Annotated in this window: 443 protein-coding genes, 2 tRNA genes, 1 other RNA gene and 2 pseudogenes (2 of these 448 running past the window's edge); 219 read left to right on the plus strand and 229 right to left on the minus strand. The window is 64.2% G+C overall.

What is annotated here, in order from left to right:
* Positions 1-26 carry the 3' portion of a sulfotransferase family 2 domain-containing protein gene (locus D8676_RS01610; protein WP_121579080.1) on the plus strand. 718 nt of this gene lie to the left of the window's left edge, so 26 of the gene's 744 nt are visible here — the last part of the coding sequence; the start codon falls outside the window, past its left edge; it ends in the stop codon at positions 24-26.
* A gap of 7 nt (positions 27-33) precedes the next feature.
* Here D8676_RS01610 and D8676_RS01615 read toward each other — a convergent pair whose 3' ends face one another.
* From D8676_RS01615 to D8676_RS01635, 6 genes are all read right to left on the minus strand, one after another.
* A complete protein-coding gene (locus D8676_RS01615) occupies positions 34-723 on the minus strand; it encodes a glycosyltransferase (protein ID WP_121579081.1) in 690 nt (229 codons plus the stop codon).
* 11 nt (positions 724-734) lie between these two features.
* Complete coding sequence (locus tag D8676_RS01620; protein WP_121579082.1) at positions 735-1460, minus strand: membrane-anchored protein; 726 nt, start codon at positions 1458-1460, stop codon at positions 735-737.
* A gap of 563 nt (positions 1461-2023) precedes the next feature.
* Complete coding sequence (locus tag D8676_RS26955) at positions 2024-2209, minus strand: hypothetical protein (RefSeq protein ID WP_147448128.1); 186 nt, start codon at positions 2207-2209, stop codon at positions 2024-2026.
* A 168-nt stretch (positions 2210-2377) separates the two neighbouring features.
* Complete coding sequence (locus D8676_RS01625) at positions 2378-3586, minus strand: mandelate racemase/muconate lactonizing enzyme family protein (protein ID WP_121579083.1); 1209 nt, start codon at positions 3584-3586, stop codon at positions 2378-2380.
* Positions 3576-4352, minus strand: a complete 777-nt coding sequence (locus D8676_RS01630) for a FadR/GntR family transcriptional regulator (protein ID WP_121579084.1) — start codon at positions 4350-4352, stop codon at positions 3576-3578. Before D8676_RS01630 ends, D8676_RS01625 begins: the two co-directional genes overlap by 11 nt.
* Before the next feature lie 9 nt (positions 4353-4361).
* Positions 4362-5030, minus strand: coding sequence for a TRAP transporter large permease subunit (locus tag D8676_RS01635; RefSeq protein ID WP_183096923.1), 669 nt, complete (start codon positions 5028-5030; stop codon positions 4362-4364).
* Positions 5031-5095: 65 nt separating this feature from the next.
* Here D8676_RS01635 and D8676_RS01640 point away from each other — a divergent pair, with 65 nt between their 5' ends.
* Positions 5096-5395, plus strand: a complete 300-nt coding sequence (locus D8676_RS01640) for a hypothetical protein (protein ID WP_183096924.1) — start codon at positions 5096-5098, stop codon at positions 5393-5395.
* A complete protein-coding gene (locus D8676_RS01645; RefSeq protein WP_121579087.1) occupies positions 5396-8305 on the plus strand; it encodes a hypothetical protein in 2910 nt (969 codons plus the stop codon).
* Positions 8306-8588: 283 nt separating this feature from the next.
* Here D8676_RS01645 and D8676_RS01650 read toward each other — a convergent pair whose 3' ends face one another.
* The 5 genes from D8676_RS01650 to D8676_RS01670 form a co-directional block, all read right to left on the minus strand.
* A complete protein-coding gene (locus D8676_RS01650; protein ID WP_183096925.1) occupies positions 8589-9578 on the minus strand; it encodes an ATP-dependent Clp protease proteolytic subunit in 990 nt (329 codons plus the stop codon).
* A gap of 22 nt (positions 9579-9600) precedes the next feature.
* The gene (locus tag D8676_RS01655; RefSeq protein WP_183096926.1) at positions 9601-10842 is read right to left on the minus strand and encodes an RDD family protein; all 1242 of its coding nucleotides are present in this window, start codon (positions 10840-10842) and stop codon (positions 9601-9603) included.
* Positions 10843-10930: 88 nt separating this feature from the next.
* Positions 10931-11632 (minus strand): thermonuclease family protein, encoded by a 702-nt coding sequence (locus tag D8676_RS01660; protein WP_121579090.1) that lies wholly within the window; start codon positions 11630-11632, stop codon positions 10931-10933.
* Between the two features lie 261 nt (positions 11633-11893).
* Positions 11894-12919 (minus strand): YihY/virulence factor BrkB family protein, encoded by a 1026-nt coding sequence (locus D8676_RS01665; protein WP_121579091.1) that lies wholly within the window; start codon positions 12917-12919, stop codon positions 11894-11896.
* A 94-nt stretch (positions 12920-13013) separates the two neighbouring features.
* Complete coding sequence (locus D8676_RS01670) at positions 13014-15092, minus strand: ATP-dependent helicase (protein WP_121579709.1); 2079 nt, start codon at positions 15090-15092, stop codon at positions 13014-13016.
* Between the two features lie 221 nt (positions 15093-15313).
* Between D8676_RS01670 and D8676_RS01675 the strand changes: the two genes are divergently transcribed.
* The 3 genes from D8676_RS01675 to D8676_RS27820 all read left to right on the plus strand — a co-directional run bounded on the left by D8676_RS01675 (position 15314) and on the right by D8676_RS27820 (position 17351).
* On the plus strand, positions 15314-15502 hold the full coding sequence (locus D8676_RS01675; RefSeq protein ID WP_121579092.1) for a hypothetical protein: 189 nt from the start codon (positions 15314-15316) through the stop codon (positions 15500-15502).
* Positions 15503-15571: 69 nt separating this feature from the next.
* On the plus strand, positions 15572-16012 hold the full coding sequence (locus D8676_RS01680) for a MucR family transcriptional regulator (RefSeq protein WP_121579093.1): 441 nt from the start codon (positions 15572-15574) through the stop codon (positions 16010-16012).
* Between the two features lie 73 nt (positions 16013-16085).
* Positions 16086-17351, plus strand: coding sequence for a collagen-like protein (locus D8676_RS27820; RefSeq protein ID WP_183096927.1), 1266 nt, complete (start codon positions 16086-16088; stop codon positions 17349-17351).
* 878 nt (positions 17352-18229) lie between these two features.
* Here the strand turns inward: D8676_RS27820 and D8676_RS01690 are convergent.
* The gene (locus D8676_RS01690) at positions 18230-18511 is read right to left on the minus strand and encodes a hypothetical protein (protein WP_147448129.1); all 282 of its coding nucleotides are present in this window, start codon (positions 18509-18511) and stop codon (positions 18230-18232) included.
* A 58-nt stretch (positions 18512-18569) separates the two neighbouring features.
* Positions 18570-18854 (minus strand): PRC-barrel domain containing protein, encoded by a 285-nt coding sequence (locus tag D8676_RS01695; RefSeq protein ID WP_121579095.1) that lies wholly within the window; start codon positions 18852-18854, stop codon positions 18570-18572.
* 187 nt (positions 18855-19041) lie between these two features.
* On the opposite strand from D8676_RS01695, the gene D8676_RS27165 reads away from it, so the two are divergent.
* The 3 genes from D8676_RS27165 to D8676_RS01710 all read left to right on the plus strand — a co-directional run bounded on the left by D8676_RS27165 (position 19042) and on the right by D8676_RS01710 (position 19972).
* Positions 19042-19341: a hypothetical protein gene (locus tag D8676_RS27165; RefSeq protein ID WP_183096928.1), complete on the plus strand. Its 300-nt coding sequence runs from the start codon at positions 19042-19044 to the stop codon at positions 19339-19341.
* A gap of 12 nt (positions 19342-19353) precedes the next feature.
* Positions 19354-19602, plus strand: coding sequence for a hypothetical protein (locus D8676_RS01705; protein WP_121579097.1), 249 nt, complete (start codon positions 19354-19356; stop codon positions 19600-19602).
* 121 nt (positions 19603-19723) lie between these two features.
* Positions 19724-19972: a hypothetical protein gene (locus tag D8676_RS01710; RefSeq protein ID WP_245426516.1), complete on the plus strand. Its 249-nt coding sequence runs from the start codon at positions 19724-19726 to the stop codon at positions 19970-19972.
* Between the two features lie 30 nt (positions 19973-20002).
* Here the strand turns inward: D8676_RS01710 and D8676_RS01715 are convergent, their stop codons facing one another.
* The 5 genes from D8676_RS01715 to D8676_RS01735 form a co-directional block, all read right to left on the minus strand.
* Positions 20003-20245 carry a hypothetical protein gene (locus D8676_RS01715; RefSeq protein WP_121579098.1) on the minus strand — a complete coding sequence of 81 codons (243 nt, stop codon included), beginning with the start codon at positions 20243-20245 and terminating at the stop codon, positions 20003-20005.
* Between the two features lie 27 nt (positions 20246-20272).
* Positions 20273-20932 carry a response regulator transcription factor gene (locus D8676_RS01720; RefSeq protein WP_121579099.1) on the minus strand — a complete coding sequence of 220 codons (660 nt, stop codon included), beginning with the start codon at positions 20930-20932 and terminating at the stop codon, positions 20273-20275.
* Between the two features lie 440 nt (positions 20933-21372).
* Positions 21373-21699, minus strand: coding sequence for a hypothetical protein (locus tag D8676_RS26960; RefSeq protein ID WP_147448130.1), 327 nt, complete (start codon positions 21697-21699; stop codon positions 21373-21375).
* A gap of 619 nt (positions 21700-22318) precedes the next feature.
* A complete protein-coding gene (locus D8676_RS01730) occupies positions 22319-22501 on the minus strand; it encodes a DUF3606 domain-containing protein (RefSeq protein ID WP_121579101.1) in 183 nt (60 codons plus the stop codon).
* 62 nt (positions 22502-22563) lie between these two features.
* Entirely contained in the window at positions 22564-22944 is a 381-nt protein-coding gene (locus D8676_RS01735) for a hypothetical protein (protein WP_121579102.1), read from the minus strand.
* A gap of 383 nt (positions 22945-23327) precedes the next feature.
* On the opposite strand from D8676_RS01735, the gene D8676_RS01740 reads away from it, so the two are divergent.
* Positions 23328-23531: a DUF768 domain-containing protein gene (locus D8676_RS01740; RefSeq protein WP_121579103.1), complete on the plus strand. Its 204-nt coding sequence runs from the start codon at positions 23328-23330 to the stop codon at positions 23529-23531.
* Positions 23532-24090: 559 nt separating this feature from the next.
* Here the strand turns inward: D8676_RS01740 and D8676_RS01745 are convergent.
* Together D8676_RS01745 and D8676_RS26965 are read right to left on the minus strand one after the other, a co-directional pair.
* A complete protein-coding gene (locus tag D8676_RS01745; protein ID WP_121579104.1) occupies positions 24091-24321 on the minus strand; it encodes a hypothetical protein in 231 nt (76 codons plus the stop codon).
* A complete protein-coding gene (locus D8676_RS26965) occupies positions 24318-24515 on the minus strand; it encodes a hypothetical protein (protein ID WP_147448131.1) in 198 nt (65 codons plus the stop codon). Before D8676_RS26965 ends, D8676_RS01745 begins: the two co-directional genes overlap by 4 nt.
* A 270-nt stretch (positions 24516-24785) precedes the next feature.
* Between D8676_RS26965 and D8676_RS01750 the strand changes: the two genes are divergently transcribed.
* Positions 24786-25061, plus strand: a complete 276-nt coding sequence (locus D8676_RS01750) for a DUF982 domain-containing protein (RefSeq protein ID WP_121579105.1) — start codon at positions 24786-24788, stop codon at positions 25059-25061.
* On the opposite strand, the gene D8676_RS01755 is transcribed toward D8676_RS01750, so the two are convergent.
* Positions 25031-25243 carry a hypothetical protein gene (locus tag D8676_RS01755; protein ID WP_183096981.1) on the minus strand — a complete coding sequence of 71 codons (213 nt, stop codon included), beginning with the start codon at positions 25241-25243 and terminating at the stop codon, positions 25031-25033. The genes D8676_RS01750 and D8676_RS01755 overlap by 31 nt on opposite strands.
* A 49-nt stretch (positions 25244-25292) precedes the next feature.
* A complete protein-coding gene (locus tag D8676_RS01760; protein WP_121579106.1) occupies positions 25293-25580 on the minus strand; it encodes a hypothetical protein in 288 nt (95 codons plus the stop codon).
* 152 nt (positions 25581-25732) lie between these two features.
* Between D8676_RS01760 and D8676_RS01765 the strand changes: the two genes are divergently transcribed.
* On the plus strand, positions 25733-26053 hold the full coding sequence (locus tag D8676_RS01765) for a hypothetical protein (RefSeq protein WP_121579107.1): 321 nt from the start codon (positions 25733-25735) through the stop codon (positions 26051-26053).
* A gap of 1208 nt (positions 26054-27261) precedes the next feature.
* On the opposite strand, the gene D8676_RS01775 is transcribed toward D8676_RS01765, so the two are convergent.
* A complete protein-coding gene (locus D8676_RS01775) occupies positions 27262-28155 on the minus strand; it encodes a hypothetical protein (protein WP_121579109.1) in 894 nt (297 codons plus the stop codon).
* 276 nt (positions 28156-28431) lie between these two features.
* On the opposite strand from D8676_RS01775, the gene D8676_RS01780 reads away from it, so the two are divergent.
* Positions 28432-28953: a ferritin-like domain-containing protein gene (locus D8676_RS01780; protein ID WP_121579110.1), complete on the plus strand. Its 522-nt coding sequence runs from the start codon at positions 28432-28434 to the stop codon at positions 28951-28953.
* A 17-nt stretch (positions 28954-28970) separates the two neighbouring features.
* Complete coding sequence (locus tag D8676_RS01785; protein WP_121579111.1) at positions 28971-29306, plus strand: low affinity iron permease family protein; 336 nt, start codon at positions 28971-28973, stop codon at positions 29304-29306.
* A 351-nt stretch (positions 29307-29657) separates the two neighbouring features.
* Here D8676_RS01785 and D8676_RS27895 read toward each other — a convergent pair whose 3' ends face one another.
* From D8676_RS27895 to D8676_RS01815, 5 genes are all read right to left on the minus strand, one after another.
* Complete coding sequence (locus tag D8676_RS27895) at positions 29658-29918, minus strand: KGG domain-containing protein (protein WP_348628989.1); 261 nt, start codon at positions 29916-29918, stop codon at positions 29658-29660.
* A gap of 164 nt (positions 29919-30082) precedes the next feature.
* The gene (locus D8676_RS01800; RefSeq protein WP_121579114.1) at positions 30083-30697 is read right to left on the minus strand and encodes an NAD(P)H-dependent oxidoreductase; all 615 of its coding nucleotides are present in this window, start codon (positions 30695-30697) and stop codon (positions 30083-30085) included.
* Between the two features lie 193 nt (positions 30698-30890).
* On the minus strand, positions 30891-31097 hold the full coding sequence (locus D8676_RS01805; RefSeq protein ID WP_121579711.1) for a hypothetical protein: 207 nt from the start codon (positions 31095-31097) through the stop codon (positions 30891-30893).
* 10 nt (positions 31098-31107) lie between these two features.
* Positions 31108-31413 (minus strand): DUF982 domain-containing protein, encoded by a 306-nt coding sequence (locus D8676_RS01810; RefSeq protein WP_121579712.1) that lies wholly within the window; start codon positions 31411-31413, stop codon positions 31108-31110.
* A gap of 157 nt (positions 31414-31570) precedes the next feature.
* Positions 31571-31843 (minus strand): hypothetical protein, encoded by a 273-nt coding sequence (locus tag D8676_RS01815; protein ID WP_121579115.1) that lies wholly within the window; start codon positions 31841-31843, stop codon positions 31571-31573.
* 468 nt (positions 31844-32311) lie between these two features.
* Between D8676_RS01815 and D8676_RS27900 the strand changes: the two genes are divergently transcribed.
* Complete coding sequence (locus D8676_RS27900; RefSeq protein WP_348628997.1) at positions 32312-32542, plus strand: hypothetical protein; 231 nt, start codon at positions 32312-32314, stop codon at positions 32540-32542.
* A 330-nt stretch (positions 32543-32872) separates the two neighbouring features.
* Complete coding sequence (locus D8676_RS27170) at positions 32873-33085, plus strand: hypothetical protein (protein ID WP_183096992.1); 213 nt, start codon at positions 32873-32875, stop codon at positions 33083-33085.
* A gap of 299 nt (positions 33086-33384) precedes the next feature.
* On the opposite strand, the gene D8676_RS27905 is transcribed toward D8676_RS27170, so the two are convergent.
* Both D8676_RS27905 and D8676_RS26970 read right to left on the minus strand, forming a co-directional pair.
* On the minus strand, positions 33385-33714 hold the full coding sequence (locus tag D8676_RS27905; protein ID WP_348628990.1) for a DUF488 domain-containing protein: 330 nt from the start codon (positions 33712-33714) through the stop codon (positions 33385-33387).
* An 8-nt stretch (positions 33715-33722) separates the two neighbouring features.
* Positions 33723-33944 (minus strand): hypothetical protein, encoded by a 222-nt coding sequence (locus D8676_RS26970; RefSeq protein ID WP_147448132.1) that lies wholly within the window; start codon positions 33942-33944, stop codon positions 33723-33725.
* A 152-nt stretch (positions 33945-34096) separates the two neighbouring features.
* On the opposite strand from D8676_RS26970, the gene D8676_RS01830 reads away from it, so the two are divergent.
* The gene (locus tag D8676_RS01830) at positions 34097-34516 is read left to right on the plus strand and encodes a DUF2231 domain-containing protein (RefSeq protein ID WP_121579116.1); all 420 of its coding nucleotides are present in this window, start codon (positions 34097-34099) and stop codon (positions 34514-34516) included.
* Positions 34509-35996: a sorbosone dehydrogenase family protein gene (locus D8676_RS01835; RefSeq protein ID WP_121579117.1), complete on the plus strand. Its 1488-nt coding sequence runs from the start codon at positions 34509-34511 to the stop codon at positions 35994-35996. Before D8676_RS01830 ends, D8676_RS01835 begins: the two co-directional genes overlap by 8 nt.
* 26 nt (positions 35997-36022) lie before the next feature.
* Here the strand turns inward: D8676_RS01835 and D8676_RS01840 are convergent, their stop codons facing one another.
* A complete protein-coding gene (locus D8676_RS01840; RefSeq protein WP_183096929.1) occupies positions 36023-36547 on the minus strand; it encodes a cytochrome b/b6 domain-containing protein in 525 nt (174 codons plus the stop codon).
* Between D8676_RS01840 and coxB the strand changes: the two genes are divergently transcribed.
* Genes coxB through D8676_RS01860 form a run of 4 tightly spaced genes read left to right on the plus strand, consistent with a single transcriptional unit; the run spans position 36512 to position 41248 of the window.
* Positions 36512-37738, plus strand: a complete 1227-nt coding sequence (coxB, locus tag D8676_RS01845) for a cytochrome c oxidase subunit II (RefSeq protein ID WP_245426518.1) — start codon at positions 36512-36514, stop codon at positions 37736-37738. The genes D8676_RS01840 and coxB overlap by 36 nt on opposite strands.
* Positions 37735-40242, plus strand: coding sequence for a cytochrome c oxidase subunit I (gene ctaD, locus D8676_RS01850; RefSeq protein ID WP_121579120.1), 2508 nt, complete (start codon positions 37735-37737; stop codon positions 40240-40242). Before coxB ends, ctaD begins: the two co-directional genes overlap by 4 nt.
* Positions 40242-40625 carry a hypothetical protein gene (locus D8676_RS01855; protein WP_121579121.1) on the plus strand — a complete coding sequence of 128 codons (384 nt, stop codon included), beginning with the start codon at positions 40242-40244 and terminating at the stop codon, positions 40623-40625. The genes ctaD and D8676_RS01855 overlap by 1 nt, the downstream gene beginning before the upstream one ends.
* A complete protein-coding gene (locus D8676_RS01860; RefSeq protein WP_348628991.1) occupies positions 40622-41248 on the plus strand; it encodes a cytochrome c oxidase assembly protein in 627 nt (208 codons plus the stop codon). Before D8676_RS01855 ends, D8676_RS01860 begins: the two co-directional genes overlap by 4 nt.
* A 109-nt stretch (positions 41249-41357) precedes the next feature.
* Here the strand turns inward: D8676_RS01860 and D8676_RS01865 are convergent.
* The 6 genes from D8676_RS01865 to D8676_RS01890 all read right to left on the minus strand — a co-directional run bounded on the left by D8676_RS01865 (position 41358) and on the right by D8676_RS01890 (position 46105).
* Positions 41358-41434: transfer RNA gene (locus D8676_RS01865), tRNA-Arg, on the minus strand.
* A gap of 149 nt (positions 41435-41583) precedes the next feature.
* Positions 41584-42327 carry an MBL fold metallo-hydrolase gene (locus tag D8676_RS01870; RefSeq protein ID WP_121579123.1) on the minus strand — a complete coding sequence of 248 codons (744 nt, stop codon included), beginning with the start codon at positions 42325-42327 and terminating at the stop codon, positions 41584-41586.
* Between the two features lie 15 nt (positions 42328-42342).
* Positions 42343-43407 carry an ABC transporter ATP-binding protein gene (locus D8676_RS01875; RefSeq protein WP_121579124.1) on the minus strand — a complete coding sequence of 355 codons (1065 nt, stop codon included), beginning with the start codon at positions 43405-43407 and terminating at the stop codon, positions 42343-42345.
* A complete protein-coding gene (locus D8676_RS01880; RefSeq protein WP_121579125.1) occupies positions 43404-44186 on the minus strand; it encodes an ABC transporter permease in 783 nt (260 codons plus the stop codon). The genes D8676_RS01875 and D8676_RS01880 overlap by 4 nt, the downstream gene beginning before the upstream one ends.
* Positions 44186-45028 carry an ABC transporter permease gene (locus D8676_RS01885; protein WP_121579126.1) on the minus strand — a complete coding sequence of 281 codons (843 nt, stop codon included), beginning with the start codon at positions 45026-45028 and terminating at the stop codon, positions 44186-44188. The genes D8676_RS01880 and D8676_RS01885 overlap by 1 nt, the downstream gene beginning before the upstream one ends.
* 9 nt (positions 45029-45037) lie before the next feature.
* The gene (locus D8676_RS01890) at positions 45038-46105 is read right to left on the minus strand and encodes a spermidine/putrescine ABC transporter substrate-binding protein (RefSeq protein WP_121579127.1); all 1068 of its coding nucleotides are present in this window, start codon (positions 46103-46105) and stop codon (positions 45038-45040) included.
* Between the two features lie 94 nt (positions 46106-46199).
* On the opposite strand from D8676_RS01890, the gene D8676_RS01895 reads away from it, so the two are divergent.
* Entirely contained in the window at positions 46200-46814 is a 615-nt protein-coding gene (locus tag D8676_RS01895) for a TetR/AcrR family transcriptional regulator (protein ID WP_121579128.1), read from the plus strand.
* 65 nt (positions 46815-46879) lie between these two features.
* Here D8676_RS01895 and fabI read toward each other — a convergent pair whose 3' ends face one another.
* From fabI to fabA, 3 genes are all read right to left on the minus strand, one after another.
* Positions 46880-47698 carry an enoyl-ACP reductase FabI gene (gene fabI / locus D8676_RS01900; RefSeq protein WP_121579129.1) on the minus strand — a complete coding sequence of 273 codons (819 nt, stop codon included), beginning with the start codon at positions 47696-47698 and terminating at the stop codon, positions 46880-46882.
* 11 nt (positions 47699-47709) lie between these two features.
* Entirely contained in the window at positions 47710-48933 is a 1224-nt protein-coding gene (fabB, locus tag D8676_RS01905) for a beta-ketoacyl-ACP synthase I (protein ID WP_121579130.1), read from the minus strand.
* A gap of 134 nt (positions 48934-49067) precedes the next feature.
* Positions 49068-49583, minus strand: a complete 516-nt coding sequence (fabA, locus tag D8676_RS01910) for a 3-hydroxyacyl-[acyl-carrier-protein] dehydratase FabA (protein ID WP_121579131.1) — start codon at positions 49581-49583, stop codon at positions 49068-49070.
* 264 nt (positions 49584-49847) lie between these two features.
* Between fabA and irrA the strand changes: the two genes are divergently transcribed.
* A complete protein-coding gene (gene irrA, locus D8676_RS01915; RefSeq protein WP_183096930.1) occupies positions 49848-50279 on the plus strand; it encodes an iron response transcriptional regulator IrrA in 432 nt (143 codons plus the stop codon).
* A 23-nt stretch (positions 50280-50302) separates the two neighbouring features.
* Entirely contained in the window at positions 50303-50674 is a 372-nt protein-coding gene (locus tag D8676_RS01920) for a DUF4260 domain-containing protein (protein ID WP_121579714.1), read from the plus strand.
* 47 nt (positions 50675-50721) lie between these two features.
* Here the strand turns inward: D8676_RS01920 and D8676_RS01925 are convergent, their stop codons facing one another.
* Positions 50722-51294 carry an SH3 domain-containing protein gene (locus tag D8676_RS01925; RefSeq protein ID WP_121579132.1) on the minus strand — a complete coding sequence of 191 codons (573 nt, stop codon included), beginning with the start codon at positions 51292-51294 and terminating at the stop codon, positions 50722-50724.
* Positions 51295-51475: 181 nt separating this feature from the next.
* Here D8676_RS01925 and D8676_RS01930 point away from each other — a divergent pair, with 181 nt between their 5' ends.
* Positions 51476-52477 (plus strand): D-glycerate dehydrogenase, encoded by a 1002-nt coding sequence (locus tag D8676_RS01930; protein ID WP_121579133.1) that lies wholly within the window; start codon positions 51476-51478, stop codon positions 52475-52477.
* Here the strand turns inward: D8676_RS01930 and D8676_RS01935 are convergent.
* The gene (locus tag D8676_RS01935) at positions 52413-53261 is read right to left on the minus strand and encodes a DUF3658 domain-containing protein (RefSeq protein ID WP_183096931.1); all 849 of its coding nucleotides are present in this window, start codon (positions 53259-53261) and stop codon (positions 52413-52415) included. The genes D8676_RS01930 and D8676_RS01935 overlap by 65 nt on opposite strands.
* Positions 53262-53535: 274 nt before the next feature.
* On the opposite strand from D8676_RS01935, the gene D8676_RS01940 reads away from it, so the two are divergent.
* A complete protein-coding gene (locus D8676_RS01940; RefSeq protein WP_121579135.1) occupies positions 53536-54528 on the plus strand; it encodes a 3',5'-cyclic-nucleotide phosphodiesterase in 993 nt (330 codons plus the stop codon).
* A gap of 3 nt (positions 54529-54531) precedes the next feature.
* On the opposite strand, the gene D8676_RS01945 is transcribed toward D8676_RS01940, so the two are convergent.
* The 10 genes from D8676_RS01945 to D8676_RS01990 all read right to left on the minus strand — a co-directional run bounded on the left by D8676_RS01945 (position 54532) and on the right by D8676_RS01990 (position 65235).
* Positions 54532-54963, minus strand: a complete 432-nt coding sequence (locus tag D8676_RS01945) for a DUF126 domain-containing protein (RefSeq protein ID WP_121579136.1) — start codon at positions 54961-54963, stop codon at positions 54532-54534.
* Positions 54960-56216, minus strand: a complete 1257-nt coding sequence (locus D8676_RS01950) for an aconitase X catalytic domain-containing protein (RefSeq protein WP_121579137.1) — start codon at positions 56214-56216, stop codon at positions 54960-54962. The genes D8676_RS01945 and D8676_RS01950 overlap by 4 nt, the downstream gene beginning before the upstream one ends.
* Positions 56217-56241: 25 nt before the next feature.
* Positions 56242-57003, minus strand: coding sequence for a molybdopterin-synthase adenylyltransferase MoeB (locus D8676_RS01955; protein ID WP_121579138.1), 762 nt, complete (start codon positions 57001-57003; stop codon positions 56242-56244).
* A 31-nt stretch (positions 57004-57034) separates the two neighbouring features.
* Positions 57035-58198, minus strand: coding sequence for a DNA replication/repair protein RecF (recF, locus tag D8676_RS01960; RefSeq protein ID WP_121579139.1), 1164 nt, complete (start codon positions 58196-58198; stop codon positions 57035-57037).
* A gap of 29 nt (positions 58199-58227) precedes the next feature.
* Positions 58228-59346: a DNA polymerase III subunit beta gene (gene dnaN, locus D8676_RS01965; RefSeq protein ID WP_121579140.1), complete on the minus strand. Its 1119-nt coding sequence runs from the start codon at positions 59344-59346 to the stop codon at positions 58228-58230.
* 272 nt (positions 59347-59618) lie between these two features.
* Entirely contained in the window at positions 59619-61148 is a 1530-nt protein-coding gene (dnaA, locus tag D8676_RS01970) for a chromosomal replication initiator protein DnaA (RefSeq protein ID WP_121579141.1), read from the minus strand.
* A gap of 755 nt (positions 61149-61903) precedes the next feature.
* On the minus strand, positions 61904-62170 hold the full coding sequence (gene rpsT / locus D8676_RS01975; RefSeq protein ID WP_121579142.1) for a 30S ribosomal protein S20: 267 nt from the start codon (positions 62168-62170) through the stop codon (positions 61904-61906).
* Between the two features lie 146 nt (positions 62171-62316).
* The gene (locus D8676_RS01980) at positions 62317-63090 is read right to left on the minus strand and encodes an enoyl-CoA hydratase (RefSeq protein WP_121579143.1); all 774 of its coding nucleotides are present in this window, start codon (positions 63088-63090) and stop codon (positions 62317-62319) included.
* A 29-nt stretch (positions 63091-63119) separates the two neighbouring features.
* Positions 63120-64007 carry a bifunctional DNA-formamidopyrimidine glycosylase/DNA-(apurinic or apyrimidinic site) lyase gene (gene mutM / locus D8676_RS01985; RefSeq protein WP_121579144.1) on the minus strand — a complete coding sequence of 296 codons (888 nt, stop codon included), beginning with the start codon at positions 64005-64007 and terminating at the stop codon, positions 63120-63122.
* Position 64008: 1 nt separating this feature from the next.
* Complete coding sequence (locus D8676_RS01990; protein ID WP_121579145.1) at positions 64009-65235, minus strand: phosphopentomutase; 1227 nt, start codon at positions 65233-65235, stop codon at positions 64009-64011.
* Between the two features lie 94 nt (positions 65236-65329).
* Here D8676_RS01990 and D8676_RS01995 point away from each other — a divergent pair, with 94 nt between their 5' ends.
* A complete protein-coding gene (locus D8676_RS01995; RefSeq protein WP_245426522.1) occupies positions 65330-66256 on the plus strand; it encodes a PhnD/SsuA/transferrin family substrate-binding protein in 927 nt (308 codons plus the stop codon).
* A 10-nt stretch (positions 66257-66266) separates the two neighbouring features.
* On the opposite strand, the gene D8676_RS02000 is transcribed toward D8676_RS01995, so the two are convergent.
* The 3 genes from D8676_RS02000 to D8676_RS02010 form a co-directional block, all read right to left on the minus strand.
* A complete protein-coding gene (locus tag D8676_RS02000) occupies positions 66267-66833 on the minus strand; it encodes a TadE/TadG family type IV pilus assembly protein (RefSeq protein WP_348628992.1) in 567 nt (188 codons plus the stop codon).
* A gap of 84 nt (positions 66834-66917) precedes the next feature.
* Positions 66918-67487 carry a TadE/TadG family type IV pilus assembly protein gene (locus D8676_RS02005; RefSeq protein ID WP_121579148.1) on the minus strand — a complete coding sequence of 190 codons (570 nt, stop codon included), beginning with the start codon at positions 67485-67487 and terminating at the stop codon, positions 66918-66920.
* A 144-nt stretch (positions 67488-67631) separates the two neighbouring features.
* A complete protein-coding gene (locus tag D8676_RS02010; protein ID WP_121579149.1) occupies positions 67632-68042 on the minus strand; it encodes a pilus assembly protein N-terminal domain-containing protein in 411 nt (136 codons plus the stop codon).
* Between the two features lie 341 nt (positions 68043-68383).
* On the opposite strand from D8676_RS02010, the gene D8676_RS02015 reads away from it, so the two are divergent.
* The 9 genes from D8676_RS02015 to D8676_RS02055 all read left to right on the plus strand — a co-directional run bounded on the left by D8676_RS02015 (position 68384) and on the right by D8676_RS02055 (position 77375).
* Positions 68384-68548, plus strand: a complete 165-nt coding sequence (locus tag D8676_RS02015) for a Flp family type IVb pilin (RefSeq protein ID WP_121579150.1) — start codon at positions 68384-68386, stop codon at positions 68546-68548.
* A gap of 163 nt (positions 68549-68711) precedes the next feature.
* A complete protein-coding gene (locus D8676_RS02020; protein WP_121579151.1) occupies positions 68712-69233 on the plus strand; it encodes a prepilin peptidase in 522 nt (173 codons plus the stop codon).
* A gap of 156 nt (positions 69234-69389) precedes the next feature.
* The gene (gene cpaB, locus D8676_RS02025; protein WP_121579152.1) at positions 69390-70199 is read left to right on the plus strand and encodes a Flp pilus assembly protein CpaB; all 810 of its coding nucleotides are present in this window, start codon (positions 69390-69392) and stop codon (positions 70197-70199) included.
* Positions 70196-71779: a type II and III secretion system protein family protein gene (locus D8676_RS02030; RefSeq protein ID WP_121579153.1), complete on the plus strand. Its 1584-nt coding sequence runs from the start codon at positions 70196-70198 to the stop codon at positions 71777-71779. Before cpaB ends, D8676_RS02030 begins: the two co-directional genes overlap by 4 nt.
* A 14-nt stretch (positions 71780-71793) precedes the next feature.
* Positions 71794-72468: a CpaD family pilus assembly protein gene (locus D8676_RS02035; RefSeq protein ID WP_245426524.1), complete on the plus strand. Its 675-nt coding sequence runs from the start codon at positions 71794-71796 to the stop codon at positions 72466-72468.
* A gap of 27 nt (positions 72469-72495) precedes the next feature.
* A complete protein-coding gene (locus tag D8676_RS02040; RefSeq protein WP_121579155.1) occupies positions 72496-73779 on the plus strand; it encodes a CpaE family protein in 1284 nt (427 codons plus the stop codon).
* 34 nt (positions 73780-73813) lie between these two features.
* The gene (locus D8676_RS02045) at positions 73814-75304 is read left to right on the plus strand and encodes a CpaF family protein (protein WP_121579156.1); all 1491 of its coding nucleotides are present in this window, start codon (positions 73814-73816) and stop codon (positions 75302-75304) included.
* 27 nt (positions 75305-75331) lie between these two features.
* Complete coding sequence (locus D8676_RS02050) at positions 75332-76345, plus strand: type II secretion system F family protein (RefSeq protein WP_121579157.1); 1014 nt, start codon at positions 75332-75334, stop codon at positions 76343-76345.
* Between the two features lie 10 nt (positions 76346-76355).
* Positions 76356-77375, plus strand: a complete 1020-nt coding sequence (locus D8676_RS02055; protein WP_121579158.1) for a type II secretion system F family protein — start codon at positions 76356-76358, stop codon at positions 77373-77375.
* A gap of 234 nt (positions 77376-77609) precedes the next feature.
* Here D8676_RS02055 and D8676_RS02060 read toward each other — a convergent pair whose 3' ends face one another.
* The gene (locus tag D8676_RS02060) at positions 77610-78431 is read right to left on the minus strand and encodes a tetratricopeptide repeat protein (protein ID WP_121579159.1); all 822 of its coding nucleotides are present in this window, start codon (positions 78429-78431) and stop codon (positions 77610-77612) included.
* Positions 78432-78689: 258 nt separating this feature from the next.
* Here D8676_RS02060 and D8676_RS27825 point away from each other — a divergent pair, with 258 nt between their 5' ends.
* From D8676_RS27825 to D8676_RS02090, 6 genes are all read left to right on the plus strand, one after another.
* On the plus strand, positions 78690-79166 hold the full coding sequence (locus tag D8676_RS27825; RefSeq protein ID WP_210210687.1) for an acyltransferase: 477 nt from the start codon (positions 78690-78692) through the stop codon (positions 79164-79166).
* A gap of 63 nt (positions 79167-79229) precedes the next feature.
* Positions 79230-80528 carry a glycosyltransferase gene (locus D8676_RS02070; RefSeq protein ID WP_121579160.1) on the plus strand — a complete coding sequence of 433 codons (1299 nt, stop codon included), beginning with the start codon at positions 79230-79232 and terminating at the stop codon, positions 80526-80528.
* A 53-nt stretch (positions 80529-80581) separates the two neighbouring features.
* The gene (locus tag D8676_RS02075; RefSeq protein ID WP_281034269.1) at positions 80582-81421 is read left to right on the plus strand and encodes a sulfotransferase; all 840 of its coding nucleotides are present in this window, start codon (positions 80582-80584) and stop codon (positions 81419-81421) included.
* A 54-nt stretch (positions 81422-81475) separates the two neighbouring features.
* On the plus strand, positions 81476-82846 hold the full coding sequence (locus tag D8676_RS02080) for a leucyl aminopeptidase family protein (RefSeq protein WP_121579162.1): 1371 nt from the start codon (positions 81476-81478) through the stop codon (positions 82844-82846).
* Positions 82847-82925: 79 nt separating this feature from the next.
* On the plus strand, positions 82926-83273 hold the full coding sequence (locus tag D8676_RS02085) for a MarR family transcriptional regulator (RefSeq protein WP_121579163.1): 348 nt from the start codon (positions 82926-82928) through the stop codon (positions 83271-83273).
* Complete coding sequence (locus D8676_RS02090) at positions 83270-84130, plus strand: NlpC/P60 family protein (RefSeq protein WP_121579164.1); 861 nt, start codon at positions 83270-83272, stop codon at positions 84128-84130. The genes D8676_RS02085 and D8676_RS02090 overlap by 4 nt, the downstream gene beginning before the upstream one ends.
* Positions 84131-84136: 6 nt before the next feature.
* Here the strand turns inward: D8676_RS02090 and D8676_RS02095 are convergent, their stop codons facing one another.
* From D8676_RS02095 to D8676_RS02135, 9 genes are all read right to left on the minus strand, one after another.
* The gene (locus tag D8676_RS02095) at positions 84137-85087 is read right to left on the minus strand and encodes a glyoxylate/hydroxypyruvate reductase A (protein ID WP_121579165.1); all 951 of its coding nucleotides are present in this window, start codon (positions 85085-85087) and stop codon (positions 84137-84139) included.
* A gap of 77 nt (positions 85088-85164) precedes the next feature.
* Entirely contained in the window at positions 85165-86793 is a 1629-nt protein-coding gene (locus tag D8676_RS02100; protein WP_121579166.1) for an ABC transporter ATP-binding protein, read from the minus strand.
* Positions 86790-87179, minus strand: a complete 390-nt coding sequence (locus D8676_RS02105; protein WP_121579716.1) for a type II toxin-antitoxin system VapC family toxin — start codon at positions 87177-87179, stop codon at positions 86790-86792. The genes D8676_RS02100 and D8676_RS02105 overlap by 4 nt, the downstream gene beginning before the upstream one ends.
* The gene (locus D8676_RS02110) at positions 87176-87424 is read right to left on the minus strand and encodes a type II toxin-antitoxin system VapB family antitoxin (protein WP_121579717.1); all 249 of its coding nucleotides are present in this window, start codon (positions 87422-87424) and stop codon (positions 87176-87178) included. The genes D8676_RS02105 and D8676_RS02110 overlap by 4 nt, the downstream gene beginning before the upstream one ends.
* Positions 87425-87473: 49 nt before the next feature.
* Positions 87474-88613, minus strand: coding sequence for an ABC transporter permease (locus tag D8676_RS02115; RefSeq protein ID WP_121579167.1), 1140 nt, complete (start codon positions 88611-88613; stop codon positions 87474-87476).
* Positions 88610-89710, minus strand: coding sequence for a microcin C ABC transporter permease YejB (locus D8676_RS02120; RefSeq protein WP_121579168.1), 1101 nt, complete (start codon positions 89708-89710; stop codon positions 88610-88612). Before D8676_RS02120 ends, D8676_RS02115 begins: the two co-directional genes overlap by 4 nt.
* 87 nt (positions 89711-89797) lie before the next feature.
* On the minus strand, positions 89798-91684 hold the full coding sequence (locus D8676_RS02125) for an extracellular solute-binding protein (protein ID WP_121579169.1): 1887 nt from the start codon (positions 91682-91684) through the stop codon (positions 89798-89800).
* On the minus strand, positions 91684-93555 hold the full coding sequence (locus D8676_RS02130) for an extracellular solute-binding protein (protein WP_121579170.1): 1872 nt from the start codon (positions 93553-93555) through the stop codon (positions 91684-91686). The genes D8676_RS02125 and D8676_RS02130 overlap by 1 nt, the downstream gene beginning before the upstream one ends.
* Positions 93556-93674: 119 nt before the next feature.
* Entirely contained in the window at positions 93675-94373 is a 699-nt protein-coding gene (locus D8676_RS02135) for a cytochrome c family protein (RefSeq protein WP_121579171.1), read from the minus strand.
* Positions 94374-94564: 191 nt separating this feature from the next.
* Here D8676_RS02135 and D8676_RS02140 point away from each other — a divergent pair, with 191 nt between their 5' ends.
* Positions 94565-95302 carry a 3-deoxy-manno-octulosonate cytidylyltransferase gene (locus D8676_RS02140; protein WP_121579718.1) on the plus strand — a complete coding sequence of 246 codons (738 nt, stop codon included), beginning with the start codon at positions 94565-94567 and terminating at the stop codon, positions 95300-95302.
* A gap of 2 nt (positions 95303-95304) precedes the next feature.
* On the plus strand, positions 95305-96171 hold the full coding sequence (locus D8676_RS02145) for a prephenate dehydratase (RefSeq protein ID WP_121579172.1): 867 nt from the start codon (positions 95305-95307) through the stop codon (positions 96169-96171).
* Between the two features lie 9 nt (positions 96172-96180).
* Here D8676_RS02145 and D8676_RS02150 read toward each other — a convergent pair whose 3' ends face one another.
* Entirely contained in the window at positions 96181-96474 is a 294-nt protein-coding gene (locus tag D8676_RS02150) for a Dabb family protein (protein WP_121579173.1), read from the minus strand.
* A 151-nt stretch (positions 96475-96625) separates the two neighbouring features.
* On the opposite strand from D8676_RS02150, the gene D8676_RS02155 reads away from it, so the two are divergent.
* On the plus strand, positions 96626-97180 hold the full coding sequence (locus D8676_RS02155; protein WP_121579174.1) for a dihydrofolate reductase family protein: 555 nt from the start codon (positions 96626-96628) through the stop codon (positions 97178-97180).
* Positions 97181-97201: 21 nt separating this feature from the next.
* Here D8676_RS02155 and nudC read toward each other — a convergent pair whose 3' ends face one another.
* The gene (nudC, locus tag D8676_RS02160) at positions 97202-98143 is read right to left on the minus strand and encodes an NAD(+) diphosphatase (protein ID WP_121579175.1); all 942 of its coding nucleotides are present in this window, start codon (positions 98141-98143) and stop codon (positions 97202-97204) included.
* A gap of 34 nt (positions 98144-98177) precedes the next feature.
* Positions 98178-98597: an HIT family protein gene (locus tag D8676_RS02165; protein ID WP_121579176.1), complete on the minus strand. Its 420-nt coding sequence runs from the start codon at positions 98595-98597 to the stop codon at positions 98178-98180.
* Between the two features lie 144 nt (positions 98598-98741).
* Here D8676_RS02165 and ffs point away from each other — a divergent pair.
* The 4 genes from ffs to recR all read left to right on the plus strand — a co-directional run bounded on the left by ffs (position 98742) and on the right by recR (position 101810).
* Positions 98742-98838: signal recognition particle sRNA small type (gene ffs / locus D8676_RS02170), an RNA gene on the plus strand.
* Positions 98839-98955: 117 nt separating this feature from the next.
* Positions 98956-100767, plus strand: a complete 1812-nt coding sequence (locus D8676_RS02175; RefSeq protein ID WP_121579177.1) for a DNA polymerase III subunit gamma/tau — start codon at positions 98956-98958, stop codon at positions 100765-100767.
* Positions 100768-100779: 12 nt separating this feature from the next.
* A complete protein-coding gene (locus tag D8676_RS02180; RefSeq protein WP_121579178.1) occupies positions 100780-101103 on the plus strand; it encodes a YbaB/EbfC family nucleoid-associated protein in 324 nt (107 codons plus the stop codon).
* Between the two features lie 98 nt (positions 101104-101201).
* A complete protein-coding gene (gene recR, locus D8676_RS02185) occupies positions 101202-101810 on the plus strand; it encodes a recombination mediator RecR (protein WP_121579179.1) in 609 nt (202 codons plus the stop codon).
* A 9-nt stretch (positions 101811-101819) separates the two neighbouring features.
* Here recR and D8676_RS02190 read toward each other — a convergent pair whose 3' ends face one another.
* Positions 101820-102122 carry an immunity 53 family protein gene (locus D8676_RS02190; RefSeq protein ID WP_121579180.1) on the minus strand — a complete coding sequence of 101 codons (303 nt, stop codon included), beginning with the start codon at positions 102120-102122 and terminating at the stop codon, positions 101820-101822.
* Between the two features lie 58 nt (positions 102123-102180).
* Between D8676_RS02190 and D8676_RS02195 the strand changes: the two genes are divergently transcribed.
* Entirely contained in the window at positions 102181-103425 is a 1245-nt protein-coding gene (locus tag D8676_RS02195; protein ID WP_121579181.1) for a lytic murein transglycosylase, read from the plus strand.
* Positions 103426-103441: 16 nt separating this feature from the next.
* Here D8676_RS02195 and D8676_RS02200 read toward each other — a convergent pair whose 3' ends face one another.
* A complete protein-coding gene (locus tag D8676_RS02200) occupies positions 103442-104443 on the minus strand; it encodes an LLM class flavin-dependent oxidoreductase (RefSeq protein ID WP_121579182.1) in 1002 nt (333 codons plus the stop codon).
* 111 nt (positions 104444-104554) lie between these two features.
* Positions 104555-105739, minus strand: coding sequence for an AI-2E family transporter (locus tag D8676_RS02205; protein ID WP_121579183.1), 1185 nt, complete (start codon positions 105737-105739; stop codon positions 104555-104557).
* 198 nt (positions 105740-105937) lie between these two features.
* Between D8676_RS02205 and D8676_RS02210 the strand changes: the two genes are divergently transcribed.
* The gene (locus D8676_RS02210; RefSeq protein ID WP_121579184.1) at positions 105938-106345 is read left to right on the plus strand and encodes a DUF6481 family protein; all 408 of its coding nucleotides are present in this window, start codon (positions 105938-105940) and stop codon (positions 106343-106345) included.
* Between the two features lie 46 nt (positions 106346-106391).
* Here D8676_RS02210 and D8676_RS27175 read toward each other — a convergent pair whose 3' ends face one another.
* On the minus strand, positions 106392-106619 hold the full coding sequence (locus D8676_RS27175; RefSeq protein ID WP_183096993.1) for a hypothetical protein: 228 nt from the start codon (positions 106617-106619) through the stop codon (positions 106392-106394).
* 91 nt (positions 106620-106710) lie between these two features.
* Between D8676_RS27175 and D8676_RS02220 the strand changes: the two genes are divergently transcribed.
* Both D8676_RS02220 and cysK read left to right on the plus strand, forming a co-directional pair.
* A complete protein-coding gene (locus D8676_RS02220) occupies positions 106711-107328 on the plus strand; it encodes a LysE family translocator (protein WP_121579186.1) in 618 nt (205 codons plus the stop codon).
* A 149-nt stretch (positions 107329-107477) separates the two neighbouring features.
* Entirely contained in the window at positions 107478-108452 is a 975-nt protein-coding gene (gene cysK / locus D8676_RS02225) for a cysteine synthase A (protein WP_121579187.1), read from the plus strand.
* Positions 108453-108539: 87 nt separating this feature from the next.
* On the opposite strand, the gene D8676_RS02230 is transcribed toward cysK, so the two are convergent.
* Together D8676_RS02230 and D8676_RS02235 are read right to left on the minus strand one after the other, a co-directional pair.
* Positions 108540-110147 (minus strand): DUF1254 domain-containing protein, encoded by a 1608-nt coding sequence (locus D8676_RS02230; protein ID WP_121579188.1) that lies wholly within the window; start codon positions 110145-110147, stop codon positions 108540-108542.
* Between the two features lie 89 nt (positions 110148-110236).
* Positions 110237-111259, minus strand: coding sequence for an AraC family transcriptional regulator (locus D8676_RS02235; protein WP_121579189.1), 1023 nt, complete (start codon positions 111257-111259; stop codon positions 110237-110239).
* A gap of 256 nt (positions 111260-111515) precedes the next feature.
* Here D8676_RS02235 and D8676_RS02240 point away from each other — a divergent pair, with 256 nt between their 5' ends.
* Positions 111516-112220: a phosphatase PAP2 family protein gene (locus tag D8676_RS02240; RefSeq protein ID WP_121579190.1), complete on the plus strand. Its 705-nt coding sequence runs from the start codon at positions 111516-111518 to the stop codon at positions 112218-112220.
* Between the two features lie 109 nt (positions 112221-112329).
* Here the strand turns inward: D8676_RS02240 and D8676_RS02245 are convergent, their stop codons facing one another.
* On the minus strand, positions 112330-113208 hold the full coding sequence (locus D8676_RS02245; protein WP_245426582.1) for a helix-turn-helix domain-containing protein: 879 nt from the start codon (positions 113206-113208) through the stop codon (positions 112330-112332).
* A gap of 223 nt (positions 113209-113431) precedes the next feature.
* Here D8676_RS02245 and D8676_RS02250 point away from each other — a divergent pair, with 223 nt between their 5' ends.
* The gene (locus tag D8676_RS02250) at positions 113432-114892 is read left to right on the plus strand and encodes an arylsulfatase (RefSeq protein WP_245426526.1); all 1461 of its coding nucleotides are present in this window, start codon (positions 113432-113434) and stop codon (positions 114890-114892) included.
* A gap of 42 nt (positions 114893-114934) precedes the next feature.
* Here the strand turns inward: D8676_RS02250 and D8676_RS02255 are convergent, their stop codons facing one another.
* The 9 genes from D8676_RS02255 to D8676_RS02290 form a co-directional block, all read right to left on the minus strand.
* Complete coding sequence (locus tag D8676_RS02255) at positions 114935-115483, minus strand: thioredoxin family protein (protein ID WP_121579192.1); 549 nt, start codon at positions 115481-115483, stop codon at positions 114935-114937.
* Between the two features lie 117 nt (positions 115484-115600).
* Complete coding sequence (locus D8676_RS02260) at positions 115601-116635, minus strand: 2OG-Fe(II) oxygenase family protein (protein ID WP_121579193.1); 1035 nt, start codon at positions 116633-116635, stop codon at positions 115601-115603.
* Between the two features lie 114 nt (positions 116636-116749).
* Positions 116750-117799, minus strand: a complete 1050-nt coding sequence (locus D8676_RS02265; RefSeq protein ID WP_183096934.1) for a glycosyltransferase — start codon at positions 117797-117799, stop codon at positions 116750-116752.
* A gap of 20 nt (positions 117800-117819) precedes the next feature.
* The gene (locus D8676_RS02270) at positions 117820-119037 is read right to left on the minus strand and encodes an FAD-dependent oxidoreductase (RefSeq protein ID WP_121579195.1); all 1218 of its coding nucleotides are present in this window, start codon (positions 119035-119037) and stop codon (positions 117820-117822) included.
* A gap of 56 nt (positions 119038-119093) precedes the next feature.
* Positions 119094-119786 carry a ribulose-phosphate 3-epimerase gene (gene rpe / locus D8676_RS02275; RefSeq protein ID WP_121579196.1) on the minus strand — a complete coding sequence of 231 codons (693 nt, stop codon included), beginning with the start codon at positions 119784-119786 and terminating at the stop codon, positions 119094-119096.
* A gap of 215 nt (positions 119787-120001) precedes the next feature.
* Complete coding sequence (locus D8676_RS27180; RefSeq protein WP_183096935.1) at positions 120002-120178, minus strand: hypothetical protein; 177 nt, start codon at positions 120176-120178, stop codon at positions 120002-120004.
* A gap of 97 nt (positions 120179-120275) precedes the next feature.
* A complete protein-coding gene (locus D8676_RS02280; RefSeq protein ID WP_121579197.1) occupies positions 120276-120491 on the minus strand; it encodes a hypothetical protein in 216 nt (71 codons plus the stop codon).
* A 61-nt stretch (positions 120492-120552) separates the two neighbouring features.
* A complete protein-coding gene (locus D8676_RS02285) occupies positions 120553-120801 on the minus strand; it encodes a hypothetical protein (RefSeq protein ID WP_121579198.1) in 249 nt (82 codons plus the stop codon).
* A 2-nt stretch (positions 120802-120803) separates the two neighbouring features.
* Positions 120804-122789: a PatA/PatG family cyanobactin maturation protease gene (locus tag D8676_RS02290; protein WP_121579199.1), complete on the minus strand. Its 1986-nt coding sequence runs from the start codon at positions 122787-122789 to the stop codon at positions 120804-120806.
* 204 nt (positions 122790-122993) lie between these two features.
* Between D8676_RS02290 and lepA the strand changes: the two genes are divergently transcribed.
* Complete coding sequence (lepA, locus tag D8676_RS02295) at positions 122994-124805, plus strand: translation elongation factor 4 (protein WP_121579200.1); 1812 nt, start codon at positions 122994-122996, stop codon at positions 124803-124805.
* Between the two features lie 94 nt (positions 124806-124899).
* On the opposite strand, the gene D8676_RS02300 is transcribed toward lepA, so the two are convergent.
* A complete protein-coding gene (locus D8676_RS02300) occupies positions 124900-125265 on the minus strand; it encodes a DUF559 domain-containing protein (protein ID WP_121579201.1) in 366 nt (121 codons plus the stop codon).
* Positions 125266-125360: 95 nt separating this feature from the next.
* Between D8676_RS02300 and D8676_RS02305 the strand changes: the two genes are divergently transcribed.
* Positions 125361-125531 (plus strand): hypothetical protein, encoded by a 171-nt coding sequence (locus D8676_RS02305; RefSeq protein WP_121579202.1) that lies wholly within the window; start codon positions 125361-125363, stop codon positions 125529-125531.
* A gap of 125 nt (positions 125532-125656) precedes the next feature.
* Here the strand turns inward: D8676_RS02305 and D8676_RS02310 are convergent, their stop codons facing one another.
* On the minus strand, positions 125657-126889 hold the full coding sequence (locus D8676_RS02310; protein WP_210210688.1) for a hypothetical protein: 1233 nt from the start codon (positions 126887-126889) through the stop codon (positions 125657-125659).
* Positions 126890-127074: 185 nt separating this feature from the next.
* Entirely contained in the window at positions 127075-127338 is a 264-nt protein-coding gene (locus tag D8676_RS02315) for a hypothetical protein (RefSeq protein WP_121579204.1), read from the minus strand.
* A 1185-nt stretch (positions 127339-128523) separates the two neighbouring features.
* On the opposite strand from D8676_RS02315, the gene D8676_RS02320 reads away from it, so the two are divergent.
* On the plus strand, positions 128524-130569 hold the full coding sequence (locus D8676_RS02320; RefSeq protein WP_121579205.1) for a hydantoinase/oxoprolinase family protein: 2046 nt from the start codon (positions 128524-128526) through the stop codon (positions 130567-130569).
* Between the two features lie 63 nt (positions 130570-130632).
* Here D8676_RS02320 and D8676_RS02325 read toward each other — a convergent pair whose 3' ends face one another.
* A complete protein-coding gene (locus D8676_RS02325) occupies positions 130633-131625 on the minus strand; it encodes an adenosine kinase (protein WP_121579206.1) in 993 nt (330 codons plus the stop codon).
* A 150-nt stretch (positions 131626-131775) separates the two neighbouring features.
* Here D8676_RS02325 and D8676_RS02330 point away from each other — a divergent pair, with 150 nt between their 5' ends.
* Positions 131776-132504: a sulfate transporter family protein gene (locus D8676_RS02330; RefSeq protein WP_121579207.1), complete on the plus strand. Its 729-nt coding sequence runs from the start codon at positions 131776-131778 to the stop codon at positions 132502-132504.
* On the opposite strand, the gene D8676_RS02335 is transcribed toward D8676_RS02330, so the two are convergent.
* From D8676_RS02335 to D8676_RS02345, 3 genes are all read right to left on the minus strand, one after another.
* A complete protein-coding gene (locus D8676_RS02335) occupies positions 132501-133313 on the minus strand; it encodes an isocitrate lyase/phosphoenolpyruvate mutase family protein (RefSeq protein ID WP_121579208.1) in 813 nt (270 codons plus the stop codon). The two genes, D8676_RS02330 and D8676_RS02335, sit on opposite strands and share 4 nt — an antisense overlap.
* 119 nt (positions 133314-133432) lie before the next feature.
* Positions 133433-133906: a dUTP diphosphatase gene (gene dut / locus D8676_RS02340; RefSeq protein ID WP_121579209.1), complete on the minus strand. Its 474-nt coding sequence runs from the start codon at positions 133904-133906 to the stop codon at positions 133433-133435.
* Between the two features lie 137 nt (positions 133907-134043).
* Positions 134044-134517, minus strand: a complete 474-nt coding sequence (locus D8676_RS02345; protein WP_121579210.1) for an Lrp/AsnC family transcriptional regulator — start codon at positions 134515-134517, stop codon at positions 134044-134046.
* Positions 134518-134623: 106 nt separating this feature from the next.
* Here D8676_RS02345 and D8676_RS02350 point away from each other — a divergent pair, with 106 nt between their 5' ends.
* Together D8676_RS02350 and D8676_RS02355 are read left to right on the plus strand one after the other, a co-directional pair.
* Entirely contained in the window at positions 134624-134869 is a 246-nt protein-coding gene (locus D8676_RS02350) for a DUF6356 family protein (RefSeq protein WP_121579211.1), read from the plus strand.
* Positions 134870-134952: 83 nt separating this feature from the next.
* On the plus strand, positions 134953-136053 hold the full coding sequence (locus D8676_RS02355) for a DNA alkylation repair protein (protein ID WP_121579212.1): 1101 nt from the start codon (positions 134953-134955) through the stop codon (positions 136051-136053).
* Between the two features lie 17 nt (positions 136054-136070).
* Here D8676_RS02355 and D8676_RS02360 read toward each other — a convergent pair whose 3' ends face one another.
* Positions 136071-136550, minus strand: coding sequence for an SRPBCC family protein (locus tag D8676_RS02360; protein ID WP_121579213.1), 480 nt, complete (start codon positions 136548-136550; stop codon positions 136071-136073).
* The gene (locus tag D8676_RS02365) at positions 136547-136864 is read right to left on the minus strand and encodes a metalloregulator ArsR/SmtB family transcription factor (RefSeq protein ID WP_121579214.1); all 318 of its coding nucleotides are present in this window, start codon (positions 136862-136864) and stop codon (positions 136547-136549) included. The genes D8676_RS02360 and D8676_RS02365 overlap by 4 nt, the downstream gene beginning before the upstream one ends.
* A 108-nt stretch (positions 136865-136972) precedes the next feature.
* Here D8676_RS02365 and D8676_RS02370 point away from each other — a divergent pair, with 108 nt between their 5' ends.
* Positions 136973-138565 (plus strand): peptide chain release factor 3, encoded by a 1593-nt coding sequence (locus tag D8676_RS02370; protein WP_121579215.1) that lies wholly within the window; start codon positions 136973-136975, stop codon positions 138563-138565.
* A 60-nt stretch (positions 138566-138625) separates the two neighbouring features.
* Entirely contained in the window at positions 138626-139777 is a 1152-nt protein-coding gene (locus tag D8676_RS02375) for an adenylate/guanylate cyclase domain-containing protein (RefSeq protein ID WP_183096937.1), read from the plus strand.
* Positions 139778-139834: 57 nt separating this feature from the next.
* On the opposite strand, the gene D8676_RS02380 is transcribed toward D8676_RS02375, so the two are convergent.
* Positions 139835-140596, minus strand: coding sequence for a GGDEF domain-containing protein (locus tag D8676_RS02380; protein WP_121579217.1), 762 nt, complete (start codon positions 140594-140596; stop codon positions 139835-139837).
* Positions 140597-140762: 166 nt separating this feature from the next.
* Here D8676_RS02380 and D8676_RS02385 point away from each other — a divergent pair, with 166 nt between their 5' ends.
* Both D8676_RS02385 and D8676_RS02390 read left to right on the plus strand, forming a co-directional pair.
* Positions 140763-141470, plus strand: a complete 708-nt coding sequence (locus D8676_RS02385; protein ID WP_121579218.1) for a pyrimidine 5'-nucleotidase — start codon at positions 140763-140765, stop codon at positions 141468-141470.
* Positions 141467-142342: a DUF817 domain-containing protein gene (locus tag D8676_RS02390; RefSeq protein ID WP_121579219.1), complete on the plus strand. Its 876-nt coding sequence runs from the start codon at positions 141467-141469 to the stop codon at positions 142340-142342. The genes D8676_RS02385 and D8676_RS02390 overlap by 4 nt, the downstream gene beginning before the upstream one ends.
* Here the strand turns inward: D8676_RS02390 and D8676_RS02395 are convergent.
* Positions 142339-143178 carry an LOG family protein gene (locus tag D8676_RS02395; protein WP_121579220.1) on the minus strand — a complete coding sequence of 280 codons (840 nt, stop codon included), beginning with the start codon at positions 143176-143178 and terminating at the stop codon, positions 142339-142341. The two genes, D8676_RS02390 and D8676_RS02395, sit on opposite strands and share 4 nt — an antisense overlap.
* A gap of 139 nt (positions 143179-143317) precedes the next feature.
* On the opposite strand from D8676_RS02395, the gene dapD reads away from it, so the two are divergent.
* From dapD to D8676_RS02415, 4 genes are all read left to right on the plus strand, one after another.
* Positions 143318-144172 carry a 2,3,4,5-tetrahydropyridine-2,6-dicarboxylate N-succinyltransferase gene (gene dapD / locus D8676_RS02400; protein ID WP_121579221.1) on the plus strand — a complete coding sequence of 285 codons (855 nt, stop codon included), beginning with the start codon at positions 143318-143320 and terminating at the stop codon, positions 144170-144172.
* 3 nt (positions 144173-144175) lie between these two features.
* Complete coding sequence (locus D8676_RS02405) at positions 144176-144547, plus strand: DUF805 domain-containing protein (RefSeq protein WP_183096938.1); 372 nt, start codon at positions 144176-144178, stop codon at positions 144545-144547.
* Positions 144548-144730: 183 nt separating this feature from the next.
* Positions 144731-145918 (plus strand): succinyl-diaminopimelate desuccinylase, encoded by a 1188-nt coding sequence (gene dapE / locus D8676_RS02410; protein ID WP_121579223.1) that lies wholly within the window; start codon positions 144731-144733, stop codon positions 145916-145918.
* A 7-nt stretch (positions 145919-145925) separates the two neighbouring features.
* On the plus strand, positions 145926-146537 hold the full coding sequence (locus D8676_RS02415; protein WP_121579224.1) for a transporter: 612 nt from the start codon (positions 145926-145928) through the stop codon (positions 146535-146537).
* A gap of 9 nt (positions 146538-146546) precedes the next feature.
* On the opposite strand, the gene truA is transcribed toward D8676_RS02415, so the two are convergent.
* The 4 genes from truA to def form a co-directional block, all read right to left on the minus strand.
* A complete protein-coding gene (gene truA, locus D8676_RS02420; protein ID WP_121579225.1) occupies positions 146547-147299 on the minus strand; it encodes a tRNA pseudouridine(38-40) synthase TruA in 753 nt (250 codons plus the stop codon).
* A 9-nt stretch (positions 147300-147308) separates the two neighbouring features.
* On the minus strand, positions 147309-147818 hold the full coding sequence (locus D8676_RS02425; protein WP_121579226.1) for an N-acetyltransferase: 510 nt from the start codon (positions 147816-147818) through the stop codon (positions 147309-147311).
* On the minus strand, positions 147815-148750 hold the full coding sequence (fmt, locus tag D8676_RS02430) for a methionyl-tRNA formyltransferase (protein WP_121579227.1): 936 nt from the start codon (positions 148748-148750) through the stop codon (positions 147815-147817). Before fmt ends, D8676_RS02425 begins: the two co-directional genes overlap by 4 nt.
* A gap of 81 nt (positions 148751-148831) precedes the next feature.
* The gene (def, locus tag D8676_RS02435) at positions 148832-149362 is read right to left on the minus strand and encodes a peptide deformylase (RefSeq protein ID WP_121579720.1); all 531 of its coding nucleotides are present in this window, start codon (positions 149360-149362) and stop codon (positions 148832-148834) included.
* 96 nt (positions 149363-149458) lie between these two features.
* Here def and D8676_RS02440 point away from each other — a divergent pair, with 96 nt between their 5' ends.
* A complete protein-coding gene (locus D8676_RS02440) occupies positions 149459-150727 on the plus strand; it encodes a DNA recombination protein RmuC (RefSeq protein ID WP_121579228.1) in 1269 nt (422 codons plus the stop codon).
* Between the two features lie 19 nt (positions 150728-150746).
* Here the strand turns inward: D8676_RS02440 and D8676_RS02445 are convergent, their stop codons facing one another.
* A complete protein-coding gene (locus D8676_RS02445) occupies positions 150747-152252 on the minus strand; it encodes an alpha/beta fold hydrolase (RefSeq protein ID WP_121579229.1) in 1506 nt (501 codons plus the stop codon).
* Between the two features lie 71 nt (positions 152253-152323).
* Positions 152324-152530 carry a hypothetical protein gene (locus tag D8676_RS02450; protein WP_121579230.1) on the minus strand — a complete coding sequence of 69 codons (207 nt, stop codon included), beginning with the start codon at positions 152528-152530 and terminating at the stop codon, positions 152324-152326.
* A 169-nt stretch (positions 152531-152699) separates the two neighbouring features.
* Between D8676_RS02450 and D8676_RS02455 the strand changes: the two genes are divergently transcribed.
* Positions 152700-153956, plus strand: a complete 1257-nt coding sequence (locus D8676_RS02455) for an Hsp70 family protein (protein ID WP_121579231.1) — start codon at positions 152700-152702, stop codon at positions 153954-153956.
* A 14-nt stretch (positions 153957-153970) separates the two neighbouring features.
* Here the strand turns inward: D8676_RS02455 and hrcA are convergent, their stop codons facing one another.
* The gene (gene hrcA, locus D8676_RS02460) at positions 153971-155041 is read right to left on the minus strand and encodes a heat-inducible transcriptional repressor HrcA (RefSeq protein WP_121579232.1); all 1071 of its coding nucleotides are present in this window, start codon (positions 155039-155041) and stop codon (positions 153971-153973) included.
* 158 nt (positions 155042-155199) lie between these two features.
* On the opposite strand from hrcA, the gene rph reads away from it, so the two are divergent.
* Genes rph through D8676_RS02490 form a run of 6 tightly spaced genes read left to right on the plus strand, consistent with a single transcriptional unit; the run spans position 155200 to position 158946 of the window.
* On the plus strand, positions 155200-155916 hold the full coding sequence (gene rph, locus D8676_RS02465; protein ID WP_121579233.1) for a ribonuclease PH: 717 nt from the start codon (positions 155200-155202) through the stop codon (positions 155914-155916).
* Between the two features lie 7 nt (positions 155917-155923).
* The gene (locus D8676_RS02470; protein WP_121579234.1) at positions 155924-156334 is read left to right on the plus strand and encodes a VOC family protein; all 411 of its coding nucleotides are present in this window, start codon (positions 155924-155926) and stop codon (positions 156332-156334) included.
* Entirely contained in the window at positions 156334-156981 is a 648-nt protein-coding gene (gene rdgB, locus D8676_RS02475) for an RdgB/HAM1 family non-canonical purine NTP pyrophosphatase (RefSeq protein WP_121579235.1), read from the plus strand. The genes D8676_RS02470 and rdgB overlap by 1 nt, the downstream gene beginning before the upstream one ends.
* Positions 156978-158159 (plus strand): radical SAM family heme chaperone HemW, encoded by a 1182-nt coding sequence (gene hemW / locus D8676_RS02480; RefSeq protein ID WP_183096939.1) that lies wholly within the window; start codon positions 156978-156980, stop codon positions 158157-158159. The genes rdgB and hemW overlap by 4 nt, the downstream gene beginning before the upstream one ends.
* 3 nt (positions 158160-158162) lie before the next feature.
* Positions 158163-158486 carry a low molecular weight protein tyrosine phosphatase family protein gene (locus tag D8676_RS02485; RefSeq protein WP_121579236.1) on the plus strand — a complete coding sequence of 108 codons (324 nt, stop codon included), beginning with the start codon at positions 158163-158165 and terminating at the stop codon, positions 158484-158486.
* A gap of 22 nt (positions 158487-158508) precedes the next feature.
* On the plus strand, positions 158509-158946 hold the full coding sequence (locus tag D8676_RS02490) for an EamA family transporter (RefSeq protein WP_121579237.1): 438 nt from the start codon (positions 158509-158511) through the stop codon (positions 158944-158946).
* Positions 158947-159029: 83 nt separating this feature from the next.
* On the opposite strand, the gene D8676_RS02495 is transcribed toward D8676_RS02490, so the two are convergent.
* Complete coding sequence (locus D8676_RS02495; protein ID WP_121579238.1) at positions 159030-159227, minus strand: hypothetical protein; 198 nt, start codon at positions 159225-159227, stop codon at positions 159030-159032.
* 148 nt (positions 159228-159375) lie between these two features.
* Between D8676_RS02495 and rsmI the strand changes: the two genes are divergently transcribed.
* The 3 genes from rsmI (at position 159376) to D8676_RS02510 (ending at position 161000) form a co-directional block, all read left to right on the plus strand.
* The gene (gene rsmI, locus D8676_RS02500) at positions 159376-160260 is read left to right on the plus strand and encodes a 16S rRNA (cytidine(1402)-2'-O)-methyltransferase (protein ID WP_121579239.1); all 885 of its coding nucleotides are present in this window, start codon (positions 159376-159378) and stop codon (positions 160258-160260) included.
* Between the two features lies 1 nt (position 160261).
* Positions 160262-160660, plus strand: a complete 399-nt coding sequence (locus tag D8676_RS02505; protein ID WP_121579240.1) for a YraN family protein — start codon at positions 160262-160264, stop codon at positions 160658-160660.
* Between the two features lie 106 nt (positions 160661-160766).
* Positions 160767-161000 carry a DUF3297 family protein gene (locus tag D8676_RS02510; RefSeq protein WP_121579241.1) on the plus strand — a complete coding sequence of 78 codons (234 nt, stop codon included), beginning with the start codon at positions 160767-160769 and terminating at the stop codon, positions 160998-161000.
* 16 nt (positions 161001-161016) lie between these two features.
* Here D8676_RS02510 and D8676_RS02515 read toward each other — a convergent pair whose 3' ends face one another.
* A complete protein-coding gene (locus D8676_RS02515) occupies positions 161017-162384 on the minus strand; it encodes a cytochrome P450 (RefSeq protein ID WP_121579242.1) in 1368 nt (455 codons plus the stop codon).
* A gap of 254 nt (positions 162385-162638) precedes the next feature.
* Between D8676_RS02515 and gyrB the strand changes: the two genes are divergently transcribed.
* Together gyrB and D8676_RS02525 are read left to right on the plus strand one after the other, a co-directional pair.
* Positions 162639-165110, plus strand: coding sequence for a DNA topoisomerase (ATP-hydrolyzing) subunit B (gene gyrB, locus D8676_RS02520; protein ID WP_121579243.1), 2472 nt, complete (start codon positions 162639-162641; stop codon positions 165108-165110).
* Positions 165111-165258: 148 nt separating this feature from the next.
* On the plus strand, positions 165259-167589 hold the full coding sequence (locus D8676_RS02525) for a Tex family protein (RefSeq protein ID WP_121579244.1): 2331 nt from the start codon (positions 165259-165261) through the stop codon (positions 167587-167589).
* Positions 167590-167640: 51 nt separating this feature from the next.
* On the opposite strand, the gene gstA is transcribed toward D8676_RS02525, so the two are convergent.
* The 6 genes from gstA to ubiE form a co-directional block, all read right to left on the minus strand.
* Positions 167641-168246, minus strand: a complete 606-nt coding sequence (gene gstA, locus D8676_RS02530) for a glutathione transferase GstA (RefSeq protein ID WP_121579245.1) — start codon at positions 168244-168246, stop codon at positions 167641-167643.
* A gap of 121 nt (positions 168247-168367) precedes the next feature.
* On the minus strand, positions 168368-169252 hold the full coding sequence (gene panC / locus D8676_RS02535; protein WP_121579246.1) for a pantoate--beta-alanine ligase: 885 nt from the start codon (positions 169250-169252) through the stop codon (positions 168368-168370).
* Positions 169252-170085 (minus strand): 3-methyl-2-oxobutanoate hydroxymethyltransferase, encoded by an 834-nt coding sequence (panB, locus tag D8676_RS02540; protein ID WP_121579247.1) that lies wholly within the window; start codon positions 170083-170085, stop codon positions 169252-169254. Before panB ends, panC begins: the two co-directional genes overlap by 1 nt.
* Positions 170086-170202: 117 nt before the next feature.
* Entirely contained in the window at positions 170203-171669 is a 1467-nt protein-coding gene (gene coaBC / locus D8676_RS02545) for a bifunctional phosphopantothenoylcysteine decarboxylase/phosphopantothenate--cysteine ligase CoaBC (protein WP_210210689.1), read from the minus strand.
* Positions 171670-171722: 53 nt separating this feature from the next.
* Positions 171723-173297, minus strand: a complete 1575-nt coding sequence (gene ubiB, locus D8676_RS02550) for a 2-polyprenylphenol 6-hydroxylase (RefSeq protein ID WP_121579249.1) — start codon at positions 173295-173297, stop codon at positions 171723-171725.
* A 13-nt stretch (positions 173298-173310) separates the two neighbouring features.
* Positions 173311-174087: a bifunctional demethylmenaquinone methyltransferase/2-methoxy-6-polyprenyl-1,4-benzoquinol methylase UbiE gene (gene ubiE / locus D8676_RS02555; RefSeq protein ID WP_121579722.1), complete on the minus strand. Its 777-nt coding sequence runs from the start codon at positions 174085-174087 to the stop codon at positions 173311-173313.
* A 132-nt stretch (positions 174088-174219) separates the two neighbouring features.
* On the opposite strand from ubiE, the gene D8676_RS02560 reads away from it, so the two are divergent.
* Positions 174220-175209 carry an adenosine deaminase gene (locus tag D8676_RS02560; RefSeq protein ID WP_121579250.1) on the plus strand — a complete coding sequence of 330 codons (990 nt, stop codon included), beginning with the start codon at positions 174220-174222 and terminating at the stop codon, positions 175207-175209.
* Positions 175210-175239: 30 nt separating this feature from the next.
* Here D8676_RS02560 and D8676_RS02565 read toward each other — a convergent pair whose 3' ends face one another.
* Positions 175240-175563: a glycine zipper 2TM domain-containing protein gene (locus tag D8676_RS02565; protein WP_121579251.1), complete on the minus strand. Its 324-nt coding sequence runs from the start codon at positions 175561-175563 to the stop codon at positions 175240-175242.
* A gap of 193 nt (positions 175564-175756) precedes the next feature.
* On the opposite strand from D8676_RS02565, the gene upp reads away from it, so the two are divergent.
* Both upp and D8676_RS02575 read left to right on the plus strand, forming a co-directional pair.
* On the plus strand, positions 175757-176386 hold the full coding sequence (upp, locus tag D8676_RS02570) for a uracil phosphoribosyltransferase (protein WP_121579252.1): 630 nt from the start codon (positions 175757-175759) through the stop codon (positions 176384-176386).
* Positions 176387-176508: 122 nt separating this feature from the next.
* Entirely contained in the window at positions 176509-177066 is a 558-nt protein-coding gene (locus D8676_RS02575; protein WP_121579253.1) for a TIGR02281 family clan AA aspartic protease, read from the plus strand.
* 39 nt (positions 177067-177105) lie between these two features.
* Here D8676_RS02575 and deoA read toward each other — a convergent pair whose 3' ends face one another.
* From deoA to D8676_RS02605, 6 genes and pseudogenes are all read right to left on the minus strand, one after another.
* On the minus strand, positions 177106-178425 hold the full coding sequence (gene deoA / locus D8676_RS02580) for a thymidine phosphorylase (protein ID WP_121579254.1): 1320 nt from the start codon (positions 178423-178425) through the stop codon (positions 177106-177108).
* Positions 178426-178428: 3 nt separating this feature from the next.
* On the minus strand, positions 178429-179226 hold the full coding sequence (locus D8676_RS02585) for a purine-nucleoside phosphorylase (RefSeq protein ID WP_121579255.1): 798 nt from the start codon (positions 179224-179226) through the stop codon (positions 178429-178431).
* Entirely contained in the window at positions 179223-179615 is a 393-nt protein-coding gene (gene cdd, locus D8676_RS02590) for a cytidine deaminase (RefSeq protein ID WP_121579256.1), read from the minus strand. The genes D8676_RS02585 and cdd overlap by 4 nt, the downstream gene beginning before the upstream one ends.
* A gap of 286 nt (positions 179616-179901) precedes the next feature.
* Positions 179902-180795: pseudogene (locus D8676_RS02595) on the minus strand (ABC transporter permease); the annotation flags it as partial.
* Position 180796: 1 nt separating this feature from the next.
* Complete coding sequence (locus tag D8676_RS02600; RefSeq protein WP_121579258.1) at positions 180797-181939, minus strand: ABC transporter permease; 1143 nt, start codon at positions 181937-181939, stop codon at positions 180797-180799.
* Positions 181936-183468 carry an ABC transporter ATP-binding protein gene (locus tag D8676_RS02605; protein WP_121579259.1) on the minus strand — a complete coding sequence of 511 codons (1533 nt, stop codon included), beginning with the start codon at positions 183466-183468 and terminating at the stop codon, positions 181936-181938. The genes D8676_RS02600 and D8676_RS02605 overlap by 4 nt, the downstream gene beginning before the upstream one ends.
* Positions 183469-183636: 168 nt before the next feature.
* Here D8676_RS02605 and D8676_RS02610 point away from each other — a divergent pair, with 168 nt between their 5' ends.
* Together D8676_RS02610 and D8676_RS02615 are read left to right on the plus strand one after the other, a co-directional pair.
* Positions 183637-183846, plus strand: coding sequence for a SlyX family protein (locus tag D8676_RS02610; protein ID WP_121579260.1), 210 nt, complete (start codon positions 183637-183639; stop codon positions 183844-183846).
* Positions 183847-183870: 24 nt separating this feature from the next.
* Positions 183871-184332: a hypothetical protein gene (locus tag D8676_RS02615; protein ID WP_121579723.1), complete on the plus strand. Its 462-nt coding sequence runs from the start codon at positions 183871-183873 to the stop codon at positions 184330-184332.
* On the opposite strand, the gene D8676_RS02620 is transcribed toward D8676_RS02615, so the two are convergent.
* From D8676_RS02620 to D8676_RS02635, 4 genes are all read right to left on the minus strand, one after another.
* The gene (locus D8676_RS02620) at positions 184311-184778 is read right to left on the minus strand and encodes a GNAT family N-acetyltransferase (RefSeq protein ID WP_121579261.1); all 468 of its coding nucleotides are present in this window, start codon (positions 184776-184778) and stop codon (positions 184311-184313) included. The genes D8676_RS02615 and D8676_RS02620 overlap by 22 nt on opposite strands.
* Before the next feature lie 65 nt (positions 184779-184843).
* Positions 184844-185833: a BMP family ABC transporter substrate-binding protein gene (locus D8676_RS02625; protein ID WP_121579262.1), complete on the minus strand. Its 990-nt coding sequence runs from the start codon at positions 185831-185833 to the stop codon at positions 184844-184846.
* A 217-nt stretch (positions 185834-186050) separates the two neighbouring features.
* The gene (msrA, locus tag D8676_RS02630) at positions 186051-186734 is read right to left on the minus strand and encodes a peptide-methionine (S)-S-oxide reductase MsrA (protein ID WP_121579263.1); all 684 of its coding nucleotides are present in this window, start codon (positions 186732-186734) and stop codon (positions 186051-186053) included.
* A gap of 105 nt (positions 186735-186839) precedes the next feature.
* Entirely contained in the window at positions 186840-187166 is a 327-nt protein-coding gene (locus D8676_RS02635) for a hypothetical protein (protein WP_121579264.1), read from the minus strand.
* 215 nt (positions 187167-187381) lie between these two features.
* Here D8676_RS02635 and D8676_RS02640 point away from each other — a divergent pair.
* A tRNA-Ser gene (locus tag D8676_RS02640) sits at positions 187382-187471 on the plus strand.
* A gap of 89 nt (positions 187472-187560) precedes the next feature.
* Here D8676_RS02640 and D8676_RS02645 read toward each other — a convergent pair.
* Together D8676_RS02645 and D8676_RS02650 are read right to left on the minus strand one after the other, a co-directional pair.
* Positions 187561-188349: a LytTR family DNA-binding domain-containing protein gene (locus D8676_RS02645; RefSeq protein ID WP_121579265.1), complete on the minus strand. Its 789-nt coding sequence runs from the start codon at positions 188347-188349 to the stop codon at positions 187561-187563.
* Positions 188337-189404 carry a histidine kinase gene (locus D8676_RS02650; protein WP_121579266.1) on the minus strand — a complete coding sequence of 356 codons (1068 nt, stop codon included), beginning with the start codon at positions 189402-189404 and terminating at the stop codon, positions 188337-188339. The genes D8676_RS02645 and D8676_RS02650 overlap by 13 nt, the downstream gene beginning before the upstream one ends.
* A gap of 250 nt (positions 189405-189654) precedes the next feature.
* Between D8676_RS02650 and D8676_RS26975 the strand changes: the two genes are divergently transcribed.
* From D8676_RS26975 to D8676_RS27190, 5 genes and pseudogenes are all read left to right on the plus strand, one after another.
* Positions 189655-189966, plus strand: a complete 312-nt coding sequence (locus D8676_RS26975) for a hypothetical protein (protein ID WP_147448137.1) — start codon at positions 189655-189657, stop codon at positions 189964-189966.
* Complete coding sequence (locus D8676_RS02660; RefSeq protein WP_121579268.1) at positions 189951-190622, plus strand: Fe2+-dependent dioxygenase; 672 nt, start codon at positions 189951-189953, stop codon at positions 190620-190622. The genes D8676_RS26975 and D8676_RS02660 overlap by 16 nt, the downstream gene beginning before the upstream one ends.
* A gap of 19 nt (positions 190623-190641) precedes the next feature.
* Positions 190642-197589, plus strand: a complete 6948-nt coding sequence (locus tag D8676_RS27185) for an autotransporter outer membrane beta-barrel domain-containing protein (protein ID WP_183096940.1) — start codon at positions 190642-190644, stop codon at positions 197587-197589.
* Between the two features lie 186 nt (positions 197590-197775).
* Positions 197776-199340, plus strand: a pseudogene (locus D8676_RS02670) (arylsulfatase).
* A gap of 113 nt (positions 199341-199453) precedes the next feature.
* Positions 199454-199612 carry a hypothetical protein gene (locus D8676_RS27190; protein ID WP_183096941.1) on the plus strand — a complete coding sequence of 53 codons (159 nt, stop codon included), beginning with the start codon at positions 199454-199456 and terminating at the stop codon, positions 199610-199612.
* A 101-nt stretch (positions 199613-199713) separates the two neighbouring features.
* Here D8676_RS27190 and D8676_RS02675 read toward each other — a convergent pair whose 3' ends face one another.
* The 5 genes from D8676_RS02675 to D8676_RS02695 all read right to left on the minus strand — a co-directional run bounded on the left by D8676_RS02675 (position 199714) and on the right by D8676_RS02695 (position 208063).
* Positions 199714-201024, minus strand: a complete 1311-nt coding sequence (locus D8676_RS02675) for an HlyD family type I secretion periplasmic adaptor subunit (protein ID WP_121579269.1) — start codon at positions 201022-201024, stop codon at positions 199714-199716.
* Entirely contained in the window at positions 201014-202783 is a 1770-nt protein-coding gene (locus D8676_RS02680) for a type I secretion system permease/ATPase (protein WP_121579724.1), read from the minus strand. The genes D8676_RS02675 and D8676_RS02680 overlap by 11 nt, the downstream gene beginning before the upstream one ends.
* Before the next feature lie 557 nt (positions 202784-203340).
* A complete protein-coding gene (locus D8676_RS02685) occupies positions 203341-204723 on the minus strand; it encodes an O-antigen ligase family protein (protein ID WP_147448138.1) in 1383 nt (460 codons plus the stop codon).
* A gap of 6 nt (positions 204724-204729) precedes the next feature.
* Complete coding sequence (locus D8676_RS02690) at positions 204730-205752, minus strand: glycosyltransferase family 4 protein (protein ID WP_245426584.1); 1023 nt, start codon at positions 205750-205752, stop codon at positions 204730-204732.
* Between the two features lie 202 nt (positions 205753-205954).
* Positions 205955-208063, minus strand: a complete 2109-nt coding sequence (locus D8676_RS02695) for a tyrosine-protein kinase domain-containing protein (protein ID WP_183096943.1) — start codon at positions 208061-208063, stop codon at positions 205955-205957.
* 361 nt (positions 208064-208424) lie between these two features.
* Here D8676_RS02695 and D8676_RS02700 point away from each other — a divergent pair, with 361 nt between their 5' ends.
* From D8676_RS02700 to D8676_RS02720, 5 genes are all read left to right on the plus strand, one after another.
* Complete coding sequence (locus tag D8676_RS02700; RefSeq protein WP_121579273.1) at positions 208425-209711, plus strand: polysaccharide biosynthesis/export family protein; 1287 nt, start codon at positions 208425-208427, stop codon at positions 209709-209711.
* A 96-nt stretch (positions 209712-209807) separates the two neighbouring features.
* Positions 209808-211016, plus strand: coding sequence for a glycosyltransferase (locus tag D8676_RS02705; RefSeq protein WP_121579274.1), 1209 nt, complete (start codon positions 209808-209810; stop codon positions 211014-211016).
* On the plus strand, positions 210952-212124 hold the full coding sequence (locus tag D8676_RS02710; RefSeq protein ID WP_183096944.1) for a glycosyltransferase: 1173 nt from the start codon (positions 210952-210954) through the stop codon (positions 212122-212124). The genes D8676_RS02705 and D8676_RS02710 overlap by 65 nt, the downstream gene beginning before the upstream one ends.
* A complete protein-coding gene (locus tag D8676_RS02715; RefSeq protein WP_121579276.1) occupies positions 212099-213571 on the plus strand; it encodes a glycosyltransferase family 2 protein in 1473 nt (490 codons plus the stop codon). The genes D8676_RS02710 and D8676_RS02715 overlap by 26 nt, the downstream gene beginning before the upstream one ends.
* Positions 213558-214262: a class I SAM-dependent methyltransferase gene (locus tag D8676_RS02720; protein WP_121579277.1), complete on the plus strand. Its 705-nt coding sequence runs from the start codon at positions 213558-213560 to the stop codon at positions 214260-214262. Before D8676_RS02715 ends, D8676_RS02720 begins: the two co-directional genes overlap by 14 nt.
* Before the next feature lie 152 nt (positions 214263-214414).
* Here D8676_RS02720 and D8676_RS27195 read toward each other — a convergent pair whose 3' ends face one another.
* The 5 genes from D8676_RS27195 to D8676_RS02750 all read right to left on the minus strand — a co-directional run bounded on the left by D8676_RS27195 (position 214415) and on the right by D8676_RS02750 (position 220333).
* On the minus strand, positions 214415-216160 hold the full coding sequence (locus D8676_RS27195; protein WP_183096945.1) for a right-handed parallel beta-helix repeat-containing protein: 1746 nt from the start codon (positions 216158-216160) through the stop codon (positions 214415-214417).
* 505 nt (positions 216161-216665) lie between these two features.
* On the minus strand, positions 216666-217499 hold the full coding sequence (locus D8676_RS02735; RefSeq protein WP_121579280.1) for a class I SAM-dependent methyltransferase: 834 nt from the start codon (positions 217497-217499) through the stop codon (positions 216666-216668).
* A gap of 56 nt (positions 217500-217555) precedes the next feature.
* On the minus strand, positions 217556-218485 hold the full coding sequence (locus D8676_RS26980; protein ID WP_147448139.1) for a hypothetical protein: 930 nt from the start codon (positions 218483-218485) through the stop codon (positions 217556-217558).
* A gap of 84 nt (positions 218486-218569) precedes the next feature.
* A complete protein-coding gene (locus D8676_RS02745) occupies positions 218570-219580 on the minus strand; it encodes a GNAT family N-acetyltransferase (protein WP_183096946.1) in 1011 nt (336 codons plus the stop codon).
* A gap of 93 nt (positions 219581-219673) precedes the next feature.
* Positions 219674-220333: a helix-turn-helix transcriptional regulator gene (locus D8676_RS02750; RefSeq protein ID WP_245426528.1), complete on the minus strand. Its 660-nt coding sequence runs from the start codon at positions 220331-220333 to the stop codon at positions 219674-219676.
* Between the two features lie 549 nt (positions 220334-220882).
* On the opposite strand from D8676_RS02750, the gene D8676_RS02755 reads away from it, so the two are divergent.
* The 4 genes from D8676_RS02755 (at position 220883) to D8676_RS02770 (ending at position 224559) form a co-directional block, all read left to right on the plus strand.
* Positions 220883-221602 carry a sugar phosphate nucleotidyltransferase gene (locus tag D8676_RS02755; RefSeq protein WP_121579283.1) on the plus strand — a complete coding sequence of 240 codons (720 nt, stop codon included), beginning with the start codon at positions 220883-220885 and terminating at the stop codon, positions 221600-221602.
* A 68-nt stretch (positions 221603-221670) separates the two neighbouring features.
* Entirely contained in the window at positions 221671-222807 is a 1137-nt protein-coding gene (locus D8676_RS02760) for a DegT/DnrJ/EryC1/StrS aminotransferase family protein (protein WP_121579284.1), read from the plus strand.
* Positions 222804-223523: a sugar transferase gene (locus D8676_RS02765; protein ID WP_121579285.1), complete on the plus strand. Its 720-nt coding sequence runs from the start codon at positions 222804-222806 to the stop codon at positions 223521-223523. The genes D8676_RS02760 and D8676_RS02765 overlap by 4 nt, the downstream gene beginning before the upstream one ends.
* Before the next feature lie 28 nt (positions 223524-223551).
* A complete protein-coding gene (locus D8676_RS02770; protein WP_121579286.1) occupies positions 223552-224559 on the plus strand; it encodes an SDR family NAD(P)-dependent oxidoreductase in 1008 nt (335 codons plus the stop codon).
* Positions 224560-224748: 189 nt separating this feature from the next.
* Here the strand turns inward: D8676_RS02770 and D8676_RS02775 are convergent, their stop codons facing one another.
* Entirely contained in the window at positions 224749-225594 is an 846-nt protein-coding gene (locus tag D8676_RS02775; protein ID WP_121579287.1) for a metallophosphoesterase family protein, read from the minus strand.
* Positions 225591-226748: an ATP-grasp domain-containing protein gene (locus D8676_RS02780; RefSeq protein ID WP_147448140.1), complete on the minus strand. Its 1158-nt coding sequence runs from the start codon at positions 226746-226748 to the stop codon at positions 225591-225593. Before D8676_RS02780 ends, D8676_RS02775 begins: the two co-directional genes overlap by 4 nt.
* Positions 226749-227299: 551 nt before the next feature.
* Here D8676_RS02780 and D8676_RS02785 point away from each other — a divergent pair.
* The 3 genes from D8676_RS02785 to D8676_RS02795 all read left to right on the plus strand — a co-directional run bounded on the left by D8676_RS02785 (position 227300) and on the right by D8676_RS02795 (position 231545).
* A complete protein-coding gene (locus D8676_RS02785) occupies positions 227300-228457 on the plus strand; it encodes a CapA family protein (protein ID WP_121579289.1) in 1158 nt (385 codons plus the stop codon).
* Positions 228458-228595: 138 nt separating this feature from the next.
* Positions 228596-230167, plus strand: coding sequence for a hypothetical protein (locus D8676_RS02790; RefSeq protein WP_121579290.1), 1572 nt, complete (start codon positions 228596-228598; stop codon positions 230165-230167).
* A 16-nt stretch (positions 230168-230183) separates the two neighbouring features.
* The gene (locus D8676_RS02795) at positions 230184-231545 is read left to right on the plus strand and encodes a phenylacetate--CoA ligase family protein (protein ID WP_147448141.1); all 1362 of its coding nucleotides are present in this window, start codon (positions 230184-230186) and stop codon (positions 231543-231545) included.
* Between the two features lie 129 nt (positions 231546-231674).
* Here D8676_RS02795 and asnB read toward each other — a convergent pair whose 3' ends face one another.
* Both asnB and D8676_RS02805 read right to left on the minus strand, forming a co-directional pair.
* A complete protein-coding gene (asnB, locus tag D8676_RS02800) occupies positions 231675-233597 on the minus strand; it encodes an asparagine synthase (glutamine-hydrolyzing) (RefSeq protein ID WP_121579292.1) in 1923 nt (640 codons plus the stop codon).
* Positions 233598-234282: 685 nt separating this feature from the next.
* Entirely contained in the window at positions 234283-235017 is a 735-nt protein-coding gene (locus D8676_RS02805; protein ID WP_183096947.1) for a substrate-binding domain-containing protein, read from the minus strand.
* A 122-nt stretch (positions 235018-235139) separates the two neighbouring features.
* Here D8676_RS02805 and D8676_RS02810 point away from each other — a divergent pair, with 122 nt between their 5' ends.
* Entirely contained in the window at positions 235140-235913 is a 774-nt protein-coding gene (locus tag D8676_RS02810; RefSeq protein ID WP_121579294.1) for a helix-turn-helix domain-containing protein, read from the plus strand.
* A gap of 189 nt (positions 235914-236102) precedes the next feature.
* On the opposite strand, the gene map is transcribed toward D8676_RS02810, so the two are convergent.
* Complete coding sequence (gene map / locus D8676_RS02815; protein WP_121579295.1) at positions 236103-236864, minus strand: type I methionyl aminopeptidase; 762 nt, start codon at positions 236862-236864, stop codon at positions 236103-236105.
* Positions 236861-237073, minus strand: coding sequence for a ParD-like family protein (locus D8676_RS02820; protein WP_121579296.1), 213 nt, complete (start codon positions 237071-237073; stop codon positions 236861-236863). The genes map and D8676_RS02820 overlap by 4 nt, the downstream gene beginning before the upstream one ends.
* 162 nt (positions 237074-237235) lie before the next feature.
* Here D8676_RS02820 and D8676_RS02825 point away from each other — a divergent pair, with 162 nt between their 5' ends.
* The 14 genes from D8676_RS02825 (at position 237236) to dapF (ending at position 251695) form a co-directional block, all read left to right on the plus strand.
* Entirely contained in the window at positions 237236-237991 is a 756-nt protein-coding gene (locus D8676_RS02825) for an SDR family NAD(P)-dependent oxidoreductase (protein ID WP_121579726.1), read from the plus strand.
* 141 nt (positions 237992-238132) lie between these two features.
* Positions 238133-238942, plus strand: a complete 810-nt coding sequence (locus tag D8676_RS02830; RefSeq protein ID WP_183096948.1) for an IclR family transcriptional regulator — start codon at positions 238133-238135, stop codon at positions 238940-238942.
* A 496-nt stretch (positions 238943-239438) separates the two neighbouring features.
* Positions 239439-240179 carry a septum site-determining protein MinC gene (minC, locus tag D8676_RS02835; RefSeq protein WP_121579298.1) on the plus strand — a complete coding sequence of 247 codons (741 nt, stop codon included), beginning with the start codon at positions 239439-239441 and terminating at the stop codon, positions 240177-240179.
* A gap of 34 nt (positions 240180-240213) precedes the next feature.
* Positions 240214-241029 (plus strand): septum site-determining protein MinD, encoded by an 816-nt coding sequence (minD, locus tag D8676_RS02840; protein WP_121579299.1) that lies wholly within the window; start codon positions 240214-240216, stop codon positions 241027-241029.
* The gene (gene minE / locus D8676_RS02845) at positions 241026-241316 is read left to right on the plus strand and encodes a cell division topological specificity factor MinE (RefSeq protein ID WP_121579300.1); all 291 of its coding nucleotides are present in this window, start codon (positions 241026-241028) and stop codon (positions 241314-241316) included. Before minD ends, minE begins: the two co-directional genes overlap by 4 nt.
* A 38-nt stretch (positions 241317-241354) precedes the next feature.
* Positions 241355-241564 (plus strand): hypothetical protein, encoded by a 210-nt coding sequence (locus D8676_RS02850; protein WP_121579301.1) that lies wholly within the window; start codon positions 241355-241357, stop codon positions 241562-241564.
* 549 nt (positions 241565-242113) lie between these two features.
* A complete protein-coding gene (locus D8676_RS02855; RefSeq protein WP_121579302.1) occupies positions 242114-242203 on the plus strand; it encodes a potassium-transporting ATPase subunit F in 90 nt (29 codons plus the stop codon).
* A gap of 31 nt (positions 242204-242234) precedes the next feature.
* Positions 242235-243938, plus strand: a complete 1704-nt coding sequence (kdpA, locus tag D8676_RS02860) for a potassium-transporting ATPase subunit KdpA (protein WP_121579303.1) — start codon at positions 242235-242237, stop codon at positions 243936-243938.
* 218 nt (positions 243939-244156) lie between these two features.
* The gene (kdpB, locus tag D8676_RS02865) at positions 244157-246214 is read left to right on the plus strand and encodes a potassium-transporting ATPase subunit KdpB (protein ID WP_121579304.1); all 2058 of its coding nucleotides are present in this window, start codon (positions 244157-244159) and stop codon (positions 246212-246214) included.
* Positions 246215-246227: 13 nt separating this feature from the next.
* Positions 246228-246794 carry a potassium-transporting ATPase subunit KdpC gene (kdpC, locus tag D8676_RS02870; protein WP_121579305.1) on the plus strand — a complete coding sequence of 189 codons (567 nt, stop codon included), beginning with the start codon at positions 246228-246230 and terminating at the stop codon, positions 246792-246794.
* Between the two features lie 61 nt (positions 246795-246855).
* Positions 246856-249552: a sensor histidine kinase KdpD gene (locus D8676_RS02875; RefSeq protein WP_121579306.1), complete on the plus strand. Its 2697-nt coding sequence runs from the start codon at positions 246856-246858 to the stop codon at positions 249550-249552.
* Between the two features lies 1 nt (position 249553).
* Positions 249554-250258 carry a response regulator transcription factor gene (locus D8676_RS02880; protein ID WP_121579307.1) on the plus strand — a complete coding sequence of 235 codons (705 nt, stop codon included), beginning with the start codon at positions 249554-249556 and terminating at the stop codon, positions 250256-250258.
* 16 nt (positions 250259-250274) lie between these two features.
* The gene (locus tag D8676_RS02885; protein ID WP_121579308.1) at positions 250275-250724 is read left to right on the plus strand and encodes a PTS sugar transporter subunit IIA; all 450 of its coding nucleotides are present in this window, start codon (positions 250275-250277) and stop codon (positions 250722-250724) included.
* 83 nt (positions 250725-250807) lie between these two features.
* Entirely contained in the window at positions 250808-251695 is an 888-nt protein-coding gene (gene dapF / locus D8676_RS02890; protein ID WP_245426530.1) for a diaminopimelate epimerase, read from the plus strand.
* A 28-nt stretch (positions 251696-251723) separates the two neighbouring features.
* Here dapF and D8676_RS02895 read toward each other — a convergent pair whose 3' ends face one another.
* The 21 genes from D8676_RS02895 to D8676_RS02995 form a co-directional block, all read right to left on the minus strand.
* Positions 251724-252911: an ABC transporter ATP-binding protein gene (locus tag D8676_RS02895; RefSeq protein ID WP_245426533.1), complete on the minus strand. Its 1188-nt coding sequence runs from the start codon at positions 252909-252911 to the stop codon at positions 251724-251726.
* Complete coding sequence (locus D8676_RS02900) at positions 252904-254049, minus strand: extracellular solute-binding protein (RefSeq protein WP_245426535.1); 1146 nt, start codon at positions 254047-254049, stop codon at positions 252904-252906. The genes D8676_RS02895 and D8676_RS02900 overlap by 8 nt, the downstream gene beginning before the upstream one ends.
* Positions 254046-254888, minus strand: a complete 843-nt coding sequence (locus tag D8676_RS02905) for an ABC transporter permease (RefSeq protein WP_121579311.1) — start codon at positions 254886-254888, stop codon at positions 254046-254048. The genes D8676_RS02900 and D8676_RS02905 overlap by 4 nt, the downstream gene beginning before the upstream one ends.
* On the minus strand, positions 254885-255763 hold the full coding sequence (locus D8676_RS02910; protein ID WP_121579312.1) for an ABC transporter permease: 879 nt from the start codon (positions 255761-255763) through the stop codon (positions 254885-254887). Before D8676_RS02910 ends, D8676_RS02905 begins: the two co-directional genes overlap by 4 nt.
* A 192-nt stretch (positions 255764-255955) precedes the next feature.
* Positions 255956-257689 carry an ABC transporter ATP-binding protein gene (locus tag D8676_RS02915; RefSeq protein ID WP_245426586.1) on the minus strand — a complete coding sequence of 578 codons (1734 nt, stop codon included), beginning with the start codon at positions 257687-257689 and terminating at the stop codon, positions 255956-255958.
* Between the two features lie 68 nt (positions 257690-257757).
* The gene (locus D8676_RS02920) at positions 257758-258702 is read right to left on the minus strand and encodes an acetamidase/formamidase family protein (protein ID WP_121579314.1); all 945 of its coding nucleotides are present in this window, start codon (positions 258700-258702) and stop codon (positions 257758-257760) included.
* Positions 258692-260335, minus strand: a complete 1644-nt coding sequence (locus D8676_RS02925) for an ABC transporter substrate-binding protein (RefSeq protein WP_121579315.1) — start codon at positions 260333-260335, stop codon at positions 258692-258694. The genes D8676_RS02920 and D8676_RS02925 overlap by 11 nt, the downstream gene beginning before the upstream one ends.
* A gap of 45 nt (positions 260336-260380) precedes the next feature.
* Positions 260381-261301, minus strand: coding sequence for an ABC transporter permease (locus tag D8676_RS02930; RefSeq protein WP_121579316.1), 921 nt, complete (start codon positions 261299-261301; stop codon positions 260381-260383).
* Complete coding sequence (locus D8676_RS02935; protein WP_121579317.1) at positions 261298-262203, minus strand: ABC transporter permease; 906 nt, start codon at positions 262201-262203, stop codon at positions 261298-261300. The genes D8676_RS02930 and D8676_RS02935 overlap by 4 nt, the downstream gene beginning before the upstream one ends.
* Complete coding sequence (locus D8676_RS02940; protein WP_121579318.1) at positions 262181-262780, minus strand: ANTAR domain-containing protein; 600 nt, start codon at positions 262778-262780, stop codon at positions 262181-262183. The genes D8676_RS02935 and D8676_RS02940 overlap by 23 nt, the downstream gene beginning before the upstream one ends.
* Positions 262777-263904 (minus strand): transporter substrate-binding protein, encoded by a 1128-nt coding sequence (locus D8676_RS02945; RefSeq protein WP_121579319.1) that lies wholly within the window; start codon positions 263902-263904, stop codon positions 262777-262779. Before D8676_RS02945 ends, D8676_RS02940 begins: the two co-directional genes overlap by 4 nt.
* 187 nt (positions 263905-264091) lie before the next feature.
* Positions 264092-265036: a threonine/serine dehydratase gene (locus tag D8676_RS02950; protein WP_121579320.1), complete on the minus strand. Its 945-nt coding sequence runs from the start codon at positions 265034-265036 to the stop codon at positions 264092-264094.
* Positions 265014-266009, minus strand: coding sequence for a branched-chain amino acid ABC transporter permease (locus tag D8676_RS02955; RefSeq protein ID WP_121579321.1), 996 nt, complete (start codon positions 266007-266009; stop codon positions 265014-265016). Before D8676_RS02955 ends, D8676_RS02950 begins: the two co-directional genes overlap by 23 nt.
* The gene (locus D8676_RS02960; protein WP_121579322.1) at positions 266009-266890 is read right to left on the minus strand and encodes a branched-chain amino acid ABC transporter permease; all 882 of its coding nucleotides are present in this window, start codon (positions 266888-266890) and stop codon (positions 266009-266011) included. The genes D8676_RS02955 and D8676_RS02960 overlap by 1 nt, the downstream gene beginning before the upstream one ends.
* Positions 266891-266893: 3 nt before the next feature.
* The gene (locus D8676_RS02965; protein WP_121579323.1) at positions 266894-267601 is read right to left on the minus strand and encodes an ABC transporter ATP-binding protein; all 708 of its coding nucleotides are present in this window, start codon (positions 267599-267601) and stop codon (positions 266894-266896) included.
* Entirely contained in the window at positions 267594-268370 is a 777-nt protein-coding gene (locus D8676_RS02970) for an ABC transporter ATP-binding protein (protein ID WP_121579324.1), read from the minus strand. The genes D8676_RS02965 and D8676_RS02970 overlap by 8 nt, the downstream gene beginning before the upstream one ends.
* 9 nt (positions 268371-268379) lie before the next feature.
* Positions 268380-269588, minus strand: coding sequence for an ABC transporter substrate-binding protein (locus tag D8676_RS02975; protein WP_121579325.1), 1209 nt, complete (start codon positions 269586-269588; stop codon positions 268380-268382).
* A gap of 240 nt (positions 269589-269828) precedes the next feature.
* Complete coding sequence (locus tag D8676_RS02980) at positions 269829-271475, minus strand: ABC transporter substrate-binding protein (RefSeq protein ID WP_121579326.1); 1647 nt, start codon at positions 271473-271475, stop codon at positions 269829-269831.
* Positions 271476-271533: 58 nt separating this feature from the next.
* Entirely contained in the window at positions 271534-273588 is a 2055-nt protein-coding gene (locus D8676_RS02985) for an NADH:flavin oxidoreductase (RefSeq protein ID WP_121579327.1), read from the minus strand.
* 85 nt (positions 273589-273673) lie between these two features.
* Positions 273674-275233 carry a trimethylamine methyltransferase family protein gene (locus D8676_RS02990; RefSeq protein ID WP_245426537.1) on the minus strand — a complete coding sequence of 520 codons (1560 nt, stop codon included), beginning with the start codon at positions 275231-275233 and terminating at the stop codon, positions 273674-273676.
* On the minus strand, positions 275230-276213 hold the full coding sequence (locus D8676_RS02995) for a LysR substrate-binding domain-containing protein (RefSeq protein ID WP_121579328.1): 984 nt from the start codon (positions 276211-276213) through the stop codon (positions 275230-275232). Before D8676_RS02995 ends, D8676_RS02990 begins: the two co-directional genes overlap by 4 nt.
* A gap of 221 nt (positions 276214-276434) precedes the next feature.
* On the opposite strand from D8676_RS02995, the gene D8676_RS03000 reads away from it, so the two are divergent.
* Complete coding sequence (locus D8676_RS03000) at positions 276435-278417, plus strand: FAD-dependent oxidoreductase (protein ID WP_121579329.1); 1983 nt, start codon at positions 276435-276437, stop codon at positions 278415-278417.
* A gap of 57 nt (positions 278418-278474) precedes the next feature.
* Here the strand turns inward: D8676_RS03000 and D8676_RS03005 are convergent, their stop codons facing one another.
* From D8676_RS03005 to D8676_RS03020, 4 genes are all read right to left on the minus strand, one after another.
* Positions 278475-279212 (minus strand): GntR family transcriptional regulator, encoded by a 738-nt coding sequence (locus D8676_RS03005; protein ID WP_121579330.1) that lies wholly within the window; start codon positions 279210-279212, stop codon positions 278475-278477.
* An 80-nt stretch (positions 279213-279292) separates the two neighbouring features.
* Complete coding sequence (locus tag D8676_RS03010) at positions 279293-280294, minus strand: Gfo/Idh/MocA family oxidoreductase (protein ID WP_121579331.1); 1002 nt, start codon at positions 280292-280294, stop codon at positions 279293-279295.
* On the minus strand, positions 280291-281076 hold the full coding sequence (locus D8676_RS03015) for a creatininase family protein (protein ID WP_121579332.1): 786 nt from the start codon (positions 281074-281076) through the stop codon (positions 280291-280293). The genes D8676_RS03010 and D8676_RS03015 overlap by 4 nt, the downstream gene beginning before the upstream one ends.
* Entirely contained in the window at positions 281073-282518 is a 1446-nt protein-coding gene (locus D8676_RS03020) for an aldehyde dehydrogenase family protein (protein WP_121579333.1), read from the minus strand. The genes D8676_RS03015 and D8676_RS03020 overlap by 4 nt, the downstream gene beginning before the upstream one ends.
* Positions 282519-282667: 149 nt before the next feature.
* Here D8676_RS03020 and D8676_RS03025 point away from each other — a divergent pair, with 149 nt between their 5' ends.
* The 5 genes from D8676_RS03025 (at position 282668) to ugpC (ending at position 287305) form a co-directional block, all read left to right on the plus strand.
* Positions 282668-283951, plus strand: coding sequence for an extracellular solute-binding protein (locus D8676_RS03025; RefSeq protein ID WP_183096949.1), 1284 nt, complete (start codon positions 282668-282670; stop codon positions 283949-283951).
* A gap of 76 nt (positions 283952-284027) precedes the next feature.
* Entirely contained in the window at positions 284028-284903 is an 876-nt protein-coding gene (locus D8676_RS03030; protein ID WP_121579335.1) for a sugar ABC transporter permease, read from the plus strand.
* Positions 284904-284907: 4 nt separating this feature from the next.
* On the plus strand, positions 284908-285795 hold the full coding sequence (locus tag D8676_RS03035) for a carbohydrate ABC transporter permease (protein ID WP_121579336.1): 888 nt from the start codon (positions 284908-284910) through the stop codon (positions 285793-285795).
* A gap of 3 nt (positions 285796-285798) precedes the next feature.
* On the plus strand, positions 285799-286206 hold the full coding sequence (locus tag D8676_RS03040; RefSeq protein ID WP_121579337.1) for a RidA family protein: 408 nt from the start codon (positions 285799-285801) through the stop codon (positions 286204-286206).
* A 4-nt stretch (positions 286207-286210) separates the two neighbouring features.
* The gene (gene ugpC, locus D8676_RS03045) at positions 286211-287305 is read left to right on the plus strand and encodes a sn-glycerol-3-phosphate ABC transporter ATP-binding protein UgpC (RefSeq protein ID WP_121579338.1); all 1095 of its coding nucleotides are present in this window, start codon (positions 286211-286213) and stop codon (positions 287303-287305) included.
* A gap of 23 nt (positions 287306-287328) precedes the next feature.
* Here the strand turns inward: ugpC and D8676_RS03050 are convergent, their stop codons facing one another.
* A complete protein-coding gene (locus D8676_RS03050) occupies positions 287329-288099 on the minus strand; it encodes an IclR family transcriptional regulator (RefSeq protein WP_121579339.1) in 771 nt (256 codons plus the stop codon).
* A gap of 144 nt (positions 288100-288243) precedes the next feature.
* On the opposite strand from D8676_RS03050, the gene D8676_RS03055 reads away from it, so the two are divergent.
* The 12 genes from D8676_RS03055 (at position 288244) to mnhG (ending at position 301139) form a co-directional block, all read left to right on the plus strand.
* Positions 288244-289686 carry an aldehyde dehydrogenase family protein gene (locus tag D8676_RS03055; protein ID WP_210210691.1) on the plus strand — a complete coding sequence of 481 codons (1443 nt, stop codon included), beginning with the start codon at positions 288244-288246 and terminating at the stop codon, positions 289684-289686.
* Positions 289686-291209: a sugar ABC transporter ATP-binding protein gene (locus D8676_RS03060; RefSeq protein WP_121579340.1), complete on the plus strand. Its 1524-nt coding sequence runs from the start codon at positions 289686-289688 to the stop codon at positions 291207-291209. Before D8676_RS03055 ends, D8676_RS03060 begins: the two co-directional genes overlap by 1 nt.
* The gene (locus tag D8676_RS03065; RefSeq protein WP_210210692.1) at positions 291206-292168 is read left to right on the plus strand and encodes an ABC transporter permease; all 963 of its coding nucleotides are present in this window, start codon (positions 291206-291208) and stop codon (positions 292166-292168) included. Before D8676_RS03060 ends, D8676_RS03065 begins: the two co-directional genes overlap by 4 nt.
* Before the next feature lie 38 nt (positions 292169-292206).
* A complete protein-coding gene (locus tag D8676_RS03070) occupies positions 292207-293166 on the plus strand; it encodes a substrate-binding domain-containing protein (protein WP_183096950.1) in 960 nt (319 codons plus the stop codon).
* Positions 293167-293533: 367 nt separating this feature from the next.
* Positions 293534-293980 (plus strand): nucleoside diphosphate kinase regulator, encoded by a 447-nt coding sequence (gene rnk / locus D8676_RS03075; protein ID WP_121579342.1) that lies wholly within the window; start codon positions 293534-293536, stop codon positions 293978-293980.
* A gap of 143 nt (positions 293981-294123) precedes the next feature.
* The gene (locus tag D8676_RS03080; RefSeq protein WP_121579343.1) at positions 294124-294681 is read left to right on the plus strand and encodes a nucleoside-diphosphate kinase; all 558 of its coding nucleotides are present in this window, start codon (positions 294124-294126) and stop codon (positions 294679-294681) included.
* Between the two features lie 418 nt (positions 294682-295099).
* Entirely contained in the window at positions 295100-297994 is a 2895-nt protein-coding gene (locus D8676_RS03085) for a monovalent cation/H+ antiporter subunit A (RefSeq protein ID WP_121579344.1), read from the plus strand.
* Positions 297994-298335, plus strand: a complete 342-nt coding sequence (locus tag D8676_RS03090) for a Na+/H+ antiporter subunit C (RefSeq protein WP_121579345.1) — start codon at positions 297994-297996, stop codon at positions 298333-298335. The genes D8676_RS03085 and D8676_RS03090 overlap by 1 nt, the downstream gene beginning before the upstream one ends.
* Positions 298335-299978, plus strand: a complete 1644-nt coding sequence (locus D8676_RS03095; protein WP_121579346.1) for a monovalent cation/H+ antiporter subunit D — start codon at positions 298335-298337, stop codon at positions 299976-299978. The genes D8676_RS03090 and D8676_RS03095 overlap by 1 nt, the downstream gene beginning before the upstream one ends.
* Positions 299975-300460: a Na+/H+ antiporter subunit E gene (locus D8676_RS03100; RefSeq protein ID WP_121579347.1), complete on the plus strand. Its 486-nt coding sequence runs from the start codon at positions 299975-299977 to the stop codon at positions 300458-300460. The genes D8676_RS03095 and D8676_RS03100 overlap by 4 nt, the downstream gene beginning before the upstream one ends.
* Positions 300457-300738, plus strand: a complete 282-nt coding sequence (locus D8676_RS03105; protein ID WP_121579348.1) for a K+/H+ antiporter subunit F — start codon at positions 300457-300459, stop codon at positions 300736-300738. The genes D8676_RS03100 and D8676_RS03105 overlap by 4 nt, the downstream gene beginning before the upstream one ends.
* Positions 300735-301139 (plus strand): monovalent cation/H(+) antiporter subunit G, encoded by a 405-nt coding sequence (gene mnhG, locus D8676_RS03110; RefSeq protein WP_121579349.1) that lies wholly within the window; start codon positions 300735-300737, stop codon positions 301137-301139. Before D8676_RS03105 ends, mnhG begins: the two co-directional genes overlap by 4 nt.
* 43 nt (positions 301140-301182) lie before the next feature.
* Here the strand turns inward: mnhG and D8676_RS27830 are convergent, their stop codons facing one another.
* Entirely contained in the window at positions 301183-301308 is a 126-nt protein-coding gene (locus D8676_RS27830) for a hypothetical protein (RefSeq protein ID WP_281034265.1), read from the minus strand.
* A gap of 609 nt (positions 301309-301917) precedes the next feature.
* Here D8676_RS27830 and D8676_RS27200 point away from each other — a divergent pair.
* The 5 genes from D8676_RS27200 (at position 301918) to D8676_RS03135 (ending at position 306572) form a co-directional block, all read left to right on the plus strand.
* Positions 301918-302211, plus strand: coding sequence for a DUF1127 domain-containing protein (locus tag D8676_RS27200; protein ID WP_210210693.1), 294 nt, complete (start codon positions 301918-301920; stop codon positions 302209-302211).
* Positions 302212-302806: 595 nt separating this feature from the next.
* Entirely contained in the window at positions 302807-303337 is a 531-nt protein-coding gene (locus tag D8676_RS03120) for an NUDIX hydrolase (protein ID WP_121579351.1), read from the plus strand.
* Positions 303334-304203, plus strand: a complete 870-nt coding sequence (locus tag D8676_RS03125; protein ID WP_147448142.1) for a hypothetical protein — start codon at positions 303334-303336, stop codon at positions 304201-304203. The genes D8676_RS03120 and D8676_RS03125 overlap by 4 nt, the downstream gene beginning before the upstream one ends.
* Positions 304200-305297: a carboxynorspermidine decarboxylase gene (locus D8676_RS03130; protein WP_121579731.1), complete on the plus strand. Its 1098-nt coding sequence runs from the start codon at positions 304200-304202 to the stop codon at positions 305295-305297. The genes D8676_RS03125 and D8676_RS03130 overlap by 4 nt, the downstream gene beginning before the upstream one ends.
* A 39-nt stretch (positions 305298-305336) precedes the next feature.
* Positions 305337-306572 (plus strand): saccharopine dehydrogenase family protein, encoded by a 1236-nt coding sequence (locus D8676_RS03135; protein WP_121579353.1) that lies wholly within the window; start codon positions 305337-305339, stop codon positions 306570-306572.
* A gap of 313 nt (positions 306573-306885) precedes the next feature.
* On the opposite strand, the gene D8676_RS03140 is transcribed toward D8676_RS03135, so the two are convergent.
* Positions 306886-307272: a carboxymuconolactone decarboxylase family protein gene (locus D8676_RS03140; protein WP_121579354.1), complete on the minus strand. Its 387-nt coding sequence runs from the start codon at positions 307270-307272 to the stop codon at positions 306886-306888.
* Between the two features lie 103 nt (positions 307273-307375).
* Positions 307376-308275: an NAD(P)-dependent oxidoreductase gene (locus D8676_RS03145; RefSeq protein ID WP_245426539.1), complete on the minus strand. Its 900-nt coding sequence runs from the start codon at positions 308273-308275 to the stop codon at positions 307376-307378.
* 152 nt (positions 308276-308427) lie between these two features.
* Here D8676_RS03145 and D8676_RS03150 point away from each other — a divergent pair, with 152 nt between their 5' ends.
* The gene (locus D8676_RS03150) at positions 308428-309357 is read left to right on the plus strand and encodes a LysR substrate-binding domain-containing protein (RefSeq protein ID WP_121579355.1); all 930 of its coding nucleotides are present in this window, start codon (positions 308428-308430) and stop codon (positions 309355-309357) included.
* Between the two features lie 85 nt (positions 309358-309442).
* On the plus strand, positions 309443-310048 hold the full coding sequence (locus tag D8676_RS03155) for a TetR/AcrR family transcriptional regulator (RefSeq protein WP_121579356.1): 606 nt from the start codon (positions 309443-309445) through the stop codon (positions 310046-310048).
* 15 nt (positions 310049-310063) lie between these two features.
* Here the strand turns inward: D8676_RS03155 and D8676_RS03160 are convergent, their stop codons facing one another.
* The 7 genes from D8676_RS03160 to D8676_RS03190 are packed head-to-tail and all read right to left on the minus strand — an operon-like array spanning position 310064 to position 316187.
* Positions 310064-310639 carry a cysteine hydrolase gene (locus D8676_RS03160; protein ID WP_121579357.1) on the minus strand — a complete coding sequence of 192 codons (576 nt, stop codon included), beginning with the start codon at positions 310637-310639 and terminating at the stop codon, positions 310064-310066.
* Positions 310640-310666: 27 nt separating this feature from the next.
* A complete protein-coding gene (locus tag D8676_RS03165; RefSeq protein WP_121579358.1) occupies positions 310667-311557 on the minus strand; it encodes an MBL fold metallo-hydrolase in 891 nt (296 codons plus the stop codon).
* Positions 311554-312618: a branched-chain amino acid ABC transporter permease gene (locus D8676_RS03170; RefSeq protein WP_121579359.1), complete on the minus strand. Its 1065-nt coding sequence runs from the start codon at positions 312616-312618 to the stop codon at positions 311554-311556. The genes D8676_RS03165 and D8676_RS03170 overlap by 4 nt, the downstream gene beginning before the upstream one ends.
* Positions 312615-313499: a branched-chain amino acid ABC transporter permease gene (locus tag D8676_RS03175; protein ID WP_121579360.1), complete on the minus strand. Its 885-nt coding sequence runs from the start codon at positions 313497-313499 to the stop codon at positions 312615-312617. Before D8676_RS03175 ends, D8676_RS03170 begins: the two co-directional genes overlap by 4 nt.
* Complete coding sequence (locus D8676_RS03180; protein WP_121579361.1) at positions 313499-314263, minus strand: ABC transporter ATP-binding protein; 765 nt, start codon at positions 314261-314263, stop codon at positions 313499-313501. The genes D8676_RS03175 and D8676_RS03180 overlap by 1 nt, the downstream gene beginning before the upstream one ends.
* Positions 314260-314979, minus strand: coding sequence for an ATP-binding cassette domain-containing protein (locus D8676_RS03185; protein WP_121579362.1), 720 nt, complete (start codon positions 314977-314979; stop codon positions 314260-314262). The genes D8676_RS03180 and D8676_RS03185 overlap by 4 nt, the downstream gene beginning before the upstream one ends.
* 32 nt (positions 314980-315011) lie before the next feature.
* A complete protein-coding gene (locus D8676_RS03190) occupies positions 315012-316187 on the minus strand; it encodes an ABC transporter substrate-binding protein (RefSeq protein WP_121579363.1) in 1176 nt (391 codons plus the stop codon).
* Between the two features lie 214 nt (positions 316188-316401).
* On the opposite strand from D8676_RS03190, the gene D8676_RS03195 reads away from it, so the two are divergent.
* From D8676_RS03195 to D8676_RS03245, 11 genes are all read left to right on the plus strand, one after another.
* Positions 316402-317658 (plus strand): aminopeptidase, encoded by a 1257-nt coding sequence (locus D8676_RS03195; RefSeq protein ID WP_121579364.1) that lies wholly within the window; start codon positions 316402-316404, stop codon positions 317656-317658.
* A 104-nt stretch (positions 317659-317762) separates the two neighbouring features.
* The gene (locus D8676_RS03200) at positions 317763-319280 is read left to right on the plus strand and encodes a peptidase S10 (RefSeq protein WP_121579365.1); all 1518 of its coding nucleotides are present in this window, start codon (positions 317763-317765) and stop codon (positions 319278-319280) included.
* A gap of 127 nt (positions 319281-319407) precedes the next feature.
* On the plus strand, positions 319408-320343 hold the full coding sequence (locus D8676_RS03205; protein WP_121579366.1) for a glycine betaine ABC transporter substrate-binding protein: 936 nt from the start codon (positions 319408-319410) through the stop codon (positions 320341-320343).
* Positions 320343-321011: a L,D-transpeptidase gene (locus D8676_RS03210; RefSeq protein WP_183096951.1), complete on the plus strand. Its 669-nt coding sequence runs from the start codon at positions 320343-320345 to the stop codon at positions 321009-321011. Before D8676_RS03205 ends, D8676_RS03210 begins: the two co-directional genes overlap by 1 nt.
* 26 nt (positions 321012-321037) lie before the next feature.
* Positions 321038-321349 carry a hypothetical protein gene (locus D8676_RS03215; protein ID WP_121579368.1) on the plus strand — a complete coding sequence of 104 codons (312 nt, stop codon included), beginning with the start codon at positions 321038-321040 and terminating at the stop codon, positions 321347-321349.
* 137 nt (positions 321350-321486) lie between these two features.
* On the plus strand, positions 321487-322659 hold the full coding sequence (locus D8676_RS03220; RefSeq protein ID WP_121579369.1) for an ROK family transcriptional regulator: 1173 nt from the start codon (positions 321487-321489) through the stop codon (positions 322657-322659).
* On the plus strand, positions 322656-323420 hold the full coding sequence (locus D8676_RS03225; protein WP_121579370.1) for an ATP-binding cassette domain-containing protein: 765 nt from the start codon (positions 322656-322658) through the stop codon (positions 323418-323420). The genes D8676_RS03220 and D8676_RS03225 overlap by 4 nt, the downstream gene beginning before the upstream one ends.
* Before the next feature lie 41 nt (positions 323421-323461).
* Entirely contained in the window at positions 323462-324502 is a 1041-nt protein-coding gene (locus D8676_RS03230; protein WP_121579371.1) for a sugar ABC transporter substrate-binding protein, read from the plus strand.
* A 115-nt stretch (positions 324503-324617) separates the two neighbouring features.
* On the plus strand, positions 324618-325613 hold the full coding sequence (locus D8676_RS03235; protein WP_121579372.1) for an ABC transporter permease: 996 nt from the start codon (positions 324618-324620) through the stop codon (positions 325611-325613).
* Between the two features lie 8 nt (positions 325614-325621).
* A complete protein-coding gene (locus tag D8676_RS03240) occupies positions 325622-326392 on the plus strand; it encodes an SDR family oxidoreductase (protein ID WP_121579373.1) in 771 nt (256 codons plus the stop codon).
* Complete coding sequence (locus D8676_RS03245) at positions 326389-327027, plus strand: GNAT family N-acetyltransferase (protein WP_121579374.1); 639 nt, start codon at positions 326389-326391, stop codon at positions 327025-327027. The genes D8676_RS03240 and D8676_RS03245 overlap by 4 nt, the downstream gene beginning before the upstream one ends.
* Positions 327028-327037: 10 nt before the next feature.
* Here D8676_RS03245 and D8676_RS03250 read toward each other — a convergent pair whose 3' ends face one another.
* A complete protein-coding gene (locus tag D8676_RS03250; RefSeq protein WP_121579375.1) occupies positions 327038-328813 on the minus strand; it encodes an NAD(P)/FAD-dependent oxidoreductase in 1776 nt (591 codons plus the stop codon).
* 80 nt (positions 328814-328893) lie between these two features.
* On the minus strand, positions 328894-329820 hold the full coding sequence (locus tag D8676_RS03255) for a MurR/RpiR family transcriptional regulator (RefSeq protein ID WP_245426541.1): 927 nt from the start codon (positions 329818-329820) through the stop codon (positions 328894-328896).
* Between the two features lie 288 nt (positions 329821-330108).
* On the opposite strand from D8676_RS03255, the gene D8676_RS03260 reads away from it, so the two are divergent.
* From D8676_RS03260 to D8676_RS03280, 5 genes are all read left to right on the plus strand, one after another.
* A complete protein-coding gene (locus tag D8676_RS03260; protein WP_121579377.1) occupies positions 330109-330927 on the plus strand; it encodes an ABC transporter ATP-binding protein in 819 nt (272 codons plus the stop codon).
* A 7-nt stretch (positions 330928-330934) separates the two neighbouring features.
* Entirely contained in the window at positions 330935-331780 is an 846-nt protein-coding gene (locus D8676_RS03265) for an ABC transporter permease (RefSeq protein WP_121579378.1), read from the plus strand.
* 70 nt (positions 331781-331850) lie between these two features.
* Positions 331851-333014, plus strand: a complete 1164-nt coding sequence (locus D8676_RS03270; protein ID WP_121579379.1) for an ABC transporter substrate-binding protein — start codon at positions 331851-331853, stop codon at positions 333012-333014.
* A gap of 80 nt (positions 333015-333094) precedes the next feature.
* The gene (locus D8676_RS03275; RefSeq protein WP_121579380.1) at positions 333095-334180 is read left to right on the plus strand and encodes a Gfo/Idh/MocA family oxidoreductase; all 1086 of its coding nucleotides are present in this window, start codon (positions 333095-333097) and stop codon (positions 334178-334180) included.
* Positions 334181-334355: 175 nt separating this feature from the next.
* Complete coding sequence (locus D8676_RS03280; RefSeq protein WP_121579381.1) at positions 334356-335567, plus strand: amidohydrolase/deacetylase family metallohydrolase; 1212 nt, start codon at positions 334356-334358, stop codon at positions 335565-335567.
* A 158-nt stretch (positions 335568-335725) separates the two neighbouring features.
* Here D8676_RS03280 and D8676_RS03285 read toward each other — a convergent pair whose 3' ends face one another.
* Genes D8676_RS03285 through D8676_RS03300 form a run of 4 tightly spaced genes read right to left on the minus strand, consistent with a single transcriptional unit; the run spans position 335726 to position 339067 of the window.
* Positions 335726-336727, minus strand: a complete 1002-nt coding sequence (locus D8676_RS03285) for a Gfo/Idh/MocA family oxidoreductase (RefSeq protein WP_183096952.1) — start codon at positions 336725-336727, stop codon at positions 335726-335728.
* Between the two features lie 11 nt (positions 336728-336738).
* Entirely contained in the window at positions 336739-337518 is a 780-nt protein-coding gene (locus D8676_RS03290; protein WP_121579383.1) for an SDR family oxidoreductase, read from the minus strand.
* On the minus strand, positions 337515-338693 hold the full coding sequence (locus D8676_RS03295) for a hypothetical protein (protein ID WP_121579384.1): 1179 nt from the start codon (positions 338691-338693) through the stop codon (positions 337515-337517). The genes D8676_RS03290 and D8676_RS03295 overlap by 4 nt, the downstream gene beginning before the upstream one ends.
* Positions 338694-338719: 26 nt before the next feature.
* Positions 338720-339067, minus strand: a complete 348-nt coding sequence (locus D8676_RS03300; RefSeq protein ID WP_121579385.1) for a hypothetical protein — start codon at positions 339065-339067, stop codon at positions 338720-338722.
* A 264-nt stretch (positions 339068-339331) separates the two neighbouring features.
* On the opposite strand from D8676_RS03300, the gene D8676_RS03305 reads away from it, so the two are divergent.
* The 3 genes from D8676_RS03305 (at position 339332) to D8676_RS03315 (ending at position 341862) form a co-directional block, all read left to right on the plus strand.
* Complete coding sequence (locus tag D8676_RS03305) at positions 339332-340276, plus strand: MurR/RpiR family transcriptional regulator (RefSeq protein ID WP_121579386.1); 945 nt, start codon at positions 339332-339334, stop codon at positions 340274-340276.
* Positions 340277-340367: 91 nt separating this feature from the next.
* Positions 340368-341450, plus strand: a complete 1083-nt coding sequence (locus tag D8676_RS03310; protein WP_121579387.1) for an alanine racemase — start codon at positions 340368-340370, stop codon at positions 341448-341450.
* Between the two features lie 25 nt (positions 341451-341475).
* Entirely contained in the window at positions 341476-341862 is a 387-nt protein-coding gene (locus D8676_RS03315; RefSeq protein WP_121579388.1) for a RidA family protein, read from the plus strand.
* Positions 341863-341892: 30 nt separating this feature from the next.
* On the opposite strand, the gene D8676_RS03320 is transcribed toward D8676_RS03315, so the two are convergent.
* The 4 genes from D8676_RS03320 to D8676_RS03335 are packed head-to-tail and all read right to left on the minus strand — an operon-like array spanning position 341893 to position 346252.
* Positions 341893-343017: a Gfo/Idh/MocA family oxidoreductase gene (locus tag D8676_RS03320; protein ID WP_121579389.1), complete on the minus strand. Its 1125-nt coding sequence runs from the start codon at positions 343015-343017 to the stop codon at positions 341893-341895.
* A gap of 57 nt (positions 343018-343074) precedes the next feature.
* Positions 343075-343995, minus strand: coding sequence for a phosphotriesterase (locus D8676_RS03325; protein WP_183096953.1), 921 nt, complete (start codon positions 343993-343995; stop codon positions 343075-343077).
* Positions 343992-345287: an FAD-dependent oxidoreductase gene (locus D8676_RS03330; protein ID WP_121579733.1), complete on the minus strand. Its 1296-nt coding sequence runs from the start codon at positions 345285-345287 to the stop codon at positions 343992-343994. The genes D8676_RS03325 and D8676_RS03330 overlap by 4 nt, the downstream gene beginning before the upstream one ends.
* An 8-nt stretch (positions 345288-345295) precedes the next feature.
* On the minus strand, positions 345296-346252 hold the full coding sequence (locus D8676_RS03335) for a phosphotriesterase (protein ID WP_210210694.1): 957 nt from the start codon (positions 346250-346252) through the stop codon (positions 345296-345298).
* A 159-nt stretch (positions 346253-346411) separates the two neighbouring features.
* On the opposite strand from D8676_RS03335, the gene D8676_RS03340 reads away from it, so the two are divergent.
* From D8676_RS03340 to D8676_RS03370, 7 genes are all read left to right on the plus strand, one after another.
* On the plus strand, positions 346412-347500 hold the full coding sequence (locus D8676_RS03340) for an ABC transporter substrate-binding protein (RefSeq protein ID WP_183096954.1): 1089 nt from the start codon (positions 346412-346414) through the stop codon (positions 347498-347500).
* Positions 347501-347571: 71 nt separating this feature from the next.
* Positions 347572-349092 (plus strand): sugar ABC transporter ATP-binding protein, encoded by a 1521-nt coding sequence (locus D8676_RS03345; RefSeq protein ID WP_121579393.1) that lies wholly within the window; start codon positions 347572-347574, stop codon positions 349090-349092.
* Complete coding sequence (locus D8676_RS03350) at positions 349089-350036, plus strand: ABC transporter permease (protein WP_121579394.1); 948 nt, start codon at positions 349089-349091, stop codon at positions 350034-350036. The genes D8676_RS03345 and D8676_RS03350 overlap by 4 nt, the downstream gene beginning before the upstream one ends.
* Before the next feature lie 2 nt (positions 350037-350038).
* Complete coding sequence (locus D8676_RS03355; RefSeq protein ID WP_183096955.1) at positions 350039-351016, plus strand: ABC transporter permease; 978 nt, start codon at positions 350039-350041, stop codon at positions 351014-351016.
* Between the two features lie 10 nt (positions 351017-351026).
* Entirely contained in the window at positions 351027-352586 is a 1560-nt protein-coding gene (locus D8676_RS03360) for an FGGY-family carbohydrate kinase (protein ID WP_121579396.1), read from the plus strand.
* Between the two features lies 1 nt (position 352587).
* Complete coding sequence (locus D8676_RS03365; RefSeq protein ID WP_121579397.1) at positions 352588-353403, plus strand: GntR family transcriptional regulator; 816 nt, start codon at positions 352588-352590, stop codon at positions 353401-353403.
* Between the two features lie 105 nt (positions 353404-353508).
* Positions 353509-353958: a universal stress protein gene (locus D8676_RS03370; protein ID WP_121579398.1), complete on the plus strand. Its 450-nt coding sequence runs from the start codon at positions 353509-353511 to the stop codon at positions 353956-353958.
* Positions 353959-354014: 56 nt separating this feature from the next.
* Here D8676_RS03370 and D8676_RS03375 read toward each other — a convergent pair whose 3' ends face one another.
* The 3 genes from D8676_RS03375 to D8676_RS03385 are packed head-to-tail and all read right to left on the minus strand — an operon-like array spanning position 354015 to position 358612.
* The gene (locus D8676_RS03375; protein WP_121579399.1) at positions 354015-354956 is read right to left on the minus strand and encodes a DmsC/YnfH family molybdoenzyme membrane anchor subunit; all 942 of its coding nucleotides are present in this window, start codon (positions 354954-354956) and stop codon (positions 354015-354017) included.
* Positions 354957-354959: 3 nt separating this feature from the next.
* Complete coding sequence (locus D8676_RS03380; protein WP_121579400.1) at positions 354960-355694, minus strand: 4Fe-4S dicluster domain-containing protein; 735 nt, start codon at positions 355692-355694, stop codon at positions 354960-354962.
* Positions 355691-358612: a molybdopterin oxidoreductase family protein gene (locus D8676_RS03385; protein ID WP_121579401.1), complete on the minus strand. Its 2922-nt coding sequence runs from the start codon at positions 358610-358612 to the stop codon at positions 355691-355693. Before D8676_RS03385 ends, D8676_RS03380 begins: the two co-directional genes overlap by 4 nt.
* A gap of 189 nt (positions 358613-358801) precedes the next feature.
* Between D8676_RS03385 and D8676_RS03390 the strand changes: the two genes are divergently transcribed.
* The 4 genes from D8676_RS03390 (at position 358802) to D8676_RS03405 (ending at position 362221) form a co-directional block, all read left to right on the plus strand.
* Positions 358802-359698: a LysR substrate-binding domain-containing protein gene (locus tag D8676_RS03390; protein WP_121579402.1), complete on the plus strand. Its 897-nt coding sequence runs from the start codon at positions 358802-358804 to the stop codon at positions 359696-359698.
* Between the two features lie 202 nt (positions 359699-359900).
* Entirely contained in the window at positions 359901-360329 is a 429-nt protein-coding gene (locus D8676_RS03395) for a MucR family transcriptional regulator (protein ID WP_121579403.1), read from the plus strand.
* Positions 360330-360409: 80 nt separating this feature from the next.
* Positions 360410-361084: a hypothetical protein gene (locus tag D8676_RS03400; protein ID WP_121579404.1), complete on the plus strand. Its 675-nt coding sequence runs from the start codon at positions 360410-360412 to the stop codon at positions 361082-361084.
* Positions 361085-361315: 231 nt separating this feature from the next.
* Positions 361316-362221 carry a DMT family transporter gene (locus tag D8676_RS03405; protein WP_121579405.1) on the plus strand — a complete coding sequence of 302 codons (906 nt, stop codon included), beginning with the start codon at positions 361316-361318 and terminating at the stop codon, positions 362219-362221.
* A gap of 12 nt (positions 362222-362233) precedes the next feature.
* On the opposite strand, the gene argB is transcribed toward D8676_RS03405, so the two are convergent.
* Entirely contained in the window at positions 362234-363130 is an 897-nt protein-coding gene (argB, locus tag D8676_RS03410) for an acetylglutamate kinase (RefSeq protein WP_121579406.1), read from the minus strand.
* A gap of 160 nt (positions 363131-363290) precedes the next feature.
* On the opposite strand from argB, the gene D8676_RS03415 reads away from it, so the two are divergent.
* The 4 genes from D8676_RS03415 to D8676_RS03430 all read left to right on the plus strand — a co-directional run bounded on the left by D8676_RS03415 (position 363291) and on the right by D8676_RS03430 (position 365818).
* Positions 363291-363830 carry a sigma-70 family RNA polymerase sigma factor gene (locus D8676_RS03415; protein WP_121579734.1) on the plus strand — a complete coding sequence of 180 codons (540 nt, stop codon included), beginning with the start codon at positions 363291-363293 and terminating at the stop codon, positions 363828-363830.
* Positions 363827-364552 carry an anti-sigma factor gene (locus D8676_RS03420; protein ID WP_121579407.1) on the plus strand — a complete coding sequence of 242 codons (726 nt, stop codon included), beginning with the start codon at positions 363827-363829 and terminating at the stop codon, positions 364550-364552. The genes D8676_RS03415 and D8676_RS03420 overlap by 4 nt, the downstream gene beginning before the upstream one ends.
* Positions 364553-364774: 222 nt before the next feature.
* Positions 364775-365326, plus strand: a complete 552-nt coding sequence (locus tag D8676_RS03425) for a fasciclin domain-containing protein (protein WP_121579408.1) — start codon at positions 364775-364777, stop codon at positions 365324-365326.
* 159 nt (positions 365327-365485) lie between these two features.
* Entirely contained in the window at positions 365486-365818 is a 333-nt protein-coding gene (locus D8676_RS03430; RefSeq protein WP_183096957.1) for an antibiotic biosynthesis monooxygenase family protein, read from the plus strand.
* Positions 365819-365830: 12 nt separating this feature from the next.
* Here D8676_RS03430 and yihA read toward each other — a convergent pair whose 3' ends face one another.
* The 6 genes from yihA to phnC all read right to left on the minus strand — a co-directional run bounded on the left by yihA (position 365831) and on the right by phnC (position 371439).
* Entirely contained in the window at positions 365831-366490 is a 660-nt protein-coding gene (gene yihA / locus D8676_RS03435; protein ID WP_121579410.1) for a ribosome biogenesis GTP-binding protein YihA/YsxC, read from the minus strand.
* Positions 366487-367137 (minus strand): CatB-related O-acetyltransferase, encoded by a 651-nt coding sequence (locus D8676_RS03440; RefSeq protein ID WP_121579411.1) that lies wholly within the window; start codon positions 367135-367137, stop codon positions 366487-366489. Before D8676_RS03440 ends, yihA begins: the two co-directional genes overlap by 4 nt.
* A gap of 85 nt (positions 367138-367222) precedes the next feature.
* Positions 367223-368584 carry a phosphonate ABC transporter, permease protein PhnE gene (gene phnE / locus D8676_RS03445; RefSeq protein WP_121579412.1) on the minus strand — a complete coding sequence of 454 codons (1362 nt, stop codon included), beginning with the start codon at positions 368582-368584 and terminating at the stop codon, positions 367223-367225.
* Position 368585: 1 nt separating this feature from the next.
* Positions 368586-369539: a phosphonate ABC transporter, permease protein PhnE gene (phnE, locus tag D8676_RS03450; protein WP_121579413.1), complete on the minus strand. Its 954-nt coding sequence runs from the start codon at positions 369537-369539 to the stop codon at positions 368586-368588.
* A 60-nt stretch (positions 369540-369599) separates the two neighbouring features.
* On the minus strand, positions 369600-370511 hold the full coding sequence (gene phnD / locus D8676_RS03455; RefSeq protein ID WP_121579414.1) for a phosphonate ABC transporter substrate-binding protein: 912 nt from the start codon (positions 370509-370511) through the stop codon (positions 369600-369602).
* A gap of 82 nt (positions 370512-370593) precedes the next feature.
* A complete protein-coding gene (phnC, locus tag D8676_RS03460; RefSeq protein ID WP_121579415.1) occupies positions 370594-371439 on the minus strand; it encodes a phosphonate ABC transporter ATP-binding protein in 846 nt (281 codons plus the stop codon).
* Between the two features lie 243 nt (positions 371440-371682).
* On the opposite strand from phnC, the gene D8676_RS03465 reads away from it, so the two are divergent.
* Both D8676_RS03465 and D8676_RS03470 read left to right on the plus strand, forming a co-directional pair.
* Entirely contained in the window at positions 371683-371946 is a 264-nt protein-coding gene (locus D8676_RS03465) for a PepSY domain-containing protein (protein ID WP_121579416.1), read from the plus strand.
* A 178-nt stretch (positions 371947-372124) separates the two neighbouring features.
* Positions 372125-373126, plus strand: a complete 1002-nt coding sequence (locus tag D8676_RS03470) for a Tim44 domain-containing protein (RefSeq protein ID WP_121579417.1) — start codon at positions 372125-372127, stop codon at positions 373124-373126.
* A 586-nt stretch (positions 373127-373712) separates the two neighbouring features.
* Here D8676_RS03470 and D8676_RS03475 read toward each other — a convergent pair.
* From D8676_RS03475 to phnG, 7 genes are read right to left on the minus strand one after another with little or no spacing between them, the layout of a single operon-like run.
* Positions 373713-374330: a DapH/DapD/GlmU-related protein gene (locus tag D8676_RS03475; protein ID WP_121579418.1), complete on the minus strand. Its 618-nt coding sequence runs from the start codon at positions 374328-374330 to the stop codon at positions 373713-373715.
* Positions 374327-375034: a phosphonate C-P lyase system protein PhnL gene (gene phnL / locus D8676_RS03480; protein WP_121579419.1), complete on the minus strand. Its 708-nt coding sequence runs from the start codon at positions 375032-375034 to the stop codon at positions 374327-374329. The genes D8676_RS03475 and phnL overlap by 4 nt, the downstream gene beginning before the upstream one ends.
* A 3-nt stretch (positions 375035-375037) precedes the next feature.
* Positions 375038-375814: a phosphonate C-P lyase system protein PhnK gene (gene phnK, locus D8676_RS03485; RefSeq protein ID WP_121579420.1), complete on the minus strand. Its 777-nt coding sequence runs from the start codon at positions 375812-375814 to the stop codon at positions 375038-375040.
* Complete coding sequence (locus tag D8676_RS03490; RefSeq protein WP_121579421.1) at positions 375811-376698, minus strand: alpha-D-ribose 1-methylphosphonate 5-phosphate C-P-lyase PhnJ; 888 nt, start codon at positions 376696-376698, stop codon at positions 375811-375813. Before D8676_RS03490 ends, phnK begins: the two co-directional genes overlap by 4 nt.
* Positions 376695-377801 carry a carbon-phosphorus lyase complex subunit PhnI gene (locus D8676_RS03495; protein ID WP_121579422.1) on the minus strand — a complete coding sequence of 369 codons (1107 nt, stop codon included), beginning with the start codon at positions 377799-377801 and terminating at the stop codon, positions 376695-376697. Before D8676_RS03495 ends, D8676_RS03490 begins: the two co-directional genes overlap by 4 nt.
* Before the next feature lie 3 nt (positions 377802-377804).
* A complete protein-coding gene (phnH, locus tag D8676_RS03500) occupies positions 377805-378437 on the minus strand; it encodes a phosphonate C-P lyase system protein PhnH (RefSeq protein ID WP_121579423.1) in 633 nt (210 codons plus the stop codon).
* On the minus strand, positions 378437-378901 hold the full coding sequence (gene phnG / locus D8676_RS03505) for a phosphonate C-P lyase system protein PhnG (RefSeq protein ID WP_121579424.1): 465 nt from the start codon (positions 378899-378901) through the stop codon (positions 378437-378439). Before phnG ends, phnH begins: the two co-directional genes overlap by 1 nt.
* 105 nt (positions 378902-379006) lie before the next feature.
* On the opposite strand from phnG, the gene phnF reads away from it, so the two are divergent.
* Entirely contained in the window at positions 379007-379738 is a 732-nt protein-coding gene (gene phnF, locus D8676_RS03510) for a phosphonate metabolism transcriptional regulator PhnF (RefSeq protein ID WP_121579425.1), read from the plus strand.
* Positions 379739-379756: 18 nt separating this feature from the next.
* Here phnF and D8676_RS03515 read toward each other — a convergent pair whose 3' ends face one another.
* The 3 genes from D8676_RS03515 to D8676_RS03525 all read right to left on the minus strand — a co-directional run bounded on the left by D8676_RS03515 (position 379757) and on the right by D8676_RS03525 (position 383279).
* Positions 379757-381136, minus strand: coding sequence for an aspartate aminotransferase family protein (locus D8676_RS03515; protein ID WP_121579426.1), 1380 nt, complete (start codon positions 381134-381136; stop codon positions 379757-379759).
* Between the two features lie 26 nt (positions 381137-381162).
* Positions 381163-382656, minus strand: a complete 1494-nt coding sequence (locus D8676_RS03520; protein ID WP_121579427.1) for an NAD-dependent succinate-semialdehyde dehydrogenase — start codon at positions 382654-382656, stop codon at positions 381163-381165.
* Positions 382657-382775: 119 nt separating this feature from the next.
* Positions 382776-383279 carry an Lrp/AsnC family transcriptional regulator gene (locus tag D8676_RS03525; RefSeq protein WP_121579428.1) on the minus strand — a complete coding sequence of 168 codons (504 nt, stop codon included), beginning with the start codon at positions 383277-383279 and terminating at the stop codon, positions 382776-382778.
* Positions 383280-383504: 225 nt separating this feature from the next.
* On the opposite strand from D8676_RS03525, the gene eutB reads away from it, so the two are divergent.
* The 5 genes from eutB (at position 383505) to D8676_RS03550 (ending at position 389107) form a co-directional block, all read left to right on the plus strand.
* Positions 383505-384506, plus strand: a complete 1002-nt coding sequence (gene eutB, locus D8676_RS03530) for a hydroxyectoine utilization dehydratase EutB (protein ID WP_121579429.1) — start codon at positions 383505-383507, stop codon at positions 384504-384506.
* Positions 384494-385486, plus strand: a complete 993-nt coding sequence (eutC, locus tag D8676_RS03535; protein WP_121579430.1) for an ectoine utilization protein EutC — start codon at positions 384494-384496, stop codon at positions 385484-385486. The genes eutB and eutC overlap by 13 nt, the downstream gene beginning before the upstream one ends.
* Before the next feature lie 36 nt (positions 385487-385522).
* Positions 385523-386701 (plus strand): ectoine hydrolase DoeA, encoded by a 1179-nt coding sequence (doeA, locus tag D8676_RS03540; protein WP_121579431.1) that lies wholly within the window; start codon positions 385523-385525, stop codon positions 386699-386701.
* A gap of 84 nt (positions 386702-386785) precedes the next feature.
* Complete coding sequence (doeB, locus tag D8676_RS03545; protein ID WP_121579432.1) at positions 386786-387781, plus strand: N(2)-acetyl-L-2,4-diaminobutanoate deacetylase DoeB; 996 nt, start codon at positions 386786-386788, stop codon at positions 387779-387781.
* Between the two features lie 90 nt (positions 387782-387871).
* On the plus strand, positions 387872-389107 hold the full coding sequence (locus D8676_RS03550) for an MFS transporter (RefSeq protein WP_121579433.1): 1236 nt from the start codon (positions 387872-387874) through the stop codon (positions 389105-389107).
* A 2-nt stretch (positions 389108-389109) separates the two neighbouring features.
* Here D8676_RS03550 and D8676_RS03555 read toward each other — a convergent pair whose 3' ends face one another.
* Complete coding sequence (locus D8676_RS03555; RefSeq protein ID WP_121579434.1) at positions 389110-390099, minus strand: M23 family metallopeptidase; 990 nt, start codon at positions 390097-390099, stop codon at positions 389110-389112.
* 212 nt (positions 390100-390311) lie between these two features.
* Between D8676_RS03555 and D8676_RS03560 the strand changes: the two genes are divergently transcribed.
* Both D8676_RS03560 and D8676_RS03565 read left to right on the plus strand, forming a co-directional pair.
* Positions 390312-390521: a hypothetical protein gene (locus tag D8676_RS03560; protein WP_121579435.1), complete on the plus strand. Its 210-nt coding sequence runs from the start codon at positions 390312-390314 to the stop codon at positions 390519-390521.
* A gap of 126 nt (positions 390522-390647) precedes the next feature.
* The gene (locus D8676_RS03565) at positions 390648-391448 is read left to right on the plus strand and encodes an inositol monophosphatase family protein (RefSeq protein WP_121579735.1); all 801 of its coding nucleotides are present in this window, start codon (positions 390648-390650) and stop codon (positions 391446-391448) included.
* Here the strand turns inward: D8676_RS03565 and D8676_RS03570 are convergent.
* From D8676_RS03570 to D8676_RS03610, 10 genes are all read right to left on the minus strand, one after another.
* Positions 391435-392511, minus strand: a complete 1077-nt coding sequence (locus tag D8676_RS03570) for an ABC transporter ATP-binding protein (protein ID WP_121579436.1) — start codon at positions 392509-392511, stop codon at positions 391435-391437. The genes D8676_RS03565 and D8676_RS03570 overlap by 14 nt on opposite strands.
* Complete coding sequence (locus tag D8676_RS03575) at positions 392511-394760, minus strand: iron ABC transporter permease (RefSeq protein ID WP_183096987.1); 2250 nt, start codon at positions 394758-394760, stop codon at positions 392511-392513. The genes D8676_RS03570 and D8676_RS03575 overlap by 1 nt, the downstream gene beginning before the upstream one ends.
* A 37-nt stretch (positions 394761-394797) precedes the next feature.
* Positions 394798-395823: an ABC transporter substrate-binding protein gene (locus D8676_RS03580; protein ID WP_121579438.1), complete on the minus strand. Its 1026-nt coding sequence runs from the start codon at positions 395821-395823 to the stop codon at positions 394798-394800.
* 93 nt (positions 395824-395916) lie between these two features.
* Positions 395917-396957, minus strand: coding sequence for a Gfo/Idh/MocA family oxidoreductase (locus D8676_RS03585; protein ID WP_121579439.1), 1041 nt, complete (start codon positions 396955-396957; stop codon positions 395917-395919).
* Between the two features lie 485 nt (positions 396958-397442).
* The gene (locus tag D8676_RS03590) at positions 397443-398408 is read right to left on the minus strand and encodes an LLM class flavin-dependent oxidoreductase (RefSeq protein WP_121579440.1); all 966 of its coding nucleotides are present in this window, start codon (positions 398406-398408) and stop codon (positions 397443-397445) included.
* 141 nt (positions 398409-398549) lie between these two features.
* Entirely contained in the window at positions 398550-398714 is a 165-nt protein-coding gene (locus tag D8676_RS27205; protein ID WP_183096958.1) for a hypothetical protein, read from the minus strand.
* 170 nt (positions 398715-398884) lie between these two features.
* Positions 398885-399697, minus strand: coding sequence for an ABC transporter permease (locus D8676_RS03595; protein ID WP_121579441.1), 813 nt, complete (start codon positions 399695-399697; stop codon positions 398885-398887).
* Complete coding sequence (locus tag D8676_RS03600; protein ID WP_121579442.1) at positions 399694-400701, minus strand: ATP-binding cassette domain-containing protein; 1008 nt, start codon at positions 400699-400701, stop codon at positions 399694-399696. The genes D8676_RS03595 and D8676_RS03600 overlap by 4 nt, the downstream gene beginning before the upstream one ends.
* Before the next feature lie 200 nt (positions 400702-400901).
* Positions 400902-401324 carry a hypothetical protein gene (locus tag D8676_RS03605; RefSeq protein ID WP_121579443.1) on the minus strand — a complete coding sequence of 141 codons (423 nt, stop codon included), beginning with the start codon at positions 401322-401324 and terminating at the stop codon, positions 400902-400904.
* A gap of 124 nt (positions 401325-401448) precedes the next feature.
* A complete protein-coding gene (locus D8676_RS03610; protein ID WP_245426543.1) occupies positions 401449-403122 on the minus strand; it encodes a GMC family oxidoreductase in 1674 nt (557 codons plus the stop codon).
* Positions 403123-403302: 180 nt separating this feature from the next.
* On the opposite strand from D8676_RS03610, the gene D8676_RS03615 reads away from it, so the two are divergent.
* Positions 403303-404181: an aldo/keto reductase gene (locus D8676_RS03615; RefSeq protein WP_183096959.1), complete on the plus strand. Its 879-nt coding sequence runs from the start codon at positions 403303-403305 to the stop codon at positions 404179-404181.
* Here D8676_RS03615 and D8676_RS03620 read toward each other — a convergent pair.
* From D8676_RS03620 to D8676_RS03630, 3 genes are all read right to left on the minus strand, one after another.
* Entirely contained in the window at positions 404145-405146 is a 1002-nt protein-coding gene (locus tag D8676_RS03620) for an endonuclease/exonuclease/phosphatase family protein (RefSeq protein ID WP_183096960.1), read from the minus strand. The genes D8676_RS03615 and D8676_RS03620 overlap by 37 nt on opposite strands.
* A gap of 93 nt (positions 405147-405239) precedes the next feature.
* The gene (locus tag D8676_RS03625; protein WP_183096961.1) at positions 405240-406580 is read right to left on the minus strand and encodes an HlyD family type I secretion periplasmic adaptor subunit; all 1341 of its coding nucleotides are present in this window, start codon (positions 406578-406580) and stop codon (positions 405240-405242) included.
* A complete protein-coding gene (locus D8676_RS03630; protein WP_121579737.1) occupies positions 406577-408316 on the minus strand; it encodes a type I secretion system permease/ATPase in 1740 nt (579 codons plus the stop codon). The genes D8676_RS03625 and D8676_RS03630 overlap by 4 nt, the downstream gene beginning before the upstream one ends.
* Positions 408317-408808: 492 nt before the next feature.
* On the opposite strand from D8676_RS03630, the gene D8676_RS03635 reads away from it, so the two are divergent.
* From D8676_RS03635 to D8676_RS03680, 10 genes are all read left to right on the plus strand, one after another.
* Entirely contained in the window at positions 408809-409960 is a 1152-nt protein-coding gene (locus tag D8676_RS03635; RefSeq protein ID WP_121579447.1) for a polysaccharide biosynthesis/export family protein, read from the plus strand.
* A gap of 141 nt (positions 409961-410101) precedes the next feature.
* Positions 410102-411241 (plus strand): glycosyltransferase, encoded by a 1140-nt coding sequence (locus D8676_RS03640; RefSeq protein ID WP_121579448.1) that lies wholly within the window; start codon positions 410102-410104, stop codon positions 411239-411241.
* A 153-nt stretch (positions 411242-411394) separates the two neighbouring features.
* A complete protein-coding gene (locus D8676_RS03645) occupies positions 411395-412696 on the plus strand; it encodes a hypothetical protein (protein ID WP_121579449.1) in 1302 nt (433 codons plus the stop codon).
* Positions 412697-412888: 192 nt separating this feature from the next.
* Positions 412889-413857, plus strand: a complete 969-nt coding sequence (locus tag D8676_RS03650; RefSeq protein WP_121579450.1) for a glycosyltransferase family A protein — start codon at positions 412889-412891, stop codon at positions 413855-413857.
* Positions 413858-413918: 61 nt separating this feature from the next.
* Entirely contained in the window at positions 413919-415241 is a 1323-nt protein-coding gene (locus D8676_RS03655; RefSeq protein WP_147448144.1) for a hypothetical protein, read from the plus strand.
* A 19-nt stretch (positions 415242-415260) separates the two neighbouring features.
* The gene (locus D8676_RS03660; protein WP_121579452.1) at positions 415261-416724 is read left to right on the plus strand and encodes a lipopolysaccharide biosynthesis protein; all 1464 of its coding nucleotides are present in this window, start codon (positions 415261-415263) and stop codon (positions 416722-416724) included.
* Positions 416724-417776 (plus strand): polysaccharide pyruvyl transferase family protein, encoded by a 1053-nt coding sequence (locus tag D8676_RS03665; protein ID WP_121579453.1) that lies wholly within the window; start codon positions 416724-416726, stop codon positions 417774-417776. The genes D8676_RS03660 and D8676_RS03665 overlap by 1 nt, the downstream gene beginning before the upstream one ends.
* Positions 417773-418831, plus strand: a complete 1059-nt coding sequence (locus tag D8676_RS03670; RefSeq protein ID WP_121579454.1) for a Gfo/Idh/MocA family oxidoreductase — start codon at positions 417773-417775, stop codon at positions 418829-418831. The genes D8676_RS03665 and D8676_RS03670 overlap by 4 nt, the downstream gene beginning before the upstream one ends.
* A complete protein-coding gene (locus tag D8676_RS03675) occupies positions 418828-419886 on the plus strand; it encodes an NAD-dependent epimerase/dehydratase family protein (RefSeq protein WP_121579455.1) in 1059 nt (352 codons plus the stop codon). The genes D8676_RS03670 and D8676_RS03675 overlap by 4 nt, the downstream gene beginning before the upstream one ends.
* 113 nt (positions 419887-419999) lie before the next feature.
* Entirely contained in the window at positions 420000-420758 is a 759-nt protein-coding gene (locus D8676_RS03680; RefSeq protein WP_121579456.1) for a class I SAM-dependent methyltransferase, read from the plus strand.
* Between the two features lies 1 nt (position 420759).
* Here D8676_RS03680 and D8676_RS03685 read toward each other — a convergent pair whose 3' ends face one another.
* Positions 420760-421728 (minus strand): glycosyl hydrolase, encoded by a 969-nt coding sequence (locus D8676_RS03685; RefSeq protein WP_121579457.1) that lies wholly within the window; start codon positions 421726-421728, stop codon positions 420760-420762.
* The gene (locus tag D8676_RS03690; RefSeq protein ID WP_183096962.1) at positions 421725-422594 is read right to left on the minus strand and encodes a glycosyltransferase; all 870 of its coding nucleotides are present in this window, start codon (positions 422592-422594) and stop codon (positions 421725-421727) included. Before D8676_RS03690 ends, D8676_RS03685 begins: the two co-directional genes overlap by 4 nt.
* Before the next feature lie 252 nt (positions 422595-422846).
* On the opposite strand from D8676_RS03690, the gene D8676_RS03695 reads away from it, so the two are divergent.
* On the plus strand, positions 422847-423161 hold the full coding sequence (locus D8676_RS03695; RefSeq protein WP_147448145.1) for a hypothetical protein: 315 nt from the start codon (positions 422847-422849) through the stop codon (positions 423159-423161).
* A gap of 9 nt (positions 423162-423170) precedes the next feature.
* Here the strand turns inward: D8676_RS03695 and D8676_RS03700 are convergent, their stop codons facing one another.
* The 3 genes from D8676_RS03700 to D8676_RS03705 all read right to left on the minus strand — a co-directional run bounded on the left by D8676_RS03700 (position 423171) and on the right by D8676_RS03705 (position 427339).
* Positions 423171-423863, minus strand: coding sequence for a sugar transferase (locus D8676_RS03700; RefSeq protein WP_121579460.1), 693 nt, complete (start codon positions 423861-423863; stop codon positions 423171-423173).
* A 203-nt stretch (positions 423864-424066) separates the two neighbouring features.
* Positions 424067-424300, minus strand: coding sequence for a hypothetical protein (locus D8676_RS26985; RefSeq protein ID WP_147448146.1), 234 nt, complete (start codon positions 424298-424300; stop codon positions 424067-424069).
* A gap of 39 nt (positions 424301-424339) precedes the next feature.
* Positions 424340-427339, minus strand: a complete 3000-nt coding sequence (locus D8676_RS03705) for a family 16 glycosylhydrolase (protein ID WP_121579461.1) — start codon at positions 427337-427339, stop codon at positions 424340-424342.
* 585 nt (positions 427340-427924) lie between these two features.
* On the opposite strand from D8676_RS03705, the gene D8676_RS03710 reads away from it, so the two are divergent.
* The 10 genes from D8676_RS03710 (at position 427925) to D8676_RS03755 (ending at position 440241) form a co-directional block, all read left to right on the plus strand.
* On the plus strand, positions 427925-429073 hold the full coding sequence (locus D8676_RS03710; RefSeq protein ID WP_121579462.1) for a glycosyltransferase: 1149 nt from the start codon (positions 427925-427927) through the stop codon (positions 429071-429073).
* Positions 429074-429319: 246 nt separating this feature from the next.
* Positions 429320-431632 (plus strand): polysaccharide biosynthesis tyrosine autokinase, encoded by a 2313-nt coding sequence (locus D8676_RS03715; protein ID WP_121579463.1) that lies wholly within the window; start codon positions 429320-429322, stop codon positions 431630-431632.
* A gap of 34 nt (positions 431633-431666) precedes the next feature.
* Positions 431667-432410: a metallophosphoesterase family protein gene (locus D8676_RS03720; RefSeq protein ID WP_210210695.1), complete on the plus strand. Its 744-nt coding sequence runs from the start codon at positions 431667-431669 to the stop codon at positions 432408-432410.
* Between the two features lie 109 nt (positions 432411-432519).
* Positions 432520-433875: a UDP-glucose/GDP-mannose dehydrogenase family protein gene (locus D8676_RS03725; protein ID WP_121579464.1), complete on the plus strand. Its 1356-nt coding sequence runs from the start codon at positions 432520-432522 to the stop codon at positions 433873-433875.
* A gap of 114 nt (positions 433876-433989) precedes the next feature.
* Positions 433990-434892, plus strand: a complete 903-nt coding sequence (gene galU, locus D8676_RS03730; RefSeq protein WP_121579465.1) for a UTP--glucose-1-phosphate uridylyltransferase GalU — start codon at positions 433990-433992, stop codon at positions 434890-434892.
* A 1-nt stretch (position 434893) separates the two neighbouring features.
* Entirely contained in the window at positions 434894-435259 is a 366-nt protein-coding gene (locus tag D8676_RS03735; protein WP_121579466.1) for a hypothetical protein, read from the plus strand.
* Positions 435260-435486: 227 nt separating this feature from the next.
* Positions 435487-436806: an NAD(P)H-dependent oxidoreductase gene (locus D8676_RS03740; RefSeq protein ID WP_121579467.1), complete on the plus strand. Its 1320-nt coding sequence runs from the start codon at positions 435487-435489 to the stop codon at positions 436804-436806.
* 2 nt (positions 436807-436808) lie between these two features.
* Positions 436809-437837 (plus strand): thiamine pyrophosphate-dependent dehydrogenase E1 component subunit alpha, encoded by a 1029-nt coding sequence (locus D8676_RS03745; RefSeq protein ID WP_121579468.1) that lies wholly within the window; start codon positions 436809-436811, stop codon positions 437835-437837.
* 2 nt (positions 437838-437839) lie between these two features.
* The gene (locus D8676_RS03750) at positions 437840-438838 is read left to right on the plus strand and encodes an alpha-ketoacid dehydrogenase subunit beta (RefSeq protein WP_121579469.1); all 999 of its coding nucleotides are present in this window, start codon (positions 437840-437842) and stop codon (positions 438836-438838) included.
* Positions 438838-440241: a pyruvate dehydrogenase complex dihydrolipoamide acetyltransferase gene (locus D8676_RS03755; RefSeq protein WP_121579470.1), complete on the plus strand. Its 1404-nt coding sequence runs from the start codon at positions 438838-438840 to the stop codon at positions 440239-440241. The genes D8676_RS03750 and D8676_RS03755 overlap by 1 nt, the downstream gene beginning before the upstream one ends.
* Positions 440242-440273: 32 nt before the next feature.
* On the opposite strand, the gene D8676_RS03760 is transcribed toward D8676_RS03755, so the two are convergent.
* Both D8676_RS03760 and D8676_RS03765 read right to left on the minus strand, forming a co-directional pair.
* The gene (locus D8676_RS03760; RefSeq protein WP_121579471.1) at positions 440274-440945 is read right to left on the minus strand and encodes an HAD family phosphatase; all 672 of its coding nucleotides are present in this window, start codon (positions 440943-440945) and stop codon (positions 440274-440276) included.
* A 57-nt stretch (positions 440946-441002) separates the two neighbouring features.
* Positions 441003-441641, minus strand: coding sequence for a hypothetical protein (locus D8676_RS03765; protein ID WP_121579472.1), 639 nt, complete (start codon positions 441639-441641; stop codon positions 441003-441005).
* A gap of 183 nt (positions 441642-441824) precedes the next feature.
* Between D8676_RS03765 and D8676_RS03770 the strand changes: the two genes are divergently transcribed.
* From D8676_RS03770 to ptsP, 5 genes are read left to right on the plus strand one after another with little or no spacing between them, the layout of a single operon-like run.
* The gene (locus tag D8676_RS03770; protein WP_121579473.1) at positions 441825-442262 is read left to right on the plus strand and encodes a transcriptional regulator GutM; all 438 of its coding nucleotides are present in this window, start codon (positions 441825-441827) and stop codon (positions 442260-442262) included.
* 52 nt (positions 442263-442314) lie between these two features.
* Complete coding sequence (locus D8676_RS03775) at positions 442315-443112, plus strand: PTS glucitol/sorbitol transporter subunit IIC (RefSeq protein WP_121579474.1); 798 nt, start codon at positions 442315-442317, stop codon at positions 443110-443112.
* Between the two features lie 21 nt (positions 443113-443133).
* A complete protein-coding gene (locus tag D8676_RS03780) occupies positions 443134-444147 on the plus strand; it encodes a PTS glucitol/sorbitol transporter subunit IIB (RefSeq protein WP_121579475.1) in 1014 nt (337 codons plus the stop codon).
* A gap of 24 nt (positions 444148-444171) precedes the next feature.
* The gene (locus tag D8676_RS03785; protein WP_121579476.1) at positions 444172-444555 is read left to right on the plus strand and encodes a PTS glucitol/sorbitol transporter subunit IIA; all 384 of its coding nucleotides are present in this window, start codon (positions 444172-444174) and stop codon (positions 444553-444555) included.
* A 39-nt stretch (positions 444556-444594) separates the two neighbouring features.
* Positions 444595-446562, plus strand: a complete 1968-nt coding sequence (gene ptsP / locus D8676_RS03790; protein WP_121579477.1) for a phosphoenolpyruvate--protein phosphotransferase — start codon at positions 444595-444597, stop codon at positions 446560-446562.
* On the opposite strand, the gene D8676_RS03795 is transcribed toward ptsP, so the two are convergent.
* Positions 446559-447356 (minus strand): hypothetical protein, encoded by a 798-nt coding sequence (locus D8676_RS03795; protein WP_121579478.1) that lies wholly within the window; start codon positions 447354-447356, stop codon positions 446559-446561. The two genes, ptsP and D8676_RS03795, sit on opposite strands and share 4 nt — an antisense overlap.
* 275 nt (positions 447357-447631) lie before the next feature.
* Between D8676_RS03795 and D8676_RS03800 the strand changes: the two genes are divergently transcribed.
* Positions 447632-448612, plus strand: a complete 981-nt coding sequence (locus tag D8676_RS03800) for a sugar-binding transcriptional regulator (RefSeq protein ID WP_121579739.1) — start codon at positions 447632-447634, stop codon at positions 448610-448612.
* Positions 448613-448656: 44 nt separating this feature from the next.
* Here D8676_RS03800 and D8676_RS03805 read toward each other — a convergent pair whose 3' ends face one another.
* Complete coding sequence (locus D8676_RS03805; protein ID WP_121579479.1) at positions 448657-450192, minus strand: VOC family protein; 1536 nt, start codon at positions 450190-450192, stop codon at positions 448657-448659.
* Between the two features lie 66 nt (positions 450193-450258).
* Complete coding sequence (hemN, locus tag D8676_RS03810) at positions 450259-451605, minus strand: oxygen-independent coproporphyrinogen III oxidase (RefSeq protein WP_121579480.1); 1347 nt, start codon at positions 451603-451605, stop codon at positions 450259-450261.
* Between the two features lie 313 nt (positions 451606-451918).
* On the opposite strand from hemN, the gene D8676_RS03815 reads away from it, so the two are divergent.
* On the plus strand, positions 451919-451960 hold the beginning of the coding sequence (locus D8676_RS03815) for a hemerythrin domain-containing protein (protein WP_348628995.1). Its footprint extends 456 nt past the window's final position; the window shows 42 of its 498 coding nt (coding positions 1-42); its start codon is at positions 451919-451921; its stop codon lies off the right edge, out of view.

A 451960-nucleotide genomic window follows, 5' to 3' on the forward strand; every position in this document is an offset into this window, starting at 1 on the left:
GGCAGGATTCAGGGGAAGGGGGCTGACCGGCAGTCAAATCGGCTTGTAGTCGGGATCGATGCGTTCGGCGATCGACTTCCACTCGGCCGCATAGTCGACATTCTGCCAATCTTTGAACCAGGGCCCGCCATTGGTGAAATGGACGGCGTCAGGCTTGCCGTGTGACGGCTTTTCATTCCAGCCCTCAAGCCAATTCCAGGAAACCGGTATTTCGCCGATCTCCTCGTCTTTCGCCCATTGCATGCGGTGGAGGTAAGCTCCTGACTCCCGGTTTATCCGCTCCGGCGTCAGCTGGCGGGTCGACGGATGCTCGCAATTGAACAGCATGAACGAGGACCAGTTCTTGCGCGGATAGGTAGTTTGCACCTTTCCGTCCATCTTGAGACCCTCCTTCGGGGTGTAGTCATGATGGACGCACGCGACCGCCTTGCTGGGGTCCCGATATTTGAGCAGGCCGGCAACGTCGCCAAAGAACAGGAAATCACAATCGCAGAAAAGCGCCCATCCCTTGAACCCCGCGAGCCAGGGAGTGAAGAACCTGGAATAGGTGAATTCCGTCGATGCAAGCGGGTCGATCTCTCGAGTATAGGCTTGCTGCGCCACCAGATCCTGAAGCTTTATGGGAATGATGCGGGTGGGGATGGACGTGTGTTCTTCGATCGAGGCTTTGGCGACGTCGTACGCGATAGGCTCGCGCGAATCCCAGCCGATGTAGATGTCCAAGGAATTTTCTCTCAATGTTCTTGCTCCGCTGTAGGGGCCTTCCAGAAGGGTATTCCAATGCGATGCCCTACCTCGGCATCAGCCGTGTAGACAGGATACCCGCGCTCAACGAGACTTCGCAGTGTTTTCGCGTCGGTATCGCCGTGGCTACGTTGCAAATTGGCATCATTGTAGACGTGACCAGAGGAAAGAGGGCTAATTCCGCTTATGATAACTGCCGGTGCACCGCTAGCCAATGCGAACAGGACACCTGTTATACCATTTGAAAATCGATCGTTTGAAGTCAGTTCGAGGTTCAGTTTTCCGAGCACGGTGTGGTGCAGCGCCATGCGCTCCATTCTGGTCAGGATCTTCAAGTCGTCGTAGCCGTACTCCAGCTCGCGGAGTGCTGACGTCAACTCCTCCAGCGGACTGGCCCAGTGGACCATGACCAGAAGCCCTGTGGAGCCACCACGCACGGCACCTCTGACCGACATCGCATTCGTATTTTGACCTTGCAACTGGTTTCTGGTCATGAATGTGACATCGGGCTTCTCCCGGCCCCACTCGCGGCTTACGACTTGCGAACCGTTGATCGTGATGACGTGGTAGCCCGGATTGAACCCCAGCGGAACAGAGGATATGGGCGCCGATCCCACCACGACGACTGGACGTTCGAACCCACCATCATAACGAGGGGCGGTTGGCTTCTCCCAATAAAATCTGAGCGTCCGAAAAACGTGCTCTCTGATTTTCATAGATCCTCCCAGAGCACTTATTGACCGGGTTTCCCACGCTGCTCATGCGCATCTCGACATCCCCGATCCATTTGTTGAAGACGCGACGGAGTTGATTCCTTCCGGGACATCGAATTGGTCCGATGGCGCGCCGTCTCAGGTGAAGATGCGAACGATGTCTACTCCATAGTCCTCTAAGGCCCTCTTTTGCTACATGCTGGAGGTCGGCCCGTTCTGCATCACGTGGGTGAAGCTCTCCATAAGATCGAGAAGAATCGTGTGCGGCAGGCGCAGCAATCTGTTGCGGCCTCGCGCTGAGGCAGGTCGCCGAAGGCGCACGATATGAAACTACTGCCTGTCTATTGCCGGATTTTCAAGGGGTGGCTGATGCGCCGGCCAACAAGCACCATCCACATCTGCCACCCGCTTGAAGCGTCTCAATCGGCTGATCGCCAGCCAGCGCTTGGCCGTCGAAGAACCTTACGGGGCTGAGTGCCGTCAGCTATCGCGGCTGGCCACGGCGACCATCCAGATCCTCGTCGCCGTGATGGCATTCAATATGCGCTGCTGGTGACGCTCGCGGCCTAGTCGACGAGCGAAGTGCGCCGGAAATCCTGAAACGAAACCAGCTTCCAGCCCGCAAAACCGAAATCTGCTGCAACGACCGCAACGTTGCGAGTTGAGCCGGAGGCTTCCGGCAGGCCGGAATAACGCAACAGGCCCAATTGGGAGACTGGAAGCCGATCGGCAATGAGACGCCAGGCTGCCATTGGGACAGAGCTTGTTGACGATCGGAAGGTCCCCAACCATGGCGAGTTCTGAGCGGGCGGCGTCATGATGGTTCTTGCAATACGAACAGATCAGATTCCCGCGCCCGCTTCGCCTTGGCGAACGAATTTCGTGTTGATGTTCCTCTCGATGTCGGACAGCCGGCAAATCTAGACGCGGCTGACGACACGCACTGCGTCATTTGCCTTGAAGCGTTCCTCGTTTAGCGCCGTGCCGAGGCCTGGTCCTTGCATAGGCAGCGCAAAACCCTTCTCGAATACCGGCATGGTGTCGAGGATCTCCTTGTACCAGCCGGTGTAGAAAGCGCGCACTGTCTCCTGCACAAGCGCGTTCGGCGCATTCAGCGAGAGATGGATCGATGCGACCAGGGTCACCGGGCCGACGCAGTCATGCGGCGCGACCGGCAGGTCGAAGGCTTCTGCCATGGTCGCGATTTTCTTCGCCTCGCTGATACCGCCGACCCACGACAGGTCGAGCATGACGATGTCGGTGGCCCTCCGCTCCATCAGGTCGCGAAAGATCGGACGCGTGGCGAGCGTTTCGGATGCGCAGACCGGGCTTCTCACCTTGGAACGTATGTCAGCCAGCCCGGCGGGGTTGTTCATCTTGATAAGGTCTTCGAGCCAGAACGGTTCGTAGTCGGCGATCGCATGGGCGATCTTGATTGCCGTCGGAACGTTCCAGAGCGAATGGAACTCGGCCATGATGTCGATCTTGTCGCCGACGGCTCGCCGCACCTTCTCGTAGGGCTCCAGCGCCTTCTTCATGTCGGCGGCTGAAATATAGAGGCCACCCGTCTTCTCCGCGGGAATATCGAACGGCCATATCTTCATCGCCGTTATGTCCTGCTCCAGCAGGCTGTGGGCCAGTTCGTCGGCGTTGTTGAGGAAGGCGTCCAGGTCCTCATAGGGTCCCTCTTGCGCGGGGTTCGCCAAACCCCAGTTTGCCGTGCTTTGACTGATGCGCGACCCGCGTACGTACTTGTAGCCGGCGCAGGTGTTGTAGATGCGCACCTTGTCGCGTGAGAGCCCTCCAAGCAGTTGGTGGATGGGCTGGCTCGTCGCCTTCCCGAAAATATCCCACAATGCGAAGTCGATCGCCGAGGTGCCGCGCATCTCGACGCCGGTTCCGGAAAAACCGACGAAGGAGTTGAGGAGGAAGCGGCTGTGACGGTCGATCTCCAACGGATTCTTGCCGAGCAGGTATGGCGCCGCCGTCTCGTGGATGTAGCTCTCGACGGCACGCGCGCCGAAAAACGTTTCGCCGAGGCCGACAATCCCGTCGTCGGTGACGACCTGAACCCAGAGCAGGTTCGGAAACTCCTCGAGCCGGAGCGTTTCAATGGCGTCAATCTTCACCGGTATTTCCTTTCTGGAGTGATCGGCTGCGCCGCGTTGCGGCCGTACCTTTGGTCGCGAGCCGTTGCAGAGCTTCGCGCATATCGTTCTGTGCCGTTTCGATGATCGATCGCGCGGCCGTATCGGCGGCTTCGGCGTTCCCTTCGGAGATCGCCTCTGCCAGGGCAGCATGCAGCGGCAGGGACGCGCTTTCGATGTGTTTGGAGTCCCAGCCACCTTCTGAATAGAGGTCGAGAGTGGTCTGGATGAGGATGTCTACCAGGGGCGCAAGCCGGGACAGGAAAGTGTTATGGCACGCGCCGAGGATCAAGGTGTGGAATTCGATGTCGGCCCTGGAGAATGCCTGCGACCGTCCTTCCGCTGCTGCCATGTGCTGGTAGGCTTCGCGGATTGAGCGCTTCTCGCTATAGCTAGCTCGGGTCGCCGCAAAGCGGGCAGCCGCCGGCTCGAACAGCAAGCGCAGTTCCGTGAGATCCTCGGCAACGACGCCTGCCTCGCGAAAGCTCAATCGCCAGCCGAGCACCTGGGGATCGAACATGTTCCACAGGCTTTCCGGAAGAACGCGGCTGCCCAGCTTGGGCGCTACCTCCACCATTCCCTTGGCGGCGAGCGTCTTCACGGCTTCACGTACGATGGTGCGGCTGACGCCGAGTTGCTCGCAGAGTTTCTGCTCGATGGGCAAAGCCGCGCCGACCGGGAAGCGTTCGCTGACGATCCACTCGGCAATGCGGTCGACCGCGAAGGCGTGCATGTTTCCCTGTTTCATCGTGGGTCCCTATTTCAGAGCCATGGGCAGCCAGGTCGACAATGCCGGCACCAGCACAATCACCGCCAGCGCCGCCAGCACCGCCACAAAAAACGGCATCATCCGCGTGACGACGCGTCCCGACGGAATTTCCAGAAGCTGCGCCACGACGAACACGCACAGGCCGACCGGCGGCGTCACCAGGCCGATGGTCAGTGCGAAGATCATCACGATGCCGAAATGGAGCGGGTCGATACCGAGATGGGTCACGATCGGCTGGAAGATCGGCACCAGCAGGACGATTGCCGGTCCGGGTTCTAGTGCTAACCCCGCGACCAGCAGCACACCCACGGCGACGAAGAGGAACAACAGCGGCGTCTCGGAGAACAGCGCGATGACGTCGGCCATGAAGCCGGCCAACCCGCCGATGGCCAGAACCTGCGATAGGATGTTGGACGCACCGAGGATGATGTAGATCGACGCCGACAGGCGGGCCGTGGTCACCAGCGAGGCCAGGAGTTGTCGCGCGTCGAGCGTCCGGTAGACGACCATGCCGAGCAGGAGCGCATAGGCGACTGCGATGCCGCCGGCCTCCGTCACCGTGAACACGCCGGCGACGGCGCCGCGGAACAGGGCGATGGGCATGAGCAGGACGAGCAAGGTGTCGAGGAGCGTCTGACTAGCCGAGCGTTCGCGCATCGCGCTGGCAGGGCGCGGAAAGTCTTGCTGGAGCGTTCGACCCGAACATTCCCGCGATCGAGATGATGTCGAACATGCTCGCATTTCAGTACGCGAAGCTTCAGGGCGCTGACCGTCTCAGCAACGAGATGTTGCGCACCGCGCGCGCCGCGCTCGGCCTTGAGGGCATGACTTCCAACCAGGCGTCCTCAGTCGCCCGGCTCAACCAGGCGATCGAAATGATTGAGCGCCAGGAGACCATCCTGAGCGGCGCTCGACGCGGCGGCGTGAACGCGGTTGGCGTGACGGCGCCGCCGGCTCCCACTCCCATGCCAGTCTCGAATGGCGGCATCGACGATCTCGTGAATAAGTACAGGTCAAAGTGAATGGCTTCGCTCGCGGAACTGGAGGACGCGCTCCGCAACGCCGACGCCGCTGGCGACGCTGACGCGGCGCGGCAGTTGGCTGACGAAATCGTGCGGATGCGAGGTGCACAGCCCGCCGCACCCGCGGCGGACTCGCCGGCTGCTGCCACTGCCGCGCCCGCGGCGGCGCAGCAGGACGATTCGTCGTGGCTGACGAGCCTGCTCGGCGCGGCCGACTACGCCGACAACACCGCCGCGCACATGCTGGATCAGGGCCGCGGCGGCGTCGCGTCCGTTCTAGGCTTCCCGGTCGACATGGTGAACGCCGGCCTGGGCCTGGCCGGAATGGGCAGTGAACACCCCTTCCTCGGCTCTGAGATGATCGACGACATCATCGGCGCTCCGGCGACTGCTGCGCGCGCCGTCACGGGCCGCGAAGAAGTCGTCCCGCAAGACGCTTTCCAGCGCATCGCCGGCCGTGTTGGGCGCGAGATCGGCGCGACAGCCGTTCCGCTCGGCGGCTCTTTGCTGGCAGCCGAGCGAATGGGCGCGGATGCCGTTCGGCGCTCCGGCCCGTTGACGCGGTTTTTCGTCGAACCCGCAGTAGCCAATCCGGCTGGTCTGGTCGGACGGGAGGCCAAGTATGCCGTCGGCTCCGGGCTCGGCGCCGGCATCGCAAACGAAGCCGCCGGCAACCCGCAGGTCGGCGACAACTTCTGGTCCGATTTTCTCGGTTCGCTCGGCGGCGTCGGCCTGACGGCCGCCGGCGACAACATCCTGTCGGCGTTCCGCAATGCCTACGCCACCGCGACCAACAAGCCGGCGCTGATGGACGAAGTGGCCGGGCAGGAAGTCGTCGATCGCATCATCAACAACTCGACCGATCTCGGCGCGCAATACGCCGACACGGGCGCGGTCGACACGCGAACGCTGGCCGACCAGTTGCGCCAGCCGTCGCCGGTGGAGCGCGCCGTGCCGGGCTACACCGCCAATATCGGCGATCGCGCGCAAGACCCGCTCCTGATGACTATGGTCCAGAACCAGGACATGCTAACGCCCGGCGCCGCCAACACGCGCCGCGTCGGCAATGAAACGGCCGTGTCCGATGTCATGCAGGCCATCTCGCCGGACGGCGACCCCGCGCAATTCCGCGCCGCGCTGTCGGCCAACCGAGACGCGCAGCTTGCCGAAGCGGCAGACGCCGAGGAAGTGGCGCGGCTGATCTTCGGTGAAGCGCAGCAGGCGGCGCAGCCGCAACTGGCCGACGCTACCGCACGGGGCTCGACCCTGCGCGCCGGCCTTCAGGATTCCTACGACGCTGCCAATCGACAGGTGCAGGAGGCGTTCGCCCCGATCAACGAGGCCGACGCCCAGGTTCCGATCCAGCCGCTCGCCGAGCGCTTCGGCCGAACGACCGGCAACCTGCCGCTGAACGACCGCCAGCGCTTCCTGCCGCAGGAAGCCGGTGTTCCGAACCAGCTTCTGCCGGTCGACGACGCCGGCGAAGTCATCGCAGACGCCACGGTGCCGCTGCGCGAGATCACCAGCACGCGCTCCGGCCTGTCGGACGACATCCGCACCGCCGAGGCCGCCGGCAACCGCCAGCAGGCCCGCGTCGCCCGCCAGTTCCGCGACCAGACCGACACGTTCCTGGACGAAGCGATGCCGCCTGAACTGCGCGAGCAGTACGACACGGCCCGGGCGACCCGCCGCGATGTCGGCGACCGCTTCGAGCGTCCCGGCACGGGCATCGCAGGAGCTTTGCAGCGCCGCGAGGGCGGAGGCTACCGCATTGACGATAAAGCCGTCGCCAGCCGGTTCGCGCAGCCCGACCAGGGCAATCTCAATGACCTGAACGCGCTGCTGCGCGAAGCGGGCACCGATCCGCGCGTGCGCGGCGCGCTGGCCGACGAAGTGCTGTCGGACATCCAGACGCGCGGTCTGGCTGAGAAGCCCGAGCAGTTGGCCCGTTACATGGAGCAGCGCGGCGTCCTGCTCGAGCAGTTCCCCGAACTGCGCGACCGCCTGACGCGGCTGCGCGCCGCCGGCGACTATCGCGGCGGCGTCGAAGCCGCCAGCGCCGAGACGCAGCGCCGACTGACCACGCCGGGCCGCTCCGCGCAGGCCAGCTATCTGCGCTACGGCGACGAAGCGACGGTCGACGCGGTGCGCAACCTGACGGCGGGGCCGAGCCCGCGCCAGGCAACCCGCGAACTTCTGGAGGCCGCCGGCAACTCGCCGGAAGCCCGCACCAATGCGCGCGCCGCGCTGTGGGAAGTCGTGAAGACCAAGAAGTTCTCCGCGCCGAACTCGGCTGGTGAAACGCGGTGGGATTACAAGAACCTGCGCAACTTCTTCGACGACCCGAAGGTGGCCGCCGTCGCCGACGAACTGTGGGCCGACGATCCCGAGGGCTTGGCGAACATCAAGGAACTGTTCGGCGCGCTCGCCGGCGCCGAAGGCAGCATCCGCACGCGGGCGCCGAACTCATCCGGCACCGCCCAGGCGCTGTCCGGCAAGCTGGACCCATCCCTGACGACCACGGGCATCGCATCGCGCGCCCGCAGCGTGAGCCGCCACCAACTGTCGCCGACGATCGCCGTGGTCGACGTGGTGTCGACCTGGCTGCGCAACAAGTCGAAGAAGGTCCAGTCGCGCGCCATCGACGAGCTTGCCAGCGCCGCGTTCAACAACCCGGAACTGGCGGCCGATCTGCTGGAGAAATTCAATCCGGCCGACTATGCCACCAAGCGCCAGATGATCACGCAGAAATACGGCCTGCGCGGCACGCAGCTCTTCAACTGGCTGGACGACGATGACGAGTTGATGGACGTGATCAACGAGGGCGGAAGCGCGGACGAAAAGCGCCCGCTTGAGATTACCGTCGGACGCCCGAGTACTGAATTCATGAACCTGCTCGGGGTACGGTGATGGCACGTGGTGTCGAAACAAAACGCGGCAAGGTCCGCAGCTACGAAGGTCAACGATACGAATGCATCCGCATCGAGCCCTACCTACGTCGCGATGGGCTTATGAGTTCGGTCGCGGTGTGGCGTTCGCGCTGCGCGCAATGCGGAAGCCCGTTCGACTTCAGATCCCCGCTTCGCGTCGCACGCTTCCAACCCAACCGCCGATGTGTGCGGCATCGCCGGCCCGGGACGCGGGTTCGGCAAGCAAGATGATTAGCACTAGGGGGCGCAAGTGGTTCGAAACGTCATTCTGTCCCGGCCTTTAGCTCGATTTCAAAATGGCGATTCCAAATTTCATTAAGTTGTTTTGCAACGGACGGGTCCGACACTCCCGCGGAAAGTAGACCATTTACCAAGGCATCCAGTCGGCCATCTGACCGGAAGTATACTTTCTCTGCGCCCGGCCCAAATTGTTCGATGCCCACCTGGTTCATGACCATGCCAAAGAGGTCAAGGACGCGGCAATACTGGACGCGATCGAGCGTCGGCTTTTCGCCGACGACTCGCCAGCATGCCACCGAACTTGACTCCAGACCACTAATCCCAACTTCCCGATAGCGGGTGATCGCGTTTCTCGTCGCTCTGCCGACATTCGCCTGATCGATGCCGGGTATCGCAGGCAAAGGTGGTTCCGCAGGTGCCGTTGCCTGGTGATTTTCTTCAGTACTCGGTCCGAGCGATACGACGGGGATTCCCAAGAGTTCGGCGTCACGGAACGAAAGCCATTGCATGCCTTCTGGCGGCGCCGAAGTCACGTATCGAACAACGTTTTGACCCAACCCCAGTTCGCCTAGGTACAGGCCCACGAGCGCATTACCCAAGCCCGATTCCTTGCGGACATCCGTTCCAACGTATGCAACATGAAATCCAATCCGCGCCTCATCCGAAGCGAACTTTTTCCTACCCGCTATCCAAGCGAGAGCACAGGCAGAAGCGCACACGTCGGTGGCGGCCGTCGAAAGGCCTCGAGAAAATATCTCTCGGCCAATAGCTATCCCAGCTTCCAAATCTCCTCCTTCCGAATTGAGATATACAGCAACTGTCCCATCAGGGACTTTCCTGACAATGTTATTAAACTTGGTCAGGTCAGGGGCTGTAATATCTCCAACTACTGATATTATCGTCAGCACGTCGCCACCTGCACCGACTTCCGATTCGACCGAAATCTCTGCGGCTCGCGATTGACCGAATCCCAACGCCGCCAAGACGGCTAAGGCCATTATAGAATGTTGCATCAGTGGAACCCACCGCCCGACGCTAGATGGTCGACAATGCTGCATTTACAAACGCCTCGAAATGCGTGTCGGTAAGTTCACGACCTCTCGCAAAGATAATGGTACGCCATGCTCGCCCCTGCCGGAGAACTATCGTGACTTGAACGCGGTGGTTGCGGTCGGATGCGAGTGAGCCCGACTTTCGGAGTGCGTGTGAACCTTGTACCTCCAGTGAAGACCACTGGCCGACCAATGTGATGTCGTCCGATAGCGCACGCTCAAGCGCTTCTGCGTAGTCTAGAGGAGCCAGGCTTGAGTTGATCTCTTCGACCCCGAAAAGAGCTTCGGCCATCAAATAGTCTGAGACAAAATAGAAAAGGTCGTCTCCGCTTTCGGCCTCGATTGGAGTAGAAGCCCACGTGCGAGAGAAGGACGTGCTGCCACCTGTGATGGGGTTAGTCCAAGACTGAACGAGATCAACTTGTCGGGTGTCCTCTTCTGCGGCTACAATAAGGGCCACCACCCCTACAAACATCCCGGCCGCGAGCGTCAGAGTGGCAAGCCAACGCAGCGCCGAAATTCTTCCACATTCTACCCTTGCGCGACCTTCGTCGTAACTAGCGGGAGAGTGGGCGACTACGCGCTTGTGCTGAAAGAACAGGGTCACGAGAGCAATCAGCGGAAAGCCGAAAGCGTATCCCTGTACCCAAACGCCCATTTCTCGCGATATGTGAAATTTCAGCGCGCTCGCGCCAGTCAGATTTTTTACTCGAATCCCCAGCAACGCTTTGCCGACTGTCGTTCCAAAGACTGACATGCAAAGAGCGAGTATGAGCAACGTGACAGGAAGCGCGGCAAGACCCAGAGCCGTTTCGTTGGCGTTTTCAATTCGCACCAATAGCTCTGGTGCGTAGTGGCTCGCATACAGGCCGACTGCCATAAATAGAAGCACGGTGATGAGCCATACATCCAGTGTTCGGGCGAGGAACCTAGCCCACGGGCCGGCCAGAGGCTCCTCCACAAGTACCTGCGAAGATTGAATGTCATCGGAAACCTCGGCGGGGCCCACCAACGGTATGTGAGGGACCATTGTGCCCGGCGCAGGTGGTGGAAGTTCAGCGAGTACTACCGCCAACTCCTCCAGCGCGTCTAGGCGCTTCCAGTCGTCAAAGCTTTGACGCCACACGAGTGTGGACGGGCCTAATTTTTCGGATCGTATCAGTTCGACCAGTTCGTCTTGAGAAACAGGTCCAAAGCGTGTTTCGCCAGAAATGTAGTACCACATCCTCCAAGCCCCCCGACGAGTATCGCTCAAAGACCAGGTGCTAGCAACAATCACTGTGATCGGTAGAGTCCGCGAGCGATCGACCTTGTCATCTTTTCGCTCGTCGCCAACCGGCCGCTCGCGCCTCATCTTCCGAGCAGAACATGCGTTCGCCCTTGGACGTGGTGATCACCGTCTCGTTGTAAAAGCGCTGGCCGGGAACGTGGTAGATGCGCTCACCTTTTTTGCTGATGTTCCCCTTGATGTCGCAGGATCCAGATAGCAGTCGGACTGGTGCACTCGTCGCTTCCGACTTCGGTGCCTGCTTCGCGGCGCGCCACTCCCAAGGCGGCTGGAATTCCCCTTGCCAGATGCCCTGCTTTGCTGCTCGCGCTTCAGCTTGATCGTTCGCATAGGCGCCGCCGGAATGCCGCGGCCAATCCATTGCGTGACCGGCACGGACGAGCCATGCGGATATCCCCTCCCCGTCAGCCCGATAGCAGTCACCGACAAAGCGACCGTAACGATCCCATTCGACGAACATACATGTGACGGGTCGTGATTTCGCCAACCAGGCGGCTAACGCTTTGGCTGCCGCCTGGCCGCAGCGGTAATTCTTGCCTTTGGCGTCCCGGCAAAGTTGCGCACTCTCGGGGGCATCTACGCCATTGAAGCGTACTCGCGTTCCGGCGATCTCGATCGTGTCCCCGTCGATCACCGATGCCCGCCCGGAGATCGTATCGCCCTCTTGCTGCGCCTTTGCAGCAGTTACCACTTTGACAGGCGCGGCGGCCTGCACCGGTAAATCCATGGTCCCAGCTGTATCCGGCGCACCGCCTGCCAGGGAGAATCCGACCACGCCGGCGAAGGCAGTAGCTACCAGGATCGATCGCACGCTGACGGGCCGTCGCCGACGTCTGTACGGGACCGCATTTCGTTCGCGCTTATGTGAGAACCGCCTGTCCATCTCCCCCTAGCCGTGGAGAAGATGCACGCGATCCTCGCGCAAGTCCAGCAAGACGGGACGTGATGATTGACCACAGGTTTAGACGCTCGCAGTATTTTGCGTGCGTCAACGTCTCTTGCGGTCTGCAGCCGATGCCATAGTAGCTACCAGAGCGCTTACAAATGCTATGGCCGCGATCGCGCCGGCGGTTTTATATGCATGGCCGTCCACCAAATCGGAACCCGGTGCGCCGCGTTTTACGCGGTCGCTGTCCGGCTCCACTGCAGGCGACAGGATGTCTTGGCGCGTTCCGAAGGATGTGGCGTATGCACGCGTGACTTCGGCCCCGAAGAGGAACGTCGCGGACGAATAGAAGACCCACAACAGCAGCACGATCAGGCTCCCTGCCGCGCCATATGAGGATGCCACCGCGCTTGTCCCAAGATACCAGCCGATCAGCGACTTGCCGATCGTGAACAGAATAGCAGTCGTCACCGCTCCAAAACGAACGTCCCGCCACGCAAGGGACCTGTCCGGCAGCAGCTTGTAAATCGCGGCGAATAGGATCGCCAGCAGTGCTATCGAAACGACGGCGTTTATTATTGCGGCCAGCACTGTCCCGAATGGCACATAGCGATTGATCGTATCACTGAGTGCGGAGATGGCAGAGCTTGCGGCAAGCGATACCAGGAGAAGGAAGCCAAGCGAGGCGACCAAACCCAGGCTTGCTATCCGTGCTTTGACGAGTGCCGAGAGCTCGGTATCGGTCTGGTGGACTCGCCAAATCTGATTGAGGGTGGAGCGCATTTCGCCGAAGACGCCAGAGGCGCTTACGACGAGCGTTATAAAAGCGAATGAACCCGCAAGCAGGCCGCTTGTCGTATCGGCCGCACCTTGCACAACGGCCTCCAGGAGATCCGCGCCCGTTGGCCCGATTAATCCGGACAGTTGGGCCGACAGAGCGAGCTGGGCTGCATCTCGACCAACCGCTAGGCCAGCTACAGCGATAACGATAAGCAGGATTGGAGCCAGCGATGTCGCGGCGTAGAATGCCATCGCGGCTGAATGGCTAAGTGCATCATCTTCGAAGAAGCCGCGGACTGCGGACCTCACTATGCCAAATGCATTGCCAAGGGCTGCTCGTAAGGGCATGTGCGCACTACCTGCTTTGTCGCAGGTAATCGCTACCCGACGGGGATTGTTCCGGCGGAAGTTCTCCACCGAAAGCACATTCGTGCCCGGCGGGCTATCGCCACATCCCGCGCATCCGGGCACCGAGGTCAACACGCGTGCGGGGAGCACGTTGACTCACCCCCGTCGCACCGGCCACCGGCCACGCCGTCTGTTCAAAATGCTGCAGGATGTTCGACGGTATGAACCGCGTTCTGGAAGCGTAGACGTGCCGATCGCCGCGGGAGGCCTGGCCACTGGTGAAGAAGCGCTGCGGTGTGATCAGGTGCAGTCCGTCTCTGGCGCGTGTCATCGCCACGTAAAGCAGGCGCCGCTCTTCCTCGATCTCGTTGTCGCTGCCGGCTCTCAGATCGATCGGAATGCATCCGTCAACCGTGTTGAGCACGAAGACCTTCGTCCACTCTTGGCCCTTGGCCGAGTGGATGGTCGATAGGATGAGATAGTCCTCATCGAGATTTGGCGGACCTGCCTGGTCGCTTGTCGAGTCTGGCGGATCGAGCGTGAGCTCGGTGAGAAATCGTTCGCGAGACGGATATGTCGAGGCGATCTGCTCGAGCTGCAGAAGGTCAGCGCGACGCACGACTGCGTCTTCGTGCATGCGTTCGAGATGCGGTTCGTACCAGAGCCGGACCCGCTCCAGGTCGGCAGGCCACTTGCTGCCGGCACGCAATCCAGAAAACGTTTCGACGAACAAGGGCCAGTCATCAGCGGTACGAACTGGAGGCCGATACCGTGCCAACCCCATCGTCTCATCGAGTGCCGTTGCCATGGTGTCGATGATTTCCGCGGCGGCAGAGGGGCCGATACCCGGTAGCAACTGCAGCACGCGAAAGCCGGCAACACGATCCCGAGGATTTTCGGCAAAGCGCAGAACGGCCAGCACGTCCTTCACATGCGCCGCATCCAGAAACTTGAGGCCACCGAATTTCACAAAGGGGATGTTGCGCCGCGTCAGTTCGATTTCGAGCGGTCCGCTGTGGTGTGAGGCCCTGAACAAGACCGCCTGCTTCTTAAGTGCGATGCCTTCCTCGCGCGCTTCCAGCACCTGCTCACAGACATAGTTGGCCTGGTCGGTTTCATCGCGCAGCGTGACCAGCTTCGGTCGTTCGGCCGATTTGCGATCGGTCCAGAGGTTCTTGGTGAAGCGCTCCGATGCTTCCCCAATGACCGCATTGGCAGCGCTCAGGATGGCGTCCGTCGACCGATAGTTCTGCTCCAGCATGATCGTTTCGGCCGGCACGACAAACTGCGTCGGGAAATCCAGAATGTTGCGTACTTCCGCCGCGCGGAATGAATAGATCGACTGAGCATCGTCGCCGACAACGGTTAGTCCGGCACCTTCAGGCTTCAGCGCAAGCAGGATCGATGCCTGCAGTCGATTGGTGTCCTGGTATTCGTCGACCAGAACATGATCGAAGCGACTGGCAATCTCGGCTGCAAGTCCCGGCTCCGTTGTCATCTGCGCCCACCAGAGGAGCAGATCGTCGTAATCAAGCACGTTCTGCGCCTGCTTTGCCTGGACATACGACGCGAAGAGCACCTTGAGATCCGCTTCCCATCCCTCGCACCACGGGAAGGCATTGCCAAGGACTTCGCCGAGCGGCGCCTGGGCATTGACCGCACGAGAGTAGATTGCCAGGCAAGTGCCTTTCGCCGGAAAGCGGCTTTCGGTTTTGGAATATCCAAGCTCATGCCGGACCAGGTTCATAAGGTCGGCGCTGTCCTCGCGGTCGTGGATGGTGAATGCGGGATCCAGGCCGATTTCATGCGCGTGCTCGCGCAGGAGCCGTGCTCCGATCCCGTGAAAGGTGCCGGCCCAAGTCAGTGCATCGGCAACGACCCGAGCATCGCGCCCAAGCACCTCGCCGGCGATGCGCTCAACCCGTTTTGTCATCTCGGATGCGGCTCGCCGCGAGAAGGTCATTAGCAGAACCCGCCGGGGATCGGCGCCATTGACGATCAGATGCGCGACGCGATGCGCGAGCGTATTGGTCTTGCCCGAACCGGCGCCAGCTATGATCAGAAGCGGACCTGAGACTCGCCCCCCACCGTACTCGACTGCGCGGCGCTGATCCGCATTCAGTTTGTCGAGATAGTTGCGTGGAAGCGTCGAATCACGGGCGGCAATGTTCATCGCGGCATCAAGCATCGTTTCTGCTTTGTTCGCAATGCCGGCAAGCGGCAGCGGTCACGAGGATCGGACCGGATTGATCGGAGCGGCGTGAATAGATTTGTCAGCGTTCGGCGTGTAAGCCGTTGGAGTCCGGGCCTTAGGTCAACGAGCACACGGATCTTTATCCACGCCTGATCCGGCGGGTCGATAATCCTCCAATCAACCAAGTTGGAGGTCCCTCAATGCCCACCTTTCAGATCGTTTTTCTCGTCGTCGTAGCCCTGACCGTAGCGAGTGGTCTGGCGGCCGGCGGCATCGTCATGTTCGGCGACACCCGCAGGAATGTCGGGCAGCGGAACGTGGCGGAGAGGTTCGCCCAGATCGCACTGCTGGGCGCCGCTGCGATCATCTCGCTTCTTGCGCTTCCGTGATCGTGAACGGAAGTCGATTGCCCATGAACCAAGAACTTTGTAAGCGGCAGATGTCTTAAGGGAAGCGAGATGTTGTCAAATTCAGAACATGCCGAGAACTTCACTGAGCTCACCGCGCATATTGTCTCGGCGTATGTTGCAAACAACTCTGTGCCAGCCGCCGACCTGCCTGACTTGATTGCGACCGTGCATCAAGCGGTCTCGGGTCTGTCGCAGACCAAAACGCCCGCTGCCGAGCCCCAGGTACCTGCGGTGAATCCAAAACGATCCGTCTATCCAGACTACCTCATCTCCCTGGAGGACGGGAAGCGCTTCAAATCGCTCAAGCGCCATCTCATGACCCACTACGGGATGTCCCCGGAAGAGTATCGCTCGAAATGGAATTTGCCGACGGACTATCCGATGGTGGCTCCCAATTATGCCGCGGCTCGCTCCGAGTTGGCCAAGAAGATGGGGTTGGGTCGCAAGCGCAGCGTGAAGGTCAAGCCTAAGCGAAGTCGCCGCAAGTAGCGCCCGCGAGGAATATTTTCACATTTCCGCTGGCGTAGAAGCCGCGTTTCCTGTATAGTTTTGTTGCTGGAAAATGGCGGAAGGCGAGCAGCCGCACGAACGGTCGAACACCATTTCGACCACGATTGTCGTTCGTGCTTCGAAAGCTGCTCCCATGTCGGATCCTCAAAAGCCAAACCTGACCTACAGCTACGTCGCCTTCCAACAGGAACAAGGCGACAATAGCTTCCCGGGCTCACAGCTCCAGGCCGATCTCAACGAACTCACGCGAGCCTCGAACGACACGATCGACGCTCTGAAAGATGTTCGTCGCTCTGACGGAAAACTCAAAAACCAGATAGTAACGCCGGATTCGCTGACGCCCGCGACCCGCGCTCTGATGGCGGGTGTTGGCGCCACGGGCCCGACTGGACCCGAAGGTCCAACTGGGCCTGAAGGCCCCTCCGGAGCCACAGGTGCGTCGGGTGCGGATTCGCTAGTGCCCGGCCCTACAGGACCTTCTGGAGCGACCGGACCAGCCGGTTCGACTGGCGCCACGGGTCCTACCGGGCCCGTCGGTGCGACGGGTCCGACCGGCCCCACCCCGACGGCGCGCGAAGTTCTGACCGCCAACCGAACATATTACGTCCGCACCGATGGTAGCGACAGCAACAATGGTCTGGCGAACACGGCAGGCGGCGCGTTTTTGACGATCCAGAAGGCTGTCAATGTGGTTGCCGCCATCGATATGGCGGGCTTCACTGCGACGGTCCAGGTGGGCGCCGGAACCTACGCCGAGGCGGTTCAGCTAAAGTCCCTGGTTGGTGGGTTCTGCATCATCGTCGGCGACGAAAGCACGCCGAGCAACGTGCTGATAAACGCGTCGGGGTCGTGTTTCACCGGCGATGGTGTGGTCGGCACCTGGCACCTGCGTGGTATGAAATTGCAGGCCACGACGCACGGCATCGGCGTTACCGATGGAACGCTGGTCAAATTCCAGAACCTCGATTTTGGCGCGACCACGTTCTACCACGTGCTCGCTACAGGCGGCCGGTTGGTGGCGACCGGCAACTACACGATCTCAGGCTCGGCCAGCCGACACGTCTATCTGTTCGCCGGCGCTTCGTTCCAATGTCAGGCGCGCACGGTCACGTTGTCTGGCTCTCTCGCTTTCGCCGTCTTCCTCCAGGCGACAACCGCATCAATGGCCACGGTCAGCGGTAACACCTATTCCGGATCTGCCACAGGTCAGCGCCATAACGCGCAGATGAACGCCGTCATTCAGTCGGCTGGGGGCGGAGCTAACTACTTCCCGGGAGACGCGGCCGGCGCCGTTGCTACGGGTGGGCAATATGCGTGACACCACGCCACCAACTGGTTCTGGGTTGTCGCTGGAGACGAGGGAAGGATCTGGTCGTGCGGGGCAAAGGAAGGGAAAATCCAACGCGAGAGGTGGCTTAGCCGGGCTCCTCGCGAATTGTGCCGTCGAGCTTATGGAAGACAGCTCGCCCGAGCCGCCGCTCATTGTTGGCCCTTTCGCCGCAGGCTCGGCGTCGTCCTAAGTTTCGTATTTCGACACCCACCTTGCTTATTGTCCTTCTTGGTGAGGATGGAGTGGAAAACCTGCCTCTCAATCTTCGCCACCTGCTTTTCCACCTCTGGTCGGGTATCGGTGTGTGCCGTCGTTGGGGTTAGGAGTTGGCGCGTCCCGGCAGTCCCGAGGAGCATAGTCGACGCCGGATGTGTCAGGCTTCGGACTGCTTTTCTCGCGTCGGCCCTTCTCAGCCAACCACAGGACCCAGTCAGTGTACGATTTGAGACGCATCAGTCCCGACCGCTGGGGCGCCGCTCGCTCGTCTGGGCGCGGTTGGTTTCGACGGTGTTTGCTGATCTTAAGGCGCGCTGTAGCGAGACAAGCTTACCCCTCTTGGCGTCCGCGGCTTTTGACTGTTTGAGAAGCCGCCGCTCGTGCCACGAGGGGAATAACTCGGCTGCCAGACTACGGAACCATCTCATCACGCGCACCTCTTCCGAGCGAACTCGTAGTCAATACCTAAGTGCCAACTAAAGAAGAGGACGATGCAGGTCGGACGGGACGAGGTGCTCGTCTGCCCTTTCGTTGGCCAGGAAGAGAAACCGGGAAAAAGACTTCCTGTTCACCGTACCGCCACGCGCGGTTGACACGACTCGCAGCAAGACATGAACGTGTCATGATCAAAATGGTTCAGGAGTGCTAGTTCAGCCTCCGACCGTTATTTCCGGGCCGAACATCAGAACCGGGCCGTCTTCGACTGCCGGGTTGGCGAAGTTGAGGGCGCTGGACAGCTTGGCTTTCGTATACTGCGGATGCTCGGTTACGTCGTTGGAAGTCTCGAATATGTATGGCCGCTGGCGAAGGTTATCGCCTTCGTCAATGACGGTCACAACCGGTCCGATGCTCTCGCGAGAATAGCCCGTGCTTGCAACCGCTTTCTCTCGGGCTCGTTCTTCGGTGACTGCCATCACGGAAATGTAGTTCATCTGGTTGTCCAAGAGGTGGAGGCGGTGGCTCCACTTCGGTCATGAAGCCGCCAGTCTGTCAGTCCTTGTGCTCCGGCATGTCCTTGAGTTGGTCCTTCGTCCAGCTCGTCACGGCGTGAACGTCACCGTCCTCGTCGCGCATGAACTCCAACTCGCTCAAGGGGACAGCAACCGGCTTGGCGCCAATGCCGAGGAATCCGCCGACATCGATAACAACCTGGGTGCCGTGAACGTGGTCAACCGAGCCGATCTTCTCGTCGCCGGGACCGTATATCGCGGCGTCTTCGAGGATACCGGGGGTCAGCTCGGCCTGGCTCAGGCGCACGTGGTTCGAATGGTCCATGGGGTGTCTTCTCTCATGTGGGACCGTGGCTAATCGCTGAACCGCCGTTGCGTTCCGAAGAAAGCGAGACAGATGGGAAACGGGATCGCGCTGTTTTCGTGGACGGCCCGACCAATCTGGTCCTCGGACGACAACGGGCCGGAGACCTTTTGGCCGCCTCGGAGCCTACAAGCAGGCTCCTGACGAGGTGCTGGGCGCCAAGGGCATCACCGAGACCAAGGAGGCCAAGGAGGGCGCCGGCATCGCCATTACGGGCGGCGCGATCGGGGTTGCTCGCCAGCAGGTCCAGCAAGTCGCCGATCAGGTTGCAGGAATCCCCGGTCTCGAATGGCTGTCGACAATCCTTGCGGTGGTCGTGGCGATGCTGGTGATCGGCGGCCTCGCATGGGCGGCGTGGGGTTGGTGGAAGGCGCGCCAGACCGATGAGGGCGATGTTCAACCGGTTGAGCTCGATCCTACCGATGAAGCCGATCTGGTGCTGGCATGAAGGCTCTATCTCATGCTCGGCGCGGGCGCCGCGGCCCTCGTGCTGCTCGCCTGGAGCCATACCGCTGCCTACCGGGCCGGCCGGACCTACGAGCAGGCGGCCTTCGCGGCGAAAATCACCAAGGAGAACGACAATGCGGGCAACGCGGCTGAGAAATGGCGCACTGATCTTCGCCGCTGCTCTGATGCTGGCGGCGTGTTCGACTTCGAGACCGGCGCCTGTGAGCGTGACGGCCTGCGCATGGTTGTCGGCACGCCCTGATTGGCGCCAGAGGTAAGACGCCCTCTGATCAGTTGAAGATCGACAGCACGGCGGCAGGTCTCTGCGGTGGCGGGATCTGGACGCGCAGCGAGTGCGCGCAACACGGCCGGGAGAGCCGGCAGTGAACGGGGACAAGATCGCAAAGCAGTTTGCCGAGCTTCCCGAGCCGACGCGGAAGTTCCTGACTGATCTGACCGTGGAGGATGCCAAGGCGCTTGAGGCCGGCATGCCGCTCGTCCGGGCGTTGATCGGCTTCGCCAAGGTATCGAAGTGGATCATCATCACGATCCTCGGCATACTCGGCGGCGTGGTGCTGTTTGGAGAGTCTGTGATGAAGATTGCAGCCTGGTTCAAGCCGCCGCCGACATGAATCACTTCCGACGACATGGCTTCGTTGGCATTAGCTTGTGCGGCTGAAGATCAAGAACGTTGGACCGTTGGGGCGATCTGTATCCCGGTGAAAACGAATATCAGCTTCATCCCTATGAAAACGAATATCGGCTTCCACGCTCTTTATCGCGCTATCAAGAACTTTGCGCTCTCTGTCCGCGAACGCATCTAACTCCACAGGGAAGGCATCGAGAGTCCAAACGGCACCTATCAGCGCTTCACGGTAGATCGACAGGCTTGTAATCACGTCCATGTATGTCTCCGCTAAGCATATAAAACGCTAGGAGCGCGCGGGCTCGCGCAGTCCTTTCTGCACAGCCCAGATCGCCGCCTGAGTTCTGTTGTCCACGCCGGCCTTTCTCAGGATTGCCTTGACGTGAACCTTCACCGTGGCTTCTGCGATCGACATCTTTCCCGCGATTACCTTGTTCGGGGTGCCAAGTATCAACCAGTTGACTACTTCCAATTCCCGACCGGACAGCAGGCCATCATATGGCGCATAGGTGTTTTTTGAGCTTCTGTTTGCCCAGCCCGACGCAACCATCAGTGCGACGATCTGGCTTGGAAACACCTTCTCGCCAAGGGCGACCAGTTTTAGCGAGTTGACAAGCGCCTGCGGGGAAATTTCCTCAAGAAGGAATCCGTCTACTCCGCACGCGAAACTGTCCGCGATTTCATCGGCGTCGAGCGTTTTTGCCAAAAATACCACCCATGGCGGAATAAGGCGCGCCTTCAGCATTTCTATCTGCCCGGAAAGCTCCGACCGGTTGTCAGGCTTCTGGACCAGCAAAACCACCTGATCTCGTCTGTACGGACCATTCATCTTCGAAACTTCGTCAAGCGAGTCGGCGCCTGTCGCGACAGTGAATACAGTGTCTTCAAGCAGTAGCGTCAGCGCCGCTCGGAACAGCTTGCTCTGCCCCACAACACACGTATGCATCGTGACCACTCCCTTAGATGGGGCATGACCGACTCCACTCCGGGCGCCCTCACCGAGCGGGGCTGCGGACCCCGATCAGGTTTGACAGGCGTTCCAGGATGAGCTTTCCGACCCCTGGCGCGACCTATGCTCGTCTTAAGGTAAGCTATGCAATTGTACCTACGTCCAGCGGAATAGAGCGTAGGGCCGGCACGACGCAGCTACCAAGTCATTCCATCGCCGAGCAGGTACAAAAAGTAGCCAACGATAGCCGCCGTCCCGAACAGGAGCACCCAAGACGAGGGCTGCTCGTTCATGCGCTGAATGAATTTCATCAGTACTTTCTGCGCTGCTAAGCGCGTCCGAGCCCCGTAAGCGCGGAATGGCGAATGGTATCGCCCCGTCGGTAACACTAGCGCCCACTAAAGGTTCCAGGTCAAGCTGGTCTGCAAAAAGAAAGTTTACGGTCGTTTCCCGTATTCATGGCGGTATGCGTCGTTGTGACGGCGTTTTCGCAGCTTTCTAAGAAGGACGCCGCCGATAAAGGCCACTGCTCCTGCGCCGATCAGGAGCACAGGATAGGACAGAAAGTTGAGGCCATAAAATAAGCCGACGATCCAACAAGCGATCCCAAGAACAACAATGGCGATAAGGCCATAGAGTATCGACGATCCTTCTGGCTGTGGTGCGTATAGCTCGGCGGCATTCCGCGATTCCTTGCTACGCTTCTTTTCCGCCAAAGAGCCGTTTCTTTCGTCGCGATGTGTGGCCCATCTTATTGAGAACATGCTGTCCTCCTTCGCCTACACAGATGGGGATTGTCGGCGTTATACGCCATAAATGAGTTTAGCGGCTCTACCCGTTCAACTCCATTGCGCCGGATCTTGCGAGAATTAATTCCGATCGCTAGGAACCTGAGCTTCCGAATGCTGTTGGGGTAGCGGTCGATGACGTCGACCATGGGTTAAGCCAAATCAGGACCGCTGCTTATAACCCCCCTCAATATCCAGGCGGCCTTTTAATCTCCCTTCTCATAACATTGTGTATAGCGCTGCCTCCTAAAAGGTTTAGGTTGTCATGTCGCCCCTCCTCAACGGCACGGGGGCGCTTGGAAGAGGTCAACACGCTTTCGCCCCGAACAGGAGAAACGCGCATGTCTTCCAACATTCACAATTATCCTCGAAGATCTATGATTATGTCAGCGGCGGTTGAGCAGTACTGCGATGACTGCGGTATCGTTGAGATACAGGAGCGCGGCTATGTCACCGAAATAGTAAATTCGTTGTTTGATCTAGGGACCATACGTCCGGAGGCTCTGCGGCAGGGCCTGGAGGACGTTATGGGCAAAGCACACCCATTCAGGCTGACGCTGTCATAGGCGTGGCCGGTTGAATTTCTGGCGGCCCACTAGGCGTTTCGCGCACTCATGTAAGCGTCGAGTTTCGCGCGTGAAGGACCGTATCTCTTGATGATGGTTTTTGCCTCGCTCGGCGCGACGCCGTACTTTTTCGCGAAGTCGGCAACCCCGTAGGTCTGATCTCGGGCGACAAGCTTACGATCTTCCTTGGTCTTCGATTTGTTGTCAGCCATTTTGCTCTCCCATGCGGCCTTGCCGGTTTTCTAGGGTCCTGGCGCCCTGAACGCCCAGAGGGCTAGATCAACTGATTGCGGTCCTTCGTCGCCTTGGCTCGACGCCGCGTCCCGGCTGTGTCGTTGTCGATACGTCGCTGGGATTCGGTGCGTGGCCCGGTTGCGATTGCGCCGCCTTCGTTCTCCCAGCGATCGAGTGCTTTCCGCTTCACCTTGGCATGCCCTTTGTGCGAGTCGTGATCGATATCGAATCCCGCCGTGGCGGCTTCGCTCGATATCGCCTCTTCCAGATCGGAATCAGAGATATCCAGATCGGGAAAGATGTTGCGGACCGCGCCCAAGGCTTCCGCGGTTGCAAACGGCCGCGCTTCGTTTTGACATTCGTTCAGAAACGCGGCGATCGCAGCGCGGACTTCCGGTGAAATGGAGCGCTTTGTTGGCATGGCCTGCTTACCAGGTCAGTCCGTTGCCGACGAGATAGAGAAGGTACCCAACGATAGCCACGGTCCCGAACAGCAGAAACCACGACGTTGGCTGGTCGTTCATACGCCGGAAGAATTCCATGTGAGTATCTTTCTGCGCCGCTTAAGCGCGTCCGGTCAGATTGGCGGCCGGAGAAGCGAAAGATATCGCTGCAGCGATAATGCAGGGAACGAGTTAACGTTCCTCCGCCGGGCCCTGCTTTCAAGCTTTCTTTTGTACGGGCCGGAACCTTGTTGGCCGGCGTCTCTTGTCTGGATGGGATCGCGAGGCGGTCCTAGATGTCAAAAGCGACGAAAGCCCGTCATCGCTGGGATGGCGGGCTTTTTTCAGACAAGGATACAACATGCGCCCCAACGCTCGACGGTTCGCCGAGCAGTGGCTAGACGAGCACGCCGCTGAAACGGGAGTCGAAAACGTGTCGGTGAAGGACTTGGCCGATCGGCTCACCGCGATGGGTGAAGCGCGGGGAATTGCGGCCGAGGATTTCGGCGACGATGGTGGGCGTCTACTAGAAATGATCCTCTCGGCTGTTGACCGGAGTAGATAGCTTATAGACCGAGTTATTTAGGTCACTGATCCAAGTCATCACTCTCTAGCGGGAGTAAATTCCCTCGCGGGAGTAAATTGTCGCCATCTCGGTAGCTGTATACGATGCAGCGCCATAAACGCCCAGGCACGGATCAGGAGGGCGAATGGGCGGCGCCGAATGAAATACGATGGTTTGACAGTTACCGGGACCGTCGCGATTTTGCTCGGTGTTGCGCTGGCGATCTATTTGCTCGCTGGACTGGCGGGTTGGCTACCCTGAAGGGGGGCCTGGTTAAAAGCGCGCGCAACCGCCTCGTATGTGTTAGGGTGTGGGTTGAAAACACCATCCGACCTGCCTTTCTGGCTAGGCATCGCTTGTAGCGTTGGGATGATCGCTTTGGGTGTAACATGGATCACATTGCTTTTTTTGGGCTTCGCCTAAACGTAAGATAGACAAGGTGTGGCGAGCGGGATTAACCGGTCTTGCCCCCAGTCTGGGTATGGCTTCTTGGGGCCCTTCTCCGGTCGTCGCTAAATCCTCATATTCATCGAGCGCTCCCTTTGCCTCTTCATAGGCCTTAGCGAAGCTGCGCTTCGATGATCTCCCGAGCCGCTTCGTAGATAGGCTGTACTTCAGGCTCCCCGCCTTGGTGAGTTTCCAGCAAGAACAGGGCCTGTTCGTACATCTCACGAACCTCTCGGTCCGACAGAGTGCCTTTCGCGCCCAGCATCCCGATCAGGGCGGCCAGGATAGCCGCCGATGAAAGGTCGCTCGCGGCAAGGGCATCGATACGGGGATCGCGGTTCATGTGTTCGCGTCCGGCCTAACAATGACGATGCTGCCCGGCTCGATCTTGGCATCCACGTAGCCAATGGCGACCAGAATTTCCAAAGCAGTTTCCGGGTCAACGGTGATATTGAACCTTACCTTACAATTGTCCTTCTTCAGGCGCTCCACCGTCGATGCATTATAAAGCTGCGGGAAGGGAACAACTTCACCCACGGTCGAACTCCAGCCTTAGGCGCGGGACAGCATGTAGAGAGCCACGGCTGCAATAACTACGCATCCTGCAAGCAGGCCCATCGCCGTCGTATTGGTCATGATTGGGGTACCTTGGTGGACGACCACCCAACGGGCGCTGCGCACCCTGGGTGTAGGTTTCTTAGCACTTCTTAGAAACGAATGGCAGGCGCGTCATTGAGCTACGACGGGCTTTTCGTTTGCGCGCAATTCTCTGTATGGTGCGCGTTTTTGAACGGGATTTCGTGAAATATGGAAGACAAGCGTTTTGACAATCCGGTGCATGTCATGATCGGCGGCGCGGGAAATGTCAGGATTGTATCATCCACCAGAGAGGCCTCGGAATGCCTGCTCAAATACCGTTGGCCTAAGGGCACCGGCCCGAAACACCGTAGCGCTCGTAAAGCTTGTCTCGACGTGTTGGCAGGCCTGAAAAAGACCACTGCCGCCCGCCGGGCGTTCGAGGCCGCAGCTAAGGAAAGCGGGTTATTGGTGTCCTACTCCAAATCTGGAACGTCGCCCGCCTGAAACAATACAGTCGGCTCCCCGTACTCTCCGAGCGCGGGATTGGCCTCGCGGTTCCAGGCAATGACGCCGGCATGCTTGGTCGCCAGCGATTTGGCCGTCCGGATCGCACGCTCCTCGTTCTGCTGCTCGGCAGGTCCGAAGACCGTTTGCAGGTCGCCATTCTCGTCACGGTCGAAGGCCATCACCACGATCAGTTTCGGTTACTTCTGTTGGGGCAAAAGGCTCGCCACGTCAGTTGATCCGCTTCGTGGGGTCAATGAACTGGAACTCCAGGAACACATGGAAATCCGTCAATGCCCCGAATTCCATCTTGGCGGCAATCTCGCCGGGTGCCGGGATCGTCTTCAGCGCCGGTAGAACGACGAAACGTCCGGACCCGGATTTGTGGCTCTCATGAATTTGCCACGTGTAGTCTGGAAAGCGCGCGATCAGCGCGGACAGCACCGCCTTGTGCAGTTCTGGGTCTTCGAACTTTGGCCCGGCCGGCAACACGACCACATAGTCCTTGCAGACTTCCATGCAGGATCGTCGTTCAGCGGCCGAGCTAAGTCAAGGCGGCAGCTTTTCGGTGGGACAGCCGCGCCGTCTTGGCGTGACGACAATTCAACGCGGTCGTCGCAGGGAACCAAGCAACTCTCAGACTGTTAGGTTTTGGGCACCTCACAGTGATAATGAAAATCACCCGGACTTTGCTACTAGCAGCATCGCTTTCGCTCGGCGCTGGCACCGCCATGGCAGCTTGCCCGGATACTTCGGCCGGCAAAGATGTAAACAAGACCGCCGGCATCGCCAAAGACGGCTCTCATGCACCGCTGGAAGGCGCCGAGCCAAGTGGGAACAAAACAGCTGCTAAGGATGGCGGGACTATGCCTCTCGCAACCGAAGAGGGCGGCGGCAACAAGGACTTGGCAACTTCGCAGCAAGACGTTGAGGCTCAGCAGGACGGTGAGAAGACTGCGGCGGCTAAGGCGGATGACGATAACTGCAAATGACGAGCCGTTGACCGCGCCGGAGGCAGTCCTTGTCCTCGCGCCGCCTTGACCACAGCTAGACTTCTTGAAGGCCGGCCGATTAAACTCCACTCGCAAACCCCTGCTCCTCCTGCCTTGTTGGCATCCCGGCTAGCGGGGCTCTTTTTTTATGTCGTGGGTACAAAAGGCGCCGAGCAGCCATGCCGCAACGACCAGGCTGAAGCCGATCACTGCGGCGCCCGCCAAAAGCAGTTTGTCTCGCTTCACCGGTTATCTCTAGGCAATTCCTCGCCGACCTCTTCGTCGATTACGAAGCCATCAGACAGTCGCGGCCTGCCTGGCGCGGCGTTGCGGATCGGGCATGGCTTGCCGGGGGCGCCAACTGGCGCGCCTGCTCTGCCGTGACGCCCGTTTCCTTGGCAAGATGCTGCACCTCATAGTCCTGGCCGCCTGCAACGCGGTCGTCCCATTAGAAACTTCTACAACGACCGATGAGGCTGCGCAGTTCCGGGCAACAGGATCGCCCGACCTGGGTTTGATCGCGTCTGTCGGTATCCAGTATATGCGTGCCCAGTTCCTGCTTGCATCCCCCGTCGAGCAGCCATCTGACGGCGACAGATGGATTCACGAGATCAAAGCACGATGGCTACCAACCGCTTCTCTCCTTGAAGAACGGCAGGCATGCGTTCATGCGACGCGACCGTCGGCTGGCGGTTCGTGAGGCTGCCGATGTGCATGCTCGGAACGTTTGTCTTCATCGACCGCGAGCCGGCGCCGGCGGAGTTGTTCGGGCTCGTACCCGCACCGGCTCCAGGTAGCCATGTCGGACCACCGGAGCGAGGGTAAACACGGGAGAAGTCAGCCAGCAATAACATACGACAGTAAGGCATCTTGCACCTTCTGCTTTGATCTCTTCCAGCCGTCCTGCCGCTCCACAGCTCAGCTTTCCCGAGATCCGGTCAACCGACGAACTCAGAGCGCTCCGCGATCGGCGGCGCCTTTGTGAGGTTGGCTTGGGCTCTTGTCAGGCTTAGCGGGTGGTGTCGGTGTCTCAGGAGGCGGCTTTCGCGTGCCTTCCTCCCCGTCGGGGTTGGGCGCGGGGTTTCCTCGTACATCCCGCGCTGGTTTCTGTTTGTCAGGTTTGTCCTGCATGTGAACCTCCGTTCCTAGGCGTGTCACATGTTAGAGGCGTTAGCAGTGGCCCGAGATATTCGAGGGAAGCGCGCCGTTCACCGCCAGGGCTTGTACCACCCTTCCACCGAAACTTGCTTGTCGCGATGGTTGCCGCCGAGCACCGCCCCGAAATAGGCACCGACGCCGCCGATCAGCAGAGACGCAGCCGTCATGAAGGCTGCAATCACAGCAATCTTTCGCGCGCGATCTGCGGCCGCGCGAGTTTCGGACTCGAGTTCCTGCGCTTGGGTGTAAATCTCGTCGACACGCTGCTGAGCTTCCTCTGGAGGAATGCCTGCGCGCGCCGCCACCACATTCACCAGATACTGCCGGTCAGCCGGATCGAGTGCCCCGCTGGCAACTGAAGACAACAGGATGCGACTGACTTCAGATCGCTGATCAGCTGCCGATCCTGTGTCGGAAGCCGGCGTTCCGCCACGCAGCAGCCGATCCACCATCAAGGCGCCACTGTCGGCTATGTCATCGGCTGACCCCACAGCAGCAGCCGTTGCCCCCGCCGCCATATTGCTCGCGGCTGTTGTCGCTGTAGAGACAGCGGCTGTCAGACCGGAGAACGCTATCAGCGCACCGATCAGAACGCCTAGTCCCCATACTGCCAAGCCATGGGACCCGTCGCGAATATCGGATTCCTCCTCGGTGGCATCGTAGTGGCGGCGCCGCATGCGGCCCGTCAGGTAGCCACCTGCGAAGAAACCAGACACTTGAACCCACACCAGCCACAGCGCCGCGGCGATGGCGAAGCCGGCAAGCGAGATGCCGGTTCCTTCATAGGCAGAGGTCAACGACAGCCCGATCGCTGAACCGAAAGTCAGTAGCACAAGCGAAATCGCAGATGCCACCACGGTGCCGGCGATGATCGCTGGCCAATCGACATAAGACCGTTCTTCGGAACTGACGGCCGCCGGGGCCGAAACGATCACATCACTCATTGCCTTCTCCTCTTGAATTCTTTGCTGTGCGCTCGCTCTGCAATTAGCGAAGGCCGAAAAGCGAGAGGACGGCGAGGATGACGACGACCAGGCCGACCAGATAGATTAAGCCGTGCATAGAACGCTCCCTTGTTGTGTGTTGCTGATCTTCCAAAGCGCCGGCCACAAAGAAAAGTTCCACGCGGCTTCAATATTGCGGAACCCGGTTGTTTCTCTGCTGTTGTTAGGCGTCTTCGAACGAAGGCAAGGCACTAACAAAAGTTAAGGAGACGCGACGTGGCTACGACAAAACCGAAGGCCTCGACCAAGGGGCTTGAAGACCTGTTTCTCGATGGCGTGAAGGACATCTACTACGCCGAAAAGAAGATCACGAAGGCGCTGCCGAAAATGGCCAAGGCAGCCGAGTCCGACAAGCTTGTAGCCGGATTCAAAAAGCACCTGGCCGAGACGGAAGCGCAGGTTGAACGGCTCGAACAGGTGTTCAAGCTGCTCGGCAAGCCGGCTCGCGGCAAGACCTGCCCTGCGATTGACGGCATCCTCGAGGAGGGTGAGGAGATCATGGACGACTATAAGGGCGCCCCTGCGCTCGACGCAGGCCTTGTGGCGGCAGCGCAAGCCGTGGAACATTATGAAATCGCCCGCTACGGCACGCTGATTGCCTGGGCCGAGCAGCTTGGCATGACGGACGCCGTCAACCTCCTCAAAGCAACCCTTGCCGAGGAGGAAGCGACGGACGAAGCGCTGACCCAACTGGGTGAGGGCGGGGTCAATCAGCGGGCCATGCAAGAAGCTGCCTGACGTTCGGGGCAGCAGCTATGAACAAGCTTCTGTTTGCCGTCGCAGATTTTCTGTCCAAGCCGCCGGGGTTCTACATCACCCTGGCGGCAATGATTGTCTGCACCGCGCTTGTGCCGCTCGGCCTCACTGACGTCGTCACCTACGCGTTGTCCGTCATGGCGATCGTCATCACCGGCGTTGTGCTCATCCAAGGCTACAGAGATACAGCCGCGCTGCATGCCAAGCTGGACGAACTGATCGTCGCGCTCAAGGAAACGCGCAACGATGTGGTTGGGCTGGAGCACAAGGACCCGGCGGAGATCAGCGAGGAGATTAAGCGGATCGAGGAAGAGGCGGAGAAGACCCCTGCATAAGAGGCAGGTGCCCAGCCATCCCTTAATGGGCTTGGTGTGGTCGCGTGTTCGCTGGGTGGAGGTGAGCGGCGACCCGCTGCAGCGCGATGACGATCTCCTCCGCCTCAAGCATGGGGTCGAGACCGGAGCTCGTCTCTATGGACGGAGGCAATTCGGCAATAGGCCCGAAAAGCTCTTCGATAGCGTCGCGTATCGTCTGCATCGCCGTAGCATGTGGAGCTGTCGCCTTTTGCCATAGGCGGGCCTCGGCAATCGTCATTCCGCCTGTTCTCATCAGCCAGATTCCTCGCGCAGCTTACCAGGTTCATTGCATAGGGAAGACGAGCCCCGGCGAACCGGGGCTCATGGCAATTAGGACTGCCCGCCTTTCCGGCCGGCTTCCGAAGCCCTTTCAGGGTCCTCGGCAAAATTGCCGGTGCCGCCGCGCCGAGCTTCTTCGTCGCGCTGGCCTCCTTGCTGCTCGGTTTCGAAGTCTTCGGCGCGCTGCTGACCGCTGCGTTCGCCGCCGCCCTGCTGGCCACGGTTCATGTCGTCATTCTTGTGGCTCTGTTGTCCAGCGCGTTCGTGCTGCTCGCGGCTTCCACCTTGATTAGCCATTTTGTTTTTCTCCAAGGGTTGCGCCTCCCGCTTCGATCGCAACGGCGCTTCGGTGGGTTGGTTCCAAACCCCTGAAAAGATTACGTTTAGCTTATCAAATGTTAGTGTGGGACGCTGCAGTTTCACCGGTGGGCCTGCGCTTTAGGGCGAGGCCGTGCCAGAACCTCGCGCTCGTCAGCTTAGCTTGTGCCGGGATAGGTCTTTTCCTTGAGCTGCGCGGCGAGATGGGCAGCGTTGGATGCGGCCATTTCGATCATCTCGACCACCACCGGTGGTGTGCCAGGAAGGTCAACATAGTTCACATCGCCCATGGCTTCCCCCACCCAGTAAACGCCGCCATTGGCGGGAATGGTAAACCCGACATCGTTTAGCGGCTGGAAGCAGGAGGCATGGCAGTGATGTGCGCCATCTTCGTTGCCGACGATCGCCACCAGAGCCACCTTGCCGGTGGCCGGCATCCTGCCCTTGCTGTCGGTTTCGTCGAGGAAGGCGTCGAGCCGCTCGAGCACGCGTTTCGCGACGCTTGACGGCTGGCCCATCCAGATCGGCGTACCGAGGATGAATATATCGGCCGCGACAATCTTTTGACGCAACGCAGGCCATTCATCACCGTCACCCTCGTCGGAGAGCACACCAGGCTTGATGTCGTGATCGACGGCCCTGACCACCTCGCCGGTGACGTCATGCTTTTCCAAGGCTGCCAACAAGTCGGAGAGCATCCTATCGGTAGAGGACGGCTCCTTGTCGGAGGTTTTGAGAGAACAATTGAGGACAAAAGCTGAGAGTGCGGGCATGGCAAGGCTCCGTGGAAGGGCGCGATGCCAACCGAACGGGCCTTTCACTTACTTGTTCCAGCCTCCACCGCCCGGCGCCGAACCGAAACGCGATCAGGAGATACCGCCTCACGGTTTCTTCCAACAGGCTAAACCGAGCATACTGCGAAACGTGCCCGTCCCTTCAGGGGGACGGGCCTCGGTGAGCTGCTGCTCACGACTGACTGATGTGTTCCTTCGGCGCCTTCGCCGCGAGATACATCAAAGTGTAGGCTGCCGTGGTACGGTCCCATCCAGCCTGCACTGCTTGATCGATGATTGCATAAAGGTGGGGGCGCAGCGCTTCCCGACATTCATTGTCGTACGGCGCGCGCCCAGCCGGAGTTGTTGGTCCGGCGACCACAGGCTCTTTGGTCAGCATCGCAGAGACCCTACGCCGGCACGCCACCACGGCCGGTTTTTGCCGCAATCATTGGGAAGGGAAGAAGTGTGTCGACCTTCTCATGGATTCCCGCTGATCTTGCGAACCCGACGAAGGCGCTCCTGGCGACATCCAGCGGCACGTCGTGGCTGTAGGCCCTGTGACAAGCACGCAATGCAGTTTCATAAATCGGCCCACGTCGATTGCGGGGCCACTCTTCGAGAAAATCGAGTGCCTCGTCGAGGCTGGTTATCTCCTGGATGAAATGCTCGCTGCCTTTTACGAAAACAGGCGCGTCGAAAACACGATCGTTCACTGTTACCTCCATCTGAACGACTGTTGCGGTCGGCCGGAGATCCGGCGCCAAGATGAGATGTGAATTCGGATTTTGGACGTCAAGAGCGACGCCAGCCAGTCCCCGGCTTGTGCCTACCGGAGAGCGGCGAGGAGTAGGACTAGCCGCATACAGAGGATTACATGTCGCAGACGTTGATGATGCCTGCTTCCCCATGAAGCGTGCGATCGGTGTTCCGTTTGCGTCGCAGGGGTCTCAGGGCGTCTCCAGCGAAAGCAGCCAGCATGTCGGGGTCCCGCAGGCCGGCACGAAACATTCTGATGAGACGTCGTCCAACTTCATCGTGAAGCGTCGGGTTAACGTTCACGCTTGCTTTGGTAAACACGGCCAAGAGCGCGTCGAGATCGGTCCCGTTAAAGCCTGCAGCCCGTGCATCGTTATCAAATGACATTTTAGCCTACCTCAGATAGCCGAAGCCCGCTGCCTGCGAGGGACAGACAGCGGGCTTATTTGGGCAGGAGCCCACTGCCGGCGTGATGCCGACGACGAGCAACTGCGATCGTGCGAAAAAGTTCCGTGCCTGGCGACTAGGCACTTCGGGGTTATGGAACCGGAAGGGCCGGGTGAAGGGAACAAGCAGGCCCTTTGCCGGTTACGCCCATCAAGGAATTGGTCCTGAGCCCCCTAGCGACTGCGCCATGACCGGCTAGCGACAATCCCCGCTCCGAGATTCGGATGAACCGGAAAAAGAAGCTCATGCGTCGAGCCCGTCAAGGAAAGCCGATCAACCAGGTCGCTGCGCTGCCATACCGTATTTCGGCCACCGGCGAACTTGAGGTGCTGATACTGACCTCACGCGGAACGGGACGGTTCATTGTCCCCAAGGGCTGCCGTGCGTGAGGCGGTGGAAGAGGCTGGAGTGACGGGTGTCCTAGGAAGGACACCGATGGGAAATTTCAATTACTGGAAGCGGCTGAAGGACACTTTTGTCCAGGTGAACGTCAGCGTCTACCCTCTGCACGTCGAACGACAGCTCAAAAAATGGAAGAAGCGCGGCGAGCGGAAGCGAGCATGGCTCAAGCCTCAGCAAGCCGCTGTCCTTGTCGACGAGCCGGCGCTTGTGTCGTTGCTCGACTCGATTGCCGTATAACTTTGCGAGCCGAATGATGATCCCCGCTGATTGCTTGGCGCCGAGGCGGCGGAACCCTCCGTCGCCATAGATACGGCCATGCTCAGCCTAAACCACTTCACGCCGCATGGAGCGCCGCGGGTGAGCTGCGCAAGCCATTGGCGGAGACCGAGAATAAATACCGCGTGACCAGTCGCGGGAATTTTCAGCGCTGAACCATTGCCTAGGGCAGAGTGTGTGATGCAACCGTAATCGCGACGGGACGTTCAACATCTATCGTCGGCCATAGGATGGGCGCCGACGGCTGGAAGTGACCACACATGCTTTCGCCCGATTAGGGAGGAAAGCGTCATGCGCTTCAAATCATCTCCGGAACAATTGCAGATCTTGACGCAGGCGGTGGAAGAATATTGCCACGACTGCGGCATCACCGACACCGATGAACAGGCATACGTGGCGGAACTGGTAAGTGCACTGGTCCAGTTGGGTGCGTTGGACTTAGCCTGTCTGCGGCAAGGCTTGGATGATGCGATAGGGCCCTGCCTCAAGCCGACACACCACTAGATGTCGGGTAATTAACGTTGCCGCCGGGCGCCTTAATCGCCCTGAAGTGGGCCGGGCGTGCTCGTGTTGCCGTGGTGACATAAGATGCTCAACCGGATGTCCGCTCAACAACAAATAGTCGGCGACGATTCTGCGGTGGCACCGCCACCAAACTGCCTCCGGGCACATCAACGTCACCCGACCATGGCGGTCGAGTTCGACGACCTTCGCCAGGTCGTCGCCGAAAGCGTCGCTCAGGCATAATCGGCGTAAGTGTGAAAGCTCTGAACTCGCCATTGGGCATTGACGCTTTTGTCCACTTAGGGCTGCTTTTTTCGTCGACCTCCCAACGCGGGGCAGTGCCGGTAGCCGATCTGCACCTTCGCAAGCTCTGCCGGAAGTCGGTCTATGTTGAAAGCCGGATTTGTACGAGATCGCGGGAAAGAGCGGACGTCGATCAGCAGTCTTACCCGCGCCTCGCGCAGCATGCCGATGAATTCTTCGAGCGATCGATTAGAATGCCCAATGGTCAGAAATGCCGCCATTGCCTTGATCAATGAAACACGAGGCTTCAGCTGTTGCTGTCTTCGCCTCGGTCTGCCGTGTGAGGGAAGGTGGCGTCCGTTTGCCGTTATTGCTGTCGCCGGCATGCTTCTTCTCAGATTGACCTTGCGCGTCGGTCTCCGGATTGCCCCGATCCCCCATCTCGCAAGTCGGATTTATCGTTTTCGCTGCGTTCATTAGTGGTTTCGGTCAAGCCTATGCCCAGCGGCGGCTTCTTGTTTTTCGGAGCCTTTTGGGAAAAGTCGTCGCTGGGATCTGGGCCCTTGCGTGGTTTAAGTCCGCGCGCGCCGTGTTCGTAAGCGGTCTTTTCGATCATGGCTGATCCTCCAATTCGTTATCAAACCGAAGGCAGCTCTATTAGTTCCGCGAGGCTCGGGCAGCCAAAGTAGGGCTCGAGTCCGAGCGCGTTTGGAACAAAAAGCCTTTCAAATCGTATGAGGTACTCCCTTACAGGAATGGGTCGACTTCATGCAAAATCGGGATGTCCTATATTCACCCCGCTGGTCCACGAGCCAAGTTTACCGATCCCTTATAGCGTTCCCGATAGCCACCTTTTCACTCACCGTCATCACGGACCTCACCTATCTTCAGACATCCAACCTGCTCTGGCTGCACTTCTCGGAATGGCTGCTGTTTGCCGGCTTGGTCGGCGGCATTTTCGCTGCAGTTTATCTAGGCATCATCTGTCTCGCCCGACGCAAGAGGCCGCCGCCGCTTCACGCGCTGTTCGGCGTAGTCGCGCTGGTCCTTGCAGCGCTCAACAGCTTCATCCACACGGCCGACGGCTGGACGGCGGTGATGCCGTACGGACTGGCGACATCGATCGCGACCGTTGTCGCGATGCTGCTGGCCGGTTGGTTCGGTGGACGGGGGAACGCTTATGACTAAAGCTCTCGCCTACCGCGTCTCCGCGCTAGCACTCGTCGGCGCCCTTGCCGCAGGCTGCAGCGATCAGGGCGATTTCGATGTCTCGCAGCAGATCGGCCCCGAGCCGTTCCTCCCCGAGCCGTCCTTGAGTCTCATCCCAGATCTCAAGGTCGCGGAAGTCGTCGGCTGGTCGGAAGGCCAGAAGCCGACCGTGCCTGACGGACTGGAGATCACAGCCTACGCCACCGATCTCGCCAATCCCCGCACGGTGCATACCTTGCCCAACGGCGATGTTCTCGTCGTCCAGTCCAAGGCACCGCCTGACAAGCCGCTCAACCGGCCGAAGGACATCATCCGAGGCTTTATCATGTCCATGGCTGCGGGCGACTCCGGCGGTGGCAAGGAGACAAACGTCATCACTCTGTTGCAGGACATCAACCGCGACGGAACGGTCGATGAACGCAGCGATTTGCTAACGGGGCTGACATCGCCCTTCGGGGTCGCGTGGCATGCGGATACCCTTTACGTAGCCGCGGCGGACGCGATTCTCGCCTATCCATATCAGCTTGGTCAGCGGGAGATTACGGAACAGCCGAGAATATTGACGCCGTTGCCTGGCGGTCCAATCAACCACCACTGGACGAAAGACCTGGCGCTGAGCCAGGATGGTCGATTCCTATACGCCTCAGTCGGATCGAACTCCAATGTCGGCGAGCGCGGCATGGAGGCCGAAAAGGGACGCGCTGCCATCTGGCAAGTGGACCGTGACACGGGCGCCTCCCGGATCTTCGCTTCAGGCCTGCGCAATCCTAACGGCCTGAACATTCATCCCGAAACAGGTGAACTATGGACTGTCGTCAACGAAAGAGACGAACTCGGGCCCAACCTTGTTCCTGACTATATGACTTCGGTCAGCGATGGCGGCTTCTACGGCTGGCCTTGGAGCTATTACGGCGCACATGTCGATGAGCGCGTCCATCCACCGCGGCCCGATTTGGTAGAGAAGGCACTTTCCCCTGACTATGCGCTGTCGAGCCATGTCGCGGCGTTGGGGCTCGCCTTCACCAATAACTCGGCGCTGCCGGAGGCTTATCGCAACGGTGCTTTTGTCGGCAATCGCGGCAGTTGGAACCGCAACGCCTTCAACGGCTACAAGGTGATCTACGTGCCGTTCACAGATGGCAAGCCGTCAGGTCAGGCCCAAGACATCGTCACCGGATTCCTGGATGGCGACAAGGCGCGCGGTCGTCCCGTCGGGCTCGGTATAGACGGAACCGGCGCTCTCCTGATCGCCGATGACGCGGGCAACACTGTGTGGCGGGTTTCGTCGGCCGACGGCACTGTCATCTCAGAGCCGATCTCGTCCGACCGGGTCACCGCTGTGCCGGGTCAAGCCGTGGGCACCACGCAGCCGGAATCGGGCGACGCGGCGCCGTCGCAGACTGATGTCGCACCGGCGGTGTCGCCGGAAGACGGGACTCCCACTCCTCAGGTGGAATGAGGCGGCAAACAAGACTGAGCCCGGGGCTACTGGTACTCAGTCTGCGACACCGCCGCAGGATCATCCGGCTTCGGCCGCAGCATCCGCATCAGGACGTCGGACCGTCGCACGAAATGCTGAAATAGCGCGCCGGCCACATGCAGCACTATCGCCACGAGCAGCGCATTAGTCATGAGGACATGGATCGAGCCGGCGCTCGGGACGGCGAGGAACCAGGCGATTAGGCCGCTCAGAGGAAGAAGGAGCAGCAATGCGTAAATCGCTACGTGAACCACCTCTGCGAAGAGCTGCAACAGCCGCGGTTCGTCCGACGGCGGCGGCGGTGCGCCGCGCGTCATGCGCAGACCGATGCGCGTCAGCGCCAGCAGAAGGACTAGCATACCTGAGGCAATGTGAAGATTGGTCAGCGCAGCCCCTTCGGCTGGCGGAAGTTCGTCGCGCTCCAGGGCGCGCCAGGCCGCCTCGATGCCGTTATGCGCGACATACTGAAAGGCAACGAGCACCACGACCGCCCAATGAAGGCCGATCTGGATCGACGAATAACCGGTCATTGTCTTCGGCATGGCAACACTCCCTGGTTTCCACGCAACGCGAACGCTGCCGTCGCGTTCCGCATCGCAAGATACGCGGCCATCAAGGCGCGGTCGCAACGGCCCTTCAACGTGCATGGTGAGCAAGGTTCGGTTGGCTGGGGCACAGTGAGGGAGGGGATGATCAGGCCGGACGCGAGGCGACAAGGAACAGCAATGCGGGAAAGCTCCGCGCGTCGCGCCACGGTTTTGGCGGTGTCAAGTCTGTCGCTTGCATCGTGCAGCGGAGTACAGTCTGCGCTGGATCCCGCGGGCGAGGAAGCGGTCCAAGTCGCTGCGCTGTTTTGGGTCATGACCATAGGCGGCTTGCTCATCTGGTCACTTGTTGTCGTCCTGTCTCTCTATGCGTCACGCTGGAAAGGCCGTCCGACCTCCGAAACATCCGCGGGCAAGTTGATTTTCTGGGGTGGCGTTGTCTTTCCGGTGGCGGTGCTGACGGCTCTCCTCTCCTATGCGCTATGGCTGATGCCTTCGCTTCGCCCATTCGCCGGCGGCGAGCAAGCAAGCCTGCGGGTCGAAGTCGTAGGCCATCAGTTCTGGTGGCGGGTCGTCTATCATCTGCCGGACAGAACTGCGGTCGTCTCCGCCAACGAAATCCGACTGCCCGTCGGCCAGCGCGTCGAATTCGAGTTGACCAGCGCCGACATGATCCACTCGTTCTGGATCCCAGTCCTCGGTGGCAAGATGGACCTCATCCCTGGCCGCACCAACCGCGTGTCGCTGAGCGCGACGAAGGTCGGCACCTACAGGGGCCAGTGCGCGGAGTTCTGCGGAACGTCGCATGCAAGGATGGCTTTCCCTGCCGTCGTGATGAAACAAGCCGACTTCGACGCTTGGCTCGACTCTCGCAGTCGCGTTTCGGTCGGGCTGGCGATGAACCCTGACGGCAGAGCCCTGTTCAAGCGAGCAGGCTGCGGCGACTGCCATGGCGTCGACGCCAGAGAGACAACCTCCGGCAAGGGCCCGGATCTGTCTCATGTCGGCTCGCGGCTCACGATAGGGGCCGGGTTTCTACCAAACGAGATCGACGCGTTGGCGCGGTTCATAGCCCATCCGGGTTCGGTGAAACCGGGCGCACTGATGCCAGCGTCGACGGATCTGTCTGCCGATGAAATCGACCAGATCGCGACCTGGCTGAAGGGGCTCCAATGAGCGACGCGCCCACTCTGACCCCTGAGAAGAGAGCCGAAGAGGAGCAACTCCGCGCTGTCTGGGCCAACCCATCCGGCTGGCGCTACTGGACCTCTGTCAACAACAGCCAGGTCGGCCTCTGGTACGGCTCGACAGCCTTCGCGTTTATGCTGTTTGCGGGACTGCTCGCACTGCTGGTCCGCGCCCAGCTCGCGGTACCAGAGAACGACCTGATCTCCGCCGAGCTCTACAACCAGGCCTATACGCTGCACGGCACGGTGATGATGTTCCTCTTCGCCGTGCCGATCTTTGAGGCAGTCGCAATCTTCTTGCTACCGCCAATGCTGGGCGCACGCGATATGCCGTTCCCGCGGCTGGGAGCTTTCGGGTTCTGGAGTTTCCTCATCGGCGGCGTCTTCGTCTGCGGCTCGATCTTTTTTGGAGCCGCGCCCAATAGCGGCTGGTTCATGTATCCGCCGCTGGCGACCTCGGAACAGGCGGGCATCGGGGCGGACATTTGGCTGCTCGGCCTGTCCTTCATCGAGGTCGCCTCGCTCGCCGCCGCCGTCGAACTGATCGTCGGTATCATGAAGTGCCGCGCGCCCGGCATGCGGGTCAACCTCATGCCGCTGTTCGCCTGGTATCTGCTGATCGTCGCCGGCATGATCGTCTTCGCCTTCCCGCCGCTGATCGCGGGCGACCTTCTGTTCGAAATGCAGCGCATGTTCGACTGGCCATTCTTCGATCCGGAGCGCGGTGGCGACCCGCTTCTATGGCAGCACCTGTTCTGGATCTTCGGCCATCCGGAGGTCTACATCATCTTCCTGCCCGCCATCGCGCTGCTGGCCATGATCATCCCGACTTTCTCCGGCCGGCCGATCATCGGCTATTCCTGGATCGTCCTCGCCGCCGTCGGCACCGGCTTCCTGTCTTTCGGCCTGTGGGTTCACCACATGTTCGCGACCGGTCTCCCGCAGATATCGCTGGCATTCTTCTCCGCTGCCTCCGAGGCGGTGGCGATCCCGACAGCGGTGCAGATCTTCGTATTCATCGCGACGATGCTCGCCGGACGGGTGATCTTCTCGACGCCGATGCTATTCGCTATGGGCGGCATCGCCATTTTCGTGATGGGAGGGCTAACCGGCGTGATGGTGGCGCTGGCCCCGTTCGACTGGCAAGCACACGACACCTATTTCATTGTGGCGCACCTGCACTACGTGCTGATCGGTGGCATGCTGTTCCCGGTCTTCGCCGGGCTCTACTACTACTACCCGCTGATCGACGGAAGGCACATGTCCGACAAGGTCGGCCGATTTGCCTTCTGGATGATGTTCTGCGGCTTCAACATTACCTTCTTTCCGATGCACCTGGCGGGCCTGCGTGGAATGCCGCGCCGGGTCTACACGTACCCCGCCGACATCGGATGGGACTGGTTCAATCTGATCTCGACCATGGGCGCCGTGGTTCTCGGCATCGGCATGTTCGCGGTCGTTGTCGACGTAACGTTACACCGGCGTCGACAGCCTAAGGGCGAGGTCAACCCCTGGAAGGCCGGCACGCTCGAATGGATCAGCGAGCCCGAGGAAAACTGGGGCGTTCGTTCGATCCCGCACATCGAGAGCCGTTACCCGCTGTGGGATCACGCGAGCCTCGCGCGCGAGGTGAAGGCTGGCGAGTGGTATCTTGCCGACGCCAGCGAAGGGCGGCGTGAGACGCTGGTGACGTCCGTCCTCGACGCTGAGCCGGAACAGGTGCTGCGTGTCAGCGGCACGTCCTATATGACTATTGTCAGCGCCGTGACGCTGGGTACCGTATTCGTGGCGCTTACCTTCAAATGGTGGATCGTTTCGCTTCTATCCGGCCTCGCCTTCATTGCAGCGGTCCTCTACTGGCTGTGGACCGGCACCGGAGAAATCCCGGAGAAGGATGAGAAGGACATTGGTCGCGGCATTCGTCTGCCGCTCTACTCGTCAGGTGTGAAATCGGCTGGCTGGTGGGCAATGTTCATCACCATGACCGGAGACGGCACAGCCTGCGCCAGCCTCGTCTTTGGCTACTTCTTTTTCTGGACGATCCATGAGGATTTCACCGGTGGACTGACCGGGCCAGGCGTCCTCTGGCCGATGATGGCGTTGGCGCTATTCGTGCTCGCCTGGGCGGCGACTGTCGTCGCGCGCGAGGTGAACCGCCGCGGCGGCAAGACCGCCGCCAGGATGCTGCTCGGCCTCGGGGGGGTGCTCTCCGCCGCTGGCTGTGCCGCCGCGCTTGCGGGGCCATGGACAACCGGAATGTATCCAACCGCCCACGTCTACCCGGCGATCGTCTGGATTCTCGTCATCTGGGCCGCGGTCCATGGCGCCCTGGGCATCATCATGCAACTCTATTGCCTTGCCCGCAGTTACGCTGGCCGCCTTACGCCGCGCTACGACATGGAACTGCACAATGTCGTTCTCTACTGGCACTTCATGCTGGTGACGGCACTGATCACCTTTTCGGTCGTCGGCCTGTTTCCGGAGGCCATCTGATGTGGCGAGTCCTGCCGAAAGAGATCGAATCCCTCTGGACTCTGTTCACCGCACCGGTGGTCTGGGCGCTGCATTTCCTCGCCTGCTATGTCGGCGCTGCGATCTTCTGCGAAAAGCCCAGCTTTCTTGGCAGCGACTTCGATAACCTGCGGATTGCCGTCGCCTCCATCACCGTGGTGGCTCTCGCGATGATTGTCGTGTCTGCCCTGCTTGCGTACCGACAATGGGGCTTTGGTACCGGCGACCCGCCGCATGACGAACCGACGCACCGCGACCGCGCGCTTTTCCAGGGTTATGCGACGCTGCTGCTTTCGGGTCTCAGTTTTGTGGCTGTCATCTTCACCGCTCTGCCGGCCCTGTTCGTGACCGAGTGCCTCCGGTGAGGTGGCTGGCGCTACCGACCGGGATCGCCGTGCTGGCGATGGTCTGGCTCGGACCGTTGCTGTCAGCGTGGCGCGAATCCTTCGCGTCCGGCATGGTTGCGCACATGGCGGTCGTGGCCGTTGCCTCGCCATTGATCGCGATCGGCCTTCCTGACCGCTGGCGTCCCGGACCCGGCATGCCGGCCGCGCTCCCGGTACTTGCTTCGCTGTTCGAACTGCTTGCGGTCTGGGGCTGGCACGCGCCGTCGCTGCGTGGAGTCGCGGAGACGTCTGTGGCGGGCACAATAGCGGAGCAGGCAACCTTCCTGCTCGCCGGAATATTCCTATGGACTACCAGCTTCGCCGTGCCCGGCGATCGCCTTCACGCGGCGATCGGCGCTGGGGCTCTGCTCCTCACGTCGATCCACATGACATTGCTCGGCGCGCTGCTCGCTCTCAGCCCGCGCCCTCTCTACGGTGTGGGCGAGGTGACTTGCTTTGGTCTCGTGCTCAATGCCGGCCAGGACCAGCAACTTGGAGGAGTGATCATGCTGGCAGTTGGAGCGGTCGTGTACCTCGCTGGCGGCCTTAGCCTTGTTGGTCGATTGCTGACCTCGACGCGAGGCGGTGTAAACGTCGTCTGATTTGGGACAGAAAGCAGTCAGACAGCTTTCGGTGTCAGTTTATGTGGTACGTTTATGTGGGATGAAGATGGCTACAGAACGAATATGGGATAAAATTCAGTTAGTTGGTTGGCGCACCCGACAGGATTCGAACCTGTGACCTCTGCCTTCGGAGGGCAGCACTCTATCCAGCTGAGCTACGGGTGCAGGCCGGTTTGATTCCGGCGATGCTGGTGGTGTGCGTCTCATAGCGGAACTCGCTCGCCGCTTCAACGGGCGTCGGTCGTTTTGGTGCGGGAGGCCAGATCCGTCGGTGGCGCCGCCTGGGCGCCGCTCGCTGGGCGATCGGGTTCGCCCTACAGATGGCAGCCGGGCTTGCGCTTCAGCGCCAGATATTCGTCGATGAGCTGGCGGTAGCGGGTTGGTCCGAAACTCGGGAAATGGCCGCCGTGCACGACCGAGACCGCAAGCCCGCGCATCCTCTCCAGTGTCTGCAGATAGTCATCCGCGTCGGAATGGTAGGCGTAGTCGATCAGCGGTCCGTCATAGACGATGTCGCCCGAAAGCAGCACGCCGGTGGCGCGTTCGAAAAGCGCGATGCCGCCCGGCGAATGGCCCGGCGTGTGGATCACCTCGAAGGCGCGGTCGCCGAGATCGACCACGTCGCCGGCTTCCAGGATGCGTCCGGCGGGCGCTGCCTCGACGCGGTAGCGCGCCGCGTCCCAGCCCTCCGGCGGGACGATGAACATCTCGTCGGTGGCGTAGCGGTCGGCGAGCGTCCAGTCGTTGCGCGGATCGGCGAGGATCGCCGCCTCCGCCCTGTGCACGCAGCGGTCCGGAAATTCGTGGTGGCAGCCTATGTGGTCGAAATGCGTGTGGCTGGCGACGCAGGCGAGCTCTCGCTCGCCGACCAGCGGTACGTGTCGCCGCAGGCTGAAATGGCCGAGCCCGCTGTCGAAGAGCAGGTCGCGGTCGCGCCCGCGCACATGCCAGATGTTGCAGCGGAAGAAGGGCTTTATCCACGGCTCGTGGATCAGCGTCACGCCGTCGCCCAGGCGTATGGTCTCGTACCACCGCGCCGCCTCGATCGCCTCGGTCATCGCGCTGGCCCGGCGTCAGCGCGACAGGATGATCATGTCGCCCGGCACCGCATGCAGTTCGACCGTGTCGCCGACGGCGACGGGCTGATTGGAGCGGACCTTGGCGATGAAGCTCACATCCGGGCTCTTGATGGAGACGGCCGAGACGCGCTTGAAGCTGCCCTGGAAGACGACGTCGACCACCTTCGCCTCGCCGAGGGAGATGGAGCCAGCCTGCGGCGCCAGCGTGATATGCTCGGGACGGATCGCCAGCGACACGTCGAAGCCCGGTTCGCCGGCCGCCTGCACCGAAACCGGGCCGACCTGCGTGTCAATCCTGATCTCGTCCATGCCGAGATCCAGAACCTTGCCCGACAGCAGGGTCGATTCGCCCATGAAGGTGGCGCTGAAGCGCGAGGCCGGCCGGGAATAGACGCGCTCGGGCGGTCCCTGGTCCTCGATGCGGCCGTTGTTCATGACGACGCAGTGGTCGGCCAGCGCCATCGCCTCCTCCTGGTCGTGGGTGACGTGGATGAAGGCGGTGCCGACGCGTTTCTGCAGCGCCTTCAGCTCGTCCTGCATCTGGCGGCGCAGCTTCAGGTCGAGCGCGCCGAGCGGCTCGTCGAGGAGGAGGACGGCTGGTTCGACGACCAGCGCACGGGCCAGCGCCACGCGCTGCCGCTGCCCGCCGGAAAGCTGGTGCGGCATCTTGCCGAAGGCATCGGCGAGGCCGACCATCGCCAGGATGTCGCGCGCCCGTCCGATGCGCTTGGCGCGCGGCGCCCCGCGCATCCTGAGGCCGAAGCCGACATTGTTGCCGACGCTGAGGTGCGGGAACAGCGCATAATCCTGGAAGACGGTGGCGGTCGGGCGGCGCGCCGGCGGCATGCGCGTGAAATCGTTGCCGCGGATGACGACGCCGCCTTCGCTCGGATGGACGAAGCCGCCGATGATCGACAGCAGCGTCGTCTTGCCGGAGCCCGACGGCCCGAGCAGCACCGTATAGCTGCCGGATTCCACGTTGAGCGACACGTCGTCGAGCGCCTTGTGGCTGCCGAAGCTGTGCGAGACCTTTCGGATTTCAACCAGTGGGCCGGTCATTGGCGGCGTCTCCGGAGGAAGGCGAGTTCGAGCAGCAGGGCAAGGACGATCGAGACGGCGAACACCATCGAGCCGACTGCGTTGGTTCTCGGGTTCAGGCCGGACCGCAGCATGTTCCAGATCTCGACCGGCAGCGTGGTGTCGAAGCGCGTCAGCAGGAAGGCGATGACGAACTCGTCCCAGGAGAAGGTCATCGACAGGAAGAAGGCGGCGAAGATCGCCGGCCACATAACAGGCACGCTGACCAGGAACAGCACTTTCCATTCAGGCGCGCCGAGGTCGCGCGCGGCGCGCTCGATGTTCACCTGGTGGTCGCCCATCTGGCTGTAGATGATGGCGAAGCAGAGCGGCAGGTTGATCACCACATGGCCGATGCCGGCAGCAATCAGCGATTTCGGCACGCCCGCCCAGTTGAACAGGATCAGCAACCCCATCCCGATGATGAGGTAGCTCACCGTCAGCGGCAGCGTGATCAGCCCGCGCAGCAGCCCGGAGCGGGGCAGATGGTAGCGGGCAAAGCCCCAGGCGGCGAGAAAGCCGAGCGTGACGGCGGCGAGCGACGAAAGTAGCGCGACGAGCACGGAGTTGATCAGTGCCGAGGTCAGCCGCTGGTCGGCGAGCACCGCCTCGTACCAGCGCAGCGACGGGCCGGTGAAGGGCGGGATGGGGAAGGAGGTCGCCTGCAGCGAGAAGAGGACGAGCACGATGACGGGCAGGAAGATGAAGCCGTAGACGGCCAGCGCGTAGGCCGAGACGAGGAGCTTTGCCAGGACGCGCATCAGGCCCGCTCGATCTTCAGCCAGCGGGCGCAGAACAGGTAGGCGAGCGTCACCACCGCCATCAGGACGATGGCGAGCGCGGAAGCCAGCGGGAAGTCGCCGCGCCGGCCGATCTGCATCATGATGAGCTGCGGCATCAGCAGTTCGTTGTTGCCGCCGAGGATCTGCGGCGTGATGTAGTCGCCGATGGCGAGCACGAAGGTGAGGAACGCCCCCACCACGATGCCGGGCAGCGTCAGCGGCAGGATGACATGCAGGAAGGTGCGCACCGGCCCGGCGCCGAGATCGGCGGCCGCGCGGCGATAGGAGGGGCTGAGCTGCTTGAGGTTGGCGAAGATGGTCAGCGTCAGGAGCATGACGAAGAAATGCACGAAGCCGATGACGGTGGCGGCGCGCGTGTTGGCGAGCTGCATCGGCTCCGAGAGCAGCCCGGAGCCGGTCAGCGCGCGGTTGACGACGCCGTTTTCCGACAGCACCAGGAGCCAGCTGTAGGAGCGCACCACATAGGAGGTCCAGAAAGGCAGCACGGCCAGCACCAGCGCCAGCCGCTGCAGGCGCAGCGGCACCACCTCGGCCAGGATCCAGGCGAAGGGATAGGCGAGGAGCACCGAGATGACGGTCACCGTCAGCGTCACCTCGAGCGAGTTGACCAGCGCGCGCCAGTAGCTCGGATTGCCGAAGAACTGCCGGTAGTTCGCCAGCGTCGCCGCGCCGCCGTCATGTTCGAGCAGGCTGAGCACGACCATGGCGATGAAAGGCAGGACGAAGAACACAAGCGTCCACAACAGCGCTGGGGTGACCAGCGCCCAGGGCAAGAGCCGGCCGGGCGTCGTTGCGTTCACACGTTCTGTTTATTGCGCCTGGAGCATCTCTGTCCAGACATCCTGCATCTTCTTGTCGAGTGCCGCGTCGGGCGCCGGATAGGCCTGCGCGCGTGCCAGGAATTCCGGCTGCTCGTCGAAACGCAGCGTCTTCTTCTCCTCCTCGGTCAGCGCTGCCTTGGAATTCGCCGGCATGCCCCAGTAGCAGGAGGAGGTGGCGAGCCGCGCCTGGCCCTCCGGCGAGAGGATGTACTGGATGAATTTCAGCGCCAGGTCCTTGTTCTTGGAATCCTTGAACATGGCGAGCGCCTGCGACCACAGCACCGCGCCCTCTTTCGGAATGGAGAAGTCGAGCGCCGGGTTCTCCTTGGCCAGCCCTGCCGTCACGAACTCGCCGCCGCCGACGAGGATATCGACCTCGCCGGTGCCGAGCGCAGTCTGGCTGGCGACGATCTCGCCGACCAGCTTGGCGTTGCCTTTCATCTTCATCAGCACGTCGCGGATGGCCGGCAGGTCGGCCTCAGTCAGCTCGGCCGTCTTCTTGCCGATGGACAGCGCCGCCATGCCGATGACCGGCAGGTAGTAATCGTAGATGGCGATGCGGCCCTTGTATTTCGGGTCGATGAGCGACGCCAGCGACTGCATGTCGGCCGGGTCGACCTTCTCCTTGTTGTAGGCGATCGTGTTGTAGCCGAACTTTTCCGTGATGCCGTAGCGTTTGCCGTCGATCACGGTGTAGTTGTCGAGCTTCACCTCGGGGAACAGATCGGCGAAGGGAAGCTGGTCCTCCGGCAGCGGCTCGAACAGGCCCTTTTCGACGCCGCGCCGGACGTCGATCGAATCGATCACCATCACGTCCCAGTCGCCAGGCTGCGATTGCTCGACCAGCGCCAGGCCGGCGCCGGTGCCCTCGAATTCCTTGACGTTGACCTTGACGCCGTTGGCTTCCTCGAATGGCTGCAGCAGCGCCGGATCGGCATGGTCGCACCAGATCAGCGCGTTGAGTTCCTGGCTGGACGCCGGCGAGGCGGCGAGGATGGCAAGCGCTGCTGCGGCGAGCGCGGAGGCGCGGATATGCTTCGCGAGGACGGATTTCATCGGAGTTCTCCCATTGCCGTTCGGCTTGTTTGAGGAAAAACTGAACCAATTCCAAACTTGAGTCAATTCCAGATTCAGGGCAGTCTGGCGCCGCATGAGCGGCTTGCGCGAAAGACAAAGGGCGGACAGGCATCGGCGCATCCTCGAGGCGGCGGCGGCGCTGTTCCGCGAATCCGGCTATGAGGGCGCGAAGATCGAGGCGATAGCGACTGAGGCCGAGGTCTCGGTCGGCACCATCTACAACTACTACCGCAATAAGGGCGACATCCTCGTCGCCATCGTCTCGATGGAGGTGAACGAGGTGCTGAACGCCGGTCGCGGCGTCGTCGCATCGCCGCCCCGAAACGTCGCTGATGCCATCGACGTGCTGATCGGCGGCTATATCGACCATTCCCTGATCTATCTCTCGAAGGCGATGTGGCGGCAGGCGATGGCAACGTCGACGCAGCAGCCCGACAGTCCGTTCGGCAAGACCTATGCGGCGCTCGACCACGGGCTCGCCGACCAGACCTGCGAACTGGTCGAGCGGCTGAAGGGCCTCGGCCTGGTCAGGCCGGAGACGGATGTCCGCTCGGCGGGCGAGATCATCTTCAACAACATGAACATGATGTTCATTGAGTTCGTGAAGCAGGAGGCGATGCCGCTCGAGCAGTTGCGCGCCGCGATCCGGCGCCAGAACGACGTGCTTGTCGGCGCCATCGCGGGATGAAGGACGCGGCGGTCTGGCCGCTGGCTCGGCGAAGATCCTGCCGCAGCGCCGTGGAACGCTCGCCGCTATTCGGCGTCGCGGCCTTCCTCGAAGCGCTTCAGCTCCTCCAGCACCGGCATCGAGACGATGTGGTAGCCGGAATCGACGTAGTGGATCTCGCCGGTGACGCCTGACGACAGCTCGGAAAGCAGATAGAGCGCCGAGCCGCCGACCTCGTCGATGGTGACGGTGCGGCGGAGCGGCGAGTTGCGCTGCTGGTAGGACAGCATCTGGCGCGAATCGGCGATGCCGGCGCCGGCCAGCGTGCGGATCGGGCCGGCCGAGATCGCGTTCACGCGGATGTTCTTCGGCCCGTAGTCGCTGGCGAGGTAGCGGACACTGGCCTCCAGGCCGGCCTTGGCCACGCCCATGACGTTGTAGTTTGGCATGATGCGCACCGAGCCTGCATAGGTCAGTGTGATCATCGCGCCGCCGTCCGCCATCAGGGGCGCCGCGTGCCGGGCGCATTCGGTGAAGGAATAGCAGGAGATCACCATGGTGCGCACGAAGTTCTCGCGGCTGGTGTCTGCGTAGAGGCCCTTGAGCTCGTTCTTGTCGGAGAAGCCGATGGCGTGGACGAGGAAGTCGAGCCGGCCCCATTCGGCGCGCAGCGTCTCGAACACCGATGCGATCGAGGCGCTGTCCTCGACGTCGCACGGCAGCAGCAGCGACGAGCCGAGCTTCTCGGCCAGCGGTTTCACGCGGCGGCCGAACGCCTCGCCCTGGTAGGTGAAGGCGAGCTCGGCGCCCGCTTCGGAAAGTTTTTTTGCGATGCCCCAGGCGATCGAATGGTCGTTCGCGACGCCCATGATGAGCCCGCGCTTGCCGTTCATCAGCTGACCCATCCGGTTGGCTCCTATGCGCTGTAGCGCTGGAAGACCAGCGTCGCGTTGGTGCCGCCGAAGCCGAAGGAGTTGGACAGCACCGTGTCGATCTTGGCGTCGTCGATGCGCTTCCTGACGATCGGCATACCCTCGAATTCGGGATCGAGTTCAGTGATATGCGCGCTTTCGCCGATGAACCGGCCCTGCATCATCAGGATCGAATAGATGGATTCCTGCACGCCGGCCGCGCCCAGAGAATGGCCGGTGAGGGACTTGGTCGAGGTGATGTGGGGGATCCTGTCGCCGAACACCTCGCCGATCGCCCCCATCTCCTTGGAGTCGCCAACCGGCGTCGAGGTGCCGTGGGTGTTGATGTAGTCGATCGGCTGCTTCACCGTTGCGATCGCCTGGCGCATGCAGCGGATCGCTCCCTCGCCAGACGGCGCGACCATGTCGTAGCCGTCTGAAGTGGCGCCGTAGCCGACCAGTTCGCAATAGATCTTGGCACCGCGCGCCTTGGCGTGCTCGAGTTCCTCGAGTACCAGCACGCCGGCGCCGCCGGCGATGACGAAGCCGTCGCGGGTCACGTCATAGGCGCGAGACGCGCTCGACGGCGTGTCGTTGTGCTTGGAAGACATCGCGCCCATCGCGTCGAACAGGTTCGACATAGTCCAGTCCAGGTCCTCGTGGCCGCCGGCGAACATGACGTCCTGCTTGCCCCACTGGATCATCTCGGCGGCGTTGCCGATGCAGTGCGCCGAGGTCGAGCAGGCCGACGAGATCGAATAGTTGACGCCGTGGATCTTGAACCAGGTGGCGAGCGTGGCCGAAGCCGTCGACGACATCGCCTTCGGCACCGCGAACGGTCCGATGCGCTTCGGGCTGTTGTTCTTCAGCGTGGTTTCGGCGGCTTCCACAATGGTGCGGGTGGAGGGACCGCCCGAACCCATGATGATGCCGGTGCGCTCGTTGCCGGACACGTCGCCTTCCTCGAGGCCGCTGTCGGCGATCGCCTGCTTCATGGCGACGTGGTTCCACATGCCGCCCTGCGACAGGAACCGGGCGGCGCGGCGGTCCACCAGTTCGGTCGGGTCGAGCTTCGGCGCGCCCCACACCTGGCAGCGGAAGCCGTGCTCGGCGAAGCTCTCCGAGAAGCTGATGCCGGATTTCGCATCGCGCAGCGACGCCGTGACTTCATCCGCATCGCTGCCGATGGACGACACGATGCCAAGGCCGGTGACGACCACTCGTCTCATCAAAAAACTCCTCGTCGTCGGGACCGGCTCATCGCTTCACGTCGATGAACTGATCCAACCTCTTGTTGTCGCAATTCCGGACGGAAGACGCTTCCTGCCCCTGGAATTGCCTCGGGACCACTCCGGCGCGGCCCTCAGGCTGCCGGCTGTTTCGACAGGCCGACCTTGAGGTCGGTGGCGGAGTATATGGGTTCGCCGTCCGCCTTGAGCCAGCCGTCGGCGATGCCGAGAACGAGGCGGCCGCGCATCACGCGCTTGAAGTCGATGCCGTATTCCACCAGCTTGACCGACGGCGTCACCATGCCCTTGAACTTCACCTCGCCGGTCGAAAGGGCCATGCCCTTGCCGGGTTCGCCCAGCCAGCCGAGGAAGAAGCCGGTCAACTGCCACATGGCGTCGAGGCCGAGGCAGCCCGGCATGATCGGGTTGTCGATGAAATGGCAGGGGAAGAACCATTTGTCGCGGGTGATGGCGAAGTCGGCGCGGATGAAACCCTTGTCGAAGGCGCCGCCGGTCTCGCTGATCTCGGTGATGCGGTCGAACATCAGCATCGGCGGGTAGGGCAGTTGCGCATTGCCGGGACCGAACAGTTCTCCCTTGGCGCACGCCAGCAGATCCTCGTAACTGTAGCTGGACTTCGAACCCGCCATCAAAACCGCCTTCCCGTTGCATCCGGCGCAAAGCGCCCTTTTCGTTGCGTAGCTAACACAGCCATACACAGGCGGAAAGCGAAGTCAGCGATTATCGTGGCCTCTCGCCGGGGTCAATCCGCGCCGCATAAGGGTCCGCGCCCCGCTATTGATCGGATTTGCCCGACGGAATATATCTCAATGTCATGGATTTGTCGGAATGGCGGCTGCGAAACGGCCGCCATTCCGGTAATGATGCCCTGGGGCTGGTTGGATCACGGTGGAATGGATCAGAAGGTCCGCAAAGATACGCTGGCGATAGACAAGCGCGTTCGCGACGCCGGCCTGAGGCCGACGCGGCAACGCGTCGCGCTTGCGCATCTCTTGTTCGCCAAGGGCGACCGGCATCTTTCCGCCGAGGAACTGCACGAGGAGGCGCTGGCCGTCGGCGTGCCGGTGTCGCTGGCGACCGTCTACAACGCGCTGCACCAGTTCACCGATGCCGGGCTGCTGCGCATCCTCGCGGTGGAAGGCGCCAAGACCTATTTCGACACCAACACGTCCGACCACCACCACTTCTTCATCGAGGGCGAGAACAAGGTGTTCGACATCGCCCCCGGGCCGGTGCGCGTGGTCAACCTGCCGGAGCCGCCCGACGGCATGGAAATCGCCAATGTCGACATCGTGGTGAGGCTGCGGCCGAAACGCGGCGCCTGATCCCGCAGGATCCGGACGTGGGCGTGAACTCCCGGACTGTGGATTTTCTGCTGCGGCTCGAATGGGCCGCCGTGCTGGCGGCCGCCATAGCCGGCTACCTCTTCCTCGACGGCTCCTGGCAGCTTTTCGTCCTGCTGATTCTCGCGCCGGATCTTGCGATGCTGGGTTATCTCGCCGGCCCGGCGGCGGGCGCGATCGTCTACAACGCCTTCCATATCCTCGTCTGGCCGGCGATCCTGTTTCTTGCCGGCCTTTATACGGAAAGTGCCTTCGCCATGCAGGTCGCGGCGATCTGGACCGCCCATATCGCCATGGACCGGGCGCTCGGCTACGGCCTCAAGCTGTCGACCGGCTTCACCGACACCCATCTCGGCAGGATCGGCCGGGGCCGGTAGTAATCCGGCTGGAGTACCCCCGGGCGGGCCTGCGACGCCGACCTGGATCAGTCCTTGACCAGCTCGCCCGGATAGGCGCCCCACACCAGGGACTGGCTGATCCAGCCGGTATAGCTGCCGAAGGTCATCTGGCACCATTCGCCGTTGCAGCTGCGGATGGAGCCGATGGCGCCGGGCTCGATGACGGCCAGCGTCCGCGCCTTGGAGTTGGGGTCGGAGCGCAGGTCCAGGCGAGCTTCCTTCCCCTTCTGCCAGGGCGCGGCGATAGCGGTGCGCCGTCCGGAAAGCAGCGACTGGTTGACCCAGCCTTCCGCGCCGTCGGGGTCGCGCACGCGCCGCCAGTTGTCGTATTCCTGGATGATCTCCATCGGCAGGCCGGATTTCAGGTAGAGCCAGTCCACCGCGTAGTTGACGCCGGGACCGATGCGCGAATTGACGCGGCCGGACTTGAGGCTGACGAAGCGCGGCAGCGGCAGGCCGCTCGGGCCAATGCGTGTGCCCTCGGCGCTCTGCTCGGCGGGAGCGGCCGATGCGTCGAATGCGGGGAAAGTCAGGGAGAGAAGCGCAAGACCGGCCAACACGGCGCCCACGGCCGGGCGAAGAGACGAAAACCGAAACACCTTCGTTCCTTTGCAGTTAGGCGCCCCGCGGAGGCACCGTGCGGGACGCCCTTTTTCTTTGTCATCGGTGGCGGCGCTTGTTACACAGGCAGCCGTGCCGGGGCCTGTTTCCAGTTTCGCCTGTCTTGGTTAAAGAGGTCTGAAGCGGGAGCGGATCAGGGGCCCCGAAACTGAGGGAAGAATGGCCGGCAAGAAGAAGCCTCTCGTCGTCATCACGCGCAAGCTTCCGGACCCCGTCGAGACGCGCATGCGCGAACTTTTCGACGCGCGCCTGAACATCGACGACAAGCCGATGAGCCGGGACGAGCTCAAGGCGGCGATGCAGGAGGCCGACGTGCTGGTTCCGACCATCACCGACAGGATCGATGACAAGCTGATCGCCGCCGCCGGCGAGAACCTCAAGCTGATCGCCAATTTCGGCAACGGCGTCGACCACATCGACATCGCCGCAGCCGGCAAGAAGGGCATCGCCGTCACCAACACGCCCAACGTGCTGACCGAAGACACGGCCGACATGACGATGGGCCTGATTCTCACCGTGCCGCGCCGGCTGATCGAGGGCGCCAGCCTGCTGGTCGACAACGGTAAGTGGGCCGGCTGGTCGCCGACCTGGATGCTCGGCCGCCGCATCTGGGGCAAACGGCTCGGCATCGTCGGCATGGGCCGCATCGGCACGGCCGTGGCGCGCCGCGCCAAGGCCTTCGGCCTGTCGATCCATTATCACAACCGCAAGCGCGTGCTGCCGACCGTCGAGGACGAGCTGGAGGCGACCTACTGGGAGAGCCTCGACCAGATGCTCGCCCGCATGGACATCATCTCGGTCAACTGCCCGTCGACGCCGGCGACCTTCCACCTGCTGTCGGGACGCCGGCTCGCGCTGATGCAGCCGACCGCCTACATCGTCAACACGGCGCGCGGCGACATCATCGACGAGGACGGGCTGATCAAGCTCATCCAGGACGGCAAGATCGCTGGCGCCGGGCTCGACGTCTTCGAGCACGAGCCGGCGATCAACCCGAAGCTCCTGAAGCTCGCCGCCAGGGGCAAGGTGGTGCTGCTGCCGCATATGGGCTCGGCCACCATCGAGGGCCGCATCGACATGGGCGAGAAGGTGATCATCAACATCCGCGCTCACCAGGACGGCCACCGCCCGCCGGACCGCGTTCTGCCCAACAGGAATTAGGGCCGATACGAACCTGTCGCCTGCGGAAGCCATCCTCGTAGATCGAGGTGAATTCTCCGTCCAGTTCAAGCTTTCCGGCTTCCACGAGATGGAGGAGACGCGAGAAGATCACCACGTCGCCCGGTGGGTTCAGTGGGTCTGCGTGCCCCATCGTATACCCGACGATCATGACGACCCTCTGCCACTCGAAGGAGCAATATCCGATAATCGTGTCGTCGTAGAACGTCAGGTCGTGATAGGTCAGCGTACCATCCTCGTTTGCTCTCCTTAGCATGTGCGGATCGGCCGCCATTGCCTCGAACTCGGCATTGTATCTGCCCGTCGTTTCGGCATCGATTTCCTCTGCCTGGGGCAGGAACGAGATCAGCTTGTCGCCGGGCAGCGCTCCGACGGAGCAGAAATAATCTCCTGTTTCGACTTGAACGCGCCAAAGCGGTCTGTCGAACATGTGGAGAAAGTGTGCCGCCATTCGCAGAAAGACGGAGTCGGCGGCACTTCTGGATGTCCAGACGACGATCCGAGCCGGGACCATCTCCGCAACCGCCCGTTTGACCGCATCCCACTCGATAAAGGCGTCGGCAGGGAGGCGATCCTCGCCCATCTCTTCAACTGACGACCCGACGGACGCGTAGAGCTCTCGAAAGAAGGTTCCACGCCGCCGCCCATCATCCAACGGGCCGAGGTCCGGTGAATAGTCGGCGCGTACGACGTTTCGTTTTTGCCGCAAGGCAGCCCGCAAACTGCCTTGCGCACTCCACGACCACAACAGATGCAGATCGGTCATGGCGTGTTCGCCTCGTGATTTCAGTGTTGCCGTATGCCTAGACATACAGCGTTTCGCATCATTCCGGAAATCGGCCCGCACGACGACCAGGCGTTCTGCCGCATCGACATGGGCGAGAAGGTGATCATCAACATCCGGACGGCCACCGCCCGGGGACCGTGTGCTGCCCAACAGGGCCTGACATCGGCTTGCAATAGGCGCAGGATATAGGCACTTTCAGTTGGCTTTCCGCACGAGGCGCTGGCGAAGCCCTGATGCCGCAGGAAGGAAGCTGATGAAACCGCTGATTGGCCGCCTCGTCGCCCTGACCTGTCTTTCGATTGCATCTTCCGCGCAGGCTGGTCCCGGCTTCGACGTGGTCGCGCTCGGCGCGCGCGGCGGCATCGAGGACGGCAATCTCAGCGCCTTCATGATCTCGCCGGCCGGCGACGGACGCGCAGTGACCTGCGACGCCGGCTCGCTGGTCAACGGCCTGCGTGTCGCCGACGGCAAGGGCGTCTTCGACGCGGTCGAGGTGCCCCAGGATTCGCCCTATACGCGGGTCGGCTACATGCTCACCGAGCGTATCAAGGGCTATCTGGTCACCCATGCTCATATGGACCACATCGCCGGGCTGGTGATCGCCTCGCCGGACGATGCGAAAAAACCGATCTACGGCCTCGCCTCGGTCATGGAAACGGTTCAGGGTACCTATTTCAACTGGGACGCCTGGCCGAATTTCGGCACTGGCGGCAAGGAGCCGCAGTTGAAGAAATACGAGCTGACCTCGCTCGTATCAGGTGAGCGCCGTGATCTCGAGGGAACCGCGATGCAGGTGACGGCCTATCCGCTGTCCCATGGCGGCGTGGAATCGACCGCTTTCCTGATCGAGAGCGGCGACGACGCGCTGCTCTGTTTCGGCGACACCGGACCGGACGAGGTGGAGAAGTCGACCGCCATCGCCGATGTCTGGACGGCGGTCGTCGGTCTGGTGAAGGAGAAGCGGCTGAAAGCCGTCATTATCGAGGTGTCCTACGACAATACGCAGCCCGACAAGCAGCTCTTCGGCCATCTGACGCCGGCCTGGCTGCAGAAGTCGTTGGCCGGCCTCGAAACGGCTGCCGGCGCGGGCTCGCTCAAGGACCTCCCGGTGGTGATCAGCCACATCAAATATTCGCTGAAGAAGGGCGAGCCGCCGCAGGAGCGCATCCTGGCGGAGCTGGAATCCGGAAACACGCTCGGCGTGCGCTACATCATCCCGGAACAGGGAGAGGCCTGGCGCTTTTGACGGTCAGACAGCGCTGATCTCAAGCAGGCCTTCAGTCGAAACAGAAACGTCTTTGCCGGCGAAGCTTTGAAAGCCGTTTCGATCCAGCCGCACCGCGACCGGCGTCCTCCAGCCCATCTCCCTGGCGACGATCAGGCCAAGCAGCAGGATGGCATCCGGTTCGTGGAGAACGAGCGCGGCCGGCGCATGGCCGTTATGGACGAGTTCCAGCAGCACGGCAGAGGCCGACGACGAGCCGATCGTGCCCGGCAGGAACAGCACACTCCCCGCGACCGAGCGGCCGTGTTCTGGATGGCGCACATCGGCGATGGTTCCGCTCTTTGGATCGACGCCGCCCCAAAAACTGATCGGCGCTGAGAGCACCAGCGCCGGACCGGAGCCGGGTTCGCCGGCGACAAGGATCTCGCCTTGCGCGGTATCGGCAACCTTGCTCATGCCAGATCCGTGAACACCGGTCTGCCGCTCGCCGCGCTTTCCACGCAGTCGCGAAGCGAGCCGTAAAGCACGGCATAGCCGGTATTGCCCGGTGCGTAATGCGCGAACTTGCCGGAATTGGTCATCAGCACGGCACCCAGCCGTTCGGGCAGGATCGGCGTGACCACGACGCAGGTGTCGGCGACGATGGTGATGCCCGACGTCTCCAGCGCCCTGCGCCGCCCCGCGCGGTCCAGTTCCGCCAGCGCATGGCGGCCGGTGCAGGCATAGATCGGCACCGCGAGCCTGCGTCCGGCAACCAGCCGCTCCAGCGCGTCGAATTCGGCGAGCGACAGATGCGGGCTGCCGATGGCGACGGCGTCGAGCCGGTCGGATGCGGCAGCCGTCGAAAGCGACGCCCGGGCTTTCGCCGCCATCTCCTTGGTGACCCGGATGACTGCCTCCGGCTCCCGTCCGCCGAGTGCTGCGGCCAGCGTCGTCGCCTCGGGCGTCACGCCGGCGATATGGAACAGGCCGACCGCGCCTGAGGAGGCCGCAGCCGCGCCGAACGCCTTCAGCGCATCCTCGCCAGGATGGGTGTCTACGCCGACGACCACACCGACCGCATTGCCGACCTCGCGGCCATAGAGGCTGCCCAGTACCGGCCAGGCGATCTCGGAAGCGAGGAAAGTGGTGGGCAGGGCGGAAACGTCGAAGACGAGCGTCGCGCGCCGGTTCTCTGGCCTGTGCAGTCCGTAGTCCGGTGCGCGGCCGGTGATCGCGGACGCGATATCCAGAAAATCGCCGTAGCGATTCGTCCGCGCCCCGAGCACTGAATTGCAGAAGACCACTGCGTTGGACTCGCCCCAGGCGACATCAGTGCCGAAATCCGGCCGGTGCCCAGCCTGGTAGGGCGCGCAGGTCCAGCTCTGCTCGCAGCCGAGCCTGCGATACGCTTCCGTCATGCGCCGGGCCATGCCCCGCGCCGGCTCCTCCAGCCTGACGCGCGAGCAGCCCATGAGGTCGAGCGCCCCGACATTGAGCGTCGAGCGGACGGCGACGCGCGCGCCACCCTCGACGAGTTTTTCCGCAAAGAGCGTGCCGGAATCCCCGTGATAGAGCGCGCCGTCTATATGCGCCGAGGCGATCGGGATGAGCCGCGGCGCGCCGAGCAGTCTCGCGCTTTCGGCGACGATGCGCATCGCCATCGCCGCCCCCGCGCCGAACATACCGTCCGCGACGGCGCGCTCCTCGGCGGTCAGCGTCAGTCCCACGCGAGTCACTTCCGGAAGGCCGCCGTCATCCGCGCGCCTTGTAGCGGATCGTGTCGAAGCGGGCGGCGAGCGCGTCGTAGAGCAGCAGCCGGCCGACCAGCGGCTCGCCGATGTCGGTGATGAGCTTGATCGCTTCCAGCGCCTGCATTGTCCCGACAACGCCGGTCAACGCGCCCAGTATGCCGGCTTCCGAGCAGGAGGGGACGAGGCCCGCCGGCGGAGGCTCCGGGTAAAGGTCGCGGTAGGATGGATTGGGCCTGCCGTCGGCTCCGGTCTCATACGGTTTCAGCACGGTAATCTGGCCGTCGAAGCGGCCGACCGTGGCATGCACAAGCGGGCGACTTTCCGCTGCGCAGGCGTCCGCGATGGCATAGCGGGTCTCGAAATTGTCCGAGCCGTCGGCGACGAGGTCATATTGCGCGACGAGCGCGGCGGCGTTGCCGTTGTCGATATGCATAGCGTGCAGTTCGACGCCCACATTCGGATTGATGCGTTCGATGGCGGCCCTGGCGCTGTCGAGCTTCGGTTTGCCGACCGAGGTCGTGTCGTGGATCACCTGCCGCTGCAGGTTGGAAAGGGACACGGTGTCGTCGTCCACGATGCCGAGCGTACCGACGCCGGCCGCTGCGAGATATTGCAGCATCGGCGCCCCGAGGCCGCCCGCGCCGATCACCAGCACGCGGGCGCGTTTCAGCCTCTGCTGGCCGGCGCCGCCGATCTCGGGCAGCACGATGTGGCGCGCATAGCGCTCGAGTTCTTCCGGTGAAAGTGGGGCGGCGGCATCCATGGCCGGACCATACCGCTGCCGCGAAGGCTTGTCAGTGCCCCTCGGTCGCGCGCACGCTGCCGTGGTCGACGGTGAGGAACTGCGCCCGGCCGACGATGCTGGAGAAGAGCGTCGCCTCCGTGCCGGTCATGAAGGTCTGGCAGCCGAGTTCTTCGAGGATCGAGAACAGCGCCGCCCGCCGGCCGGCGTCGAGATGCGCGGCGATCTCGTCGAGCAGCAGGATCGGCACGCCGCCCGACATCTCACCCGAGAGCCGCGCATGCGACAGCACGATGCCGACAAGCAGCGCCTTCTGCTCGCCGGTGGAGCAGAGTTCGGCCGGCATGGATTTCGGGCGGTGGCGGACGATGAGGTCGGAGCGGTGCGGCCCGTCGAGCGTACGCCCCGCCGCGCGGTCGCGCTCGCGGCCGGAAGCCAGCGTCCGGCGGAAGCTCTCCTCGATCTCCACCGCTGGCGCGTGGCCGACCATGGCTTCGAGCGAGCCGGACACGGCAAGGTCGGCCTGCGGGAACGGCCCTTGCGGCAGCCGGTCGATCATCGCCGCAAGCAGCCGCACCATCTCGGCGCGCGCGGCCGCGATGGCGGTGCCGGCTTCCACCATCTGCATCTCGATCGCGTCGAAATAGGCCCAGTCGCGCGAACCCTCCGACAGCAGCCGATTGCGGCCGCGCATCGCCTTCTCGTAATCCTGAGCGCGGCGGCCATGGCCCGGGTCGATCGCCAGCACCAGCCGGTCGAGGAAGCGGCGTCGGTCGCCGGCAGGTCCGGTGAAGAGCGCGTCCATCGCCGGCGTCAGCCACAGCACCCGCAGCCATTCCAGGAGGTCGTCGGCCGCCGCCTGCGCCGAATTGATGCGCACGCGCCGGCCGCCTTCGCCGCCCGGCTCCAGCCCGGCCGTCCCGGTGCCGATCTCGAACGGACCTTGCGGGCCGTCGAGGCTGGCATGCACGGCAAAACCGGCAGCGCCACCCTCGCGCGTGACCTCTGCATAGGGTGCGCGGCGCAGCCCGCGTCCCGGCGAAAGCAGCGAGATCGCTTCGAGCAGGTTGGTCTTGCCGGCGCCGTTCTCTCCCGAGAACACGACCATGCCCGGCCCGAGGTCGAGCGAAAGCGAGGCGTAGTTGCGGAAATCCGTAAGCGTCAGCCTGCGGATGAACACCGAACCGGCGCCGGTCTTTTCTGGCGTCGGCGTCATGTCACAGGGTCAACTTCGTTCGTGGCGGCCTACACCCGCATCGGCATCAGCACGTAGAGCGCGTTTTCGTCCGCCGTGTCCTGGATCAGCGTCGGCGAGCCGGCGTCGGCCAGCATGAAGCGCGCGTCGCCGCCGGAAAGCTGCGCCGCGACGTCGAGCAGGTAGCGCGCGTTGAAGCCGATCTCGATCGGGTCGGAGGAATAGTCGGCCGCGAGTTCTTCGGTCGCGCTGCCGGAATCGGGATTGTTGACTGCAAGCGTCACCTGGCCGTCGGAGATCGACAGCTTCACCGCGCGGCCGCGCTCCGACGAGATGGTCGATACGCGGTCGACCGCGGCGGCGAATGTCTGGCGGTCGATGACGAGCGCCTTGTCGTTGCCGGTCGGGATGACGCGCTGGTAGTCGGGGAAGGTGCCGTCGATCAGCTTCGAGGTCAGCACCACGCTGCCGATCGTGAAGCGGATCTTGGTGTCGGAAAGCTCGGTGGCGACCGCGACGTCGGGCACATCGACGAGCTTCTGCAGTTCGCTCACCGTCTTGCGCGGGATGATGATGCCCGGCATGCCTTCTGAGCCCGCTGGCGCCTCCATTTCGGCCCGCGCGAGGCGGTGGCCGTCGGTTGCGACCGAGCGCAGCTTCAGCTTGCCGCCCGTCTCGATGGCGTGGAAGTAGATGCCGTTGAGGTAGTAGCGCGTCTCCTCAGTCGAGATCGCGAACTGCGTCTTGTCGATCAGCGCCTTCAGCGCCGCCGAATCGATGCGGAAGATGTGCGAGAAGGAGCCTGCCGAGAGTTCGGGGAAGTCGGACTGGGGCAGGCACTGCAGGCGGAAGCTCGAGCGGCCCGAGATCACCGACATGGCGTTGCCGTCCTCGTCGGTCCTCAGCATCACCTCGGCGCCCTCGGGCAGCTTGCGCACGATGTCGTAGAGGAGATGCGCGGGCACGGTCGTCGCGCCGGCGCGCTCGACATTGGCCGGGGTCGCCTCGGTGACCTCGAGGTCGAGGTCTGTCGCCTTCATCTCGAGGATCGCGCCGGATGCGTTGAGCAGCACGTTGGAGAGGATCGGGATCGTGTTGCGGCGCTCGACCACGCGGTGGACGTGGTTCAGCGACTTGAGGAGGTTCGACCGTTCGAGGATGACACGCATGACCAAACGAGCTCGCTTGTAAGTAAGAGCCGGAGTTCCGGGTCCGGAATTCCGCTACAGGCCTGAAAACAGCTTCGGAATCGCCGCAAAATGACAGGAAAAGAGGCCGGAGCGCAAGCCCGCCGGGCCATGCCGGGCGGCTTCCCGAGGCTTTCCGGGGGATAAACGGTAAAGCTCCCGGCCGGACGACGAGAACCGGCCGGGAGCTGGCGCTCCGGTCGCCCGGAGCGTGATCTTCTTCCGCGGGAGCCCGGCAGGGCTCCGGAAGCGCCTCAGGCCTGGTCGTTGATCAGGCGGCGCAGCAATTCCAGCTCCTGCGCCAGCGTGTTGTCGTTGCCCGACAGGTCCTCGATCTTGCGCACGGCGTGGAGGACCGTGGTGTGGTCCCTTCCGCCGAAGCGGCGCCCGATCTCCGGCAGCGAGCGCGGCGTCATCACCTTGGCGAGATACATGGCGATCTGCCTGGGCTTGACGATGGTGCGCGTGCGCCGGTTGGACAGCAGCTCGGTCTTGGACACGTTGTAGTGGCGGGCCACGATGCGCTGGATGTCCTCGATGCGCACGCGCTTCGGCTCGCCGGAGCGGTAGATATGGCCGAGGATTTCGTCGATGCGCTCGAGCGTCAACTGCGGCTCGAAGCTCTGGCGGAACAGGAGCTGGTTGAACGCGCCTTCCAGCTCGCGGCCGCTGCCCGTGACGGTGCGCGCGATGTGGGCGAGGATTTCCTCCGAGATGTCGATCGACGCATCTTCGGTCTTGGCCACCGTATGGCGCATCTTCAGCATGCCGAGGCGCATCGTGTAGTCCGGCGCCGACATCTCCAGCGCCACGCCGCCGTTGAGGCGCGAGCGCACGCGCGGCTCGAGCGATTCGAGCTCCGCTGGCGGCCGGTCGGCCGCCACCACGACCTGCTTGGCGCTGTCGAGCAGCATGTTGATCAGGTGGCAGAACTCGTGCTGGATCGACTTGCCCTGCAGGAACTGCATGTCGTCGATGATCAGGAGATCGATGTCGCGCAGTTGCTCCTTGAGCGTCAGCGCATTGTTGTCGCGGATGGCGGTGGCGAAGCGCCACATGAAATATTCGGCCGTCAGGTAGACGACGCGCGACTTCGGGTTCTGCCGGAGCGACTCGGCGGCGATCGCCTGGAGCAGATGCGTCTTGCCGAGCCCGACCGTCGCATGAAGGAAGAGCGGGTTGAAGCGTGACGCGGATTCGGCGACGGCGCGCGCCGCCGCCAGCGCCACGCGGTTCGACGGACCCTCGACGAAGGACTGGAAGGTGTAGCGCTGGTCGAGCGGCGACCCGAGCACGCCCTGGCGGAACTCGGTCGCCGGAGCGGCGCCGGTGCGGGGCGAGGGCTGCGGCTCGGCCTTGCCGATCGTGCCCGAGCCGAGCGCGGTCTGCGCCGGGCGAACCGGCTTGCGGGCCGGCTCCGGCTCGCTCTCGATCGCCGGGCGGACCTGTCGCGTGGCGCTGCGCACGACGATCTCGACGCGCAGCAGGTCGGGCTGTTCCTCCCGCCAGAGACCGGCGATGAGATCGAGATAGTGGCCGTTGATCCAGGATTTCAGGAAGGCCGTCGGGACCGACAGCCGCACGACGCCCTTGGAGGCCTCGGCGAGCTTCATGCGCCCGAACCAGCTCGAGTAGACTTCGCTGCCCAACCGAGCCTTCAACTGCGTCCGCGTGCGTTCGAAAATCTTCTCCGCCTCGTTCGCAGCCGCCATGTCGTTGCCCCCGGTCAAGTTTACAGGAAAGAGAAGTCCGCCGTGGGCTTCTCTTTCTATGCCGCTTTGCATCTTAATCCCCGCTTCCTCGTATCCGCCGTCGCTGCCCGCCTGACAGCGACTGCCTCAGTTTCGTGCGACTAGCACCCACGATGCCGCTAGTGCGCCATCGCTGGACAAAAGGGTGCTCGGTCCGGCAAACGGCCAGAGCCGAATTTCCCCGCGCTGTTGCTAACCCCACTCGCTTTCGAATGGACAAAACCTTCCCCCACCGCGGAATCATCCGTGGTCGCAAACTTCGCCGGATTTGGCTGGTTTGTCGGGTTTGGGGCCCGTCCTTTTCGATGGTCGGACTTTACAAAAAGCGGCGCGGATTGGGCAAGTGCGAGACTAACCAAATTTTAATGAATCGGGCGGTGCGCAGGGTCGATTCAGGCGGCTTTCCGGAGGCCGAAAACACCAAAGCCTTTGTGATTCAAAACCTTTTCCGACGGACAGAAAAATCCCGGCTCCCGTAGGAAATTTTTTTAAATTATTCGCTTGACACCGACTTGTCCCCCAAGCGGTGGGCGGCCTTTGTGGAACCTGTGGATAACCCTTTGCAAACATCTGAAAACAAAGGGAAATTTTTGTGCGGGTTTACCCCCTGAAAAAGCGGCGGCAGGCCCTGCGCAGTTAAGAAACAGCGCATATGCCGGCAAAGCAACAGGGTGGTTGGAAAGACAGCGGAAAACGTCCCGGAAGGCTCTTCGCAAGCCATTGTCCGGCAAACAAAAACCCGGCGCGTGGCGCCGGGTTCGATAGAGCTGCAGAACTGCAGAAAGGGGTCAGGCGGAGAGCGACTTCACCCGCTGGGCGAGACGCGAAACCTTCCGCGAAGCCGTGTTGGAATGCAGCACGCCCTTGCTCGCGGCGCGCATCAGTTCCGGCTGCGCTGCCTTGAAGGCGGCTTCGGCTGCAGCCTTGTCGCCGGCGACCAGGGCCTCTTCGACCTTGCGCACATAGGTGCGAACGCGCGAACGGCGGTTCTTGTTGATGGCAGCCTTGCGCTCCATCTTGCGCGCCGCCTTTTTGGCCGAGGATGTATTGGCCATGATGCCTCTCTTCGTGTTTATCGGTGAGCGCCATGCGATAGACGGCAGCGCGCAAAAACAAAGGGGCAGCCGCAAGGCCGCCTCGATTGGGCGGGCTTATAGTTCAGCTTTTCCGGCGCGTCAACGAGAGTTTCCGGGATTCGCGTTCAACGGTTCCTGAATGCGGGCGGACGTTTCTCGACAAACGCCGCCATGCCCTCCTTCTGGTCTTCCAGCGCGAACATCGAATGGAAGAGGCGCCGCTCGAAGCGGAGCCCCTCGGCGAGCGTCGTCTCATAGGACCGGTTGACCGCCTCCTTGGCCATCATCACGGATGGCAGCGAGAAGCCGGCGATCTTGTCCGCGGCCTTCAGCGCCTCCGCGATCAGTTCGGCGGCCGGCACGACGCGCGAGACGAGCCCGCAGCGCTCGGCCTCGGCCGCATCCATCATGCGCCCCGTCAGCACCATGTCCATCGCCTTCGACTTGCCGACGAAGCGGGTCAGCCGCTGCGAGCCGCCCATGCCGGGCATGACGCCCAGCGTTATCTCCGGCTGGCCGAACTTCGCGGTATCGGCAGCGATGATGAAGTCGCACATCATGGCGAGTTCGCAGCCGCCGCCCAGCGCATAACCGGCGACTGCGGCGATCACCGGCTTGCGGGTGAGGGCGAAGTCCTCCCAGCCGGAAAACGTATCGGCGACATAGGCGTCGACATAGTTCATCGACGCCATCTCCTTGATGTCGGCGCCGGCCGCGAAGGCCTTTTCCGAACCGGTGATGACGCAGGCCGCGATGCCGGGATCGGCATCGAACGCCTTTAGCACGGCGAGCAGGTCCGCCAGCACTTGGGCGTTCAGCGCGTTGAGCGCCTTGGGACGGTTCAGCGTGACAAGCCCGACCTTGCCCCGCGTCTCCACCAGGATCGTTTCGTAGTTCATGGTCTTCGCTCCTCTTGGCCCATGCCGCATCAGCGCTGGCAGACCGGGCAATAGAATGTCGAACGGCCGCTCTGGACGATGCGCGCGATCGTGCCGGTGCAGCCGGACTTGCGGCAGGGCTCGCCCTCGCGGTCGTATACCGAGAAGGAATGCTGGAAATAGCCGAGCGAGCCGTCGGCGTGCACATAGTCGCGCAGCGACGAGCCGCCCGCCTCGATGGCGTCGGCAATGACCGAGCGGATGGCGTAGGCTAGCTTCTCGGCTCGTTCGCTGGTCCTGCCGTTGGCCGGCACGATCGTGCCGGCGCCGCGGCGCGGCGACAGTCCGGCGCGCCACAGCGCTTCCGATACATAGATATTGCCGAGGCCGGCGATCAGCGTCTGGTCGAGGAGGGCCGCCTTGAGCGGAGCTTTCCGGCCGCGCAGCAGGTCGGAAAGCAGCCTGCCGTCGAGCGCGTTGCCGGTCGGCTCGACGCCGAGATCGGCGAGCATCGGATGCTCGTTCCTCTCGTCGGCGAACAGCATGAAGCCGAAGCGGCGCGGATCGTTGAAGACGACCTTCGATTTTCTGCCGCGCGTCGAGGCGAGGTGGAAGACGACATGGTCATGCGCGGCCGCCTTGGAGCGCTCGTAATGAAATTCGCCGGGCGTCGAGGCGCCGCTTTCTTCCTCGATGCGGAAGGATCCCGACATGCCGAGATGGCAGATCAGCATCGGCCCGCTCTCGATCTCGGCGGTCAGGTATTTTGCGCGCCTGCCGAGCGAGACGATCTTCTTTCCGGAAAGGCGTTCTGCGAAATTGGGCGGGAAAGGGAAGCGCAGGTCCGGCCGCCGCGTCTCGACCGAGACGATGTGCGCGCCTTCCATGACCGGCTGCAGGCCGCGCCGGACGGTCTCGACTTCGGGAAGCTCAGGCATATCAGGAAATGACCTTGAGGAATGACGCACCGTGACGGCCAGGCGGCAGGCCGAGATGCTCGGCGACCGTCTCGCCGATATCGGCATAGGTTGTGCGCAGCCCGGCGTCGCCGCCGGCAAGGCCGGGCGCGACGCCGAAGACCGGTACGCGCTCGCGCGTGTGGTCGGTGCCGCTCCAGGTCGGGTCGCAGCCGTGGTCGGCTGTGAGCAGAAGCAGGTCACCGGGCCGTAGCTGCGCCAGCGCCTCCGGCAGGCGCCGGTCGAAGGCTTCGAGCGCTGCGGCATAGCCGGCGGCGTCGCGGCGGTGGCCGTACAGCGTGTCGAAGTCGACGAAATTGGCGAAGACGAGATCGCCATCCTGCGCGTCGGCCATCGCTTCGAGCGCCACGTCGAACATCGCCATATTGCCGACGCCCTTGCGCACCTCGGAGACGCCGCGGTGAGCGAAGATATCGCCGATCTTGCCGACGCCGACGACCTGCGAGCCGCGCGCGACCAGCCGGTCGAGCAGGGTCGGCTCCGGCGGCGGGACAGCATAGTCGCGGCGATTGGCGGTGCGCTCGAAAGTGGCCGCGGTTTCGCCGACGAAGGGCCGCGCGATGACGCGGCCGATGTTCAGCGGATCGGCAAGCCTGCGGACGAGTCCGCAGAGTTCGTAGAGCCGTTCCAGCCCGAAATGCTCCTCGTGCGCGGCGATCTGGATGACGGAGTCGGCGGAAGTATAGAAGATCGGCTTGCCGGTCCGGATATGCTCTTCGCCGAACCTTTCGATGATCTCGGTACCGGACGCATGGCAATCGCCGAGTATGCCCGGCAGCCCTCCCTCGCGGATGATCGCTTCGGTGAGTTCGGCCGGGAAGGTCGGAACGGTCTTCGAGAAATAGCCCCATTCGAACGGCACCGGCAGGCCGGCGATCTCCCAGTGGCCGGACGGTGTGTCCTTGCCCGACGAGACTTCCTGCGCGGCGCCGTGGAAGGCGGAAGGGCGCAGCGCGTCCCCGGCCTTCGGATAGCCCGAGGCCGTTCCGGCGGCGCGCCCGAGGCCGAGCGACATCATGTTGGGAAGGTCGAGCGGGCCGTGCCGCAATCCTTCCCGGTCGGCCTTGCCGGCGGCGCATGCATCCGCGATGTGACCGAACGTGTCCGAGCCCGTGTCGCCGAAACGCGCGGCGTCATCGGCACCGCCGATGCCGAAGGAATCGAGGACGAACAGGAACGCACGCGACATTGGATAAGTGTTGGCTCCTGTTGCCGGAGGAGGATAGGCCAGACATAGGTTTTGCCACGGACATTGGCAATTCGGAAAGAGAGGCGGCAGCCCATTGCTGACACCAGCGAAACTGATGGGCGCGGCATTCTGCGCCATGGCCGCGTGCCTGGCGGCCCCGGCCTCGGCCGACTGGCGTGAGGAGATCGGCACCTTCAGGGTAGGCGTCGTCGGCGAGCCCGGCGCCGGCGACACGATCGCCGGGCTTGCCGAGCTCAACGACGCCTTCACCAAGGCTCTCGGGCTGAAGGTCGAGTTCTTCGTCGCGCGCAGCTATGCGGCGCTGATCGACGCGCAGGCCTCTTCGCGCATCGAATACGCCATCTACAGCGCCTCGGCCTACGCCTCTGCTTACCGGCGCTGCGAATGCGTGGAGCCTCTGGTGGCGCCGACGGGCGTGGACGGGTCGATCGGCATCCGCTCGGTGCTGATCGCTAAGGACGGCCGCCTGTCCTCGCCGGAAAATCTCGCCGGACGCCGCATCGCGCTACTGCCAGCCGACAGCGTCGCTGGCCACCTTCTGCCGTTGGCGGCGTTCCGTCCCGATGGCAGGCCGCTCAGCGGCAATGAGGACTTTTTCGTGCAGGCGGATTCCGCCGAGACGGCCGAGGCGATGCTTGTCCGTGGCGACGTCGACGCGATCTTCGGCTGGGTGCCGGCGGTGCCTGCCGGGGCGCCGGAGATCGAAGGCGGTACGCTGTCACGATTGGAAGCGGCGGGCGCCGATCGGGCCACGCTCGCCGTCGTCTGGCGCTCGGATGTGCTGCGCTACGGGCCCCATGCCGTGTCGAGCGATCTCGATCCCGAGCCCAAGCGGCGGCTGACGGCTTTCCTGACCGGGCTGAAGGAAGCCGACCCGGACATGTACGAGCGGCTGGAGCTGCACTATCTGGGCGGCTTCACCGCCGCTTCGCGAACGGACTACGGACCCGCTCTCGACATGATGCGGATGCTGGCGGAGCGGCCGCCACGGACCGAATGAAGCCCATCCGTCAGTAACAGTCGGAGCAGGGGATCTTCATGCTCATGCGCGGCCTGAGATAATAGAGCTCTCCCATCGCGATGCCGTCGAAGGCCGATGCCAGCCCGAGCGTGGTCTTGGAGGACGCCGCCCAGGTGATGACCGGCGCGTAGGCCAGCGAGCTTTCCGCGCGGATCAGGAAGCTGCCCTTGATGCGCAGCGCCGGCGGGATGGTGACTACGGTGTCCTTCGCCTCCCCCACGCTGAAAGTCCCGTCGACCAGCTTGCGCGACCAGACAACCTTGGTCTGCGGCGTGGCCTCGTCGGTGACTTCGATCGCCGTGATGGTGATGCTCGCCCGGCTGCGGTTGTAGGGCTGCAGGGTCGACTCGCCGATGCGCATGATGCCTTCGAGTTCGGATTTGCTGACTTCCTGCAACTGGGCGACGAGGTCGCCCGACATCGAGGCGATGCGGCCGACCTTCTTGTTGGTCTCTATCGCCTGGGCGACCTCCATCGTCACGAAATAGAGACAGAGCAGCAGCGGCACGATGAGCGCGAATTCGAGCGCCGCCACGCCGCTTCGGTCGCGAAACAATCGCCTCGCCCACTCCAGAAACTGTGCCCCCGCACGTTTAGACATTCCCTGTCCCTTTCAGGCTTCGCCCCACCGAAGCGTATCTCAGTCGTCGAACGGCTCGTTCTTCCAGGTGACGGTCGCGAAATGCAGCGTCTTTCCGTCCTTCAGGTTCGAGATCAGCTTGGACATGAAGTCGGTGATGACCGGCCATCTGTAGAAGACGCGCAGCATGTTTATCGACATCGATTTTCCGGGAGTCGGCGGATAGAAATTCGTCGTGTCTATGTCCCCGTCGACGAGCTTGATGCGGACTGTCGCGGCGGCCGCGAAGGTCGGGAACTCGCGCAGGTCGACCTCCAGTCCCGGGCAGCCTTCGGCGACGATGATGTCCAGCCTGTCGCAGATTTTCTGCTTCAGGGCGGCCTCGGTGAGTTGCGGACCGGGCTTGAGCTGTCCGGTGCGAATCTCTCGGGCGATATCGTCGGTGATGTTCGCCATGACCTGCTGGCTGGCGAAAGAGATGCAGGTTTCGAGTATGGCGAAGACCAGCATCGCGAAGGGGATCGAAAGCAGCGTGAATTCGATCGCCGTGCTGCCGCTGCGATTGCGCAGGAATAGCGCAAGCAAGCCCCGCCGGCGCCCTTTCTTCCTGGATTCGGATTGCATGCTCATCTCGGGCCCCTGCCGATCCTGATGCGTCATCGGCGGGACTCTAGCGCGTGCCGGTTGAGGTCGCGTTTTGTTAATAGCCGCAATTGTCTCGACGGTTTTTACTCGGCGTTAACGGTTGCGGGAGGCGTCCTCGCCGGCGCGGGACTACTCGCCGCTCATGTCCTGTTCGGACTGGCGCTCGGCGTCTGTCTTGTAGGAGCTTTCGCAATAGGGCGTGCAGGATAGCGTCTGCACTGACGCGCGCCTGTATATGCGCAGCGTTGCGGCCGTCGAGCGGCTCACCGTCACCTGCTCGTCGATGATCGGCGCCCCGGTCTCGTCGAGGATGACGAGGTTGGTCACCCCGAAACCCCTGCCTGTCAGCACCACGGTCGAGGCGTCCTGGACCGAGGCGTCGGCGATCTCCGGATTACCGATGACTATGGTGTCCGCCGGACGCGACAGCTTGACGATCTTAGCCTGGTTCATCGTCACGGCGATGCCTTCCGCCAGGGCGGGCATTGCCGCCGCGGCGACCAGGAATGCGAGTCCAAGGGACAGACCGTGCTTCGCCATGCGGCTCTCTCCGGGAGTCAGTAGGTTCAACGGAAGATGAACGATATTGGTGAACCAACGGTTAAGTGGGCCAGGTGTGACCGCCGGCGTCGGGCTCCAGCCTCCCGTCGACATCCTGTTATGCCTGCCGAAAACCGTGCGGCTTGTGCCCTTGCACAGGGCTTCTCCGCGCCGGATGACCGTTGATCTGCCGTTAACCACCCGAAGCGCTATCGGCCGAAAGGATTTGGTAATGCTGTTCTTTAAGCCGTTTGAAAGAGCTTCCTCCTACAGTGCGGTCATCCGATCAACCGGTCACAGAAGTTGACGGAAGTGCTGTAACACGGAGTAGGAGCTCTAGCATGTCCAACATCTTTGCACGTTTCGTGAAGGACGAATCGGGCGCGACCGCCATCGAATACGGTCTGATCGCTGCCCTCATCGCTCTGGCCATCATGGTCGGCGCCGGCGCCGTCGGCAACGCGATCGGCACCAAGTTCAACAACATCGCCACCGCGCTGAAGTAATATCGGCCGATCCATCGGTTGATCTGGAAAGGCCGTCCCAACGGGGCGGCCTTTTCGTATGCGACGTCCGCTTCTTCCCGGAGAATCCGCAGCACTCTTTTCACCCGCGGTTAAGGGCGCATGTCGTATGGAGTGCGGAGATGCATCCTGGCGGAACCCGGTCATGCTTGAAGCGCTGATCTTTGTCGTTTTCCCGTTCTGCATGGTTTTCGCGGCCGTGTCCGACACGGTTTCGATGACGATCGCGAACCGGGTGCCGTTGCTCCTCCTTGTGGTCTTCATGGTCGTCGCGCCGCTGACCGGCATGGGCTGGGCAGCCTATGGCTGGCATCTGGCCGCCGGCGGCCTGGTGCTGGCGGTGACCTTCAGCCTGTTCGCGCTCGGCGGCATGGGCGGCGGCGACGCCAAGCTCCTGGCGGCTACGGCGGTGTGGATGGGCTTCAGCCTGCAGCTTGTCGAATATCTGGTCGCCTCGGCTTTCCTCGGCGGCATGCTCACTTTGGCGATCCTTGCTTATCGCGGCTCCGCGCTCGCCGTGTACACGGGCCACAACATGTTCCTGAGGAACTTCGCCGATCCCAAGGGCGGCATTCCTTATGGCATCGCGCTCGGCATCGGAGGGCTCGTCACCTATCCCGGCTCGCCCCTGGTGGTGTGGGCGCTGGAGAGCTTGGGCACCCGGTGAAGCGTCGGGACCGTACAGCCAGCGCATCGATCGCGACCATTCGCGTAAACTTTTAATTAAGCACGATCGTAAGCAATGCATTAACCTTAATTTGACGATTGGGACTGCATTATCCGCCTCGGCTTGAGGGTTTTGCCCAGTACGAGGGTTTGGACAATGGCGGCATCCCGACTGATCATTTTGGGTGTAGCAGTCGCTGCGGCGGGCGGTGCCGGTTACGTCGCGAAGAACATGATGGCCGCGCCGCCTCCGGAGGTCATCGTGGAGCAGGCGGCTCCGGCGATCGATCTGACCGAGGTGCTGGTGCTCGAAGGCGACGTGCCCATGGGCGGCGCGGTCGGTGAGCAGCTCGGCTGGCAGTCCTGGCCGTCTGACGGCGTCAACGAGAACTTCATCACCCGCGACAGTGATCCCGAGGCGCTCGAGAAGTACAGCGGCTCGATCGCCCGCGTGGCCATGTATTCCGGCGAGCCGCTGCGCAAGTCGAAGCTCATCGGCGAGGGCCAGAGCTTCATGTCCTCCATCCTGCCGACCGGCTACAGGGCGGTGGCGACCCAGATCGCGGCCGACACATCGGCCGGCGGCTTCATCCTTCCCAACGACTACGTCGACGTGATCATGACGCGGCGTTCCGACACGGCCGGCACGACCGGCGGCTTCGTCACCGAGACCATCCTCAAGAACATCCGCGTGCTGGCGATCGACCAGGCGATCCAGGAGGACGAGGAAGGCCGTCGCGTCAAGGTCGGCGAGACGGCGACGCTCGAGCTGACGCCGCAGCAGGCGGAGATCATCACCGTCGCCCAGCAGATGGCCGACCGGCTGACGCTGTCGCTGCGTTCGCTCGTCGACACGCGCGAGCAAGTGACCGGCGAGGCGGACTATCTCGTCTCGGGCAACGGCAAGAAGGGCACGATCCGGCTGATCAAATCCGGCGAAGTTTCCGAAGTGGGGGCAAGGAAATGACTTCAAGGGTAGCTTTGCCCGTGTCGGGAGGCGGACGTGCCGCCGCGGCAGTTGCCGTGCTCGGCCTGCTGCTGGCCGGGGCCGGCCTGCTGCCGGCCGCTCATGCCGGCGGTCAGCTCAATTCCGGAGCGATCGACGGCGGTTTCGTGCAGGCGGGAGTCAGCGCAACGACGGCCGTCCAGAAGGTCAAGCTCGGGCTGAACAAGTCCGTCGTCGTCGACCTGCCGGCCGACGCCTACGACATACTCGTCGCCAACCCGGCTGTCGCCGACGCGGTGACGCGCACGGCGCGCCGCATCTATCTGTTCGGCAAGTCGGTCGGCGAGACCAACATCTTCGTCTTCGGTCCCGGCGGCGAGCAGATCGTCAGCCTCGACTTGGCTGTGGAGCGCGACACGACCGGCGTCGAGGAATACATCAAGCGCTTCATCCCGACCTCCGACGTGAAGGTCGAGCTGATCAATGACAACGTGGTGCTGACCGGTACGGTCGAGACGCCGCTCGACGCCTCCCGCGCCGCGCAGATCGCCAACATGCTGGTGCGCGGCGGTGAAGCGACCACCGGTCAGTATTCGCAGACGGCGGCGGCGAGCAGCGACGGCGGCGGCGTCGACATCAACAACCCGGATTCCTCGCGCCAGATCAGCGGCATCGTCAACCTGATCCAGATCATCGGCGAAGACCAGGTGATGCTGAAGGTCACGGTCGCCGAGATCAGCCGCAACGTGATGAAGGCTCTCAATGTCGGCCTGATGGCGGAGGGATCTTCCGACGGGATAAGCTGGGGTGCGATCAGCGAGAACGCGCTCGGATTGGGCAGTGTCGTTCCCAACAAAGCGTCGATAGGCGCCGCGGTCGGCAACACGCTGATCGATGCCTATATGCAGGCGATGGAGCAGGCCGGCGTCATGAAGACGCTGGCGGAGCCGACCTTGACCGCGGTGTCGGGCGAGCAGGCGACGTTCCGGGTCGGCGGTGAATTCAACGTTCTCAACAGCGTCAGCAGCGCGCGCAGCGACGACAACCGGGATGGCGACGTCCAGCTCTCATACGAGAAGATCGAATATGGCATCGGCCTCGAGTTCAGGCCTGTGGTCCTCTCGCCGGGACGCATCAGCCTGAAGGTCCGCACGGCCGTCTCGGAGCCGACCAACGAGTCTCCCGGCTTTGCCAGCGGCGGCAGGGGCGTGACGGTGAACATGCTGTCGATCCGCAGGCGCCTCGCCGACACCACGGTGGAACTTCCCTCCGGCGGCTCGATGATGATCGCCGGCCTGGTGCGCGACGATGTCAGGCAGGCCGTGAACGGGTTGCCCGGCCTGTCGAAGCTGCCGGTGCTCGGCACGCTCTTCCGCAGCCGCGACTTCGTGCGCAACGAAACCGAGCTGGTCATCATCGTGACGCCCTACATCGCCCGGCCGACGGCGCGTAACCAGCTCGCCAAGCCGGACGACAATTTTAATGCCGCAAGCGACGGCGCCGCCATGTTCCTCGGCCGCGTCAACCGCGTCTACGGCACGATGCAGACCGATCTGCCCAACGGCCGCTATCACGGCGTCGTCGGCTTTATCTACAAATGAGCGGGGTCCAGGGCATGTCCGTTGCGTTCAAGGGGAAGGCAGCCATCGTGCTGGCGGCGGCGGCCGTCGCGCTTCTGTCGGGCTGTGCGAAGCGCGATTCGATCACGGTCGGCGCGGTTCCGGACGACTACCGCACCAACCATCCGATCATCATCGCCGAGAAGGAGGAGACGCTCGACCTGCCCGTCGGCGCGAGCGACCGCGGCGCCACCGCCTCGCAGCGCGCCTCGCTGGAAGGCTTCCTCGCCGGCTATGACAAGTCGGCCGCGCCGGCTTTGACGATCATCGCGCCGTCCGGCTCCGCCAATGCGCGCGCCGCGGCGGATGTCGCCCGCGACTTCGCCCATATCGCCAAGAAGAACGGGGTGCCGGCGAGCCGCATCATGATCGCCTCCTATCAGGCCTCGCCCGAAGAGGTGTCGGCCCCGGTGCGGGTGTCGTTCGCCGCCATGCGGGCGCAGACCGACAAATGCGGCCGCTGGCCGGAGGACCTCCTCCAGACCAGCGAGAACAAGCACTACGCGAATTTCGGCTGCTCCTACCAGAACAACGTGGCCGCACAGATCGCCAATCCGTCCGACCTGCTCGGCCCGCGCAAGCAGTCGCCCATCGACGCTGCCAACCGCGAGGGCGTCATAGCCGACTACCAGGCCAATGGCGCGCTTCTCAACGAGAACATCGGCTTCTGATGTGCACGGAATTGGGGTGAGGGCAATATGACGAATCTGGCTTACGACAGCCCTGAGGACAACGAGGCGGCGACGCCGGAGATGGCCGCCTTGCAGGCGCTGCGCCCGGTGCCGCGCATCTCCATTCAGGCGTTTTGCGAAACGGAAGGTGTCGCCCAGCCGATCGAGCGGGCCGGCGAGGACCGCCGCATGTCCAGGGCGCACCTCAAGGTTCATATGGGCGGGGTTGCGACGGCGATCGAGCTTTATCAGACGGCGCCGACCCCGAACCTGATCATTCTGGAGTCGCGCAAGGAGCCGAGGGAGATGCTGCAATCCCTCAACGAGCTCGCCGAACATTGCGACCCCAGCACCAAGGTGGTCGTCATCGGGCACTACAACGATGTCGGCCTCTACCGCGAGCTGATCCGTTCCGGCATCTCCGAATATGTCGTTGCGCCGATCTCCATGGCCGATGTGGTGAGCGTCGTCTCCACCATCTTCGTCGACCCCGAAGCGGAGCCGATCGGCCGCTCGATCGCCTTCATCGGCGCCAAGGGCGGAACCGGCTCCTCGACCATCGCGCACAACGTCGCCTGGGCGATGTCGTCGCTGTTCAAGTCCGAAGTGGTGGTCGCCGACCTCGACCTCGCCTTCGGCACGGCGAACATCAATTTCGACCAGGATCCGGCGCAGGGCATCGCGGAAGCAGTCTTCTCGCCCGAGCGCATCGACGAAGTCTATCTCGACCGTCTGCTGGCCCAGTGCTCCGAGCATCTTTCGCTGCTCGCCGCGCCCTCGACGCTGGAGCGCGTCTACGACTTCGACCACGACGCCTTCACGCAGATCATCGACACCGCGCAGCGCAGCGCGCCGCTGCTCGTGCTCGACATGCCGCATGTCTGGACCGGCTGGTCGAGGGCGACCCTCACCAAGGCGGACGAGGTCGTCGTCACGGCGACGCCGGAGCTCGCCAACCTGCGCAACACCAAGAACCTCATCGACATGCTGAAGCGGCTCCGGCCCAATGACCCGCCGCCGAAGCTGATCATCAATCAGGCCGGCGTGCCCAAGCGTCCCGAGATCAAGCCCAATGACTTCTCCGAACCGCTGGGCATCACGCCGATCGCCGTCATTCCGTTCGAGCCGCTGCTGTTCGGCAACGCCGCCAATAATGGGCGCATGCTCGGCGAGATGGATGCCGCCCACCCGGTGACAGCAGTCATGAACGACATCGCGCATGTGCTGACGGGGCGCAGCGAGGTCAAGGCGAAGAAGAAGGCCGCGCTGGGCGGCCTGCTCGGAAAGCTCGCACTGAAGAAGAAGAAATAGGTTGAGAAGAACAGACTGGGCGGATCGGTAGAAGATGTTCGGCAGAAGAGGCAACGACGAAGGCACGAGAGTGATGCCGGAATTCCGGCCACCCGTGCAGCCAGCGGTAGAGCCGCCGGCGCCCGCGCCCCAAGCGCCGGAGCTCAAGCCGGTGGCAGCATCGGCCGCGCCGCCCGTCGTGCGCCGTCCGATCGAGGCGCCGCCGACGGTGCCTGAACCGCGTCGGCTCCAGCGCGAGCGCAGCGAGAGCTATTACGACACCAAGAGCCAGGTCTTCTCGGCGCTGATCGACACGATCGACCTGTCGCAGCTCGCCAAGCTCGATCCCGACAGCGCGCGCGAGGAAATCCGCGACATCGTCAACGACATTATCGCGATCAAGAATTTCGCGATGTCGATCGCCGAGCAGGAAGAGCTGCTCGAGGATATCTGCAACGACGTGCTGGGCTACGGCCCGCTCGAGCCGCTGCTCGCCCGCGACGACATCGCCGACATCATGGTCAACGGCTCGAAGAACGTCTACATCGAGGTCAACGGCAAGGTCGAGCAGACCGGTATCCGCTTCCGCGACAACCAGCAGCTGCTCAACATCTGCCAGCGCATCGTCAGCCAGGTCGGACGCCGCGTCGACGAATCCTCCCCGATCTGCGACGCCCGCCTTCCCGACGGGTCGCGCGTCAACGTGATCGCGCCGCCGCTCGCCATCGACGGCACCGCGCTCACCATCCGCAAGTTCAAGAAGGACAAGCTGACGCTCGACCAGATCATGAAGTTCGGCGCCATCTCGCCGGCCGGCGCCGAGGTGCTGAAGATCATCGGGCGCGTGCGCTGCAACGTCATCATCTCGGGCGGCACCGGCTCGGGCAAGACGACGCTCCTCAACTGCCTGACCAATTACGTCGACCGCGAGGAGCGCGTCATCACCTGCGAGGACTCGGCCGAGCTGCAACTGCAGCAGCCGCATGTGGTGCGTCTCGAGACGCGCCCGCCCAACCTCGAAGGCGAGGGCGAGGTGACCATGCGCGACCTGGTCAAGAACTGCCTGCGCATGCGCCCCGAGCGCATCATCGTCGGCGAGGTGCGCGGCCCCGAGGTCTTCGACCTGCTCCAGGCGATGAACACCGGCCATGACGGCTCGATGGGCACTATCCACTCCAACAGCCCGCGCGAATGCCTGAACCGCATGGAATCGATGATCGCCATGGGTGGCTACACCCTGCCACAGAGGACGGTACGCGAGATCATCGTCGGCTCTGTCGACGTCATCATCCAGGCGGCGCGCCTGCGCGACGGCTCCCGCCGCATCACCCACATCACCGAGGTGATCGGCATGGAAGGCGACGTCATCATCACGCAGGATCTCGTCCTCTACAACATCAAGGGCGAGGACGCCGGCGGCAGGCTGATCGGCGAGCATGTTTCGACCGGCGTCGGCCGGCCGCATTTCTGGGAGCGCGCGCGCTACTATGGCGAGGAACAGCGGCTGGCCTCGGCGCTGGACTCGATGGAGAAGCGTGCAAGCTGATGCGCGGATCGGGAAAAAGCTGAGGCAATGTTCGGCGTCGACACCACCGTACTGGTCTTCATCGTGCTCGCCGGCTTCAGCGCCGGTGCGGTCGCCTACGCGTTTCTGTTCAACACCATCGCCGAGGAAAAGACTACCGAGCGGCGGCTCGACACTGTCAAGAAGGCGGAGACCGACCGGTCGGTCGTAAAGGCGAATCGCGATCGAGTCGCGGAAGCCGCGAAGCGCAGGAAGTCGGTGCAGGATTCGCTGAAGGAGCTCGACGCCAAGCATCTCGCCACTGACAAGAATGTCCGCAAGCCGCCCCTGAGGGTTCAGCTCAAGCAGGCCGGTCTGCAGGTCTCCGTCGAGCGCTTCTACATCTATTCGGCCGTCTGCGGCATCGTGCTGACGGTGCTTGCCTATTTCGCCGGTGCGCCACTGCTCATCCTGCCGGGTGCGCTCCTCGCCGGCGCGCTCGGCCTGCCGCGCTGGTTCGTTTCGTTTCTCCGCGCCCGGCGGGTGAAGGCGTTCCTCAACGAGTTTCCCAACGCGCTCGACGTCATCGTGCGCGCGGTGAAGTCCGGCCTGCCGCTGAACGACGGCATCAGGCTGATCGCCTCGGAGGCGCAGGAGCCGGTGAAGACGGAGTTCCGCCGCATCGTCGAGGCGCAGCAGGTCGGCATATCGATCCCGGACGCAGCGCTGCGCATGCAGGAGACGATGCCCTGCCCCGAGGCGGGCTTCTTCGGCATCGTCATCCAGATCCAGCAGCAGGCCGGCGGCAATTTGTCGGAAGCACTGGGCAACCTGTCGCGCGTCCTGCGCGACCGCAAGAAGATGAAGGCGAAGGTCCAAGCGCTGTCGATGGAGGCCAAGGCCTCTGCCGCCATCATCGGCGCGCTGCCCTTCATCGTCGCCTTCCTGGTCTACATGTCCAGCCCGAACTACATCATGCCGCTGTTCACGACCAGCACCGGTCACCTCATCCTCGGCGTGTCCGGACTCTGGATGTCGATCGGCATCTTCGTGATGCGCAAGATGATGAACTTCGAAGTGTAGGGGGCGCACCATGACCGCTCAAGTCGTCAAGGGCCTCACCGATCCGGTCTTCCTGATCGCCCTGCTCGTCGGCATCGCCGTCTTCGCCACCTTCTTCACGCTGATGCCGTCGCTCGCCGGCAACACGTTGAAGTCGCGAATGAAATCGGTGGCGCTGGAGCGCGACGAGCTGCGCATCAAGCAGCGCGCCCGGCTCGCCGCCGAGGCTGACCGCCGCCGCAAGGGCCTGCGCGAGGAGCAGTCGCTCGGCATGCGCGCCATCGTCGACCGGCTCGACCTCCGGCGCGCGCTCGCCGACGAGAACACCGTCGCCAAGCTGAAGGTCGCCGGCTTCCGCGGCCAGAATCCGCTCACGCGTTTCCTGTTCTTCCGGCTTGTGCTGCCGTTCGTCTTCTTCTTCGCTGCCGCCGCTTACGTGTTCCTGCTCGGCGGCCTGCCGGAGCAGCCGCTCATCATCAAGGGTTTCGTCTGCATCCTCGCTGCCTATGGCGGCTTCTACGCGCCGGTTCTCTACGTCAACAACCGCGCCACCAAGCGCAAGCAGTCGATCCAGCTCGCATGGCCCGACGCGCTCGACCTGATGCTGATCTGCGTGGAGTCGGGCATGTCGATCGAGGCCGCGATCAGGAAGGTGGCCGACGAGATCGGCGGCCAGTCGGTCGGGCTGGCCGAGGAACTGATACTGACCAATGCCGAGCTCTCCTATCTTCCCGAACGCCGGCAGGCCTACGAGAACCTGAATGCCCGCACCGGGCTGGAATCGGTGAAATCGGTGACCCAGGCGCTGATCCAGGCCGAGCGTTATGGCACGCCGGTCGCCCACGCGCTGCGCGTGCTCGCCAATGAGAGTCGCGACATGCGCATGAACGCCGCGGAGAAGAAGGCCGCCGCGCTGCCGCCCAAGCTCACCGTGCCGATGATCCTGTTCTTCCTGCCGGTGCTTTTTGCGATCATCCTCGGTCCCGCCGCCATCCAGGTCAGCGCGCGTGGCGGCCTGTTCGGCGACAGCCAGAAGGTCGACCATCAGTAGACGCGCATAGGGGCGTCTGCCCGGATCGACGACCGGCGTTCCCGCTCGCGCGTCGCGATGCCCGGATTTGTCCTCGGGCATCTGTCAGCGTGAGTTAAGCAATTGAAATAGTTCGACCTTCCAGCTGCTTTGGCGCTGGACGATGCTCGGGAAAATCATGCCGAAGATCGTGGCGCCGCGCGCCTTGTCGTCAGGCTGAAACGTGCCGGTCGACGGTCGCCGATGGGAAGCCGCTCAGTTGACCTTGGACTTCTTCTTGTCGTCGTCCTTGAGCTGGCTCCAGGCGTTCTGCTGGGCCAGCATGCCGCGCAGATAGGTGACGTTGGCCTTCGCCTGTTCGGGTGAGAGTTCGGCGCTGGCAATCTTCTCCGCTTCCTCGAAGCGACCCTGCAGGCCGACGACGAGCGCCAGGTTCTGGCGAACGCGGCTGTCGGCGTTGGGCTGGCTGGAGGCCGAGCGCATATAGGTCTCAGCGGTCCTCAGATCGCCCTCCAGCACGTAGGACATGCCAAGGTTGGAGAGGATCGAGGGATCGTTCGGCTTGAGGTCGAGCGCGCGGCGGTAGAGCTTGCGCGCCTCGCCGGACTTGCCCAACTGGTCGAGGATCGCCGCTTCCGCCGACACCAGCTTCCAGTCCGGATATTCTGGCGTCTGCGCGCGGCGCACCGCGTCGAGCGCAGGCTCCAGTTCGCCGGCGCTGGCGAGCGCCTTGCCGTAGGCGGCGAGCACTTCGCGATCCTTGGGATAGGCGATGGCCAGCTTGCGCACGACGGCCAGCGACTGGTCGGTGCGGCCGTTCATCTGCAGCACCTGCGCATAGCGCATTGCCGTCGACTTGTCGGAAGGATCGGCGGCGTAGGATTTGCCGAGCGAGGCGCCCGTGTTGGCGAGTTCGCTGGCGGACATCTGTTCGACGGGCTTGCCGCCGTCCCTTGAAATGGAGCCGGTGGTCAGCTTGCTCGTGCCGCAACCCGCGACCGTTGCTGCCAACGTGATCGCGACTGTCGCCCGAAGCAATCTTTTTCTCGTTGCGTTCATCGAGCGGCTGGTCAACATCTGCCCCCGGGTCTCCCATTCGTCCGCGCGGCCCACCCGCAGGGGCCAAGCGTCGACCAGAAGCAATATTCCGTTAACCCTAACGGATCGTTAAAATGAGCAGTCGTGGCCTGAGGGCGTGGGCAATTTGGTCAAGATTGGCGAGGTGACACAGCCGCCCCAGTCCGCTACGGAAAGCGCTTCGATGATCCAACCTGCATTTCCGCTTGAGCGGGAGTCTGGCGAAAAGCGCATTTGGGAAGGTTGAAGGATATGGACTTGTCCTCGCGTTATCCCGAGGTTCTATTTTACAACATGCACCTGACCGAGGTGCAGGAGGACGTCAGGATTGGAGCTGGCACGCGCATTGGGTCGTTTTCGCTGCTTCATGCTGGCGCTGTCATAGGCACAAACTGCTTGATCGGATCACATTGCAACATCTGTAGCTGTGAGATCGGCAACAACGTCTCCATCCAGACTGCATGTCACATTACGCGTGGGGTCACGATAGAGGATGACGTCTTCATCGGTCCGGGCGTTGTCACGCTCAATGACCCGTTGAATGGCGATGCGCTTCGCTATCCGGTGATAATGAGGGGCGCGCGTATAGGAGGCGGGAGCTTGATTCTGCCTGGCGTGACGATTGGGGAGAACGCATTCGTGGGCGCCGGCAGCGTGGTCACGCGCGACATTGACAGCGGAGGAACTTCATTTGGAAACCCTGCGCGGGCGCGCGCCTTCGGCGGCCAGTCATGATTGTTGAAGGCTCGGGCATGGCTGGACCGCTCGTCGTTGTGCTGCGGGCAGGATCGCAGGCACATGCCTTCTGATCGACCAACGCGACCGCTGCGGATTCTTATCACCAACAACACGCTGCACGAGAGGGCTGGTTCAGAGTTGGTCGTTCGCGATCTGGCCCTCGAGCTTGTCCGAAAAGGGCACAATCCGATCGCCTACAGCACCGTGCTCGGAACGGTCGCCGAAGAAATGCAAGCGGCAACCATCCCCGTTGTCGATGATCTCGCCAAGATTGCCGAAGCCCCAGATATAATCCACGGGCATCACCATCACGAGACAATGACGGCAGCCCTGCATTTTCCAGAAACGCCCGCCATCTTTGTGTGTCACGGCTGGATACCATGGGAGGAGAGCCCCCCACGATTTCCGTCCATCCGCAAATATGTCGCCGTGGACGATTTGTGCCGGGAACGCCTCTTGACGGCTGACGGCATCAGCCCGGATCAGATCTCCACCATATACAATTTTGTGGACCTCGACCGTTTCGCGCCGCGGCAGCCGCTTCCGCCAAAACCTCGCAGCGCCCTCGTATTCAGCAACTACGCCTCCGGGGTCCACGACGCCATACGCGACGCGTGTCGTTCCCTTGGCATCGAGCGGCTCGACGTTGTCGGTGTCGGTTCGGGCCGGCCCACGGCCACGCCGGAAGAAGTCCTACTCCAGTATGATGTTGTGTTCGCGAAGGCGCGAGCGGCGATGGAAGCCCTCGCGACCGGATGCGCGGTCGTCGTTTCGGACTACTCCCGAATCGCCGGGCTCGTCACGTCTGCCAATCTTGACGAGCTTCGCCGCCTCAACTTCGGAGTGCGCACATTGCAGAAGCCGCTGTCGCAGCAAGTGGTGCAACAGGCCCTTGCGGCTTATGATCCCGCCGACGCCTCAAAGGTTGCCGCAACGATGCGGGCCACCGCATCGTTGACTGGTGCCGCCGAGCAGTATCTGGCGCTCTACGGCGAGGTCATACATGCCTGGCATGGCCGTTCGGATCCCGCTTCGTCCAAGGAGTCTCTTGCTCTTGCTTCTCGATATCTCCGCTGGCTCTCACCTGTCGTTAAGGACCGGAATCGCATCCGCCATAGAGCAGAGCAGCTCAGTGTCGACCTGGCCACTATGCGATCCGGGCAGTTGAAAGCCGGCACGGAAGCTCGGGAAAGAGTCGAAAAACTGGAGACGGAGTTGGCCCGTGCACAATCTGAAGCCTTGAAGCTGGGTGAGCAGGTTGCGCGCCTGGAGAACGAGTTGTCGACCATGAAGGCCTCGCGAGCCTGGCGGGCCGTACAGGCTTACAGTCGAATCAAGCACAGCGTCTGGAAATCATAGTGTGCGCGGGCCGGATCGAACCCAGCCTCCCGCCATTCCCGGTGATCGTTGGCGTGCCGCGGTCCGGGACGACGTTGTTGCGAATGATGTTGGACTCGCATTCGGATCTGGCCATTCCGCCGGAGACGGGATTCTTGCTTGGTCCTCGTATTCGCGCCGCAAGCGACAACCCAAGCCAGGCGGCGTCCGCAATCACGGGATTCCCGGACGGTTCACCGGCATGGGCGGATTTTGGCCTGGATGAAGCCGTGTTCCTGCAGCAGGCGCGCAGTCTGCCGGTCGGCGCACAACTCGAAGATGTTCTGAGGCTGTTCTACCAACTCTACGCACAGGCACACGGTAAAACGAGGGCGGGAGACAAGACGCCGTCGTATCTTCTGAGCATGCCGGACGTGGCGCGGGTGCTGCCCGAGGCTCGCTTTATCCATATTATCCGCGACGGGCGTGACGTTGCTGTCTCATGGAGGCAGAGATGGTTCGCCCCGACAAAGGACCGGGCAGAACTCGTGAATATCTGGGCTGAGCAGATCGGTAGAGCCAGAAGATTGGCTGCAGGGTTGGCCTATCGAGAGGTGAGATTCGCTGATTTGATCCGTGAACCAGCGGCTGCGTTGCAAGATTTGTGCGAATTTGTCGGTTTGAACTATCAGCCGCAAATGCTGCGGTACTTCGAGCGTGCGCCCTTGCGACTGGCCGAGCATCGCGCCAGGTATCGCATTGACGGGTCGCTTGTGGTTAGCAAAGAGGACAGGCTCCTGCAGCAGGCCGGCGTCAGATCGCCGCCTCGTCTGGAACGCATTGGCGTCTGGCGTCGTGAAATGGCAGCAGATGAATTGTCTCGAATTGGCCCGGCCGCAAGGATGCTTCTTGAGGAGATCTCTGAAGGTGCGTGAGCGCCGGTTTATTGTGTGGCCTCATAGGGCCATCGCTGGTCAAGGAATGTCCGCATGCCTGTCGAACTGATCGAGAAGAAGCCGCGCGGCTCGCGCCCCATCCATCTGGTCGAGAAGGACGGCCTGAGGCAGTCCGGGCTCGACGCGGAGACCTTGGCCTGGGCAAAGGCCACCGGCTTCAATGGCGAGGCGGGTCGGTCCCTGCTCGTCCCCGGTCGCGGCGGCAAGGTGGCCGCGGCCCTGTTCGGCATCGGCAGGCCCGATGACACGGCGGCGCTGGGCGCCGGCGCGCTGGCGAAGGCCCTGCCCGAAGGCGACTGGCATTTCGCCGCGGCGCCTGCCGACCCGGCGCTGTCGACGCTTGGCATCGTGCTCGGCGGCTACGTGTTCACCCGCTACGGCAAGAAGCCCGGCAAGGATATCCGGCTGGCCGTGCCGGCCGGCGCCGACGCCGCCTGGCTGCAGCGGACGGCAGAAGCGGTTTCGCTGACGCGCGACCTCGTCAACACGCCGACCAACGACATGGGTCCCGACGAGCTCGAGCAGGCGGCCCGCGTGCTTGCCCGCAGGCACAAGGCAAAGGTAGCGGTCGTCAAGGGCGACGATCTTCTGGCCGGGAATTTTCCCATGATCCATGCCGTGGGCCGTGCCTCTGACAAGGCGCCGCGGCTGATCGACATGGTCTGGGGTGAAAAATCCGCGCCGAAGGTGACGCTGGTCGGCAAGGGCGTCTGCTTCGACACCGGCGGGCTCGACATCAAGCCGTCCTCCGGCATGCTCCTCATGAAGAAGGACATGGGCGGCGCGGCCAATGTCCTCGGTCTCGCCTCGATGATCATGGCCGCGCGGCTGAAGGTGCGGCTGCGCGTGCTGATACCGGCGGTCGAGAACGCCATTTCCGGCAACGCATTCCGGCCGGGTGACGTGCTGGCGAGCCGCAAGGGATTCAGCGTCGAGATCGGCAATACGGACGCCGAAGGCAGGCTGGTGCTGGCCGATGCGCTGGCGCTGGCCGACGAGGAGGAGCCGCAAATGCTGGTCGACATGGCGACGCTGACGGGCGCCGCCCGCGTCGCGCTTGGCCCCGACCTGCCGCCCTTCTACACCGACGACGACCGCCTCGCCGCCGATCTGGCCGCCGCCGCCGGGGCACAGGAGGATCCGCTGTGGCGCATGCCGCTCTGGCGGCCCTACGGCGTGAAACTGTCGTCCAAGGTCGCCGACATGAACAACGTCACATCGGACGGCTTTGCCGGCTCGATCACCGCGGCGCTGTTCCTGAAGCGCTTCGTCGAGAAGGCCGGCAGTTGGGCGCATTTCGACATCTTCGCCTGGAACCCGTCCGACCGGCCGCACGGCCCGGCCGGCGGCGAGGCGCAGGGGATTCGTGCGCTGGAGCAGGTGATTTCGCAGCGCTACGGTTGATCGCCGTCGGATGTGCTGAGCCCGAATCGGTAGATCCGAATGAAACGGATACGAAACGATTTCCGCCCATCATGGCGCCATGATCGTTCTGCGTCCGATACAAGCCTTGCGGCTCTGGCAACAGGTCACCTTGTCGGACGTGCGCGACGATGCGCCTGACCTGACCATGCGCCAGATGGCGATCCTCCTCACCATCTATCTCGATCCGCCGCCTCACACCGTCCGGGGGCTGGCCGCCAGACTTGAGGTGACCAAGCCGGTGATCACGCGTGCGCTGGACACGATGGGGGCGCTGAAGCTCGTGTCGCGTCACCGCGACGAGAAGGACAGGCGCAACGTGCTGATAAGGCGGACCGTCGAGGGTGCGCTCTATGTCGAGCGTTTTGGCGATGCTATCATCGCCAAAGCACAGGAGCTCCCCCTTTGACTGCCTATGACAGAAGACTGCACGCCTTCCGGCCCGACCTCGCCGACGCTAGGTTGAGGGGCGAGGTGGCGGCCGAGCGTTTTGTCGCCGGAACGCCGGCCCGGATCGTCGCTGAGGTGGCCGACATGCTGGGCGAGCCGCGCCCGGACGCCGGGCTGAACACGCAGTTGCTGCGCGGCGACGACGTCATTGTCTTCGAGGAAACCGAGGGCTGGGCCTGGGTCCAGGCCATGCGCGACGGTTATGTCGGTTATGTCTCGGGCGGCTCACTCGGCCCGCGTGCGGCCGAGCCGACCCATCTCGTCTCCGCGCCGCGCAGTTTTCTCTATCCCGGTCCGGACCTGAAGCTGCCCCGCCACGGCGAACTGTCGCTCGGCTCCTCCGTGACGGTGACGAATTTTACCGAGACGCGCGGCACGCTTTATGCGCTGCTGACGACCGGCGAGGCGATGATAGCAGGGCATCTCAGGCCGGCCGGCGAGCTATCCGACGACTATGTCGCCGTTGCCGAGGCGCTACTGATGACGCCCTATCTCTGGGGCGGCTCGACCTCCTTCGGCATCGACTGCTCCGGCCTGGTGCAGCTTGCCATGCGCATGGCCGGACGCGACGTGCTGCGCGATTCCGACATGCAGGCAGCGACGCTCGGCGAGCCGGTCGAGCCCGGCCATGACCATTCAGGCCTCAGGCGCGGCGACCTCGTGTTCTGGAAGGGGCACGTCGCCATCATGACCGACGAGCGGACCATGATCCATGCCAACGGCCACACCATGCTCGTATCGCGTGAGGGCCTGGCCGATGCGATCGACCGCATCGGCTATCTCTATGGCGGCCCGACCGGCTTCAGGCGGCCCTAAGCCGCCTCAATACCCGGCCTTGCGGTCGACGAGGTTCTTCAGCTTTTCGCCGCGCTCGAAGGCGTCCATCTGCTCCAGCATGGGCGGCGCCAGATAGGTCGCGTCGGATGTCGCCCCCGAATGCGGTGTCACGAACACCCGCGGATGGTTCCACAGCGGGCTGGTCTTCGGCAGCGGCTCGACCTCGAACACGTCGAGGCTTGCTTCCTTCAGGATTCCGTCGTCGAGCGCCTTTATGATGTCGGCGTCCTTCTGCAGCTTGCCGCGGCCGGCATTGATCAGCACGGCGCCGCCGAGCCCGTTGCGTTTCCGGAGCTGTTTCAGGAGCCTGTAGTTGATGATGCCGGTGGTGTCTGGCGTCAGCGGCAACAGCACGACGAGGATGTCGGTCGCGTTGAGAAAGGGCGTCAGTCCCTTCTCTCCGTGGAAGGTGGCGACATCGGTCATCGAATGCTCGCTGCGGCTCCAGCCGTTCACCCGGAAGCCGGCGGCGAGAAGCGGCCCCGCCGCGGCGCGGCCGAGCTCGCCAAACCCCATGATGCCGACCGACACGTCGTTCGCCGGCCTTTGCGGCGGCTCGCGCCAGACCCTGCGCTTCTGCTGGGCGCGGTAGAGCATGCCCTGGCGGTGGTGGTCGAGCACTCGCCACAGCACATAGTCGGTCATGTGCTGGGTGAGGTTGTCGGCGACCACGCGGACGATAGGCACGTCGGGAAGGGTAGGGTCGCTGAGGATGTGATCGACGCCGGCGCCGACGGAGAAGATGACGCGCAGGTTGGGCAGCTTCGACAAAAGGTTGGGCTGCTGCTTCCACACCACCGCATAGGTGATGGACGGGTCGGCGGCCCCGGACGGCTCGGTCACCACCTCGCGCTCCTGAGAAAGAATCTCATACCATTGCCGGGAGTTGTACCCGGTCATGGCGAGCAGGATGCGGCCCTTTTGCGTTTCAGGCATGATTCCTCCGAGAGTCCTTATTGTTGCAAGCACGGTCTTGCCCGAAAAGTCTGCAGCTTTCAGGAGCCATGCCCGGTCTATTCGCTGACCACGCTGGCCGGGGCGGCCTCGATCCGGAACGCCGCCGAGATCAGCGCCCTTGTGTAGTCGGTCTGCGGCCGTTCGAATATCTGCTCCGACGGCCCGTATTCCACGATCTTGCCGTTGCGCATGACGATCACGTCGTTAGCGAGCGCTCGGATCACCTTGAGGTCGTGGCTGATGAACAGATAGGCGAGGTCGTGCTTGGCTTGCAGGTTGCGCAGGAGATCGACGACCTGCGCCTGCACGCTCATGTCGAGCGCCGAGGTCGGTTCGTCCAGCATGACGAATTTCGGCTTCAGCACCATGGCGCGCGCGATCGCGATGCGCTGGCGCTGGCCGCCGGAGAATTCATGCGGATAGCGGAAGCGGGTTTCCGGATCGAGGCCGACTTCCTCGAGCACGGCGACGACGCGGCCGTCCCGTTCGTCGGCCGACAGCGCCGGCTCGTGGATGGCGAGCCCTTCCTCGATGATCTCCGACACCGACATGCGGGGGCTGAGCGAGCCGAACGGGTCCTGGAAGACGATCTGCAGTTCGCGGCGCAGCGGCCGCATGGCGCTGAAGGAAAGCTTGTCGATGTCGTGCCCGTCGAAATGGATGCGGCCCTCCGACGAGATCATGCGCGCGAGCGCCAGGCCGAGCGTCGTCTTGCCGGAGCCGGATTCGCCGACCACGCCGAGCGTCTGCCCCGCGCGCACGGTGACGTCGATGCCGTCGACCGCCTTCACATGGTCGACCACCTTGCGGAAGAAACCCTGCTTGATCGGGAACCAGACCTTCACGTCGGTCCCCGACATCACCGTCTTCGCCGAGGCGTCTGCGGCGGGCGGCTTGCCCTTCGGCTCGGCGGCAAGCAGATGGCGGGTATATTCGTGCTGCGGGTTGGCGAAGATGTCCTTCGTCGGCCCGGTCTCCACGATCTTGCCCTTGGTCATCACGCAGACGCGGTCGGCGATCTTCCTGACGATGCCGAGATCGTGGGTGATGAAGAGCATCGACATGCCCTTCTTCGCCTTCAGTTTCGCCAGCAGCTCGAGGATCTGCGCCTGCACGGTGACGTCGAGCGCGGTGGTCGGCTCGTCGGCGATCAAAAGGTCGGGCTCGTTGGCGAGCGCCATGGCGATCATGACGCGCTGACGCTGGCCGCCCGAGAGCTGGTGCGGATAGGCGCCGAGCCGCTTCTCGGGATCGCGGATACCGACTTCCTTCAGCAGTTCGAGCGTGCGTTCCCTGGCGGGCCGATCGCGCATCCCCTGGTGAAGCGAAAGGATTTCCATGATCTGCTGCTCGATCGTATGCAGCGGGTTGAGCGAGGTCATCGGCTCCTGGAAGATCATGGTGATCTTGTTGCCGCGCACCCGGCGCAACTCGTTCTCGCCGAGCGCCAGCAGGTCCTTGCCTTCGAACAGGATCTGCCCGGACGGATGGCTGGCGGGCGGATAGGGCAGGAGCTTCAGCACGGAGAGCGCCGAGACCGACTTGCCGGAGCCGGATTCGCCGACCAGCGCCAGCGTCTCGCCCTTCGCGATGTCGAACGACACATGGTCGACCGCGGTGGAGGTCTTGCCGCCCTGCTCGAAGGCAACGGAAAGATCGCGGACGGAGAGGAGGGGGGAGGTCAAATGGCGACCTCTACATCGGTCAGGCGAAAGTCGTCGCCCTTGAAGAGGAGCGGCTCGCCGCGCGCCTTGGCGAGCGCATAGGCGAAGCAGTCGCCGAGGTTCAGCTTGGCGGCGTGCTTGCCTTTGCCATAGCGCTGGAAGGCTTCGCGGGCGAGATGTGCCTGTTCGGGACCGACCGTCGCGATGGTCAGGTCGAGCCGGCCGAGAAGCGGTTCCAGTGCATCCGCCATGTCGGGCGTGGCGCCACGATCGATACGCAAACAGACCTCCAGATAGTTGACCGGCGAAATCTGGGCGCTGCCGGATCGGGCGATGAGCGCACGGAATTGCCGACGCTCAGGCTCGCCCATCAAGATCGCCAGCAGTGCCGAGGCATCGACGATCAAGCCGGCAGCCCCCATTCGTCGTAGAGATCGGAATGATCGCTGGTGACGCCGGGCGGCGGTGGCGGAATGCTCGCCAGAAGCTCGTCGATGCGGCGGATTTTTTCCTCGACGTCGCGCTCGCGCCGCAAGCGCTGCAGCTTTTCTTCCAGCGCGCCCTGTATGGCCGACGTCATGGTCTCGCCGGTCTCGTTGGCGAGTTCCTTGGCAAGGCGCTCGACGACCGGGTTCTTTATGTTCATGCCCATGAACGCCTCCATGGTAGAAAATTGGAGGAATTATACCATGACCTCTCGCTCACCGGAAGGTCTTCCTGGGGTCGAAGGCGTCGCGGGTCGCCTCGCCGACGAAGATCAGCAGCGACAGCATCAGCGAGATGACGACGAAGCCGGAGATACCGAGCCACGGCGCGTTGAGGTTGCGCTGGCCCTGGCGCAGCAGTTCGCCGAGCGAGGCCGATCCCGGCGGCAGGCCGAAGCCGAGGAAGTCGAGCGAGGTCAGCGTGGTGATCGAGCCGTTGAGGATGAACGGCAGGAAGGTCAGCGTCGCCACCATTGCGTTGGGCAGCAGGTGCCGGCGCATGATCGTGGCGTTGGAGACGCCGAGCGCGCGCGCCGCGTTGACATATTCGAAGTTGCGGGCGCGCAGGAACTCGGCGCGTACCACGCCGACGAAGGCGGTCCAGGAGAACAGGAGCATCAGGCCGAGCAGGATGAAGAAGCCGGGCGGCAGCACTGCGGCCACGATGAGCAGGAGATAGAGGACGGGTATCGCTGTCCAGATCTCGATGAAGCGCTGGAAGAGAAGATCGGTCAGTCCGCCGAAATAACCCTGCACCGCTCCGGCCGACACGCCGATGACGGCCGAGCCGAGCGTCAGGATCAGCCCGAACAGCACGGAGACGCGAAAGCCGTAGATGACGCGGGCGAGCACGTCGCGCGCCTGGTCGTCGGTGCCGAGCCAGTTCCAGTTGCCGATCGTGCAGTTGGGGTCGTCGACGCCCAGCGGATAGGCCTTGCAGCGCGTCTCCCTGTCGTAGAGCCAGGACGGCTTTGCCGGCGCAGCCGAAGGAATCTGGTTGTTCACCGTCCGGTAGGAATAGCGGACCGGCGGCCAGATCAGCCAGCCATTGGCCTGGATCTCGTCCTGGATCACCGGGTCGCGATAGTCGGTGATGGCGTAGAAGCCGCCGAATTTCTCCTCCGGATAGTCGATCGCCACCGGAAACAGCAGCTCGCCCTTGTAGAAGGCGAGGATCGGCCGGTCGTTGGCGATCAGTTCGGAGAACAGCGATAGGACGAAGAGCACGAGGAATATCCAGAGCGACCAGTAGCCGCGCCGGTTTGCCTTGAAGTTCGCCCAGCGCCGCCGGTTGAGCGGCGACAGCCACGGCCGCTTCGGCGCGTGGGCGGGCATCGTATCGGCGGCGGCCGTCATACGTCCCTCCGCTCGAAGTCGATGCGCGGATCGATCCAGGTGTACATCAGATCGGAGATCAGGCTGACGAACAGGCCGATCAGCGAGAAGATGTAGAGGTTGGCGAAGACGACGGGATAGTCGCGGTCGATCACCGAGCGGAAGCCGAGCAGGCCGAGGCCGTCGAGCGAGAAGATGTTCTCGATGAGCAGCGATCCCGTGAAGAAGGCCGAGATGAAGGCGCCGGGAAAGCCGGCGATGATGATCAGCATCGCGTTGCGGAAGACGTGGCCGTAGAGCACCTGCCGCTCGGACAGGCCCTTGGCGCGCGCCGTCACCACATATTGCTTGCGGATCTCGTCGAGGAAGGAGTTCTTGGTCAGCAGCGTGGTCGTGGCGAAGGCCGACAGCACCATTGCCGTCAGCGGCAGGGCGAGGTGCCAGAAATAGTCGACGATCTTCTGCCACCAGTTGAGCTGGTCGAAATTGTCGGAGGTCAGTCCGCGCAGCGGGAACCAGTCGAAGAACGAGCCGCCGGCGAAGAACACCATCAGCATGATGGCGAAGAGGAAGCCGGGAATGGCGTAGCCGACGATGACGATGGCGCTCGTCCACACGTCGAAGGCCGAGCCGTCCTTGACCGCCTTGCGGATGCCGAGCGGGATCGAGATCAGATAGGAGATCAGCGTGATCCAGAGGCCGATCGAGATCGACACCGGCATCTTCTCCAGGATCAGCTGCACGACCGAGATGTCACGGAAATAGCTGTCGCCGAAGTCGAAGCGCGCATAATTCCAGATCATGAGGCCGAAGCGTTCGAGCGGCGGCTTGTCGAAGCCGAACTGTTTCTCCAGCTTGGCGATGAATTCGGGATCGAGCCCCTGCGCTCCGCGATATTTCGACGAGGTCTCGCCGCCGGAGCCGAGATTGTCCTGGCCGCCGAGCGCGTCGCCCGCGCCGCCGGAAAGCGGATCGCCTCCGCTCTGGCCGGTCAGCTTGGCGATCACCTGCTCGACCGGGCCGCCGGGCGCGAACTGGATGACGGCAAAGGAGATCGCCATGATGCCGAGCAGCGTCGGGATCATCAGCAGGATGCGCCGTAGGATATAGGCGGCCATCAGAGGGAAGCTCCCGCGGCGCCATAAGCCTTCGGCCTGGCGACAGAGCGACAGGCATGCTGTTGCGCCGCTTCGCCGGATAGTGCCTCAGGCTTTACCAATCGCCGCCGCCTTGTCCTTGTCGAACCACCACATCGTCTCAACCGGAAAGCCGTAGTCCGGCTTCGGCTCGACGAAACCGAACATGTCCCAGAATGCGGCCCGGTGATTCGCCGAATACCAATTTGGAATCCAGTCCATGCGTGCGCGCAAGACCCGGTCGAGCGCGCGCATCGCAACCGTCAGCTCCTCGCGGCGCCCGGCGCCGCCGGCAATCGCGACAAGCTTGTCGACGGCCGGGCTCGCCGTGCCGGGCAGGTTGCGCGAGCCAGGCGTCGCCGCCGAGCGCGAATGGAAGATGTTCTCCAGCGTGCTCTGGGTCGGCGTCGCCGGAAGCTGCAGGGCAAGGCCGACCATGTCAAAATCGAAATCGTTCTGCCGGACCGCGTATTGCGCGGGGTCAACCTGGCGGATCGACGCGTCGACGCCCACCGCCCTGAGGTTCTCCACGAAGGGCGAATCGATGCGGACGAAGACCTCGTCGTTGACGAGGATCTCGAGCTTGAGGCGCTCGCCCTTGTCGTTCTGGACGAATGAGCCCTGCCGCTTCCAGCCGGCCTCGGCAAGCAGCCGGGACGCTTCACCCAGAAGCTTCCGGTCGCGGCCGGACGCATTTGAGACCGGCTGCACGACGGCCTCGCCGAAAACCTCTTCCGGTATCTCGGTGCGCAGCGGCTCGAGTAGGGCGAGTTCCTCCGCCGACGGCATGCCCTCGGCGACGAACTCCGACTGCTGGAAACAGGACTGCGAGCGTTCATAGAGGCCGTAGAAAAGGCTCCGGTTGGTCCACTCGAAGTCGAAGCAGAGCGCGATCGCGCGGCGTACGCGGTGGTCGCGCAGGTGCGGGCGGCGCTGGTTGATCGCCCAGCCCTGCAGCTTCGGGCGCCTTTCCTCGGGAAATTCTCGCCTCACCACCTTGCCTTCGTTAAGCGCCGGGAAGTCGTACCCGGTCGCCCACACCCGCGAGGTGAATTCCTGGCGATAGGTCACGTCGCCTTTCTTGAAGGCTTCGAAACCCGCCTGCCGGTCGCGGTAGACGTCGATGCGGATCGTGTCGAAATTGTTGAGGCCGCGGTTGACCGGCAGGTCGGCACCCCAATAGTTGGCGACGCGCTCGTAGACGATCGTCTGGCCGGCGGAAACGCGCTGGACCTTGTAGGGACCGGAGCCGAGCGGCGCGACGAGTTGGGAGCTGTCGAACGGATGCGCGGAGAACCACGCCTTCGAGAGGATCGGGTAGGCGGCGACCGTGAGGATCGTGCTCGACGATTGTTTGCCGGAGAAGGCCAGGCGCACCGTCGCCGGATCGATGGCCTCGGCCGCGGTCATTTCGACGAGCGGCAGCGAAAACTGCGGATGGCCCTTCTCCTTCAGGATCGTGTAGGTGAAGGCGACGTCCTCGGCGGTGAGCGGCGTCCCGTCATGCCAGCGTGCCTCGGGGCGAAGCCTGAAGGTGAAGCTGTTGCGGTCGGCCGAGATCGTCACCGTTTCGGCAAGCAGCCCGTAGAGGGCATCGGGTTCATCGAGCGCCGACGCCATCAGCGTGTCGTGGCAGAGCTCCATGCGTGGCGGCGCGTCGCCGGTCAGCACGAAGCTGTTCAGCGTGTTGAAGGTCGTGACGTTCTGGTTGTAGAGCCAGTTGGGTGGCGAAAAATTGATGGCGCCGCCCTTCGGCGCGTCGGGATTGAGATAGTCGAAATGCGCGAAGTCCGGCGGATACTTCAGCGCGCCGAATGCCGAAAGCCCGTGCAGCGGCGTGTCCGTCGCACTGGCCGCGAAAGCACGGCCGGGCAGGAGCGGCGCCGCCGCCGCGCTCGCCGCCAGCGCCAGGAAATCACGTCGTCGAAGCACTTGCGCCTGCCCCCGCCTGCGCATCAGTTGGAATTTCTGTATTTGGACGCCAATGCGCTCTCCTTGGCGGGATCGATCCACCAGGAATCTAAGTCAGGCCCGACATAGTCCGGCTGCTTGTCGGGAATGCCGAACTTGTTCCAGTAGGCCAGCCAGACGACGTCGCGCGTCAGCTGCGGGACGACGTAGTAGTTCCACAGCAGCACCCGGTCCAGCGCGTGCGTTGCCGCCAGCAGATCCTCGCGATCCGTGGCGAAGACGACGCGCTCCACGAGCTTGTCGACTACCGGATTCTTGATGCCCGAATAGTTGCGCGAGCCGGGCGTGTCGGCAGCCTTCGACGACCAGAACTCGCGCTGCTCGTTGCCCGGCGATTCCGACTGCGCGAGTGACGCCAGGATCATGTCGAAGTCGTAGTCGTTGATGCGGTTTGTATATTGCGATGTATCGACGAGGCGCATGCGCACCGTGATGCCGATCTTGCGCAGCGTATTGGCGTATGAGTTGATTGCCGTTTCCAGAGAGTCGCTGTTGCTCAGGATCTCGAACTCGAAGGGCTGGCCGTTCTTGTCCACCAGCCGGCCGTCCTTCAGGGTCCATCCGGCATCGCGCAGGAGCCCCAGCGCCTCGCGCAGATGCGTGCGCTCGTCCTGCGGCGTGTTGTAGACCGGCAGCTTGAACTCCTGGGTGAACAGTTCGGGCGGCAGTTCGCTGCGGAACTGCTCGAGGATTTCGAGTTCCTTGCCCTGCGGAATGCCGGACGAGGCGAGTTCGCTGCCCATGAAATAGCTGTCGACACGCTTGTTGAGGCCGAAGGATACGGTGCGGTTCAGCGTCTCGAAGTCGTAAGCCAGCGTCAGTGCCTCGCGGACCCGCCGGTCGGCGAAGAGCGGCCGCCTCGTATTCATCGCAAAGCCCTGGAACTTGGCGCTGCTGGTCGCCTTGAACTCCTTCTGGATGACGTCGCCTCTTTCCAGCGCCGGGAAGTTGTACTTGGTCTTCCAGTCGCGCGCGCTCGGTTCGGGGTTGATGTCTTCCATCCCGCCCTTGGTGAAGGCCTGCCAGGCTGCGTTGCTGTCGAGGATGTAGATGTATTTGCGCTTGTCGAAGTTTTCGCGCCCGATCTTCACCGGCAGCTTGGCGCCCCAATAGTCCGGAACACGCGCCCAGACGATCTCCTGGCCGGGCTTCACGCTCTCGATTTTGTAGGCGGCCGAGCCGAGCGGCGGCTCCAGCGTCGGCTGCGTGATGTCGCGCTTCTTGCCCTTCGCATCCGTGCCTTCCCACCAGTGCTTCGGCAGCACGGCGAGGTCGCCGATGATCTTCGGCAGTTCGCGGTTGCCCTTCTGGTCGAAGCGGAATTCGATCTCCCGTTCGCCGACTGCCACGGCCTCCTTCACGTTCTCGTAGTAGCGCCGATACCAGGGGCTGTGCTCCTTGAGCACGTTGAAGGACCAGATCACGTCGTCGACAGTCACCGGCTGGCCGTCGTGCCATTTGGCGCGCGGATCCAGGCGGTAGGTCGCAGAGGAATAGTCGGCGGGGTAGCTGAACGCTTCCGCCAGCAGGGGATGGCTGACGCTCGCCTCGTCGATCGACTGCTCCATCAACGTGTCGTAGAGCAGGCCACCGCCGAAGGGCGCCAGGCCGGCAGCCGGCGTGCCGCGCACGACATAGGGGTTCAGGCTGTCGAAGGAGCCGTTTGCGACGGAGTTCAGCGTGCCGCCCTTGGGGGCGTCCGGGTTCACATAGTCGTACTGCTTGAAATCCTCGCCATATTTCGATTCGCCCATCAGCGAGGAGGTGGTGTGCCATTCCTGCGCGCCGGCGGCGGTGCCGAAAAGAACGAGCGCTGGGACCAGGGCTTTGGCGAACAGGACGGCCGGTGATGTCATGCAATCCTCGATGTTGCGGACAACGAACTAACTGCGCCAGAGGCGCCGGCGATCAAGCCTTGTAACAAAAAAGCCGGGCTGAACCCGGCTTTTTCGTGATTTCGAGCATTACAATTTTGTCATTCGGCGGGCGCCGGTGCAGGTTCTGCCGGTGCGGGCTCCGCCGGAGCCGGGGCAGCCTCGGCGGGCGCTGCTTCTGCAGGCGCCGCGGGTTCGGCTGCGGGCGCTTCGCTGGCAGGAGCGGAAGCCGGCTCGGCCGCCGGGGCAGTCGCCTCGGGCAGCGCCGCCGGCGTGTCGGCGAGCGTGCGCAGATAGGCGATCAGGTTGGCGCGCTCGGTCGGGTTCTTGATGCCGGCAAAGCCCATCGCGGTTCCCTTGACCAGGCCTTTCGGCGAGGTCAGGAAATGATCCAGGTGCTCGTAGTCCCAGACGACGCTGCCGCCCTGGGAGAATTCCTTCATCGCGCCGGAATAGGCGAAGCCCTCATGCGAGGCGATCGGGCGGTTGACGATGTTCCAGAGGTTGGGGCCGACCTTGTTGGCGCCGCCGCTGTCGATCGTGTGGCAGGCCGAGCACTTCTTCTCGACGGTCTGGCCGGCAGCGATGTCGGCGGAGGCGAGCCTGACGGCGATCGGCTCCTCGGCGGGAGCGGCCTCGGCGGCGCCGCCGGCTTCGGCCTCGGCGGCCTCGATGATGAAGCCTTCTTTCTCAGGGTGGGGAGAGGCGAAGATCGCATCCGAGATGATGCCAACGGAAAAAACAACAAACACGGTTCCCAGGAAGGCGCCGATCAGCTTGTTGTATTCGAAAGAGTCCATTCGCCCCTGGCTCCCTTGTCCCCCAGCCGGCAGAGATCACGCGGCCAGGCGGAGTGTTGCTTTAACCGACCGGGCCGGCCGATTTGGGCGGAAACTAGGTCTTTTGCTTGGTCGTTGCAACACCTATAAGGGCGGTTTCCATGAGACGTTTTGCCACTTTCGATACCGCTCTTTCCGGCTCCTTCATCCAGATGTCCATCATAGTCCTGATCCCGGCCCGAATGGCCTCCACGAGGCTTCCCGGCAAGCCTCTCGCCGACATCGCCGGCAGGCCGATGATCGCGCATGTCGCGCAAAGGGCGCATGAGGCGGGGCTCGGCCGCGTCGTCGTGGCGACCGACGTCGAGGAGGTCGCCGCAGCCGTGCGCGGCCAGGGTTTCGAGGCGGTGATGACGCGAAGCGACCATCAGTCGGGGTCGGACCGCATCTACGAGGCGCTTCAGGCCCTCGATCCCGAGCGGGCGGTGGACATCGTGGTCAACGTCCAGGGTGATTTGCCGACCATCGATCCGGCGTCCATCCGGGCCGTCTTCACGCCGCTGAAAGACGACGCCGTCGATATCGCCACGCTCGGTGTCGAGATCGTGCGCGAGGAGGAGAAATCCAATCCTAACGTCGTGAAGATCGTCGGCTCGCAGCTCTCGCCGGCCAGGCTCCGCGCGCTCTATTTCACCCGTGCCACCGCGCCCTGGGGCGACGGGCCGCTCTACCACCATGTCGGGCTCTATGCCTACCGCCGCGCCGCGCTCGAACGCTTCGTGTCGATGCCGCCTTCTGCGCTGGAGCAGCGCGAGCGGCTTGAACAGCTGCGCGCCCTCGAAGCCGGCATGCGCATCGATGCCGAGATCGTCAACTCGGTGCCGCTCGGCGTCGATACGCCCGAGGATCTCGAACGCGCCCGCGAAATTCTTTCAAGCGACAAGGCCTGATCATGGCACCCGAAAAGACCAACCGCATCTCCTTCCAGGGCGAGCCCGGCGCCAATTCCGACACAGCCTGCCGCAACGTCTATCCCGGCATGGAGCCGTTACCCTGCCCGACCTTCGAGGACGCCTTCAACGCGGTCGAGACCGGCAAGGCCGACCTCGCCATGATCCCGATCGAGAACACCATCGCCGGCCGCGTGGCGGACATCCATCACCTCTTGCCGGAATCCAAGCTCCACATCATCGGCGAATATTTCCTGCCCATCCATTTCCAGCTCATGGTCCTGCCGGGTGTCGAGCGCAAGGAGATCAAGAGCGTCCACAGCCATATTCACGCGCTCGGCCAGTGCCGCAAATACATCCGCAAGAACGGCTGGAAGCCGATGGTCGCCGGCGACACGGCGGGCGCGGCCAAGCTGGTCGGCGAGGCGCAGGACCGCACCATGGCGGCGCTGGCGCCGCAGCTGGCAGCCAGTCTCTACGGCCTCGACATATTGGAGGAGAACGTCGAGGACACCGACTCCAACGTTACTCGCTTCGTCGTGCTGACGAAGTCGAAGCAGTGGGTCGAACGGCCTACGCCCGACGCCAAGATGATGACGACCTTCATCTTCCGCGTGCGCAACGTGCCGGCCGCGCTCTACAAGGCGATGGGCGGCTTCGCCACCAACGGCGTCAACATGACGAAGCTGGAAAGCTACCAGCTCGGCGCCTTCACCGCGACGCTGTTCTACGCCGACATCGAGGGCCATCCGGACGACGCGAACGTGAAGCTGGCGCTGGAGGAGCTGAAGTTCTTCTCCCGCGAGGTCCGCATTCTCGGCGTCTACCCGCGCAGCGAATCGCGCGAGGAGTGGAAGGTCGCCGACTGAGCGACGGGTTCAGTCGAGCGGCGCGTAGTCGATCTCCAGGAACGCCTCGACCTCTGGAATCCAGCGATCGCGCACATAGGCGACATGGACCGGATGGTCGTTGTAGCCCTGGTAGGCCTTCTGGTCGGCGAACTCCATCGAATAGCCGAAGTGGAAATCGTTCTTCGGGCTGACCTGGGCAAGCTGCTCGAACCGTTCGACCCCGGGTATGCCGGCCAGCGCCATGCCGGCCGCGAGGAAGGATTGTTCCTCGGCCGAGCCGCGCGGATGTTTCAGGCGGAAGGCGACTGTGTGGCGGATCATTCAAAAGTCCCCGTATGCTGGCTTGCGGAGTTTAGCAGCTCTGCCGCCCGTGGCGACCGTTTCAGCTTGGCACTCGGAAAACCGGTTGCAATACAAGATCGGTTGAGTTAAACCAAACCAGTTGCAAATCGCAATCAGATGGAGGAACGACATGGCAAAGCTCATCGGCTGGAACCTCATAACGGTCGACGGTTGTTTCGAAGGCGCGAAGAAGTGGGATCTGGATTTCCACACCCTCGCCTGGGGGCCGGAACTCGAACGGCTGAGCGAGGAGTTCGGCGACAAGGCCGCGTCGCTGGTCTTCGGCCGCGTCACCTATGAAGGCATGGCCGCCTATTGGAAGAGCGCGGAACCGGGCAGGATAACCACCTACATGAACGCGCTGCCGAAGCTCGTCGCGTCACGCACGCTCAAATCCGCCGACTGGAACAACAGCCGCGTCACCGCCGACATCGTGCCGGAGCTGAAGCGCCTGAAGGAGACGGAAACCAAGACGCTCTACGTCTTCGGCAGCGCCGACCTCACCCATTCACTATTGGAGGCTGGGCTCGTCGACGAGCTGATGTTCTGCACGGTGCCGGTGGTCCTCGGCCAGGGCACGCGGTTCCTCAAGCCCGGGCGGCGGATCGGCCTGGAACTCAAGGACACCCGCCCGCTCGCATCCGGCTCGATACTCAGCACCTATAGCGTCACGCCTGCCGCGTAGGGCCCGCCGCGGCGGCCGGCATTAGCCGACCTCGGCCCAGGCGCGGATCAGGTGATGCGCAATCGCGCCCGGCGGCGGCACGAACAGGCTGGGATGCGACTTGTCGAGCATGGCGAGCACCTCGCCGCGCTCGAACCAGCGGCAGTCCTCCAGCTCCGCCAGGTCGGGATCGATGTCCTCGTTCAGCGCCTCGCCGAAGCAGCCGATCATCAGCGAATAGGGGAACGGCCAGGGCTGGCTGGCGTGATAGACGACCCGGCCGAGCCTGATGCCCGATTCCTCCAGGGTCTCGCGGCGGACCGCGTTCTCGATCGTCTCGCCGGGCTCAATGAAGCCGGCGAGCGCCGAATACATGCCCGGCGCGAAATGCCGGCCGCGGCCGAGCACGCATCTGTCCCTGGAAACGGTGAGCATGATGGCGACCGGGTCGGTGCGTGGGAAATGTTCGGTGCCGCAGGCGGGGCAGAACCGTTTGTAGCCGCCGGCGCGCATCTCGGTCGGCTGGCCGCATTTGCCGCAGAAGCGATGGTTGGCGTGCCAGGCGAGCAGGCTGGCGCCCTGCGCCAGCGCGCCGAGCGCCGCCGGGTCGACCAGCCCCTGCATGTAGACGGACCGGTAGTCGATCGCCTTGATGGTCTGCGGCAGCGTTTCCGGCTCGGCCGCGACGGGAATGGCGACGACCGGTCCGCCGGGCGAAAAGCCGAGCAGCACGGCATTGCCGGTTTCGGAGCCGAGCGCGGCTGCCTCGGCCGAGGTGAAGTAGCCCTGCGCCTGTCCCTCGGGATCGAATTTGAGCAGGATGCGCCCGCCTCCCATCAGGAGCAGCCGCGTCGCCGGGTCGGCCAATGCCTTTTCGGTGGCATCGTCGGCTCGGTTCTCGGACTGGCGGTCGATGATGTTTCCGGCGAAGCCGACGAACTGGCTTGGCTCGGCTTGCGGCGCGTCGAACAGGCGAAATGTCATGCGGGACTCTGGGCGGGCGGCTTTGAACGGCAGCTTATAACGCCGCCTTTATCCTTTCGGCAAACTCGTGGAGCTTGCCGCGCGGATAGGGTTCGCGCAGGCCGTGGCCCCACACCGGGCCTGGCCAGCCCGGATCGCCTTCGTTGCGGGCGACGACATGCACATGCAGTTGCCGGACGATGTTGCCGAGCGCGCCGGTGTTGATCTTGGTGCAGCCGGTGACCCGCTTCAGCGCCTGCGCGACCATGTTGGTCTCGAAGGTGAGCATCGCCTGGTCGAGCGGCGTCAGGTCGTGGATTTCCTCGACGTCCGGCCGTTGCGGCACGAGGATCAGCCACGGCCAGCGTCGGTCGTTCATGACGCGCAGTTCGCAGAGCCCGAGCCACATCAGCTGGTCGCTGTCGGCTTCGAGCCTCGCATCCAGCGCAAATCCGGCCTTGAGGCCCGGCAGCATGGGCGTTTCCCTCGTGTTCCGCCGAAGCTAGAGCGGCGACAGGCGGCCTGCAAGAGAATCATGCGGTGGCGCGGCTCTTAAAGCCCGGCTCATAAATCGTGCGCGCTCTTGCAATCGGCGGCCGAATTGCCGATATGGAACCTGGGAGGTTGGTGGTGGACGCGCCACTCGCCAACCGGGTCAGGTCCGGAAGGAAGCAGCCCTAACGAGCACGGAACGGGTCATTGTTCCAGCCTCCCGCCTCTCCGCCGATCGTCTATTCGCCGCCGCGTCATTGACGCCGCGATGCCGCACGGGCGAAACTCGGCGGGCGGAATCGGCCTGACGGCGTCAGGCTCAAGGAGTATCGAACGGGCGAATGAGCGAAGCCGGCACCGACATCCAGGACAAGGCCGCCGGCGGCTATAGGGTCCTCGCGCGGAAATACCGCCCCGCCGACTTTTCCTCCCTCATCGGCCAGGAGCCGATGGTGCGCACCCTCACCAACGCCTTCTCCACCGGCCGCATCGCGCAGGCCTGGATGCTGACTGGCGTCCGCGGCGTCGGCAAGACCACGACAGCCCGCATCCTCGCGCGCGCGTTGAACTACAAGACGGCCGAAATCGACCGCCCCTCCGTCGACCTCACCGTCCCCGGCGAGCACTGCAAGGCGATCATGGAAGGCCGCCATGTCGACGTCATCGAGATGGACGCCGCCTCGCACACTGGCATTGACGACATCAGGGAGATCATCGAACAGGTGCGCTACGCGCCGGTCTCGGCCCGCTACAAGGTCTACATCATCGACGAGGTGCACATGCTCTCCACGCAGGCCTTCAACGGCCTGCTGAAGACGCTCGAGGAGCCGCCTCCGCACGTCAAGTTCATCTTCGCCACCACCGAGATCCGCAAGGTGCCGATCACGGTGCTGTCGCGCTGCCAGCGTTTTGATCTCCGGCGGGTCGACGCCGGCATGCTGACCAAGCACCTCAACCGCATCGCCGGACTGGAAAGCATTTCCGTCGAGGACGAGGCGGTGGCGATGGTCGCCCGCGCCGCCGAGGGTTCGGTGCGCGACGCGCTGTCGATCTTCGACCAGGCGATCGCCCACGGCGCCGGCACCGTCACCGCCGAGCAGGTCCGCTCCATGCTCGGCCTTGCCGACCGGGCGCGCATCGTCGATCTCTTCGAGCATCTGATGAAGGGCGACGCCGCGGCGGCGCTGACAGAGTTCCGCGCGCAATACGACGTCGGCGCCGATCCGGCCGCCGTGCTCACCGATCTCGCCGAATTCAACCATCTGGTGACGCGGCTGCGCTTCGTGCCGTCGGCCGCCAACGACGTGTCGCTGTCGGAAGAGGAGCGTCGCCGCGGCGGCGAGTTCGCGAAACAGCTTTCCGTGCGCGTCCTGTCGCGCACATGGCAGATGCTGCTCAAGGGTATTCCGGAAGTGCAGTCCTCCAACCGTCCGGCGAGTGCGGCCGAGATGGTGCTGATCCGTATCGCCCACGCCGCCGACCTGCCGACGCTCGACGAGGCGCTGAAGTCGCTCGCCGATGCGCCGCAGCCGTCGGGTGCCCCCGCGCCAAGGCCGTCCGCGCCGCCGCCGGCATCGCCGGGCAATGGTGGCGCGAGCGCCGTCGCCGCCAGCTTCGCGCCGGTGACCTCCGGCGGCGGCCAGACCATGCGGCTGGTCGAGACCCAGGCGTCGCCGACCGAGTTTGTCGCGCCGCCGCAGCCGGTCGAGGAACAGCCCACCGTTCCGGTGAAGTCGCTGGAGGACATCGCGGCACTCGCAGAGACCCACCGCGACAGGCTCTTCAAGATATCGCTCAAGCAATATGTCCGGCTGGTGCGGCTGGAGCCCGGCCGGCTCGACGTCGGCCTCACCGGCGACGCGCCGAAGACGCTGCTCGGCGATCTCAAGAGCCGGCTGGAGACGTGGACCGGCCGGCGCTGGATGGTCGCCCTGTCGCGCGAGGAAGGCGGGCAGACGCTTGCCGAGGCCGAGGCCGCGAAGCGGAACGATGCGATCCTCGACGCCAAGAGCGATCCGGCCGTCGCCGCGATCCTGGCGCGCTTCCCGGGCGCGAAGATCATCGACGTGCGCATTCCCAACGTGCCGGAGACCGAGGCCGGCGATGCCGACCTGCCGGTCGAAGCGGCGGACGACGACGAAACCGATTTCTGACGGAGACGAAATATGAAGGACCTTCTCGGCCTGATGGGCAAGGCGAAGGAGATGCAGGCGAAATTCCAGGCCATGCAGGAGGAGATCGCCTCGCTGGAGGCGACCGGCCAGGCCGGCGGCGGTCTGGTCAGCGTCACGCTGACCGGCAAGTTCGAGATGAAGTCGCTGAAGATCGACCCCTCGCTCTTCAAGGAAGACGAGGTGGAGATCCTGGAGGATCTGCTGCTCGCCGCCCATAACGACGCCAAGGCCAAGGTCGAGGCGGTGATGCAGGAGAAGACCAAGGCGCTGACCGCCGGCCTGCCGATCCCGCCCGGCATGAAGCTGCCGTTCTGACGGAAAGAGCGAACAGGTAGTAGCGAATAGCGAATAGAAACGCGCCGCGAAGTGCCCCCTATTCGCTATTCGCACTCCCTATTCGCTATATTTAGCCCATGTCGACCAAACGAATCGCCGGCCCCGAGATTGAGCGCCTGATCCAGCTTCTGGCCAAGGTGCCGGGGCTTGGGCCGCGTTCGGCGCGCCGGGCGGCGCTGCACCTCATCAAGAAGAAGGAGCAGCTTCTTGCGCCGCTCGCCGACGCCATGAGCGAGGCGGTCGACAAGGTGCGCATCTGCTCGGTCTGCGGCAATGTCGACACGACCGACCCCTGCATGATCTGCACCGACGCGCGGCGCGACCCTTCCACCATCATCGTGGTCGAGGACGTCGCCGACCTCTGGGCGCTGGAGCGCGCCGGCTCGATGAACGCGCGCTTCCATGTGCTTGGCGGCACGCTGTCGCCGCTCGACGGCATCGGCCCGGACCAGCTCAACATAAGGACGCTGATCGACAGGGTGGCCGGCGGCGAGGTGACCGAGATCATCCTTGCGGTGAATGCCACCGTCGAGGGCCAGACCACCGCGCATTATCTCACCGACCAGCTCTCCGGCTTCGACGTCAAGGTCACGCGGCTGGCGCATGGCGTGCCGGTAGGCGGCGAGCTCGACTATCTCGACGAGGGCACGCTGTCGGCGGCGCTGAAGTCGCGGACCGCGTTTTAGCCGACTCATTTATTGGGTATTCTCGGCCCATTCACGGAAAACACCGATGACGGAGGTCAGGTCACGCGCGCCGCAGGCGGCGTGAAAGGCGTTGTCCCTGAGATAGCAAGTCCACCACGATACATCATCATCGTAATTGTGCCGGATCTCGGCGAACGGCATGGATTCGAGCTTGGTGCCGGTCAGGTCGATCGTGAGCTGCCATCCGGGGTTGTCGAGCGTGCCGATCTTTACCCCGCAAAAGTGTTCCCAGTCCCCGTCACAATGGCGGGCGTACCATTTGATGAGCCAGTCCAGATTGTCTTCCGCCATATTTGCGCTCCCAAACATGATACTGAACCTTCTAGGATAGGTGCGAATCGGAACGGAAATGAGAAGGCTTGGACTCGCGACTCTTTTCCTTGGTGCAATCCTCGCGGTTGCAGGAATTGTATCGCCGGTTGCCGCTGCAGGGATAACCGACCAGTTCCGCACCTGGCTGGAGCAGGACCTCTGGCCCGAAGCCAAAGCCAACGGCGTGTCGAAGGCGACGTTTGACGCGGCCTTTTCCGGCGTGACGCCCAACCTCAAGCTGCCCGACCTCGTGCTGCCCGGGCAGAAGCCCGAGACGCCGAAGAAGCAGCACCAGGCCGAATTCGGCTCGCCCGGCAATTATTTCGCCGAGAAGACCATCGGCGCGGTGACGTCGGGCGGCCGCGCCCGCGCCGCCAGATACGGCAAGGCGCTCGCCGCCATCGAGAAGCGCTATGGCGTGCCGGGAGGCGTGGTGCTTGCGATCTGGGGCCGCGAGTCCGGCTTCGGCGCGGCAAAAATCCCTTACGACGCCTTCGAGGTGCTCGGCACCAAGGCCTTTCTCGCCACCCGCAAGGAGATGTTCCGTACCGAGGTGATCGGCGCGCTGGTCATGCTCGAAAAGGGGCTCGCCCGCAAAAGCGCGATGAAGTCCTCCTGGGCGGGCGCGCTCGGCCAGCCGCAATTCCTGCCGACGTCCTTCCTGAAGCATGCCGTCGATTTCGACGGCGACGGCGTCGCCGACATCTGGAACTCGACGCCCGACACGCTGGCTTCGATCGCCAACTACCTTGCCCACTATGGCTGGGTGAAAGGCCGCGACTGGGGCTTTGAGGTGACCGTGCCGGAAAGCGTGTCCTGCGCGCTGGAGGGGCCGGACCGGGGCAAGAAGATTTCCGAATGGGCGGCACTCGGCATAGAGCGCGTCAGCGGAAAACCCTTCCCGAAAAACGAGCTGAGGGCCGAGGGTTTTCTCCTGATGCCAGCCGGCCGCAGCGGGCCGGCCTTCATCGTCACCCCGAATTTCTACGTGCTCAAGGAATACAATGAGAGCGACCTCTACGCGCTCTTCATCGGCCATGGCGCCGACCGCATTGCCGGCGGCGATCGGAAGTTTGCTGGCACATGGGGGAAGGTCGGCGGGCTCTACCGCTCAGACGTCGCCGCCATGCAGCGCGGACTGGAGGCGCAGGGTTACGACGTCGGCGGCGCCGACGGCCTGCCGGGCTTCAAGACGCGCCGCTCGATCGGCGACTGGCAGGCCAGGAACGGCCGCGCGCCGACCTGCTTTCCCGATGCGGGCATCGTCAAGGCGTTGCGGTGACGTTCAGGCCACCCGTCTAGGCTGCCCGCGACAGCTCGCGATGCGCCTCGGCCAGGATCTCGAAGGAGCGCAGCCGCGCCTTGTGGTCGAAGACCTGCGCGGTGACCATGATTTCGTCGGCGCCGGTGCGGCGCACGAACTCGTCGAGGCCGCTTCTCACTGTCTCCGGCGCGCCGACGATCGAGCAGGAGAGGGCATGGTCGAGCATGCCCTTCGCTGAGGGATCGAGCGTCGCCTCGTAGTTCTCCACCGGCGTCGGCAGCTTGCCCGGCCGGCCGGTGCGCAGGTTGACGAAGGCCTGCTGCAGCGAGCTGAACAGCAATTTTGCCTTGGCGTCGGTGTCCGCCGCGAAGACGTTGAGGCCGAGCATCAGGCGCGGTTTCGCCAGTCTTTCCGACGGCTGGAAGCGCGAGCGGTAAATGTCGATCGCGTGTTCCATCTCCGCCGGCGCGAAATGCGAGGCGAAGGCATAGGGCAGGCCGAGCATGGCGGCGAGCTGCGCGCCGTAGGTGGAAGACCCCAGCACCCAGACCTCGACCTCCTCGCCTTCGCCGGGCACCGCGCGCACGCGCTGGCCGGGCTCGGCCGGGGCGAAATAATTGATCAGCTCGACCACGTCCTGCGGGAAATTGTCGACGCCGGCGTCGAGATTGCGGCGCAGCGCCCGCGCCGTCAGCATGTCGGTGCCGGGCGCGCGTCCGAGCCCGAGGTCGATGCGGCCGGGATGGAGGGCGGCCAGCGTGCCGAACTGCTCGGCGATCACCAGCGGCGCGTGGTTGGGCAGCATGATGCCGCCCGCACCGACGCGGATGGTCGATGTGCCGGCCGCGACATGGCCGATGACGACGGAGGTGGCAGCACTTGCGATGCCCGGCATGTTGTGATGCTCGGCCAGCCAATAGCGGTTGTAGCCGAGCCGCTCGGCATGGCGGGCGAGGTCGAGCGTGTTCTTCAGCGACTGGCCGGGAGTGCTGCCTTCTGGCACCGGCGAGAGATCGAGGACGGAAAGCACAGCCATTGGCGATCTCCCGGGTGACAGCGAGACGAGCGAGCCAACGATATAGGGGCGTCTTCTCCGGCTCGCAACGAACTGGCCGGCTGCGCCTCTATTGCTGGCCCAACCGGTGGCCTAGCCGGCGGCCTTGGCCTGCGAGACTTCCGTCGCGGCGTCGGCCTCTGCCTGGTCCTGGCCCTGATGGGCGGACAGGAAGTTGCCGACGCTGTGCCAGCTCTCGAAATGGTCGCAGAATACCTTGAAGATGACGAGCAGCGGCACCGCGATCAGCGCGCCGACGAAACCCCAGAGCCACGACCAGAAGGCGACCGCGATGAAGATTGCCACCGCGTTGATCTCCAGCCGCCGCCCGACGATCAGCGGTGTGATCAGCTGGCCTTCGACGACGTTGCACAGGACGACGAACAGCGGCGGCAGCACGGCGTAGGAAAGCGTGTCGAAGGTGATCAGCGAGATGCAGGCGACAAGCAGGATGGTGGCGAGAGCGCCGATATAGGGCAGGAAGTTGAGCGCCGCGGCCGCGACGCCCCAGACCGCCGGATTGGGCATGCCGAGCGCCCACAGTCCGAGGCCGATCGCGGTGCCGAGCCCGGCATTGATCAGCGCCACCGTCAGCAGATAGCGCGAGATCTCCCGCTCGACGTCGTAGACGACGCGCAGCGCCCGCTTCTTTTCGCTGAGCCGGGTGAAGGACTGGATGATCTTCTCGTAGAACATGGTGCCGGAGGCGAGCAGGAACAGCGACAGCACGAAGGTGATCGCAGCGGTCGTGCTTGCCGACAGCAGGTTGCCCGCCGCCTGCGACACGATGCCGGGCTGGGCGATCACCACCCTCTGCACGCCGGGCTCCCTAGCCGTTTCGGTGACCTTCTCCACCTCCTGCGAGACAGCCATGAACTTCTCGAACGGATGGCGGAATTCCGAGAGCCGCTCGGTGACGCGGCGGCCGATGTCGGGCGCCTCGTTGGCGAGTTGCACCACCGGTCCGGAAAGGAAATAGCCGGCACTGGCCAGCGCCAGCACCGACATCAGCACGAGCAGCGTCGCTGACAGCGCCTCCGGCACGCCGCGCTTCTTCAGGAAGCGGACGATCGGCGTCAGCATCAGCGCCAGCAGGAAGGCGAGCACCACCGGCATGACGAAATCGCGCGCGAAATAGAGCGCGTATATCAGCGCCAGGATGAAGATGCCGGTCAGCAGGCGGATGAGCCGCGTCTCGGACCGGGTCGGCGCTGTCTTCGCGCCAGCGTCGGCGGCGCCCGGCGAAGCATCGCCGGAAACGTCTGGTACGGTAGTCATGGATACGCCCTCAAATCCGCCCGTGCAGGCTGGAACAGGAAATGCGCAACCGTGCCCCGAAGTTCCGCGAATCGGACCCGAGCAGCCCGTTTTTCCGGCTGGACCATCGATTTTTCATGGGAGCGTTGCCCGAAAGCGGCTTGAACTCTCGCGCGTCATGCGTATGTAAGCACCGCTGACATACTTCAGGGACTAAAATTGGCTGTATATAGGGAAAAGGACATCTTCGAACGCCGTAATGCGGCCAACGAAGCGAAGAAGGCTTTGCTTGCGCGTTTCAACGCCCGGCCTGCGGACGACGATCCGGAGGTGCTGGCACGCAAGGCTGAACGTCAGGCCATTCTCGAGGCGCGCGCCATACGCGACGCCGAGAGGGAAAGGCTGAGGCAGGAGCGGCTGGCCCGCGAGGCCGAGGAACGCGCGGCGCGAGAGGCGGCCGAAGAGGCTGCCCGGCTCGAGGCCGAGGAACGCGCCCAGGCCGAGGCGAAAGCCAAGGAAGCCGAAGAGAACGAGCGCATCGCCCGTCTTCTGTCGGACGAGGCCGAACGCAAGGCGAAGCGCGATGCGCGCTATGCCGCACGCAAGGCACGTGCTGGCCGGCACTGAGCCGGCCTCATGAATGATGAATCGGAAAGTGACCGGCTGTGGCCGGTCACTTTTCCTTTTGCCGCGACGCCATGACCGGCGCGGCCTTTAGCGCCGGTGCCGCTGCGGGCTTCTTGGCGTCCTTCTTCGGTTTTCGCACTTCCTTCTTGGCTTTCATCTGACCCTTGGCCATGATTCGCTTTCTCCGTTGATCGTTGACGGATTGAACCAACACTTGTTCGCGGCGGCAAGTGGTAGTCGGTGCTCCCGCCGCACATGGCAGTGCGTCTTCCATCAGCGCCGCTGATGCGACGATCTACGGAATTCGTGGGAGCCGCGTTTCGATATCTGCTAGATGCGATGCGACTGCGACCCGGAACAGGCCCATGACCCTCGCCGGCTTCATTGCCTATAGCGGCGCGCTCGCGCTGGCCGCGGCCATCCCCGGCCCTGGCATCACCGCGCTGGTCGCCCGCGCGCTCGGCTCCGGCTTCCGCTCGTCGCTCTTCATGTCGCTCGGCCTGATCCTCGGCGACCTCATCTATCTCACTGCCGTCATGCTTGGGCTCGCCATCGTCGCGCAGACCTTCGGCATGGTCTTCCTGGTCGTCAAATGGGCCGGCGTCGCCTATCTCGCCTGGCTTGCGTGGACCTTCTGGACGAGCGGCATCACCGCCGAGAACGTCGAGGCCAGGAAGGGCAAGGACGGCTTCGTCGCCAGCGTGCTTGCCGGACTGACCCTGACGCTAGGCAATCCGAAGACGATGATCTTCTATCTCGCCATCACGCCGACCATCGTCGATCTCCGCACCGTGACGCTCGCCGAATACGGCATCCTGGCGCTGCTGACGATCGTCACGCTGCTCGTCGTGCTCGTGCCCTACTTGGCGCTGGCGGCCAAGGCGCGCTGGTTCCTGAAGACGCCGCGGGCGCTGAAGCTGCTCAACCGTACCGCTGCCGGCTTCATGGTCGGCGCGGCGGCGGCCATCGCTGCCCGCCAGTAGCCGCCGCGCCGGCGGCTCCTGGCGACAATCCATTCCCGATTCGCCCGCTTCAACGGAATTTGATTCCGGCAAAACCCACTTTTCGGTATTCGGCCCACTCGGCTTCCGGCCTCCGGCGCACTATCTTCGCGTCCGAACAGGAGTTTTCCATGACCAAGCCCGTTACCCACACACCCGGCCGCGGACGCATCTACAATTCCATCACCGATACGATCGGCGACACGCCGCTGGTGCGCCTCGACAAGTATGCGAAGGAGAAGGGCATCGTCGCCAACCTCCTGGCCAAGCTCGAATTCTTCAATCCGGTCGCCAGCGTCAAGGACCGCATCGGCGTCGCCATGATCGAGGCGCTCGAAGCCGCCGGCAAGATCTCGCCCGGCAACAACACGCTGATCGAGCCGACCTCCGGCAACACCGGTATCGCGCTCGCCTTCGCGGCCGCCGCCAAGGGCTACAAGCTCATCCTTACCATGCCCGAGACCATGTCGGTCGAGCGCCGCAAGATGCTGGCGCTGCTCGGCGCCGAACTGGTGCTGACCGAGGGGCCGAAGGGCATGAAGGGCGCCATCGCCAAGGCCGACGAGCTCGCCGCCACCATCCCCGGCGCCATCATCCCGCAGCAGTTCGAGAACCCGGCCAACCCGGAGATCCACCGCACCACCACCGCCGAGGAGATCTGGAACGACACCCAGGGCAACATCGACATCTTCGTCGCCGGCATCGGCACCGGCGGCACCATCACCGGCGTCGGCCAGGTGCTGAAGAAGCGCAAGCCCTCGCTCCATGTCGTCGCCGTCGAGCCGGAGGCTTCGCCGGTGCTGTCGGGCGGCCAGCCCGGCCCGCACAAGATCCAGGGCATCGGTGCCGGCTTCGCCCCGAAGATCCTCGACACCAAGGTCTATGACGAGATCGTCACCGTCTCCAACGACGATTCCATCGCCAACGCCCGCCTCGTCGCGCGCCTCGAGGGCGTGCCGGTCGGCATTTCGTCGGGCGCCGCTCTCCAGGCCGCGGCCGTCGTCGGCTCGCGCAAGGAAAACGCCGGCAAGAACCTCGTCGTCGTCATCCCCTCCTTCGCCGAGCGCTATCTCTCGACGGTTCTCTTCGAAGGGCTGGGCGGCTGACTTCAGCCGCCGCCCCCTCCTCCTAAGAGGGGAGGGGTTGGCGGACGCTCCGTGAGCAGAAGCGTCCGCTTTCGAACTGGCCTGCGCTCAGTTCACCATCTCGATCTCGCTCGGCCGCCACGATTTGTCGAAGAACGGCTCCAGCGGGCTGTAGAGGCGCAGGATCGTGAACCAGCCCTTCTTCGGGTCCGTCTGGATCCAGTTGCCGCGCGCGACGCCCTCCGGCTGCTCGGGCGCGAACCAGATGGTGGTCGAGCCGTCGGCGTCTGCTTCGGCGGCGGGCGACGGGAAGCTCTGGCTGCCGGCGCGCGGATAACGCTGCGGCGTATCGAGCATCGAGCGGCTCATGTTGTCGTAGACGGTGAACGACCAGAAATTCGCCTCCGGTATGCCCTTGGGCAGCGTCACCTTGTAGGTCTTGGCGCCGTCGAAGTGCTTCTTCTCGGCGTCGGTGACCGCCAGCAGGTACTGCGAGCCGATGCCCGGAAGCCGCATCGCCATTGCCGGTGAGATGCCTGTGACGCCGTAGAAGAAGTTGGTGCGCGCATCCATCGTCCGGTAGCCGGTCGGCGGGAAGGGCTTGACGCCCTCGGCGGTGATCTCCGGGATCGGCGTCTCGAACTCGTAGCCGGTCTGGAACAGGAAGTTGAACCAGGATGAGCCGGGATAATAGAACCAGCTCTCGTCCCGTGGGTTCATGAACAGGGTGCGCGAGGTCGCGTTGGCGACCGCCAGCGCCTCCGTCATGATCTTCTTCATCCGCTCGTCGGGCGCGAAAGGCTTGCCCTTGACGATGCCGAGCGCGGCCACCGGGCCCATCAGTTCCGGATCGAGCGAGGTGGCGGGCTCGGCCTGCACGATCTCGTTCAGCATCTCGTAGAAGGTCCAGTCGCTCGGCGGGATGGTGTTCATCACCTTGCCGCTGCCCTCGTGGAACACCGTTGCGGGCGGCGGGGCGACGCGGCCGAGCCGCGCCTTGCCGGCCAGGAACTCGGCGATCGGGGTGCCCACGCCGCCGACCTCATAGGGATATACTTTGGTGTGCTGCTTGATCGTCTCGACGGCCGGCTTGGGATCGTTGTGGTTTGCCAGGAACGACCGGCCGAACCAGAGGATGGCGTCGGTCTCGGCCTTGGCGACGTAGAAACCGCCTTGCGGCAGCGGCCCGTCATAGCCGGGCGGCACGATCAGGTACTTGCCGCCGACGCCGCGGTCGGGTCCGGGCGCGCCGAGGTCGATCACCCAGCGGAACCAGGCATCCTGCACGATGCCGAGGAAATCGGGCGGCGTCTCGATGACCACCGGACCCTTGCTGAGATCGAGATAGCCCATCACGTAGATGGTGTCGGCATTGGCGGTGAGGAACAGCGATTTCGCGTCCATCAGTTCGGAGAAGACGAGCACCTCGTTCTCCTTCATGCCGATGTCCTGCATGCTCTTCTTCAGCGCGTGGATGCTGACGCCGCGCAGATTGTCCATATAGGCGCGGAAGGCGTAGGTGGCGTCGAGGTTGTCGTAGAGTTTTTGCGCGGTCGCGTCGCTCGCCACACCGCCCTTGAACTCGAGCGCGCCAAGCGTCGTTTCGACCTTGTCCGGCGTCGAGATGGATTCGGGGATCGCCGGCGCCTGCGCTAGTGCGACGCTCGCCTGGGCCGCCAGCAACAGGGCGCCGGCGGAAATGCAGTACCTTTTCATCGTGATCCCTCCTCGTCGAAATTCGCTGGCGCCGCGATTGCGCCGGCAGTCTTTTTCCGGCCTACATCAGCCCATTCCGTTGCGTCCTGTCATTTCGCGACAGCGCCTTGCTCGCGCAGTCTGCGGAAATCGGACGGTGACACTCCGGTCCATTGACGGAAGGCGCGGGTGAAATTGGCCGAATCGGAGTAGCCGAGCTCGCCGGCGACATCGATGATCTTGACGTTCGGATCGGAGATCAGCCGCAAAGCCCGCTCGAAGCGGACCTCGGCCAGCAGATCGGAATACTCCTCACCGGTCTCGAAGAGTCGCCGCTGCAGCGCTCGGGGATGCATCCCTGCGGCTCTCGCGGTCTGGCCGAGATGGCACTGCCCCTGCTTCATCAGCGCCGAGATCACCTGTTTGACCGATCCGGTGAAATCGTCGGCGGGGGCGCTGGATTCGAAGGCGGTGTCCTCGCGCTCGCCGCTGCCGAGGCTCAGGATTCGGGGCCAGTTCCAGGGCAGGCTCAGGAAACGGGCCGGAAAGACGACGCCCACGAATTCGGACTGTCGGACATCGGCCCCCTGGAACGCCTTCCGCATCGCCTCGGCGTCGAGGGCAGCGTCCGGCGAAAGAATCTGGTCCGGTTGCCATGCAGGCCCGGCCGCCAGCCTGACCAGGTCCCGCAACAGCAGCAGCACGCATTGCCGTGCGACCCGGCTGCCTGGTCCGGTCTGGCTGGCATAGGCATGGAAGAGATAGACGTTCTGCCCCCTGTGCGACCACCAGACGCGTTCCGCCGAACTGTAGAGCGAGAATTTCGCCCGGATCTTTCCGAGCGCATCGTGCAAGGTCAGCGACTTGAGCAGGCTTCGGCCGAACGTGCCCAGGCTGTCGACATGCATATGCTGGCCGACGACAAAGCCGAGGTCGGCCATGCCGGCGGCCCTGGCGCTCCTGTCCAGGAAGCCGTGCGCCAGATGGATGGGAATGAGTGCTTCCGGGTCCTGGCGGACCATCGCAGGCAGCAGCGCTTCCGCGGACGCGCCCCCGATCGAGGCTCCGATATCGTCCATGAACAGAACAAAGGGAAGATACGCGCTGCCGCGAACCTGTAGAACGGCGGACATGGTCGTCGGATACTTCCCCCCAGAAGTGCTTCAGGCGAACAATGCCCACCTGATCGTCACAAGATCATGACGTTGCGTTACTTTACTCCTGGCGACTGGCAATGTCATCGCAGGAATGATGTATCGGTTGAGCCAGGACCTGCGCCTGGCCACCGCGAAAACCGGATCTGCTCAAAATTACGCCGGCTCATTAACCGAATATGGTTGATTCTGCGGTCTTCTGTGTCGATGCACCCAGGGGTGGGGGGACAGACACTTGTTTGAATGGCTTGATACGAATTTCGACTATCCGTTGATCGCGCTGATCAACGGGTTTGCTCAAACGTCTCCGATACTGGACAGAGCCGTCGTCGACTTCATGATGCTCGACACGGTCAAGATCCTGCCGATCGTCACCGCCGTCCTGGTGGCGGCGCTGATGCAGAGATCCAACGACGACGTCAACCGCACCTTCGTTACCTCGCTGGGCGGCGCGTTTCTCGCCCTCGTCGTTGCGCGCATCGCACAGAACATTTCCGAACGCCCCCGGCCGATCTTCGCCGACATTCCAGGCTTCCGGATACCGCTGGGCACCGAAGTCGACATCCCGGCCGACTGGAGCTCGTTCCCGAGCGACACGGCCGCGCTGGGATTCGCGCTGGCCGCGGCGGTCTTCCTGACATCGCGGCCGCTGGGTGTCGTCTGCCTGTTCTGGGCGCTGGTGGTCACCAGCCTGCCCCGCGTCTATGCAGGCTACCACTATCCCAGCGATATGCTGGCCGGCGGCTTGATCGGAGTGGTTTCCGTCCTGGCGGTGGCGTATTTCCCGCCGCGTCGCGTGATTGCGCTCACACGCGGGGCGATGGACCGCAGCCAGCCGGTCTATTACGGAGCCGTCTTCGTCATCCTCTATGCCACCGCGACCATGTTCTTCGACGTGCGGCAGACCCTGAGCGCGATCGCCGAGATCGCGCAGGGCTAGGCACGAGGTGGATACAGGAAGAGCTTCCCTGATATCCAAATGCCCACTTTTGAAGGGGTTGGGCCATTAGCCCAGTCTCCGCCCGGTGCCCGACCAGCTCCCGGCCGGCCTAGGCCGCCGGCCGCCGTGCGGTTTCGCTTGGCAATTCGGCGAACAGCGTCCGGTATTTCGTTGCGAACCTGGACAGATGGGTGATGCCCGTCTCCATGACGATCTCGGTCACCGACTGACCAGTCCTGCGCGCCGAAAGCAGCTTGCGCCGGCTCTCGTTCAGCCTCGTCAGTTGGATGTATTGCGCGGGACCGACGCCGAAGGCGGTCCCGAATGCATATTCGAGCTGCCTGCGGCTCACCCGCAACTCCCTGCAAAGCCGCATGACCGACAGGGCCTCGCCCAGATGGGCTCTGACGTATTCGTCCGCTTTCCACGCCTGTTGGAGACGGTGCCGTAGCGAACGGTCGAGTTGCCGTTCGGCCAGCGCCTGATCCGTAGACGCCTCGGCGATGGCGCTGAGATATTCCGAGACGGCGGCCGGCATGCGCCAAGCGTCGTTTCTCGCGCCGCTGCTGTCGAGATGGCTCGGAAGCGCTGCGAAACGCTTGCCGACATGTCTCGACCCCTGGGCTGAAAGCCTGATGGCCGTCGGTGCTTTTGGCATGCCGCCGGCCTGCATGCGCGTTGTGGTTTCCTGGATGTCCAACCAGGTATCGGCCGGCAGGACCGCAGCCGCATAGCCGGCGCCCGGCTTGATGCTGGCGAAGATGTCCTGCCCGCCGGGTATGGTGAGCACGACGCCGGGCTCGAGCGGGGTGTTGCAGATTGTCGCCTCGGCCGGGCGTGTAACCATCAGCACGACGACGGAGCCGCTCTGAAAGCCGCCCCGCGCGCGGACATGGCAGTTCAGGTAGGACGTGTCGAGCGACCAGCCGTCGGGCGACTGCAGCTGGCGTATCCTCGAAGGCGATCCGCCAGCCGAGAGGATGTCCACGCCCAAGGGGACGTTCGATGCCGCGCGGGACAATTGGTCGGGCGAGAAATCGACGAAACCGTCCCAACCCGGAAGGGACTGACCGTGCACAAGCCACCCATTTTTGCGCAAAACGGATAGAAATATTAGCACGGCTGTATATGCCTGCAAGCGGGCGATGCAGACGTTCGGTACGCGACGGGCCGCTATCGCCGCGGAGGGGCTTATGGGCGACGATACAAAAATGACGGCGTCAGCGGGCGGCAGATTCCGCATTTCGCGGCGGCAACTCCTCGCCGGTACGGCAATCGCACTCGCCGCGGGCAACCTTGTCGGCCCCGCGGGGACGCGCGCCGCCTCGGCGCAGGATGCTCCACCCAACATCGTCTACATCGTCGCCGACGACATGGGTTGGGGCGACGCGGGTTTTCATGGCTCCGACATCGCCACACCCAACCTCGACGCGTTGGCGAAGGATGGCGCACGGCTGGAGCAGTTCTATGTTCAGCCGATGTGCACGCCGACGCGCGCCGCGCTGATGACGGGGCGCTATCCGCTGCGTTACGGCCTGCAGATCGGCGTCATACCTGCCGCCGGGACATACGCCGTTCCCACCGACGAGTATTTGCTGCCGCAAGCCCTGCAGGACGCCGGTTATTCGACGGCCCTGGTCGGCAAATGGCATCTCGGCCATGCGAAGCCCGAGTTCTGGCCTAGGCAGCGCGGTTTCGACCGGTTCTACGGCGCACTGGTCGGCGAGATCGACCATTTCAAGCATTCGTCCCACGGCGTCGCCGACTGGTATCGCGACAACACGCCGATCGAGGAGGACGGCTTCGACAACAGCCTGTTCGGCGACGAGGCGGCCCGGGTCGTCAGGGACCATGACGGCGCCAAGCCGCTGTTTCTCTACCTGGCCTTCACGGCGCCGCACACGCCGTTCCAGGCGCCGCAGGACTATCTCGACAGGTTCGGGCACATCGAGGACGAGAACCGCCGCGCCTATGCGGCCATGATCTCGGTGCTGGACGACGGCGTCGGCAAGGTTGTCGCCGAACTCGAAAAACGCGGCATGCGCGACAACACGCTGATCGTTTTCCACAGCGACAATGGCGGTGTCACCAGCTCGCTCTTCGCCGGAGACACCAAGGTGGCCGGCAGCCTGCCCGCCAGCAACGGACCATACCGCGACGGCAAGGGCACGCTCTACGAAGGCGGGACGAGGGTCGTGGCGCTCGCCAATTGGCCGGGCCGGATCAAGCCCGCCGTGGTGGAGGAGATGATCCACGTCGTCGACATGTATCCGACGATCGCCGGGTTGGCCGGGGCTGCGATGAAGAAGAACAAGCCGCTCGACGGTATTGATGTCTGGGCCGCGTTGGCGGAAGGCAAGCCGTCGCCGCGCAGCGAGATCGTCTACAACATCGATCCGATGACCGGCGCCGTCCGCCAGGACGACTGGAAGCTCGTGTGGAAAGCCGCCCTGCCGCAGCGGATTGAGCTTTTCAACCTCCGCGACGACAAGTCCGAAACGAAGGACCTCGCCGCGCGGCATCCCGAGAAGGTCGCCGCGCTGAAGGCGCGTATCGAGGAGCTGGCGGCCGACATGGCGCCACCGCTTCTCCTAACGGAAGCGGTGCGGCTGACTTTTTACGCGCCGCCCGTGACGGCCGACCCGTCCCTGCTGTTCAGCCTTGGAGACTGAAAGGATCGCGCGACACGTCGGGCCGGCTGTGCCAGCCTTGCCTTACTTCCACTTGATCGAACAGCCGATCGAGGCGATCTGCTCGCGCGGCCCTTCGCCGGTGCGGGCGATCTCCCTCATCGCCTCGTAGAGGTCGCGGCGCAATCCTGGCTGGTCGGCCTCCTTGCGCGAGGCGTCCAGCCGGCCGCGATATTGCAGCTCGAGTTCCGCGTTGAAGCCGAAGAAGTCCGGCGTGCAGGCGGCGCCATAGCTGCGCGCCACCGTCTGGTCCTCATCGTAGAGATAAGGGAACCCGAAACCGTTGCGCGTCGCGAACAATTTCATCTCCGGAAAGGAATCCGCCGGATAGGCGTCGGCGTCGTTCGAACTGATCGCCACGAAGCCGACGCCATGTTCCTTGAGATCGGCGGCGTCGCGCACGATGCGGCCGATCACCGCCTTCACATAGGGGCAATGGTTGCAGATGAAGGCCACCACCAGGCCGTTCGGCCTGGCCTGGTCCAGTATGCGGTGGCTGTTGCCGTCGACGCCGGGCAGGGCGGCATCCACCGCCTTCCAACCGAAATCGCAGACCGGCGGTGCTGTGGCCATGGCGTCTCTCCTTCATGTCGCGCGGCAGTCCTGGTGCACCTTACAGCGAGGCACCCGGCGCGGCCATCATGCGCCCCGAACCTGCGCCGAACCGGCAGGCGCCCTGTCGCAGCGTCCTCAGGCCGCCACGCCGCGCGGCTTCCTGAGTTCCTTGACGCCGGCCATCTCGACGAAGTTCGTCGCCGATTCCCACAGATGGTCGCCATAGAGGAACGGCGCGAAATCGTCGCCGCCGGCGATCGGTAGCGGCGCGATCACGGCGTCGGCGCGCGGCTCGTAGAAGAAGGGGATGGAAAACCGCTCGCGCTTCGGCGCGACGACGCGGTGGCGTGTCGCCCGCACGACGCCGCCGGTCCAGCGTTCCAGCAACTGGCCGTAATTCACGGCGAGCGTGCCGTCGGCCGGCGGCACGTCGATCCAGTCGCCCTCGTGGTTCTTCGCCTGCAGCCCCTCCACGCCGTCCTGCGCCAAGAGCGTCACGAAGCCGGAATCGGCATGCTCGCGGCCGATGATCAGCCGCTTCTCGCCCTTGTCCATCACCCAGTAATCCGGGTTCGACAGGTCGACGCCGGCATTTTCCTCGCGTAGCGGATAGCGGATCAGCCTGAGCGTCGAGATGCCGCCCTTGAAATGGTCGTCGAAGGTCGTCTCGGCGAGCTTCATGCTGCGCGCGATCGAGGCCATGAGGGCCGCGCCGACTCTCTCCATTGTCCTGTAGTAATGCGCGGCGGCCTCGCGCCAGCCCGGCGAGGCGGCTTCGGCCGGCAGCGGCGTGCGCTCCAGAAGCGGATCTTCAGGATCGTGCGCGGCGTCTGTGTGCGCGACGTCAGGCCCCATGTCGATCCCTTCCTTGTAGGAGATCGCGGTGGGCTGCAGCGGAAACCAGCCGCGATAATAGTTCGGCTTCGACGGATCGAAGTTCCAGCGCAGCATCTTCGCCTTCTCCTCGTCGTCGAGGCCGAAGATCTTCAGCAGTCCCGCACGCTCCGCGCCGGTCAGGAGTTCAGCGCCGGGAAAGCCGCGCACGGTCATGAAACCGATGCCCGACGCCGCCGCGAAGATCTGCCGGTCCGCCTCGTCGCGCGCCGGAGACGACGGTCCGAACAATGCCGAGATGTCGATGGCGGGGATGTGATCGGCTTTGCCTTGCATGCTTTGACCTCGAATGAAAATGGTTGCTCGGACGGGTGGATCTCTCGGTTGGGGGGAGGTTCGTCCGCCTCGTCCGCGGGTGCCTGATCGCTTCATAGCGTCGCTGGTTTCAGGCTACGTCCAGCTGGTCCCCAGAAGCTTACGCACACGGCGCGCCAGTGCAAGCGCACGCGAGCGCTTGAGTGTTTCGAGCTCGTTCGCCAGTTCACGGTTTTCGGCCGTGAGCCGCGCCAGTTCGGCCTGCAGCGGGCGCGCGTCCGGCGCCAGGCTGTCGAACAAATGAAGATTGCCCTCCGTCGCCAGCCGCTGGATGCATTCGAGCATGACCACGCCCGTCTCATGCGGCGACGCTGCCGCATAGTGGTAGCTGAAGCCTGGTCTGTGCACCGCGATCCGGTCGAGGATGAACTGCTGGAAGAACACGCGCTCTTCCGCGGTCCTGCAGACCGGCATGGTCGCCTCCAGCCAGCCGGTGAACAGCGTCGTCCACGCGGCGCGCTTCTTCTCGTCGGGCCAGTCGAACCAGTGCTTGTGGTAGTTCTCCGCATGATCGAGGCGGTTGTAGAGCGGCTCCGGCACGCGGATGAAGCTGCCCCAGCGCAGCACCTTCGCAAGCCATACGAAGACCTCCGACAGACCACGAAACTCGTCTGCCCGGATCTGTCCGGCCTGCGCGATCGCCTCGCGCCGGAAGATGCCGCGCACCGCCACCGGCTGCCTCTGCTCGATATATTGCCGCATGCGGTCCAGCACGTCGCCCTCGATGGACGGTGCCGTTTCGAGGTCACTGCGCCCGCCATGCCACTGGCAGTCGGCATAAACGCCCGCCGCATCCGGCCTTGCCTCGGCCGCGGCGAGCAGCACTTCGAAGAACTCAGGCGCCGTCGTATCGTCGTGTTGCCGGTAGCAGAAGAATTCGCCCATCGGCTGGGCGAGGAGCCAGTTGAAGTTGCCGAACCAGTCGAGCCGTTCCGGCTGCACCACCATGCGGAAGCGTTCGTCGGCGAGAAAGGGCCGGCAGGCTTCGGCGGTCTCCTGGTCGTTGCCGTCGACCGAGATGATCACCTCGAAGTCGCGGAACGTCTGTCGCTGCAGGGATCTCAGCGCGTCCCCGACCTGGTCGACACCCTTGTAGACCGGCATTCCGACCGTTATGCGCGCCACTTTGCCCCCTCGCCTCCGTTTTAGAACTCTCCGCAGATTCGGGACGCGCATGCCTCGGCGAAATAGGGCGCCATTGTCAGCTTGCCCGGATCGATCGAATGATAGCGCCCGCTCGACATCACTCCGATCTGATAGCGTTGATGCAGTTCGCTTTCCGGATCGTAGATGTCGGTCTTGCCCCACGCGACGATGACGCCGCCCTTGACGCGCGCGTCGGGCAGCGTCTCCGGATCGATCGTCCCGAGACTGGGCACGATCTCTGAAAGCGCTGCGAAAGTGTCGCGCACGATCTCTCCATGCAGCGGTTCGTCCGGGTGTGTCTGCCAGTTCGGGGGGACGAGGTCCGACGAATAGCCGCGCAGGCAGGATGGATACCAGGTGAGATAGGTCAGCCGGTCCGGATAGCTCACCACCTCGCCGAAAGGACCGGATATGAAGGTTGCGCTCTGTGGGCGCTCGACCCCGTCAGGCAGCGTGAAGCTCACCCCGTATTTCAGCCGGTGTATCCACGGCCGGCTCGGCCGAAGCCCCAATTTCTCGTCGAGGGCGAGTCGGCCGTCCCATAGCGCGTTGACCGCGTGGTCGAAGCCTTCCCGCGAGGGACCGTCTAGCCCATCCCATTCGACGGTCGCTCTGTCGCCATCCATGCAGGCGGAGCGTATCGTGGCGCCCAATCGCACTTCGATCAGCGGATGGCCGGCGATCCGCTCGCGCACGGCGCCCGCCAGGGCGACGGGATTGATGGCGACCTCGGGCGTCTCGAACACGGCGACCGCTGCATCAGCGTCGAAGCTGGCGTCCCGCTCGCTGCAGCTCCATCGCCGCAGCGGCGTTATATCCAAACCGAAATAGTCGTCGCGGCGCCCCTCGGCGGCCTCACGGATCAGGCCGTGCACCGTCGCGAGATAGGCCGAGGCTTCGTCGACGTCGTGCTGGCTGTCGCGGTGGACGACATAGGCAGCCGGCATCGAGGTCGCGTGCGCATCGACGGCTATGCCAAGATGCCGCTCGAAGAACGGTGCGAAGGCAAGCGCCCCCGCCATCATCGTCTTCGCGGTCGCCAGCGTCGGGTCGGCGGCGTACATGTAGCCGAGATGTATCTTGCCTTCGTTGGCTATCGCGGTGCGGCTGAGCAAAGCCTCATTGCGGTCGAACAACACGACTTCGACGCCACGGTCAGCCAGCGCCAGCGCTGTCGTGCAACCCTGCAGTCCGCCACCCAGGACCGCAACTCTCATTTTCTTATGCACTGCAGACCCACTGATATGCCGGCCTCGCCGAGCCTGAATTGCCTCTATGACGACCGCGCCTTGTCGGCGGCAGCCCTGATCGCCTCGATGTTCCTGGCGTAGGCTTCCGCGCCTTCGCCCTTGAACACCGCCGCCCCTGCCACCAGCACGTCGGCTCCGGCAGCCGTCACCAGCGGAGCGGTCTCCGGCGAAACGCCGCCATCGATCTCGATCCTGATCGGCCGCTCCCCGATCAGCGCCTTCACGCGCTTCACCTTGTCGACCATCGCAGGGATGAACGCCTGTCCGCCGAAGCCGGGGTTCACCGTCATCAACAGCACGAGGTCGAGCCGGTCGAGCACATATTCGATGACGTTTTCGGGCGTCGACGGGTTGAGTGACACGCCGGCCTGCTTGCCGAGCGCCTTGATCGCCTGCAGCGAACGGTCGAGATGCGGCCCGGCCTCGGCGTGCACGGTGATGCTGTCGCAGCCGGCATCGGCGAAGGCCGCCAGGTACGGATCGGCCGGCGCGATCATCAGATGGCAGTCGAAGAACTTGCTTGTGCGGTTGCGGATCGCCTTGATGACCGGCGGGCCGAAGGTGATGTTGGGCACGAAATGCCCGTCCATCACGTCGAGATGAATCCAGTCGGCACCCGCCTTGTCGACGGCCTCGACCTCCTCGCCGAGTTTCGAGAAATCGGCCGATAGGACGGACGGTGCGATCAGCGTTCCGCCGCTTGTGGTTTTGGTCATGTCGCGTCAAGGCTCCCCGTCCGGCCGGAATCGCCGGCTACAGGATTTGCCTTAGCGCAACTGCGCCGTCGGGCCTAGGGGTTGGCGGTCCGGGCTGCTGGCTGTCCCGGCCTCGGCAAGAGGTCGAAATCCGATGCACCCGGAAGGCACGCCGGATTTCTCCCCAGGCTAGGTCAGCCGCTGCCACGCGCGCCTGACGCGCACACGGTCACAATTCAGCACTGTCCGATGTTCGGCACGCAGATACCGGCGCAGCCGCCGCCGAACGGCAGGCAGGCGCCGACGCAGCATTTTCCCGCGCCGCAGCAGTCGGACGGCGCCAGCGTCGCACTCCGGTCGAGCGCCTTGCTCGACTGACGGGAGACAGGCGCGGCTTGGCTTGCAAACTTCATGGCATTTCTCCTCTCGCTCGGCTGGCTCGGGACGCCAGCCAGAATTGTCTCTCACGAGACGACAGCGCCATCGGCCCCGCATCGATGCGCGATCGGTTCAGATGCAGTCGATGCAGCCCGAGGCTCCGAGGGCGGCAAGGCACTGGACGCAGGCCGTGCCCGCGCTGCCGACGCAGACCGTCCCGCAGGCCGCCAGCGCCACCGCGCAGGCGGCTGCCTTGAACACATTGCAGCCGGACGGCTCGACGCCGGCCCCGGCAATCCTGACGCCCGTCCTGCGATGGACCGGCGGGCTTTGACTGGGCAGTCTCATTTTCGTTCTCCTCTCTGTTGAACTCGTCCCGTGGATCGGCAGTCGCCTTCGATCTGCCCGTTCAGCCTCGCCCCTGGCAGATCGACCTGCAGACGGTTGCGCAGGTCGCCCGCAGCGGCGGCGGCAGGCCGGCGCAAGCGCTCAGGCAGGCGGCGCAGTCATGCTCGGCGGCGGCGACGCCGATGCGGAAGGGCGAGGTCGACAGGCCTCTTGCCACCGGGCCGGCCTGACGCGGCAGCCGCAGCAGCGAAACCGCCGCCGCCCGCGCTCGTCTGGTTGCGGTCCGCTTGACCTTTTTCCTCGGCTTCATCGTCACGCCCTCCTCGCCCAGCTGCGCACCGTGCCGATGGTCACCGGCACCACGTCGCTGACGTCGACGGTGAAGCGGTGGACGCGGTCGGCGATGTTGGTGTTGTTCGGATTGAAGAAGGAAAGCTCGACGTCGTAGCACTCGGAGTCCGGCCGGCAGACCGGGCTGCGCTTCACCGAGATCGTGTCGAGCTCCAGTTCCTCAGTCGTCGTGCGCTGGATGACCGCCGCGATCTGGATCGCGTTGGTCGCCGCATAGTTCAGCGCGCGCTCCTCACCCGCGACGCCGAGATTGCGCAGGTCGTAGTAGACGCGGCCGAGGAAGTTGGTCAGCCCCGCCGTCACCCGGTCGTAGGTCGCCTGCGCCGCCGCGGCGTTCGGGCGTGCGCCGAGCACATGCGTGACCAGTGGCTCGGTCGCCCAGAAATGGACGCCGCGGATCGCCGGCATGATCAGCGGCACCACCTGCCCGGATTCCAGCGTCGAGGTGCCGGCGATGATGCCCGGCACCGAGACGATGTCCGCGCCTTCGTTCAACTGCGCCGCAAGCGCGTCGCGCAGGATCTTGTAGCCGGCCTCGGCGAAGGCTCCTGCCGGGTGGACCGCATAGATCGGCGTGGCGTCGAGATTGAGCGTCCAGATCACCGACGCCGCATCCCAGGGATTGGCCTCCAGATGGGCAAGGAAATCCGCCGGCGAGAGCGGGTTGCCGCCCGCCATCGACTGGGCGATTGAATCGCGGCGCGCCTCCGAGCCGAAATCATAGGCGAGCGTGCCGAGCGCATAGACCAGTTGCGGTTTCTTGGGCGGCGCGCCGCCGGATTTGGCGCCGCCGCACCCGCAGCCGCAATCGGCGCCCGCCGGCTTTTCCTTGCCCTTGCCGCCGCATCCGCAGCCGCAGTCCGAGGCGACCACCGGCCCCGATGCGGCCAGCATGCCCGCTTCGCCCGCGGCCTCGTCGGAGGCGTGCACGGCAGTCCCCATGCCGGGGAGCCCCGCACTGGGGAATGCGGCCGTCGCTGCCGGCCATCCGGCCGGGGCCGGTTGCGCGTCCTGCGGCTGCAATTCCGCTGCATGGGCGCGCGCATCCAACTGAGTAGCAATGCCTTCCGTCATGACAATTCCCCCTTCGATCGATCTGGTCGCTGCGTTCATGTCTATTCGCCCGGCGAGAAACCTCCGGCACTCGCCGTCGTCGGGATCCGGGCAGGGCGTCGCGCTGGCGAGCAGTGCTGCGCGGATGGCGAGCGGATCGGGCGGCCGCCCTGCGGCGAGCTGCCGGCTGGCGAGCAGCGCCGCCTGGCCGGTGACGTGGGGTGCGGCGTAACTCGTCCCGCGTCTCGCCTCGGCGCCGCCGCCCGGCGTCGCGCCGAGGATGCCGTCGCCCGGCGCGAGCAGGCCCTGCGTGCGGTAGGCCGCGCCGTAATTGCTGAGCGCAAGCGGCGCGCCTTCCGCGTCCATCGCGCCGACCGCCAGCACGTTTCGCGCCGCCGCCGGCACATGCAGGCAGTCGCAGCCGTCATTGCCCGCCGCAGCTATGATCAGCACGTTGCGCCTCGCGCAGCGCTCGATCGCCTGCGCCAGCATCGGCTCCGGCGCGCCCGACGGCGACAGCTGTCCGCCCGAGATGTTGATGAAATGCGCGCCGTTCTCCAGCGCTGTCACGATCGCCCGCGCCAGGTCGAGCTGCGAGCAGGCGAGGCCCCCACCCCCACCCTTGCCGCCGCCGCGCTCGACGAAGATCGGGATGATCAGCCCGCGGCAGCGCGGCGCGATGCCCTCGACGCCGCTGCCGGGCTGGCCGAAGATGATGCTGGCGACGTGGGTGCCGTGCCGCGCCGCCGCGTCGCGCGGGTCGAAGGCCGGCTGGCCGGCCGGCAGTTCCAGCGCCGCGCCCTCGAAACACGGATGGGCGAGATCGACCGGACCGTCCAGCACCGCAACCGTGATGCGCGGATCGCCTCCGCCTTGGCCAGGAATTCGCGACATGGATTGGAAACCCTCGGGAATATCCTCCTATTCCATCCCGGATTTGTCAACTGGAAATTGCATTAACGGTTGCTGATGCAACTTTTGATGACTTCGGCCCGGCCGCCACGCCAGCGCGGCGGCCGCCAAGCCACCGTCCTTCCCTTTCATCCGCAATCCCGCGCCTTCTTGTGGTGGGATTGGCCGCCTGCTAAAGCGCGCCCCATGTCCACACCCATCAAGAACATCCGCAACTTCTCCATCGTTGCCCATATCGACCACGGCAAGTCGACGCTCGCCGACCGGCTCATCCAGCTCACCGGCGGCCTCGACGCGCGCGAGATGGCCGGCAAGGAGCAGGTGCTCGACAACATGGACATCGAGAAGGAGCGCGGCATCACCATCAAGGCGCAGACCGTGCGCCTGAACTACCGCGCCCTGGACGGCCAGGATTACGTCCTCAACCTCATCGACACCCCCGGCCACGTCGACTTCGCCTACGAGGTGTCGCGCTCGCTTGCCGCCTGCGAGGGTTCTCTCCTCGTCGTCGACGCATCCCAGGGCGTCGAGGCGCAGACGCTCGCCAACGTCTACCAGGCGATCGACAACAACCACGAGATCGTCGTCGTCCTCAACAAGGTCGACCTCCCCGCCGCCGAGCCCGAGCGCATCCGTGAGCAGGTCGAGGAGGTCATCGGCATCGACGCCAGCCAGGCCGTCATGATCTCGGCCAAGACCGGCATGGGCGTGCCCGACGTGCTCGAGGCCATCGTCAAGCAGCTGCCGCCGCCGCGCGAGGGCGACGCCAAGGCGCCGCTGAAGGCGATGCTGGTCGACTCGTGGTACGACGCCTATCTCGGCGTCATCGTGCTGGTGCGCGTCATCGACGGCGTGCTGAAAAAGGGCCAGACCATCCGCATGATGGGCACCGGCGCGAAGTATCCCGTCGAGCGCACCGGCTACTTCACGCCGAAGATGCTTCCTGCGGAAGAAATCGGCCCCGGCGAGTTCGGCTTCATCACCGCCTCGATCAAGGAAGTGGCCGACACCCGCGTCGGCGACACCATCACCGAGGACCGCCGCCCGACCGCCTCGATGCTGCCCGGCTTCAAGCCGGCGCAACCGGTCGTCTTCTGCGGCCTCTTCCCGGTCGACGCGGCCGACTTCGAGGATCTGCGCGCCGCCATGGGCAAGCTGCGCCTCAACGACGCCAGCTTCTCCTACGAGATGGAGACCTCGGCCGCGCTCGGCTTCGGCTTCCGCTGCGGCTTCCTCGGCCTGCTCCACCTCGAGATCATCCAGGAGCGGCTGGAGCGCGAGTTCGACCTCGACCTCATCGCCACCGCGCCCTCGGTCGTCTACCGCATGAACCTCATCGACGGCACCCAGAAGGAACTGCACAACCCGGCCGACATGCCTGAGGTGATGAAGATCGCCTCGATCGAGGAGCCGTGGATCCGCGCCACCATCCTCACCCCCGACGACTATCTCGGCGCGATCCTGAAACTCTGTCAGGACCGGCGCGGCATCCAGGCCGACCTCTCCTATGTGGGCAAACGCGCCATGCTGGTCTACGACCTGCCGCTCAACGAGGTCGTCTTCGACTTCTACGACCGGCTGAAGTCGATCTCCAAGGGCTACGCCTCCTTCGACTACCACCTGACCGACTACCGCGAGGGCGACCTCGTCAAGATGTCGATCCTGGTCAATGACGAGCCGGTCGACGCGCTCTCCATGCTGGTCCACCGCACGGCGGCGGAAAAGCGCGGCCGCGTCATGGTCGAGAAGCTGAAGGAGCTGATCCCGCAGCACATGTTCAAGATCCCGATCCAGGCGGCGATCGGCGGCAAGATCATCGCCCGCGAGACCATCTCGGCGCTGCGCAAGGACGTGACGGCGAAATGCTACGGCGGCGACGTCACCCGCAAGCGCAAGCTTCTGGAGAAGCAGAAGGAAGGTAAGAAGCGCATGCGCCAGTTCGGCAAGGTCGACATCCCGCAGGAAGCGTTCATCCAGGCGCTGAAGATGGGCGACTAGGATTCCTCCTCCGTTCACGGGGGAGGGGGACCACGCGCAGCGTGGTGGAGGGGGCGGGTGCCCCGCCCGTTCCCCCGTGGTGCAGGAACCCAGCTTAACCGCCCTCGCGCTCAGCCGCCCCGGCAATCATCACCAGCATTCCGTCAAGCGCCCTCTCATCCAGGATATCGGTCGCTGCGATCCTGATCACGCGGATGCCCTGTGCGCCGAGCCAGCTATCGCGTCGCTGATCATGGCTCATCTGCTCCGGCAAATCGTGATGCGCCCCATCGACCTCGACGGCCAGCCTTGGTTTCGCGCAATAGAAATCCAGCACATACGGCCCGACCGGATGCTGACGCCGGAAGCGTAGCCCGCCCAGCCGTCTGCCGCGAAGGCACTCCCACAGAACGACTTCCGGCAAACTCAGGTCGCGCCTGAGCGCCTTCGCCCGATCGAAAGTCTTCCGCTCCGCCCGCATGGCTCGGCCCTTGCCCCCTCCACCATGCTACGCATGGTCCCCCTCCCCCGTAAACGGGGGAGGATCAGGCCGCGCCGACGTCACCCGTAAAGCTTCTGGAGAAGCAGAAGGAAGGCAAGAAGCGCATGCGCCAGTTCGGCAAGGTCGACATCCCCCAGGAAGCCTTCATCCAGGCGCTGAAGATGGGCGACCAGGGTTCCTCCCCTGCGAAGCGGGGGAGGGGGACCACGCGCAGCGTGGTGGAGGGGGCGTTCTCCTCATCCTGAGCCGGTCCAAGGATCGCGCAACGGCCAAGCAAGGGGCAGCCACCCGTGGCTTGGCCTGTCAACCTTGTGCATTATAGCCATGGCTCGAAAGAGCTCGCCGACTACGGCGTCTATCCGAGTCATCGCTACGACTCATCCAGGACACGCCTGAATATCGCTTCTTCGGGATTTCTTATCGCAGAAAGAATATTCTCGGCGACCTTGTCGATCAATTTCGTACCCCAGAACGGATCGTTAACATCGTAATAAATTACGCGAATATGTTTTAGGTCGAACGGCACATCTTCGCCATTGGAGGAAATTAAAACAACGGGCTTATCGAGAGCATGCGCTAATCCAAGTTCATAAAAGACGTTTGGATTTCGGGTGGTTAGCTCTGCCACCAGAACTTTTGCAGAATTTATCCCAGACCATATCTGATCAATTATTTTACCAGTGCCAAATATATCTGTGTCTGCCCTAATGGGCCGTAGTCCAGCCTTTTTGATTGCCGGTTCATAGATGTGTTGAAAGTACCCGCCAATCGGATGCGCAAATGGCATGACAACGAAGCAGGTATCAGTTGCTTCGATTTTCACATTTTGGCCGGCCGTCCTCCGCGGTTCCTGTCCTCTGTTAGCTGCAGCAGGCTCGGCAGTTATATCCAAGATGCGCAGCTTGTCCCCACGCTGCTCTATTAGTTTTGCCGATGTCAAAGAATTAATAAATATATCGCTGAATTCAGAAATTTTGTCTGCAGGAATCCCAAATTTATCTGTCAGTGCATTTGAAAAGAACGTACCGTCAGGTAAATTTTCTCCTCGATAGTGCTTGTATACCGACGATATATCAGGCGCATCCATGACCGCCTGGCGAAGTGCTTCAATCTCATCTCCCGGATTTTGCGGTCTAAGTGCTTGGCGGGCACGGTCGGTGACACGAACGTGCCCAGGCTTCGGCCGCTCCAAGAAACCGTACTTGATCGCGGAACTGAGTTCCACAGCGAACGGACCACCAAATCCCACAGCAGCAAACGCAGCCGCCTCGCGATCCGAACATTCTCGCCCAGCATTTTGGTCTATAATAGCACGCGGAACCCTCAAGGCCTTCTCTACAGAATGGCGTGGATATTTAGCTAAATTTCCGCCGTTTGCTTTTTTCTTTGCTGGCGATTTTTTCGAAGCTGAGGTTTTTGAGGATTTGGCCGATTTTCTAACTGCACGTGTCTTGCCAGTTTTCCGTTTATCACCCAACCCTGATTGGGTTGCTTGCGTAGGCTCCTGAGCCGTGGGATCCGTCTCTGCCAGCGGCTTCGGGGTTGGAGCAGCGCTAGGCGTATTCTCTCCGTTCGGATTTTTTATTTCAACATCGTCGACCATGAGTAATCCCCCAGCCCTAGCAAGCTTAACCGAGCATGCCCCTGCAGAACAATAAGAGAACGGGAAAGCTTTGAAAAGAGCTTTGATGCCCGTTTGGTTTTTTATTGACAAGCGCCTCTCGTTGAGTGAAGCACACTGGATAGCGCTTTCATCTATCACCCGGCACCTGGGACAGCCTGCTTCCCTTAATACGGCTGCGGCGGCCTCAACGCGTCGGCAGTCATATCAATCGTTGCCATCATCACCACCCCGACCGCCATCATCGCCAGCCCGATAAACGCCGGCCGCAGCGAGTGGCCCGCCGGCTGGCCGGTGCGCTTGGCCAGTCGCTCGGCATGGTCCTTGTTGCGGTAGGCGAGCCCGTAATGCACCGCCCGCCTCAGGCCGCCGAGCAGGAGCCCGGCCCCGATCCCAAGTTGCGCGACGATGACGAGCATCTGCCAGGCCATGGCGGCATTCTGGCACGGGACGAGGCGCGGCGGGAGAGGCGGCCTTATCTCCCCCCTTGCGGGGGTGAGCAGCCGGTTCGCGGAACGCGAATTCGTCATGCCGGTGGCATGACGAAAGGCCGGCGAACGCCGGGACGCTGCGTCAGCAGCGGGACCCGGCCGGGTAAATTCCTGGGCTTGGCGCAGCCAAGTCCTTGGAATTTGCAAGAGAGGGGGTCGTCCGCGTTAGAAGAAATCCCCTCTCTTGCGATTTCTAACACTTAGCCTCCGCATTCGCTCCGGCTAAGATGTTGAAACCGCTTTCTCTCCCGCAAGGGGAGAGAAAAGGCGCCGCCCCTCAAAAAAATTTCCCATCTTTTTCCACACCCCCAAAACCTCCCGCATAATCCTGGCATCGCTCTCGCGGGAACCTGGTGCGCACCGGGTATCAGGGAGGGCGGCGGTGACCTCCCACCGTGGTACGAGCGCCACGGTCCAGAGGGCGCCCGACAGGCCGGCATGCCCGGCGGAGGCGGCCAGACGATCGGTCGGCTCTGCGACGGAGGCAGACGGAGCACCGTACGTCCCGGACCACTGGAGTATCTCGTGGCCGACAGGACGTGTGCCCGGCCGAAGGCGGCGACAGACACCGGACGGGGGCGGAGGCCCAAGGCCTTCCGTCGCCTGACGCCAAGGGGTCAGGCTGGGTCGACAAGACCACCCATTACAAATTTAGACTGGTGGTCACGACCCTCCCGTCTTCCCGACTTTCTTTCAACGGCCAGATGCTTCGGCAGGCGTGGCAACGGCCACGCATGCCGCAAGCCCGACCGGGCGTCGCGACTTGTGTCGCGCCCCCCGCGGAGGGCCAGCCGCCAGCGGCGGCGATGCGGCCCGTGAGCGAAGGAGACCCAGGCGTGGCGACGACGAAACGCGCCGGTGGAGCGCTTCGCCTCTCCCCGTTCACGGGGAGAGGATGCCGGCAGGCAGGTGAGGGGCAGCACAAACTTGTCAGAACGAAGCGCCGCCCCTCATCCGTCGCCTCCGGCGACACCTTCTCCCCGTGAACGGGGAGAAGGAAAGGTGCTCAACGCTGCCCTCCGCCGATCCCGCCCAACGCGCCGTGGGCGACCGGGTCCGTCGTTCCTGGTCCATCCCCCGCCGCGCTTTATCCTCTATGTCGGGCCGACATTTCCTGCGGACAGCATGACCCAGCCCTCTTCCCCCCATTCCTCCGGCCCCCTCTTCCTCGGCATCGACACCGGCGGCACCTACACCGACGCGGTGCTGTGGGCCGAAGGCTCCGCCGCGAACCCGGCCGGAACCGTCGTCGCCAAGGCCAAGGCGCTGACCACCCGCCACGACCTCGCGGTCGGCATATCGGGCGCGGTGGACCGGGTGCTGGCGGAAGCCGGCGTCGACCCGGCGGCCATAAAACTCGCCTCGATGTCGACCACGCTCGCCACCAACGCGCTGGTCGAAGGGCAGGGCGGCCGCGTGGCGCTGGTCATGATCGGCTTCGACGAGGCCGACCTCGCCCGCGACGGGCTGAAGGCCGCGCTCGGCTCCGATCCCGTCCTGTTCTGCCCCGGCGGCCACGACGTGCACGGCCGCGACGCCGGGCTCGACCTGTCCGCGCTGGCGGCCGCGCTCCCCGAGCTCGGCGGCACCGTCTCCGGCTTCGCCGTCTGCGCCTATTTCGCCACCCGCAATCCCGCCCACGAAATTGCCGCTCGCGACATGATCCGCGAGAAGACCAAGCTTCCCGTCACCACCAGCCACGAACTGTCCTCGAAACTCGGCGGCCCGCGCCGGGCGCTGACCACGCTGCTCAATGCGCGCCTCATCTCGATGATCGACCGGCTGGTCGCCGCCACCGAGGGTTTCCTTGCGCGGCGCGACATCGCCTGTCCGCTGATGGTGGTGCGCGGCGACGGCGCGCTGGTCTCGGCCGCCTTCGCCCGCCAGCGCCCGATCGAGACCATTCTGTCCGGTCCCGCCGCCTCGCTCGTCGGCGCTCGCCACATGACGGGCCTCGACAATGCCGTCGTATCCGACATCGGCGGCACCACCACCGACGTCGCCGTGCTCGACCGCGGCCGTCCGCGCCTCGACCCCGAGGGCGCCACCGTCGGCGGCTACCGCACCATGGTCGAGGCCGTCGCCATGCGCACCTTCGGCCTCGGCGGCGATTCCGAGGTTGCCCTCGAATCCGGCGCGCTCGACCCGAAGATCCTGCTCGGGCCGCGCCGCCTGCTGCCGCTGTCGCTCGCCGGCATGGCGCATGGCGTAGCCGTCACCGACGCGCTCGAACGCCAGCTCCGCGCCCCCAATCCCGGCCGGCTCGACGGCCGCTTCGCGGTGCGCACCGGCGTGCCGGAGCGGCTTGCCGCGGGCCTCTCCGCGCCTGAAGCCAGGCTCTACGCGGCCGTCGGCGCGGTCCCGCTGCCGCTCGACGCGCTGCTCACCTCCACCGCGCAGATCGCCACCGTAAACCGCCTCGTCGCGCGCGGGCTGATCCACGTCGCCGGCTTCACGCCCTCCGACGCCGCCCATGTGCTCGGCCGCCAGTCCAACTGGGACCCGGCCGCCGCGCGTCTCGGCGCCGAGCTGTTCGCGCGCCGCCGCGACGGTCGCGGCCAGTTCATCGCCGCCTCGCCGGAAGCCTTTTCGGAGCGCGTGCTTGTAGCGCTCACCCGCCAGTCGGCCGAGGTCATCCTGGAGACCGCCTTCGCCGAGGACGGTTTCGACGGCGCCGCCACCGTCGCCCATGCGCTCGTCCAGCGCGCCGTCGACGGCAATCACGGCATCGCGCGCCTGTCGGTGGCGCTCGACCGTCCCGTCATCGGCCTCGGCGCCTCCGCGCCGCTCCACTATGCCGGACTGCCGGCGCTGGTCGGCAATGATTGCGCCGTGCCCGCCGACGCCGACGTGGCGAATGCGCTCGGCGCCGTCGTCGGCCAGGTGCGCGTCTCCGCCGAAGCCACGGTCAGCCAGCCCTCGGAAGGCATCTTCCGCTTTTCCGTCGGCGACGACGCCCCGCGCGACTTTCCCGCCGAGGATGAGGCGCTGGCAGAGGCCGAGGCGCGCGTCCGCGCCATCGTCTCCGAGCGCGCGCTCGCCGCCGGCACCGACGCCGCCGAGATATCCGTGGCGCGGGACGTGAAGGCTTCGACCGTCGAAGGCCGGCGCATGTTCGTCGAGGCGAGGCTCACCGCCACCGCCTCCGGCCGGCCAAGGATCGCCGAATAGGATCCTCCCCTGCGAAGCGGGGGAGGGGGACCACCGAAGGTGGTGGAGGGGGTGGTCGGAGGATTAAAGCAGCCCCGCCGCCTGTGCTTCCTGGCGCAGGTTCTGGCGCGGGCGCGGGCCGATCTGCTGGATCACCAGCCCTGCCGCCAGCGAGCCGAGGTCGCCGCAGCGCTTGAGGTCGAGGCCGGCCGTGTAGCCGTAGAGGAAGCCGGCGGCGTAGAGGTCGCCGGCGCCGGTCGTGTCGACCAGTTCCTCGATCGGCATCGCCTCGATCCACACCGTCTCGTCGCCGCGTACAATGACCGAACCCTTTTCGGAGCGCGTCACTGCCGCGATCTTGCAGTCCTTCCTGATCGCATCGAGCGCCGCCTCGAAGGACGATGTCTGGTAGAGCGACTTGATCTCGTGGTCGTTGGCGAAGACGATGTTCACCGTGCCCGACCGCATCAGATCGAGGAACTCGTCGCGGTATCTGTCGACGCAGAAACTGTCCGACAACGTCATCGACACTTCGCGGCCGGCCTTGTGGGCATGCTCGGCGGTCAGGCGGATCGCCTCCTTGGCGCGCGGCGGATCCCACAGATAGCCCTCGAAATAGGTGACCTTGGCGCCCGCCGCCTTGTCGGCCTCGACGTCTTCGGGTCCCAACTCCACGCAGGCGCCGAGATAGGTATTCATCGAGCGTTCGCCGTCCGGCGTCACGAAGATCATCGAACGCGCGGTCGGCGGCGTTCCGTTCAGCGGCGCGGTGTCGAACGCCACGCCCTGCGCGTGGATGTCGTGCGCATAGATACGGCCGAGCTCGTCATCGGCGACCTTGCCGAAGAAAGCCGTCCGTCCGCCGAGGCTGGCGATGCCGGCTGCCGTGTTTCCTGCACAGCCGCCGGAAGCCTCCGTCGCTGGGCCCATGCGGCTGTAGAGCAGATTGGCGCGTTCGGCGTCGATCAGGTTCATCGCGCCCTTGATGATGCCGTTCTCGGTCAGGAACGCATCGTCGCATTGGGCAATGATATCAACGATGGCGTTGCCGATACAAAGAACGTCGTACTGGCTCATGAAAGTCTCCAGGTAGGGCGCCGCTGTTGTGGCATGTGCGACGCGCGCGGGTCTACCCGCTGGCGCCGGATTTGCAAACCCGGCAGGCAGGGCATCCTTGTCGCATCGGGAAGCTTCGCCTATCTGCCAGCGGGAAACGGAACCTCGCCCATGATCCTCGATGCCGCCCGCGCCGCCGCCGGCCAGATCTTCACCGCCGAATTCCGCTCGGTCTTCTTGAAGACGCTCGGCCTGACGCTGCTTGCGCTGGTCGCTCTTTGGTTCGGCTTGAAGGGACTCTTCGACTGGGCGGCCCTGCCGTGGATCGATGCGCTGTTGCCCGGCCTGCCCGGCTGGGCGGGGTGGCTGAGCTTCATCGCCGCCATTGTCGCAGGCATCGGGCTGGCGCTTGGCCTCGCCCTGCTGATCGCGCCGGTGACCGCGATCGTCGCCGGCCTCTTCCTCGACGATATCGCCGAGACGGTCGAGCGCACCGACTATCCGCTCGATCCACCCGGGCAGGCCGTGCCTGTCCTTCAGTCGATCATGCTCGCGCTGAAGTTCTTCGCCGTAGTGGTCCTGGGCAATCTGGTCGCGCTGCTGCTGCTCCTTGTTCCGGGCATCAACATCGGGGCGTTTTTTCTGGTCAATGGCTACCTGCTCGGCCGCGAGTTCTTCGAATTCGCCGCGATGCGCTTCCGCCCCGAACCGGAAGCCAAGGCGCTACGCAGCAAACATGCCGGCACGGTATTCCTCGCCGGCCTCGTGATCGCAGGCTTCCTGGCGATCCCGCTGCTCAATCTTCTGACGCCGCTTTTCGCTGCCGCGATGATGGTGCATCTGCACAAGGCGATCACCGTTCAGGAAAGAAGCCGGGAGAGACGGGCGGCGGGCGTTTAACCGTCTTCCTGCTTGGAAAACAGCGCCTGCGCCCGCGAAAAGGCCATGGCGGCACGCGCGAAGCCGAAAGTCCCTTCGCGCAGCATCTCGCGCGAGGCGTTCTCGATCATGCCGTAGGCGAAGGTCGCGAGTTTCGAGCCGAGCGAAATGCGCCGTGCGCCCGCTTCCGTAAGGGCCTCCACCGTCAGTGTCGGCACAGCCAGCACATTGACCGGCTTCGACAAAGACGAGCAGATCGTCCGCACGGTTTCCACGTCGGTGATGCCAGGCGCATAGAGCACGTCCGCGCCCGCTACTTCGAAGGCCTGCAAGCGCCGGATCGTGTCGTCGAGATCCGGGCGGTCCCACAAGAAATTCTCGGCACGGGCAGTCAGGACGAAATCGCGCTTCAGCGCGCGGGAGGCTTCGGTGGCCGCGGCGATCCGCTCGACCGCCAGCTTGAAATCGTAGATGGGCTTGCGCGAATCCCCGGTGTGATCCTCGATCGAGCAGCCGGCGAGCCCGGCGGCTTCTGCCGCGAAGATCGTCTCGGCGGCGCTTTCGGGACTCTCACCCTTGCCGCGTTCGAGGTCGGCCGACACCGGCAGATCGGTCGCCGCAACGATCTCCCGGCAATGCTGGATCATGACGTCGAAACTTATGCTGCCGTCCGGCAGGCCTCGCGAGAAGGCGAAGCCTGCGCTCGTCGTCGCCAGCGCCTTGAAACCGCAGCTTGCGAGGAGTTTGGCCGTACCGATATCCCACGGGTTGGCGATTATGAAGGGCGCATCGCCATAATGGAGATCGCGAAAGATCTTGCCCTTGTCCATATCGATTGCTCAACGATGCTTGACGCGTCGGGCATGCTCCCGTCCCGCCGCACACCGATCCTATCGGCTCGAAAGGGCCACTGCAATTGCATCGCAAAAGAGGGTGAATAATGGATTGTTCAGCCGGTGCCGGTCGAGCCGAACCCGCCGGAGCCACGCACGGTCGCGCCGGACAGGCTGCGCTCCTCGACGTCTGCACGGGTCACCTGCGCAAACACGATCTGTGCGATGCGCATGCCGCGCGTGACCGCGAAATCCTCCTCGCCGAGATTGACGAGCAGCACCTTCACCTCGCCACGATAGTCGCTGTCGATGGTGCCGGGCGTGTTGAGGCAGGTGATGCCGTGCTTCAGCGCAAGGCCTGAACGCGGTCGGACCTGACCCTCGAAGCCGTCCGGAATCTCGAGCAGCAGTCCGCTCGGCACCAGCGCACGCTTGCCGGGCAAGATGATCAGTGGGCGATCTTCCGGCACAGCAGCACGCAGGTCCATGCCGGCGGCGCCGGCCGTCTCGTAGGACGGCAGCGCGAGGCCTTCCGCGTGTGGCAAGCGGACGATGCCGATGACGGGAGGTTTGTCGGAGACGGACGGCATGGGCCGAAAGATTCCTGTGAGACGGCGGTTCCGTATCGGGCGCTGCCGCCTCGGGTCAATTCCGCCGCGGCGCTTTCAACGACATTCTTTCCCGTCGGCGGCGCAATTATCCCATTCGAAATCGCTCGCTGGTTCCGTCAAGGCCGCAGTTCCACGGGAACGACGGTCGTTTCCTTGATCTCCTCCATGACGAAGGAGGCCGAGACGTCCGACAGAGGCACCTTGGCGATCAGCCGTTGGTAGAGCCGGTCATACGCTTTCACATCCGAAACCCGCGCGCGCAAAACATAGTCCAGGTCGCCCGACATCCGATAGACGCCGGTGATCTCCGGGAACGAAACCACGGCGCCGCGGAACTTTGCCAGCCAGTCCGGATCGTGGTGGGACGTGCGGATGATGATGAACACCGAGAGACCGAGCCCCAGCTTCTCCGCATCGACGAGCGCGACCCGCCCGGTGATGAAACCGTCGTCCTCAAGACGCTTGACGCGTCGCCAGCAGGCATTGCGCGACAGGCTTATGCGCTCCGAGAGCTGGTCTACGGACAGAGTCGCGTCCCGCTGCAGCGCAGCCAGGATTTTCCGATCGAGTTCATCGATTTCATATCCCATGTTGGGATGAATGTCCCAAGTATTGTTAATTTTCAAGGACAAATTGGGACCGATCGACCTGTGATATGCCGCATCATGGTTGAATTCGGCACAGAGGAACGCTGCCATGACCCTCTCAAAACTCTTTACCGAGCATCCGGCTTCAGTCGACGAAACCTATTTCGGCCACATGGCTTTCGCGGCCTGGTTCGCCTCCCGGCTGTTCATGGCTGGCGGCGCGGCGCTCGTTCACGCTATCCTGCCCTTCCTGTTCGAGACCACGGCGAGCAGGATCGTGCGCGAACTCTACGAGCGCACCAGCAAACGCACGCCAGCGCATGCTGGCGGCGTGGCGGAGAAGGTGGCGGCTTAGCCACATCCTGCTCGTTACGTTCCTCTCCTGACAGGCTTTGGCAGCAGGAGTGTGTAGCTTCGTCCTGAAAGTACGAGGCTACGATGGCTGATTCGACGGAAGGCGCTCCGGCGCTCAAGGAAATCTTCAACCGCGAGCGGTTCAGGCATTTCGCGCGCGAGGCAGAAGCAGTCTGGCCGGGCTTCGACGGCAAGCGCTTCATGAAACTGGCAACAGCCGGGCTCGACGACCTCGGCATCATGCAGCGCATGCGTCAGACGGCCGTCAGCCTGCACGAGACGTTGCCGGCAGATTACCGCAAGGCGCTGCCGATCCTGAAGGAACTTGCGCCGCGCATCGGGCACAATTTCGCGGCGATCACGCTTTCGGAATTCGTCGCGCTGTACGGCCGGAATGATTTCTACCTGTCGCTCGATGCATTGAAATTCTTCACCCGATTCGGCTCGTCGGAATTCGCTGTCCGGCATTTCCTCACGGCTGATTTCGACCGTGCGATCGTCGTCATGCGCAAATGGGCAGAGGATGAGAACGAACATGTGCGCCGGCTGGCAAGCGAAGGTTCACGCCCACGCCTGCCCTGGTCGTTCCAGTTGAAGAACCTGGTCGCCGATCCCTCGCCAACCGGTCCGATCCTCGAAACGCTGAAGGCCGATCCCAGCCTCTATGTGCGCAAATCGGTCGCCAATCATCTGAACGATGTCGGCAAGGACCATCCCGACCTGCTGGTCGAGCGTGTGTCCGGCTGGGATCTTTCTGGCAAGCACACGGCCTGGATCGCACGCCATGCCTTGAGGACGCTGATCAAGAAGGGCGACGCCCGCGCCCTGGCCTTGATCGGCACGACTGGCAAGGCCGAGGTCAAGGTCGAAGCCTTCGCGGTGGAGCCCGCGAGGATAAGGCTTGGCGAACGCATCACGACAAGGGCGGAGCTGGCTTCGACGGCCAAGTCCGCGCAGCGTCTCGTCATTGACTACGCCGTGCACTACCCGAAGAAGAACGGCATCTCGCGAAAGGTGTTCAAGTTCAAGGAGACCGAGCTGCTGCCGGACGCCGTCTGCGACCTTGCGATCAGCCAGACGGTGAAGGACTTCACCACGCGCAAGCACAATGCCGGTTTCCACCGCGTCGAACTGGTGGTGAATGGCGAGGTGGTTGCCGAAAGTGGCTTTGATCTGTCGATCTGAAACCGGCGCGGGCGGACTCAGTGGCCAAACAAGCCGGTGTAACGCAGCAGGTACAGCGGCCAACCCTGATCGCCGGCAACGCCATCGCGCACGCTTTCCCAGCCGAGGCCGTGACGCTCCAGCTTCCGATGCTCGAGTTCGACGCGGGTCCTGTTCGCCGTCTCGGCAATGAACCGCACTTCCCATTCGCTGGTCTTGTCCGGATCGGTCTCGACCTGCCAGCGCGGGCTGATGTCCCAGCTGAGCAGCACCCGGCCGGGTGGTTCGTAGGCCAGCACGCGCGCCCAGCGGCATTCGCTGCCGTCGACGCCACGGTCGTAGATGTGGCCTCCGACCCTGGGCTCGAACACCGTCTCCGCGATCGGAACACCGAGCATGTTGTGCTCTCTGGGTTTGAAGCTGCCGAAGTCTTCGGTGAATACCTTGAAGGCGCGCTCGATGGGTGCCTCGACCACGACGGACTGCTTCACTGATGTGATTGGTATACGCGTGTTCATTGCGACTCCTCTGGCGGTTGTTCGACGGCCAGCTTGTAGGCCGCCAGGGTCTTGCTCCAGAATTGATCGAGCCAAGCCCGCATCATGCCGAGGCCGGCCGGATCGATGTGATAGATGTTGCGGGCGCCCTTCGGCTCGATGCGCACCAGGCTCGTCTCCTTCAGCACTTTCAGATGCTGCGACACCGCCGACTGCGACACCGGCATGGCGCGTGTCAGCTCGGCGACCGAGCGCGGACGCTCCGCAATCAGCTCGAAAATCTGCCTGCGTGTCGTGTCACCGAGTGCGGCAATCTGCGCCGAATTATCAGTCATGACTTATGATAAGTATAGACTGATATATAAGTCAACCGCGAGCTTGGCTTTTCTCGACAGGACCGATCCGCATAGCTATATACCCGGCCATCCAACCGGACTCCTGACATGGCCGAAGACATCAAGCAGGCGGTCGCCCGCCGCCGCACCTTTGCGATCATCGCGCATCCCGACGCCGGCAAGACGACGCTCACCGAAAAGCTGCTCCTGTTCGGCGGCGCGATCCAGCTCGCCGGCGAGGTGAAGGCGAAGAAGGACCGAATCCAGACGCGCTCCGACTGGATGAAGATCGAGCGCGAGCGCGGCATCTCTGTCGTCACCTCGGTGATGACCTTCGAATATGGCGACAATGTCTTCAACCTGCTCGACACGCCCGGCCACGAGGACTTCGCGGACGATACCTACCGTACGCTGTCGGCAGTCGACTCGGCCGTCATGGTCATCGACGCCGCCAAGGGCATCGAACCGCGCACGCTGAAGCTGTTCGAGGTGTGCCGCCTGCGCGACATCCCGATCGTCACCTTCGTCAACAAGATGGATCGTGACGCGCGCAACACCTTCGAGATACTCGACGAGATCGAAGCCAAGCTTGCGCTGGACACCGCGCCGATCACCTGGCCGATCGGCCAGGGCAAGACCTTTTCCGGCACCTACCACCTCGCCCAGAACGCCGTGCGCCACGGCGATGCGGAAAAGGAGCGCACGCCGGTCAACGGTCCTGACTCCAATCGCGTCGCCGGCCTGCTGCCCGACAATGACCGCCCCGCCTTCATCGAGGAACTGGAACTCGCGCGGGAAGCCTGCCGGCCCTTCGACTTGAAGGCTTTCCGCGAAGGGCATCTCACGCCCGTCTATTTCGGTTCGGCGCTCCGGAACTTCGGCGTGCGCGACCTCATCGAGGGGCTCGGCGACTACGCGCCGCCGCCGCGCGACCAGGAAGCCGACACGCGCACGGTCCATGCCACGGAACCGAAGATGACCAGCTTCGTCTTCAAGATCCAGGCGAACATGGATCCCAATCATCGCGACCGCATTGCTTTCGTCCGAGTCTGCTCGGGCACGCTGGAGCGCGGCATGAAGGCGAAGCTCGTGCGCACCGGCAAGCCGATGAGCCTGTCCGCCCCGCAATTCTTCTTTGCGCGCAGCCGCATCACCGCCGACGAGGCCTATGCCGGCGACGTGGTCGGCATTCCCAACCACGGGACGCTTCGCATAGGCGACACCCTGACCGAGGGCGAGGAAATCCTGTTCCGCGGCGTGCCGAATTTCGCGCCGGAGATCCTGCGCCGCGTGCGCCTCGGCGACGCGATGAAGGCGAAGAAGCTGAAGGAGGCGCTGCAGCAGATGGCGGAGGAGGGCGTCGTCCAGTTGTTCCAGCCCGAGGACGGCTCGCCGGCGATTATCGGCGTGGTTGGCGCGCTGCAGATAGACGTGCTCAGGGAACGCCTCAACGTCGAATACACGCTGCCCGTCGATTTCGAGATGTCGCGCTTCTCGGTTTGCCGCTGGATCGAGGCAGATGACAAAAGCGATGTCGAACGCTTCATCGAGGCGCACCGCGGCGACATAGCGCGCGACCTCGACGGCGACCCTGTCTTTCTCGCCCCGCACGAATTCGGCCTGAACTACGAGGCCGAGCGCTGGAAGGCGATCCGCTTCGCGGCCATCAAGGATTACCAGGTCCGCGACAAGGCGGCCTAGAGCATCGAGCGCGCGTCTCCTATGCTACGGTTCGGCCGCAAGGATGGCTCCGGAGCGCGCATGATCGACGGCGAAGCAATCGACGAGCTGGTCGACTGGATGATCGACGGGGCAAGGCCGGGCAGCAGTGCCCAGCAGTCGTTCGACGCTCTCGGACGCCGCCTGGTCGGCGCCGGCGTGCCTATCGGCAGGTTCGCGCTCTTCGTGGAGACCCTGCATCCCAATATCGCGGGACGCCGCATGCTGTGGACGCCCGAGGAGGGCACGAAACTCACGGAGGGCGGGATCGGCCTCTATTCGCGCGACGAATATGTGAAGAACCCCTTGCCGACAGTCACGTCCAGGCAAGTGACAATACGTCGCCGCCTCACCAATCCCAACATGATCTCCGACTACCCGATCCTCGGCGAACTAGTCGCTGAGGGTTTCACCGACTACCTCGCGCAGCCGCTGATCTTCACCACCGGCGAGACCCACGCGGTCACCTGGTCGACGAAGCATGAGGATGGCTGGAGCGATGGCGCGATCGCCGTCCTCGAGCGCATCAGGCGTCCGCTCGCACGGCTTGTGGAGGCACATCTTCTCAGGCTCAACGCGGCATCGATCATCTCTGCCTATGTCGGCCGAAACAGCGGCGAGCAGATTCTGTCGGGCCGCGTGCATCGCGGCGACGGCGAGGAAATCGACGCGGCGATCCTCTTCAGCGACCTGATCGGCTTCGCCTCGCTGTCCAGCACCCGCACCGGCCCGGAGATCGTCGCGGTGCTCAACGAGGCGTTCGACATCATGGTGCCCCCGGTCGAGGCGCGTGGCGGGGAGATCCTGAAATTCCTCGGCGACGGCTTCTTCGCGATCTTTCCCTATGGCGAGAAGACGTCGCTGTCGGACGCCGTGAAGGCCGCAAGCGAAGCCGTCATGGAAGGCGAGCAAAAACTGGCGGAAGCCGTAGTAGGCAAGCTTCTCGGCTTCCGCTCGGCGGTCCATGCCGGCCGCTTCCACTACGGCAATATCGGCGGGGCGAACCGGCTCGACTTCACCGCCATCGGCCAGCCGGTAAACTACGCCGCGCGCCTGCTTGCCGCCGCCTCCGACCTGTCGCTGACGCGGGTCGCCTCGGCGACGACGGCCGGGCATCTCTGCCTGCCGTCGCAGCCGGTCGGCGAGGTCCTCTTCAAGGGTTTCGAGGGACCGCAGCCCATCTATGCCTATTGAGGCACGCCGGTCGTTCGTTTGCACTATCCCGGCCGGCTGGCGAGATATCGACGAATCCTAGGCTGCGGCGGAGATGCCGTCGTCGAAGATCGCCAGGTTGCGGCCTCGGTTCTTCGCTTCGTACAAATGTTTGTCGGCGGCGCGCATGAGGTCAGAAACATTGGCGCCCGATGCGCACGGCGTGCCGCCGATCGACACCGTCAGCGGCACGACGTCCCCGTCCGCCGGATGGAAACGGATCGCTTCGACCTCGCAGCGGATACGTTCGGCGACACGCATCGCTTCCTCGTCGCTCGCCCCGGTCAGGAAGGCGCCGAATTCCTCGCCGCCAATGCGACCGAGCACATCGCCGGCGCGCACCGCGCGCCGCACCGCCGCCGCGATCTCTAGCAGCGCCTTATCGCCTGTCAGATGGCCGAAATTGTCGTTGATCTTCTTGAAGTGATCGGCGTCGATGATCAGCAGCGCGCCGCGATCGGTCTTGCGGCGCGAGCGGTCGAGCGCCGCGAAGAAGCTTTCGCGGTTGAACATACCCGTCATGGTGTCGCGGCTCGCCTTCTCTTCCAACCGCCGATGCGCGGCGGCGAGTTCGGCATGCGCCCGAGCGAGCTGGCGATGGGCGTTGCGCAGCCTCTCGCTTTGCCAGAAAGTGAAGGCACTCGCCGGCCAGGCGATCGCCAGCGGGCAGATCGTGAGCATCAGCCATGCATTGCCGTCGATCGTACCACCCAGAGCCGACACCACGATCGTCGCAAGCAAGATCGACGCGAGGATCGATGCTATCGCGACCCCCGCGGATTTCAGAATTATTCGGTTCATGCAGCTATCCCTTACCCCATGTGGGCATGCCAGCACCTGCATGAAAGTCGGCTTTCCAGCTTAGCTAAGATTTTAGGGACCCGGTATTTTATGGCCTCTGGCACAACGGAAAAATTCCGTTGTGGACATGTCCCCGCTCTGATCCTTTTGTGACATAAGTCTCCTCATGACCGACCTGCCTGATCCCGACCGCTTCTCCCACGTCACCGACTGGGTGTTCGATCTCGACAATACGCTCTATCCGCATCACTCGAACCTGTTCTCGCAGATCGACGTGAGGATGACAGCCTATGTGTCGGAACTGCTCAGCCTTCCGCGCGAGGAGGCCCGCCAGCTGCAGAAGGAGCTCTATCGCGAATACGGCACGACGCTGGCGGGTCTGATGCAGCGGCACGGCATCGACCCGGACGATTTTCTGCAGAAGGTGCATGACATCGACTATTCCTGGCTGGTGCCCGATCCGGCGCTCGGCACGGCAATCCGGCAGTTGCCGGGTCGCAAATTCATCTTCACCAATGGCGATCGCGGCCACGCGGAGCGAGCCGCGCGGCAGCTCGGCATACTCGACCACTTCGACGATATCTTCGACATCGTCGCTGCCGGGTTGACGCCGAAACCGGCACGGCAGACCTATGAGCGCTTTGCCGAGCTTTTCGCCGTCATAGGCCCCAAAGCCGTGATGTTCGAGGATCTCGCGCGCAATCTCTCCGTACCGAAGGCGCTTGGCATGACCACCGTGCTCATCGTGCCAAGGAATTTCGAGCCGACCTTTGCCGAGATCTGGGAGAAGGACAAGGAATACGAGGACGACGTCGACTTCGTCACCGACGATCTGCCTGGGTTTCTCGACGCCATCGTCCAGGCCGCCGTTTGAAGCGGTTCACATCCGTAGAACAAAGTATCGACCGAGCCGCGCATGGCGTGCTCGACCGCATGCCGGCGCACGGCCTCTCTGGCGCGCTGGTCGAATTCCTGGTGTTCGGCCTCAAGCAGGGCTGGGCGTGCCTGTTCGGCGGCGCCATGCTCTTCCTCATCATTGCGACGAAATATGCGCCGCCTGAAGCGCTCGGCATCGCGCGCTACGATTTCCTGTTCCTCGCCGCGCTGGCGATCCAGGTCGCTATGCTCGCCTTCAAGCTGGAGAAGCCATCGGAAGCAGCGGTCATCCTGATCTTCCATGTCGTGGGAACCGCCATGGAGATATTCAAGACTTCGGCCGGCTCGTGGATCTATCCGGAGGACTGCTTCTTCCGCATTGCCGGCGTGCCACTTTTCTCCGGCTTCATGTACGCCTCGGTCGGCTCCTACATCGCGCGCATCTCGCGCATCTTCGACATGCGCTACACCAGCTATCCGCCGCTCTGGACAACCCTGCTTCTGGCCGCCGCCATCTACATAAACTTCTTCGCCCATCATTTCGTCCTCGACCTGCGCTATGCGCTCTTCGCGGCGACGGCGCTCCTTTATCTGCGCACGGTCGTCCATTACCGCGTTTTCCGCTTCCGCCACCGCATGCCGCTGCTTGTCGGCTTCCTGCTGGTGGCCCTGTTCATCTGGTTTGCCGAGAACATCGGCACCTGGTCGCGGGCCTGGATCTATCCCGGCCAGGCGGACGCCTGGACACCGGTCTCCATCCAGAAGCTCGGCGCCTGGTATCTCCTGATGATCATCTCCTTCGTGCTGGTGACGCTGGTGCACCGCCCGCAGCCGCTCGATCGCTCGGCAGAAGAAAATGGGTCGCGTTAGAGATTGTAGAACCGGCTGATGATCGCCCAGGCCTCATCGGCCGAATCGACGAAGTCGATGATGTCCTGGTCGCCGGGCGAGATGGTGCCCTGCTCGGCGAGGTAGTCGAGGTCGATCGCCCGATGCCAGAATTCCTTGCCGAAAAGGACGATCGGCACCCGCTCCATGCGGCCGGTCTGGATCAGCGTCAGCGTCTCGAAGAACTCGTCCATGGTGCCGAAGCCGCCGGGGAACACCGCAACCGCCTTGGCGCGCATGACGAAGTGCATCTTGCGGATAGCGAAATAGTGGAAATTGAAGCAGAGTTCCGGCGTGACGTAGAGGTTGGGCGCCTGTTCGTGCGGCAGCACGATGTTAAGCCCGATCGATGGCGCGCCGACATCGTTGGCGCCGCGATTGCCGGCCTCCATGACGCCCGGTCCGCCGCCTGTGACGACCACGAACTCGCGGTAGTAGGACGATGCCGAATGCTGCGAGCAGAGCCTGGCGAAGCTGCGCGCCTCCTCGTAGTAGCGGCTGTTCGCCTCCAGGTTTTTCTTCTGCTCCTCATTCTTGGCCGCCCAGGCATCGCCGCCCGGTTCCGGGATACGTGCGCCGCCAAACAGGATGACCGTCGAGCGTATGCCGCGTTCGGCGAGGATCATCTCGGGTTTCAGCAGTTCGAGCTGCAGCCTCACCGGCCGCAACTCGCGCTGGGTCATGAACTCCTCGTCGTTCCAGGCCAGCCGGTAGGTCGACGACCGCGTCTGCGGCGTCTCCGGCACGCTTCTGGCGCGTTCCAGATCCTCGTCTGAATGCGGTAGCGGCGTCCATCCCGCCTTCTCGGTCGGCTCCATCTATTCCTGCCCGTCCTTTAAGCGCTGTCCCGTAGCGCAGGCGCGATTGACCCTCTCCAAGCCTTGACATAGGGTCCGCGCGATTTCGCCGCCAGCTTAGTGGCGGCAGACTTAACAGCAGGTTGTAATAGGGGATTCCATGGCGAAGCAGAACCTTTCGCAGCTCGAAAGCGTCGTCGAGAAGGCGTTCGAGGCGCGCGACACCGTTTCGACGGGCACGCGCGGCGAGGTCCGCGATGCCGTCGACACGGCGCTTTCGCTGCTCGACAAGGGCGAAGTCAGGGTTGCCGAACGGCAGGACGATGGAAGCTGGACGGTCAACCAGTGGCTTAAGAAGGCTGTCCTGCTGTCATTCCGGCTCAATCCCATGGAGATCATCAAGGGCGGGCCGGGCGCCTCCGTCTGGTGGGACAAGGTCCCGTCGAAATTCGACGGCTGGAGCGGGATCGATTTCGAGCAGGCCGGCTTCCGTGCCGTGCCCTCGGCGGTCGTACGTCGCTCGGCCTACATAGCCCCCGGGGCCGTTCTGATGCCCTCCTTCGTTAATCTCGGCGCCTATGTCGGCGAGAACACCATGGTCGACACCTGGGCGACCGTCGGCTCCTGCGCCCAGATCGGCAGGAACGTTCATCTGTCGGGCGGCGTCGGCATTGGCGGCGTGCTGGAGCCGATGCAGGCCGGCCCGACCATCATCGAGGACGACTGCTTCATCGGCGCCCGTTCGGAAGTCGTCGAAGGCTGCATCGTGCGCGAGGGTTCCGTCCTCGGCATGGGCGTCTTCATCGGCAAGTCGACCAAGATCGTCGACCGCGCTACCGGCAAGATCAGCTATGGCGAGGTGCCACCCTTCTCCGTCGTCGTGGCGGGCGCTTTGCCCGGCAAGCCGATGGGCAATGGCGAGCCTGGCCCAAGCCTCTATTGCGCCGTCATCGTCAAGAAGGTCGACGCGCAGACCCGTTCCAAGACCTCGATCAACGAGCTTCTGCGGGATTGATTGGTGGAACCGCAACGGCTCCTCTGGCTGTTCTTCAGTTTCTCGGGGCGTATCGACCGCCGGGTCTTCGCGCTGGCGGGGGTGCTCCTCTACCTGATACGGGCCTATCCGATCTACCGGATGGTAATGGCGAACGACGATGAGGCGACAATCGCCTTCTGGTTCGGAATTTTCGCCCTGATTTTTGGTGTACTCATCCTGTCGCATCTCGCGCTTTGCGCGAAGCGGCTGCATGATTGCGGCTATTCAGGCTGGTGGGGGCTGCTCTTCCTGGTCGCCGACATCTTCTTCTTCCTGCTGCTGTGCCTGCCGAAGGGGATGCCCGGACCGAACCAATACGGGCCACGCACCAATTCGCCCGGAACGCGGGAATGAAGCCGCGATCCACCGGATCGATCCCTGGTTGATCTTCGACATCGCCGACACGCTTCGGGGAAAGTAGCGCAGGCGTTTCATTGTTTGAGGCGAATTGAAGCTGCTTCGCCTCTCGGTGCCTGGCCTAGCCCCCGGCAGCAGTCGGGTCATGACAGAGGGCTCGCATTGAGTTATCCCGGCTCCATGACCCTGCCCATCGATCCCGCCGCGAATCTCGCCGCGCTCATCCGCTGCCCGTCGGTCACGCCGGCCGAAGGCGGTGCTCTCTCGGCACTGGAGGCGATGTTGAAACCGCTGGGTTTCTCGATCGAACGGCCGGTGTTCCACGAGGACGGCACGCCGGACATCGAAAATCTCTACGCCCGCCGCTCGGGCAATGGGCCGCATCTGATGTTTGCCGGCCATACCGACGTCGTCCCGGTTGGCGACGCCGCCGCATGGACGCATCCGCCATTTTCGGCCGACGTTCGCAATGGCGAGATGTACGGTCGCGGCGCGGTCGATATGAAGGGTGGCATCGCCTGTTTCGTTGCAGCCGTGGCAAGGCACGTCGCGACCAAGGGCGAGTTCAAGGGCTCGGTTTCGCTGCTCATCACCGGCGACGAGGAGGGACCGGCGATCAACGGCACGGTGAAGCTGCTCGACTGGGCGGCCGGCAAGGGTGAGAATTGGGATGCGGCGCTGGTCGGCGAGCCGACCAACCCCGACCAACTCGGCGACATGATCAAGATCGGTCGCCGCGGCTCGATCTCGGGTACGGTCACCGTTCACGGACGGCAGGGCCATGTCGGCTATCCGCACCTGGCTGACAATCCGGTGCGCGGGCTCATGACGCTGGCCGATGCACTGCTCGACCCAGTGCTGGATACCGGCACCAAGGATTTCCAGCCGAGCAATCTCGAGATCACCTCGGTCGATGTCGGCAACCCCGCCGTCAACGTCATCCCGGCCAAGGCTACGGCGACGTTCAATATCCGTTTCAACGATACATGGACGGTCGACACCTTGCAGGCGGAGATCCACAACCGGCTCGACCGCGCCAGCCGCCGCAGGAAGTATCGCGCCGGATATGAGGAGCCGGTCGCCTTCGACCTTGCCTGGCGCGATCCTCCGAGCGAGGTCTTCCTCACGCGTGACGACAAGCTGGTCGCCGCGCTTTCGGGCTCCATCCGGGCGGTCACCGGCCGCATGCCGGGCCTGTCGACCTCCGGTGGCACGTCGGACGCCCGTTTCATCAAGGACTACTGCCCGGTGGTGGAGTTCGGGCTGGTCGGCAAGACCATGCACATGGTCGACGAGCGCGTCGCGCTGGCCGACCTCGAGACGTTGACCGATATCTACAGCCGCTTCCTCGAGGACTGGTTCGGTTAGGTTTGCCATGCCCTCCGCCGAGAACATCCAGCTTTACCTGACCGGTGCCTGGCGCATGATGATGGGCAAGGCCGATGGCCTGCGTCTGCTCGACCTCTCCGCCGACGGGTTCTGGAATTCGTTCTTCGCGATCGTCATCGCCCTGCCCGCCCTGATCGTGGGTTGGGTCGGCGTCGCCAACGAGTTGAATCAGCTGCCAGGAATATTCGGCAGCAAATTGTCGATCGTCGCCCGCCTGGCGGTTATCGACTTCTCGACATGGGTCCTGCCACTCGTGGCGCTGGCCGTGATCGCTCCGCTGGCAGGCATCGCCGACCGCTTCGTCCATGTCGTCGTGGCGAGCAACTGGGCGTCGGCGCTGATCGTCTGGATCATGCTGCCGCCGTCGCTGCTCGGCCTGTTCTGGCCCGGCGCTTCCGATGCGGGCGCGTTCCTGTCGTTCGTCCTCTTCGTCCTGACCATGGCGCTCTCCTGGCGGATGACCAATGTCGCGCTCGGCAAGGGACCGGCCGTCGCCACCGCCGTATTCGCCGGCATGTTCCTGGTCTCGCTCATGGTGCTGTTCATGCTGCAGGGCCTCTTCGGGCTGGCAGCGACACCTCAGGTGCCGGTCGAATAGCCGACCTCGTCAAATAGCCGAGTAGTCGACCTTGGTCAGATAGAGACCTTCCGGCGGCGCGATCCCGGCGCAGGCTGCGCGATCCCTGGCGTCGAGCGCGGCTTTCACGTCTGCAGCAGTCCAGCCGCCCTCGCCGACGCGCTTCAGTGTGCCGACCATGGAGCGGACCTGGTTGTGCAGGAAGGACCGTGCCGAGGTTTTTACCTCGATCAGGTCGCCGCTCCTCGTCACCTCCAACTTGTCGAGCGTGCGCAGCGGGCTGTTCGCCTGGCATTGGCTTGAGCGGAAGGTGGTGAAGTCGTGCCTCCCGACAAGCTGTTGCGCCGCCTCGTGCATGGCCTCGGCATCGAGTCGCGCCGGCACCCACCATGCGCGGTCTTTCTCCAGCGCCGGGTGTGCCCGCCTGTTGAGGATTCGGTAGAGATAGTAGCGCTTCGTCGCCGAAAAACGCGCGTCGAAATCGTCTGCAATCTTTGCCGCTGCGGTCACCGCGACCGATTCGCCCGCGAGCCTCAGATGTGCGTTGATCGCATCGCGCACCGTGTCGTCCGGCCAGTGCTTCGCCAGGTCGAGATGCGCGACCTGACCGGTGGCGTGGACGCCGGAATCGGTTCGGCCGGCGCCGCGCAGCGAGATCGTCTCGCCCGAAAATTTCAGGATTGCCTGCTCAAGCGCCGCCTGCACCGAATGCTGTCCGGCCTGCCGCTGCCATCCGGCATAGGGTGTGCCGTCATATTCGATGTCGAGGCGATAGCGCGGCAACGAGACCGCCTACGCCGCGAGTTCGGTGCCGAAGGCTGGCGCGTAGAGCAGCTTCCCGCTCTCCGGCGCTTCGTCCCAGGCAACGGCCTGCAGCGCCTCGCACTGGTAGTCGCTGTCGAAATTGGCCGCGCGCTCATGCGCATAGCCGAAACGGCCGTAATAGGCAGGCTCGCCGAGCACGATTGCGAGTTTCTCGCCGGCCTGCTTCAGCCTGACATGGGCTTCGCGGATCAGCGCGCCGCCGATGCCGGTGCCGTGGAAGGAAGGCTCCACCGCCAGCGGCGCCAGCGCCACGGCAGGAAAGCGGCTGCGGCCATGCTCGACGTAGAGCCGCGAGAACAGGATGTGGCCGACGACATGTCCGTCTTCCTCGGCGACCAGTTCCAGCACCGTGTCTCCGCTATCGACCAGCGCGTCGACCAGCCCGGCCTCCATTTTCTGGCCGAACGCGTGTTCCTCGACGAGACGGATCGCTTCGCGGTCCTTCGCCGTGGCGGTCCTGATCGACATCATACTCATGACAGTTTCGTTCCTTTTTCTATCTTCGTGCCGCGAAGGAATTCCTCCACGGCTACGGCCCGGCCACCGGCCCGCTGCAATTCCGTCAGCCTCACCGCGCCGCTTGCACAGGCGATAGTCAACTGCTCGTCGATCACCTCGCCCGGAGCGCCAGCCCCTTCCGCAAGCGTCGAGCGCAGCAGCTTCAGCCGTTCCGGCTTGCCGCCGAGCATGATCTCGCACCATGCTCCGGGAAAAGGCGACAGGCCGCGAATGTGGTTGTGGACGTCGCTTGCTGCAAGCCGCCAATCGACCCGCGTTTCCAACTTGTCGATCTTTTTGGCGTAAATCGCGCCTTCTGTCGGCTGTGGCGTCAGGTCTAGCGTCCCGGCCTCGAGTTGTTCCAGCGCCTCGACCATCAGGCTCGCCCCCACCTGCATCAGCCGGTCGTGCAACTCGCCCGCGGTTTCGTTAGGTCCGATTTTCACTCGCGCGGTCAGCGCGACCGGTCCCGTATCGAGGCCTTCGTCCATCTTCATCACCATCATGCCGGTCTCGTGGTCGCCGGCCATGATTGCCCGCTGGATGGGAGCAGCGCCGCGCCAACGCGGCAGCAGCGAGGCATGTCCGTTCCAGGCGCCGAGCCGTGTTCCCTGAAGAATCGGCTTCGGCAGCAGCAATCCATAGGCGACGACGACCGCCGCATCGGCGCCCAACGCCGCGAATGTCTCCTGTTCGGCCGCGCCTTTCAACGAAACCGGCGTCCTGACTTCGATGCCCAGCCGCTCAGCCTCGCGCTGCACGGGCGAGGGGGTCAATTCCAACCCGCGCCGCCCGGCCGGGCGAGGCGGCTGCGTATAGCACGCCACGACCTCGTGCCCCGCCTCGGCGATTGAGCGGAGCGTCGGCACGGAAAAATCCGGCGTGCCCATGAAGATGATGCGGAGCGGCATTGCTGGTGCGCTGTCCAAACCTGTGAGGTCTGCGTTCAACCGGCAATGCAGGCCGAGGTCAACCCTGACGCAGGGAAAGCCTCAGCCGACCATTTTGGTCGGTTGCCGGTCCTTGGCGAGCTTCTTGAACTTCTTCACCACCATGTCCCGCTTCAGCTTGGAGATGTGGTCGATGAAGAGCACGCCGTTCAGGTGGTCGATCTCGTGCTGCAGGCAGGTGGCGAGCAGTCCTTCCGCCTCGACCTCCTGCTCTTTCCCCTCGCGATCGAGATGGCGGACGCGCACCTTTGCCGGCCGCTCGACCTCCGCATAATAGTCCGGGATCGACAGGCAGCCTTCCTCGTAGACAGAGCGCTCGTCGCTCTTTTCGAGGATTTCCGGGTTGATGAAGACCTGAGGTGCCGGCTCCTCGCCTTCCTTGGCGAGATCGATCACCAGCATGCGCAACGGCTCGCCGATCTGGATCGCCGCAAGTCCGATGCCCGGCGCGTCATACATGGTTTCGAACATGTCGTCGGCGAGCTTCAAAAGCGGGGCGTCGACGCGCTCGACCGGCTTGGACACCAGGCGCAAGACGGGATCGGGAAGGATGACAAGCGGCTTGATCGACATGGGCATCACCTAAGACCTCGAAATAGACGCGTCAACATCCGTCATTTGTTCTTGTTTTGATCTGGAATGCCTTGCCGAATCGGGTATGCTTTGGGGATGGATCAGTTGACGACCATCCTCTCCGAGCCCGTTGCAAGGCTGGGAGCGACCGCGATCACGCTTGGCCAGGTTCTCGTTGCCGGTGCGGGGTTGCTCGGCCTGCTCCTTGTTATCCTGATCGTCGCGCTCTGGCGCTCGTCGCGGGCACGCGCCGCAGCCGCGGCCGAAGTGGCCGAGCGCGCGCGAGAGGCAGAGACGCAGATGGCCGCGCTCGCGCAGGCACAGGCCGAGATGCAGGGTCGGCTCGGCGCGGTAGCGGAAGTATTCGGCGCGCGCCAGGCCGAACTCACCCAGTCGATCAGCCAGCGGCTCGACGCCATGACCGGCCGCATCGGCCAGACCATGACCGAGCAGACGAAATCGACGCATGAGTCGCTTGCCAAGCTGCAGGAGCGACTGGCGGTCATAGACAGTGCGCAGAACAACATCCAGTCGCTCGCCGGCCAGGTGGTGCAGTTGCAGGCGATCCTCTCCAACAAGCAGACACGCGGCGCCTTCGGCCAGTCGCGCATGGAGGCGATCGTGGCGGATGGCCTGCCGCATGGGGGCTACGAGTTCCAGGCGACGCTGTCGAACAACAACCGGCCGGACTGCCTGATCCGCATGCCGAACGATGCGCCCTCGCTGGTGATCGATGCGAAATTCCCGCTGGAAGCGTGGAACGCCGTCCGCGCCGCGGCCGAAGCCGACAATCCCGGCGAGGCCCAGAAATACGCGGCACAGGCATTCCGGCGCGACATCGAGGTCCATATCAGGGCGATTTCGGAGAAATACCTGATATCAGGCGAGACGCAGGATACGGCCTTCATGTTCGTGCCCTCGGAATCGATCTTCGCCGAGATCCACGAGAATTTCGAGGCGGTGGTGCAGAAGGCGCATCGCGCTCGTGTCGTCATCGTTTCGCCGTCGCTCTTGATGTTGTCGATCCAGGTCGTCCAGGCGATTCTCAAGGACGCCCGAATGCGCGAACAGGCGCATCTGATCCAGGGTGAGGTTGTCAGGCTGATGGAGGACGTCTCACGCCTCGACGATCGGGTGCGCAAGCTTCAGGTGCATTTCGGTCAGGCGAACAGGGACATAGATGACATCCTCGTCTCGTCCTCCAAGGTGGTGAAACGCGGCCAGAAGATCGAGGCGCTCGAACTCGGTTCGGAAACCGCCGGCGAGGGCGATAGTGGCTGCCCCGTGCAGGCAACCAAAGAGAACGCTGCAGTCGGCACCAAGAGCGGACAGCTTCGCCTGCGCGTCGTCGATGAAGGCGCCTGACGGGCGATCACGGCAACGGCTACGGGCCAGCTGCTCCGGCCATATGTTCACGCACGAACCCTGCAATCCGCGTGGCCATGAAGGCATGGAAGGGATTCCAGCGCTGGCGGGTCATCATGGTGGGCGGGATCGAAAGCGTTCCATTCTCGCCGTGAAGCGCCAGGCGGCCGAGTCTGATGCCGGGATTTTCGGAGCGCGGATCGTCGCCGTACAGCGGATCGTCCGGCGCGAAGGGCAGTGCGATGTGCGACAGCGAATAGACATCGTCCGGCCAGGACAGGCCGAGCCCGGTGGTCGTCACGGCGTCGCTGTCAGCTGGGCGACTGCGCAGCACGGCGTCGAAGGTCGTGCTGTCGCGGTTGGTGACGATGCCGATCGCGTAGGCCGCGCGTGGCCCGGAGATCAGCCTTTCGAGGTCGATCGGCTTGGTGATGAGTCCCTGCGCCTCGTAGTAGCGGTTGACGTCGAAGATGACGAGTTCGTGGTCGCCGGATGGCAGGCGGCCGAACAGGCCGGAAACGACGGCGTTGGCGAGCACGGTGGCGTCGACCGCCGACTGGAAGGCGAGGATTGGCGCAACCTCGCCCAGTCGGCCTTCCTTCGCCAGCCGGTCGAGTCCGGTGCGGACCTTCTCGGTCATCCGCCAGGCCTGCTCGCCGGCGTTGACGGCAAAGGAGTTGTATTTGAACGGGTCGAACTCCGGCAGCACCGAACTCCAGGCGAGCTTGTCGAGGCCGAGGAAATCGCCGACCCGCGCCTGCCAGTTCGCGTAGGCGGCGGCGCGCGATAGGCCGATCTCGGGTGACATCACCACCACGCCGGCCGGTACCGGGAGCGTTGCATCCTCGACGGCTTCGAGGTCGTAATTCAGGGCGAGCGCGGCACCGTTGGAATAGCCGATGATGAAAATCGGCCGCTCGCCCATCGCCGATTTTAGATAGCTCATTGCCAGACGGACGGCGGCGGTCATGTCCTCGGCAGTGGTGTATTTCAGGGCGCTCGGCGCGGTGCCGTGGCCGGGAATGCGCAGGCCGAGCACGTGCGCGCCGGCATCGCGCATCATCTGGCCGAAACCGCGCAGGCTGTAGGGGCTGTCTGAATAGCCGTGCAGCAGAAGTACGCCGAAGGCGGCGTCGGTATTGCCGTATTCGAAGGTGCGGTTCCAGTTCGGCGTCCAGATACCGGGATCGGACTTGCTACCTGTTGTGTAGCGGTTGTAGGCGGAGCGCTCGCTGTCCCCTATCTCGTCATAGACTTCGCTTTTCAGCTCGGCGAAGAGCGCTTCCTCGAGTTCCAGGTATTCGCGAAAATCCTTAAGTCCGGAGCGGGCGGTGAACTCGCCGTCGAGATCGGCGGTGTGCCAGATGGAGAGGTCAGGCTTCGAATTGACGTAAAGAATAGCCGCGCCGGCGATCGCGACAAATGCGCCGGAAGCGAAGAGCGCGATGGCGTAGGAGGACAGGACGAGGTAGCGCCAGAGGCGGCGGTTCGGAGGAGCGCGCCCCGTGTCGCGTCGAGCATCCATAGGTCAAAAGCCTGGATGTACAGGGAAAATGTGGGGAGAAGGAAGCGGCGGCCGGGTCATGGGATGCCACATCATTCGAAACTTTCGGGGCTTTCAGGAAACCGTTCGTCGAGCTGCTTCTCCAGCGCTACCAGGTCGGCCGGCAGCGGCATGCCCAAGGCACGCAACTCGTTGAATTTCTCGCGCAACTGCTCACGCACCTGGTGCTCATCCTCCGGCTGGTTGACCATCTCTTCCAGCAGGAGACTGATCCGAGCCTTTATCTCTTCCAGCGCCATGACAGGTCCCTCACCTAGCTTAGCATATACCTGCCGCCAGCAGGCCGTCACCCGCGAAGAATCGTGCCCTTCGGAAATACCTTGGTTTTAGGGATCGACATTTGGCCCGGCCCTGTGTACCGGACCGCTCCGCCTGCGGGAAAGCGTCAACACAAATCCAGGACGAAAGATGCAACCGACATTCGGCGGCATAGATTTTGGCACTTCGAACTCGACGGTCGGGGTGATCGAGGACGGGCAGCCCCGCCTTGTGCCGCTCGAAGGGGAACAGGTCACGCTGCCGAGCGCTGTGTTCTTCAACTTCGACGATGACCGGACCTATGTCGGCCGCCGCGCCATCGCCGACTATACGGATGGCGTCGAGGGCCGGCTGATGCGGGCGCTGAAAAGCGTTCTTGGCAGTTCCCTGGTGCACGAGAAGACGCGCATCAAGAAGCGGCAGATGGCCTTCACCGACATCATCGGGCTGTTCATCGCACAACTGAAGACGCGCATGGAGGCCCATACCGGGCAGGCCGTCGGGCCTGTCGTGCTCGGTCGTCCCGTGCAGTTCGTCGACGACGATGCCGAAGCCAACCGGAACGCGCAGAATGAACTGGAAAGGGCGGCGCAGGCGCAGGGCTTTCGCGACATCGCCTTCCAGTACGAGCCGATCGCCGCCGCACTCGACTACGAGCGCACGGTGCAGCGCGAGGAACTGGCGCTGATCGTAGACATGGGCGGTGGCACCTCTGACTTTTCCGTGGTGCGCGTGTCGCCGGAGCGCGCCGTCGCAGCCGACCGCAGCGGCGACATCCTCGCCAACCGGGGCGTCCACATCGGCGGTACCGATTTCGACCGGTTGCTCAGCATCGACAGCGTCATGCGGGAACTCGGCTATTTGACCCAGACGAAGGACGGCAAGCGCAACCTGCCGGCCGCCTATTTCGTCGATCTCGCAACCTGGCAGCGCATCAATCTGCTTTACACGCCGAAGGCTAGGATCGAGCTTAGCCAGCTTCGTTACGAGGCGGCGCGCCCGGACCTAGTGGATCGACTGATCACGATCGTCGAGCACCGCTGGGGTCATGCGCTGGCGGGGCGGGTCGAGCGGGCCAGGATCGCGATGACTAACGCGCCGGCCGCGCATGTCGATGTCGACCTGACCGGCGCGCATTTCGGCGTCGACATGATGCGCGAAAGATTCGAGGCGACGATTCTGCAGGCGGTCGAACGAGTCACCGACACGGTGGCAAAGACGCTCGCCGACGCGCGTGTAGGGGCGGCCGACATTGCGACGGTGTTCCTGACCGGTGGCTCGACGGCGACGCCGCTGGCACGGCGCAGCATCCTCGGACTGGTTCCGCAGGCACGGATTGTGGAGGGCGACATGTTCGGCAGCGTCGGGCTCGGCCTGGCGATGGATGCCAAGCGCAAGTTCGGCTGACAGCCCGTCGGATCCTACCGCAGCAATCGCGAGATGATCTGGGCTGTGTAGTCGACCATCGGCACGATGCGGGCGTAGTTGAGCCTGGTCGGGCCGATGACGCCGAGCGCGCCGATGACGCGGGAATCCTTGTCGCGATAGGGCGCAACGACGAGCGAGGAGCCTGAAAGCGAGAAGAGCTTGTTCTCCGAGCCGATGAAGATGCGCACGCCCGAGCCCTCCTCGGCGAGGCCGAGGAGCTGGATCAGCCCGTCCTGCGTCTCCAGATCCTCGAAGAGGTGCTTCAGGAGTTCGATGTCGGCCTGGGCGGTGACGTTTTCGAGAAGATTGGCCCGGCCGCGCACGATGAGCCGCGCCGGCAGGCCGCCCTCGTTGCCGGCCCAGACCGCAAGGCCCTTTTCCACCAGATCCTGGGACAGCGTGTCGAGCGCGACGCGCGTTTCTTCCTGGATGCGGGCGATCTCGGTCTTGGCTTCGGCCAGCGTACGGCCGCGAATGTGGGCGCTGAGGAAGTTCGAGGCCTCGTGCAGTTGTGAGGCTGTGATGCCGATAGGCAGCTCGATGACGCGGTTCTCGACGTCGCCATTCTGCGAGACGAGCACGACAAGCGCGCGTGTGGGCTCGAGCTGGATGAACTCGATATGCTTCAACGCCACTTCGTTGTTGGCGGTGACGACGAGGCCCGCGCCACGCGACATGCCTGACAGCATCTGGCTGGCCTCGGTCAACATCTGCTCCAGCGTCGCGCCATTGCCGGAGGCCCTGACCTGTGCGTCGATCACGCGGCGCTCGTCTTCGGACAAGTCACCGAGTTCCATGAAGGCGTCTACGAAGAAGCGCAGGCCCTTCTGAGTCGGCAGCCGGCCGGCGGAAATGTGCGGCGCGTAGATGAGACCGAGTTGTTCAAGGTCGCTCATCACGTTGCGGACTGTTGCAGGAGAGAGCGAGGAGGGCAGCATGCGCGCCAGGCTGCGCGAACCGACCGGCTCGCCATCGCGCAGATAGGTGTCGACGATGCGCCGGAAGATGTCACGCGAGCGCATGTCCAGGGATTGCAGGGTGGGATCGTGCACGGCTTTCGTCATCGTCGCCTCCGGCCACAAGATATAGACAGGCTGCGCAAGAACGCAAAGACCGTTAGGAAGTCGATGGGCAGAGTGGAAAGAACCCGTTTTTCTTTGCGCTGCCCGCAAGCGGCGGCTAAAAGCCGCCCAGACAACCAGTCCGAACAGAAAGAGCCTGAATGCGCCCCTCCAAACGCCAGTTCGACGAAATGCGCGCCGTTTCCTTCGAACGCAACGTGTCGAAACATGCCGAGGGCTCGTGCCTGGTGAAGTTTGGGGACACGCATGTGCTGTGCACGGCGAGCCTGGAGGAGAAGGTGCCGGGCTGGATGCGGAATTCGGGGAAAGGCTGGGTGACGGCCGAATACGGCATGCTGCCGCGTTCGACCGGCGAGCGCATGCGCCGCGAGGCCTCCGCAGGAAAGCAGGGCGGGCGCACGCTGGAGATCCAGCGGCTGATCGGGCGATCCCTGCGGGCCGTGGTGGACCTCGGCGCGCTCGGCGAGCAGCAGATCACCGTCGACTGTGATGTGATCCAGGCAGACGGCGGCACGCGCACCGCCTCGATCACCGGCGGCTGGGTGGCGCTTCACGACTGCCTGCGCTGGATGGAAGCGCGCCAGATGGTGAGCGTGCAAAAGGTGCTGCGCGACCATGTCGCTGCAATTTCATGCGGCATCCATGACGGGCAGGCCGTGCTCGATCTCGACTATGTCGAGGATTCGGCGGCCGGCACCGATGCCAATTTTGTGATGACCGGCAAGGGCGGCATCGTCGAGATACAGGGCACGGCCGAAGGCATTCCATTCAGCGAGGAGGAGTTCGCCACGTTGATGGGGCTCGCCAAGAAGGGCATTTCGCGGCTGGTCAGCCTTCAGCAGATGGCGGTGGCGTGAGGCAGCCATGCAGCCGTCCGCCATCCTCGAATCCGCGCTTTATGTGACCGATCTCGACGCGGCGGAAGCCTTCTATCGCGACGTGCTCGGACTGGAGCGGATCGCCAAGGTGGACGGCCGGCATGTCTTCTTCCGCTGCGGGCAGGGCGTGCTGCTGCTCTTCAATGCAGAGGCGACCAGGCATGCGCCGCCGCCGGACGCCAAGCTGCCGGTACCCCCGCACGGCACTGCCGGCCAAGGACATTTATGCTTTGGCGCGACAGCGGACGAAATCGAGCAGTGGACGACCGCGCTGACACGGCGCGGCATCGAGATCGAGGCGGATTTCGAATGGCCGAACGGTGGCCGGTCCATCTATTTTCGCGACCCGTCGGGCAATTCGATCGAGTTTGCCGAACCAAGGATCTGGGGTTTTTGATGCATCTGCCCGAGGGAACGAAGATCGTTGTCGCCAGCCACAATGACGGCAAGCTGAGGGAGTTTGCCGACCTGATGGGGCCGTTCGGGCTGGAGGCGAAGTCGGCCAGGGAGTTCGGCCTGCCGGAGCCTGACGAAACAGGTACGACCTTCGAGGAGAATGCCTATATCAAGGCGCATGCGGCGGCGAAAGCGACCGGGCTGCCGGCGCTGTCGGACGATTCCGGGCTGATGATCGACGCACTTCAGGGCGCACCGGGCGTCTACACGGCGAACTGGGCGGAGACGCCGGACGGCACGCGCGACTTCGGCGTCGCCATGCAGCGGGCCGAGGTGGCGATGCAGGAGGTCGGCGCGGTGGAACCCAGGCAGCGCAAGGGTCGCTTCGTGGCGGTGATCTGCCTAGCATCGCCGGATGGCGAGGCGGAATATTTCCGCGGCGAGGCCGAAGGCACGCTGGTCTGGCCGCCGCGCGGCGAGAAGGGTTTCGGCTACGACCCGGTCTTCGTTCCTGACGGCCACACACGTACTTTCGGCGAGATGACTGCCGAGGAGAAGCATGGCTGGAAGCCCGGACAGGAGGAGGCGCTATCGCACCGCGCCAAAGCCTTCCAGAAGTTCGCGCGGGCGAAGCTGGGGTCGGCATGACCAACGGTATCCAGTCGAGACTGGATACGGCCCGCGATCCGGGCTTCGGTGTCTATGTGCACTGGCCGTTCTGCGCGGCCAAGTGCCCCTATTGCGACTTCAACAGCCACGTCCGCCACCAGCCGGTCGATCAGGAGCGTTTTGCGCGCGCCTTCGAAACGGAACTGGCGACGATGCGCGAAAGGACCGGCCCGCGCGAGGTGACCAGCATCTTCCTCGGGGGCGGCACGCCGTCGCTGATGAAACCGGAGACGGTGGGCGCGGTGCTTGACGCGGTGGCGCGGAGCTGGACTGTTCCTGGCGGCATAGAGGTGACGCTGGAGGCGAACCCGTCGTCGGTCGAGGCTGAACGTTTCCTGGGTTACCGCGCGGCGGGCGTCAACCGCGTCTCGCTCGGCGTGCAGGCGTTGAACGACCGGGATTTGCGCTTCCTTGGCCGGCTGCACAATGTCGAGGAGGCGCTGGTCGCGATCGATCTGGCGCGAAAGACATTTCCGCGGCTTTCCTTCGACCTGATCTATGCGCGGCCAGGCCAGACGCCAGACGCCTGGGAGGCGGAGCTGGAGGAAGCAATCGGTTATGCCGCCGACCACCTGTCACTCTACCAGCTCACCATCGAGGAGGGTACGCGCTTCCATTCGCTGCATGCGGCGGGGAAGTTCGAGATACCAGGCGGTGACGAGGCGGCCGAACTCTATGCGGTGACGCAAGAGGTGACGGCGGCGCGCGGCCTGCCGGCCTACGAGATCTCCAATCATGCCAAGCCGGGTGCAGAAAGCCGGCACAACCTGACCTATTGGCGCTACGGCGAATATATCGGCGTAGGACCGGGCGCGCACGGACGCTTCCTCGAGAACGGAAGGCGCGTGGTGACGGTGGCGGAAAAAATGCCGGAGACCTGGGCGAACCTCGTCGAGGCGAAAGGTCACGGCGTCACCGGCGGCGAAATCCTGACGCGCTCGGAAGAAGCGGACGAGTTCCTGCTGATGGGGCTGAGGCTCGCCGAGGGGATCGACCTTGCGCGCTATGAGCAGCTGTCGGGGAAGGGTTTCTCGCCGGCGAGGCTGTCCGTATTGCAGGAAGAGGGGCTGGTCGCGCCGATCGGCAATTCCAGGCTGCGCGCGACGCCATCGGGCATGATCGTGCTCGACGCTGTGGTGGCGGACTTGGCGCGGTAGGCCATGAAGAACGTGTTGTTCGTTTGCAGTCAGAACCGCTTGCGGAGCCCGACTGCCGAACAGATCTTTTCTCGACGAGAAAACATCGAAGTCGAATCGGCCGGGACCAACCACGATGCCGATAACCCGCTGACAGAGGAACTCGTCACATGGGCCGACATCATCTTCGTGATGGAGAAGGCCCATCGCGCCAAGCTGCAACGGAGATTCAGGGCCGCGCTCAAGAAGGCTCGGGTGATATGTCTCGATATTCCCGACGACTATGAATTGATGGATCCTGAACTGATCCGCCTTCTCGAAGTTCGGGTTTCACGCTATCTCGATTGATGGAAACAGCGCGAGGCCGGCCATGAATTCCACATTCGCTTCCTGGCAATTCTGGGCGGTGCTGTCTGCGGTGTTCGCGGCGCTGACCGCGATCTTCGCCAAGGTCGGCGTCGAGAACGTCAATTCCGACTTCGCGACGTTGATCCGGACCGTGGTGATCCTGCTGGTTTTGGCCGGTATAGTCGCCGCGACCGGACAGGCGCAGCCGCTCGGCGCCATTTCCGGCAAGACCTACGCGTTCCTGGTGTTGTCCGGATTGGCGACCGGCGCGTCGTGGCTCTGCTATTTCAGGGCCCTGAAGCTCGGGAACGCGGCGCAGGTGGCGCCGGTTGACAAGCTAAGCGTCGTGCTGGTCGCGGTGTTCGGCGCTGTTTTCCTTGGCGAGCGGCTTGGCTCGACGAACTGGCTGGGCGTCGTTCTGATTGCCGTCGGCGCGGTGCTGGTCGCCTACAAGATTTGAGCGGCGCGACTTCCGGCGATCACCCGTTGCTAGCCGCGCCAGACAGATATCGAAGCGATTGGACAAGATAACGCCGAAGCCGTTCAGTGAGAGACCGGGCGACGGTCGCGGCGGGTTACGCCTTCCGGTGCCGGCGCCGCTTCGGGAAGAATGATCTCGCCATCCGCCTGGCGTGCATTCTGCTTCTTGTTTTGCGGGCGCGGCTTGGTGCCACGCTCGGCTTCGTCTTCGCGGCCGGAGTAATAAGGATCGAACGTATCCGGCATGATCAGGTTGGCCATCGTGTCCTCCCAAGACCCGAGTTCTTTCTTGCCCGCTTAACCCGCCAGAGCCGGTTTCGTTCCGGACTGTGGCGAAGCGATGGCGGGCGCTTTGCAAGTGAGAGGGGGGCATGGCATTGATCAGCGGCGATAGCGGGAATGGAGCAGGGTGACTGAAGCGCACAAGACCTATCTCGTCGGCCAGGCCGAGATTCCTGCACGGCGGCTGGAGCCGGCGCTTTACCTGGTAGCGACGCCGATCGGCAATCTCGGCGATATCACGCTGCGCGCGCTGGAGACGCTTGCCGCAGCGGATGTGCTCGCCTGCGAGGACACGCGGGTAACGCGCGTGCTCCTTGATCGCTATGGAATAAGGCAACGGCCGGTCGCCTATCACGAGCACAACGCCGCGGAGGCAGGACCGAAGCTGATCGCTGCGCTGCAGGGGGGGAAAAGCGTCGCGCTGGTGTCTGATGCCGGTACGCCGCTGGTTTCCGATCCGGGATTCCGGCTGGTGGAGCAGGCGCAGGCGGCGGGAATCCGCGTGGTGCCGATCCCCGGACCGTCAGCCGTGCTGGCGGCGCTGACCGCGTCAGGGCTGCCGTCCGACGCTTTTTTGTTTGCCGGCTTCCTGCCGGCGAAGGAGGGGCAACGCAAGACGCGGCTGGCGGAGTTCGGAGCGGCGCCGGCTACGCTGATCTTTTTCGAGTCGCCCCGGCGCGTGGCTGAGACGCTGGCTGCCATGGCCGAGGTTTATGGCGACCGACGGGCGGCGATCGGGCGCGAGCTGACAAAAACCTTCGAGGAGATGCGGACCGGGACGCTGGCAACGCTGGCGGCGCATTATGCTGGGGCGCCGACGCCGAAGGGCGAGATCGTGATCTGCGTCGGCCCGCCGGAAGGGAAGGTGGATGCTCCGGAAGACGTCGATAGACTGCTCACCTCGCTGGCGGCGGAAATGCCGGCCTCGAAGGCGGCGGCCGAGGCCGCGCGCATGACCGGCCAGTCGAAACAGGTGCTTTACCGCCGGTTGCTGGAGCTAAAGGACGGCTGAGTTGGGGGCTGGACGGGGACCGAACGCCGATGCCGCGCTGAAATTGCGCCGCAAGGCCTATCGACGCGGCCATTCGAGCGAATGGCTGGCGGCGGCAGCGCTGGTGCTGAAGGGCTTCCGCATCGTCGCTCGGCGCTATCGGACCAAGCTCGGCGAGATCGACTTGATCGCCAGGCGGGGCAATCTCGTATTGATCGTCGAGGTCAAGGCGCGGAAGAGCCTCATGGAGGCGATGGAGGCGATCGCCTATGAGTCGGAGCGGCGGATAGAAGGCGCTGCGGACCTATGGCTTTCGCGCCAGCGTGATCATGCGAAGATTTCCATGCGCTTCGATATGGTGGCGGTGTTGCCCTGGCGCTGGCCGGTGCATGTTGAAAACATCTTTCACGGCCGCAACTAGGCTTTGGGGAAAGTGGTCCTGAAATGAGGGCGCTCCGTGGGCTTGAAACACGGCCCGCAGCCAGCTATCGCAGCCCGCCGCGAAAAATGCGGTACGGAGACCGAAGATGACGACTTTTCCAGACCGATTGAGCAACGATGAGCGCAGCCCTTTCTACAACGCGGAATTGCTGGAGCGCGGCGTCGGCATCAAGTTCAACGGCAAGGAGCGCACGGACGTCAGCGAATACTGCGTCAGTGAAGGTTGGATCCGCGTGCCAGCGGGCAATTCCAAGGACCGTTTCGGGCAGCCCATGACCATCAAGCTGAAGGGCAAGGTCGAGCCGTTCTTGCCGGAATGAGCTTCGGAGAGAGGCGTTAGCGCCTTGTCACCCGCATTGGCAGCCCGCCCTGCGGCTGGGTGGTGAGCTTTTGCACCGGCCAGGGTTTCGTCTCCGGCGTCGTCTCGAAGCGGAAGCGTGACAAAAGCACGGCGAGCGCAATGATCGCTTCCTGCATGGCGAAGCTGGCTCCGATGCAGACGCGCGGGCCGGCGCCGAAGGGCAGATATTGATAGCGGTCAATCTTTGCACGGTTCTCCGGATGGAAGCGCGACGGCATGAAGGCGTCGGGCTTCTCCCAATGCTTGCGGTGGCGATGGATCGTCCAGGGCATCATCAGCACGGCGGCCTTGGGCGGTATGTAGAGATCGCGCCAGGTCTCCGGCTCGATCGGCTCGCGATTGATCGAGGGGGCGGGGGGATAAAGTCGAAGCGCCTCTTCGAAGGCGGCGCGGGTGAGCGGCATTGCGTCGAGCCATCTTGTCGGGTCGGGCTCGCGTGAAAGCACCGCGTCGATTTCCTTCTCGATAGGCTCCCGCTCCCAGGGCGCCTCGGCAAGGCAGTAGATCGCCCAGCCGAGCGCGCGGGCGGTGGTCTCGTGGCCGGCACCGATGAAGGTGATTATATTGTCCTCGATTTCGCCGCGCGTGAGGCCGTCCGGCCCCTCAGCCTCGAGCAGCAGGGTGAGAAAATCCTCCGGGACGGTGTCGGGGGAGCGTTTTAGCCGCTCGCTTCGCATGACGATGGTGTCGGCGACGATGCTGCGGAAATAGGCCATGGTTCGACGGCCACGCAGGCGTGTGACGCGCGGCAGCCATTCTGGCGCGCGCAACAGGTCGAGCGGATCGACACGACCCATCGTCTCGAACAGATGGTCGATCTGGCTGGCGAAGGCGCCCGGTTCGCCGGCGATCTCACCCGAGAACAGCGTTTCTGCGAGGATGTCGTAGGTCAGGTTGGTCATGTCTACGGCGATGTCGAAGACGCCGCCTTCCTCGTAGCGCTCGGCGAAAGCCTGCGTGCGCTTCAGCATGGGCTGGGCGAAGCCGAAAATGTGGCGTGGCGTAAAGACCGGCGCCATCGCCTTGCGCGAGCGCTTCCAGACGTCGCCTTCCGCGGTGAGCAGGCCGTCGCGCAGGATCGGGCGCAGGATCATCTGGCGCACAGTCGCCATCTTGTAGTTTTTCGCGTTGTCGACCAGCACGTGACGGATCAGCGCCGGATCGTTGGCAATGACCAGCGGGCCGCCGATGCCGGTTACGGAAATATATGGCTCGTTGTAGGAAGGCTCACCCCACAACTCCAGCGGATTGCGGTAGACGATGCGCATCATCTCCAGCGTGGAGGGTGGATGCGTGCGCGGCGCAGGCGCTGGGGGGACGAAAGGGGCAGGTGTGCTGTCCATGGACGATTCCGAGGTTCAGACCTTGATGTAGGACGCAGGTCAGGCGGGAGCCATAACTATGTCGTCTGTCCCGCTTTCAGGCCTGTTGCAGCACCGGAATTCCGGTTCCACCGGGAAGTGGCGCTATCCCGCCGCCAAATGCCTGCAAACCTTGGAAAAACCACCTTTAAGCCCTATATCCTAGGCATGTCGAAGCGCGCGATTCGGGGCAGGAAATCGCCGCTTTTTTTGCAGCAGTCAGACGAAAGCACTTCATGAGCGACCAGACCGAGACTATCTCCGGTGCAAGCGCCGAGTATGGCGCCGAATCCATCAAGGTTTTGAAGGGGTTGGATGCCGTCCGCAAGCGCCCGGGCATGTATATCGGCGACACCGACGACGGTTCCGGCCTGCACCACATGGTCTACGAGGTCGTCGACAATGCGATCGACGAGGCGCTCGCCGGGCATGCCGACCTCGTGACGGTGACGCTCAATCCCGACGGGTCCTGCACCGTGATCGACAACGGGCGCGGGATTCCGACTGCCATTCATCCTTCCGAAGGGGTTTCCGCTGCGGAAGTCATCATGACGCAGCTGCATGCCGGCGGCAAGTTCGACCAGAATTCCTACAAGGTGTCGGGCGGCCTGCATGGCGTCGGCGTCTCGGTGGTGAACGCGCTGTCCACTTGGCTGAAGCTCAAGATCCGTCGCGACGGCAAGATACACGAGATGCGCTTCTCGCATGGCGACGCCGATGCGCCGCTGGCGGTCACTGGCAGCTATGTGCAGGACAAGCAGCCCGGCACCTATGAAGGCCGCTCGGGCAGCGAAATCACCTTTTTGCCGTCGAGCGAGACGTTCACCCTGGTCGAGTTCGACTATGGCACGCTGGAGCACCGGCTGCGCGAGATGGCGTTCCTGAATTCTGGCGTGCGGATCGTCCTGACTGATGCCCGCCACTCCGACGTGAAGACCCAGGAGCTGCTCTACGAGGGCGGGCTGGTCGAGTTCGTCAAATATCTCGACCGTGCCAAGAAGCCGCTGATCGCCCAGCCGATCGCCATTCGGGCGGAGCGCGACGGCATCACCGTCGAGGTCGCGATGTGGTGGAACGACAGCTATCACGAGAACGTGCTCTGCTTCACGAACAACATCTCTCAGCGTGACGGCGGAACCCATCTGGCCGGCTTCCGCGGTGCGTTGACACGGCAGGTCACAGGCTATGGCGAGTCCTCGGGGCTCACCAAGAAGGAGAAGGTTTCCCTCACTGGAGACGACTGTCGAGAAGGGTTGACCGCGGTGCTGTCGGTCAAGGTGCCCGATCCGAAATTCTCCTCGCAGACCAAGGACAAGCTAGTGTCCTCCGAAGTACGGCCGGTGGTCGAGAGCCTGGTCAATGAGGCGCTGGGCACCTGGCTGGAAGAACACCCTTCCGAGGGCAAGATCGTTGTCGAGAAGGTGATTCAGGCAGCTGCCGCCCGCGAGGCGGCGCGCAAGGCGCGCGACATCACCCGCAAGACGACGCTCGGGGTCACCTCGCTGCCCGGCAAGCTTGCTGACTGCCAGGAGCGCGACCCGGCAAAGTCGGAGCTCTTCATCGTCGAGGGTGACTCGGCCGGCGGCTCTGCCAAGGGCGGTCGCTCGCGGCAGAACCAGGCGATCCTGCCGCTGCGCGGCAAGATCCTGAACGTTGAGCGCGTGCGCTTCGACCGCATGCTGTCGTCGGATATGATCGGCACGATGATCACCGCGCTGGGCACGGGCATCGGCAGCGACGAGTTCAACGCGGACAAGCTGCGCTACCACAAGATCATCATCATGACCGACGCCGACGTGGACGGCGCGCACATCAGGACGTTGCTCCTGACCTTCTTCTTCCGGCAGATGCCGGAGCTGATCGAGCGCGGCCACCTCTACATAGCGCAGCCGCCTCTCTACAAGGTGAGCCGCGGCAAGAGCTCGCAATACCTCAAGGACGAGCAGGCTTTCGAGGAGTTCCTGATCGGCTCGGGACTTGACGAGGCGTCGTTGACGCTGGCTACCGGCGAAGTGCGGACCGGGCAGGATCTCCGCGCCGCGGTCGAGGATGCGCTCGCCGTGCGCTCGCTGATCAACGGGCTGCACACACGCTACAGCCGCGCCGTGGTGGAACAGGCGGCGATCGCTGGCGCGCTCAACCCGGCGGTGCTCGCAGACCTCGGCGCTGCAACCGAGATGGCGGAGGCGGTGGCGAAGCGGCTCGACGCCGTCGCCGAGGACACCGAGCGCGGCTGGACCGGGCGGCTGTCGACCTCCAACGAAGGACAGGGCGGCTATATTTTCGAACGGACGGTGCGCGGCGTGAAGGAATTCGCCCAGCTCGACATTGGGCTGATCAATTCCGCCGACGCGCGTGCGCTTGATCGCTATGCGGGCAAGCTTGGCGAGGTCTATGCTCAATCGCCGGTGCTGAAGCGCAAGGAGTCTTCGGAGGTCATTTCCGGACCGCTGGCGCTGCTCGATGCGGTTTTCGCGGCCGGCCGGAAGGGCCTGACCATGCAGCGCTACAAGGGGCTGGGCGAGATGAACGCCGAGCAGCTCTGGGAGACGACGCTCGATCCCAACGTGCGCTCGCTGCTGCAGGTGAAGGTGACCGAAGGCATGGACGCCGACTCGCTTTTCTCGCGGCTGATGGGCGACGAAGTCGAGCCAAGGCGCGAGTTCATCCAGGAAAACGCGCTGAACGTGGCAAACCTGGACGTCTGACCGCGTTGCCGGCAAGATGAGGCGCGGCCGGCTGGCCGCGTCCCCAGTTTCAGCGCTTACTTTTCTTTGGAGAGACGACAATGGTGGATGCAGCCTCGTCCGCCATCCGCATATGTCTGCCGCGCAGAACAAATCAGGGGGCCGTTCGATGAATGCTACCGAGCAGAAGATCTTTGCCGTCATCGCGGGGGAGATAGGCGCGGCCGTCGGTCAGGTAGCCGCCGCAGTTGGCCTCCTCGACGAAGGCGCGACGGTCCCGTTCGTCGCCCGCTACCGCAAGGAAGTCACCGGCGGGCTCGATGACACCCAGCTGCGCAACCTTGCCGACAGGCTGACCTATCTGCGCGATTTCGAGGCGCGGCGGGCGGCGATCTTCCAGGAGATCACCAGCCAGGGCAAGATGACGGACGAACTGGCGGGCAAGCTGGCGGGCGCCGCCACGAAGGCGGAAATCGAGGACATCTACGCGCCGTACAAGCCCAAGCGTCGCACCAAGGCGGAGATCGCGCGCGAGCGCGGCCTCCAGCCGCTCGCCGACCTGATCTTCGATGACCGCAGCACCGATCCGCAGAAGGTGGCGGAGGCGTTCGTCGCGGGCGAGGTGGCAGACGTCAAGGCGGCGCTCGACGGTGCCCGCGACATTCTGGCGGAGCGCTTCTCGGAGGAGGCAGACCTCGTCGGCAGGCTGCGCACCTACATGAAAGACAATGCGGTCGTTGTGTCGAAGCTGATCGACGGCAAGGCGGATGCCGGCGCCAAGTTCTCCGATTATTTCGACTACAGGGAGAAGTGGTCCACCGTCCCCAGCCACCGCGCACTCGCCATTTTCCGCGGCCGGAACGAGGACGTCCTCTCGGTCGAGATCACCGTCGACGCGGGCGACCCAGCTCCGGTCAAGCCGGTGGAGCGGATGATCGCCCATGCGTTCTCGATCGGCGGCTCGTCCGCCGCGGACAGCTGGCTGATGCAGGTGGTCGGCTGGACATGGCGGGTGAAGCTGTCGCTGCAGATGTCCCTCGACCTGACGCGCGACTTGCGGGAGCGGGCCGAGGAAGAGGCCATCCGCGTGTTCGCGCGCAACCTGAAGGACCTGATGCTGGCGGCGCCAGCCGGCACGCGTCCAACGCTCGGCCTCGACCCTGGCATTCGGACTGGCGTCAAGGTCGCCGCGCTGGATGCGACCGGGAAGGTGCTCGAAACCGCGACAATCTATCCGTTCCAGCCGAAGAACGACGTGCGCGGCGCGCAGGCCGAACTCGCCCGCCTGATCGTCAAGCACAGAATAGAGCTGATCGCGATCGGCAATGGCACGGCCAGCCGCGAGACGGAGAAGCTGGTGGGCGACCTCCTGGCCGATATGCCGGCGCCCAAACCCACCAAGGTGATCGTGTCGGAAGCCGGCGCTTCGGTCTATTCGGCCTCCGAACTGGCAGCCACCGAGTTCCCGGGCCTTGACGTCTCGCTGCGTGGCGCCGTCTCCATCGGACGCCGCCTGCAGGACCCGCTCGCCGAACTCGTAAAGGTGGAGCCGAAGGCGATCGGCGTTGGCCAGTACCAGCACGACGTCGACCAGTACCGCCTTGCAAAGGCGCTGGACGCGGTGGTCGAGGATGCGGTGAACGGCGTCGGCGTCGACCTCAACACTGCGTCGGCGCCGCTGCTGGCGCGCGTGTCCGGCCTTGGCCAGTCGGTCGCCGAGGCGATAGTGCTGCGCCGCGACACGCAGGGGCCATTCAGGAGCCGCAGCGAGCTCCTGTCGGTGCCGCGGCTTGGCGCGCGCACCTTCGAGCAGTGCGCGGGCTTCCTGCGCATCAGGGATGGCGAGGAGGCGCTCGATGCGTCGTCGGTGCACCCGGAAGCCTATCCGGTCGCGAGGAAGATCGTCGAAGCCTGCGGCCGTGATATCCGTTCGCTGATGGGTGACGGGACGGCACTGCGCAAGCTCAACCCGCAGGTCTTCGTCGATGAGCGCTTCGGCCTGCCGACAGTGAAGGACATTCTCGCGGAATTGGAGAAGCCCGGCCGCGACCCGCGCCCGAGCTTCAAGACGGCGACCTTCGCCGACGGCATCGACGACATCAAGGACCTGAAGCCCGGCATGAGCCTGGAAGGCACGGTGACAAACGTCGCCGCGTTCGGCGCGTTCGTGGATGTCGGCGTCCACCAGGACGGACTGGTCCACATCTCCCAGATCGCCGACCGCTTCGTGAAGGATCCCAACGAAGTGGTGAAGGTCGGTCAGGTCGTCAGGGTGAAGGTCGTCGAGGTCGATGTCGCCCGCAAGCGGATCGGCCTGTCGATGCGCAAGGATGCGGGGGCTGGTGCGACCGGCAGTCCGGCAAGCGGCGCCGACCGCGGCCCGCGCAACGACGGCCGGTCAGGCGGAGCCGGCAAGGGCGGCAACAACCGTCAGTCCGCGCTCGAACCGAAGTCGCTGGGCGGGCTCGGCGAGGCGCTTTTGAGGGCTCAGAAGCGCTGAGTGCCGGTAATGCCTGACGTCGCCCCGGGCGAGCCCGGGGCGAGCACCTGATCAGGCAAGGCCCTCGGCGCGCAGGGCTTGCTGGACGGCCGGGCGGGCGCCGACAGTCCCAAGAAAACGCTGGATGTTGGCGAAGGACGACAGGTCGATGCCGACCAGCCTGGCCCAGCCGAGGATGGTCCAGAGATAGGCGTCGGCGGCGGTGAAGACATCGCCCGTCAGGTAGGAGCGGCCCTCAAGCTTGCCGTCGACATAGGCGAGACGCTTGCCGAGCAGTTCGCGGTTGATCTCTTTGGTGGCCTCGGGCGTGTTGGGCTTGAAGAAAGATCCGAAAACCTTGTGCAGTTCGGTGGCGACGAAGGCCAGCCACTGCTGCACGCGATAGCGTTCCATGACCCCGGCTGCCGGCATGAGGCCGCTCTCCGGCTTCTGGTCGGCGAGATATTGCACAAGCACCGAGGCTTCGGTCATCAATTCGCCGTCCGGCAGAACCAGCGCCGGCACGTAGCCGTTCGGGTTGGTGGCAAGAAAATCCTGGGCCGTTTCGGTGGTCTTGGTCTTGCCGTCGACCTTGACCAGCTCGAGGTCGATGCCGGCTTCCTTGGCGACGATGTGCGGCGCGAGCGAGCAGGCGCCGGGCATGTAGAAAAGCTTCATGTCTTGCAAAACTCATGTTGCGGGAGCACCGACTTCGCACGCGCGTGTCCGCGCGCAAAGGGTCGAAATGATGAACACTATGTCGCATTTGGCCGCCGCACAGGGATGCGACGTGCGTCCGCTAGCTGCCAGGACGGTTGGCGACGAGGTTCGCCGGTTGCGCCGCGACCGCGACGTTGTCGATCAGCCGGACCTCGCCGAGCCAGACGGCGGCGAGCAGCCTTGCGGGCTCCGATGCCCTGGTCAGCGACGCGAGCGACGCCTCTGAGCGCAGTTCGATATATTCGACCTTGCCGAAACCGGCTCGACCAAGCGCGTCCTTCGAAGCGGCAAGCAAGGGCCCTGCCTCAGCGCCTGCGGCGAGTTTTTCCGCGGCGCCGAACAGAATAGCGGCGAGGCGCGGCGCCAGTGCCCGCTCGGCCGGTGTCAGGTACACATTGCGCGAGGACATGGCGAGGCCGTCCGCCTCGCGGACGGTCGGGCAGGCGACCACTTCGATAGGGATATCCAGATCGCGGGCCATGCGGCGCACGACCTGCAGCTGCTGGAAATCCTTCTCGCCGAAAAAGGCAAAACCGGCGCCCGACTGCAGGAAGAGTTTCGCGACGACCGTGGCCACGCCCTCGAAATGGCCGGGACGGAAGCTCCCTTCCATGCCTTCGCTGGCTCCAGCGACAGAGACGGTCGTCGAAAACCCTTCCGGATAGATCTCCTCCGCATTCGGCGCGTAGAGCAGATGGGCGCCAGCGACGGCGAGCTTGGTCGCGTCGCTGCCCTCTGTGCGCGGATAGGCGGCAAGGTCTTCGGGATTGTTGAATTGTTTTGGATTGACGAAGAGGGTGACGATTACCCGGTCGGTTCGCGCCAGCCCGGCGCGAATGAGGCTGAGGTGCCCCTCGTGTAGCGCGCCCATGGTTGGCACGAGGCCGACTGTGAAACCCTCGGTGCGCCAGCCGGCGACCGTCTTGCGTAGGTCCGAGACAGTACGAACGATCGGCACGGCCATCAGGATTTCTTCCCCGGCAGCTTCTCGGCGAAGACGTGTTCGGGCCCGGGGAATCGGCGCTGGCGCACATCCTCGGCATAGGCGACGACGGCTTCGGTTGTTGCGTGTCCGAGTTCGGCGTAGCGCTTGACGAATTTCGGCCGGAAATCGGTGAACAGACCGAGCATGTCGTCGACGACGAGGATCTGGCCGTCGCAAGCGGGTGATGCGCCTATGCCGATGGTTGGGATGTCTATCTCTGCAGTGATCGCGCGGGCGAGCGTTTCAGGCACTTTTTCGAGCACGACGCTGAAGGCGCCGGCGTAGGCGACGGCGCGGGCGTCAGCGATTACCCCGCCGGCGTCCTCGCCTCGGCCTTGCACAGTATAGCCGCCGAAGGCGTTGACGCCCTGCGGGGTGAGGCCGACATGCGCCATGACGGGAATACCACGCGCGACCAGGAAGCTGATCGTCTCGGCCATGCTGACGCCGCCTTCGAGCTTGACCGCCGCGCAGCCGGTTTCGGCCATGATGCGGGACGCGTTGCGGAACGCCTGGGCGGGACTTTCCTCGTAGGAGCCGAATGGCATGTCGACGACGAGCAGCGCGTTTTCGATACCACGTCGCACCGCTTGGCCGTGCAGGATCATCATGTCTAGCGTCACGCCGACTGTGGACGGCAGCCCATGCAGAACCATGCCGACGCTGTCACCGACAAGAACGAGGTCGCAATGGGGATCGACGAGACGCGCGACCGGTGTCGTATATGCGGTCAGGCAGACGAGGGGGATACCACCCTTGCGAGCCCGGATCGACAGCGGATTCGAGCCTTTTGCGTGCGTGGTCGCACTCAAACCATGTTCCTCCCAGGACCAAGGCAATTGGCGCCGGTTTGGCACAAAATTGTGCAAGTGCGAAGGAAAAAATGCGCCGCAACATACGACAGCAGCCCGGAGCCGGTCGGGTGAGGCTCAGACGGCGGTTGTCTTCAACCGCTCGGCGATGAGGTCGGCGAGGCGCACCGCCACCTCATCCTTGTCCATTTCGGGCCATTCCTCGACGCTTTTCCTCGAGACGATCTTCACCCGGTTGCGGTCGCCGCCCATGGCACCTCCGGAACTCGTACCCGACGGGCTGACGTCATTGGCGACGATGAAGTCGGCGCCCTTCTTTTTGAGCTTCGCCTCGGCATTCTTCAACACGTCCTGGGTTTCGGCTGCGAAGCCGATGACGAGATAGGGGCGCTTCTTGTGATGACCGACACCGGCCAGAATGTCGGGGTTCTCGACCATCGTTAGCGAAGGCGGTCCCTTGCCGGCTACTTTCTTGATCTTCTGGCCGGCGGCGCCGGCGGTGCGCCAGTCAGCGACCGCAGCGACGAAGATGGCAGCGTCCGCGGGCAGAAGCTTTTCGACCGCGTCACGCATCTCCTCGGCACGCTCGACATGGATGGTTTTCACGCCCGCCGGATCGGGGATCGTCACGGGACCGGAGACGAGGCGGACATCTGCACCAAGCTTGGCAAGTGCGGCGGCGATGGCGTGGCCCTGCTTGCCCGACGAGCGGTTGGCGATGTAGCGTACCGGGTCGATCGGCTCATGCGTCGGACCTGACGTCACGATGATCTTCTTGCCGGCCAGCGGCTTAGGGCGAGTGTCGAGCAGTGCCTCGACGACGGCTACGATTTCCAGCGGTTCGGCCATGCGGCCGGCGCCCGCCTCGCCGCTCTCGGCCATCTCGCCACTGTTCGGCCCGATGAAAAGCACGCCGTCCTTCTCGATCTGGACGCGGTTGCGGCGAGTGGCGGGATGGGCCCACATCTTCGGGTTCATGGCGGGCGCCAGCAGCACCTTCTTGTCGGTTGCGAGCAGCACGGCGGAGGCGAGGTCGTCGGCATGGCCGCCGGCGAGCTTCGCCATCAGGTCGGCGGTGGCGGGTGCGACGACGATGAGGTCGGCTTCACGCGACAGGCGGATATGGCCGACATCTTGCTCGTCCTGGCGGTCGAAGAGATCGGTGAAGACGTGATCGGCGGTGAGCGCGCCGACCGAAAGCGGGGTGATGAATTCCTGCGCGGCCGATGTCAGAACGCAGCGCACGGCGGCGCCGCGCTCGCGAAGGCGGCGGATCAGGTCGAGCGACTTGTAGGCCGCGATGCCGCCACCGATGATGAGCAGGATGCGATTGCCGAAGAGAGTGGAGCCACCATGTGCTCGGCCGGTCGTGCTGGCAATCTGAACGTCGGTTGATACCGTCAAGCCGTCGGATGTCGTGGAAACCCTGGCACGCGCGGATGAGTTCTCCGCGCTTCCGATCTGGGTCGCAGCCTGCACGAGGTCGCGCAGGTGCTGTTCCATCGAAACTCCTCGCGCTGCCGCCTGCTTGCGCAATTCAAGCTTGGCCTCATCGGAGAGGTTCCTGATCGTAACGGCTCGCATGTAAAGTCACCGCATTGCTATCATTGACAGCAATGCTATCAATTGCAGTGCTGTCAGACAAGCTGCCACGCGATCCAAACCAGCGCCAGCGCGATAACCCAGAGCGCGACCCGGCCCCAGCGCGTAGCGCGGGCCTCGGCCTTGCCGATCGCTCGCGCGGTTTCCTCGTCGAAGCGGAGACCGTTCTCTGCCATGGCGTCGATCTCGCGGGAGAGGCGTTCCGTACGATGTGCGAGTTCGGGCGCCTGCCGAGCGAGCGAAACGAGCGCGTGGATGCCGTCGCGCGCGTCGTCCAGCATACCGCGCGGACCGAGATTCTGGCGGATCCAGTCACCGACGACAGGCTCGGAGGTCTTCCACATGTTGAAATGCGGATCGAGCGTGCGCGCCACGCCCTCCACCACGACCATCGTCTTCTGCAGAAGCACGAGTTCGGTCCGGGTCTGCATGTCGAAAAGGTCGGTCACCTCGAAGAGGAGCGTCAGCAGGCGTGCCATCGAGATGGTCTCGGCCGGCTGGCCATGGATAGGCTCGCCGATGGCGCGGATCGCCTGGGCGAAGGCGTCGACATTGTGGGTGCGCGGCACGTAGCCGGCTTCGAAATGCACTTCGGCGACGCGGTGATAGTCACGCGTGATGAAGCCGTAGAGGATCTCGGCGAGGAAGCGGCGCTCCTTCTTGCCCAGCCGTCCGGTGATGCCGAAATCGACGCCGACTATTGTGCTGTCGGGTTCCACGAAAAGATTGCCCGGGTGCATGTCGGCGTGGAAGAAGCCGTCACGCAGCGTATGGCGCAGGAAGGACTGGACGAGCGTCGCGGCAAGCGCCTTGAGGTCATGGCCGGCCGCGGCGAGCGCTGTCACATTGGACAGCTTGGTGCCTTCGATCCATTCCATCGTCAGCACGTCGCGGCCAGTGCGGACCCAGTCGACTGCCGGCACGCGGAAGCCTGGATCGTCCTTGGTGTTCTCGCCGAGTTCGGAAAGCGCCGCGGCCTCGAGCCGCAAGTCCATTTCGACCTTGGTGGTCTGGGCGAGCGTCTTGGTCACCTCGACAGGGCGCAACCGGCGCGTGGCCGGGATGTAACGTTCTTGCAGGCGGGCGGCCAGGAAATAGGATTCGAGATCGCGCAGGAAGGCGCGGCGAACCCCTGGCCGGATCACCTTGACGGCTACCTTGACAGGGACCCCGTCGCGCTCGACGTCCGCTGCATGCACCTGAGCGATAGAGGCGGCGGCGACCGGCTCGCCGAAGTTGAGGAAGAGCTTGTGGACCGGCAGGCCGAGCGAACCTTCGATGGCCGCGACGGCTTCGGCCATCGGGAAAGTCTCCATCCGATCTTGCAGCAGGGCGAGGTCGAGGGCGATGTCATTGCCGACGACGTCGGGTCGGGTAGCCAGGAACTGGCCGAGCTTGACGTAGGATGGCCCGAGCCTCGCGATAGCCGCCGCAAGCCGGTCGCTGCGGCCCCGGCGTAGCGCCTTGCGCTTTGTAAAGAGGCGCGCCACACGCCAGCCGAGCTTGGGCAGGCCGGAAAGCTGGTCGCCCGGCATTGCCGCGACCACGCCCTCGCGCACCATGATCCAGCCGGCCCTGGCGAGCCGGAACGCCGCTGCGAGATCGCTCATGCGAACGCGCCCGTCAAAGCTTCCAGCCCGAATGGAGCGCTGCGATTCCACCGGAATAGTTGCGGTAGGTCACCCGGTCGAAACCGGCGCGCCGGATCATAGCAGCGAAATTCTCCTGGTTCGGGAATTTGCGGATCGATTCGACGAGGTAGGAATAGGGTTCGCTTTCGCCGGCGACGAACTTGCCGATGCGTGGAATGGCGTTGAATGACCACGCCTCGTAGGCGCGGTCGAGCAGCGGCATATCCACTTCGGAGAATTCAAGGCAAAGCAAGCGACCGCCCGGCTTCAATACGCGATAAGCTTCTGCGAGCGCGACCTCGATGCGCGGCACGTTGCGGATGCCGAAAGCGATAGTATAGGCGTCGAAGGTCTCGTCGGCGAAGGGCAGTTCCTCGGCATTCGCCTCGACGAAATCGACCTTCTCTACATAACCCTTTTTTTCGGCGCGCTCGCGGCCGACCGCCAGCATCGAGCCGTTGATGTCGAGAACGGTCGCATGCGCATGGCCGTGCGAGGCGTCGATGATGCGAAATGCTATGTCGCCTGTGCCGCCAGCCACGTCAAGCATCCGCCAACCGTCGCGCTTGGGGGGATTGAGCCATGCGACCATGGCGTCTTTCCACAGCCGGTGGAGGCCTCCCGACATCAGGTCATTCATCAGGTCGTAGCGGCCGGCGACCTTGTGGAAGACGTCGTTGACCAAAGGCTGCTTCTCGCCCGCGTCGACGCTTCTGAAACCGTATGAGGTTTCCATATCGGAGGCGACCGTGGAGCGTTGTTCTGACATTTTCGTGTACCAGTGGAAGGCGGCGCGACCATAGCCCATCGTATGCGGCGGCGCTATGGTCGCAGGCGCGGCGTGATTTCACAGTCAATCGGCCGCGCCGGGGCTTGCCAACCGGACGTCAGGACATCTCGCATGCCACTAAAAGCGGAACTGCACTGTCACATAGAAGGGGCGGCGTCGCCAGAACTCGTGGTCGGACAGGCCCGGAAATACGGCAAGGACGTTTCCCCGTTCATCAAGGACGGCTCTTTCGTCTGGCACGATTTCAGCTCCTTTCTCGCCGCCTACGATTTCGCCTCAGACCTCTTCCGCACCGAGGAAGACTATGCACGGCTGTCCGAAGACTACCTGACCAGTCTCGCCCGCGACGGGGCTATCTATTCGGAGTTCTTCACGTCGCCGGACCACGCCATCAAGGCTGGGCTTTCCCCGCAGGCCTATACGGATGCGCTGGGAGAGGGGATTTTGCGCGCCAGGGCCAAGACCGGCATCGAGGGGCGCATGATCGTGACCGGCGTGCGGCATGTCGGCGTCGAGGCGATCGAACAGGCGGCGCGCTTTGCGGCGAAATGCGGGCACCCGCTGGTGACGGGCTTCGGTGTCGCGGGCGACGAACGCATCGGCGACTTTGAGGACTATGTGCGCGCGTTCGAGATCGCGCGCGAAGCAGGGCTCGGGATTACCGTACACGCCGGCGAACTGACCGGGTGGGAAACGGTTGAGGCAGCCCTTGACCACATCAGGCCGTCACGCATCGGCCACGGCGTGCGCGCCATCGAGAATCCGGAGTTGGTCAAGCGCATCGCCGACGAGGGCATCGTGCTCGAATGCTGCCCGGGTTCCAATGTGGCGCTCAACGTCTTTCCGAGCTTTGCCGCCCATCCGTTCCCGGCGCTGAAGGAGGCCGGCTGTAAGGTGACGCTGAACTCCGACGATCCCCCCTATTTCTGGACGTCGTTGAAGCGCGAATACGACATCGCCGCGGAACATTTCGGGATGGGTGAAAAGGAATTGCTGAAGGTCACCAGGACAGCCATCGAGGCCGCCTTCGTGGACCGCAAGACCAAGCAGGCGCTGCTCGCGAGGCTTGACGAAAAGAGAGCGACGACGGGCAGGGCCTGATTCCGGCCCCACCCGTTGCATTCCCACAGCTCAATAGCGACCGCGGTAATAGCGATCGTCGCAGCGCGCTACATAAACCCTGCCGTCATAGTCCCGGTAGCGGCACATTTCTTCGCCTCGACGCGGGGCTGCGGCAGTGCCGACCGCCGCACCCAGCAGCGCGCCGCCGGCCGCGCCGACCAGGGTGCTCTTGGTGTCGCGCCCCAAGGCCTGTCCGACCAATGCTCCGCCCGCCGCGCCGACAAGCGCGCCCGTCCCGGCGCTGCGCTCCTGAGGACTGGTCGTCTCGGAGCAGCCGGCGAGTGTGGCCGCAAGCAGGGCCGCCCCGATTGCCGCAAATCTGGCGATGTTCATGATCTTTTCTCCATTGTGCCCCACACGGGCCCGCTACCTGTCTTGCATAGCCCTGATGAACGCAATCTGACCGATAGCGTTCCAGTCCCGTAATTGCCTGGTGCTTAAAACTGTGATCTGGCGGCTGTAGGCCTTTTCCTTGGCGGGGCAGAATGGCTAGGTTACGCAGTTCCAAGCGTTCCGGAGAGCACCCATGAAAGGCGTGACCGTCGTCGACCATCCGCTCGTGCAGCACAAGCTGACGATCATGCGCGACAAGGAGACCTCGACGGCAGGTTTTCGGAGGCTTTTGCGCGAGATCTCGCTGCTTCTCGGCTACGAAGTGACGCGCGACCTGGAACTGACCACCAAGACGATCGAGACGCCGATGCAGACGATGCAGGCGCCGACGCTGGAGGGCAAGAAACTGGTCTTCGCCTCGGTGCTCAGGGCCGGCAACGGCCTGCTCGAGGGGCTTCTCGACCTGGTGCCGGCGGCGCGCGTTGCGCATATCGGCCTCTATAGGGATCACGAGACGCTGGAAGCCGTCGAATATTTCTTCAAGGCGCCAAGCGACCTCGGCGACCGGCTGGTGATCGTCGTCGACCCGATGCTGGCGACCGCGAATTCCGCGATCGCGGCAATCGACAAGCTGAAGGAGCGTGGCGCCACCAACATGCGCTATCTGTGCCTGCTCGCCGCTCCTGAAGGCATCGAGCGCTTCACCAAGGCACATCCCGATGTGCCGGTCTTCACCGCGTCGATCGATGAGCGGCTGAACGAGAAGGGGTATATCGTGCCGGGCCTCGGCGACGCCGGCGACCGCATGTACGGGACGAAATAGGCGTTTACCCTCCGTTAACACAGTCGCCGAAATCCGATGCTTGCCGACCGGTAGGCTGGCGATCTTAAGCCTGCGATGATCTTGACCGGTTATGGTCCAGCAACCGCAACCCGGGCCGTGCGATGCTTCGCAAGCTTGCAATCCTGATCATCTGCGCTGTCGCTTCCGCGTCGGTGCCGATGCTCTATGAACGGAATCCGGAGCTTTTCCACGGTCTGTTCAAGCCTGGGGATGAACCTCGGCTTGCACCGCAGATGGTCGCCAAAGCCGAAATCAGAGCCTCTGAGCCCGAAACCGAGATTCTGCTCGGGCGAAAGGTGCGTATCGCTGCGGATCCGAACGGGCATTTCAATGCGGAGTTCCGGCTGAACGGACGCGGCGTCGACGCCTTGGTGGATACCGGCGCGACGCTGGTCGCGATGAACCGTTCGACCGCTCGCCGGGTGGGTATCAAGATAATGCCTGCCGATTTCAAATATACGGTCAAGACCGCGAACGGCGAGACGCGAGCAGCCGGCGCGATCATCGATCGGCTGCAGATCGGCCGGATCGCCGTCGAGAATGTCGAGGCCGTGGTGCTCGATGACGACGCGCTCGAGGGTACGCTGATCGGCGTCAGCTTCCTAAAACGGCTGGCGAAGTACCAGGTGGAAAACGGTGCGCTGCTGCTTGTGCAGTAACGGTGTTGCCGCAGGTGCAGACGGCAATCTGGAAATTGCTCAGCTGCCTGGTGCTATTCGCCGGATGATCGCTTTCTGTCGCGTCGGGCGCGTGGGGCCGATCGTGTAGGCTGCGCGGATTTCCCGCTCGGCCTTCTCCGCTGATGTCCGTGAACGGGCATGGATGATGGCGAGGGGCTCTCCCCTGACCACCTCTGCTCCGACCGGTAGCAGGCCGGTGATGCCGACGGCATGATCGATCACGTCGTCAGGTTTCGTCCGTCCTCCACCCAGCGCCACGACTCCCAGCCCGACGTCCCGGGTCTCGATCGCGGTCGCGTAGCCGTTCTTGTCTGCTTCGACCGCATGCTCGATGGGCGCACGGGGCAGATAGGTGAGCGGCCGCTCCATGAAGTCGGCCGGTCCGCCGAGCGTGGCGACCATGAGGCCGAAGGCCTCGGCGGCGCGGCCACTGTCCAGCGCCTCGGTCGCTCGCGAGAGGCCCTCCTTGTTGGAGCCGGCGATGCCGGCCGCGACGAGCATCTCGGCGGCGAGCGCCATGATGACTTCAGCAAGGCGGCGGTCGCGGCGGCGACCGGACAGGAAGTCCACCGCGTTTAGGACTTCAACCGCGTTGCCGGCGGCTGACGCCAGCGGCTCGTTCATTCCGGTGATCAGCGCCGAAGTGCGCGTGCCCGCACCGTTGGCCACCTCGACCAGGCTCGTCGCAAGCTCGGTGGCGTCACGGCTTTTCTGCATGAATGCGCCATTGCCGACCTTCACGTCGAGCACCAGCGACTGCAAGCCTGCAGCGAGCTTCTTCGACAGGATCGAGGCAGTGATGAGTGGCACGGATTCCACTGTCGCCGTCACGTCACGGATGGCATAGAAGCGCTTGTCGGCGGGCGCGAGCGCCGCGGTCTGGCCGATGATGGCACAGCCTGCCGCGAGCACCGTCCTGCGGAAAAGTGCGTTGTCCGGCTGGCTGACATAGCCGGGGATGGCGTCCATCTTGTCGAGGGTGCCGCCGGTATGGCCAAGCCCACGGCCCGAGATCATCGGCACATAGGCGCCGCAGGCGGCGACGATGGGCGCGAGCATCAACGAGACATTGTCGCCGACGCCGCCGGTCGAATGCTTGTCGGTGACCGGTCCGGGCAGGTCTGACCAGTCGAGCGTATCGCCGGAATCGCGCATGGCTGTTGTCAGCGCCACCGCTTCGTCGCGGCTCATGCCGTTGAAGAAGACGGCCATGGCAAGCGCAGCGACCTGGCCTTCCGATACCTTGCCCGATGTCATACCCGCGACGAAGGCGGCGATTTCGTCCGACGACAGCGGCTTGCCGTCCCGCTTCTGTCGGATGATTTCCTGTGGGAGCACGGTTCAAAGTCCTTCGCGAAGCGCGTGCTTCAGGATCGTCGCCAGGCGTGCACCACCGATCGGCGCCATGTCTTTGGTTTCCTGATGCGAAAGCTCGCTGCCAGTCATGCCGGCCGCGAGATTGGTGATGACCGAACAGGCGGCGACACGCAGGCCGAGGAAGCGCGCCAGGATCACTTCGGGAACGGTCGACATGCCGACCGCGTCGGCGCCCATGACGCGCGCCATGCGGATTTCCGCCGGCGTCTCGAATGAAGGGCCGGAGAACCACATGTAGACGCCCTTGTGGAGCGGCGTGCCTGTCGCTTCGGCCGCGCGTTCGAGTGCCGAGCGGATGCCGGCGTCGTAGGCCTCGGTGAGCCCGACGAAGCGGCCGTCAGTCGGTTCGCCGAAGAGCGGGTTGGAGCCGGAGAAGTTGATGTGGTCGGTAATGAGCATCACTGAGCCGGGCGGCATGTCCTGTTGCAGCGAACCGGCGGCATTGGTGAGGAGAAGCTTTTCGATGCCGATGCCTGCGAGCGCCTCGAGCGCCGGCCGCATGACGGCAGCGTCGCCGTGCTCGTAATAATGGGCACGGCCTGCGAGCAGCAGTACCGGATGCCCGGCGAAATCGCCGGCGACGACCTCGCCGGCATGCCCGCTGACGCCACTTTTCGGGAAGCCAGGCAGGTCGGAATAGGGGATGCGAATGGCATTTTCGACTTCGTCAGCGAGCGGCCCGAGACCGGAGCCGAGTACGATGGCGACGTCGGGTTTCAAACTGCCGAGACGGTCGATGAGGATATCGGTGGCAGTGGTCATTTCAGTATGTCGCCCGCAAAGCCGTAGGGCAGCATCTCGCCCATGGTGACGGTCTCGACGACGCCGTTTTCGTCGCAGAGATGCAGCTTGGTGTCGGGTCGCGCGAATTCGGCGAGGCGCTGGCGGCAACCGCCGCAGGGCGTGACCTTCGGCATGCGCTCGGCGATGACCGCGATCTCGGTGATCTTGCCGCCGCCACCCATGATGTAATGGCCAAGTGCGGTGGTCTCGGCGCACCAGCCTTCCGGATAGGACGCAACCTCGATGTTGGCGCCGGAAAAGACGCGGCCGTCATCGCAGCGCAGCGCGGCGCCCACGGGGAATTTCGAGTAGGGCGCGTAGGCCTTGGCCATGGCGGTCTTCGCCGCGAGGAAGAGGTCGTGGGACATGTTCAGTTCTTTCGTCGATTACGGCCGCCTACCGCTCTTTCACATAGGGCACGCCGCCGGCGCGGGGCGGAATGGCCTTGCCGATGAAACCGGCAAGCAGGATGACGGTAAGGATGTAAGGCAGGGCTTGCATCAGTTGTACCGGCACGCGGATAGGCGCTCCGAGCACCGAGTTCTGGAAAGCCGCAGTCAGACCTCCATAGAAGACGCTGACCAACCAGGCCGCAGCGATCCCGACGAGAACGGCGGCTATGATCGACCTCAGGGGCTTCCACCGTGCAATGGTCATCAGGCCGGCGAGAACCAGGACGGCCACCACGACTGGCAGCCATTCAAAGACTGCGAGAGGCCGCCCCTGCAGGCGGATCGACAGCGCGTCGAGGAAACCGAAGAGCAGACAGGCGAACATGGCCGGCACAGGCTTCCATTTGGCGAAGATCAAAGCCGCAAGCGCGATATAGCCGCGGCCCGCTGTCATGTCCTTGACGAAGCCGGCGTTCTGCGACAGCGCCATGTAGCAGCCGGCGAGTCCGGTCAGCACGCCGGTGCAGATGACGGCGCGATAGCGCAGCCAGGAGACGGAGATTCCGGCGGTGTCGACCGCAGCCGGATTTTCACCGACGGCGCGCAGTCTCAGTCCGAAGCGGGTGCGGAAGAGGACCCACCAGGTGAAGGGTACGGCGAGAAAGGCGAGATAGGCGAGCAAGGTGTGGCCGGAGAGCAGGCCGGAATAGAGTTGACCTATGATTGGCACGTCGCGGAGCGCGTCGGCGAAGGGAAGCACGATGGCGCCGAAGCGGTCTTCTGCCGGCAGGGAGGGGGTGCGGCCGCCCTGCTGGAACCAGGCCTGGCCTAGGATAATGGTCGAGCCGGCGGCGATGAAATTGATGGCGACGCCCGACACGATCTGGTTGCCCCGATGGGTGATCGAGGCAAAGCCGTGGACGAGCGCCAGTCCCACCGAGACAAACACTGCCATGATGAGACCGATCCAGGCGGAGCCAAAGACGGCCGCAGCTGCCCCGGCGGCGAAAGCGCCGGCGAGCATCTTGCCCTCCAGGCCGATGTCGAAGACGCCGGCGCGCTCCGAATAAAGGCCGGCGAGACAGGCAAGCAACAGCGGCACCGAGACGCGGATGGTCGAGTTCAGAATGTTGATGAGGGCGTCGACGAATTCCATCTCAGGCGCGCTCCCCTTTCGGCTGCGCCACGCCGACCGTCCGGGGGCTGAGACTCGCGAAGGCCGCCTGCACCCAAGGCCTGAACATGTGTTCCAGCGCACCGGCGAAAAGGATGACCAGGCCCTGGATGATGACGATCATGTCTCGGCTGATATTGGGCATCTCGAAGGCGAGTTCGGCGCCGCCCTGATAAAGCATGCCGAAGAGGATGGCCGCCGGTACGATGCCTGCGGGATGCGAGCGGCCCATCAAGGCCACGGCGATGCCGACGAAGCCGGCGCCCGAGACGAAGTCGAGCGAGACGTTGTGCTGGTCGCCCATGATCGGGTTCAGCGCCATCATCCCGGCGAGCGCGCCTGAGATCAGCATGGTGACGATGATAATGCGCGTCTCCGAGATGCCGGCATAGCGCGCGGCCTTCGGGCTGAAGCCCATGGTGCGGATTTCGTAGCCGAGCCGGGTGCGCCAGATGAGCAGCCAGACGAAGAAAGCCATCAGGAGGGCAAGCAGGAAGGACAGGTTGAGCGGCGCGGACGGCCGCACCGTGAGGCCGAATTCGGAGAGGAACCAGCCCAGCTTCGGCAACTGCGCGCCTTCAACGAATTGGCGCGTCTGCGGCGCCATCGAGCCGCGGGGTTTGAGAACGTCGACCAACATGTAGACCATTGCCGAGGCGGCGATGAAATTGAACATGATGGTGGTGATGACGATGTGTGAACCGCGCTTCGCCTGCAGATAGGCCGGGATAAGTGCCCACAGCGCGCCGACCGCGGCGGCGCCCAGGATGGCGATCGGGAAAGTCAGCCACCAGGGCAGCACGTGGTCGAACGCGAGGCACACCACGCCGACGCCAAGGCCCGCAATATAAGCTTGGCCTTCGCCGCCGATGTTGAACAGGCCGCCATGGAAAGCGACGGCGACCGCAAGACCGGTAAAGATGAAGTTGGTCGCGTAATAGAGCGTGTAGGCTAGACCGGTGCCGCTGCCAAATGCGCCTTCGACCAGGATGACCGCGGCGCGGAAGGGGTTCTCGCCGACCAGGAGCACGACCAGCCCGGCGACGATGAAGGCGACGATCAGATTGATCAGCGGGATGAGGCCGTAGTCCGCCCAGGCAGGCAGTTTTGCGTAGGGATTGCTCACTCCGCGGCCTCCTGCCGTTCGACGCCAGCCATGAGCAGGCCGAGTTCGCCTTCGGTCGCGTCGGGGCCACGCTCGCCGACGATGCGGCCATCGAACATGACGAGGATGCGGTCGGAGAGCGAGCGGATCTCGTCGAGCTCGACGGAAACGAGCAGCACCGCCTTGCCGCGGTCGCGCATGGCGATGAGCTGCTTGTGGATGAACTCGATGGCGCCGACGTCGACGCCGCGTGTCGGCTGGCCGACGACGAGCACACCGGGATTCTGCTCCAGCTCGCGCGCCAGCACGATCTTCTGCTGGTTGCCGCCCGAGAAATTGGCGGTCTTCAGCCGGTCGTTGGCCGGCCTGATGTCGAATTTCTCGATCTTCTGCTTCGCATCCGCGCGGATGGCGTCTATGTCGAGGAACGGGCCCTTCAGATACTCCGTCTTGTCGTGGTAGCCGAGAATGGAATTCTCATTTTCCTCGAAGGCAAGAACGAGACCGACATAATGGCGGTCCTCCGGCACATGGGCGAGCCCGCGGTCGCGCAATTCGCCGGGGTCGGCCTGGCCGGTGACCTCGATCGGCTTGCCGTCGAGCAGAACCGTACCCGACACCGCCTTGCGGATGCCGGAGATAGCCTCGATAAGTTCCGACTGGCCGTTGCCGGCGACACCGGCAATGCCGACGATCTCGCCCCCGCGCACGTCGAAGGACACATCGTCGACCATGGTGACGCCGCGCGAATCCCTGACGGTCAGATTGTCGACGGCAAGCTTGACCTCGCCGGGTTTCGCTTCGCCCTTCTCGACTCGCAAAAGAACACGGCGGCCGACCATGAGTTCGGCGAGTTCTTCGACCGTGGTCTTCGCCGTCTCGCGGGTCGCGACAACGGTGCCTTGGCGCATGACAGAGACGGTATCGGTGATCGCCATGATCTCGCGCAGCTTGTGCGTGATCAGCACGATCGTCTTGCCCTGGTCTTTCAACTGCTTGAGGATACGGAAGAGATGGTCGGCCTCGGCCGGTGTCAGCACGCCTGTCGGTTCGTCGAGGATCAGGATTTCCGCGCCGCGATAAAGCGCCTTCAGGATCTCCACGCGCTGCTGCAGGCCGACGGGTAGCTCCTCGATGACGGCATCGGGGTCGACCTCTAGCCCGTATTCGCGCTCCAGCCGCTCAAGCTCGGAGCGGGCATTGGCGATGCTCCGCTTCAGCAGTGCTTCATCCTCGGCGCCGAGGATGATATTTTCGATGACGGTGAAGTTTTGAACCAGCATGAAATGCTGGTGGACCATGCCGATGCCGAGCGCGATGGCGTCGTTTGGGGTTTTGATCGAGACGGGCTTGCCGCCGACTTTGATCTCGCCGCTGTCGGCTTGGTAGAAGCCGTACAGGATCGACATCAGCGTCGACTTCCCGGCGCCGTTCTCGCCGACGATGCCGCGGATGGTGCCGCGCTCTATCACGAGATTGATGTCGCGATTGGCCCTGACGGTGCCGAAGCTCTTGTCGATCCCGATAAGCTCGATAGCAGCTTCAGCCATGCGGCCGGTTCCCACCTGATTTTTTCTTTTTATCACCCGGTCAAAAGCTAGCATGCCGTCCGACGCCTGCCAATCGCACGCGTCCGCCGGCTCGACAAATCCACCGCCACTTGCGAATTTCGGCGGGGGATCGCAAAGGGGTCGCGGGGCCAATCAAGAGGATGACGCATGGGCAACGCTGACGAGCGCTTGACGATACTCGAGATACGAGCGGCGGAGCAGGAGAAGACGATCGAGGAACTGTCGGGCGTGATCGCTGAACAGTGGAAGACGATCGAGAATCTGCGCAAGAAGCTGGATGCGCTGACGGACCGGTTCCTGGTGCTGGAGGAGCAAACAGCGCCCGACGTGCCGGTGACGAAGCCGCCGCATTGGTGAGACGGGTGGTAGGGGGATATGGCCATGGGCGAGACGGGCGATCGCATGGACAGGGCCGGGCGCTACGTGCTCGGCCTAATGAACGACGAGGAACGCGAGCGTGCCGAGCGTGATCTGGAGATCGACTCCGCCTTTCGCGACGCCATGGTTGAGATCGCCGAGCGCATGCATCTCTTCGACCGCATGCCGGCGGCCGACGAAACGCCGCAGGATCATTGGCGGCTTATCAAGGAAAAGATCGATGCCATGCCGCAGATGCGGCCTGTCGCCGTGACGAAACCTCGGGTGCCCGAGCCTGAACCGGCTACGCCGAATGTGAGCTTCGGCAGACGAAGGTCCGACAGGCCGCGCGCCGGCCTTGCCCCGGAGACTGCGCCAGCCGCCATCGGCGTGGGCATTCATGCCGTCCCGGGCCGTCGCGCGCTTGTGCTGGCGCTTTGCCTGATCCTGGCTTTCGCGTTGGGTTACGTCGCGGGCAGATTGTGAAGTCCGCGTGACATAAGCATCGTGGTTTCGCCGTCCTGTTCGAAAGTCTCCACCGGCTTCCAGCCCAGTGCGGCGTAAAACGCACGTGCCTCCCATGTATAGAGATAGAGCGTTCCGACGTCCTGGGCTGCAGCGCGCCTCTCCAGTGCCCTGACCAGCGCCGTGCCGACACCTTTCCGACGATGCCCATCGGCGACAACCAGTCCGGCAAGCCAGGGCGACAGGTCATGCGCAGGCTCCAGCTCGCGCTGGACCAGGAGGACGGAGGCGACCGGCAGGTCGTCGATGCGGGCGACCAACGCCGTCTCCGGACTGCCTTTGGCCACAAGACCTCGGAGCCCGGCGGCGTCCTCCTCCAACGTCCTGTCGCTTCCCTGGAAAAATGCCTCGAAGCGCAGCTGTGCGATTGCCTCGATATCGCCGGGGCGCATTGCCTCGATCAGCATCCGTCATCCTCTAAACGGCAAACCGCCGGGCTAGGGCCCGGCGGTCCGCACGCGTCCGATCCGTATCAGTACGGGCAGCTGTCGTCCGACATATAGTCGTGGACGGTGATCGTGCCGGCGATGATGTCGGCTTTGGCCTTCTCGACCGCAGCCTTCATCTCTTCCGTTACGAGGTCCTTGTTGTTCTCGTCCATCGCATAGTCGACGCCGCCTTCCTTAAGGCCGAGATTGTTGATGCCCGCCTCGAACGTGCCGTTCTTGCCGTCCATGAAGGCGTTGTAGACGGCGGTATCGACGCGCTTCAGCATGGAGGTCAGCACCTTGCCGGGCTGCAGCCCGTTCTGGTTCGAATCGACGCCGATGCCGAGCTTGCCGGCATCTGCAGCGGCCTGCAGCACGCCGACGCCGGTGCCGCCAGCGGCTGCATAAATTACGTCGGCACCCTGGTCGATCTGCGTCTTGGCGATCTCGCCTCCCTTGGTCGGGTCGTTCCATGCGGCCGGCGTATCGCCGGTCATGTTCTGGATGACCTCAGTCGCGCCGGCAGCCTTGGCGCCGCCGACATAGCCGCAGCCGAACTTGCGGATCAGCGGAATGTCCATGCCGCCGATGAAGCCTACCTTCTTGGTCTGCGAGGCCATGGCGGCCATGATGCCGACGAGGTAGGAGCCCTCATGCTCCTTGAAGACAAGCGAGCGCACATTCGGCTTGTCGACGACCATGTCGATGATGGCGAACTTCAGGTCCGGGAAGTCGGTCGCCACCTTTTCCAGCGACTCCGCCCAGGAAAAGCCGGCCATGACGATCGGGTTGCGGCCGTCCTCGGCAAAGCGGCGCAGCGCCTGCTCGCGCTGGGAGGCGTTGGAGACCTCGAACTCGACATATTCGATGCCGGTCTCGGCCTTGAACTTCTCGGCGCCGTTGAAGGAGGCTTCGTTGAAGGATTTGTCGAACTTGCCGCCGAGATCGTAGAGCAGCGCCGGCTTCACCTCCTGGGCATAGGCCGAGAAGGACAACGCAGTTGCGGCCAGGAGGCCGAGGAAAATACGTTTCATGTGATCCACACCCTGTCGGTTGTTTTTACTGGGTGCCTCGACACAGGTCGGCCTGCCGGCCCGCCTCGGCACATGGCAGGGGTGATGTTATCCCCCGCTCATGCGCCAATCTTGCACGGCCAAAAACAAAACTCACGCGGAATTTTGAGTGTCCGGGAAGCCCGCCTCACAGGCGGAAACAGGCGGCGGCCGCGCTGGGCGGCCGGGGCCCGCGCCGCTATTCGGCGGCGACCGAGGGTTGAGCGGAGGCCTGCGGGATGGCGCAAGCGACGCCGGTTCCCTTCAGCCCGCAATAACCGTAGGGGTTCTTCGCCAGATACTGCTGGTGCTCCTCCTCGGCGAAATAGAAAGGAGGCGCGGGGGCGATCTCCGTGGTGATCGCGGCACGGCCTGCAGCCTTCAGCGACGCCTGATAGACATCGCGCGAGGCGAGAGCCGCCTGGTGCTGCGCCTCCCCGAACGTATAGATCGCGGAGCGGTAGGTCGTACCGATGTCGTTGCCCTGGCGCATTCCCTGTGTCGGGTCGTGTGCCTCCCAGAAGGTCTTCAGGAGATCGGCGTAGGAGACGACCTTCGGGTCGAACACGACCAGCACGACTTCTGCGTGGCCGGTCAGGCCGGTGCAGGTTTCCTGATAGGTGGGATTGGGCGTGATGCCGCCGGCGTAGCCCGCTGCCGTCACCCAGACGCCTTCGGTCTGCCAGAAAAGGCGTTCCGCGCCCCAGAAGCAGCCGAGGCCGAACATCGCAGTCTCGAGTCCCTCGGGGTAGGGGCCTTGCAGGCGGCGTTTGGAGACGAAATGCTCCTTCGCAGTCGGTATGGGCCTATCGCGGCCGGGCAGCGCCTGGCCTGGCTTCGGCATCTCAAGCTTCTTGTTCAATTGGTCGCCGAGGAAAAACATGCATTTCTCCTTCTGTTGTTGAAGCACGGCCATTTCCAATGGCCGGTTGCCGCCGTGCGGTGGTCGGATCTTGCCTGGCTGTATGCTCTTCCGGACACCGTAAGGTCAGCGTTCCACGGCAAAGCGGCCGATCCGCCGCTCCGGCCGGTGGCCGATCGCATAGAGCAGGAAGGCGAGCACGCCGAAGACCAGGAAGCCGGGCAGATCGAGAATGAAGGTCATGACCGGGTTCCAGATCAGCGGATGCGCTTTCTCCATGACGAAGGATTGCACCTGTTCGAGGGTCGCGGGCGAAACGCCACGCCAGCTTGCGCCGAGCGGGGTGATCACCAGCCGCGAAGCGGCAATGGTGCGTGTTACGTCGAGCACCGCCATGATGACGGCCACCGCCAGCGCGAACGTAGCCATCAGCCGGAACAGGAAGCGGAACATAGCGATCCTTCGCTTCGTCGATTCTGACTGACAGATATGGCCGCGGGGCGTTTTCTGCAATCGCCTTCGGCTATTTTGCTGGCATTGGGACGGTCGACGTCGTCTTCGACGAGCGTGTCGGCATGAAACGCGGACAATAGCACTTTGTGGCCTTGGCATTCGAGGCCGGATCGACTAGATGAGCCGCGCCGGCAAAATTCTAGGGTCGGCAATACGGAGAGGTGGCCGAGTGGTCGAAGGCGCACGCCTGGAAAGTGTGTAGGCGGGAAACCGTCTCGCGGGTTCGAATCCCGCTCTCTCCGCCACAGAAACGACGCAACGATATAAGAATCGAAATCAGGTTGCGACAGTAGCAGGCAACAACCGGCATCTCAGGACGGTGGTATCGGAGGTGCTACAGCTCCTCACGTCGATGGAAGGCCGTCCATGCCGATTCTGCAAGGATGTGCCGCAGTCGCTTCGTTGCCGCGCGTCCCAGGGCAACCGGCTTGACGCTCCGCCCGAAAGCCACGAGCGAACGTCCGCCTCCATCCGATCTGACGCGCTCGACTCGATCCAGATTGACCACCAGCGAGCGGCTAACGCGGAAGAATGGCGGGGTTGGGAGCTCCGCCTCGAACTGGCCGAGCAGTCGGCACACCAAATAGTCGTGCCCATCCGTCGTGATGATGCGCGTGAAGTCCGCTTCGGCGCTCAGCATGACGATCATGTCCGTTGGGATGACCGCCAATTGCCCTGCGGTCCTTACATGGATTCGCTGCTCGGCTTGTTTTGCGACCGGCGGTGCTGCCACTCCATTGGAGCGCCGGGCATCGGCATCCGCGAGGATGAGCTGGCGATGTCGCAATCGTTCGAGGGTCAACGCAACACGCTGCCGAGAGGCCGGCTTTTGCAGGAAATCGAGCGCCGCGACGTCGAATGCCCGGGGTGCGTAGCTGCTATGCGCGGTCACGAAGATGATGGCCGGCACCGGATCCAGCCGTCCGATCAAGTCGAAGCCCTTCTCGGAGCCGAGTTCGACGTCGAGGAAAATAGCATCCGGCGTGAGAGCGCGAGTCAGCTCGCCAGCCTCATCCAGCGTAGAGGCTTCACCGACAACCTCGACATCCTCGTTGCCCTGCAGGAGTCGCCGTAAACCGCGCCGGGCCGGCGGCTCGTCATCGACCACGATCACGCGAAGCATGCTGTTCCCCATAGTCTCAAGCGGGCGACGACGGTGTTGCCGGCCTCGACAAGGGACAGTTCATGGCGGAGCGGATAGTGCAACTCCAGCCGCCGGCGAACATTATTTAGTCCGACCCCCGGGCGGTCGCGCTCAAGCATGGTCAGCCGGCCCGGATTGCTTATCTCGATCAAAAGCCCGTCGTTCCTGTTCTCAGCGACAATGCCGACTGTGAAACGCTCGGCCGGCGAGGACAGGCCGTACTTCACGGCATTCTCGACCAAGGGTTGTAGTATGAGATGCGGAACTGGAACCGGTCCAGCGTCCGGTTCCAGTTCGACCACGCAATCGAGGCGGCCTTCGAACCGCAGCTCGTGGATGCGTACGTAGTCGCACATGGCTTCTATCTCGTTGGCCAGGGGGCAGACCCGTTGATCTTGATGAGCCAATGAATAACGCAGGTAGTCGGCGATGCGATGCGTCATCTCGAGTGCCGTGTCCGGCTCCTCGGGAATCTCCATTGCAACGGTATTCAGCGCGTTGAACAGGAGATGTGAATCGAGCTGCAGGCGCAGCCGGTGCAGCTCGGTCTGTAGGGCCGCCTGCTGTGCCCGGCTGCGCTCGATCCGCTCTCCCTGTGCATTGGCTTCAGCCCTGATCCAGAGATAGGCGAGCGACCATCCCAGGAAGATCAAAGTGTAGTAGACCGCTGGTATCGCCCCAACACGCGCCGCAATGTCGGGTTCGGCCCGCCAGGGCAGAACGTCCTTGATGGCGTTTACCGTCAGCATCTGCAGTAGCCCGCCCGCGATCGAAAGAACCACGGCAACCACGACCACCTTCAGTGTGATGTCTCGCCCGATCTTGTTCCGAAACATTTGGTGAGCAAGGGCAGTAAGCGCAAAACCAAGCGGTTCGACGATCGAGGTCAGCGTCAACGCAAATGCAAGGTCTCCGAAAACAACCGTACGACTGACGACGCCAAACACCGCCCAGAAGAGCCAACCGGTAATTTGCGCCCGCCAGAACAACCCGGACGCTCGCATCGGCGAGACGTCCGCTCCGCCGAATTCCATCGGCGTCTGATGCCTTCGATCGCTTGCGTCCACGACTCAAGTCAGCCCGTCATGACGGGCAGGGTCGTGATCACCATCAACGTTGCCTTGCTCCTCGCGGCCTGGAACGGTCGTTTCATCGACTAGATCGACCTGTTCATCGAATAAGACGTGCCCTTTTGCTGACGTCAGGTCAAGGTTTTCTGCCGCTCTTGTGCACATGGCGGCGCCAAATCGGCATATCCCGGTACACTTTTCTTAGGATCTTCTGATGAAGCATGCCGTTCGCACCGAGAAGGTCTGGCGGGGATCATTGCTTCGGCGAGGCACGCCTTGCCTCCTGTCCGTGGAATCCAATGGCTGCGATCTCGGCTTCGAGGCTGAACCGTCCAAGACAGCCGATAAGCTGCGCGGCGATACGGAGCCATTGGACTACCAGCGAGTCGCGTCCGGCCTGATCGTCCTCAAGCAAAAAGCCAAGCCCGCCGAACGTTTCGCCACGGAAGGCCCGGACGAACACCCAGCGGACAACGTGTTCTGGGTACCGAAGAAGGTGCACTGGTTGCCATGCTCAACATCCTGACCGAGGTCCTCACGCAAGAGGAACTGCAGCAGATCCGCGCGCTCGTCACTGAAGCGGAGTTCGAGGATGGCAAGTCCACGGCCGGTTACCGCGCCAAGCTCTTCAAGCATAACGAGCAGCTGAAGCGCGGCGAGAAATCTGCCGAGACCTTGAAGCAGATGGTCGTCGACGCATTGTTCCGCCACCAGGGTTTTCGCAGCGTCACATTCGTGCGCAGGGTGCGCCCGCCGCTGATCAGCCGTTACAAGCCCGGCATGGAATACGGCCTGCACGTCGACGATCCACTGATGGGCGGCGAGCGCCGGGAGCGCACCGACATCGCGCTCACCCTCTTCATCAGCGAGCCCGCGGACTATGATGGCGGCGAACTCTACTTCGAGAGTCCGTGGGGCGCGCAAAAAGTCAAGCTGCCGGCTGGCTCGGCGGTGGTCTATCCGGCGCGCACGCTGCATCGCGTCATGCCGGTGACCAGAGGCGAACGGCTGGCCGCCGTTACCTGGGCGCAAAGCTACGTGCGCGACGAGCAGCATCGCGAACTGTTGTTCGAACTCGATCGGGTGCGCGCCTTCCTGCACAAGCAGGCGCCACAGGCGCCGGAGACTCATCTCGCCTTCAAATGCAGTGCCAATCTTTTGCGTCTCTGGGCCGAACCCTGAGGTGAAGTCACCTGTCTCGATGAACGACCGCCGCGAGGACATCACCATGTCGACCCCATCCAAAGCTGAACGCGCTCGCCGGGCGCGCCTCCTGGGATCCGTGACCTTCATCGTCGGCCTGTGGCCGTTCGTCCCGGCGGCAGGACAGACGATCAGTCCGACGACCTGTCCCAGCGGTGTTCAAGCGGACAACTGCTATCAGGGTAACTACACTGACACCGTCATCAATGATCAGCGATACGGTGGTTCCATCGGCGAGGGCGGCGAGGCAGGCGAGGGCGGCGAGGCAGGCGGCGTTGGCCCCGACCTGAACGACTACAATGGGGCGAATATCACCGTCCAGAACGATGCGTGGCTAAACCAGCTGATCACGATGACATCCGACGGCGGCACCGGCTCCAACGAAGTCGGCGAAAGCGGCAGCAGCGGCAATGGCGGTAACGGGGGCAACATCACGCTGGACAACGAGGGCGCGCTGACCTGGCAGGCCGGTGAGGCAAGTGACCAAGTAATCGTCATCTCGATCGTGTCCGGCGGCGCCTCGGCTCTAACGCCCGACGAGCACGGCGATGGTGGCGAAGGCGGCAACGGAGGCACGATCACAGTCACCAACAATGGCTGGATCGAGGTCAACGGCATAGTGAACTATGGCGTCATCGGTCTCGATGCCGATGCGTCGGGCGGTAATGGTGCCGACAGGAACGAAGGCTCGGAGAACCAGGAGGGCGGTAACGGTGGGCACGGCGGCGTCGTCACCGTCACGAATAACAACGGCATTTTTCTGGGTTCTCCGAGTTCACAAGGCGGCGGCGCCCTCCAAGGCTCTGAAAGAGCTCGCGGCATCAGCGCCACCAGCAACGGCGGCAACGGCGGCTGGGGCGGTTACGGCAACAATGACGACACCGCCAGGCAGGGCAATGGCGGTAACGGCAACAATGTGACGGTGACAAACACGGGTGAGATCTACATCTACTGGGTCCCCAACGACGATGGCACGTCCGACGAGTTGATCGGCATCAAAGCCGACTCGCTGGGTGGCAACGGCGCCGACTCGGATCATGATGAGGAAAGCGGCGGCAACGGCGGCGCGGCCGGCGACGTGACGGTGCAGAACAGCGCCGACATCACGGTGTTTTCCCAAGACCCCTCGCAGCCGGTGAGCGGCGGCGGCATCGTCGCGCGGAGCCTGGGCGGCTATGGCGGCGTAGGCAATCAGCAAGGCGATGACGATACCGACGGCCGCGGCGGCGTCGGCGGCAATGCAGGCGGCGGCGACGGCCTCGGCACCATCTCGGTCACCCACAGTGGGACTGCCGCGATCGTCACCACAGGGAACGAGTTGTCGGGTATCCTGGCCGAATCGCGCGGTGGTGCCGGCGGCAGCGGTGGCAGCGGCTTTTCCGAGAACAACTCGAGCGGTGGGCCGGGGGGACTGGGCAGCATCATCATTGTCGACCTGAAGGACCAGGCCAGCATCTCGACCGACGGCAGCGAGGCTTCCGGCATCCTGGCGCAGAGCGTCGGCGGCACTGGCGGGGACGGCGGCAACGACGGTGGCCTGGTCGGCGAGGCTGGCGGCGCCGGCTATGGCGGCAACAGCAACACGGTCACCATCACCACCGAAGCTGGGAACAGCGTCACCACGCAAGGCAACTTCTCTGTCGGTATCGGCGGACAGTCGCTCGGCGGCGGCGGCGGCACAGGTGGCGATTTTTACGGCGTACTGGGCGGCTCCGGCGGCGATGGCGGGCGTGGCGGCGACTCCGAAGCTGTCACCATCACGGCAGCCGGCACCGTGACGACGGGCGGCGAGCATTCTTACGGCCTGATGGGCCAGTCGGTTGCGGGTGGCGGCGGCGCCGGCGGCATCTCCACTGGAACCGTCTCCCTGGGCGGCGACGGCGCGGCCGGCGGGACCGCTGGCATCGTGACGATCAGCAATTCAGGCACGGTCAACACCACCGGCTACGCCTCGTACGGCATCCTGGCGCAGTCGATCGCCGGGGGCGGTGGGGCCGGCGGGGTGTCGGGGGGCGTTCTCTCGATCGGCGGTAACGCGGCCGCAAACAATACTGCGAACGGGAATAGCGTTACGGTAACGCAGACGGGTACGGTCAAGACCACGGGCGCCGCGGCCACCGGCGTGCGGGCGCAATCGATCGGCGGTGGCGGTGGCAGCGGCGCCGGCTCGGTCGGCATCGCCAGTGTCGGTGGCCAGGGCGGCAGCGGCGGCGATGGCGGCACGGTCGATCTTCACCTCGATGCCGGTAGCATCGGTACCAGCGGCAATTTCGCCGCCGCCGTGGTGGCGCAGTCGGCCGGCGGCGGCGGCGGTAGCGGCGGTGATGCGTTCGATGCGTCCCTCGGCGTGAATCTGGGTGTGGGTGGCAGCGGTGAGGTCGGCGGTGACGGCCAAGCAGTGACGGTGGACGTCGGCAACTTCGTCTCCCTTTCCACATTGGGTGACAATGCCCACGGCATCCTTGCTCATTCGATCGGCGGCGGCGGTGGCGATGGCGGCAATGCCACTTCCCTAGGCATCTCGTTCGTCGACCTGTCGATCGGCGGCAGCGGCGATGGTGGTGGCGATGGCGGCACGGTCATCGTGAATGCCAATCCGGAGAGCACGTTGTCGACCCAAGGCTCCCACAGCATCGGGGTCCTTGCTCAGTCGATCGGCGGCGGCGGCGGCAATGGCGGCAATGCCTTTGGCTTCGACGTCAGCCTCAACATCGCCGCTTCGGTCGCCGTCGGCGGCAAGGCTGGTGGTGGCGGTGCGGGCGAGGCTGTCACGGTAAACTGGCAAGACAGCAGCATTACGACCGGGAGCAACCTCCTCGCGGCGGTCCTTGCCGCCGAAGATGGACAACCTATCGCAATCACCGACCAGGCAACCAATGCCTATGGCATCGTGGCGCAGTCGATCGGCGGTGGTGGCGGCAATGGCGGCTCCGCCGCCGTAGATCAGATCGTCCTCTCCATTCCGGATCCGGATCCTGAGACGCCGATCCCGACCATCAACCTGACCTCGGCCGTCGGCGGCGCCGGTGGCGCCGGCGGCAAGGGCGGCGAGGTCGACGTCACTGTCGCCGCCGGCGAGGTCGTCACCTATGGCGCGGGTTCGCATTCCATTCTTGCGCAGTCGGTCGGCGGCGGCGGCGGCACCGGCGGTGATGGCACCGCGCTGGGCGTCTCGGCAGCGATCCCGTTCACCGAAACCACCTCACCCACCATCGATCTGAGTTTTAGCCTGGGCGGCAGCGGCGGTGCCGCCGGCGATGCCGAGGCCGTCAACGTCAAGGTGGGCGATACAGCGACCTCGCCGACGACGGTTGCCACCTTCGGCGACAATGCCAACGCGGTGGTTGCGCAGTCGATCGGCGGTGGCGGTGGTGATGCCGGCGCGGGCAGCAGCTCGACCTACAATCTAGGCGAAGCCAAGAGCGCCACACTGACCCTGGGCCTCGGCGGCAAGGGCAGCGGCGGCGGCACCGGCGGCACCGTGGATGTAGCGGTCGCCGAACTCGCCCAGATCCAGACAGTCGGCTCCGGCTCGCGGGGCATTGTGGCTCAGTCGATCAGCGGCGGCGGCGGCACCTCGCAGGGCGGTACCGGCGCGCTTTCCGCCGGCCCCTTCATAGCCACGGTACAGGTCGGCCGGCCTGGTGGCGGTGGTGGCGATGGCAACACGGTGACCGTCGACAACGCTGGCACCATCCAGACCTTCGGTGGCGACGGCGACGGCATCCTCGCGCAGTCGATCGGCGGCGGCGGCGGCCTGGGTGGCAGCTTCGGCGCCGATGGCTCGCTCGACGATCCGAACTGGATCGATTTCGTCAAGGATATACAGCATGTGATCAAGGGCATCGACGACGGTGCGGCCTCCTACACCACGTCCGTCGCGGTTGGTGGCCAGGGCGGCACGGGCGGCGCCGGCGGCGAGGTCAATATCACCAACACCGGCACCGTCAACACGGTCGGCGACTGGGCCGATGGCATCGTCGCGCAGTCGATCGGCGGTGGTGGCGGTGTCGGCGGCACGGCCGTCGCCGACGGCAGCCAGCAAACCGTCTCGGCCAATGTCGGCGTCGGCGGCCAGGGCGGCGGCGGCGGCGCCGGCGGTGCGGTCAACATCGATGGCATCGGCACAATCAGCACTCAGGGCTACGCCGCCTATGGTCTCCTGGCGCAGTCGATCGGCGGCGGCGGCGGCCAGGGCGGCGACGGTTCCAACAAGGCGACAGGCAGGATCACGGTGGGCAGCGGCGCCGGTGGTGGTGGAGGCAACGCCGGTGACGGTGGCGCCGTGCAGTTGGGCGTCGGGCAGCAGGTCACCGGCATGGTCACGACGCATGGTGTCGACGCGCACGCGGTGGTGGTGCAATCGATCGGCGGCGGCGGCGGTGTCGGCGGAGCCGGCAACAGCCAGTCGGCGGAGGTGTTTCCGAACGGCGCCTTCGAAATCGTAGTCGGCGGCGGAGGCGGCTCCAGCGGCAGCGGTGGTTCCGTCACGGTCGGCGATCCCTATGCTGGCTCGAACCTCGACATCACCACCTACGGCGCGCGTGCCTTTGGCCTGGTAGCACAGTCGATCGGTGGCGGCGGCGGGATCGGCGGCGTCGCCGGCGGCAATGCGGACGTCATCTCGTCCCTCGTCCTGGGCGGGCAGGGCGGCGGCGTCCTTAACGGCGGCACGGTCACCGTCAATTTCCTCGACGGCGACGTCACGACTCATGGCAGCGGAGCGCATGCCGTGGTGTTGCAATCGATCGGCGGTGGCGGCGGCATCGGTGGCCACATGGGGACTTCGCCGATCTCCCTCGGCGGTAACAGCCCTGGCAGTTACGGCGATGGTGAAGACGTCACGATCTCGGCCAACTACGGAAACATCACCACGACAGGTGACGACGCCTTCGGCATCCTGGCCCAGTCGATCGGCGGCGGCGGCGGTTTCGGCGGTGATAGCGGCGGCGGCTTTGCCGGCTCCAACGGTAACCTCGATGCGGCGGCTGCTCAAAGCGGTAATGTAACCATTTCCAAAGAGGGTGGCAGTGTCTCTGCCACCGGTCAGAACTCGATCGCCATCTTTGCCCAGAGCGATTCCGGCGGCCAGGGCAGCGGCACGATTGCCATCACGGTCTCGGACGCCATCGTTACCGGCGGCTCGAGCACCCAGGGTGCCGGCGTCTGGGTCGACGAGGGAAGCTCTTCGAACTCGCTACACGTCTCGGACGGCAGCATTTCGGCGTATTCCGGCAACGCGATTGTCTACACCGGCAGCGCCACGCTCAACGTCAAACTGACCGATGGCGGCACGATCCAAGGCAACGTCGACCTGCGCGGCGACGCGGAGGAGTCGGCTCGCCTGGAAAGTGCCGATGGCGTCCTTCAGGTCGGCGAACTAGGCCTTCTGGAAAACGCTGGCGGGGTCCTCCTGGCCGGCGAGTTGCTCGACGCGAATGTGATGAACGGCGGCCTCCTGCAAGTAGGCGGTGTCGGTGGCGTGCCGCTTGGTCCGACCGTGGCGAGCAACGACGTCGAGAAGGTCGCTTCTGCCGCCGGAGTGCTGGAGGCGACACGGGTCGGTGGTGATTTAACGCAGGAGGCGAACGGCGTTCTGGCGTTCGATGCCGACTTTGTCGGCTCCCGCATGGACCACCTGACCATCGCCGGCGACGCCATGCTGGACGGCAAGCTCGCGGTGAACGCCATTAGCGTCCTACCCGGCCTCACACTGTCTTTCCTCACCGCCGAGGGCGCGCTGGACCATTCCTTGGACGCGGAATCGGCGCTCTATGACTACGTCATCAGCCAGGCCGGAAACGAGCTGTCGGTCTCGGCTGCCGGTGCCCACTTCGCCGAGCCGGACTTCTCGCTGAATGACGACCAGGACAAGATCGCCGATCATCTGCAGAAGATATGGGATGCCGGAGGCGGTCCCTTCGGCACGCTGTTCGGCACGCTCGGCACCCTCGCCGACGACGACGGGGACAGCTACGCATCCGCCCTGTCCGACATGTCACCCGGCGTTTCGGGCGCTGCCGCGGCCGGCAGTATCGCCATGACACAGCAGCGTCTCGATCTGCTGTTGAGCTGTCCGATGTTTGCCGGCAGCACCTCGATGCTGGTCGAGACGGAGTGCGCCTGGGCCCAGGCCGATGTACAAGCGCTCGACCAGAAGGCCAGCGGCGGCATATCGGGCTTCGATGCGACGACCTACGCTCTTCGGGCCGGGACCCAGTTCGAGGTGGCGCCGAACTGGTTCGTCGGTTTCGCCGGCGGCTATGACCGCAGCGACATTCGCGGCGACGACGGCCGGGTCAACGCCGATGGCGACACCCTCTATGCCGGCGTCTCGCTGAAGCATGAGATCGGCCCATGGCTGCTGTCGGGCGCCGTCGCCGGCAGCTACGGCTGGTACGACAACACGCGCCTGATCCGGATTCCGGGCTTCGAGGCTCGGGCCGAGGGCGATCCGGACGTCTACAATCTAAGCGCCCGGGTGCGCGCCGCCTACACCTTCGCGCAGGACCCTTATTACGTGCGGCCGCTGGTAGATTTTGACCTGATCTACTCGCATGCCAGCGGCTATCGCGAGTCGGGCGCCGGCATGCTCGACCTGCAGGTCGACGATGCCGGCCAATGGAGCTTCCATGCGACGCCGGCGGTCGAGGTCGGCACACGCGTGGAGGTGAACGAGACGACGGTGATGCGGGCGTTTGCCGGTGCCGGAGTGAGCTTCAGCAGCATCGACAGCTGGGATACATCCGCGCGGCTGGCCAGTGCACCCGCCGGGATCGGCACGTTCGACAGCGAGGTGCCGTTGGCGGACGTCGTGGGACGGCTGACTGCAGGCGTCGATCTCGCCAACGACAATGGCTTCAGTGTGCGCGCACAATATTCGGGTTCGTTCTCAGACACGTACACCAGCCATGGCGGCTCGCTGCGCTTGAGTCATAAGTTTTGAAGAAGCCCCGGAGACGGTTGATACGCCTGCCTGGCAAACAATCTGCCCGGCAATGCTGCCCCACTTGCCGGCCGCTTCGGCGCTTCGACACAGGCAGAGCCTGCCAGCTCTAGGGCAATCAGAAGGACAAGGAACGCTATGAAGATGTCTAGGAAACTCTGGATCAGCCTCTCGTCGGCCGTCTTCATGGCGTCGAGCGCACCGGTAGGGGCCCAGGACCAGGGCCAACCCAATATCGTGGTCATCATGGGTGATGATATCGGGATGTGGAATATCGGCGCCTATCACCGCGGCATGATGGCGGGCAAGACACCAAATCTCGATCGGCTCGCGAACGAAGGCATGATGTTCACTGACTATTATGCCGAGGCAAGCTGTACTGCCGGCCGCGCGGCATTCATCACCGGCGAACTACCTGTCCGTACCGGCATGACAACCGTCGGACAGGCTGGCGCGCCGATCGGACTTCCGGCGCAGGCGGTGACAATTGCGACGGCGCTCAAAGACATGGGTTATGCCACCGGGCAGTTCGGCAAGAATCATCTCGGAGACAAGAACGAATTCCTGCCTACGGTGCATGGCTTCGATGAGTTCTTCGGCTACCTCTACCATCTGGACGCGATGGAAGATCCTTGCCAGCCGAACTACCCGCAGGAATTGAGGCCGCAGCTCGGACCACGGAACATGATTCACAGCTGGGCTGCCGACGTCGACGACAGTGCCGTGGATCCCCGCTGGGGGAAGGTCGGAAAACAACGGATCGAAGATGCAGGCGAATTGTGTCCGGATCGCATGGAGACCGTCGACGACGAGATTCTCGAGCGGACGCTCAGCTTCATCGACAAGGCGGAGGCGGACGACAAGCCGTTCTTCCTTTGGCTCAATCCCACGCGCATGCATATCGTGACGCATCTGTCGGCGAAGTACGAAGGCTTGCGCAATTCGGACAATGGGTGGTCGATCCAGGAAGCCGGGATGGCGCAACTAGACGACATCGTCGGTTCGGTCATGCAGAAGCTGGAAGCCATCGGTGAAGAGGACAATACGATCCTGGTCTTCACCACTGACAACGGCACCGAGCTCTTTACCTGGCCCGATGGCGGAATGACGCCGTTCGCCCAGAGCAAGGGCACGGTCATGGAGGGCGGCTTCCGCGTGCCGACAATCGTCCGCTGGCCGGGCAAGACGCCGGACGGCAAGGTCGAAAACGGGATCATGTCCGGCCTTGACTGGTTCCCGACTTTCCTCGCGGCCGCCGGCAATACCAACATTGTCGAAGAGTTGAAGTCGGGCAAGAAGATCGGGGAAAATACCTATAAGGTTCATCTCGACGGTTACAATCAGCTGGACATGCTTACGGGGAAGGGCCCGTCGAACAGGAACGAGGTCTGGTACTTCGGCGAAAGTCAGCTTGGCGCCGTCCGCATAGGCGACTACAAATTCCGCTTTATCGACCAGCCGCAGGGTTGGCTGGGCGGCAAGACGAGTGTCTCCGCGCGCCCTACCTCACGAACTTGCGCCTTGATCCGTTCGAGCGGGCCGGCTGGCCAGACAGCGGGACCAAGGATGGGTCGCTGCAATATTTCGATTGGTTCAAATACGAGTTCTGGCGCTTCGTATTTGTCCAGCACCAGGTGGAGCAGCTTGCCAAGTCTGCCGTCGAATTCCCGCCAATGCAGAAGGGCGCAAGCTTCAACCTGGACGCTGTGAAAGCCAAGATTGCCGAGGCTCAAGCGGCTATGGGCAAGTAGCCTCGGGACAATGGCGATATGGCAGGCGGCGGCTCTTTGTCGCCTGTCTCTCGAAGGTGCCAGGTTGTCGGCAACGCCGCCTCTCCGCTGCCCCGCGAATACGAGGTGAAAACATGAGCCTCATGAACGATTTCGTTTCCAGGACTCTCAAACCGTTTCTGATCGTGTTCGGCTTGGCGACGTGCGGGACGTTGCCCTTTGCGATCGACATCAAATTGATCACGCCGTTGCTTGGCGGGCTCGTGGACTACACGCCTTCAAGCGTACCATGATCCAATGCGCGGAGCAGGCGATCGACTGACTATCTGCGGATTGCGGGCATACCACAGCAAGGTAAACTAGAAATTGCCTAGCTAAGAACCGCTTCGGCGCATCAACTCTCCCGGAAAGCCCTCTGAATTTGGTCCGAGAGTGGCTTAACGATATACGACAATATTGTCCGGCTCCCAGTGGAAAAGAATACCTCAGTTGGCATACCAGGACCCAACGACAAACCTTTTAGCTTAGCTAATTCATCCCCTGGAAGTCGGATGTTTGCCTTGTAGTAGCTAAGGCCAGTGCGCTCATCGGTCATAAGATCAGGTGAAATATTGGAGAGAATGCCAGTCAGCTCTGGTGTGGTTTGCTGATTGAAAGCGGAAAGTCGCACCACGGCATTTTGCCCCGGTGAGACTTGATCGATGTCTTGCGGCGCAACGCGCGCCTCGACCGTTAGATCGTCGGCAGTCGGGACGACGAGCATGATCTGCTCTCCAGGCGCTATGACGCCTCCGATGGTATGTGCAGCAAGCTGGTAAACGATCCCGTCCTGCGGGCTGCGAATGTCGATGCGTTTAAGTTGATCCTCCGCGGTCGTCCTTCGTTCCACGAACTCGGATATCTGGCCCTGGACCTCACGTAATTCGGTAGCGACCTCTTTACGCAAATCCTGATCGATCTGCATGATCTGCAGTTCAATTTCCGTCAAACGACCCTTGGCCTGGGCTATCGAGGAGGTGAGTTGTCCGTGTTCACCTTCGAGCTTCACGGCATCGCGTTCGAGCGCGGTCATTCGCTGGATCGAGACCATTTTTTTCTGCCAGAGCTTTCTGACGCCTTCGAGTTCGATTTTGACCAGTTCTATCTCTCGGCGTTTAGCGTCGCGTTGCTGCGTCAGCCCAGAGACCTCGTCGGCAAGTTGGCCGATCCGCTCATTGAGCTGCGATTTCTGTCCGGCGCGGGCGTCTCGGCGAAATTCGAACAGCGATTTTTCTCCGGACATACTGCGGGCAACTATTGGATCCGCGATCCTTTGTTCCAGCGCGTCAGGAAAAGTGATCTCGTCGTTGCCGTCGCGTTCGGCCACGAGACGCGCGAGACGCGCTTCGAATTCGTCCAACCCCTTCGCTACGATTGCCAAGTTGGCGCGGGGGACCGTGTCGTCGAGGTGAATGAGAATATCCCCGGCCTTCACCGCGTCTCCTTCCCGGACCTTGATTTCACCTACAACACCTCCGGTTGGGTGCTGGACCTTCTTCACGCTTGAATTGACCACCAGCGTTCCAGAAGCGATGACAGCGCCCGAAAATTTGATGCCTGCAGCAAGACCTCCCACGCCGCCGATCAAAAGGACGCATGATGCTACGCCAATGGTCAGGTACCGACGTATCGTCTTCTTGTTGGCGAGTGTTCCATCATCGGACATTACGAGCGCCTCCTTCTGTCGCGGGGACAACTTTCAGCGGAACAGCGTTCGTCAGCGAGCGGGTAGCCTTGTCCAACACTTCATGCTTTGGACCGAAAGCCCGAACCTGGCCGTTCGCCATGGCAAGCACTTGATCCAGGCTGGCAAGCGCGCTTGGCCTATGGGCTACTACGATGGCTATGCCATTACGGTCGCGGATAGCTTGGATAGCCGCGGTCAAACCGGCCTCTCCTTCCGCATCCAGGTTGGAATTCGGCTCATCGAGAACGACAAGAAACGGATCGCCATAGAGCGCGCGGGCGAGTGCAATTCGTTGCCTTTGGCCGGCCGAGAGGGCAGAGCCTGCCTCTCCAATGCGGGTCTCATAGCCATCCGGGAGACGCACGATGAGATCATGGACCCCCGCAGTCCGTGCGGCACTAAGAATTTTCTCGGAAGGTGCATCAGGCTGAAAGCGAGCGATGTTCTCGGCAATGGTGCCGTCGAACAATTGCACGTCCTGGGGAAGGTATCCTATATGCTGGCCCAGCTCCTCCTCCTCCCACTGGTTCAACGTGGCACCATCAAGTCTGACGGTTCCGGATACCGGTGACCATACTCCGGCGAGGGTACGTGCAAGGGACGACTTTCCTGATGCGCTCGGTCCTATGATGCCGAGGCCGCTTCCTGCCGCCAGGGCGAAGGTGGCATCTCGCACGACGGTCTTCGGCACCCCGGGCGGCGCGATGCTCAGGCCCTTTACTGCCAGTAACCGGGTAGGAGGTGGCAGGACAACGCTGGTTCGGTCTTCCGGCAGGAGTTCAAGCAACCGCGTCAGGCGGCTCCAACCCTGTCTCGCCGCTACAAAACCCTTCCAATGGGCAATGGCTAGCTCGATAGGGGCCAAGGCTCGACTCATCATGATCGAGCTTGCGATCATGATGCCGCCAGTTGCCTGCTGGTGAATGACCAGGTAGGCGCCGATTGCCAGCACGCCCGATTGCAGCACCATGCGCAGGATCTTCGAGATCGTTCCAAGGGTTCCCGCGACATCGCTCGCCTTGGTGTGAGCATCGAGGTATTCTGCGTTTGTAGCCGACCAGCGTTTTGCAACGCGCTGACCAAAACCCATGGCTTGCAAGACCTCGGCATTACGCCGAGTGGCTTCAGCCAAGGAACTGCGAATTGCGGCATGCCCGCCTGCAATCTGCGTAGGGCCCTTCGTGCGGGCTTCCGCCAGGAGCGTCAGCCCAAAAAGCAGGGCCGCCCCGCCAAGCGCAGTGACGCCGATCCAAAAATGAAAGACAAAGCAGATGCCGATATAGAGTGGCACCCATGGCAGATCGAAGAGCGCGGTCGGACCTGCCCCGGACAGGAACGAACGAAGCTGATCCAGATCACGCAGCGACTGAAGACCGTCACCGGGAAGCTTGGTACGAAGAGGCAAACGCATCAACGCTGCGTAGACCTGCGAGGAGACCATGCCATCGAGTCCCCTTCCAACTCGAACAAGCAGCCGCGATCGAACGAGTTCGAGAATTCCCTGAAACGTGTACAGCGTCCCCGCAAGCACGGCCAAACCCAAAAGGGTAGGCATGCTCCGGCCGGGAATGACCCGGTCGTAGACCTGGAGCATGAAAAACGAGCCGGTAAGTGCAAGAACGTTGATGACGCCGCTCATGACGCCAATGCCCATGAGGGCAGAGCGGAATGAAGCCAGAGCCGTCACGATGCTAAGTCGCGGCGACCCGGATTGTTGAGAGGAATTGCGCAAACTCATACCTTGTGCTGGTAGATCGTGAAGGCTGGCCATAGCGATGTCCTTCAACAGGATGTTGTGGACATCGTATGATATCAGGGCGTCGCTTCCGGTTGACTTGCCGACGATAGAACGAAAGCAAAGTCGTCGTATGTATATCAGCCACAGTATCGATTACGTCAGCCGACCCAAGCTCAGCAATCCTGCCCGAAATCGGATGCAGGGATGAAGGCGTCATAGTGTCGCTGCGAACCATAACTTCCATAAACGATTCTAAAACCGAAGAAGATTCTTCAACCTCAGATCGCATTGCAAATTCTACTTGCAATGAACTTCCGTAACGTCATAGCATGATTTGTGGGAATGGCTACGGAGCTTGTGATCGACGCCCTGCTAGCGTGCGTCGCCGTCAACATGTCAGTCATGTTGTGACCTCTAAAAATAAATAGCCCCTGAAATCTCTCCCGGCAAAAGCTCTAGCACCCAAATTGGTATCGAAATGCGGCACGCAGCCACGATATCAAAGGCTTTGTCAGATTAACGCGACCGATCTCAGCGCTCTGGAGAGGAGAGAATTTTCAGTTCGCGTCCGGGCTACGCGGCTTGCCCGGGGTGAGCAATCCGGCCGGAAACACGAGCAACCCCAGGAGTATGAAGAATGTCGGATGGGCATCCATGCCGCCGCCCTTCGACCATGAAGCGAAGTAACCTACGGACACACCTAGCAGTAGAGGAAAATAGCCTGCGATCATTGCATCGCGAGTATACAATCTGCGGCGGTACCAAAAGAACTGCCACACGGCGAGAATTATGGCGCTAGCGTAGAGGAAGATACCGAGCAGGCCTGTCTCTACTGCTACCTCGAGTAGAGGACTATGACTCGGCACATCCGGACGATGAGCGTAGGTGCTCGTCAGGGAAGCGATATATCGATGGAGTTCGGATGGGCCGTTGCCGATTCCCACCCCGGTCCACAAGTTGTCCCGTATAAGCAGCAAACTGGCATGCCACAGCAAAACGCGTCCTCCCAGGTCTCCGCCCTCATGTTCCTGGAAGCGTTGGACGAGGACATCCGTGATGCCGGGTGCAACGGCAAGCAAGCCAGCCACCAGTATTACTCCCACGATACCGAACGGCCTCATGGGCTTGTGGAAGAAGAACGCGAGCAGCACGAGCAGGAGCGAGATGGAACTTCCCCGGGACCCGCTGAGAGCCACGAGGCCCAGGGTGCAAAGGATGAAGAAAATGCTGAGCACCAAGTGGAATGTGTGTCTCGGGCCGGACGAGCGCAACACCGGCCAAATCTGACCGGGAAGCGTCAGGACTAGGGCCACACCGAAGAGGTTCTCATTCATGCCCAGGACCTGCAACCTCTCGCCAGGCTGCAAAGCGCCCGTGAAAGCTGCGTGCAGTCCGCCCAGGACTAGGATCCAGCCCATCACCTTCAGGACGCGCATTAGTCCGTCTATGGCTGCGATCGATCTGACCTGTTCAGATATGAGCAGCAGCAGAATGAACCCGCTGACATAAGCGACGAGTTCCTTGCGGGCCAGGACGAGATCTGGAGCCCAAAGCAGCGTGACGATCGCCCAGACAAGATAGAGGGTCAGCAGAACGCATACGGCGTTCCAGTGAATGTGCTGTCGCTGAACGACGACCTTCAGCAGCCACGCTCCCAACGCTAGAGCGAGAGCCGAATTGACAGCGAGAGTGTAGACAATCTCGAACCGAAGCTCCATCGGCATCAGCGCAAGGAAGATCGCGACATTCAGTGCGATCAGGGGCCGTTGGATCAGATAGAGACCGATAGCGGCAGCGCCGGCTCCACCAACGGCCAGGATCGGAGCCCGAGGATCGCCCCACAGGATCAGTACGGAAGACATCAGGAGCGCAAGCAGGACGGCCGAGGCACCATACAGCAGGCTCATCGGCGGCGATAATATGCGAAGAAGATTCAGCACCGCCCGTCACCCATCTTCGACGGTAACATGACGCTCCTGCCCCGGTGCGAAGCCCGATCGTAATCCGGGAAGAGCCCCTTCCAGGGCCTGGCACACCGCCTTGAGGCTATGCTGCCGACGAACATAGGACAGCGCGACTTCTCCGTACTTCTGATTGAGCGCCTTCGTTCGAGCAAGCGCATCTACATCATGGACCAATTGGGTCACGGTTCCGCTGACGAAACCCATTCCCTCCTGCTCGATCACTCCTCCCGGATCCACCGACAACGACACCACCGGAACCCCCACGCTCCACGCCTCAAGCATAGTGTTGGGAAAGCCCTCATCGCAGGATGTATTTACCAGTATTTTGCTTTCAGAAAGCAGAGAGAGCACCTTGTCGTCGCGCTGCGGGCCGTAGAAAATCAGGTTTTCCAGGCTGGACATCCGCTGCTCGAGCGCTGCCTGTATGGTGCTGCCTACCGTGGGATCGAATCCGCCTACTACTGCAAAGCGCAGGCGGGGCAGAGCTTCCGCCAAATCCACGAACAGATGGAGCTGTTTGCTCGTTCGGATCTTCGCAATCCAGATCGCATCAATGGTGGTCGTGTCGTAGACGCGAGGGTATTCGCGAACCGAGCGCACCAGATTTGGCACGTGCGCCGCGCGCTCCCGCAAATGCGGATTGAGGCTAGCCGATTGCTGGCAGTGCTGAACCGCAATCACGTCGGCACTTCGCAAGGCAAGGCTGAATAGCGGAGCGTGAAGCCATTTCTTGTGATCGTACGCGGTCCAAGGCGAGCAATGAAGATCATGGGCCAAGGCATACATGAAGCGCGTATCCCGGTGGCATTTGGCAAAAAGGCCCATGAGGCAAAGAAAATCGGTTGGAAGGCGCGCATAGAGAACATCCGGGCGCAACATGTCCATGGCGCGCCAGAATGCCGGGAGACTTGCAGGAGATCGCCACGCTGGTGCCGCCTCGATGCAGGTGACCCCCGAAATCTTGATGAGAGACCCTGATTGCCCGTCGCCATATATGAGGCCCACCTCGTGCCCAAGGCCCGCAAGAGCCGTGGCGAGATGGGCTATCTGTGCTTCAGCGCCACCTGAAGAGCGAGTATCGCCGCCGAGGACCTGCGTCGATCTGTATCCAGGGGAAACAAAGCACCACCGCAAAGTTCGGCTCCTGCTTAGGCGGTAACGCATAGAGAGCTGATCGCCATCCGTGAGCGGTAGACAATGAGCTCGGTCAACTCCAAAGCCCGGAGCGTGAATACTGTCTTTGATGCCTATCCAGGAATTCACCCATGTCCCCGAGCCGATACCGTGCATGCTGTTTCAGATGGACGCGCGTCAGCACCGCGTAAACATTGCTCAGACTCTCGAATCGATTGGAGTGCCGCAGTTGCTGCAGGGCATTGTCGGCGACCTCGCGTCTGGTGCTTCCCCAGCGCACCGCGAAGATCACCTTGTCGGCCACAGTCGAAAGGACGCGGGCTTCCGCGGTGAAGGTCGGCAGGCCATCGATGATGACGCAATCGTAGCTTTCACGCAGCCGCTGACAAATCTCCACGATTTTCTGCGCTGCAGCAACCGAAGGCTGATCGGCGCCTGTCCGGCGCACTGGAAGATAGTCGCATTCCAAATCTGGGATTCGGCCAATCGGCCCGGCACTTGTATGTCCCAGTGGGGGATGGGTGGATGCATTTTCGTTCACGACCATTTTGAATGCCTCTGCGCCATCGGGATCCTGGAGGTCGCGGTCGATCAGGAGCACGCGGCGGCCAAGGCGCGCCGCGCAGGCTGCGAAGCCAGTGGCGAGCGTCGTCTTGCCCTCGCCTGGTACACTGGACGTCACGAGGATAACCATCGGCTCGGCCCTCGGACCAGCCGACTGGAGCGTTGCGGCCACGATGGAGTAGATGGCCTGGCCATAAGCCGACGAGACTCCATCGAACAGATAACGAGCGCTTCGGCGGCGGTAAGCCCGGGGAATATCCGGGACGAGGCCTATGCAGGAGACCCCTAGGGCCTCGACCACATCGCGTTCGCTCCGCAGCGTACGGTCCATACGCTCGAGAAAAACTGCGATAGCCACTCCAAACGCCGAGAAGGCGATCAGTCCTGCCGGAATGAAGAGGATCGGGTTGATCGAGCTCGGGCGGGAAGGCGCTCGGGCAGATGCGAGGACATGCGCTGCCACTGTCGAGTTATCTTGCTCCTCGGTTATTTCCTGCTTGCGTCGAAGAAGACTGTCGTAATGTTCTGCGGCGGAGGCTGCTTGGCGCTCGAGGAAGCGAAGTTCGGTTTCAGAGCCGAGGCGGTCGGCGGCGCCGCTCTGCAGTGATTTCAGATATTCCTCCAGCATCGACGATTGTGCGCGAACAACCTCCGTCTCATTGTCCAGCCGCGCCTGCGGAGGCTCATTTTCCAGGTTGCCGGGCGAAGCTGGTTCTGGAGTCGGCATCCCGCTGCCTTCGGCCTTCTCTTGCCCTGTGACCCCGGCATCATGAGAAGCATCGACGGCAGCCTCTCTTACCGCTATCTCGGATTTCGCACGTGCAAGCTGCCGCCTTGTTTGGGCGATTAGTTCAGCGTCCACCTCGGAGCTATTCGTCCCATGGACAATGCGGAACGATTGCACCCTCTCTTCCGCTTGGCGAACCTCAGCTTTGACCGCCACTAGGCGCCGGTCCAGCCAACCGAGCAACCGTTCAGCCTCCCGCCGGTTCTGATCCTTCAGTTCTTCGATATGAAGATCGACGAACTGGTTCGCGATGACGGCCGCCTTTTGGGGATTCTTGTCGGTGTAGCTGACGGAGATGATGCGGGAGCGCCGTTCTTGGCTGACCGTTGTGTGGGCCCTGAGTTCCCCGACGCTGGGAATGCCTGGCCGTACGTCACCAGCTTCCGGCGCATCCGGTGTAGAAAAAATGCTTTTGATAGAGCCGATGAACGCACGAAGCCCTGCCCGTAGTTTTCCGATGGAACTCCTCAGTGCCGACGTCTTTTCCGGCGTGTCCGATTGAAAGACCGGGTGATCGGCCAAGCTGGCTTGCACAGAACGGAAATGATCCTCGGCAGTTAGAATAGCGATAGCCGTGTCGATCACGGTCGGATCGACGGTTTCGAAAATGGTTGTACGTGTTGAGCTCGGATCGCGCGGGCCAGCGTCCATCACGATCTGAGCTGTTGCCGTGTACGAGGGCGGGACGGCTAAGGCGGCAATGACAGTTACGAAAGTACCGAGTACCGCGATGGCGCCGATTAAAATCCTGTGCCGTTTTATAACGTCGACGATTTCGGAGAATTGACCTCCGGAATCACGTCGTGAATCAGAAAGCTCCTGACCGTCCATTCGAGAGTATTTTCCGCCGGGGACTTTAACGCGTTCCATATTTTGCGGCCTTGTAACCTACCCCGAGATGCTGATGGCCCCCTTGGCCTTGGACGACATAATTCGGACGCTGCCCTGCATTTTGCAGTCAATTGAAAGTCAAACCTAAGAAGCCCGCTGACAGGCGTCTTCATTCGTTCGGATGATGCCGACAAGCGGGAAGGAGTTGCGACCCCGAGGCGGGCTCCGAGATATTTGGGCTCCGTCCTACCGGCCTTCCTCTCCTGCAATCGAATGAAGACACTGGAAACCCTGTTGCTACTGTTCGCCATGTTCGAAGCGGATCGACGGACTCACGAGCAAAAAAAGCGTCGGTGATGCCATGAAGATCACAAGGTCAGGCGAATGGCGCCGCGCGCTAACCGTTGGCTGGCTTCCACTTGTGTTCGCGCTTGTGTGCAATGCAGCCGCAACGGAATACAAGCTCGCGCCAGGAGATGTGGTGGAGGTCACCATCGCCGGGTTGCCGGAGTGGCGTAACCGTGTCGCCGTCCAGCTCGATGGAACGATATCTCTGCCGACCCTTGGGGTCATCGAAATCGCAGGTCTGACGGCGTCAGAAATGCGGAATCGGATCGCTGCCGTCTTGCCGACACGACTCTTCCGGCAGTGGACGCCCGAGGGGCGCGAATATACGGTCCTGGTTCTCCCAACCGATATCGCCGCAACCGTTGTCGAATACCGGCCGATCTACGTCGATGGCGACGTCCTCACGCCAGGCCAATACGCGTTCCGTCCCCTGATGTCGGTCCGTCAGGCTGTGGCCCTCTCCGGGGGCTACAGCACGGTCCGGGCGAGTCCCGCGGGATTCAGTCCCGACCGAACGATGGACTTGCGCGAAGCCTACAATCTTCAAGCGTTGGAATATGCGAGAGAAACCGTGCACCTGCTGCGTCTGCAGGCCGAATTGAGCGACGCGGACACATTCGAAAAGGAAATCCCGGCAGACTTGCCGGTTCCGGCTGCTACTCTCGCGAACCTCATTCAGTCCGAACGGGAATCGCTGAAAATCGCACTGGAGAACCACGGCCAAGAGATTGGCTCTATTCGTGCAGCGATGAAACAAGCGGATGAGCAGATCGCAATCCTTGCTCAACAGGAAAAGAAGGAAGAAAGCGGAGCACAGGCTGATGCGAAAGAGCTTGAAGATCTCACCGCGTATTTCAAGGCCGGCAACACGTCCAGTGCGCGCGTAACGGAGGCACGCCGCGCGGTGCTGCTGTCCTCCACGCGCCAGCTTCAGACCACTGTCAACATGATGGAGCTCCAAAGGGGACGGCAGGGCTTGGCGCGGAGTCTCGACGGGACGATAAATTTGCGTCGGATCGAACTTCTTGGAAACATTCGAGAGACGAGTGGGAGATTGGCTGAAGCGGAATTGCGATTGAAGGCCGCCAGCGAGAAGCTTCGGTCCGGCGGGATCAATTCATCCCCTCAGATGCTCGGAACGGCTGCGCAACCCGAAATCACGATCATGCGCAAACTCGGTCAGGACTGGCGCCGCAGTCCGGCTGATGAGCAGACCGAGCTACTCCCGGGCGATGTCGTCGAAGTCTTGCTCCGTTCCACTCAGATGCCAGGGAGTGTGGCGACGATCGGGGAGAGATAAAGGAATGTCGCGAAGCCGGCAGCCTACGCAACGGCCAGTTTCGAGCCAAGGGTCGACAACAGAGCTGGAACTCACGTCCGAGAGGGAGTTTGACTGATGCAACACGGTCCGACGCGGGCGACGCAGCCGGAGGCCGTCGCCGTGGTCGTCGGCCAACTCGGGCAAGGCGGAACCGAGAGGCAACTCTATCATTTTCTCGCGCATTGTGATTTCGCCCGATGGGTCCCTACCGTCTACGTGTCTGGCGAACTCGGGTTCTGGGAAATTCCAATCCGAGAGCTCGGCATTCCTGTCGTGCTGCTGAAGGGCCGGCCTCTGGATAAGATGCGGCAATTGCGTGCAGCATGCATCGCCCGGAAAACGCGATGCCTCTTCTCGTGGTCGTCCTACACCAACGTCTTCGCGCTCGCCTTGGCCGGGCTCGGTGTCCGAAGCATCGGATCGTTCCGTAACGCATTGTTTGCTGACCTGCCGACAGGACTGCGCGGATTATGGTCGTGGATGAGCTTGGCCGGCATCTCTGTCGCGGTCTGCAATTCGCGCGAGACCCAGGAGCAACTTACGCACCGCCTCGGCGCGAAAAGACGCGTTGTCTATGTGCCCAACGCGGTCGAGATTTTCCCGCCTGATCGGATGGCTCGGTGGCGCACCGAGTGGCGTCGACGGCTTGATCTGCGCGATGACGCGGTGTTGGTGCTTGGAGTGGGTCGGCTGGCGCCTCAGAAGCGCTTCGACCGCTTCATCGACACGATCGCGAGGGTTGGTCGGCACAGCAGGGTGCAGGCCGCGATCGCCGGAAAAGATCTCGGCTGCCTTGACGAGTTGAAGCGCCAGGTGGCGCGCCTGGGGCTCGACGACAGGGTGCGCTTTCTCGGCAGTGTGCCAGATGCTCGAGAACTCATCTGCGCGGCCGACATTTTCCTGCTGTCTTCCGATCACGAGGGCATGCCCAACGTTGTGTTGGAAGCCATGGCAGCGAGTGTGCCCTGTGTCGCAACGCGAGTGAACGGCGTCGGCGACATTATCCAGAACGGCGTGACCGGGGTCATAGCCGAATCCGATCCGGAAGAGTTGTCGCGCCATGTCCTTCGTCTTGCGAAAAACGCTGGCTTACGGCGCAAGATCGGTGCCCTTGCGCGCGCCTGGGTCGAGCAGAAGTTCCAGCCGAAATCGGTCACCAGCCAACTCTGGACGTTATGCGCGGCGGCAAGCGACGCCGATACAAAGGAGTGGATTGGGCATGCGACTCGCAATCTTCGTCGACCAGGTTTTCCGACGCGAGGGCGACACTCTTTCGACGGATGAGCCTTACATCCTTTTTCCGGCCAGTTTCATCGAGTCCGTCGACGAGATCGTCTTCATCGGGCGTGAGGCAAGGCAAGCTGGGCGCGGGCCCTATGTGCTTGACCATCCGGCGATCACGCTATGCCCTCTTCCATACTATCCGAATCTGTATCAACTCTGGCGCCTCAGCCCCCGCACATTCCTCGAAATCCGCCGCCGAATTTCCGAGCAAGCACGAAGCTGGGATGCGATCCTGATTGGCGGTCCGCATCCAATCGGGCAGATGATCGCGAAGGAGTGTATCGCCCTCGGCGTGCCAGTTGGCCTGGTGGTGCGCCAGAACCTGGTCCAGCAGATGGGCGCGCATCGGGGTTTGAAACGCCTTGCTGCCATGGCGGCCGCAAGAGCACTTGATTGGCATTTCAAACGGCTTGCGCGTGACCGGACGGTTTTCACCGTCGGCGGAGACCTCACCCGGGAATACCGCCGCTTCAGCAACCGGGTGCACGAACATATGCCCTGTCTGATGAGGGACGCACAGCTCAGGACCTTTGCAGAAATGTGCTCCGGGTCCGATCCAACAAGGTTGATCTGCGTCGGCCGTCTCGCTCCCGAAAAGGGACATCAGGTTCTTCTCGAAGCACTCGCACACCTTAAGCAGCGCGGCGTGCGATGCCACCTCGAGGTCGTTGGAACAGGCCCGCTTGAGCCGGAGCTCAAGGCTCGGTCAATGACTCTTGGACTCAGCGATACCGTCACATTCCACGGTTTCGTGTCTTACGGGCCGGCTTTGTTCGAACTTTACCGACAAGCTGGAGCGCTCGTGCTCCCATCCTTCACGGAGGGCTTTCCGCAGGTCATCAATGAGTCGTTATGCATTGGCCTACCGACGATCGCGACTGCCGTGGGCGGCATCCCGCTTTTCCTGACCGACGAAGAAACGGCCATGCTTGTTCCGCCAGGCGACGTCGCAGCGCTTGCAGGTGCGATTGAGCAAGTGGTGCGCCGTCCGGAATTACGGGAACGTTTGCGCAGCAATGGGCGCAAGCTGATGGTCGACAATACCTTGGAAGCAAATCGCGAACGGATGATTGGAGTGCTTCATGCCGAAGTCTTCAAGACCGCCTGAATATCGGTCTGCGCTCGCCGATTACCCGGAACCACCAGTCCCCGAGCAGCCGACCGTTGGCATAGTCATCCCGATCTGCGACGAGATCGCGCATATCGAGGCACTCGCTGCAGATGTTTTCAACCAGGATTACCCCTCGATTGCCGAAATCTGGTTCGTTGATGCCGGGTCAACCGATGGAACGCTCAAGGTGCTGCAAAAGATGCAGACGGTCGACCCGCGTGTGCGCGTCCTCGACAATCCGCGTCGCAGCCCCGCCGCAGCCATCAATTTGGCGCTTCCCCACATCCGGACCAACATCGTCCTGCGTCTTGACGCCCACGCCCGCTACCAACCGGACGTCGTCCGGCAAAGCGTCGCGGCACTGCACGCGACCGGCGCAGGGGGGGTAGGAGCGATCGCGCGTCCATTGCCTGCACGATCGATCGTTGGTCGCGCAATCGTTGCGGCGCACAGAAGCCCTTTCGGCATCGGAGTTGCCAAGTTCCGAAGAGAAGGAGCCTCAGGATGGACCGATACGATCTGGAACGGCTGCTACTGGAAGTATATCGTCGATCGAGTCGGCCCACTACGCGAAGATCTGTGGCGCGCCGAGGATAACGACTTCAACCAGAGAATCCGGCGGCTTGGCTATGGCCTCTATCTTTCGCCGGAAATCCGGGCCTTCTATCAGCCTCGCCAGTCCTTGCCTGCGCTCTGCAAGCAATATTTTTGCAATGGACTCGGCGGCGCGCTCGCCTTGGCCGAGAATTGGCGTGCATTGCGGCTTCGTCATCTCGCTCCGCTCGCCTTGGTAGCAAGCTTGTCAATTCCGTTGGCGGCATCCCTATTCTGGCCTCCCGCGCTGCTCGCCTCAGCAGGGATGCTGTTGCTTTATGGGACTGCTTTGTTGTCCGCCACCTTGCTGGCCGCTTGCACAGCGCCCGGCATGCATCTGCTCCTCTTTCCCATGGTACTGGTGACGGTCCACCTGAGCTATGGATGCGGCTCACTTTGCGGACTCGCTTCGCGGTCCCGCTCCCTTGTGACTCGCCTTTCAGATTCGACTGCTCGTTCCAGCAGACCCCGCCGAAAGTCTGATTGGCTCCGCCCTGTGATGGTCTTCGGGCTTGCGCCGGGCGTCTTCTATTTCTTGCTGGCTTCCAGTGCTGTGTCGACAGAACCAGCCGTATGGCCTGCGCCGAGTTTGGAACGCATTGGCCGCGGCGCTGCTCCTGGCGATGGGATGACGATCGAGCTTGATGCCGCTCGCGGTGAAACCGAGACGTTCCAGATTGGATTCGCGCGTCGGTCTCCCGTCTATGTGGCGCGGTCCAGTTCCGACCTGCGCGGATCGAACCGGCCACTCGGCCCCGGACGGTACGCCGATGCGTTGATCCGGCTGGTACAGGAACGATCACTTTGGTGGCAGGCGGCCACCAGGGAGGGCTTCAGTGAGCGGCGATGAAATCAACAGGCTTCGAGAAATCTACACCGAAGCTCTGCGGGACAGGCGGTGGGATGTCGACAACCCCGGCCGTCAGCAGATGGCCAAGGAACGGAGTAAGGCAATCGAAACTTTGTTAGGTGCTCGGCTCGCCCGTCCTCTCCACGAATGCCGGGTTCTGGACGTTGGATGCGGCTACGGCAATCAGCTCGGCTGGTTTAACGAGCGTGGAGTGCAGCCCGAAAATCTTTTTGGGGTAGATCTCTTGGCTGCTCATATCGAGAGTGCACGCAAACGCTATCCGACTTTCAACTTCATGCAATCGAATGCTGAGCAGCTGAACTTCCCAAGTGACTCTTTCGACATAATTGTCGCTTTCACCATTTTCTCATCTCTGATCGACAGCAGAATGGCAGAAAACGTTGCAGCCGAAATGCTCAGGGTGCTCAAGAAATCAGGAGCCATCTTGTGGTATGATCTACGCTATCCCAACCCGAGGAACTCTTCGGTCAGGGCAATGACAAGAAGACGGATCAACTGCCTGTTTCCGGGGATGGCCATACAGCTCAAGTCGATTTCCCTGCTTCCTCAACTGGCAGATGGCCTAGGGGCGACGGCAGCCACGACCTATCCGCTCCTGGCTGGCATTCCACTCTTGCGACCTCATTACATTGGACTGTTGTCCGCAACCCCAAGTGCCCCCGGTTCCTAAAACGCCATCGACCGGCACGAGAACCAAGGAACTTTCGCAGCTGACTAGGGCCGCGAACAACGCCGGCAGTGTCGCCTTGCGACAGTTTGGCGAACCCGGTGGCGTCACGGCAATGAAGGCCAGCGCGGACGGAGTCCGCGCTGGCCGATCCGTCAGACCAAGAAGTAGGAGGCGTTAATCGCCGCAACATCGGTATCGAGCAAACCGATGTTGCCATGGTCGGTGATCGTGAACACGTCGTCTTTGTAGCCGTCGCCATCGACGTCGGCCTTGACGAATTCCAGATCGTCAAATTTCAGACCGGATTGGCGGAGGTCGAGTCGATCGGCGCCATTTCCCCAGTCCAGTATGACATCCGTGCCCCAGTTGGCTTCACTGAAAACGAAGACGTCGGCGCCCGCCCCGCCTTCAAGGAAGTCATTGCCTGCTCCACCTCTCAAATGGTCAGCACCGTTGCCGCCCTCAAGGATATCGTTGCCGGCCCCGCCAGACAGATTGTCCCTGCCGCCTTTGCCGTCGATCAAGTCGTTACCCGAGGTTCCGACGATTGTGTCTGCGCGACCGTTGCCGTCGATGCTCTTCTTGTACGCGCTGTAGTCGGGTTGGCCGACAGGACCCGGTACAGGCACAGACACGTTTCCTGAGCCGGAGCCAGTGCCGGAACCAGTGCCAGAACCAGTGCCAGTGTCGGGCTGGGACGGATTGGTTGGCAGCTCGATCGAGCCACTCCCCCCAGACGACTTGCCCGCCTCGAAAGCGCCCAGATCCGGAGCGGAACCTACATATGAGCCTCCACGATCGGACCCTTTGTCCATAAGGTCGCTTCCATTCGCGAGATGAAGGAACTGGGTGGTCGGGAGTGAGCCATCGGCCGCACGATCCCCCCGCGCCGTGCTGTCATTCAACGACAGGAAATCGCTGGCATCCACCTTTACGGGCATCGTCCAGGAATTGCCTTCGCTCGATCCGGACGCCGCGACTTTTCCGGTTCCGGCCGAAAGATTGTTGCGGAAGGTGTGGTTCCCTTCCCAAAATCCATAGTTGTACAGGCCGTTGTTGTAGGCGGTGTTGTTCTCGAGCGTTAGCGGATTCGACGCGGAATTCTCGTCGAAACCAATCGAACGATTCCCCCAGGCGACATTGTTGGTCACGGTGTGGCCGCCCGAGGTGGTGCTCGTCCCGGCACGACCGCCGCCCAGCTTGAAGCCCATCCCATCACCGCCTGCACCGCCGTTGGTGGCGTAGCCATTGCCGAAGGCCCAGTTGCCATCCAGGACGACGGGCGCGCCCTTCGTGTTGTTCATGATGTTGAAGAGATCAAAGCCATCGTCCGAGTTAGCCCAGGCGCGATTGCCGCGCAGGACATTGCCCGCGCCGGTGGTGGCGATCTGGAAACCGTCCGCGTTGTCGCGATTCAGATCCTGGTTGTGATGAGAGTCGTTGTTCAGCAGCAGGTTGTTCGAACTGGCGCCGTACAACACGATGCCCTTGCCCTCCCACTGCGAATTCCATCCATTGTGGTGAACGTCCAACTGCTCGATCTTGTTGTAATGCGAGCTGCCCTCGATCATGAGGCCACCCTCAGGGCCGTTCTTGATCTCGAGGCCCTTGATGTGGTTCCACGATACACTCGACATGTCGACGACATAGCCGCCCTTCATCGAGGATCCGTCTAGAATAGGAACCTCGTTCTTGTAGTTTGTCACCGTGATCGGGTTGCCGCTCGTGCCATCTTTCGTTAGTTGCACGCCAGACGCGAGCTTGTAGACGCCTCCACGCATATAAATTGTATCGCCGGGTTTTGCGATATCATGCGCATACTGAAGCGAAGCGAACGGACTCTCTAACTGACCAGAATTGTTATTCGATCCAGTCGGAGACACGTAATAAATCGCCATTCTATTTTTCCCTCATAACGAGTTAGATCTAGTTGATTTCAACTAGAAGTTTGGTCTTTATTCCTCAAAAACGATTGGTTATCGATCTGATTCTTCGAGGTACCAGGGTTAACTGCCCTCGTAATGCGACGAGACTTTGTCAGAGCCTCGAAAAAATTCACAGGAAAATTCGGATAGGACAGATCGCGGGCGGCTGAGAGTTCGCCCAGAGCCGCGGCCGAGGCCGCAGCCGACAGTCTCCAAAAATCGGCAAGTCCGTGCCGAACATCGATCGCGGGTTTGTCCGGATTCCTTGCGGCGCCAAGGCATCCTGCAGGTAGGCGGGACCATTTTCCCTTGGGTTAGACCGGAGCAACAAGAAACCGAGGCGCCCGGCTCTCCGTCCGCGGATGGCCCGATCAAGCCGGCCGCATCGATTGAAGGAAGGGACGATCTGTCACAGCCAGACTAAAGGTCGCCACGCGACGGTCCGACCTCGAGCATAATTCCTAGTCTGCAGACCAGCCTAGGCTCTTCTCGCGACGACATAGACCCTGTCGATGAGGACTCTTTCAATTTTGTCGACGATCGGAATCCCAGAAGCAAGCTTGTGCCACGACTCTGCCCAAGCGCTCAGGACCGCGGGAAACACGAGATTATTCTTCACCGGGCTGTAAAAACTTAAGGGTAACACCGCCCGTATCCTGGAGAATCCCACGCCCTTCAATTTCGACGAAAGGTCATCGTACGTCGTCTCATTGAGATGAAATCCTAAGGGCTCCCTAGCGTCCGGGAAGAGGTCTCGAGTCATGTCGTGCGGGCCGGTATGCCGGTTTGGGGTTACGATGATTGCCTCCCCGCCAGGCCTCAAGACCGCACGAACCTGTTCAAGATGTCTACGAACATCGTCGGGATGGAGGTGCTCATAGACGTCTATGCTGACTATCTTGTCGAACGACTGCTCGGGGAAATTGCTCGTTAGCTCGTCCGCGAAGCCCTTGGCTATTTTCGCGTTCGTTATCCCTCTGTTTTCCAAGAGGGCTCGGGCTTCATCGAGAACCGGGGCGGAGACGTCAATTCCAGTTATGGAGTTAACATGCGAAGCTAGCCCGGCACAGGTGTAGCCTCGCCCGCAACCAATCTCCAGAACATCATCCTGAGGCTGGCAGAATCGCAACAGCGATTTCACCAATGCGTCTGATGTTCCTGCCGCGCGGCACTCGGGCTCATCGGGCATTGTGGCCATCCGAGCGGCAGAAACGGCAGTGTATGCTTCCTCGAAGAGTCTCCTTCTGTCCCTCGGAACGCTGCTCTTCAATATCTTTGCATAGTGCAATTCCAATTCCCGCCACTCGGTCATGCTGAGCCTCCGCGAGATCGCACCTAACCCAGTGAAGAACTGGTTGAGGTGGCCTGTTACGATACTCCGCCAGTCCGGATCTTGTGCTTGATCCACTGGCGCTCCATCCTGGCGCGCTCCGTAGCGTCTATGACCTGCTCACCTCTCTGTTGCCGAACATAGTCGAGGAACGTCGCGACCGGCACGAACCAGCCATTCTTCGAGGCAAGTCGTTTTACAAGGTCCTTGAACCGCCGATTGAGGTCTCCATTCGTATCCTGGAAACCAGCTGCGAAATGCGTATACATGATGCAGGCTCCGCCCTCGGCCTCCAGGCGGTCCTGGTTTTCTTCTGAAATAGTTCGAGTAAATGAATGAAGATCTGGCCCCTCGGATGAAGAAAACCATTGTTTCACAAAGGGACGCTCTGGATCATAGTATGGCATGCAAGGATAAGATTTCAGAGTATTTAAGTCTCCTGTAATGAAATTCCGTACGTAATCTATATGATCACGGCAGAGATCTCCCCAAAAATAAGGGCTTTCTTCGCGGTGTCCGTGGAAACAGAGCCCTCTAAAATTGAGGAGCTTATATGCACGTCTCCTGTTTCCGCTCAGCCGGGCATCTCCCCAATAAATATTCTCCGCCAAGCTTGCATGATTTGCCATGGTTCTAGGGTAGCTGCCGAACAAATCGCGGAAATATTCAAGACCACGCGCGATAGTGGCTCGCTCTGAGCTGTGATAGGTTGCGCCGTGAAAACCTATCTCAAATCCATCGCCGCGAAGTTCACGGATATATGCCAAATACTCCGGGTCCTCACAGGTAGCTCCGCCTACCTTGTGATTTGGGGATCCGCGAATTGGCCACACAGACTTCGTCGTGCGCATGCCATTATCGCGCAGGCAGTCATAGACCCTCTCAAAGTTCCCGGGCGTTGCACGGTCAGTGTCGTCGAACACGGTGAACGCGAAGGTCTTTCCCTCTGGCCAGGATATCTTCTCCATAGAGGCCTCCTCACGCCCTCGAAGTCATCGTCCACTAATATTCACTCGTCCCCATAGGCACCGCGATACAAAGCGATCGAAGGGTCAACCCGATCTCAACCTCGAGATCCGGCTGTTCCAATCACGCGGTGCATAGTACAATTTTTGGCCAACATCTCGAAGCATCGACACAACAATTCCCGACGAAATTCTAAATTGCGGGTAGGTTATCGGGTCGCCGCCATATTTTTTCTTGTAAGCGCCATCGCCGCCCCAGTAGTGCCAATGCATGCCACGACGCTTCCAGTACTTCATCGCATACCAAAGCAAGGGCTCATTCGGCCGCAGGATCTGGTGTTCGCGAAGGCTGGCGTTTCCCCAGAAATAGGAAATATCGTTAAACCCAGCAAATATGCCCGTGGCGATGCTCTGCCCATTTGGATCGCGTGCGCGCAATAGAAGCAAGTCTCCGGTCGGGTATACGTGCCTAATAAGAGCCTCAACGCGATTCATGTCATATGTCGGTCGGATATTCTGCTTGGCGAAAACGTCTTCCAACTGGCCGAAATACTCTGCCGCAAATCCATCAGGCGCAGCCTCCTCGATGACGACTCCGGACCTGGCCGCTTTCCTGATGCAGCTCCTGCATGCTCCTCCGTCCATACGGGCGAAAAGCTCGTCCTCTGTCATCAGAAGATTTGATCGAAAGGTACGGACGAGTTGCGCTTTGACTCTGACGTCCCTGACGTGCTCGCCAACCAGATAGGGATCCGAAATCTCCAAATGGTGGCAGCCGAGTTCAGAAAAAGCGAAGGAAATTAGCGCGTCTACCGCATCGGTTCTGGACGCGTCGCACCGCAGATTGAATCCCATATACGGGGTCGTCCAGCCTGGGAATGGGCTTCCCAATATCCGGAGGCCCATCCACCGAACGATGACGCCTACAAAAAAACCGACGGTCAGCCCGGCATTGTCAATTCGGGCGACAACCGGTTCCCCGTCTTGAGTTTCGCAAACGAAATCGATCCACGCCTTTCGCTGAGAAAAAGTCCGGTCGCTGAACGAATCGAGGAGTGACCAATTTACGCGGTCATAAACCTCCCTCTCCAGTTTCATCTGACCCATCCACGACCGTCCGCCGACTACCCGCAGGCCGAACAATCGGCGCTCAAAAATGACGCAACAGCAACGTCCGGCGTGTCTCCGTGTTCACGGCAAGACGGCGATGCGGTCCAGCAATGCGACGAGTTCCGCCTGACGTTTTGTCTCCGTTTTTGCGAAGATCGAAGCCAGTTGGGAGCGGATTGTCGTCCGGCTGAGGCGGAGGATTCGAGCAATGTCCAAAGGAGCGCCGCCTCGCGCGATCTCGATCGCCAGGCGGGTCTCTGCGCTTGTCAAACCAAAGATTTCCTGCAGCGTCTGCGGATTGGGCTCCGGTCGGACGGTCCGATCGAGCAGCGCGATAATACTCACCCCTTGTGAAACGATCTCCGCTCGCTCGTTGAACACCACGGGCCGACCTTCACGGTAGGGCATGAACACCCACGAGATGGAGCCGGGTACAATGTTCTCCCAGCCGCCAATCAGTCGCCGAAGGCCCGCAGAAATCTGATCCGGAGTGTCGGCAATCACGGTTGCGTTGCTTAGAACCGCGCGCGCGCCAGCATCCCAGTCTATCACTTTTTTATTTCGGTCCAGAGTGACGTAGCCGCAACCGATACGCTTCAGTATCCTTTGAACCGCATGCGGGATGGCTCCCGCTGTGCCGTTCAATCGCTGGTTTGCTGCGGCTGTATCCATATCACGCTGACTGAACGACAGACGTGGTCTTGGGGTCCAACTGCCAAGACTATGACTGGAAACTTCCATTTCCCCACTCCCGATCCACCATCTTTATAGTAATAGCAGATCGATTTACGGAAATTGTCTCTTGTTTGGGGGATAAGCTAGCTCTTAGGAGCTACCTAAAGGTGAGGGTGCTCGCCTAGCCCTTAAGTATATTCGTGCTTGTTGCTTCTCTCTTATGGTGCCGCCGCTGGCGTATTCACATCGTGCCGCGCGCTATTCAATCTCTGGGTGCCGACCTCAGCAGACGTACCGGCCCGTCTACCAAAGGAGCCGGGACTCTGATCGGATCGCCCACGAGATGCGCCATGGCGTCCGGGCCTAGACATAGTGCCCTGCTTCTTCTGAGTTTCACTCAATCGGGGCGAGCTGGAAAACATGCATCGTTCGAACAGACGAAGACATCACTCCTTCCATTTCCATATGCTTCGGACTTCATGGTCGGGAACAAGGGGTCCAGAGGGCGAAAGTCGTCGAAACCGAAGCCGCACGAATAAGATTGTCCCGTGCTTTCAAAGTGGGGGCTTCATCTTTGCGTCAAGCGGCAAGGCTCGAGGGAACAGGGAGAACGAGATGAAGGCTGTGATCCAATGCGGCGGAAAGGGTACGAGATTACTCCCTTTTACGTCCATCCTGCCCAAGCCACTTATGCCGATTGGGTCGAGACCGGTCCTGGAACTTCTCTTAAAATGGCTCAGGCGGAACGGCGTGCAGGATGTCTACGTCACCACTGGCTATCTCGGGCATCTCATACGCAGTGTCTGCGGCGACGGCACCCAGTGGAACATGAAGATCCGGTACACGCAGGAAACGGAGCCACTGGGAACCATCGGCCCGCTTTCCCTTATCCGGGACGATCTCACCGAACCATTTCTGGTGTTGAACGGTGACGTGCTGACTGACTTGAGCTTGAACCAGTTCGTCAGCTTTCACCATCGGCACGGCGGTCCTCTGACGATCGCTACCACTGTTCGTTCACTCAAGATGGATTTCGGCGTGATCGACGAGCAGGATGGGTCCGTGAAGCGGTTCCGCGAAAAACCGACGCTGTCGCACCTTGTCAGTATGGGCCTCTATTGCATGAATCCGGCCGTTTTCCAGTTTATTCCGACAGGCGTTCCGTTCGGCTTCGATGATTTAATCCTACAGATGCTTGAGAGCGACAAGGAAGTGCATGTCTTCCGACACCAAGGCCTTTGGCTGGATATCGGACGTGTAGAGGACTTCCAGAGAGCTCAGGAGATCGCTTGGGATGAACAGTCGGCCTCAATAGAGGCTGTGGCCGCAGCCTGACGCACAGGCGCGCCAGTTGGATTTGCGGGAACACCCTCCCGTCGTCTCACGAGCCGAAAGAAGTTCCTATGCTGCTGGTTTCCGCACCCATTGTGGGATCCGAAGAGAAGGCCGTACTTGCTGAGGTCATCGACAGCGGATGGCTAACGATGGGAGATCGCGTGCGCGCCTTCGAGGAGGCGTTTGCCACGATGCATGGAGCCGAGGACGCCGTCGCTGTCAGCTCCTGTACGGCGGCACTGCACCTGATCCTGCAGGCGCTTGGCTTGGGGCGAGGAGACGAAGTGCTCGTGCCGAGCCTCACCTTCGTCGCTACCGCCAACGCCGTTTGCTATGTGGGGGCTACGCCCGTCTTCGTCGACATCGAGTCGATGGATGTGCCACTCATGTCCTTGACCGAGGCGGAGGCGCGGTGCACCTCGCGCACGAAAGCCGTCATCCTGGTTCATTTCGCCGGATATCTGCCGGACCGTGAGGCGTGGCGCGCATTCGCGCGACGAAGAGGGTTGCTGCTTATCGAAGACGCGGCGCATGCACCTGGCCTGAAGGAAGCCGGCACGTTTGGCGATGCAGCCGCATTCAGCTTCTATGGCAACAAGAACATGACGACGGCCGAGGGCGGTGCCGTTCTGGCGCGGGACCGTACCGTGCGCGAGACGATTCGGCGAGCGCGCGCCCATGGGATGACCACCACCACCCATCAGAGGCTGGATAGCCGAACCCCGCAATACGACGTCACAATGCTGGGCTTCAACTATCGTATGGACGAATTGCGCGCAGCAATCGGCCTGGTGCAACTGAAGCAACTCCAGAGCTGGAACGGCATCAGGCTGGCATTGACCTCAAGCTATCGCCGCCTGATTGCGCAGGACTGCCCCTCGGTCCAAGTCCCGTTTTCTGGATACCATCTGTCTACGTATCACATCATGCCGGTTCTCCTGCCGGCCTTTGTGAACCGACAGAACGCGATCGATTACCTTCGCGCTGCAGGTGTCCAGACCACCATCCATTATCCCCCGGTTCACCTCTTGTCGCTCTACCGGCAGCTCTATCCCAACCTTCACCTGCCCCGAACGGAAATCTTCGCGGAACGCGAGCTGACGCTCCCGCTACATCCTCGGATCAGTACGTCCATGGTGGAAGCGATCGCCGCGCGTCTTGCCGAAGTGGTTCGCGAGGAGGCCAATAGAGGAGTCGCAGCATGACAATACAGCCAGTCATGTCGCAGAGACCGCAGGCGCTAGGTGCTGCCGGCCTGCACGCGCAGCGGACGTTCGATATCCTCGTCGCCGGCGCTGCCATTGTGCTCCTGGCCCCGCTAATGGCTCTGGTGGCGGTGGCGCTCCTGCTGGAAGACGGCCCGCCGATCCTCTTCGCCCAGACACGGGTCGGCGCCAAAGGACGGCCATTCCGGATGTACAAGTTCCGCAAGTTCCGGCCAGATTGCGGTTCGGACGGCTGCCCGCTCACGTTGGACGGCGACAGTCGCCTCACGAGAATTGGACGGTTCCTCACTGCGACCAAAATCGACGAACTGCCGCAGTTGTGGAATGTGCTGCGCGGCGAGATGTCGATCGTTGGGCCGCGCCCGGAGAGTCTGGACTTCGCCAGCTGCTTTTGCGGTGGCTTCGAGGAAATCCTGCAGTACAAGCCAGGGCTGATCGGTCCGAGCCAGGTAGCCTTCCGCAACGAACGTCAGTTCTACCCGCGGGATCAGGATCCAACGCAGTTTTATCGCGATATCCTGTTTCCAGCCAAGGCCAGGCTCGATCTTGCCTATTTCTCACGCCGCACGGTCGCTGCCGATATTGCCTGGATGATCCGGGGGGCGTTGGCCGTCCTGGGCTGGATACCGCCGATTGGCGCCGATCTGGCAAAGAGTGATCGCCACCAGTCCGGGTGGGGTAGCCGCACGGCATAACAGGAAAGCGCCTCGAGGGAATTGTTGAATGCGGTATGACAAGACTAGGGTGCTCGTAACCGGAGCGGATGGGTTCATTGGATCGCACCTGACCGAAAGCCTGGTCCGGAACGGGAGCGAGGTCACGGCCCTTGCTCTTTATAACTCCTTCGACAGTCATGGCTGGCTCGATGACCTGCCCGAAGCCGTAAAAGGCAAGGTCAATCTCATCCGGGGCGACGTGCGGGATGCCGCCTTCGTCAATAGCATCGTGCGTGATCATCAACTGATATTTCATCTCGCTGCCCTCATCGCAATTCCACATTCCTATGCAGCGGCCCAGTCTTATGTGGAGACTAATATCCTCGGCACGCTCAACATCCTTGAGGCCGCCCGACAGTCGGGGACAGAGCGCGTGGTCGTCACCTCGACCAGCGAAGTCTATGGAACTGCGATCACCATGCCGATCAGTGAATCGCACCCTCTGCAGGGACAATCTCCCTACTCGGCGTCGAAGATCGGGGCAGATGCAATGGCGGAAGCATTCGCCCGTTCGTTCGGGCTTTCCGTTGTCATCCTGCGACCGTTCAATACGTTTGGGCCACGTCAGAGCGAGCGGGCCATCATCCCGACAATCATTCGGCAGGCGCTCGACCCATCTTGCTCAGCGATATTCGTGGGCGATACGACTCCTATCCGCGACCTCACCTTTGTGGGAGACACCGCTGCCGCGTTTGTTGCGGCAGGAAGCGCAGCCGGAATCGAATTCGGCAGCCCCTACAATGCCGGCAGCCAGCGGGCGGCGACCGTAGCCGACATCATCGACCTGGTCCTCGATATGACAAAGTGCAACAAGCCCGTTCGCAGAGATGAAAGCCGCCTGCGACCGGTGAATTCCGAAGTTCGAGCCCTCCTGGCCGACTCCTCCCGCTTCCAGCGAGAAACCGGCTGGCGCCCCGTCACCTCTCTCCGGGAGGGTCTCGATCGGACCATAAAATGGTGGCGACACCGTTTTGAGCAAGGCCGGGTGCGGCAGGAGAAGGGGTATATCACGTGACCGCAAGAGCGCGGCAGGCTTACGAGCCCCACTCCCCCCGGCCACGCTTGTCCGGTCCGGCACCCTGCTGAAGCAGGAAGTTCTCGCGTTGTGACGGCGCGGCGTCCTTAGGTTTCACAGCATCGCCGCCACTATCGACGAGAGACGAATGATCCCGCCAGTCAGTCCTGCTCCAGAGCTGGAAGGCAATCATCCTCGGTTCGGATAGTGGCCTCTTTGGAGATGCTCCCACCTTCGCTTTACGGCGTCATAGAGGCCGAGAGAAACGAGATACCGTTTGAGCGCCGTCCGGAGCGGCCCGGGAAGGGACGATAAAGGGGGTAGCAGACCTGCCCGCCGCTTCTTCGCCAGTGAGACAGACCAGTCATATTCCACACGCCTCACCTTGATGGCATGGCGTGAGGTATCGAGAACCAGGTACGTGGCACGTGGATCGGAGGTCCGCGATTCTCCGACCGATCCGGGGTTGATATGGTAGTAGGCCTCCGCCCGGAGGTCGATTTCATTGCCGAGAAGTTGCCGCGGCGAGGAATCCTGCCAATCGAAGACACCAAGGTGGTGTGTGTGCCCGAAGGCGCAAATCCGAATGCCCGAGGGGTGGTTCATGAGCGCCTCGAAGCTTTCCCGGCGACGTTCGTCATTGTCTAGACGAACGGTTTCGCAACCTTCCTCCGGATGCAGCGCGCCATGAACCGCGATCACCTCATTGCCAATCTTAGTCTTGAGGGGCAGCCCGGCCAGAAATGACAAGGCTCCCGGGTCGAGTTGCCGGCGTGTCCAGAGGATCGCGCGGCTACCGACAAAACCGAAATCGTCGGTGGGGATCTGTCCGCAGACAGCCCTGTCATGATTTCCTGCCACGCATACAGCTCCGCATTCCTGGAGCAGCGCTATGCACTCCGCCGGGTCAGTATTGTAGCCGACGATATCGCCAAGGCATAGGATACGGTCTGCCTCTTGCGTAGAGATGTCGTCGAGAGTCGCCCGAAGTGCCTCGAGATTGGAATGAACATCAGAGATGATCGCCAACCTCATGCTTCCCTCCGTTTTACGGACTGCATAAGGCGAGAAAGGCTTTTGCGAACGTTAGAGCTGCCCCTATGCCATACCGCCTGGACCAGTACCGGATCATCCCAATTGATATGCGAGGTCACCTCGCAACGGATCACCCAGGGCAACCACGACCACATGGGTAACCCGATGGCACGGGCAGCAAACAAATCGCTGGGGAGAGTGCACCACCGGACGCCCGGACGGGCTTTCGCTGAAGGCGGCCGGGATTGACCGGTCAGGTCTGCGTAGACAATCGCCGGTATGTTGACGCCTGCCCGAGCGCCCAGGACATGCCAAAGATTGAAACGCGGGTTGACCTCCAGGAGGTGAAGGACGCCATCGGGGTCCCGTTTGAAATCGAACTTGGCGACGCCGTGTAGATCCAGCTTCCGGACCAGCGCGCGGCCGAGTGCCGCCACGTCCTCCGCATCCGTGGTCTGCAGGGCGGTGCTGTGACCACAAGACGGCGGATAAGTGCGTATTTTTCGCCCCGTAAACTCGCCGGCAATTTCCCCCTGATGATCAACATAGACATGATAACTTTCGATGCAGCTTTCTGGCCCCGGTATCATCTCCTGGACGAGGAGATCCATTTCGTTGCTGGCCAAACGGGGCCACAGTTCTCGGAACGCCTTTTCGGTGGCGAGTTCGATTGCCTTGCTATTGCCCGCGATCAGATCCCAAGGTGACCGCCGCCTGAGCGGCTTGATGACGACCGGAAAGCGCAGATCAATGGAAACCGGTGCTGAGCCTGGACATGGACGGATCCTTCGCGATGCCGGAATAGGAAGACCCAGACGTTCGGCCAGGGGTTGAAAACGGGTCTTGTCGACCAGGTCTTCCACCAACGCCACTTCGGGCAGGATGAAACGAAAGGCCTCTCCCAGTCGTTCGCGGTACCGCGACACGAACAGCAGATGGGAATCCTCTTCGAAGAAAAGGACCGGGGGTTCTTCCTGCGCTGCGCCGAAGCGCAGTAACCTATCCGCCAACCCGTCCAGATTCTTGGAGAAGCTCTCCCAGGGGAGGACCACCCGGACGAACCGCGAATAGGTGGTCGGGTCGCCAAGCGGCGCGACAACCGCGCAGGAAACGCCGGCGAGGCCCAGAGGCCGAACTAGGTTCATATCGCCCATGACACAAGCCATGGACCTGAAGTCCGACCTGCGATTCACGGAAGTTCTTCCTGTCGCCTCTGGAAGGCGAGCGCGATGCATTCGAATCCTGTTTGCGCAGCGCAATGAGAGCCACGGTAGCCAGGCATCGATATCGAGCGAAAAGGCATTGGCATCCCGCTGCGATCCCTCCAACTCTTCTGCCACTTAGGCGCGCTAGAGCACCTCCGGTAACTGTATAATCGTGCCGGCGCTTATCTCCTTCATTCACTTGGACCATGACTGTCGTCTTTGTGACGGCGAAGGTGGCTGTCGTAGAGGAGGGGAAAGAAGGCCTCAGTGACCGCGGCACGAACAGGAACGGAAAACCCTGCCGATCGAGGCATGCCCCTCGGGGCGCGTCTGATCGCCATGTACTCCAGCGGCATCCCCGGCTCCTGCAAGGCATCAGGCTCCGCTGCGGGCTGCGGAGCTATCGTCGGCCAAATGATCCAGCACCGCTGCTGGCATGCCAGGGAAGACCCAAGCATTGTCCATGGGGCTCAACAGCTGAAGAGATAGGTTAGCCAGAGATGATTAGAATTAATGTACTCGGCGATCTCGTGCTGACGGATCCCATCAACGAAATTGCAGGGCAGGCCGGCCCGTCGGCGCTCTTTTCATGCTCGATGAAAAGGTTTCTGGGCGAGGCAGACCTGAACGTCTTCAATCTCGAGTCTCCGCTAACTTCTCGGGAGAGAAGCGAGAAGAAAGTGGGCCCGGCGCTTAGGGGAACCAAGGAGCTCCTCCCAGCTCTGGCTGGGAGTGGACTGGGAATAGCAACGCTCGCAAACAATCACATGATGGATTTCGGCGTCTCCGGACTCGAGGACACGCTGGATGCCCTTGATGAAAACGATATCAGGCATCTGGGTGCAGGCACGAAAAGGGTGGGAGCACCTCACCGTCTTCGCTGTGCCACGCAAGGGACGTCTGTTTCGTTTATCAATGTCGCGGAGCAGGAATTTGGTGTCGTGGCGGCGGGACGCGCGGGTGTTGTAAGAGAGGATATTGCGTCGCTCTATTACTGGATCCGTGAGGAGAAGGCAGTTTCAGACTTCGTCATCGCCATCGTCCATGGAGGTAACGAGTATTTTCCGCTGCCTTCTCCTCAACGGCTCCAAAGAGCCCGCCTCTACGCCGATTTTGGTGCAGACGCTGTCATATATCACCATACGCATGTGATAAGCGCGTATGAGAACTACAAAAGCAAACCGATATTCTATGGGATAGGAAATTTCCTTTTCCATTGGCCCGGCAAGGGGGCCGACTGGAATACGGGAATGGTTGCGTCGCTTCTTCTGGACGTAGAAAGCAAACGGATCACAACTGAGCCGCGTGTCCACCGGTATTCGCCGGATGAGGGTGTTAGCATTCTCTCGGGGCGAGAATCTCAGCTTGAAATCTCGGATCTGGAAGACCTCAACACGGCTCTGTCCGATCCAGATCATCTGAGCAAGCTTTGGGAGGAGTTCTGCCTCCGGCAACGACACAGTTACTTGCGGCTGAACAACCTGGTCTCCAGATTTCAAGAGGAACTGGCTCAGCGTAGCGTTTGGCCTCTTCCCATTTTCCCAAACAGATCGCTGCTAAACGGACTAAACGCGCTCAGATGCATTTCGCATCGCGAAGCTTCGGTGACGGTACTTGAAGCCGAAGCCAAACAGCGCTTCGACAAATTCATCACTTGAAGGTTTGAGACCTGAAATGGCTTGCGGGCGTTGGTTCTGGGCGTCAAACTCAAGTAGAGGGCCATCGAGATCTTGGCGCCTCTCACCAACCGGGTTGCCATATTGTGGATGTGTCCGCCTGCGATCCGAGGGGGCAGCATGATGGGGAATGCCTCATCGAGTGCCGGCATCACCGTAGCGCCGATGGCTGACATAGCGAGAGCCCGATTTGTCAGCAATGTGGCGTCCAACGCGAGCTATATCGTTCTGAGTACAGCTCTCATGCTGTGGTATATTCCGTTTCTGGTGAACCACCTCGGCGTAGCAGCATACGGGATGGTTGCGCTGGCGAACTCTCTCGTCATGTACGGAGCATTGGTTGGAACCAGCCTGAACGTTTCGATTACCCGTTTTCTGGCGATAGACCTCAACCAAGGCGACGACACCAGCGCCGACCGCACTTTCAATACCGCCCTTGCGCTTTCAATATTTGCTTGCAGCGCCCTGTTGGTTCCGGTCGGCATTTTGACCTATTTCCTTCCGGCTCTGTTCAATGTTCCGGTCGAGTTGGAGCGTGCGACTCAATTTCTGTTTGCGAGCGTCTGCGTTGCGTTCCTCGTGACAATTCTGAGCAGCAATTTCGCCGTTGCAAGCGTGATCAAGCATCGCTTCGACCTGCGGAATATAGTGCGCTCGCTTGCGCTGCTGACTCGGGCGGGCATCATAGCGATCTGTTTCATGGTCTGGCCGGCAACCCTATGGCAGGTCGCGGCGGCTTTCCTCATCTCCGCCATGATCGAGCTCGCAGGCGATGTCGTGGTATGGAGGCGCTTGACACCGCAACTCCATCTCAGCCACCGCAACATCGACCGCCGTCACTTTCGTGCGCTTTCGAATTTAGGCGGTTGGTCGGCAGTCAACCAGACGGGTGCACTCCTGCTGATGCAGGTGGACCTCGTGATCGTGAATGCCATGTTCGGCGCCGAGATGACCGGGCAATACGGCGCCGTGTTGCTGTTTCCTGCCATGATACACACGCTCACGGAGGCCGTCGCCACGGTGTTGAGCCCCGCAATCATGGCGCGTTACGCCGTAGGCGACATCGACGGAATGCGGCGGATCGCCAGTCATTCCGTCAAGCTCCTCGGGGTTGCACTAGCCCTGCCGGTTGGCCTGCTGTGCGGTTTTGGCGGGCCCTTGCTATATCTGTGGCTAGGCCCCGAGTTTGCTCACCTTAACGTGCTGCTGATCCTTCTCGTTGGTCATCTGGCTGTAAACTTGGCGATCAGGCCGCTCTTCTACGTGGTGACAGCATACAACCAGGTCAAAGTGCAGGGGCTGCTCACGCTCCTCCTCGGCCTTGTCAATATCGGCCTGGCGATAGCGCTTGCAGGCTGGAGCGGATGGGGAATAGCCGGGGTCGCGGCCGCCGCAGCCATCGTGTGGACGATCAAGAACTGTCTGTTCTTGTCCAGCTATTGTGCGAGCTTGTTACGTCTCCCCTGGTGGTCGTTCTATGCGCCCCTGACGGCCGGGGCGCTCGGAACGCTGGCTATCGGCTCCGCCGGCATGCTCGTTTCAAAGCTTTGGCAGCCAACTGACTGGCTAACTCTTGGCGCAATGGCCGTGACAATATCTGTACTGTACAGTATAATTGCTTACTTCTTGAGTTTGAGCCGATCAGATCGTGAACTGCTTTGGAGCATTCTAGATCGGAGGCCCCGTGCTTAATTGGCGTGCACCGGTCTTGAAGGTCTACGACGCACGGATTTCCCGCAATCCGATCCCCGGTTACTGTTCATTCCTGCATGAATTCCACAATTGGCCGATCTCACGGCAGCGCGAAGCGCAGCAAAAGCGGCTTTCGCAACTTTTGCGACACGCTGCACACAACGTACCGCATTATCGCGATGTGCTGGCCGCCGCCGGCGTGGTGCACGGCGATCGCGTGAATCTCGAACGTTTTCGGCAAGCGCCGGAGCTTACGCGGGAGATGTTGCGCACGAAATTCGAGCTTCTGAAGAGCGATGATCTAGCCGCGCGAGCGTGGCACAAGAACAGTTCAGGCGGCAGCAGTGGCGAGCCGGTGACGTTACTTCAGGATCGATACTACAACGACATGAGCCAGGCCTTGACCGAGATGCACTATTCCTGGGCTGGTCGAGCCGTGGGTGAGCCTTTCGTCAAGCTCTGGGGGTCGGACCGCGATATTCTGTTTGGCACGGTGGGATGGCGCAACAAGCTCAGCAACTTCATCCGGAATCGGAGGTTGCTCAACTCCTTCGATCTAAGCAGACAACACATGCAGAAATATGTGAAAATCATTCGGCGTGCGCGCCCAGTCATCATCGAAGCTTACGCCGAAAGCGTCTATGAATTTGCGCGCTACATCAATGCCGCGCAGATCGAGCTGCCCCCGGTCAGAAGCGTCGTCTCGAGCGCCGGAACGCTCTATCCCTTCATCCGCGAAGAAGTCACGCGTGCCTTCAACTGTCCCGTGCTTAACCGTTACGGCTCGCGCGAGGTCGGCGACCTGGCTGGTGAGCGGACAGCCGGAGCAGGGATGGAGGTTTTTACCTTTACCCACTTCGTTGAGGTCGTTGATGAAGCAGGTGAGCCCTGCGCCCCAGGCGAAGAAGGTGACGTGTTGGTCACGTGCCTGACCAACTATGCCATGCCTATTATTCGCTACCGGATCGGCGACCGCGCTGTGGTCGGCGCGATGATCACCGCGCCGACGCCCTCGGTCGAAAGATTGGCAACGATAACCGGACGCGTAACGGACGCCTTTGTGCGCGAGGACGGTTCAACCATCCCTGGAAACTTCTTCATACACTTCGTTGGAGTCGTGCATAATTCCGGCTGGCTGAAGAAGACCCAGATCGTCCAGCAGGACTACGACTCGATTCTGATCAAAATGGTAACCGTGGCGCCGCCGCCGGAAGGTGCCTTGGAGGAGATTCGCGGTTCGCTACAGCTTGTCATGGGACCGGCATGCCAAGTGACCTTCGAGTTCGTCGAAGCCATTCCGAAGCTGCCTTCAGGCAAATACCGCTATACGGTGTCGCTCGTTTCCCGGCCACCACCCAGCGCACCTACTCTACAGTAAGCGTCTGAGGTTCGCGTTGACCGCTCGTCGGAGGAAGCCGCCTTCGCTGCGCGCAACTCGTGATGACGGTCCTTCACGTCATATCGATGCTGGTTGGTACTGGACACGTTGCGACAGCGTCTTGCTCATTCAGCCTGGAGCGGGCTGCGTTGCCGAGGGCGGCCCTTGTAAAAAGGCGTCACTGTCCGCATAGGTGCGCGACCACGCATCCAGAAAGAGGAACCGCCACAACAGCGGCCCGAAGTCCCGCCCATCCGCCGAGGCGTGGGCCGCGATGATGCGTTCCATGCACATCACATCCCAGAAACCGCGCGCCTTCGCCTCCTGGGAAAGCAGCCGTTCGCGCAGGAATATCTGCCCGCTTCGCTGCCGGAACCAGGCGTGAAGCGGAACGCCAAAGCCGCGCTTGCTGCCGCGCTGCACCTGCGTCGGCAACAGCCGCTCCGCCAGCTTTCGCAGGGGGAGCTTGCCCTCGCGGGAGTTGAGGAGTGCCGAACGGGGCAACTTCGCGGCCCATTCGACGACGCGGTAATCCAGGAATGGCGAACGCACCTCGATAGAGTGCGCCATCGAGGCTCGGTCCATCTTCACAAGGATGTCATCCGGCAGATATAGCGCGTAATCCAGCGCTTGTTGACGCGCCTGAATCGTTTGCCCGCGCGTGGCGCGCCACCGGTCCCAGAGCGGCGCGCCTGCCGCCGCGAAATGGTCGCGCACAATGGGGCCGATGGCGAGTTGCAGTGCCGGATCGGCGGGGACGCCATCAAAGGCGGCGGCGTAGCCCCCGTCCCGCAGACCACTTTTCAGCAGACGATAACGGCGCGATGAAAGAGCCGGCAACATTTGCGACAGCCCGCGCATCGCCCAACCAATCGGGGCGGGTAACGTTGCAAGCCAACGGTACCGTTGCGCCTCCACGTAACGACGGTAGCCGCCAAACGCCTCGTCGCCGCCATCCCCTGCCAGAAAGACTGTCGCATGCTCTGCAGCCGCCTCGCAGAGGGCAAAGGTAGGCAGCGCAGATGCGTCGCCGAACGGCTCGTCGTAGAACCAGGCGAGGCGGTCTATATTGGAGAGGCTGGCGGGCTGTTGCATGATGAGGCGGTGCTCCAACCCGGCACGCTCGGCCGTGGCGCGGGCAAAGTCGCTCTCGTCGTAATCACGCTCTGAAAAGCCTACGGTGAGTGCAAGTGGGCGCCTTCCCTCCGCGGCCCCACCCGCCAGGGCAGCCACCAGCCCGCTATCAATGCCGCCGGATAGGAAAATGCCGACGGGAACGTCACTTCGAAGACGAATCCGGGTGGCGTCGGTCAGGAGGGCCAGCAGGTCGTCCAGTTGGGCAGACGACAGCGCATCCGTGCCAGCCTCGTCCGCCGCCACCTGCCAGTATTGGCCCAATCGGGCGCGGTGCGGCTCGTCCAGTCTCCCAGTCAGATAGTGTGCGGGCGGCAGCTTTTGATAGCCTTTGAAGATGCATCGCTCGGTAGAGAGATAGTTCAGCGCCAGATACTCGGCGACTGCGGCAGGATCCACTTCACGCGGAGCGTCAGACCATGCGAGCAGCGCCTTCAGCTCCGAGGCGAAGCGCAAACTTCCTTGCCCCAGATGATAGTACAGCGGCTTCACGCCCAAACGGTCTCTTGCAATGATGAAGGTCCGCGCGTGGGTATCCACGAAGGCGAATCCAAACATGCCATTGAGGCGGTGCAGTGCCTGCGCACCCTCCTGCGCCAGAAGACGAACCAGCACTTCAGTGTCTGAGCCGCTTTGGAACCGTTCGCCCTCGCGCTCCAGCGTTTGCCGCAGCTCGATATAGTTATAAATTTCGCCGTTGAAGATGAGCCAGTAACGACCCTCAGGCGACACCATTGGCTGATGGCCAAGCGGGCTCAGGTCGAGGATGCTGAGGCGACGGAAGCCCAGCCCCCAATCCGCCCCGCTTTCGTAGCCCGCATCATCCGGCCCGCGATGCTGAAGCAGCCTTGATAGGACCCCGATCCTTTCGTCGCCGCCACAAGGTTTCTTGCCGAACCAGCCGAATAATCCACACATGTGCTTACCCGCTTATTCTGCCACGATTACCGCCGCTGAATGTCGGCGTATGGTTCCGCGAGGCTAGTGACCTAGGCTGCCGTCTGGACGCGAACGAGGAGCGTGATCGAACGGAGTCTGCTGGGTAGCATGGTTCTTGACGTCGCCTCCGCGAGGCCAAATCGTTGCGCGATGATCTTGTTCGCACTGCCAAGGCTGAGGTGCCTCAGCGCTTGTTACCTTAGCCCAAGCGAGAACATATGAACGGGATAGGTTTACCGGACAAAAGTCCGGCGCGACGTGTGATGCACGTGAGCTTATGAAGGACGGCATGGCACCCTACCGCCGTTAGCTGCCACCTAACAGCTATGAATAAGCTGTCTCGTCCCACATAGGACTAAAGCTCCCACAGCCAGCTATTTGTTAACAGGCTCTTCCACAGCGGTCGAGGTTTATCTCGCTGAAGAGGCAGTGAAACGGTGCGCCAGGTTAGCACAATTGCATATGCGCCGCCTTTTACGTGTGGAGCACAACTACGCTGCCGCTACCACTGGACGGAACGTCGGCATCTCGAAGAATCCGGTTAGCCGTAAGTCCCCATCGATCAAGGAGGTCCGCTGGTATCGTCGCAGCTTTACCGTTGGCGGCCGCGGCGTTGCGTCACCGATTGGCGGGTCACTCGAATGGTGCCGGCCGGAGACGACACCTAAGCGCTAGGCAGCGGCTGATTCATTTCTGAAGTTACAAAGCCGGTATCATGCATAGCCGCGCCGATGATTTCGACCATGCGCGGAATCGCTCGCGCGCCGCTACCCCGAGGATAGGCGATCATGATCTCCTGGAGCGGCAGAGGCGGATGGATTGCCAACTCGACCAGCTCGCCGGAGACGAGGTAGTCCTGGACCACGCAGGTGGGCAAGACACAGACGCTTCCGCCTGAAACGGCCACGTTTGTTATAGCGGCGATGGAATTGCAGGTGCTGACCTTGGCCGGGATCAGGCCATGACTCGCGAACCAGTCCATCAGGATGGAGAAGGTAGGGGAAGGCGATGGATTGGTCAGGATTGGCAACTGCTTGATGTCATCCGGCGAAAGTGCTCGGGCTGGTAGCCCGATGGCGGGGCTCGCTACCCACAGGATCGACTGCTGGCCCAGGGTCTCGAACCGGAACGCCCTGGTCAATTCTGGCTGGGCGAGGATGGCGAGGTCCAGCAAGCCCTCCTCCAGCCGCTGGGCGAGCACCCGGCTGTTGTCCACCGTCATGGCGAGATTGAGCTCAGGATGCAGGCTTTCCAGAGCCGCCATGAAGCGCGGCAGACAACAAAGGGCGAAGCTGTCGGGTACGCCAAAGCGCATGAGGCCTCGAAGCGGACCGACATCACGCACGTGCCCGTCCAGGTCGCCAAGCAGCGAAATCACCCGCTCGACATGGTCGAACATGGCTCTCCCCTTGTCGGTCATGCGGACACCGCGACTGCTTCTTGCAAACAGCGCTCCGCCCGCTTCCGCTTCGAGTTCACGGATGCGGATCGAGATCGAGGGTTATCCGCGCCCGCGGTGTCATGAATCCCGATCTCGTCACCATCGGCATGTTGATCGAGAGCAGCGGGGAAGTGATGCAATGGGACTACGATGTTGTGCCCGGTGACATCGTGGTATTTCCCAAAGGAGTGGAGCAGGAGGGGCGTTTCACGGGCCGTTCGCGCTATGTCACTGTCACGCTCGGCGAAGAGGAACTCGCAGCGTATTCCACCGGCGAAAGGGCGCTGCAGGACCCGGAATTCTGGACGAGAATCCATCGATGCCGCCCCTCGCCGTCCGGTCGCGACTTCACCCAGCGCGAGATCGTCAGCAAAGTCGCGCAGCTGCGCGATGGCGACATACCGGCTTCTCCCGACGCTGTGGACTATTTCCGGCGCTCGCTTCTCGAAGCTTTCGTCGCTGGCATTTTGGATGGGCAGGCCAGCCTGGACTCGGAACGTACTTCGCACATCGCTTCAAGGATCGTGCGCGCGGTCGAGGACTATGTGGACCGGACGAAGCCGGATCGGCCGATCCACATATCAGAACTTTGCCTGGCGCTTCACGTGCCGCGGCGCACTCTCCACCGGGCGTTTCATGAAACGCTCGGTGTCGGCCCCATGGAGTATATCCGCTTGCGGCGGCTCGCTGCAGTACACCGTTCGTTATCCAATCCCTATTCCGCGCCGATGAGCGTGACGCAGGCGGCATTGAGCGCGGGCTTCACCGATCTCGGCCGGTTCTCCACATATTATCGCAGGATCTACGGTGAATCGCCGTCTCTGACGCGCAGACGGACAGCCGAACTGAACTAGGCGAGAAATTCCATACAAAGATCGTGTCGGCATTGGCGAAATCCTGGACGGCTCATGCCTTGGTATGTTGGGCAAACCTTCTACTGATGCAGTGCTTGAAAAATCCGAGGATTGTCACTTGCGAGAAGCGCTCAACCGGACTGGTGCATGCATGCTGGAGGCGCGCCAGCGGCCGTCAGCCACCGCCTCTCAGCCCAACTCGCCAGGGCGCAGCGTCAGGATCGACACGCCGGAAGCCGTGACGGCGACGGTGTGCTCGAACTGTGCCGAAAGCGATCCGTCCTTCGTCACGACGGTCCAGCCGTCGGCCTCGGTTCTCACGCTTCGCCGACCGGAATTGAGCATCGGCTCGATCGTGAAAACCATGCCTTCACGGAGCACGATCCCCGTTCCCGGCTTTCCGAAGTGCAGCACCTGCGGTTCCTCATGCATCTTCCGGCCGATGCCGTGGCCGCAATATTCATGCACCACCGAATAGCCGTTTCGCTTGGCATGTCGCTCGATCGCAAAGCCGATGTCGCCGAGCCGCGCACCCGGGCGAACCGCCCGGATGCCCTTCCACATGGCTTCTTGCGTGGTCTGGACCAGTTTCCTGGCGGCTGGGCTCACCTCGCCCACGAGGTAGGTTTTGCTGGAATCCGCGATATAGCCGTTCTTTTCGAGCGTGATGTCGAAATTGACGATATCGCCGCTCCGAAGCACCTCCGATTGCGATGGGACGCCATGGCAGACCACATCGTTCACCGAAGAATTCAACACGAAACCGTAGCCGTACTGGCCCTTGCTCGCGGGCCTTGCCCGGAGATCGTGGACGATGAAGCGCTCGACCATCTCGTTGACCTGGAGCGTCGACATGCCGGCTAGCGCGGTTCGGTCGAGCAGTCCGAACACGGATGCCAGCAGCCGGCCGGACTCGGCCAGCAGGGCCAGTTCCCGAGGCTGCTTCGTCATGCCTCGGTCACGCCAAGTGATTGGGTCGAAACGCCCGCGGAGCTCAGTTCGCGCTCGATGATCTCGGTGAAGCTCAACGACGGATTGGTCTCGCACAGCATGCCGATCTTGATCCAGTAGACGGCCTGCGCGTTGATCGAGCGACACGATACCTTGCTCGCCCTGCGCAGCTGGTCGTGCAGATCGTCATCTATGTTCACGATGCCCATTTCGGCTCCAATATACGATTCGTATACGAAATGTATATTGATTGCACGGCGATGCCAACGGGCTCGCCGGTTTGGGGAAAATTCCGGTAATCTGGACTATTGTCTGGAGAATCGGACTCGATTAGCTTGCGCCGGATCGACATTGCAACCGATGAGTATCGCATGCCTGGATTTCCTTCGCCTTACACAGTTGCCGTTGTTGGCGCGGCAAGCGGGATCGGACGATCTGCGGCTATGCTGCTGGGTGGGCGAGGGGTCACGGTCGTCTGCCTCGATCGCGACATCAGCGGTGCAGCGGGTACGGCCGACGAAATCACGGCGGCGGGCGGAAGTGCCAAGGCTCATGCCATCGATATCGTTGACGCGGCCGCTCAATCCATCGTCTGGGAAAAGGTCGTCAGCGAAAGCGGGCAGCTTCACGCTGTGGTCAATTGCGCCGGCGTCACCGGCAAGGCGAATCTCAAGGCGCATCAGGTCGATCCGGACGATTTCGACTTCGTCTACCGCATCAATCTCCTCGGGCCGCTGCTCGTCTCTCAGGCTGTGCTGCCCCATATGCTCGAAAAGAACTATGGGCGGATACTTCACATCGCTTCCATCGCCGGCAAGGAGGGCAACGCCGGCATGACAGCCTATTCGGCGACCAAGGCCGGCGTGATCGGTCTCGTTAAGTCGATGGGCAAGGACTATGCGGAGACCGGCATAACCGTCAACGCGCTGGCGCCCGCCGTCATCCGCACGCCGATGGTGGCGGCGCTGCCCGAAGCGCAGGTGAAGTACATGACTGACAAGATCCCGATGAAGCGTTGCGGCGAACTCGACGAGGCGGCGGAGATGATCGCCTGGATCGTGTCGCCGGCGTGCAGCTTCACCACCGGCTTCACCTTCGATCTTTCCGGCGGACGCGCCGTTTACTGAGGGTGAATATGAGCAGGATTGCCCGCATCTGATGCGCCAGACCGACCGGTAGTTCGAGAACTCGCTGGCGTCCGGTTTCCGGGCGGCAACCGTAACGTTTCCGAATGCTGGATGTGGTCTGTGATCCTGGAAAGCAAGAATATGCGCACTCCTTTGAAATCGAAAGCCAAGACCCAACCCGAGACGGTTGCCGAGGATGAAAACATCGGCTCGCGCAGCGTCCGCCGAGCTCTCGACATCCTGGAGCTGATGCTGCAGCGCGGCGAGCCGATCACCGTGGCGCAGATCGTCACCGAGCTTTCGATCCCGAAGTCGACTGCCTACGAGCTTGTCCGCACGCTGTCCGAGAGTGATTATCTGGCGCCTTCCGGCCGCGGCAGCGGGCTGTTTCTCGGGCGCAAGCTCTTCGAGCTCGGCATGGCCTACCGCGGCCATGTCGATCTGTTGAGGGACGGCTCCCGGATCGCCGAGCAGTTGCGGGACGAGACCGGCGAGACCGTCCAGCTGTCGGTTCTCGACAACGACCTGATGATGGTGCTGCTGAAGGAAGAAGGGGTGCGGCCCCTGCGCATTATCAGCAAGGTCGGCTCCCGTGTTCCGGTCAACTGGGCGGCGGCGGGCCGGCTGCTGGTGTCGGACATGGATGACAAGGCGCTGGCCAAGCTGCTCAGCTCGACCGTTCAGCCTTCGCCGACCGGCCGCGCCGCCACGGACGTGAAGAAGCTCATCACCCAGATCAGGAAGTTTCGCAAGCAAGGCTACGCCACCGAGCTCAACGAGACCAACGAGCATGCCGGCTGTGTCGCGGCGCCGGTCATCGATGTCTCGGGACACTGCATCGCGGCGCTGTCGGTGGTTGCGCCCGAGCAGCGGCTGACACGGCCGAACCGCGACTACCTGATCGAGCGGGTCATGAACGCCGCGGAAAATCTGTCGCGCCGGCTCGCCTGATCGTTCATCGCCCGGCGTGCAGGCGATCGAGCGCTGTCCAGAGCCGGCTCAGGCTGCACGTCTTCAAGCCCTCTGGATCGATCGACGGTATCGATCGCGACGGCAGATCCGCCGCCTAGCGACGCCCCGATCGGCTTCGAACAGGTACGGAGCGAATCGAATCAGGCCGGCGCTCGGGCGAAGCGGGACAGTGGCTCGCGGAACCAGGAAAATGCGGTGATGAGCTGGCGGCCGCCGCTGTGCGGTCGGTATCGCTTGTCTTGCCTGGAAAACAGCCTAGCAAAGCACTCCTGCCGGGTGTTGGCGGCCCATTCTGCCTGACCATCCGCCCAAACTACATCGCAAAAAAATCCGCGACGCGCTTAACCGGTGCAAACCCGTGTCGAGAAGCCCGAAAGGCGGACCTGACCCCGGCTGCGCAGGCGCTGACGGGCCGGGCATTTACTTTCTGTTAACCATTTTCTCCGTAGATCGAGTCAACGGAAAATTTACCAAAGTGACCAACGTGTTAACGCAACCCCGGCCCATCCGCCTCAAGGGGCGATCCTTCCTTGCCCTGGCACTGAGCCCGGAGCTGCCCTTCGAAGACTGGCTGGCACGGCTCGACGATCTTGCATCCCGTTCCGCCGGATTCTTCCTGAGGCGCCCGGTGGTGCTCGATGTCGACGGCCTCGACATAAACCGCGCCGAGCTGCGCGACCTCGTCAGCCAGCTCGGCACGCGAAATGTGCGGATCATGGGCATCGAAGGCGCGCGCCCGTCACTGCTCGGAACCGACCTGCCGCCGGCGATGACCGATGGCCGTCCGGCCTCGGATTTCGAGCCTCCGGCCGAGGAAACGACCGAGCCGGATGCCGACGAGGAAACCGTCGCGATACCGGTCTCCGTGGCGCCGGCGGTCAAGGCGACACCTTCCATGATCGTGACCGAGCCGGTGCGCTCGGGCCAGTCGCTTTTCTTCCCCGAGGGGGATGTCACGGTCGTCGGTTCGGTCGCATCGGGCGCGGAGATCGTCGCCGGCGGCTCGATCCACATCTACGGCACGCTCAGGGGACGGGCGCTGGCCGGCACCACCGGGGACGCGTCGGCCAGGATTTTCTGCAGCAAGCTCGAGGCGGAGCTGATCGCCATCGACGGTTTCTACAAGACGGCCGAGGACATGGAGCCGGATCTCCGCGGACGGGCGGTCCAGATCTGGCTGGAAGGCGGAACCGTCAGGACGGAAACACTCGGCTGAGCCGAAAGCGGGCGACGAGAACAAGGAGAGGTCAATGGGAAAGGTAGTTGTTATCACATCTGGCAAAGGCGGCGTCGGCAAGACGACGACCTCTGCCGCACTGGGCGCCGCGCTTGCACAGAACGGCGAGAAGGTCGTCGTCGTGGATTTCGACGTCGGACTGCGCAACCTCGACTTGGTGATGGGCGCCGAGCGGCGCGTGGTCTATGACCTCGTCAACGTCATCCAGGGCGAAGCCAAGCTGGCGCAGGCGCTGATCCGCGACAAAAGGCTGGAGACGCTCTATTTGCTGCCGGCCTCGCAGACCCGCGACAAGGACAACCTCACGCCGGAGGGCGTCGAGAAGGTGGTCACCGCCCTGAGAAGCGCCTTCGACTGGGTGATATGCGACAGCCCGGCCGGCATCGAGCGCGGCGCCACGCTCGCCATGCGCCATGCCGACGTCGCCATCGTCGTGACCAATCCGGAAGTCTCCTCGGTGCGCGATTCCGACCGCATCATCGGCCTCCTCGATTCCAAGACGCTGAAGGCCGAGAACGGCGAGCGCATGGAGAAGCACCTGCTTCTCACCCGCTACGACCCCGTACGTGCGGAGCGCGGCGACATGCTGAAGGTCGACGACGTGCTCGAGATACTCTCGATCCCGCTGCTAGGCATCATCCCGGAAAGCATGGACGTGCTCAAGGCGTCCAATGTCGGCTCGCCGGTCACTCTGGCGGAAAGCGCCAGCGCCCCGGCGCGCGCCTATTTCGACGCGGCCCGCAGGCTCAAGGGTGAGGCCGTTCCGGTCACCGTTCCGGGCGAAAAGCGTGGCTTCTTCGGCAAGATATTCGGAAGGAAGGCGGCATGAACCTGCTTCGTTTCTTTTCCCGTTCCCCGCAGTCCGCGCCCGCGGCGCGCGAGCGCCTGCAGGTGCTGCTTGCCCATGAGCGGGCATCTACCGGCGATTCCGAGCTGGTCACCAAGCTGCGCGACGAAATCCTCCGCGTCATCGCCAAGCACGTCAAGATCGACGACGACAAGGTCAGCGTGAAGATGGAGCGCGGCGACCAAGTCTCGACGCTCGAAGTCGACATCGAGATCCCATTGGACGCGGCCAAGAAGAAGCCCGTCAATTCAGGTAAAAAGGCGGCCTGACAGTTAACAACCACGCCGTTTAGCAAAGGAGCGACATCATGACCCGACTCGCACTACTGGAGCGACTGAAGGAGGTCCAGCAGATGCCCCGATATCAGGGCCGCGACATCATGACGATCAGCGCGGTCCTGTCGAACCAGGCGCTGGCAAAGCATCTGGAGCTTTGCGAGGAAGCCGCAGGGGCGACGCCGCGCTTCGCGGGACCGGTTGCCGGCGAGACCGGGCAGGCTCAGGTCGGCAGGGCCTGAGGAAAGACTCCTCCTTTCAGACCGGCGCGAAAAGACCGCGCCGGTCACCCAACGCAAATACCCAGGGCGCGACGGAAACAGGATAACCACCGGTCGCCCCCGTCGTCCGGCACATCCGAGGCTGCCTTGCAGCCGTCATTGCGTTTCGAACGTGAACGCATAGGCCGGAAGGCCCGACTGGCGCCACGACCTCTCCCGACTTGGCCGAACGGCCGCCGCGTCCTGCCCGTCCTCCTCCATCTGCCGGGCGGCCCGCCGAAAAATCTTTATAAGATTCATATTTCTTCGGCCGCTGTTCCGTCTCGAACCTTTATGCGGTTGCCCCCCATATAGCCGGCGAAGTTCCCGTTCCTGATCGCACCGCATCGGCTGCGAGGGCGGGAATTGTCGTCGGGTCGCATGGGGCGGACCTCCCGTGCGCATCGCGATCCGCAGTCCCAGGAGCTGACTGAATGGACGCCTTCGTGCTGGCAATCGCCTTCGGGTTCTTCGCGCTGACGTTTGGCTACATCAAGGTCTGCGAAAGAATCTGAGTAAGGAAAAACGGAAATGGTCGTCGAATACATCCTCGGCGCAGGCGTGGCGGCATTGATCTGCGCCTATCTGATCTACGCCCTCGCTCGCCCCGAGCGGTTCTGACCACGGTTCGTCGCCCAGAAAGAAGCAGCCAATGACAATCAACGGTTGGATCCAGATCCTGGTCTTTTGCGGGATCATCATTCTCCTCGTGAAGCCGCTCGGCGGCTACATGACGCGCGTCTTCAATGGCGAGCGCACCCTCCTCTCCGTCGTCTTCGGGCCTGTCGAGCGCGGGCTCTACCGGCTTGCCGGCACCAGCGACACCGAGGAGCAGCACTGGACGACCTACACCGCCGCGCTGCTGTTCTTCAGCATCACAAGCCTGGTCCTGCTGTATCTCATGCAGCGCTTCCAGGGCGTCCTGCCTTTCAATCCCGCAGGCATGACCGCCGTTCCGCCGGAGCTGGCGTTCAACACCGCGGTCAGCTTCGTCACCAACACGAACTGGCAGAACTACGGCGGCGAAAGCACCATGTCGTATTTCACCCAGATGGCGGGCCTGGCGGTGCAGAACTTCGTGTCCGCCGCTGCCGGCATCGCTATCGCCGTCGCGCTGATCCGCGCCTTTTCGCGGAAGTCGATGCGGACGCTGGGCAATTTCTGGGTCGACCTGACCCGCGCCACCCTCTACGTGCTGCTGCCGATCTGCGTCGTCGGCACGCTGGTGCTGGTCTGGCAGGGCGTTCCGCAGAACCTCGATCCCTATACGGTGGCGACGACGCTCGAAGGCGCGCAGCAGACGATCGCCCAGGGGCCGGTCGCCTCGCAGATGATGATCAAGCATCTCGGCACCAATGGCGGCGGCTTCTTCAACGCCAACGCGGCGCATCCATTCGAGAACCCGACCGCGCTGACCAACCTCATCCACATGGTCTCGATCTTCGCGATCGGCGCGGCGCTGACCAACGTCTTCGGCCGCATGGTCGGCAACGAGCGCCAGGGCTGGGCGATCTTCGCAGCCATGGGCGTCCTGTTCGTCGCCGGCGTCGCCGTCTGCTACTGGGCCGAGGCCGCCGGCAATCCGCTCGTCCATGCGCTCGGCATCGAGGGCGGCAACATGGAAGGCAAGGAGACCCGCTTCGGCGTCGCGCTCTCGGCCCTCTTCGCAGTCGTCACCACCGCCGCCTCCTGCGGCGCGGTCAACGCCATGCACGGCAGCTTCATGGCGCTCGGCGGCATGATCCCGCTCATCAACATGATGCTCGGCGAGGTCGTCATCGGCGGCGTCGGCGCCGGCCTCTACGGCATGCTGCTCTTCGTCGTGATGTCGATCTTCGTGGCGGGCCTGATGGTCGGCCGCACGCCGGAATATCTCGGCAAGAAGATCGAGGCCAAGGAGGTCAAGATGGCCATGCTCGCCCTCCTGATCCTGCCGCTGTCGATGCTGGGCTTCACGGCGATCGCGGTGGTGCTGGAGACGGGCGTCGCCTCGATGGGCAATGCCGGCCCGCACGGCTTCTCTGAGGCGCTCTACGCCTATGTCTCCGGAACCGCCAACAACGGTTCCGCCTTCGGCGGCCTGTCCGGCAACACGCCCTGGTACAACGTCACCATCGGCCTCGCCATGCTGGTCGGCCGGTTCCTCATGATCGTCCCCTTGATGGCGATGGCCGGTTCGCTGGTCGTGAAGAAGGCCGCGCCGGAATCGGCGGGCACCTTCCCGACGACCGGGCCGCTCTTCATCGGCCTGCTGGTAGGCGTGGTGCTGATCATGGGCGGCCTGGAATTCTTCCCCGCTTTGGCGCTCGGGCCGATCGTCGAACATCTCGCCATCGTCCAGGGACAGGCCTTCTGATCCGGTGCAGCCATGCCAGTTTTTCCGAACAAACCCGGTTCCGCGCGTCGGCGCGACGGCAGAGCGAGACGACCCAGACAATTTTCTGCCGGCGCCGCCTACCTGCTGATGGCAGCGGCCTTTATCGCCCTCTGGCTGCTGGCGACCGGGCTTCCCGAATTCCTTCAAATCCAGTCCGAGCAACACTCCCGGACCAGCATGGATGCTGGAGACCAAAAATGACCCAGACCCGCTCAACGAGCCTTCTCGACTCCCGTATCCTCGCCCCTGCCATCGGCGGCGCGTTCCGCAAGCTCGATCCGCGCAGCCTTGCCAGGAATCCGGTCATGTTCGTCGTCGCGGTGGTCGCGGCGCTGACGACGGTCCTGCTGCTGAAGGATTTCGCGACAGGGTCCGAAAACCTCGGCTTCTCGTTCCAGATCGTGCTGTGGCTCTGGTTCACGGTGCTGTTCGCCAACTTCGCCGAGGCGGTGGCCGAGGGGCGCGGCAAGGCGCAGGCGGATTCGCTGCGCCGCACCCGCACCGAAACGCAGGCCAAGCTGCTCGCCAATGGCGGCAGCGACTACAAGATGGTGCCCGGCGCCGGCCTGAAGGTCGGCGACCTTGTCCTGGTCGAGGCGGGCGACATCATCCCGTCCGACGGCGAGGTGGTCGAAGGCGTCGCCTCGGTCAACGAGGCAGCTATCACCGGTGAATCGGCGCCGGTCATCCGCGAGTCCGGCGGCGACCGCTCGGCGGTCACCGGAGGCACGCAGGTGCTCTCCGACTGGATTCGCGTGCGCATCACGGCGGCGGCCGGGTCCACCTTCATCGACCGCATGATCGCCCTGGTCGAAGGCGCGGAACGCCAGAAGACGCCGAACGAGATCGCGCTTAACATCCTGCTCGCCGGCATGACGCTGATCTTCACCTTCGCAGTCGTCACCATCCCGAGCTTCGCGGCATATGCCGGCGGCTATGTTCCGGTGATCGTTCTGGTCGCGCTGTTCGTGACGCTGATCCCGACCACCATCGGCGCGCTCCTGTCGGCCATCGGCATCGCCGGCATGGACCGGCTGGTGCGCTTCAACGTGCTGGCCATGTCAGGCCGGGCGGTGGAGGCGGCCGGCGACGTCGACACGCTGCTGCTCGACAAGACCGGGACCATCACCCTCGGCAACCGCCAGGCGAGCGAGTTCCGGCCGGTTCGCGGCGTGAGCGAGCAGGAACTGGCCGACGCCGCCCAGCTCGCCTCGCTGGCCGACGAGACGCCGGAGGGGCGGTCGATCGTCGTGCTCGCCAAGGAGAAATACGGCATCCGCGCCCGCGACATGCAGAGCCTGCACGCCACCTTCGTGCCGTTCACCGCGCAGAGCCGCATGAGTGGCGTCGATTTCGACGGCTCCACCATCCGCAAGGGCGCTGTCGACGCCGTCCTGAGAGAGGTCGAGCGGCAGGGTGCGGAGCGCATCACGCCCGAGATCGTCCGTCAGGTGCAGATCATCGCCGACGAGATCGCGACGGCAGGCGGCACTCCGCTCGCCGTGGTCAAGGACGGCAGGCTGCTCGGCGTTGTCTACCTCAAGGATATCGTCAAGGGCGGCATCCGCGAGCGCTTCGCGGAATTGCGCAAGATGGGCATCCGCACGGTGATGATCACCGGCGACAACCCGATGACGGCGGCGGCCATCGCCGCGGAGGCCGGCGTCGACGATTTCCTCGCCCAGGCGACGCCGGAGAACAAGCTGGCGCTGATCCGCGAGGAGCAGGCGAAGGGCAAGCTGGTCGCCATGTGCGGCGACGGCACGAACGACGCTCCGGCGCTCGCCCAGGCCGACGTCGGCGTCGCCATGAACACGGGCACGGTCGCGGCGCGCGAGGCCGGCAACATGGTCGACCTCGATTCCGACCCGACCAAGCTCATCGAGATCGTCGGCATCGGCAAGCAGCTCTTGATGACGCGCGGTGCCCTGACCACCTTCTCGATCGCCAACGACATCGCCAAGTATTTCGCCATCATCCCGGCGATGTTCCTGGCGTTCTATCCGCAGCTCGGCGCGCTGAACGTCATGGGCCTCGCCACGCCTCAGAGCGCCATCCTGTCGGCGATCATCTTCAATGCGCTGATCATCGTGGCGCTGATCCCGCTGTCGCTGAGGGGCGTGAAGTACAAGGCGGTCGGCGCCGGCGCGCTGCTGTCCCGCAACCTGCTCATCTACGGCCTGGGCGGCATCATCGTGCCGTTCGCCGGCATCAAGGCCATCGATATGGCCGTCACCGCCCTTGGCCTGGCGTAAAAGGAAGACTTCCATGCTGAAGCAACTCAGACCGGCGATCGCCATGATCGTCGCACTCACGGTCATCACCGGGTTCATCTATCCCCTCGGCATGACCGGCATCGCGCAGGCGATCTTCCCGCATCAGGCCAACGGCAGCCTGATCGAGCGGGACGGCCAGGTCGTCGGCTCCGAAATCATCGGCCAGGCCTTCACCAGCGACCGCTATTTCCACGGCCGCCCCTCCGCCGCCGGCGACGACTACAATGCCGCCGGCTCGAGCGGTTCCAACCTTGCCCCATCCAGCGCGAAGCTGATCGAGCGGATCAGGACGGATGCCGACGCGTTGAAGGCCGAGAACCCCAACGCCGCGATCCCGATAGACCTGGTGACGACCTCCGGCAGCGGCCTGGACCCGCACATCTCGCCGGAGGCGGCCTATTTCCAGGCGCCGAGGGTGGCGCGCGCCCGTGGCGTCGACGAAGCGGGGGTGCGCGCCTTGGTCGACGCCGAGGTCGAAGGGCGCCAGTTTGGCTTCATGGGCGAGCCGGTCGTCAACGTGCTGGCCCTCAATATGGCGTTGGATGCGACGGCGCGGTAAAGCTTCTGCCCGCGCCGTGTCGGAAACGCGCCGGTGATACTTGCGACATGAAGCAGAGCCGATGAAGGACGACGACCGCAAGGACGCAGGCAGACCTTCCCCGGACGCGCTTCTGGAGAGCGCGAATCGCGAGGGCCGGGGTCGGCTGAAGATCTTTCTCGGCGCCGCTCCCGGCGTCGGCAAGACCTACGAAATGCTGATGTCGGGCAGGGCGCGCAGGACCGACGGCGTCGATGTCGTGATCGGCGTCGTCGAGACGCACCGACGCCGGGAGACAGAGGCCCTGCTCGACGGTTTCGAGGTCATTCCGCGCGCCAGGATTCCCTACAAGGGCCAGGCGCTCGAGGAGATGGACCTCGACGCCATCCTCGCCCGCAGGCCGGCGCTGGTGCTGGTCGACGAGCTGGCGCACACCAATGCGGCGGGAAGCCGCCACCCCAAGCGCTATCTCGACGTGCAGGAACTCCTCGACCGGGGGATCGATGTCTACACCACCCTCAACATCCAGCATGTCGAGAGCCTCAACGACATCGTCGCGCAGATCACGCGCGTCCGGGTGCGCGAGACCGTGCCGGATTCCATCATCGACCGCGCCGACGACATCGAGATCATCGACCTCACGCCGGAAGATCTGATCAAGCGCCTCCACGAAGGCAAGGTCTATCTCCCGACAACCGCGGCGCGCGCCATCGAGAACTACTTCTCGCCCGGCAACCTGACCGCGCTCAGGGAACTCGCGCTTCGTCGCACCGCCCAGCGCGTCGACGACCAGCTCCTGCGCCACATGCAGTCCCACGCCATTCCCGGTCCGTGGGCAGCCGGAGACCGCGTTCTCGTATGTATCGACGAGCAGGCGCACGGCCCCTCGCTCGTCCGCTACGCCAAGCGCCAGGCGGACCGGCTTCGTGCGCCCTGGGCGGCGCTCTATGTCGAAGCGCCGCGCGCCACCAATCTCTCCGAGGCCGAGAGGGACCGGCTGGCCGCCACGCTTCGCCTCGCCGAGCAGCTCGGCGGCGACGCGGTCACCCTGCCCGGACAGGATATTTCGCGCGAGATCCTGCGCTATGCGGCTGCCAACAACTTCAGCCATCTCGTCATCGGCAGGTCCGACAAACCGCGATGGCGCGAGTTTCTGGAGGGCTCGATCACCCACGAGCTGATCAGATATGCCGGCGACATCAGCGTCAATGTGATTTCCGGAAAGGAGCGCGACGCCGCGCCTGCGCGCGGCTTGAGCATAGTCGAACCGAGCGGCTTTCGTTTTCAGCCCTACGCATTCGCGACCCTCTATGTCGGCGTGGCGGTCGTCTTCGGCACGCTGTTGTCCCGCGTACTCGACGTGCGCAACATCGCGCTCGTCTTTCTCATGGCCGTGCTGATGTCGGCGGTTACGGCCGGCCTGTGGCCCGCATTGTTCACGTCGGTCGTCGGCGCGCTCGCATTCAACTTCTTCTTCCTGCAGCCGCTCTACACGCTCGACATCAGCGATCCAGAGAGCGTGATCGCCTTCGGCTTTTTCCTCGGCGTGGCGGTCATCGCCAGCAACCTGACGGCCCGTGTCCAGCGCCAGGCCGCCGCGTCGCGCCAGCGCGCTCGCATGACGGAAGACCTCTATCTCTTCTCGAAGAAGCTAGCCGGCACCGGTACGCTGGACGACGTGCTGTGGGCCACCGCGCACCAGATCGCGGCCATGCTCAAGGTCCGCGTGGTGATCCTGCTGCCGGAGGGAGAGACGATCGCGGTCAAGGCCGGCTATCCCCCTGACGACACGCTTGTCGACGCCGACATCGCGGCGGCGCGATGGGCCTGGGAGCACGACCGCCCTGCCGGCCGTGGCGCCGATACGCTGCCGGGCGCCAGGCGGCTCTACCTGCCGCTGCGCACCGGCCGCACCGCAATCGGCGTGATCGGGCTGGACAATGACAGGCAAGGCCCGCTGCTGACGCCGGAACAGCAGCGCCTTTTCGACGCCCTCGCGGACCAGGCCGCCGTGGCCATCGAGCGTATCCAGCTCGTCGCCGACGTCGACAGCGCAAGGCTTGCCGCCGAGGCGGACAAGCTGCGCTCGGCCCTGCTGACTTCGATCTCGCACGACCTCAAGACGCCGCTGGCGGCGATCATGGGGGCGGGGGGAGCGCTCAAGGAATATTCCGGCGCCCTGTCGGAGGCTGACCGCAGCGAGCTCCTGGCGACGGTCGTCGAGGAATCGGAACGCCTGAACCGCTTCATCGCCAACCTGCTCGACATGACGCGTATCGAGAGCGGGGCCACCGAACCGAACCTCGCTTTCCAGTATCTGGGCGACGTCGTCGGAAGCGCGCTCAGGCGCGCTCAGAAGATCATGGCGAGGCACAGGACGGAGATCGATATCCCGGCCGATCTGCCAATGCTGAAGCTCGATCCGGTCCTGTTCGAGCAGGTCCTGTTCAACCTGCTCGATAATGCGGCGAAATACGCTCCAGCCGGCTCGACCGTCCGAATACGCGCGCGGAAAGAGGAGGGTTCCGTCATGCTCCAGCTCATCGACGAGGGACCAGGCATCCCTACGGGCGACCTCGAACGCATCTTCGACAGCTTCTACCGGGTCCGCAAGGCGGACCATGTGCGCGCCGGAACAGGCCTGGGCCTCACCATCTGTCGCGGCTTCGTCGAAGCCATGGGCGGCACGATCGTCGCGGGCAACCGGACGGACGGATCCGGGGCGGTGTTCACCATACGCATGCCCGTGCCGGCGGAAACGCCAACTCTGGACATCTGACATGACCAATTCGAGCGTGAAGATACTGATCGTCGACGACGAGCCACCGATCCGCAAGCTGCTGCGCGTCGGCCTGACGACGGAGGGATACAGCGTCGTCGAAACGGGAAACGCCCGCGATGCAGTCGACCGCATCAGGGACGAGCGCCCCGACCTCGTGCTGCTGGACCTCGGCCTGCCGGATATGCCGGGCCACGACCTCCTGGAGAAATGGCGTGGCGAACTTCTCGAGCAGCCGATCATCATCCTTTCCAGCCGCACCGACGAGGCGGGCATAGTCAGGGCGCTGGAACTGGGGGCCGACGACTATGTGACCAAGCCGTTCGGGATGAAGGAGCTGGTCGCCCGCATCCGCGTCGCCTTGCGGCACAAGCTCCAGCAGCAGGGGGAACGGCCGGTGTTCCAGACGGGCGACCTCTCGGTCGACCTGGTCAAGCGCATCGTCAGGGTCGCTGGCAAGGAGGTGAAGCTGTCACCCAGGGAATACGACATCTTGCGCATCCTGGTGCAGCACGCGGGTAAGGTCATCACCCACCAGCATCTGCTGAAGCAGGTCTGGGGAAGTTCGGCCGACGTCCAGTACCTGCGCGTCTATGTCCGGCAGCTTCGCCAGAAGATCGAGCGCAGTCCGGACGATCCGCAATACATTACGACCGAGACCGGGGTCGGCTACCGGCTGCGGGAAGCCGACCTGGAAAACCAGTAGTTGAAGTGAGCATGCAATGAAACTTTCCGATGTCCTCGCCCCGGAGAATGTCGTCCTCGACCTGAACGCCTCCTCGAAGGGCAGCCTCCTGCGCACGCTCTCCGCCATCGCCGCAAGGCAGCTCGGCATCGGCGAGGCTGCGATATTTTCGGCGCTCGACAACCGGGAGAAGCTTGGATCGACGGGCATAGGGGAGGGGATTGCTATCCCTCACGCAGCCATTCCGGATATGAAAAAGCCGTTCGCCTTATTCGTTAGACTGTCGAAGCCGATCGACTTCGAGGCGATCGACGAGAGCCCCGTCGACATAATCGCCGTTCTGCTCGTTCCCGTCGAGAAATCCTCGACGAAGCTGAACCTGCTGGCCGGCCTGGCGAGGATATTGCGTTCGGAAAAGATAAAACGAATCCGGTCTCTCGCCGCTGCGAGCGACGTCCATGAGACGATCACGGAGGCAGAGGCTTAGGCAACGGCCGCTCATGTTCGCCGGCACGTTGCATCCTGGCCCGTCGAAAGTACATTGACGGGGATTGGCCGGATCACTGCCCCGTGGACATTCGCAACATTCCTTCGCCCGACGCTGCCGAGCGGCCGTTCATCAAGATGCACGGCCTGCGCAACCATTTCGTCATCTTCGACAGGCGCTCCGACCGCCGCGCCTTCCGGAAAGACGACATAATCAGGATCTGCGACGTCCAGGTCGGAGTCGGTGGCGAGCAACTGCTCACCATCGAGCCGCCGTCGCCGGCAGCGGCCGCCCGCGGCGCCAAGGCGGGGATGCGCATCTTCAACATAGACGGCCGCGAGGTTTCGGCTTGCGGCAACGCCACCCGCTGCGTCGCCCATCTGTTGTTTGAGGAGGGCGGCGATGGCGAGCTTCTACTGGAGACGCGTGCGGGGCTGCTGAAATGCCGCCGTTCGGGCCCGATGCAGGTCAGCGTGGAGCTCGGGCCCATCGGCTGGAACTGGCGCGATTTCCCGCTCTCGCACGAGGTCGACATGTTCGACCTGCCCGTCCGCAACGGCCCGCTCGATCACGGCATCGGCCTCTGGATCGGCAATCCGCACGCCGTCTTCTTCGTCGACAGTCTTGCGGGGATCGACCTTGCCCGCGACGCCGCTCCGATCCACGACGACCCGCTGTTTCCGGAAGGCATCAATGTCGGCGTGGCTCAGCTGATGGACGACAGGACGATCCGGCTGGCGGTATGGGAGCGCCCGGGCATCGCCACCCAGGCCTGCGGAACCGGGGCGTGCGTGGCCGCCTTCGCGGCGCGCCAGCGGGGTCTCAGCGACAGCGACCGCTTCACCGTGCATCTCCCGGCCGGTCCGCTGACGATCGATATCCGGGGCGACATGGCCGTCATGTCCGGTCCGGTCGCCTATTGCTGCAAGGGTGTGGTCGCGGCCGAGGCCGTCGACGATTTCGAGCAGTAGCCGGCCGGGTTGTGCCGGAGTCTGAACCTTATGCTATGCGCGATCCGTTCTCGTCCAGCAGCACGCAGTCGGCGGGACCGAAGCCGACGTCGATCGCCTCACCCTCGCGCGCGATCTTGCCGCTGATCGGCGTGTTGGCACGGATCGTCGTCCTGCCGCCGATGTCGACTTCGTAGATCGCGCTGGAGCCGAGATAGGAGGTCGAGACCACCCGGCCCGCGAGCCGGTTGGACGTCGCCGCGGGACCGACCGCCAGCTTCTGCGGGCGCACCACGACCGTGACGGCGGCGCCCGGCGCAAGGGCTCTGGGAGAGGCGACTGTGACCGTCTGCCCGGCTGCGAGCGACACCGTCGCGGTCTGCTGATCGGCGGCGCTCACGGTTCCGGCAAGCATGTTGGCCTTGCCGAGGAAATCGGCGACGAACGCGGTGGCGGGCGTCTCGTAGACCTCCTCGGGCGTGCCGATCTGTTCCACGGCGCCGGCGTTCATGACGACGATCCGGTCCGACATCGACAGGGCCTCTTCCTGGTCGTGCGTCACGAAAATGGCGGTGATGCCGGTCTCTTTCTGGATCTTCTTGATCTCGACGCGCATCTCCTCGCGCATGTTGGCGTCGAGCGCCGAAAGCGGCTCGTCGAGGAGCAGCACTTCCGGCTCGAAGACGATGGCACGTGCCAGCGCGATGCGCTGCTGCTGGCCGCCCGACAGTTGCGACGGCAATTTCTTCTCGCTGCCCGGCAGCCGCACCATTTCGAGGGCCTGCCGCACCTTGCGCTGGATATCGGCCTTCGGCACGTTGCGGTATTTCAGCCCGAAGGCGACGTTGTCGAAGACGTTCTTGTGCGGAAACAGCGCATAGCTCTGGAACACCAGGCCGATGTTGCGCTTGTAGATCGGGACATCGTCGACCCGCCTTCCGCCGATCGAGATCTGGCCGCCCGAGATGTCCACAAGCCCGGCAATGGAGCGCAGGATGGTGGTCTTGCCGCAGCCGGACGGGCCCAGCAGGGTGACGAAGCTGCCGCGCCGGATGGCCAGCGAGAAATCGCGCACCGCGACGAACTTCCCGTAGGCGATGTCGATGTCTCGGAACTCGACCGCCGGAGTGCCGCCCTCGGCGCCCGGGCGGGCAGCAGCAGAACCGGCGACGGCCTGGGAAGCCCCGGCCGGCGACGGCCGGGGCTTTGAGGTCTGATCCGTCAGCTTGTCAGGCACCCTTGGAAATCCTGTCCCACTGCTTGGTCCAGGCATCCTCGTTGTCCGCCCAGTAGACCGGATCGGCAAAGGTCAGCGACTTCATCGCGCCGGTCGGATCGAAGGCCGGCAGGGCCTTGATCTTGTCGGTGAGCTCGACCTTGGTCGGATCGAGGGACGGCGGATAGTTCTGGCCTTCCGCCACCGCGATCGACGTGTCGGTCTCGAGCATGAAGTTGATCAGCTCCTCGCATTCGGCCATCGGCGAACCCTTGAGGATCAGCATGTCCTCCATCCAGGCATAGGAGCCGGTCGGATCGAGATAGCCGATCGGGTGGCCCTGCTGCTGCAGCGCCGCGATGCGGCCGGACCAGCCATCCGTGACCACGATCTCGCCCTTGGACAGAAGATCCATCAGCTCCGCGCCGGAGCTCCAGAACTTCTTCGCCAGGTCGCGCGTTTCGCGCACCTTGGCCCAGATCGCTTCCATGTCCTTGATGTTGTTGGGGTCCTGTCCGGTATCCAGCGCCGCGTACCAGACGCGGGTCGTCATGTCGGCATAGCCGCCGATCTTGCCGGCATATTTCTTGTCGGAGAGCAGGGCTGCGCCCTTCTCCTTGGCCTCCTCGGGCGAGATCACCGTCGTGTTGTAGGCGAGGCCCGTCGTTCCGTAGTCGTAGGGCACTGCCGAGAGCTTCGGCGTCAGCTTGCGGAAGGGTTCGATCATCGGCTGCAGCACATTCGCAAGGTTCGGAATGTTTGCCTCGTTGATCTCCGAGTTCACGCCCGCGTTGACATATTTGATGTAGTAGTTGACGCCCGACGAGTGGACGATCTGGAAGTCTCCCGGCTTCGACGTCTTGATTTTGGTGATGATCTCGTTCTCGTCGCCGAACGTGCCCTGCACCACGCCGACCCCGGTCTTGGCCGTGTAGGGCTGGAAGGCGTATTTGTCGATCGCCTCCTGCACCACGCCGCCCCATCCGTCGAAGCGGACTTCCTTGGCAGCCGCGAGCGCGCGGCCCATCCACGGCGTCGACAGGCCTGCGGAAGCCGCGGCTGCGGCCGTCAGCGTCAGGAAGGTGCGGCGGCTGAGATCGCCGTTCGTATACCGGTCGTGCAGTCTTTCGAGCCGTTTCGTAGTTGACAGCTTCATCATGTCTTCTCCTCTGGGTTGCCGCGTCTTCTCAATCTGGTGAGGCCCTGCAGCAGGAGCCCGCCGATCAGCGGAATGCCGACGGTCACCAGGATCATCACCGTGCCGAGCGCGTTGATCTCCGGACTGATCGAGATCTTCAGCATCGACAGGATCTGGGTGGGCATCGTCTCGACGCCGGCCGGCCGCCAGAACAGGCTGGCCGAGGTGTTGTCGAACGAAATGGTGAATGCGAGGAGTGCGCCTGCGACCACCGCCGGGACCAGCAGCGGAAGCGTGATTTCCCGGAACGACGCCAGCCGCGAGGCCCCGAGCGAAAGTGCCGCCTCCTCGTAGACGCGCCGGATGCCGACCATCCGGGCCTGGGCTATGAGCACGACATAAGGCACGGCGAGCAGGATGTGGCCCAGCACCAGGAGCAGCGACGTCCTCGGCTGGTCGACCGCCTTGATCGCCACCAGAAGGCCGACGCCGAGGATGGTTTCGGGAACCAGCGCGGGCAGGATAACCAGAGTGTTCAGCATCTGCTTGCCGCGGAACTCGAAGCGGATCAGCGTGTAGGCGGTGACCACGCCCACCGCCGTCGTGATCACGGCGGTGACCAGCGCGATCCACATCGACGTTCGGAACGCCGCCAGGACCTGCTCGTTGCCGAGCAGCTTGCCGTACCATTGCAGGCTGAAGCCGGTCATCGGAAAGCCGCCGAACATCGACGCGTTGAACGACAACACGACCGTGGCGATGATCGGCGCGAACAGGAAGATGTAGACGCAGAGCGTGACGAAGCCGGTCAGCCGCCAGGCCCATCTCCCCTCTCGGTTCCCGCGTGCCGCAGCGCTCATCCGCCCAGTCCTTTGACGATCTGGGACATGCCCATGTAGCGGGTGTACAGGGCGGCGAAGCAGCCGAGCACGACGAAGAGCACGATCGACAGCGTGGCGCCCATCGGCCAGTTCAACTGCCCCATGATGGTGTCGTAGATCAGGTTTCCGAACAGCGCGTCACGGCCGGAGCCGAGCAGTTGCGGCGTCACGTAGCTGCCGGCCGCCAGCACGAAGCAGAGCAGCAGGCCCGCGGCGAGACCCGGCAGCGAAAGCGGCAGCGTGACCTCGCGGAATGCCTGCGCGCTGGTGCAGCCCATCGAGCGGGCGGCGGCGATCAGCGTCCGGTCGATGCCCTCGAGGCTGACATAGACGTTGAGGATCATGTAGGGCAGCAGGAAGTGCAGCAGCCCCATGATCACGGCGCCTTCCGTGTAGAGCATCTGCATCGGCTGGTCGATCAGTCCGAGCTTGAGCAACGTGACGTTTATCAGCCCCTGCTCGCCCAATATGTGGATCCACGAGAAGGTGCGGATGGTGAAGCTGATCCAGAACGGCACGATGAGCAGCAGCAGGAGCAGCCACTTGTGCTTGAACGTCGTCGCCCAGATGAAATAGGCGGGAAAATAGCCGAGCACGCCGCAGATGAGCGCCGTCACCGCGCCGACCCGCAGCGTCTTGATGAGGAAGCCGTGATAATAGGCGTCGGTCAGGAACTCGTGCCAGTTCGCCAGCGTCAGCGCGCTCGTCTCGACACCCGCGGTGACGAAGGTGAAGAAGGTGTAGACCGCCATCACGGCGATCGGCAGCAGCAGGAAAAAGATCAGGAGCAGCAGTACGGGCGCTACCAGAATCCACGCCAGCCGTGGATCGTACAGGGTCCATCCTCTTGTCATACGCACTCGATGCCCGAGGCGCCTTTGCGGCGCTTTTGTTCCCGCGATCCAGATTGGGTGATTAAGGCGGTGATGTCTACAGGTGACGTGCAGAATTCCGTTGGACGGAGGCTATCGCTACATCCCATCGGGGGAACAGAAGGGGAAGCCGGCTGCGAAGCGCGCACTTCCGGCATGTCGTCGTCCTCAAGCTTATTGGGCGACCAGGTGCCCCCCACCTGCGTCATGCAGGTGCAGCAAGGGGGGCGGATCGCCCACCTGTCTCACGGCGCTCGGAATCTCGCGATCCAGCCGGGCGAAATGCGTCCGCCGCAGCTTGGGGTCGGGTACCGGGACGGCTTCGATCAAGCGTCTTGTGTAGGGGTGGCGGGGATTGGAGAAGACCTGGTCGCGCGTGCCCATTTCGACGATCTGCCCGAGATACATCACGGCGACGCGGTCGGAGATGTTCTCGACCACGGCCATGTCGTGCGAGATGAACAGATAGGCGACCCCGAATTCGCGCTGCAGGTCTTTCAGAAGCTTGAGCACGCGTGCCTGGACGGAGACGTCGAGTGCCGAGACGCTCTCGTCGGCGATGATCAGCTTGGGTTTCAGCGCGAGCGCGCGGGCGATGCAGATGCGCTGCCGCTGGCCGCCGGAAAACTCATGCGGATAGCGGTCCATCTGATCGGCCGAAAGTCCGACGCGCTCGAACAGCGACGCGACCTGGTTGCGGCGCTCCTCCCTGGAGCCGATGCGGTGTATCAGCAGCGGTTCGGCGACGAGGTCGCCGACGCGCATGCGCGGATCGAGCGAGGCGTAGGGATCCTGGAAGATCATCTGCACGTCGCGGCGGACGGCGTTGCGCTCGGCGGCGGAGAGGCCATGCAGGCTGCGCCCGTCTATGGCGATGTCGCCGGAATAAGGGACCAGGCCAGCGATCGCTTTCGCGGTCGTCGATTTGCCGCAGCCGGATTCTCCGACGAGGGAGAGGGTCTCGTCGCGTGCGATCGAAAAGCTCACGCTCTCGACGGCGTGGACGCGCCGGTCGACCCGGCCGAAAAAGCCTCCGTGCAGGTCGAAGCGCACCTGAAGGCCGCGCACCGTGGCGACGGGGGCGGGGACGCCGGCGGACGCCTGCGGATCTTCCGGCGCTTGCCGTGCTTCGGCGCCGACCCGCATCCGCGGCACGGCGGCCAGGAGTTCGCGCGTGTAGTCGGTCTGCGGAGAAGCGAATATATCGACGGCCTTGCCCTCTTCGACCATGCGGCCGTTGCGCATGATGATCACGCGGTCGGCCATCTCGGCGACGACGCCCATGTCGTGGGTGATGAGGATCAGGCTGGTGCCGGTTTCGCGCTGCAGGTCGCGCAGCAGCTCCAGCACCTCGCCCTGCACGGTGACGTCGAGCGCCGTGGTGGGCTCGTCGGCGATCAGTATGTCGGGCTTCAGCGCCAGCGCCATCGCGATCATGACGCGCTGCCGCATGCCTCCCGAAAGCTCGTGGGGGTAGTTGTCCAGCCTGCGCTCGGCATCCGGTATCCGCACCGACTTCAGGGCGTCGATGGCGCGCCGGCGTGCCTCGCGGCGCGACATCGGCGTATGAACCTCGATCGCCTCCATGATCTGGCGTCCGATCGACAGGACTGGATTGAGCGATGTCATCGGCTCCTGGAAGATCATCGCGATGCGGTCGCCGCGGATGCGGCGCATCTGGCTTTCAGGCAGGTTGGACAGATCGAGGTTGCCAAACCGGATGGAGCCTTTTGAAAGGTGCGCGGCCGGTTGCGGAAGCAGGCCCATGATGGCGAGCGACGTCATCGACTTGCCGGAACCCGACTCGCCGGCGATGCAAAGCGTTTCTCCGCGCGCCAGGGAGAAGGAGAGATCGGAGACGACCTCGCGCTCGCCCTCTTCCCCGCGCACGGAGATGGTCAGGCCTATAGCTTCGAGGACCGGCGCCGATGCTTCGGCGGCCGGTTTCGTCGATGCGGTGGTCTGACCTGCTGCGCTCACTCGAACACGACCCGCGGGAAGTAGAACGACACGACCCAGTTCGGCATGTCGACGATCTCGCTGATCCTGAGATCGCCGCAGACCGAGCACAGCATGTAGGCGTCCACCGGATCGAGGCCGTGCTCGCCCGCGATCAGGTCGACCATCTGCGCCACCGCGACCTTGGCGCCGGTCATCAGGTCAGGCCCGACCCCGGTGGTCACTTCGTAGCCCTTGGCGTCGAGATGCCGGGTGACCGGCCCCGGCGTCGTGAAGCGGGGCATCTTCAGCCGCGCATCCTTGACGAGGTCGATCGTCAGCACGGTGTTCATCTGACTCTCGATGGCGGTGCCGCAAACCTCGCCGTCACCCTGGGCGGCATGGGTGTCGCCGACGGAGAACAGCGCGCCAGCAACCTCGACCGGCAGATAGAGGACGGTGCCGGCGGCAAGATCGCGGATATCGAGATTTCCGCCCATGCGGCGCGGCGGCACTACCGAATGCAGCCCCGCCTCGGCCGGCGCGTTGCCGATCGTGCCGGCGAACGGCTTCAGCGGCACGCGTGCGTTCTTTCCGTAGAGCGCCGGCTCGAGCGAGCTTGCGTCGTACTTCCAGAGATTGAGCGCGGGTTCCTTGAAGTCGTCGGCAAGCAGGCCGAACCCGGGAATGTTCGCCGTCCAGCCGAAGCCGGACGGCTTGAAGGCCTCGATCGTGATCTTCAGCGCGTCTCCCGGCTCGGCCCCATCCACATGGATGGGACCGGTCACCGGATTGACCTTGCCGAAGTCGAGCGTCGAGACGTCGGCGACCGTGCTGTCAGGCTTCAGCTGGCCGCCGGACGAGTCCAGGCATTCGAACTCGATGGTGGAGCCGGGCGCCACCCGTTCGACCGGGGCAAAACTGTTGTCCCAGCCGAAGTGATGGTGGCGTCCGTGGATGGTGTAGTCGCACTTATTGCACATCGTTCACATACACGTAGTCGTAGTTGATCGGGATATGGACGGGATCGACATAGAGGTTGTCGGCGCCCGCCATGCGCGGCGACCGCATGGTGAAGCGCTGCTCGTTGAAGACCGGCACCCAGGGCGCATCCTCCATGATCTTCTCATAGATGGTGCCCCACATCTTGTAACGCTCCTCGGCCTTCGCCGGGTCGGTGATCGAGTCGGCTTCCGAGGCCATCTTGTCGAGGTCCTCGTTGCAATACCAGGACCAGTTCCAGCCGCCGGGAACCGCGCCGCCGCAACCGAGGATCGGGCCGTAGAAGTTCGACGGATCGGGGAAGTCGGCGATCCATCCCATGCCGCCCGACCAGATCATCGGGGCGCCGGCCTTGTCGCCGCCGGCGGCGATCACGTTGGCCTGCGCCAGCGACTGGATGTTGGCCTTGATGCCGATCGCCGCGAGGTCCTGCTGGATCGCCTGGGCGATGCGCGGGTTCGGATCGGTGTTCATGACGTAGAGCTCGGTCTCGAACCCGTCGGCGTGGCCGGCTTCGGCCAGCAGCGCCTTCGCCTTCTCGGCGTCGTAGGCGTAGCCCTTGTAGTCCTTAGAGTAGCCGGGCATCGACGGCGGCAGCGGCTGGTTCGCCGGCACCGCGCGGTTGTTGATCAGCTGGACGATGCGGTCCTTGTTGATCGCCATGTTCACCGCCTGGCGCACCTTGACGTTGTCGAAGGGAGCCATCGTCGTGTTCATCGTGATGTAGCCGGTGTGAAGCTGGCCGCCCTCGACGACACGCTCCTTCTGGGCGGGGTCGCTCATCACTTCCTGGAACTTGGCGGGCGGGATGCCGTCGCCGGGGACGTCGACCTCGCCCTTCTGCAGGCGCAGCAGCGCGACGATCGGCTCCTGGCCGACCTCGAAGGTGATCTTGTCGAGATAGGGCAGGCCCTTGTTCCAGTAGTCGGCGTTCTTCTCGAACACCAGGCGCTGGCCGAGCGTCCACTCGGCGAGCTTGTAAGCGCCGGTGCCGACCGGGTTCTTGCCGAAGTCGGGCCCGTATTTCTCGACCTCTTCCTTGGGCACGACATGCGAGAAGTTGAGCGCCATGACATGCAGGAAGGTCGCATCCGGACGCGACAGCTCGATCTTGATCGTCGACGGATCGACCACCGTCACGCCCGACAGGGTTTCCGCGCTGCCGCCGGCTACCTCGTCGAAACCCTTGATCGAGGCGAAGAAGCCGGCGCCGGGGCTCTGGGTCTTCGGATTGGTGACGCGGTCGAGTGTGTATTTGACGTCTTCGGCGGTGAGATCGCGGCCGTTGTGGAATTTCACGCCCGGGCGCAGCTTGAAGGTGAAGACGGTGCCGTCGGATGAGATCTCGTAGCTTTCGGCGAGTTCGGGCCTCAGCGTCGTCGTCCCCGGCTCGTAGTCCATCAGGCCGTCGAACAGGCTCTTGATCATCGACCAGTTCTGCCAGTCGTAGCCGATCGCGGGGTCGAGCGTGGAGACGTCGTCCTTGTAGGTGATGACGATGTCGCCACCCGGCTTGGCATTGGGATCGCGCTGTTCCTGCGCTGTCGCCGGCATCAGGCCGAGCATCAGCGCCAGCGCCGAGGCGGCTACCGTTGTCGTCAGAAATTGCTTCATGTCAGTGTTCCCTTCTTCTTTGGTTTGCGTTGCAGATGCTCTTGTTCAGCGCAGCTTGATGCGCGGATCGATGAATGGGGCGACGATGTCGGCGAGCAGGTTGCCGAGCACGATCGCGCATGCCGAGACCAGCGTGACGCCCATGATGATCGGGATGTCGACGCGCTGGATCGCCTGCCAGGCGAGCTGGCCGATGCCGGGCCAGCCGAAGACGCTTTCCACCACCACGATGCCGCCCATGAAGATGCCGATGTCGATGCCGATCATGGCGACGACCGGCAGGATCGCATTGGGCAGCGCATGGCGCACCAGGATCGTGCCGCGCCTCAGGCCCTTGGCCCGCGCGGTGCGGATATAGTCCTGCCGCAGAACGTCGATCATCGAGGAGCGCATCATGCGGGCGTACCAGCCGGCACCCAGGACCCCGAGCGTGAGGGAGGGCAGGACCAGATGTTTCCAGGTGCCGTAGCCGCCGATCGGAAACCAGCCGAGCCGCACGGCGAAAACATAGAGGAGCAGGAGGCCGACGACGAACTGCGGCGCCGAGACGCCGACGAAGGAGGTCAGCATCAGCGTCTGGTCGGTCGCGCTGCCGCGTTTGGTAGCCGCGACCAGTCCCATGGTGAGGCCGATCGCCAGCTCGCAGAATATGGCGCCGAGCATGAGAAGCAGGCTGGCGGGAAGGCGCGAAACGATGAGCTCGCTGACTTCCGACCGCTGGATGTACGAGCGGCCGAGATCGCCGGTCAGGAGGTTCGTCAGGTAGCGCCAGTACTGCACGAAGAAAGGCTGGTCGAGACCGAGCTGCTGGCGGATGTTCTCGACTGTCTGCGGCGTCGCGCTGCGCCCGGCGATCTGGCGCACGGGGTCCGCCGGAAGCAGATAGAGCAGCGCGAAGGTGATGATCGAGACGCCGAGCAGGATCAGCGCGGACTGGATCAGGCGGCGGCCGATATACGCGATCATGCCCGGCCTCTCTGCGTGGGATCGAGGATGTCGCGCAGCGCGTCGCCGACGAGGTTGAAGGCGAGTGCCAGCGCCAGGATCGCCGCTCCCGGGAAGAAGACCAGCCAGGGCGCGACCTGGAAATAGGTCTGGTTCTCGAAGATGATGTTGCCCCAGGAAGCCGTCGGCGGCTGCACCCCGATGCCGAGATAGGACAGCGTCGCCTCCAGGAGGACCGTGGTCGAGATCCCCAGCGTGCCCCAGACGATCAGCGTCGGCAGCAGATGCGGCAGTATGTGGCGGAAGAGGATGCGCGGCGTACTGGCGCCGATCGTACGCTCGGCGTCGATGAACTCCCGCTCGGCTAGCGAGCTCGTCTCCGTGTAGATGACGCGGGCGGTCTGTACCCAGTTCACCAGCGCGATCACCAGCGCGACGATCCAGAGGCTCGGCTGCAGGATGGCGGCAAGGCAGATCGCCAGCAGCAGCGCGGGAAACGCCATCATGAGATCGGTGAAGCGCATCAGTGCGTTGCCGATCCAGCCGCGGAAATAGCCCGCCGTGATGCCCACCAGGGCGCCGATCAGCAATGCGGCCCCGTTGGCCACGATGCCGATGATCAGCGATGTGCGGGCCCCGTAGAGGATGCGGGTGGCGAGGTCGCGTCCGAGCAGGTCGGTGCCGAGCCAGAATTTTTCGCTGGGCGGCAGCGGCGCTCCTTCGAGGGTCAGTCCGTCGAACATCTGCTCGTTCGGATCGTACGGCGTCAGCAGCGGCGCGAGGATGGCGCCGGCCACGGCGATGGCGATGAGCGCGAGGCCGAGAATCGCCAGGCGGCGCTTCAGGAGCTGCCGCCAGATTCCGCTGCGCGGCTTGGCCGGCAGCAGGGGCGTCGACATGTCAGGCGATATTGGAGTGGTCATCGCCTTCCTCGCTCATGGCCACGATGCGCCGGGCCGCCTGCTCGACGCTCACCTGCCAGCTCATCGCCAGCGAACGAAGCTGCGCATAGGCACGGCCGTCGTCCACGCCCTGCGCCGCAAGGGCTGCGACCGCGCGCACGATCGTCTGGCGCTCGGCAAGCCGGGTTTCCAGCGCCGCGATCTGGTCGGCGAGCCGCCTGCGCGCGTCGAAGGACTGCCGTGCGATCAGCAGCGCGCTGTAGACCCCGGCCGTGCCGATCGGCTTCAGCAGCTGTGCGTCGGCCTTCTGCGACAGCGCCCATTCGATGCGGCCGGGCGCTTCCGAGCCGATCAGCGCGACAAGCGGCATGGGCGCCTCGCCGGGTTTCCAGGGGAACTGTTCGTCGAAGCCGAGATCGACGTCGAAGAACACGAAGTCGGCGGCCAGCGCGTCCGGTGGCAATTCGGGCCAGCATTCGCGCACGTCGAGCCCGATGGCGCCGAGCTGGCGGGCCAGCGCGTTCACTGTGGTGTGCGGGCGATGCAGGATGTAGGCCTTCGCCCCGCCCAGGTTGGGGATGCGCGAGGCCCGGGTCACGACACCACCTTCAGTCGCGGGCGGCCGAAGATCTCGGCGCGGTCGTAGCGGGAGAGGTATGGGTCGGGCGCGACGCTGTCGGTCCGGCTTACCGTCTCGAAGCAGTCGTTGCCGATCTGCCCGATAACCACGGGCAGTGTCGCATGCTGAGTCTGCGGGTCGATGACCGTGTCGCCGAAGGGGGTCTGGAAGGTGGCCTTGGCGAAGACGGAGGGCAGGTCCGCGAATGTCGCATCTGCGTTGCCGGCCAGCACCTTGGCCAGCACGCGCACGGAAGCATAGGCCGCGGCCTCGAATGAAGAGGCCGGCTGGGGAAGGTCGGCTTTGGCAGGTGTCCTGCCGTTACCGGTCGGCGACGCGAAATACGGCCCGGCGCAGAGGTTGCCTTTCGCCGTGTTGCCGATCGCGGGAAGTTCGCATTCGGTGAGATTGCACGAAAGCAGTGGGCAGCGGTCGAGCCGGAAATGCGGATCGTGCCGGCCGAGCTCGGCATAGGCGGCGATGAAGGCATAGGACGAGGTGCCGATGAGGTTGTTGAGGATGAAATCCGGCCTAGTCGCCTTGATCTCCGCGATCAGCCGCGACACGTCGGTCTCGCCGATGGGCAGGTACCGCTCGGCGAGGACGCTGCCCCCTGCGTCGGCGATCAGGTCGCGCGCGACCCGGTTGGTCTCCCAGCCCCATATGTAGTTGGACCCGAGCAGTAGCCCGTTGGCGCCGAAGCGCGGTATGACATAGGCGAGCAGCGGCACCAGATGCTGGTTGGGGCAGGCATGCATGTAGACGACATGCTCGTTGGCCTCGAAACCCTCATAGGGGCAGGCGTACCAGAGCGTGGCGCCGGATTTCTCGAGGACCGGGATGACTTCCTTGCGGCTCCAGGACGTGATGCAGCCGATGACGTGCCTGACGCCGTGCTCGCGGATCATCTCTTCGCAGAGCGGCGCATAGCGGTCGATGTTCCCTTGCGGATCGCGCTCGACCGGAACCAGTTCGATGGGGCTCGCGGCATTGGCGTTCACGTCGGCGACGGCCCGAAACACGCCCTGCCGACAGGCATCCGAGATCAGGCTGTACGTGCCCGAACGCGAATAGAGGACGCCGATCTGGATCGAACGCTTCAAAGATCAAGCCCCAAAAAGACAATGCCCCGCTGCCTGCACCGGCGAGGCGAGGCATGCGAGGCACATTTGCCGCCCGGCACGCGAGGCCGGTATTTTTCCCTAGCCTAGCGACCGGTCGTACTGAGTCAAGCAGGAAGGTGCCGCCCGGCGCATTGCCTAACGGCATGGCTGAGATCGGCGATCGTGTTCACGAAACCGTGCCTTCCGCCCCCGCGCCGCAGATCAGGGCGCATATCCGCTTGCTGTCGGCGAACACCGGATGGCCGCTCTGCAGCGCGGCGATCGACGCGGCGCCGGAAAGATCGGCCGCTATGCCGAATTCGAACCACAGCCACCGGGAGGCGGCCAGCATGGCGTCGTCGGAGACCAGCACCACCTCGGCGATGTTGCGGCGCGCCAGTTCGAACACACGCTCGTCGGTGCGTCGGCAGGACATGGTAGCGACGCGGCTGGTCACTTTCGGCAAGGTGACGACCTCCCCGGCGTCGAGGCTGGCCTTCATCGTCGGGGAGCCGGTCGGCTCGACCGCGACCACCCGTACGTCGGGACGTTGGGCCTTGATGGCCGTCGAGAGCCCGGAAATGAGTCCGCCTCCGCCGACCGCCACCACGATCGTGTCGAAATCCCATGTCTGGTCGAGTATCTCCAGGCCGAGCGTTCCCTGCCCGGCAACGACCAGCGGATCGGCGAAGGGGTGGAAGTAGGACGCGCCGCTGGTGCGGGCATATTCAAGCGCCGCTTCGTTCGAAGCGCTCCAGTCGGCGCCCGCGGTGCGAACGTCCGCCCCCCACTCGCGCATCTTGGCGACCTTGGCGGGCGACACGTTGCCCGGAACGTAGATCACGGCGGGAACCCCGGCGACCTTCGCCGTGCGCGCGACGGCCAGGCCGTGATTGCCGCCCGACGCCGTGACGATGCCGGCTTCTATCTCCAGCGGCGGAGTGCCGAGCAGCCGGTTCATGGCGCCCCGCGCCTTGAACGATCCGGTGACCTGGTGAAGCTCCAGCTTCATCGTCACGCTGGCGGACACCGGCAGGGGATCGCGCGTCCTCGAAGCGCCGATGATGGGCGTCCGCCGGACATAGGGCGATATACGGTCCTGGGCTGCTTCAATGTCGGCTATGGTGATCATTGGCTTCGTCCGTGCGCCGCCTCTCGATGAAGGCATAGATTTCGCCGACTATGCCACGGCGGAAGATCAGCACACAGACCATGAAGATCGCTCCCGTGGCGATCGTAACCGGAAAAAAGGAGGTAGCCAGCATGTTCTGTAGGGCCACGACGAAGCTGGCGCCGACGACCGGCCCCACCAGCGTGCCGATGCCGCCGAGCAGCGTCATCAGGATGACCTCGCCGGACATCTGCCAGGCGACGTCGGTCAGCGTCGCGAACTGGAACACCAGCGCCTTGATCGCCCCCGCCAGCCCTGACAGCGCCGCCGACATCACGAAGGCTGCCAGCTTGTAGTTCTGCACCGAGTAGCCGAGCGACACGGCGCGGTTCTCGTTCTCCCGGATCGACCGGAGAACCATGCCGAAAGGGGAGTTGACGACGCGCCATACGCAGAACAGGCCGAGCACGAAATTGGCCATTACGAAATAGTACATCGCATGGGGATCCTGCAGGTCGACCAGCCCGAGGAAGGTGCCGCGCGGCACGCCCTGGATGCCGTCCTCGCCGCCCGTGAAATCCGCCTGCACGCAGAAGAAGAAGAACATCTGCGACAGCGCCAGCGTGATCATTGCGAAGTAGATTCCCTGCCGGCGGATGGCGAAGAAGCCGATCACGAGGCCGAGCAGGGCCGCGCCGACCACGCCGATCAGTATGCCGATCTCCGGCCCGACGCCCCACACCTTGACGGCATGGGCCGTGAAGTAGGCGGCGCCGCCGAAAAAGGCCGCATGGCCGAAGGACAGGAGCCCGGTATAGCCCAGGAGCAGATTGAAGGCGCAGGCAAAGAGCGCGAAGCACATCATCTTCATCACGAAGATCGGATAAACGAAGAAGGGCAACGCGACGAGCGCGGCAACTCCCAGCGCCAGCAGGATAGTCTCCGTGCGCGAGGCGCGGCCGGTTGCCGATTCGGTGGAGGTCACGCTCGCCATCACGCATCCCTCCCGAACAGCCCGGCGGGCCGCAGCAGGAGCACGATCGCCATGATGACGAAAATGACGATGTTGGACGCTTCCGGATAAAACACCTTGGTCAGGCCCTCGGCAAGGCCGAGCATGTAGCCGGTGACGATGGCGCCGAGGATCGAGCCCATGCCGCCGACCACCACGACGGCGAAGACCACGATGATGAGGTTGGATCCCATCAGCGGACTGACCTGGTAGATCGGCGCGGCCAGCATGCCGGCCAGACCCGCCAGGGCAGCGCCGAGCCCGTATGTGAGGGTCAGAAGCAACGGCACGTTGACGCCGAAAGCCTGCACCAGCTTGGGGTTTTCCGTGGCGGCGCGCAGATAGGCCCCGAACTTGGTCCGCTCGATCAGCAGCCACGTGCCGAGGCAGACGACGAGCGAAGCCACGACCACCCAGCCGCGATAGATGGGCAGGAACATGAAGCCCAGATTGGTTCCGCCGGCCAGCAGCGGCGGCACCGGATACGGGTTACCGGAGACGCCGAAATAGTAGCGGAACACGCCTTCGATCACGAGCGCCAGGCCGAAGGTGAACAGCAGCCCGTAGAGCGGATCGATGTCGAAGAGACGCGACAGCGCCAGCCGTTCCACCACGATGCCGAACAATCCGACGACCAGCGGGGCAAGGATCAGCGCCGGCCAGTAGCCGATGCCGAAATTGGCGAGCATCAGGTAGCCGATGAACGCTCCCAGCATGTATTGGGCGCCGTGTGCGAAGTTGATGACGCGCAGCAGGCCGAAGATGATGGCGAGGCCGAGCGACAGCATCGCGTAGAACGACCCGTTGATCAGCCCGATCAGCAATTGACCGGCGAAGGCCTGGATGGGAATGCCGAAGATCATTGGTCAAACCCCCAGCACGTCATGCAGATCGTCCATCCGGCGTTCGAGGTCGCCGACGGGGAACTGCGACAGCACCCTGCCATGCTCCATGAGGTAGAAACGGTCGGCGACGCGGCTGGCGAAGCGGAAGTTCTGCTCGACGATCAGGATGGTCATGCCGCGTTTCTTCAGCGTGGCGAGCAGGTCGCCGATGCGCTGCACGATCACAGGCGCCAACCCCTCCGTCGGTTCGTCGAGCAGCAGGACCTTGACGCCGGTGCGCAGCACGCGCGCGATCGCCAGCATCTGCTGTTCGCCGCCTGACAGTTTGGTGCCGGGGCTTGCCCGCCGCTCCTGGAGATTTGGGAACAGCCTGTAGATTTCCTCGACGCTCATGCCGCCCGGCGCCACGATCGGCGGCAGCAGCAGGTTCTCGTCGACGGTCAGCGTGGCGAAGATACCGCGCTCCTCCGGCACATAGCCGATCCCGGCGCGCGCCGTGTGGTGCAGCGGCATCCGCATCAGATCCCTGCCGGCGAAGCTTATCGTGCCGGTGCGCTTGCGGATCAGCCCCATGATGGCGCGCAGCGTGGTGGTCTTGCCGACGCCGTTGCGGCCGAGCAGCGTCACCGTCTCGCCTTCGTTGATGTCGAGGTCGACGCCGTGCAGCGCGTGGCTTTCGCCGTACCAGGCATTGAGGCCGCGGACCGAAAGCAGGGGCGTATCAGGCATGCTCGACCCCCATATAGGCCACGCGCACATCGGCATCGTTGCTCACGGTGTCGTAGTCGCCGGCGGCAATCACCTGGCCACGCTGCAGCACGCTGACCCAGTCGGCGATGTCGGCGACGACCGAAAGATTGTGCTCGACCATCAGGACGGCGCGGTTCGCGGCGATCGACTTGACCAGCTTGGAGATGGCGCCGACGTCCTCATGGCCCATGCCGGCCATGGGTTCGTCGAGCAGCAGCACCTTGGGGTCGAGCGCCAGCGTGGTGGCGATTTCCAGCACACGCTTGCGGCCGTAGGAAAGATCCGCCGCCAGGCGGTGTTTCGCGTCATCCAGGCCGACGGCGCCCAGCAGTTCCTCGGCACGCGGGGTGAGCCGGTCGAGCGCCGACAGGGAGCGCCAGAACTTGCGGGCCAGCCCGTCCGGCCGCTGCAGCGCGACCCGCACATTGTCGAGCACGCTCAGATGCGGAAATGTCGCCGATATCTGGAACGAGCGCACCATGCCCATTTGCGCCACCTTCGCCGGCGGCGCCCTGGTGATGTCGTGGCCGTCGAGCGTGATCGTGCCGGCCGTCGGCTGCAGGAACTTCGTCAGCAGGTTGAAGACGGTGGTCTTGCCGGCGCCGTTGGGCCCGATCAGGGCGTGTATCTTGCCGTGGTGGACGTCGAGGTCGACGTCCCTGACCGCCACGAAGCCCGAAAAGTCGCGCCGCAGACCGCGTGCCGAAAGCACGGCCTGGGGCGCGTTTTCAGGTGAAGAAGTCGCCACCGGCGGCGCTCACTTCACCAGCGGGCAGCCCGACTCCTCCGGCTTGATATAGGCTTCATCGCCGGGGATCGTGGCCAGCACCTTGTAGTAGTCCCAGGGCTGCGTGCTCTCCGACGGCTTCTTCACCTCCATCAGGTACATGTCGTAGATCATGCGCCCGTTCGCGCCGACCTTGCCGCCGCGGGCGAAGACGTCCTCGACGGGCATCTCGTGGAGGTTCTTGGCGACCGCCTCCGTTTCGTCGGTGCCGGCCTTGTCGATCGCCTTCAGATATTGGGTGACTGCCGAATAGGTGCCGGCCTGGATCATGTTCGGCATGCGGCCGGTGCGTTCCATGAACCGTTTCGCCCATTCGCGCGACTGGTCGTCCCGGTCCCAGTAGAAACCCTCGGTCAGGGTCAGCCCCTGTGCGGCCTCGAGCCCGAGGCCGTGCACTTCCGCGAGCGTGAAGAGCAGCGCCGCGAGACGCTGGCCGCCGGCCACGATGCCGAACTCGGCCGCCTGCTTGATCGAGTTGGCGGTGTCGAGGCCGGCATTCGCTAGGCCGATCACCTTGGCGCCCGACGACTGGGCCTGCAGCAGGAACGACGAATAGTCGGTCGTCGCCAGCGGGTGGCGGACCGCGCCAACCACCGTGCCGCCCTTGGATTTGACGAAATTGGACGTCTGCTCCTCCAGCGAATAGCCGAAGGCATAGTCGGCGGTCAGGAAGTACCAGGTGTCTCCGCCCTGGCCGACCAGCGCGCCGCCGGTGCCGACGGCCAGCGAATGCGTGTCGTAGGCCCAGTGGAACCCGTAGGGGGAACATGCCTTGCCGGTCAGGTCGGAACTCGCGGCGCCGGTGACGATGTCGATCTTCTTCTTCTCGGCCGAGATGCCCTGTACGGCGAGCGCCACCGACGAGGTGGTCAGTTCCATGATCGCGTCGACCTGTTCGGTGTCGTACCACTGGCGCGCGATGTTGGAGGCGATGTCGGGCTTGTTCTGGTGATCGGCGGTCACCACCTCGATCGGCATGTCCTTCACCTTGCCGCCGAAATCCTCCACCGCCATCCTGGCGGCCTCGTAAGACCACTTTCCTCCGAAATCGGCATAGACGCCGGACTGGTCGTTCAGGATCCCGATCTTGACCTTGTCGTCAGAAAACTGCTGGGCGCCGGCAGAATAGGTAGCCCCGGCAAGCAGTGCGAGTGAAAGAATGCTCAGTCGAAACGTCATCAATTCCTCCCTGATGCGAACTGCAACTGGCGGGATAATTGCATCGGCCGGGCCGGACGGCAAATGAGTACATGGTAGCAGGCCCGGCTGCCGCGGATGTTCCTGTGCCGCCGGCCGGCATGACATTCGCGATGGCGTCGTCGAGAGCTTTTTAGGGGATTTGTCGGGTATAGAAACACGCTTGCCGGCACCCGCGTCAACGGGCGCCGGCAAGCGTGCGGCGGGCGGCTTGGAGCCGCGTCAGGCTTGTTCGAGCCAGACCTTCTGCAGGTCCATCTGGAAGGTCTGGTGGACGCCGTAGTTCTTCACCTTGGCGCTGGTATGGCTGAAGAGCTTCTGCCAGAACGGCTGGATGATCACGCCGGAGTCCTGCAGGATCGTCTCGAGGTCCTTCATCACCTCGCGGCGCTTCTCGGGGTCATTGATCGACAGCGCTTCCTGCAGCTTGGCGTCGAAGGCCGGATCGGAATAGGCGCTCTCGTTCCACGCCTCGCCGGTGCGGTAGCCCAGTGCCAGGATCTGCACGCCGAGCGGGCGCATGTACCAGATCGTCATCGAGTAGGGATATTTCGTCCAGTCGTTCCAGAAGGTCGAGCCCGGCAGCACCGTGCGCTTGACCTTGATGCCGGCCTCGCGCAACTGGGCGGCGATGGCGTCGCCGGTGTTCTTCTGCCAGTCGTCCTCGATCGTGATCAACTCGTGCTCGAAGTCGGCCTGGCCGGCTTCCTCCATCAGCTTCTTGGCGCCAGCCGCGTCCCGGGTCTTCTTCGGCAGTGGGTAGTATTCCGGATGGATCGGCGCGACATGGTGGTTCTCGCCGACGTCGCCGCGTCCGTTGTAGCCGAGGTCCAGAACGACCTTGTTGTCCACCGCCATCTGCAGGGCGTTGCGCACCCGCTTGTCGTCATACGGCTTATGCGTGACGTTGGTGCGCGCCACCAGCGTCGTCGCCGTCGCCACCTCGGACTTGGTCAGTCCTATGTTGTCTAGGATGTCGATGAAGTCGGCCGGGGTCTCGAAATTGATGTCGATCTCATCGGATTCGAAGGCGTTGACCGTTGCCGAGAAATCCGTGCCGTAGTCGATGAACTCGACGGAATCGAGCAGTGCTTCCCCGCCCCACCAGGCGCCGTTCTCGCGCCGCTTGACGACGGCTTTCGAGCCGACCTCGTAGGAGACGAGTTCGAACGCCCCGGTCCCGATCGGATTGCTGACGGGATCGTCGCCCGAGAAGCTGCGATGCACGACCAGCGCCGGATAGTCGGTAAGGTTGGGGATCAGCGAGATATCAGGCGCGTTGAGCTTCAGCTTGACTGTGTGGTCGTCGACCTTGGTGATCGCGCCATCCTTCGCCTTGCCGGTCGCCTCGTCGATCAACTCGCCGACGCGGGCCGCCATCGAGTTGCCCGAGACGCCCTTCTCGCACCAGCGGTTTAGGTTGTGGACGACGTCGTCGGCGTTGAAGGCGTCGCCATTCGTCCAGGTGACGCCCTGGCGAACGTGAAGGACGTACTCCGTCGCGTCGTCGTTCACCTCCCAGCTTTCGAGCAGGACCGGCTCGAAGGTGAATTCGCGGGTGTAGCTGACCAGCGGCTCGAGCCATGTGCGCGAGATGTTGGCAAGCTCCACCCAGTCATAGTTGCGCGGGTCCTTCTGGCCTTTCACCGCCATGGCGACCCTCAGCGTGCCGCCCTTCGTGCCTTCCTGCGCCAGCGCTTTCGACGGCGCCGCCAAGCCGATCATGCCATAGGCCAATGCCGTCGACGCGCCCATGGCGCTGGCGATCGCCAGAAATTCGCGGCGGTCGAGATGGCCGTCGCGGACCTGTTCGGCCATCTTCTCGACCGATTTCGGGACGTGGTTACCGTTGCTTCTGAAAAAACGCATTCCTTCCTCCCTTTTTTCCTGCGTTGTTCCTACCGATGGCCTGTCTGTTCCATCGAACCTAGAGCTGCTGCGTGTAGCGAAGCCCGTCATAGACGGCGGCGTGGATGTTCCGGGCGGCGACGGCGTCGCCGATCCGGAACATGAAGAAGGACGCTTCGGGCTGCCGTTCGGGGAACGGATAGCCTCCGCTTACCAGTGCCTCGTAGTCGACCGCGCCGCTGTTTTTCGAGAGAGGCTTCAAGGCCAGATAGAGGTCGTCGAGCGGCAGCGTGCCGTGCTCGACCACGACTTGGTCGACCCGCCGCTCGCCGCGCCAGCCGTCGGCGAAGTCTGATGACAGCATCGCGATGAGCTGGTTTCCCTCGCGGCGCACGGCCTGCAGCCGCGTGTTGATTGTGATGGTGACGCCCTTCTCGTGGAAGGCGCGCATATAGGGCACATGGTTCATGCCGCCCATTTCGGGCGCGAAGAACCGTTCGGGGGACAACAGCTCCAGCTTCGAGCCGGCATTGGCGATCAGCTCGGCCGCCGTCATGCCCTGGTGGCCGCCATTGTCGTCGTAGAGCAGCACGTTTTCCGCCGGCTTAACCGCGCCGGCGACGATGTCCCAGCTCGACGTGACCAGGTCGTCCCCGGCATCCAATGGCGGGTTTTGCGGCAGGCCCCCGGTCGCGACAATCACCACGTCGGGCGTCAGCGCCAGCACGTCGTCCTTCTCCGCCCAGGTGTCGTAGCGGATCTCGACGCCGAGCCGCTCCAGCTCCGCCAGCCGCCAGTCGACGATGCCGATGAGCTCGCGCCGGCGCTGGTTCTGCGCCGCCAGCCTGACTTGGCCACCGGCCTGTACGGAGGCCTCAAGCACGGTGACCTTGTGCCCGCGCTCGGCGGCGACGCGCGCCGCTTCCAGGCCGGCGACGCCGGCGCCGACCACGACGACCGACTTCGCCGGCTCTCCGGACCGGGCGATCACATGCGGCATGGTCGCCTCGCGGCCGGTCGCGGCGTTGTGGATGCAGAGCGCCTCGCCGCCCTCGTAGATGCGGTCGAGGCAGTAGGTCGCGCCGACGCAAGGCCGGATCTCGTGCTCGCGTCCTTCCATGATCTTCTTCACGATGTGCGGATCGGCGATGTGCGCCCGCGTCATGCCGACCATGTCGAGCTTGCCTTCCGCGATCGCGTGCCTGGCCGTCGCCACATCGGCGATGCGCGCCGCATGGAAGACCGGGAACTTCGTGGCCGCACGCACCTCTCCGGCGAAATCGAGATGCGGTGAGGAGCGCATGCCGGCGATCGGGATCACCTTGGTCAGCGCCGCGTCCGTCTCGATCGAGCCGCGTATGATGTTGAGGAAGTCGAATTTTCCAGACGCCGCAAGCCGCCGCGCGATCTCGACACCTTCCTCCTTCGACAGGCCTGCCGAGAAATCCTCGTCGGCGACCATGCGGATGCCGACGATGAAGTCGTCGCCCACCGCCTTGCGCACCGCATCGATCACCCGCCAGGTGAAGCGCAGCCTGTTGTCCAGCGAACCGCCATATTCGTCGTCGCGATGGTTGGTCGCCGGCGACCAGAAGCCGTCCATCAGGTGGCCGTAGGATTCGAACTCGACCCCGTCGAGCCCCGCTTCCTTCATGCGCTGCGCCGCGCTCGCATAGTCGGCGACGATGCGCTCGATGTCCCAGTCCTCGGCGGTCTTCGGAAACGACCGGTGCGCCGGCTCGCGCACCGGCGAGGCGCTGAGCACCGGCAGCCAGTCCGCCTTGTTCCAGCCGGTGCGCCGCCCCAGATGGGTGAGCTGGATCATCACCTTGCAGTCGTGTTCGTGGCAGGCTTCGGTGAGTTCGCGCATCCAGGGCACGATCTCGTCGCGATATGCCTGCAGATTGCCGAAGGCCGCCGGGCTGTCCCTGCTGACGAGCGCCGAGCCGGCGGTCATGGTCAGCGCCATGCCGCCCTTCGCCTTCTCGGCATGGTAGAGCCGGTAGCGCTCCTTCGGCATGCCGTCCTCCGAATAGGCCGGCTCGTGGCTGCTCGACATGACGCGGTTCTTCAGCGTCAGATGTTTCAGCCGGTAGGGCTGGAGAAGCGGGTCCCTGGCGAGTTCGACGTTCATTCGATCACCCGCTTCGGTTCGAGCCGGAGCTGCATCCGGATCGTCGGGCCTTGTGTGCTGTTCGTCGTCACTGGGTCGATCGCTCTCAGTTCACCGTATCCGGCAGCTTCTCCTCGCGCAGGGCGACAAAGTCTCGAAGTCCTTCGGCGACGCCCTCGTCGAGCCTGGGCTCCTCGTAGTCCTTCAGCATGTTGCGCGCCTTCTCGCGCCCGCGCATGTCATGGTCCTTCGCGCCTTCCGCGTTCCACTGCTCGTACGAGTTGAAGTCCATCAGCGTCGGCATGAAGAAGGCTGACTCGAAATGCTCGAGCGTATGCTGGGTTCCGAGGAAGTGGCCTTGGGGGCCGACCTCGCGCACGGCGGCCATCGCGTCCTTGAAGTCGTCGAACGACAGGCCGCCCGCATATTTGTACCACCCCACGAGCTGTTCGCAATCGGTTGCGAACTTGGAATATCCGCAAGTCAGGCCGGCTTCGAGCCACCCGGCCGAATGCCAGATATAGTTGGCGCCGGCCAGGATAGCTGCATGCATCAGCATGTTCGCCTCGTAGCCGGCCTGGGCGTCGTTCAGCTTCGAACCGACATGGAAGCCGGACGTGCGCCAGGGCAGCCGGTACTTCCTGGCGAGCGCGCCCATCAGATACATCATCTGCGCGGCCTCCGGCGTGCCGCCCATGGGGGCGCCGGTCTTCATGTCGACAGTCACCATGAACTGCCCGTAGATCTGCGGCGAGCCCGGCCGGATAAGCTGCGTGAACGCCAGACCCGCGAGAGCTTCGGCATTGACCTGCGCAACGGCGCCGACCGCCGACGCCGATGTCGATGCGCCGCAGAGTGCGAACGGCGCAAGGATCAGCGGCTGGTTGTGGCGCGCATAGACCTTCATCGCGTCCAGCATGGTGGCGTCCCACACCAGCGGCGAGTTGCAGTTGGTGATGGAGACGAGGACCGGGTTGTCCTTGACGTAGTCGTCGCCGAACACGATGCCGGCCATCGCCATCGTGTCCTCGGCACGGTCCTTCGACGTGACAATGCCCATGAACGGCTTGTCGGAATGTTTCAGCGCCGAGTGGATGATGTGCAGGTGGCGCTTCGGGACGGCGATCTCCATCGGCTCGCAGATGATCGAACTCGACGAATGCAGCGCCGGAGCCATGTAGGCGAGCTTGTGGAAATTGTTGAGGTCTTCCAGCGAGCCATAACGGCGATTACCGTCGAGGTCGCGCACATACGGCGCACCGTACATCGGGATGAAGATCGAGTTCCTGCCGCCGACCTGCACCGACCGCTCCGGATTCCGCGCGTTCAGCGTGAACTCTGACGGGATCTTCGAGACCAGATCCATCAGCAGCGCGCGGTCGATGCGAACGCGAGTGTCCTTCACGTCCGCGCCGGCCTGCTTCCACATGACGATCGCCTCGTCGTCGCGGAACTCGCAGCCGACCTCCTCGAGGATTTTCAGCGATTCATCGTGGATCAGCTCGACCGCCTCGTCAGGAACCATCTCGTAGACGGGGATCTTGCGGACAAGCGTTGGAAACGAGGCGACCGGCGCGCCGCGCAGCGCCTTGCGCCCGACGCGGCCGCCGCCACGACGATGAGCGGACGCCGGTTCCGGTGTAGCGATGATGTCCGTCATGCTCATGCTGGCTCTCCCTTGGCTTTAGGAGAACGCCTGCGCGTCGGCTGTTCAAGCGAAATAGGAAGCCGGCTCGCTTGAGTTGAACTCAACGATCCGAGCGAGAGCAGCCAGTCCTTCAACTGCACCGCCTGCGGGCTCAGCGGCCGCCGTGCGCTCCATGTCACGAAATAGGATTGCGGCGCCGAAATCTCGAAGTCGGTCACCCTCACCAGATTGCCGGCCTCTATCAGAGGCTCCACCAGGCTGGCCCAGCCGAGCGCCACTCCCTGTCCGCTGCGCGCCGCCTGCATCGCGATGACGTAGCTGTTGAAGCGTCGCACATTGATGTGCCGATCCGGGTGGCCCACCTCGCGCAGGAATTCCGACCACGTCGTCCAGGTCCAGTCGATTCCTTCCACCGACAGCAGTTGCAGTTGCGCCAGGTCCTTCACCGACGCTGCCGGATACGCTTTCGCGAAGGCTGGACTGGCCACCGGGAAGATGCGGTCGTCATAGAGCTTGGCGGACAGTTCGTCAGGCCATTCCCCGTCGCCGTAACGCAGGCGCAGGTCGACATCCGGGCGATCCAGGCCGTGCGGGTGGTCGGAGATGACATGATCGACGACGATGTCGTGATGCCTGTTCCAGAAGGCGCCCATGCGGGGCATGAGCCATAGATGCGCCATTGCCATCGTGCTGCCGACGGTGACGCTGGCCTGGCCGCCGAAAGACTTTATCTGGCGGAAGGTCGCCGCCATCCGTTCGAAGCTCTCGTGCAGCGCCGCGGCCAGCGTCTCGCCCTCGCGGGTGAGCTCGACCGCCCGATGCCTGCGCAGGAACAGGGGATTGCCGAGTTCGTCCTCGAGCGCACGGACTGAGCGCGAGACGGCGCCGGGCGTCACGTTGAGCTCTTCCGCCGCCTTCGTCAGGCTGAGATGGCGCGCCGCCGCTTCGAAGGCGGCGAGGGCGCTCAACGACGGCAGGCTGTAATATCTGCGAACCATACCACCGCTTTCCGCGCCGCAGACCGGATCTCCTTCCGGCGGCGCCCGTTGCACTCTTCGGTTGCCCCTGACTCAACCACAGAGGAATTTCGTTCGTCTTGACTATTAGCGCCGCATGTCGGTCGATGTGCAACCGCCATCTGCCGCAAGACGGATGGTCGCCGCAGGTACCGGAACGCGCTCGCCGCCGATGAGGCATAGCGCTTGAGGGGAGGGAGCATTTGTCGGAGGGGGCCTTCAAGCGATTGTTCACGCCGGTCGCACTGCGCGGCAAGACGCTCCGCAACCGGATCGTCTTCGGAGCGCACACGGCCAACATGGCGGTGGAAGGGCTGCCGACCGGACGGCATGTCGGCTACTATGCCGAGCGCGCCATCGGCGGCGCTGCGATGATCGTGGTGGAGCCGATGCCGGTGCATCAGGCCGCCGTGCTGACCAGAGGCAATTTCAGGCCGGCCGATGACAGCGTCATTCCGCATTTCCGCAAGGTGACGGACGCGATCCGCAGCAATGGCGCGGTCGCGATCCAGCAGCTCTATCATGTCGGCCAGCACGCCGACGCCGACAACTCGTTTCATGCAGGATGGTCGCCTTCGGGCCTGCCGAGCTACCACGACAGCGACGGCTCGCACCGGATGACCGAAGCCGAGATCGAGGAGACGATAGACGGCTTCGTCCAGGCGGCGCGGCGCTGCCGCGAGGCCGGCTTCGACGGCGTCGAGGTGTGGGCGGCCTACCACTCGATGCTCGACCAGTTCTGGACGCCTTGGTCAAACCGGCGCGACGACCGCTGGGGCGGCAGCCTGGAAAACCGCACCCGGATGAGCCGCGAGGTGATGCGCCGCATACGCCGGGAATGCGGCGACGACTTCATCGTCGGCCTCGCCGTCAATGATGAGCCCGGGGTCGAAGTGGCGCTGAAGCGCGAGGCGCTGGCCGAGATCGTCGAGCTGCACGATCGCGACGCCCTGATGGACTACGTGACCTGCGGGTCGGGCAGCTATTTCGACTTCTACAAGATCATGCCGACCTTCCTCTATCCGGAGAAGCTCGGCGCCGATCTCGCGGCCGTCCTGAAATCCACCGTGCGTCATGCGCTGGTCACCGCCGAAAGCCACATACGCACGCCCGAAAATGCCGAAGCCGTGCTGAGCGAAGGGCGCGCCGATCTGGTGTCCATCGTGCGCGGGCAGATCGCCGACCCGCATCTTGCCGCCAAGGCCGCCGCCGGACGCCCGGAAGACATCCGCGGCTGCCTGTCCTGCAACCAGATGTGCTGGGGACGCCGCTCGCGCGACTATTGGATAAGCTGCGTCATCAATCCCTCGGCGGGTCGCGAATGGGAATGGGGCGGCGACCGCTTCGCGCCGGCTGAGCGGCCGAAACGCGTGCTGGTCGTCGGTGGCGGCCCGGCGGGTCTCGAAGCCGCGCGCGTCGCTGCCGAGCGCGGCCACCGCGTCGCGCTAGCCGAAGCCTCGGATCGACTTGGCGGACAGTTCCGCCTTGCCGGCATGCAGCCGCGCCGCGCGCAGATCCTCGACCTGATCGAGTGGTACGAGCGGCAACTCGGCCGGCTGCAGGTCGATGTGCGCTACGGGCAGTATGTCGAGGCGGAGGACGTCGAACGCGAGGGCGCCGACCATGTCATCATCGCCACCGGCTCCCTGCCTCCCGATGGCGCCTTCCAGAGGGCGCTGCCCCAGTTCGATAACATCCCGGGCGCCGGCCCGGTCCTGTCGGCCGAAGCCGTGATGGCGCGGGAGGCACGGCCTGGAAAGCGCGTTGTCCTGCTCGACGACGGCGGCAACTGGAAGGGCTGCGGCACCGCCTGGAGGCTTGCCGAAGACGGGCACGATGTGACGCTGGTGACGCCGGACGCGCTGGTCGGCAAGGAGCTTCAGCGGATGGCGGCGGACGCGCCGCTGCGCCGCGCGCTTGCCCGGCTGGGCGTCCGCTTCATGACAGAAAGCGCCGTCGTCCACTGGGACGGCAGGTCGGCGAGGATCGCCTCACTGCTGGACGATAGCGAGCAGGAGGTCGAGGCCGATGCGCTGGTCTTCGCCGCCACCAACATGGCGGAGAGCAGCCTGTCCTTCGAACTAGAAAGCCGCGGCATCTCCTACGACGCGATCGGCGATTGCACCGCGTCCCGGCAGGCGGCGTTTGCCATTCACGACGGGCGCAAGGTCGCGCTCGCCCTGTGATTGCCGGCAACGCCCGATAGTCGGGGGTAAGCGCCTTGCGTTGGGGGTAGGGCGGGCCTACTGCCAGATGTTGATCGTCGCCAGCGTGCGCATGAGATGATCCGACACCAGTTCCTCGGCGAGCTTGGCGTTGCGCGCGGCGATCGCGTCGACGATCGCCTTGAGGTCCTTGTGCGTCTGCTGTCGGACCGCCGGGGGTGCCGGCTTGTCGGTGTCGCGTCCGTCGAACAGCACCGCGCGGCGGTCGTCCAGGATGCTCGCCATGATCTGCATCAGGAACTTGTTCCGGGTGCTGGCGAACATCTGACGGTGCAGGGCGTAGATCTGCTCCTTGAAATCCTCCCAGGTCGGCGCGGCGAGGATCTGTTCGAGGGTGCGCCGCATGTCGAGGATCTCCTCCTCCTGCACGCGGCTGACCACCAGATGCATCATTGCCGGCTCGAACAGCAGCCTGCCCTCGACGATTTCGGCGAAGGAGGGAACGGCCTCGTGGTTGCCGACGCTGGTCTGGTCCATGCGGTCGAAGACGAGATCGGCGTCGTCGGTGAGATAGGTGCCGCTACCGACGCGCCTGAGCACAAGCCCCTGCCGCTCCATCATCGCCAGCGCGCTGCGGACCGCGGTGCGGCTGGTGTTCAACTGCTGGGCAAGCTCCCGTTCGTTGGGCAGCTTGGCACCCGGCACCATCTGTCCGTCGCGGATGCTCCTCAGGAGGGCGCGATAGACCAGCGAGGGGGTGGCGCGGTCGTTGGTGGCAATGACGGCGAGCTGCGCGAGCGCAGTATCCGAAGGCATTTGCGATTATCCCGGCGAGAAGCCGCCTATGAGCAGAGTCGCGTTTCTGTTGTCAACCATTCCGGAGCAATGTGGATCGATCAACGCACCACCTCAACTGGAACGCCGGTTTGCGCCGATCGCGCCAGCGCATCGAGCACCGGTATCGCGTCGAGCGCTTCGCGATAGTGCTGGACATAGGGCTTGCCGGAGAGGGTGGCCTTGACGAAATGGTCCAGCTCGTCGGCCAGGTCGCCCGCGATGCGACCGTTTATTTCCGGCCACAGATGCGTGTCGCCGCCACTGGTCCCGTCCTCCTCCACGACATAGAAGCCCTGATCCGTGCAATCCAGATAGGCGGCCGACTTCGTGCCGACGATTTCAAGCGTCGACCGGAAACCGTTCATCAGCCCGTCCGGCCAGGCCCAGCTGTAGTCGATGTTGCCGATCGCGCCGTTCTCGAAATTGACGACGGCGTAGAGCGCGTCCTCGTTGCCGGTGCCGAGCAGCTCGACCTTCTGGGCGTAGACGCGGCTGATCCTCGAACGGGCGATCCATTGCATGGCGTCGATGTCGTGCACGCCCATGTAGAACAGGATCGAACTCGACGCGCCGAGACGCTTCGCGGTCGCGCGGATGCCGTTGCGCTTGGCGCGCAGATGGACCGGCGTGCCGAGCTTTTCGGGCGCCGCGGCATGGAAGGTCTGCACATAGCGCGGATCGAACCGGAGGATATGCCCGACCATGAAGCGCACGCCATTCTTCTCCACCGCCTTGACAATGCGAAGTGCGGTTGCGGCGTCGTGGGCCAGCGGCTTTTCGAGAAGGATCGTCTTGCCGGCCGCCGCCGCGGCGAGTGCCGCCTCTTCATGAAGCCGGTCCGGCAGGCAGATGCTGACGGCCTCGAGTTCCGGCAGGGCCAGCAGCGCATGCAGGTCGTCGAAGCCTCGCGCGCCCGTTTCGCCGGCGACGAGCGCAGCGCGCCCGGGATCGGAATCGCAGACAGCGATCAGTTCCGCGGCCGGATGATCCGTGTAGATGCGGGCGTGGCGGCTGCCGAAGAAGCCGAGGCCGATGACGCCTGTCTTGAGGGTCCTGCTCATTTCGGCTGCTCCGCAATCGCCCAGCCGCGAAAATCCTCGATGAAGGCGGCAAGTTCGCCGACCACGGCTTCGAAGAATTTTCCGCCGGCGTCCGGCGTCGCCAGCGCGGGATCGCCCAGCGTTCCGGTCGGCGAGAGATCGGCGAAATCGAGATAGGTTTTGATCGCCGAGCCGCCGAGCAGGTCGGTCGTGAGGTAAGAGGAGCCCGGATCCGGATAGGTCGCCACGGCGCGCTCCATCTTCACGAGCTCGGGCCGGATGTGCTGGATCATCGCGGTCTCGAACTCGCAGGCATGGCCCATGCCGCCCGCTTCCGACCGGCGCAGCGCGGCAATCGCCTCGCGCGCAAGCTGGAAATAGGTGAGCGCGGCGATCCGCGCCTTGCCGTAGTGCCTGTGCCCGAGCTTCGACGCCAGGAGATCGATGACACCGCCATTGCCGCCGTGGCCGTTGACGATCAGGATGCGGCGGAAGCCGTGCGACACCAGCGAGCCGACGATGTCCTCGGCCACCGCCATCAATGTCTCGGCCTTGAGGGTGACGCTGCCCGGAAAACGCATGTGATGGGCCGAGAACCCGTACCAGGGCGGCGGTAGGACGGCGGTCTTCCCCGGCGACCGCTCCGCGGCCGCCAGCGATACGGCATGGGCGAGCAGCGTGTCGGTGCCGAGCGGCATGTGGTTGCCGTGCTGCTCGACCGAGCCGAGCGGCAGGATGAACACTGTCCTGTCGCGGTCGAGGCTCGCGACTTCCGGCGAGGTGAGTTCTTCGAAGCGCATCATTTCACCGAGAAGGTCGCGGTCTTGAGATCGCACATCGCCGCCAGCGCGTGCCGGCCGCCCACCCTGCCGGTGCCGCTGTCCTTGCCTGACATGCCGCCGAAGGGAATGTGCAGCTCCCAGTAGTTCGAGGTGTCGTTGATGTTGACGATGCCGGTCGGCATTTCCTCGATGTAGCGGAAGGCCCGGTCGATATCCTGGGTGAAGACACTGGAGACCAGCCCGTAGCGGTTGTCGGCCGCGATCTCGAAAGCCTCCTCGTCGCTGTCGATCACCAGCAGCGGCGCCACCGGGCCGAACGTCTCCTCGGTGTTGATCAGCGCGTCGCGCGACACCCCGGTGAGCACGGTGGGCTCGAAATAAAGCGGGCTCGGATGGTCGGCGGCCGCCTTGCCGCCGGTGACCGCCGTTGCGCCGCGCTCCAGCGCGTCGGTCACATGGCTCGCGACCTTCGCCGCCACGCCGGAATTGTTGAGCGGCCCCATGGTGACCTCGTCCTTGCGCGGGTCGCCAAGCACCACCGCGCGCGCCGCCGCCGCCAGGCGCTCGGCGAACGCATCATGGATGTTGCGATGCACGAGGATGCGCTCCGACGACGAGCAGACCTGGCCGGCGTTGACGAAGCAGCCGGAGGCCGTCGCTGCCACCGCCCGGTCGAGATCGGCGTCGTCGAGGATCACCACCGGTCCGTTGCCGCCGAGTTCCATCAGTTGCGGCTTGCCCGCGGCACGAACGCTGATCTGCTTGCCGGTCGCCGCACTTCCCGTGAAGCCGACGGCGTCGGTGCCCGGATTGGAGACGATCTCGTCGCCGACGACGGCTCCCGCTCCGGTGACCAGGTTGAGGACGCCGGCGGGAAGATCGGCCTCTTCGACGGCGCGCATCAGCGCGACAGCCACCAGGGAGGTCGTCGGGGCAGGCGTCCAGACGATGGTGTTGCCGGCGGCGAGCCCCGGCGCGATATATTCGACCGGGATGTTCACCGGGAAGTTCCACGGCGTCACCACGGCATAGACGCCGCGCGGCCGGTAGAAGGTCATCACCCGCTTGCTGGGGTCTTCGGTCGGTATGGTGTCGCCTTCGAGGTATTTGACGAGATCGGCGGCGAGGTTGAAGCCGTCCACCGATTTGCCGACTTCGAAGAAGGCTTCCGCATAGGGCTTGCCCTGCTCGAGCGTCAGCAGCGCCGCCAGTTCGGCGCGGCGCGCTGCGATCGCCTCGCCGATACGGCGCATCATCCGGGCGCGGTCCCAGATCGACACCTTGCGCCATGCCGGCTGCGCCTGGCGCGCGGCGGAGATCGCCTCGATGGCCGCCTGGCGGGAACTCCAGCTCATCGTCCCAATCGCCGAGCCGTCGATCGGCGAGCGCACCGGCTTGATCTCGCCTGCCGCATCGGCCCGCCATGTGCCGCCGATAAAGTTCGAAATTCCGTCACTTCCCATCGATTGGTTCGTCCGTAAGAAAAGCGGTTGCAATTGATCCATATTGGTTTTTATAGTCCGATCCAGGACGCCCAATGTCAACGAACAAATTGGACGCCACGGGCCGAATGGGGCGCTCAGGCGTAGGCCCAAGACAGAGGATGGAACACATGAAAACCAGAACCCTATTCGCCGCCGGCATGCTGGCTTGCGGCATCCTTGCGGCTCAGCCCAGCGTGGCCCAGGACGATCTCACGCTTGAATTCGTTGTCTGGAACTATTCGCTGGAGACCATCCAGGACAATGTGAAGCAGTTCGAGGCGGCAAATCCGGGCATCAAGGTGAAGGTCACTGACTACACCTGGCCCGACTATCAGGACAGCCTGGTCCTGCGTTTTCGCGGCGATACGCCGACCGACGTGATCTATGGCGGTCAGGATTGGTTGCCGGCATGGGGCGCGGCAGGTTTCATCGCGCAGCTGGATTCGGTGGCGCCTGCGGGCGCGGTCGACGAGCTGAAGAAGGACATCGCCGGCTTCGCACTCACCGACGTGACCTACAAGGACAAGGTCTACGGCCTGCCCTACTACGCCGACACCATCTCCTTCATCTACAACAAGAAGATACTCGCCGACGCCGGCATCGCCGTGCCGACCACATGGGAAGAGGTGACCGCCGCCGCCGAGAAGCTCAAGGCGGGCGGCATGGAGCACCCGATCGTCTACGAGTACAATCAGGAGCTCCCCAACTTCTACGACGCCTTCGTCGCCCAGGCCTATGGCCGCGGCGCTGAACTCTTCGACAAGGACCTGAACCCGCTCTTCGCCGATCCGAACAACGAGGCGTTCAAGCAGCTGCAGTGGATCGCGGACGCCTATTCCAAGGGCCTGGTACAGTCGGAGACGCATGAATCGAAGATCATCCCGGCGATGAACACCGGCGCGCACGCCTTCACCATTGTCTACACCTACGTTCTCGCCGCCCTCAACAACACGGCCGACCAGCCGCGGGCCGGCGAGTTCGCGCTTGCCCCGATGCCCGGCTCCACCCATTCGACGCTCGGCTTCGCCAAGTCCTATGTGGTGACGGCGAAGGCCGCCGCCGATCCGGCGCGCGGCGAAGCTGCCTGGAAGTTCGTGAACTTCATGGCCGGCAAGCCCTACACGGTGGCCAAGCGCTGGGCGGTGGAGAAGGGGCTCGGCTTCGGCCAGTTGCCGCTGTTCCAGGACAAGGACGTGATCGACGCCTGGGGCAAGTGGGCCGACGTCAAGGCGCTGGGCGACCAGGCGGCTATCGCCAAGGCCGGCACCTATACAGAGTACAGCTCGGTCTGGTCGGCCTATTTCCGCCCGCTGCTGGCCAAGGCGATGGTCGGCGAGGCGAGCGTCGAGCAGACCATGAAGGACGGCGCGGACCGCTGGAACCAGCTCAAGGAGCAGTTCGCCAACCGCTAGGCTCCAACAGCGGCGGCGGATGGCGTCGAGGCGCCGTCCGCCGCTTCCTGCGAATTTCGAGTTCGGCTGATCCTCTATGTGGACCATCAAACGCTTTCCGGCGCTCTGGCTGCTGCCCGCACTTCTGCCGGTGGCGCTGATGACCCTCTACCCGGTCGCCTACGCGTTCTGGACCAGCCTGCATTCGGTGATGCTGCTGTTCCCCGGCGAGCCTTTCGTCGGCCTCGACAACTACAAGCGGGTGGTCAGCAGCAACTATTTCCACGACGCACTCCGCAACTCGCTCGTCTTCACGCTGCTCGCAGCCCCCCTCGTCGTCATCATCGGCACGCTGATCGCGCTTTTCCTGCAGCGGCGCTTCTTCGGCTCGCAGGTCGTGCGCTCCATCGTCCTGCTGCCGTGGGTCCTGCCGGGCGCCATCAGCGCGGTCCTGTGGATCTGGGTGTTCCATCCAAGCTTCGGGGTCCTCAACGGTGTGCTGCGCGACCTGCACCTGATCGACAGCTCAATCCCCTGGCTGACCTCGCCGAGGCTGGCGCTCGTCTCGGTCGTGATCGCCCATGTCTGGACGCAGATTCCGTTCGCCGTCGTGCTGCTCATGGCGGCGCTTTCGGGGATCAACTCGGAGACGTTGGAAGCCGCTGCCATCGATTGTCGCAGCGCGCTGAAGCGCTTCCGCTACATCGTCTTTCCCGAGATCAAGGCGATGATCGTCGTGCTGATCGTCTACAACGCGCTCACCGCCTTCACCAGCTACGACCTTGTCTATGCCATGACCGGCGGCGGGCCGGGCACGGCCACCACGCTGCTGTCCTTCCAGATCTGGCGGGAAAGCTTCTCGATGTATGATTTCGGCAGCGGCTCGGCGGTCGCCTTTATCGTCGTCGCCATTTCGGCGGTCCTGATCGTCGCCATCACCCGCGCCCTTCCTTCGGACCTGTTCGGGGAGTAGCGGGATGCAGCGCGGCCTCAACCCCTTCCTGACTTTCCTGTTCGCCACACTGATCGTGCTGTTCACGGGCGGTCCGGTCATCCTCTCGCTGATCGGCAGCGTCGTGCCGGACCGCATCCTGCTCGACAGCAGCAAGGCGCTGTTCAGCGAGGGCCTGAATTTCGAGACCTATCGTTATGTCTTCACCGGCCAACTGCCGGATTCCTACCTCGCCGAGACCGCCAACCGGGCGATGATCTCGGATGCCGCGCGGCAGGTTCCGCAAAGCCTGCTCAACAGCGGCATCATCGCCTTCTCGTCGATGGTGCTGAACCTGCTGATCGGCGCGCCGGCCGCCTATGTCTTCGCCCGCTACGTCTTCCCGGGCAAGAAACTCACCTTCATGTTCCTCATCCTCTCGCCGCTGGTGCCGGCGGTCGCGCTGGTGACGCCGGTCTACATCATGCTGCAGACGCTCGGCCTGGTCGGCACGCAGGCCGGCATCATCCTCGTTCACACGGCCAAGGCGCTGCCCTTCACGGTGCTCATCCTGTCGGTCTTCTTCCGCAAGATGCCGGCCGAGATATTCGAGGCGGCGGTGCTCGATCACTGCAGCCGCTTCCAGACCTTCTGGCGCATTGCGCTGCCGCTGGCGTTGCCTTCGATAGGCGCCACCGGCCTCTTCGCCTTCATGCTCTCCTACTCGGAATACATGTTCTCGATGGTGCTTTCGGGCGACGCGGCGACGCGCCCGGTCTCGGTCGTGATGGCGGCGCTTGCGCGCAACACCGACGTCTCGTGGAGCCTGCTCAACACGGCGATCTTCATCGCCATCGTGCCGACGCTGGTGCTGGTCGTCTTCGTCTGGCGTTTCGTGGTCGAGGGCCTGCTCAGCGGCGCAGTCAAGGGATAGGACATGGCAGACATCCATCATCCGCTGAAGGCGCGCCCGAAAGGCGCCAGGCAGCACGCCACCGCCGGGCCCTATTCGCCGGTGCTCGAGGTTGACGCCACGCGGCTCGTCGTGATCTCGGGCCAGGTCGCGGTCGACATGAGCGGCGCGGTCGTCGGCAGCACGATCGAGGAGCAGACGCGCGCCACGCTCGAAAATTGCGCCGCGCAAATGGCCAGCGCCGATTGCACGCTGGGCGACGTCTTCAAGGTCAACATCTATCTCACCGATCTCGCCCAATGGACCCGCTTCAACACGGTCTATGAGGAGATGATGCCTGAACCGCTGCCGGTCCGCACGGCAGTGCAGGCGGTGCTGCTGCCGGGCTTCCTGGTCGAGATCGAGATGTGGGCCGTCAAGTCGAAGGATTGAGGAATTGGCATCCGTAGAACTCAAGAACGTCGCCAAGTCCTTCGGTCGGGTGGAGGCCGTCCGCGACGTCTCGCTGACCGTCGAGGATCGCGAGCTGGTCGTTTTCGTCGGCCCCTCCGGCTGCGGCAAGTCCACCCTGCTGCGCATGATCGCGGGACTGGAGGAGATCACCTCCGGCGAACTCATGATCGGCGGCAAGCCGATGAATGCGGTGGCCGCGGCCGACCGCGGCATCGCCATGGTGTTCCAGTCCTACGCGCTCTATCCGCATATGACGGTCGCCGAGAACATGGGCTTTGCGCTCAAGATGCTGGGCACCGAAAAGGCCGAGATCGACCGCAAGGTCGCGGAAGCCGCCGGCGTGCTGCAGATCGAGGAACTGCTCGGCCGCAAGCCTAGGGAGCTATCCGGCGGCCAGCGCCAGCGCGTCGCCATCGGTCGCGCCATCGTGCGCCAGCCGGACGTCTTCCTGTTCGACGAGCCGCTCTCGAACCTCGATGCCGGCCTCAGGGCACAGATGCGCGTCGAGATCGCCCGGCTTCACGAGCGGCTCCGGACCACCATGATCTACGTGACCCACGACCAGGTCGAGGCGATGACGCTCGCCGACCGCATCGTCATCCTCAACCGGGGCAGGATCGAACAGCAGGGATCGCCGCTCGAACTCTACGAAAAACCGGCCAACCGTTTCGTCGCCGGCTTCCTCGGGCAGCCCAAGATGAACTTCATCCCGACGATCGCCGGGCGCTCGCAGGCGGGCACCACCCTGGCGATCGCCGTGTCCGGCAGGACGGTGCTGAAGCTCGGCGAGGGCGTGCCGGTCACGGACGGCTCGGAAATCGAACTGGGCGTTCGTCCGGACACTATCTCGATCGCGGGGCCGCTGGCCGATCTCGCCGTTCCCGGACGGATCGTCGTCGTCGAGCATCTCGGCGGCTCCAGCCTGCTTTACGTTCAGGTCGACGGGCTGGATCAGCTGCTGACCGTGGAGCAGCGCGGCAAGGCCGACTTCGCCAAGGGACAGGAGATAAACCTTCTCTTCGATACCGGGCAGTCACATCTGTTCGACGGCGGCGGCAGCCGGATCGGAAGCGGCTGATGGCAGCGGCGCACCCGGCAGAGCTACAGAATGCCGCCGAGTTCGCGCGAGAGGTTAGAGGCGTGCCGCTGGGCGACGTCGCGCAGCGCGACGAGCTTGTCGAGATCGAAGCGGCTGGCCGGGCCGGAGATGGCGATGCCGCCCCGCACCTCGCCGCCGTTTTCGAAGACGGGCAGCGCCACGCACCGCATGTCGGGCGCAAATTCGAGATCGTCGAAGGCGTAGCCGTCGGCGCGGATGCGGGCCAGCGACCGGCGCAATTCGTCCGGGTCGGTGATGGTGTTCGGCGCCACCTTGGCGAGCCCGCCGGCAATCACCGTCTCGGTGGCGCGCACGTCCTGGAAGGCGAGCAGCACCTTGCCGATCGAGCTGCAATGGAGCGGCGAGCGGTCGCCGATCTGGAAGTCGACCGCGACACGCTGCGTACCCTTGGCGCGGAAGACGAGGACCGCCGCGTCGCGCTCCAGCACCGAATAATGCACGGTCTCGCCGGTCTCCTCGGAGATGGCGCGCAGGCAGGCGAGGATGCGGCTCGCCCGCTCGTCCTCACCGACCAGATGGCGGGCGAGCGACAGCACCTTGAAGGTGAGGCGGTAGTGCTTGGCGTCGGCGGCTTTCTGCACATAGCCGGACTGAACCAGCGTCATCAGCATGCGATAGGCGGTCGCGCGATCGGCCCCGATGCCGGTGGCGACCTCGGCGACGGTGACCGGGCGGCGCTGCTCGCCGACGAAGTCGAGCACCGCGAGCGCCTTGAGGGCGGTGGCGCTGATATTGCTGTCGAGATCGCTCATGGGGACATCCAGAATTCAATATTCGTATAGCGAAAGGAAGAACCGCTAACAAGTTCAAATATCGTTGACGCATTTTAGATTTTGAACTAGGCCTGCTGCAACAACGATACGCGGCATGGCTGCGCATCGACGGGAGGACGTGCGATGGACATGCTGATCGACGGTGGTTGGACGGGCGCTTCCGACGGGAAGGTCGATTCCGTGCTCAATCCGGCGACCGGCGAGCAGGTCGACACCGTACCGCGCGCGACCTTGGCCGACGTGGAACGCGCCGTCGCCGCCGCGCAGCGCGGCAAGGCTGCAATGGCGGCCATGCCCGCCTGGCGGCGCTACGAAATCCTGGAGGCCGCCGCCCGGCGCATCGAGGAAAACCAGATCGAGCTGGGAAGGCTGCTTTGCCGCGAGAACGGCAAGCGGATCGGCGAGTCGACCAGCGAGGTCGGCGTCGCGGCGCGCATCTTCCGCGGCTATGCGGAGGAGGCGAAACGCATCTTCGGCCGCTCCGTGCCGCTGGATTCGATCCCCGGCCGCGAGAAGTCTTTGGCGATCACGACGCGCGAGCCGCTCGGCGTCGTCGCCGCGATCGTGCCCTTCAACTATCCGGTCGAGCTCTGGAGCCACAAGGTGGCGGGTGGGCTCGCGGCCGGCAACGCCGTCATCACCAAGACGCCCGAGGACTGTCCGCTCGCCATCATCGAGGTCAGCCGCTACCTGGAGGAGGCCGGTCTTCCGCCGGGAGCGCATCAGTTGCTGACCGGCGGCCGCGACGTCGGCGAGGCACTGGTCCGCGCCGAGGGCGTCGATATGATCGCCATGACCGGCTCGACGGCGGCCGGTAAGCGCATCCTCGAAGTGGCGGCTGCGACGCTGAAGAAGGTACATCTGGAACTCGGCGGCAACGACGCGACCATCGTCTGCGGCGATGCAGATGTCGAGGCGACTGCCGATGCGCTGGTCGCCGGGCGCTTCACCTCCGGCAACGGCCAGATCTGCTGTGCGGTCAAGCGCGTGCTGGTCGAGCGGCCGATCTACGCCAAGCTGCTCGACGCGGTCGCGGCGAGGACAAGGACGCTGAAGGTCGGCGATCCCTCGGACCCGGCGACCGATGTCGGACCGCTGATCAACCGGCGCGGCGCCGAGCGCGTCGACGCGCAGGTGCGGCAGGCGCTGGCGGACGGCGCGAAGATCGTTGCCGGCGGCAAGCGGCAGGACAATTTCTTCGAGCCGACAATTCTGACCGGCGTCACGCCGGGCACGCCGGCCTTCGCCGAGGAGACGTTCGGTCCCGTGCTGCCGCTGATTGCCTATGACGGTTTCGAGGAAGCTCTGGCGCTCGCCAACGACAGTCCGTTCGGGCTGCAGGCAGCAATCTTCACGCATGATTTGCGCAAGGTGATGCGGGCCTACCAGGCGCTCGACGTCGGCACTGTGGTCGTCAATCACACGACGGCAGTGCGTGTCGAGACGCTGCCCTTCGGCGGCAACAAGGGCAGCGGCAACGGCCGCGAGGGCATCCACGATACGCTGCACGAGATGAGCAAGGAAAAGACGCTGTTGCTGCACGAAGTGTTCGGAGCAGTGGTCTGATGCCCCATCTCGCTGTCAGCCATATCGCCAAGAGCTATGACGGCAACCCGGCCGTGCGCGACATCTCGTTCGAGGTTGCCGGGGGCAGGGTGCTGGCGCTCTGTGGCGAGAACGGCGCGGGCAAGTCGACGCTGATGAAGATGCTGTCCGGCGCGACAACGCCGGACGCTGGCGAGATCCTGCTCGACGGCAAGCCGGTGGCGATCGCCGGCCCGTCCGATGCGATGGCGCTCGGCATCCGCACCGTCTACCAGGAACTCTCGCTGCTGCCGCATCTCTCCGTCGCCGAGAACATGCTGCTCGGCCGCATGCCGACGCGGGGCTTCTCCTTCGTGGTGGACTGGCCGGAAGCGAACCGGATCGCGGCGCGCGTGCTCGCTGATTTCGGCTTTCCGGAAATCGATCCCGCCGCGCTGGTCAGTTCGCTCAGCGTCGCGCGCCAGCAGATCGTCGAGATCGCCAAGGCGCTGGTTGCCGAACCGAAGATACTCATCCTCGACGAGCCGACCGCCGTGATCTCGGCCGCCGAGGCGGCAAAGCTGTTCGACAAGGTGCGCGACCTCGCCGCCAACGGCACGACGGTCCTCTACATTTCGCACCGATTGGAGGAGGTCTATGCGATCGCCGACGAGATCGTGGTGCTGAAGGACGGCCGCAGCGTGCTTTCCGGTGAGGTCGCCGAACTTTCCCAGGAGCGCCTGATCAACGCCATGGTCGGACGCCCGCTCTCGGCGATCTTCCCGGAACGGCGCGGGACCGCTGGCAGACCGGTACTGGAAGTCGAGAAGCTGTCGCTCGGCGAGGTCTTCCAGGACATCAGCTTCGAGGTGCGTGCCGGCGAGATCGTGGGCATGTTCGGGCTTGTCGGCAGCGGGCGCACCGAGATCGCCAAGGCGATCTTCGGGGCGACGCCCGCCGAAGACGGCTCCATACGCCTGAACGGGGCGGCCGCCGATTTCGCGTCGCCCTCGCAGGCGGTGCGCGGCCATGTCGCCATGCTGACCGAGGACCGCAAGGGCGACGGGCTGGCGCTCGACGTCAGCGTGATCGACAATGCCGGTCTTGCCAGTTTTGCGCGCTACGCGCCGAAAGGCGTCATCGACGGCGCCAAACGGAGGCAACTCGTCGGCGAGAAGATACGCGAACTGGCGATCAAGCTCGCCGATCCGGCGCAGCCGGTGCGCCAGCTTTCCGGCGGCAACCAGCAGAAGGTCGTGCTCGCCAAGTGGCTGCTGGTCGAGGGCATCCAGCTCTTCATCTTCGACGAGCCGACGCGCGGCGTCGACATCGCCACCAAGGTCGAGATCTACCAGATGATCCGCGACCTCGCCGACAGCGGCGTGGCTGTGCTGATGATCTCGTCCGAAATGCCGGAGGTGCTCGGCATGGCCGACAGGCTGCTCGTCGTGCGCGGTGGGCGGATCGTCGCTGAACTTCTGCCCAGGAATTTCCGGCCCGAGACCGTCTTTGCGCATGCCGCCGGTCTGGAAGCCGGCGCGGAACCAGGGGAGCGGCTCCATTGACCGAGACGACAGCGGCGACCTCTCATGCGCAGCCCGCCTTGCTGCAGCGCTTCAGCCGCGCCGACCTGCTCTTCGTCGCGGCGATCCTGCTCCTGGTGGTGTTCGCGTCGCTGGCCTCCGATGCGTTCCTGACCCAGCGCAACCTCGTCAACGTTTCACGGCAGCTGGTCACCAACGGCTTCCTCAGCCTCGGCATGCTGATGGTGATCCGTACCGGCGGCATCGACCTTTCGGTCGGATCGGTGCTGGCGCTCGCCGGCCTGCTCGCAACCGGGCTGCAGGAGCAGATGCATTTCACGGCGGCAATCGGCGTGGCGCTGGCGATGGGCGCGGCGGTCGGTTTCCTCAACGGCTGGCTGACGGCGCGCTTCAACCTGCAGTCCTTCATCGTCACGCTGGCAACGATGGGAAGCTTGCGCGGCCTGACCTATGTCTATGCCGATACGCCGCGCTATCCGGTCGACGAGATGTTCCGGGCGTTGATAGGCGGTGCCTTCGTCGGGCCGATACCCGTCAACTTCATCATTTTCCTGCTCGCGGTGCCCTGCGTGTGGTTCTACCTGAACCACACCGTCTCGGGCCGCGCCGCTTTCGCGCTCGGCGTCAACAAGGAAGCCGTGCGGCTCGCCGGAGTCGACGTCAACAAGCACCTGATCTTCGCCTATGTCGCCTGCGGGCTCTTCGCGGCAATCGCCGGCGTGCTGCTCGCTTCGCGGCTCGGCATCGCGCAGCCGAGCGTCGGCATCGGCTATGAGCTCGACGCGATCGCGGCGGTCGTCATCGGCGGCGGACTGCTTGGCGGCGGCGGGGGGACCACGGTCGGCGTGCTCGGCGGCGTGGTGGCGCTGGCCGTCGTCGACAACGTGCTCAACCTCTTCAATGTCGACTCCTATTACCAGCAGTTGCTGAAGGGCTTGATCATCCTGGTGGCAGTGCTCGCCAGGCGCAAGAAGGCATGAAACCGCCGGCGCGGGCCGGCTCATCAAGGGAGGATGGAATGACACTTTTCGGAAAACTGAGAAACGCTGCTGCGGCAGGCCTTGCACTGTCGGCGCTCGGCGCGATGCCGGCGTCCGCCCAGGACGAGGACATCAAGATCGGCATGGTGAACCTGTCGCTGTGCTGCGCCTATTTCGTCGGCATGGACGCCGCCGTGAAGGATGAGGCGAGCCACTTTTCCAACGTCAAGGTGCTGTCGACCGACGCCAAGGGCGACGTCGCCAAGCTGACCTCCGACGTCGAGGACCTGCTCAACCAGGACGTAGACGTGTTCATCATCTCCGGCGCCTGGATCGAGGCGGCTCCGGCCGCGCTGGAATCGATCAACCAGGCCGGCACGCCGATCGTCATGGTCGACCGCCTGCTCAAGGGCGGCGATTTCACCGCCTGGGTCGGCCCCGACAACCGCGTCATCGGCGAGGGCATCGGCGACTACATCGTCAAGCGCCTCGACGGCAAGGGCAAGGTGGCGGTCATCCGCGGCGGCCCGGCCGACAACACGATCGGCTCCAACCGCTCGGAAGGCGTGCAGTCCAAGTTCCAGGGCACCGGCATCGAGGCGGTCGTGGCGCCGGGCTGGGGTGAGTGGAGCGCCGACGGCGGGTTCACCCAGATGGAGGACCTGCTCTCCAAGAACGACGACCTCAACGCCGTGTTCTGCGAAAACGACTCCATGTGTCTCGGCGCGCAGAAGGCGATCGGCGACGCCGGCAAGGCCGAGCAGATCTTCATCACCTCGGTCGACGGCGAGATGGGCACGCTGAAGGAGATCATGCGCGAGGGCTCGAACTACGGCGCCACCGGCCGCAACTCCTCCGACCAGATCGGCCGCGCCGGCTTCAACCGCGCCATGGCGATCGTCGCCGGTGGCTCGCCCGAAAAAGAGACCGCGCTGCCGTCGCCGATCATCACCAAGGACAACGCGATCAAGTTCTACGACGAAAATAGCAAGTTCTAGCAACCGGCGGAGCCCGGGCCCGCTTTCTCGGCGGGCCCGGGCTCCGTTTCTGCCCGTCGGGCTTCGCACGGCCTGAAACGGGCATCTTCCGAATCCGGGCGCTGCTTGACTTTCCGTCTCCCAGCCCCCACCTTCGTCGCATGTCGACCAAGCGCCTCACTCTTCTGCTCAATCGGGTGTGCCCTATCGCGGGACACTAGCCCCCGGCCTGGTCGTGTCGCGCCCCGGCCGCGGGGTAGCGGCTTAAGTTTCCCGCCCCGCGGGATGACCCGCAAGCTGCACAGGGCGACATCAATTCCACAAACGAAATAGTCATGCCTGAGGCGCTGCTGCGCCTTCGGGGGACATCATAACGAGGAGGCCCGCAATGGCTCCCCCCACCAAGAAACTACGCAAGCCCGCAATCACGATGACCCGCTCCGATCAGGAGCGGCTGTCGCGCCTCGCGGAATCCTATTCCGAAAGAAACCCGGCCGTGGCGGAGCAACTCCTCGCGGAGCTCGACCGCGCCCGCGTCGTCGATGACGGGCGGATCGCCGCCGACGTTGTCCGCATGGGTTCGAGCCTGCGCTTCAAGACCGACGCCGGCGAGGATCGGAGCGTGACGCTCGTCTTCCCGGGCGAGGCCGATATCGCCGAAGGCAAGATCTCGATCCTCACGCCGATCGGGGCTGCTTTGATCGGCCTGTCGGCCGGCCAGTCGATCGACTGGACTGCGCGCGACGGCCGCACCCACCAGCTTACGGTGGAAAGCGTCGGGCCGGTCGCCGCGGCGGTTCCTGATTCCGCGCAGACCGAACTGCGGACGGCGTGACCATGAGCATGCCGCGTTGCCGCCTGTCGCTTTACGGAGGCTGTCTCCTCACAGGATCGTAGCCCCTGCGCCGCTTCGTGCGGCCAGGGGATTCTCCATTCCGTTTCACTGCAACCGCTCCGGGCGAGCGATGGAGAACTGCGATGCCGACCGAAACCTGCATACTGACGACCAAGGACTTCACCATTCTCGAAGTCATGCGCGACCGCTGCCTCGGCACCGGCGACCCGCTGGCGCCCATCCTGAAGCGAAAGATCGAATCCGCCCTGGTGGTCTTTCGCGACGACGTTCCCGAGAACGTCGCGACCTTGAGCAGCCGCGTGACCTTCAGCGTCGATGGACGCAAGTCTGACACGCGCGTGCTCTCGCACGACCAGATGAGCTCGGCTGTCGGGCTGTTCCTGTCGATCAACACGCCGCGCGGGCTCGGATTGCTCGGTCTCGCTGAAGGCCAGGAGTTCGCGCTGGTCAACGGCGATGGCATCGAGGAGCGAATGCTGCTCGAAAAGGTGCACTACCAGCCGGAAGCCGCCAAGCGCCAGAAGGATGCCATCGCCGCCGAGCAGTCCGCGTCGGTGAAGCTCAAGCCCGCGCTGAAGCTGATCCATGGTGCCCTCAACGACCGGCCCAAGCCGGTTTCTGCCAGCCCCGTTCCCGCCGATACCGACGGCTTCGACGATCCCGGTCCCTCGGCCGCGTGAGCCCGCGTCGGCGCTTCTCGGCGAACTCGGTCCGGCGGGCCTTCCCGAACCGGACGAGTTCGCGAGCGACACCCTGTCCCTTGACCGGTTCGTCACCTACGGAATAGACGGGACGGGGCAGCCCCGAACGTCGTCTTGCGGTTCTTCAAGGCGAGGGGACATGGCCGCCCGCCGAGCTTTCGATGGCCTTCCGCCGGGATCACGCTTCTCGGGCTGAGAGTCGGCGATGGGATGGGGCATGCCCGGTTCCAGCCTGCCGGCGCCTCTATGGGTGAAAGCCGAGGGTGCGGGTCGGCCGCAACGCGCGGGAAACGTGCGCTGCCTGGGCTTCCGCGCGTGAGGAATTCGCTTCTCCCGTTGGCGGATCATCATCGATAGCTTAAGGAATCGTTGACGCGTCGCAGCCACAAGGAGAGTGATGGAGCTTTCGCCGCTATTTCTGATCCTCGCTTTGCCTTTCGTGGCCGGTCTCGCGGTGGTCCTGCTTCCGTCCGATTCGCGCGATCCCGCAACCTGGCTCGCCGGCATCACCACGCTGGCCTGCCTCGTGCTGACGGCCATCCTCTATCCATCCGTCGCCGACGGCGAGAGCGTCCGCTACCAGGTCGAATGGGTACCCTCGCTGGGTCTCGACTTCACGCTCAGGATGGACGGCTTCGCGTGGATTTTCTCCATGCTGGTGAGCGGCATCGGCTTTCTGGTCGTCATCTACACCCGCTACTACATCTCGCCCGAAGATCCCGTCCGCCGCTTCTACCTTTTCTTCCTGGCGTTTACCGGGTCGATGCTCGGCGTGATCCTCTCGGGCAACCTCATCCTTCTGGTGGTGTTCTGGGAACTCACCAGCATCTTCTCCTTCCTGCTGATCGGCTACTGGCACCATAACCAGGCGGCGCGCGATGGCGCCCGTATGGCCCTGACCGTCACCGCGATTGGGGGCTTCGCGCTGCTGGCGGGGGTGCTTCTCGTCGGCCATATCGTCGGCAGCTACGATCTCGAGGAGGTGCTGAAGTCGGGCGACCTTATCCGTTCGCATGAACTCTATGTGCCGACGCTGGTCCTGATCCTGCTCGGCGCGCTGACCAAGAGCGCGCAGTTCCCGTTCCACTTCTGGCTGCCCAACGCGATGGCCGCGCCGACGCCGGTCTCGGCGTTCCTGCATTCCGCCACCATGGTGAAAGCCGGTGTCTTCCTCATGGCGCGGCTGTGGCCGGTGCTATCGGGCACGCCCGAATGGTTCATCATAGTGGGCCTCGCGGGAATGGCCTCGCTGGTGCTCGGCGCCTATCTCGCGATGTTCCAGCAGGACCTGAAGGGGCTGCTGGCCTATTCCACGATCAGCCATCTGGGACTGATCACGCTGCTGCTCAGCCTCGGCAGCCCGCTCGGCGCGGTGGCCGCCATCTTCCACATGCTCAACCACGCGACCTTCAAGGCCTCCTTGTTCATGGCTGCGGGCATCATCGACCACGAGGCCGGCACGCGGGACCTGCGGCGGCTGAGCGGGCTTTTCCGCTACATGCCGATCACCGGCACGCTGGCGACGGTCGCCAGCGCCGCCATGGCCGGCGTTCCGCTGCTGAACGGCTTCCTTTCCAAGGAGATGTTCTTCGCCGAGGCGGTCGAGACCCATGCCGACTCCTGGCTCGACACCGCCGCGCCCTATGCGGCCGTGCTCGGCAGCGCGCTCGCGGTGACCTACTCCATCCGCCTCATCCATTCGATCTTCCTGGGTGCCCCGCCTGAGAGCTTCCCGCGCGAGCCGCACGAGCCGCCGTTCTGGATGCGCTTCCCGGTCATGTTCCTGGTGATCGCCTGTCTGGTCGTCGGTATCATACCGGGCCTGACCATCGGTCCCTTCCTGCACACGGCCGTGTCGTCTGTGCTCGGCGCCGAGACGCCCCAGTACAGCCTGGCGATCTGGCACGGCTTCAACCTTCCGCTGGTGATGAGCATCGTTGCGCTGGCGAGCGGCGCGCTCCTCTATCTCGTGGCGGGCGATTATCTCGAACGTTCCGAACGGCCCCTGCTTATTGGCCGGATCGACGGCTACCGTATCTTCGAACTCGTCATGGTCGCCATGTCCTGGCGGTGGGCGCGTCTCGTCGAGGGCATATTCGGCACGAGGCGCCTGCAGCCGCAGCTGCGCCTGGTCGTGGCGACGGCGATAATCGCTGCCGCCGTCCCGCTTTTTTATGCTGGCCTCGGCTTCGGCCAATACGGGATCGGGGTGACCGACCCCGCCTTTGTCGGGCTGTGGGTCGTCGGCATGATCTGCGCCGTCGCCGCCGCCTATCAGGCGAAATTCCATCGCCTCGCGGCTCTCGTCCTGATGGGAGGGACGGGCCTCGTCACCTGCATGACCTTCGTCTGGCTGTCGGCGCCGGACCTGGCGGCGACGCAGCTCGTCGTCGAGATCGTCACCACCGTTCTCATCCTCTTGGGATTGCGGTGGCTGCCCAAGCGCACGCAGACCCTGGCCGAGCCGGATGGCGGTCTTGCCCGCCTGCGCCGCTTCCGCGACCTGGCGCTTGCGGTGATGGCCGGCGCCGGCATGGCGACGATCGCCTACGCCGTGCTGACCCGCGCGCCGCCTGAATCGATCGCCAGCTTCTTCGTCGAGAAATCCTATGCCGAGGGTGGCGGGCGCAACATCGTCAACGTGATCCTCGTCGACTTCCGCGGTTTCGACACGCTGGGCGAGATCACGGTGCTAGGCATCGTCGCGCTGACGGTCTTCGCCCTCCTGCGCCGGTTCCGTCCGGCCCCCGACACCATCGAACGGCCTGAGCAGCAGCGCATCCAGCGCTCCTATGACGAAGCGGAGCCGGACCGGGAACCCGGCGCGACGGCGACCGACTATCTGTTCGTGCCCTCGGTGATCATGCAGTGGATGTTCCCCGTGATCATCGTGCTGGCGGCGTATCTTCTGCTGCGCGGCCACGACGCCCCCGGCGGCGGCTTCGCAGCGGGCGTGGCGATGGCCGCCGGATTCATCCTCCAGTACATGGCGGCGGGAACCGTCTGGGTGGAAGACCGGCTGCGCATTCTCCCCGTCGTCTGGATCGGCGGCGGCCTGCTGCTGGCGGCCTTGACCGGCACTGCTTCGATGCTGTTCGGCGATCCGTTCCTCACCTCGTATTTCCGCTACGCGGAGCTGCCCTTGGTCGGCAAGGTGCCGTTGGCGAGCGCTGCCCTTTTCGATCTCGGCGTGTTCGGTCTCGTGGTCGGCGCCACGGTGCTGATGCTCATCGCTCTCGCCCACCAGTCGATCCGCCGGCTGCGGGCCGCCCGCATCGAGGAGAACCCGTGATGGAACTCACGCTTTCCATCGCGATCGGCGTTCTCACCGGTTCGGGCGTCTGGCTGCTGCTGCGTCCGCGCACCTACCAGGTGATCATCGGGCTTTCGCTGCTGTCCTATGCGGTCAACCTGTTCATCTTCAGCATGGGCCGCCTGCGCGTCGGCGCAGCACCCGTGCTCGGACCGGACGGCCTCGCCGATCCCGCGGGCTTCGCGGACCCGGTCCCGCAGGCGCTGGTCCTGACCGCCATCGTGATCGGCTTCGCGACGACTGCGCTGTTCCTGGTGGTGCTGCTCGCAGCGCGCGGGCTCACCGGCAGCGATCATGTCGACGGACGGGAATCTCGCTGATGGATTGGTCCCGACACCTGCTCATCGTGCCGATCCTGCTGCCGCTGGTGACCGGAGCGGCGCTTCTCCTCATCGACGAGCTGCGGCATTCGCTGAAGGCGCTGATCAACCTGGCGTCGACCCTGATGCTCCTGGTCGTCGCGCTGGTGCTGATGCGCATCGCCGATGGCGTTCCCGATGGGAGCGAGGCGCTGTCCCTGTCCTACGCGATGGGGAACTGGCCGGCGCCTTTCGCCATCGTCCTCGTGCTCGATCGTCTGGCGGCGCTGATGCTCGTGCTCGCCGCGGTGGTGGCCGCCGCTGCGCTGGTCTTCTCGCTGGCCCGCTGGCACCGGGCCGGGCCGCATTTCCACACGCTCTTCCAGTTCCTGCTGATGGGGCTCGGCGGCGCGTTCCTGACCGGCGATCTGTTCAACCTCTTCGTCTTCTTCGAGGTCACGCTTGCGGCTTCCTACGGGCTGCTGCTGCATGGCTCCGGCGCGTTCCGCGTGCGCTCCGGCCTGCACTACATCGCGATCAATCTCGCCGCCTCGCTGCTCTTCCTTGTCGGCGTCAGCCTGATCTACGGCGTCGCCGGCACCCTCAACATGGCCGATCTCGCGGTACGACTGCCCGAGGTGGCCCCCCAGGACCGGATGCTGCTGCAGGCGGGCGCCGCGATCCTCGGCGTCGCGTTCCTGGTCAAGGCCGGCATGTGGCCGCTCTGCTTCTGGCTGCCTTCCGCCTACATGGCGGCCAGTGCCCCCGTCGCCGCGGTCTTCGTCCTGCTTACCAAGGTCGGCGTATACGTGCTCCTTCGCCTGACGCTCCTCCTCTTTGGCAGCGCGGCGGGCGAGCTGACCGGCTTCGGAGGCATGGTCCTGCTCTGGGGAGGGATGGCGACTGTCGCCTTCGCCACGGCCGGCGTGCTCGCCTCGCAGGCGATGGGCCGTCTCGCCGGCTACAGCGTGCTCATCTCGTCGGGCACCTTTCTAGCGGCCGTCGGCATGGGCGACACGGCGGTTGTGTCCGGCGCTCTGTTCTATCTGGTCAGCTCCACCCTCACCACCGCTGCGCTGTTCATGCTGATCGAGCTCGTCGAGCGCGCGCGCGAACCCGGCGCCGACCTGCTCACCGTCACTATGGAAGCCTATGGCGACGAGGTCGACGCGGAGGAAGACGACGAGGAGGAGGTCGGCGTGATCATGCCGGGCGCGCTCGCCGTCCTCGGCGTCTGCTTCGGCTGTCTCGCCCTGCTGCTCGCCGGCCTGCCGCCTTTGTCCGGATTCATCGCCAAGTTTGCCCTGCTGACGGCGATGATGAACCTGGACGGGCTGGGGAGCCCGACGGACATTCCGGCCCGCACCTGGGTGCTGGTCGCACTCATCATCCTGTCGGGACTGGCTGCGCTGGTCGCCATGATGCGCACCGGCATCCGCACATTCTGGGCGCCGCTTGAGGTGATCGTCCCGCGCGTCCTGGTGGTCGAGGTGGCGCCGGTCATGCTGCTGATCGGGCTCTGCCTCGCCTTGACCGTGCAGGGCGGGCCGATGATCCGCTACACAGAGGCGGCCGCGCGCTCCCTGCATGCTCCCGCGAGCTATATCGGCGGCGTCCTGCAGCCGGTTGCAGGACCGGCCGAAGCCGGGGCGGTCGCCAGATGAGCCGGGTGCTACCCTATCCGCTGCTGACGGCATCCCTCATCGTGATGTGGATGATGCTCAACGCATTCTCGCTCGGCCATTTCCTGCTCGGGGCGGTGGTCGCCATCCTGGCGGGCCGCGCGATGGCCGCCCTGCAGCCCTCCAAGCCGAAGCTCAGGCGCTGGCAGCTCATCCCGTTCCTGATCGGCATCGTCCTGCTCGACATCCTGCGCTCCAACATCGCGGTGGCGAGCATCATCCTGCAGGGCCGCCGGCGCGAACGGGTTGCTGGGTTCGTCGCCATACCGCTCGACCTGCGCGACAGGACCGGGCTGGCGGTGCTGGCCTGCATCGTGACCAGCACGCCAGGCACCGCCTGGATCGAATACGGGGCGGATTCCGGCGTCCTGCTGATCCATGTGCTCGACCTGGTCGACGAGGAGGCATGGGTCACCCTCATCAAGACACGTTATGAGGCGATGCTGATGGAGATCTTCGAATGAGCGCCGCCATCCTCGTATGGTCGATCACCATCGCTCAGGCGATGCTGGTGATCGCCATGGCATGCTACACGTACCGGCTCGCCCGCGGGCCGCGCGCGCAGGACCGGGTCCTGTGCCTCGACGCCATGTATGTCTGCGCCATGCTGCTGGTGCTCACGATGGGCATCCGCACCGGCAGCTCGCTCTATTTCGAGGCGGCGCTGGCGATCGCGACCATCGGCTTCGTATCGAGCATCGCGCTCGCCAAGTTCCTCATGCGCGGAGAGGTCATCGAATGATGCACGCCGAGATGCTCCCCGCATGGGCTGCGCTGCTGACCGCGCTCCTGGTGCTGATCGGCGCCGGGCTTACGCTGTTCGGCGCTATCGGAACCCTGCGCTTCGCAACCTTCTTCGAGCGCGTCCACGCGCCGACGCTGGGCACGAGCTGGGGAACCGGCGCCATCGTGCTGGGATCGATCGTCTGCTTCTCGGTGCTGGGCTCGCGCCTCGTCGTGCACGAGATTCTGATCGGCGTGTTCATTACGGTCACCACGCCGGTCACGCTGATGCTGCTCGCCCGGGCCGTGCTCTATCGGGACCGCACCGAGGGCAACGCGGGTGTTCCCGCCCGGCTCGCCTCGCGAAGGGAACAGCAGGGCCGGACGGAAGCGGAAGACGGGGACGGCGACGCCCGGTGACCGGAGCGCCGCCGCCCGTTGGATGCCGTCGTCCGAAAAGCGCCTAGCGCCGCTTCGCCGGAGCGCCGGCCTGCGCGCTGAGCCCGGAGATGGTGGTAGCGGCCTGGACCTTACCCTCCTTGCTCTGCTTCGGCTTGCGCGCTTCTCGATTGCCTTTTCGCTTGGACATTTCCGGTTTTCCTTCTTGCATGGTCGAGCAGCGCCCCGGCTGCCGACGCGCAGCCGCTGAGGACGCTCAAGACCGTTGAGTTCGATTAGGAAAGCTTCCCTGGTCCGGCGGAGCCTCGTCCGCCAAACCAGGGCTAGCGGCCCGTCTTGGGCCGCCCCCGGAAGAAAAGTCTATGGACTGAAGTCTTGTTCACGGGCGGCATCATGGACAGGCCGGCCGGAAAGTCAAACGCATGACTTCGCCGATCCGGTTCCGAGCGTCCAAAGGCCGCATCCGGCCGCAACCGATTGAAACGGCGGCGCGAAGCGATCACATTGAGGGCATGATGTTCTCCGGTCGCCATAAGTACCTGCTTGTTTCGGCGTCTCTGCTGAACCGGTCCTAGCCCCGGGCGGCAAGGACGCAGACGTCCGCCGGCTCGGGGAAATTCGTTCCTGGCGAGACACGCTCAGGCAACCCGCTGGCTCGGCGATCCTTCTGCCGCAGCCGAACGATCGCGCCCCCTTCGCGATGGACCGCCGAAACCTTCGACACGGCTGATCACGCAACCCCGCCATCGCTGCTGGTCGTGCGGATCGCTCGCGATCGATCCGTTCCATGGAGAATGACATGTCCGACCACTTGATCGTCCAGCCCTCGCCCCCGAAGCGTGGCGGTACGCGGCGCGGGCCGCGGGTGACAATCGTGCAGCTCCTTTTCCGCGCGATGCAACGCTGGCAGCGGCGCCGGGCGACGGCCAATCTGCAAGGCCTCACCGACGGGCAGCTCGCCGACATCGGACTGTCGAGAAACGACATCCCGCGCGTGGTGGAGGGGCTCATCTGGCCGAAGGGCGAGGCAGCGCCGGTCCCCACGCAGGCGCCAGCAGAGCAGCCTTCCGACGAGCTTCGAAAGGCTGCCTGAAGATAGTTGCATGTGGCGATCTGCTCAGGCTCGGACGCCACCCGGATCGGGAAAGGGGCGCGGTGCTTTGCCGTCGCGTCCGGCAGTCGGAGACATCCAGTTGGACAGGACCACGAAAACGATCATCGCGATCGGCATGTTCGGATTGATGCTCGTCGCGTTTGCGATGATCTGATCGCCGGACGGCGTCTTGCAGGTGACATTGCGTCGCCTTGAAGTAGCCGGCACAAGCGACTAGGTTAGGGGCATGTGCATGGAGACGTTCATCAGGGTTTCGAGGCTTGCCGGAGAAGGACGTGTCCTTTCCCGGAGCAGGCTCTCCGCCTCTGAATTCCGCACCTAACTACTGCTCCGGGATTTTCAGAAAAATTATGCGGTTCATTCCTGCGGCGCCGTGCGTCGCACCAATGGAGCGTAACATGAGAATTTCCCGTTTAAGGCGCATTTGTCTTTCCTGCAGCCGCCTCTTGCCGAGAGCGGCTTCCCGGTGTCCCTGGTGCATCGTTTCGGCCGTCGTGCCGTCGTCCTGGGCCGATCAGCCGGAACCCCACCGCCGTCCGGCCGCGCACCCGCCTGTTCTGTCGCAGGTGCTGCTATGAAGGCGCGCAATCGGCAGGCCCTTGCGACCGGACAGCCTGACGTCGCAAGGCAGTACGCAGCCGTGCCCTGGCGCATGAGGGGCGGCTTCCTCGAGGTGATGCTGGTGACGTCGCGTCGCCGCGGCCGGTGGATCGTGCCGAAGGGATGGCGTGTGAAGGGCCGCTCGCCTTCGGAGTCGGCCGAACGCGAAGCCTTCGAGGAGGCGGGCGTGATCGGCCATGTCGGCACCGAGCCGATCGGAAGCTACCACTACTCCTGGCCGGGCGAGGACGGCTCACGCGAGCTACGCTACGTGACCGTGTTCGGTCTGCACGTCCTGGGCACCCTGGTCGACTGGCCGGAAAAGGGTCAGCGCAAGCGGATGTGGTGGCCGCTCGATGCGGCCTGCGAGGCGGTCGCGGAACCGGGGCTGGCTGAGCTACTCAGGTCCCTGAGCTCGCATTCCGGCAGCGCCGGGCGATCGGTCCTGACAGGCCCCTCCGCGCGACAGGTGAAGTCCTATCATTTCCGGCAGGCGACGGCATGAGTATGTCGGCTGATCCGGTACTGCTGGTCGCTTGGCACACGGGAGCGCTGATGGAGGGCGACCTTGCCTCGGCGCTCATGTGCGATGCGAATGACATACGCGTGCTGCTCGACGTTCTCGATGGCGAGGCAGGCCGCGGGGCAAGTCCGCTGCCGTTCTCGCTGCCGCCGCGCGCGCGTGTCGGGGCAGCGATTTCCTACGCCCTGCACGACCGGGCCGGCCTGTCGCTGGCGAGTGCCGCGGACGTCGTCGCCAAGTCGATGAAGATCTGCGATTCGATCCTGGCGACGCTGGATTTCTTTCCGTCCGCGAAACGGCTTTTTACCGAGCGTGCCGGAAAGCGCGACTGGCGCGACGAGCGCGATCCGCTCGTCCTCTTCGCGCCGCATGCGAGCGAGGAACTGCCGGTTCCGGCGATCGACGAATACATCGACGTCATCGATGGACGGCGTATCGTCTGGAGGAAGCCCCGCCGCGACGCATACGAGCTCGCCTGTGAGCTGCATCGTCTTTCCGATGCCACGATGCGGCAGAATACGCCCGAGCTGCAGCAGGAACTCCTTGCGATCCTCGGCCGTCTGCGCGAACCTGCGGACCACACCGCCGAGTGGATCGGGATCGTCGACGACCGCGGCTTCCGCCCGCGCCCGGACCGCTTCGCGGATTTCACCCCGTTCCTGCGCAGGGGCGTCGAACTTTCCGGCGACGCCTCGCGCTTCACGGAGGCCTGCCGGACGCGGATTTCGGTGAACGTTTCACTGGCCGCAAGATCGATGAAACGGCGCCTCCTCGGACTTCCCGTCAACGATCCGCTGGAGCTTTCCGCTCCCCGACAACGCTCAGAAGAACCGATGCCATGCACCTGATCCAGACGCCGCATTATCTGATCGACAAATCCAGGCTGCTCCGCAACCTGGAGCGCATCGCCTATCTGCGCGAGAAGTCCGGCGCCAAGGCACTGCTTGCTCTCAAATGTTTCGCCACTTGGTCGGTGTTCGATTTCATGCGTCCCTACATGGACGGCACCACGTCGTCGTCCCTGAACGAGGTGCGGCTCGGGCGGACGCGGTTCGGCGGCGAGACCCATGCCTACAGCGTCGCCTGGGCCGACCACGAGATCGACGAGGCGATCACCCACGCCGACAAGATCATCTTCAACTCGATCGGCCAGCTCGACCGCTTCAGCGCCCGCGCCGGCGGCATCGCATGCGGGCTGCGGCTCAACCCCGGCGTCAGTTCGTCCAGCTTCGACCTTGCCGACCCGGCGCGGCCCTTCAGCCGGCTCGGCGAGTGGGAGCCCGGCAAGGTGGAGGCCGTGCTCGACCGCATCAACGGCTTCATGATCCACAACAATTGCGAGAACGAGGATTTCGGCCTGTTCTCCAGGATGCTGGATCAGATCGAGGAGCGGTTCGGGGAACTGCTGCGCTATGCCGACTGGGTGAGCCTCGGCGGCGGCATCCACTTCACGGGCGAAGACTATCCGCTCGACGCGCTCTGCGACCGTCTGCGTGCGTTTTCCGACCGCTTCGGCGTGCAGGTCTATCTCGAGCCTGGCGAGGCGGCGGTGACGGAAAGCACCACGCTCGAGGTCACCGTGCTCGACACGCTCTACAACGGCAAGCATCTCGCTGTGGTCGATTCCTCGATCGAGGCGCACATGCTCGACCTGCTGATCTACCGCGAGGAAGCGACGATCGAGCCCAACGAAGGCGCTCATGAATACATGGTCTGCGGCAAGTCGTGCCTGGCAGGCGACGTGTTCGGCACCTTCCGTTTCGAGCACCCCCTGAAGGTCGGTGACCGCATCTCGGTCCAGGATGCCGCCGGCTACACGATGGTAAAGAAGAACTGGTTCAACGGCGTGCGGATGCCCTCCATTGCCATCCGCGAGCTCGATGGAACGGTCCGGACCGTCCGCGAATTCGGCTACGCCGATTACGAAGCGAGCCTTTCCTGAGGCTCCGCAATCCCAGCAAGAAGGAAAACCTCCCCCGAAATGAAGAAACACGTCCTTATCATCGGCGCCGGCGGCGTCGCCCAGGTCGTCGCGCACAAATGCGCGCAGAACAACGATGTGCTCGGCGACATCCACATTGCTTCGCGCACGCTCGCCAAGTGCGAAGCGATCGTCGCGTCCATCCATGAGAAGAAGGCTCTCAAGGTCGATGGCAAGCTGGAGGCGCACGCGCTCGATGCTATGGACGTGGAGGCGACCAAAAAGCTGATCGAAAGTACGGGCGCGCGGATCGTCATCAACGTCGGCTCGGCATTCCTGAACATGTCGGTGCTGTCGGCCTGCATAGGTACCGGCGCTGCTTATATCGACACCGCCATCCATGAAGATCCCAGGAAGGTGTGCGAGGCGCCGCCCTGGTACGCCAACTACGAGTGGAAGCGTCGCGAGGAATGCGAGAAGGCGGGCGTCACGGCGGTTCTCGGCGCCGGCTTCGACCCGGGCGTGGTGAACGCCTACGCGCGGCTTGCCAGGGACGAGTATTTCGACCGGATCGATTCCATCGACATCATCGACATCAACGCCGGAAGCCATGGACGGTACTTCGCTACGAACTTCGATCCGGAGATCAACTTCCGCGAGTTCACCGGCCAGGTGTGGTCATGGCAGGACGGCAAGTGGACCTCCAACAAGATGTTCGAGGTCGGCAAGGAGTGGGACCTGCCGGTTGTCGGCAAGCAGAAGGCCTATCTGACCGGCCATGACGAAGTGCATTCGCTGTCGCAGATCCTCGGCGTGCCGAACGTGCGCTTCTGGATGGGCTTCGGGGACCACTACATCAACGTCTTCAACGTGCTGAACAATCTCGGCCTGCTTTCCGAGCGGCCGGTGACGACGGCCGAAGGCGTCGAGGTTGTCCCGCTCAAGGTGGTGAAGGCAGTGCTGCCCGACCCGTCGTCCCTGGCTCCCGGCTACACCGGCAAGACCTGCATCGGCGATCTCGTCAAGGGCGTGAAGGACGGCAAGGAGCGCGAGATATTCATCTACAACGTCGCCGACCACAAGGAAGCGTTCGAAGAGGTAGGCAGCCAGGGCATCTCCTATACGGCCGGCGTGCCGGCGGTCGCGGCCGCCATGCTGATCGCGACCGGCGAATGGGATGCCGGGAAGATGGTGAACGTGGAGGATCTGCCGGCGCGGCCGTTCCTCGAGCTGCTCGGCCGGATCGGGCTGCCGAGCCACGTCCGCGAGGCGGACAGCGACACGCCGATCGGCTGACCTTTCGCCCGGCGCACTCGCCGCGCTCGACCGGCTATCGCCGGAACGGTGCGGCGGGGCTCCGGCCGAGCCACGGCGATCCCCAGCGCCGGCTCAGGCCTTCTGCGCGTCGACTTCGGCGAAGGCTTCGCGCGCGATACGGGCCGTTCCTCGAGCTGCTCGGCCGGATCGGGCTGCCGAGCCACGTCCGCGAGGGTGACAGCGACACGCCGATCGGCTGAGCTTCGCCCGGCGCACCCGCCGCGCTGGACCGGCTATTGCCGGAACGGCGCGGCGGGGCTCCGGCCGAGCCCCGGCGATCCCCAGCGCCGGCTCAGGCCTTCTGCGCGTCGACTTCGGCGAAGGCTTCGCGCGCGATGCGGAAGGAATCGACGCCAGCCGGCACGCCGGCATAGATCGCGACCTGCAGCAGGACCTCGCGGATCTCGTCCCTGCTGACGCCGTTCTTCAGCGCGCCCTTTACATGCAGCTTCAGTTCGTGCGGGCGGTTGAGGCAGCTCAGCATCGCGAGGTTCAGCATCGAGCGCGTCTTGCGCGGCAGTTCTTCGCGGCCCCACACCGCGCCCCAGCAATATTCGGTCACGAGCTCCTGCATCGGCCGGTTGAAGTCGTCAGCGGCGGCGAAGGATTTCTCGACATAGTCCTTGCCGAGCACTTCCTTGCGGATGGCGAAGCCGCGTTCGAAAACGTCGTTGGTCATGAGGTCACTCCTGTTTGGCAGATGATTGAGGTTGTCTGGCGCCGCCGGGATTTCTGTCCAGGCGTGGCCCTTCGGGATTGATCCGCCGCGGTTGTCACCGCGTTCAGGCGCGGATTTCCACGCCGGCCCATTCCTCGACGATCTTCACCATCGAGGTGAAATCGGAATCCGGGCCGAAGCGCGCATTGGTCGCCGCCAGCATCTGCCGCACGAGCGAGCCCGCCACCATCGGCACGCCGAGCGTCTCCGCCTCGTCCACGCAGAGGCGGACATCCTTGTAGGCGAGGGCGGTCGAGAAGCCGAAGTCGAAGGTGCCGGGCAGCACCGCGCGGGGGAACTTGTCCTGCGTGGCGCTGTTGCGGCCGCTCGACGCGTTGATGATGTCGCACATCACCTTCGGGTCGAGTCCTGCCTTGACGCCCATCGCCAGCGCTTCGGCCGAAAGCAGGATGACGGCCGCGCCGATCATGTTGTTGCCGAGCTTGGCGACCTGGGCGGTCCCGGCGGTTTCCCCGCAGAAGAACTGCCGTCCGAAATTGGCGAGGATCGGCTCGATTTCCCGGTAAATGGCTTCGCCGCCCGAGATCATCACCGCCAGCGTGCCGTTGGTGGCCCCGGCTATGCCGCCGGACACCGGCGCATCGACCCAGGCGATTCCTTTGCCGGAGAGTTCCTTCGCGATCGTGGCGGCCATGCTCGGCCCCGTGGTCGAGAGATCGACGACGACGCGCACCTTGGAGCCCTGCGCAATTCCCTTTGCCCCCAGCACCACCTCGCGGACGATCGCCGGGGTCGGCAGGCTGCAGAACACGATCTCGGCCTGCGACGCGACCTCTTCCGGCGACGAGAGTGGGATCACGGAATCGCGGCCGATGTCGGCGGCGGCGCCGGCGCGCGCATCGTGCACGAACACGCGATGGCCGGCGTCGGCAAGCCGTCGCGCCATTGGACCGCCCATCCGCCCGAGCCCGATGAAACCAAGCGTCTCGTGTTGCACCGGCATGTCTCCTAGGCACTGTCCTTTGCCCCTGGACGGGGATCGCCGGCCAGCTTAGTCGTCCAGACGGGCTTGGATAAGCGTCAAACACGGCATAACAGCTTTGCAGCCGGAGCCGGTGCAGGCTCCACCCGGAGAATGTCGCGGAAAGCCTATCGATGTTTGACCTCAGACAGCTCCAGCTCTTCAACGCGGTCGCCGAATTCGGGAGCTTCTCGCGTGCCGCTGTCGCCCTTTCGGTCAGCCAGTCGGTCATCAGCCGCCAGATAAAGGCGCTCGAGGAGGAACTCGGCGTCTCGCTCCTCTACCGCAACGGCCGCGGCATCGTGCTGACCGAGGCGGGCAAGCTGCTCGAGAACTATGCGTCGGCCATACTGGAACAGGCTTCCCGCGCGACGACCGAGCTTGCGGCCCTGCGCTCCAACCCCAGGGGCACCATCGTGATCGGCATGCCGCCTTCGGTCGGCGTCGTGCTGACGCCGCCGCTTGTGCGCAATTTTCGCGAGGCGTTTCCACAGATCAGCATGCGTCTGGTCGAAGGCTTCAGCGGCCATCTGCTGGAGTGGCTGGTGATGGGCAAGATCGACGTCGCTGTCCTCTACAATGCTCCCCGCATGAACAATCTCCTGGCCGAGCCGCTCCTGCGCGACGAGCTTTTCCTGCTCGGCGCGAAGGACGATCCCTGCGCCCTGGGAGAGGGGCCGGTCGAAGCCTCGATGCTGGCAGAGCTGCCGATGATCCTGCCGGCGCGCCCGCACGGGCTGCGACTGCTTCTCGACCAGGTCCTGGGCGCGGCCGGGATAGAACCGAGGATCGACCTCGAGGTCGAGGCGATGCCCTCCACGCTGCGCCTCGTCGAAAGCGGCATCGGCTACACGATCCTGTCCTATTCCAGCGTGCATCACCTGGTGGCGGAGGGACGCATCAACTACTGGCGCATCCGCAATCCCTCCATCGAGCGGGAACTTCTGCTGGCGACATCGAGCCAGCGGCCGACGACCATCGCGATCCACGCCCTGACGGCGCAGATCAGGGAAGAGGTGAAGACCCTGCGCAAGCTGGGCGTCTGGGAGCCGGCGGCGGAGTGACTGCATCGCGCCGGCGGCCTGTCCGGCTTGAACCTTGGCCCCGAAATGTCTACGCCAGAACAGGCAGCGGTTCGAAGGTGAAGGCATGGTGCAGGTCAAGAAGGCGGAGGTGCGCGATGCGATCCTCGAGGCCGCGACACAGCTCTTTTTTGAAAAGGGCTATGTCGGCACGTCGACCAACGAGATCGGCCAGCGCGCCGGCGTCGCCCCTTCCGCGATCTACACCTATTTCGACACCAAGCTCGACCTGTTCTACCAGGTGTACAGCCCGTGGCTGAAGTCGCGCCTCGACCGGCTGGAAGGCGAGCTGAAGGCGGTCGACGGGCATCGCGCCAAGGTTCGCCGCATCGTCGAGACGATCTGGCGCGACATCCCCAACGAGCAGAATTTCTTCGCCAACAATCTGATGCAGGCCGTCTCCACGGCGACGCCCGCCGACCATTACAGCGGCGAGTTGCTCGAGTGGTGCGAGCAGCATGTTGCCCGCATGCTGAAGGCCGCCGAGCCGAAGCCGCTGCATGGGCTGACGCATTATGTCAGCCTGGCGCATGTGCTCTTCATGTCGTTCAACGGCTTCGTCACCGGCGCCTATCTGGGCGTACGGGGCGACAAGACCGTGCCGGCCATCGACGCGATGACCGATCTCATCGTCAGCGCACCGTCGCCCGACCTGAAGCAGGTGAAGGGCTGACCGGCCGCGCTGCCGTCAGAACGTCATCTCGTCGAGATTCCTGACGTCGGCCAGCATCGCCATGGCCGCGAAGGAGGCTTCGGCCGCCGCGGCGTTCGCCGTTGCGCAGCAGTCCCGCACCATGGTGACGGCATAGCCGAGGTCGGCCGCGTGCCTGACCGTATGCTCGACCGAATATTGCGTGGCGAGCCCGGCGACGGCGACGTCGGAGACGCCGCGCCCGCGAAGGATGTCCTCCAGCCCGGTGCCGTGGAAGGCGTTGTTGCAGATGTGGATCAGCGCCACGTCATCAGGCGCGGGCTCGAAGCCCTGCAGGGGCGCTGCGCCCCATGATCCCCGTTTCAGCGCACCGAGTTCCCCCGCTGCCCTGAACAGCCTCGCATTGCGCGGCAGGTCGGAATAGTCCGGCTGGAAGGCGATGTGCACATGCGCGATCAGCCAGCCCGCCTCGCGCGCTCGCGCGATCAGCGTCCTCGCCCGGTCGAGGAAGAGGGCGGGCGCCGCCGCCGACCGGTCGACCGCGAAAGGGATCAGCCCGTCGGGGTGGCAGATGTCGTTCTGGAAGTGCAGCGCGATCAGCGCCTTCGTCATTCTGGCCTCACGGCGTTCGGGCAGGATTCAGGATTTGTCGGCGAAATAGCGTATGGCGAAATCGATCCATTCGGGCGCTTCCCAGTCCGGATGCTCGGCGCGCACCTTCGGCCCCAGCGTGGCGACGATATCGTCTTTACCCTTGCCGGATTTCAACTCTGCCGCCACCCTCGGCCCGAGGTCGAGCATGTAGCCGCGCACGGCGGCAAGAATTTCAACGCCGCCGATCGACCCGTGGCCCGGCACGACGATCCTTGGTTTCGCCGCCTCTATCGAAGCGAGGACGCGCATCCAGTTGTCGGCGTCGATGTCGGCGTCATCGGGCGGAAACCAGGGGAAGATCGGGAAGATGCGTTCCTCGGCGAGGTCGCCGACGAAGACGACGCCCGCGTCGGGAACGCTGACCACCTGGTCGCCTTTGGTGTGAGCAAGGCCGTAGGTGCTGAATTCCACCGTACGGCCGCCGAGGTCGATCGTCTTCGTCGCGCCGTCATAGACTTCGTCCGGCATGACGATCTCGGTGCCTTCGAGCGCGCCGGCGACGCCAGGGCCGAAGGTGCGGAACATGCCGAGATAGGCCGCGCCCTTGGCGGCGAGTTCGTCGCGCTGGGCGGCGTTGTAGACGATCTCGGCCTCGCCCTTGAAGGCCTGGGCGCCGAAACCGTGCTCTGGGTGGAAATGGGTCAGCGTCAGGATCAGCTTGCGGCCGCCGGCCAGGCGCTTCGCCGCCGCCAGCACCTTGCGCCCGTTCTCCGGCCCCATGCCGGTGTCGACGACGAGTGCCGCATCCTTGCCGAGCACGATGCCGATATTGGGCACCAGCGGCACGCGGCGGTCGCCGATGACATGGACGCCCGGCGCGACCTCTGTCAGCGCTTCGGGATCGACCTTGGGCGGCGGCGGCAGATTGTCGGTCATTGCGGTTTCCTCGGCTGGGTTTCAGTCGTTGGTGTTGCAGGCCCGAAGGGCCAGGAGATCTCGCGCCCGCCGGCAATGCCGTTCGGGCGGAAGAGGATGATGAGGAGCATCAGCAGAGCGAGCAGCGCGTCGCCGAGTCCGCCCGGCGCGGCGATGGTCATGTCGCCCACGGTGACGCCGATCTCGGCGAGGCGCATCAGTTCGGTCAGCAGCGTGATCACGATCGCGCCGGCGACCGCGCCGGTTAGGCTGCGCATGCCGCCGATCACCAGCATGGCGATGATGAGGAAGGTGAGGTCGAGATAAAAGGTCTCGACCCTGACCGTGCCGAGGAAATGCGCGAGCAGCACGCCGGCGATGCCCGAGACGAAGGCGCTGATGACGAAGGCGGCGAGCCGGTGCGAGACCATGTGGACGCCGGACGCCGCCGCCGCCACCTCGTCCTCTCGCGAGGCCCTGAGCAGCAGGCCCGAGCGCGATTCCTGGTGCAGGAAGGCAACGACGATGGCCGCGACCGCCCAGCCGGCGGCCGTCCACAGGCCGACATAGATCGGCAGGCCCATCAGCGAGTTCTGCCCGCCGGTGACCGAGGTCCAGTTGCCGAGCACGACATAGCTGACGACGAGGATCGCGAAGGTCGCGATGCTCGCGGAGATGCCGGAGAGCCGCATCAGCGGAAAGCCGGCGACCAGCGCGACCAGCGCCGCCGCCGCGCCGCCTGCGAGCGCGCCTGCGAGCCCCGGCCATTCGGTTGCGGCGAGAAAGGCTGGCAAGTCGGGCAGGAAGACGCCCTTGGCCGCCGCCGGCATGGTGAGCAGGGCGGAAACATAGGCGCCGATCGCCATGAAGGCGACGTTGCCGAAGGAAAGCACGCCGGAATTGCCGACGAAGACATAGAGGCCGACCACGGCGACGAGATTGATCAGCCCCTGCGTGATGCGCCTCTGGACGACGGTCGGCGCGAATTCGGCAGCACCCGCGAGCGCGAGAACGACCGCGATCAGGATGAGCAGCGGCACGATGCGGCCGCCGTCGAAGATGGCGCTTCCGCGCGTGCTCATATCCGCTCCTTGAGGCCGCGCGCCGGGATCAGCCCCTGAGGCCGGACGACGAGCACGACGGCTACCGCCAGGAACAGGAACGCTTCGCGAAACACGCGAAGCTCCGGCGGCAGCAGCGCCTGCAGCAGTATGGTCGCGACGCCGACCAGGAAGCCGCCGAAGGCAGCGCCCGGCAGGCTGCCGAGCCCGCCGATGACGGTGCCGACGAAGGCGATGATGACGAGCTGCAGCCCCATGCGCGGCTGCACCAGCCCGGTCTGCGCGACGAAGAGGCAGGCGACCGCCGCCGCGAGCAGGCCGCTGATCGCGAAAGCGGTTGCGATGACGCGGTTGGCGCGGATGCCGAGCACCTCCGCCATGCGGAAATTCTCCGCCGCGGCGCGCATTTCGAGACCGAGCCGTGTCGACTTGAGGAACCAGGTCGTCGCCACCAGAAGCACGACGCTGACCAGGATGGTGACGAGCTGGAGAAGCTGCAGCCTGACGCCGGCGATCTCCACCTGTCGCGCCAGCGCCGACAGGAAGTCGACGCCCTTCGGCCGCGAGCCGACCAGCATGATCATCGTCTTCTCGATGAAGAAGCTCACCGCGAAGGAGGCGATCAGCAGCGTCGCCGGATCGGCGCCGCGCAGCGGGCGGAAGGCGGTGCGTTCGATGAGCAGGGCGAGCAGTACGGCGCCGACAACCGCACCCAGCACCGCGAGCGCTGCCGACTGCGCGAAGAAGAGAAGCACGGCGTAGCCGGCGATCATGATGAGCTGCGCATGGGCGAAGTTGATCAGCCGCATGACGCCGAAGATCAGCCCGATGCCGAGCGCGGTGAGCGCATAGAGGCCACCCACGCTGACGGCGTCGACCAGCACCTGGATCGCCTGCCCCATCATGCCGCGCCCGCTGTCGGAGTCATGGCGACGCCGAAATAGGCGGCGTCGAACGCTTCGTGCCGCCCGATCTCTTCCGGCGTGCCGGTCAGCGTGAAGACGCCGCGGCTCATCACGCAGGCGCGGTCGGCAAGCGCGAAGGCGCGCGCCGCGTTCTGTTCGACGACCAGCAGCGCGACGCCCTGGGCGCGTATCTGCCCGAGCAGCTCGTAGACCTTGTCGACGATGGTCGGCGCGAGGCCGAGCGACGGTTCGTCGAGCATCAGCAGACGCGGCTTCGACAGCATCGCCCGCGCGATTGCCAGCATCTGCTGTTCGCCGCCGGAGAGTTGCCCGGCCGGCTGGTCGCGCCGCTCGCCGAGGATGGGGAAATCAGCGAAGACGCGGTCGATGTCGGCCGCGACCGAAGCGTCTCGCCTCGGCGTCGCACCGAGCCGCAGATTCTCCATCACGGTCAGGCTGCCGAAGATGTTGCGTCCCTCCGGCACCAGCGCGATGCCCTGGCGGACGACGTCGGAAAGGGCCAGCCCGGCAAGCGGCCTGCCGCTCACCTCGACGGTCCCCGCCGACGGACGCACGATGCCGGCGATCGCCGAAAGCAGCGAGGTCTTGCCGGCGCCGTTCGGCCCGACGATGGCGACGGCTTCGCCGGCACCGATGCGGAGGTCGACGCCCTGCACGGCGGCGATGCCGCCATAGCGGACGACGAGGCCGCAGACTTCGACCAGGCTGTCGCCGGAAGGCTTGTCGGAATGGTCCGTCATGCCGCGGTGCTTCCGAGATAGGCGGTGCGCACCGCCGGGTCGGCCCTGATCTCGTCGGGCCGCCCGGATGCGATGGTCCTGCCGCCGCCGAGCACGTGGATGCGGTCGCAGAGGCTCATCACCAGCGCCATGTTGTGCTCGATGACGAGTATGCCGCAGCCGTGGCGTTCGCGGATCGACAGGATGGCGCGCTTCAGTTCCTCGGCCTCAGCCGCCGCCAGGCCGGCCGCCGGCTCGTCGAGCAGCAGGAAGCGCGGCTCGAGCGCCAATGCCCGTGCCAGGCCGGCGCGGCGCTCCTCGCCGTAGCTCAGCGCGCTCGCCGGCTGCGCCGCGCGGTGGAGAAGGTCGAAATCGGCGAGCAGGGCAAGCGCCCGCCGCCTCGCCTCGGCGCGGCCGAGGCCCCGTCCGACCAGCCCGACCTCGACATTCTCGGAAACGGTGAGGCCGCGAAACAGCCGCACGGCCTGGAAGCTGCGCACGATGCCCGCTCGCGCGAAGGCGCCGGGCTTGCGGCCCGTCATCTCGGTCCCGGCAAGCCGGATCGCGCCGGCATGCGGGCGCTGGAAGCCCGACAGTATGTTGACCAGCGTGGTCTTGCCGGCGCCGTTCGGCCCGATCAGGCCGAGCACCTCGCCGGGTGCGATGGCGAGCGACACGTCGTCGTTCGCCACCAGCCCGCCGAAGCGGACGGATACACGCTCGGCCGCAAGCTCCAAGGCGCCGCCTCCCACGTCTGCAGGCGATACTGTCAGAACTGCGGGAACTTCTCGACCGAGAAACGCCCTTCCGCCGCGAATTTCCCGTCCTGTACGCCGATGATCGACATCGGCCGCGTCGTCGCGATGTGGAGGTCTTCGGTCCAGGTCGTCGGCCCGACAACCAGCGGTTCCTTGTCGAATGTGTTCAGCACCGCCGCGACCTTGTCGCCGTCGAGCGAACCGGCCTTGTTGGCCGCCTTCGCCCAGGCCTGGACGGCGGAGTAGCCGCGCAGGCCGTAGGAGACGTCGGCCTTCTTGCCGTATTTCTTCTCGAAGCGCTCGAAGAAGGCGTTCACCTCGGGGTCCGGGTCGTCGCCATATTTGGAGCCGTAGTTGACGACGTAGAAATTGCTGAGGTCGGGCACGCTGCCGATCCAGTAGTCGCCGTCCATGGACTCACCGGTGAGGATCGCCGCCTCTATGCCGGCGGCGCGCATCTGGCGGATGGCGCTCGGGCCGCCCGGCGCGTAGGAGCAGAGGAACACGACGTCCGGCTTCTCGGCCAGGCTGGTGATGCGGGTCACCTGCGCGGCGACCGAGGCGTCGCCGTTGAGGAACGTGTCCTCGCCGAGCAGGCCTTCGGCGCCGGCCACTTCCTTCCAGCGCTCGGCGAAGCTGCCGCACAGCGACTTGGTGTAGGAGATGGTGTTGTCGAGCAGGACGTAGGCCTTCTTCCAGCCCTTGGTGTTGTAAGCCCATTCGGCCATCAGCGCACCCTGCGCCTGGCCGGCGTTGGAGAGCGAATAGGCGAGCGGTCCGACGCCCTGGACGCCGAATTTCGGATCGGAGGCCGCCGAGAACGCGATGACGTTCTTCTGCTGCGCGACGAAGGCGCCCGGTGCGCCGAAGTCGAAGTCGGACGGGAAGAGGATCGCTTTGGCCCCCTTGTCGATGACGTCGATCGCGCCGTCCGCCCCGAGCGGCGGTTCGGACTTGTTGTCGAACTCGACGATCTCGATCGGCTGGCCGAGCACGCCGCCCGCCGCATTGATGTCGTCAACGGCGAGCTTGGCGCCGGCGATCGTGTCGGCGTCGATCGGCTGGAACCAGCCGCTGAAGGACATGACCAGACCGAAGACCGGCTTGTCCTGCGCCTGGGCGGACGATGTAACGAAAGAAGCGGCGGCCATCATGCAGCCGGCCGCCAGCAAACCATGCTTCTTCATGTTGAAGCTCCCATGTTCCCCTGTTTGGACCCGGAAGGATTATCGTTCCCTCCTGGGCTCAAAACAGAATGGTATTCACTTTTGAGCCGACTGCAAGAGGCAGTGTCGCGGCAACGGGCCTGCGATTGACAAAAATCCGCTTGATTGTGACTTGCTGAATGGTGCCCGATCGCGCAAGCACGTCGACACCAACAGCATCCGCAGGACGAAACACATGACCACTCATGCCCCGAACGTCACGGCCCAGATCGATCCAGCGAAGCTCGACCGGCTGGCGGAGGTGGCCGTCAGGGTCGGCCTGAACCTGCAGCCGGGCCAGGATCTGCTCCTCACCGCGCCCGCCGCCGCCCTGCCCCTGGTGCGGCGGATCGCCAGGCACGCCTACGAGGCCGGCGCCGGTATTGTTACCCCGATCCTGTCCGACGAGGAGATCACGCTCAACCGCTACCGCTTCGCGCCGGACGCCAGCTTCGACCGCGCGCCGTCCTGGCTCTTCGAGGGAATGGCGAAGGCGTTCTCGGCCAACACCGCCCGCCTCGCCATCGTCGGCGACAATCCGATGCTCCTCTCGGGCGAAGACCCGGAAAAGGTCGCGCGCGCCAACAAGGCAAACTCGATCGCCTACCAGCCCGCCCTGGAGAAGATCGCCGGCTTCGACATCAACTGGAACATCGTCGCCTATCCCGGTGTCTCGTGGGCGAAGCAGGTCTTCGCGGACGACGAGGAGAGTGTGGCGGTGGCGAAGCTGGCCGAGGCGATCTTCTCCGCCTCGCGGGTCGACGTCGCCGACCCGGTCTCGGCATGGCAGGACCACAACAAGGCGCTGCAGGGCCGCACTGGATGGCTGAACGGCGAGCGGTTTGCCGCGCTCCACTATACCGGCCCAGGCACCGACCTGACGATCGGCCTCGCCGACGGCCATGAGTGGCAGGGCGGCGCCTCGGTCGCCAAGAACGGCATCGTCTGCAACCCCAACATCCCGACCGAGGAGGTCTTCACCACCCCGCATGCGCTGAGGGTCGAGGGCCATGTGTCGAGCACCAAGCCTCTGTCCTACCAGGGCACGCTGATCGACGAGATCTCGGTGCGTTTCGAGGCGGGCCGCATCGTCGAGGCGAAAGCCGCGCGCGGCGAGGCCGTACTGAACAAGGTGCTGGACACCGACGACGGCGCGCGTCGCCTCGGCGAAGTGGCGCTGGTGCCGCATTCGTCGCCGATCTCGAAGAGCGGCATCCTCTTCTTCAACACGCTGTTCGACGAGAACGCCTCGTGCCACATCGCACTCGGCCAGTGCTATTCGAAGTGCTTCGTCGGCGGCGACAGGCTGACGCCGGAGCAGATCGCCGCGCAGGGCGGAAACAAGAGCCTCATCCACATCGACTGGATGATCGGCTCGAACCGGATCGACATCGATGGGGTCCGCGCGGACGGCAGCCGGGTGCCGGTCTTCCGGCAGGGCGAGTGGGCCTGAGCGATCGGCCGTCGAAGCGTCGCCTAGGAACGGACACGATGCTGTGACTTGGTGGGCGCGGTCGGCGTGATACCTTTCTGCCGTCGCCTCCAACGGAAGCCGTGATGCCGTCCATCGTGAGAAACGTCGCCCTCGCCCTCCTGCTGCTTGCCGGCGGCCTTGCGCCCGTACATGCGGATCCGCGGGAAAGGCCGGCGCCGACCGGCGGCGTCCTCTCGCTGCTCCCGGCCCCCAAGACCACCGACCATTCGCTGACGCTTGCCGGCCAGACGATGCGCTACCAGGCGACCGCCGGCACGCTGTCGCTGCTGGCGGGCGATGGCGCCGTCACCGCGGAAATCTTCTACGTCTCTTATGAGATGCCCTCCCGGGAAACCCCTGCCGACGCAGCGCAGCGTCCGGTCACCTTCGTCTTCAACGGCGGTCCGGGAGCGGCTTCCGCCTATCTCCATCTCGGCGCCCTCGGTCCGCGCATCATAGCGACGGCCCCGGACGGAGCCTTCCTGCCGTCACCGCAGAAACTCGTCGACAATGCGGACACCTGGCTCGACATGACCGACCTGGTCTTCGTCGACCCGGTCGGCACGGGTTACAGCCGCATGGCTCCCGGCCAGGAAAACCGCGATTTCTGGGGCGTCGACAAGGATGCTTCGTCGATGGGCGCCTTCATCCGCCTCTATCTCGCCAAGACCGGCCGCACCGGATCGCCGGTGTTCCTGGCCGGCGAAAGCTACGGCGGCTTCCGTGCCGCGCTGCTTGCCCGCACGCTGCAGGAGGATGTCGGCATCAGCCCGGCCGGCATCGTGCTGATCTCGCCGGCGCTCGAATTCATGCTGGTGCGCCCCGACCAGTTCGATCCGCTCCACTGGGCGCTCGAACTGCCCTCCCTCGCGGCTGTCCGCCTGGGCAGCGAAGGCGTCTCCGGTCGGGCCTTGCGGGAGCGGCTGCGGGAGGTCGAGGACTATGCGCTCGGCGACTACCTCTCGGCGCTCGCCGGAGGCCTCGAGCAGGGCGGTCGGCTGGCGAGCCAGCGCGTTGCCGACATCACCGGCCTGCCGCTCGACCTCGTCCAGCGGAACTTCGCGCGCATTCCGACATCGCTCTTCGCCAGGGAGTTTGCGCGCAGCAAGGGCAACGTGCTCAGCCCCTATGACGGCATGATTGCCACGGCCGACATCGCGCCGGAGAGCGCCCGCCTCTCCGGCCCCGACCCGGTTCTCGACCGCAGCGTGCCGGTGCTCACCTCCGCCTTCACCGACTATGTCCGCGACGAGCTGAATTTCCGCACCGACATCTCCTATCGGCTGCTCAACGGCGAGATCAGCGGCAACTGGGACTATGGGACCAGCCCCTCCCGTCAGGGCTATGCCGGCGTCATGAACGATCTCCAGCGCGCGCGTTCGCTCAACCCTTCGCTACGGGTGCTGATCGTCCACGGCTACACAGATCTGGTCACGCCCTACATGTCGTCGCGCTATCTCGTCAGCCAGCTTCCCACGCTTCCCGGTGCCCGGCCGATCCGTCTCGACACGGTCGAGGGCGGGCACATGATGTATTTCAGGCACGACGGCCGCGAGGCGCTGAAGGAAGCGGCGTCGGAGCTCTATCTGTCGACCCAGTAGGTCCGCGCCACAACTTGTGGGAACCCCCACGCAACTTTGACTTGGCATTGCCGAGATCACCGCTAAGATGGATGGTGGGGGTATCGGCGAATGACGCATGGAGGGATGCGGCTTGGTTCTTCGACGGATGCTCCTCGCGGCAGGCACGGTCCTGTCGCTCACCGGGTCGTCATTTGCGGCCGATATGGTGATCGCGATGCCGAACTGGCCATCGGGCCAGGCTGCGGCCAATATCCTGAAACTGGCGATCGCCGAGAAATTCCATCTTGACGCCGAGGTGCGCGAACTCGGCACGATGCTCGCCTTCGCCGGCATGGAGACCGGCGAGGTCGATGTCGTCCCGGAAGTGTGGCGTCCCAATTTCGACGATCTCGTCAAGCGCTACGGCCAGGATGGCAGCAAGACCGTCGTGCTCGGCGAGCGCGCGGTGCCGGCATGGCAGGGCCTGTGCGCGACGCAGGACGCCGCGGCCGCCGGCATCAAGGATGTCGCCGACCTGAGCGATCCGGCCAAGACCGCCGTGCTGGATACCGATGGCGACGGTCAGGGCGAGGTATGGATCGGCGCCACGACCTGGAAGTCGACCGGCATCGAGCGGGTGCGCGCCAACAGCTACGGCTATGCAAAGACCGTTACCTTGGTCGAGGCCGAGGAAGACGTCGCCATGGCCGCGGTGGACGCCGCCGTGGCGACCGGCCGGCCGATGGTGTTCTACTGCTACGAGCCCCACCATGTCTTCAAGCTGCACGACGTGGTGCGCCTCACCGAACCCGCCTACGACCCGGCCAAATGGAACATCGTCGCCCAGTCCGACGACCCGCTCTGGATATCGAAGTCCAGCGCGCCGGTCGCCTGGGGTCCCGTCGAGTTCCACGTCGCCTGGTCTTCCGGTTTCGCCAAGAAGCATGCCGATGTGGCGGCATTCCTCGAGAAGGTGGATTTCAAGCCGGACGAGATATCGGCGATGAGCTACGCGCTGCAGGTCGACCGGCAGCCGGCGGCTGATTACGCCAAGGCCTGGGTCGAGCAGAACAAGGGCCGCATCGAGGAATGGGGGCAGTGATGGCTGGGATCAACAGACGCCGGCTGCTCTTTGGCGCAACCCTGCTCTCGGCCTTCGGCTTGAGCACGGTCGCCTCGGTCGCCGATACGGAAATCTATGACGCCAAGACGCGCAAATGGGTCAAGTACGACCGCGCGACAGCGCGCAAGATGTTTGCCCGCAACGGGCAGCCGCCCGAGGCGTTCCGCATGCAGATGGTGAAGTTCCGCACCGCTGAAAAGCCGGGCACCATCATCATCGACGGCAACCAGCATTTCCTCTACCTCGTCCAGCCCGGCCACCAGGCCATCCGCTACGGCATCGGCGTCGGGCGGGAAGGTTTTGGCTGGGCCGGCATCGTCAGGGTCGGCCGCACGGCAGAATGGCCGACATGGACGCCGCCGGCCGAGATGGTGGCGCGTGATCCGAACGCAGCCAAATGGGCAGGCGGCCAGCCCGGCGGACCGGACAATCCGCTCGGCGCCCGCGCGCTCTATCTCTACGAGGGCGACCGGGACACGATCTACCGCATCCACGGCACGCCGGAGCCATGGACCATTGGCCTCGACGTCTCGTCCGGCTGCATCCGCATGAACAATGACGACATCGTCGATCTGCATTCGCGCATCAACGTCGGCGCAAAGGTGATCGTGCTGATGCAAGGCGCGGCGCTCTACAAAGGCGTCTAGCTCAAATTCCCGGAGGAGGGGAAACGATGCCTGCACTGGAAACATCGATTGTCTTGAAAGCGCTGGCGGCCGCGGCGCTGCTGGCGGCGGCCGGATGCCAGTCCTCGTCGCCGGAGCCGCAGCAGATGGCGCGAACCACCTTGCAGACCGCTCCTGCCGACCTGCAGCTGCTCTGCGCCAATGCGGTCGCGACCCAGACCGGCGCCGCATCGGACAAGGTGCTGCCCGTCAATTCGCGCCAACTCGACGCCACCTCCTTCCAGGTGGAACTGGACGCGGCCGGCAAGCGACATTCCTGCGTTGTCGACAATGACGGCAACGTGAAGTCGGTCACCTGACGGCTGGATTCCGCTCCGCGCGGGCTGCACCGGCATCCCCGTCATCGGAGAGGCCGCGCAGCCTGCCGCAGATTTCTGAAATCCATTTGACTAAATGATCATGCGGTGTAACCTTACCTTGGGAGAGGGCAGCACGCGTGGTACTCAGAGGCACAAACCAGGAGTTCACACGGCCGTATAACCGGCGCATCGTGCTGGAGTCCGTGCGCCTGCACAGCCCGACGACGCGCAGCGAGATCGCCGCCCGAGTGGGGCTGACGGTGCAGACCGTGTCCACCATCGTCCGCGAGCTGGAAGAGCAGAAATACGTCGTCTCCTTCCGCGAGGACCCGAAGGGGCGCGGGCTGCCGCCCTCGCTTCTGCGCATCAATCCCGAAGGCGGTTTCGCGATCGGCGTCCACATGACCCCGATCGGCCTCCACGCGGCCCTCGTCGACCTGAGCGGGAACGTCGTCGCCAGCCGGCACCACCCGGTGGCGAATGCCTCGCCGGCTGCGGCCTTCGAGATCATAGGCGGGATGGTTCCGGAACTGATCGCGCTCAGGCCGCAGGGACGCATGCTCGGCATCGGCATGGCGCTGCCCGGTCCGTTCGGGGTCGAGTCGATGAGCTTCGTCGGGCCGACGACGATGACCGGCTGGGAAGGTGTTTCGATCACCGAGAGCCTGGTCGAGCTGACCGGCCTGCCGGCCTTCCTGGAGACCGACATGGCGGCCGCCGCGCTCGGCGAGCAGCTCTACGGCCTCGGCCAGCACTATCAGGAATATTATTACCTCTTTTTCAGCGTCGGGCTCGGTGGCGCGGTGGTCCATGAGGGCCGCGTGATGCGCGGCGCCTGGGGCAATGCCGGCGAGATCGGCCACATTCCGGTCGTGCCGGCGGGAGAGGCCTGTCCTTGCGGCAATCACGGCTGTCTCGAGCGCTATCTTTCGCTCGATGCGCTCAGGCGTTCGGGGCTTAGTCAGGCGGGCTGGATCGAGGCCGTGGCGCCGGTCTTCCGCAGCGCCATCACGACCATCGAGAACCTATTCGACCCGGAGACCGTCGTGCTTGGCGGGATGGCGTCGGCGGAGCTGCTCGACGGGCTGGCGGCGCTGGCCGCCGAATTGCCCAACTCGATCGCCGCGCGGCGCGATCGCAAGACGCCGCGCGTCGTCGTCGGCCGCGGCGGCGAGCACGCGGTGCTGCGCGGAGCGGCGGCGCTTGCCGTGTCAGGCGTGCTTTCGCCCCGCTTCGGCCAGATGTTCGCCGGCGAACGCGATCGGCACGTCCTCGATGCGGGTTCTGATGGGGGAGAGGTCGCTGCATGACGACGCCATTGCTCGTGCTCGAGGACATCCGCAAGAATTTCGGCGCCATCGAAGCGCTGAAGGGCATCAGCTTCACGATCGGCAAGGGCGAGGTCGTCGCGCTGCTCGGCGACAACGGCGCCGGCAAGTCGACGCTGGTCAAGATCATCTCGGGCGGCCTCGAGCCGACGTCGGGCAGGATGCTCTTCGAGGGCGAGGAGTTCCTGGCCAGGTCGCCTGCCGAAGCCAAGGCGGCCGGCATCGAGACCGTCTACCAGGACCTCTCGCTCTGCACCAATGTGGACGTGGTCGCGAACTTCTTCATGGGCCGCGAGATCACGCGCAAAAGGCTCGGCATTCCGATCCTGGACGAGCGCGCCATGGAGCGCGAGACGGCCAAGGCGCTGTCCAATGCCGGCACGCGCATCCCCTCGCTACGCACCAATGTCGAACACTTGTCCGGCGGCCAGCGGCAGGCGATTGAGCTCAACCGCTTCGTGCACTGGGGCGGCAAGCTGGTGCTGCTCGATGAACCTTTCGCTGCGCTCGGCGTCGAGCAGACACGGCGCGGCCTCGACATGATCCGCCAGGTCGCCGCGCAGGGCATCGGCGTCGTCATCATCACGCACATCATGCAGCAGGCGTTCCAGGTCGCCGACCGCATCGTCGTGATCCGCCAGGGCGTCGTCGCGGGCGACGTGGCGCGTTCGAAAACCAGTCCCGACGCGGTGGTCTCCATGATCACCGGGGAGGCCCTTGCCGGCGCCGGACCGGCAGGCTGAGGGACAAAAAGGGGAACCGGTACAACAGGAGGAAGAAGAACATGAAGCGAATACTCTTATCCATGTTCGGCGTTCTGGCATTGGCGGCTGCCATGCTGACGCCGGCCTTTGCCCAGTCCAAGGGCGTCGTTTACTACCTCGTCCCGACCTTGCTCGATGAGTTTCAGACCGGCTCGGTGAGCGCGCTGGAGATGTTCCTGAAGCAGGTCGGCTACGAGACGAAGACGTTGAACGCCGACAACAAGACCGACGCGCAGCAGTCGCAGATGAACGACGTGATCGCTCTGAAGCCTGCCGCCATCGTCCTTGCGGCGGTCGACTTCAATGCCCTCAAGCCGTCGATCGAGGCGGCGCGCGCCGCCGGCATCCCGGTCGTCGAGTTCGATCGCCAGATCACCTCGACGCCCTCCGACTTCACTTCGGTGGCGGGCACGATCGAGATCGGCCATGTCGCGGCCGAGCAGGCGCAGAAGCTGCTGACCGCCAAGAACGGCTCGGTGAAGGGCAAGATCCTGCAGGTGCTCGGCGATCCCGGCGATCCCTACACGCTCGACATCCAGAAGGGTTTCGAGGAGAAGATGAAGGCCTTCGCGGAGGTCACCATCGTCTCGCATCCCGCGATGCAGTGGGAAGCCAGCAACGCCGGCACGATCGTCGCCGACCAGCTCGTCGCCAATCCCGACATCGACCTGATCTTCAACCACGCGGCGCATCTCTCCGTGGCTGCCGTCGCCTCGCTCGAGGCGGCCGGCAAGAAGCCTGGCGACATCATGATGATGAGCTCCAACGGAGCGCCTGTCGGTCTCGACCTGATCCGCAAGGGCTGGCTGAACGTCGAGGTGGAGCAGCCGCTCTATGCGCAGGCGGCGGCCGTCGCCATGTTCATGGACAAGGTGGTCAACAAGCAGGAGATCAAGGCCGGCGACTACGACGTGCTCGGCCTGCCGTCGGTCGTGACCATCGAAGCCTGGGGTCCGAACATCAAGATCCCGGGCGCCGCCATCGACAAGGACAACGTCGACAACCCGGCCTTCTGGGGCAACATGAAGCCGCCTTCCGACACGGTGAAGTCGGTGGAGTGAGGCGTGCGCTCCGGGCGGTTCTCGCCGCCCGGAGCATCCCTCGTTTCTTCGTGATCCTGCTCATGCCGCGCGGCTTCCGCGCTGCCTCCGTCCAGTACTCGTCGCCGGATAGAACATGAACCCTCGCACCCGTCGCATCCTCGAGCTGATCCTCGACAACCTCGTCTGGTTCATGCTGCTGTTCGTGCTGGCGATCTTCTCGATCTTCATCCCGAACTATTTCCAGCTCGGCATCTTCGCCAACATCATCGAGGCGTCGAGCGTGCTGGGTGTCATGTCCATCGGCCTGGCGCTGGTGATCATAACCGGCCACATGGATCTGTCGGTCGAATCGGTGACGGCGCTCGGCGCCATGGCGGTCGGCATCCTGTTCTGCTCCGCCGGCATCGGCCTCGGCATCCAGCTGCATCCGGAATGGCTGATGGTGCCGGTCTCGCTGCTGGTCGCCATCTCCGTCGGCGCCCTGATCGGCGCGCTGAACGGCGTGCTCGTCGTCAAGCTGAACATGAGCGCCTTCATCATCACGCTGGCCTCCTACATCTGGGTGCGCGGCCTCGTGGTCGCGGTGTCCGGCGGCCGCTCGGCGCAGGATCTCGCCCCGGCGATTCGCTGGTTCGGCATCCAGCGGCTGTTTGGGCTGCCGCTCACCGCCTGGATCGCGATCAGCTGCTTTGTCATCTTCTCCCTGATCATGGCGAAGACGCCGTTCGGCCGGCATCTCGTGATGATCGGCGGCAACCAGCAGGCGACCTACCGCGCCGGCATAAGGGTGACGCGCAACCTGATCATCGCCTTCGTGCTCGCCGGCGCCATCGCCGGGCTGGCCGGGTGGCTGCTGACCATCCGCACCTCGGGCGCTACGGCAAACCTCGGCGTCGGGCTCCTGTTCAACGCATTCGCGGCGGTCGTCATCGGCGGCGTCAGCCTAAAGGGCGGCGTCGGCTCGCTGCCCGGCGTCTATGCCGGAGTGCTGCTGCTTTCCTCGATCAACACCGCTATCAACCTCATGGGGCTTCCGGCCAACTTCACGCAGGTCATCCACGGACTGCTGGTGCTGGCCGCTGTCCTGCTGGACACGCTGAAGCAGACCATTCGGCAAAGGCTCGCATAGGAACGGACATGACTGGAAGACTGGAAGGCAAGGTTGCCCTGGTGATCGGTGCCGCGCGCGGCATCGGCAAGGGGGTGGCGAAGCGTTTCGCCGAGGAAGGCGCCAAGCTGGTGCTGGCCGACGCCGACACGAAATACGGTCCCGCGACCGCTGACGAGCTAGGCGCCGTTTTCGTCCGTATCGACATCTCCAGGATGGAGGATGCCGAAACCGCGGTCGCGGTCGCGCTCGAGCATCACGGCCGGCTCGACATCATGGTGCAGAACGCCGGCATCTATCCCTGGCAGCTGATCGAGAACACGACGTCAGAGGACTGGGACCGCGTCATGGGCGTCAACCTGCGCGGCTCCTTCAACGCCGCGCGCGCCGCACTCGCTCCGATGAAGCGCCAGCGTTCCGGCCGCATGCTGTTCACCTCGTCGATCACCGGGCCGCATGTGACCAGCCCCGGTCACGGCCACTATTCGGCGACCAAGGCCGGCATCAACGGCTTTATCCGCGCCGCGGCGCTGGAGTTCTCCGGCTATGGCGTCACCGTCAACGGCGTCGAGCCGGGCAACATCCTGACCGAGGGCGTCCAGGAGCAGCGCGACGCCGCCTTCATCAGGAGCATGGAGGACGCCATCCCGCTCGGCCGCCTCGGCACCCCCCAGGACGTCGCCAACGCCTTCCTGTTCCTCGCCTCGGAGGAGGCGAGCTACATCACCGGCACCACGATCATCGTTGACGGCGGGCAGCTCCTGCCCGAGGGAGCCGACTTCCGCATCCTGCCGCCATGATCCTCGATTTCGGCGGCGGCTTCTTCCTGCGCCGGGCGACAAACGCCGACCATCCCGCCTTTTGCGCGGTGTGCGTGCGAACCGGCGACGCCGGCAAGGACGCCACGTCGAGGGAGGACGATCCGGAGCTGATGGGGCAGATCTACGCCGTACCCTATCAGGTGCTGGAGCCGGATCTGGCCTTCGCGATCGACAGCCCGGACGGCGTGGCGGGCTATCTTTTCGGCGCGCTCGACACCGCGTCCTTCAATGCGCGCCTCGCCTCCGACTGGTATCCGGCGCTGCGCCGGCGCGTCTCCGACCCCGGCTCCGACCGGTCGGCCTGGCGGGGCAGCGACTGGGTGCGGCACACCATCCATCATGCGGACCTCGGCATTCCGGAAGCGCTCGCCGCATATCCTTCGCACGGCCATATCGACCTGCTGCCGAAGGCGCGCGGGCGAGGCATCGGCCGCCGCTGCATGGGCTTCCTCGAGGAGCGGCTTGCCGCCGCCGGCTCGACCGGCCTCTTCCTCGACGTGCATCCGCGCAACGTCGAGGCCCAGCGTTTCTACGCGGCGCTCGGTTATGCGCCGGTGCCCATGCAGACCGCTTCGCCGATGTCGATTTTCATGGCGAAGAGCCTGCCGGCATGAAGGGCAGGGACTATAGCGGCGTCCGGTAGACGGGCGTCTCTAGCCCCTCGTACCGGGCCTTGAGCTGCAGTGCCAGGAACTTCGAGAAGAAGCGCGACAGCGCCAGATTGCCGCCGTGGAACCATAGTGCTTCCTGCGCAGTCGGCTTGTACATGTTGCGCAGCTCGCCGTGCCACGGACCCGGGTCGTTGCGCACGCCCGAGCCAAGGCCCCAGCAGGGACCGACCGCATCCGCCGTCTCGCGGTCGACGATCGCCGCCACCGTCTCGTGCATCGAATGGAAGCCGGTCGACTGGATGATGGCGTCGACCGGCACCTCGGCGCCGTCGGCGAAACGGATGCCGGTCGGCGTCAGCCGCTCGATGGGAACGCCGGCCTTCACCTTGATCTCGCCGGTTATGACGAGTTCCGAGCCGCCGACGTCGAGATAGTAGCCCGATCCGGTGCGGTAGGCCTTCATCATCTGGCCGCTTTCGTCTTCGCCGAAATCGATCAGGAAGCCGGAATCTTCGAGCCGCTTGTAGAAATCCGCGTCCCGCGCCCGGATCTTCTCGTAAAGCGCGCGCTGCGCCGGCGGCTGCAGGGCGAAGGGCGTCGCCGCCGCCATCATGTCAGCCTTGTCGACGTCGATGCCGGCGGCGTTGGCCGCCTCCGAATAGGTGTCGAAGGCAAGCTCCATGAGCGTCTCGGACCGCACCACTGTCGTCGGCGAGCGCTGCACCATGGTGACGTCGGCGCCGGCTTCCCACAGGTCGACCGAGACGTCGTGCCCGGAGCTTGCCGCGCCGATGACGGCGACCTTCTTGCCCTTGTATTTGCTGCCGTCGGAATACTGGCTCGAATGGAGGATCTCGCCCTTGAAGTCGGCGGCGCCGGGCAGTTCCAGGTAGCGGGGCGGGCCGTAGGCGCCGGTGGCGAAGACGATCTGCGCGGGCTGCAGCGTGACCGGCTTGCCGTCGCGCAGCAACTCCACCGTCCACAGCTTGGCGGCCGGATCGTAGCTTGCGCTCTTCACCTCGGTGGAGCCCCAGTAGTTGAGCTCCATCACCTTCACATACATCTCCAGCCAGTCGCCCATCTTGTCCTTGGGCGTGAACACCGGCCAGTGCTGCGGGAAGGGAATATAGGGCAGATGGTCGTACCAGACCGGGTCGTGCAGGACGAGCGAGCGATAGCGCTTGCGCCAGGAGTCGCCGGCCTTGGCATTCTTTTCCGCGATGACGAAGGGAACGCCAAGCTGCTTCAGCCGGGCGCCCAGCATGATGCCGCCCTGTCCGCCGCCGATGATCAGGCAGTAGGGCTGGCGGCTGGCGCCGAGTTCGGCCTCCTCGACGGCGCGACGCTCGGACCATGTCTGCCGGTTGCGGTCGGCGCCGTGGCGAACGCCCTTCGACCGGGATGGGCCGAGCGCCTCTTCAAATCCCTTGAGTTCCTGCAGCGTGGTCAGGATGGTGCGGCACTTGCCACCTTCCAGCCGGAATATGCCCTGGCCGCGTCCGACCGCCGTCTCGAAGTCGAACCAGCCTTCGATATTGCCGGGCTGGCCCGTCGCGCTGCTCAGCACGAAGCCGGTCGGCGCGGTCGCCGCCAGCGTGGCGTCCAGCATGGCCCTGATGGCGGGCTTGCCCTCCATCGTCTTCACGTTCCAGGTGAAGGCGACGAAGTCGCGCCAGTAGCAGTCCTCGGCGAACAGCTCCAGGATTGCGTCGGCGTCGCCGCCGGCAAGCTGGCGGGAGAAGCTGGCAAGCCATTCGGAGGCCTCGGGCGCAGGGGCGGTCTGGAGCATGGTCTGTCCTTATGTGATGAGGGCGGACGGTCCATAGCGACACGATCCGCAAGAAATGATTGACGTTCCGGACTCCGCGCTCAGTCGCCCAGCGGCTCGAGTTCCTTGCCCTTCCTGTGGGTCAATACGTTGTACTTGATACGGCGAAGCGTCTCCAGTGCGGTCGCGCCGAGCCGATAGCCGGCCGCGACCGAGACGAGATCGATGATGGCGAGAAAGGCGAAGCGGGACGCCGTAGGTTTCATCGTATCCGGGAATTCGGGGATGTCGACGGTCAAGCAGACGTCGCAGATCCGGGCGAGGTCGCTGTCGGGCGCGGTGACGCAGATGGTCTTGGCCCGGTAGTGCTTGGCGAGCGCCACCGCCTCGATGACCTCTCTCGTGCGGCCCGTGGCGGAGATGGCGATGACGAGATCGTTGGGTTTCAGCGTCGAGGCCGTCATGCGCATGACATAGGGGTCGGAATAGGCAGACACTACGACGCCGTAGCGGAACAGGCGGTATTGCGTCTCCTGCGCCAGAGCCGCCGAACTGCCGCCGAGGCCGAACACGGCGACCTGATGCGCGCTGGCGACGAGGTCCGCGGCCTTGACCACTTCTGCGGCGTCTAGCTGGCGTTCAACCGCGTTCAGCGCGCTGCGCGCCTCGGCGAAAACCGTGTTCCAGAGCGGCGAGGCGTCTTCGGTCGGCACCACGGGCTGGCCGGCGGTCAGGTACATGCGGCCGACGACCACGGACTGGGCGAGCTTCAGCTTGAAATCGCGCACGCCCTCGCAGCCGATGGCGCGGCAGAAGCGGGTGACGGTGGGCTCGCTGACGTCGGCGCGGCGGGCGATCTCCGCATTGGAGGCGTCGACACAAAAGGCGACGTCGGCCAGCACCGCGTCGGCGACGCGCCGCTCCGCCGGTCGCAGCTCGCTGTAGGAATCCTTGATCTGCGAAAGGATGTCGGGAATGGGCTTTCCGTAACCGGCGCCTGGCGCGCGTTCGTCGCCTTCGTCCGTCACGCTTCTCCCCAAACCATGGGCCGAATGGATTTCTACCATGCTCTATCCGCCCGCTTCGCCGCAGGAGAGCGCCCCAGCCTTCGATTTGCTCGTCCGGCCATCATTCGCGGCAGAATGTAGGAAACTTACACACTTGGCAAGTGGCAGAATTCGGCGTTTTGCAGACATTTAGAGCTGGGTAACGTAACTTTCGAAAAGCCTTCTTGACTCGGCAAGTAGGATAGTTACAAACTCGATGAGAGGCCGGAAAGAGCCTTCGCCAGACGAATTCAACCAGCGCGAGGGGCGATGGACGGTCAGAACAATCCGAAGCTCAGCGTGCGCGGCGCGACCAAGGTCTATTCGACCAGGTCCGGCGACCTTGTCGCCATCGACCGCTGCAGCCTGGACGTCAAGGCCGGCGAGATCGTCTCGATCGTTGGTCCGTCTGGCTGCGGAAAGACGACGCTGCTCTGGTCGATGTCGGGGCTCCATCCCCTGAGCTCGGGCGAGGTGCTGCTCGACGGCAAGCCGGTGAAGGGGCCGAATCCCGAAATCGGCATGGTCTTCCAGGAAGCCACCCTGCTGCCCTGGCGCAACCTCGATTCGAACATCCGCTTCCCCTTCGAGATCAAGGGCAACCGGCCCGACGAGGCGTGGATAGGCGAGCTTCTGCACAAGGTCGGCTTGGAAGGATTCGGTTCGCGCTTCCCGCGGGAGCTCTCCGGTGGCATGCAGCAGCGCGCGGCGCTCGTGCGCGCTCTCTCCTTCAAGCCCTCCGTGCTCCTTATGGATGAGCCGTTCGGCGCGCTCGACAGCTTCACCCGCGAGGAGATGAACCGGCTGGTCGAGCAGATCTGGCTCGAAACCCAGACGACCATCGTGCTCATCACCCACTCGATCGAGGAGGCGATCTTCCTCTCCGACCGCGTCATCGTCATGAGCGCGCGTCCCGGCCGCGTCGCCAAGGAATACAAAGTGCCGTTCCCGCGTCCGCGCTCCTTCGAGATCATGTCGACCAAGGAGGTCTTCGATCTCACCAACGCCATCAAGCTCGAGATCGTCGGCGACCAGAAGAGCCGCTTTGCGCAGCAGGCCTCCGACACGATCCAGCCGGCAGCCGAGTGAGGATATCGTGAGCGACGCCGACGCAATCCCCGAATACAAGTCCAAGCCTGGTGCCAGCGACGATGTCGGCATCACCAACCTGTCCGCCTTCTCCTCCGGCCCTGGCATCAAGTCGATGGCCGAGGTGCTGGCGATCGTCGCCGTCGCGGTCGTCCTGATAGGCGGCGCCGAGTTCCTGCTCGGCTTCTTCGAGGTGCCGCAATACGTGCTGCCCAAGCCGAGCGAGATCGCCATGGCGCTGGTCGGCGACTTCCACCTGATCCTGCCGCATCTGGGCTATACGCTGGTCGAGCTGCTTTCGGGCTTCGCCATCGGCGCCGCCGTCGGGCTGGTGATGGCCGCGGTGATCACGCAGTTCCCCTTCGTCGAGAAGGTGGTGACGCCCTACATCCTGCTGCTCGTCACCACGCCCATGCTGGCGCTGGTGCCGCTGCTCATCCTGCGCTTCGGCTTCGGCTTCACGCCGCGCATCATCGCGGTCGCGCTCGCCGCCGGGCCGATGGTGATGATCAACGCCGCCACCGGCTTCCGGCGCGTCGACCGCGCCAAGATCGCGCTGGCGCGCTCCTACGGCGCCTCGACCCTGCAGATATTCTGGAAGATCCGCGCGCCGATGGCGCTGCCGATGATCCTCGTCGGCCTGATGATAGGCTCCATCTTCGGCCTGCTCACCGCGGTCGGCGCCGAGATGGTCGGCGGCGGCTTCGGGCTCGGCAACAGGCTGACGTCCTATTCCTCGATGATCCAGATGCCGCAGTTCTTCGCGGTCGTCTTGATCCTCTCCATATTGGGCATCCTCATCTACGTCCTCTTCTTCTTCATCGGGAAGAAGTGGGCGAGCTGGGAGGCCTGACGACCGCCGCCGGTCGGAGGAAATGACCGACGGCACCTAGGGAACCAGAACAACTCAATGGGGTGATTCCATGACCACGATTTCCCGGCCAGGCGGCATCAGCCGCCGTACCTTCCTGCAGGTCTCCGCCGCTGGCGTCGTGACCGCCACGGCGCTCGGTCGCCCGAGCGTCGCGAGCGCCGAGGCCTATTCCAAGTTCACCTGGATTTCGCCGCGCGGCACGCTGGAAGTGCTCGACGACTATCCCTACTGGATCGGCAAGAAGATGGGCTACTTCTCGGATCTCGGCATCGAGACCGACATGCAGCCCGGTCCGTCCGACGGCACCGCGACGGTCAAGTTCGTCGATGTCGGCCAGGCCGACATGGGCTTCCCGTCGCCGGGCGTCTTCTCCTTCGCGCTCGAAAACGACATGAAGCTGAAGTCCGCCTTCCACATGGGCGCCAAGGACACGTTCAGCCTGGCATTCCGCAAGGGCGAGGGCACCAACGACCTCAAGACGCTGGAAGGCAAGACCATCCTGCTCGGCTCGGCCGCCTGGCAGTCGATCGTCGACCCGATGCTGGCCGTCCAGGGTGTCGACGTCACCAAGGTGAAATATGTCGAGGCCGGCTGGCCGACCTGGGGCACCGCGCTGGCCGCCGGCCAGGGCGACGCCGCGCTGTCGTGGGAAGGCCTGCGCGCCGAGTGGATCGGCAGCAAGCTGGAGTTCGAATACTGGCTCGGCGTGCAGCACTCGCCGCTCTTCGCCAACACCTTCGTCGTGCGCGCCGCCGATCTCGAGGATCCCGACAAGAAGGCCTTCCTCGACAAGTATCTTCGCGCCTGGGCGATGGGCCTCGAGTTCGGCTACCAGAATCCGCGCGCGGCCGTGGAGGCGGTGTTCGAGCAGTTCCCGACGCTCGCCACCAATATCGGCCCGGAGCTGGGCACGACCTCGATCCTGCAGCAGATCGCCGTCTTCCGCGGCGACATGGACAAGCGCAAGGGCTGGGGCGACCACGACATGACGGCGTGGCAGACCTTCTTCGACAAGATCCACGAGCTCAAGCAGATCTCGAAGCCGGTCAAGGCCGAGGACGTCTGCAGCAACGACTGCGTTGCGGCCGCCAACGACTTCGACCATGCCAAGGTCAAGGCCGACGCCGACGGCTACAAGCTCAGCGACGCCTTCGCGGCGATCGATGTCGAGAACGTCAAGGCGCATCTCTACGATCAGGCCGTGCCCGGCTGAGGCGAAGCTCATAATCCCGGCGCGGACGGGGCCTAATATCCGTCCGCGCCGACTGAAACACTGCAAGTCGGGAGGGCTCGATGCCTGATAAAGTCAAAGTGCTGGTGGTGGGTCTCGGCAATATGGGCGCCTCTCACGCCAGCGCCTACCACCGCAATCCGGGGTTCGAGATCGTCGGGCTGATGAGCCGCTCGATCAAGTCGAAGAAGATCCCCGACGAGCTCGCCGGGTACCCGCTCTTCGAGGATTACGACGAGGCGCTGAAGGTCGCCAAACCCGACGCCGTGTCCATCAATTCCTGGCCGAACACCCATGCCGAATATGCGATCAAGGCGATCAATGCCGGCGCGCATGTGTTCATGGAAAAGCCGCTGGCGACGAACATCGCTGACGCCGAAGCGGTGGTGAAGCTCGCACGCGAAAAGAACAAGAAGCTGGTGCTCGGCTACATCCTGCGCGTCCATCCGTCCTGGGTGAAGTTCATCGAGCTCGGCAAGACGCTCGGCAAGCCGCTGGTCATGCGGCTGAACCTGAACCAGCAGAGCAACGGCCCGGCCTGGAGCTGGCACAAGAACCTGATCGACAGCCTGATCCCGATCGTCGACTGCGGCGTGCACTACGTCGACGTGATGTGCCAGCTCACCGAAGCCAAGCCGGTGCGGGTGCACGGCATCGGCGCCAAGCTGTGGGCGGAAGCCGACAAGCCGAACTACGGCCATCTGCACGTCACCTTCGACGACGGTTCCGTCGGCTGGTACGAGGCCGGCTGGGGTCCGATGATGAGCGAGGAAGCGTTCTTCGTGAAGGACGTGGTCGGCCCGAAGGGCGCCGTCTCCATCGTGCCCGGCCATTCGGAAGGCAAGGACCAGCTCGCCGACGTCTCCGATTCCGCCGACATCGACCGCCACACCAAGACCGACGCGATCCGCTATCACCATGCCGAGGTCGGGCCGGACAAGAACTTCGTCAAGAAGGACGAGATGTTCAACATGACGGACGAGCCCGGCCACCAGGAGCTTTGCGACCGCGAGCAGGCCTTCTTCCTGAAGGCGATCCGCGAGGATCTCGACCTCACCGAGTCGATGGATGCGGCGGTGAACAGCCTGCGCATCGTGCTGGCGGCCGAGCAGTCGATCAACGAGCAGCGCGTCGTCGAGCTGGCCTGAACCGTGGTTAGGGCAATTCCAGCAAAAGCGCGCCGCGCTTTTTGCGTCTGGAATTGCGTGAGAACTGAAGAACTGGAGATGCCCGGTGATCCGTTTCGCCGGGCATCTTTGAAAGCGACATGCGGCGTGGGCATCAGGCCCGCCTCGATGCCGGGTGACCAACCGGAGAATCCCGATGAGTGAAGCGGCAGAAGCGCGGGGCTACGATCTCGTCCTGAAGGGCGGGCGCGTGCTCGACGAGCGCAACGGCGTCGACGGCGTCTTCGACGTCGCCGTCAAGGCCGGCAGGATCGCCGCCATCGGCAAGGATCTCGCGGCCGGCGCGCGCCGGGTCGAGGATGTCGGCGGTGCGATCGTCGCGCCGGGCCTCATCGACATACACACGCATGTCTACCACAAGGCCACGTCGCTCAGCGTCGATCCAGGCTTCATCTCGCGCCGTTCGGCCACGACGACCCTGGTCGACGCCGGCAGCGCCGGCGCCGGCAACTACGACGGCTTTCGCGACTATGTGATGGCGCAGTCGCCCTACCGCATATTCGCCTTCCTCAACATCTCGTTCCCCGGAATCTTCGGCTTCGACAAGGACGTGATGATCGGCGAGGCGACGCTGCGCGAGATGCTTCCGGTCCATCGCTGCGTCGCCAAGATCGAGGAGAACCGCGACCGCATCGTCGGGGTCAAGGTGCGCATCGGCGGGCCGGTGACGGGCGAACTCAGCCTCGGCGCGCTGGAACTCGCTTTGGAGGCCGCGAACGCGGTCGGCCTGCCGCTGATGACGCATATCGGTACGGCGCCGCCGAGCTACGCCGACGTCGTCTCGATGCTGCGGCCGGGCGATATCCTCACCCACTGCTTCCGGCCGGCGCCCAACTCGGCCCTGAACGCCGATGGGACGGTGCTGAAGGCGGTGCGCGACGCGCGCGAGCGTGGCGTCCTGTTCGACATCGCCCATGGCATGGGCGCCTTCGGCTATGAGACGACGGAAGGCGCGCTCGGCCAGAACTTCCTCCCCGACCTGATCTCCTCGGACGTGCATGTGATCGCGGTCGAGGGGCCGGGCTACGATCTCCTCCACACGATGAGCAAGCTCCTGAACTGCGGCCTGACCCTGCCGCAGGTGATCGGCATGTCGACGAGCCGGCCGGCGCTCGCCATCCGCAGGCCGGAGCTAGGCCATCTCGGCGTCGGCGCGCCGGCCGACATCACCGTGCTGAAGCAGGTCGACAGCGACTACGTGTTCGAGGATGTGACCGGTGCGAAAAGGCAGGGCACGACCCTGCTGCAGCCCGTCGCGGTCTATCTTGAAGGCAGGCAGATGGAGCTGGCGCGGCGACCCTTCGAAGAGCCCTTCATCGGCTCCTGCGGGCACGACCACCGGCACTAGAGCATTCCAGAAAAAGTGCGCAGCGGGTTTGCGTCCGGAATTGCGTAAAAACAAATAGATAGAGCGGTTCCGCGATTCGGAGATAGGCGGAAACGCTCTAGCCGGGGTCGCGCCGCTGCGGCGTCGAGCGGCGGCCAGCGCCGCCGCCCTTCGGACAGTCAGCCGATCTTCACCACATTGCCGGTGCGTGCCGATTCCTCGGCGGCGAGCGTTGCTTCGAGCGCGGCGGCCGCATCGTCTGGCTTGCCGATCTCCGGCTTGCGGCCGGCCAGCGCGCAATTGGTGAAGTAGGTGAATTCGTCGCGCAGCGCGCCGCCGCGAACGCCCTCGAACATCGGCCAGTAGGTCGTGTCGGGGCTGTGCAGCCTGCTGGCGTCGACGATGCCGAGATTGGGGAACGTGTCCTGTACGTGGATGATCCCCTCGGTGCCGATGATCGACATGCGCTCGTCGATGTCGAACGGCGTCTTCTCAGGCATGCACCAGACCGTCTCCAGCGTCGCTGAGGCGCCGCTCGCGAAGCGGTACATGGTCTGGCCGATGTCGGGGTGCTTCAGCCCGCGCACGTCCACCGTCTGCGCATAGGCCGAGACGATGCGCTCGCCGGTGAACCACAGCATGATGTCGGTGTCGTGGATGGCGTCGCCGACGATCGGGCCGATCTTGTTGAGGATCTCCGGCGTCCAGGCCGCCGGAATGTTGCGCCGCGAGCTCAGCGCCACGATCTTGCCGATGCGCCCGGCGTCGATCGCCTCCTTGGCCATGCGGTAGCGCGGGTTGAAGCGCACGATGTGGCCGATGAAGAGGATGCCCTTCGCGTTCTTCGACGCGGCGACGATCTTCTGCGCATCCGCGACAGTCGAGGCAATCGGCTTTTCGAGGAAGACGTGCTTGCCGGCCTCGAGGGCGGCGATCGCCGGCTCGGTGTGCTGATCCCACATCGTGCAGATGGAGACGGCGTCGATCTCGGGATCGGCGAGCAGTTCGCGGTAGTCGCGGTAGAGCTTCTTCACGCCGAACTTCTTGCCCTGCTCGGCGAGCCGGCTTTCGGTGCGCGTGCAGAGCGCCGCGAGTTCGAGATTGGGTATGCCCTTGATGGTCTCGGCATGGATTTCGCCGAACCAGCCGAGGCCGATGACGCCGATGCGCAGTCTGTCCAATGTCGCCTCCCTCAGAAGTCCTCGAGCGTCAGCTCGCGTGCCATGACGATGTTGCCGGCGGTCAGCCCGCAATCGACCGGGATCGCCGCGCCGGTGACGGCGCTGGCCGCATCCGACGCCAGGAACGCGATGACGCGCGCCACCTCGTCCGGCTCGACAATGCGGCCGAGCGGATACCAGCGCTCCAGCGTCTTCAGCACCTCAGGGTCCTTCGCCTTGCGCTCGTCCCAGATCGGCGTGCGCACGGTGCCGGGCAGCACGATGTTGGCGCGGATGCCGTAGCGGCCATATTCGAGCGCCAGCGCCTTGGTCATGGCGATCATGCCGGCCTTGGCGGCGCTGTAGGCGGGGTCACCCAGCGCGTGCAGTCCGTTCACCGAGCCGACATTGACGATCGAGCCCGACCGCCGCTCGACCATCTGCGGCAGCACCGCATGGGCGCAGGCATAGGCGCCGTTGAGATTGGCGTTGACGTCCGCTTCCCAGCCCTTCGGGTCGGTGACGGAAAGGGTGGGATAGCGCGACACGCCGGCATTGTTGATCAGCACATGCACGTCGCCGAAGCCGGCGAACGCCTGTTTCACCTCGTCGGGCGAGCCGATGTCGGCCAGCGCGGCCTTGACCGTGATCCCGTCCTTGCCGAGCGACTGCTTCAGCTCCAGCACCTTGTCGTTGCGGTCGACGGCGGCGATCGTCGCGCCTTCCGCGCCGAAGAAGCGGCAGAGCCACTGGCCGATACCGCCGGCCGCTCCGGTGATGGCGACGGTCTTTCCTGCGAATGCGCCGGTCATTTTCCGTCCCTCAATGCATCGCCTATCCAGGCCAGGTTGGCGCGCCTCAGATGCCCCCAATTGTAGAAGGCGAGTTCGCTGACGCCGCCAGCCCGCAATGCCTCGATGGCGGCCAGGAATTCTCCCTTGCTCGCCAGATCGGGATAGGCCGGCCGCAATATGCCGCGCAGCTTGGCTTTGTCGCCGAGCCGCCGCCTGAGATCGAAGAGATCGGCTTTCACCCGCGCCGCGCCCGGCTCGTAGAAACAGGCTTCGATGCGGTCGGCAATCCCGGCCAGCGCCTTGAGGTCGGTCCCTTCATACCAGGCACCGCCGGTCGGCCGCGCGACCGACGGAATGACCGAGACCGTCACCTCCCTGCGCACCGCCGCGCGGATTTCGGCGATCAGCGAGGTGACGGTCGCCGAGCGGTAGTCCAGATAGCGGCGCATCTCGCCGTTTTCGACCACATCGGCGGTCCAGAAAGCGTCGGCCATGTCGTCGGGAAGGTCGACATCGCTGTCGAGATAGGCGGTGATTTCCTCCGCGACCTTGGTCTTCAGCCGCTTCGCGTCGATGCCCACCTTCTCCGCTCCGGCGACGCAATGCTCGCAGAAGCAGAGGCCGAGCTTACCGTCCAGCCAGCGGTTCGGCTTGTTGAGCGCGAATTCGTGGTGATAGCCGTGCGCATAGGGCGTGAAGCCCGGCGCTTCCAGCGACAGGCCCGAGACCTGGTAGCTTTCCGTCACATCCTTCGCCAGCCCGACCGCATAGGCGCGCGCGGCCGGCGCCGACGGACAGAGATTGTAGTAGTAGGGATCGCCGAAGGCGTTGCGGACGACAGCGTCGGGATGCGCCATGCCGAGCAGCGTGTTGTGCAGCAGCACCAGCCAGACATTGACCTGCATGCCGCCGGCGTCGGTCAGCTCGCGCAGCACGTCCTGCTTTTTGAGCAGGCTGTTGGCGACCGGCTTGATCGCGCCGTAGCGGGACGGGTCGGCGTTGAAATAGACCGTGCCGTCCTCGGGGAAATAGACCTTGCCACTCTTGCCATGCGGCCGCAGGAACTTGCCGGCATGATAGCTGCCGGCGATGGTGACGGTGTCGAGCCCTAGCGCGCGGAACTCGTCTAGCGCGGACGCGACGCCTGTCTCCGCGATGTCCCAGGCATAGGTGTAGATCGCCTTGTAGCTCATGTCGTGCTGCTCATGATTTCCGCGATTCAGTTCTCGAACCAGCCGTCCTTCAGGTAGCGCATGTACTCGAACACCATGCCGTGCTTCTTGACGAACACGACTTCGAGGAAATCGCCGACGATGAAGGGCGGGATCAGGATTTCGACGCCGGGGGCGGCCAGATGCGGCGAGAGGTCGTCGACCCTGTAGGCCACATGCGGATTGTCGCGCACGAAAGCCGGCACGGTGCTGTCGGGCTCATAGCGCAGGAATTCGATGTGCTCGGGATGGTTGCGCGGATTGGTTACCCAGATGCGGCTCTGCTCGACCCAATCCTCCTGCGGCTGCGGCTCGGTCGTGGTGATTCCGACGTGATCGAACACAAACGTGGACATGACTGGCATACCCCTCCCGGCAGCGCGATGGTGGCTGCTCTTTCAGCCATTTTCTGAAACTATGTTACAGAATTGACGGGCTGGCAACAGCAAATTTGTCTCTGCCGGATTAGCCACAATTGTTGAATTGTTTGGATTTTGGTCCGGCATTGTATCTCTGTATGCCGCCTTGGCTGGGTCAAAGAGCCTTCTTGCCAGTCTCGAAAAATCCTGTAATTAAATTTCAGTCGTCTCAAGCATCAGGCGGACGGCGGAAGGTTCTCCATGGCAGGTCCAAGATCTCCGCGCAGGGAAATCGACGAGCCGCCGATCGATCTCGTCTCGCGGATCGAGCGGGTCGAGGCACGGCTGTCGCCGGCGGAGCGTCTGGTCGCCGCCGCCGTTCAGCAGGATTATGAGGCGGCGACGCGGCTGACCATTGCCGAACTCGCCGAAAAGGCCGGCGTCAGCCAGCCTTCCGTCACCCGTTTCTGCCGCTCGGTCGGCTGCGCTTCCTTCGGCGATTTCAAGATCCGCCTCGCCACCACGCTGACCGTCGCCGCCGCCTATCTGAAGACGGACAGGGTTTTCGCCGACGATATCGGCCAGCTCGCGCAGTCGGTCATGATGCGCGCGGCCAATGCCGTGCGCGCCGCGCTTGACCAGCTTGACACCGCCGCCCTCGGCAAGGCGATCGACGCTGTCGCCGGCAGCCGGCGCGTCGACATATATGGCCAGGGCGGCGGCTCGGCGGCCATGGCCGAGGACGCCAAGCTGCGCCTCTTCCGGCTCGGCCTACCGGTCGCCGCCTATGTCGACGGCCACCAGCAGCGCATGTCGGCCGCCACGCTGCAGCCGGGCGATGCAGTGCTCGCCATCTCCAACAGCGGCAGTTCGCGCACCGTCGTCGAGGCGGTGAAGATCGCCACCTCCTTCGGCGCCACCGCGATCGTGCTCACCCGGCCGGGCACGCCGCTCGCCGATGCCGGCACCATCGTCATCCCGATGACCATCGCGGAAGACGACAACGTGCTCGTGCCGACGCCGTCCCGCTACGCCCACATGGCGGTCGTCGACACGCTCGCTACCGGCGTCGCGGAACGCCTCGGCGCGCGTGGCCGCGAGGCGCTGCGGCGGGTGCGCTACACGGTCGCCAGCATCGGCATCGCCATCCCGACGCCGAGCACCGATCCCAGCGCCGTCATGCAGGGCAGGGACACGCATGAGTGACGGCCCGGCCACCGCACATTCGCATCTTCATTTTGCCGCGTCGTCCGTGCGGCAGGCTTGACATCGTCCTCCGACAGGGCTGGAGACGGGAATGGACAGGAGGAATGACGCCATGCAGCTAGCCGCCGATCTCGACACGCCCGCCGTGACCATTGACCTTAGCAAGCTCCAGAAGAACATCGCGCGCGCCCAGCGCCTGGTGTCCGAGGCCGGCAAGCTCAACCGCCCGCACATCAAGACCCACAAGATACCCGACATCGCCGCCATGCAGGTGAAGGCCGGCGCGACCGGCATCACCTGCCAGAAGCTCGGCGAGGCCGAGGTCTTCATCGACGCCGGCGTCACCGACGACATCCTGATCACCTTCAACATCGTCGGCGCCGCCAAGACCCGCCGGCTCGTGGACTTGGCCCGGCGCGTGAAGCGGCTCGCCGTGGTGGCCGACAACGAGACCGTGCTGCAGGGCCTCTCCGAGGCTGCGCGCGGCAGCGGCGTCGACCTGCCGGTGCTGATCGAATGCGATGGCGGCTTCGGCCGCAACGGCGTGCAGACGCCCGACGCCGCACTCGATCTCGCCCGCCTCGCCGACAGGCTGCCCGGTCTCGTCTTCGAGGGGCTGGCGGTCTATCCGAACAATGCGCTCAACACCAAGCCGTTCTTCAGCCGCGCCATCGAGCTGTTCAAGGGCGCCGGCGTCCCGTTGCCGGTGCTGTCGGGTGGCGGCACTGCCGCTCTCCTGACGCTCGCCGACTATCCCATGATGACCGAGCACCGCGCCGGCACCTACGCCTACAACGATGTGATGACGGTCGAGTCCGGCGCCGCCACCTGGGACGACTGCGCCATGCATGTGCGCGCCACCGTGGTCAGCCGCCCGACCGAGGACCGGGCGATCATCGACGCCGGCTCCAAGGTGCTGACCCGCGAACAGTATTTCGTGAAAGGGTTCGGCCGCATCGTCGAATATCCGGAGGCCGCCATCGCCAACCTCTCTGAGGAGCACGGCATGGTCGACCTCTCCGCCTCGCCGCGGAAGCCGGAAGTGGGCGAGGTGATCAGCATCATTCCCAACCACTGCTGCGTCGTCTCCAACATGGTCGACGAGGTCTACGGCCTGCGTAACGGCGCGGTCGAGGTGGTCTGGCCCGTCGCCGCCCGCGGCAAGGTCAGGTAGAAAAGTCAACAACGGAGAACATCAGATGACGATCGAGCGTTTCGGGCCACCCACCACCGGACCTGGCGGCCGCGCCGTGCCTTTCACCAAGGCGGTCCGCGCCGGCGATTTCGTGTTCGTGTCCGGCCAGGTTGCGATGGGGCCGGAGGGCGAGATCGTGCATGGCTCGATCGTCGAGCAGACCCACCAGACGATGGCCAACGTCAAGGCGATCCTCGCCGATCTCGGCCTTGGCCTGGAGCATGTCGTTAAGGCGACCGTGTGGCTCGCCGACACACGCGACTTCTGGCCCTTCAACAAGATCTACAACGAATATTTCGGCGCCGCCCTGCCGGCGCGTTCCTGCGTGCGGGCCGACATGATGGTCGACTGCAAGGTCGAGATCGAGGTGATCGCTTACGACCCGAAATAGGCTGCCGTTCCGGCAGCGACGGTCGCGCGCTCAGACGCGCGACTGCACCTCCACCATCTTCCCGTCGCGCTCGGAATCGTACATGGCGCTGAGGATGGTGATCACGCCTTCCGCTTCTCGGATCGACTGCGCATTGTCCGTATCCCAGCGGCGCACCCGCGCCAGCATGTTGTGGACCTCGCTGCTGTAATTCTCGTCGACCTCCAGCGAGTTGCCGACCACGCTCGCGCTGAGTCCGCTCCATTCGTGCCAGCCGGGCTGGTAGCCGGCTTTTGCGTTGCGGACGTAGAGCCTGTAGGCCGGCGGCGTCAGCGCCACGTGCAGCGTGCCGTTGGCCCCGTAGATCTCGATGCGCCAGGCCTCGACCCAGGGGTGCGCCTCCCAGCCGGTCATGTCGAGCGTGACGATCTTGTCCGCGTAGCGCAGGATCGCCGCGCCCGCATCCTCGTGCACGAGCCCGCCGATCGGCATCTCGACCGTCACGTCGAGCTGCGACAGCGTATCCTTCTTGAAGCCGTGCGCGGTGACGCTCTCGCCTTCGGGCAGCTTCAGCATCAGGCTGTTGACGTGCTTCGGGATGCCGAACAGCGAGACGATCATGTCGACCGCGTGGCAAGCGTCCGTGTACATCAGCCCGCCGAGGTCGTCGGGCTGGCTCTGCCAGATCTCGCGCGAGCCGCCGACCGGCGTCGCCGCATGCACGCGCGCCAGCGTCACCGGCCCGAGCACGCCTTCCGCGAGGATGCGGCGCGCATGCCGGATCGCGGAATTGTCGTGCATCATGTAGCCGACCTGGAAGGGCACCGGCTTCGCCCGCACGCCGTCGATCAGCGCCCGCATGGCCGGCAGGTTCGCCGCGCCCGGCTTTTCCAGCATGATCGCTTGGCCGCGCTCCAGCGCCTTGGCGACGTAACCGGGATTATCCTTCTCCCAGCCCTCGATGACGGCGAAGTTCACGCCGGGCTGATCGAGCAGTTCGTCCGCGCTGCCAAACGATTTGAGGCCGCAGCGCTCCTCAATGCCGGCGGCAATGGCCGGATCGGGATCGTAGCAGCCGACCAGTGTGACGTCGGGCTCGCCGCGCAGGATGTCCACGCGCGGAAAGATATGCGGATGCGTGCACCCAACGAATGCGACCCCGATCCTGTCGACCATCTTGAACGATCCTCCCGATATTTTCAGTGGCGAATTCCGGCGGGTGCTTTCCTCCGCTCAGGAGAGCGGATCGAAGGCGAAGAGCCGCCGCGGATTGTCGCGCAGCATGCTCCGGTAGACGTCGGGCCCGATCCCTTGCTCCGCGAACTTCCTGGGCAGTTCCGAAAGGAAATAGCGGTAGCCCGGTCCGCCCTCCCAGGCGGTGAGATAGGAGCGCCGGGCGAGGTCGCCGCTCACCATGATCTGGCCGCCATGGCCGTCGGCGATGAGCCGTGCGATCAGCTCGATACGAGCGGAATCGGCGAGGTACTTGGCCTTGGAGAACTGGTCGAAGCCCATGAACACGCCGCTCGCGGCGAGCTCGCGCAGATAGGCGAGGTCGGGTTTGAGGTCGAGATGGCCGACCAGGATGCGGCCGGCCGGCACGCCGAGCCCGGTGAGCAGCGCGATCTGGCCGTCAGCCCAGGTGCCTTTTTCGGTATGGGTGCTGATCGGCGCGCCGGTCGCCGCATGCGCCTCGGCCGCCGCCTCGAACACGCGCCGCTCATTGGCGTTCGGCCCGTCGAGGCTCGAGGAAGCCTTGATCAGTCCCGCGCGGACCCCGGTGCCGGCTATGCCTTCGCGCACCTCGGAAGTCATCCAGGCCGCGATCCCAGCGGTCGTCATCTCCGCGCTCAGCCGGTCGGCAAACTTGCCCTTGTTGAAGCCGGTCGCGGCTATCACGTGGACGCCGGCGGCCTTCGAGATGCGGGCGAGTGCGGCCGCATCGTTGCCGTAGTCGCGCGTCGTCATGTCGACCACCGCGCCGCCGCCCGCCTCGCGGAAGGAGATCAGCTCGGCGGCCGACTTTTCCTCGTCGTCGAGGCGCAGGTCGGGATCGGTGACGTCCTCGGGCGGCCGCGCGAAGACATGCTCGTGGCCAAGCGTGAGGCCGAGCTCTTCGGGTGCGATGTCGCCGAGGACGGTGCGGACGATCACAGGATCGCTCCCGCCTTTCTGAGGTCGGCGCGCAGCGCCTCGGCCGGCACGGCGACGGGAGGAACGCCGTGTTCGACCGAGAGCGCTGCGGCCGTTCCGGCCGCTTGCCCCATTGCGAGGCATTGGCCGATGGAACGCACGCTCGCATGCGCGTCGTGCGATGCGCTGAGGCAGCGCCCGGCAACCAGCAGATTGTCGACGCCGACCGGCACCAGCGCGCGATAGGGAATTTCGTAGGTCTCGCCGTCGGGAAGGTATTCCCAGCGCGTGTCGCCGCTGGCGTGGTGCTCCTCGATAGGCGCGCCGCATTGCGCGATGGCGTCGGGGAATTTCCGCGCCGACAGCACGTCCTCGCGCGTCAGCCAGTATTGGCCCTTGATGCGGCGCGTCTCGCGCACGCCGATCTGGATCGACAGCCCGCCGAGGTCGGCCTTCTCGTAGCCGGGTATCTTGTCCCTCAGGAAGCGCACATATTCGAGCGCCTGCGAGCGGCCCTCGCGCTCGGCCGCGGTCAGCGCCTCGACATCGGTTCCGTCGACGCCGGCGACGCGCGTCATGTTGGTCACCATGACGCCGGGCAGCGGCGTGATGTGCGCGCTGCCTTCCTTGCGCGGCAGCCTGTAGTTGCCGCTCTCGCGCTGCATCAGCGCCCACATCTCGGTCTTCGGGAAGGCGGTGGCGCGACCCACGTCGACATTGATCATCTTGAAGGTGGTGGTCAGCGACTGCGCGATGCCGAGCGCGCCGGCATCCTCGAAGGGTGCCCCGGCGCGGAAGGCGACATGCGCGTCGCCCGACGCGTCGACGACGCATTTAGCCCGGATGGCGCGCGGCCCCTTCGGGCTGCCGACGACCACCGTGGCGACGCTCTCGCCATCCATCGCCAGGTCGATGAAATGGGTGTGCAGGAAGAGGCGGACGCCGGCATCCGCCACCAGCCCGTCCCAGACCACCTTCAGCACTTCCGGATCGTAGGTGTAGCCGGCGCCGGCGCCATAGGTGTTCGGGCGCTTCATCAGCATGCCATGCCGGTCGAGGCCCTCGATCACCAGGTCGGGTATGCCGCCGACCACCTTGCGCTCGGTCGTGCCCGGCGTGAAGAAGCCGTAGAACGTGTCGAGCACCATCGCCCCGGTGCCGCCGAGGAAGCCGTATTTTTCGACCAGCACCACGTCCGCGCCCTTGCGCGCCGCAGCGATGGCCGCCGCCGAGCCGGCGCTGCCGCCGCCCACCACAAGCACGTCGCACTCCGCGACGAGAGGAACATCGATCTCATAGCGAAAACTGGTCATGCTCATACTCAGGTGAATGCGAATGCTTTTTGCGGGTTCTTGACGAAGAAGAGGTCGAGCAGCGCCTCGCCGTCGAGGCCTGCCTCGTCAGCTTCCTCGACGAAGCGCGAGCGCCATTTCTCCAGGATGAAGGCCATGCCGAGGCCGCCCTTGCCGTAATGGCGGAACATCGACTTTCGGGCGATGTCGCCGCCGATCATGACCTGTCCGGCATGGCCGCGGCGGCAGAGGTCGATGATCAGTTCGCTGCGCACCGATTCCGGGTAATATTTCACCCGCGTGATGCCGTCGAAGCTCATGAAGGCGCCGCTGTCGGCGACCTTGCGGATCATCCAGGGATCGGGATTGCGGTCGAGATGCGCGATCGTCAGCCGCGTCGGGTCGACGCCTTCGCGTCGGACGATGTCGAGCTGCTCCAGCGCCATCGTGCCAAGCTCGGTGTGCGAGTGGACGGGCGCGCCGGTTTCCTTGTGGGCGGCGAGCACGCCGACCATCACCTTCTCCTCGAGCGGCGAGATGGTGTTGTAGCCGGTGCCGAACTTGACGACGCCGCAGCGTATGCCGTCCTCGCCCGTCTCGACATCGGCGGCCGTCATGGCGCGTATCTCGTCGACCGACATGCCGTCCAGCCATGCCCCGAAGGTCTTGTCCTTGCCCGGCATCTTGCCCGGCCACATGATCTCCTTGTTGAGGCCGGCGGTGCCGATGATGTGCACGCCGGTCGCTTCGGAGATGCGGCGCACGGCGGCGAGGTCGCGCCCGTAATCGATGGCGGTCGCGTCGTAGATCGCCTGTCCGCCGGCGGCGCGGAACGACTTCACCTCGGCCAGCGACGCGTCGAAATCGTCGAGCAGCAGGTCGTCGTCCTTCTTCTCCTTCCACAGCGGCGGCGTGCAGAAGATGTGGTCGTGGCAATAGGTGACACCGAGCTCCTCGGGCGCGATGTCCCCCAGAAGCGTTCTCACGAACGGCATTTCCGCCGACTCCTCGTTGGTCCGATTCTCCAGTCGAAAAGTAGCATAACACCTATTGACTATTTGACTAGTCATTAGTTCAATCAAGCCAGCTGGTGCCGACGGTTGGTCGGTTGGGTCAGCGCAAGTGGAGAGAGAAAAGGGATGGGCATGCGTACCAACAACACGATGAAGGCTGCCGTCTCGGCGGCCTTGTTCGCCTCGCTGATGTCGAGCGCGTTCGCGCCGCCGGCGTTTTCACAGGAGCCGGCGCCGATGCGCCCGGCCAAGTGGTCCGACGAGAAGACCGATTGCAGCGCTTTCAAGAAGGAGCCGCCGTGGACGATCGGCGTTTCCAACTACAGCCTCGGCAATTCCTTCCGCGTGCAGATGTTCGAGGAGCTGAAATTCGCAGCCGCCAAGGACAGCCGCATCAAGGAAGTGGTGATCACCAATTCGGACGGCAGCGTGCCGAAGCAGCTTTCGGACATCGAGGATCTCTTGACGCGCGGCGTCGACGGTCTGCTGGTCACGCCGCTGTCGTCGGAGGCGGTGGCGCCTTCGGTGGAAGAGGCCGTGGACGATGGCGTGCCGACCGTCATCTTCAACAACGAGATCGCGACCGACAAGTTCACCTCGATCGTCTGGGCCGACGAATATCGCTTCGGCTGGCTCGGCGGCAACTGGCTGAAGGAGAAGCTCGGCGGCAAGGGCAACGTCGTCGTGCTCGAAGGCATGGCCGGCACCTCGACCAGCGACCTGCGCACGCGCGGCGCGCTCGAAGCGCTGGGCGACGGCGTCACCATCCTCGCCCGCCAGCCGGCCGACTGGGCCTACGACAAGGGCAAGGCGGCGATGCAGGACTTCATCTCCGCCTATCCTGAGATCGACGGCGTCTATTCGCAGGGCGGCGCTATGTCCCAGGCGGCTATCGATGCACTGACCACGGCCGGTAAGCCGCTCGTCCCGGTTACGGGCGAAGGCTATAACGGCTTCCTCAAGACCTGGGCCGCCAACAAGGACAAGGGCTTCGCCTCGATCGGCCCGGACGAGCCGACCTGGCAGAGCGTCGAGGCGCTCAACCAGCTCGTCGCCTGCCTCGCCGGCGAGACCATCGAGAAGTGGCACGAGATCCCGATCTCGCTGATCACCGAGGAGAACCTCGGCGACTTCGTGAAGCCGTCCTGCCCTGACGACGTCTGGGCCAACACCAAGATGGACTACGAGACGATCAAGACCCTATACAAGTGCACCGACTAAGGCACTGAGGGCCTCTGTCGAAAGCGGGGCGGACCGTTGAGGTTCGCCCCGCCTCGTCCCGGGTGACATCCATGTCCGACAACTTCCTCGAGTTCCGCAACGTTTCGAAATCCTACGGCGGCGTCCACGCGCTGGAGGACGTCTCGTTTTCCGTGCCGGCCGGTCATGTCCGCGCGCTGCTGGGCGAGAACGGCGCCGGCAAGTCGACGCTGATCCGCGTGCTCGCCGGCACCATAGGCGCGGACCGCGGCACGATCGCGCTCGACGGGGTCGAGCGCGCCTTCGCCACGCCGCTTGAGGCGCTCGAGGCCGGCGTCGTCACCATCTACCAGGAATTCAATCTCGTCCCCCAGCTCACCGTCGCCGAGAACATCTTCCTCGGCTGGCTGCCGACCACCGCCGGCTGGATCGACCGCGGCAGCATCCGCGCCCGCGCCTCCGAGATTTTGAAGCGGATCGGCGCGACATTCTCGCCGGACGCCCGTGTCGGCGACCTCAACGTCGCCGGCCAGCAGATGGTCGAGATCGCCAAGGCGCTGTCGCGCGACGTCAAGGTTCTGCTGATGGACGAGCCCACGGCAGCGCTGAACGACGCCGAGATCGAAGCGCTGTTCCGCATCATCCGCCAGCTCAGGGCCGACGGCGTATCGATCCTCTACGTCTCCCATCGCATGGCCGAGATTTTTGCCATCGCCGACAGCGTCACCGTGCTGAAGGACGGCCGCCATGTCGGCACCGAGCCGATCTCCGAGGTGACCACCGAAAGTCTGGTCCGCATGATGATCGGCCGCACGCTCGGCGAGTTCTATCCGCCCAAGGCGACGGATTTCGGCGCGCCGGTGCTGGAGATCGGCGGCTTGTCGGTCGGCAAGGCGCTTCAGGTCGAAAAACTCGTCCTGCGCAAGGGCGAGGTGCTCGGCATTGCCGGCCTCGAGGGGCAGGGACAGCGCGAGCTCGTCCAGGCGATATCAGGCGCGCGGTCCTTCGAGGCGGACACGTTCCTCATCGAAGGCGCGCCCGTCCGCATTCGTTCCATCCGCGACGCGATCGCCGCCGGCATCGGCTACATCCCCGACGACCGCAAGCGCGACGGGCTGGCGCTCATCCGCACTAGCGCCGAGAACCTCGCTATCGGCAGCCTCGCCAGGCGGCTGCGTTTCGGCGCGGTCGTCTCGGGTTCGGCCGAGCGGCGTTTCGTCGACGATCTGGTCGCGGCGCTGCGCGTAAAGCTTTCGGGGCCAGACCAGCGCGCCGGCGACCTTTCGGGCGGCAACCAGCAGAAGCTCGTCTTCGGCAAGGTGCTCGGCGCCAAGCCGAAGATCCTGGTCATGGCCGAGCCGACGCGCGGCGTCGACGTCGGCGCCAAGCGGGAAATCTACGAGATCATCCGCGAGCTGACCCGCTCGGGCGTCGGTGTCGTCCTTCTATCTGGCGAGCTGCCTGAAATACTGGGCATGAGCGATCGCGTGCTGGTCATGGCGAACGGGCGCATCGTCGCCGAGATGACGGATCCTGAGATGAGCGAGGAAGCGATCATGACCGCCGCCACTGCCGAGGCGCCCGAGGCCGGCGTCATGGATGACGCGGCATGACGGCTGCGCTGCGCAATATCCGTCTGCGCGACGTCGTCGGGGCGCCGCTCTTCCTGCTCGTCGTCCTGCTCCTCATCGGCGTCGCGATCGAACCTGCGATCACCGGCGAGCGCGCCATCCGCAACATCCTGACCACGGCGACGCCACTGATCCTCGCCGGCATCGCGCAATCGCTGGTCATCCTCGTCGGCGGCATCGACCTCTCGATCGGCGCGATTATCAGCGTCGCCAATGTGGTGGCCGCGGCGCTGATGACCGCCTATCCCGACATGACAGTGGCGATCGTCTTCGGCGTGCTCGCGCTCGGCGCAGGCATCGGTCTCGTCAACGGCGTGCTCTGCGCCTTCTCCGGCGCCAGCCCCTTCATCATCACGCTGGCTATGGGCATCGCCCTGCAGGGTGTCGCGCTGCAGATCATGTACCAGCCCGGCGGCACGGTCGCCTCGGGCTTCCGCCAGATCGCCCGCGCCAACTGGGGCGCGCTGCCGGTCACCACGGTGATCGTCGTCGCGCTGGCGCTGCTGCTTGCCGTTGCGATCCGGCGCACCTCCTGGGGCGTCTCGCTGATCGCCATCGGCGGCAACGAGGCTTCCGCGCGGCTATCCGGCATTTCGGTGAAACGCCAGACCGTGCTGCTCTACGTGATCTCGGGCTTCCTCGCCGCCTGCGCCGGGCTCTTCCTGGCGTCGCGCATCAGCTCGGGCGACCCGCTGGTCGGCGAGCCGGTGACGCTCGATTCGATCACCGTCGCCGTGCTCGGCGGCTCCAGCTTCCTTGGCGGCTCGATCAGCGTCGTCGGCACCACTGTCGCGGCGATCGTGCTCGCCATGATCAACACCGTGCTGAACCTGAAGGATGTCTCTCCCTTCTACCAATGGATGCTGAAGGGCGCGATCCTGATCCTGGCGCTCTCGCTCGATCTCTTGCGGCGCAGGAAAGGCTGACCATGGCGCTCGTCTCCCCTGCGGCATCCACCAGCGCGCCGATGAAGATGCTGCGTTTCTTCATCACGCCGAGCGGCGCGGTCTGGATCGCTATCGCCATCTTGCTTGCGGTGGCAGCGCTTGCTTCCGACAATTTCGTCAGCGGCGATCACCTGCTCAACGTCGCCCGCCATGCCGCCGCGCTCTGCATCGCCACTGTAGGCCAGGTTTTCGTCATCATGACGGGCGGCCTCGACCTCTCCAACGGCGCGGTGATCACGCTGGTCAGCGTCGTCGCCTCGCAATTGCTCGGCGGCAGCGATCAGTATCTGGTACCGGTCGTCCTGCTTTGCCTCGCCATGGGCGCCGCTGTCGGCCTGTTCAACGGGCTGATCGTGGCGAAGCTCGGCATTCCGCCGCTGATCGGCACGCTCGGCACCTTCGGCATCCTCAAGGGCGCCGCCTATGTGCTTACCGGCGGCGCGCCGAAGGGCGGCATCCCCGAGTCCATCCGTTACGTCGGCAACGGCACCATCGCCGGTTTCCCGATCTCGACGCTCTGCGCGCTCGCCTTCGTCGCCTTCGGCGCCTTCCTGCTCAGCCGCACCATCTTCGGACGCCAGCTCGTCTTTCTCGGCGCCAATCCGAGCGCTGCTCGTCTGTCGGGCGTGCCGGTCGCGCGCATAATCATCCTCGCCTATGTCTTCTCCGGCGTCTCGGCCGCTTTCGCGGGCCTGCTCGCGGTCGGCTACACCGGCGTCGGCAGCCTGTCGCTGGGCGAGGGCTACAATCTCGATTCGATCACCGCGGCGGTCATCGGCGGCACCGCCCTGACGGGCGGCTCGGGCTCGGTGGTCGGCGGCGCGGCCGGCGTCTTCTTCCTCGCTCTGCTGACCAGCTTCCTGCGCTTCCTGGGCCTCTCCTACAGCGGGCAGCTCATCGTGCAGGGCGCAATTCTCGCCGCGGCCGTGATACTGCAAGCGCGCGTATTCCGCCGCTAAGGGAGATTTGATGGAGCCGCTACTTCTCGGCATCGACGTCGGCACCTCGGTCGTCAAGGCCGTGATCTTCGACCGCGCCGGCCGGTTGGTCGCCGCGGCGCATCGTATCCCGCGCCTCATCCATCCCGAGGTCGGCTGGTCCGAGGCCGACATGGAGGAGCTCTGGCAGGATGTCGTAACCGTCGTCCGCGAAGCGGTCGCCAAGCCCGGTGTGGAGCCTTCGGCGGTGCTCGGGCTCGGCGTCAGCGGCACATGCTGCTCGAGCTGGCTGCTCGACGAGGAGGGAAAACCCGTCCGCAACGCCATATTGTGGAACGACGGCCGCGCTGCCGGCATCGTCCGCGAATGGCATGACTCCGGCCTGATGGACGAGCTCTTCGCCGTCTCCGGCAATGTGGTGTTCCCCGGCTACACGGTCGCCGTGCTGCGCTGGCTGAAGGAGAACGAGCCTGAGACGCTGCAGCGCGCCCGCCATTCGGTCTTCTGCAAGGACTGGATACGTTATCGCCTGACCGGCGAGATCGCCTCCGAGCACACCGATGCCGGCTCCGTGCCTTACGACATCCGCGAGGGGCGTTTCTCCGAGGATGTGTTCACCGCCTGCGGCGTCCCCGAGGCGCTGTCGCTTCTGTCGCCGCCGAAAGACCCCGGCGACGTGGTCGGCCATCTGCTGCCTGAGATCGCGCAACTTGTCGGCCTGCCGTCCGGCCTTCCCGTCATCGCCGGCATGATGGATGTCGCCGCCACCACGCTCGGCACCGGCGCGATCCGCGCCGGCCAGGCCTGCTCGATCGTCGGCACCAGCTTCCTCAACTGCTTCCTGCTCGACAAGCCCGGCTTCGAGCCTCCCGGCGTCGGCGTGCAGATGCGCACCACCGGCAATGTCTGGCTGCGCGCCATGGTCAACACCGCCGGCACCATCAATCTGGACTGGTTCCTCGACCATCTCTGCCCGGCCGAACGCGCCGATCCGAAGCTCGCCGGCGCCGGCATCTATCGCTGGGCGGAGGCGCAGGCCGCCTCGGTGCCGCTCGGCGCCAGCGGCCTCATCTACCATCCCTATCTCAGCAATGCCGGCGTGGTGTCGCCCTTTTTCCATCCGGCCGCGCGGGCGCAGTTCTTCGGCCTTTCCGTCGACCACACCCGCGCCCATATGCTGCGCGCGGTCTATGAGGGCGTCGCCCTTTCGATGCGCGATTGCGTCACCGCCATCCCCGACGCTGTCGACGAATGGTTCATGGCCGGCGGCGGCAGTCGCAGCGACTTCTGGTGTCAGATGTTCGCCGACTGCACCGGCAAGGCGATCCTGGTTCCCGAAGGCGAGGAGTTCGGCGCGCGCGGCGTCGCCATGCTTGCCGGCATCGCCACCGGCGTCTATGCCGACGTCGCCGACGCGGCGAAATCCGTCAGCCGGGTCCGCCGCCGGTTCGAGCCCGATCCCCGCTTGACGGAACGCTATGCCCGCCTCCATGACATATACAAAGGCGTGCACCGGCACCTCAGGGAGGATTGGTGGGACCGCTTCAATATGCTGAACGAGTTCGACAAGGCTGCAGCGAAGTCCGCCTGACATGACGCATCCGAAACCATCATTCCTGGAAAAGGCGGACGATCCCAGGCCGCTCTACATCCAGATCAAGGAGGCGCTGCGCCGGCAGGTGCTGTCCGGCCAGATACGCGAGAAGCTGACCAGCGAGATCGAGCTCGCGCAGCAGCTCGGAACCAGCCGCGGCACGGTCCAGCAGGCGATCGCCGGTCTCGTCCAGGAGGGCCTGCTGCATCGCCACCGGGGCCTCGGCACCTTCGTCAATCTCGACCGTGTCGAAAGCTACTACCGCGAGATCTCCAGCTTCACCGGCACGATGAAGGCGCAGGGCCTGTCGCCATCCGTCCACCTCGTCCATTTCGGCCGCCAGGCCCCGACGCCCGAGCAGACGAAGCTCCTCCAGCTCGGGCCCGGCGAGGAGATATTCTGGTACGCGCGCACGGTCTTGCTCGACGGCGCGCCGATCGTGTTCACCGATTCGTACATACCGGCGAGCCGCTTCCCCGGCCTCGAGATCACCTCGCCGGGCGAAAGCCTCTACAAGATCCTGCGCCAGGAATTCGGCGCCACGCCGTTTAAGGCGAAGGACACCTACACACCCGAACTCGCCAGGGGAATGGTGGCCGAGGCGCTTGCCATCGCCGAAGGCACGCCGGTCTTCCGTGTCGAACGCGTGGCCCTCGACCAGGGCGGGCTGCCCATCGAACTCGCAGTCTCCTGGTTCAACAAGGGCCGGGTGACGGTCGAGATCTCGCCGATGTCGCTCTTCCTGGAAGAGCAGTTCTTCTCCGGCAGCGCCCATGCCAGCCAATGGCACCACCAGCTGCTGACGGAATATTAGGGCCAACGGGAAACCGCGCTGCGCCATTGACCTCGATCAAGGCGATGCGCATCCTGCGTGCTATCTGAAATTCCATCATATGCAGATGATCGGACAGGCCCCACCATGTACAAGCACATACTGATTTCCACCGACGGTTCCGATGTCGCGCAGAAGGGCGTCGACCACGGGCTCTCGCTCGCGAAGGCGCTCGGCGCCAAGGTCACCATCATCACGGTCACCGAGCGCTTCCCCATCCGCGCCGACGTCGTCGGCATGGGTTGGGTTCCCGGTCCAACCGAGATGGCGGACTATGCCGCCGGTCAGCAGAAGTGGGCCGAAGGCGTGCTGGCGCGCGCCAAGGAGGGCGCCGACAAGCTCGGCGTTCAGGCCGACACGCTGCACGTTCCCGATTCGCTTCCCGCCGAAGCGATCATCGAGACGGCAAAGGCGCGCGACTGCAGCCTGATCGCCATGTCGTCCCATGGCCGCCGCGGCCTCGGCCGCCTGCTGCTCGGCAGCCAGACGTCGGAAGTGCTTGCCCACAGCCCGGTACCGGTGCTCGTCGTCAGGTAGTCACGCCGCATTGGCGCCTGCAGAAAGAACTGCCCTTTCCAGGGCAGTTCCGGAACCTAGCGCCCGTAATAGAGCGTGACCGTATGCTTCGCCTCGGCGAAGAAGAGCCAGCGCTCGACCAGCATGCCGGCGAGCTGGGACAGCGCCGCCGCGACCGACAGCACGACTGCCAGTCCGCCGATGTCGGAAAAGCTGAACGCTGTCGCAAGCATGAAGAGCGGAGCCGCGAAGGCGAGCGCCTGGGCGATGACGCGCAGCTTCATCGCGTGCTTGCGCGCCACGGCGAAGCCCATTTCCTTCAGCAGGTAGTTTTCTTCCGTGTGGGGCCATTCGATCGAGCGCACGGTGCCGCCCGCCAGCCCCGTCGCGCTGTTCAGCGTGGTTGTCGCAACGAGACTGTCATTGTGCTGCCACGTCGCGCTTTTCCAGCCCCAGCCGACCATGCCTGAGACGATCGCGAAAAGCATCGCCGGCGTCCTCGGTTCGTCCAGCAGCGCCAGCAGCGCGTTGAACAGCACGCTTCCGGTCATCGCGGCGAAGATCAGGTAGCCCGGCAGCGTGAACTTGCTTGACCATTGGGCGATGGGCTTCAGCGAGGCGTAGATCATCGCGGTGGTGCACACTGTCACTGCCGCTGCTATGGCCGACAGCAGTCCGGTTGCCGCCACCCAGCCGCCCTGCTTGCCGAGCAGCACCCAGCCTATGCCGAACAGGCCGGCGGGCACGAAGGTCGCGACCGAGGCGACGCCCTCGCGCGACAGCCAGGAACTGCGCCATTGCGAGAAGGCGCGCCAGGCGCGCTCCGGCCGGCCGAGATGGGCGGTCGACGAAAGCAAACCGGCCGAGATCAGCGCCAGCGCAAGGCCGAGCGAGACCAGCCGGAACCAGAAGCCGCCTTCGATCAGGCCGAACCCGCCAGCCACGCCGAGAAACGCGAGCAGGCCGTAGCCGGCGCCGGTCGCGGTGGTGAAGAATATGACGGAATAGGCGGGATGCATGGTTCAGGCCGACAGCATGCGATCGACCCAGCCGAGGAAGCCGCCCTCGACCTTCACCGCTTCGAGAGCAGGCGCCGGCACGGTGGCGGCGCGCTCGGTACGGGCCCGCGGCGGCAGGTATTTGTTGGTCGGACGGTAGCCGAGTTCCGGCATCAGGTCGACGCCGCCACGCTCGGCGACGAGTTGCGAGATCGCAGAGTCTGGATCGCCGAGGTCGCCGAAATGGCGCGCGCTGGTCGGGCAGGCCGCGACGCAGGCCGGCACGCGGTCCTCCGGCGCGATGTTGTCGTTGTAGATGCGGTCGACGCAGAGCGTGCATTTCTTCATCACGCCGACATCGGTGTCGAACTCGCGCGCGCCATAGGGGCAGGCCCAGCTGCACAGCTTGCAGCCGATGCACTTGTCCTCGTCGACCAGCACGATGCCGTCGGACGTCCGCTTGTATGAGGCGCCGGTCGGGCAGACGGTGACGCAGGCCGGCGTCTCGCAATGCAGGCAGGAACGCGGAAAGTGCACCGTGCGCCCGCCGGCCTCCGTGGTGTGCTCGTAGGCGTGCACCCGGTTGAACCAGACGCCGTCGACTTGGCCGCCATAGGGGTCGATGTCGGTGAGCGGAGCCATGTGGCCGCCCGTGTTCCATTCCTTGCACGACGTCACGCAGGCCTGGCAGCCGACGCAGGTGTCGAGATCGATGACGAGGCCGAGTTTTTTCTCGGTGCTGGCAGGAAGACAGGTCATTCCGCCGCCTCCCTTTTCTTGCGGAATTCCGCGCCGAACGAAAGCTTGTCTGGCGCGGCCGGGAGATGCGGGGGCTGCGCGAGACGCTGGAACTGCGGCTCGGTGAAGCCGGCCTCTCCAGGCGCGCATTTCTCGATGCGGACCTTGAGGTCGAACCAGGCCGCCTGTCCCGTCACCGGATCGGAGTTGGAATAGCGATCAGCGCCGGCGGGAAGCCGGTCGCCGATGATGTGGTTGAGCAGGAAGCCGCGGCTGGATTCGCCGGCGTCGTCCTTCAGCCCCCACGCGCCCCGCCGCTTGCCGATCGCGTTCCAGGTCCAGACCGTCTGCCGGTTGACGCCGTCGACCAGCCTGACCTGTCCCTTCACGCGCCCGTTCACACTTACGATCCACACCCAGTCGTCGTCGGCGATGCCGAGTTCGGCGGCGGTCTGCCGATGCACGAAGAGGCGGTTCTGGCTGGTGATCTGTCTCAGCCACGCATTCTGCGACCCCCAGGAATGGTACATGTGCATCGGCCGTTGGGTGAGCGCGTTGAGCGGATAGCGCGTTTTGTCGACGGCGGCGTGCTCGAACGGCTCGTACCAGAAGGGCAGGGGGTCCATATGGGCTTCGAGGCGCGCCCGCTCTGCCTCTGGCGGGACCGCCGGTCCATGCCCGCGCGCGGCGAGCCGGAACTTCTGCAGCGGTTCCGAATAGAGCTGGAAGTGGACCGGCCCCATCCTCTCCTTGAAGCCCATGCGCACCGCGAATTCGAGATAGGAGCGGTTCGCCATCTTGTAGAAGCGCTGGTTGTCGGCGAGCTCGTGGTGCCAGAAGCCGCCATTGTCGATGTAGCGCTGCAGCTGGTCGGGATTCGGCTTGCCGGTGCCGAAGGTTTCCCCCTCCTCGCCGCGCCAGCCGGCGAGCGGCCCGATCCCCGGCAGACGCTCGTGGTTGACGATGTAATCGGCATAGTCGCGGTAGACAGGCGAGCCGTCCTCCTTGACGAAGCCAGGCAGGCCAAGCCGTGCGCCGAGTTCGATCAGCACCGTCTGGAACGGCCTGACGTCGCGGTCGGGCTCGACCACCGGATGGCGGATCGCATCGCCCGGCCCGTCTGCATGGCTGATCGGCCGGTCGAGCAGGCTGATGCAGTCGTGCCGCTCGAGATAGGTGGTGTCGGGGAGCACGAGGTCGGCATAGGGAACCGTTTCGGAATAATAGGCGTCGGAATAGATGATGAACGGGATCTTGTATTCGCCCTGCTCATCCTTGTCGGTCAGCATGGTGAGCGTCTCGACGGTATTCATCGAGGAGTTCCACGCCATGTTGGCCATGTAGAGGAACAGCGTGTCGATCCTGTACGGGTCGCCGGCCCAGGCGTTGCGGATCACCGTGTGCATCAGCCCGTGCGCGGCGAGCGGCGCTTCCCAGGAATAGGCCTTGTCGATGCGGACCGGCTTGCCGCTCTCGTCGACCAGCAGATCCTCCGGCCCGGTCACGAAACCGAGCGGCATGCCGGCAAGTGGCGTCATCGGCTTGCCGCCGTCCTTGCCGGCTGGCTTGGGTCCCGGCGGCGCGAGTTTCGGGAAGGGCGGCTTGAAGCGGAAGCCGCCGGGCACGTCGACCGTGCCGAGCAACACCTGCAGCAGGTGGATCGCCCGGCAGGTGTGGAAGCCGTTGCTGTGGGCCGAGATGCCGCGCATCGCATGCATGGCGATCGGCCGCCCGCGCATCGTCTCGTGGCGCCGCCCCGCCCAGTCCGTCCACGCGACGGGCAGTTCGATCGCCTGCTCGAAGGCGACATGGGCGAGCTCGGCCGCGATCCGCCTGATGGTCGCCGCATCGACGCCGCAGCGCTCGGCCACGGCGTCGGGGGAATAGGCCTCGTCCAGATAGCGTTCGGCGATGAGCTGGAAGACCGGCACGCAGCGGCGGCCGTTGACATGATGGACGCCGGTCAGCGCCGGCTTGATGTACGGGTCGAGCGCGCTTACCGCCGCGCCTGCTTCCCGGTCCCAGGCAAGCGGCCTGTCGTCATTGCTGCGCAGGAACAGCCCGTCGTCGGCCGCGCCGGGTTCCTGGATCACCAGCACCGGCGCGTTGGTGTAGGCCATCAGATAGTCGAGATCGACCTTGCCGGCCTTCAGCAGTTCGTGCGCCAGCGCCAGCACGAACAGCCCGTCCGTGCCTGGCCGGATGCCGATCCAGTCGTCGGCGATGGCGTTGTAGCCGGTGCGGCAGGGATTGACCGAGACGACCTTGGCGCCGCGCGCCTTGAGCTTGCCGAGCCCGATCTTGATCGGGTTGGAATCGTGGTCCTCGGCGACGCCGAAAAGCATGAAGAATTTCGTGCGTTCCCAGTCCGGCTCGCCGAACTCCCAGAACGAGCCGCCGATCGTGTAGAGCCCGCCGGCCGCCATGTTGACCGAGCAGAAGCCGCCATGGGCGGCGAAGTTCGGCGTCCCGAATTTTGCCGCCCACCAGCCGGTCAGCGATTGCGACTGGTCGCGTCCGGTGAAGAAGGCGAGCTTCTTCGGATCGGTCTGGCGGATGTGCGACAATCGCTCGGTCGCGATCCGCATCGCCTCGTCCCACTCGATCTCGCGGAATTCGCCGGAACCGCGCGGCCCGGTCCTCAGCAGCGGCTTCTTCAGCCGCGCCGGGCTGTAATGTTGCATGATGCCGGCGCTGCCCTTGCCGCAGAGCACGCCGCGATTGACCGGATGGTCCTTGTTGCCGTTGATGTAGCGGACCTTGCCGTCCTTGATGTGCACGTCGATGCCGCACCGGCAGGCGCACATGTAGCAGGTCGTCTTGGCGACCCGGTCGGCCACCTCAGGCGAAGTCTCGACGCCATCGCCTTCCGCGGGCGCGGCGACACCGAGCGGCCGCTGCGAAGGAGCGGAATTGGCGGCGCGTGACGCTGCGCTCATCGGCTTCCGTCCTCAGGCATCCCGCTCCTCGGCTGCATTGGTTTCGTGCGTCGTTGGAATATCAGGCAATCCACGACCGGATGATTTCCAGAAACAGGAACATTATTCCCCAATCAATCGTCTATATGGAAAAATCGGTCAAGCAGATTGTTCTTGTAAGTTTGATCGATATTGTTTCTTAATTGCCGCATGACCCCGGAGCAGCTCCGCATCTTCGTCGCCGTGGCCGAGCGCGGTCACGTCACGCGCGCCGCCGCCTTCCTCGGCATGTCGCAATCGGCCGCTTCGGCCGCCATCAAGGCGCTGGAACTTGGCAGCGGCGTCCAGCTTTTCAACCGGGTCGGCCGCGCCGTCGAGCTTTCTCCCGCCGGCCGCCGTTTCCTGCCCGAGGCCAAGGCCGTGCTGGAGCGCATCGCCGAGGCGCGCAACGTGCTCGAGAACGCCTCCCAGGCGATGGCCGGGTCGATCGCCATCGCGGCCAGCCAGACCATCGCCAGCTACTGGCTGCCGCGCCGGCTTGCCGCTTTTCAGGACAGCCACCCGGCTGTCAGGCTGGATGTGACCATCGGCAACACCAGGCAGGTCGAGAACAAGGTGCTCGACGGCACCGCCGACATGGGCCTCGTCGAGGGTCGCACCGGGTCGGATATCCTCCGCCGCGCCAGGGTCGACGTCGACCGGCTGATGCTGGTCGTCGCGAGATCCCATTCCGAGGTCGCGGAGCTGGCGCCCGGCCTGCCGGACATCTCCAGCCTTCGCTGGATCGTCCGCGAGGCGGGTTCGGGCACGCGCGAGGTGCTGCAGGACCTGGCGCGCCGCATGGGCATCCCCTTCGATTCACTCAGCATCTTTCTGGTCCTGCCGAGCAACGAGGCCATCGTGCAGGCGGTCGAGGCGGGAGCCGGCGCCGCCATCGTCTCCGAACTGGTGGCCGGCAAGGCCGTGGCCGAGGGGGAGTTGCGTCGCCTGCCGCTGGCGCTGCCGCCGCGCGATTTCGCCGTCATCTCGCATCGCGACCGCCAGCCGACCCTGTCGCAGACCGCCCTCAAGTCATTTTTGCAGACCGAGACGAATCCTGGCGCCTGATCAGCGTCATCCAGGGTTTTCCGCTGCAAAAGCGAGGTTAAATCGGTTGCAGCGGAGCGTCTGCCGTCCTCTTCACCCTGCCGAACGGCTGTATTTACCGGTCCACTCGCGGATTTTTGTTGTGAAGGCGAAGGATAGACATTGAGCCAAGCAACTTTCCGGACTAGACACGGCGGCGGGATTGGGTTTGGGGAGAATGACATTGTCCGACATTGAAGAGACTGCTTTGATCGCGCTGACGGCTGAGATCGTCTCGGCCTACGTCACCAAGAACCGGTTGCCGCCGACGGGATTGCCCGAACTGATCGCGAGCGTCAGCGGTTCCATCCGCAAGCTCGGGGAGCCCGCACCGGAGCCCGAACCGGTGGCGGTGCCGGCCGTGAACCCGAAAAGATCGGTTCACCCCGACTACATCGTCTGCCTCGAGGACGGCAAGAAATTCAAGTCGATGAAGCGCCATTTGACGGCGCACGGCCTGACGCCGCAGCAATATCGCGCCAAATGGGGACTACCCCCGGACTACCCGATGACGGCGCCGAACTATTCGGCGACCCGCTCCGCCATGGCCAAGGACATCGGCCTCGGGCAGAAGCCGGTAGCGCGCAAGCCGCGCCTCAGGAAGGCGTCGTAACCGGATATGCCGGTCGGGCCTTGCCCGGCCGGCACGCCAAGGCTGGCGTTCGCGGGTCGAACTGGGGCATGTAGCCCGGTATGATCCCGTGGATAGTGCTCGATTCGGCCAGGATTCCCGACGGACGCGAGGAGTTGCGGCTCAAGCGCCGCGGCGACGAGTTCTCCATCATGCTCGGCGCCAACGAGCTTATGAACAGCCGGCTAAGCGGTTCCGAGGAGGCGCTGGCCAGGCTCGCTTGTGCGAAGACCGTCGGCAGGCCCCGGCCCGGCGTCCTGATCGGTGGGCTCGGCATGGGCTTTACGCTCCGCGCGGCGCTAGCCGACCTGCCCCCCGATGCGAAGGTGACCGTCGCCGAGCTCGTGCCGGCTGTCGTCGCCTGGGCGCGCGGTCCGATGGCCGAACTTTTCGCCGGCTGCCTCGACGACGCCCGCGTGGACGTCGGCGAGGCCGACGTCGCCGATCTCATCGGCTCGGCCAGGGCCGCGTATGACGCGATCCTGCTCGACGTCGACAACGGACCGGACGGCCTGTCGCGCAGCGCCAATGATCGCCTCTACAGCCTCGCCGGCCTGGCCGGTGCCCGCGCCGCGCTGAAGCCCGGCGGCGTGCTCGCCGTATGGTCCGCGCATCCCGATGCAGGCTTCGCCGCACGGCTCAGGAAAGCTGGTTTCGAGGTGGAGGAAGTGCACGCGCGCGCCCGCGGCAAGCGCGGCGCTCGGCACGTCATCTGGCTGGCGACCCGGAAGGCCTAGCGGCCGCGGTCGGTGGACCGCCGGCAAATCCGCCTTGGCCTGTTCGCATCGCGACGGTTCGTGCTAACGCATGTCTCCCGAAAGGGGGGACCGGTTTCGGGACCAAAGACATGCGCAGCAACAAGGCCCTGAAGCGCGCAAAGCGAATCTGAAAGATCGCGACGCGCTTAGGGCACGCTCGCGAAAGGTCTCGCCGGAACAAGGCGATATCAGTATTCCCGGAAAGCCTGCATGGAACTCTGGATTCCCATAACCATCGGCGCCGCGTTCCTGCAGAACCTGCGCTCGGCGACCCAGAAACATCTGAAAACCGTGATGGGTACGACGGGCGCCACCTTCGTGCGCTTCGGCTTCGGCTTTCCCTTCGCGCTCGCCTTCGTGGCGTTGCTTCACTGGTCGGCCGGTTATCCCCTGCCTTCGCTGAACGGGACGTTCTTCGCCTGGGCCGGGCTCGGCGCGCTCGGCCAGATCGCCGCGACCTTCCTGCTCATTCACCTCTTCTCGTTCCGCAACTTCGCCGTCGGCACCGCCTATTCGCGCACCGAGCCGGCGCAGGCGGCGATATTCGCGCTCGTCTTCTTCGGCGAGCGGGCGAGCCTCGGCACGGTCGCAGCCATCGCCATCAGCGTCCTTGGCGTCATGCTGATCTCCGTCGCGCATGTCGCCGTCAGCCTGCGCTCGATGGTCATGTCGACCTTCAGCCGCAACGCGCTGATCGGGCTTGCCTCGGGCACCGCCTTCGGCGTCTCGGCGGTCTCCTACCGCGCCGCCTCGCTCTCGCTCGGCGGCCCCAACTTCGTCATGCAGGCGGCGGTCACGTTGGCCTTCGTCATCACCTTCCAGACGGCGATCATGCTTGTCTGGATGCTGTGGAAGGACCGCGCCGAGATCGGCCGCATCGCCAGGGCGTGGAAGCCGTCGCTCTTCACCGGCTTCGTCGGCGCGACGGCGTCCTTCGGCTGGTTCGCCGCGATGACGCTGCAGCAGGCGGCGGTGGTAAAATCGCTCGCCCAGATCGAGATGCTGTTCACCTTCGCGGCGACTGTGTTCTTCTTCAAGGAGAAGATCACTCGGCTGGAGATCGCCGGCTGCGTTCTGATCGTCGGTGGAATCCTGGTGCTGCTCGCCGTCAGCTAGGCCGGCATCGGCTCACGGCACGATCAGCGTGCCGGCGCCGTGCTCGGTGAAAAGCTCCAGCAGCACCGCATGCGGGGTCTTGCCGTTCAGGATGACGACGCCCTCGACGCCGCGCTCGATCGCCTCGATGCAGGTCTCGACCTTGGGGATCATGCCGCCCGAGATGGTGCCGTCGGCGATCAGCGCCCTGGCCTGGGAGACTGTCAGCTCGTCGATCAGCTTCTTGTCCTTGTCGAGCACGCCGGGCACGTCGGTGAGGAACAGCAGGCGCGACGCCCGCACCGCGCCGGCGATGGCGCCGGCAAAGGTGTCGGCGTTGATGTTGTAGGTATGGCCGTCGCGCCCTGGCGCCACCGGCGCCAGCACGGGGATCATCTCCGAACGGGCCAAGAGGTCGAGCAGCGTGCGGTCGACCTCGACCGGTTCGCCGACGAAGCCGAGATCGAGCACCCGCTCGATGTTGGAGTCGGGATCGCGGACCTTCTTCTGCGCCTTTTCGGCGAAGACCATGTTGCCGTCCTTGCCGCAGAGCCCGATCGCCCACTCGCCCTCGGCATTTATCAGCGCCACGATCTCCTTGTTGATCGAGCCGGCGAGGACCATCTCGACGATCTCGACCGTCTTCTGGTCGGTGACGCGCAGGCCGCCTTCGAATTTGGACTCGATGCCCATGCGGTTCAGCATCGAGCCGATCTGCGGGCCGCCGCCATGCACGACGATCGGGTTGACGCCCGATTGCTTGAGCAGCGCTATGTCGCGGGCGAAGGCGCGGCCGAGCTCGATGTCGCCCATCGCATGGCCGCCATATTTAACGACGACCGTCTTGTTCTCGTAGCGCTGCATGTAAGGGAGCGCGCGCGAAAGCAGGGCGGCCTGCATCTCTGCGGTGGCGGCGATGTCCGTCGTCATCGGGATCCTCGGGCAGGATGGAAATGGTTGCGGCGTCTTAGCGGGAAACGCCAGCGCGGGCAAATGGTTCGGCGTGCGCGAACCCGCGATTTTGATCGCCCGCGAGACCGTCGCGCTGGCTACTTCTCAAGTGGCCCCAAACCACATAGTCTCGCGGCCGATGACGCCGCAGGACATCACCAAGCTGATTGTCCGAGTCTCGATGAAGGATCGGGCGGCCTTCGATGCGCTCTACCGCGAGACCAGCTCGAAACTTTTCGGCGTCTGCCTGCGTGTCTTGAGGGACAGGGGGGAGGCCGAGGAGGCGTTGCAGGAGGTCTACGTCAAGATCTGGACGAAGGCCGATCGTTTCGCCGTTTCGGACTTGAGCCCGATTTCCTGGCTTGTCGCGGTTGCCCGCAATCATGCAATCGACGTCATTCGCGCGCGGCGGCCCGCACCGGCCGACATCGATGCCGCGGTTGACGTGTCCGATCCGGCTCCCGGACCGGAAGCGCTGGCGGTGGCAGGCAGCGAAGGCGAGCGGATCAACAACTGCCTCGACGAGCTTGAGAAGGATCGGGCAGCGGCGGTTCGCGGCGCCTATCTCAACGGTGACAGCTACGCCGAGTTGGCAGAGCGCTTCAGCGTGCCGTTGAACACGATGAGAACCTGGCTGCGCCGCAGCCTGCTGAAACTGAGGGAATGCCTCGAGCGATGAGCCTCGCGGACGACATTGGCCCGGACGGCGGAGGCGACGACCTCGTCGCGGCCGAATACGTTCTGGGCGTACTGCCGTCCGACGAAAGGCGGCAGGCGGCGTTGCGCATCGACGCCGAGCAGGCTTTCGCGCGTCTCGTCGATCGCTGGGAGGTCTATTTCGCGCCGCTCGGCCTGGGCTATGCCGATGTCGAGGCGCCAGCCGGCGTCAAGGCTGCGATAGACCGTCGACTGTTCTCAGGCGCCGCTCCCGGTCAGGCGGCGCCGTCCGCTCCGAGCCTCCTCTCCAGCCTCGCCTTCTGGCGCACGCTTGCCGTGGTGGCGCTTGCCGCGCTCGCCCTCTACATCGCGCTGCCCTTCTTCGGCCCGCCGGCGGAGACACCTCGGGAGAGGCTGGTCGCCTCGCTCGCCGCCGATGGCAGCGATGTGCGCTATCTTGCTGTCTATGACGGGCGCACCGACGATATCGGCCTGTCGCATGTCTCCGGTGCCGCGCCTCAAGGCAGCGATTTCGAGCTTTGGGTGATCGAGGGCCAGCAGCCGCCGGTTTCGCTCGGCGTCATCCCGCAGGGCGCGAGCGTCCGGATGCCGGTCACCGAGGTCCTGCGCGCAAAAATAGCGTCGGGCGCGGTGTTTGCGATCAGTGTGGAGCCGGCCGGCGGCTCGACCACCGGCGCGCCGACAGGCCCGGTCGTCGCTGCCGGCGACCTGAAGGCGATCTGATAGCCGCCCTCCCAAATGCCGCCATCCCCGGCTTGCCCTGACCGCCGCTCACGCGGGCCTGCGCACCGCATTGCGAACGCGCCGCGCGCATACGTCTAAGCGGATGAAAAGTTTCAGAAAAAACATAAGACTTATGTGACCGGCGAGGTGAAACTAGCCGCTGCGCAAGCCGTGACTCCGCTGTCCTTCCAGCAGGGAAGACCAAGCCCAAGGAGTGAGAATATGCGAACTGTAACCTCGACCCTTTTTGCCGCCGCTTTCACCGCTCTCGCCGGCGCTGCCTACGCCGAGAATCCGATGGTCGGCGGCGCGGCGATGTATCCGGACAAGACCATCGTCGAGAACGCGGTGAATTCAAAGGATCACACGACGCTCGTCGCCGCGGTCAAGGCCGCCGGTCTGGTCGAGACGCTTTCCGGTCCCGGCCCGTTCACCGTCTTCGCGCCGACCAACGAGGCCTTCGCCGCGTTGCCGGCCGGCACCGTCGACAATCTGTTGAAGCCGGAGAACAAGGACCAGCTTACCAGGATACTGACCTGCCATGTGGTCGGGGCAAAGGCGATGTCGGCCGACATCATGAAGATGGTCGACGACGACGAGGGCGAGCATCCGGTGAAGACCGTCGGCGGCTGCACCTGGACCGCCAAATATGAAGGCGACAAGATCACCGTCACCGACGAGAACGGCACGGTCGCCAACGTCACCATTGCCAATGTCGAGCAATCCAACGGCGTCATCCACGTCATCGATGCAGTGCTCTTGCCGAAGATGTAATTCCGAACCGCTCAGGCCGATCCTTGCGCCGGCCGCACCCCTGTCGGCCGGCGCAACCAGTCTTATGTTCCGTCGCGAAAATACTCCCTTGACCTCAACTTTGGTTGAGGTTCGATGAATGGCCGCTCAACCGTCCGCCAGGGCGAAAGGAGCGTGACAATGAGCCAAGCCCTAGACAATGACGCGATCGGTCCGATCGTGCTGATCAACCTGTTCACAGTGAAGCCAGGCAGGATGGACGAGTTCATCGAATTGCAGAAACGCAATCTCGATCGCTCGCCCGGCAATGTTCCCGGTTGGCGCGGCAGCCGCCTGCACCGTTCGACAGATGGCAGGACGGCGGTGATGATGAGCATGTTCGACACGATCGCCGACCACAAGCGCCTCCACGAAAGCAGCCGGATCGCCGAGCACGTCCAGAAGATCAAGCCGCTGATCGAGAGCGCGGAGCCGACCTATTACGAAGTCGTCCACGAGGTCTCTGGACCCTGACGTGCCTTTCCGTCAGCCGCCGTTGACCGCCAGCACGATCGCCTCGCGCAGCTCGTCCAGCCCCTGGCTCTTCTCGGACGAGGTCGCGATCACGCCGGGAAACGCCGCCGGCCGTCTCTTGATCTTGGCAAGCGTCTCCTCGATCAGTCGCGGCACGCCGGCAGCCTTGATCTTGTCGGTCTTGGTCAGCACGATCTGGTAGGAGACCGCCGCCTTGTCGAGCAGCGACAGGATCTCGTCGTCGTTCTTCTTGATGCCGTGGCGGGAGTCGATCAGCACATAGACGCGCTTCAGCGTCACCCGTCCCTGCAGATAGTCGAAGACCAGCTTCGTCCACTGGTCGACCTTCTCCTTCGGGGCGCTGGCGTAGCCGTAGCCCGGCATGTCGACCAGCGCCATCGGCGGCAGGTCGCCCTTCTCGCCCGAATAGCCGTCCGGCACGAAATAGTTCAGCTCCTGCGTGCGGCCGGGCGTGTTCGACGTGCGCGCCAGCCCGCTGCGCCCGACCAGCGCATTGATCAGCGAGGATTTTCCCACGTTCGACCGGCCCGCGAAGGCGATCTCCGGCGGTCCCTCCGGCGGCAGGAATTTCATCGCCGGCACGCCGCGGATGAAGATCCACGGCGATGCGAAGATGTCGACGCCGACTTTTGAATCCGTCTTGTCTTTCAAGCAGCAGCCTCCAGCGCCCCGATGTCGGCGCCGCGTATGGCATTCAGGTTGCGGCTGATCTTGTCAACCGGCCAATCCCACCATGCCACGGAAATCAGCCGCGAAACCGTGCGCTGGTCGAAGCGCATCTTCACCACCTTGGCCGGGTTGCCGGCGACGATGGCGTAGGGCGGCACGTCATGCGTGACCACCGCCTTGGCCGCGACGATGGCGCCGTCGCCGATCGTCACGCCGGGCAGGATCACCGCCTCCATGCCGATCCAGACGTCGTTGCCGAGCACCGTGTCGCCGCGCAGTTCGCGCTTCCATGCCGACTCATCGAAACCTTCCTCCCAGCCCTGGCCGAATATGTTGAACGGATAGGTGGAAAAACCCGACATCGCGTGGTTGGCGCCGTTCATGATGAAGCGTGCGCCCTCGGCGATCGCGCAGAATTTGCCCACGATCAGCCTGTCGCCGATGAACGGGTAGTGGTGCAGCACGCATTTTTCCTGGAACTTGTCCGGCCCGTTCGGGTCGTCGTAATAGGTGAAGTCGCCGATCTCGATATTGTCGGCCGTCACCAGCGGCTTCAGGAAGCCGACCCTGGGATGCATCGGAATCGGGTGCTTGAGCTCGGGGTGGGGTCCGTGTCTGGGTCCCTGCATGGTGCTCCCTCCGTCCTGTCGTCTGACGGAACTATAGCGCCCCAGGCCCGCGCAGGAAGCTTTTCGCGACGAAATAGCTGGAAGGTCAGCGCACCGCCTGGCCGGTCAACCGCTTGCGCAGGAAGTTCGAGACATTGTCGAACACGAACACCACCGCGAGGATCAGCAGCACCATATAGGCGACGTTCTCCCAGTCCGAATTGGTGCGCATCGCTTCCCACAGCTTCAGGCCGATGCCGCCGGCGCCGACCGCGCCGATGATGGTCGCCGAGCGTGTGTTCGATTCCCAGAAATAGAGCGATTGCGAGATGAAGATCGGCAGCACCTGCGGCACGACGCCGTAGCGCTGCACCAGCACCGGTGCGGCGCCGACCGACTTGATGCCCTCGCGCTGGCGGTCGTCGATGTTCTCCAGCGCTTCCGAATAGAGCTTTCCGAAGGTGCCGGTGTCGGTGAAGAAGATCGCCGAGATGCCGGCGAGCGGTCCGGGTCCGAAGGCGCGCGTGAAGAACAGCGCCCAGATCAGCATGTCGACCGAGCGCAGGAAGTCGAACAGCCGCTTGGCGACCTGGTTGACCACCACGTTGCGCGTGATGTTGCGCGCCGCGGCGAAGGCGAGCGGAAAGGCGAGCAGGCTCGCGAACACCGTGCCCACGAAAGCCATCACGATCGTCTGGCCGAGCTTCAGCCACACGTCGCCATGCTGCCACTCGGCATTGTTGAGGATGTTGTTCCAGGCGAGCGCGGCGTTGGACATTTCCGGCTTGATCCGCTCGTCGGAGAAGACCAGCGATACCACCTCGCCGAAACTCTTGCCCCAGAAGGGCGAGTTGGCGTCGAAGACGAAGTTCTCCCAGCCCCAGAAGCGCTGCCGGACCTTCACCTCGTCGGCCTCGACCTCGACCGAGCCGCGGAACCCGAAGCTGATGGTGATGGAGCCGTCACGCGCGTCCTGCTCGGCCCAGGAAGGCAGCGGGCCGGCGGCGCTCACCGTCTCTTCCGGGGAGATGGCGATGGTCACGGTTTCGGAGCCGCGCCGCGCGATGACCTCGCCGGGGGCGATGTCGACCGAGCCGTCGCCGATTGTCATCGCTATCCGTCCCGCCACGCCGGGCGAGCGGACGTCCTCCAGTTCGACCCAGTCCGGATGCCGGTCCCGGTTATAGGCCGAGAAGCGCGGATAGCGGATTTCCAGGCCTTCGTCGCCGAATTCGATCCGCGGCCGCGTCTCGTAGGACACCCAGTCGGCGAGATAGACGCCGGCGATGCCCCAGTTGCCGTTGGCGAGCACGCTGCCTATGGCAAAGAACCACCAGGCGAAGCAGAGATAGGCGACGACGCCGAGGCCGACCAGCCAGCCTGTCATCTGCTTGCGGCGGGAGCCGGCGAACACCGCCGGATGCCTGGCCGCGATGGCGTCCACGTCGGCTTGGGCAAGCGTCGTCATCTCAATCTCCGCGGCCGAAGGCGAAAGCCTGATCACCGACCAGCTTTCGGCGCAGCCAGGCGGAAAACTGGTCGACGCCGACGATGGTCAGGAAAAGCAGCAGGATGATCGCCAGCGTCTTGGCTTCATGCGTCTGGCTGATCGACAGGCGCAGCACTTCGCCGATGCCGCCGCCGCCGACCGCGCCGATGATGGTCGACGCCCGCACGTTGATCTCGAGCCTGAGCAGCGCATAGCTCAGGAAATTGGGCATCACCTGCGGCACGATGCCGAACCAGACGCGCTCCGGCCAGTTGGCGCCGGCCGCGCGCAGCCCCTCGTCGGGGCGCATGTCGGCGTTCTCCACCACCTCGAAGAACATCTTGCCCAGCGCGCCGACCGTGTGGATCGAGACGGCGAGGATCGCCGGGATCGCGCCGAGCGACAACACCGCCAGGAAGAAGCCGGCGATCACGATCTCGGGGAAGGCGCGCAGCACTTCCATGAAGCGGCGCACGAAGAAGCGCAGCCAGCGCTGCGTGACGAGATTGGAGGCGGCGAGGAAGCAGAGGCAGAAGCCGAGCGCAAAACCGACCAGCGTCGAGACCAGCGCGATGTTGAGCGTCTCGATCATCTTGTAGACGTATTCGGGGACGTAGAGAGACTGCGTCAGGTACATCCGCCCTTCCGGATAGTCGTATTTCAGGCTGCCGTCGTCATAGGGCGAGGGCAGGTCGAACAGCGCGCGCCAGACTTCCCAGCCGTCGCGCGGCAGGAGCTGATCGACGAAGTCGAAGAGATGCGGCAGCCGGTCCCAGAATTTCCCGGCATTGCTCTCATTGGCGAACCACAGCGAACCGGCGAGCGCCAGCACCATGAAGGCCAGTCCGCCGATCGTGTAGAGCCGCCTGCGGCTGGCGAGTTCCTGCCAGTGGCGCTCCACGGAAAGCGCGGTGTCGGAAGTGGTTATGCTCATGGCGTTGCCGCAAACAAAGCGCGCCGCGGTTGCCCGCGACGCGCTCCGTTGCCTGAGACCTTACGAGCCGATCTGCGCTTTGCGCGCGTCGATGATCGGCTGGTAGAATTCCGGCGTCACTTCGGTGAAGCCGGTGAAGTCGCCGCCCTGGATCGCCGAGAAGCATTCCTTGTCGGTGGTGGGCAGGTCGATCATGAACTGCTTGAACTTCGTCTTGATGTCGGCGTCGAGCGAGGTGCGCACGACGATCGGGCCGTTCGGGATCAGCGGCGACTTCCAGACCTCGACCAGGTCGTCCATGTCGAGGATGCCCTTCTCGACCATCTTGGCGAGGTTGCCGGAGGTGTAGCCGTCCTTCCAGTCGCCGACGCCCGAGCCGAAGGTCGTGCCGGCGTCGAACGTGCCCTTGATGACTTCCAGCACCAGGTTCTCGTGGCCGCCGCCGAAGCCGGTCTCGGCGAAATAGTCCTTCACCGTGGCGCCATCGAGGTCCTTCGGCAGCGAGGTTACCGGAACCAGGTAGCCGGAGGTCGAGTCGGGGTCGGCGAAGCCGAGCTTCTTGCCCTTGAGGTCGGCAAGCGTCTTGATGCCGGAATCGGCCTTGGCGACCATGATCGAATAGTAGCCGGTCGAGCCGTCGGTCTGCACCGTGGTCAGGATCGGCTCCACCGCGTCCTTGTTCTCGAGATAGATCTTGGCGTAACCCGAGGCGCCGAGCTCGGCATAGTCGAGCGTGCCGCCGAGCAGGCCCTGGATGGTGCCGTCATAGTCGGCCGCCGGGAACAGCGACACTTTTTCGACGCCGAGCACGGAAGGCAGCTTGTCGACCAGGCACTGGAAGTTGCGCAGGCGGTCGGCTTCGTTCTCGCCGCCGATCAGGCCGATGCGGAATTCCTTGAGGTTCTCGGCATGCGCCGCATTGGCGAAAAGTGCGGTGAGCGCGACGGCTCCCAGAAGTGCTTTCCTGAACATATCTAGTCTCTCCTGTTGTGACCCGGCTTCCTGCGCCGGACGCTTGGTGAATGTCTGGAGGATGCGGGTCGCCCGGGCGGCTTCAGTGCGCCGCGAAAGCCGGCGCCAGCGCCGGCGCCGGCTTGCGTGGCCGGGCGCCCATGCCGGTGCCCGCGCTCGTCGAGGTGATCGCCTCGGAGATCTCGTCGCCGTCGGCCTCGGCGCCATAGACCATGCGCACGGCCTCGCGCGTCAGCTCTTCCGGCGCGCCGTCGAAGACGACCTTGCCGGCCGCCATGCCGATGATGCGGTTGCAGTAGGCACGGGCGGTGTCCAGCGTATGCAGATTGGTGATGACGGTGATGCCGTCGCGCAGATTGATGTCCTGCAGCGAATCCATCACCACCTTGGCGTTCAGCGGGTCGAGCGAGGCGATCGGCTCGTCGGCGAGGATGACTTTCGGCTGCTGCATCAGCGCCCGGGCGATCGCCACGCGCTGCTGCTGGCCGCCGGACAACGTCCCGGCCGGCTGCAGCGCCGCCTGCGCGATGCCCAGCCGCTCCAGTGAGGCGATGGCATGCGCCCGCTCCTCGCGCGAAAACATGCCGAGCAGGTTGAGCGCGGTCGAACGGTGGTTCAGCCGGCCGAGCAGCACGTTGGTCAGCACGTCGAGGCGCGGCACCAGGTTGAACTGCTGGAAAATCATCGCGCAGTCGCGCTGCCAGCGGCGCAGGGCCGGCCCGGCCAGCGTCGACACCTCGGTGCGGTCAAAAAAAATAGACCCCTGGCTCGGGTCTATCAGGCGGTTGATCATGCGAAGCAGCGTCGACTTGCCGGCGCCGGAGCGGCCGATGATCCCGACCATCTGTCCGTGCGGGATTTCGAGCGCCACCTGGTCGACGGCAGTGTTCTTGCCGAAGCGGCGCGTCACGTCGCGAATGTGCAGCATGGCGGCTTCCCTGTCCGGTTTCCGTCCGATCTCGGGAATGCGTTAGCCTGATCACATGAAGGCGGCGTGTCGGGAGCATGTCAGTTTTGTTACGTTCCACAGAGCGGCCCACAGAGCGGCGTCGTTCGGCTGCCGCATCACAATCGCGCCATCGCCTCGCGTCGCGGCTTGCCCTCCCGTGCGCTCGTCCATAATTCAGGCCGAGGCGGGCAGGCTGCCCGAACCGCTCAAAAGAGGGACGTCATGAGACCTTTACTTCTCACACTCGCCGCCGCCGCGGCGCTGCTTGCCTCGCCGGCCCTTGCCGACCGTGCGCCGACGCCGGAGGAGCGCGCCGCCATCGAGGCCAAGCTCAGGGCCGAGGGTTTCACCCGCTGGGAAAGCATCGAGCTGGAGGACGACGAGTCGGTATGGGAAGTGGATGACGCGGTCGCCGCGGATGGCCGCGAATACGATCTCGACCTGGAACCCGGAACGCTCGAGATCCTCAAGCGCGACCCGGACTGAGCCGCGCCTCTCCCGGCAGCGCGCCGGAAACGCCATGCGCGCCGCGTCCCCGTTCGGCAAACCGGCCCGAAGCGGCGCCGCCGCTGATCCGGCCCATCGAAAAAACTTGCCCGAAAACCCCTGAACTCCGTTCGGCCGTCACTATATAGGGCCGACATCGCTTACCGAGGAACCGCGAATGAAACTGTCCCGAACGACCCGCATCGCCACGCTTTTCGCGGGCCTGTTCCTTGCCTTCTCGATGGTCGCCGTCGACCATGCCGACGCACGCCGCGGCGGCAGCTTCGGTAGCCGTGGCGCGCGCACCTTCCAGCAGGCCCCCGCGACCAGGACCGCGCCCCAGCCGGCTGCACCGGTCGAACGCTCGATGACCCCGAACACCGGGCCGGCGGCCACGCAGAACAGTGCTGCCCGCCCCGGCGCGGCGGCACAGCAGCGTCCTGGCTTCATGAACGGCTTCGGCGGCTCGATGCTGCGCGGTCTGATGCTCGGCGGCCTGATCGGCCTGCTGCTCGGCCAGGGTTTCGGCGGCCTCGCCGGCATGTTCGGCCTGCTGTTGCAGGTGCTCTTGATCGGTGGCGCGATCTGGCTGGTTGTCCGGCTGCTTCGCGCGCGGCCGGCGCATTCCTCCGAGCCGGCAATGGCCGGGGCGGGTTCCGGCGGCGGCAATCTCTCCTATCGCGACGCGGCGCCGCGGGCGGAAGGCAAGCGCGCCTTCAGCATACCCAGCATCGGCGGCGGGCTGGGTTCGGCCCCGCAGCAGCCGGCAACCAGGGAGATCGAGCTCGACCAGGGCGATCTCGACACCTTCCAGCGGCTGCTGACCGACGTGCAGGAGGCCTTCGGCCGCGAGGACCACAAGGCGCTGCGCCGTCTGGTGACGCCGGAGATGGTTTCGTATCTTTCGGAAGAGCTCGCCGACAACGCCCAGCAGGGCGTACGCAACGACGTGACCGACGTGCATCTCCTGCAGGCCGATATTGCCGAGGCGTGGAACGAGGGCGACCGCGACTACGCGACCGCCGCGCTCAACTACTCGTCGATCGACGTGACCCGCAATCGCACGACCGGCGAGGTCGTCGATGGCGACGCCGGTGAACCGACCGAGACGACAGAGCTCTGGACCTTCGTGCGCCAGAACGGCGGCGACTGGCAGCTCTCGGCGATCCAGCAGGCCTGATCGTCTGCTTCCCATCCGGAAAGGGAAAGGCCGCGCAAAGCGCGGCCTTTTTGTTCGCGTCCAGTTGATTGCACGTTTCCCGAAAATTGCCGGGTATTGCCCGCAATCCGCGTGAAAAGATTTGCCTTGTCATTCGCAACTGGCGGCTTTTTCGTTTCGGCGACGCCAAGGCTCAACACGTTGGAACCGCTAGGTTCTGCCGTTGAGCAACGGCAATAAGCGTGCGCTTTCCGCAAAAACTTTTTGCAACTGCACTCACGTCCCCAAAACCTCCCGCATAATCATCCCAGCAGCTTGCTTGTGGGAACGGGTGTGCACGACCGGCATCCAGGCAAGTGTGGCGCTGGATCGCGTCCCGTGTTGGTCACGCGGGCGGCTCCGGTCCCGATGCTGGCCTGCGCGCCCGCTCCTCCAGACTATCGGAAGGGGATGGGCCGGGCACGGCAACGGGAGAAAACGCCGGCGGCGCATGGCTGCGCGTCAAATAACAAAAAATAGAAGACGTCGCTGCCATGCGCCGCCTCCCACACTTTCAGCAATGGCCAGATCGGAAACGAGGCGTGGCGATGATGAAATGCGCGGATACCTACCCGCCATACTTCTCCAGAAACGCTTCGGCCGGCAGGAAGCGGAAATCGTCCAGCGTCGCGCGCAGCCGCTGATGGTCCCAGTCCCACCAGGCGAGCGCCTGGTATCGCTCGGCGGTCTTGCGGTCGAAGCGCTCGCGGATCGGCTTGGCCGGCACGCCCGCGACGATCGTGTAGGGCGCGACATCCTTCGTCACCACGGCGCCCGCGCCCACCGCGGCGCCGTCGCCGACCGTGATGCCCGGCAGCACCGTCGAACCATGGCCGAGCCATGTGTCGTGTCCGATCTTCACTCGTTTCGCCCGCCGCGCCGCGAAGAAATCCGCCTCGTGTTCGGCGTCGTCGAAATAGTCCGAGGCGCGGTAGGTGAAGTGATGCAGCGTCGGCCTTTCGACCGGATGGTTGGTCGCGTTGAGGCGCACCGAGGCCGCGATGTTGGAGAACTTGCCGATGTCGGCGCACCAGATCGCGCAGTCCTGCATCATGTAGGAATAGTCACCGACGACCGACTCCGCGACACGGCAGCGCTCGGAGATCTCCGTCCAGCGGCCAAGCGTCGAGTTCTCGATCTCCGCCGTCTCGTGGACATAAGGCGTTTCCGACAGTTTTCGGCTCATGCTGCGATCTTCCCGGGCGCGAACTGCGTCACGTCGATGATGCGGTCGGCGACCGCCTCGCGCACGTCGGCGTCGTGGAAGATGCCGAGCAGCGCCGCGCCGTCGCGTTTCTTGGCCGCGATCATCTCGATCACCACCTCGCGGTTTTTCGCGTCGAGCGAGGCGGTCGGCTCGTCGAGCAGGAGAACCGGATGAGGCGTGATGAAGCCGCGCGCGATGTTGACCCGCTGCTGTTCGCCACCCGAAAAGGTCGCCGGCGGCAGGCTCCACAGCCGTTCGGGCAGGTTGAGCCGGGCAAGCAGCTCCTGGGCGCGGGCTCTCGCGGCCTCGCGCCCTTCGCCGAGCGATACCAGCGGCTCGGCAACCACGTCGAGCGCAGAGACCCGCGGCACCGTGCGCAGGAATTGGCTGACATAGCCGATCGTGTCGCGCCTGACCGAAAGCACGGTGCGCGGGCTGGCTTTGGCGAGGTCGATCAACTGGCCGCGATGATCGACGACGATCTGGCCGGCATCGACGGAATAGTTGCCGTAGAGCATTTTCAGGATCGAGCTTTTGCCGGCGCCCGAGGGACCGCCGAGCACCGCGCATTCGCCGGCCTTCATGGCGAAGGACACGCCGTCCACGACCGGCAGGCGGATGCCGTCGCGCAGATGCATGGTGAAGCTTTTCGAGACTTCCGAAACGACGACCGGGGTAGCCATGGGTCACACCTGCAGAATCGAGGAAACGAGGAGCTGCGTGTAGGGCGCGCGCGGATCGTCCAGCACGCGGTCGGTGAGGCCGGTCTCGACGACATGGCCGTCCTTCATCACCATCATGCGGTGCGACAGCAGCCTGGCGACCGCGAGGTCGTGGGTGACGACGACGGCGGCCAGGCCGAGATCGTTGACCAGCCCGCGCAGGAGGTCGAGCAGGCGCGCCTGCACCGACACGTCGAGCCCGCCGGTCGGCTCATCCATGAACACCAGCCGCGGTCCGGTGACGAGGTTGCGCGCGATCTGCAGGCGCTGGCGCATGCCGCCGGAGAAGGCGCGCGGCTCGTCGTCGACCCTGTCCTCGCCGATCTCGACGCGGCCGAGCCAGTCGACCGCCGTCTCGCGAATCCTGCCGTAGTGGCGGTCGCCGACCGCCATCAGCCGCTCGCCGACATTGGCGCCCGCCGACACCGTCATGCGCAGCCCGTCGGCCGGGTTCTGGTGCACGAAACCCCAGTCGGTGCGCATCAGGAAGCGGCGCTCGGCCTCGCTCATGCGGTAGAGGTCGCGGAAGGCGCCGTCGCGCATGCGGTAGGAGACGGAGCCCGAGGTCGGCGTCAGCCGTGTCGAGATGCAGTTGAGCAGCGTCGTCTTGCCGGAGCCGGATTCGCCGACCACCGCCAGAACCTCGCCCGGCCAGAGCTCGAACGAGACGTCCTCGCAGCCGACCCGCGATCCGTAGAATTTCGACAGCGCCGAAACGCGCAGGAGCGGTTCGTCGGTCATTCTGCTGCCTCCTTCACGCCCAACTCGCCGACATGCCCCTCGGCCCGCCTGGTCTCGCAATGATCGGTGTCCGAGCACACGAACATCCGCCCGCCGCGGTCGTCGAGGACGACCTCATCGAGATAGACCTGCTCGGCGCCGCAGAGCGCGCAGGGCTTGTCGAATTTCTGCACCTCGAAAGGATGGTCCTCGAAATCGAGGCTGACCACATCGGTGAAGGGCGGGATCGCATAGATGCGCTTCTCGCGGCCCGCCCCGAAAAGCTGCAGCGCCGGCGACATGTGCATCTTCGGATTGTCGAATTTCGGCGTCGGCGAGGGATCCATCACATAGCGGCCCTCGACCTTCACCGGATAGGCGTATGTGGTCGCGATATGCCCGTGCCGGGCGATGTCCTCGTAGAGCTTGACGTGCATCAGCCCGTATTCCTCGAGCGCGTGCATCTTGCGCGTCTCGGTCTCGCGCGGCGCAAGGAAGCGCAGAGGCTCGGGGATCGGCACCTGGTAGACCAGTGTCTGCCCCTCGGTCAGCGGCAACTCGGGAATCCGGTGGCGCGTCTGGATGATGGTCGCCTTCGCCGTCTCCGTCGTCGTCTCGACGTCCGCCACCTTGCGGAAGAAGTTGCGGATCGACACAGCATTGGTGGTGTCGTCGGCGCCCTGGTCTATGACCTTCAGCACGTCGTCCGGTCCGATGATCGAGGCCGTCACCTGCACGCCGCCGGTGCCCCAGCCATAGGGCATCGGCATTTCTCTGGACGCGAACGGCACCTGGTAGCCGGGGATCGCGATGCCCTTGAGGATCGCGCGGCGGATCATGCGCTTCGTCTGCTCGTCGAGATAGGCGAAGTTGTAGGTGGCGATGTTCTGGTCCTGCGTGCTCATTCCGCGGCCTCCCTGTGCGTCTCGTCAGCCGATTTCGCCTCGTGCTCGGCGCGCATGCGGCGGACGAGGTCGAGTTCGGCCTGGAAGTCGACGTAATGCGGCAGCTTCAGATGCTCGACGAAACCGGTCGCCTGCACGTTGTCCGAATGCGAGATGACGAATTCCTCGTCCTGCGCGGCCGCGGTGATGTCCTCGCCGAGCTCGCTCGCCCTCAGCGCCCGGTCGCAGAGCGACATCGCCATCGCCTTGCGCTCGCTCTGGCCGAACACCAGCCCGTAGCCGCGCGTGAACTGCGGCGGCGCCTTGGCCGAACCCTTGAACTGGTTGACCATCTGGCATTCGGTGACGCGGATGCGCCCGAGCGTGACTGGGAAGTCCAACTCCGGCACGTCGAGTTCCAGCTCCACCTCGCCGATGCGGACCTCGCCCACGAAGGGATGGCTGCGGGCGTAGCCGCGTTGTGTCGAATATGCGAGCGCCAGCAGAAAACCCTCGTCGCCGCGCGACAGCGCCTGCAGCCGCGTATCGCGGTCCATCGGGAATTCCATCGGTTCGCGCGTGATGTCGCCGGTGACATGACCGGCCGGCAGCGGCCCGTCCGCTTCGATCAGCCCTTCATGGCCGAGGATGTCGGAAACGCGCGGCATGGGTTCGGCGTCCGCGTCTTCGCGGCGATCAGGCTGCGCGACCTCGGCGCCCGTGGCGAGCTCCGGGTCGAGCAGGCGGTGCGTGTAGTCGAAGGTCGGGCCGAGCACCTGGCCGCCCGGAAGGTCCTTGTAGGTCGCCGAGACGCGGCGTTCCGCCAGCATGGCTGCGGTGTCGATGGGGCGCGTGTAGCCGAAGCGAGGCAGGGTGGTGCGATAGGCGCGCACGAGGAAGATGGCCTCGATGAGATCGCCGCGCGCCTGGACGATCGCCAGCGCGGCAAGCTCCCTGTCGTAGAGCGAGCCTTCGCTCATCACCCGGTCGACGCCGAGGCCGAGCTGCTCGACGATCTGGTCGAGCCGGAGCGCCGGCACGCTGCGGTCGCCGCGCCTGCGGTCGGCGAGCAGGCGGTGGGCATTGCGGATGGCGGCTTCACCGCCCTTGACGGCAACATACATGGGTCAGCCCTCCATGGCGCGAATGCGCGTGGTGCGCGGCAGGCAGGCGATGCCTTCTGGCGCGGCAAAGATAAGATCGACGCCGCGCGGAAAACGCGCCCGGTTCTGCTTCCATTGCTCGACGAAATGGCGCGGCAGCGGCGTCGGCGCGAAGGCCGCGCGTCCGTCGATGCCCGGTCCTTCGAGGACCAGCTGCGCGCCGGACGAAAGGCTCGTCACCTGCAGGATCAGCGTGGTCGAACGATCGGGGTATTCCTGTGTGCCCTGCGCGAAATTCTCGAACGCGATCAGGCCGGCCGGATCGGCGACGAGGGCGAAGTGCGCGTCGGCCGGCGTGTCGGCCGACGGCGCTCCGGTGTGGAAGCCGAGCCAGCTTGCCACCGCAGCCGACTGCCTCAGCGCCGGATCGAGCCAGAGCGGCGTGTCGTTGTCGCAAAGCGCCAGTGTGATTGCGGCAGCCACAGGCGAGAGTGGCCGCGGCGGTTGCGTTTCTGCCTTCGTCGGCTGGATCGTGCCGGGCCGCGCCATGGCGTCCATGACGGCCCGGAAGATCGCCTGCGCGTCGAAGACGGGCTTGGCGAAGCCGCCGGTGATGTGGTCGGCTGTCTGGACGGCGCTGCTATCGGTCCTCGGCATCAGTCTTCTCCCCGAACCATGGTGAAGAAATCGACCTTCGTGGCCGCGGCCTCGGCGCGCCGCCTGGCGTCCGCCTCGGCCTGCAGCCTTTGCAGCGGCGCCACGATCTTGTCCTCGACCGTCGCGCGGGTTTCTTCCGCGCACCAGGTCGCGTCGAGGATTGCGGCGAGCCGCACCTTCTCCTTGTCGCGCCCGAGCGCATACGCATGTCCGACCTGTCCGGAAGGAAGCTGGACCGTGGCGCGGGTCACCGTCGCCTCGCCGGTGTTGAAGGAGGCGCCGCCGCCGCCGATCCGGCCACGCACCGTCACCAGCCCGGTTTCCGGACCGCGCAGCGGCTTTGCCTCGGTGGACAGGCCGGCGGCCTGGATGAGTTCGCGCAACTGGTCGCGCGACGCTTGCGCAAAGGCCGCCATGGCGGCCTTCCTCGCGGCATTCGGCTCGCGTTCCTGTCCTCGTCGCATGGGTACTCCATCGGTAGATTTGTCTATTGATATAGACGACTATACAAATTATACTCTTTGGCTACCGCGTGTCGATGACGGCAGCATGACAGGGCGCTGGAAAAGATGGCGAAAGCGGCGAGCAAGGTGGAACGGCGGAGCGGGATCGCGCTTTGGCGGCAGATCGCCGACCGGATCCGCCTGGCGATAAGCTCGGGCGAGTTTTCGGAGAGGCTGCCGCCGGAGATGGAGCTTGCCGAGCGGTTCGGCGTCAACAGGCACACCGTGCGCGGCGCGATCGCCGCCCTTACCCAGGAAGGCGTGCTGCGCGCCGAGCAGGGACGGGGCACCTTCGTGAAGCGGAGACGCAGCCTCTCCTATCCTGTCGGAGCGAGGACCCGGTTTTCGGAGGGGCCGAAGGGACAAGCGCGCGAACGCCGCGGCATCCTGCTCGATCATGCCGTCGAGCCCGCCGACCCGCGCACGGCCGCGGCACTCGAGATCGAGCCCGGCGCCAAGGTCGTCCGGCTGGAGACGCTTTCCGAGGCGGACGGACGCGCCGTGTCGCGTGCGACGAGCTTTTTCGACGCGACGAGGTTCGCGTCGATAGATGACATCTATGCCGAAAGCGGTTCGATCACCGTCGCTTTGAAAAGCTTTGGCATTTCGGACTACTTCCGGCACTCGACTCAGATTTCGGCCCGCCACGCCGGCGATACGGACCTCGCCGACCTCAAGCTTTCACCTGGCGCGATCGTGCTGGTGACGGTCTACGTCAATGTCGATCCGGACGGACGCCCGGTGCAATTTGCCGAGACGCGCTTCGCCGCCGACCTCGTCGAACTGTCCGTCAGCTGATCGTCGGACGAGCCGACGTCACAGCGCCGCGAAAACCGTATCTACCGCCTCTGCGGTCTTCGCGACGACGATGTCGGCTTCCTCGCGCGTGAGGCAGAGCGGCGGCGCGAAGCCGAGTATGTCGCCCTGCGGCATGGCGCGACCGATGACGCCGCTTGCCGCCAGCGCCGTGGCCACCTGCGGACCGATCTTCAGCGCGGGGTCGAAGAAGACACGGTCGTCGCGGTCGGCGACGAACTCGATAGCCGCCAGCATGCCGTCGCCGCGCACCTCGCCGACGTTCTTGTGGCCGCCGACAGCCTTATTCAACTCGTCGCGGAAATAGGCGCCCGTCTCGCCCGCGTTGCGCACGAGGTCGAGTTCATCGATGAGTTCGAGGTTGGCGACGCCGGCGGCGGCACAGATCGGATGCGCCGAATAGGTCCAGCCATGGCCGAGGCTGCCGAGCTTGTCCGAGCCGGCGACGAGAACCTGCCAGACCTTGTCGGAGACGATGACGCCCGACAGCGGCGCATAGGCCGACGTCAGCCCCTTGGCGATCGTGATGAGGTCCGGCTTGATGCCGTAATGGTCCGAGCCGAACATGGTGCCCAGCCGCCCGAAGCCGGTCACGACCTCGTCGGCGACCAGCAGCACGTCGTATTTCGACAATACCGCCTGGATCTTCTGCCAGTAGCCGGCCGGCGGCGGCACGATGCCGCCGGTGCCGAGGATCGGCTCGCCGATGAAGGCGGCGACCGTGTCCGGCCCCTCGGCCAGGATCATTTCCTCCAGCTGGTCGGCGCAGAACTGGGAAAACTGCTCTTCGCTCATCGAGCGGTCCGCGCGACGGAAATAATAGGGAGCCTCGGTGTGGAGCACGGGCGCGCGCGGCAGGTCGAAGGCGTTGTGGAAGAGCTCGAGGCCGGTCAGCGAGCCCGTCATCACGCCCGAGCCGTGATAGCCGCGCCAGCGCGAGATGATCTTCTTCTTCTCCGGCCGGCCGAGCACATTGTTGTAGTACCAGATGAGCTTGATGTTGGTCTCATTGGCATCCGAGCCCGACAGGCCGAAATAGACACGGCTCATGCCTTCCGGCGCACGGTCGATGATCATCTTGGACAGCGTGATCGACGCGTCGGTGCCGTGGCCGACATAGGCGTGGTAATAGGCAAGATTGGTCGCCTGCGCGGCGATGGCGTCGGCGATCTTCTGGCGGCCGTAACCGACATTCACGCAGTAGAGCCCTGCGAAGGCGTCGATGCTCTTCTTGCCGTCAACGTCCCAGACGGTCACGCCTTCGCCCCCGGCCATGACGCGCGTCGGGGATTCGCCGCGTGCATGTGTTCCCATATGGGTCGAGGGATGGAAGAAGTGATCGCGGTCCCAGGCGGTGAGTTCGTTCGAGCGGTCGAGCATGGATCTTCCTTTTCTGTCGGGCTGCCTCATGCCAGGTCGAGGCAGAGGTATTTGAGTTCGGTGAAAGCTTCAATGCCGTGGCGCGAGCCCTCGCGGCCGAGGCCGGACTGTTTGGTGCCGCCGAAGGGGATCGGCGCGCCCGTGATCTTCACCCGGTTCACGGCGACCATGCCGTAGTCGAGCGCGCGGCCGAGGCGCAGTTGTCGCGCCCCGCTTTCGGTGACGACATAGGCGACGAGCCCGTATTCGGTGGCGTTGGCGCGGGCGACGACTTCCTCCTCCGTCTCGAAGGAGGTCACGGCTGCCACCGGTCCGAACGTTTCCTCGCGCATGATCAGCGCATCGTCGGGCACGTCGGCCAGCAGCGTCGGCTCATGGAACAGCGGTCCGGCCGCATGGCGCCTGCCGCCGGCGAGGCAACGCGCGCCGCGACCGATCGCGTCGGCGACATGCTCCTCGACCTTCCGCACGGCACGCTCGTGCATCAGTGGGCCGATCTCCGCGTTGTCGGCCAGGCCGTGCGCGACGCTCAACGCCTGGACGCGCGCGGCAAAGGCTTCGCAGAAGCGGTCATATATGCCGCTCTGGACATAGATGCGGTTGGCCGCGAGGCAGTCCTGGCCCGAGGTGGCGAACTTGGCGTCCACGGCGATCGATACGGCGCGCTCGATATCGGCGTCGTCGAACACGATCAGCGGCGCATGGCCGCCGAGTTCCATCACCAGGCGCTTCATCGTCGGCGCGCATTTTTCGGCGATCAGGCGGCCGATCTCGGTGGAGCCGGTGAAGCTCATGGCGCGCACGCGCGCATCCTCACAAAGCCTGCCGACGATCGTCGCGGCATCGCCGGTCACGACATTGAACACGCCTGCCGGAAGGCCGGCGCGCTCGCCGAGTTCCGCCAAAGCCAGGGCGGAAAGCGGGGTCTCGGAGGATGGGTGCGCGACGACGGTGCAGCCGGCGGCAAGCGCTGCCGCGGCCTTTCGCGTCAGCATGGCAGACGGAAAATTCCACGGCGTCGCGATGCCGACGACGCCCAGTGCCTCGCGCCGGACGACCATCTCGGCGTTCGGCAGATGGCTGGTCACGCTTTCGGCGTTGAGCCTTTTCGCCTCTTCCGCATACCATTCGACAAAGGACGCTGCATAGTCGATCTCGCCCAGCGCCTCCTTCAGCGGCTTGCCCTGCTCGAGCGTCATCAGCAGCGCCAGATCATCCTTCGCGGCGAGAATAAGCGCGTGCCACTCCCGCAAGATGCGCGACCGTTCCTGCGGCAGGGCCGCCCGCCATGCCGTAAAGGCGCGCGCGGCCGAGTCGATCGCCATGCCTGCCTGCTCGGCATCGAGCGAGGCTACCCAGGCGACGTCTGCGCCGCTGCCGGGATCGGTGACTTCGAAGCTCTTTCCCGTAGCGCCGGCGACCCAGTGGCCGTCGATATAGGCGAGTTCGCGATGGAGCCGGCGATCGACGAGCCGGCCGAGCGCTTCATGACGCGTATGGCGGACGAAATGCGCTGACATGTTGGCTTTCCGGTTGAGGATGCCGCAACCATAGCCAGTCGATCAGGATGGAGAGGCTGTCTGACAGCCTCTGGCGAGAGAGATTGTCTATTCCCGGGGGACCGAGGCGGAGAAACGGTCTAGGGCTTCTCCTGGGCTTCGACGGCCAGCAGAGTCTCCAGGGGAAGAAGGCTATCCTCCTTCACCGTCTTGGTGACGATGTAGGTAAAGTAGCGGTCGATGCCGACCTCACGCTCCAGCAAGCCGTCGACCAGGCGCTGATAGGCATCGATGTCGCGTGTGATCACCTTGAGCAGGTAGTCTACCCCGCCGCCGACCGCCCAGCAGCCGACGATTTCCGGATAGTCGTTCATCGCCCGCTCGAAACGGTCGAAGTCGGCCTGGCGGTGGGTGCGCAGCGTCACTTCCATCAGCACCAGGGCAAACCGCGCTACCGCACGCATCGAGATTCTCGCGTGATAGCCGCTGACGATGCCGGCTTTCTCCAGCTTCCGTAGCCGCATCCAGCATGGCGTCGGCGAAAGCCCTACCTTTTCGGCGAGCTTGAGCTTGGTGATGCGTCCTTCGCGCTGGATGGCGTCGAGGATCTTCAGGTCTATCGCATCCAGTCTAACGCCTGCCATCGTGTTTCCTATTTGGCTTCGCCTCGCCGGAGACGTACACAACTAACCTAGACAATCCATGGGCGATACCGTAAGAATCCTTGCCTTGGGTCCGCTGCGGCTTGAAAGTGACCAATTGCATGCTGGTGTTGTGCACAAGTGAAGAGCGTGTAGCGCCGATCGGCACGCGAATCGGTGTCGCGGCCGCCGCGCTGCCATCCATACCTTTTGTGCAGGGCTGAGGCGATGCTCGTCACGCTCGACGACATCAGGCGCGCACGCCACCGCATCGCCGGTCGGATTCTTGAGACATCGACGGTGCTTTCGCCGACGCTGTCGCAACGCCTTGGCTCTCCGGTGCATCTCAAGCTGGAACACCGTCAGGCCACCGGCAGCTTCAAGCTGCGCGGGGCGTCGAACGCCGTTGCCTCGCTGTCGGTGGAGGAGAGGAAGCGCGGCGTGGTGGCAGCCTCGACCGGTAATCATGGTCGCGCGCTCGCCCATGCCGCCAGGCTCGAGGGGATGCGTGCCGTCATCTGCATGTCGACGCTGGTTCCCGCCAACAAGGTCGAGGAGATCGGCCGGCTAGGCGCCGAGACCCGCATCGTGGGCAGCAGCCAGGACGATGCGCAGGTCGAGGCCGAACGGCTGGCCGGGGAGGAGGGCTTGGTCATGGTGCCGCCTTTCGACCATCCCGCGGTGATCGCCGGGCAGGGGACGCTGGGATTGGAGATGATGGAAGCGGTGCCGGACGCCGCGACGGTGCTGGTCCAGCTTTCGGGAGGCGGTCTTGCCTCCGGAATAGCGGCGGTCGTGAAGGGCGTCAGTCCCGGGACGAAGGTGGTGGGCGTTTCCATGGCGAGAGGCGCTGCGATGAAGGCGAGCCTCGATGCCGGACGGCCGGTGCCGGTCGAGGAACTGCCGACGCTCGCCGATTCGCTCGGGGGTGGCATCGGCCTCGACAATCAACTGACCTTTGCCATGTGCCGCGATCTCCTGGACGATGTGCTTGTGCTGTCGGAAGACGAGATCGCAGCCGGAATCCGCTATGCCTACGAGACGGAGCGCGAGGTGGTTGAGGGCGCAGGCGCAGTCGGCATCGCCGCGATGCTGGCTGGCAAGGTGCGGGCTGCGGGACCGGTCGTGGCGCTGGTCTCGGGACGCAACATCGACATGGCTCTGCACCGGCGGATCGTATGCGGGGACGTTGGCGCCGCCGCACAAGGGAGCGGGGCATGGGCCGCATAACGATCCTTACCGAGCGCGATCTCAGGCAGATCGTGAAGCTAGATCTCGACGCGGTCGCCTGTGTCGAGCAGGCATTTCGCGCGCTGGCGACGCAGCCCGTCGCCATGCCCCCCATCATGCGGCTCGACATCCCCGAGCATCGCGGCGAAGTCGACGTGAAGACCGCCTACGTGCCGGGACTGGATGGCTTTGCGATCAAGGTCAGCCCCGGCTTCTTCGACAACCCGAAGCTCGGTCTGCCGAGCACCAACGGGCTGATGGTGTTGCTCTCGGCGAAGACCGGACTGGTCGAGGCGCTGCTGCTCGACAACGGCTACCTCACCGATGTGCGCACCGCTGCCGCAGGCGCGGTGGCGGCGAAACATCTGGCGAGGGAGGATGCGGCAGTCGCGGCAATCTACGGCGCCGGTGCGCAAGCGAAATTGCAGCTGGAAGCGCTGACGCTGGTGCGGCCCATCCGCGAGGCGCGGATCTGGGCGCGCGACCATGGCAAGGCGGAAAAAGCTGCAGCCGAACTCGGCGGCAGGCTGGGCATTTCCGTGCGCGCGGAGAAGGACGCAGCGAACGCGGCGGCTGGCGCCGACATCATCGCCACCACCACGCCGGCCAGCGAACCCTTGCTGATGCCGGGCTTCGTCTCGGCAGGGCAGCATGTCACCGCGATGGGTTCGGACGCCGAGCACAAGAACGAAGTGGCGCCGGCGATCCTCAAGATGGCGGATCTCTACGTCGCCGACAGCGCGAAACAGACGCGCAGGCTCGGCGAGTTGCACCACGCGATCGAGGCGGGGCTGTTCGGCGCGGAGACGGATGTGACCGAGCTTGGCGAAATCATTGCCGGCAGCAAGCCCGGCCGCCGCTCGCCGCAAGACGTCACCCTCGCCGACCTGACCGGCACGGGCGTGCAGGATACGGCGATCGCCACGCTGGCTCGCGACAGGGCGCGGGCGCTCGGGGCCGGAACCGTGTTCGAAAGCTGATTTCACCTCGATGGCCGTGATCGACAAGGAATTCGCATGCAGCCGAATCTGAAGTTCCAACGCGCTGAATATGCCGACCGCCTGGCCAAGACGAGGAAGGCGATGGACGCGAAGGGCGTCGACCTCCTGATCGTCAGCGATCCGTCCAACATGGCATGGCTGACCGGCTACGACGGCTGGTCTTTCTACGTGCATCAGGCGGTCATCGTGCCGCCGGTCGGCGAGCCCGTATGGTATGGCCGCGCGCAGGACGCGAACGGGGCCAGGCGAACCACCTATCTCGGTGGCGACAGCATCGTCGGCTACGCCGACAACTACGTGCAGTCCACCGAACGGCATCCGATGGACTATCTGGCCGAGGTCCTGGCCGCGCGCGGCTGGGACAGGTTCGTCGTCGGCGTCGAGATGGACAATTACTGGTTCTCCGCCGCCGCTTTCGCGTCGCTGCACAAGCACCTGCCCAACGCGCGGTTCGTCGACGCCACGGCGCTGGTCAACTGGCAGCGGGCGGTGAAGAGCCCGACCGAGATCGACTATATGCGAAAGGCCGCACGCATCGTCGAGGCCATGCACCGGCGCATCGTCGACAAGGTCGAGGTGGGCATGCGCAAATGCGATCTTGTCGCCGAGATCTACGACGCCGGCACGCGCGGCGTCGATGGCATCGGCGGCGACTATCCTGCCATCGTGCCGCTGCTGCCTTCGGGGCCGGATGCCTCAGCCCCGCATCTGACCTGGGACGATCGGCCGATGAAGGCGGGCGAAGGGACGTTCTTCGAGATTGCCGGCTGCTACAACCGCTACCACTGCCCGCTATCGAGGACGGTGTTCCTCGGCAAGCCGACCCAGGAGTTTCTCGATGCCGAGAAGGCGACCCTGGAAGGCATGGAGGCGGGGCTGGAAGCGGCGAAGCCGGGCAACCGCTGCGAAGACATCGCCAATGCCTTCTTCGCAGTCTTGAGGAAATACGGCATCGTCAAGGACAACCGCACCGGATATTCGATCGGCCTTTCCTACCCGCCGGACTGGGGCGAGCGCACGATGAGCCTGCGTCCGGGCGACCGCACCGAACTGAAGCCCGGCATGACCTTCCATTTCATGACTGGCCTGTGGCTGGAAACGATGGGGCTTGAGATCACCGAGTCCATCCTGATCACCGACAACGGCGTCGAGTGTCTGGCGAATGTGCCGCGCAAGCTGGTGGTCAAACAGTAGGGCAGGGGGAGGCAGCAGGGCAGCGGGGAGGATCGAGGTCCGAACTGCTGTCCTGCTGCCATAATGCCGCGGAGAGACGGACGAATGACAAAACCCTCAGCCATAACGCCGACCGTCGATCTTGAGGGCGGCGGCGTACAGCATGGCTTCCTCAGGGTGCCTTACAGCCGCGACGATTCCGCCTGGGGGTCGGTAATGATCCCGCTCGCGGTGATCCGGAACGGCAGCGGCCCGACTGCGCTCTTCACCGGGGGCAATCACGGCGACGAGTATGAAGGGCCGCTGGCGCTCTACGAACTGGCGCGCACGCTCGATCCCAAGGCCGTATCGGGAACCGTGATCATCGTGCCGGCGATGAACTACCCGGCGTTCCGGGCTGGGACCCGCACCTCGCCGATCGACAAGGGCAATATGAACCGCATCTTTCCGGGCCGCCCGGACGGAACCGTGACCGAGAAGATCGCAGATTTTTTTCAACGCGAGTTGCTCCCTCGCGCCGACATCGTGCTCGACTTCCATTCGGGTGGCAGGACCCTCGACTTCGTGCCTTTCGCGGCGGCGCATGTGCTGCCCGACAAGGCATTGGAGAGGAAAGCCTTCGCGGCGGTGGAGGCGTTCTCTGCTCCCTGGTCGATGAAGATGATCGAGATCGACGCAGTCGGCATGTACGACACGGCGGCCGAGGAGATGGGAAAGCTGTTTGTGACGACCGAGCTTGGCGGCGGCGGCACCTCGCGTGCGGAGACGGTGCGGATCGCAAGGCGCGGCGCCATGAATCTCCTGTGCCACGCCGGCATCGTTTCTGGCGCGATCGATAAGTCGGAAACCCGCTGGCTCGATATGCCCTCCAGCGACTGCTTCTCCTTCGCCGAGGAGGACGGCATGATCGAGACGATGGTCGATCTTGGCTCACCGGTGGAGGCGGGCCAGGTGATCGCGCGCATCCATTCGACCGGCCGCACCGGCATCGCGCCCCACGAAATACGGGCGAAGCTCACCGGCATGCTGGCGGCCCGTCATTTTCCCGGCCTGGTGAAGCCGGGAGACTGCGTGTCGGTTGTCGCGACGGTGGATGGCTAGCCATCTGGAGTCATCGATTGCCGGCGGTGGGCCGAGCATGCATGCAGCAAATGAGCCGATAGTGACGCCGCAGAAACGCGGCCGAAATCCATGACCTTGACCTTTCCGCTGACGGGACGCGGCACGCACGCCGACATAGATGGCGCCTACGCCTGGGTGCGGCTGGCGATCGGCACCCTGCTTGCCACGATCGGCGGCGTCGGCATGTGGGCGGTCATCGTCGTGCTGCCGGCCGTGCAGGCCGAATTCGGCGCCGGCCGTGCCGAGGCGTCGTTGCCCTATACGGCGACGATGATAGGCTTCGCGCTTGGCAATGTTTTCGTCGGGCGGGCGGTCGACCGCGTCGGTTACTGGCTGCCGGCGCTGATCGCCTCAGTGGTGCTGGCGGCAGGATTTGCGCTGGCCGCGACGGCGACGTCGATTGTCCAGTTCACGCTGGTGCAGGCGGTGATCGGGGTGGGGTCGTCGGTGATCTTCGGCCCCCTGATGGCCGACATATCGCACTGGTTTGCGCGCAATCGCGGCATCGCGGTGTCGATCGCCGCGGCCGGCAACTACATCGCCGGCACGCTGTGGCCGGTGGTCATGCCCTACATGATGGCACATGGGGGCTGGCGCTTCGTCTATCTTGCGAGCGGCGTGATCTGCCTGGTCACCATGGTGCCGCTGGCGCTGATGCTGAGACGACAGAGGCCGTCTGGGGAGGAGCATGTAACGAACCTGGCGCGGCCGGCCCAGTCTATCTCGCTGTCGCCGGGCGCGCTGCAGGCTCTGTTGGTGGTGGCGGGACTCGGTTGCTGCGTCGCCATGTCGATGCCGCAGGTGCACATCGTCGCCTACTGCGTCGACCTCGGCTACGGCGTGCCGCGTGGCGGCGAGATGCTGTCGATCATGCTGGCGGCGGGAGTGGTGAGCAGGCTGGCCTCCGGCTACCTCGCCGATCGCATCGGCGGCTTGAGAACGCTGCTGGTAGGCTCGACGCTGCAATGCTTGGCGCTGTTCCTCTACATCCCCTTCGACGGGCTTGCATCGCTCTATGTCGTGTCGCTGGTGTTCGGCCTGTCGCAGGGGGGCATCGTGCCCAGCTACGCGATCATCGTGCGCGAATACATGCCGGCGGCCGAGGCCGGCCAGCGCATCGGCATTGTCATCCTGGCGACGATCGCCGGCATGGCGCTGGGCGGCTGGATGTCGGGCTGGATCTACGACCTGACCGGCTCCTATGCTGCCGCGTTTCTCAACGGCATCGCCTGGAACCTGCTCAACATGGCGATCGCTTTCCTGCTGCTCTGGAAGTCGGGGATGGCGAGACCCCAGCCGGCGTAGCATCAGTTCCGAGCGGGTGCGACGACCTGCCCTTGCAGAGGCTCGCCGCGTGCGACGGGCCTTCCGTCGCCGACGTAGCCTTCGAAGAAGGCAGGCAGGCCTTCGCCCTGATGAAGTATGGGCGTTGTCTGCAGATGGAAGTGGAGATGCGGTTCGGTGGTGTTGCCGCTGTTGCCGCAACGGCCAAGCTCGGTTCCTTGTTGGATCCGCTCGCCGGGCTTTACGGCAACGCTGCCGCGCCTGAGATGCGCCAGAAAGGCGTACTCGCCGTTGCCGAGGTCGAGCACGACATGATTGCCCGCGGCGTTCTCCGCATCGGTGTGGCCGATCGCCTGATCCGGCTGGCCGTCGGCTACGGCGGCGACGATGGCCTCGGCCGGAGCGAGGATAGGCCGGTCCCAGCAAAAATAGTTCTCGAGCTTTGACGGGTCGCCGGTGTGGCTGGCGCCGTCGCGGCGGATAAGGAAGTCGTAGGCGAAGCGCTGTGCCTTGTCGGCGGCATGATAGTTCTGCTCGATCGTGCGGCCACCCCAGAACACGAACCACTCGCCCTCGAACGGCAGGCTGAGCCGCGCCTTCGTCCGGTAGTCAAGGAACCGGCTTTCGGCCGCCTGGGGCGCCTGCCGAACGAAGAAGCCGGCAATGCGGCGCTCTTCATCGAAGGTCCACTGCATGAGGACGGGCGCGCCCGACTTCGCCCAGCGCGCGGTGCGGATGTAGATGTCGTAGCCCTCATGCCTCAGCGTCTTTTCCTCGGGCGGTCCTGTTTCTGCGCCGAAACCGGTTTCGAGGTCGTCCCGGAATTTCTTCAGCGCCTCGATCGTGCCGAAGCCGGATTGCATTTCCGGCGTCATGGCGGTCCAGAGGCTTTCGAAATCGCGATTGAAGAAGGCCTGCGATCGCTGTCGGCCCTCGGCGAGCACGGAATCGTCTGCAAGAAGAGGCGAGACAGGGAGAAGAAGCATGGCGGCAAGAAGCAGCGTACGGATCATCGCGCCGTCAGTATGGCTTGCGGGAACATGTGTCGAGAACCGGTTAGATCGGCGATGGTTCCGAAGACGAAACGAAGTATCCGGCCGTCGCGACTGCGTTTCGGTCAAGAATGTGTGGAGGGCACAGTTGATATCGCCGACCGTGCTTGACCCGAGGTCAGATAGGGATAGACACGATTGGAGCTTCCCTCAAGTCAGTTGCAGTGCATGCCATGTTGATCAGAGAACCAGTCGTCGAAAAACCCAAGAATGCCATTAGGCATTCGAGCTACGAAACGGAATGCCGCGAGGCCCTGAGGCCGCATCTCGAGGCGGTCCTCGATCTGGCGGTGAAGGCCGGCTGGGACCGCAACATGGCAAGCTACAGCCTGATGTACCTCGCCGCGAAAACCACGCGTCCGGCCGAAAGAAGCGCTGCCTGATACCTTTTCCAGGACTGTTGGCTGGATGACTTGGCCGCCCTTTCCTAAGCAGGGCGACTTGCCTATGAAGGGATGCGCAGTGCGTCCGCGCTGCGGCGAAACCTCTTCGACCGGCAGTGGGACCCGATGACCAGCCACAGCGAACGCCTCACCTTCGCCCGCGAGCTAGCCGAGCGCGCGGGAAAGCTCGGCATGGAGTTCTTCCGGAAGCTCGATTCGCTGACGATCGAGAACAAGGGGCATCAGGATCTGGTCTCCGAGGCCGACCGCGAGGTCGAGCTGTTCGTGCGGCGCGAGATCGCCAAGACCTATCCTGACGACGGCGTCATCGGCGAGGAGCATGCGCCGACAAAGGGCTCGACTGGCTATGACTGGGTGATCGACCCGATCGACGGCACGGCGAATTTCGTGCGCGGCATTCCCGCCTGGTGCGTGGTGATCGCCTGCGCCAAGGATGGCGTGACCGTTACCGGCGTCATCCACGAGCCGTCGACCGGCGAGACCTTCTATGGCGAGAAGGGTGGTGGCGCGTTTCTCAACGGCCGGCCGATCAAGACGACCATGTCGAACAGCCTCGGCGACGGCTCGCTCGGCATCGGCTTCTCGAACCGCCGCGAGACGACGGCCGTACCGGCTTTGATCAAGGATCTTCTGGCGCGGGGCGGAGTCTTCTACCGCAATGCCTCCGGCGCGCTGATGCTGGCCTATGTCGCGTCGGGCCGACTGCTCGGCTACATCGAGAACCACATGAATGCCTGGGACTGCATCGCCGGCATACTGCTTGTCGAGGAGGCCGGCGGCCGCGTCATCACGCCCGATCCGGCGACAGTGCTTGAGCGGGGCACGGTCGTGGTCGTTGGCGGGGCCGAGATTTTCGACGACATATTTGCGCTCTGCGCCGAGACATTCGGGCTCACGCCGAAATAAGCACCGGCCCGCGCGCCGGAAAGCCTAAGCCGACCGGCTGGCCTGCTTCGAAAGGCGCATCCACGTCCGGCGATATGACGAATGCGTCGCCCAGCTCCGTCGACAGGATGAATTCGAGGTGACTGCCGACATAGGTCGCCTTTTCGATCGTGCCGGGCAGCGTGTCCGGCGTGTCCTTCGGATGGAGCACGATGCGGTTCGGCCGCGCGGCAAGCTTGGCCGGACCGGGGCCGAAGCCGCGCGCCGGCAGGGATAGAGTGAGGCCGCCGAGGCGGACGGACGCGATGCCGTTCTCGACGGCGCTTATCTCGCAGTGAAAGATGTTGGCCTCGCCGATGAAATCGGCGACGAAAGCGTTGGCGGGCGCATCGTAGAGTTCGCGCGGCGTGCCGTCCTGCGCGATCGTCGCATTGTTCATGACGATGATGCGGTCGGATACGGCAAGCGCCTCCTCCTGGTCGTGCGTGACATAGACGACGGTGAGGCCGAGCTTTTGCTGGATCTCGCGGATTTCCTCGCGCACATGGCGGCGCAGCTTGGCGTCGAGGTTGGACAGCGGCTCGTCGAAGAGCAGCACCTGCGGTTCCAGCACCAGCGCGCGTGCCACGGCGACGCGCTGCTGCTGACCGCCGGAGAGCTGGCTTGGCAGGCGCTCGCCGTAGCCCGACAGGCCGACGAGTTCGAGGCCGGCGCGGGCGCGCTCGGCGACCTCCTTCTTGGCGAAGCCGGAGAAGCGCAGACCGTACTGGACGTTCTCGTCGACGGTCATATGCGGGAACAGCGCATAGGACTGGAAGACCATCGAGACGTCGCGGTCGGTCGCCGGCAGCTTCGTCACGTCGACCCCGCCGATGAGGATACGCCCCTCGGTCGCCATCTCCAGCCCGGCGATCATCCTCAGCGTCGTCGTCTTGCCGCAGCCGGAGGGGCCGAGCAGCGTCACCAGCTTGCCGGCCTCGATCGCCAGCGAGATGCCGTCGACGGCGGGCGTCTTCGCCTTGCCGTATATCTTGGTGACGTCGTTGAACTCGACCGAAGCGGCGTTGCTCTTGATCTCGGCCATCAGCCGCCTCCCGTGAATGCCGGCTGAACGCGGTTCGGCAGGCTGACATTGGTGCGCGACTGCGAGAGGTCGCCCTCGTCGGCGCGCCGGCCGATGTTGCGGCTGCCGACCAGCAACTGCATGACGCCGATGACCGCGAGCATGACCAGGATGAGCACTGCCGAGTAGGCGATGGCGATGCCGTATTCATTGTTCTCGACACGGCCGACGATGTAGCTCGTCGACATGTCGTATTGCGCGCTGACCAGGAAGATGACGGCGCTGATCGCGGTCATGGCGCGCACGAAGGAATAGACAAGCGCCGCCAGGATGGCGGGCCTGAGCAGTGGCAGGACCACCTTGCGGAAGGTCTGCCAGGAATTGGCGCCAAGCGTCAGCGAGCTCTCGTCGAGGCTGCGGTCGATCTGCGACATCGAGGCGACGCCGGCGCGCACGCCGACCGGCATGTTCCGGAAGATGAAGGAGAGCACCAGGATGATGCCGGTGCCGGTGATCTCGATCGGCGGCACGTTGAAGGCGATGACGTAGGAGACGCCGATCACCGTGCCGGGAATGGCGAAGGAGAGCATGGTGCCGAACTCGAAGGCGTCCTTTCCGGCGAAGTTCTGCCGCACCAGCAGATAGGCGGTGAGCAGGCCGATCGCCGCGGTGAGCGGGGCCGAGATCAGCGCGATCTGCATCGTCGTCCAGAACGAGCTCCACGCGGCCCCCCGCCAATGCAGGCCGAACTCCGTCCAGCCGATGGCGAAGCTCTTCACGTAGTGGTCGAAGGTGAGCGAGAAATCGACGCCCCACAGCTTGACGAAGCTGCCGTAGAAGATGGTCACGTAGATGAACAGCGTGAACAGCGTCCAGAAGCCGGCGATCCCGTAGACGGTCCAGCGCAGGCCGCCGGGAAGCTGCGGATGCACGCCGGAGTCTCCTTTGCCTGAGACGGTCGTGTAGGACTTGCGGCCGAGCCAGAAGCGTTGCGCGTAGAAGGCGCCGAGCGTGAAGAAGAGCAGCACGATGGCAAGGATCGCCGCCTGCGCCTGGTCGTATTGCGCGCCGACGATGGCGAAGAAGATCTCGGTCGACAGCACGTCGAAATTACCGCCGAGCACCAGCGGATTGCCGAAATCGGCCATCGATTCGATGAAGCCGAGCAGGAAGGCGTTGGCCAGCCCCGGGCGCATCAGCGGCAGCGACACGGTGACGAAGGTCTGCCAGCGGTTGGCGCGCAACGTCTGCGCGGCTTCCTCCATTGACGGGCTGACGCCCTCGACGACGCCGATCATGACGAGGAAGGCGATCGGCGTGAAGGCGAGCACCTGGGCGATCAGCAGGCCCGGCAGGCCGTACACCCAGCGGGTCGGCTGCACGTCGAAGATTTCGGCGAAGCCCTGGGTGACGACGCCGGAGAGGCCGAAGAGCAGGATGATGGCGAGCCCGATGACGAAGGGTGGCGTGATGATGGGCAGCACGGTGAGCGCACGCAGCAGCGTGCCGTGCCGGAAGCCGGTGCGCGTCACCATCAGTGCGAAGACGAGGCCGAGCGCGGTGGTCACGACGCCAACCAGTATGGCGAGGAACAGCGAGTTCCACGCGACGCCGCAGCGCGGTCCCCCGGACAGGCAGCCGAGGCCCCAGAGCCGATCGCTGAACATCTTCTGCAGGAAGACGGCGAGCGAGTAGTCGCCATCCTGCGTGACCAGCGCGCTGGCGAACATCTGGAGGATTGGCATGAAGATGAACAGCGCCACCGCCGCGATGACGAAGCCGATCGAGCCGACGACGAATTCGTCGCCGCCGACCGCGCCGCGCGCGGCAAGGCCGAGCGTGAACAGGAACAGGAAGGCGCTGCCGACGAGCACCGCGCCCCAGCCCATGCCGAACTGCCTGATGTCGAGTTCGCCGAAGAGCGCGGTCAGCCACTGCCACTGGAAGCCGCGCAGGCCGATGCCGAAGCCCTGCAGCATGAACCAGGTGAAGCCGGTCGCGCCGACGAGGATCAGCAAAGCGCCGAAGAGCGGCTCCTGCTTCCTGCGCTTCCACAGGAGCAAGGGCGCGAGCAGGAGAAGGCCCATCGGCGCCAGCCAGAGCTTCTCGCCTTGCAGCACCAGGAAGAGGGCCGGCGCGACGTCGCCGGACAGCGGCCAGCCGTCGAGCAGCCAGGAGAAGGTGAAGAAGTTGTCGCGTAGCCCGTACCAGGGGAGCAGGCAGTAGCCAGCCAGACCGACCGCCGTCCAAAGGGCGACGGTCGGATGCAGGGGCGGAACGCTGCGTTTGGCGCGCAAGGCCGCCGGGCTACTGCGGCAGGCTAGACACCTCGGTGTCCCACTTCTGCAGCAGGCGCTTGCGCTCGTCGCTGGAGCCGTATTTCTTGAAGTCGTAGTCGATCAGCTTGATCGTCGACAGGTCCGGCGACAGCGGCGAGGGCGTGGCGTTCTTGTTGGACGGGAGCTGGAAGGACTTCACGTCCTTGGCCTTGTTCTGCATGTCGGCCGTAAGCGCCCAGTCGTAGAACTTCTTCGCCTGGTCCGGATTGCGTGCGCCCTTGATCAGCGACATCGAACCGATCTCGTAGCCGGTGCCTTCGCAGGGCGCCACGGTGACGATCGGGAAGCCAGCCGCCGTCTGAGCCACCGCGTCGTGCATGAAGACGATGCCTACGGTGGTCTCGCCCAGCCCCGCCGCCTTGATCGGCGCGGAGCCGGACTTGGTGTACTGATTGATGTTCTTGTGCAGCGCCTTCATGTATTCGAAGCCCTCGTCCTCGCCCATCAGCTGCACCATCGTGGCGAGCATCGTATAGGCGGTGCCCGACGAGTTCGGGTTGGCGATCTGCACCTGCCCCTTGAACTCGGGCTTGATCAGGTCGGCCCAGCATTTGGGTTCGGGCAGGCCGTTCTTGGCGAGCAGATCCTTGTTGTAGCCGAAGCCGAGCGCGCCCGAATAGACGCCGATCGTCTTGTTGTCGGCGGCTTCCGCCTGCTTGATCGCCCAGTCATGGAGCTCGGCGCGCATGGGGGACTCGTAGGCTTCCGTCAGATCCTCCTCGGCCGCCTGCAGATGCGGGTCGCCGGTGCCGCCCCACCACACGTCGCCCTTTGGATTGGAAGCCTCGGCGCGCACCTGCGCATAGGTTTCGCCGGAGCTTTTGCGCGTCATGTCGACGGTGATGCCGGTCTCGGCTTCGAAGCCGGTCTTGATCTGCTGGCACCAGGCCTCGTCGGCGGAGCAGTAGAGGGTGAGGCTCTCGGCGTTGGCGGAGATGGTTCCGGAAGCAAGGAGCGCCGCAACGGCGGCCGAGTAAAGATGGATCGATTTCATGCGTTTCGTTCCTCCCTTTATTCGCCGACTAATCAAAGTCGCCATTGCAGGCAGATTGGGTGTTTTCCGCTGCAATTGCAACACAAGCGCCGATCAGCTCCACCGAACCGGGGTGACGGCCCGGTGCTCGGTGGCTGCGCGGTAGGCGGCGTCGACAAGCGCAAAGGTGCGGAGATTATCTTCGCCGCGCGTCTCTGCCGGAACCCCGCGCTGCAGGCAGTCGAGGAAATGGCGGCAGGCGCCCATCGCGCCCTCCTGGCTGACGTGCCAGGGATGCGAGGTCCAGGAGAGCAGCGGTGCGCCGATGTCGTGCTCCGTGGCCTCGCCGTCGCTGGTCAGCTTCATCCGGCAGCCTGCCGTGACGACGATCGAGCCGCGTGGCCCCTCGATCTCCATCAGCGTCTCGGGAAACGCGTCGTCGGCGCGGCGCGCCTCGTAGGTGACCTCGACGGTGCTGACCGCGCCGCTCTCGTGGCGCAGCAGCATGGTCGCGGTGTCCTCGGCCCTGACCTTCGGATTGCGGCGCTGCGTTTCGCAGGAGATGCGCTGCACGTCGCCGAGCAGGAAGCGCGCGACGTCGAGCACGTGGACGCCGACATCGGCGATGACGAAGCGCTCCTCATCGTAGAAATAGGGCTGCGTACGGTAGACGTCGAAGCCGGTGCGGAAGGCGATGCGCGCCCAGCTAGGCTCACCGATCGCGCCGCTGTCGATGACCTTGCGGATCGCGCGCAGCGGCGCCTGGTAACGGAAGTTCTCGTGCACGGCGAGCCAGACGCCGGCCTTTTTCGCGGCCTCGACGATTGCTGTCGCGTCCTCCCATGTCGGGGCGAAGGGTTTTTGCACGATGGCGGCGACGCGGTGCGCGATCGCGGTCTCGGCGAGTTCGCGGTGGGTGTCCTGCCTCGTCACGATGTCGACCGCATCGAGCTTTTCCGCGGCGAGCATCTTCCTGACATCCGTGTACCAGGGCGCGGCGAATGTCTCACCCGCGGCCCGGGCCTTGTCGGGATCGACGTCGCAGACGGCGGCGAGCACCGCGCCGTCCGTGGCGAGATCGCGCCAGGCGTTGAGATGATTCTGCGCATAAAAACCGCAGCCGACGACACCGATGCGGATGGTCTTGCCTGTCATGTTATCTCCCTGGCGGTGACGATTGGCATCCGGGGATGCCGTAGCCCTCGTCTCGATCTTTACCAACGTTGCCGGTGTTCATGAAGCGGGAGCAGCGCCCACCTTCCCTCAAAGGAAGGGGTACCCGCGCGTTTCATCGATGCCACGCCTGCTTTCGCATCTGGCCATTGTCTGAATAGGTGGGAAGCGGGGCACGGGGCCGAGCCTCTCAAATTGTAATACGTGGCCGGTTTCCCGCACCCCGCCGGCATGCTTGCCCTACCTGGAGGGGACGCAGATTCGTTTCACCGCGCGACCTCGGTCAGGGCCCGGTCCTCGGGGCTCATCACCCAGCCGCGCCACCTCCGCGCGACCGAACCGGTACCGTCCCTGCCACGCTCGCCCGGTTCGCGACCCGCGTTCCCGTGCAGGAGATGCCAGAAGTATCGCTCAACCGGGAGCGGCGTGGATAAACAGCCGCTGAATTTTCTTGCGATCGTGGGAAATCAATGGCTTGGCGGGAAAACCCGTCCACGCGATCCGCCTATTCCGGACTGTTCCCGTGCGGACGCATAGCCGGCGTCGCGTCTGGCCGCCAGGATCGGCACGGTCCGCTGGAACAGCGACGCGACGTCGCGCGAAAACATCGATATCGCGCTCTCGTCGTCGAGCCCACTCACCATGAATTCGCAAATGCCGAGAGCGGCGTAGCCGAGCAGCGTCTGCGCGACCCGCGCCGGCGGGCCGCTGACGGCGACCGCGCCGGAAGGGGTCGGGTGACCGGCCTGTCCGGCGGGTGTGAACAGAACTGGAAGCGCGAAGCGGATCTTGCCCGTCCTGCCGTAGCGGGCGGCGGCGGTTTCCACCCGCCGCATCAGGTCGCGGATTTCCCCGACCGTGCCCGGCGTGAGTTCGAACACCGTCGCATGCCGGCCGGCGACATTGAGCGCTATGCCGGAGACGCCGCCCATGCGGATCGGGATGTCGGCGCCCTGCGGTCCCTTCCGTTCGACGAAGCCGCCGCTGACGCTGTAGTTCGGGCCCTCGTGATCGAATGGCAGGTCGTTCGACCAGAGCCGCTTGAGCAGGACCAGATATTCGTCGGTCTGTCTCAGCGCCTCGGCATGGTCGATTTGTTCGGCCTCTTCGCCGGCATGGCCGTCCGGCCCGAACAGGAAGCGCAGCGACAACCTGCCGTCGGCGAGCCGGTCGAGTGCCGCAATCTGCCTGGAGGCGACGACCGGATCGATGACGCCCGACCAGTGGGTGAGCGCGATGCCGGGGATCGAGGTCGTACGGGCCGCTTCGGCGGCTATGTCCATGTTGGTGAGGATGCCGGCGGGACCGTCGATGACGATCGTGCCGAACACGCTTTCAAGCACCGGGCGAAGGGCTCGCGCATCGCGGCCGCTCGACAGGTATTGCCAGGGATAACTGTTTCCGGACGGTACGTGGGTGAACTCGACTGACATGCAATCTCCTCCATCGCACTAGAGTTCGCGGACTGTTTCGATTGGGTCGGGGAAGCCCCGTCGTCCTCCTGTTGGGCGCAAGCCAGGTCCCACTCGTGGGAGATAGCCTTGCCCGGGTCATTGACGCCTTGTTGCGCGGGATCAGTTCAGAATGCCGAAAACCACGGCCAGGGTGAATCCGACCGACGACGCGAAAGCGAGATAGATGCAGGCCGAACGGAGGTTCCCGAAAAGCTGGCCGGGGTCCGCCAAGGGCGGCGGCCGGGAAATGTCTTCGGCAGGCACTGTAAGAGCGATGTCGTTCATCTGGAATCCCGTTTGGGGGCCTCCTGTAACGACACTAGTCTACTAAATTGGTAGAAATTGTCGATTGCTTTTATGCAGCGGCTTCAGGAACGGCTTTTCGGTCCATTCCGCCCGGTTGGATTTTCATTCCGGACGCGAGGGGAATGAGACAACGACGCCGGCTGCGCGAGCTACCGCTCGCTTCTGACGTAGAGCCAGAGCGTCACCGGCGCGAGGACCGCGGTGAGCAGAACCGGGGCGATCAGCGCAAGCCCGACCTGTGCGGCGGTGGCGTCGCCGCTCATCAGCCCGCGCAGCGCGGTCGTCATCAGCGAGACGGGATTGACCTCGACGAAGGCACGCAGCCAGCCGGGCATGGTCGCCGGATCGACCATGATGTTGGAGGCGAAGACGAGCGGGAAGATCGCGGTGAAGCCGATGGTCATCACCGTCATCGGGGTGCGGATCAGCAGGCCGAGCACCATGAATATCCAGCCGACGCCGAAGCCGATGGCCAGCAGGAGCACGAAGGCGGCGACGACGCCGACGATGCCGGCTTCCGGCCGGTAGCCGAGGATGAGACCGATGGTGAGGATGATCAGCCCGGCGATCAGGTGGCGCAGTATGTCGCCCACCATCAGCCCGGCGAAGGGCGCCAGCGACCAGATCGGCAGGGAGCGGAAGCGGTCGAACAGACCCTTGCCGAGGTCGGTCGACAGCCCCATGCCGGAATAGACCGAATTGAACACGACGGTCTGCACCAGGATGCCCGGCAGGAAGAACTGGAGATATTCGCGGGGCGAACCGGCCAGCGCGCCGCCGAACACGAAGGTGAAGAGCAGCGTGAACATGATCGGCGTCATCACCAGATCGAAAAGCTGCTCCGGCACGTGCTTGAACTTCAGTATCGCGCGCCAGCCGAAGACCAGCGCGTTCGACAGCGCCGAGGGTGCGGCCGGCCGGTCGACCCGCTGCAGGAGTTGCGTGGTCGCCGTCCGGTTCATGCCGCATCCTCCTTCTTGTTCTCGTCCGAGGCCGGCTGGCCCGTCAGCGCGAAGAACACCTCGTCGAGGCTGGGCTGCCCCATGGAGAAGTCCGAGAGTTCGATGCCGCCGGCAATGAGCTCGGCGAGCGCCTCGTTGGCCGCCGCGGCCGTGCTGCCGAGCACCGAAAGCCCGGTGCCCTCGGCGCTGCGCTGAACGGTTTTGCCGAGCCGGCGCTCGAGCAGCGCCGCCGCCTCGTCCGCCCTGGCGGGATCGGCGAGGGCGACGTGCAGGAAGCCGGAGCCAGTCGCAGCCTTCAGCTCGCGGCTGGTGCCCTCGGCGATCTTCTTGCCGTGGTCGATGACGGCGATGCGCGCGGCGAGCTGGTCGGCCTCTTCGAGATACTGCGTGGTGAGCAGGATGGTGACGCCGGAATCGGCGAGGCCGCGGATCATCCGCCACACATCCTTGCGGGCCTTCGGGTCGAGGCCGGTGGTCGGCTCGTCGAGGAAGAGCACGCCGGGCGTGATGACGAGCGAAGCGGCGATATCGAGCCTGCGCCGCATGCCGCCGGAATAAGCCTTCACCTGCTTGTTGGCGGCGTCCGACAGGTCGAAGGCCGCAAGCAGCTCGTCGGCGCGGCTCTTGGCGGCGCGGCCGCGAAAGCCCCAGAGACGCGCGAGCAGGATCAGGTTCTCGCGGCCGGTCAGGTCCTCGTCGAGAGAGGCGAACTGTCCGGTCATGGCGATCGATGCGCGGATCTCGTGCGGCGCGGCGAGCAGATCGTGCCCCATCACGGTCGCGGAGCCGGCGTCGGGCCGCGACAGGGTCGCAAGCATGCGCATCAGCGTCGTCTTGCCGGCGCCGTTCGGGCCCAATATCGCGAAGATCATGCCTCTGGGCACGACGAGGTCGATGCCGTCGACGGCGCGCAAGTCGCCGAACGACTTGACCATCCCATGCGCGGAGATCGCCGGTTCGACGGCGAGGACGGACAGATGTCCGGTCGAGGAAAGATCATTCATCGGCGGTCGATCCGGCGGTTTTCGGAAGTTCGTTTGACGCGAAGGCTGCGGCAAGCGGTCGCATATATAGGTTCAGGCGCGATTTTGGAACCGCGGGATGCCTCCCCGAGGCCTTCTCCTGACAGATAGCGACATGGCGGCCGGCGAACCATGTCGTCGGGAAGAGGGTCGCGGCCCGCCTGAGTGGGCAGTCGAGGAGGCTAAAGCGCGCCCTGGATCGACGCTGTCGTCACGCCGGTAAAACGATTGCTGGCGTCGAGGCGGCAATCGAACGTCTTGGCGCCCTCGCCGTCCTTGGCGACGGTGACCTCGATCGTCGTCGAGCCGTCTGCCGCGACCACGGGCGGGTGCGCCGTGGCGAATTGCGGCTCGACGCTTTGCATGAAGGCGACCTGATCCTGGCAGAAGGCGGCCTGTATTTCGGGTTTGATCGGGCTGGTCCCGGCCGCTGTCGCGCGCGGGATGCCTTCGTTGGCATCGGCGCTTTCCGGGCCTACCGACGCTGCTGGCCTCTGCGACGCGGCACCCTCGGCAACGGCGTCAAGCGATGCTCCGGAGTTTCCCGATGTGCTGCAGGCCGCGAGCAGGACAGCGGCGAACGCCAAGCCGGTTGCAGTCTTCATCGGCCGCTCCAGACCACCACACAGGTTTCGATGCCCAGCGGGCTAGCATTGACAAATCCAGCCCTCGTTCAAGCCTCCCGGCGATCAAGGCATTTTTACCGACGCATCAAGAAGTTTGATGTTTTCAGGCCGCCTGCACCTGCAGGGGCTGGACTTCGCCGATCCTGCCAAGGTGTTCCGCCAGCCGGAAGGTCAGCGCCAGCAGGGTGAGCGTCGGGTTCGCCTGTCCCGAGGTCGGAAACACCGACGCGCTGGCAACGAAGAGATTGCCGACGCCGTGCACGCGGCAGTCTGCGTCGACGACGCCGTCCTTCGGATCGGTCGACATGCGCGTCGTGCCGATATGGTGGCCGCCGACGATGCCGTGCCGCTTCGCCTTGAAGACCAGCCTGTCGCGGTCGAAGTCCAGCCTGCCGGCGCCACGCAGGGCGAGTTCGCGGGACAGCAGGCCGTAGCTCTTCTCCAGGCTGACGAGGTCGAGCTCGGTGACGCGCCAGTCGATCTTGAGGCGCGGCACCCCGAGGGAGTCGCGTTGCGTGGAAAGCGTCAGCCGGCTGTCGGGGTTGGGCGCCTGCTCGGCGTGGAATTCGAGCTCATAGCGGTTGTCGCGCGAGCCGAGCACGACCGACGGCAGCTTGCGTTCGGCGAAGGTGCGCTGCCGCAGCCAGTTGGTGCCGAAGCTCGCGAGGCGGAAGGGCTGGCTCACGATGTTGCCGACATGGCGCAGCCGCCCGCCCCAGCTCACGGGGTTCTCGACGAACTTCCGGCTGTATTCGTAGAGCACCATGTCCTTGACCAGGAACATCGCCGACAGGATGGCGTCGCCATGCGAGGGGTCGGCGGGCTCGGGCAGATGGGTGCGGAAGGTGGTGTTGAGCAGGGAGAAATCGCGTTGCGCCTTCTCCGTCAGCCAGAGGCGCCGGCGCACATAGATGCCTTCGTCGTCGCGCGCATAGTCATAGGCGACGCCGTCGGGCGAGCCGGCGAAGGAGATGGTGCCGGCGGTGGCGCAGAGATGGCTCATATAGTTGCGGCCGAGATGGTCGCTGTCGTTGCCGATGCCGGCGGGGCGCACGTCGTTGGAGGCGAGCAGCAGGCGCGTCGTCTCCAGTCCGCCGAGCGCCAGCACATAGGAGCGGCCTCGCACCTTGATCCGGCTGCCGTCGGGGGCCGCGACCTCGATCCAGTCGACCGAATTGCCGTTCGCGGCGAGCTGGATGTGGAGGGCGGGAGCGTCCTTGACGATTTTGACGCGATCGGAGCGCGTCAGCTCCTCGCCGTAGCGACGCCAGAAATTGGTGGGCTTGCTGAAGCGCTCGATCGTGGTCCGGACGAGTTCGCCGTCAAGACCGGGCGCGAGTTCCTTCTGCGCTCCGGGCAGGGCGTCCTCGGGGAAAAACTCGGGCCTTCCGGCCTCGGACGCCTCCATCGCCTGCGTGTAGTGGCTGGAAAGCCTGTCCTCGCCGAACGGCCAGCCGGAGCCGGGCACCCAAGGGCGCTTCTCGAAGTCGATCGGGTCGAAGGGGATGGCGCGCCCGCCCCAGATGGTGCTGGTGCCGCCGATGGCGCGGACGCGGTAGTTGTGCGTCGGCGGATGCACGACCTCGTCCGTCAGCTCGCCGCGATAGAATTCCTGCGAGGCTTTCGTCCGCTTGTCGCCGCCCGCTTCGAGCAGGAGGATCGACTTTCCGGCCGCGCCGAGCGCGTGGGCAAGCGTCAGGCCGGCTGCGCCGCCGCCGACGATGACGACGTCGTGTTCTTCATTGGAATTCTTGAGGTCGGCCAGGCTTCCGAGCACGAAAGACAACTCCTCGCAGCCATGCTGCTGATCGTTTCGCCCCGTCGCCTGATGATTTTTATTCCATCTCGTGTTAGCGATTGCAACAAGAATGGGGCGGTTTTTGTTTGCAGTGCAACATGGAGGTCGATCGGCTGGTATGTCGATCGGCCGCGATGCTGCCGGATTGGAGACCGACCTATGATGCAACGCGAGTTCGGACAGAATGGGGCAGCCTTGCCGGTTCTCGGGCTCGGCTGCAGCCGGATAGGCTCGCTCGGCAACCGGGTGCCGATGCGTGAGATCAGGGCGCTGCTGGAGCGGGCCCTCGACCTCGGCGTCAATTTGTTGGACACGGCTAACATCTATGGCCAGGGCGACAGCGAGCGCGAGATCGGCAGGCTGCTCGCCGGCCGGCGGGATCGTGCTTTCGTGGTCACCAAGGTCGGCAAGCGCTTCTCGCGGAAGATGCGGCTGATGCGCCCGCTGAAACCGCTGCTGAAGCCGCTTCTGGCGACGAAGTCGGCGAAGAGCGCCGTCGTTGGCCAGCGCGACGCCAACCTCGCCACCGATTTCTCGCCCGAGCATATAACTGCCGCGGCGGAAGACAGCCTGCGCCGGTTGAATTTCGATTCGGTCGACGCGCTGCTGCTCCACAGTCCGTCGGCGACGGAGATCACGCCGGCCGCCGGCGACGCGCTGGCGGCGCTGAAGAAAGCCGGCAAGGTCCGCCATTTCGGCATTTCCTGCGACGATTTGCCGGCGCTGAAGGCGGCGCTGGAGATTCCCGGCGTCGAGCTTCTCGAACTGCCGCTCGATGTCATCGACGCGGCGATCGAGATGCGGCTCTCTGACGTGATCCGCAAGCGCTCGATCGGTGTGCTGGCGCGCGAGGTGATCCGCCTGCAGCCTGGCGTTCCGGCGTCGAGGGCGCTGCAGCAGGCGGCGTCGCGCGCCCCGGTGACCTCGGTCATCCTGGGCACGTCGAGCGTGGGGCATCTGGAGGAGGCCGTGTCGGTTCTGGCGGGGACCGGCCGCGCCGGTCAGGGCAGCTCGATGTCAGCCACCACCGGCAGGTGATCCGAGCCGTAGTGGGGCCCGGTGAAGAGCGCGGCGACCCCGACGCCCCTCGACACGGCGATGTGGTCGATCGGCGTGCCGAAATTGACCCCTCCGAGGCTGGCGAACAGACGCGTTGCCGGCGGCCAGGCTGACCGTTCCGTCGCTTCCAGCCCCGACAGGAAGAGCGTGCGGGCATAGGTCGGCGACCAGACCGGCGTGTTCCAGTCGCCTGCCAGCACGACCTCAGTTCCCTCCGGCTCGGCAGCGATTTTTTGTGCGAGCGCATCCAGATAGCGGTTGCGCGCCTTCCAGGCTGCCAGCGACCGTGGTGTCGGCGAGTGGATGGCGTAGACGATCAGCGGGCGGTCACGTTGCGGCAGGTCGACCTCGACGCGCAGCGCCGGGCCGCCGCCCAGCCAGTTGCCGGAAGGCGGCATGTCGGCGACGAGGCTGGCGCGCATCGGGTAGCGGCTGAGCACGAGGTTGCTGTTCCACTTCAGGACCTCCTGGCCGACCAGATGGTAGCCCGGCAGGCTTCTGAGCACGTCCGGCCAGTCGTACCTGGCTTCCTGTGTGACGATGATGTCGGGAGAAAGCTCTGCGACGATCTCGCCGAAGCGCTCGGGCGTCGAATTGTTGAACAGCACGTTGGCCGTGACGATGCGCAGGTTGTGGGTGCCGGCCGAGGCTGCCGTCGGCACGCCGATGACGAAGAGCGGCAGGCTGTTGATCATGAGCATCGCCGCCAGCGCGGCCGTCGCTATCCACCGGCGCAGTAGAAAAGCGGCGACGAACAGAAGCAGGATGGCCAGCGCGAGCTGCGGCCGGAAGAAGGCGATCATGTCGCCGGGCCAGAGACGGTCGGCCGCGGAGACGAGCGCAGTCACCAGCGCCGCGGCGAGGACGGCGAGCCAGGTCAGCGCCGTGGCGGCGCGTGAGCGGGGAGCGCCGGAGGCGGTGGAAGGATGGGAGATGCTTACCATGGCCGATTCGGATCGGCCGGAAGCTTCCCGACCGATGCTCCTTCTATCCTCGGATATCGGCCTGGCGATGGCATCTTCTCGCGACATACGGTCTCAGCTTTCGCGCATCGCATGGGAGAGCTGATCCGTCAGCGGGCTCAGCAGGTATTGAAGCGCGGTGCGTCTGCCTGTGGTGGCGAGGAATACCTCGACAGGCATGCCCGAGACAAGCGACCGCTCCTTGCGCAGGCGCCCCTCGTCGGTGATCGATATGCGCGCCAGGTAGTACGATTCCCGCGTTGCCGGCTGCACGATGACGTCGGCCGACAGCGACGTGACCGTGCCGGCGAAGGGCTCCAGCATGCGGGCGTCGGCCGTCTGCAACTGGATCTCCGCGCGCTGCCCGATCGTCGCCTGGTCGATGTCGGTCGGGCGGATGCGCACCTCGACGACGAGCTGGTCCCCGTCCGGCACGATCAGCGCGACGGTGGCGCCTGCCGCGATCACGCCGCCGATCGTGTGGATGGCGAGCTGGCTGACGAGCCCTGCCTGCGGCGCCCGCACGATCAGCCGGTCGAGCTGCTCGCGCGCGGCGCTCCGCCGCTCCATCAGCTCGGAGATGCTCGCATCGACGTCGCGCAGGTCGCGCTCCGCCTGCTCGCGCTGGACGAGGTCGATCTGCGATATCTCGAGCTCGCTGCGCGAGATCGCGATGTTGGACTGCGCGATCTCTGTTTCGAGCTGGCCGATCGTGCCGGTGAGCTCGGCGCGCGCGCGCTGCAGGGCCAGGAGCTGGCGCTGCGTGGTCAGTCCCTGCGCCATCAGCGCCTCGACGCTCTGGAGTTCCTGTCCGATCAGCCGCACCTGGTCCCTGGTCGCTGCCAGCCGCGCGTCGAGCCCGCGGACGCCGGCCTTCAACTGGCGGGTCTGCTCGGTGATGCCGGCCTTCTGTCCGGCGGTCGCCGTGCGGCGCGCCGTGAATAAGGCGCTCTCGGCGGCAAGCGCCTTCGCCAGTTCTTCCTCCATATTGTCGAAGCCGGGCAGCGGTTCGATGCCGGCCATGTCGGTCTCCCCGAGCTGCTCCGCCCGAAGCCTTTGCCGTTTGGCGATGAGGTCGACGAGCTGGGCTTCGACGATCGCGTAATTGCCGCGCAGGGCGGTGTCGTCGAGCCTCAGCATCTCCTCGCCTGCCTCGACCCGCATGCCGTCGCGCACCAGGATACGATCGACGATGCCGCCGTCGCGGTGCTGGATCTGCTTGACGTTTCCGCTGACGGCAAGCTGGCCGCGCGCGACGATGGCGCCGTCCAGATGCGTCGTCGCCGCCCAGCCTCCCAGTCCGCCGAGGAGAAGCAGGCAGATGAGCGCGCCCGCGAAGAGTTCGTGGTGGACGCTGCGGCGGCTGCCCTCGGAAACCGGAAGTCGATCCGGCTGGCTGGGAAGGCGCGTGGTCATGACGAAGCCACCCTGACCGGCCGCTGGCCGTTCTCGCGCAGGATCAGCTCGCGTGGACCGAACGCGGCCTGCTTTCCGCTGGAGATCACCAGGACATGGTCGCATGTGGCGATCGCGCTCGGGCGGTGCGCGATGACGATGACGATCGAATGCGCCTGCTTCGCCGTTTCGACGGCCTTGCGCAGCGCCTCGTCGCCCTCGACGTCGAGGGCGGAGGTCGGCTCGTCGAGCACGAGCAGGAAGGGCGATCCGAACAGCGCCCGCGCAAGGCCGATGCGTTGCCGCTGGCCGGCCGAAAGCATCATGCCGCCTTGCCCGATCAGCGTGTCGTAGCCGTCCGGCAGGCTGGTGACCAGCCCATGCGCACCGGCGCGCCGCGCGGCGGCGATCACCGCGGCGGAATCGGGATGCTGGGCGAGCCGGGCGATGTTCTCGGCGACGGTGCCGTCGAAGAGCTCGACATCCTGCGGCAGGTAGCCGACATGCCTGCCGAGCTGGTCGGACTGCCACTGCGAAAGTTCCGCGCCGTCGAGCCGCACGCTGCCCGAAAGCGGCTGCAGGATGCCGACGAGGGCGCGCGCCAGCGTGGATTTGCCTGCTCCGCTGGGGCCGATGATGCCGAGCGACGAACCGGCCCGGAGCGAAAAATTGACGCCGGTGAGCAGGGCGCGTTCGGAGCCCGGTCCTGTTACCGAGAGGTCGGCGACCTCGATCGACACCTTCGGCCTGGGCAGCTTCGTTTTCGGTTCGCCCGCATCGGCGTCACCGATCTGGTCGCGCAACCTGAGCCAGCTCTGGCGCGCGGCGACGAAGCCGCGCCAATGACCGATCGCCTGCTCCACCGGGGCCAGCGCACGCGCGGTGATGATCGAGACGGCGATGATCATGCCGGGCGTGATCTCGTTCTTCAGCGCCAGATAGGCGCCAAGCGCAAGCGAGGCCGACTGGAGCAGCAGCCTGACGCCGCGCGAGGCGCCGATGAAGAAGGCCATCCGGTCCGATGCCTTGCGTCCCGCCGTCCGGAGTTCGTCGTCCATGCTGCCATAGCGGCGGATATAGGCGCCGCGCATGCCGAGGCCGGCAATGGTTTCGGTGGCGCGCCCCGCGGTATCGATCAATCGTGCCCGGCGCGCGGTCGCGGCATTGGCCTGGCGGACGGGCTCCTGTGCGGCGCGGTCCCCGAGCGCCGCCAGGCCGAACAGCACGGCGACGCCGCCGAGCGCCAGCATGCCAAGGTCCGGGTGGAAGGCGAACGCCACCGCGAGATAAAGCGGCAGCCATGGCAGATCACAAAGCGCGATGGCGGCCGGCGAGCCGATGAAGGCACGCAGGCGGTCGAAATCCTGCATGGGATTCGACTGCTCGGCCTGCCGGTTGGCAGGGGACGCGCCGTACCAGGGCCGTGCGATCGCCAGCCGCGCGACCGCCGGGCCGACCTCGTCGCCGAACCAGTCGGCGATGCGGGTCGAGGCGCGCAGCCTGACGATGTCGAGCGCTGCGAGGCAGAGGTAGATTCCGGCGACGAGAAGGAGAAGCGCCACCAGGGTCGGCACGCTGCGGCTCGTCAAAACCCGGTCATAAACTTGCAGCATGAAGAGGGGGCCGGCGAGGAGAAACAGGTTGAAGACAGCGGAGAGACCGATGAGCCCACCGAAGCCGCGGCGAAGCGCAGCGATGGCCTTCTCCACCCGGTTGGCGGGTTTCGGGCCCGGTCGTCCCGGAAGAGAGAATTTCATGCTCATTTGGCCCTCGGCCGATCGGCGGCGCAGCCGTCATCTGGAAAGGGGCGGACATTGCGTCGGTTCCCGCCAGACCGCGGGAGAGACGACGCTCGATGGAGCGGCGCAACTTTGATGTTGCAGTGCAACCTGATTGGAAGAGTTACAGAATGTTAGCTATTCGTAAAGGGACAAATGATGAGGTGACGGCATCCGTCACAATACAGGCAATCGGATCGAGACAGGCTGAGAATGTGAGGTCCGAGCATGAACGTCAATTTATATTATAAATCGATAATGATTTTGATTTGGCCCGGAAGGACTGCGGTTCTACGGTTTTTCTTCATGCCTGGTGCCGACAGGGAGCTTGTTCGGAGCGCATCATTGTTGTGTGATCGATCGGCAACACCAATTTTTGAATTAGCCGCCATACGCATTTGATGGAGATTCAGGACTCCGCAATTGTGCGGTGCACATATAGGCTTCAGCGGGGGCTGAGGAGACGCAAGTTTGTACCAGTCCATTTCGATCCCCGCATCGATCCTGTTCGTTTGTTCGCTTGTCGTGTCGGGGTGCACCGCTCTCCCGTCAGCAGGCCCTGAGGTCGGAAGCAGCAGCTACGCAGCCGTCAATAAGCCGTCGAGTGCACCGCACGCGGTCGTCAACGTAACGCCCGAGACCATCCGTGTCGTCGAGAAGTGGGAGCCCAGCTCCGGCTTGGGCAGCTTCCGCGGCCCCGGCGCCCAGAGCATCCGCATCGGCGTCGGCGATGTCGTCGGCGTGACCATCTTCGAAGCCAGCCCCGGCGGTCTGTTCATTCCGCTGGAATCGACCAACAGCGCCGGCAATTTCGTCAACCTGCCCGACCAGAAGGTCGACAGCGCGGGCAACATTTCCGTGCCTTACGCCGGGTCGATCAAGGCGGCCGGCCAGGAGCCGGCTGCCGTCCAGCGCGTCATCGAGCAGCGGCTGGCGAGCCGCGCCATCGAGCCGCAGGCGGTGGTGGCGGTGAAATCGCAGACCTCCTCCGAGGTCAGCGTGCTCGGCGACGTCAACGCGCCGTCGAAATTCGCGGTCAACGCGGACGGCGAGCGCATCCTCGACGTCATCGCCAAGGCCGGCGGACCCAAGCAGCCGGGCTACGAGACCTACGTCACGCTGCAGCGCGGCAAGAAGAAGGCGACCATCTATTTCCAGAAACTCGTCCGCGAGCCCTCGAACAACATCTACGTGCTGCCCAACGACACCATCTACGTCTATCGCGAGCCGCACGCCTTCATGGCCTTCGGTGCTTCCGGCGAGAACGGGCGCTTCGATTTCGCCGACGAGACGATCAGCCTGTCGGACGCGCTGGGCAAGGCCGGCGGCCTGCTCGATACCCGCGCGAATCCGGGCGCCGTGCTGGTTTACCGCACCGAGGACCGCAAGACCGCGGCCAAGCTCGGCGTGCCGGTCGAAAAATTCCCGGATGACCACATTCCTGTCATCTATCGATTCGACCTTCGCGACCCAGGCGGCTTCTTCCTCGCCTCGTCCTTCCCGGTTCGCAACAAGGACGTGATCTATATCGGCAACGCCGCGATCGTGAAGTTCATGAAGTTCATCACCGTCGTTGGGGCAACGACATCAGCGGCATCTGCCGGGCGTAACGTCATAGAGTAGGGAGAGGGCAAGGGAGCTTGAAAGAGAGGTAGCCGAGCGGATGATTTTTGAAATGCCTGGCAAGGGGATGACGATCGCATCCGCCCTGGCTGCAGGAGCAATACGGACAGGTTCCTTCCCGAACGGGGAGGAACCGAGGCCATGATCTTCCTGATCGCGGTTTTCCTGATCTGCGTACTGCTCGTGCTGCATCCCTACGTCACCTATCCACTGTCGCTGATGGTGGTCAGGCGCTTCTGGCCGAAGCCGTTGAACCCGACCCTGCCGGAGCCGACCAGCTTCGCCGTGGTGTGCTGCGTCTACAACGAGCGCGAGGTGATCGATCAGAAGATCGAGAACATGCGCGCCGTGCGTGATTCGCTCGGCGACTGCCAGCTCCTGATCCACAGCGACGCGTCGTCCGACGGCACCAACGAGGTGCTGCAATCGGTCGCGGGCGAGTTCACCCTGTCGCTGGCGGAGGGCCGCAGCGGCAAGAGCGCAGGCATGAACCGCCTGCTGTCGATGACCAAGGCCGAGGTCGTCATCTACACCGACGCCAACGTGATGATCGACCCGGTCGCGGTGCGCAACCTGCCGCGCTACTTCCGCGACAGGGACGTCGGCTGTGTCACCGGGCACCTGGTCTACGAGAATGCCGACGAAAGCCAGACGGCCAAGGTCGGCACGCTCTACTGGAAGCACGAGGAATGGGTGAAGCAGCTCGAAAGCGACACCGGTTCGGTGATGGGCGCCGACGGCTCGCTCTTCGCGATCCGCCGGGAACTGCACCGGCCGACGCCGGCTGACATCATCGACGATTTCTTCACCTCCATGTCGATCCTCTGCTCGGGGTACCGGCTGGTGCGCGGCGACGATTTTGTCGCCTATGAGCGGGCGGCGACCGTTCGCGGCGACGAATTCCGCCGCAAGGTGCGCATCGCCTGCCGTGCCTTCAACTGCCATCGCCTGCTGTGGCCGAAGATCGCCAGGCTGGACGGGTTGTCGGTCTACAAATATTTGTCGCACAAATATCTGCGCTGGCTCGCCGGCTACTTCCTCGTCGTCGGCGCGGCGGCGTCCGCCATGATCGTGCTTGGCGCGTTCGGAGTGCTGCCTTTCGTCGTCTACCTGCTGGTCCTTGCGGCTGCGGCTTTCGCGGCGGACCGCTTCGATCTGCCGGTGATGACCAGCCTGTGGGAGATCATGGTCGCGATGTGGGCGACCGCGATCGGCGTCTACAAGTCGCTGCGCGGCGAGCGCTTCCAGACATGGACGATCGCATCTTCGACGCGCAAGTAGACGCAGCGGGAGGTCGGGAGGCTGACGGTTGGATCGCATGTCCGCTCGGGCATGCGATCTGAATTCTGATTGAGCATCGGATGATCCGAAAACCGATTTCGATTTTTCGGTCAGATGTACTGACGGGCGCGAGGCCTTCGCGATGATATCCGCTTGAACGAGATCGTGGTGAAAAGCCGCGCGCAACGGCTGGTCGGGCTGGCGACCGGCTTCGGCGCGCTGCATGTCGCGCATACCGGGCTGAACCTCGCCTTCACGCTGGTGCAGCTGCTGGTGCTGGCGCGCGGGCTCGACCAATCCCGCTATGCCGAGATCGTCTTCCTGACGGCGGTCGGCTTCTACGTGCAGCCGATCGACCAGGCGATCGGGCGGGCGAACTACATGGCGCTTCGCCCGCGCTCGCTCGGGGTCGCCGGCGGCGGTCCTGGCGGCGAGGTATTTCGCTTTCTCGGCGCGCAGGCGGCGCTGCTGACCGTTCTGTCCTTCCTGATACCGGCATGGTTCGGTCTCGACGACCCGGTCCGCTATCTCGGCAACGCCCTCTATCTGTTCGGCTGCCTGTTCACCGCCTACTGGTCGTTCGACCTGCAGTCGACCGTGTGGTCGGCCGATCTCGGCCGCCAGTTCGCCTTCATCTCGATCATCCGACGGCTGCTCTTCATCGCCGCCCTCGGCCTGTTCTGGACGACCGACAGCTTCCTGCTGTTCGGCGTGGCGACGACCGTCATCGTCATCGCGTTCATGGCCGTGCTCGCCAGCATGCTGAGGGGGTCGGCCATCTGGGGCCTGCGTTCAGCGCCGGTGACGCGCGGCGGCATCGTCGCCCACTGGAAACGGTTCTGGGCGTCGCTGGTCTTCGCCCTCTCGGAACTCTTCGTCCTGAACTCGCCATATGCGGTGGTCACGGTGCTGCTCGGCGTCGGGCCGGCGCTGGTGATGTTCGACAGCGTCATGAAGGTCTGCCGGTTGGCGATGGCGGGAACGCGCACGCTGGCCGAGATTTTCCTGCCCCGCATCAGCCGGCAGCTTCTCGGCGGCGAGATGCCGCAGGCGCGGCGCGGGCTTTTCCTGGTGATAGCGCTCTGCGTCGCGGCGAGCGCGGTGCCCGCCCTCGCCGTCCTGCTGTTCGGACAGGAGATATTCGACCTGCTGCTCGGGCAGAACAACGTCGTCCCGGCGGCGGCGACGCCGGTTGCGGCGCTGATCGTGCTGATCAGCGGCTTCTACCAGCCGGCGACGCTCTTCCTGAGCTATCTCAATGCCGCCAGGCTTATCCGTCGCGTCGCGCAATTCGCTTTCGCGGGCGCTGCCGTCTACGTGCTTCTGGTGTGGGCGAGCGGCGCCGATCCCGTTGCGCTGCTCTGGATCTACGCCGTGTTCTTCGCCTCCGTCTCTCTGATTTCGATCATCTGCTCGGCGAGGATAGAGCCATGGGATTCAGGCCGGGATGGATAAGGGTGACGGGTATGCGTCTTCTCGCCACTTTTCTGTTGCATCATCGATATGTTGCAGTGCAATATAGATCAACGTGGTGGGGCAAACCGCGGGCGAGAGCCCGAGCGGACCACAGTCAAATCCTACCGGCACGTTCGAGGCCGGCCCATTGTTTGGGACGATTTGTCTTTGGGCCGCCCAAAGAGGTAGGTTGTGCCGAAATTCACCGCTATTCTTCCGCTCTACAATAAAGCCGATACGATCAACCGCGCCATATCTTCGGTGCTGGCGCAGACTATCGGCGAGTGCGAGATCATAATCGTCGACGACGGCAGCACCGACGGCAGCGTCGAAAGGATCGACAAGACATATCTTCCCTCGATCAGGCTGGTGCAGCAGCCCAATGCGGGGCCGGGGAAGGCGCGTAACGTCGGGGCAGCACTGGCGACGGGCGAATTCCTGACCTTTCTGGACGCCGACGACGCCTGGGAGCCGGGTTTTCTCGAAGCGGCCGGGGCCGCGCTCGAAGCGCATCCTGACTGCGCCGCCTATGTCGCTGCCTATTCGTCGACGCAGAAGCAGATTCACGAGGACATCCTGCTCAGGGTGATTCCCGAGACGGGACCGCGCACCATCGACGGGTTCAACAAGCCCGCGGACATGAAGGCCTATGTCGACTGTTTCCACTCGAGCTCGTCGGTCGTGCGGCGCGAGACGTTCGAGCGCTATGGCGGCTACTATGACCAGGACCGCTGCGTGTATGGCGAGGATTCCTATTTCTGGCTGCAGGTCGCGCTCGGCGAACATGTCTATTTCGACCGCACCGTGCTGACGCACTTTCACGTCGAGGATTCCAGCCTTGGCGTGAAGCAGAAGGGCCGGCATCCGCGCCGGCCGGCGCTCGTTCATCCACAGCCGCTGCGGGAGAGCTGCCCGCCGGAGCGGCGCGCGCAACTTGAGACATTGCTCGCCTTCCTGCGCCTGATCGAAACGCAGAAGCTCGTCGCGCAAGGCAAGTTCCACGACATCGGCTGGCTGCGTCGCGCCTTTCCCTGGCCGGCCGGCGTGCCCAGCCCGGTGATTGCGCTGCGCGAGGTGCGCGTGAGCGCGCTGCGCCTCGTGAACCGCGGCAGGTCTCTCTTCACACCGCCCGGCGACAACTCGGCGGTGCCCAACGGATGAACTGCCTGGGACGGAATCGGGCGGCACATCCGGGGCAGGGGACGTTTGCAGGTTCGGTGGCATGACCCTGACAGCGGACGCCTTTCGACCATTGCCCGCTGCCGACGCGGCGCCGCAAGCGCGCGCGGCAGACATGGATTTCGTCGTCAAGGTCTTCACGATCGAGATGGTGATCGTGGTCGTAACGCAGAAAATCGCGGTGCCGATCGGCGGCGCCGAGACGAGCCAGGTCGCGCTGGCGCTGCTCGTCCATGCCGGGGCGCTGACGCTGCTGGCCCTTCGCGGTCTGCTGAGGATCAGCAAGCATTCGCTCGTGCTGTTCTGCGGCTTCACCTTCGTGGCGGGCTTCTCGGCAGTCGTGCTCGCCAGTCCGAGCTACTCGGTGATGTCGCTGCTGCTGCTGATCATCATCTCGGCGTTCTACCTGTTCCGCGTCCAGCTCGATTGGGAGCACTACCTGAAGTGGCTCGCCAATTTCCAGCTGATCGCGGTGGCCGCCGCCGGGCTGCTGTTCTTCAACTGGGCGACCCAGTTCATCGGCCTCGGTATCGTCGACCTCAATTCCCTGATACCGAGAAGGCTCCTCTACCTGCACTACAACTACATCCAGCCGATCCACTGGGGATCGCCCTGGATGAAGCCGAATGCCGTCTTCTTCCTGGAGACGTCGCACATCTCGCAATTCATCGCGATGGCGATCGTCATCGAGCTGACCTGCTTCTTCCGCATAAGATACCTCGCCTTTCTCGGCGCGGCGCTGCTGTCGAGCTTCGGCGGAACCGGCATGATGACACTGGCGCTCACCGTGCCGTTCCTGCTCGGCCGGGTGCCGAGGGGTCTCATATTCGCGGGCATCCTGGCGTTGCCGATCGCCTATATCGGCGCCAGTTCGATCGGGCTGACCAGCAATATCGAAAGCCGCATCGGCGAGTTCGGGGCGCGGGGCACCAGCGGCGAGATGCGGTTCTCGCGGCCGGCCGAGGCGGTGGTCGACGCCATGTTCGGCGACGAGACCGATCTCTTCATCGGCAAGGGCGCCGGTTCCATGCCGAAGGGACAGTCGCAGCTCGGCGCGAACTTCGCCTGGGCGCCCTATTCGAAGGTCTTCGTCGAATACGGCATCGTGGCGTTCGCTTTCTGGGCGCTTCTCATCATCACCGCGATGTTCGGCCACGGGGTGCCGTTCGCCATCTCTTGGGTGGTCTTCCTGCAGTACCAGTTCATGAACGGCTCGCTGAACGTCCCCCTGCACACGATCTACGCGATGCTCCTGGCCGGCGGCGTCATGGTGGCGCGCAACGCGTCCCGCACGGCCGGTCCGGCAGGCGGGTTCGGGCAGTTGCGCCTTCCGCTTGCCGGTGGGCCGGCGACGGCGCGCGCATAGGCGATTGGCTGGTCGAACGATGGCGCTGAAGCAACAGGTTTTCATAGGCTCGGTGTGGAGCCTTGCCGGCACGGCCGGCCAGCAGACGGTGAACTTCATCCTGTTCGTCATGTTGGCGCGGCTGCTGTCGCCGAGCGACTTCGGCGTGATGGCGATCGCGGCGGTGGTGATCGATCTGCTGGCGCTGATCGGCTGCCTGGGCCAGGTGCAGGCGCTGGTGCAGCGCGAAGAACTCGACGACACGGCCGCCAGCACCAGCTTCTGGATGCTCCAGGCATTCGGGCTGGCGATGACGGCGATCGTGTTCTTCAGCGCGCCGCTGGTGGCGTCCGTCTTCGCGATGCCCTCGCTGACGCCGGTCCTGCAACTGCTGTCGCCGATCTGCCTGCTGCAGACGCTGAGCGCCGTGCATGAGGCGTGGCTGCGACGGTCGTTCGGCTTCAAGTGGCTGGCCGCCCGCATGGTGACGGCGTCGATACTGGGCGGCATCGCCTCCGTCGGCATGGCGCTCTACGGCTTCGGCATCTACGCGATGGTCGGCCAGCGTCTGCTCATCGCCTTCGTGCTCGCCGTGATGGTGTGGTGGAGCCTGCCGTGGCGGCCGAAGTGGCGCTGGGCAACGGCGGATGCGCTGTCGCTCGCCCGCGTCGGCACCGATGTCAGCCTGGTCACCTTCCTGCAGATCGCCAACGTCCGCATCATCGACGTCGCCGTCGGTTATCTGTTCGGCCCCCACGTACTCGGCCAGTTGCGCATCGCCTGGAAGCTCTTCGACTTCGTCATGGCGATCGCGGTGCAGCCTGTCGTCAACGTCTCGCTGACGGCGCTGAGCCGGCTGCAGCACAACACGGCGGCGATGGCCAGCGCCACGGTGCGCCTGATCGGCGTGTCGGGTACTGCGCTCTACCCGCTGTTCTTCGGCATCGCCATCGTCGCGCCGGATGTCGTTCCGAGCCTTTTCGGTGACGAATGGGGCGACGCGATCCTGTTCATCCAGATCCTCGCGCCGATCTCCGTGGCCGCAACGATCAACTACTTCCTGAGCTCGGCGCTGACTGCTGCCGGCCGCACGCGCTGGATTCTCTGGCAGGCGCTCGGACAGGTGGTGCTCGCCATCGCCCTGACCGTCGTGTCGGCGCCGTTCGGCGTCGTGCCGGTGCTCATTGCCAACGTCATCCGCGCCAGCGTCATCGCGCTGGTCAATGTCTGGCTGCTGAAGGTCGCGATCGGGGCGGCGCCCGCCATGCTCGGCCGCGCCCTGATGCCGCCGCTGGTCGCTGCCCTCGCGATGACGGCGGTGCTCGTCGTTGCGCGTCCGCTCTTCCTCGAGCTTTCCGACATCGCGCTGCTGCGCGCCATTGCAACCGCAATCACCGGCGCGGTGCTTTTCGTTTCGTTGCTCTGGTTCGGCTTCCCGTCGTGGCGCCGCAACATGCACATGGAACTGAAGCCCCTGTTCGCCGGAAAAAGAGCGAGTTCCTGATGAAGCTGCACTATTTCCGTTCGCCCCACGGCAATTTCGGCGACGACCTCAATGCGTGGCTGTGGCCCGAACTGCTGCCCGGCATGTGGGATGAGGGCGCCGACGGCATCACCTTCGTCGGCGTCGGCACCATCCTCAACAGGCTGGTGCCGCAGACCCGTCTGAAGATCGTGCTGGGGTCGGGGGTCGGCTATTCGCCGCTGCCGGAAAACCTCCATGACGGATCGTGGAGCGTGCTCGGCATACGCGGTCCGCTCTCGGCGCGCGCCGCCGGCCTGCCGGCCAGGGCCGTGATCACCGACGGGGCGATCCTGCTTGGAACGATGGACGGGCTGGTGAAGCCGGACGAAGCGCGCACCGGCGGCGTCGTGTTCGTGCCGCATGTCTCCTCGACGGAAACGGGAGCCTGGGAGGAGGTCTGCGCCGAACTCGGCATCACCTACATCGACCCCAGATGGAATTTTCACGAGGTTTTCGAGCTGATCGGCAAGGCGAGGCTGGTTCTCACCGAAGCCATGCACGGGGCGATCGTCGCCGATACGCTGCGCGTGCCCTTCGTGCCGCTGGTCTCGTCGCGCGAGATCAGCTCGTTCAAATGGATGGACTGGACGCTGTCGATGGGCCTGCCCTATCGGCCGATCCGGCTTCCGCCGAGCACGCTGCTCGATGCGGCGCGCGACCGGCTGGTGACCTTCATGGGACATGGGCATCTGAACCCAGCGGTATTCGATGCGTCGGCGCCTGCCGATGACGGCATGGCCGACGAGTTGCTGCGCCATCTCGACCAGGCTTCGGAGCGCGAGGAATCTCCGGCCTGGCGGCGCGTCAACAAGAACACCAAGCGTTTGTGGCGCAGGGCGGTGAAGCCGGCGACCGAAACGGCGTCGAGAGGCATGCTGCGCAGCGTCGACCGGCGGCTCTTCGACAGGGCCGCGGACACCATGCACAAGGCGATGCACGCGACGAGCTATCTGAGCGACGACCGCACCTACGAAAGCAAGCGGTCGCAGCTCATGGACCAGGTGGAGATGACGCGGCGGCTGGCCGCATGAAGCACGACAGGATCTCCATGCGCGGATCATCGGAAGTCGCGATGCTCGGTGACCTCGACCTCGCCATCATCGGTTGCGGGGCGATCGCCGACTCCTACTATTTCCCCGTGCTGTCGGCCGACGCCGCGGCGCGCGAGAAAGTGTGGCTGGTCGAGCCGTCGGTCGAGCGGCGCGAGAAGGCGGCGGCGGCGTTCGGCTTCCGCCGCGGGCAGCTTGTCGGCGACGTCGCCGAACTGCCGGCGAAGGTCACCGCCGCGGTCAACGCAACGCCGAGCCACCTGCATGTCGCGACCACGCTTCCGCTGATCGAGCGCGGCGTGAGCGTCATCGTCGAGAAGCCGCTCGCCGAGACGGCGGACGATGCCAGGCGGCTGTTGACGGAAGCCGGCGGCCGTTCGCTGCTCACGGCAAACCAGTATCGACGCTTCTGCCCGTCCTACCGGCTGGCGCGCGAAATCATCGCGGCCGGCGAGATCGGCGATGTCTGCAGCATCAACTGGGCGGAGGGCCAGAAGTTCGAATGGCCGACACAGTCCGGCTTCTATTTCCGGCGGCCGTGGAAGACCGGACGCCCGCGCGGCGTGCTGCTCGACATCGGCGTGCATGTGCTCGACGTCGTCTGCTGGTGGCTGAATGAAGAGCCGCGCGTGGTGTCCGCCGCGATGGACGGGTTCGGCGGGCCGGAGTGTTTCACCCGTGCGCAACTGGCGTTCGGCGATGTCGAAATGGATCTCGCCGTCAGCTTCCATTCGAAGCTCGCCAACGGCTTCGTCGTCGAGGGCACCAAGGGTGCGATCCGCGGCTCGGTGACGGATTTCTCGACCATCGAGATCCGCACCGGCTCCGGCGGCTGGCAGTCGAAGCGAGGGCCGGGGCCGGCAGGCTGGACCGATTTCGCCGAAATCTTGCTCAGGAATTTTGCCGCGGCGGTCGAGGGCCGCGAGGCGCTGCTGGTCGATGCGGCCAGCGTCGTCGCGCCGCTGGCTGCGGTCGATGCGATCTACGACGCCGCCGACAGCCCCTTGCCGAGCTATTACAGGGAGTGGGCGTCATGACGACGAAACCCGTCGTTCTCGTCACCGGCGCCGGCGGCTTCATCGGCGGCTGGGTCGCCGAGGCGCTTCACCTTGCGGGGTGGGATGTCAGGGCCGGCATCAGCCGCTGGATGAGTGCGGCGCGCATCGCGCGTTTCCCGCTGGAGATCGTCCAGTGCAACGTGATGGACCAGGCCTCGCTCGACGATGCGCTGAAGGGCGTCGACGTCGTCGTGCATTGCGCGCGTGGGCCGGACGAGGACGACGAAGTCGCCAAATCAGGTACGCGCCTGCTCATCGAACGGGCGAAGGTCGCAGGCGCGACGAAGATGGTCTTCACCAGCTCGGTCGCCGTCTATGGCGACGCGACGGGGCTGATCGGGGAGGACACGGCACCGGTCGGCGACATGTCGGCCTACGGCAACAGCAAACTCGTCGCCGAGGCCGTCTGCGACGAGCTGGCGACCGACGATTTCCCTGTTGTCGGGATCAGGCCGACGCTGGTCTACGGGCCGTTCTCGCAGCAGTGGAGCGCGCCCTACGTCGCGCGTTTCGCTTCGGGTCGCTGGACGGCGCTCGGCGCGAGGGGCGAGGGCAAGTGCAACCTCGTCTATGTGGGCGACCTCGTCCGCATGATCCGCTTCATGATCGAGAACGACACCGGCCGCTTCGCGGTCTTCAACGGCAACGGCCCCGAAGTGCCGAGCTGGAACTCCTATCTCGAGCGCTTCAACGACGCTCTCGGCTTTCCGCGGCTTGCCGCCCCCGATCCGTCGCTCGGGCTCAAGGTCGCGCTACGCCGGCCCGTCCGCAAGGTCGGCAAATACCTGCTCGCCAATCACAGGGACCTGCTGGTCGCCGTGGCCTCGCGCAGCTCGAAGATCAAGTCGGCAATGAAGAAGGCGGAGGAGGATCTGCGCCTGCGGCCGAACGACGACGAGATGAACCGCTTTGCCACCGATGTCACCTATTCGATGGACCGCGCTGCGAAGATCGGCTTCGTGCCGCGGACCAGCGTCGACGAAGGCATCGCCATGACCGCCGATTGGGCGCGCGACATCGGGCTGGTAGCCTGAGGTATGGTTCTGGCCGCGCCTCTTTTTGGCGTGCCAGCGTTGACGCAGGCAGGCAACAAATGCCTTAATCAGGGTGTCTGAATAAGACCTGCGCGGGGGAGTGGAGGCCAAGCATGGCTGCGCGCGTGGACCCCATGATCCGCCTTTTCCCCGAAAGGCGTGTCGTTCGCTTCCTTCACCGCCAGGACCGGTTCCTGTTCTTCTCCATGGTCAACGAACTCGTTCGTCCGACGGATATCGTCCTCGATCTTGGCGCGGGACGAAACCGCTTTCCGGAGTTCGGGCCGCATCTCAATGCGATCTCGACGCTCAAGGGACGCTGCAACAGGGTCATCGGCGTCGATGTCGATCCCGAGGTCGCCACCAACGACGCTATGGACGAGACGCATGTGATCGAGGCAGACGGGCGGCTGCCGCTGGACGCCGAAAGCGTCGACCTGATCTACAGCTACGCCGTGCTGGAACATGTCGAAGACCCCGCCGCCTTCGTTTCGGAATGCGACCGCGTGCTGAAGCCAGGCGGCTGGTTCTGCGCGTGGACGCCCAACAAATGGGGCTATGTCGGCCTCGGCGCGCGGCTCGTTCCGAATTCGCTGCATGCAAAGGTGCTGAGACGGGCGCAGCCGGCGGGACGCGACGACAAGGACGTCTTCCCGACGGTCTACCGGATGAACACGCTGGGCGACATCGGCCGCTCTTTCCGGAGTTCGCGCTTCGATGATTACAGTTTTGGCTACAACGCCCAGCCGTCCTACAATTTCGGCAGCACGGTGGTCGCCCGCATGTGGCTCGCCTACATGGCGCTGACGCCGCGCTGGCTGGCGCAATCGCTGTTCGTCTTCCTGCGCAAGCGCGAAGCGGAGCAGATGTAGACTAGCCGCCGCTGTCGGCTCCGAAACGGCGCTTGAACATCTCGGCGGCGCGGGGAAACTGCGCATTGGACATGCGGGCGTTGTAGTCGACGGCCTGGACGTCCCAGTAGCTCTGATAAAGCGGCTTCGTCTCCTCGAACCAGTCCGCCATGCCGGCGATGAACACGGGATCGTCGCCGACGCCCCCGCCGCCGGGTTTGTCGCCGACGCCCCATTCCGGATAGGACATCAGCTTGCCGTGCTCCCTGGCGAAGTCGCGGTGCCATTTCAGCCCGAACGGCTGGTCGACGAAATGCTGGAAACGGTCGTGCGGATCGGCGGTCGAGGCGTCCCAGGTCTCGGCGTAGATATCCATGCCGATGATGTCGACGACGTCGTCGCCGGGATAGGCTTCGGTCGGGTCCATGTCGTGGCGGCCGTGATTGGGGCACCACTCGAACTTGAAGCGCTGTCCGGGCGCCCGGCGCATGATCTCGACGATGCGGCGGAAATAACGCTTGTAGCTCTCCGGGTCCTTCGAGGCGGCCCACGGCATCCAGTTGCCGTTGAACTCCCAGCCGATCCGTATGACCGTGTCGTTCAGCCCGTACCTGACCAGCGCATTGGCGGTCTGGGTGAAAATGGCGTCATAGGCGCCGTCGGCGCCTTCGCTCAGCGTGCCCGCATTGCCCCGTGGCAGCATCGGCACGGAAAGGGTCAGCTTGATTCCGGAATCGGCCCAGCATTTGACGATCCAGGGGATGCTGCGGCGCATCTCGACCCAGCTTTCCTGGTTCAGCGCGTCGACGGTGCGCTCGATCTTGCGTCCGAGGAAGGTCTCGAGTTCCGCCATCGCGGCGCGGCCGTCGCATCCCGGGCCGCGATAGGCGCCGACTTCGGTCGCCTGGGCGGGCGTCACCGCCGAGACCAAGGCAGCGGCCGCCGCGCAGCGGACAAGACGTCGGGAAAGCCGCGCGGCGAGAGTCCTCATTTCCACACTGCTCCGCCGCAGCTTTCGATATAGGCGATTGCAGGCTGTCCCAGCGGCTTGCGGCGGCCGGGATGCTCGCGCGCCCATTTCAGGAAATTGCCGAAGGAGCGGAAGACGTTGATCTGGCCGCGGTTGAGATAGAAGACGTAGGCCGAGAACAGCACGAAATTGAGCGGCAGATAGATTGCCGGCAGGTATTTGAAGGAGATGATCAGTTTGTTGGTCAGCCGCATCTCCTCGACCTCCTTCTTCGGCTTGCGGCCGCCCGGATCATTGTGCTCGACCACCCAGCAGGCCGGCTCGTAGTAGATCTCGTAGCCGGCATCGACGACGCGGTAGGCGTAGTCGATCTCCTCCAGCCCGTAGAAGAATTCCTCCGACATCGGCCCGATCCGGTCGAAGGCGCTGCGGCGCATGGCGAAGCCGTTGCCCTGGAAGCGGAAGGTCTTGAACGGGCGGTCCTGCGGCAGCGACTTGTCGGTGTGGGGGAAAGAGGCGCGGGGAGTGACGCCGGTCGCATGATCGATATGACGGGCCGTCACGATGGCGACGTTCGGATTGGCCTGGAATGCCGCCTCGTAGCGGTCGAGCACGCCCTCCGGATTGAGGAAGGCATCGTCGTCGACGAAGATCGTGTAGGAGCCGCGCGCGGCGTTCGCCCCGTCGTTGCGGGCCGAGACCCCCTTGTTGTAGCCGAGCTTGACATATTGCCAGCGGCTGAACGGGGCGAGAAAGGCCGAGCGATCCGTCTCGTCGACATTGTTGTCCACAAGAATGAATTCGACCTCGTCGAGCCGCGGTCCGGCCACCTTGGCCGCCTGCGCGATGGTCTCCGGGACCAGGTGGTCGCGCGCGTAAGTAACCATGACGATTGAAAACAAAGGTTCCGTGGAACTGTCTTCAGCCGACGTCCGTATTATCATTGATCGTTCCCTTTGATGCGGTCGCGCAACACTTGATCGGCGAGGTAGATTTGATGGGTGCCATGCATCGACTAATTTGTTGGCTTTTCTTCCCTCGGCTGCTACCAAGTTAGGCAGCGCATTGGTTTTGACTGGTTTGTTTCAGCGAAACTTAACTGCGGGCCAGTAGCGCACGGTTCAACGGAAGGGGCACCGATGACCGGAACTGTAGTCCTATTGTATCTTGCCATCGGCGTCGGTTGCGGAGTGATACGGCTTTCCGCCGTCGCCGTAGGCTTGATCGCGCTGGTTCCTGCCGTGCTCGGCGCATATGCCGTGAGCGCGCAAGGTGTGCTGCCCATGCTGGCCGCGGCGCTCATCGCCCTGCTCGTGATCGAGTGCGCATACTTCATCACCATGCTGCTTGTCGCCAAGCCCTGGAGCAGGAAGCCGGGAGCCGAAGCGACCGAAACCCGGAAGCCGGTACCCAGCGACATGCACCTTCCAAAGAAGGTCGGCGAAGAGCCGTAAGGCGCAGCTTCAGTAGCTGCCCTTGCGGCCGAACACGACGATCACCGTCTTGGCGATGATCCACACGTCCCGCAGAAGCGACCAGTTCTCCACATAGGCCACGTCCAGCGACACGCGCTCCTCATAGGTGCAGTCGCTGCGTCCGGTCACCTGCCAGAGGCCGGTGATGCCGGGCTTGGTGGCGGCGTAGGCGGGAAAGTGGTTGCCGTAGCGGCGCACCTCGGCCGAGACGATCGGCCTTGGGCCGACGATGCTCATCTCGCCCTTGAGCACGTTCCAGAGCTGCGGCAGTTCGTCCAGGCTGGTTTCCCGGAGCATTTTGCCGAGCTTGGTGATGCGCGGGTCGTTTTTCAGCTTCTGCGACTGCGCCCATTCGGCAGCGGCGGTGGGATCACGATCCAGAAGATCGCGCAGCGCGGCATCCGAATTGATGATCATCGACCGGAACTTCAGGCATTTGAAGCGACGGCCGTTCAGGCCGATCCGCTCGTGGCCGAAGATGGCCGGTCCAGGATCGGTGTAACGGATGGCCAGCGCCACCATCAGCATGAGAGGCCACAGCACGACCATGCCGGTCGTCGCTATGGCTATATCGAGCACTCGCTTGAGCGTACCGCCAGGCGTGTATCGAGCCGACCCGGCGCCGACGATCTCGACTGTCGAGCCGGCGGCATTATCCAGGGAACTTTCGGCTTTTAGCATCAGACGTCTCCATCAACGCTATCCGCACGCGACCCGCCCCTGATGCGCCCCTTCGCGAACGATAAACTTAAACCATCGATCTTGAGCCCGATCAAGAGGGCATTTTTGTGTCTATCCGTACCGCTATTCCGTAATATCGGTATCAAGAACAAAAGATAGGAAAGCTATACTGATTTTTAAACTGCTATGTTGCGATGCAAAAATCACGATGTATTTGTAAATATTTCTCCAAGGTTGCCAAGTTTCACATTATGATTGCTTTGGATATAAAAGTTTATGTCGTCACGCTCTGGATATTGCGTCGCAGCATTATCTTTGCCGCGCTTGCACAGGGTCGGAAGATGCTCTGCATCATGGGCGGTCGGCCGCTTTCTTGTTGCCGGCGGCAAGCCTCGAGCGCGCGCTCCTGCATCATCGGGCATGAGGTAACGCATCATGGGACGGCACCCTGGTAACGCGAATCGCACGGACGGGTATCAGGCGAAGACGTAGTCGGTCTGCGAAAGCGACGTGACCCCGGACAGGTGGAAGCTCTCCTCCCCTCCGGAATAGTGAATCGTCCAGTTATCCTCCACATTTGTCAGATACGCGTCGGGGCCGTAGCCCACGAAACGCAACGTATCTCCTTCCTCCGTCGCGCTGCCGCTGAAATCGGCGACCGTGTCGGAGCCGTTTCCACGTTCGAACACGAATACGTCGGCGCCGCGGCCGCCGACCAGATAGTCGTCGCCGCCGAGCCCATTGAGGACGTCGCTGCCCTCCGAGCCCGTGATTCGGTTGGCGAGGTCGTTTCCGGTTCCGCTCGTTCCCGGATTGAGCAGCTTGAGGTTCTCGACATTGTCCGGCAGCGCGTAGGAGATGTAGGCCTCCACGGTGTCGATGCCTTCGCGCGGCCGCTCGACGACCTGCTGCTCGGCATTGTCGACGAGATAGGTGTCGTCTCCCATGCCGCCGGAATAGGTGTCGGCATTGCCCTTGCCCTCGAACCGCTCGTTGGACGCGCTGCCGAGCATAGTGTCGGCCCCTTCGGTGCCGATGTTGGCCCTGATCCAGGCCAGGCTCTCCGGCGGGATGTCCGGCAGCAGGAAGTCGTCTGCCGCGAAGTCGGAAATCTGCCTGCCTCGGAACACCAGCGTCTCGAAGCCGTCGAGCGCCAGGTGGATGTCGTCGCCGGACTGCGTCATCGCGGCCTGGACTTCCTCGAAGGTGGAGAAGCCGTAGTCGACGAGCTTGACCACGTCGGTGCGGCCAGGCCCGGCCTGGAAGTCGGTGATGATGTCGGAGCCGTCGCCGCGGCTGAAGACGAAGGTGTCGGGACCGGCGCCGCCCGTCAGTATGTCGTTGCCGCGTCCGCCGGTGATGGTGTTGCCGCCGCCATTGCCGACGATGATGTTGGGCAGGTCGTTGCCCTTGGCGCCGTTCCAGCCGTCATTGCCGACCAGGTACAGGTTCTCGACATTGGCAGGCAGAGCGTAGCTCACCGAGGCCCGTATCGTGTCGATGCCGCCGTCGAAATTCTCGTACACCTTCGCCGTCCTGTCATTGACGTTGTAGGTGTCGTCGCCGGCTCCGCCGATCAGCGAATCGGCGCCGGCGCGTCCGTTGAGGAAGTCGTTGCCCGACGTCCCCTGCAGGGTCTCAGGGCCGTAGGTTCCCTCGATGTAGCGCGTATGGGCGCCGCTCTGGCGCAGCGTGTACTGATCGAGCGTATATTCCGGCAGCTGGTAGGCCGCGATGTTGTCGATGCTGAACTGCGCGACCAGCGCGGGATCCGGGTTTCCGGCCAGCCCCCCGATCGCCAGGTTGGCCATCATGTACATCGGATCGTGCAGTTCGGTCGGAGTGGCCACGGAGGAGGTCTTCACCCCGTCGACGTAGAAGGTGATCTCATAGGGCGTCCACATCATGCCGTAGCTGTGGGACCCCTCCGAGGTGTCCACCTGCGCCCAGGTGTCCGTCGTGCCGCCGGTGCCGATGACCGCCGTGTGAACCTGGTTGGAGATGTCGCCATAGGCTTCGAGGATGTCGATCTCCGGCGGCCAGCCATTGTCGACGGGCAGCATCCAGAAGGCCGGCCATGTGCCCGGCTCCTTGGGGAGTTCCGCCGTGATCTCGAAATAGCCGTAGGTCTGCGAGAAGGACGAATGTGTCGAGATCATGCCCGAGGTGTAGTCGAAATGTTTGGTCGCGGCGCTCGGATCGGCGATCGGCTCGGCCGTGATGACGAGCTTGCCGTCCTCTATCGAGAACGGATTGTAGCCGAGGGGGCTCTCCTGCTCGGTGTTCGTCAGGCCGCGGAAGTCGGTGTCGACATAGATCTGTCGCTCGCCGTTCTGCGCCAGCGTGAAGGCGCCGTCGCCCCACCATTCGAAGCGGGTGCGCCAGGTGCCGTCGCCGTCCGAAAAACGGTCGAGCTCGTTGAAGTCGTCGTTGAATGTCTGGACGAGGGAGGCGGTGTCGACGGCGAGCGAAAAGTTGTTTGCGGAGAAGTCGGCGGTCTGGCTGTTGCGGAAGGTCAGGATGGAGCCGTCGCCGAGATCGAGGATGGCGTCCGAGCCGACCTGGTGCAGGGCGGATTTGACGGCGGCGAAATTCTCGAACCCGAAATCGGCGAGCGCCACGGTGTCGCCGCGCTGGCCGGCTTCGAAATCCATGATGGTATCGGAACCCTCGCCCTGGCGGATGACGAATGTGTCGCGCCCGCCGCCGCCGATGAGCACGTCGTCGGCGCCGCCGCCGTCGATCAGGTTGCTGGCGCTGTTGCCGGTGATGATGTTGGCGAGACTGTTGCCGCGGGCGGAAGAGGTTTCTCCGCCGAGCAGGGTGAGGTTTTCGACATTGGGCGCGGAGGCCAGCGAGTAGCCGTGCACGCCGTAGGTGGAGATCGTGTCGATGCCGGCGTCGGCCTCTTCGACCACCGTGTTGGTGTGGTCCCAGACGATGTAGGTGTCGTCGCCCATGCCGCCGACCAGCGTGATGTCGGGATTGCTGCCGGCAAGCTGGTCGTTCTCCGCCGTGCCTTCGAGCGTGCTGCCCGGTTCGTAGGTCGAGTTCCAGGCCGTCGGCGCGCCCGAAACCGGAAGCGGCTGGTCGAGCTTGAGGTTCTCGGGCAGCAGGGCTTCGCCATCGACATTGGTCAGGGTCAGCGTCTCGCCGTTGGGCAGCGTTACCGACAGATCCGCGCCGGACTGGACCGATGCCGCCTTGAAAGCCGCGAAGTCTGAAAGTCCGTAGTTCTGGAGGCGAAGGATGTCGCCGCCGGATCCGGCCTGGAAATCGGTTATCGTGTCGGAGCCTTCACCGCGGCGCACCACGAACATGTCGGCTTCGGCGTCGCCCGAAAGAACGTCGCTTCCCGCGCGGCCATAGATGATGTCGGCGCCGGCAGTGCCGGCGATGGTGTCCGCGCCGCTTGTTCCGAAGATAAAACTGCGAGAGGTGGAAAGAGTGGATGCCTGAGAGACGTCGGTCGCCATGGGCTCGCTTCTGTGGCCTGAACGGCGAGGCGCCGCTCCGGTTGACGGTTGGCGCAGGCACACAATTTAGCCGCGCGGCGATCCACCCCGCCCAAGTGCAAAGTCCAGCGCGGAAAGAATAGCGAACGTATTGCGTCGGAGAAATGACGGGAGTTGGGTTTTTTTGTGTTTCGTCCAAAATGTCGCAGCCGGATCGGTTCTGTCCCGGAGTTTCCGCGGCGCGTATCAGGACCTTGGTCCGGCAAGATTTTTCAGGCTTTGACGAAAGTTGATCGAGGGAAAGACCGTTTTATGTTGTCCGGCTGTGCTTGATTGAGCCACAAGCCTCGTGACGATGAGCGTTGACAACACGCCGGTTTCGCGGCCCATTAGCCATGCGGTATCCCGCCTGCACGGGTTTGGCAGGTCTTGCACGGGTTGGCGCGCGGCGCTTCGAGTGGAGTGTGACGTGTCCCTGTTGGCGCAGTCACCTGTCCATGCGGCAGGGCCGTTTTTCTGCTGGGGACGACATATATTGCAGCCGGACCAGGCATCCGGCGGCGCGGGGCGGGATCGGAGGGTGGTTTTTGTGAGGGTGCCCGCACCGTGACGTTTGCCATATGCATCGGCCTGTCTGTCTTTTTCCTGCTGCTCAGCATCCATCCGTTCGTGACCTATCCGCTGTCGCTGATGCTTGTCCGTCGCCGGCCGTCGCCGCCGGTTGCCCCTTCATCCCTGCCGACCTTTGCGATCTGCGTCTGCGCCTACAATGAGGAGCGGACCATCGCGGAAAAGGCCCGCAACATGATCGCGGTCGCCGAGGCGGTGCCGAACTGCGAGCTCTTCATCTATGTCGACGGCGCGTCGGACCGCACGCTGGAGCGGCTGGAGCCGTTCAGGGACAGGATCAATGTGGTCGCCGCGGAAGTCAGGCGCGGCAAGTCGCACGGCATGAACGTGCTGGTCGACAGATGCACGGCCGACATCGTGGTGTTCACCGACGCCAATGTCGAGCTCGACCTCATCGTGCTGCCGGAAATCGCGCCGTGGTTCTCCGACCCCGCGGTCGGCTGCGTGTGCGGCCATCTCGTCTATTCGAATCCGGACGAGAGCGCGATGAGCAGCTCCGGCTCGCTCTACTGGCGCATCGAGGAGGCGATCAAGCAGCTGGAAAGCGATGCGTACAGCGTCGTCGGCGCCGACGGATCGCTGTTCGCCATAAGGCGCACCGCCCACCATGTCGTGCCAGACGACATCATCGACGACTTCTACATCTCCATGAAGATCCTGATCGACGGCATGCGGGTCGTGCGGGCTCCAAATGCGCTCGCCTTCGAGAAATCGGCGACGAGTACCTATGACGAGTTCCGCCGCAAAATCCGCATCGCCTGCCAGGCCTTCAACGTGCACCGCCTCATCTGGCCCGAGATCTGGCCGCGGCCGGCGCTTGCCTATTGCTACGTGTCGCATCGGCTCCTGAAGTGGGTGATCGGCTACAATCTCCTGCTTGCCGGGCTGTTCTTCCTGCTCGCCATGCTCGCCGTGTTTCCGCCGGCGCCGGTGCTCGGCGCAGTGCTCATCGTGATTGCCGCTTTCGCGCTCCTGGTCGCGGCGAAATTCGGACCTGCCCTGAAGACGCTCGCCATGCTCCTCTCTTTTGCCGGAACCGCATGGGGCGTGTGGCGTTCGGTGCGCGGCGACAGGTTCCAGACCTGGACGCCCACGCCAAGCGCGAGGGCGAGCGGCCACAGATAGCTGCGGCAGAGCGCCCCATCAGCGGGCGGCCTTCAAACTTCGGCCTCAAAACCATGTTCTGTTGGGATATTCTCTTGCACTGCAACAAAACTCTGATAACTTGCATTCCACGGGCTTGGGCAATGAAAGGTGTTTGGATAATCTTTTGAATACAGATACTTATGTTCGAATAATCGGCGCTGATGACTGATCGTTCGAGCCACTGAATTCAAGAGATTTGTGCATCGCAACACAGGGACCCGCCCGATGCTCGTGCAGCTCCAGAAGAACTGGCCAGCCGAATCGCCTCGGCCGCAGCCGTCCGCCGAGACGGCGGCGGACTTGCTCAGCATTGCCAACCTGCTCGCCATCCTGCGGCGCCGCGCCCTGCTGATCGGTGCCGCGGTCGCGGTGATGCTGGTGGTCGGCGTGATCTACCTGATCACCACCAAGCCGATGTTCAATTCGACCGCCCTGGTCTATCTCGACATCGAGAACGCCCAGACCTTCGACGGCCGCAATCCGAACCCTCCGGGCATGCAGCCGGCCCTCACCGATGTCGACGTCAACAGCCAGCTGCAGATCATCCGCTCCGAGAAGATCGCGCTGAAGGTGATCAAGCAGCTCGGCCTCGTCGAGGCCGAGGAACTCACCCGCTCGCAGAACTCCATCGCCCAGCTTGCCTCGCGCGGCCTGAGCGTCATCCGCTCGATGATCAGGCTCGGGCCGCCTCCGCCCGCCGTGCAGGAGGACGGTGTCCCGCGCGGCATCATCGAGGCATTCGCGGGGCGGTTGTCCGTCGAGCGCCTGGATGAGACCTTCGTGCTGGCCATAAACTTCAGGTCGGAGGACGCCCAGCGTGCGTCCGACGCGGCCAATGCGGTCGCCAACGCCTATCTCGAGGAGAAGCTGGACGCCCGCTACGAATCGGTGAACCGCGCATCGGCATGGCTGGAAGTGCGCCTCACCGAACTTCGCGACAAGGCGGTCGCTTCCGACCAGCTCGTCCAGAGCTACAAGCGCGAGAACGGCATCATCGACACCAATGCAGGCAGCGGCCAGTTGCTGTCCGACACGCAGTTGACGGATCTTTCGACCAAGCTGGTCGAGGTGCAGAGGGAGACGGCCGAGCGCCGCGCGCGCTACGACCAGATCGCCCAGATGATAGCGTCCGGCAATCCCGAAGCGTCCGTGGTGGACGCGCTGGACAACCAGGTGATCAGCCAGTTGCGCCAGCAAAGCTCGAAGCTGGCGCAGCAGGAGGCGGACGTGTCGCGCCGGTATGGGGCAGAGCACGAGGCCGCCCAGCGGGCGCGCCGCCAGATCGAGGACATCAACACGCTGATCCTGAAGGAGCTCGGACGGATCGAGCAGGTCTACAAGAGCGATCTCGAGGTCGCCCTCAAGCAGGAGGCCGACCTTTCGAAGTCGCTCGCCGACTACACCGCGCGTTCCGGCGACATCGCCCAGGCCCAGGTTCGGCTGCGTGAACTGGAGCGCAATGCGCAGGCCGACCAGAACCTCTATGAGAGCTTCCTCGACCGCTACAAGACCGCGCTCCAGCAGGAATCCTTCCCGATCACGGATGCGCGCGTGCTGACCGAAGCCTCGCCGGCGCGCAAGAAGTCGTCGCCCAAGACGATCATCACCTTCGCCTTTTCCGGCATAGCCGGTCTTGCGCTCGGCCTGATGCTGGCGCTCGGCCGCGAACTGGCCGACCGCACGTTCCGCACACCCATCCAGATTGAGCGGGTGCTCGGCCACCCATGCGTCGGCGTGCTGCCGAAGCTCGCCCGGACGCGCCGGCCCTTGCGCAGCGCGCGAAAGGACGCCGGCAACGGAAGAGTACTCGCCCGCGACCTTGGCGTGTTCCAGCATGTGATGAAGGCGCCGCTTTCGCGGTTCGCCGAGGCGCTGCGGTCGGTGAAGCTGGCGATCGACTTCGCCCCGATCGATGGCGGCGTGCGCGTCATCGGCGTCGTCTCGTCGATGCCGGGGGAGGGCAAGTCGACGGTGGCGATGAACATCGCCGAGCTCGTCGCCTCGTCCGGCAACACGGTTCTGGTCATCGATGCAGACCTCCGCAGCCCGACGCTGACCCGCGAGATCACGCCGAACGCCAGCGGCGGCCTGTTCGAGTTCCTCGTCAACGACGCTCCGATCAACGACCTCATCTATTCGGACGAGGCCAAGCGGCTGAAATTCCTGCCGGCGGCGGGCAAGGGCGGCGCCGCCCAGAAGACCGACCTGATCGGCTCGACGAACATGGCGCAACTGCTGACCGCCGCGCGCCAGACCTACGACTACGTCATCATCGACCTGCCGCCGCTGGCGCCCGTCATCGACGCCAAGGCGATCGCCGGCTCGGTCGACGGCTTCGTCTTCGTGGTCGAATGGGGCAAGACCTCCACCGCAACGGTGTCCGACGCGCTTCACAATGCGCCGCTGGTCAGCCAGAAGATCATCGGATGCCTGCTCAACAAAGCCGACGAAGACGGCCTGCGCCTCTACACCTCCAGCGTCGGAAACAGCGAATATTATTCCCATGAGAAGTTCGGCTCTTACGTTTCGCAGAGCTGAGGCGTCAGCCTTCGCGCCCGGCTGGGGAGCCGGAATGCTCGAATGGGTTTCGCGTCTTGCCGGCGGGAAGCGCGGTGAGCCGGTCTATCCGGCCATCGACGCGGAGACGGTGCTCTATGTCATCGGCGACATCCACGGCCGCGCCGATCTCCTGCGGCGGGTGCACGAGGCGATCGAACGGGACTGGGAGGCAGGCACTGCCGAACGGCGTCTCGAAATCTATCTGGGCGATTATGTCGACCGGGGCCCGGAAAGCGCCGGCGTGATCGCCATGCTCCGCGCCCGGATCGAGCGGGGCGGCGTGCTGGCCCTGTCGGGAAACCACGAGGCCGTGCTCCTCCATTTTCTCGAGGGGCGCATCTCCGACCGGGAGTGGCTCGATTGGGGCGGTGCCGCGACTGCGCTCTCCTACGGCGTCAACCCGTCGAGGGAAGCGATATTGAGCGCGGCGCTCGCACGTGCCGTTCCGCTCGAGGATATCCGCTTCCTGAGGTCGCTGCGGTCGAGTTACCGCTACGGCCCGTATTTCTTCGCCCATGCCGGGGTCCTGCCCAGCCGCACGCTGGAGGAGCAGGTGCCTGACGATCTCCTGTGGATACGCAAACCCTTCCTCGAGCATACCGGACCGTTCGGAGCCATAGTCGTGCACGGGCACACGCCGAACGCGGAGCCTCAGTTCCGGCCGAACAGGATCAATCTCGACACCGGCGCCTACGCCACGCATCGCCTGAGCTGCCTGCGCATCGATTCGACCGGCGTGGCGCTGATCGGCGATTGAGAGCGATGGAACGCGACCTCCAAACCGGATACAAAGGGGCGCTCGGTAGCCCGCCCACCAACGGCTTGCCCGCACCGGCAGCCACTCTGAAAGTTGAAAGGATCTGAACATGCGGATCACGATGATAGGCAGCGGCTATGTCGGCCTCGTCTCGGGCGCATGCCTGGCGGATTTCGGCCATGACGTCGTCTGCGTCGACAAGGACGAAGCCAAGGTCGCCGCGCTGAGGAGCGGGCAGATCCCGATCTTCGAGCCCGGCCTCGAGGACCTCGTTGAGAGCAACGTCGAGGCAGGCCGTCTGTCCTTCACGACCGACCTCGCCACGGGCGTCGAGGATGCCGAGGTCATCTTCATCGCCGTCGGCACCCCGGCTCGCCGCGGCGACGGTCATGCCGACCTCTCCTTCGTTTATGAGGCGGCGCGCTCGATCGCCCCGCTGCTGAAGAACTTCACTGTGGTCGTGACCAAGTCCACCGTGCCGGTCGGTACCGGAGACGAGATCGAGAAGATCATCAGGAAGGCGAACGCCGACGCCGATATCGCCGTCGTCTCCAATCCGGAGTTCCTGCGCGAGGGCGCCGCGATCGATGACTTCCGCCGGCCTGACCGCATCGTCGTCGGCCTGTCGGACGAGCGCGCCGAGGCGGTGATGACCGAGGTCTACCGTCCGCTCTACCTCAACCAGGCGCCGATGCTCTTCACCGGCCGCCGCACCGCCGAGCTGATCAAATATGCAGGCAATGCGTTCCTCGCGATGAAGATCACCTTCATCAACGAGATCGCCGACCTGTGCGAGCAGACCGGCGCCAATGTGCAGCAGGTCGCGCAGGGCATCGGCCTCGACAAGCGCATCGGCTCGAAGTTCCTGCATGCCGGCCCCGGCTATGGCGGCTCCTGCTTCCCGAAGGACACAGTGGCGCTGGCCAAGACCGCGCAGGACTATGGCAGTCCGCTGAGGCTGGTCGAGACGACGGTGGCAGTGAACACGGCGCGCAAGCGCTCCATCGCCCGCAAGATCGTCGCTGCCTGCGGCGGCGACGTCAGCGAGAAGAAGATCGCCATCCTCGGCCTCACCTTCAAGCCGAACACCGACGACATGCGCGAGTCGCCCTCGCTCACCATCATCCAAGCGCTGCAGGATGGTGGCGCCGAGATTTCGGCATACGACCCCGAAGGCATGCCGCAGGCGAAGTCGATGGTGGACAACGTCACCTTCGCCAAGGATCCCTACGATGCGGCGAAGGATGCCGACGCGCTGGTGATCGTCACCGAATGGAACGCTTTCCGCGCCATGGATTTCAAGCGCCTGCGGCAGGTGATGAAGACGCCGCTGCTGGTCGATCTCAGGAACATCTACCGCAAGGACGAGGTCAAGGGCCACGGCTTCGGCTATGTCGGCGTCGGGCGTCCGGCCGAAGACTATCTGAGCCCGGTGCGGCTCAGCGTGAAGGCCAACGCGTCGTAAGCTTCGGCGGTCGGCCAACGGTGTGATCGGCATGTGTCATGCTTGACCCATGCTGCAGACACCATAGCTTTTAGGAACTGGGTGGGCGGTGTTCAACAGGCGAGATGGAGCCTCATGAAAAGAGTCCGCAAGGCAGTATTTCCGGTAGCAGGGTTGGGGACGCGGTTTCTGCCGGCGACGAAGGCGGTGCCGAAGGAGATGCTGACGGTCGTCGACCGTCCTGTCATCCAGTATGTGGTCGATGAGGCGCGCGAGGCGGGCATCGAGCACTTCATCTTCGTGACCGGCCGCAACAAGGCGGTCATCGAGGATCATTTCGACATGCAGTTCGAGCTGAACCACACGCTGGCGCAGCGCGGCAAGGACGACCAGCTGGCCAAGCTGCAGCGGCTGCAGCCGCTGGCCGGGCAGACCAGCTTCACCCGCCAGCAGGAGCCGCTGGGTCTCGGCCACGCGGTCTGGTGCGCGCGCGAGCTGGTCGGCGACGAGCCGTTCGCGCTGCTTCTGCCCGACATGATCATGCAGTCCAGGAAGAGCTGCATGGCCGAGATGGTGGAGCTTTACGAAAACACCGGCGGCAACATCGTCGCGGTGCAGGAGTGCGATCCTGAAGAGGCGCACAAATACGGCATCGTCGGCAAGGGCGAGGCGGCGCATAACGGTTTCCGGATCACCGGGATGGTGGAGAAGCCGAAGCAGGGCACGGCGCCGTCGAACCTGTTCATCAACGGCCGCTACATCCTGCAGCCGGAGATCTTCTCGATCCTGGAGAACCAGGAACGGGGCGCCGGCAACGAGATCCAGCTCACCGACGGCATGCTGAAGCTTGAGAAGCAGCAGGGCTTCTACGGCTACCACTACCGCGGCCGCACCTTCGACTGCGGCTCGCCGGAAGGTTTTGTCGAGGCCAATGTGGCGTTTGCGCTGGCAAGGCCGGACCTCGCCCGCTCCATGGCCGACGTGATCGGCGATCTCCTGGAGGAGGCGGCCGTGCCGCCGCTCAAACAGGTCGGCTAGGATGGCAATCTTCGGATTCCGGACAAGGAATCCCGAACGGGACGACGCGACCGATGCGCGTCGTTTCGATCGCCTGGCGCGATTGCTCGACGAGATCTCGGACGAGATAGCGGTGGAGAGGTCCGGACTGGAGCGCCGCTACCGCTCGGCAACGACGGACGCGGCCTTCCTGGTCGAGGCGATGGAGAATGACGGCGCGGCCGACCGTTCCAACGACAGGGTGGAGGAACTGACGGCCTCGATCATCAATTGCGAGCGCCGGCTCGACGTCCTGTCGCGCCAGGTCTCGATCCTCGACGAGTTCCGCACGACTCTTTCCCAGCTTGCCAGGAAAGCGCCCTCCGATCCGGAGAAGTCGGCGCGCTAGCTCCGTTTGCGGCCGCGAGCCGGCGCCCGGCGGGCGTCTCGGCGGTTTCCGCATGGGTTGTTCCGTTCCGAGGTAGCCCCGTCCCGTCTTCCGGCCTACATCCAACGCACGGATTCCGACGGCCGGCGGGATTCGTTGTCAAATTTCGCTCTTTATGAACATTTCGCTTGATCGAAAGACATATGTTCACTAGGGATTGCTGGCCGCAGCTAGGAGGAGTTTAGCGGATGAGCATCAACATTTCCCCGACCGGCCTCGCGCGCGACCTCAGGGAACGCGGCAAATCGGGCAAGCCGATTCGCATCGGGCTCATCGGATCGGGCGAGATGGGCACCGACATCGTCACCCGCGTGGCGCATATGGACGGCATCGAGATCGGCGCCATCGCCGAACTCAACCTCCCGAACGCGGTGAAGGCGGTCGACATCGCCTACCAGGAAAAGGGCCATTCGGCCGAGGCCGGCAATGCCGGCGACCTGACCAGGGCGATGGAGTCAGGCAAGATCGCCGTCACCGGCGACGCCAGCCTCGTCATCGGCAACGATCTGATCGACGTGGTGATCGACGCGACCGGCGTGCCGGCGGTCGGCGCCGAGATAGGCCTGCGGGCCATGGAGCACGGCAAGCATCTCGTCATGATGAACGTCGAGGCCGACGTCACCATCGGTGCCTATCTGAAGAGCGAGGCCGACCGTCTCGGCGTCACCTATTCGCTGGGGGCCGGCGACGAGCCTTCCTCCTGCATGGAGCTGATCGAGTTCGTCTCCGCCATGGGCCATCCGATCGTGGCGGCCGGCAAGGGCAAGAACAATCCGCTCAACGTCGACGCCACGCCGCCCGCCTATGAGGAAGAGGCGGCGCGCCGGCACATGAACGTGCGCATGCTGGTCGAGTTCGTCGACGGCTCCAAGACCATGGTCGAGATGGCGGCGATCGCCAACGCCACCGGCCTGGTGCCCGACAAACCCGGCATGCACGGCCCTGCCGCGACGCTCGGCGAGCTGAACAAGACGCTGGTGCCCGAGAAGGATGGCGGCGTGCTGTCGAAGGTCGGCGTGGTCGACTATTCGATCGGCAAGGGCGTTGCGCCCGGCGTCTTCGTCATCGCCGACATGTCGCATCCGCGCGTCACCGAGCGCATGGAAGACCTGAAGATGGGCAAGGGTCCCTACTTCACCTTCCACCGGCCCTATCACCTCACCTCGCTCGAGGTGCCGCTCACCTGCGCCCGCGTGGTGCTCTACGGCAAGGCCGACATGGTGCCGCTGGCAAAGCCGGTCGCGGAAGTCTGCGCCGTTGCCAAGAAGGATCTGCAGCCCGGCGACACGCTCGATGCCATCGGCGAGTACTGCTACCGCGCCTGGATCATGACCGCGCCCGAGGCGCGCGCGGCGAAGGCCATTCCCTGCGGCCTGCTGCAGGGCGGCTCGGTGACCGCGCCGATCAGGAAGGGCGAACTCATCACCTACCAGAATGCGGCCCCCGCACCCGGTTCCAAGATCGCCGAGCTGCGCGCGCGCCAGGACAAGCTTGTCTACGGAGCATGAGCATGGCCACCGCGAGGAAGCTCGCCGACGAAACGCACTCCAACCTGCCCTTCGCCTACAGGCACTACGGTCCTGACGAGCTGAAGGAGGTGCTGCGCAAGATGTACCTCATCCGCCGCTTCGAGGAGGGCGCCGAGGACAGCTACATGCGCGGCCTCATCCACGGCACGATGCACCTCTCCATCGGCCAGGAAGCGAGCGCCATGGGCATCTGCATGCCGCTGACGGCGGAGGACCAGATCACCTCGACGCATCGCGGCCACGGCCACTGCATCGCCAAGGGCGCCGACGTGAAGCGGATGTTCGCCGAGTTCTTCGGCAAGACGACCGGCTATTGCAAGGGCCGCGGCGGCTCGATGCACATCGCCGACGTTTCGATGGGCAATCTCGGCGCCAACGGCATTGTCGCCGGCGGCATCCCGATCGCGGTCGGGGCTGCGCTTTCGGCCAAGAAGCTGAAGAACGGCAAGGTGGTCGTCTCCTTCTTCGGCGACGGCGCCAACAATGAAGGCGCCTTCCACGAGGCGCTCAACATGGCCTCCATCTGGAAGCTGCCGGTGATCTTCGTCTGCGAGAACAACGGCTACGGTATGTCGACCTCGACGGCGCGCTCGACCGCGGTGAAGAACATCGCCGACCGCGCCGCCGCCTATTCGATGCCCGGCGTCATCGTCAACGGCAACATCTTCTCCGAGGTCGCGGAGGCGTCGCATGCGGCGGTCGAGCGCGCCCGTGCGGGCGAAGGGCCGACGCTGATCGAGTCGAAGACCTATCGCTACCGCGGCCATTCCAAGAGCGACCGCAACCGCTATCGGAGCAAGGAGGAGATCGAGGACTGGATCTCCAACCGCGACCCGATCATGCTGTTCGAGGCCGATCTCAAGGAGTTCGGCATCATCGACGACAAGGGCATCGAGGCGATCCGCGAGGCGGTGCGCGCCGAGATCGAGGCCGGCATCGAGTTCGCCAAGGCGAGCCCGTCTCCCGACACCGCGGACCTGCAAGAATTCGTCTACACGGAGCCGGCCTGACCATGGACGCGATGCCGCGCGAGCTCAGCTATTCGCAGGCCATTCAGGAGGCCATGGCGATCGCCATGGAGGCCGACGAACGCGTCTTCCTGATGGGCGAGGACATCGGCGTCTATGGCGGCGCCTTCCAGGTGACCGGCGATCTCGTCGAGCGCTTCGGGGCCGACCGTGTGATGGACACGCCGATCTCCGAGCTCGGCGGCGCGGGTGTGGCGGTCGGCGCGGCGCTGACCGGCATGCGGCCGATCTTCGAGTTCCAGTTCTCCGACTTCGCCACGCTCGCCATGGAGCAGATCGTCAACCAGGCCGCCAAGATGCGCTTCATGCTGGGTGGCGAAGTCTCGGTGCCGGTGGTCATGCGCTTTCCGGCAGGCTCCGGCACGGGCGCTGCCGCGCAGCACAGCCAGAGCCTCGAAGCCTGGCTCGGCCACGTTCCGGGCCTGAAGGTCATCCAGCCGGCAACGCCGCACGACGCCAAGGGCATGCTGCTGGCGGCCGTCGCCGATCCCGACCCGGTGATGATCTTCGAGCACAAGCTGCTCTACAAGATGAAGGGCCATGTACCCGAGGGACACTACACCGTGCCGATCGGCAAGGCCGAGATCCGCCGCGAGGGCAGCGACCTCACCATCGTCGCGACCTCGATCATGGTGCACAAGGCGCTGGAAGCCGCCGAGACTCTTTCCGGCGAAGGCATCGACATCGAGGTGGTGGACCTGCGAACCATCCGGCCGATGGACAAGGCCACCATCATCGAGAGCGTGAAGAAGACCTCGCGCCTGCTCTGCGTCTACGAGGCGGTGAAGACGCTGGGCATCGGCGCCGAGGTGAGCGCCACCATCGCCGAGAGCGATGCCTTCGATTATCTGGATGCCCCGATCGTGCGGCTGGGCGGCGCCGAGACGCCGGTTCCCTACAATCCCGAGCTCGAGAAGGCGACGGTGCCGCAGGTTCCGGACATCGTGACCGCCGCACGCGACCTGGTGCGCGGAAAACGCTGATGCCCGTCGAAGTCATCCTGCCCAAGGTCGACATGGACATGGCGACCGGCCAGATCTCGCGCTGGTTCGTCGCCGAAGGCGCGACGGTGAAGCAGGGCGACCTGCTGTTCGAGATCGAGACCGACAAGGCGGCGATGGAGATCGATTCGCCGGCATCCGGCACCCTCCGCGACATCGTCGGCAAGGAAGGCGTGGATATTCCCGTGGGATCGCCGGTGGCGTGGATCTATGCCGAGGGCGAAACCGTGCAGGACATGGCTCCCACCTCCCCCTCTGCGGGGGGAGGTCGCGCCGAAGGCGCGGGTGGGGATGATACGCCCTCTACGCCGAATGCAAAGCCTGAGACGGCAACCCCCACCCCGGCGCTGCGCGCCGCCCCTCTCCTCAAGGGGGAGGGTGGAACCCGCGCCACGCCGCTTGCCCGCCGTATCGCGCGCGAAAACAATATTGCTTTGGCCGATATCGCCGGCTCCGGCCCGTATGGCCGCATTGTGCGCGCGGATGTCGAAGCCGCGGTCGCCGGCCTTTCCTCCCCCCTCCAGGGGGAGGTGGCGGCGAAGCGGACGGAGGGGATTGCCCCGGAAGGAACCGCCGTCGCGCCGAGCACCGGCTTTGCGACCCCACCCGACCGGCCTGCGCCGGCCGTCAAGCCGATGTCGGACGACGCGGTACTGAAGCTCTTCGAGGAAGGCTCCTACGAGCTCGTCCCGCACGACAACATGCGCAAGACCATCGCAAGGCGGCTGGTCGAGGCGAAGTCGACCATCCCGCACTTTTACCTGACGCTGGACTGCGAGATCGACGCGCTCCTGGCGCTGCGGACGCAGATCAACGCGGCCGCTCCGGTGAAGAAGACCGAGAAGGGCGAGGTTCCCGCCTACAAGGTCTCGGTCAACGACATGGTCATCAAGGCGATGGCGCTGGCGCTGCGAGACGTGCCGACCGCCAACGTGTCGTGGACCGAAACCGCCATGGTGCAGCACAAGCATGCCGATGTCGGCGTCGCCGTCTCCATCCCCGGCGGCCTAATCACGCCGATCATCCGCAAAGCGGACGAGAAGACGCTGTCGGTGATCGCCAACGAGATGAAGGACCTCGCCGCGCGTGCGCGCACCAAGAAGCTGAAGCCGGAGGAATACCAGGGCGGCACCACGGCGGTGTCCAATCTCGGCATGTTCGGCATCAAGGACTTTTCCGCGGTCATCAACCTGCCGCACGCGACGATCCTGGCGGTCGGCGCTGGCGAGGAACGGGCGGTGGTGAAGAACGGCGAGATCAAGATCGCCACCATCATGTCGGTGACGCTGTCGACCGATCATCGCGCCGTGGACGGCGCGCTCGGCGCCGAGCTTCTCGTCGCCTTCAAGCGCCACATCGAAAATCCGCTCGGGATACTGGTGTAGCTCCAGCCTCCTGCAAGGGGGGAGAGGCAGCGTCAGCCCAGGAAGCCGCGCGCCGTCAGCTCATCCCGCACGGCATCCCAGCTTGCGCAGGCGGTCACTGCGCCGCGTGACACCAGCCTGCTGCCATGGCCGTCATAGGTATGGCCGCCGCCGGTATAGCCGATGACCATCATTCCTGCGGCGACCGCGCCTTCGACGCCGAGCGGCGAATCCTCGATGACGGCGCAGTGCGACGGATCGGCTCCCATCTTCTCCGCCGCATAGAGGAAGATGTCGGGCGCCGGCTTGCCGTGTTTCACCATCGTCGAGCTGAACAGCGAATCTCCGAAATAGCCGGCGAGGCGGGTGATTTCGAGGCTGTGCCGTATCCGTTCGGGGGACGAGCCGGATGCCACGCATTTCCGGACCGACAGCCCGTCGAGAAAGCGTTTCAAGCCTTCCGTCTCGACAAGCTTCTCGGTGAACAGTCGTTTTGTCTCCGCCCAGATGTCCCCATGCGCATATTCGGGAATCTCGTGGCCGGTGAGTTCCTTGATCTTGACGATGATGTCGGCCTGCTTGAGCCCGATGCATTGTGCGATGATGTCGGCGCCGACGCCGTTCATGCCATGCCTGCCATAGACCCGCTCATAGGCTTCCGCCGCCAGCGGCTCGCTGTCGACGAGCACGCCGTCGCAATCGAAAATGACCAGTTTGTCTGCCACGAGAACGCGCCCCGATTTTATGCTTGAGTTGGGATGGATGGATTAGACGCGGCCCTGTCAGCGATGCGTCAGCCGGGGCTCGGCGAGCGACCCCAGCGCTTCCACGATCGCCGGGCGTGAGCGCGGATCGTCGGGAAGCAGCCAGTTGGGCTCGGCGCCGAGGAAGCGGTCGAGAAAGGCGACGGCATAGGCTGGCATTTCCGATGCGTTCTCGCGGTAGGACCACCATGTCCTGAGGTCGTCGGCGCATTTGTCGACCGCCGGCGCCTCGCCGAACTCCTGCTCATAGACTGCCGCGATCGCCGATACGCAGAAGTTCGTGTAGAGAAAACCTTCCGGCCAGAAGTCGACGATGTCGGCCATCTCGGGGTTGTTCGCGACCGCCGGCGCGCTAAGGCCCCGTTCCACGACCGTCGCCGGCTCCTGCCGGATCAGTTCGCGCAGCACCAGGCCGGCCGCGAAGATGACGAAGTCGGCGCGGTCGACCTTGGCGAAATCCTTCTTCGTCTCCATCGTCTCGACCCAGTCGAGGAAGGCCCGCGTCAGCTTCGCGTCGTCGATTTCGAAGCGCAGGCCGTAGGTCGAGGCGACGAGGCGGGCATGGCTGCGGAACGTCATGCGGAACCAGCGCAGACGGCGCAGCCGATGCCTGAGGTCAGGCATCAGCGCCAATTCGTCCTTGAAGCGCAGGTCCATCAGCATTCTCCCGTGGAGAGTCTTATCACCACCGGCCCAAACGATCCAAATCTGGTGATATGGTGCGGGCGACGGCGCTCGAAGAATTATACACATTGACATTCCGGAAAACAAATGTTCTGACATTAACGTGTTTCGCAGGCTGCCTGCCGGCGCTGCGAAACCGGCTTGGGAGGAAGCCTGATGGCCATCTGGCAATGGGGATTGCTGGCACTTTTCTGCGTGTGGGCGCTGCAGTCGCTCGGCGTCTGGCTTCAGATGCGGCACTACACCGACGTCTTCAAGGGCGTCACCAACCAGTTCAATGACGGGTTCGTCGGCGCCGGAAATTTCCGCGGCCGTTTTTCCAAGGGCACCATCGTCGTCATCGTGGTGACGCCCGACCTGATCGTGCGCCGCCTGCTCATCATGAGCGGCCGCACGGTGTTCACCAAGTTCCGCAGGCATGAAGAATTCGAGGGGATGACCCTCGATCAACTCCGGTCCAATCCCGCGGTGCTGGGAGAGGGGGAAACCGGTGTGGCCGAGGCCGTGAAACGTGCGATCGAGCAGATCGACCGCGCGCGGTCGGAGCCAGGGAGGCAGCCGGGCTTGTCCGGCTTGAACGTAGCTCGCGCATAGCGCAACCCCTTGCCGACAGGGACAGAGAGGCAAGGCGGCTGAAGGAGGAGAGATGTCAGTCTTTACAATGTTGGCACAGCACGCCGACATGGCCGTCCAGCACCTGCATGTGGCAGGCGCGATGGTCACGGACGCTGCTATACATCACGGCGCGGTCGGCATCGACCATGCGCGCGACAACCTCGTCGTGCTCGCACAGGCGAGCACGGATGCCCCGGCGGCGGCGGCTCCGTCTGCCAGTGACGGCATCTCCGTCGAGGAGTTCAAGAACAGGCTGCAGAACGTCCAGCAGGAAGAGCAGCTCGGCTGGCTGACCGCCGCCGGCAAATATTTCATCGGCATCTTCCAGAAGGGCGGCGAGGTGTTCGCCGGTTTCGTCACCGGCATCATCCCGACGCTGGTCGTGCTGATGACGGCCTTCTACGCAGTCACCGAACTGGTCGGCGAGCAGCGAGTGCACGGCATCGCCCGCGGCGCCGGCAAGATCGCGCTGACCCGCTACACCGTGCTGCCGGTCATCTCGGTCTTCTTCCTGACCAACCCGATGGCCTACACCTTCGGCTCGTTCCTGGAAGAAAAGCACAAGCCCGCCTTCTACGACGCCGCGGTGTCATATGTGCACCCGCCGCTCGGTCTCTTCCCGCACGTCAATCCCGGCGAATATTTCGTCTGGGGCGGCGTGCTCGTCGCGCTGCTCGAGCTCGAGCGTCAGGGCGCGGTCGCATCCGGCTACCATATCCAGGTCGCCATCTGGTACGCGATTGTCGGCCTGATCGTCATCCTGCTCAAGGGCATGCTCACCGAGCGGATCACGGCCATCATGGCCCGCCGCCAGGGCGTTGAACTGTAGTTCGGGGCCCGGGAGGACATCATGGCAAAGAAGTACAAGGCCGTAAAAATCACCCGCGGCTCGACCGGCTGGGGCGGTCCGCTGGTGATCGAACCCACGGAGCAGCGCAGCAAGGTCGTGTCGGTGACCGGCGGCGGCATCCATCCGCTCGCCGCGAGGATCGCCGAACTGACTGGTGCGGAAGCCGTCGACGGCTTCAAGGCGCCGCCGATCGAAAGCGAGATGGCGGTGGTCGTCGTCGACTGCGGCGGCACCGCGCGCTGCGGCGTCTATCCGCGCAAGCGCATCCCGACCGTCAACCTGACGCCGGTCGGTCAGGCTGGGCCGCTTGCCCAGTTCATCACCGAGGACATCTACGTGTCCGGCGTGAAGCCCGAAAACATAACGATGGCTGACGGGTCCGAAACCGTCACGGCTGCAGGGGAGTCAGCTGAGTTGAGCACCGCACCAACCGATTCGCCGGCGGTGAAGGCCGCCAACGCCGCTCCGGAAGTGGAGGGCGGGCTGGTCGGTTTGATCAGCTCGATCGGCCGCGTGATGGGCCGGGTCGTCGGCATCTTCTTCAATGCCGGCCGCCGCACCATCGATCAGGTCGTGCGCAACGTGCTGCCGTTCATGGCGTTCGTGACGATGCTGATCGGCCTGATCCTCTACACCGGCATCGGCGACCTGCTCGCTCAGCCGATGGGTCCGCTCGCCAACAACATCGTCGGTCTCTTGATCATCTCGGCCATCTGCGGCCTGCCGTTCCTGTCGCCGATCCTCGGCCCGGGCGCGGTGATCGCGCAGGTGATCGGCGTCGCCATCATCGGCCCGCAGATCGCCAACGGCACAATCTCGCCGGCGATGGCGCTGCCGGCGCTGTTCGCCTACAACACGCAGGTGGGCTGCGACTTCGTCCCGGTCGGCCTGGCGCTTGGTGAGGCCAAGCCCAAGACGATCGAGATCGGCGTGCCGGCGGTGCTCATCAGCCGCCAGATCATGGGCCCGGTCTCGGTCCTGATCGCCTGGCTGTTCAGCCTCGTCGTACTCTAAGAAAAACAAGAAGGATTCCGCCGCATGTCTGTATTCCTGAAGACACGGGTCACCGAGATCGGACCCGAAGTGGCGGACCTCGCGGAAGGCGGCGTGGTCATCCTGTTCGCGGATGGCTCGCCGCCGGAACTCGCCGAAGTCTCGGTCCTGCACAGGACCGAGAGCGGCCCCAGCGACGACGCACCGAGCAAGGGTGCGTCGATCGCGATCGGCGGTCTCTCCGCCACCATCACCGCCATCGGCCCCAGCGCCTGGGCCAAGGTGCGCGAGATCGGCCATGTGGTGATCAATTTCAACGGCGCGGCGGAAGCCGAGCGGCCGGGCGAAATCTGCGCCTCCGAGGTCGACACGGAAGCGCTTGTCGCCGAATTGAAGGCCGGCGCGGTCATCGTTTTGGCCGCCGCCTGATTTAGACAGCGGTTCGCAGAAGCCAGTAAGGTAATTCGGATGGAACGCTCGACGATCGTCAGAGTGCATGAAGGGCTGCATGCGCGTCCCGCGACGCGCTTCGTCAGGCTCGCCAAGAGCTTCGAGTCCGACGTCGAGATCGTCAAGGAAGGCAAGGCCGTCAGCGCCAAGAGCTCGGTCAAGCTGATGCTGCTTTCGGTCAAGGAGAACCAGGAAGTCACCGTGCGCGCTAACGGCGCCGATGCGGCCGAGGCCGTCGAGGCGCTGATCGGCTATCTTGAGAACCCGCGCTCCGGCCTCGACGAGGAGGACGGGGCCGAGACCGCTCCGGCGGTCGAGGCGGCGGCGCCGGGAAAGGCCACGATCGCGGCGGTGTCGCCTGATGCGGATGACGGACGCCTGCATGGGATCGCGGCAAGCGAAGGAGCCGCCATCGGCCCGGCCTTCGCGCATTTTCCCAAAGAGATCGAGCAACAGCCTCGCACCCTGGCCGCTGAGGAGATCGCGCGCGAGATCGAGCGCCTCGGCACGGCCGTCACAACCGTACGCGCTCGCATGGCGAAGGCGCTTGCCGACGCCTCGCTGGCCGAAAGCGACCGCGCCATCGTCGCCGCGCTGATGGATATAGCCGGCGACGAGGCCCTGATCGGCCACGCCGAGGGCCTCGTCCGGAAGGGCATCGATGCCGTGTCCGCCGTGATCGGCGCGACCGAGGCGACGGCGGCCGAATTCAGCGCCGTCGAGGACGTCTACCTCGCGGCGCGTACTGACGACATAAACGCGGTGGGTCGCCAGATCGCCCTTGCGCTGCTCGGCGAGGAGGAGGCCGACCTGTCCAGCATCCCCTCGGGAGCAGTGCTGATCGCCGACGACATCGGCGCCTGGGACCTTGCCCGCGCGCCGCTGAAGCGGATCGGCGGCATCGTCTGCGGCAAGGGCGGCGCGACCTCGCATATCGCCATCATCGCGCGCTCGCACGGCATTCCCGCGGTGCTTGGCCTCGGCGAGCGCGTCCGCGAAGTCGCCGCAGCGAAGGAGATCGCCATCGACGGCGCCAGGGGCTGGGTGTCCGCCGACCCCGACGATGCCACGCGTTCGGAGATCGTCAGGCTCGCCGAAGACGCCGAGAAGGAGCGTGCGGCCCTTGCGGCGTTCAAGGACACGGTTCCGAGGCGCGCCGACGGAACCGTGATCGAAGTCGCCGCCAATCTCGGCTCGCTGGAAGAAATCGATCCGGCCAGGGAAGCCGGGGCGATGGGCGTCGGCCTGTTCCGTACCGAGCTTCTCTTCATGCGGCATACGCATCTGCCGTCGGAGGATCTGCAGGCCGAGACTTACGGCACGCTCGCCAGGGCCTTCGCGCCCTATCCGGTGATCATCCGCACGCTCGATATCGGCGGCGACAAGCCGGTCGCCGGCATCGAGTTTCCGGAAGAGGAAAATCCGTTCCTCGGCTGGCGCGGCATCCGCATGTGCCTCGACCGTCCCGACATCTTCAAGACGCAGTTGAAGGCGCTGCTGCGCGTCGCCGTCCATGGCAACGTCAAGGTCATGCTGCCGATGGTGTCCGAGATCGCCGAGGTCGAGCGGACCAAGGCGCTGATCGAGGAATGCGCCGCCGAACTGGCGGCCGCCGGCACGCCCTTCGCGCGGTTCGAACTGGGCGTCATGATCGAGACGCCGGCGGCGGTGCTGATCGCGCCCGAGCTCGCCAGGCACGTCGCCTTCTTCTCCATCGGCACCAACGACCTGACGCAGTACATCATGGCGGCCGACAGGCTGCATCCGGCGGTGGCGAGGCTGAACGACGTAACCAATCCGGCGGTGATGACGGCGATCGGGATGACGGCGAAGGCAGCCGTGGAGGCGGGCATCATGGTCGGCATGTGCGGGGAGGCCGCCGGCCGCGCCGACCTCATTCCGCAATTCATCAAGATGGGGCTCACCGAACTGTCGATGAGCCCGTCTTCGATACAGCGCGCCAAGAAGGCGATCGCGGAGCTTTAGTTGAGATGGGTGAGCAGGCTGGCGAAGAGCGGCGTCAGTTGTTTCACCCGGTCGCCGCTGTTGAGCGCGGCGTGAATACGGTCGGCGCGGGCATCCACAGCCAGCACCGCGATCTCCATCAGTTCGGGGCCGGCGGCGCCCTCCATGTCGAGCGTGGCGAGGCCGCAGGCTATCGCAATGGCGGCGAGGCAGTTGATCGCGATCGTGTGGCCGGCGTCGATGGCGTCCGGCTCGGGGGCGGGCAGCTTGATGGGCTCCTGCCGGACGAGTTCGACGAACAGCGAGGCCGACAGGGCCGCCACCAGCGCAACGCGCTCGTCCCGACCGGTCTCGGCATGCAACCGGGCAATCAGGACGGCGTCGCGTTTCTCGAGTGCGCCATGCACCGCGGCGAAATCTGTTTCCCGGATGCGGAAGTCGTTGAGGCTCTTCTGCTCGAGCACCAGCTTGGCCAGCCGGTAGAGGTCGCGGCGGAATGCGCGCTCGCCGTGGAGGGCCGAATCGCCCGTCGCCCGAAAATAGGATTGCAGCGGCTGTGGGCCGGAGACGAGCGGTGCGCCGGGGGCCTTGTGCGGTGCAAGGCTCTCCGCCAGCGACATCACGTCGTCGAAGGCGCTGACGGCATGGCCGAGCAGCCCTTCTATCCCGCGGATCGGGAACGGCTGCTCCTTTGCCGCCGGTGGCACCGGCCTGCCCGAAACATGGTCGTGACGATGCTGGCGGACGATGGTGCGAAGGTCTCGCAGCCCGTCCTTCACCCGGATTCTGACGTCCTCCGAAAGTTCTCGCAGCATGTCGTTTCCTTACCCAACCGAGCCATGGGCTCTGGTCCCCATAATATAGGCATTCGAGTCGCCGCGATACCAGCCAGAGCGTGCTCATGCCGCCGTCGAGCCTCATCCGTTGGGAGCAGCGACGCGAAAACCCCATTGCGCTTTTGCCCCTCCATGCGGTCTAAGCTGTCGGCCCGGCGAACGATCCGGCGCGCAGGTGGTCGTGTGCGGCGGGACAGTGGTCGGACATTGCGGGGAATTCCATGGTGAAACGCGCGAACCACGCCAACGGGCGCATGAAATCCGCCGGCGCCGATGATTCGGGCGCGCCGGTGAGCGACCGGCGTGCCGACAGGCTGCGGATACGTGCCGCCTGGATGTATTTCATCGAGCAGATGACTCAGAACGAGATCGCCGACGTGCTGGGCGTCGGCCGTATCACGGTTGTTCGCATGCTTGCCGAGGCGCGGGCGCGCAACGAGGTGAAGATCGCCATCGAGGGCGACCTGGCCGAGATCGTCAGGCTGGAGCGTGCGCTGGAACATGCGTTCGGCCTGCAGCAGGCGATCGTCGCCCCGCTGTCGCACGCCGATGCGGACCCCATACCGGCGATCAGCGCCAGGACGGGATCCTTCCTTTCCGAGGCCATGCGCCCCGGCATGCGCGTCGGCGTCGGCTGGGGCCGCACCCTGTTCAGCGCGCTGTCCTTCATCAATCCGAAGACGCTGCCCGACTTCAAGGTCATTTCGCTGCTCGGTGGCGTCGGCGTGGCGCGCCAGATCAACCCGGCCGAATTCGCCTGGCGTTTCGCCCAGGCCTTCCAGGGCGAGGGCTATCTGATCCCGGCCCCGGCGGTGGTCGACAGCGTCGAGACCAAGACCGCGCTCGTCGAGCGCTGCGGTCTGCAGGAGCTGTTCCGCATGACGGAAGACCTCGACGCGGTGCTGCTCAGCATCGGCGGCATCGCCTCGGCGACCACCTTCTATCGCGGCGGCTTCCTGAAGGATGCCGAGCGCGAGGCGCTGGTGGCGCGCGGGGCGGTGGGCGACGTGCTCTTCCATTTCTTCGACAGGAACGGCGAGCTTGTCGACCACCCGATCAACAGTCTGGTGATGTCGGTCGATGTCGACCGGCTGCGCAAGGCCCCGATCCGCATCCTGACGTCGGGCGGGCCGGAGAAGACCGAGGCGCTGGTCGGCGCGATGAAGCTGCTGGCGCCGACGGTGCTGATCACGGACGAGGAAAGCGCCAAGCGGATGCTCGACCTCGGCGACTGAGGTCGGCGCGACGCCTTTAGCGCGACTTGCCTGTCTGCCGCTGGCTATCGTTCATCGAACCATTTCGCCGCAATCTCTGCGTCCGCCGCTTCCAGTTGATGCCCGGCATCGACGGTCCTTGCATCGACGGTGGCGCCGCATCGCGCCAGCCATGCATCGAGTTCCGGGCCGCGCTTGCCGAACGGATCGTGTGCGCCGGCGATGGTCAGCACCCAGGCGTTTGTGAGGTCTGCTTCCGGCAGGCTGTCCAGCACCGGGATTGCGCGCAGCAAAATGGCCTGGCGTATCGTGCCGGGCTGCAACGCCATCACGGCGGCCGCGAAATTGGCGCCGTTCGAATAGCCGAGGAAGGTCATTCGGGCCGGATCGAGGCCGTAGCCGGAGACGGCGCCGTCGACGAAGGCCGCGAAGGCTTCCGCCTCGGAGCGGATATCGTCCTGGTCGAAGCTTGTCATGGTCAGGCGGCGGAACCAGCGCATCGAGCCTTCCTCGACGCTGCGTCCGCGTACCCCAAGCAAGGTGGCGCGCGGCGCGATCCTGTGCGCCAGCGGCATCAGGTCGGCCTCGCTGCCGCCGGTGCCGTGAAGCAGGACCAGCGTGCTGCCGTCAGCATCGTCAGGCGTGAAGAAGCGATGGATGAAGGGAAGTTCGCGCCTCGGCATCCTTGCGTCGCCCGGCAGCGCGAACTGCGGCAGCATCACCTCGATGTCGCCCGCGCGGCCGGCATCGCGCGGCGGCGTGAACAACGTCTCGCCGAGCTGCTCGGGTGGCTCGTCGATGGTGAAGCCGGGACCGTCCGTCGCCAGCTCGAACAGTGTGCCGCCTGGTTCGCGCACATAGAGCGACGTGAAATATTTGCGGTCGTGGAAATTGGTGGGCGATGAGTTGAGGCGGGAAAACCCGGCCTCGGCCGCGCGTACGGCCGGAACATCCGCCGCGCGGAAGGCGACATGGTCGGCGGTGCCCGTTCCGGGGATGCCGGGCACGTAGCCGGAGGCGTCGCGTATGTCGACCGCGTCGGTGTCTGAGAGCATCCGCCGGCTGTTGCCGTCGGCGGGACCTGGCCGGTAGCCGAAGCGCTCGACGAAGGCTGCGGTCTCCTCCGGCGTTTCGGTCAGGATGGTCACGCCGCGCAACCGCCGGATGGCCGTGTCGGCGTCGCCCCATGGCTCCGCGGCGGGCAGATCGACGCCGACCAGCTTGACGATGACGCCGTCAGGATCCTTCAGCCGCAGCACGGGTTCGCCGAATTCGCGCGAGGGACCGGTAACGGCAATGCCGTGGCGAAGCGCCCGCGTCATCCAGTCGCCGATGCTTGCCGGCGGCACTGCGAAGGCCACTTCCGAAACCTGGCCGTTGCCCGTGCGTCCGGACGCACCGTCCTCCCAGACCAGGAAGGTGATCAGCGAACCCGGCGATCCCAAGCGGTCGCCGTAGAAAAGGTGGAGTTGCTCGGCGTCCTCGAACCCGCCGGTGCGCTTGACCAGGCGAAGCCCGAGAAAGCCGACATAGAAGTCGACATTCGCCTGCACGCGCTGGGTGATCAGGGTGACGTGATGTATGCCGGTGGAAAAAGCCATAGTCCTGCACTGTCCGAAGCTTGCCGCTTCGGCCAGACTAGCCGCCTTTACCGGCGACTGCGAGCGTCAGACGGCCGCAGAGTGCCGGCTTTGCCGTTGCGCCAGATATCGGTCGAAATTTGCGGCGATCGCGCGCACGACGATCCGGTCGTCATCGTCCACGACGAAATGATCGCCGTCCCGCCTGAGGCCCGTCGAGTTCTGCGCAAGGAGCGAGGCCTCGGCAACCACTTCCGCGCCCGTTGCGCCGAAGCGCCGGATCGCCTCGCTGGCGGAGAAGGCGAGATCGCACATCAGCCGCTCGATCACCCAGCCTCGCGCGCGGTCGTCGTCGGACAGCGCGATGCCGCGGGCAATGGCCAGCAATCCCTTCGATACGCGGCGGCCATATTCGCCCGTCGACGGCTCGTTCTGGGCGTAGCCCTGCATATACTGGCTGATCGACGACGGGCCGAGACCGATGATCGTCCCGCAGCGTTCGTCGGTGTAGCCCTGGAAGTTGCGGCGCAGGCGCCCTTCGCGCGCGGCCTCGGCGAGACTGTCCTCCGGCAGCGCAAAATGATCTATGCCGATCCGCGCATAGCCGCGGGAGGCGATCGATTGCGCGGCGGCCATCGCCTGCGCCAGCCGCGCTGTCGCACCCGGCAGCGTGGCGTCGTCGATCATGGTCTGGTGCTTCTTGAACCATGGCACATGGGCGTAGCCGAAAAGCGCGATCCGGTCCGGCTCCAGCGAGAGCGCCTTGTCGACGGTCGCAATCAATGTCTCCACGCTCTGGAAAGGCAGGCCGTAGAGCAGGTCGAGGTTGACGGAGCCGACGCCTCGCGCGCGCAGCCCGTCGACCACCGCCGCGGTGGTTTCAAAGCTCTGCATCCTGTTGATCGCCCGCTGCACGCGCTCGTCGAAATCCTGGACGCCGAGGCTGGCGCGCGTCAGGCCGATCTCGGCGAGCGCATCCAGCTTCTCGCCGTCCATGTCGTTGGGGTCGATCTCGACGCTCAGGCTTGCGTCGGGCGTCATCTTGAAACAGGCGTCGAGCTTCCGCCGCAAGGCGCGGAGATCGTCGGGCTTCAGCATCGTCGGCGAGCCGCCGCCCAGATGGATCGCCGCCACGCTGTTGCGCCCGGCGATGCGGCGGCCGACCGTCTCGATCTCGCAGTGGAGCGCGGCGAGGTAGTCGGCCACCGGCTCGTAACGCAGCGTCTGCTTGGTGTGGCAGGCGCAGAACCAGCACAGCTTGTCGCAGAAGGGGATGTGCAGGTAGAGCGACACCGCCTCGCCATCGGGCATCGCGTCGAGCCATTGCCCGACGGTGTCGGAGGTGACCTCCGGATGGAAATGCGGCGCCGTCGGATAGCTCGTATAGCGCGGAACGTTCGCTTCGATGAGGCGGTGGCTGGGAACGGTCGACATGATCGGACTGGATAATCTCCGCGTCGGGCAGCGGGTCAGCCCGTCACAAGGTCACGCCTCCGCCTGCCGGTTGGCAGCTTTTCGCACGCGCCTCACCGCAACGGGTTGATCAAGATCAAGTCGCGCGACTTGCAGCGGCTCTACGACAGGTCATTCCGAAAGGTGCTCTGGTGATCGATCTTCTTCGCCCTGCACTTCGGCATGGTCCACCGCCGGCATTCTCGACGCGCTCAGACGCGTACCGTTCGCGTGAGCCTGCCGGAGAACGGCGCTGCTCCAGACACCTTGACGAAAGGAACTGGAGGAAGATGCCATGAACGAAAACAAATCGGCATCGAGATGCGCCCGGATGGAC

This window comes from Mesorhizobium sp. YM1C-6-2, from assembly GCF_003666685.1.
In the GTDB taxonomy this organism is placed as follows: domain Bacteria; phylum Pseudomonadota; class Alphaproteobacteria; order Rhizobiales; family Rhizobiaceae; genus Mesorhizobium_K.

Bases quoted from the DNA above. Each gene is read 5' to 3' on its own strand.
- D8676_RS03565 (WP_121579735.1), top strand. From the start codon at position 390,648: ATGACCAGCCACAGCGAACGCCTCACCTTCGCCCGCGAGCTAGCCGAG.
- D8676_RS02365 (WP_121579214.1), bottom strand. From the start codon at position 136,864: ATGACTGATAATTCGGCGCAGATTGCCGCACTCGGTGACACGACACGC.
- D8676_RS02790 (WP_121579290.1), top strand. From the start codon at position 228,596: ATGATGGGGAATGCCTCATCGAGTGCCGGCATCACCGTAGCGCCGATG.
- D8676_RS02980 (WP_121579326.1), bottom strand. From the start codon at position 271,475: ATGCGTTTTTTCAGAAGCAACGGTAACCACGTCCCGAAATCGGTCGAG.
- D8676_RS02155 (WP_121579174.1), top strand. From the start codon at position 96,626: ATGGCAAAGCTCATCGGCTGGAACCTCATAACGGTCGACGGTTGTTTC.
- D8676_RS03495 (WP_121579422.1), bottom strand. From the start codon at position 377,801: ATGTATGTTGCCGTCAAGGGCGGTGAAGCCGCCATCCGCAATGCCCAC.
- D8676_RS02560 (WP_121579250.1), top strand. From the start codon at position 174,220: ATGCCACTAAAAGCGGAACTGCACTGTCACATAGAAGGGGCGGCGTCG.
- D8676_RS03770 (WP_121579473.1), top strand. From the start codon at position 441,825: ATGGCCATCTGGCAATGGGGATTGCTGGCACTTTTCTGCGTGTGGGCG.
- D8676_RS01705 (WP_121579097.1), top strand. From the start codon at position 19,354: ATGCTCGGCGCGGGCGCCGCGGCCCTCGTGCTGCTCGCCTGGAGCCAT.
- irrA (WP_183096930.1), top strand. From the start codon at position 49,848: ATGGATCAGAAGGTCCGCAAAGATACGCTGGCGATAGACAAGCGCGTT.
- phnK (WP_121579420.1), bottom strand. From the start codon at position 375,814: ATGACCGACGAACCGCTCCTGCGCGTTTCGGCGCTGTCGAAATTCTAC.
- D8676_RS03420 (WP_121579407.1), top strand. From the start codon at position 363,827: ATGAGCCTCGCGGACGACATTGGCCCGGACGGCGGAGGCGACGACCTC.
- D8676_RS03260 (WP_121579377.1), top strand. From the start codon at position 330,109: ATGGACGGTCAGAACAATCCGAAGCTCAGCGTGCGCGGCGCGACCAAG.
- D8676_RS03440 (WP_121579411.1), bottom strand. From the start codon at position 367,137: ATGCAGGGACCCAGACACGGACCCCACCCCGAGCTCAAGCACCCGATT.
- D8676_RS03680 (WP_121579456.1), top strand. From the start codon at position 420,000: ATGGCTGCGCGCGTGGACCCCATGATCCGCCTTTTCCCCGAAAGGCGT.
- D8676_RS03720 (WP_210210695.1), top strand. From the start codon at position 431,667: ATGCTCGAATGGGTTTCGCGTCTTGCCGGCGGGAAGCGCGGTGAGCCG.
- D8676_RS03780 (WP_121579475.1), top strand. From the start codon at position 443,134: ATGGCAAAGAAGTACAAGGCCGTAAAAATCACCCGCGGCTCGACCGGC.
- D8676_RS03640 (WP_121579448.1), top strand. From the start codon at position 410,102: ATGATCTTCCTGATCGCGGTTTTCCTGATCTGCGTACTGCTCGTGCTG.
- D8676_RS03090 (WP_121579345.1), top strand. From the start codon at position 297,994: ATGGAACTCACGCTTTCCATCGCGATCGGCGTTCTCACCGGTTCGGGC.
- D8676_RS03405 (WP_121579405.1), top strand. From the start codon at position 361,316: ATGGAACTCTGGATTCCCATAACCATCGGCGCCGCGTTCCTGCAGAAC.
- D8676_RS01620 (WP_121579082.1), bottom strand. From the start codon at position 1,460: ATGAAAATCAGAGAGCACGTTTTTCGGACGCTCAGATTTTATTGGGAG.
- D8676_RS03705 (WP_121579461.1), bottom strand. From the start codon at position 427,339: ATGGCGACCGACGTCTCTCAGGCATCCACTCTTTCCACCTCTCGCAGT.
- D8676_RS03140 (WP_121579354.1), bottom strand. From the start codon at position 307,272: ATGACCAACGACGTTTTCGAACGCGGCTTCGCCATCCGCAAGGAAGTG.
- D8676_RS02200 (WP_121579182.1), bottom strand. From the start codon at position 104,443: ATGGCTGTGCTTTCCGTCCTCGATCTCTCGCCGGTGCCAGAAGGCAGC.
- D8676_RS02140 (WP_121579718.1), top strand. From the start codon at position 94,565: ATGTCCATCATAGTCCTGATCCCGGCCCGAATGGCCTCCACGAGGCTT.
- D8676_RS03600 (WP_121579442.1), bottom strand. From the start codon at position 400,701: ATGAATGATCTTTCCTCGACCGGACATCTGTCCGTCCTCGCCGTCGAA.
- D8676_RS03120 (WP_121579351.1), top strand. From the start codon at position 302,807: ATGAAGGCGCGCAATCGGCAGGCCCTTGCGACCGGACAGCCTGACGTC.
- phnF (WP_121579425.1), top strand. From the start codon at position 379,007: ATGGCGAAAGCGGCGAGCAAGGTGGAACGGCGGAGCGGGATCGCGCTT.
- D8676_RS03570 (WP_121579436.1), bottom strand. From the start codon at position 392,511: ATGGCCGAGATCAAGAGCAACGCCGCTTCGGTCGAGTTCAACGACGTC.
- minE (WP_121579300.1), top strand. From the start codon at position 241,026: ATGAACCTGCTTCGTTTCTTTTCCCGTTCCCCGCAGTCCGCGCCCGCG.
- D8676_RS02135 (WP_121579171.1), bottom strand. From the start codon at position 94,373: ATGGACTCTTTCGAATACAACAAGCTGATCGGCGCCTTCCTGGGAACC.
- D8676_RS03655 (WP_147448144.1), top strand. From the start codon at position 413,919: ATGACCCTGACAGCGGACGCCTTTCGACCATTGCCCGCTGCCGACGCG.
- D8676_RS03590 (WP_121579440.1), bottom strand. From the start codon at position 398,408: ATGTCAGTCGAGTTCACCCACGTACCGTCCGGAAACAGTTATCCCTGG.
- D8676_RS02085 (WP_121579163.1), top strand. From the start codon at position 82,926: ATGATCGTTCTGCGTCCGATACAAGCCTTGCGGCTCTGGCAACAGGTC.
- D8676_RS01890 (WP_121579127.1), bottom strand. From the start codon at position 46,105: ATGAAATCCGTCCTCGCGAAGCATATCCGCGCCTCCGCGCTCGCCGCA.
- D8676_RS27170 (WP_183096992.1), top strand. From the start codon at position 32,873: ATGCGCTTCAAATCATCTCCGGAACAATTGCAGATCTTGACGCAGGCG.
- fabI (WP_121579129.1), bottom strand. From the start codon at position 47,698: ATGGGTCAGCTGATGAACGGCAAGCGCGGGCTCATCATGGGCGTCGCG.
- D8676_RS02825 (WP_121579726.1), top strand. From the start codon at position 237,236: ATGCCTGGATTTCCTTCGCCTTACACAGTTGCCGTTGTTGGCGCGGCA.
- D8676_RS27200 (WP_210210693.1), top strand. From the start codon at position 301,918: ATGTCCGACCACTTGATCGTCCAGCCCTCGCCCCCGAAGCGTGGCGGT.
- D8676_RS03360 (WP_121579396.1), top strand. From the start codon at position 351,027: ATGGAGCCGCTACTTCTCGGCATCGACGTCGGCACCTCGGTCGTCAAG.
- D8676_RS03525 (WP_121579428.1), bottom strand. From the start codon at position 383,279: ATGGCAGGCGTTAGACTGGATGCGATAGACCTGAAGATCCTCGACGCC.
- D8676_RS02920 (WP_121579314.1), bottom strand. From the start codon at position 258,702: ATGTGCAATAAGTGCGACTACACCATCCACGGACGCCACCATCACTTC.
- D8676_RS03555 (WP_121579434.1), bottom strand. From the start codon at position 390,099: ATGATCCGTACGCTGCTTCTTGCCGCCATGCTTCTTCTCCCTGTCTCG.
- phnE (WP_121579412.1), bottom strand. From the start codon at position 368,584: ATGACGACGCTTGCCCAAGCCGACGTGGACGCCATCGCGGCCAGGCAT.
- D8676_RS02975 (WP_121579325.1), bottom strand. From the start codon at position 269,588: ATGACGTTTCGACTGAGCATTCTTTCACTCGCACTGCTTGCCGGGGCT.
- D8676_RS03150 (WP_121579355.1), top strand. From the start codon at position 308,428: ATGTTTGACCTCAGACAGCTCCAGCTCTTCAACGCGGTCGCCGAATTC.
- D8676_RS03085 (WP_121579344.1), top strand. From the start codon at position 295,100: ATGGAGCTTTCGCCGCTATTTCTGATCCTCGCTTTGCCTTTCGTGGCC.
- hemW (WP_183096939.1), top strand. From the start codon at position 156,978: ATGACCAACGGTATCCAGTCGAGACTGGATACGGCCCGCGATCCGGGC.
- D8676_RS03320 (WP_121579389.1), bottom strand. From the start codon at position 343,017: ATGGTCGACAGGATCGGGGTCGCATTCGTTGGGTGCACGCATCCGCAT.
- D8676_RS02880 (WP_121579307.1), top strand. From the start codon at position 249,554: ATGACCAATTCGAGCGTGAAGATACTGATCGTCGACGACGAGCCACCG.
- phnE (WP_121579413.1), bottom strand. From the start codon at position 369,539: ATGAGCATAACCACTTCCGACACCGCGCTTTCCGTGGAGCGCCACTGG.
- D8676_RS02755 (WP_121579283.1), top strand. From the start codon at position 220,883: ATGAAGGCTGTGATCCAATGCGGCGGAAAGGGTACGAGATTACTCCCT.
- def (WP_121579720.1), bottom strand. From the start codon at position 149,362: ATGTCGATCAAGCCGCTTGTCATCCTTCCCGATCCCGTCTTGCGCCTG.
- galU (WP_121579465.1), top strand. From the start codon at position 433,990: ATGAAAAGAGTCCGCAAGGCAGTATTTCCGGTAGCAGGGTTGGGGACG.
- D8676_RS03625 (WP_183096961.1), bottom strand. From the start codon at position 406,580: ATGACCACGCGCCTTCCCAGCCAGCCGGATCGACTTCCGGTTTCCGAG.
- D8676_RS02080 (WP_121579162.1), top strand. From the start codon at position 81,476: ATGCCTGTCGAACTGATCGAGAAGAAGCCGCGCGGCTCGCGCCCCATC.
- D8676_RS03615 (WP_183096959.1), top strand. From the start codon at position 403,303: ATGATGCAACGCGAGTTCGGACAGAATGGGGCAGCCTTGCCGGTTCTC.
- D8676_RS01650 (WP_183096925.1), bottom strand. From the start codon at position 9,578: ATGCAACATTCTATAATGGCCTTAGCCGTCTTGGCGGCGTTGGGATTC.
- ctaD (WP_121579120.1), top strand. From the start codon at position 37,735: ATGAGCGACGCGCCCACTCTGACCCCTGAGAAGAGAGCCGAAGAGGAG.
- D8676_RS02775 (WP_121579287.1), bottom strand. From the start codon at position 225,594: ATGAGGTTGGCGATCATCTCTGATGTTCATTCCAATCTCGAGGCACTT.
- D8676_RS02415 (WP_121579224.1), top strand. From the start codon at position 145,926: ATGCCCTCCGCCGAGAACATCCAGCTTTACCTGACCGGTGCCTGGCGC.
- D8676_RS03310 (WP_121579387.1), top strand. From the start codon at position 340,368: ATGGACAGGAGGAATGACGCCATGCAGCTAGCCGCCGATCTCGACACG.
- D8676_RS27820 (WP_183096927.1), top strand. From the start codon at position 16,086: ATGGCGGAAGGCGAGCAGCCGCACGAACGGTCGAACACCATTTCGACC.
- D8676_RS03370 (WP_121579398.1), top strand. From the start codon at position 353,509: ATGTACAAGCACATACTGATTTCCACCGACGGTTCCGATGTCGCGCAG.
- D8676_RS03145 (WP_245426539.1), bottom strand. From the start codon at position 308,275: ATGCCGGTGCAACACGAGACGCTTGGTTTCATCGGGCTCGGGCGGATG.
- D8676_RS01635 (WP_183096923.1), bottom strand. From the start codon at position 5,030: ATGCGCGAACGCTCGGCTAGTCAGACGCTCCTCGACACCTTGCTCGTC.
- D8676_RS03070 (WP_183096950.1), top strand. From the start codon at position 292,207: ATGACACTTTTCGGAAAACTGAGAAACGCTGCTGCGGCAGGCCTTGCA.
- D8676_RS02760 (WP_121579284.1), top strand. From the start codon at position 221,671: ATGCTGCTGGTTTCCGCACCCATTGTGGGATCCGAAGAGAAGGCCGTA.
- D8676_RS01805 (WP_121579711.1), bottom strand. From the start codon at position 31,097: ATGCTGACCAAAGAGCCTGTGGTCGCCGGACCAACAACTCCGGCTGGG.
- D8676_RS03125 (WP_147448142.1), top strand. From the start codon at position 303,334: ATGAGTATGTCGGCTGATCCGGTACTGCTGGTCGCTTGGCACACGGGA.
- D8676_RS01775 (WP_121579109.1), bottom strand. From the start codon at position 28,155: ATGAGTGATGTGATCGTTTCGGCCCCGGCGGCCGTCAGTTCCGAAGAA.
- D8676_RS03250 (WP_121579375.1), bottom strand. From the start codon at position 328,813: ATGCTCCAGACCGCCCCTGCGCCCGAGGCCTCCGAATGGCTTGCCAGC.
- D8676_RS02515 (WP_121579242.1), bottom strand. From the start codon at position 162,384: ATGGACAGCACACCTGCCCCTTTCGTCCCCCCAGCGCCTGCGCCGCGC.
- D8676_RS02130 (WP_121579170.1), bottom strand. From the start codon at position 93,555: ATGACATCACCGGCCGTCCTGTTCGCCAAAGCCCTGGTCCCAGCGCTC.
- D8676_RS02115 (WP_121579167.1), bottom strand. From the start codon at position 88,613: ATGACGGCCGCCGCCGATACGATGCCCGCCCACGCGCCGAAGCGGCCG.
- D8676_RS02830 (WP_183096948.1), top strand. From the start codon at position 238,133: ATGCGCACTCCTTTGAAATCGAAAGCCAAGACCCAACCCGAGACGGTT.
- D8676_RS02070 (WP_121579160.1), top strand. From the start codon at position 79,230: ATGCCTTCTGATCGACCAACGCGACCGCTGCGGATTCTTATCACCAAC.
- D8676_RS03715 (WP_121579463.1), top strand. From the start codon at position 429,320: ATGCTCGTGCAGCTCCAGAAGAACTGGCCAGCCGAATCGCCTCGGCCG.
- D8676_RS02765 (WP_121579285.1), top strand. From the start codon at position 222,804: ATGACAATACAGCCAGTCATGTCGCAGAGACCGCAGGCGCTAGGTGCT.
- D8676_RS02345 (WP_121579210.1), bottom strand. From the start codon at position 134,517: ATGGGATATGAAATCGATGAACTCGATCGGAAAATCCTGGCTGCGCTG.
- D8676_RS03390 (WP_121579402.1), top strand. From the start codon at position 358,802: ATGACCCCGGAGCAGCTCCGCATCTTCGTCGCCGTGGCCGAGCGCGGT.
- D8676_RS03330 (WP_121579733.1), bottom strand. From the start codon at position 345,287: ATGACCAGTTTTCGCTATGAGATCGATGTTCCTCTCGTCGCGGAGTGC.
- phnD (WP_121579414.1), bottom strand. From the start codon at position 370,511: ATGTTCAGGAAAGCACTTCTGGGAGCCGTCGCGCTCACCGCACTTTTC.
- D8676_RS03230 (WP_121579371.1), top strand. From the start codon at position 323,462: ATGAAGCGAATACTCTTATCCATGTTCGGCGTTCTGGCATTGGCGGCT.
- D8676_RS02280 (WP_121579197.1), bottom strand. From the start codon at position 120,491: ATGAGACTGCCCAGTCAAAGCCCGCCGGTCCATCGCAGGACGGGCGTC.
- argB (WP_121579406.1), bottom strand. From the start codon at position 363,130: ATGACGACGGACATCGCCGCCACCGCAGAGATGCAGGCCGCCCTGCTT.
- D8676_RS02165 (WP_121579176.1), bottom strand. From the start codon at position 98,597: ATGCTGCCGGGCCTCAAGGCCGGATTTGCGCTGGATGCGAGGCTCGAA.
- D8676_RS02330 (WP_121579207.1), top strand. From the start codon at position 131,776: ATGATCCTCGATGCCGCCCGCGCCGCCGCCGGCCAGATCTTCACCGCC.
- D8676_RS02645 (WP_121579265.1), bottom strand. From the start codon at position 188,349: ATGCTTCGCGTGATCGTGGTCGATGACGAGCCGCCGGCCCGGCGCGGT.
- D8676_RS02300 (WP_121579201.1), bottom strand. From the start codon at position 125,265: ATGCGGGCGGAGCGGAAGACTTTCGATCGGGCGAAGGCGCTCAGGCGC.
- gyrB (WP_121579243.1), top strand. From the start codon at position 162,639: ATGAGCGACCAGACCGAGACTATCTCCGGTGCAAGCGCCGAGTATGGC.
- D8676_RS02385 (WP_121579218.1), top strand. From the start codon at position 140,763: ATGACCGACCTGCCTGATCCCGACCGCTTCTCCCACGTCACCGACTGG.
- D8676_RS02015 (WP_121579150.1), top strand. From the start codon at position 68,384: ATGTCCAACATCTTTGCACGTTTCGTGAAGGACGAATCGGGCGCGACC.
- D8676_RS01935 (WP_183096931.1), bottom strand. From the start codon at position 53,261: ATGACCGATCTGCATCTGTTGTGGTCGTGGAGTGCGCAAGGCAGTTTG.
- D8676_RS02355 (WP_121579212.1), top strand. From the start codon at position 134,953: ATGGCTGATTCGACGGAAGGCGCTCCGGCGCTCAAGGAAATCTTCAAC.
- D8676_RS03035 (WP_121579336.1), top strand. From the start codon at position 284,908: ATGCAGCGCGGCCTCAACCCCTTCCTGACTTTCCTGTTCGCCACACTG.
- D8676_RS02620 (WP_121579261.1), bottom strand. From the start codon at position 184,778: ATGCTGATCGAGGCAATGCGCCCCGGCGATATCGAGGCAATCGCACAG.
- D8676_RS02510 (WP_121579241.1), top strand. From the start codon at position 160,767: ATGACGACTTTTCCAGACCGATTGAGCAACGATGAGCGCAGCCCTTTC.
- D8676_RS02095 (WP_121579165.1), bottom strand. From the start codon at position 85,087: ATGCCTGAAACGCAAAAGGGCCGCATCCTGCTCGCCATGACCGGGTAC.
- D8676_RS01680 (WP_121579093.1), top strand. From the start codon at position 15,572: ATGTTGTCAAATTCAGAACATGCCGAGAACTTCACTGAGCTCACCGCG.
- D8676_RS02805 (WP_183096947.1), bottom strand. From the start codon at position 235,017: ATGTTCGACCATGTCGAGCGGGTGATTTCGCTGCTTGGCGACCTGGAC.
- D8676_RS02290 (WP_121579199.1), bottom strand. From the start codon at position 122,789: ATGTCGCGAATTCCTGGCCAAGGCGGAGGCGATCCGCGCATCACGGTT.
- D8676_RS02375 (WP_183096937.1), top strand. From the start codon at position 138,626: ATGATCGACGGCGAAGCAATCGACGAGCTGGTCGACTGGATGATCGAC.
- D8676_RS03765 (WP_121579472.1), bottom strand. From the start codon at position 441,641: ATGGACCTGCGCTTCAAGGACGAATTGGCGCTGATGCCTGACCTCAGG.
- D8676_RS02525 (WP_121579244.1), top strand. From the start codon at position 165,259: ATGAATGCTACCGAGCAGAAGATCTTTGCCGTCATCGCGGGGGAGATA.
- kdpA (WP_121579303.1), top strand. From the start codon at position 242,235: ATGACAATCAACGGTTGGATCCAGATCCTGGTCTTTTGCGGGATCATC.
- D8676_RS02585 (WP_121579255.1), bottom strand. From the start codon at position 179,226: ATGACCACTGCCACCGATATCCTCATCGACCGTCTCGGCAGTTTGAAA.
- D8676_RS02780 (WP_147448140.1), bottom strand. From the start codon at position 226,748: ATGGGCGATATGAACCTAGTTCGGCCTCTGGGCCTCGCCGGCGTTTCC.
- D8676_RS02950 (WP_121579320.1), bottom strand. From the start codon at position 265,036: ATGATCACCATAGCCGACATTGAAGCAGCCCAGGACCGTATATCGCCC.
- D8676_RS01815 (WP_121579115.1), bottom strand. From the start codon at position 31,843: ATGTCATTTGATAACGATGCACGGGCTGCAGGCTTTAACGGGACCGAT.
- doeB (WP_121579432.1), top strand. From the start codon at position 386,786: ATGACAAAACCCTCAGCCATAACGCCGACCGTCGATCTTGAGGGCGGC.
- D8676_RS02995 (WP_121579328.1), bottom strand. From the start codon at position 276,213: ATGGTTCGCAGATATTACAGCCTGCCGTCGTTGAGCGCCCTCGCCGCC.
- D8676_RS03400 (WP_121579404.1), top strand. From the start codon at position 360,410: ATGATCCCGTGGATAGTGCTCGATTCGGCCAGGATTCCCGACGGACGC.
- D8676_RS03100 (WP_121579347.1), top strand. From the start codon at position 299,975: ATGAGCCGGGTGCTACCCTATCCGCTGCTGACGGCATCCCTCATCGTG.
- D8676_RS03135 (WP_121579353.1), top strand. From the start codon at position 305,337: ATGAAGAAACACGTCCTTATCATCGGCGCCGGCGGCGTCGCCCAGGTC.
- fmt (WP_121579227.1), bottom strand. From the start codon at position 148,750: ATGCCGCTCCGCATCATCTTCATGGGCACGCCGGATTTTTCCGTGCCG.
- D8676_RS02450 (WP_121579230.1), bottom strand. From the start codon at position 152,530: ATGGCGCTGGAAGAGATAAAGGCTCGGATCAGTCTCCTGCTGGAAGAG.
- D8676_RS27180 (WP_183096935.1), bottom strand. From the start codon at position 120,178: ATGAAGTTTGCAAGCCAAGCCGCGCCTGTCTCCCGTCAGTCGAGCAAG.
- D8676_RS03685 (WP_121579457.1), bottom strand. From the start codon at position 421,728: ATGAGGACTCTCGCCGCGCGGCTTTCCCGACGTCTTGTCCGCTGCGCG.
- D8676_RS02935 (WP_121579317.1), bottom strand. From the start codon at position 262,203: ATGACCACTCCAATATCGCCTGACATGTCGACGCCCCTGCTGCCGGCC.
- asnB (WP_121579292.1), bottom strand. From the start codon at position 233,597: ATGTGTGGATTATTCGGCTGGTTCGGCAAGAAACCTTGTGGCGGCGAC.
- D8676_RS02660 (WP_121579268.1), top strand. From the start codon at position 189,951: ATGCTCAACATCCTGACCGAGGTCCTCACGCAAGAGGAACTGCAGCAG.
- D8676_RS03630 (WP_121579737.1), bottom strand. From the start codon at position 408,316: ATGAAATTCTCTCTTCCGGGACGACCGGGCCCGAAACCCGCCAACCGG.
- D8676_RS02650 (WP_121579266.1), bottom strand. From the start codon at position 189,404: ATGGAATTCGGCGGAGCGGACGTCTCGCCGATGCGAGCGTCCGGGTTG.
- D8676_RS03355 (WP_183096955.1), top strand. From the start codon at position 350,039: ATGGCGCTCGTCTCCCCTGCGGCATCCACCAGCGCGCCGATGAAGATG.
- D8676_RS01690 (WP_147448129.1), bottom strand. From the start codon at position 18,511: ATGAACTACATTTCCGTGATGGCAGTCACCGAAGAACGAGCCCGAGAG.
- D8676_RS01665 (WP_121579091.1), bottom strand. From the start codon at position 12,919: ATGCCCTTACGAGCAGCCCTTGGCAATGCATTTGGCATAGTGAGGTCC.
- D8676_RS02750 (WP_245426528.1), bottom strand. From the start codon at position 220,333: ATGGAAGTTTCCAGTCATAGTCTTGGCAGTTGGACCCCAAGACCACGT.
- rdgB (WP_121579235.1), top strand. From the start codon at position 156,334: ATGCATCTGCCCGAGGGAACGAAGATCGTTGTCGCCAGCCACAATGAC.
- cysK (WP_121579187.1), top strand. From the start codon at position 107,478: ATGACCAAGCCCGTTACCCACACACCCGGCCGCGGACGCATCTACAAT.
- D8676_RS27205 (WP_183096958.1), bottom strand. From the start codon at position 398,714: ATGAACGACATCGCTCTTACAGTGCCTGCCGAAGACATTTCCCGGCCG.
- D8676_RS03660 (WP_121579452.1), top strand. From the start codon at position 415,261: ATGGCGCTGAAGCAACAGGTTTTCATAGGCTCGGTGTGGAGCCTTGCC.
- D8676_RS03425 (WP_121579408.1), top strand. From the start codon at position 364,775: ATGCGAACTGTAACCTCGACCCTTTTTGCCGCCGCTTTCACCGCTCTC.
- D8676_RS03375 (WP_121579399.1), bottom strand. From the start codon at position 354,956: ATGCATCCCGCCTATTCCGTCATATTCTTCACCACCGCGACCGGCGCC.
- doeA (WP_121579431.1), top strand. From the start codon at position 385,523: ATGCAGCCGAATCTGAAGTTCCAACGCGCTGAATATGCCGACCGCCTG.
- D8676_RS03430 (WP_183096957.1), top strand. From the start codon at position 365,486: ATGAGCCAAGCCCTAGACAATGACGCGATCGGTCCGATCGTGCTGATC.
- D8676_RS01715 (WP_121579098.1), bottom strand. From the start codon at position 20,245: ATGGACGTGATTACAAGCCTGTCGATCTACCGTGAAGCGCTGATAGGT.
- D8676_RS01800 (WP_121579114.1), bottom strand. From the start codon at position 30,697: ATGCCCGCACTCTCAGCTTTTGTCCTCAATTGTTCTCTCAAAACCTCC.
- D8676_RS02445 (WP_121579229.1), bottom strand. From the start codon at position 152,252: ATGGATGCTCGACGCGACACGGGGCGCGCTCCTCCGAACCGCCGCCTC.
- D8676_RS02625 (WP_121579262.1), bottom strand. From the start codon at position 185,833: ATGAAACGTATTTTCCTCGGCCTCCTGGCCGCAACTGCGTTGTCCTTC.
- D8676_RS03515 (WP_121579426.1), bottom strand. From the start codon at position 381,136: ATGCTCGACCGCTCGAACGAACTCACCGCCTGGGACCGCGATCACTTC.
- D8676_RS03055 (WP_210210691.1), top strand. From the start codon at position 288,244: ATGGACATGCTGATCGACGGTGGTTGGACGGGCGCTTCCGACGGGAAG.
- D8676_RS03585 (WP_121579439.1), bottom strand. From the start codon at position 396,957: ATGACAGGCAAGACCATCCGCATCGGTGTCGTCGGCTGCGGTTTTTAT.
- D8676_RS02710 (WP_183096944.1), top strand. From the start codon at position 210,952: ATGCGACTCGCAATCTTCGTCGACCAGGTTTTCCGACGCGAGGGCGAC.
- D8676_RS02470 (WP_121579234.1), top strand. From the start codon at position 155,924: ATGCAGCCGTCCGCCATCCTCGAATCCGCGCTTTATGTGACCGATCTC.
- D8676_RS03775 (WP_121579474.1), top strand. From the start codon at position 442,315: ATGTCAGTCTTTACAATGTTGGCACAGCACGCCGACATGGCCGTCCAG.
- D8676_RS01895 (WP_121579128.1), top strand. From the start codon at position 46,200: ATGAGCGGCTTGCGCGAAAGACAAAGGGCGGACAGGCATCGGCGCATC.
- D8676_RS02495 (WP_121579238.1), bottom strand. From the start codon at position 159,227: ATGGCCAACCTGATCATGCCGGATACGTTCGATCCTTATTACTCCGGC.
- kdpB (WP_121579304.1), top strand. From the start codon at position 244,157: ATGACCCAGACCCGCTCAACGAGCCTTCTCGACTCCCGTATCCTCGCC.
- D8676_RS02810 (WP_121579294.1), top strand. From the start codon at position 235,140: ATGAATCCCGATCTCGTCACCATCGGCATGTTGATCGAGAGCAGCGGG.
- D8676_RS27190 (WP_183096941.1), top strand. From the start codon at position 199,454: ATGAGCCTCATGAACGATTTCGTTTCCAGGACTCTCAAACCGTTTCTG.
- D8676_RS02235 (WP_121579189.1), bottom strand. From the start codon at position 111,259: ATGTCCGCCGTTCTACAGGTTCGCGGCAGCGCGTATCTTCCCTTTGTT.
- D8676_RS02905 (WP_121579311.1), bottom strand. From the start codon at position 254,888: ATGAGCGCTGCGGCACGCGGGAACCGAGAGGGGAGATGGGCCTGGCGG.
- D8676_RS01765 (WP_121579107.1), top strand. From the start codon at position 25,733: ATGAAAATCACCCGGACTTTGCTACTAGCAGCATCGCTTTCGCTCGGC.
- D8676_RS03800 (WP_121579739.1), top strand. From the start codon at position 447,632: ATGAAATCCGCCGGCGCCGATGATTCGGGCGCGCCGGTGAGCGACCGG.
- D8676_RS02925 (WP_121579315.1), bottom strand. From the start codon at position 260,335: ATGAAGCAATTTCTGACGACAACGGTAGCCGCCTCGGCGCTGGCGCTG.
- D8676_RS02965 (WP_121579323.1), bottom strand. From the start codon at position 267,601: ATGCCTGATACGCCCCTGCTTTCGGTCCGCGGCCTCAATGCCTGGTAC.
- D8676_RS03665 (WP_121579453.1), top strand. From the start codon at position 416,724: ATGAAGCTGCACTATTTCCGTTCGCCCCACGGCAATTTCGGCGACGAC.
- D8676_RS02005 (WP_121579148.1), bottom strand. From the start codon at position 67,487: ATGAGCATGCAATCCGAATCCAGGAAGAAAGGGCGCCGGCGGGGCTTG.
- fabB (WP_121579130.1), bottom strand. From the start codon at position 48,933: ATGAGACGAGTGGTCGTCACCGGCCTTGGCATCGTGTCGTCCATCGGC.
- D8676_RS03275 (WP_121579380.1), top strand. From the start codon at position 333,095: ATGCCTGATAAAGTCAAAGTGCTGGTGGTGGGTCTCGGCAATATGGGC.
- D8676_RS01670 (WP_121579709.1), bottom strand. From the start codon at position 15,092: ATGAACATTGCCGCCCGTGATTCGACGCTTCCACGCAACTATCTCGAC.
- D8676_RS03170 (WP_121579359.1), bottom strand. From the start codon at position 312,618: ATGAGCACGCGCGGAAGCGCCATCTTCGACGGCGGCCGCATCGTGCCG.
- lepA (WP_121579200.1), top strand. From the start codon at position 122,994: ATGTCCACACCCATCAAGAACATCCGCAACTTCTCCATCGTTGCCCAT.
- D8676_RS03080 (WP_121579343.1), top strand. From the start codon at position 294,124: ATGCCGACCGAAACCTGCATACTGACGACCAAGGACTTCACCATTCTC.
- D8676_RS26985 (WP_147448146.1), bottom strand. From the start codon at position 424,300: ATGATGCGTTACCTCATGCCCGATGATGCAGGAGCGCGCGCTCGAGGC.
- D8676_RS02705 (WP_121579274.1), top strand. From the start codon at position 209,808: ATGCAACACGGTCCGACGCGGGCGACGCAGCCGGAGGCCGTCGCCGTG.
- D8676_RS03560 (WP_121579435.1), top strand. From the start codon at position 390,312: ATGTTGATCAGAGAACCAGTCGTCGAAAAACCCAAGAATGCCATTAGG.
- D8676_RS01640 (WP_183096924.1), top strand. From the start codon at position 5,096: ATGTCGAACATGCTCGCATTTCAGTACGCGAAGCTTCAGGGCGCTGAC.
- D8676_RS02425 (WP_121579226.1), bottom strand. From the start codon at position 147,818: ATGAGTATGATGTCGATCAGGACCGCCACGGCGAAGGACCGCGAAGCG.
- D8676_RS03670 (WP_121579454.1), top strand. From the start codon at position 417,773: ATGAAGCACGACAGGATCTCCATGCGCGGATCATCGGAAGTCGCGATG.
- D8676_RS03160 (WP_121579357.1), bottom strand. From the start codon at position 310,639: ATGACGAAGGCGCTGATCGCGCTGCACTTCCAGAACGACATCTGCCAC.
- D8676_RS03315 (WP_121579388.1), top strand. From the start codon at position 341,476: ATGACGATCGAGCGTTTCGGGCCACCCACCACCGGACCTGGCGGCCGC.
- D8676_RS02960 (WP_121579322.1), bottom strand. From the start codon at position 266,890: ATGATCTTCGGCATTCCCATCCAGGCCTTCGCCGGTCAATTGCTGATC.
- D8676_RS03235 (WP_121579372.1), top strand. From the start codon at position 324,618: ATGAACCCTCGCACCCGTCGCATCCTCGAGCTGATCCTCGACAACCTC.
- D8676_RS03415 (WP_121579734.1), top strand. From the start codon at position 363,291: ATGACGCCGCAGGACATCACCAAGCTGATTGTCCGAGTCTCGATGAAG.
- D8676_RS02050 (WP_121579157.1), top strand. From the start codon at position 75,332: ATGTTCGGCGTCGACACCACCGTACTGGTCTTCATCGTGCTCGCCGGC.
- D8676_RS26970 (WP_147448132.1), bottom strand. From the start codon at position 33,944: ATGATCGAAAAGACCGCTTACGAACACGGCGCGCGCGGACTTAAACCA.
- D8676_RS03605 (WP_121579443.1), bottom strand. From the start codon at position 401,324: ATGAAGACTGCAACCGGCTTGGCGTTCGCCGCTGTCCTGCTCGCGGCC.
- D8676_RS01830 (WP_121579116.1), top strand. From the start codon at position 34,097: ATGCAAAATCGGGATGTCCTATATTCACCCCGCTGGTCCACGAGCCAA.
- D8676_RS03195 (WP_121579364.1), top strand. From the start codon at position 316,402: ATGACCACTCATGCCCCGAACGTCACGGCCCAGATCGATCCAGCGAAG.
- D8676_RS01645 (WP_121579087.1), top strand. From the start codon at position 5,396: ATGGCTTCGCTCGCGGAACTGGAGGACGCGCTCCGCAACGCCGACGCC.
- D8676_RS03175 (WP_121579360.1), bottom strand. From the start codon at position 313,499: ATGGGGCAGGCGATCCAGGTGCTGGTCGACGCCGTCAGCGTGGGTGGC.
- D8676_RS02220 (WP_121579186.1), top strand. From the start codon at position 106,711: ATGACCCTCGCCGGCTTCATTGCCTATAGCGGCGCGCTCGCGCTGGCC.
- D8676_RS03245 (WP_121579374.1), top strand. From the start codon at position 326,389: ATGATCCTCGATTTCGGCGGCGGCTTCTTCCTGCGCCGGGCGACAAAC.
- D8676_RS01740 (WP_121579103.1), top strand. From the start codon at position 23,328: ATGCGCCCCAACGCTCGACGGTTCGCCGAGCAGTGGCTAGACGAGCAC.
- D8676_RS01875 (WP_121579124.1), bottom strand. From the start codon at position 43,407: ATGACCGGCCCACTGGTTGAAATCCGAAAGGTCTCGCACAGCTTCGGC.
- D8676_RS02455 (WP_121579231.1), top strand. From the start codon at position 152,700: ATGCAACCGACATTCGGCGGCATAGATTTTGGCACTTCGAACTCGACG.
- D8676_RS02395 (WP_121579220.1), bottom strand. From the start codon at position 143,178: ATGGAGCCGACCGAGAAGGCGGGATGGACGCCGCTACCGCATTCAGAC.
- D8676_RS02190 (WP_121579180.1), bottom strand. From the start codon at position 102,122: ATGGCGGAAGACAATCTGGACTGGCTCATCAAATGGTACGCCCGCCAT.
- D8676_RS02700 (WP_121579273.1), top strand. From the start codon at position 208,425: ATGAAGATCACAAGGTCAGGCGAATGGCGCCGCGCGCTAACCGTTGGC.
- D8676_RS03180 (WP_121579361.1), bottom strand. From the start codon at position 314,263: ATGACGGACCATTCCGACAAGCCTTCCGGCGACAGCCTGGTCGAAGTC.
- D8676_RS02885 (WP_121579308.1), top strand. From the start codon at position 250,275: ATGAAACTTTCCGATGTCCTCGCCCCGGAGAATGTCGTCCTCGACCTG.
- D8676_RS02910 (WP_121579312.1), bottom strand. From the start codon at position 255,763: ATGACAAGAGGATGGACCCTGTACGATCCACGGCTGGCGTGGATTCTG.
- dut (WP_121579209.1), bottom strand. From the start codon at position 133,906: ATGCCGTCCGTCTCCGACAAACCTCCCGTCATCGGCATCGTCCGCTTG.
- D8676_RS01880 (WP_121579125.1), bottom strand. From the start codon at position 44,186: ATGCGCGTCCTGGCAAAGCTCCTCGTCTCGGCCTACGCGCTGGCCGTC.
- D8676_RS02035 (WP_245426524.1), top strand. From the start codon at position 71,794: ATGTCCGTTGCGTTCAAGGGGAAGGCAGCCATCGTGCTGGCGGCGGCG.
- D8676_RS02270 (WP_121579195.1), bottom strand. From the start codon at position 119,037: ATGAGAGTTGCGGTCCTGGGTGGCGGACTGCAGGGTTGCACGACAGCG.
- hemN (WP_121579480.1), bottom strand. From the start codon at position 451,605: ATGTCGACCGTTCCCAGCCACCGCCTCATCGAAGCGAACGTTCCGCGC.
- dapD (WP_121579221.1), top strand. From the start codon at position 143,318: ATGGCGAAGCAGAACCTTTCGCAGCTCGAAAGCGTCGTCGAGAAGGCG.
- D8676_RS02735 (WP_121579280.1), bottom strand. From the start codon at position 217,499: ATGACCGAGTGGCGGGAATTGGAATTGCACTATGCAAAGATATTGAAG.
- D8676_RS02320 (WP_121579205.1), top strand. From the start codon at position 128,524: ATGACCCAGCCCTCTTCCCCCCATTCCTCCGGCCCCCTCTTCCTCGGC.
- D8676_RS02205 (WP_121579183.1), bottom strand. From the start codon at position 105,739: ATGACTACCGTACCAGACGTTTCCGGCGATGCTTCGCCGGGCGCCGCC.
- D8676_RS03165 (WP_121579358.1), bottom strand. From the start codon at position 311,557: ATGACCGACAATCTGCCGCCGCCGCCCAAGGTCGATCCCGAAGCGCTG.
- eutB (WP_121579429.1), top strand. From the start codon at position 383,505: ATGCTCGTCACGCTCGACGACATCAGGCGCGCACGCCACCGCATCGCC.
- D8676_RS03470 (WP_121579417.1), top strand. From the start codon at position 372,125: ATGAAACTGTCCCGAACGACCCGCATCGCCACGCTTTTCGCGGGCCTG.
- D8676_RS02770 (WP_121579286.1), top strand. From the start codon at position 223,552: ATGCGGTATGACAAGACTAGGGTGCTCGTAACCGGAGCGGATGGGTTC.
- D8676_RS02605 (WP_121579259.1), bottom strand. From the start codon at position 183,468: ATGGCTGAAGCTGCTATCGAGCTTATCGGGATCGACAAGAGCTTCGGC.
- D8676_RS03295 (WP_121579384.1), bottom strand. From the start codon at position 338,693: ATGAGCTACAAGGCGATCTACACCTATGCCTGGGACATCGCGGAGACA.
- D8676_RS03690 (WP_183096962.1), bottom strand. From the start codon at position 422,594: ATGGTTACTTACGCGCGCGACCACCTGGTCCCGGAGACCATCGCGCAG.
- D8676_RS02855 (WP_121579302.1), top strand. From the start codon at position 242,114: ATGGTCGTCGAATACATCCTCGGCGCAGGCGTGGCGGCATTGATCTGC.
- D8676_RS03025 (WP_183096949.1), top strand. From the start codon at position 282,668: ATGAAAACCAGAACCCTATTCGCCGCCGGCATGCTGGCTTGCGGCATC.
- D8676_RS02285 (WP_121579198.1), bottom strand. From the start codon at position 120,801: ATGAAGCCGAGGAAAAAGGTCAAGCGGACCGCAACCAGACGAGCGCGG.
- D8676_RS03750 (WP_121579469.1), top strand. From the start codon at position 437,840: ATGGACGCGATGCCGCGCGAGCTCAGCTATTCGCAGGCCATTCAGGAG.
- D8676_RS02060 (WP_121579159.1), bottom strand. From the start codon at position 78,431: ATGTTGACCAGCCGCTCGATGAACGCAACGAGAAAAAGATTGCTTCGG.
- D8676_RS02680 (WP_121579724.1), bottom strand. From the start codon at position 202,783: ATGAGTTTGCGCAATTCCTCTCAACAATCCGGGTCGCCGCGACTTAGC.
- D8676_RS01750 (WP_121579105.1), top strand. From the start codon at position 24,786: ATGGAAGACAAGCGTTTTGACAATCCGGTGCATGTCATGATCGGCGGC.
- D8676_RS02150 (WP_121579173.1), bottom strand. From the start codon at position 96,474: ATGATCCGCCACACAGTCGCCTTCCGCCTGAAACATCCGCGCGGCTCG.
- cpaB (WP_121579152.1), top strand. From the start codon at position 69,390: ATGGCGGCATCCCGACTGATCATTTTGGGTGTAGCAGTCGCTGCGGCG.
- dnaN (WP_121579140.1), bottom strand. From the start codon at position 59,346: ATGCGTGTCATCCTCGAACGGTCGAACCTCCTCAAGTCGCTGAACCAC.
- D8676_RS02490 (WP_121579237.1), top strand. From the start codon at position 158,509: ATGAATTCCACATTCGCTTCCTGGCAATTCTGGGCGGTGCTGTCTGCG.
- gstA (WP_121579245.1), bottom strand. From the start codon at position 168,246: ATGAAGCTTTTCTACATGCCCGGCGCCTGCTCGCTCGCGCCGCACATC.
- D8676_RS02145 (WP_121579172.1), top strand. From the start codon at position 95,305: ATGGCACCCGAAAAGACCAACCGCATCTCCTTCCAGGGCGAGCCCGGC.
- phnH (WP_121579423.1), bottom strand. From the start codon at position 378,437: ATGCCGAGGACCGATAGCAGCGCCGTCCAGACAGCCGACCACATCACC.
- D8676_RS03005 (WP_121579330.1), bottom strand. From the start codon at position 279,212: ATGCCTTCGGATACTGCGCTCGCGCAGCTCGCCGTCATTGCCACCAAC.
- phnC (WP_121579415.1), bottom strand. From the start codon at position 371,439: ATGCTGCACATTCGCGACGTGACGCGCCGCTTCGGCAAGAACACTGCC.
- D8676_RS03300 (WP_121579385.1), bottom strand. From the start codon at position 339,067: ATGTCCACGTTTGTGTTCGATCACGTCGGAATCACCACGACCGAGCCG.
- D8676_RS01730 (WP_121579101.1), bottom strand. From the start codon at position 22,501: ATGGCTGACAACAAATCGAAGACCAAGGAAGATCGTAAGCTTGTCGCC.
- cdd (WP_121579256.1), bottom strand. From the start codon at position 179,615: ATGTCCCACGACCTCTTCCTCGCGGCGAAGACCGCCATGGCCAAGGCC.
- D8676_RS03365 (WP_121579397.1), top strand. From the start codon at position 352,588: ATGACGCATCCGAAACCATCATTCCTGGAAAAGGCGGACGATCCCAGG.
- ptsP (WP_121579477.1), top strand. From the start codon at position 444,595: ATGGAACGCTCGACGATCGTCAGAGTGCATGAAGGGCTGCATGCGCGT.
- D8676_RS03385 (WP_121579401.1), bottom strand. From the start codon at position 358,612: ATGAGCGCAGCGTCACGCGCCGCCAATTCCGCTCCTTCGCAGCGGCCG.
- D8676_RS03270 (WP_121579379.1), top strand. From the start codon at position 331,851: ATGACCACGATTTCCCGGCCAGGCGGCATCAGCCGCCGTACCTTCCTG.
- D8676_RS01735 (WP_121579102.1), bottom strand. From the start codon at position 22,944: ATGCCAACAAAGCGCTCCATTTCACCGGAAGTCCGCGCTGCGATCGCC.
- D8676_RS02040 (WP_121579155.1), top strand. From the start codon at position 72,496: ATGACGAATCTGGCTTACGACAGCCCTGAGGACAACGAGGCGGCGACG.
- D8676_RS03340 (WP_183096954.1), top strand. From the start codon at position 346,412: ATGCGTACCAACAACACGATGAAGGCTGCCGTCTCGGCGGCCTTGTTC.
- D8676_RS02250 (WP_245426526.1), top strand. From the start codon at position 113,432: ATGACGGCGTCAGCGGGCGGCAGATTCCGCATTTCGCGGCGGCAACTC.
- rph (WP_121579233.1), top strand. From the start codon at position 155,200: ATGCGCCCCTCCAAACGCCAGTTCGACGAAATGCGCGCCGTTTCCTTC.
- D8676_RS02310 (WP_210210688.1), bottom strand. From the start codon at position 126,889: ATGGTCGACGATGTTGAAATAAAAAATCCGAACGGAGAGAATACGCCT.
- D8676_RS01655 (WP_183096926.1), bottom strand. From the start codon at position 10,842: ATGTGGTACTACATTTCTGGCGAAACACGCTTTGGACCTGTTTCTCAA.
- msrA (WP_121579263.1), bottom strand. From the start codon at position 186,734: ATGTTTTTCCTCGGCGACCAATTGAACAAGAAGCTTGAGATGCCGAAG.
- D8676_RS02485 (WP_121579236.1), top strand. From the start codon at position 158,163: ATGAAGAACGTGTTGTTCGTTTGCAGTCAGAACCGCTTGCGGAGCCCG.
- D8676_RS03465 (WP_121579416.1), top strand. From the start codon at position 371,683: ATGAGACCTTTACTTCTCACACTCGCCGCCGCCGCGGCGCTGCTTGCC.
- D8676_RS03805 (WP_121579479.1), bottom strand. From the start codon at position 450,192: ATGGCTTTTTCCACCGGCATACATCACGTCACCCTGATCACCCAGCGC.
- D8676_RS02575 (WP_121579253.1), top strand. From the start codon at position 176,509: ATGCTTCGCAAGCTTGCAATCCTGATCATCTGCGCTGTCGCTTCCGCG.
- D8676_RS02930 (WP_121579316.1), bottom strand. From the start codon at position 261,301: ATGATCGCGTATATCGGCCGCCGCCTGATCCAGTCCGCGCTGATCCTG.
- D8676_RS02370 (WP_121579215.1), top strand. From the start codon at position 136,973: ATGGCCGAAGACATCAAGCAGGCGGTCGCCCGCCGCCGCACCTTTGCG.
- nudC (WP_121579175.1), bottom strand. From the start codon at position 98,143: ATGACATTTCGCCTGTTCGACGCGCCGCAAGCCGAGCCAAGCCAGTTC.
- D8676_RS01840 (WP_183096929.1), bottom strand. From the start codon at position 36,547: ATGACCGGTTATTCGTCGATCCAGATCGGCCTTCATTGGGCGGTCGTG.
- D8676_RS02635 (WP_121579264.1), bottom strand. From the start codon at position 187,166: ATGTTCCGCTTCCTGTTCCGGCTGATGGCTACGTTCGCGCTGGCGGTG.
- D8676_RS03060 (WP_121579340.1), top strand. From the start codon at position 289,686: ATGCCCCATCTCGCTGTCAGCCATATCGCCAAGAGCTATGACGGCAAC.
- D8676_RS01660 (WP_121579090.1), bottom strand. From the start codon at position 11,632: ATGGATTTACCGGTGCAGGCCGCCGCGCCTGTCAAAGTGGTAACTGCT.
- D8676_RS02875 (WP_121579306.1), top strand. From the start codon at position 246,856: ATGAAGGACGACGACCGCAAGGACGCAGGCAGACCTTCCCCGGACGCG.
- D8676_RS02045 (WP_121579156.1), top strand. From the start codon at position 73,814: ATGTTCGGCAGAAGAGGCAACGACGAAGGCACGAGAGTGATGCCGGAA.
- phnG (WP_121579424.1), bottom strand. From the start codon at position 378,901: ATGCGACGAGGACAGGAACGCGAGCCGAATGCCGCGAGGAAGGCCGCC.
- D8676_RS03700 (WP_121579460.1), bottom strand. From the start codon at position 423,863: ATGCTAAAAGCCGAAAGTTCCCTGGATAATGCCGCCGGCTCGACAGTC.
- D8676_RS26980 (WP_147448139.1), bottom strand. From the start codon at position 218,485: ATGGAGAAGATATCCTGGCCAGAGGGAAAGACCTTCGCGTTCACCGTG.
- D8676_RS03740 (WP_121579467.1), top strand. From the start codon at position 435,487: ATGAGCATCAACATTTCCCCGACCGGCCTCGCGCGCGACCTCAGGGAA.
- ubiE (WP_121579722.1), bottom strand. From the start codon at position 174,087: ATGTCAGAACAACGCTCCACGGTCGCCTCCGATATGGAAACCTCATAC.
- D8676_RS01745 (WP_121579104.1), bottom strand. From the start codon at position 24,321: ATGAACCGCGATCCCCGTATCGATGCCCTTGCCGCGAGCGACCTTTCA.
- coxB (WP_245426518.1), top strand. From the start codon at position 36,512: ATGAAGGCCGATCTGGATCGACGAATAACCGGTCATTGTCTTCGGCAT.
- D8676_RS03735 (WP_121579466.1), top strand. From the start codon at position 434,894: ATGGCAATCTTCGGATTCCGGACAAGGAATCCCGAACGGGACGACGCG.
- D8676_RS02360 (WP_121579213.1), bottom strand. From the start codon at position 136,550: ATGAACACGCGTATACCAATCACATCAGTGAAGCAGTCCGTCGTGGTC.
- D8676_RS02675 (WP_121579269.1), bottom strand. From the start codon at position 201,024: ATGTCCGATGATGGAACACTCGCCAACAAGAAGACGATACGTCGGTAC.
- D8676_RS01675 (WP_121579092.1), top strand. From the start codon at position 15,314: ATGCCCACCTTTCAGATCGTTTTTCTCGTCGTCGTAGCCCTGACCGTA.
- recR (WP_121579179.1), top strand. From the start codon at position 101,202: ATGTCGACCAAACGAATCGCCGGCCCCGAGATTGAGCGCCTGATCCAG.
- D8676_RS01990 (WP_121579145.1), bottom strand. From the start codon at position 65,235: ATGTCGCGTGCGTTCCTGTTCGTCCTCGATTCCTTCGGCATCGGCGGT.
- D8676_RS02260 (WP_121579193.1), bottom strand. From the start codon at position 116,635: ATGCAAGGCAAAGCCGATCACATCCCCGCCATCGACATCTCGGCATTG.
- D8676_RS03105 (WP_121579348.1), top strand. From the start codon at position 300,457: ATGAGCGCCGCCATCCTCGTATGGTCGATCACCATCGCTCAGGCGATG.
- D8676_RS27175 (WP_183096993.1), bottom strand. From the start codon at position 106,619: ATGGAAGACGCACTGCCATGTGCGGCGGGAGCACCGACTACCACTTGC.
- D8676_RS02380 (WP_121579217.1), bottom strand. From the start codon at position 140,596: ATGAACCGAATAATTCTGAAATCCGCGGGGGTCGCGATAGCATCGATC.
- map (WP_121579295.1), bottom strand. From the start codon at position 236,864: ATGACGAAGCAGCCTCGGGAACTGGCCCTGCTGGCCGAGTCCGGCCGG.
- D8676_RS02055 (WP_121579158.1), top strand. From the start codon at position 76,356: ATGACCGCTCAAGTCGTCAAGGGCCTCACCGATCCGGTCTTCCTGATC.
- D8676_RS01940 (WP_121579135.1), top strand. From the start codon at position 53,536: ATGAAACCGCTGATTGGCCGCCTCGTCGCCCTGACCTGTCTTTCGATT.
- D8676_RS03040 (WP_121579337.1), top strand. From the start codon at position 285,799: ATGGCAGACATCCATCATCCGCTGAAGGCGCGCCCGAAAGGCGCCAGG.
- D8676_RS03240 (WP_121579373.1), top strand. From the start codon at position 325,622: ATGACTGGAAGACTGGAAGGCAAGGTTGCCCTGGTGATCGGTGCCGCG.
- D8676_RS03210 (WP_183096951.1), top strand. From the start codon at position 320,343: ATGGCTGGGATCAACAGACGCCGGCTGCTCTTTGGCGCAACCCTGCTC.
- D8676_RS03010 (WP_121579331.1), bottom strand. From the start codon at position 280,294: ATGAGCAGGACCCTCAAGACAGGCGTCATCGGCCTCGGCTTCTTCGGC.
- D8676_RS01870 (WP_121579123.1), bottom strand. From the start codon at position 42,327: ATGACCGAGGCGATCGAGGCGGCGCGGTGGTACGAGACCATACGCCTG.
- D8676_RS26955 (WP_147448128.1), bottom strand. From the start codon at position 2,209: ATGGCAGCCTGGCGTCTCATTGCCGATCGGCTTCCAGTCTCCCAATTG.
- D8676_RS02335 (WP_121579208.1), bottom strand. From the start codon at position 133,313: ATGGACAAGGGCAAGATCTTTCGCGATCTCCATTATGGCGATGCGCCC.
- D8676_RS03745 (WP_121579468.1), top strand. From the start codon at position 436,809: ATGGCCACCGCGAGGAAGCTCGCCGACGAAACGCACTCCAACCTGCCC.
- D8676_RS03190 (WP_121579363.1), bottom strand. From the start codon at position 316,187: ATGAAGAAGCATGGTTTGCTGGCGGCCGGCTGCATGATGGCCGCCGCT.
- D8676_RS02990 (WP_245426537.1), bottom strand. From the start codon at position 275,233: ATGAGCATGACGGACATCATCGCTACACCGGAACCGGCGTCCGCTCAT.
- D8676_RS01855 (WP_121579121.1), top strand. From the start codon at position 40,242: ATGTGGCGAGTCCTGCCGAAAGAGATCGAATCCCTCTGGACTCTGTTC.
- D8676_RS03755 (WP_121579470.1), top strand. From the start codon at position 438,838: ATGCCCGTCGAAGTCATCCTGCCCAAGGTCGACATGGACATGGCGACC.
- D8676_RS03350 (WP_121579394.1), top strand. From the start codon at position 349,089: ATGACGGCTGCGCTGCGCAATATCCGTCTGCGCGACGTCGTCGGGGCG.
- coaBC (WP_210210689.1), bottom strand. From the start codon at position 171,669: ATGCGAGCCGTTACGATCAGGAACCTCTCCGATGAGGCCAAGCTTGAA.
- D8676_RS02610 (WP_121579260.1), top strand. From the start codon at position 183,637: ATGGGCAACGCTGACGAGCGCTTGACGATACTCGAGATACGAGCGGCG.
- D8676_RS03305 (WP_121579386.1), top strand. From the start codon at position 339,332: ATGGCAGGTCCAAGATCTCCGCGCAGGGAAATCGACGAGCCGCCGATC.
- mnhG (WP_121579349.1), top strand. From the start codon at position 300,735: ATGATGCACGCCGAGATGCTCCCCGCATGGGCTGCGCTGCTGACCGCG.
- kdpC (WP_121579305.1), top strand. From the start codon at position 246,228: ATGCTGAAGCAACTCAGACCGGCGATCGCCATGATCGTCGCACTCACG.
- D8676_RS27195 (WP_183096945.1), bottom strand. From the start codon at position 216,160: ATGGCGATTTATTACGTGTCTCCGACTGGATCGAATAACAATTCTGGT.
- D8676_RS02900 (WP_245426535.1), bottom strand. From the start codon at position 254,049: ATGATGAAGCTGTCAACTACGAAACGGCTCGAAAGACTGCACGACCGG.
- D8676_RS27905 (WP_348628990.1), bottom strand. From the start codon at position 33,714: ATGCCGGCGACAGCAATAACGGCAAACGGACGCCACCTTCCCTCACAC.
- D8676_RS02955 (WP_121579321.1), bottom strand. From the start codon at position 266,009: ATGGCGAGCGTGACCTCCACCGAATCGGCAACCGGCCGCGCCTCGCGC.
- D8676_RS03595 (WP_121579441.1), bottom strand. From the start codon at position 399,697: ATGAACCGGACGGCGACCACGCAACTCCTGCAGCGGGTCGACCGGCCG.
- D8676_RS03490 (WP_121579421.1), bottom strand. From the start codon at position 376,698: ATGAGCACGCAGGACCAGAACATCGCCACCTACAACTTCGCCTATCTC.
- rnk (WP_121579342.1), top strand. From the start codon at position 293,534: ATGGCTCCCCCCACCAAGAAACTACGCAAGCCCGCAATCACGATGACC.
- D8676_RS02255 (WP_121579192.1), bottom strand. From the start codon at position 115,483: ATGGCCACAGCACCGCCGGTCTGCGATTTCGGTTGGAAGGCGGTGGAT.
- D8676_RS03520 (WP_121579427.1), bottom strand. From the start codon at position 382,656: ATGTCAGCGCATTTCGTCCGCCATACGCGTCATGAAGCGCTCGGCCGG.
- D8676_RS03205 (WP_121579366.1), top strand. From the start codon at position 319,408: ATGCTCCTCGCGGCAGGCACGGTCCTGTCGCTCACCGGGTCGTCATTT.
- D8676_RS02850 (WP_121579301.1), top strand. From the start codon at position 241,355: ATGACCCGACTCGCACTACTGGAGCGACTGAAGGAGGTCCAGCAGATG.
- D8676_RS03200 (WP_121579365.1), top strand. From the start codon at position 317,763: ATGCCGTCCATCGTGAGAAACGTCGCCCTCGCCCTCCTGCTGCTTGCC.
- D8676_RS27185 (WP_183096940.1), top strand. From the start codon at position 190,642: ATGAACGACCGCCGCGAGGACATCACCATGTCGACCCCATCCAAAGCT.
- D8676_RS02010 (WP_121579149.1), bottom strand. From the start codon at position 68,042: ATGGCGAAGCACGGTCTGTCCCTTGGACTCGCATTCCTGGTCGCCGCG.
- D8676_RS02030 (WP_121579153.1), top strand. From the start codon at position 70,196: ATGACTTCAAGGGTAGCTTTGCCCGTGTCGGGAGGCGGACGTGCCGCC.
- D8676_RS02565 (WP_121579251.1), bottom strand. From the start codon at position 175,563: ATGAACATCGCCAGATTTGCGGCAATCGGGGCGGCCCTGCTTGCGGCC.
- D8676_RS02325 (WP_121579206.1), bottom strand. From the start codon at position 131,625: ATGAGCCAGTACGACGTTCTTTGTATCGGCAACGCCATCGTTGATATC.
- D8676_RS03050 (WP_121579339.1), bottom strand. From the start codon at position 288,099: ATGAGCGATCTCGACAGCAATATCAGCGCCACCGCCCTCAAGGCGCTC.
- D8676_RS27830 (WP_281034265.1), bottom strand. From the start codon at position 301,308: ATGTCCAAGCGAAAAGGCAATCGAGAAGCGCGCAAGCCGAAGCAGAGC.
- D8676_RS03795 (WP_121579478.1), bottom strand. From the start codon at position 447,356: ATGCTGCGAGAACTTTCGGAGGACGTCAGAATCCGGGTGAAGGACGGG.
- D8676_RS02230 (WP_121579188.1), bottom strand. From the start codon at position 110,147: ATGAAAAGGTACTGCATTTCCGCCGGCGCCCTGTTGCTGGCGGCCCAG.
- D8676_RS03155 (WP_121579356.1), top strand. From the start codon at position 309,443: ATGGTGCAGGTCAAGAAGGCGGAGGTGCGCGATGCGATCCTCGAGGCC.
- D8676_RS03475 (WP_121579418.1), bottom strand. From the start codon at position 374,330: ATGAGCCGAAAACTGTCGGAAACGCCTTATGTCCACGAGACGGCGGAG.
- D8676_RS02440 (WP_121579228.1), top strand. From the start codon at position 149,459: ATGGATCAGTTGACGACCATCCTCTCCGAGCCCGTTGCAAGGCTGGGA.
- D8676_RS02615 (WP_121579723.1), top strand. From the start codon at position 183,871: ATGGGCGAGACGGGCGATCGCATGGACAGGGCCGGGCGCTACGTGCTC.
- D8676_RS01980 (WP_121579143.1), bottom strand. From the start codon at position 63,090: ATGAACTACGAAACGATCCTGGTGGAGACGCGGGGCAAGGTCGGGCTT.
- D8676_RS01760 (WP_121579106.1), bottom strand. From the start codon at position 25,580: ATGGAAGTCTGCAAGGACTATGTGGTCGTGTTGCCGGCCGGGCCAAAG.
- D8676_RS02820 (WP_121579296.1), bottom strand. From the start codon at position 237,073: ATGGGCATCGTGAACATAGATGACGATCTGCACGACCAGCTGCGCAGG.
- minD (WP_121579299.1), top strand. From the start codon at position 240,214: ATGGGAAAGGTAGTTGTTATCACATCTGGCAAAGGCGGCGTCGGCAAG.
- D8676_RS01930 (WP_121579133.1), top strand. From the start codon at position 51,476: ATGGCCGGCAAGAAGAAGCCTCTCGTCGTCATCACGCGCAAGCTTCCG.
- D8676_RS01630 (WP_121579084.1), bottom strand. From the start codon at position 4,352: ATGAAACAGGGAAACATGCACGCCTTCGCGGTCGACCGCATTGCCGAG.
- D8676_RS01720 (WP_121579099.1), bottom strand. From the start codon at position 20,932: ATGCATACGTGTGTTGTGGGGCAGAGCAAGCTGTTCCGAGCGGCGCTG.
- D8676_RS02020 (WP_121579151.1), top strand. From the start codon at position 68,712: ATGCTTGAAGCGCTGATCTTTGTCGTTTTCCCGTTCTGCATGGTTTTC.
- D8676_RS02110 (WP_121579717.1), bottom strand. From the start codon at position 87,424: ATGGGCATGAACATAAAGAACCCGGTCGTCGAGCGCCTTGCCAAGGAA.
- D8676_RS03550 (WP_121579433.1), top strand. From the start codon at position 387,872: ATGACCTTGACCTTTCCGCTGACGGGACGCGGCACGCACGCCGACATA.
- D8676_RS03020 (WP_121579333.1), bottom strand. From the start codon at position 282,518: ATGGGAAGTGACGGAATTTCGAACTTTATCGGCGGCACATGGCGGGCC.
- D8676_RS02195 (WP_121579181.1), top strand. From the start codon at position 102,181: ATGAGAAGGCTTGGACTCGCGACTCTTTTCCTTGGTGCAATCCTCGCG.
- D8676_RS02125 (WP_121579169.1), bottom strand. From the start codon at position 91,684: ATGCGCAGGCGGGGGCAGGCGCAAGTGCTTCGACGACGTGATTTCCTG.
- eutC (WP_121579430.1), top strand. From the start codon at position 384,494: ATGGGCCGCATAACGATCCTTACCGAGCGCGATCTCAGGCAGATCGTG.
- D8676_RS02785 (WP_121579289.1), top strand. From the start codon at position 227,300: ATGATTAGAATTAATGTACTCGGCGATCTCGTGCTGACGGATCCCATC.
- phnL (WP_121579419.1), bottom strand. From the start codon at position 375,034: ATGGCTACCCCGGTCGTCGTTTCGGAAGTCTCGAAAAGCTTCACCATG.
- D8676_RS03695 (WP_147448145.1), top strand. From the start codon at position 422,847: ATGACCGGAACTGTAGTCCTATTGTATCTTGCCATCGGCGTCGGTTGC.
- D8676_RS02350 (WP_121579211.1), top strand. From the start codon at position 134,624: ATGACCCTCTCAAAACTCTTTACCGAGCATCCGGCTTCAGTCGACGAA.
- rpsT (WP_121579142.1), bottom strand. From the start codon at position 62,170: ATGGCCAATACATCCTCGGCCAAAAAGGCGGCGCGCAAGATGGAGCGC.
- rpe (WP_121579196.1), bottom strand. From the start codon at position 119,786: ATGACCAAAACCACAAGCGGCGGAACGCTGATCGCACCGTCCGTCCTA.
- D8676_RS03725 (WP_121579464.1), top strand. From the start codon at position 432,520: ATGCGGATCACGATGATAGGCAGCGGCTATGTCGGCCTCGTCTCGGGC.
- D8676_RS03215 (WP_121579368.1), top strand. From the start codon at position 321,038: ATGCCTGCACTGGAAACATCGATTGTCTTGAAAGCGCTGGCGGCCGCG.
- D8676_RS03380 (WP_121579400.1), bottom strand. From the start codon at position 355,694: ATGACCTGTCTTCCTGCCAGCACCGAGAAAAAACTCGGCCTCGTCATC.
- dnaA (WP_121579141.1), bottom strand. From the start codon at position 61,148: ATGCAAAGCGGCATAGAAAGAGAAGCCCACGGCGGACTTCTCTTTCCT.
- D8676_RS03580 (WP_121579438.1), bottom strand. From the start codon at position 395,823: ATGAAATCGATCCATCTTTACTCGGCCGCCGTTGCGGCGCTCCTTGCT.
- D8676_RS03225 (WP_121579370.1), top strand. From the start codon at position 322,656: ATGACGACGCCATTGCTCGTGCTCGAGGACATCCGCAAGAATTTCGGC.
- D8676_RS03095 (WP_121579346.1), top strand. From the start codon at position 298,335: ATGGATTGGTCCCGACACCTGCTCATCGTGCCGATCCTGCTGCCGCTG.
- D8676_RS03675 (WP_121579455.1), top strand. From the start codon at position 418,828: ATGACGACGAAACCCGTCGTTCTCGTCACCGGCGCCGGCGGCTTCATC.
- D8676_RS03030 (WP_121579335.1), top strand. From the start codon at position 284,028: ATGTGGACCATCAAACGCTTTCCGGCGCTCTGGCTGCTGCCCGCACTT.
- hrcA (WP_121579232.1), bottom strand. From the start codon at position 155,041: ATGACGAAAGCCGTGCACGATCCCACCCTGCAATCCCTGGACATGCGC.
- panC (WP_121579246.1), bottom strand. From the start codon at position 169,252: ATGGCCGTGCCGATCGTTCGTACTGTCTCGGACCTACGCAAGACGGTC.
- D8676_RS03280 (WP_121579381.1), top strand. From the start codon at position 334,356: ATGAGTGAAGCGGCAGAAGCGCGGGGCTACGATCTCGTCCTGAAGGGC.
- D8676_RS03015 (WP_121579332.1), bottom strand. From the start codon at position 281,076: ATGATGCGCTTCGAAGAACTCACCTCGCCGGAAGTCGCGAGCCTCGAC.
- D8676_RS02985 (WP_121579327.1), bottom strand. From the start codon at position 273,588: ATGAACGTCGAACTCGCCAGGGACCCGCTTCTCCAGCCCTACCGGCTG.
- upp (WP_121579252.1), top strand. From the start codon at position 175,757: ATGAAAGGCGTGACCGTCGTCGACCATCCGCTCGTGCAGCACAAGCTG.
- D8676_RS03345 (WP_121579393.1), top strand. From the start codon at position 347,572: ATGTCCGACAACTTCCTCGAGTTCCGCAACGTTTCGAAATCCTACGGC.
- D8676_RS02695 (WP_183096943.1), bottom strand. From the start codon at position 208,063: ATGGACGGTCAGGAGCTTTCTGATTCACGACGTGATTCCGGAGGTCAA.
- mutM (WP_121579144.1), bottom strand. From the start codon at position 64,007: ATGCCTGAGCTTCCCGAAGTCGAGACCGTCCGGCGCGGCCTGCAGCCG.
- D8676_RS02715 (WP_121579276.1), top strand. From the start codon at position 212,099: ATGCCGAAGTCTTCAAGACCGCCTGAATATCGGTCTGCGCTCGCCGAT.
- fabA (WP_121579131.1), bottom strand. From the start codon at position 49,583: ATGGCGGGTTCGAAGTCCAGCTACAGTTACGAGGATCTGCTGGCGTGC.
- D8676_RS01755 (WP_183096981.1), bottom strand. From the start codon at position 25,243: ATGGCCTTCGACCGTGACGAGAATGGCGACCTGCAAACGGTCTTCGGA.
- D8676_RS03785 (WP_121579476.1), top strand. From the start codon at position 444,172: ATGTCTGTATTCCTGAAGACACGGGTCACCGAGATCGGACCCGAAGTG.
- D8676_RS02175 (WP_121579177.1), top strand. From the start codon at position 98,956: ATGAGCGAAGCCGGCACCGACATCCAGGACAAGGCCGCCGGCGGCTAT.
- D8676_RS02315 (WP_121579204.1), bottom strand. From the start codon at position 127,338: ATGGCCTGGCAGATGCTCGTCATCGTCGCGCAACTTGGGATCGGGGCC.
- D8676_RS02745 (WP_183096946.1), bottom strand. From the start codon at position 219,580: ATGAAACTGGAGAGGGAGGTTTATGACCGCGTAAATTGGTCACTCCTC.
- D8676_RS01695 (WP_121579095.1), bottom strand. From the start codon at position 18,854: ATGGACCATTCGAACCACGTGCGCCTGAGCCAGGCCGAGCTGACCCCC.
- D8676_RS03290 (WP_121579383.1), bottom strand. From the start codon at position 337,518: ATGACCGGCGCATTCGCAGGAAAGACCGTCGCCATCACCGGAGCGGCC.
- D8676_RS01835 (WP_121579117.1), top strand. From the start codon at position 34,509: ATGACTAAAGCTCTCGCCTACCGCGTCTCCGCGCTAGCACTCGTCGGC.
- D8676_RS02180 (WP_121579178.1), top strand. From the start codon at position 100,780: ATGAAGGACCTTCTCGGCCTGATGGGCAAGGCGAAGGAGATGCAGGCG.
- D8676_RS26975 (WP_147448137.1), top strand. From the start codon at position 189,655: ATGAAGCATGCCGTTCGCACCGAGAAGGTCTGGCGGGGATCATTGCTT.
- dapE (WP_121579223.1), top strand. From the start codon at position 144,731: ATGACCCTGCCCATCGATCCCGCCGCGAATCTCGCCGCGCTCATCCGC.
- ubiB (WP_121579249.1), bottom strand. From the start codon at position 173,297: ATGAGCGATCTCGCAGCGGCGTTCCGGCTCGCCAGGGCCGGCTGGATC.
- D8676_RS01945 (WP_121579136.1), bottom strand. From the start codon at position 54,963: ATGAGCAAGGTTGCCGATACCGCGCAAGGCGAGATCCTTGTCGCCGGC.
- D8676_RS01955 (WP_121579138.1), bottom strand. From the start codon at position 57,003: ATGGATGCCGCCGCCCCACTTTCACCGGAAGAACTCGAGCGCTATGCG.
- D8676_RS26960 (WP_147448130.1), bottom strand. From the start codon at position 21,699: ATGTTCTCAATAAGATGGGCCACACATCGCGACGAAAGAAACGGCTCT.
- D8676_RS03620 (WP_183096960.1), bottom strand. From the start codon at position 405,146: ATGGTAAGCATCTCCCATCCTTCCACCGCCTCCGGCGCTCCCCGCTCA.
- D8676_RS01785 (WP_121579111.1), top strand. From the start codon at position 28,971: ATGAACAAGCTTCTGTTTGCCGTCGCAGATTTTCTGTCCAAGCCGCCG.
- D8676_RS02120 (WP_121579168.1), bottom strand. From the start codon at position 89,710: ATGGCCGCCTATATCCTACGGCGCATCCTGCTGATGATCCCGACGCTG.
- recF (WP_121579139.1), bottom strand. From the start codon at position 58,198: ATGACGCCGACGCCAGAAAAGACCGGCGCCGGTTCGGTGTTCATCCGC.